The 450926-nt window shown below is 66.8% G+C and carries 434 protein-coding genes, 5 tRNA genes, 6 pseudogenes and 1 other annotated feature (2 of these 446 running past the window's edge); of the genes and pseudogenes, 207 read left to right on the forward strand and 238 right to left on the reverse strand.

The features are described from left to right. The 3 genes in view from fumC to MF609_RS00590 are tightly spaced (at most 22 nt apart) and all read right to left on the reverse strand, a layout consistent with a single transcriptional unit that may run on beyond the window. A protein-coding gene (gene fumC, locus MF609_RS00580) for a class II fumarate hydratase (protein WP_242414395.1) crosses the window boundary here: on the reverse strand, positions 1-1202 show its 5' portion. The gene continues 184 nt to the left of window position 1, outside the view; the window shows 1202 of its 1386 coding nt (coding positions 1-1202); its start codon is at positions 1200-1202; its stop codon lies off the left edge, out of view. 22 nt (positions 1203-1224) lie between these two features. Next, positions 1225-1641 carry a GNAT family N-acetyltransferase gene (locus MF609_RS00585; protein ID WP_242414396.1) on the reverse strand — a complete coding sequence of 139 codons (417 nt, stop codon included), beginning with the start codon at positions 1639-1641 and terminating at the stop codon, positions 1225-1227. After that, positions 1638-2120 carry an SspB family protein gene (locus MF609_RS00590; RefSeq protein WP_242414397.1) on the reverse strand — a complete coding sequence of 161 codons (483 nt, stop codon included), beginning with the start codon at positions 2118-2120 and terminating at the stop codon, positions 1638-1640. Before MF609_RS00590 ends, MF609_RS00585 begins: the two co-directional genes overlap by 4 nt. 82 nt (positions 2121-2202) lie before the next feature. Between MF609_RS00590 and hisB the strand changes: the two genes are divergently transcribed. The 9 genes from hisB to MF609_RS00635 all read left to right on the forward strand — a co-directional run bounded on the left by hisB (position 2203) and on the right by MF609_RS00635 (position 7730). Continuing rightward, positions 2203-2790 (forward strand): imidazoleglycerol-phosphate dehydratase HisB, encoded by a 588-nt coding sequence (gene hisB / locus MF609_RS00595; RefSeq protein ID WP_242414398.1) that lies wholly within the window; start codon positions 2203-2205, stop codon positions 2788-2790. A gap of 1 nt (position 2791) precedes the next feature. Then, complete coding sequence (locus MF609_RS00600; RefSeq protein WP_242414399.1) at positions 2792-3097, forward strand: YciI family protein; 306 nt, start codon at positions 2792-2794, stop codon at positions 3095-3097. Further along, entirely contained in the window at positions 3094-3693 is a 600-nt protein-coding gene (gene hisH / locus MF609_RS00605; protein ID WP_242414400.1) for an imidazole glycerol phosphate synthase subunit HisH, read from the forward strand. The genes MF609_RS00600 and hisH overlap by 4 nt, the downstream gene beginning before the upstream one ends. Beyond that, the gene (hisA, locus tag MF609_RS00610; RefSeq protein WP_242414401.1) at positions 3681-4409 is read left to right on the forward strand and encodes a 1-(5-phosphoribosyl)-5-[(5-phosphoribosylamino)methylideneamino]imidazole-4-carboxamide isomerase; all 729 of its coding nucleotides are present in this window, start codon (positions 3681-3683) and stop codon (positions 4407-4409) included. The genes hisH and hisA overlap by 13 nt, the downstream gene beginning before the upstream one ends. Then, on the forward strand, positions 4406-5167 hold the full coding sequence (gene hisF / locus MF609_RS00615) for an imidazole glycerol phosphate synthase subunit HisF (RefSeq protein WP_242414402.1): 762 nt from the start codon (positions 4406-4408) through the stop codon (positions 5165-5167). The genes hisA and hisF overlap by 4 nt, the downstream gene beginning before the upstream one ends. A 59-nt stretch (positions 5168-5226) precedes the next feature. Next, the gene (locus MF609_RS00620; RefSeq protein ID WP_242414403.1) at positions 5227-5382 is read left to right on the forward strand and encodes a hypothetical protein; all 156 of its coding nucleotides are present in this window, start codon (positions 5227-5229) and stop codon (positions 5380-5382) included. A gap of 1 nt (position 5383) precedes the next feature. Further along, complete coding sequence (locus MF609_RS00625) at positions 5384-5701, forward strand: phosphoribosyl-ATP diphosphatase (RefSeq protein WP_242414404.1); 318 nt, start codon at positions 5384-5386, stop codon at positions 5699-5701. A gap of 5 nt (positions 5702-5706) precedes the next feature. Continuing rightward, a complete protein-coding gene (locus MF609_RS00630) occupies positions 5707-6084 on the forward strand; it encodes a histidine triad nucleotide-binding protein (protein WP_242414405.1) in 378 nt (125 codons plus the stop codon). 107 nt (positions 6085-6191) lie between these two features. Continuing rightward, the gene (locus MF609_RS00635) at positions 6192-7730 is read left to right on the forward strand and encodes an amino acid permease (RefSeq protein WP_242414406.1); all 1539 of its coding nucleotides are present in this window, start codon (positions 6192-6194) and stop codon (positions 7728-7730) included. A gap of 82 nt (positions 7731-7812) precedes the next feature. Here MF609_RS00635 and MF609_RS00640 read toward each other — a convergent pair whose 3' ends face one another. Beyond that, positions 7813-8814, reverse strand: a complete 1002-nt coding sequence (locus tag MF609_RS00640; RefSeq protein ID WP_242414407.1) for an adenosine kinase — start codon at positions 8812-8814, stop codon at positions 7813-7815. 136 nt (positions 8815-8950) lie between these two features. On the opposite strand from MF609_RS00640, the gene MF609_RS00645 reads away from it, so the two are divergent. From MF609_RS00645 to MF609_RS00665, 5 genes are all read left to right on the forward strand, one after another. Then, positions 8951-9649: an EI24 domain-containing protein gene (locus tag MF609_RS00645; RefSeq protein WP_242414408.1), complete on the forward strand. Its 699-nt coding sequence runs from the start codon at positions 8951-8953 to the stop codon at positions 9647-9649. Continuing rightward, complete coding sequence (locus MF609_RS00650) at positions 9642-10019, forward strand: hypothetical protein (RefSeq protein ID WP_242414409.1); 378 nt, start codon at positions 9642-9644, stop codon at positions 10017-10019. Before MF609_RS00645 ends, MF609_RS00650 begins: the two co-directional genes overlap by 8 nt. A gap of 131 nt (positions 10020-10150) precedes the next feature. Next, complete coding sequence (locus tag MF609_RS00655) at positions 10151-11191, forward strand: mannose-1-phosphate guanylyltransferase/mannose-6-phosphate isomerase (protein ID WP_277991025.1); 1041 nt, start codon at positions 10151-10153, stop codon at positions 11189-11191. Between the two features lie 54 nt (positions 11192-11245). Further along, on the forward strand, positions 11246-11992 hold the full coding sequence (locus MF609_RS00660; protein ID WP_242414410.1) for an HAD-IIB family hydrolase: 747 nt from the start codon (positions 11246-11248) through the stop codon (positions 11990-11992). Positions 11993-12309: 317 nt separating this feature from the next. Continuing rightward, the gene (locus MF609_RS00665) at positions 12310-13386 is read left to right on the forward strand and encodes a hypothetical protein (RefSeq protein WP_242414411.1); all 1077 of its coding nucleotides are present in this window, start codon (positions 12310-12312) and stop codon (positions 13384-13386) included. Positions 13387-13798: 412 nt separating this feature from the next. On the opposite strand, the gene acnA is transcribed toward MF609_RS00665, so the two are convergent. Then, a complete protein-coding gene (gene acnA, locus MF609_RS00670) occupies positions 13799-16474 on the reverse strand; it encodes an aconitate hydratase AcnA (protein WP_242414412.1) in 2676 nt (891 codons plus the stop codon). 331 nt (positions 16475-16805) lie between these two features. On the opposite strand from acnA, the gene MF609_RS00675 reads away from it, so the two are divergent. After that, positions 16806-17420, forward strand: a complete 615-nt coding sequence (locus MF609_RS00675; protein ID WP_242414413.1) for a hypothetical protein — start codon at positions 16806-16808, stop codon at positions 17418-17420. Further along, positions 17383-17931, forward strand: coding sequence for a 5'-methylthioadenosine/S-adenosylhomocysteine nucleosidase (locus MF609_RS00680; protein WP_242414414.1), 549 nt, complete (start codon positions 17383-17385; stop codon positions 17929-17931). The genes MF609_RS00675 and MF609_RS00680 overlap by 38 nt, the downstream gene beginning before the upstream one ends. A 312-nt stretch (positions 17932-18243) precedes the next feature. On the opposite strand, the gene MF609_RS00685 is transcribed toward MF609_RS00680, so the two are convergent. The 5 genes from MF609_RS00685 to xseA are packed head-to-tail and all read right to left on the reverse strand — an operon-like array spanning position 18244 to position 22454. Next, the gene (locus MF609_RS00685) at positions 18244-19320 is read right to left on the reverse strand and encodes a lactonase family protein (protein WP_242414415.1); all 1077 of its coding nucleotides are present in this window, start codon (positions 19318-19320) and stop codon (positions 18244-18246) included. Between the two features lie 35 nt (positions 19321-19355). Next, the gene (locus MF609_RS00690) at positions 19356-19880 is read right to left on the reverse strand and encodes a superoxide dismutase family protein (protein ID WP_242414416.1); all 525 of its coding nucleotides are present in this window, start codon (positions 19878-19880) and stop codon (positions 19356-19358) included. A 56-nt stretch (positions 19881-19936) separates the two neighbouring features. After that, positions 19937-20728: a M23 family metallopeptidase gene (locus tag MF609_RS00695; protein WP_419723037.1), complete on the reverse strand. Its 792-nt coding sequence runs from the start codon at positions 20726-20728 to the stop codon at positions 19937-19939. Then, positions 20725-20922, reverse strand: a complete 198-nt coding sequence (locus MF609_RS20015) for a DUF2093 domain-containing protein (RefSeq protein WP_272815573.1) — start codon at positions 20920-20922, stop codon at positions 20725-20727. The genes MF609_RS00695 and MF609_RS20015 overlap by 4 nt, the downstream gene beginning before the upstream one ends. Before the next feature lie 14 nt (positions 20923-20936). Further along, the gene (xseA, locus tag MF609_RS00700; protein ID WP_419723038.1) at positions 20937-22454 is read right to left on the reverse strand and encodes an exodeoxyribonuclease VII large subunit; all 1518 of its coding nucleotides are present in this window, start codon (positions 22452-22454) and stop codon (positions 20937-20939) included. On the opposite strand from xseA, the gene purD reads away from it, so the two are divergent. After that, positions 22453-23724, forward strand: a complete 1272-nt coding sequence (purD, locus tag MF609_RS00705) for a phosphoribosylamine--glycine ligase (RefSeq protein WP_242414417.1) — start codon at positions 22453-22455, stop codon at positions 23722-23724. The two genes, xseA and purD, sit on opposite strands and share 2 nt — an antisense overlap. Positions 23725-23728: 4 nt before the next feature. Continuing rightward, complete coding sequence (locus MF609_RS00710; protein WP_242414418.1) at positions 23729-24364, forward strand: NADH-quinone oxidoreductase subunit E; 636 nt, start codon at positions 23729-23731, stop codon at positions 24362-24364. Positions 24365-24442: 78 nt separating this feature from the next. Here MF609_RS00710 and MF609_RS00715 read toward each other — a convergent pair whose 3' ends face one another. Together MF609_RS00715 and MF609_RS00720 are read right to left on the reverse strand one after the other, a co-directional pair. Further along, positions 24443-24934 (reverse strand): GNAT family N-acetyltransferase, encoded by a 492-nt coding sequence (locus MF609_RS00715; RefSeq protein ID WP_242414419.1) that lies wholly within the window; start codon positions 24932-24934, stop codon positions 24443-24445. Between the two features lie 223 nt (positions 24935-25157). Beyond that, positions 25158-26462, reverse strand: a complete 1305-nt coding sequence (locus MF609_RS00720; RefSeq protein WP_242414420.1) for a hemolysin family protein — start codon at positions 26460-26462, stop codon at positions 25158-25160. A 175-nt stretch (positions 26463-26637) separates the two neighbouring features. On the opposite strand from MF609_RS00720, the gene MF609_RS00725 reads away from it, so the two are divergent. Continuing rightward, entirely contained in the window at positions 26638-27315 is a 678-nt protein-coding gene (locus MF609_RS00725) for a YiaD family glycine zipper/OmpA-like lipoprotein (RefSeq protein WP_242414421.1), read from the forward strand. A gap of 130 nt (positions 27316-27445) precedes the next feature. Here the strand turns inward: MF609_RS00725 and map are convergent, their stop codons facing one another. From map to MF609_RS00745, 4 genes are read right to left on the reverse strand one after another with little or no spacing between them, the layout of a single operon-like run. Next, positions 27446-28216: a type I methionyl aminopeptidase gene (gene map, locus MF609_RS00730; protein ID WP_242414422.1), complete on the reverse strand. Its 771-nt coding sequence runs from the start codon at positions 28214-28216 to the stop codon at positions 27446-27448. Position 28217: 1 nt separating this feature from the next. Then, the gene (locus MF609_RS00735) at positions 28218-28424 is read right to left on the reverse strand and encodes a ParD-like family protein (RefSeq protein WP_242414423.1); all 207 of its coding nucleotides are present in this window, start codon (positions 28422-28424) and stop codon (positions 28218-28220) included. A gap of 48 nt (positions 28425-28472) precedes the next feature. After that, complete coding sequence (locus tag MF609_RS00740) at positions 28473-28907, reverse strand: nucleoside deaminase (protein WP_242415140.1); 435 nt, start codon at positions 28905-28907, stop codon at positions 28473-28475. A 56-nt stretch (positions 28908-28963) separates the two neighbouring features. After that, positions 28964-29191, reverse strand: a complete 228-nt coding sequence (locus MF609_RS00745) for a hypothetical protein (RefSeq protein ID WP_242414424.1) — start codon at positions 29189-29191, stop codon at positions 28964-28966. A 164-nt stretch (positions 29192-29355) separates the two neighbouring features. Here MF609_RS00745 and rpmB point away from each other — a divergent pair, with 164 nt between their 5' ends. Continuing rightward, positions 29356-29655, forward strand: a complete 300-nt coding sequence (rpmB, locus tag MF609_RS00750; RefSeq protein ID WP_055791529.1) for a 50S ribosomal protein L28 — start codon at positions 29356-29358, stop codon at positions 29653-29655. Positions 29656-29916: 261 nt separating this feature from the next. Next, entirely contained in the window at positions 29917-30492 is a 576-nt protein-coding gene (locus MF609_RS00755; protein WP_242414425.1) for a 2-thiouracil desulfurase family protein, read from the forward strand. A 235-nt stretch (positions 30493-30727) separates the two neighbouring features. Here the strand turns inward: MF609_RS00755 and MF609_RS00760 are convergent, their stop codons facing one another. The 3 genes from MF609_RS00760 to MF609_RS00770 all read right to left on the reverse strand — a co-directional run bounded on the left by MF609_RS00760 (position 30728) and on the right by MF609_RS00770 (position 33205). Continuing rightward, positions 30728-30874, reverse strand: coding sequence for a hypothetical protein (locus MF609_RS00760; protein WP_242414426.1), 147 nt, complete (start codon positions 30872-30874; stop codon positions 30728-30730). 68 nt (positions 30875-30942) lie between these two features. Then, positions 30943-32109 carry a nucleotide sugar dehydrogenase gene (locus MF609_RS00765; protein WP_242414427.1) on the reverse strand — a complete coding sequence of 389 codons (1167 nt, stop codon included), beginning with the start codon at positions 32107-32109 and terminating at the stop codon, positions 30943-30945. Positions 32110-32233: 124 nt separating this feature from the next. Further along, on the reverse strand, positions 32234-33205 hold the full coding sequence (locus tag MF609_RS00770) for an esterase-like activity of phytase family protein (protein WP_242414428.1): 972 nt from the start codon (positions 33203-33205) through the stop codon (positions 32234-32236). Positions 33206-33293: 88 nt separating this feature from the next. Between MF609_RS00770 and dapE the strand changes: the two genes are divergently transcribed. Then, positions 33294-34430 carry a succinyl-diaminopimelate desuccinylase gene (gene dapE / locus MF609_RS00775; RefSeq protein WP_242414429.1) on the forward strand — a complete coding sequence of 379 codons (1137 nt, stop codon included), beginning with the start codon at positions 33294-33296 and terminating at the stop codon, positions 34428-34430. A gap of 114 nt (positions 34431-34544) precedes the next feature. Next, a complete protein-coding gene (locus MF609_RS00780) occupies positions 34545-35009 on the forward strand; it encodes a hypothetical protein (RefSeq protein WP_242414430.1) in 465 nt (154 codons plus the stop codon). Positions 35010-35363: 354 nt separating this feature from the next. Here MF609_RS00780 and MF609_RS00785 read toward each other — a convergent pair. Further along, positions 35364-36115 (reverse strand): IS5 family transposase gene (locus MF609_RS00785; RefSeq protein WP_242414431.1). Its coding sequence is split into 2 segments (ribosomal slippage): positions 35364-35785 and positions 35785-36115, totalling 753 coding nucleotides; the frame shifts between segments, so codons are not numbered across the junction. A gap of 47 nt (positions 36116-36162) precedes the next feature. Beyond that, on the reverse strand, positions 36163-36732 hold the full coding sequence (locus MF609_RS00790) for a hypothetical protein (RefSeq protein WP_242414432.1): 570 nt from the start codon (positions 36730-36732) through the stop codon (positions 36163-36165). Positions 36733-37437: 705 nt separating this feature from the next. Between MF609_RS00790 and MF609_RS20020 the strand changes: the two are divergent. After that, a pseudogene (locus MF609_RS20020) lies at positions 37438-37566 on the forward strand (PEPxxWA-CTERM sorting domain-containing protein); the annotation flags it as partial. Between the two features lie 228 nt (positions 37567-37794). On the opposite strand, the gene MF609_RS00800 reads toward MF609_RS20020, so the two are convergent. Beyond that, positions 37795-38304 carry a retropepsin-like aspartic protease family protein gene (locus tag MF609_RS00800; RefSeq protein WP_242414434.1) on the reverse strand — a complete coding sequence of 170 codons (510 nt, stop codon included), beginning with the start codon at positions 38302-38304 and terminating at the stop codon, positions 37795-37797. A gap of 439 nt (positions 38305-38743) precedes the next feature. Then, the gene (locus MF609_RS00805; protein WP_242414435.1) at positions 38744-39664 is read right to left on the reverse strand and encodes a hypothetical protein; all 921 of its coding nucleotides are present in this window, start codon (positions 39662-39664) and stop codon (positions 38744-38746) included. A 97-nt stretch (positions 39665-39761) separates the two neighbouring features. Between MF609_RS00805 and xrt the strand changes: the two genes are divergently transcribed. From xrt to MF609_RS00820, 3 genes are read left to right on the forward strand one after another with little or no spacing between them, the layout of a single operon-like run. Continuing rightward, the gene (gene xrt / locus MF609_RS00810; protein WP_242414436.1) at positions 39762-40679 is read left to right on the forward strand and encodes an exosortase; all 918 of its coding nucleotides are present in this window, start codon (positions 39762-39764) and stop codon (positions 40677-40679) included. After that, entirely contained in the window at positions 40676-41356 is a 681-nt protein-coding gene (gene epsI / locus MF609_RS00815; RefSeq protein WP_242414437.1) for an exosortase-associated protein EpsI, V-type, read from the forward strand. Before xrt ends, epsI begins: the two co-directional genes overlap by 4 nt. Further along, entirely contained in the window at positions 41353-42168 is an 816-nt protein-coding gene (locus MF609_RS00820; RefSeq protein ID WP_242414438.1) for a hypothetical protein, read from the forward strand. The genes epsI and MF609_RS00820 overlap by 4 nt, the downstream gene beginning before the upstream one ends. Here the strand turns inward: MF609_RS00820 and MF609_RS00825 are convergent. The 4 genes from MF609_RS00825 to MF609_RS00840 form a co-directional block, all read right to left on the reverse strand. After that, a complete protein-coding gene (locus MF609_RS00825; RefSeq protein WP_242414439.1) occupies positions 42156-43136 on the reverse strand; it encodes an NAD-dependent epimerase/dehydratase family protein in 981 nt (326 codons plus the stop codon). The two genes, MF609_RS00820 and MF609_RS00825, sit on opposite strands and share 13 nt — an antisense overlap. A gap of 101 nt (positions 43137-43237) precedes the next feature. After that, the gene (locus MF609_RS00830) at positions 43238-43783 is read right to left on the reverse strand and encodes a Smr/MutS family protein (protein WP_242414440.1); all 546 of its coding nucleotides are present in this window, start codon (positions 43781-43783) and stop codon (positions 43238-43240) included. Then, entirely contained in the window at positions 43764-45050 is a 1287-nt protein-coding gene (gene mltA, locus MF609_RS00835; RefSeq protein WP_242414441.1) for a murein transglycosylase A, read from the reverse strand. Before mltA ends, MF609_RS00830 begins: the two co-directional genes overlap by 20 nt. Before the next feature lie 5 nt (positions 45051-45055). Next, entirely contained in the window at positions 45056-45700 is a 645-nt protein-coding gene (locus MF609_RS00840; protein WP_419723039.1) for a Tim44/TimA family putative adaptor protein, read from the reverse strand. A 180-nt stretch (positions 45701-45880) separates the two neighbouring features. Here MF609_RS00840 and secB point away from each other — a divergent pair, with 180 nt between their 5' ends. From secB to MF609_RS00865, 5 genes are all read left to right on the forward strand, one after another. Further along, positions 45881-46381, forward strand: coding sequence for a protein-export chaperone SecB (gene secB, locus MF609_RS00845; protein ID WP_242414442.1), 501 nt, complete (start codon positions 45881-45883; stop codon positions 46379-46381). 478 nt (positions 46382-46859) lie between these two features. Then, on the forward strand, positions 46860-48440 hold the full coding sequence (murJ, locus tag MF609_RS00850) for a murein biosynthesis integral membrane protein MurJ (protein ID WP_242414443.1): 1581 nt from the start codon (positions 46860-46862) through the stop codon (positions 48438-48440). A 14-nt stretch (positions 48441-48454) separates the two neighbouring features. Then, a complete protein-coding gene (gene trpS, locus MF609_RS00855) occupies positions 48455-49459 on the forward strand; it encodes a tryptophan--tRNA ligase (RefSeq protein WP_242414444.1) in 1005 nt (334 codons plus the stop codon). 97 nt (positions 49460-49556) lie between these two features. Continuing rightward, positions 49557-51197 (forward strand): alpha-D-glucose phosphate-specific phosphoglucomutase, encoded by a 1641-nt coding sequence (locus tag MF609_RS00860; RefSeq protein WP_242415142.1) that lies wholly within the window; start codon positions 49557-49559, stop codon positions 51195-51197. A 116-nt stretch (positions 51198-51313) separates the two neighbouring features. Beyond that, positions 51314-51649 (forward strand): hypothetical protein, encoded by a 336-nt coding sequence (locus MF609_RS00865; RefSeq protein WP_242414445.1) that lies wholly within the window; start codon positions 51314-51316, stop codon positions 51647-51649. Positions 51650-51789: 140 nt separating this feature from the next. Here the strand turns inward: MF609_RS00865 and dnaA are convergent, their stop codons facing one another. From dnaA to mutM, 3 genes are all read right to left on the reverse strand, one after another. Then, positions 51790-53217, reverse strand: coding sequence for a chromosomal replication initiator protein DnaA (gene dnaA / locus MF609_RS00870; protein ID WP_242414446.1), 1428 nt, complete (start codon positions 53215-53217; stop codon positions 51790-51792). 468 nt (positions 53218-53685) lie between these two features. Beyond that, the gene (gene rpsT / locus MF609_RS00875) at positions 53686-53949 is read right to left on the reverse strand and encodes a 30S ribosomal protein S20 (RefSeq protein ID WP_055762140.1); all 264 of its coding nucleotides are present in this window, start codon (positions 53947-53949) and stop codon (positions 53686-53688) included. A 93-nt stretch (positions 53950-54042) separates the two neighbouring features. Next, positions 54043-54855 carry a bifunctional DNA-formamidopyrimidine glycosylase/DNA-(apurinic or apyrimidinic site) lyase gene (gene mutM / locus MF609_RS00880; RefSeq protein ID WP_242414447.1) on the reverse strand — a complete coding sequence of 271 codons (813 nt, stop codon included), beginning with the start codon at positions 54853-54855 and terminating at the stop codon, positions 54043-54045. A 92-nt stretch (positions 54856-54947) separates the two neighbouring features. On the opposite strand from mutM, the gene MF609_RS00885 reads away from it, so the two are divergent. From MF609_RS00885 to MF609_RS00925, 9 genes are all read left to right on the forward strand, one after another. Continuing rightward, entirely contained in the window at positions 54948-55679 is a 732-nt protein-coding gene (locus MF609_RS00885; protein WP_242414448.1) for a class I SAM-dependent methyltransferase, read from the forward strand. Between the two features lie 145 nt (positions 55680-55824). After that, entirely contained in the window at positions 55825-57357 is a 1533-nt protein-coding gene (gene ubiB / locus MF609_RS00890; RefSeq protein WP_242414449.1) for a 2-polyprenylphenol 6-hydroxylase, read from the forward strand. Then, the gene (locus MF609_RS00895) at positions 57354-58448 is read left to right on the forward strand and encodes a hypothetical protein (protein ID WP_242414450.1); all 1095 of its coding nucleotides are present in this window, start codon (positions 57354-57356) and stop codon (positions 58446-58448) included. The genes ubiB and MF609_RS00895 overlap by 4 nt, the downstream gene beginning before the upstream one ends. Continuing rightward, positions 58445-59623, forward strand: a complete 1179-nt coding sequence (coaBC, locus tag MF609_RS00900; protein WP_242414451.1) for a bifunctional phosphopantothenoylcysteine decarboxylase/phosphopantothenate--cysteine ligase CoaBC — start codon at positions 58445-58447, stop codon at positions 59621-59623. Before MF609_RS00895 ends, coaBC begins: the two co-directional genes overlap by 4 nt. Beyond that, a complete protein-coding gene (locus tag MF609_RS00905) occupies positions 59610-60425 on the forward strand; it encodes an alpha/beta fold hydrolase (RefSeq protein WP_242414452.1) in 816 nt (271 codons plus the stop codon). Before coaBC ends, MF609_RS00905 begins: the two co-directional genes overlap by 14 nt. Beyond that, positions 60422-60859: a dUTP diphosphatase gene (gene dut / locus MF609_RS00910; RefSeq protein WP_242414453.1), complete on the forward strand. Its 438-nt coding sequence runs from the start codon at positions 60422-60424 to the stop codon at positions 60857-60859. Before MF609_RS00905 ends, dut begins: the two co-directional genes overlap by 4 nt. Beyond that, entirely contained in the window at positions 60856-61290 is a 435-nt protein-coding gene (locus tag MF609_RS00915; RefSeq protein ID WP_242414454.1) for a hypothetical protein, read from the forward strand. The genes dut and MF609_RS00915 overlap by 4 nt, the downstream gene beginning before the upstream one ends. Next, a complete protein-coding gene (locus MF609_RS00920) occupies positions 61287-62036 on the forward strand; it encodes a HesA/MoeB/ThiF family protein (RefSeq protein ID WP_242414455.1) in 750 nt (249 codons plus the stop codon). Before MF609_RS00915 ends, MF609_RS00920 begins: the two co-directional genes overlap by 4 nt. Continuing rightward, the gene (locus MF609_RS00925; RefSeq protein ID WP_242414456.1) at positions 62024-62359 is read left to right on the forward strand and encodes a DsrE family protein; all 336 of its coding nucleotides are present in this window, start codon (positions 62024-62026) and stop codon (positions 62357-62359) included. The genes MF609_RS00920 and MF609_RS00925 overlap by 13 nt, the downstream gene beginning before the upstream one ends. Positions 62360-62393: 34 nt before the next feature. Here the strand turns inward: MF609_RS00925 and galU are convergent, their stop codons facing one another. Further along, positions 62394-63257, reverse strand: a complete 864-nt coding sequence (galU, locus tag MF609_RS00930) for a UTP--glucose-1-phosphate uridylyltransferase GalU (protein WP_242414457.1) — start codon at positions 63255-63257, stop codon at positions 62394-62396. Between the two features lie 126 nt (positions 63258-63383). Between galU and MF609_RS00935 the strand changes: the two genes are divergently transcribed. Continuing rightward, the gene (locus MF609_RS00935) at positions 63384-64166 is read left to right on the forward strand and encodes a metallophosphoesterase (protein ID WP_242414458.1); all 783 of its coding nucleotides are present in this window, start codon (positions 63384-63386) and stop codon (positions 64164-64166) included. 271 nt (positions 64167-64437) lie between these two features. On the opposite strand, the gene MF609_RS00940 is transcribed toward MF609_RS00935, so the two are convergent. The 7 genes from MF609_RS00940 to MF609_RS00970 form a co-directional block, all read right to left on the reverse strand. Continuing rightward, positions 64438-64674 (reverse strand): hypothetical protein, encoded by a 237-nt coding sequence (locus MF609_RS00940; protein WP_200909374.1) that lies wholly within the window; start codon positions 64672-64674, stop codon positions 64438-64440. Positions 64675-64889: 215 nt separating this feature from the next. Then, the gene (locus tag MF609_RS00945) at positions 64890-65858 is read right to left on the reverse strand and encodes a M48 family metallopeptidase (protein WP_242414459.1); all 969 of its coding nucleotides are present in this window, start codon (positions 65856-65858) and stop codon (positions 64890-64892) included. 325 nt (positions 65859-66183) lie between these two features. Further along, entirely contained in the window at positions 66184-66792 is a 609-nt protein-coding gene (locus tag MF609_RS00950) for an FKBP-type peptidyl-prolyl cis-trans isomerase (RefSeq protein ID WP_242414460.1), read from the reverse strand. Between the two features lie 85 nt (positions 66793-66877). Then, a complete protein-coding gene (rpsU, locus tag MF609_RS00955; RefSeq protein WP_010545388.1) occupies positions 66878-67084 on the reverse strand; it encodes a 30S ribosomal protein S21 in 207 nt (68 codons plus the stop codon). 118 nt (positions 67085-67202) lie between these two features. Then, positions 67203-67592, reverse strand: a complete 390-nt coding sequence (locus MF609_RS00960) for a response regulator (RefSeq protein WP_242414461.1) — start codon at positions 67590-67592, stop codon at positions 67203-67205. A gap of 63 nt (positions 67593-67655) precedes the next feature. Beyond that, entirely contained in the window at positions 67656-70103 is a 2448-nt protein-coding gene (locus tag MF609_RS00965) for an ATP-binding protein (RefSeq protein WP_242414462.1), read from the reverse strand. Positions 70104-70221: 118 nt separating this feature from the next. Further along, complete coding sequence (locus MF609_RS00970; protein WP_242414463.1) at positions 70222-71487, reverse strand: GGDEF domain-containing phosphodiesterase; 1266 nt, start codon at positions 71485-71487, stop codon at positions 70222-70224. A 485-nt stretch (positions 71488-71972) separates the two neighbouring features. On the opposite strand from MF609_RS00970, the gene cysD reads away from it, so the two are divergent. From cysD to MF609_RS00985, 3 genes are read left to right on the forward strand one after another with little or no spacing between them, the layout of a single operon-like run. After that, positions 71973-72890, forward strand: a complete 918-nt coding sequence (gene cysD, locus MF609_RS00975; protein ID WP_242414464.1) for a sulfate adenylyltransferase subunit CysD — start codon at positions 71973-71975, stop codon at positions 72888-72890. After that, positions 72890-74815 (forward strand): sulfate adenylyltransferase subunit CysN, encoded by a 1926-nt coding sequence (gene cysN, locus MF609_RS00980; RefSeq protein ID WP_242414465.1) that lies wholly within the window; start codon positions 72890-72892, stop codon positions 74813-74815. Before cysD ends, cysN begins: the two co-directional genes overlap by 1 nt. Continuing rightward, positions 74812-75537, forward strand: a complete 726-nt coding sequence (locus tag MF609_RS00985) for a 3'(2'),5'-bisphosphate nucleotidase CysQ (protein ID WP_242414466.1) — start codon at positions 74812-74814, stop codon at positions 75535-75537. Before cysN ends, MF609_RS00985 begins: the two co-directional genes overlap by 4 nt. Before the next feature lie 6 nt (positions 75538-75543). Here MF609_RS00985 and MF609_RS00990 read toward each other — a convergent pair whose 3' ends face one another. Continuing rightward, entirely contained in the window at positions 75544-76692 is a 1149-nt protein-coding gene (locus MF609_RS00990) for an ATP-binding protein (protein WP_242414467.1), read from the reverse strand. Continuing rightward, positions 76689-78578, reverse strand: coding sequence for a putative bifunctional diguanylate cyclase/phosphodiesterase (locus MF609_RS00995; protein WP_242414468.1), 1890 nt, complete (start codon positions 78576-78578; stop codon positions 76689-76691). Before MF609_RS00995 ends, MF609_RS00990 begins: the two co-directional genes overlap by 4 nt. Positions 78579-78735: 157 nt before the next feature. On the opposite strand from MF609_RS00995, the gene MF609_RS01000 reads away from it, so the two are divergent. Next, the gene (locus tag MF609_RS01000; protein ID WP_242414469.1) at positions 78736-79689 is read left to right on the forward strand and encodes a cation diffusion facilitator family transporter; all 954 of its coding nucleotides are present in this window, start codon (positions 78736-78738) and stop codon (positions 79687-79689) included. A 138-nt stretch (positions 79690-79827) separates the two neighbouring features. Here the strand turns inward: MF609_RS01000 and MF609_RS01005 are convergent, their stop codons facing one another. The 6 genes from MF609_RS01005 to MF609_RS01030 form a co-directional block, all read right to left on the reverse strand. Further along, the gene (locus tag MF609_RS01005; RefSeq protein ID WP_242414470.1) at positions 79828-80967 is read right to left on the reverse strand and encodes an aldose epimerase family protein; all 1140 of its coding nucleotides are present in this window, start codon (positions 80965-80967) and stop codon (positions 79828-79830) included. Positions 80968-81068: 101 nt separating this feature from the next. Continuing rightward, a complete protein-coding gene (murA, locus tag MF609_RS01010) occupies positions 81069-82352 on the reverse strand; it encodes a UDP-N-acetylglucosamine 1-carboxyvinyltransferase (RefSeq protein WP_242414471.1) in 1284 nt (427 codons plus the stop codon). An 81-nt stretch (positions 82353-82433) separates the two neighbouring features. Beyond that, positions 82434-82934, reverse strand: a complete 501-nt coding sequence (locus MF609_RS01015; RefSeq protein WP_242414472.1) for a hypothetical protein — start codon at positions 82932-82934, stop codon at positions 82434-82436. A gap of 1 nt (position 82935) precedes the next feature. Continuing rightward, entirely contained in the window at positions 82936-83262 is a 327-nt protein-coding gene (gene clpS, locus MF609_RS01020; RefSeq protein WP_242414473.1) for an ATP-dependent Clp protease adapter ClpS, read from the reverse strand. A gap of 153 nt (positions 83263-83415) precedes the next feature. After that, on the reverse strand, positions 83416-84222 hold the full coding sequence (locus MF609_RS01025; RefSeq protein WP_242414474.1) for a phasin family protein: 807 nt from the start codon (positions 84220-84222) through the stop codon (positions 83416-83418). Between the two features lie 115 nt (positions 84223-84337). Further along, positions 84338-86029: a PHA/PHB synthase family protein gene (locus MF609_RS01030; RefSeq protein ID WP_242414475.1), complete on the reverse strand. Its 1692-nt coding sequence runs from the start codon at positions 86027-86029 to the stop codon at positions 84338-84340. A 123-nt stretch (positions 86030-86152) separates the two neighbouring features. Here MF609_RS01030 and MF609_RS01035 point away from each other — a divergent pair, with 123 nt between their 5' ends. From MF609_RS01035 to MF609_RS01045, 3 genes are all read left to right on the forward strand, one after another. Beyond that, on the forward strand, positions 86153-87364 hold the full coding sequence (locus MF609_RS01035; protein ID WP_242414476.1) for an LL-diaminopimelate aminotransferase: 1212 nt from the start codon (positions 86153-86155) through the stop codon (positions 87362-87364). Positions 87365-87538: 174 nt separating this feature from the next. Beyond that, on the forward strand, positions 87539-87937 hold the full coding sequence (locus MF609_RS01040) for an MAPEG family protein (RefSeq protein WP_242414477.1): 399 nt from the start codon (positions 87539-87541) through the stop codon (positions 87935-87937). Between the two features lie 102 nt (positions 87938-88039). After that, entirely contained in the window at positions 88040-88324 is a 285-nt protein-coding gene (locus tag MF609_RS01045) for a DUF2061 domain-containing protein (protein WP_242414478.1), read from the forward strand. 7 nt (positions 88325-88331) lie between these two features. Here the strand turns inward: MF609_RS01045 and MF609_RS01050 are convergent, their stop codons facing one another. Continuing rightward, positions 88332-88799, reverse strand: coding sequence for a winged helix-turn-helix transcriptional regulator (locus tag MF609_RS01050; protein ID WP_242414479.1), 468 nt, complete (start codon positions 88797-88799; stop codon positions 88332-88334). Between the two features lie 137 nt (positions 88800-88936). Between MF609_RS01050 and MF609_RS01055 the strand changes: the two genes are divergently transcribed. After that, entirely contained in the window at positions 88937-89242 is a 306-nt protein-coding gene (locus tag MF609_RS01055; protein ID WP_242414480.1) for a CC_3452 family protein, read from the forward strand. A 52-nt stretch (positions 89243-89294) separates the two neighbouring features. Then, the gene (locus MF609_RS01060; protein WP_242414481.1) at positions 89295-91385 is read left to right on the forward strand and encodes a RelA/SpoT family protein; all 2091 of its coding nucleotides are present in this window, start codon (positions 89295-89297) and stop codon (positions 91383-91385) included. Between the two features lie 81 nt (positions 91386-91466). Here MF609_RS01060 and MF609_RS01065 read toward each other — a convergent pair. From MF609_RS01065 to MF609_RS01080, 4 genes are all read right to left on the reverse strand, one after another. Next, positions 91467-91543 (reverse strand) — tRNA-Arg (locus tag MF609_RS01065). Between the two features lie 52 nt (positions 91544-91595). Beyond that, positions 91596-92258 (reverse strand): endonuclease III, encoded by a 663-nt coding sequence (nth, locus tag MF609_RS01070; RefSeq protein ID WP_242414482.1) that lies wholly within the window; start codon positions 92256-92258, stop codon positions 91596-91598. Continuing rightward, a complete protein-coding gene (dapB, locus tag MF609_RS01075; protein WP_242414483.1) occupies positions 92255-92983 on the reverse strand; it encodes a 4-hydroxy-tetrahydrodipicolinate reductase in 729 nt (242 codons plus the stop codon). The genes nth and dapB overlap by 4 nt, the downstream gene beginning before the upstream one ends. Positions 92984-93098: 115 nt before the next feature. Then, on the reverse strand, positions 93099-93458 hold the full coding sequence (locus MF609_RS01080; RefSeq protein ID WP_242414484.1) for a hypothetical protein: 360 nt from the start codon (positions 93456-93458) through the stop codon (positions 93099-93101). Positions 93459-93687: 229 nt separating this feature from the next. Here MF609_RS01080 and MF609_RS01085 point away from each other — a divergent pair, with 229 nt between their 5' ends. From MF609_RS01085 to MF609_RS01110, 6 genes are read left to right on the forward strand one after another with little or no spacing between them, the layout of a single operon-like run. After that, a complete protein-coding gene (locus tag MF609_RS01085; protein WP_242414485.1) occupies positions 93688-94062 on the forward strand; it encodes a CrcB family protein in 375 nt (124 codons plus the stop codon). Beyond that, entirely contained in the window at positions 94059-95153 is a 1095-nt protein-coding gene (locus MF609_RS01090) for an RluA family pseudouridine synthase (protein WP_242414486.1), read from the forward strand. Before MF609_RS01085 ends, MF609_RS01090 begins: the two co-directional genes overlap by 4 nt. Continuing rightward, positions 95153-95728 carry an FMN-binding negative transcriptional regulator gene (locus MF609_RS01095; protein ID WP_277990979.1) on the forward strand — a complete coding sequence of 192 codons (576 nt, stop codon included), beginning with the start codon at positions 95153-95155 and terminating at the stop codon, positions 95726-95728. Before MF609_RS01090 ends, MF609_RS01095 begins: the two co-directional genes overlap by 1 nt. Then, on the forward strand, positions 95725-96384 hold the full coding sequence (locus MF609_RS01100) for an HAD-IA family hydrolase (RefSeq protein WP_242414488.1): 660 nt from the start codon (positions 95725-95727) through the stop codon (positions 96382-96384). The genes MF609_RS01095 and MF609_RS01100 overlap by 4 nt, the downstream gene beginning before the upstream one ends. After that, the gene (locus MF609_RS01105) at positions 96381-96590 is read left to right on the forward strand and encodes a hypothetical protein (protein ID WP_242414489.1); all 210 of its coding nucleotides are present in this window, start codon (positions 96381-96383) and stop codon (positions 96588-96590) included. Before MF609_RS01100 ends, MF609_RS01105 begins: the two co-directional genes overlap by 4 nt. Further along, positions 96587-97270: an ATP12 family chaperone protein gene (locus MF609_RS01110; RefSeq protein ID WP_242415143.1), complete on the forward strand. Its 684-nt coding sequence runs from the start codon at positions 96587-96589 to the stop codon at positions 97268-97270. The genes MF609_RS01105 and MF609_RS01110 overlap by 4 nt, the downstream gene beginning before the upstream one ends. On the opposite strand, the gene MF609_RS01115 is transcribed toward MF609_RS01110, so the two are convergent. Then, positions 97257-98261 carry a LacI family DNA-binding transcriptional regulator gene (locus MF609_RS01115; protein WP_242414490.1) on the reverse strand — a complete coding sequence of 335 codons (1005 nt, stop codon included), beginning with the start codon at positions 98259-98261 and terminating at the stop codon, positions 97257-97259. The genes MF609_RS01110 and MF609_RS01115 overlap by 14 nt on opposite strands. A gap of 207 nt (positions 98262-98468) precedes the next feature. Beyond that, a complete protein-coding gene (locus MF609_RS01120; protein WP_242414491.1) occupies positions 98469-98894 on the reverse strand; it encodes an organic hydroperoxide resistance protein in 426 nt (141 codons plus the stop codon). A gap of 101 nt (positions 98895-98995) precedes the next feature. Between MF609_RS01120 and MF609_RS01125 the strand changes: the two genes are divergently transcribed. From MF609_RS01125 to MF609_RS01140, 4 genes are all read left to right on the forward strand, one after another. Further along, positions 98996-99436, forward strand: a complete 441-nt coding sequence (locus tag MF609_RS01125) for a MarR family winged helix-turn-helix transcriptional regulator (RefSeq protein WP_242414492.1) — start codon at positions 98996-98998, stop codon at positions 99434-99436. A gap of 42 nt (positions 99437-99478) precedes the next feature. Further along, positions 99479-100726, forward strand: coding sequence for a putative DNA modification/repair radical SAM protein (locus MF609_RS01130; protein ID WP_242414493.1), 1248 nt, complete (start codon positions 99479-99481; stop codon positions 100724-100726). Between the two features lie 89 nt (positions 100727-100815). Continuing rightward, on the forward strand, positions 100816-101292 hold the full coding sequence (locus MF609_RS01135) for a hemerythrin domain-containing protein (protein ID WP_242414494.1): 477 nt from the start codon (positions 100816-100818) through the stop codon (positions 101290-101292). Then, the gene (locus tag MF609_RS01140; RefSeq protein WP_242414495.1) at positions 101292-102671 is read left to right on the forward strand and encodes a UdgX family uracil-DNA binding protein; all 1380 of its coding nucleotides are present in this window, start codon (positions 101292-101294) and stop codon (positions 102669-102671) included. Before MF609_RS01135 ends, MF609_RS01140 begins: the two co-directional genes overlap by 1 nt. A 674-nt stretch (positions 102672-103345) precedes the next feature. Here the strand turns inward: MF609_RS01140 and MF609_RS01145 are convergent. The 6 genes from MF609_RS01145 to sdhC all read right to left on the reverse strand — a co-directional run bounded on the left by MF609_RS01145 (position 103346) and on the right by sdhC (position 108715). Continuing rightward, the gene (locus tag MF609_RS01145; RefSeq protein WP_242414496.1) at positions 103346-103990 is read right to left on the reverse strand and encodes a nucleotidyltransferase family protein; all 645 of its coding nucleotides are present in this window, start codon (positions 103988-103990) and stop codon (positions 103346-103348) included. Beyond that, positions 103980-104888: an XdhC family protein gene (locus MF609_RS01150; protein ID WP_242414497.1), complete on the reverse strand. Its 909-nt coding sequence runs from the start codon at positions 104886-104888 to the stop codon at positions 103980-103982. The genes MF609_RS01145 and MF609_RS01150 overlap by 11 nt, the downstream gene beginning before the upstream one ends. A gap of 175 nt (positions 104889-105063) precedes the next feature. Beyond that, positions 105064-105633 carry an ATP-dependent Clp protease proteolytic subunit gene (locus MF609_RS01155; protein WP_242414498.1) on the reverse strand — a complete coding sequence of 190 codons (570 nt, stop codon included), beginning with the start codon at positions 105631-105633 and terminating at the stop codon, positions 105064-105066. Positions 105634-106104: 471 nt separating this feature from the next. After that, a complete protein-coding gene (gene sdhA, locus MF609_RS01160) occupies positions 106105-107910 on the reverse strand; it encodes a succinate dehydrogenase flavoprotein subunit (RefSeq protein WP_242414499.1) in 1806 nt (601 codons plus the stop codon). Further along, the gene (sdhD, locus tag MF609_RS01165) at positions 107910-108296 is read right to left on the reverse strand and encodes a succinate dehydrogenase, hydrophobic membrane anchor protein (RefSeq protein WP_242414500.1); all 387 of its coding nucleotides are present in this window, start codon (positions 108294-108296) and stop codon (positions 107910-107912) included. The genes sdhA and sdhD overlap by 1 nt, the downstream gene beginning before the upstream one ends. After that, entirely contained in the window at positions 108296-108715 is a 420-nt protein-coding gene (gene sdhC, locus MF609_RS01170) for a succinate dehydrogenase, cytochrome b556 subunit (protein WP_336943681.1), read from the reverse strand. Before sdhC ends, sdhD begins: the two co-directional genes overlap by 1 nt. 237 nt (positions 108716-108952) lie before the next feature. Here sdhC and MF609_RS20145 point away from each other — a divergent pair, with 237 nt between their 5' ends. Beyond that, complete coding sequence (locus MF609_RS20145; RefSeq protein WP_242414502.1) at positions 108953-110302, forward strand: methyl-accepting chemotaxis protein; 1350 nt, start codon at positions 108953-108955, stop codon at positions 110300-110302. Positions 110303-110581: 279 nt separating this feature from the next. Further along, complete coding sequence (locus MF609_RS01180) at positions 110582-111517, forward strand: 50S ribosomal protein L11 methyltransferase (protein WP_242414503.1); 936 nt, start codon at positions 110582-110584, stop codon at positions 111515-111517. Positions 111518-111661: 144 nt separating this feature from the next. Here MF609_RS01180 and phhA read toward each other — a convergent pair whose 3' ends face one another. Further along, complete coding sequence (phhA, locus tag MF609_RS01185) at positions 111662-112528, reverse strand: phenylalanine 4-monooxygenase (protein WP_242414504.1); 867 nt, start codon at positions 112526-112528, stop codon at positions 111662-111664. Between the two features lie 57 nt (positions 112529-112585). On the opposite strand from phhA, the gene MF609_RS01190 reads away from it, so the two are divergent. Together MF609_RS01190 and MF609_RS01195 are read left to right on the forward strand one after the other, a co-directional pair. Then, positions 112586-113209, forward strand: coding sequence for a TIGR02117 family protein (locus tag MF609_RS01190; RefSeq protein WP_242414505.1), 624 nt, complete (start codon positions 112586-112588; stop codon positions 113207-113209). Then, positions 113200-113919, forward strand: a complete 720-nt coding sequence (locus tag MF609_RS01195) for an esterase/lipase family protein (protein WP_242414506.1) — start codon at positions 113200-113202, stop codon at positions 113917-113919. Before MF609_RS01190 ends, MF609_RS01195 begins: the two co-directional genes overlap by 10 nt. A 135-nt stretch (positions 113920-114054) precedes the next feature. Here the strand turns inward: MF609_RS01195 and MF609_RS01200 are convergent, their stop codons facing one another. After that, positions 114055-114300 carry a hypothetical protein gene (locus MF609_RS01200; RefSeq protein WP_242414507.1) on the reverse strand — a complete coding sequence of 82 codons (246 nt, stop codon included), beginning with the start codon at positions 114298-114300 and terminating at the stop codon, positions 114055-114057. 10 nt (positions 114301-114310) lie between these two features. Continuing rightward, positions 114311-115327 carry a glycerophosphodiester phosphodiesterase gene (locus MF609_RS01205; protein ID WP_419723052.1) on the reverse strand — a complete coding sequence of 339 codons (1017 nt, stop codon included), beginning with the start codon at positions 115325-115327 and terminating at the stop codon, positions 114311-114313. Positions 115328-115408: 81 nt separating this feature from the next. On the opposite strand from MF609_RS01205, the gene MF609_RS01210 reads away from it, so the two are divergent. The 5 genes from MF609_RS01210 (at position 115409) to zapE (ending at position 121324) form a co-directional block, all read left to right on the forward strand. Further along, positions 115409-115918: a 2Fe-2S iron-sulfur cluster-binding protein gene (locus tag MF609_RS01210; RefSeq protein WP_242414509.1), complete on the forward strand. Its 510-nt coding sequence runs from the start codon at positions 115409-115411 to the stop codon at positions 115916-115918. Then, positions 115915-116892, forward strand: a complete 978-nt coding sequence (locus MF609_RS01215; RefSeq protein ID WP_242414510.1) for an FAD binding domain-containing protein — start codon at positions 115915-115917, stop codon at positions 116890-116892. Before MF609_RS01210 ends, MF609_RS01215 begins: the two co-directional genes overlap by 4 nt. Beyond that, a complete protein-coding gene (locus tag MF609_RS01220; RefSeq protein ID WP_242414511.1) occupies positions 116889-119108 on the forward strand; it encodes a xanthine dehydrogenase family protein molybdopterin-binding subunit in 2220 nt (739 codons plus the stop codon). The genes MF609_RS01215 and MF609_RS01220 overlap by 4 nt, the downstream gene beginning before the upstream one ends. A 151-nt stretch (positions 119109-119259) precedes the next feature. After that, the gene (locus tag MF609_RS01225; RefSeq protein WP_242414512.1) at positions 119260-120039 is read left to right on the forward strand and encodes a succinate dehydrogenase iron-sulfur subunit; all 780 of its coding nucleotides are present in this window, start codon (positions 119260-119262) and stop codon (positions 120037-120039) included. A 178-nt stretch (positions 120040-120217) separates the two neighbouring features. Then, positions 120218-121324: a cell division protein ZapE gene (gene zapE / locus MF609_RS01230; protein WP_242414513.1), complete on the forward strand. Its 1107-nt coding sequence runs from the start codon at positions 120218-120220 to the stop codon at positions 121322-121324. Positions 121325-121477: 153 nt separating this feature from the next. Here the strand turns inward: zapE and hrpB are convergent, their stop codons facing one another. From hrpB to MF609_RS01245, 3 genes are all read right to left on the reverse strand, one after another. Beyond that, a complete protein-coding gene (gene hrpB / locus MF609_RS01235) occupies positions 121478-123901 on the reverse strand; it encodes an ATP-dependent helicase HrpB (RefSeq protein WP_242414514.1) in 2424 nt (807 codons plus the stop codon). A gap of 155 nt (positions 123902-124056) precedes the next feature. Next, on the reverse strand, positions 124057-124851 hold the full coding sequence (locus tag MF609_RS01240) for an aldo/keto reductase (RefSeq protein WP_242414515.1): 795 nt from the start codon (positions 124849-124851) through the stop codon (positions 124057-124059). 259 nt (positions 124852-125110) lie between these two features. After that, complete coding sequence (locus MF609_RS01245; RefSeq protein ID WP_242414516.1) at positions 125111-127474, reverse strand: DNA translocase FtsK; 2364 nt, start codon at positions 127472-127474, stop codon at positions 125111-125113. Between the two features lie 132 nt (positions 127475-127606). On the opposite strand from MF609_RS01245, the gene MF609_RS01250 reads away from it, so the two are divergent. Further along, positions 127607-128824: a UbiH/UbiF/VisC/COQ6 family ubiquinone biosynthesis hydroxylase gene (locus MF609_RS01250; RefSeq protein WP_242414517.1), complete on the forward strand. Its 1218-nt coding sequence runs from the start codon at positions 127607-127609 to the stop codon at positions 128822-128824. Positions 128825-128968: 144 nt separating this feature from the next. Here the strand turns inward: MF609_RS01250 and MF609_RS01255 are convergent, their stop codons facing one another. The 5 genes from MF609_RS01255 to MF609_RS01275 are packed head-to-tail and all read right to left on the reverse strand — an operon-like array spanning position 128969 to position 131556. Further along, positions 128969-129436 carry an NUDIX domain-containing protein gene (locus MF609_RS01255; RefSeq protein WP_242414518.1) on the reverse strand — a complete coding sequence of 156 codons (468 nt, stop codon included), beginning with the start codon at positions 129434-129436 and terminating at the stop codon, positions 128969-128971. Between the two features lie 11 nt (positions 129437-129447). Next, the gene (locus MF609_RS01260) at positions 129448-129855 is read right to left on the reverse strand and encodes a hypothetical protein (RefSeq protein WP_242414519.1); all 408 of its coding nucleotides are present in this window, start codon (positions 129853-129855) and stop codon (positions 129448-129450) included. Continuing rightward, positions 129852-130037 carry a Trm112 family protein gene (locus MF609_RS01265; protein ID WP_242414520.1) on the reverse strand — a complete coding sequence of 62 codons (186 nt, stop codon included), beginning with the start codon at positions 130035-130037 and terminating at the stop codon, positions 129852-129854. The genes MF609_RS01260 and MF609_RS01265 overlap by 4 nt, the downstream gene beginning before the upstream one ends. Further along, positions 130034-130651: an LON peptidase substrate-binding domain-containing protein gene (locus MF609_RS01270; protein ID WP_242414521.1), complete on the reverse strand. Its 618-nt coding sequence runs from the start codon at positions 130649-130651 to the stop codon at positions 130034-130036. The genes MF609_RS01265 and MF609_RS01270 overlap by 4 nt, the downstream gene beginning before the upstream one ends. Then, positions 130648-131556 (reverse strand): tetratricopeptide repeat protein, encoded by a 909-nt coding sequence (locus MF609_RS01275; RefSeq protein WP_419723040.1) that lies wholly within the window; start codon positions 131554-131556, stop codon positions 130648-130650. The genes MF609_RS01270 and MF609_RS01275 overlap by 4 nt, the downstream gene beginning before the upstream one ends. 146 nt (positions 131557-131702) lie before the next feature. On the opposite strand from MF609_RS01275, the gene MF609_RS01280 reads away from it, so the two are divergent. Beyond that, positions 131703-131777, forward strand: a tRNA-Gly gene (locus tag MF609_RS01280). 124 nt (positions 131778-131901) lie between these two features. On the opposite strand, the gene MF609_RS01285 is transcribed toward MF609_RS01280, so the two are convergent. The 4 genes from MF609_RS01285 to MF609_RS01300 all read right to left on the reverse strand — a co-directional run bounded on the left by MF609_RS01285 (position 131902) and on the right by MF609_RS01300 (position 138912). Further along, positions 131902-132297 carry a VOC family protein gene (locus tag MF609_RS01285; protein WP_242414522.1) on the reverse strand — a complete coding sequence of 132 codons (396 nt, stop codon included), beginning with the start codon at positions 132295-132297 and terminating at the stop codon, positions 131902-131904. 202 nt (positions 132298-132499) lie between these two features. Beyond that, positions 132500-133906 (reverse strand): methyl-accepting chemotaxis protein, encoded by a 1407-nt coding sequence (locus MF609_RS01290; protein WP_242414523.1) that lies wholly within the window; start codon positions 133904-133906, stop codon positions 132500-132502. Positions 133907-133939: 33 nt separating this feature from the next. Next, positions 133940-136270: a bifunctional diguanylate cyclase/phosphodiesterase gene (locus MF609_RS01295; RefSeq protein WP_242414524.1), complete on the reverse strand. Its 2331-nt coding sequence runs from the start codon at positions 136268-136270 to the stop codon at positions 133940-133942. A 212-nt stretch (positions 136271-136482) separates the two neighbouring features. After that, positions 136483-138912 carry an alpha/beta hydrolase family protein gene (locus MF609_RS01300; protein ID WP_242414525.1) on the reverse strand — a complete coding sequence of 810 codons (2430 nt, stop codon included), beginning with the start codon at positions 138910-138912 and terminating at the stop codon, positions 136483-136485. A 488-nt stretch (positions 138913-139400) separates the two neighbouring features. Between MF609_RS01300 and MF609_RS01305 the strand changes: the two genes are divergently transcribed. Then, complete coding sequence (locus MF609_RS01305) at positions 139401-139706, forward strand: hypothetical protein (protein ID WP_242414526.1); 306 nt, start codon at positions 139401-139403, stop codon at positions 139704-139706. Between the two features lie 62 nt (positions 139707-139768). Here the strand turns inward: MF609_RS01305 and MF609_RS01310 are convergent, their stop codons facing one another. Next, positions 139769-140656, reverse strand: a complete 888-nt coding sequence (locus tag MF609_RS01310) for an aldo/keto reductase (RefSeq protein ID WP_242414527.1) — start codon at positions 140654-140656, stop codon at positions 139769-139771. Positions 140657-140825: 169 nt separating this feature from the next. On the opposite strand from MF609_RS01310, the gene MF609_RS01315 reads away from it, so the two are divergent. The 6 genes from MF609_RS01315 (at position 140826) to MF609_RS01340 (ending at position 149988) form a co-directional block, all read left to right on the forward strand. Next, entirely contained in the window at positions 140826-141950 is a 1125-nt protein-coding gene (locus tag MF609_RS01315) for a succinylglutamate desuccinylase/aspartoacylase family protein (protein ID WP_242414528.1), read from the forward strand. Positions 141951-142080: 130 nt separating this feature from the next. Further along, positions 142081-143277, forward strand: coding sequence for an aspartate aminotransferase family protein (locus tag MF609_RS01320; protein WP_242414529.1), 1197 nt, complete (start codon positions 142081-142083; stop codon positions 143275-143277). Continuing rightward, on the forward strand, positions 143274-144695 hold the full coding sequence (gene astD, locus MF609_RS01325) for a succinylglutamate-semialdehyde dehydrogenase (protein WP_242414530.1): 1422 nt from the start codon (positions 143274-143276) through the stop codon (positions 144693-144695). Before MF609_RS01320 ends, astD begins: the two co-directional genes overlap by 4 nt. Continuing rightward, entirely contained in the window at positions 144692-145708 is a 1017-nt protein-coding gene (locus MF609_RS01330) for an arginine N-succinyltransferase (protein ID WP_242414531.1), read from the forward strand. The genes astD and MF609_RS01330 overlap by 4 nt, the downstream gene beginning before the upstream one ends. 21 nt (positions 145709-145729) lie before the next feature. Next, on the forward strand, positions 145730-147106 hold the full coding sequence (gene hglS / locus MF609_RS01335) for a 2-oxoadipate dioxygenase/decarboxylase HglS (RefSeq protein ID WP_242414532.1): 1377 nt from the start codon (positions 145730-145732) through the stop codon (positions 147104-147106). Next, positions 147106-149988 carry an FAD-binding and (Fe-S)-binding domain-containing protein gene (locus MF609_RS01340; protein ID WP_242414533.1) on the forward strand — a complete coding sequence of 961 codons (2883 nt, stop codon included), beginning with the start codon at positions 147106-147108 and terminating at the stop codon, positions 149986-149988. The genes hglS and MF609_RS01340 overlap by 1 nt, the downstream gene beginning before the upstream one ends. 137 nt (positions 149989-150125) lie before the next feature. Here MF609_RS01340 and MF609_RS01345 read toward each other — a convergent pair whose 3' ends face one another. Both MF609_RS01345 and MF609_RS01350 read right to left on the reverse strand, forming a co-directional pair. Continuing rightward, positions 150126-150578 (reverse strand): Lrp/AsnC family transcriptional regulator, encoded by a 453-nt coding sequence (locus tag MF609_RS01345; protein ID WP_242414534.1) that lies wholly within the window; start codon positions 150576-150578, stop codon positions 150126-150128. Then, positions 150565-152556 carry an isoaspartyl peptidase/L-asparaginase gene (locus tag MF609_RS01350; RefSeq protein ID WP_242414535.1) on the reverse strand — a complete coding sequence of 664 codons (1992 nt, stop codon included), beginning with the start codon at positions 152554-152556 and terminating at the stop codon, positions 150565-150567. The genes MF609_RS01345 and MF609_RS01350 overlap by 14 nt, the downstream gene beginning before the upstream one ends. A 77-nt stretch (positions 152557-152633) precedes the next feature. Between MF609_RS01350 and MF609_RS01355 the strand changes: the two genes are divergently transcribed. After that, on the forward strand, positions 152634-155441 hold the full coding sequence (locus MF609_RS01355; protein ID WP_242414536.1) for a TonB-dependent receptor plug domain-containing protein: 2808 nt from the start codon (positions 152634-152636) through the stop codon (positions 155439-155441). A gap of 82 nt (positions 155442-155523) precedes the next feature. On the opposite strand, the gene MF609_RS01360 is transcribed toward MF609_RS01355, so the two are convergent. Then, positions 155524-156438, reverse strand: a complete 915-nt coding sequence (locus tag MF609_RS01360; RefSeq protein ID WP_242414537.1) for a LysR substrate-binding domain-containing protein — start codon at positions 156436-156438, stop codon at positions 155524-155526. 355 nt (positions 156439-156793) lie between these two features. Between MF609_RS01360 and MF609_RS01365 the strand changes: the two genes are divergently transcribed. Further along, positions 156794-157276 (forward strand): DUF1440 domain-containing protein, encoded by a 483-nt coding sequence (locus MF609_RS01365; protein WP_242414538.1) that lies wholly within the window; start codon positions 156794-156796, stop codon positions 157274-157276. A 177-nt stretch (positions 157277-157453) separates the two neighbouring features. Here MF609_RS01365 and MF609_RS01370 read toward each other — a convergent pair whose 3' ends face one another. From MF609_RS01370 to MF609_RS01390, 5 genes are all read right to left on the reverse strand, one after another. Further along, positions 157454-157831, reverse strand: coding sequence for a hypothetical protein (locus MF609_RS01370; protein WP_242415145.1), 378 nt, complete (start codon positions 157829-157831; stop codon positions 157454-157456). Between the two features lie 5 nt (positions 157832-157836). Next, a complete protein-coding gene (locus tag MF609_RS01375; RefSeq protein ID WP_242414539.1) occupies positions 157837-158592 on the reverse strand; it encodes an exonuclease domain-containing protein in 756 nt (251 codons plus the stop codon). A 191-nt stretch (positions 158593-158783) separates the two neighbouring features. After that, positions 158784-160151, reverse strand: coding sequence for a phosphoglucomutase/phosphomannomutase PgmG (pgmG, locus tag MF609_RS01380; RefSeq protein WP_242414540.1), 1368 nt, complete (start codon positions 160149-160151; stop codon positions 158784-158786). Between the two features lie 272 nt (positions 160152-160423). Further along, entirely contained in the window at positions 160424-160678 is a 255-nt protein-coding gene (locus MF609_RS01385; protein ID WP_242414541.1) for a J domain-containing protein, read from the reverse strand. 6 nt (positions 160679-160684) lie between these two features. Continuing rightward, on the reverse strand, positions 160685-161461 hold the full coding sequence (locus tag MF609_RS01390) for a division plane positioning ATPase MipZ (RefSeq protein ID WP_419723041.1): 777 nt from the start codon (positions 161459-161461) through the stop codon (positions 160685-160687). A gap of 105 nt (positions 161462-161566) precedes the next feature. Between MF609_RS01390 and panC the strand changes: the two genes are divergently transcribed. Continuing rightward, complete coding sequence (gene panC / locus MF609_RS01395; RefSeq protein ID WP_242414543.1) at positions 161567-162406, forward strand: pantoate--beta-alanine ligase; 840 nt, start codon at positions 161567-161569, stop codon at positions 162404-162406. A gap of 315 nt (positions 162407-162721) precedes the next feature. On the opposite strand, the gene MF609_RS01400 is transcribed toward panC, so the two are convergent. After that, positions 162722-163456 (reverse strand): MauE/DoxX family redox-associated membrane protein, encoded by a 735-nt coding sequence (locus MF609_RS01400; RefSeq protein WP_242414544.1) that lies wholly within the window; start codon positions 163454-163456, stop codon positions 162722-162724. Between the two features lie 539 nt (positions 163457-163995). Continuing rightward, complete coding sequence (gene ppc / locus MF609_RS01405; RefSeq protein ID WP_242414545.1) at positions 163996-166671, reverse strand: phosphoenolpyruvate carboxylase; 2676 nt, start codon at positions 166669-166671, stop codon at positions 163996-163998. A 130-nt stretch (positions 166672-166801) separates the two neighbouring features. Here ppc and MF609_RS01410 point away from each other — a divergent pair, with 130 nt between their 5' ends. Continuing rightward, positions 166802-167245, forward strand: coding sequence for a hypothetical protein (locus tag MF609_RS01410; RefSeq protein ID WP_242414546.1), 444 nt, complete (start codon positions 166802-166804; stop codon positions 167243-167245). A 233-nt stretch (positions 167246-167478) separates the two neighbouring features. Here the strand turns inward: MF609_RS01410 and MF609_RS01415 are convergent, their stop codons facing one another. Continuing rightward, positions 167479-168159, reverse strand: a complete 681-nt coding sequence (locus tag MF609_RS01415; protein WP_242414547.1) for an HAD family hydrolase — start codon at positions 168157-168159, stop codon at positions 167479-167481. A 56-nt stretch (positions 168160-168215) separates the two neighbouring features. Between MF609_RS01415 and MF609_RS01420 the strand changes: the two genes are divergently transcribed. Genes MF609_RS01420 through MF609_RS01440 form a run of 5 tightly spaced genes read left to right on the forward strand, consistent with a single transcriptional unit; the run spans position 168216 to position 172358 of the window. Further along, positions 168216-169325 (forward strand): ABC transporter permease, encoded by a 1110-nt coding sequence (locus MF609_RS01420; RefSeq protein ID WP_242414548.1) that lies wholly within the window; start codon positions 168216-168218, stop codon positions 169323-169325. Continuing rightward, complete coding sequence (locus MF609_RS01425) at positions 169322-170173, forward strand: ABC transporter ATP-binding protein (protein WP_242414549.1); 852 nt, start codon at positions 169322-169324, stop codon at positions 170171-170173. The genes MF609_RS01420 and MF609_RS01425 overlap by 4 nt, the downstream gene beginning before the upstream one ends. After that, positions 170173-171138 carry an MlaD family protein gene (locus MF609_RS01430; protein WP_242414550.1) on the forward strand — a complete coding sequence of 322 codons (966 nt, stop codon included), beginning with the start codon at positions 170173-170175 and terminating at the stop codon, positions 171136-171138. The genes MF609_RS01425 and MF609_RS01430 overlap by 1 nt, the downstream gene beginning before the upstream one ends. Positions 171139-171160: 22 nt before the next feature. Next, positions 171161-171739 (forward strand): ABC-type transport auxiliary lipoprotein family protein, encoded by a 579-nt coding sequence (locus MF609_RS01435; RefSeq protein ID WP_242414551.1) that lies wholly within the window; start codon positions 171161-171163, stop codon positions 171737-171739. Between the two features lie 4 nt (positions 171740-171743). Continuing rightward, positions 171744-172358, forward strand: coding sequence for a LysE family translocator (locus tag MF609_RS01440; RefSeq protein ID WP_242414552.1), 615 nt, complete (start codon positions 171744-171746; stop codon positions 172356-172358). Positions 172359-172361: 3 nt separating this feature from the next. Here MF609_RS01440 and MF609_RS01445 read toward each other — a convergent pair whose 3' ends face one another. Then, entirely contained in the window at positions 172362-173231 is an 870-nt protein-coding gene (locus MF609_RS01445; protein ID WP_242414553.1) for a peptidylprolyl isomerase, read from the reverse strand. Positions 173232-173323: 92 nt separating this feature from the next. Between MF609_RS01445 and MF609_RS01450 the strand changes: the two genes are divergently transcribed. Further along, positions 173324-173414, forward strand: a tRNA-Ser gene (locus tag MF609_RS01450). Positions 173415-173990: 576 nt separating this feature from the next. Here MF609_RS01450 and MF609_RS01455 read toward each other — a convergent pair. The 4 genes and pseudogenes from MF609_RS01455 to MF609_RS01470 form a co-directional block, all read right to left on the reverse strand. Then, positions 173991-175031: pseudogene (locus tag MF609_RS01455) on the reverse strand (recombinase family protein); the annotation flags it as partial. Continuing rightward, positions 175028-175417: an HVO_A0114 family putative DNA-binding protein gene (locus MF609_RS01460; protein ID WP_242414554.1), complete on the reverse strand. Its 390-nt coding sequence runs from the start codon at positions 175415-175417 to the stop codon at positions 175028-175030. The gene MF609_RS01460 and the pseudogene MF609_RS01455, both read right to left, overlap by 4 nt. After that, the gene (locus MF609_RS01465) at positions 175414-175767 is read right to left on the reverse strand and encodes a toxin-antitoxin system TumE family protein (RefSeq protein WP_242414555.1); all 354 of its coding nucleotides are present in this window, start codon (positions 175765-175767) and stop codon (positions 175414-175416) included. Before MF609_RS01465 ends, MF609_RS01460 begins: the two co-directional genes overlap by 4 nt. Next, on the reverse strand, positions 175764-176087 hold the full coding sequence (locus MF609_RS01470) for a hypothetical protein (protein WP_242414556.1): 324 nt from the start codon (positions 176085-176087) through the stop codon (positions 175764-175766). The genes MF609_RS01465 and MF609_RS01470 overlap by 4 nt, the downstream gene beginning before the upstream one ends. A gap of 210 nt (positions 176088-176297) precedes the next feature. Here MF609_RS01470 and MF609_RS01475 point away from each other — a divergent pair, with 210 nt between their 5' ends. Beyond that, positions 176298-177731, forward strand: a complete 1434-nt coding sequence (locus MF609_RS01475) for a hypothetical protein (RefSeq protein ID WP_242414557.1) — start codon at positions 176298-176300, stop codon at positions 177729-177731. A gap of 24 nt (positions 177732-177755) precedes the next feature. Here the strand turns inward: MF609_RS01475 and MF609_RS01480 are convergent, their stop codons facing one another. The 22 genes from MF609_RS01480 to MF609_RS01585 form a co-directional block, all read right to left on the reverse strand. Beyond that, the gene (locus MF609_RS01480; protein WP_242414558.1) at positions 177756-177977 is read right to left on the reverse strand and encodes a DUF2274 domain-containing protein; all 222 of its coding nucleotides are present in this window, start codon (positions 177975-177977) and stop codon (positions 177756-177758) included. Between the two features lie 2 nt (positions 177978-177979). Further along, positions 177980-179089, reverse strand: coding sequence for a TraB/TrbI/VirB10 family type IV secretion system protein (locus tag MF609_RS01485; RefSeq protein WP_336943715.1), 1110 nt, complete (start codon positions 179087-179089; stop codon positions 177980-177982). A 23-nt stretch (positions 179090-179112) separates the two neighbouring features. Continuing rightward, positions 179113-180114 (reverse strand): P-type conjugative transfer protein TrbG, encoded by a 1002-nt coding sequence (gene trbG, locus MF609_RS01490; protein WP_242414560.1) that lies wholly within the window; start codon positions 180112-180114, stop codon positions 179113-179115. Continuing rightward, a complete protein-coding gene (gene trbF, locus MF609_RS01495) occupies positions 180111-180794 on the reverse strand; it encodes a conjugal transfer protein TrbF (protein ID WP_473829125.1) in 684 nt (227 codons plus the stop codon). The genes trbG and trbF overlap by 4 nt, the downstream gene beginning before the upstream one ends. A 2-nt stretch (positions 180795-180796) precedes the next feature. Continuing rightward, positions 180797-182182: a P-type conjugative transfer protein TrbL gene (gene trbL / locus MF609_RS01500; protein WP_242414561.1), complete on the reverse strand. Its 1386-nt coding sequence runs from the start codon at positions 182180-182182 to the stop codon at positions 180797-180799. Positions 182183-182184: 2 nt separating this feature from the next. Continuing rightward, positions 182185-182451, reverse strand: a complete 267-nt coding sequence (gene trbK-alt / locus MF609_RS01505; protein ID WP_242414562.1) for a putative entry exclusion protein TrbK-alt — start codon at positions 182449-182451, stop codon at positions 182185-182187. 14 nt (positions 182452-182465) lie between these two features. Then, positions 182466-183242: a P-type conjugative transfer protein TrbJ gene (gene trbJ, locus MF609_RS01510; protein WP_242414563.1), complete on the reverse strand. Its 777-nt coding sequence runs from the start codon at positions 183240-183242 to the stop codon at positions 182466-182468. Then, entirely contained in the window at positions 183239-185731 is a 2493-nt protein-coding gene (gene trbE / locus MF609_RS01515; RefSeq protein ID WP_242414564.1) for a conjugal transfer protein TrbE, read from the reverse strand. Before trbE ends, trbJ begins: the two co-directional genes overlap by 4 nt. A 13-nt stretch (positions 185732-185744) precedes the next feature. After that, positions 185745-186026, reverse strand: a complete 282-nt coding sequence (locus MF609_RS01520; protein WP_242414565.1) for a VirB3 family type IV secretion system protein — start codon at positions 186024-186026, stop codon at positions 185745-185747. Continuing rightward, positions 186026-186358: a TrbC/VirB2 family type IV secretion system protein gene (locus MF609_RS01525; RefSeq protein WP_242414566.1), complete on the reverse strand. Its 333-nt coding sequence runs from the start codon at positions 186356-186358 to the stop codon at positions 186026-186028. The genes MF609_RS01520 and MF609_RS01525 overlap by 1 nt, the downstream gene beginning before the upstream one ends. Then, on the reverse strand, positions 186355-187350 hold the full coding sequence (gene trbB, locus MF609_RS01530) for a P-type conjugative transfer ATPase TrbB (RefSeq protein WP_242414567.1): 996 nt from the start codon (positions 187348-187350) through the stop codon (positions 186355-186357). Before trbB ends, MF609_RS01525 begins: the two co-directional genes overlap by 4 nt. Before the next feature lie 145 nt (positions 187351-187495). Then, the gene (locus MF609_RS01535; RefSeq protein WP_242414568.1) at positions 187496-188005 is read right to left on the reverse strand and encodes a CopG family transcriptional regulator; all 510 of its coding nucleotides are present in this window, start codon (positions 188003-188005) and stop codon (positions 187496-187498) included. Then, on the reverse strand, positions 187986-189974 hold the full coding sequence (locus MF609_RS01540) for a conjugal transfer protein TraG (RefSeq protein WP_242414569.1): 1989 nt from the start codon (positions 189972-189974) through the stop codon (positions 187986-187988). The genes MF609_RS01535 and MF609_RS01540 overlap by 20 nt, the downstream gene beginning before the upstream one ends. Positions 189975-190105: 131 nt before the next feature. Continuing rightward, on the reverse strand, positions 190106-191089 hold the full coding sequence (locus MF609_RS01545; protein ID WP_242414570.1) for a LysR family transcriptional regulator: 984 nt from the start codon (positions 191087-191089) through the stop codon (positions 190106-190108). Between the two features lie 27 nt (positions 191090-191116). After that, a complete protein-coding gene (floR, locus tag MF609_RS01550) occupies positions 191117-192331 on the reverse strand; it encodes a chloramphenicol/florfenicol efflux MFS transporter FloR (protein WP_242414571.1) in 1215 nt (404 codons plus the stop codon). 217 nt (positions 192332-192548) lie between these two features. Further along, positions 192549-194456, reverse strand: coding sequence for a relaxase/mobilization nuclease domain-containing protein (locus MF609_RS19955; protein WP_336944075.1), 1908 nt, complete (start codon positions 194454-194456; stop codon positions 192549-192551). A 460-nt stretch (positions 194457-194916) separates the two neighbouring features. Continuing rightward, positions 194917-195690 (reverse strand): lytic transglycosylase domain-containing protein, encoded by a 774-nt coding sequence (locus MF609_RS01560; RefSeq protein WP_473829122.1) that lies wholly within the window; start codon positions 195688-195690, stop codon positions 194917-194919. Between the two features lie 155 nt (positions 195691-195845). After that, a complete protein-coding gene (locus MF609_RS01565) occupies positions 195846-196241 on the reverse strand; it encodes a DUF736 family protein (RefSeq protein ID WP_242414572.1) in 396 nt (131 codons plus the stop codon). Next, positions 196220-196765 (reverse strand): S26 family signal peptidase, encoded by a 546-nt coding sequence (locus tag MF609_RS01570; protein WP_242414573.1) that lies wholly within the window; start codon positions 196763-196765, stop codon positions 196220-196222. The genes MF609_RS01565 and MF609_RS01570 overlap by 22 nt, the downstream gene beginning before the upstream one ends. Then, positions 196762-197280 carry a DUF2840 domain-containing protein gene (locus MF609_RS01575; RefSeq protein WP_242414574.1) on the reverse strand — a complete coding sequence of 173 codons (519 nt, stop codon included), beginning with the start codon at positions 197278-197280 and terminating at the stop codon, positions 196762-196764. Before MF609_RS01575 ends, MF609_RS01570 begins: the two co-directional genes overlap by 4 nt. A gap of 58 nt (positions 197281-197338) precedes the next feature. Next, on the reverse strand, positions 197339-198415 hold the full coding sequence (locus MF609_RS01580) for a replication initiator protein A (RefSeq protein WP_242414575.1): 1077 nt from the start codon (positions 198413-198415) through the stop codon (positions 197339-197341). After that, positions 198416-198685: a helix-turn-helix transcriptional regulator gene (locus MF609_RS01585; protein ID WP_075657201.1), complete on the reverse strand. Its 270-nt coding sequence runs from the start codon at positions 198683-198685 to the stop codon at positions 198416-198418. Positions 198686-199145: 460 nt separating this feature from the next. Here MF609_RS01585 and MF609_RS01590 point away from each other — a divergent pair, with 460 nt between their 5' ends. Together MF609_RS01590 and MF609_RS01595 are read left to right on the forward strand one after the other, a co-directional pair. Continuing rightward, a complete protein-coding gene (locus MF609_RS01590) occupies positions 199146-199433 on the forward strand; it encodes a DNA -binding domain-containing protein (protein ID WP_242414576.1) in 288 nt (95 codons plus the stop codon). 84 nt (positions 199434-199517) lie between these two features. Then, positions 199518-200330 carry an APH(3')-I family aminoglycoside O-phosphotransferase gene (locus MF609_RS01595; RefSeq protein ID WP_242414577.1) on the forward strand — a complete coding sequence of 271 codons (813 nt, stop codon included), beginning with the start codon at positions 199518-199520 and terminating at the stop codon, positions 200328-200330. Between the two features lie 294 nt (positions 200331-200624). Here MF609_RS01595 and MF609_RS01600 read toward each other — a convergent pair whose 3' ends face one another. The 3 genes from MF609_RS01600 to MF609_RS01610 form a co-directional block, all read right to left on the reverse strand. Next, positions 200625-201146, reverse strand: coding sequence for a DUF2285 domain-containing protein (locus MF609_RS01600; RefSeq protein WP_242415148.1), 522 nt, complete (start codon positions 201144-201146; stop codon positions 200625-200627). Positions 201147-201192: 46 nt separating this feature from the next. Then, positions 201193-201408 carry a transcriptional regulator domain-containing protein gene (locus MF609_RS01605; protein WP_242414578.1) on the reverse strand — a complete coding sequence of 72 codons (216 nt, stop codon included), beginning with the start codon at positions 201406-201408 and terminating at the stop codon, positions 201193-201195. A 192-nt stretch (positions 201409-201600) separates the two neighbouring features. Next, entirely contained in the window at positions 201601-202128 is a 528-nt protein-coding gene (locus MF609_RS01610; RefSeq protein WP_242414579.1) for an antirestriction protein ArdA, read from the reverse strand. 474 nt (positions 202129-202602) lie between these two features. On the opposite strand from MF609_RS01610, the gene MF609_RS01615 reads away from it, so the two are divergent. The 7 genes from MF609_RS01615 to MF609_RS01645 all read left to right on the forward strand — a co-directional run bounded on the left by MF609_RS01615 (position 202603) and on the right by MF609_RS01645 (position 213613). After that, on the forward strand, positions 202603-205305 hold the full coding sequence (locus MF609_RS01615; RefSeq protein WP_242414580.1) for a site-specific DNA-methyltransferase: 2703 nt from the start codon (positions 202603-202605) through the stop codon (positions 205303-205305). Then, on the forward strand, positions 205305-208454 hold the full coding sequence (locus MF609_RS01620; RefSeq protein WP_242414581.1) for a BPTD_3080 family restriction endonuclease: 3150 nt from the start codon (positions 205305-205307) through the stop codon (positions 208452-208454). Before MF609_RS01615 ends, MF609_RS01620 begins: the two co-directional genes overlap by 1 nt. Positions 208455-208476: 22 nt before the next feature. Beyond that, positions 208477-210768 carry an AAA family ATPase gene (locus MF609_RS01625; RefSeq protein ID WP_242414582.1) on the forward strand — a complete coding sequence of 764 codons (2292 nt, stop codon included), beginning with the start codon at positions 208477-208479 and terminating at the stop codon, positions 210766-210768. A gap of 325 nt (positions 210769-211093) precedes the next feature. Next, complete coding sequence (gene purU / locus MF609_RS01630) at positions 211094-211951, forward strand: formyltetrahydrofolate deformylase (protein ID WP_242414583.1); 858 nt, start codon at positions 211094-211096, stop codon at positions 211949-211951. A 121-nt stretch (positions 211952-212072) separates the two neighbouring features. Further along, complete coding sequence (locus tag MF609_RS01635) at positions 212073-212594, forward strand: hypothetical protein (protein ID WP_242414584.1); 522 nt, start codon at positions 212073-212075, stop codon at positions 212592-212594. Between the two features lie 29 nt (positions 212595-212623). Beyond that, positions 212624-213046, forward strand: coding sequence for a complement resistance protein TraT (locus MF609_RS01640; protein WP_242414585.1), 423 nt, complete (start codon positions 212624-212626; stop codon positions 213044-213046). A gap of 21 nt (positions 213047-213067) precedes the next feature. Then, positions 213068-213613: a DUF4189 domain-containing protein gene (locus MF609_RS01645; protein WP_242414586.1), complete on the forward strand. Its 546-nt coding sequence runs from the start codon at positions 213068-213070 to the stop codon at positions 213611-213613. Between the two features lie 108 nt (positions 213614-213721). On the opposite strand, the gene phbB is transcribed toward MF609_RS01645, so the two are convergent. From phbB to leuC, 10 genes are all read right to left on the reverse strand, one after another. Continuing rightward, the gene (gene phbB, locus MF609_RS01650; protein WP_242414587.1) at positions 213722-214444 is read right to left on the reverse strand and encodes an acetoacetyl-CoA reductase; all 723 of its coding nucleotides are present in this window, start codon (positions 214442-214444) and stop codon (positions 213722-213724) included. Positions 214445-214474: 30 nt separating this feature from the next. Beyond that, positions 214475-215482: a ferrochelatase gene (hemH, locus tag MF609_RS01655; RefSeq protein WP_242414588.1), complete on the reverse strand. Its 1008-nt coding sequence runs from the start codon at positions 215480-215482 to the stop codon at positions 214475-214477. Between the two features lie 286 nt (positions 215483-215768). After that, the gene (locus tag MF609_RS01660) at positions 215769-218000 is read right to left on the reverse strand and encodes a xanthine dehydrogenase family protein molybdopterin-binding subunit (RefSeq protein WP_242414589.1); all 2232 of its coding nucleotides are present in this window, start codon (positions 217998-218000) and stop codon (positions 215769-215771) included. 270 nt (positions 218001-218270) lie between these two features. Next, positions 218271-218591: a Grx4 family monothiol glutaredoxin gene (gene grxD / locus MF609_RS01665; RefSeq protein ID WP_242414590.1), complete on the reverse strand. Its 321-nt coding sequence runs from the start codon at positions 218589-218591 to the stop codon at positions 218271-218273. A 30-nt stretch (positions 218592-218621) separates the two neighbouring features. After that, positions 218622-218858 (reverse strand): BolA/IbaG family iron-sulfur metabolism protein, encoded by a 237-nt coding sequence (locus MF609_RS01670; RefSeq protein WP_242414591.1) that lies wholly within the window; start codon positions 218856-218858, stop codon positions 218622-218624. 1 nt (position 218859) lies between these two features. After that, positions 218860-219183, reverse strand: coding sequence for a DUF1476 domain-containing protein (locus MF609_RS01675; RefSeq protein WP_242414592.1), 324 nt, complete (start codon positions 219181-219183; stop codon positions 218860-218862). A 335-nt stretch (positions 219184-219518) separates the two neighbouring features. Further along, positions 219519-220514, reverse strand: a complete 996-nt coding sequence (locus MF609_RS01680; protein ID WP_242414593.1) for an NADPH:quinone oxidoreductase family protein — start codon at positions 220512-220514, stop codon at positions 219519-219521. Further along, positions 220477-221106, reverse strand: coding sequence for a 3-isopropylmalate dehydratase small subunit (gene leuD / locus MF609_RS01685; protein WP_242414594.1), 630 nt, complete (start codon positions 221104-221106; stop codon positions 220477-220479). Before leuD ends, MF609_RS01680 begins: the two co-directional genes overlap by 38 nt. Further along, positions 221106-221948 carry an N-acyl homoserine lactonase family protein gene (locus MF609_RS01690; protein WP_242414595.1) on the reverse strand — a complete coding sequence of 281 codons (843 nt, stop codon included), beginning with the start codon at positions 221946-221948 and terminating at the stop codon, positions 221106-221108. The genes leuD and MF609_RS01690 overlap by 1 nt, the downstream gene beginning before the upstream one ends. Before the next feature lie 122 nt (positions 221949-222070). Beyond that, complete coding sequence (gene leuC, locus MF609_RS01695) at positions 222071-223507, reverse strand: 3-isopropylmalate dehydratase large subunit (RefSeq protein ID WP_242414596.1); 1437 nt, start codon at positions 223505-223507, stop codon at positions 222071-222073. A 151-nt stretch (positions 223508-223658) separates the two neighbouring features. Here leuC and MF609_RS01700 point away from each other — a divergent pair, with 151 nt between their 5' ends. Further along, a complete protein-coding gene (locus tag MF609_RS01700) occupies positions 223659-224903 on the forward strand; it encodes an MFS transporter (RefSeq protein WP_242414597.1) in 1245 nt (414 codons plus the stop codon). 266 nt (positions 224904-225169) lie between these two features. Here the strand turns inward: MF609_RS01700 and MF609_RS01705 are convergent, their stop codons facing one another. From MF609_RS01705 to thiS, 5 genes are all read right to left on the reverse strand, one after another. Beyond that, entirely contained in the window at positions 225170-225805 is a 636-nt protein-coding gene (locus tag MF609_RS01705; protein WP_242414598.1) for a CoA transferase subunit B, read from the reverse strand. A 4-nt stretch (positions 225806-225809) separates the two neighbouring features. Continuing rightward, positions 225810-226706, reverse strand: a complete 897-nt coding sequence (locus MF609_RS01710) for a 5'-nucleotidase, lipoprotein e(P4) family (protein ID WP_242414599.1) — start codon at positions 226704-226706, stop codon at positions 225810-225812. Next, a complete protein-coding gene (locus tag MF609_RS01715; RefSeq protein ID WP_242414600.1) occupies positions 226706-227407 on the reverse strand; it encodes a CoA transferase subunit A in 702 nt (233 codons plus the stop codon). The genes MF609_RS01710 and MF609_RS01715 overlap by 1 nt, the downstream gene beginning before the upstream one ends. Positions 227408-227586: 179 nt before the next feature. Continuing rightward, positions 227587-227769 (reverse strand): CsbD family protein, encoded by a 183-nt coding sequence (locus MF609_RS01720; RefSeq protein ID WP_056453386.1) that lies wholly within the window; start codon positions 227767-227769, stop codon positions 227587-227589. Positions 227770-227858: 89 nt separating this feature from the next. Continuing rightward, entirely contained in the window at positions 227859-228866 is a 1008-nt protein-coding gene (gene thiS, locus MF609_RS01725) for a sulfur carrier protein ThiS (protein WP_277990986.1), read from the reverse strand. Positions 228867-228990: 124 nt separating this feature from the next. Between thiS and aroQ the strand changes: the two genes are divergently transcribed. The 6 genes from aroQ (at position 228991) to MF609_RS01760 (ending at position 234188) form a co-directional block, all read left to right on the forward strand. Beyond that, positions 228991-229425: a type II 3-dehydroquinate dehydratase gene (gene aroQ / locus MF609_RS01735; protein ID WP_242414601.1), complete on the forward strand. Its 435-nt coding sequence runs from the start codon at positions 228991-228993 to the stop codon at positions 229423-229425. A gap of 41 nt (positions 229426-229466) precedes the next feature. Then, entirely contained in the window at positions 229467-229988 is a 522-nt protein-coding gene (gene accB / locus MF609_RS01740; protein WP_242414602.1) for an acetyl-CoA carboxylase biotin carboxyl carrier protein, read from the forward strand. 1 nt (position 229989) lies between these two features. After that, complete coding sequence (accC, locus tag MF609_RS01745; RefSeq protein WP_242414603.1) at positions 229990-231339, forward strand: acetyl-CoA carboxylase biotin carboxylase subunit; 1350 nt, start codon at positions 229990-229992, stop codon at positions 231337-231339. A gap of 189 nt (positions 231340-231528) precedes the next feature. Further along, positions 231529-231864 carry an arsenate reductase (glutaredoxin) gene (gene arsC / locus MF609_RS01750; protein ID WP_242414604.1) on the forward strand — a complete coding sequence of 112 codons (336 nt, stop codon included), beginning with the start codon at positions 231529-231531 and terminating at the stop codon, positions 231862-231864. Positions 231865-232304: 440 nt separating this feature from the next. After that, positions 232305-233888 carry a phospholipase D-like domain-containing protein gene (locus MF609_RS01755; protein ID WP_242414605.1) on the forward strand — a complete coding sequence of 528 codons (1584 nt, stop codon included), beginning with the start codon at positions 232305-232307 and terminating at the stop codon, positions 233886-233888. Between the two features lie 30 nt (positions 233889-233918). After that, positions 233919-234188, forward strand: coding sequence for a hypothetical protein (locus MF609_RS01760; RefSeq protein ID WP_242414606.1), 270 nt, complete (start codon positions 233919-233921; stop codon positions 234186-234188). A gap of 45 nt (positions 234189-234233) precedes the next feature. Here MF609_RS01760 and MF609_RS01765 read toward each other — a convergent pair whose 3' ends face one another. Then, positions 234234-234473: a hypothetical protein gene (locus MF609_RS01765; protein WP_242414607.1), complete on the reverse strand. Its 240-nt coding sequence runs from the start codon at positions 234471-234473 to the stop codon at positions 234234-234236. Between the two features lie 242 nt (positions 234474-234715). Here MF609_RS01765 and purL point away from each other — a divergent pair, with 242 nt between their 5' ends. The 4 genes from purL (at position 234716) to bfr (ending at position 239059) form a co-directional block, all read left to right on the forward strand. After that, positions 234716-236929, forward strand: coding sequence for a phosphoribosylformylglycinamidine synthase subunit PurL (purL, locus tag MF609_RS01770; protein WP_242414608.1), 2214 nt, complete (start codon positions 234716-234718; stop codon positions 236927-236929). A gap of 41 nt (positions 236930-236970) precedes the next feature. Continuing rightward, positions 236971-238203 carry a DUF418 domain-containing protein gene (locus tag MF609_RS01775; RefSeq protein WP_242414609.1) on the forward strand — a complete coding sequence of 411 codons (1233 nt, stop codon included), beginning with the start codon at positions 236971-236973 and terminating at the stop codon, positions 238201-238203. A 91-nt stretch (positions 238204-238294) separates the two neighbouring features. Next, the gene (locus tag MF609_RS01780; protein ID WP_242414610.1) at positions 238295-238465 is read left to right on the forward strand and encodes a (2Fe-2S)-binding protein; all 171 of its coding nucleotides are present in this window, start codon (positions 238295-238297) and stop codon (positions 238463-238465) included. Between the two features lie 102 nt (positions 238466-238567). Then, positions 238568-239059, forward strand: a complete 492-nt coding sequence (gene bfr / locus MF609_RS01785; RefSeq protein WP_242414611.1) for a bacterioferritin — start codon at positions 238568-238570, stop codon at positions 239057-239059. Between the two features lie 84 nt (positions 239060-239143). Here bfr and MF609_RS01790 read toward each other — a convergent pair whose 3' ends face one another. Next, on the reverse strand, positions 239144-239551 hold the full coding sequence (locus MF609_RS01790; RefSeq protein ID WP_242414612.1) for an Hpt domain-containing protein: 408 nt from the start codon (positions 239549-239551) through the stop codon (positions 239144-239146). 109 nt (positions 239552-239660) lie between these two features. Beyond that, complete coding sequence (locus MF609_RS01795) at positions 239661-240923, reverse strand: NupC/NupG family nucleoside CNT transporter (RefSeq protein WP_242414613.1); 1263 nt, start codon at positions 240921-240923, stop codon at positions 239661-239663. Positions 240924-241055: 132 nt separating this feature from the next. Here MF609_RS01795 and MF609_RS01800 point away from each other — a divergent pair, with 132 nt between their 5' ends. The 3 genes from MF609_RS01800 to MF609_RS01810 all read left to right on the forward strand — a co-directional run bounded on the left by MF609_RS01800 (position 241056) and on the right by MF609_RS01810 (position 243254). Then, positions 241056-241712, forward strand: a complete 657-nt coding sequence (locus tag MF609_RS01800) for a queuosine precursor transporter (RefSeq protein ID WP_242414614.1) — start codon at positions 241056-241058, stop codon at positions 241710-241712. Positions 241713-241993: 281 nt separating this feature from the next. After that, complete coding sequence (argB, locus tag MF609_RS01805; RefSeq protein ID WP_242414615.1) at positions 241994-242890, forward strand: acetylglutamate kinase; 897 nt, start codon at positions 241994-241996, stop codon at positions 242888-242890. A 61-nt stretch (positions 242891-242951) separates the two neighbouring features. After that, a complete protein-coding gene (locus MF609_RS01810) occupies positions 242952-243254 on the forward strand; it encodes a YggT family protein (protein ID WP_242414616.1) in 303 nt (100 codons plus the stop codon). Here MF609_RS01810 and MF609_RS01815 read toward each other — a convergent pair. The 3 genes from MF609_RS01815 to MF609_RS01825 all read right to left on the reverse strand — a co-directional run bounded on the left by MF609_RS01815 (position 243224) and on the right by MF609_RS01825 (position 244792). Continuing rightward, positions 243224-243451, reverse strand: a complete 228-nt coding sequence (locus MF609_RS01815) for a helix-turn-helix transcriptional regulator (RefSeq protein WP_242414617.1) — start codon at positions 243449-243451, stop codon at positions 243224-243226. The genes MF609_RS01810 and MF609_RS01815 overlap by 31 nt on opposite strands. Then, positions 243444-243857, reverse strand: coding sequence for a hypothetical protein (locus tag MF609_RS01820; RefSeq protein ID WP_242414618.1), 414 nt, complete (start codon positions 243855-243857; stop codon positions 243444-243446). Before MF609_RS01820 ends, MF609_RS01815 begins: the two co-directional genes overlap by 8 nt. A 65-nt stretch (positions 243858-243922) precedes the next feature. Next, on the reverse strand, positions 243923-244792 hold the full coding sequence (locus MF609_RS01825; protein ID WP_242414619.1) for a 3-hydroxyacyl-CoA dehydrogenase NAD-binding domain-containing protein: 870 nt from the start codon (positions 244790-244792) through the stop codon (positions 243923-243925). Between the two features lie 83 nt (positions 244793-244875). Between MF609_RS01825 and MF609_RS01830 the strand changes: the two genes are divergently transcribed. Next, the gene (locus tag MF609_RS01830) at positions 244876-245961 is read left to right on the forward strand and encodes a DUF1176 domain-containing protein (RefSeq protein ID WP_242414620.1); all 1086 of its coding nucleotides are present in this window, start codon (positions 244876-244878) and stop codon (positions 245959-245961) included. A gap of 4 nt (positions 245962-245965) precedes the next feature. On the opposite strand, the gene MF609_RS01835 is transcribed toward MF609_RS01830, so the two are convergent. The 6 genes from MF609_RS01835 to gluQRS are packed head-to-tail and all read right to left on the reverse strand — an operon-like array spanning position 245966 to position 250740. After that, entirely contained in the window at positions 245966-246793 is an 828-nt protein-coding gene (locus MF609_RS01835) for an endonuclease/exonuclease/phosphatase family protein (RefSeq protein WP_242414621.1), read from the reverse strand. Beyond that, positions 246790-247764, reverse strand: coding sequence for an L-histidine N(alpha)-methyltransferase (gene egtD / locus MF609_RS01840; RefSeq protein WP_242414622.1), 975 nt, complete (start codon positions 247762-247764; stop codon positions 246790-246792). Before egtD ends, MF609_RS01835 begins: the two co-directional genes overlap by 4 nt. Beyond that, entirely contained in the window at positions 247764-249020 is a 1257-nt protein-coding gene (gene egtB, locus MF609_RS01845; protein WP_242414623.1) for an ergothioneine biosynthesis protein EgtB, read from the reverse strand. Before egtB ends, egtD begins: the two co-directional genes overlap by 1 nt. 9 nt (positions 249021-249029) lie before the next feature. Next, positions 249030-249596 carry a cob(I)yrinic acid a,c-diamide adenosyltransferase gene (locus MF609_RS01850; protein WP_242414624.1) on the reverse strand — a complete coding sequence of 189 codons (567 nt, stop codon included), beginning with the start codon at positions 249594-249596 and terminating at the stop codon, positions 249030-249032. A 7-nt stretch (positions 249597-249603) separates the two neighbouring features. Then, entirely contained in the window at positions 249604-249831 is a 228-nt protein-coding gene (locus MF609_RS01855; protein ID WP_242414625.1) for a twin transmembrane helix small protein, read from the reverse strand. A gap of 9 nt (positions 249832-249840) precedes the next feature. Further along, positions 249841-250740 (reverse strand): tRNA glutamyl-Q(34) synthetase GluQRS, encoded by a 900-nt coding sequence (gene gluQRS, locus MF609_RS01860; RefSeq protein WP_242415150.1) that lies wholly within the window; start codon positions 250738-250740, stop codon positions 249841-249843. Positions 250741-250796: 56 nt separating this feature from the next. On the opposite strand from gluQRS, the gene MF609_RS01865 reads away from it, so the two are divergent. Both MF609_RS01865 and MF609_RS01870 read left to right on the forward strand, forming a co-directional pair. After that, positions 250797-251363: an HNH endonuclease gene (locus MF609_RS01865; protein WP_066688883.1), complete on the forward strand. Its 567-nt coding sequence runs from the start codon at positions 250797-250799 to the stop codon at positions 251361-251363. Beyond that, positions 251360-251797: a DUF3291 domain-containing protein gene (locus MF609_RS01870; protein WP_242414626.1), complete on the forward strand. Its 438-nt coding sequence runs from the start codon at positions 251360-251362 to the stop codon at positions 251795-251797. The genes MF609_RS01865 and MF609_RS01870 overlap by 4 nt, the downstream gene beginning before the upstream one ends. Positions 251798-251918: 121 nt before the next feature. Here MF609_RS01870 and MF609_RS01875 read toward each other — a convergent pair whose 3' ends face one another. Continuing rightward, complete coding sequence (locus MF609_RS01875) at positions 251919-252281, reverse strand: DUF4440 domain-containing protein (RefSeq protein ID WP_242414627.1); 363 nt, start codon at positions 252279-252281, stop codon at positions 251919-251921. Between the two features lie 136 nt (positions 252282-252417). Here MF609_RS01875 and MF609_RS01880 point away from each other — a divergent pair, with 136 nt between their 5' ends. The 3 genes from MF609_RS01880 to MF609_RS01890 all read left to right on the forward strand — a co-directional run bounded on the left by MF609_RS01880 (position 252418) and on the right by MF609_RS01890 (position 256766). After that, complete coding sequence (locus MF609_RS01880) at positions 252418-254577, forward strand: transglycosylase domain-containing protein (protein WP_242414628.1); 2160 nt, start codon at positions 252418-252420, stop codon at positions 254575-254577. Positions 254578-254856: 279 nt separating this feature from the next. Next, a complete protein-coding gene (locus tag MF609_RS01885) occupies positions 254857-255858 on the forward strand; it encodes a threonine aldolase family protein (protein ID WP_242414629.1) in 1002 nt (333 codons plus the stop codon). Continuing rightward, complete coding sequence (locus MF609_RS01890; RefSeq protein WP_242414630.1) at positions 255855-256766, forward strand: DMT family transporter; 912 nt, start codon at positions 255855-255857, stop codon at positions 256764-256766. The genes MF609_RS01885 and MF609_RS01890 overlap by 4 nt, the downstream gene beginning before the upstream one ends. Here MF609_RS01890 and MF609_RS01895 read toward each other — a convergent pair. The 3 genes from MF609_RS01895 to MF609_RS01905 form a co-directional block, all read right to left on the reverse strand. Continuing rightward, positions 256676-257503 carry a Rossmann-fold NAD(P)-binding domain-containing protein gene (locus MF609_RS01895; protein ID WP_242414631.1) on the reverse strand — a complete coding sequence of 276 codons (828 nt, stop codon included), beginning with the start codon at positions 257501-257503 and terminating at the stop codon, positions 256676-256678. The two genes, MF609_RS01890 and MF609_RS01895, sit on opposite strands and share 91 nt — an antisense overlap. A gap of 643 nt (positions 257504-258146) precedes the next feature. Further along, the gene (locus MF609_RS01900) at positions 258147-259793 is read right to left on the reverse strand and encodes a M28 family metallopeptidase (protein WP_242414632.1); all 1647 of its coding nucleotides are present in this window, start codon (positions 259791-259793) and stop codon (positions 258147-258149) included. A 95-nt stretch (positions 259794-259888) separates the two neighbouring features. Next, positions 259889-261574: a M20/M25/M40 family metallo-hydrolase gene (locus MF609_RS01905; RefSeq protein WP_242414633.1), complete on the reverse strand. Its 1686-nt coding sequence runs from the start codon at positions 261572-261574 to the stop codon at positions 259889-259891. Positions 261575-261671: 97 nt separating this feature from the next. On the opposite strand from MF609_RS01905, the gene pepN reads away from it, so the two are divergent. Beyond that, entirely contained in the window at positions 261672-264260 is a 2589-nt protein-coding gene (gene pepN / locus MF609_RS01910; RefSeq protein WP_242415151.1) for an aminopeptidase N, read from the forward strand. Between the two features lie 115 nt (positions 264261-264375). On the opposite strand, the gene MF609_RS01915 is transcribed toward pepN, so the two are convergent. From MF609_RS01915 to pyrE, 8 genes are read right to left on the reverse strand one after another with little or no spacing between them, the layout of a single operon-like run. Continuing rightward, positions 264376-265569: a glycosyltransferase gene (locus MF609_RS01915; protein ID WP_242414634.1), complete on the reverse strand. Its 1194-nt coding sequence runs from the start codon at positions 265567-265569 to the stop codon at positions 264376-264378. A gap of 12 nt (positions 265570-265581) precedes the next feature. After that, positions 265582-266094 (reverse strand): DUF2141 domain-containing protein, encoded by a 513-nt coding sequence (locus MF609_RS01920; RefSeq protein ID WP_242414635.1) that lies wholly within the window; start codon positions 266092-266094, stop codon positions 265582-265584. Further along, positions 266094-267008, reverse strand: coding sequence for a hypothetical protein (locus MF609_RS01925; protein ID WP_242414636.1), 915 nt, complete (start codon positions 267006-267008; stop codon positions 266094-266096). The genes MF609_RS01920 and MF609_RS01925 overlap by 1 nt, the downstream gene beginning before the upstream one ends. Positions 267009-267050: 42 nt before the next feature. Beyond that, a complete protein-coding gene (gene maiA / locus MF609_RS01930) occupies positions 267051-267689 on the reverse strand; it encodes a maleylacetoacetate isomerase (protein WP_242414637.1) in 639 nt (212 codons plus the stop codon). Beyond that, a complete protein-coding gene (gene lepB, locus MF609_RS01935) occupies positions 267686-268639 on the reverse strand; it encodes a signal peptidase I (RefSeq protein ID WP_242414638.1) in 954 nt (317 codons plus the stop codon). The genes maiA and lepB overlap by 4 nt, the downstream gene beginning before the upstream one ends. 8 nt (positions 268640-268647) lie before the next feature. Then, a complete protein-coding gene (gene acpS / locus MF609_RS01940; protein WP_242414639.1) occupies positions 268648-269055 on the reverse strand; it encodes a holo-ACP synthase in 408 nt (135 codons plus the stop codon). Between the two features lie 7 nt (positions 269056-269062). Beyond that, on the reverse strand, positions 269063-269791 hold the full coding sequence (locus MF609_RS01945) for a pyridoxine 5'-phosphate synthase (RefSeq protein ID WP_242414640.1): 729 nt from the start codon (positions 269789-269791) through the stop codon (positions 269063-269065). Continuing rightward, complete coding sequence (pyrE, locus tag MF609_RS01950) at positions 269788-270369, reverse strand: orotate phosphoribosyltransferase (protein WP_242414641.1); 582 nt, start codon at positions 270367-270369, stop codon at positions 269788-269790. Before pyrE ends, MF609_RS01945 begins: the two co-directional genes overlap by 4 nt. Before the next feature lie 210 nt (positions 270370-270579). Here pyrE and coxB point away from each other — a divergent pair, with 210 nt between their 5' ends. From coxB to MF609_RS02005, 12 genes are all read left to right on the forward strand, one after another. Continuing rightward, complete coding sequence (gene coxB / locus MF609_RS01955; RefSeq protein ID WP_422920200.1) at positions 270580-271761, forward strand: cytochrome c oxidase subunit II; 1182 nt, start codon at positions 270580-270582, stop codon at positions 271759-271761. A 1-nt stretch (position 271762) separates the two neighbouring features. Then, positions 271763-273421 carry a cytochrome c oxidase subunit I gene (ctaD, locus tag MF609_RS01960; protein WP_242414643.1) on the forward strand — a complete coding sequence of 553 codons (1659 nt, stop codon included), beginning with the start codon at positions 271763-271765 and terminating at the stop codon, positions 273419-273421. A gap of 264 nt (positions 273422-273685) precedes the next feature. Beyond that, on the forward strand, positions 273686-275461 hold the full coding sequence (locus MF609_RS01965; RefSeq protein ID WP_242414644.1) for a DUF1800 domain-containing protein: 1776 nt from the start codon (positions 273686-273688) through the stop codon (positions 275459-275461). Beyond that, positions 275458-276846, forward strand: coding sequence for a DUF1501 domain-containing protein (locus MF609_RS01970; RefSeq protein WP_242414645.1), 1389 nt, complete (start codon positions 275458-275460; stop codon positions 276844-276846). Before MF609_RS01965 ends, MF609_RS01970 begins: the two co-directional genes overlap by 4 nt. A 60-nt stretch (positions 276847-276906) precedes the next feature. Then, the gene (locus MF609_RS01975; protein ID WP_242414646.1) at positions 276907-277806 is read left to right on the forward strand and encodes a heme o synthase; all 900 of its coding nucleotides are present in this window, start codon (positions 276907-276909) and stop codon (positions 277804-277806) included. Then, a complete protein-coding gene (locus tag MF609_RS19835) occupies positions 277803-277937 on the forward strand; it encodes a hypothetical protein (protein WP_277990988.1) in 135 nt (44 codons plus the stop codon). The genes MF609_RS01975 and MF609_RS19835 overlap by 4 nt, the downstream gene beginning before the upstream one ends. After that, complete coding sequence (locus MF609_RS01980; protein ID WP_242414647.1) at positions 277934-278467, forward strand: cytochrome c oxidase assembly protein; 534 nt, start codon at positions 277934-277936, stop codon at positions 278465-278467. The genes MF609_RS19835 and MF609_RS01980 overlap by 4 nt, the downstream gene beginning before the upstream one ends. Positions 278468-278520: 53 nt before the next feature. Further along, on the forward strand, positions 278521-279435 hold the full coding sequence (locus MF609_RS01985; protein WP_242414648.1) for a cytochrome c oxidase subunit 3: 915 nt from the start codon (positions 278521-278523) through the stop codon (positions 279433-279435). Then, the gene (locus MF609_RS01990) at positions 279435-279818 is read left to right on the forward strand and encodes a DUF983 domain-containing protein (RefSeq protein WP_242414649.1); all 384 of its coding nucleotides are present in this window, start codon (positions 279435-279437) and stop codon (positions 279816-279818) included. Before MF609_RS01985 ends, MF609_RS01990 begins: the two co-directional genes overlap by 1 nt. Beyond that, positions 279815-280423 (forward strand): SURF1 family protein, encoded by a 609-nt coding sequence (locus MF609_RS01995; protein WP_242414650.1) that lies wholly within the window; start codon positions 279815-279817, stop codon positions 280421-280423. Before MF609_RS01990 ends, MF609_RS01995 begins: the two co-directional genes overlap by 4 nt. A 10-nt stretch (positions 280424-280433) precedes the next feature. After that, positions 280434-281828, forward strand: coding sequence for a threonine synthase (thrC, locus tag MF609_RS02000; RefSeq protein WP_242414651.1), 1395 nt, complete (start codon positions 280434-280436; stop codon positions 281826-281828). Further along, positions 281828-282697, forward strand: coding sequence for a class I SAM-dependent methyltransferase (locus tag MF609_RS02005; RefSeq protein ID WP_242414652.1), 870 nt, complete (start codon positions 281828-281830; stop codon positions 282695-282697). Before thrC ends, MF609_RS02005 begins: the two co-directional genes overlap by 1 nt. A 142-nt stretch (positions 282698-282839) precedes the next feature. Here the strand turns inward: MF609_RS02005 and MF609_RS02010 are convergent, their stop codons facing one another. Genes MF609_RS02010 through MF609_RS02020 form a run of 3 tightly spaced genes read right to left on the reverse strand, consistent with a single transcriptional unit; the run spans position 282840 to position 284427 of the window. Beyond that, positions 282840-283475 carry a heme exporter protein CcmB gene (locus MF609_RS02010; RefSeq protein ID WP_242414653.1) on the reverse strand — a complete coding sequence of 212 codons (636 nt, stop codon included), beginning with the start codon at positions 283473-283475 and terminating at the stop codon, positions 282840-282842. Beyond that, entirely contained in the window at positions 283472-284035 is a 564-nt protein-coding gene (ccmA, locus tag MF609_RS02015) for a heme ABC exporter ATP-binding protein CcmA (protein WP_242414654.1), read from the reverse strand. The genes MF609_RS02010 and ccmA overlap by 4 nt, the downstream gene beginning before the upstream one ends. Continuing rightward, the gene (locus MF609_RS02020; protein WP_242414655.1) at positions 284032-284427 is read right to left on the reverse strand and encodes a metallopeptidase family protein; all 396 of its coding nucleotides are present in this window, start codon (positions 284425-284427) and stop codon (positions 284032-284034) included. The genes ccmA and MF609_RS02020 overlap by 4 nt, the downstream gene beginning before the upstream one ends. A 47-nt stretch (positions 284428-284474) precedes the next feature. On the opposite strand from MF609_RS02020, the gene MF609_RS02025 reads away from it, so the two are divergent. Further along, the gene (locus MF609_RS02025; protein ID WP_055762614.1) at positions 284475-284762 is read left to right on the forward strand and encodes a 4a-hydroxytetrahydrobiopterin dehydratase; all 288 of its coding nucleotides are present in this window, start codon (positions 284475-284477) and stop codon (positions 284760-284762) included. A gap of 116 nt (positions 284763-284878) precedes the next feature. Here the strand turns inward: MF609_RS02025 and MF609_RS02030 are convergent, their stop codons facing one another. Both MF609_RS02030 and MF609_RS02035 read right to left on the reverse strand, forming a co-directional pair. Then, a complete protein-coding gene (locus tag MF609_RS02030; protein ID WP_242414656.1) occupies positions 284879-285643 on the reverse strand; it encodes an SDR family oxidoreductase in 765 nt (254 codons plus the stop codon). 41 nt (positions 285644-285684) lie between these two features. Next, positions 285685-288831 carry a helicase-related protein gene (locus MF609_RS02035; RefSeq protein ID WP_242414657.1) on the reverse strand — a complete coding sequence of 1049 codons (3147 nt, stop codon included), beginning with the start codon at positions 288829-288831 and terminating at the stop codon, positions 285685-285687. Between the two features lie 170 nt (positions 288832-289001). Between MF609_RS02035 and MF609_RS02040 the strand changes: the two genes are divergently transcribed. Next, positions 289002-289922, forward strand: a complete 921-nt coding sequence (locus tag MF609_RS02040; RefSeq protein ID WP_242414658.1) for a TraB/GumN family protein — start codon at positions 289002-289004, stop codon at positions 289920-289922. Between the two features lie 268 nt (positions 289923-290190). On the opposite strand, the gene MF609_RS02045 is transcribed toward MF609_RS02040, so the two are convergent. The 6 genes from MF609_RS02045 to MF609_RS02070 form a co-directional block, all read right to left on the reverse strand. Beyond that, complete coding sequence (locus MF609_RS02045) at positions 290191-290574, reverse strand: hypothetical protein (protein WP_242414659.1); 384 nt, start codon at positions 290572-290574, stop codon at positions 290191-290193. Between the two features lie 84 nt (positions 290575-290658). Next, positions 290659-291711: an aldose epimerase family protein gene (locus tag MF609_RS02050; RefSeq protein ID WP_242414660.1), complete on the reverse strand. Its 1053-nt coding sequence runs from the start codon at positions 291709-291711 to the stop codon at positions 290659-290661. 123 nt (positions 291712-291834) lie between these two features. After that, entirely contained in the window at positions 291835-294705 is a 2871-nt protein-coding gene (locus tag MF609_RS02055) for a glycoside hydrolase family 31 protein (RefSeq protein WP_242414661.1), read from the reverse strand. After that, a complete protein-coding gene (locus MF609_RS02060) occupies positions 294705-296294 on the reverse strand; it encodes a DUF5597 domain-containing protein (protein WP_242414662.1) in 1590 nt (529 codons plus the stop codon). The genes MF609_RS02055 and MF609_RS02060 overlap by 1 nt, the downstream gene beginning before the upstream one ends. A 449-nt stretch (positions 296295-296743) precedes the next feature. Then, positions 296744-301360: an NAD-glutamate dehydrogenase gene (locus MF609_RS02065; RefSeq protein ID WP_242414663.1), complete on the reverse strand. Its 4617-nt coding sequence runs from the start codon at positions 301358-301360 to the stop codon at positions 296744-296746. Between the two features lie 103 nt (positions 301361-301463). Beyond that, complete coding sequence (locus MF609_RS02070; protein WP_242414664.1) at positions 301464-302594, reverse strand: PAS domain-containing protein; 1131 nt, start codon at positions 302592-302594, stop codon at positions 301464-301466. 160 nt (positions 302595-302754) lie between these two features. Between MF609_RS02070 and MF609_RS02075 the strand changes: the two genes are divergently transcribed. Further along, positions 302755-302830, forward strand: a tRNA-Thr gene (locus MF609_RS02075). Here the strand turns inward: MF609_RS02075 and MF609_RS02080 are convergent. The 3 genes and pseudogenes from MF609_RS02080 to MF609_RS02085 form a co-directional block, all read right to left on the reverse strand. Then, entirely contained in the window at positions 302801-303547 is a 747-nt protein-coding gene (locus MF609_RS02080) for a recombinase zinc ribbon domain-containing protein (protein WP_242414665.1), read from the reverse strand. The genes MF609_RS02075 and MF609_RS02080 overlap by 30 nt on opposite strands. A 24-nt stretch (positions 303548-303571) precedes the next feature. Continuing rightward, positions 303572-303784, reverse strand: a pseudogene (locus MF609_RS20030) (recombinase family protein); the annotation flags it as partial. A gap of 111 nt (positions 303785-303895) precedes the next feature. Next, complete coding sequence (locus MF609_RS02085) at positions 303896-304720, reverse strand: hypothetical protein (protein WP_242414666.1); 825 nt, start codon at positions 304718-304720, stop codon at positions 303896-303898. Positions 304721-304757: 37 nt separating this feature from the next. On the opposite strand from MF609_RS02085, the gene MF609_RS02090 reads away from it, so the two are divergent. Beyond that, complete coding sequence (locus MF609_RS02090) at positions 304758-304901, forward strand: hypothetical protein (RefSeq protein WP_242414667.1); 144 nt, start codon at positions 304758-304760, stop codon at positions 304899-304901. Next, on the forward strand, positions 304898-306331 hold the full coding sequence (locus MF609_RS02095; protein WP_242414668.1) for a hypothetical protein: 1434 nt from the start codon (positions 304898-304900) through the stop codon (positions 306329-306331). The genes MF609_RS02090 and MF609_RS02095 overlap by 4 nt, the downstream gene beginning before the upstream one ends. A 197-nt stretch (positions 306332-306528) precedes the next feature. Here MF609_RS02095 and MF609_RS02100 read toward each other — a convergent pair whose 3' ends face one another. From MF609_RS02100 to MF609_RS19840, 11 genes are all read right to left on the reverse strand, one after another. Then, entirely contained in the window at positions 306529-308331 is a 1803-nt protein-coding gene (locus tag MF609_RS02100) for an SLC13 family permease (protein WP_242414669.1), read from the reverse strand. After that, positions 308328-309371, reverse strand: coding sequence for a potassium channel family protein (locus MF609_RS02105; RefSeq protein ID WP_242414670.1), 1044 nt, complete (start codon positions 309369-309371; stop codon positions 308328-308330). The genes MF609_RS02100 and MF609_RS02105 overlap by 4 nt, the downstream gene beginning before the upstream one ends. Positions 309372-309381: 10 nt before the next feature. Beyond that, positions 309382-309795: a Na+/H+ antiporter subunit G gene (locus MF609_RS02110; RefSeq protein WP_242414671.1), complete on the reverse strand. Its 414-nt coding sequence runs from the start codon at positions 309793-309795 to the stop codon at positions 309382-309384. Beyond that, positions 309792-310061, reverse strand: a complete 270-nt coding sequence (locus MF609_RS02115) for a K+/H+ antiporter subunit F (protein WP_242414672.1) — start codon at positions 310059-310061, stop codon at positions 309792-309794. The genes MF609_RS02110 and MF609_RS02115 overlap by 4 nt, the downstream gene beginning before the upstream one ends. Beyond that, entirely contained in the window at positions 310058-310546 is a 489-nt protein-coding gene (locus MF609_RS02120) for a Na+/H+ antiporter subunit E (RefSeq protein WP_242414673.1), read from the reverse strand. The genes MF609_RS02115 and MF609_RS02120 overlap by 4 nt, the downstream gene beginning before the upstream one ends. Beyond that, positions 310543-312066 (reverse strand): monovalent cation/H+ antiporter subunit D, encoded by a 1524-nt coding sequence (locus MF609_RS02125; RefSeq protein ID WP_242414674.1) that lies wholly within the window; start codon positions 312064-312066, stop codon positions 310543-310545. Before MF609_RS02125 ends, MF609_RS02120 begins: the two co-directional genes overlap by 4 nt. Further along, the gene (locus MF609_RS02130) at positions 312063-312416 is read right to left on the reverse strand and encodes a Na+/H+ antiporter subunit C (protein WP_193753123.1); all 354 of its coding nucleotides are present in this window, start codon (positions 312414-312416) and stop codon (positions 312063-312065) included. The genes MF609_RS02125 and MF609_RS02130 overlap by 4 nt, the downstream gene beginning before the upstream one ends. Beyond that, positions 312413-315223, reverse strand: coding sequence for a monovalent cation/H+ antiporter subunit A (locus MF609_RS02135; protein ID WP_242414675.1), 2811 nt, complete (start codon positions 315221-315223; stop codon positions 312413-312415). Before MF609_RS02135 ends, MF609_RS02130 begins: the two co-directional genes overlap by 4 nt. 203 nt (positions 315224-315426) lie before the next feature. Continuing rightward, positions 315427-317355 carry a BCCT family transporter gene (locus tag MF609_RS02140; protein WP_242414676.1) on the reverse strand — a complete coding sequence of 643 codons (1929 nt, stop codon included), beginning with the start codon at positions 317353-317355 and terminating at the stop codon, positions 315427-315429. A gap of 89 nt (positions 317356-317444) precedes the next feature. After that, complete coding sequence (locus tag MF609_RS02145) at positions 317445-318704, reverse strand: DUF2254 domain-containing protein (protein ID WP_336943794.1); 1260 nt, start codon at positions 318702-318704, stop codon at positions 317445-317447. A 151-nt stretch (positions 318705-318855) separates the two neighbouring features. After that, positions 318856-319806, reverse strand: coding sequence for an MFS transporter (locus tag MF609_RS19840; RefSeq protein WP_336943797.1), 951 nt, complete (start codon positions 319804-319806; stop codon positions 318856-318858). A 91-nt stretch (positions 319807-319897) separates the two neighbouring features. On the opposite strand from MF609_RS19840, the gene MF609_RS02160 reads away from it, so the two are divergent. Further along, a protein-coding gene (locus MF609_RS02160; RefSeq protein ID WP_242414678.1) for an IS3 family transposase occupies positions 319898-321062 on the forward strand; the annotation gives its coding sequence in 2 pieces (ribosomal slippage) (positions 319898-320154 and positions 320153-321062; 1167 coding nt in all). Between the two features lie 490 nt (positions 321063-321552). Here the strand turns inward: MF609_RS02160 and MF609_RS02165 are convergent. Genes MF609_RS02165 through MF609_RS02175 form a run of 3 tightly spaced genes read right to left on the reverse strand, consistent with a single transcriptional unit; the run spans position 321553 to position 323177 of the window. Beyond that, positions 321553-322332, reverse strand: a complete 780-nt coding sequence (locus tag MF609_RS02165) for a sulfite exporter TauE/SafE family protein (RefSeq protein WP_066689534.1) — start codon at positions 322330-322332, stop codon at positions 321553-321555. 7 nt (positions 322333-322339) lie between these two features. Next, complete coding sequence (locus tag MF609_RS02170) at positions 322340-322858, reverse strand: rhodanese family protein (RefSeq protein ID WP_242414679.1); 519 nt, start codon at positions 322856-322858, stop codon at positions 322340-322342. 4 nt (positions 322859-322862) lie between these two features. Beyond that, positions 322863-323177, reverse strand: coding sequence for an ArsR/SmtB family transcription factor (locus MF609_RS02175; RefSeq protein WP_242415153.1), 315 nt, complete (start codon positions 323175-323177; stop codon positions 322863-322865). A gap of 71 nt (positions 323178-323248) precedes the next feature. Here MF609_RS02175 and MF609_RS02180 point away from each other — a divergent pair, with 71 nt between their 5' ends. Next, positions 323249-324133 carry an MBL fold metallo-hydrolase gene (locus tag MF609_RS02180; protein WP_242414680.1) on the forward strand — a complete coding sequence of 295 codons (885 nt, stop codon included), beginning with the start codon at positions 323249-323251 and terminating at the stop codon, positions 324131-324133. Positions 324134-324154: 21 nt separating this feature from the next. Here the strand turns inward: MF609_RS02180 and MF609_RS02185 are convergent, their stop codons facing one another. Together MF609_RS02185 and MF609_RS19960 are read right to left on the reverse strand one after the other, a co-directional pair. Beyond that, on the reverse strand, positions 324155-324388 hold the full coding sequence (locus tag MF609_RS02185; RefSeq protein WP_242414681.1) for a cold-shock protein: 234 nt from the start codon (positions 324386-324388) through the stop codon (positions 324155-324157). Between the two features lie 18 nt (positions 324389-324406). Beyond that, positions 324407-324475 carry a hypothetical protein gene (locus MF609_RS19960; protein ID WP_232307908.1) on the reverse strand — a complete coding sequence of 23 codons (69 nt, stop codon included), beginning with the start codon at positions 324473-324475 and terminating at the stop codon, positions 324407-324409. Between MF609_RS19960 and MF609_RS19965 the strand changes: the two genes are divergently transcribed. Beyond that, the gene (locus tag MF609_RS19965; protein ID WP_232307910.1) at positions 324452-324712 is read left to right on the forward strand and encodes a hypothetical protein; all 261 of its coding nucleotides are present in this window, start codon (positions 324452-324454) and stop codon (positions 324710-324712) included. The genes MF609_RS19960 and MF609_RS19965 overlap by 24 nt on opposite strands. A gap of 43 nt (positions 324713-324755) precedes the next feature. Here MF609_RS19965 and MF609_RS02200 read toward each other — a convergent pair whose 3' ends face one another. The 6 genes from MF609_RS02200 to MF609_RS02225 all read right to left on the reverse strand — a co-directional run bounded on the left by MF609_RS02200 (position 324756) and on the right by MF609_RS02225 (position 330133). Beyond that, complete coding sequence (locus MF609_RS02200) at positions 324756-325598, reverse strand: universal stress protein (protein ID WP_242414682.1); 843 nt, start codon at positions 325596-325598, stop codon at positions 324756-324758. Between the two features lie 11 nt (positions 325599-325609). Then, complete coding sequence (locus MF609_RS02205; RefSeq protein WP_242414683.1) at positions 325610-327094, reverse strand: SulP family inorganic anion transporter; 1485 nt, start codon at positions 327092-327094, stop codon at positions 325610-325612. A gap of 86 nt (positions 327095-327180) precedes the next feature. Beyond that, positions 327181-327235: a sequence feature (sul1 is cis-regulatory element that is thought to sense ions involved in sulfur or methionine metabolism; They are found in Alphaproteobacteria), on the reverse strand. A 93-nt stretch (positions 327236-327328) separates the two neighbouring features. Further along, positions 327329-328075: an arsenical resistance protein ArsH gene (gene arsH / locus MF609_RS02210; protein WP_066689540.1), complete on the reverse strand. Its 747-nt coding sequence runs from the start codon at positions 328073-328075 to the stop codon at positions 327329-327331. Then, positions 328075-329361, reverse strand: a complete 1287-nt coding sequence (locus tag MF609_RS02215; RefSeq protein WP_242414684.1) for an arsenic transporter — start codon at positions 329359-329361, stop codon at positions 328075-328077. The genes arsH and MF609_RS02215 overlap by 1 nt, the downstream gene beginning before the upstream one ends. Next, positions 329361-329789, reverse strand: coding sequence for an arsenate reductase (glutaredoxin) (gene arsC / locus MF609_RS02220; RefSeq protein WP_066689542.1), 429 nt, complete (start codon positions 329787-329789; stop codon positions 329361-329363). The genes MF609_RS02215 and arsC (MF609_RS02220) overlap by 1 nt, the downstream gene beginning before the upstream one ends. Before the next feature lie 11 nt (positions 329790-329800). Then, positions 329801-330133, reverse strand: a complete 333-nt coding sequence (locus MF609_RS02225) for an ArsR/SmtB family transcription factor (RefSeq protein WP_066689543.1) — start codon at positions 330131-330133, stop codon at positions 329801-329803. Between the two features lie 113 nt (positions 330134-330246). Here MF609_RS02225 and MF609_RS02230 point away from each other — a divergent pair, with 113 nt between their 5' ends. After that, positions 330247-330777, forward strand: coding sequence for a hypothetical protein (locus MF609_RS02230; protein ID WP_242414685.1), 531 nt, complete (start codon positions 330247-330249; stop codon positions 330775-330777). A gap of 212 nt (positions 330778-330989) precedes the next feature. On the opposite strand, the gene MF609_RS02235 is transcribed toward MF609_RS02230, so the two are convergent. From MF609_RS02235 to ygfZ, 4 genes are all read right to left on the reverse strand, one after another. After that, positions 330990-332813, reverse strand: a complete 1824-nt coding sequence (locus MF609_RS02235) for a glycoside hydrolase family 127 protein (protein WP_242415154.1) — start codon at positions 332811-332813, stop codon at positions 330990-330992. A 381-nt stretch (positions 332814-333194) separates the two neighbouring features. Continuing rightward, a complete protein-coding gene (locus MF609_RS02240; protein ID WP_242414686.1) occupies positions 333195-334535 on the reverse strand; it encodes a GntT/GntP/DsdX family permease in 1341 nt (446 codons plus the stop codon). 237 nt (positions 334536-334772) lie between these two features. Further along, on the reverse strand, positions 334773-335996 hold the full coding sequence (locus MF609_RS02245) for a threonine synthase (RefSeq protein ID WP_242414687.1): 1224 nt from the start codon (positions 335994-335996) through the stop codon (positions 334773-334775). 43 nt (positions 335997-336039) lie between these two features. Further along, positions 336040-336783 (reverse strand): CAF17-like 4Fe-4S cluster assembly/insertion protein YgfZ, encoded by a 744-nt coding sequence (ygfZ, locus tag MF609_RS02250; RefSeq protein ID WP_242414688.1) that lies wholly within the window; start codon positions 336781-336783, stop codon positions 336040-336042. A 45-nt stretch (positions 336784-336828) separates the two neighbouring features. On the opposite strand from ygfZ, the gene MF609_RS02255 reads away from it, so the two are divergent. Further along, positions 336829-338160, forward strand: coding sequence for a dihydroorotase (locus MF609_RS02255; protein ID WP_242414689.1), 1332 nt, complete (start codon positions 336829-336831; stop codon positions 338158-338160). Between the two features lie 242 nt (positions 338161-338402). Here the strand turns inward: MF609_RS02255 and MF609_RS02260 are convergent, their stop codons facing one another. Further along, positions 338403-339107, reverse strand: a complete 705-nt coding sequence (locus tag MF609_RS02260; RefSeq protein ID WP_242414690.1) for a DUF1134 domain-containing protein — start codon at positions 339105-339107, stop codon at positions 338403-338405. A 187-nt stretch (positions 339108-339294) separates the two neighbouring features. Here MF609_RS02260 and MF609_RS02265 point away from each other — a divergent pair. Next, a tRNA-Ser gene (locus MF609_RS02265) sits at positions 339295-339387 on the forward strand. 227 nt (positions 339388-339614) lie between these two features. Here the strand turns inward: MF609_RS02265 and MF609_RS02270 are convergent. The 7 genes and pseudogenes from MF609_RS02270 to MF609_RS02305 form a co-directional block, all read right to left on the reverse strand. After that, complete coding sequence (locus MF609_RS02270; protein ID WP_242414691.1) at positions 339615-340421, reverse strand: APH(3')-I family aminoglycoside O-phosphotransferase; 807 nt, start codon at positions 340419-340421, stop codon at positions 339615-339617. A gap of 112 nt (positions 340422-340533) precedes the next feature. Continuing rightward, positions 340534-341652 carry an OmpA family protein gene (locus tag MF609_RS02275; protein ID WP_242414692.1) on the reverse strand — a complete coding sequence of 373 codons (1119 nt, stop codon included), beginning with the start codon at positions 341650-341652 and terminating at the stop codon, positions 340534-340536. A gap of 107 nt (positions 341653-341759) precedes the next feature. Then, positions 341760-342260, reverse strand: coding sequence for a DUF2793 domain-containing protein (locus MF609_RS02280; protein WP_242414693.1), 501 nt, complete (start codon positions 342258-342260; stop codon positions 341760-341762). Beyond that, complete coding sequence (locus tag MF609_RS02285) at positions 342257-344383, reverse strand: GTA baseplate fiber-binding domain-containing protein (protein ID WP_242414694.1); 2127 nt, start codon at positions 344381-344383, stop codon at positions 342257-342259. Before MF609_RS02285 ends, MF609_RS02280 begins: the two co-directional genes overlap by 4 nt. A 369-nt stretch (positions 344384-344752) precedes the next feature. After that, positions 344753-345535, reverse strand: coding sequence for a DUF2163 domain-containing protein (locus MF609_RS02295; RefSeq protein WP_242414695.1), 783 nt, complete (start codon positions 345533-345535; stop codon positions 344753-344755). Continuing rightward, a pseudogene (locus MF609_RS02300) lies at positions 345532-345978 on the reverse strand (DUF2460 domain-containing protein); the annotation flags it as partial. The gene MF609_RS02295 and the pseudogene MF609_RS02300, both read right to left, overlap by 4 nt. Positions 345979-346284: 306 nt before the next feature. Further along, positions 346285-346488: a phage major capsid protein gene (locus MF609_RS02305; RefSeq protein ID WP_419723044.1), complete on the reverse strand. Its 204-nt coding sequence runs from the start codon at positions 346486-346488 to the stop codon at positions 346285-346287. Positions 346489-346501: 13 nt separating this feature from the next. Between MF609_RS02305 and MF609_RS02310 the strand changes: the two are divergent. Continuing rightward, positions 346502-347047 (forward strand): annotated as a pseudogene (locus MF609_RS02310) (phage major capsid protein); the annotation flags it as partial. A gap of 59 nt (positions 347048-347106) precedes the next feature. Here the strand turns inward: MF609_RS02310 and MF609_RS02315 are convergent. The 3 genes and pseudogenes from MF609_RS02315 to MF609_RS02325 form a co-directional block, all read right to left on the reverse strand. Beyond that, a pseudogene (locus MF609_RS02315) lies at positions 347107-347331 on the reverse strand (phage major capsid protein); the annotation flags it as partial. 177 nt (positions 347332-347508) lie between these two features. Then, complete coding sequence (locus MF609_RS02320) at positions 347509-347886, reverse strand: HK97 family phage prohead protease (RefSeq protein WP_242414696.1); 378 nt, start codon at positions 347884-347886, stop codon at positions 347509-347511. Continuing rightward, positions 347874-348182 carry a DUF6127 family protein gene (locus tag MF609_RS02325; protein WP_242414697.1) on the reverse strand — a complete coding sequence of 103 codons (309 nt, stop codon included), beginning with the start codon at positions 348180-348182 and terminating at the stop codon, positions 347874-347876. The genes MF609_RS02320 and MF609_RS02325 overlap by 13 nt, the downstream gene beginning before the upstream one ends. A gap of 39 nt (positions 348183-348221) precedes the next feature. Here MF609_RS02325 and MF609_RS02330 point away from each other — a divergent pair, with 39 nt between their 5' ends. Then, positions 348222-348380 carry a hypothetical protein gene (locus MF609_RS02330; protein WP_242414698.1) on the forward strand — a complete coding sequence of 53 codons (159 nt, stop codon included), beginning with the start codon at positions 348222-348224 and terminating at the stop codon, positions 348378-348380. A 111-nt stretch (positions 348381-348491) separates the two neighbouring features. On the opposite strand, the gene MF609_RS02335 is transcribed toward MF609_RS02330, so the two are convergent. The 3 genes from MF609_RS02335 to MF609_RS02345 are packed head-to-tail and all read right to left on the reverse strand — an operon-like array spanning position 348492 to position 351123. After that, positions 348492-349433: a phage portal protein gene (locus MF609_RS02335; protein ID WP_419723045.1), complete on the reverse strand. Its 942-nt coding sequence runs from the start codon at positions 349431-349433 to the stop codon at positions 348492-348494. Then, positions 349403-350638, reverse strand: coding sequence for a terminase large subunit domain-containing protein (locus MF609_RS02340; protein WP_277990993.1), 1236 nt, complete (start codon positions 350636-350638; stop codon positions 349403-349405). The genes MF609_RS02335 and MF609_RS02340 overlap by 31 nt, the downstream gene beginning before the upstream one ends. After that, complete coding sequence (locus tag MF609_RS02345) at positions 350635-351123, reverse strand: hypothetical protein (protein ID WP_242414699.1); 489 nt, start codon at positions 351121-351123, stop codon at positions 350635-350637. The genes MF609_RS02340 and MF609_RS02345 overlap by 4 nt, the downstream gene beginning before the upstream one ends. A gap of 256 nt (positions 351124-351379) precedes the next feature. Here MF609_RS02345 and MF609_RS02350 point away from each other — a divergent pair, with 256 nt between their 5' ends. Continuing rightward, positions 351380-351550, forward strand: a complete 171-nt coding sequence (locus MF609_RS02350) for a hypothetical protein (RefSeq protein WP_242414700.1) — start codon at positions 351380-351382, stop codon at positions 351548-351550. After that, positions 351547-351885 (forward strand): antitoxin Xre/MbcA/ParS toxin-binding domain-containing protein, encoded by a 339-nt coding sequence (locus MF609_RS02355; RefSeq protein WP_242414701.1) that lies wholly within the window; start codon positions 351547-351549, stop codon positions 351883-351885. The genes MF609_RS02350 and MF609_RS02355 overlap by 4 nt, the downstream gene beginning before the upstream one ends. 152 nt (positions 351886-352037) lie before the next feature. Here the strand turns inward: MF609_RS02355 and dapF are convergent, their stop codons facing one another. Together dapF and MF609_RS02365 are read right to left on the reverse strand one after the other, a co-directional pair. After that, entirely contained in the window at positions 352038-352988 is a 951-nt protein-coding gene (dapF, locus tag MF609_RS02360) for a diaminopimelate epimerase (RefSeq protein WP_242414702.1), read from the reverse strand. Next, positions 352985-353644, reverse strand: coding sequence for a glutathione S-transferase family protein (locus MF609_RS02365; protein WP_242414703.1), 660 nt, complete (start codon positions 353642-353644; stop codon positions 352985-352987). Before MF609_RS02365 ends, dapF begins: the two co-directional genes overlap by 4 nt. 73 nt (positions 353645-353717) lie before the next feature. On the opposite strand from MF609_RS02365, the gene MF609_RS02370 reads away from it, so the two are divergent. Further along, entirely contained in the window at positions 353718-356141 is a 2424-nt protein-coding gene (locus MF609_RS02370) for a DUF2339 domain-containing protein (RefSeq protein WP_242414704.1), read from the forward strand. Here MF609_RS02370 and MF609_RS02375 read toward each other — a convergent pair. The 9 genes from MF609_RS02375 to MF609_RS02415 all read right to left on the reverse strand — a co-directional run bounded on the left by MF609_RS02375 (position 356095) and on the right by MF609_RS02415 (position 365147). Beyond that, entirely contained in the window at positions 356095-356550 is a 456-nt protein-coding gene (locus MF609_RS02375; protein WP_242414705.1) for a DUF6456 domain-containing protein, read from the reverse strand. The two genes, MF609_RS02370 and MF609_RS02375, sit on opposite strands and share 47 nt — an antisense overlap. 142 nt (positions 356551-356692) lie before the next feature. Next, complete coding sequence (locus MF609_RS02380; protein WP_242414706.1) at positions 356693-360055, reverse strand: phage tail length tape measure family protein; 3363 nt, start codon at positions 360053-360055, stop codon at positions 356693-356695. Continuing rightward, positions 360052-360390 carry a cupin domain-containing protein gene (locus tag MF609_RS02385; protein ID WP_242414707.1) on the reverse strand — a complete coding sequence of 113 codons (339 nt, stop codon included), beginning with the start codon at positions 360388-360390 and terminating at the stop codon, positions 360052-360054. The genes MF609_RS02380 and MF609_RS02385 overlap by 4 nt, the downstream gene beginning before the upstream one ends. Beyond that, the gene (locus MF609_RS02390; protein ID WP_242414708.1) at positions 360387-360980 is read right to left on the reverse strand and encodes a phage protease; all 594 of its coding nucleotides are present in this window, start codon (positions 360978-360980) and stop codon (positions 360387-360389) included. The genes MF609_RS02385 and MF609_RS02390 overlap by 4 nt, the downstream gene beginning before the upstream one ends. Beyond that, positions 360977-361618 (reverse strand): hypothetical protein, encoded by a 642-nt coding sequence (locus tag MF609_RS02395; RefSeq protein ID WP_242414709.1) that lies wholly within the window; start codon positions 361616-361618, stop codon positions 360977-360979. The genes MF609_RS02390 and MF609_RS02395 overlap by 4 nt, the downstream gene beginning before the upstream one ends. Positions 361619-361802: 184 nt before the next feature. Further along, complete coding sequence (locus MF609_RS02400) at positions 361803-362060, reverse strand: hypothetical protein (RefSeq protein WP_242414710.1); 258 nt, start codon at positions 362058-362060, stop codon at positions 361803-361805. A 69-nt stretch (positions 362061-362129) separates the two neighbouring features. After that, positions 362130-362924 (reverse strand): AAA family ATPase, encoded by a 795-nt coding sequence (locus MF609_RS02405; protein WP_242414711.1) that lies wholly within the window; start codon positions 362922-362924, stop codon positions 362130-362132. Beyond that, positions 362911-364776: a hypothetical protein gene (locus tag MF609_RS02410; protein WP_242414712.1), complete on the reverse strand. Its 1866-nt coding sequence runs from the start codon at positions 364774-364776 to the stop codon at positions 362911-362913. Before MF609_RS02410 ends, MF609_RS02405 begins: the two co-directional genes overlap by 14 nt. A gap of 110 nt (positions 364777-364886) precedes the next feature. Next, on the reverse strand, positions 364887-365147 hold the full coding sequence (locus MF609_RS02415) for a hypothetical protein (RefSeq protein WP_242414713.1): 261 nt from the start codon (positions 365145-365147) through the stop codon (positions 364887-364889). Positions 365148-365177: 30 nt separating this feature from the next. Here MF609_RS02415 and MF609_RS02420 point away from each other — a divergent pair, with 30 nt between their 5' ends. The 8 genes from MF609_RS02420 to MF609_RS02455 all read left to right on the forward strand — a co-directional run bounded on the left by MF609_RS02420 (position 365178) and on the right by MF609_RS02455 (position 376874). After that, positions 365178-365705 (forward strand): hypothetical protein, encoded by a 528-nt coding sequence (locus tag MF609_RS02420; protein WP_242414714.1) that lies wholly within the window; start codon positions 365178-365180, stop codon positions 365703-365705. A 279-nt stretch (positions 365706-365984) separates the two neighbouring features. Then, positions 365985-366545 (forward strand): helix-turn-helix domain-containing protein, encoded by a 561-nt coding sequence (locus MF609_RS02425; protein ID WP_242414715.1) that lies wholly within the window; start codon positions 365985-365987, stop codon positions 366543-366545. A gap of 222 nt (positions 366546-366767) precedes the next feature. Further along, the gene (gene ptsP / locus MF609_RS02430) at positions 366768-369044 is read left to right on the forward strand and encodes a phosphoenolpyruvate--protein phosphotransferase (RefSeq protein WP_242414716.1); all 2277 of its coding nucleotides are present in this window, start codon (positions 366768-366770) and stop codon (positions 369042-369044) included. Positions 369045-369372: 328 nt separating this feature from the next. Continuing rightward, a complete protein-coding gene (locus MF609_RS02435) occupies positions 369373-370194 on the forward strand; it encodes a helix-turn-helix domain-containing protein (RefSeq protein ID WP_242414717.1) in 822 nt (273 codons plus the stop codon). 65 nt (positions 370195-370259) lie between these two features. After that, a complete protein-coding gene (locus tag MF609_RS02440) occupies positions 370260-371252 on the forward strand; it encodes a tetratricopeptide repeat protein (RefSeq protein WP_242414718.1) in 993 nt (330 codons plus the stop codon). Positions 371253-371551: 299 nt separating this feature from the next. Continuing rightward, positions 371552-372739 (forward strand): tRNA lysidine(34) synthetase TilS, encoded by a 1188-nt coding sequence (gene tilS / locus MF609_RS02445; protein ID WP_242414719.1) that lies wholly within the window; start codon positions 371552-371554, stop codon positions 372737-372739. A gap of 69 nt (positions 372740-372808) precedes the next feature. Continuing rightward, positions 372809-374770 (forward strand): ATP-dependent zinc metalloprotease FtsH, encoded by a 1962-nt coding sequence (ftsH, locus tag MF609_RS02450; RefSeq protein WP_242414720.1) that lies wholly within the window; start codon positions 372809-372811, stop codon positions 374768-374770. A gap of 175 nt (positions 374771-374945) precedes the next feature. After that, entirely contained in the window at positions 374946-376874 is a 1929-nt protein-coding gene (locus MF609_RS02455) for a CocE/NonD family hydrolase (RefSeq protein ID WP_242414721.1), read from the forward strand. 149 nt (positions 376875-377023) lie between these two features. Here MF609_RS02455 and MF609_RS02460 read toward each other — a convergent pair whose 3' ends face one another. Together MF609_RS02460 and hisC are read right to left on the reverse strand one after the other, a co-directional pair. Next, on the reverse strand, positions 377024-377932 hold the full coding sequence (locus tag MF609_RS02460) for a prephenate/arogenate dehydrogenase family protein (protein WP_242414722.1): 909 nt from the start codon (positions 377930-377932) through the stop codon (positions 377024-377026). Then, positions 377932-379026, reverse strand: a complete 1095-nt coding sequence (gene hisC, locus MF609_RS02465; RefSeq protein WP_242414723.1) for a histidinol-phosphate transaminase — start codon at positions 379024-379026, stop codon at positions 377932-377934. Before hisC ends, MF609_RS02460 begins: the two co-directional genes overlap by 1 nt. 219 nt (positions 379027-379245) lie before the next feature. On the opposite strand from hisC, the gene metX reads away from it, so the two are divergent. From metX to MF609_RS02485, 4 genes are all read left to right on the forward strand, one after another. Beyond that, positions 379246-380373, forward strand: a complete 1128-nt coding sequence (gene metX, locus MF609_RS02470; protein WP_242414724.1) for a homoserine O-acetyltransferase MetX — start codon at positions 379246-379248, stop codon at positions 380371-380373. After that, the gene (gene metW / locus MF609_RS02475; protein ID WP_242414725.1) at positions 380370-380957 is read left to right on the forward strand and encodes a methionine biosynthesis protein MetW; all 588 of its coding nucleotides are present in this window, start codon (positions 380370-380372) and stop codon (positions 380955-380957) included. Before metX ends, metW begins: the two co-directional genes overlap by 4 nt. Positions 380958-381032: 75 nt before the next feature. Next, entirely contained in the window at positions 381033-381746 is a 714-nt protein-coding gene (locus tag MF609_RS02480; RefSeq protein ID WP_242414726.1) for a hypothetical protein, read from the forward strand. A gap of 72 nt (positions 381747-381818) precedes the next feature. Further along, complete coding sequence (locus MF609_RS02485; protein ID WP_336943827.1) at positions 381819-382829, forward strand: aldo/keto reductase; 1011 nt, start codon at positions 381819-381821, stop codon at positions 382827-382829. Between the two features lies 1 nt (position 382830). On the opposite strand, the gene MF609_RS02490 is transcribed toward MF609_RS02485, so the two are convergent. Both MF609_RS02490 and tsaD read right to left on the reverse strand, forming a co-directional pair. Beyond that, positions 382831-383805, reverse strand: coding sequence for an NAD(P)H-dependent glycerol-3-phosphate dehydrogenase (locus tag MF609_RS02490; RefSeq protein ID WP_242414727.1), 975 nt, complete (start codon positions 383803-383805; stop codon positions 382831-382833). After that, entirely contained in the window at positions 383802-384842 is a 1041-nt protein-coding gene (gene tsaD / locus MF609_RS02495; protein WP_242414728.1) for a tRNA (adenosine(37)-N6)-threonylcarbamoyltransferase complex transferase subunit TsaD, read from the reverse strand. The genes MF609_RS02490 and tsaD overlap by 4 nt, the downstream gene beginning before the upstream one ends. 301 nt (positions 384843-385143) lie before the next feature. On the opposite strand from tsaD, the gene hemC reads away from it, so the two are divergent. The 5 genes from hemC to MF609_RS02520 are packed head-to-tail and all read left to right on the forward strand — an operon-like array spanning position 385144 to position 389366. Further along, the gene (gene hemC / locus MF609_RS02500) at positions 385144-386055 is read left to right on the forward strand and encodes a hydroxymethylbilane synthase (protein ID WP_242414729.1); all 912 of its coding nucleotides are present in this window, start codon (positions 385144-385146) and stop codon (positions 386053-386055) included. Next, on the forward strand, positions 386052-386717 hold the full coding sequence (locus MF609_RS02505) for a uroporphyrinogen-III synthase (protein ID WP_242414730.1): 666 nt from the start codon (positions 386052-386054) through the stop codon (positions 386715-386717). Before hemC ends, MF609_RS02505 begins: the two co-directional genes overlap by 4 nt. 30 nt (positions 386718-386747) lie before the next feature. Then, positions 386748-387668, forward strand: a complete 921-nt coding sequence (locus tag MF609_RS02510) for a hypothetical protein (RefSeq protein WP_242414731.1) — start codon at positions 386748-386750, stop codon at positions 387666-387668. Positions 387669-387678: 10 nt separating this feature from the next. Then, on the forward strand, positions 387679-388863 hold the full coding sequence (locus tag MF609_RS02515) for an acyl-CoA dehydrogenase (protein WP_242414732.1): 1185 nt from the start codon (positions 387679-387681) through the stop codon (positions 388861-388863). Next, positions 388863-389366 (forward strand): GNAT family N-acetyltransferase, encoded by a 504-nt coding sequence (locus tag MF609_RS02520; protein WP_242414733.1) that lies wholly within the window; start codon positions 388863-388865, stop codon positions 389364-389366. The genes MF609_RS02515 and MF609_RS02520 overlap by 1 nt, the downstream gene beginning before the upstream one ends. Positions 389367-389586: 220 nt before the next feature. On the opposite strand, the gene MF609_RS02525 is transcribed toward MF609_RS02520, so the two are convergent. The 3 genes from MF609_RS02525 to MF609_RS02535 form a co-directional block, all read right to left on the reverse strand. After that, entirely contained in the window at positions 389587-391413 is a 1827-nt protein-coding gene (locus tag MF609_RS02525; RefSeq protein WP_242414734.1) for an AsmA family protein, read from the reverse strand. Positions 391414-391547: 134 nt separating this feature from the next. Further along, positions 391548-392093 (reverse strand): VOC family protein, encoded by a 546-nt coding sequence (locus MF609_RS02530; RefSeq protein ID WP_242414735.1) that lies wholly within the window; start codon positions 392091-392093, stop codon positions 391548-391550. Positions 392094-392262: 169 nt separating this feature from the next. Continuing rightward, a complete protein-coding gene (locus tag MF609_RS02535) occupies positions 392263-392430 on the reverse strand; it encodes a DUF1674 domain-containing protein (RefSeq protein ID WP_242414736.1) in 168 nt (55 codons plus the stop codon). 87 nt (positions 392431-392517) lie between these two features. On the opposite strand from MF609_RS02535, the gene MF609_RS02540 reads away from it, so the two are divergent. Next, positions 392518-393777 carry an RsmB/NOP family class I SAM-dependent RNA methyltransferase gene (locus MF609_RS02540; RefSeq protein WP_242414737.1) on the forward strand — a complete coding sequence of 420 codons (1260 nt, stop codon included), beginning with the start codon at positions 392518-392520 and terminating at the stop codon, positions 393775-393777. On the opposite strand, the gene MF609_RS02545 is transcribed toward MF609_RS02540, so the two are convergent. Then, positions 393752-394885, reverse strand: coding sequence for a glycosyltransferase (locus MF609_RS02545; protein WP_242414738.1), 1134 nt, complete (start codon positions 394883-394885; stop codon positions 393752-393754). The genes MF609_RS02540 and MF609_RS02545 overlap by 26 nt on opposite strands. Positions 394886-395019: 134 nt before the next feature. On the opposite strand from MF609_RS02545, the gene MF609_RS02550 reads away from it, so the two are divergent. Continuing rightward, entirely contained in the window at positions 395020-395787 is a 768-nt protein-coding gene (locus MF609_RS02550; RefSeq protein ID WP_242414739.1) for a hypothetical protein, read from the forward strand. A gap of 88 nt (positions 395788-395875) precedes the next feature. On the opposite strand, the gene MF609_RS02555 is transcribed toward MF609_RS02550, so the two are convergent. Further along, the gene (locus MF609_RS02555; protein WP_242414740.1) at positions 395876-397324 is read right to left on the reverse strand and encodes a hypothetical protein; all 1449 of its coding nucleotides are present in this window, start codon (positions 397322-397324) and stop codon (positions 395876-395878) included. 22 nt (positions 397325-397346) lie between these two features. Continuing rightward, positions 397347-398954, reverse strand: coding sequence for an inorganic phosphate transporter (locus tag MF609_RS02560; protein ID WP_242414741.1), 1608 nt, complete (start codon positions 398952-398954; stop codon positions 397347-397349). A gap of 266 nt (positions 398955-399220) precedes the next feature. Here MF609_RS02560 and MF609_RS02565 point away from each other — a divergent pair, with 266 nt between their 5' ends. From MF609_RS02565 to MF609_RS02595, 7 genes are all read left to right on the forward strand, one after another. Then, positions 399221-399580 (forward strand): hypothetical protein, encoded by a 360-nt coding sequence (locus MF609_RS02565; RefSeq protein ID WP_242414742.1) that lies wholly within the window; start codon positions 399221-399223, stop codon positions 399578-399580. Between the two features lie 207 nt (positions 399581-399787). Further along, entirely contained in the window at positions 399788-400213 is a 426-nt protein-coding gene (locus tag MF609_RS02570) for a DUF2147 domain-containing protein (protein ID WP_242414743.1), read from the forward strand. Then, on the forward strand, positions 400206-402830 hold the full coding sequence (gene mprF / locus MF609_RS02575; RefSeq protein WP_242414744.1) for a bifunctional lysylphosphatidylglycerol flippase/synthetase MprF: 2625 nt from the start codon (positions 400206-400208) through the stop codon (positions 402828-402830). Before MF609_RS02570 ends, mprF begins: the two co-directional genes overlap by 8 nt. Continuing rightward, entirely contained in the window at positions 402827-403573 is a 747-nt protein-coding gene (locus tag MF609_RS02580) for a virulence factor (protein ID WP_242414745.1), read from the forward strand. Before mprF ends, MF609_RS02580 begins: the two co-directional genes overlap by 4 nt. A 104-nt stretch (positions 403574-403677) precedes the next feature. After that, on the forward strand, positions 403678-404808 hold the full coding sequence (locus tag MF609_RS02585; RefSeq protein ID WP_242414746.1) for an HlyD family secretion protein: 1131 nt from the start codon (positions 403678-403680) through the stop codon (positions 404806-404808). Between the two features lies 1 nt (position 404809). Continuing rightward, on the forward strand, positions 404810-406381 hold the full coding sequence (locus MF609_RS02590) for an MDR family MFS transporter (RefSeq protein ID WP_242414747.1): 1572 nt from the start codon (positions 404810-404812) through the stop codon (positions 406379-406381). Continuing rightward, positions 406381-407847, forward strand: a complete 1467-nt coding sequence (locus MF609_RS02595) for an efflux transporter outer membrane subunit (protein WP_242414748.1) — start codon at positions 406381-406383, stop codon at positions 407845-407847. Before MF609_RS02590 ends, MF609_RS02595 begins: the two co-directional genes overlap by 1 nt. Here the strand turns inward: MF609_RS02595 and MF609_RS02600 are convergent. Continuing rightward, positions 407789-408370, reverse strand: coding sequence for a TetR/AcrR family transcriptional regulator (locus MF609_RS02600; RefSeq protein WP_242414749.1), 582 nt, complete (start codon positions 408368-408370; stop codon positions 407789-407791). The two genes, MF609_RS02595 and MF609_RS02600, sit on opposite strands and share 59 nt — an antisense overlap. A 425-nt stretch (positions 408371-408795) precedes the next feature. Between MF609_RS02600 and MF609_RS02605 the strand changes: the two genes are divergently transcribed. The 4 genes from MF609_RS02605 to MF609_RS02620 all read left to right on the forward strand — a co-directional run bounded on the left by MF609_RS02605 (position 408796) and on the right by MF609_RS02620 (position 413321). Further along, complete coding sequence (locus tag MF609_RS02605) at positions 408796-410187, forward strand: MATE family efflux transporter (protein ID WP_242414750.1); 1392 nt, start codon at positions 408796-408798, stop codon at positions 410185-410187. A 135-nt stretch (positions 410188-410322) separates the two neighbouring features. Continuing rightward, positions 410323-410610: a co-chaperone GroES gene (gene groES, locus MF609_RS02610; protein WP_066692772.1), complete on the forward strand. Its 288-nt coding sequence runs from the start codon at positions 410323-410325 to the stop codon at positions 410608-410610. Between the two features lie 79 nt (positions 410611-410689). Further along, positions 410690-412333, forward strand: a complete 1644-nt coding sequence (gene groL, locus MF609_RS02615; protein WP_242414751.1) for a chaperonin GroEL — start codon at positions 410690-410692, stop codon at positions 412331-412333. 226 nt (positions 412334-412559) lie between these two features. Further along, a complete protein-coding gene (locus MF609_RS02620; protein WP_473829123.1) occupies positions 412560-413321 on the forward strand; it encodes an EAL domain-containing protein in 762 nt (253 codons plus the stop codon). Positions 413322-413324: 3 nt separating this feature from the next. Here MF609_RS02620 and MF609_RS02625 read toward each other — a convergent pair whose 3' ends face one another. Together MF609_RS02625 and MF609_RS02630 are read right to left on the reverse strand one after the other, a co-directional pair. After that, positions 413325-413735 (reverse strand): DUF2147 domain-containing protein, encoded by a 411-nt coding sequence (locus MF609_RS02625; protein ID WP_242414753.1) that lies wholly within the window; start codon positions 413733-413735, stop codon positions 413325-413327. Then, positions 413732-414013, reverse strand: coding sequence for an ETC complex I subunit (locus tag MF609_RS02630; RefSeq protein ID WP_066692775.1), 282 nt, complete (start codon positions 414011-414013; stop codon positions 413732-413734). The genes MF609_RS02625 and MF609_RS02630 overlap by 4 nt, the downstream gene beginning before the upstream one ends. A 303-nt stretch (positions 414014-414316) precedes the next feature. Between MF609_RS02630 and mdh the strand changes: the two genes are divergently transcribed. The 9 genes from mdh (at position 414317) to MF609_RS02675 (ending at position 425732) form a co-directional block, all read left to right on the forward strand. Next, on the forward strand, positions 414317-415279 hold the full coding sequence (mdh, locus tag MF609_RS02635; protein ID WP_242120863.1) for a malate dehydrogenase: 963 nt from the start codon (positions 414317-414319) through the stop codon (positions 415277-415279). A gap of 58 nt (positions 415280-415337) precedes the next feature. Beyond that, positions 415338-415634, forward strand: coding sequence for a GIY-YIG nuclease family protein (locus MF609_RS02640; RefSeq protein ID WP_242415157.1), 297 nt, complete (start codon positions 415338-415340; stop codon positions 415632-415634). 52 nt (positions 415635-415686) lie between these two features. Next, positions 415687-416571 carry a succinate--CoA ligase subunit alpha gene (gene sucD, locus MF609_RS02645; RefSeq protein ID WP_056001204.1) on the forward strand — a complete coding sequence of 295 codons (885 nt, stop codon included), beginning with the start codon at positions 415687-415689 and terminating at the stop codon, positions 416569-416571. 74 nt (positions 416572-416645) lie between these two features. After that, complete coding sequence (locus tag MF609_RS02650) at positions 416646-419609, forward strand: 2-oxoglutarate dehydrogenase E1 component (RefSeq protein WP_242414754.1); 2964 nt, start codon at positions 416646-416648, stop codon at positions 419607-419609. A gap of 42 nt (positions 419610-419651) precedes the next feature. Continuing rightward, a complete protein-coding gene (gene odhB / locus MF609_RS02655) occupies positions 419652-420905 on the forward strand; it encodes a 2-oxoglutarate dehydrogenase complex dihydrolipoyllysine-residue succinyltransferase (protein WP_242414755.1) in 1254 nt (417 codons plus the stop codon). 23 nt (positions 420906-420928) lie between these two features. Further along, positions 420929-421420, forward strand: a complete 492-nt coding sequence (locus MF609_RS02660) for a DUF1877 family protein (RefSeq protein WP_242414756.1) — start codon at positions 420929-420931, stop codon at positions 421418-421420. A gap of 15 nt (positions 421421-421435) precedes the next feature. Further along, positions 421436-422836 (forward strand): dihydrolipoyl dehydrogenase, encoded by a 1401-nt coding sequence (gene lpdA / locus MF609_RS02665; RefSeq protein ID WP_242414757.1) that lies wholly within the window; start codon positions 421436-421438, stop codon positions 422834-422836. Positions 422837-423012: 176 nt separating this feature from the next. After that, entirely contained in the window at positions 423013-424530 is a 1518-nt protein-coding gene (locus MF609_RS02670) for a TadA family conjugal transfer-associated ATPase (RefSeq protein WP_242415158.1), read from the forward strand. A gap of 35 nt (positions 424531-424565) precedes the next feature. Continuing rightward, positions 424566-425732 (forward strand): aspartyl protease family protein, encoded by a 1167-nt coding sequence (locus tag MF609_RS02675; RefSeq protein ID WP_242414758.1) that lies wholly within the window; start codon positions 424566-424568, stop codon positions 425730-425732. Positions 425733-425859: 127 nt separating this feature from the next. Here MF609_RS02675 and MF609_RS02680 read toward each other — a convergent pair whose 3' ends face one another. Beyond that, a complete protein-coding gene (locus tag MF609_RS02680) occupies positions 425860-426051 on the reverse strand; it encodes a hypothetical protein (RefSeq protein WP_242414759.1) in 192 nt (63 codons plus the stop codon). Between the two features lie 26 nt (positions 426052-426077). On the opposite strand from MF609_RS02680, the gene MF609_RS02685 reads away from it, so the two are divergent. Next, positions 426078-426878 (forward strand): class I SAM-dependent methyltransferase, encoded by an 801-nt coding sequence (locus tag MF609_RS02685; RefSeq protein ID WP_242414760.1) that lies wholly within the window; start codon positions 426078-426080, stop codon positions 426876-426878. A 417-nt stretch (positions 426879-427295) separates the two neighbouring features. On the opposite strand, the gene phaR is transcribed toward MF609_RS02685, so the two are convergent. Next, positions 427296-427871 (reverse strand): polyhydroxyalkanoate synthesis repressor PhaR, encoded by a 576-nt coding sequence (gene phaR / locus MF609_RS02690; RefSeq protein WP_242414761.1) that lies wholly within the window; start codon positions 427869-427871, stop codon positions 427296-427298. Between the two features lie 29 nt (positions 427872-427900). Between phaR and MF609_RS02695 the strand changes: the two genes are divergently transcribed. From MF609_RS02695 to MF609_RS02755, 13 genes are all read left to right on the forward strand, one after another. Then, positions 427901-428968 carry an alpha/beta fold hydrolase gene (locus MF609_RS02695; protein ID WP_242414762.1) on the forward strand — a complete coding sequence of 356 codons (1068 nt, stop codon included), beginning with the start codon at positions 427901-427903 and terminating at the stop codon, positions 428966-428968. Between the two features lie 15 nt (positions 428969-428983). Continuing rightward, complete coding sequence (locus tag MF609_RS02700; protein ID WP_242414763.1) at positions 428984-430168, forward strand: acetyl-CoA C-acetyltransferase; 1185 nt, start codon at positions 428984-428986, stop codon at positions 430166-430168. 212 nt (positions 430169-430380) lie between these two features. Further along, positions 430381-433668 carry a TonB-dependent receptor domain-containing protein gene (locus tag MF609_RS02705; RefSeq protein WP_242414764.1) on the forward strand — a complete coding sequence of 1096 codons (3288 nt, stop codon included), beginning with the start codon at positions 430381-430383 and terminating at the stop codon, positions 433666-433668. Positions 433669-433772: 104 nt separating this feature from the next. After that, positions 433773-435035 carry a glutamate-5-semialdehyde dehydrogenase gene (locus MF609_RS02710; protein WP_242415159.1) on the forward strand — a complete coding sequence of 421 codons (1263 nt, stop codon included), beginning with the start codon at positions 433773-433775 and terminating at the stop codon, positions 435033-435035. Next, on the forward strand, positions 435032-435661 hold the full coding sequence (locus MF609_RS02715; RefSeq protein WP_242414765.1) for a nicotinate-nucleotide adenylyltransferase: 630 nt from the start codon (positions 435032-435034) through the stop codon (positions 435659-435661). Before MF609_RS02710 ends, MF609_RS02715 begins: the two co-directional genes overlap by 4 nt. Before the next feature lie 35 nt (positions 435662-435696). Further along, entirely contained in the window at positions 435697-436050 is a 354-nt protein-coding gene (gene rsfS / locus MF609_RS02720) for a ribosome silencing factor (protein ID WP_055757643.1), read from the forward strand. Positions 436051-436063: 13 nt separating this feature from the next. Next, positions 436064-436486 carry a 23S rRNA (pseudouridine(1915)-N(3))-methyltransferase RlmH gene (locus tag MF609_RS02725; protein ID WP_242414766.1) on the forward strand — a complete coding sequence of 141 codons (423 nt, stop codon included), beginning with the start codon at positions 436064-436066 and terminating at the stop codon, positions 436484-436486. Then, a complete protein-coding gene (locus tag MF609_RS19850) occupies positions 436483-437637 on the forward strand; it encodes a murein hydrolase activator EnvC family protein (RefSeq protein ID WP_277990999.1) in 1155 nt (384 codons plus the stop codon). Before MF609_RS02725 ends, MF609_RS19850 begins: the two co-directional genes overlap by 4 nt. A gap of 80 nt (positions 437638-437717) precedes the next feature. Beyond that, positions 437718-439559 (forward strand): methyl-accepting chemotaxis protein, encoded by a 1842-nt coding sequence (locus MF609_RS02735; RefSeq protein ID WP_242414767.1) that lies wholly within the window; start codon positions 437718-437720, stop codon positions 439557-439559. Positions 439560-439735: 176 nt separating this feature from the next. After that, positions 439736-441091: a S41 family peptidase gene (locus tag MF609_RS02740; protein WP_242414768.1), complete on the forward strand. Its 1356-nt coding sequence runs from the start codon at positions 439736-439738 to the stop codon at positions 441089-441091. A 4-nt stretch (positions 441092-441095) separates the two neighbouring features. Continuing rightward, the gene (locus tag MF609_RS02745; protein ID WP_242414769.1) at positions 441096-441575 is read left to right on the forward strand and encodes a disulfide bond formation protein B; all 480 of its coding nucleotides are present in this window, start codon (positions 441096-441098) and stop codon (positions 441573-441575) included. Beyond that, entirely contained in the window at positions 441572-442111 is a 540-nt protein-coding gene (locus tag MF609_RS02750) for a demethoxyubiquinone hydroxylase family protein (RefSeq protein WP_242414770.1), read from the forward strand. Before MF609_RS02745 ends, MF609_RS02750 begins: the two co-directional genes overlap by 4 nt. 32 nt (positions 442112-442143) lie before the next feature. Continuing rightward, positions 442144-442542, forward strand: a complete 399-nt coding sequence (locus tag MF609_RS02755; protein WP_242414771.1) for a hypothetical protein — start codon at positions 442144-442146, stop codon at positions 442540-442542. Positions 442543-442778: 236 nt separating this feature from the next. Here MF609_RS02755 and MF609_RS02760 read toward each other — a convergent pair whose 3' ends face one another. Both MF609_RS02760 and MF609_RS02765 read right to left on the reverse strand, forming a co-directional pair. Then, positions 442779-444071, reverse strand: coding sequence for a homoserine dehydrogenase (locus tag MF609_RS02760; protein ID WP_242414772.1), 1293 nt, complete (start codon positions 444069-444071; stop codon positions 442779-442781). 215 nt (positions 444072-444286) lie between these two features. Beyond that, positions 444287-445240 carry an isopenicillin N synthase family dioxygenase gene (locus MF609_RS02765; RefSeq protein ID WP_242414773.1) on the reverse strand — a complete coding sequence of 318 codons (954 nt, stop codon included), beginning with the start codon at positions 445238-445240 and terminating at the stop codon, positions 444287-444289. Between the two features lie 34 nt (positions 445241-445274). On the opposite strand from MF609_RS02765, the gene MF609_RS02770 reads away from it, so the two are divergent. The 4 genes from MF609_RS02770 to MF609_RS02785 are packed head-to-tail and all read left to right on the forward strand — an operon-like array spanning position 445275 to position 448016. Then, positions 445275-446612 (forward strand): multidrug effflux MFS transporter, encoded by a 1338-nt coding sequence (locus MF609_RS02770; RefSeq protein ID WP_242414774.1) that lies wholly within the window; start codon positions 445275-445277, stop codon positions 446610-446612. Positions 446613-446668: 56 nt separating this feature from the next. Further along, positions 446669-447010, forward strand: coding sequence for a DNA primase (locus MF609_RS02775; protein WP_242414775.1), 342 nt, complete (start codon positions 446669-446671; stop codon positions 447008-447010). After that, complete coding sequence (locus MF609_RS02780; protein ID WP_242414776.1) at positions 447007-447621, forward strand: hypothetical protein; 615 nt, start codon at positions 447007-447009, stop codon at positions 447619-447621. Before MF609_RS02775 ends, MF609_RS02780 begins: the two co-directional genes overlap by 4 nt. After that, positions 447618-448016 carry an acyl-CoA thioesterase gene (locus MF609_RS02785; protein ID WP_242414777.1) on the forward strand — a complete coding sequence of 133 codons (399 nt, stop codon included), beginning with the start codon at positions 447618-447620 and terminating at the stop codon, positions 448014-448016. Before MF609_RS02780 ends, MF609_RS02785 begins: the two co-directional genes overlap by 4 nt. A 54-nt stretch (positions 448017-448070) precedes the next feature. Here MF609_RS02785 and MF609_RS02790 read toward each other — a convergent pair whose 3' ends face one another. Beyond that, positions 448071-448793, reverse strand: coding sequence for an SIMPL domain-containing protein (locus MF609_RS02790; RefSeq protein WP_419723046.1), 723 nt, complete (start codon positions 448791-448793; stop codon positions 448071-448073). 191 nt (positions 448794-448984) lie between these two features. Here MF609_RS02790 and MF609_RS02795 point away from each other — a divergent pair, with 191 nt between their 5' ends. Then, positions 448985-450193: an efflux RND transporter periplasmic adaptor subunit gene (locus MF609_RS02795; RefSeq protein WP_242414779.1), complete on the forward strand. Its 1209-nt coding sequence runs from the start codon at positions 448985-448987 to the stop codon at positions 450191-450193. A gap of 4 nt (positions 450194-450197) precedes the next feature. Next, positions 450198-450926, forward strand: the beginning of a protein-coding gene (locus MF609_RS02800; protein ID WP_242414780.1) for an efflux RND transporter permease subunit. It continues 2469 nt past the right edge of the window; only the first 729 of its 3198 coding nucleotides appear in the window; the start codon lies at positions 450198-450200; its stop codon lies off the right edge, out of view.

Here is a 450926-nt window from a genome sequence, read left to right on the forward strand (position 1 = left end):
AGCTCGCCGATCCGCGCGCGGTTCGGTTCGATCCCGTCGACGCAGCGCTCAGCGAAACTCGCCATGCCGATCGCCAGCAGATCGATCGATCGCAGCACCGCCGCGCCGATCAGCGGCTTGAAGACATTGAGTTCCAGATGCCCCTGCATCCCGCCGACCGTCACCGACAGGTGATTGCCCATCACCTGCGCCGCGACCATCGTCAGCATTTCGCACTGGGTCGGATTGACCTTGCCCGGCATGATCGAACTGCCCGGCTCATTGGCCGGCAGATCCAGTTCACCCAGTCCCGACCGTGGCCCCGATCCCAGCAGGCGGATGTCGTTGGCGATCTTCGTCAGCGCGACCGCCAACGTATTGAGCGTGCCCGACAGCTGGACCAACGGATCGTTCGATGCCAGCGCCTCGAACTTGTTGGGCGCGGTGACGAAGGCGTGACCGGTGATCGTCGCGATTTCCGCCGCGACCGCTTCGGCAAATCCCGGCGCGGCGTTCAGGCCGGTGCCGACCGCCGTGCCGCCCTGCGCCAGCCGCAACAAATCCCCTTCCGCCGACCGCAACCGACGATAGGCGTCGCGCAACTGCGCGACATAGCCGGAGAATTCCTGCCCCAGCGTCAGCGGGGTCGCGTCCTGCAAGTGGGTGCGGCCGATCTTGACGATATCGGCCCAGTCCTGCGCCTTCGTCTCCAGCGAACCGGCCAGCCGGTCGAGCGCCGGGATCAGGTCGCGGTTGAGCGCAACGACGGCGGCAACGTGCAGTGCGGTCGGGAAGCTGTCGTTCGACGACTGGCCCTTGTTGACGTGATCGTTGGGATGGACCGGTGACTTGCCGCCGCGCGTGCCGGTCAGCGTCTCGTTGGCGCGGCCGGCGATCACCTCGTTGGCGTTCATGTTCGACTGGGTGCCGCTACCGGTCTGCCAGATGACCAGCGGGAATTGATCGTCGAGCTCGCCGGCGATCACCTCGCCCGCCGCCGCCTGGATAGCGTCGGCAATCTTTGCGTCGAGGCCATGCGCCCGGTTCACTCGCGCTGCCGCCTGCTTCACGATGGCCAGCGCATGGACGATGCCGATCGGCATCCGCTCGGACGGAGGGAACGGGAAATTCTCGATCGATCGTTCGGTCTGCGCGCCCCAATAGGCGGCGGCGGGAACCTCGATGGCGCCGATCGAGTCGGTTTCGGTACGGGTGTCGGTCATGCCGACCAAACCCGTGGGCGCGTCAGTCGATCCGTTTCGACAGGAAGAAGCGGCTATGCCCCGGCGGATAGTCGGGGATCGTCCCGAACTGTACGAAGCCCAGCTTTTCGTAGAAGCCGCGCGCCTGGAAACTGAAGGTGTCGAGCCAGACGCCGACGCAGTTCGCCGCACGCGCCAGCGCCTCGCCCTGCAGCATCAGGTCGCGGCCGCGGCCCTGCCCCTGCATCTCCGGCGGGACCGCCAGATATTGCACGAACAGCCAGCCGAACGCGATCATGCCCCACAATCCACCGACGATCGCGCCATCGTCGTCGCGCAGGACGATGGCGACCTGCCGCCGCTCCGTCGGCCCGACCGCCGCGTCGTTATGCGCGGTCAGCGTGGCGAGGATGGCGAGGCGTTCGGCCTCGCCCGGCGATGCGACGACCTCGATCGTCACTTCTTGCGCTTGAAGTCCACCGCGACGACGTTCGACCCGTCCTCGCTGGTCGCGATCGGCGCGTCGTTTTCGGGCGGATCATGCGGCTCGGGTTCGTCGCCCGGCTCGTCATTCGCCTGAAAGCGCAGCTCGAAATTGACCGCCGGATCGTGAAAGCCGGTGATCGCCGCATAGGGAATGACCAGGGTCGACGGGATGCCGCCGAAGCTCAGGCCCACAGAAAACCGCTCGGCATCGACGGTCAGGTCCCAGAAGCGATGCTGGATGACGATCGTCATCTCGTCCGGAAAACGCTCGATCAGCCGCTTCGGAATGTCGACGCCCGGTGCCTGCGTCTTGAACGTGATGTAGAAATGATGCTCGCCCGGCAGCGCGCCGGTGGCGGATACCTGCCCCAGCACGCGGCCGACTACGGCGCGCAGGGCTTCCTGGACGATCTCGTCATACGGGATCAGGCTGTCGGCGACGGGCTGGCTCATGGCGCCCTTGGGTAGCGGCGTTTGACGGGGCGTCAAGATTCGTTGCGTTGCATGGGAAGCGGCAGACGCTATGGAGGCGACCATGCGCACCGCCACCATCGCCCGCACGACCAGCGAGACGTCGATCGACGTCACGGTCAACCTCGACGGTACCGGCATCTATGACGTGTCGACCGGCGTCGGTTTCTTCGACCATATGCTCGAACAATTGTCGCGGCATTCTCTGATCGACCTGACAGTGCGGACCAAGGGCGACCTACATATCGACGCGCACCACACGGTCGAGGATACCGGCATCGCCATCGGTGAGGCGTTCGCCAAGGCGCTGGGCGACAAGCGCGGCATCCGCCGCTATGGCGACGCGCTGTCGCCGATGGACGAGACGCTGACCCGCGTCGCGCTCGACATTTCGGGGCGGCCATGGCTGGTGTGGAAGGTGACGTTCACCCAGGCACAGCTCGGCACGATGGATACCGAGATGTTCGGCCATTTCTGCCACAGCTTCGCGCAGGCCGCCGGCATCACGCTGCATGTCGAGACGATCTACGGCAGCAACAATCACCATATCGCCGAGAGCATCTTCAAGGGGCTGGCGCGCAGTTTACGCACCGCGACCGAGATCGACCCGCGCAAGGGCGATGCCATCCCGTCGACCAAGGGAGTGTTGTGACATGGTAGCCCGTCCGATGCAGCCGATGTGCCTGGCGATGCTCAGCTATGTGAAGCCGCTGGACGAGGTCGACGTCCACCGTGACGCGCATGTCGCGTGGATCAAGGGCGCGATGGAGGAAGGCACGATGCTGCTGGCCGGTCGCCGCAATCCGCCGACCGGTGGCGTGCTGCTGTTCCGGGGTGAGGAGGACGCTGTGCGCGCCCTTGCGGAAACCGATCCGTTCGTCGTCAACGGTGTCGCAACGGTCGAGGTCGTCGCCTTCACGATGACGCTGGCGATGGACCAGATCGGCGACCTGTTTTGATCGCACTGATCGATTACGGCGCGGGCAATCTCCATTCGGTCGCCAATGCGCTGAAGGCTGCCGGCGCGCGTGATCTGGCGATCACCGCCGACCCGGATGTGGTGGCAAAGGCCGATCGGATCGTCCTGCCGGGCGTCGGCGCCTTTGCCGCGTGCATGAACGGGCTTTCCGCTATCCCCGGCATGGTCGAGGCGATGCGGACGCGGGTGCTGGGTGGCGGCGTACCGTTCCTCGGCGTGTGCGTGGGGATGCAGTTGCTGGCCACCACCGGTGAGGAGTTCGGCAGCCATGCCGGCCTCGGCTGGATCGACGGCACCGTCCGCCGCCTCTCCCCTGCCCCCGGCATCACCGTGCCGCATATGGGCTGGAACGACGTCGTTCCCGCCGCGGCCCACCCGCTGCTGGTGCCGGGCGAGGCCTATTTCCTGCACAGCTATGCGTTCGAGGGTAGCCATGTGCTGGCGACCACCGACCATGGCGGCCCGGTGACCGCGGCGATCGGCCGCGACAATCTATTGGGCGTGCAGTTCCATCCCGAAAAGAGCCAGCGCTACGGCATCGCGCTGCTGGAGAGGTTTCTAGAATGGCGTCCTTGACGGTTTTCCCGGCGATCGACCTGAAGGGCGGACAGGTCGTCCGTCTGGCGGAGGGCGACATGGACCGCGCCACCGTCTATGGCGACGATCCGGCGCATCAGGCGACACTGTTCGCCGATGCCGGCGCGGATCATCTGCACGTCGTCGATCTCGACGGGGCGTTCGCCGGCCAGTCGGTCAATGGCGATGCGGTCGCCGGCATCCTGAAGGCGTTTCCCGGCCGGGTGCAGCTGGGCGGTGGCATCCGCAACCGCGCCAATGTCGACCGCTGGCTCGACCTGGGCGTTGCGCGGGTCGTGATCGGTACCGCCGCGCTGGAGGACCCCGATTTCGTCCGCGAAGCTGCTGCCGCCTGTCCGGGGCAGATCGTGGTAGCGGTCGATGCGTGGGACGGCATGGTCGCGACGCGGGGCTGGGCCGACGTCTCGACCGTTTCGGTCACCGACCTCGCCCGCCGGTTCGAGGATGCCGGGGTCGCCGCCGTCCTGTTCACCGATGTCGGGCGCGACGGGATGCTGAAAGGCTGCAATGTCGAGGCGACCGCCGCGCTCGCCGCGGCCGTATCGATCCCGGTCATCGCCAGCGGTGGCGTGGCGGGAATCGAGGATATCCATGCGTTGAAGGGCAAGGCGGGGATCGAGGGCGTCATTACCGGCCGCGCGCTGTATGACGGTCGCCTCGACCTTGCCGAAGCGATCCGGGTCGCCGCCGCATGACGGTGCGGGCGCGGGTCATCCCCTGCCTCGACGTCCATGCCGGGCGGGTGGTGAAGGGCGTGAACTTCGTCGACCTGCGCGATGCGGGCGATCCGGTCGAACAGGCACGCGCCTATGACGCCGCCGGCGCGGATGAACTGACCTTCCTCGACATCGGTGCCAGCCATGAGGGGCGCGATACGATCATCGACGTGGTGCGCCGTACCGCCGAAGTGTGCTTCATGCCGCTGACCGTCGGCGGCGGAGTGCGTTCGCCCGACGATGCCCGCGCGCTGCTGCTGGCCGGGGCCGACAAGGTCGCGGTGAACTCCGCCGCCGTGGCGCGGCCCGAACTGGTCGCCGACATCGCCGACCGCTTTGGCAGCCAGTGCGTTACCGCCTCGGTCGATGCACGGCAGGTCGATGGCCATTGGGAAGTCTTCACCCATGGCGGGCGACGGGCGACAGGGATCGATGCGGTCGAACACGCGCTGAAGCTGGCGAAGCTGGGCGCAGGCGAGTTGCTGGTCACGTCGATGGACCGCGACGGGACGCGCGACGGCTACGATCTCGACCTGATCCGCACGATTGCCGATGCGGTGTCGGTGCCGGTGGTGGCGTCGGGCGGCGTCGGCACGCTCGATCATTTGGTTGCGGGCGTGACGCAGGGTCATGCGAGCGCGGTGCTGGCGGCGTCGATCTTCCATTTCGGCGAAGCGTCGGTGGCCGACGCACATGCTGCGCTCGCGGCGGCGGGGGTGCCGGTCAGGTCGCACTGAAGCTCCTCCCCGGCACGGGCAGGATTTTCAGGTCGGGCAAAACCCCGTACAGCCGCCCCATGGCCACGACCGCCCTTGCTGCCGCGCACTCCGGCATCGCCCCCCAACGCGAAGGCTTTGCCTTTTCCGACGTCGCGACCTTTGTCGCATTCGTCTTCATGGTGGTGCTGGCGCGGCGGGCGATCCGCAATCGGCACCGTAGCAAGAAAGACTGACATGGACGCCTTCGATCGGCTCGAATCGGTGATCGCCAGCCGGATCGGCGGGGACCCGACCCAATCCTATGTCGCCAAACTCCACGCACGCGGCGTTCCCAAAATCGCGCAGAAGGTCGGCGAGGAAGCGGTCGAATGCGTCATCGCGGCGTGCGGCAACGATCGCGCCGGCCTGATCGGCGAGGCTGCCGACCTGCTGTTCCACCTCACGCTCTTGCTGCAGACGCAAGGCATCGCGCTCGACGATGTCCGCGCCGAACTGACCCGTCGCGAGGGCCAGTCGGGCATCGCCGAAAAGGCATCCCGCCCCAAGGAGTGATTCCCATGCCGATCGACGCAACCCGGCCCTATGACGACGACAACATCTTCGCCCGCATCCTGCGCGGCGAGATTCCGGCCAAGCGGGTGTACGAGGACGATTTCGCCCTCGCCTTTCACGACATCGCCCCGCAGGCGCCGGTCCATGTGCTGGTGATCCCCAAGGGCCGCTATGTGTCGTGGGACGATTTCGCGGCGAAAGCGCCCGATGCCGAGATCGCCGGATTCGTCCGCGCCGTGGGCCATGTCGCCCGCGCGGAAGGGCTGGTCGAACCGGGCTATCGCCTGCTCGCCAATATCGGGGGGCATGGTGGGCAGGAGGTGCCGCATCTCCACGTTCATCTGTTCGGTGGCCGACCGCTGGGACCGATGCTGTCGCGATAGGACAGCTTTATTACACGAAAGGAATTGCGCGGGCCGTATTTGCGGGTAGGTTTACGCCTTTGTAATCCCGCGGCCCCGCAAGAAGGTGCCGCGTCTGGGGGGCCTGCATGATTTTTGGCCGTATCAAGCCACTCGATGCGATCCTAGCGACCGCTGAGAAGAAATCGCTTACCCGCACCTTGGGTGCGTTCCAGCTGACGATGCTGGGCGTCGGGGCCATTATCGGCACCGGCATCTTCGTCCTTACCGCCGAAGCCGCGCAGAAGGCCGGGCCGGGTATGATGATCTCGTTCATCATCGCCGGCGCGGTCTGCGCCGTCGCCGCGCTTTGCTATGCCGAAATGTCGTCGATGGTCCCGGTGTCGGGATCGGCCTATACCTACAGCTATGCCGTGATGGGCGAGATGCTGGCCTGGATGGTCGGCTGGGCACTCGTGCTCGAATATGCGGTGGCGGCCGGCGCGGTGTCGGTCGGCTGGTCCGGCTATTTCGTCGGCCTGCTCAGGGAATTCGCCGGCATCGACCTGCCGACCGCGCTGACGCTCGGTCCGATCGACGGCGGCATCATCAACGTGCCCGCCTTCATCATCGCCCTGCTCGTCACCTGGCTGCTGGTGATCGGGACCAAGGAATCGGCGTTCATCAACGCGATCCTGGTCGCGGTGAAGATCGGCGCGCTGATCCTGTTCTGCGCGCTGGCACTGCCGGTGATGCAGTCGAAGAATTTCGAACCCTTCATGCCGCTGGGCTTCGGCGGCGTTTCGGCGGCGGCGGCATCGATCTTCTTCGCCTATGTCGGGTTCGACGCGGTATCGACCGCGGCGGAGGAGACGAAGAACCCGCAACGCAACATGCCGATCGGCCTGATCGGCAGCCTTGCGATCTGCACCATCTTCTACATCCTCGTCGCCGCCGGCGTCATCGGCACGGTCGGCGCACAGCCGCTGGTCGATGCAGCGGGCAAGGGCATTGCGCCCGGCAGCACCGAACTGGCCGCCGCCTGCGCCAATATCGGCAGCCAGGCCGTCGTCTGTTCGAAGGAAGCGCTGGCGTGGACGCTGCGCGAAATCGGCTGGCAGCAGGTCGGCAACCTGATCGGCCTTGCCGCAGGGCTGGCGCTGCCCAGCGTCGTGCTGATGATGATGTTCGGCCAGACCCGCATCTTCTTCGTGATGAGCCGTGACGGCCTGCTTCCGGCAAAGCTGTCGAAGGTCCATCCGAAATACGGCACGCCGCACGTCGTGACGATCATCACCGGCGTGTTCGTCGCGTTCTTCGCCGCGCTGTTCCCGGTGGGGGCACTGGCCGACATCTCGAACTCGGGCACGTTGTTCGCGTTCGCCATGGTCGCTATCGCGGTGATGGTGCTGCGCAAGACCGACCCGGATCGTCGTCGCCCGTTCCGTACGCCGGCCGTCATGATCGTCGCCCCGCTGGCGGTAGCCGGCTGCGTCTATCTGTTCTTCAGCCTGTCCTTCTATACGCTCGCGCTGTTCTTCGGCTGGGCGTTCGTCGGGCTGCTGGTGTATTTCGGCTACAGCAAGTCGCGCAGCCATGTCGGTCGCGGCATCGTCGACACCCATGAAGACGATGCGGGCGTGCCGCCGCTGCCGGTACCGCCACTGCCGGGTGGTCCGAAGGACTGATCGGCAACGCCGCCACGATACGGAAAAGGGCCGGGGAATCGCTTCCCCGGCCCTTTCTTCTTGTCGGCGACGGGCTGGCGGATCAGCCGCCCAGCTTGTCCGCCATCAGCTTGGTCAGGTCGACCTCGGGCCGCGCGCCATAGTGCGAGATGATCTCAGCCGCGCACAGCGCACCCAGCTTCAGCGAGCGTTCGATGTCGTAGCCGTGCGACTGGCCGTGCAGGAAGCCGGCGGCGAACAGGTCACCCGCACCGGTGGTGTCAACCACGCGCTCGATCGGCTGGGCGGGCACGCTGGTACGCACACCATCGGTCACCGCGATCGCGCCATGTTCGCCGCGGGTCACGACCAGCACCGGCACCTGGGCTGCGATCCGCTCCACCGCCGCGTCGAAATCCTCGACCTGCGCCAGTGCGACCAGTTCGTTTTCGTTGGCGAACAGGATGTCGACCTGTCCCTCGGCGATCAGGCTGCGGAAATCGTCGCCATGGCGCGAGATGCAGAAGGTGTCCGACAGGGTGAAGGCGACCTTGCGCCCCGCGTCGCGCGCGATGCGGATGCCGGCGCGCATCGCGGCACGCGGCTCTTCGGGGTCCCACAGATAGCCTTCGAGATACAGGATCGCGCCGCTGGCGATCAGGTCGGCGTCGAGCGCGGCTTCGGGCAGGAACTGCGACGCGCCGAGGAAGGTGTTCATCGTGCGCTGTCCATCGGGCGTCACGAAGATCAGGCAGCGGGCGGTGGTCGGCTCGCCGGCGCGGACCGCGGTGTCGAACCGGACGCCGGCGGCGCGGATATCGTGCGCGAACACCGCGCCCAGCTGGTCATCGGCGACCTGTCCGATGAACCCGGTCTTGCCGCCCAGCGCGGCGATGCCGGCAACGGTGTTCGCGGCCGACCCGCCCGATACTTCGCGGCCCGGACCCATCTTGGCATAGAGCGCATCGGCATCGGCGGGCGAGAAGACGAGCTGCATCGACCCCTTGGTCATGCCCTCCGCTGCGAGGAAGGCGTCGTCCGACTTGGCGAGAATATCGACGATGGCGTTGCCGATCGCAACGACGTCGAGCGTGGGCTGGGTCAATCAAGGTCTCCGAAGAAGGTCGCCCGGCGATGGCGCACGGGCATTGCCTTGCGCGTTAGCCAGCGGCGCGCGTGCTAGCAAGCGTGCCGCCGTCGGGGCGTTGACGTGCCCCGTCCGCGCTACCATCGTCCGGCGCATGATCGAAAGCTTCTTCCTGTCCGTCGCACAGCTTGGCGACCGGGCGTTCCTGCGGGTGCTGGCCAAGTCGCTGGCGTTGACCCTCGTGCTGTTGGCGTTGGTCGGTGCGGGGCTGGCATGGGGGGCGCGCTGGATCGTGACCGACTGGTTCGTCCTGGGCGACGATGCCGGCACGCTGGCGATCATCGCCGCAGTCATCGTCGCGATCGGGCTTGCCTGGCTGCTGTTCCGGATCGTCGCGATCGCGGTCATCGGCCTGTTCGCCGACGAAGTGGTCGAGGCGGTCGAGGCGAAACATTATCCCGCCGCACTGGCGACCGCCCGACCGGTACCGATCGGCCGGTCGCTGGCGATGGGGGGCAAGTCGATCCTGCGGACGATCGCGGTCAACCTGTTCTTCGTACCGCTCTATCTGCTGCTGCTCGCCACCGGTATCGGGACGGCGGCGGTGTTCTTCGTCGTCAATGGCTGGCTGCTGGGGCGCGACCTGTCCGACATGGTCGCCGCACGCCACCTGCCCCCCGCGGCGATGCCTGCCGAGCGAAGTGCTAGCGGCGGACGGCGGTTTCTTCTGGGCCTGATGGGAACCGGATTGCTGGTGATACCGTTTGTGAATTTCGTTGCGCCGCTGATCGGCGCAGCGATGGCGACGCATGGCTTTCATCGACGCCGGAACAAGGGGGGTGGGAATGCGTAGCGTTGGGATCAGCGTAGGCTTGGCGCTGGCCGTCTCCGCCTGCGCCACGCCCGGTCCCGTCGTGCGCCAGAATGCCCTGCCCGTCCCGCCCAAGCCCAGCTACGGCACGATCGGCCTCGAACGCGTGATGGGCCAGAATGCCAATGCATTGACCCAGTTGTTCGGCCAGCCGCTGCTCGACCTGACAGAAGGGGCGGGTCGCAAGCTGCAGTTCGGATCGAACATCTGCGTTCTCGATGCCTATCTCTATGCCCCGCAGCAAGGCGGCGTGCCGGTCGTCAGTCATGTCGATGCGCGCCAGCGTAGCGGCGCACCGATCGACCGCGCCAGCTGTGTCGCGGCGCTCACCCGGCGCGATGGAGGGCGCTAGTCTCCGGCCATGCGACGGCAGGGACGCGACCGACCATCCCATTGCGCGAACACCCATCTGATGGGGCATCACGCCCCAACGCCCGTCGACAGGCGTCCTTCCCAATTCGACAGACAGGAACTCGCTTGACCATGCCGACGATCGTACCCGTCATTCTCTCCGGCGGATCGGGAACCCGCCTGTGGCCGATGTCGACCCCGGAAACGCCCAAGCAGATGCTGGCGCTGACGGCGGAGGCAACGATGCTGCAGCTGACGGCCACGCGCGCCATCGGCGACGGGTTCGCCGCGCCGATCGTGGTCGCCAATACCCGCCATGCCGACATGATCGACAGCCAGCTGGGTGCGGTCGGCGCCACACCGAGCGCGCTGATCCTCGAACCCGCCGGACGCAATACGGCACCGGCGATCGCACTGGCGGCGCTGGCGGCGGAGACGCCCGACGCGGTGCTGCTGGTCATGCCGTCGGACCATGTCATCGCCGACGTCGCCGCGTTCCACGTCGCGGTCCAGCGCGCGCTGCCCAAGGTGCAGGACGGCTGGCTCACCACCTTCGGTATTTCCCCTGACGCGCCGGAGACCGGCTATGGCTGGATCCAGGCCGGCGAAGAGATTGCCTACGGTGTCCACCGCGTCGCGCGCTTCGTCGAAAAGCCGCCGCTGGATGCGGCACAGGCGATGCTGGCGGCCGGCGACCATGTGTGGAATGGCGGCATCTTCCTGTTCCGTGCCGACCGCTATCTGGCGGAACTCGGCCAGCACGAGCCGGAGATGCTGGCCGCGTGCGAGCGGGCGATGGACAAGGCCGAGCGGACCGGCAACCGCGTCGCTCCCGATGCCGATGCCTTTGCCGCGTCCCCGTCGCAGTCGATCGACTATGCCGTCATGGAGAAGGCCGATCGCGTCGCGGTCGTCCCCGTCGCCATGGGCTGGAACGACCTGGGCAGCTGGGACGCGTTGCACGCGATCAGCGAGCGCGACGATGCCGGCAACGCGCATCGCGGCGAAGTGCTGGCGATCGATACCCGCGACTGTCTGGTCCGGACCGACGGCGTCCGCATCCGCATGGTCGGCGTGTCGGACCTGATCGTCGTCGCCAGCGGCAACGACCTGCTGATCCTGCCGCGCGGACAGAGCCAGAGCGTCAAGAAGCTGGTCGAGGCGCTTAACTAATCCCGGTGGAGCGGCCACCATGCCGCCCCGCCCCATCCCCCATCGGAGTATGATATGAAGCAACTGGTAGCCTTCGACCTCGATGGCACGCTGGCCGAGAGCAAGCAGCAACTGACCGAAGCGATGGGCGAGGCGCTGGCCGACCTGCTGGGCGTCGCGCATGTCGCGATCATTTCGGGCGGCGACTGGCCACAGTTCGAAAAGCAGGTCGCAACCCGCCTGCCCGAACGCGCCGACCTGTCGCGGCTGTGGATGATGCCGACCAGCGGCACCAAGCTCTACACCTGGGGCGATGGCCGCTGGAACACGGTCTATGCCGACCTGTTCGACGACGCGACCAAGGCGAAGATCCTCGAGGCGTTCGACGCCGCGCTGGAAGCGACCGGCTTCGTGCCCGAACAGACTTGGGGCGAGCGGATCGAGGATCGCGGCAGCCAGATCACCTTCTCGGCGCTGGGACAGCAGGCCCCGATCGACGCCAAGGAACATTGGGACCCCAAGTTCGAGAAGCGCAAGATCATCCAGGCCGACCTGAAGCAACGCCTGCCAGGCCTGTCGATCAATATGGGCGGCGCGACGTCGATCGACATCACCAAGGAAGGCGTGGACAAGGCGACCGGCCTCGCCAAGCTTGCCGACATCAGCGGCATCGCCACCGACGACATGCTGTTCATCGGCGATGCGATCTTTCCGGGCGGCAATGATTACGCGCCGAAGGCCGCCGGCATGGACACGGTCAAAATCCGCGATCCGCAGGAAACGCTGGCCGTGATCGAGGCGATCGTCGCCTGCCAGAAGTGACCGCGACACCCCCTGCCCCGCCAGTGTGCAGGGCAGGGTTTGCGGGCCAAAGTTCACGAAGTTCACACTTGTGCAATGTTGGCGACGCGCGCGCATCTCGTGGGCCTGTCGAATTGGCTGCACTTGCCCCGACTACGCTCAGGACGTGGACCAACGCTCTGCCACACCACCTTGCCGGTAGGAAAGCCAAGTAATTTCTTAACCCGGATGCCGGATCCCATGTTCCACGACGGTAAGATCCTGATTGCAATGGCCAGTCCCGGCCATGGTGCAGCAGGCACGCGGAGATATGGCAGATGTTGCGTTCGGTCCTCTTCATGGCGCTGCTGACCGGCGCGGCGACGGCACAACCGACACCACAGGCAATCGTCGATTATGATCGACCACCACCACGATTTGGCAACGTGGCGAAGGAAACCCATGTCACCCGGGGCGATTTGGTTCGGATCGATCAGCGGGTCATTCCCGCGCACACGCAGATCACCATCCTTCGACAGCTATACACGCGAACGGGCCAGCCATTCACGTTCGAAACGACCCGATCGGCGGACGGGCACTTGATCGGTGCGCGCATCGCGGACGACCCGCTTTTCGCACCTCCGGCCAAGACCCTTCGTCAATCGGCAGGCCCGCGTGAAAGGCATGCAGGTGAGCTATGCCAGCCATGGACGGTGAGCCAAAGGACATCGGACGGCTCAATGTTCCAGCAGGCCGGCTGCACCACCGCCGACGGTATCGAACTGTCACGCAAAAAAGGGGTCATTGACGCCATATCCGCAACCAACGTGCGTCGGACCGCGGTAAGCGCCGGCGCGGTACGCTTGCCGTTCGAGACACTCGACACGACGCTACTGGTCCGGCAGGAAGCTGGGAGCGATCACCGATCCGACTACGAGCTTGTGTTGGCTGACCGTCATGGCGCGACGGTATTGCAGCGGCGAAGCGGCAACTGGCTCTACATTGAGGAACGCGTTGGTCAGGTGCGCACCATATCAGTCCGTAACCTCTTGACGGGCGTAGAAATACGCTATTCAAGAAACAGGAACGGTCGACGGGCATGGATGTGGTCGCGATCCTTTGCGCCCACCGTCCGCCCTGCCGCGAAGCCAGACAAGGCCACGTCGGCAGCAACGCGGCAAGAAACGATCCTGGGCGAGAAATGCAGCTGGCAAAATGCATGGCCCGGTGTGATCGTCTTCGACGGCAGCAAAAGCGACTGCCGCACCGCCGATGGAGTCGTGCTCGCCAGCGTGGAAACCAGCATGGGCAGCATGACGCACTTCACGGCGACTTCGCTGTCGCGACGAACCCAGCCGTTATCCGCAATCAAACTTCCGGCGGAAGTGACCGATCGTGCCGCATGGGAACTGGGGGACGCGCAACCGGTTCGATAGGGCCGCTTTCCGCCCGATAACCACGTCGATGACCACGCAACATTGGTCCCGGATACTTGTCGGCGTGACGGTGGCGATCACCGGGCCGTTGCACGGGACCGTACGGGGATAAGTGGTTCCGTCGTCAGCAGCGTAGTCAGGCCAATCTGATGGCGCGCTGGGCGACAATGATCGAGGGTCGCCGTGGCGGACATGGTGGTACGGTATCATCCCGTCGCGTTCGTGCTGGCGGAAATCGGTGACGGCTCCCGTTTGATTGCCGGCGCCGCGCGTGTCGGCGGCGCTCCGTCAATCCGTTCAGGAGGGCGGAACATGCAAGGGCCACGACTACCCCTGGGCCGCGCCCCCAAGCAAAAGGCCGCGTCCCCCTGTCCAGGAGACGCGGCCCTTTCCAGCCGTCAGGCGGTACCGCTTACGCGGCCAGCTTGCGCAGCACGTACTGCAGGATGCCGCCGTTCAGGAAATATTCCAGTTCGTTGACGGTATCGATCCGGCACTTCGTCAGGAACGTCTCGGTCGTGCCGTCGGCGCGGACCATGATGACTTCGACGTCCTGCCGCGGGCGCAGGTTGGCGACGCCCTGGATCGTGAAGGTCTCGTCACCCGTCAGGCCGAGCGTCTGGCGCGTGACGCCTTCCGCGAACTGCAGCGGCAGCACGCCCATGCCGACGAGATTCGAGCGGTGGATACGCTCGAAGCTTTCGGTGATGACCGCGCGGACGCCCAAGAGGTTGGTGCCCTTCGCCGCCCAGTCGCGCGACGAACCGGTGCCATATTCCTTGCCCGCGATCACGACCAGCGGGGTGCCGTCGGCCTTGTGACGCATCGCCGCGTCATAGATCGGCATGACTTCGCCGTCATAGCGGCTCATGCCGCCTTCGACGCCGGGGACCATTTCGTTCTTGATGCGGATGTTCGCGAAGGTGCCGCGAACCATGACATTGTCGTTGCCGCGACGCGCACCGTAGCTGTTGAAGTCGGCGCGGGAAACCTGCCGCTCCATCAACCACTTACCGGCCGGGCTGTCGGCCTTGATCGAACCGGCCGGCGAAATGTGGTCGGTGGTGATCGAATCGCCGAGGATCGCCAGCGGCTTTGCCTCGATGATGTCGGCGATCGGGTTCGGGGTCATCGTCAGCCCGTCGAAATAGGGCGGGTTGGCGATGTAGGTGCTGCTGGTCGGCCAGTTATAGGTATCCGACCCCTCGACGGAGATGCCGGCCCAGTGCTTGTCGCCGGCATAGACGTTGCCATAGCGCGAACGGAACATGCCGTCGTCGATGTTGGCGGCCATGAGGTCGGCGACCTCTTCGTTGGTCGGCCAGATGTCCTTCAGATACACGTCCTGCCCGTCGGTGCCCTGCCCGATCGGCGTCGACACCATGTCCTCGGTCACGGTGCCCTTCAGCGCATAGGCGACGACGAGCGGCGGCGAGGCGAGGAAGTTGGCGCGCACATCGGCCGACACGCGGCCTTCGAAGTTGCGGTTGCCCGACAGGACCGAGGCGGCGACGATGTCGTTGCCGTTGATCGCCGCCGAGATCGGAGCCGCCAGCGGACCCGAATTGCCGATGCAGGTGGTGCAGCCATAGCCGACGAGGTTGAAGCCGACCGCGTTCAGGTCGGCGGTCAGGCCGGCCTTGTCGAGATAGTCGGTGACGACCTGCGAACCCGGGGCCAGCGAGGTCTTGACCCACGGCTTGGGCTTGAGGCCCAGCTTGTTCGCCTTGCGCGCGACGAGGCCGGCGGCGACCAGCACCGACGGGTTCGACGTGTTGGTGCAGCTGGTGATCGCGGCGATCACGACGTCGCCGTCGCCGATATCGTGGGTTTCGCCCTCGACCGCGACGCGCTTGGCCGAGTCCTTCTTGTAGACCTTCTCCAGATCGGCGTTGAACACGTCGTCGACGCTGGGCAGTTCGACGCGGTCCTGCGGACGCTTTGGCCCCGCGAGCGACGGCACCACGGTCGACATGTCGAGTTCGAGCGTGTCGGTGAAGATCGGGTCGACGGCGTTCTCGTCCCGCCAGAAGCCGTTGGCCTTGGCATAGGCTTCGGTCAGCGCGATCACTTCCTCGGGACGCGCGGTCAGGCGCATGTAATCGATCGTCTTGTCGTCTACGGGGAAGAAGCCGCAGGTCGCGCCATATTCCGGCGCCATGTTGGCGATGGTCGCACGGTCGGCGAGCGTCATCGACGACAGGCCCGGGCCGTAGAATTCGACGAAGCGGCCGACCACCCCCTTGGCGCGCAGCATCTGCGTGACGGTCAGCACGAGGTCAGTGGCGGTGATGCCTTCCTGCAGCTTGCCGGTCAGCTTGAAGCCGACGACTTCGGGGATCAGCATCGACACCGGCTGGCCGAGCATCGCCGCTTCCGCCTCGATGCCGCCCACGCCCCAGCCGAGCACGCCGAGGCCGTTGACCATCGTCGTGTGGCTGTCGGTGCCGACCAGCGTGTCGGGATAGGCGATCGTGCCCGAACCGTCGGTCGATTCCGACGACCACACCGCCTGCGCGACGTACTCAAGGTTCACCTGGTGGCAGATGCCGGTGCCCGGCGGGACCACCGAGAAATTGTCGAGCGCCTTCGATCCCCACTTCAGGAATTCATAGCGTTCGATGTTGCGCTGATATTCCAGCTCGACATTCTCTTCGGCCGCGGTCGGCGTGCCGAATTCGTCGACCATCACCGAGTGGTCGATGACGAGGTGGACGGGAACCTGCGGGTTGATCTTGGCCGCGTCGCCGCCAAGGCCGGTAATCGCATCGCGCATCGCCGCCAGGTCGACGACGCAGGGAACGCCGGTGAAGTCCTGCATCAGCACGCGGGCCGGGCGATACTGGATTTCACGATCCGAGCGGGCATCCTTCTGCCAGTCGACGATCGCCTGGGCATCCTCGCCCGTGACGGTCACGCCGTCTTCGAAGCGGAGCATGTTCTCCAGCAGCACCTTCATCGAGAAGGGCAGCCGCGACACGTCGCCGAGCTTGGCCGACGCCTTGGCCAGCGAATAATAAGAATAGGTCTTGCCGCCGACAGTAAGCGTGTCGCGGGTGCCGAGCGTGTCCTGGCCGATGGCGGTCATGCGGATCCTTCCCAGTTGGTCGCGGGCGGGATTCGACGGGCCGAGGGCCGTCGACGGAGAGGCCGCCGCGGGTAGGTTATCGAGCTGTACGCGTGGCCCTTAGCAACCGTGTCCAGCGGGGGGAAGTGGGTGAATCCTCGTTCGGGTACACGAACCGGGACTTTTACCTCAACACAAATGATTTCGATTTGCAATAGCGATATTGATGTCGGTTGCCGGCTTACCGCAGAGCGATCCGGCGCTGCGTGGAAGGGCTATCCTGACGAACGACCATTTTCCTACAAGGCTTTTGTTCGTGTAACGTTCCGTCGTCGAGAATAGGGGGCGGACGATGACAACGTATCGGGTGCGGCATGACGGATGGACGCCGCAGCGGCGGCGGGCGTTTCTGCGGGCGTTGGGCGAGACGGGATGCGTCCGAGATGCCTGTGCGCGCGCCCGGATTTCGAACACATCGGCCTATCGGATGCGCAAACGCTGCGCGACCTTTGCGCGGGCATGGGACCGGGCACTTACCAAGGTAGCCCCCACCATCGAACAGGCGGCATTCGAACGCGCGGTCAACGGGTGGGAGGAACCGGTCTGGCACGGCGGCAAGCTGGTGGGATACCGCCGCCGCTTTTCGGACGGGTTGCTGCGCCTGCTGCTGACGCGGGGCACGCAGCGGGGCGCGGTTCCGGAGGCGGAAGCGGACCCGTTTCCGCGGAGCAAGGGATGGGACCGGGCGACGCAGGCGGAAACCGACGCCCAGCTGCTGGCGAACGTGAAAGCGTTCAGGCGGCGGTTGGAGGCGGAAAAGGCCCAGAAGGCCTTGCCTTCGCCCGCCCCGGCCGCCACCACCCCGCCGATCGAACAGGGGGAAGGCGATGCAGGCGACGCGGATCGGGGAGCGGCGGGTGCTGTTCGTGATGGCGACGGACCACGAATATGGACCCTGCCTGGCTGAACGCTTCGTGCCGGTGATTACCGGGGTCGGGCCGGTCGAGGCGGCGGTCGTGACGACGCAGGCGCTGGCCGGGATGACCGCCCTGCCCGACCTGGTCGTGTCGATCGGGTCGGCGGGGTCGCGGGCCTTGCCGCTGGGCTCGGTGTGGCAGGTCGCCAGCGTATCATGGCGCGACATGGATGCGTCGCGGATCGGCTTTGCGAAGGGCGTGGTGCCCTTTGCCGATTTCGGCGCGGAACTGGCGCTGGCGACGCCGCTCGACTGGCCGACCGCGCGGCTGTCCACCGGGGCGGACATCGTCGGGGGTGACGATTACGACCGGATCGATGCGGATATGGTCGACATGGAAAGCTATGCCGTGGTGCGGGCGTGCGCGCGGTTCGGGGTGCCGGTGATGGGCCTGCGCGGCATTTCGGACGGACCGGGCGAGCTGGAGGCGCTCGGCGGGTGGACCGCGATGCTGGGCGTGCTGGACGAACGGTTGGCGGGGATCGTGGACCGGTTGCCTTGACGATTTGGTTCACGCGAAGGCGCGGAGACGCGAAGGGGTTGCGCTTGCGGCGATCATTCCCGCACCCGCAGGGTTCGTCCTGCGGTTCAGACCGCGACGACGTCTCCCGCTCGGGAGCGGCTGGGTACGCGCGAAACGCCTCCGCGTGAACCGACTTTGAGGGCCGATCGACATTCGGCGCATTGGACGACTGCTACATCCCCCCATCGTCACTCCCGCGCAGGCGGGAGTCCATATGCGCCAACGTCGCACATCCAGCCGAAGCGGCAGCGGTTATGGATTGCCGCCTTCGCGGGAATGGCGGGGGGTGGCTTAAGCCCGGTCGAGGAAAACCACGCCTGGCACCGCGATGCGCGCCGGCGTCGGGCGCAACCGGCCGTCATAGGTCAGGTCGAGGATCGCGACATTGCCGCTGCGTTCGTTGGCGACCAGCAACTGGCCCGTCTCCTCCAGCAGCAGGAAGAAGCGCGGCCAGTCGCCGCCGCACGGGACATGCTGGGCAAGCGTCGCGCTGCCGTCCTCGGCGAGGTCGAACACGGCGAGGCTGTTATGGCCCCGGTTGGAGGCATAGAGGCGACGCCCGGCGCGATCGATCGCGATATGCGCGCCGTAGGACGTGCCCTGCCAGTCGGGCGGGAGCAGCGAGGTCGTGGCGCGGGGCGTCAGCGTACCGTCGAACTGCGCGTCGAGCGTGGTCAGCGTATTGGCCAGTTCGGTGACGACATAGGCGATCGGCAGGGTCGGGTGATAGGCCAGATGGCGCGGCCCCGATCCGGCCGGCGCGCGCCATGCGACCGCCGGATCGCCGATCTCCCCGGTCGACAGCGGATAGGCGAAGACCGCGTCGGCACCGAGATCGACCGCGTGGAGGAAGCGGTTGTCGGGGGTGAAGCCGACCCAGTGCGCGTGCGGCCCCGCCTGGCGATCCTTGCGCGGGCCGGTGCCCTTGTGCTGGCGGATGATGGGGGCCTGCGGCATGCCGGCGGCGAGCGGATAGAGCGCGACGGTGCCCGACGAATAGTTGGCGACGGCCAGCAGGCTGCCGTTCGGGGCAATCGCGATGTGGCAGGGATCGTCGCCGCCGCTCGGCAGGTCGGCAAGGATCCTGCCGCTGCGGTCGGTCGCGACCATCCGCCCCTGCGCGAACTCCCGCACGAAATAACGCATGTCGCCGCGCGACACGCCGAAGGATGCGTCCTTCAATGCCGGATCGGCGTCGCCGACGCTCCAGCTGCGGCCCGATGCGGTCAGGCGATAGACGCCCGCCCCACCCTTTCCGGCATAGGTGCCGGCGATCAACGCCTGCCGCCAGCCCTGCGCCCGGACGGGCAGGGCGGACAAGGTAGCGGTGGCGGCCATGCCGGCCAGAACGGAGCGTCGCGTGGTCATGGACCCGCTATGCGCCGCCCGGGCCGGCCATGCAATCAGGCGGCGGTGAACACGCCGCAGGCGATGCGACCGCCCGAATTGCCCGACGGGTCGGTCTTGTAATCGTCGGCACCGGCATGGATCACGAAGGCCGAGCCATCGGCGTCGAGCAACCCGTCCATCGTACCGGAGGGCAGCATGATCGTCACCGACCCCGACCCATCGGCACCGATGGTCAGGTTGGGCGCGTCGCCCGCGTGCGGGCCGGCGGGGTTGCTGGTGCCGTGCTGCTTCGCGGTCGGGTTCCAGTGGCCGCCGGCGGTGGTGAAGTCGGGCGCGTCGCAGCGGCCGGTGGTGTGGACATGCGCGCCGTGCAGGCCGGCGGGCATACCGCGCGCGTCGATCCGAATCTGGATACCGCCCGCCATTTCGGTCGCGGTGACGGTGCCGACATCGGCCCCGGTGGCGGTGCGCAGCGGCGCGGTGGCGGTCCGGCCGGCGGTGGCGCCGGTCGACCCGGTCGTGGTGCAGCCGGCAAGGGCGGTGGCGGCGATGGCGGTGAGCAAGGTGGCACGCAGCATGATCGAGTTCCCCTTTGATACAGATGCGGAATGTTTCGGCGGTACGGGCGGTTCCGTCAGGGCGTCATCGGTCCGGCGAGCAGCAGCGGATCGATCCGCGCGTCGAGCCATTTCATGCTCCAGTGGAGATGCGGTCCGGTCGCCCGCCCGGTCGCGCCGATGGCGCCGACGACCTGCCCCTGACGCACCGGGTCGCCGGGCTTCACGTCGATCCGCGACAGGTGCAGGAACGCGCTGTTCAGCCCCATGCCATGGTCGATCATCAGCAGATTGCCCTCCAGCGTGAAGGGCGCGGATGCGGCGAGGATGACGACGCCGTCCGCCGGCGCGGCGACGGGCGTGCCGGTCGGCCGGGCGACATCGACGCCCGAATGATAGGCCCCGGGTTCGCCGGCATAGATGCGCTGCGCCCCGAACAGGCCGGAGATGCGGCCCTTGACCGGCCAGGCGAAGCGTTGCCGCCACCCCTGCGCATCGGTCGCCTTGTCGCGCGCGGCGGCGATCTGCGCCAGTTCGGGGGCGCGGCGGCGCTGGAACTCGGCGGAGGGCTGCGACACGCGGGGCAGGGTCGGCAGGCGTTCGATCCGCCACGCGCGGGGCGCTACGGTCAGCGGGCGGACGAGGCGCTGGCCGTCGGGGAGCGTCGCGACCAGCGTCGCGGACGGGCCGGCGTCGCGGTCGAACGCGATCAGGAAGCGGCCGTCCGGGGCGACGGCGACCGGCTGTCCGTCCAGCTGCAGCGTCGCGCCTGCGGCAACGCTGCCGGTCAGGACGGCGCCCTGCCCCGGCGTGCCGCTCAGCACGATGGCGGCGGGGGCGGCCGCGATCAGGACGGCAGCGGCGATCACTCGGGTGCGAGCGCCTTGGTCGACGCCTCGGCATCGACATAGGCTTCCTGCCGGCCTGCGTTCCAATAGCGCAGCTCGTCGAGCGGGATGCGGCTGCCGGTAACCGCGCAGGTCACGAAATCGCCATCGGCCAGCACCCGGAAATTATTGGTGAGGTAATGGAGCTTGGCGGGGCGGCTTTCGGGCTTCAGCATCGTGGGTGTCCGCTTCAGAGCAGGGTGGGTTGCGTGGGTTCGACATAGGCGCGCCCTCCGGCACGCTCAACCTTCGCGTCCAGCACGCCGTCGCGGAAGTGGAGCTGGAGCGCGCCGGCCGCGCGCGCATCGGCGGCGGTGGCGACGGTCTTGCCGTTCGTCCTGGCGACGACGCGGACATAGCCTTTTTGCAGCAGATTGTCGGGGTTCACCTGCTCCAGCATCCGGGCGGTGCCGTCGAACCGGGCGCGCGCCTGCGCCAGCCGCTGGGTCAGCATCGCGGGGCGCAGCGCATGGCCGTGGCGGTCGAGGCTGCGCCGGGCGGTCGCGACGCGCCGTTCGAGCGCGAGCGACAGGCGGCCGGCGGCATCGTCCAGCCGCTGGCGCTGCGGCCCCAGCAGCGCGTCGCGGCGGGGCATCACCCGGACCAGCGCGGCCAGTTGCTCGCGCCCCCGGTCGTGATAGCGCCGCACGCAGCGTTGGGTGCGCAGCGACAGGGTGGCGATGGTATGGGCGAGATCGGCGCGGACCGGGACCGCGAGTTCGGCGGCGGCGGTCGGCGTCGGCGCACGCAGGTCGGCGGCGTGGTCGCACAAGGTCGTGTCGGTCTCATGCCCGACCGCCGAGATGACCGGGATCGGCGAGGCGGCGACGGCGCGGACGACGACTTCCTCGTTGAAGCACCACAGGTCCTCGATCGAGCCACCGCCGCGCGCTACGATGAGAAGGTCGGGGCGGTAGATGGTGGCATCACTACCCGTACCCCGGCGGAGGCCGGGGTCCAGTTGAGCGACGTTTGCGGCTCCTTCCGATTGTTCCGTAACTGGACCCCGGCCTTCGCCGGGGTACGGCTTTGGTTCGCTGGGAGGGGCGTTGTCCTCCCTCAAGATCGGGCGCGAGGGAAGCGCCGCGAACCCGCGCACCGCCGCCGCGATCTCGGCTGCGGCACCTTCGCCCTGCACCTTCACCGGCCAGACCAGCACATGGGTCGGGCAGCGATCGGCCAGCCGATGGAGGATGTCGCGGATGACCGCGCCGGTCGGCGAGGTGACGATGCCGATGGTGCGCGGCAGGAAGGGCAGCGGGCGCTTCTTCGCCGGATCGAACAGCCCCTCGCCCGCCAGCTTACCTTTGAGTTTCTCCAGCAGCGCCATCAGCGCGCCTTCGCCGGCCAGTTCCAGATGATCGATCACGATCTGGTAGCGCGAGCGGCCGGGATAGGTGGTGAGCTTGCCCGTCGCGATCACCTCCACCCCATCCTGCGGGGTGAAGGCCAGCCGGCCGGCCGATCCGCGCCACATGACACCGTCGATCAGCGCGGCATCGTCCTTCAGCGCCAGATAGACATGGCCCGACGACGCACGCTTATAGCCCGAGATTTCGCCGCGCAGCCGGACGCGGCCGAACTCCCCCTCGACCATGCGCTTCAGCCGGCCGGCGAGTTCGCTGACGCTTTCGGGCGCGGCGTTGTCGTTCGCGCGCGGCTCGGCTACGAGCCGGCTCGACATAAAATCGGGGAAACGATCGTCCATGAATGTCCTGTTGATCGGATCGGGTGGGCGCGAACATGCGCTGGCGTGGAAGCTGGCGCAGTCACCGCTCCTCGATACGCTTTATGCCGCGCCCGGCAACCCCGGCATCGCCCAATCCGCGACGCTGGTCCCGCTGGACGTCGCCGACCACGGCGCGGTGGTGCGCTTCTGCGCCGAACGGTCGGTGAAGCTGGTGGTGGTCGGGCCGGAAGCGCCGCTGGTCGCCGGCCTTGCCGACGATCTGCGGGCCGCCGGCATCGCGACGTTCGGGCCGTCCGCCGCGGCCGCGCAGCTGGAAGGATCGAAGGGCTATACCAAGGATCTGTGCCGCGAGGCGGATATCCCGACCGCCGGCTATGTCCGCGTGTCGTCGCTGGACGACGCGATCGCGGCGCTCGCCCCCTTCTCGCTGCCGGTCGTCATCAAGGCCGATGGCCTTGCGGCGGGCAAGGGCGTGACGGTGGCGATGGACCGCGCCAAGGCCGAGGGCGCGCTCGCCGCGATCTTTGCCGATGCCGGCGGCGAGGCGGTGATTGAGGAGTTTCTGGCGGGTGAAGAGGCCAGCCTGTTCGTGCTGACCGATGGCGTCACGCTGCTGCCGTTCGGGTCGGCGCAGGACCATAAGCGGGTCGGCGACGGCGATACCGGTCCGAATACCGGCGGCATGGGAGCCTATTCTCCCGCGCCGGTGCTGACCCCGGCGCTGGAGAAACTGGCGATCGAGACGATCGTCGCACCGACCGTGGCGGCGATGGCCAAGCGCGGTACGCCCTATTCGGGCGTCCTCTATGCCGGGCTGATGCTGACCGATCGAGGTCCCAAGCTGATCGAATATAATGCGCGCTTCGGCGATCCCGAGGCCCAAGTGCTGATGGCGCGGCTGGACAGCGACCTGCTGCCGGTGCTGCTGGCGGTGGCGCAGGGGACGCTGGGCACGGTCGAGCCGCCGGTATTCAGCGACGATAGCGCGCTGACGGTGGTCATGGCGGCACCGGGCTATCCGGGTACGCCGCAGACCGGCCGTCCGATCGGCGGGATCGACGCGGCGGAGGCGACCGGCGCGACCGTGTTTCATGCGGGAACCCGTTCGGAGGGTGCGGGCGTTGTGACCGCCGGTGGCCGAGTGCTGGCCGTGACCGGGCGCGGGGCGAACGTTACCGCCGCGCAGGAAACGGCCTATCGCGCGGTCGATGCGCTCGACTTTCCGGGCTTCTGCCGCCGTGACATCGGCTGGCGCGAAGTCGCGCGCGAAGCGGCGATGAAGGATTGAGACGATGGATAGCGGCACCACTCCCCTGCAATCGCCCGGTTTCCTGGGCGCGCTGACGACGGTCCATTTCGTCATCATCGCCGTGCTGGCGGTGCTGACGATCATCGGCATCGCCTATGGCATGAAGCTGGCGCGCGCGCGGCGACAGGCATCGCGCGAGCTGGACGACGCCGGGCACCTCGAACGCGGCGATGTGCCGGCCCGTGAGGCGGACGTGGCGATACCGGTGCGGGAAGCCGCCCCGGTCGAGCGAGCGCCCGAGCCGGTCGCGCCTGCGCCGGTCGAACCGGTGGTCGCGCCGGCACCCGTCGCAAAGCCGGTGCCCACCCAGCCAGCGCCCGCCCCCGTCGTCGCTCCGGCCCCCGCGACCGTCGTCACGCCCCCGCCAGTGCCGGCAGCCGGCACCACCGACCTGACCCGCCTCAAGGGTCTGGGGCCGAAGGTCGCGGCGATGCTGGTCGAACAGGGCGTGCCGGACATCGCGACGCTGGCGACACTGGATGCGGCACGGGCCGATGCGGTCGCCGCGCAGCTGGGCATGTTCGCCCCGCGCATGGCGAAGGACCGCTGGGTCGAGCAGGCGCGATTCCTGGCGGCGGGCGATGTGGCGGGGTTCGAGGCGACGTTCGGGAAGCTGTAGGAAGGCGTGACCAGGGAGAACCAGTCGCGCCGTCCCGATCCGCTGTCGGTTTTTCCGATCGGGATGGTAAAGTGGGAATCAGCCGATCGGCCTCATCATCATGAGGCAAGGCGTGTCCTCACCCCACAAGTCCGGAAACACCTCAAGCGGCTCGAACCCGCTGGCTTCATAAAAGAGCCGGGTTTCGGCATAATGCGGATCGGGATGGGATGCCGCCAGGGTCTTGACGGTCAACCAGCGGACGCTCTCGGCTCTTAGCATGGTTTCTGCTTGCTCGATCAGTTTGCGTCCGCAGCCCCTACCGCGCTGATCCCGCGCGACACCAATTACATGAATCTCGGCTGCGACCGATGTATGCTTTTCCAGCGAGAGAAAGCCGGCAGCTTTCCCGTCCTCCGTATAGGCGACCAGGGTTGGCAAGCGGGTCGTGGCTGCGACATATTCGTCCAGCGATTCAGGCCGTCCGAACCATTCGGGCAGGCTGTCGAGAATGTTTCTCGCAATAATCTCTGTCCCTTCGCGCACCACTTCGATCCGGTACGTTCCAGCACTTGATGCGACGCCGCTCATATGGCCCCCGTTATCGATGGGTAATGCCGTCGTTCGACGAGATCGCCAGGGGCTGTCACGCGCCGCTTGCGGGCTTCCCGATTGGGAACCTACGACGGGAAAGGCCGATACCGGCGCGGCAACCCGCGCGCTGTGCCTTGCATCTTCTCGAAACCTGTTCCCGAATGGGCTTTCCCGAAATGCCGGACGCGGACGGGGAAACGGGAAACTTCCCCGCCGGGCGCTATGCCGCCTGTTCGACCAGCAATTTGTCGATCTTGCGCCCGTCCATGTCGACGATCTCGAAGCGCCAGCCCTGTTCGGTGAAATGCTCGCCCTCGGTCGGCAGATGCTTGAGCACCGCGAGCGCCAACCCGGCGACGGTCGCATAGTCGCGGTCCTCGGGCAGGTCGATGCCGATCCGTTCGGCCAGCTGGTCGGCGGGCGTCTGGCCCGATACCAGCAGCGACCCGTCCTCGCGGCGGATGATGTGCGGCGAATCGCCTTCCTCCGCATCCGACGCGAAGTCGCCGGCGATGGCGCGCAGCAGGTCGGCGGGGGTCACGATCCCTTCGAAATGGCCATATTCGTCGTGGACGAGGCCCATCGGCACCGCCGCGCGGCGGATCGCCTGCAGCGCGTCCATCGCATCGACCTGATCGGGCAGGACCGGTGCCTCGTGCAGCAGGGTGCGCAGATCGAGCGGCTCGCCGCGACAGATCGCCGCGACGATGTCGCGCGCCTGCACGACGCCGATCACCGCATCGACCGACCCTTCGGCGACCGGCAGGCGGGTATGCGGCGTGGTCGCCATCGCCGCGCGGATGCCGGCATCGTCGAGCGTGACGTCGAGCCATTCGACCTCGGTGCGCGGCGTCATCACCTCGCGCACCGGGCGGTCGGCCAAGCGGACGACGCCGGAAATGATCGAGCGCTCATGCTCCTCGATCACGCCCGACTTGCTGGCTTCGGCGACCAGCAGGTGCAGTTCCTCCGCCGTCACCCGGTTTTCGGATTCGCGGTTCATGCGCAGCAGCTTGAAGATCAGGCCCGAGGTCGTGTCGAGCAGCCAGACGAACGGCGCGGTGATCCGCGACAGCCACAGCATCGGCACCGCGACCAGCACCGCGATCGGCTCCGGGCTGCGCAGCGCGAACTGTTTCGGCACCAGCTCGCCGATCACCAGGCTGGCGAAGGTCGTGACGCCGATCACGACGCCGAAGCCGACATTGGCCGCCAGCGATTCGGGCAGGCCGAGCAGCACCAGCCGCTCACCCACCGGCCCGCCCAGGCTCGCCCCCGAATAGGCGCCCGACAGGATGCCGATCAGCGTGATGCCGATCTGGACGGTCGACAGGAACTTGCCGGGATCGTCGGCCAGCCGCATCGCGGTCTGTGCGCCCCTGCCCCCCGCCTTTGCCAGGCCTTCCAGCCGTGCCTTGCGCGCGGACACGATGGCGAGTTCGGACATGGCGAACAGGCCGTTCAACGCCACCAGCGCGAGGATGATGACGACGTCGAACCAGGGGAAGGGTGTGAGAGGTTCCATTGAACTGCCCCACCCATGCCGCAATGCCGCGCCCCGCACAACCGGCGAGTCGCGGCGGGACGATCAATTTGCGCCCCGGTCGGTCAGGAACCGTTCAAAACGGGTGCGGAACAAGTGGCGCGTTGCCCGGTTTTTCCGGGCAAGACCGAAAATGGATACGTTGGAGGACATGGACATGGCGAAGGGCTCGAAATTCTGGATCGCGGGTGCGCTGTCGGCGGCGCTGCTGACCGGCGGCTGCGTGACCGACCCGGAAACCGGCGAGCGCAGCATCTCGCGCGCGGCGATCGGCGGCATCGGCGGCGCGGTCGGCGGCTACCTGCTGGGCGATCTGGTCGGCGGCCGGCGTGACCGGACCGAGAAGATCCTGGGTGCCGGTATCGGCGGCCTCGCCGGCGCGGGGATCGGCGCGTATATGGACAAGCAGGAGCGCGACCTGCGCGCCCGCACCGCCGGCACCGATGTCGAAGTGACGCGGCGCGGCGACGACCTGGTGCTCAACATGCCGGCGGGCATCACCTTCGTCTATGACAGCGCCAATGTGCAGCCGCAGTTCCGCGCGACGCTGGACCAGGTCGCCGACGTGCTGCGCGACTATAACCAGACCTATATCGACGTGTACGGCCATACCGATTCGACCGGGTCGGACGCCTATAACCAGACGCTGTCGGAGCGCCGCGCATCGTCGGTCGCGACCTATCTGACGTCGCGGGGCGTACAGTCGGCGCGCATCGGCACGCGCGGCTTCGGCGAGACCCAGCCGATCGCGTCGAACGAGACCGAGGAAGGCCGCGCCGAAAACCGCCGCGTCGAGATCAAGATCGTGCCGATCGAGCAGGACCAGCTGCGTTGATCCGACGGTAAATTCACTTTCTTCGTCACCCCGGACTTGATCCGGGGTCCCGGTTCCTACTTCGGTCAAAGAGAAGCGGGACCCCGGGTCGAGCCCGGGGTGACGACCTTTCTGAGGATATGCCTACCCATCACCGCCGCGGCGGTGTCTCGTCCGACCGCAGCGTCAGCACCTCGACCCCGTTGGCGGTCACCGCGACCGTGTGTTCGAACTGGGCCGACAATTTCCCGTCGGCGGTGACGACGGTCCAGTCGTCCTCCTCCTGCGCGACCTTGCGCGATCCCTGATTGACCATCGGTTCGATGGTGAAAGTCATGCCCTGCTGCAGCACCGCACCGGTGCCGGGACGGCCGAAATTGAGGACCGAGGGTTCCTCGTGCATCTCGCGGCCGATGCCGTGCCCGCAATATTCGCGCACCACGCTATAGCCCTGTTTCTTGGCATGGCGTTCGATCGCCGCGCCGATATCGCCCAGACGCGCGCCGGGGCGGACCTGCGCGATGCCGGCCCACATCGCCGCCTGTGCCGCCTGCACCAGCCGCCGGGCCTGCGGGGTAACGGTGCCGACCATATAGGTCTTGGACGAATCGGCGATGAAGCCGTTCTTTTCGAGCGTGATGTCGAGGTTGACGATATCGCCGTCGCGTACGGTCACCGCCTCATCGGGTACGCCGTGGCAGACGACGTCGTTGATTGAGCTGTTGAGGACATAGGCAAAGCCATACTGCCCCTTGCTCGCCGGGCGCGCGGCGCAATCCTCGACGATGAACCGCTCCACTAGGTCGTTGATCGCGAGCGTCGACATGCCGGCAAGCGGCTGGCGGTCGAGCATTTCGAACACGCTGGCGAGCAACCGGCCCGATTCGCGCATCAGGGCGAGTTCGGCGGGGGACTTCACCATGTCAGGCAGCGACCGCATCGACTGCGCGGACCTGTGCGGCGGCGAGGCGGGTGCGGACGATGTCGTTGAACGTCAGGTCGGGATTGGCTTCGGCGATCATTCCGATCGTCATCCAGAATTCGGCCTGTGCATTGATCGAGCGGCACAGCACCCCGCTCGCCCGCCGCACTTCCTCATGCAGCGCGTCGTCGATCTTCACGATACCCATTGCGATCCTTTCGATATACGAAACATATATGATCCGTATATCGCGCGGTCAACTGCCGCGTCGGCTCGCGAAGAAATCGCGTAGCAGCGCCGCCGATTCGGCCTCGGCGATGCCGGAATAAATGTCCGGGCGATGATGGCAGGTCGGCTGGGTGAAGAAGCGCGGACCGTATTCGACCGCCCCGCCCTTTGCATCCGACGCACCATAATAGAGCCGGGCGATACGGGCGTGGGCGATGGCCCCCGCGCACATCGCGCACGGCTCCAGCGTGACCCACAGGTCGCAATCCTCCAGCCGGTCGCGGCCAAGCGCGCGCGCGGCGGCGCGAATCGCCAGGATTTCGGCATGGGCGGTCGGATCGGCCAGCGCGCGCGGGGCGTTGGCGGCGGTGGCGATCACCTGCCCGTGGCGCGTCACCACCGCGCCGACCGGCACCTCGCCCGAATCGGCGGCACCGCGGGCGGCGGCAAGCGCGTGGCGCATCGGGGCAGCGTCGAACATGCGACCCCCTTGCCAGCCGGGACCGCCGCTCGCCAGCGTTACTGGGGGGCCTTTTCGACGTTGACCGTGGGTACCGCGACCGTGCGGTTAACGGTGCCGACATCCACCTTGCCGACCTCGACGTCGAACTTGGGCACCTGCCCGCCCTCGATCTTGACCTGCGGCAATGCGCCCTGCTGCGTCTGCGGAATGCCGATGACCTGAAAGATCATCAGCCCCGCGATGATCAGCACGACCACACCCAGCAATGCCAGAAATCCGCGCATCCATAGTCTCCCGATATTGCCATCATCCGAATCGTTGCCGTAACAACGCAGTCGCGGCGGTAGCGGTTGCACGCGCGCCCTTGCGGTTGACGCGGCAGTCGTTCGACGCTATCCGCGCCGTCTTTCCGGGGCATTGTCCCGACACAGAATCAGGATCAACGATCATGTCGCGCATCTGCGAGCTGACCGGCAAGGGCCGGCAGGTGGGTCACAATGTTTCCCACGCCAACAACAAGACCAAGCGCACGTTCCTGCCGAACCTGCAGAACGTCACGCTGATGTCGGAAGCGCTGGAGCGCTCGATCCGCCTGCGCGTGTCGACCCACGGCCTGCGTTCGGTCGAGCATGTCGGCGGCCTCGACAACTGGCTGCTGAAGACCAGCGACGACGACCTGTCGCTGCGCGCTCGCCGCCTGAAGCGCGACGTGAAGAAGAAGGCCGTCGCGGCAGCCGCCGCCGCCTGATTCGGTCACGCCGGTTGAACGATGGACCCGCCGGGGCGCTGCGTAGCGACCCGGCGGGTTTTGTCGTGGGTCCGGCCGCGAACGGGGTGGGACAGATGGTCCATGCCGAACTGTTTCATGTCTGCAGCGCATGCCATCCGGCACCCGACCGCGAGATCGCGGAAGCGCGGTGGGTCTTCCCGGCGACGGCGGAGACGATGCCGCTCACCCGCCGACGCGCGACCATGTGCTGCCACTGTTCACCGCACTGGCCCCGTCCGCATGACCCTGCCCAGGCTACTCGTCAGCGCCTGCCTGCTCGGGCGGCCGGTGCGTTACGACGGCTCGGCCAGGACGCTTGAGGATGCGCTGCTCGACCGCTGGGTCGCGCAAGGGCGTGTCGTGTCGGTCTGTCCGGAGGGGATGGCGGGCCTGCCCACGCCCCGGCTGCTCGCGGAGATCGCGGCGGGACAGGACGGAACGGCGGTAACGGGCGGCACTGCCCGCGTCGTCGAGGCCGACGGGACGGATGTGACCGATATCTATCTGGCCGGTGCGCGACTCGCGCTCGACCAGGCGATCCGCCACGGTTGCCGTCATGCGCTGCTGACCGATGGCAGCCCCTCGTGCGGCGGCGACTTCATCTATGACGGCAGTTTCCAGGGTCGGCGGATCGAAGGAGCCGGCGTGACCGCCGCGCTCCTGCGCCAGCATGGGATAGCCGTGTTCGCGCCGGGCGATTTGTCGGCGCTGGCGGCAGCACTGGGGGAACGGGATCGGTTCTGGGGTCCGATCGACATTAAGCGACGATCTTCACTATTCGTCATTCCCGCGCAGGCGGGAATCCATAACTACTGACGTTTCGGCTGGACTCGCGACGCTGGCGCACATGGACTCCCCCCTAGGCGCGAGTGACGGTAGGGACATAGCAGTCGTCCCGCATCTCAAGGGACTGAATGTCGATCGGCGCTCCGGTCTGATCCATCTGCCCTGAAAACTGAAACCTCACCCCAGCGGAGGCTGGGGTCTCTGGCGGCTCCTGCGGCGTGCTACCAGCGGGAGATCCCAGCCTTCGCTGGGATGACGCGACGGATCAGCGCTGCAGGATCGGGCGCTCGAGCACTACCGGATCAGGGGGCGCCGGCACGATGGCGAGTTCGGCGCGCGGCGAGGCGATAAGAGGACGCGATGCCGGTCCGTCATCGCCGATCGCCTCCAGCAAGAAGCGCCCGCCGAGCATGATCGACGGACGCTTCTTCCACAGTGCTCGACGCGCCCCGAACCGGGGGCCGGGCAGCCCCGCCCCGGTCAGTCCGAGCCGAAGATGTCGCGGGTGAACAGCTTGTCGCCGATATCCTCCAGTTCGGGGGCAGCGCGGTTGGCGATGATAACGTCGCAATCAGCCTTGAACTTGGCGATATCCTTGACGACCGCCGACCCGAAGAAATGCTCTTCGTTGAGCGCGGGTTCGTACACGACGACCTCGATCCCCTTGGCCTTCACCCGCTTCATGATCCCCTGGATCGACGACTGGCGGAAATTGTCCGATCCGGCCTTCATGGTAAGACGGTACACGCCGACCTTCTTCGGCTTGCGGGCGATGATCTGGTCGGCGAGGAAGTCCTTGCGGGTGCGGTTCGCATCGACGATCGCGCGGATCAGGTTCTGCGGCACTTCGGAATAGTTCGCCAGCAGCTGCTTGGTGTCCTTGGGCAGGCAATAGCCGCCATAGCCGAAGCTGGGGTTGTTATACTGCATCCCCACGCGCGGATCGAGGCCGACGCCCTCGATGATCTGCCGCGTGTTCATGCCACCGGCGATCGCATAGCTGTCGAGTTCGTTGAAGAAGGCGACGCGCATCGCGAGATAGGTGTTGGCGAACAGCTTGATCGCCTCCGCCTCGCGCGAATCAGTGAACAGGATTGGCGCATCCTTCTTTTCCGCACCCTGCAGCAACAGGTCGGCGAAAATGCGCGCACGGTCCGAGCGTTCGCCGACGATGATGCGCGACGGATGGAGATTGTCGTAGAGGGCGCGGCCTTCGCGCAGGAATTCGGGGCTGAAGATCACCTGCGGCGCGTTCAGCCGGATGCGGACGTCCTCGACGAAGCCGACCGGGATGGTCGACTTGATGACGACGGTCGATTGCGGGGCGTGTTCGACCGCCACCTTGATGACCGCCTCGACCGAGCCGGTGTTGAACTTGTCGGTTTCGACGTCGTAGTTGGTCGGGGTGGCGACGATGACGTAATCCGCCCCGGCCAGTGCGACCGCCGCATCGGTGGTCGCCGACAGGTTCAGTTCGCGCTCCGACAGGAACTGTTCCAGTTCGGTATCGATGATCGGCGACTTGCGATCGTTGACCAGCGCGACGCGCTCCTCGGAAATGTCGACCGCGACGACGTCGTTATGCTGCGCCAGCAGGACGGCATTCGACATGCCGACATATCCTAGGCCGAAAACCGCGATCTTCATTCGATGTATCCCCGAAAAATATCGTTCTGCGTCTATCCCCCCCGATGGCATCACGACAAGCCCTTTGCTGCACCACAGCATAGCCGAAAATATCGGCTTGGGACACTATGTTGGCCAAATGTGGTCACAAGCGCAACGGCAGCGCGAATTTCAGTAGCAAGGTCCGTTGGGTGATCGATTGGTTATCGTCGGATACGACCCACAGGATCAGCCGATCGCCTTCGCGAACCAGCGCCAATCCTTCAAAATTATCGTGCAGCGCGGGCGGTTCGAACCGGGCGATGGTGCGCCCGGTCACGAGCTGGCCCGGACGCAGGCCGCGCATGTCGGCGATCTGCAGCCGCGCCGTGAAATAGTCGCGCAGGCTGATGCTGCGCGTCAGGACCAGCAACCGTCCATCGGGCAGCGCGACCGCATCGGTCACGCGGTAGTCGGCGGGTGCCTGGTAGCGGAACGGCATCGGCCGGATGCCGGGCGCAGTCGGGTCGCCGGAAAAGCGCAGCGCGGAATAGCCCTGCCGGCCCTTGCGGCCATGCGCCTCGCTCAACACTACCACCGATCCGTCTGGCATCGCCGCCATCGCTTCGGGGCCGCCATTTTCCGACCAGCGCCGCATCGCGCGCGGCGCGGCATGTCGCACCGGGCGGAGGTCGCGGTCGAAGCGCCATATCTGGTTGTCGCGTTCATAGCCGACCAGCATGTCCCCGCCCGGCAACACTGCCAGCGATTCGGTGTCGCGGTCGCGCTTTTCCCAGCCCGTCCCCGGCCCCGCCAGTTCGGTGACCCGGGTATCGCGCACCCGCCAGTCGCGCCCCATCCGGAAGCGGAGCAAACCACCGCCATCGGACAGGAGCATGAACCGGTCGCCCGCGACGTGGATCGCGGAAAAGCCGCCAAACGCCGGATCCGACGCGGTCAGGGACACGCCGCCGAGATACGTCAGGGCGCCGTTGCGCATCCGTCGCGGATCCGCCGGATAGAGATCCACCGGGGCCGCATCGACCTGCGGTGCCGCGCGATAGAGCGGCAGCCGTTCCGAACCGCTCCACGAGGGAAGCAGCAACAGCACGGCGAGACAGACCAGCAGAATACGCATCGCCCCCGCCTTACCCGATCGCTTCCCTGCCGCCAGTAGCCTTTTGCCGCGATTAGGGTACAGCGCGATGCGGGACCGGAATACAGCGATGGGGTGGGACAAGGTGGTGGATGTCGTCGAACTGGCCACGGGGCTGATCGCCTGCGACAGCGTGACCCCGGCGCGGGGGCAGGTATTCGACGTGCTGGAGGCGGCGCTGGTGCCGCTGGGGTTCGATGTCGACCGGTTCGTGACCGGCGCGGCACCGGACGGTCCGGTCGAAAACCTCCTAGCGGTGCGCGGCACCGTCGGACGGCATTTCGCCTTTGCTGGCCATGTCGACGTCGTGGCACCTGGCCCCGGCTGGACCTCCCCGCCCTTTGCCCCCGAACTGCGCGACGGATTACTGTTCGGGCGCGGCGCGGTCGACATGAAGGGCGCCGTCGCCGCCTTCGTCGCGGCGGCGGCGACGCTGCCGGCGGATTCGGGCACGATCAGCCTGATCGTCACCGGCGACGAGGAAGGGCCAGCGGTGTTCGGCACCCGCGCGCTGATCGACCAGATGGCGGCGCGCGGCCTGCGGCCCGACCTGTGCCTAATCGGCGAACCGACCTGCACCCAGCGGCTGGGCGACATGGTGAAGATCGGGCGGCGCGGGTCGGTCAATCTCTGGATCGACGTGCCCGGCCGGCAGGGGCATGTCGCCTACCCGCACCTTGCCGACAATCCGATCCCCAAGCTGGTCGCGGCGCTGGCGGCGATCGAGGCGGTGGTGCTGGACGCCGGCAACGCCTGGTTCCAGCCGTCGAACATCGAGGTGACCGACATCACGGTCGGCAATCCGGCGACCAACGTCATCCCCGGCCATGCGGCGGCGCGGCTGTCGATCCGGTTCAACGACGAACATTCCGGTGCCGCGCTGGTCGAGCGGATCACCGCCATGGTCCACGCCCATGCCCCCTTGGCGCAGGTAGAGGGGCGGATTTCCGGCGAAGCGTTCCTGACCCCGCCGGGAGACTTTTCCGCGATGGTGTCGGCGGCGATCGAACGCCACACTGGCATCGTGCCGGAGCTGTCGACGACCGGCGGAACATCGGACGCGCGCTTCCTGTCGCGCCTGTGCCCGACGGTCGAGTTCGGCCTGCCGAACGCGACGATGCACAAGATCGACGAGGCGGTCGCGGTCGACGACCTGCGTGCGCTGACCGCGATCTATGCCGATATCGCCCGGACCGCGCTGGCATGAGGGCGGGGCGGGGCAGACTTACCTGGCCCGTAACCCTTTCGTAAGCAGTCGCCACAACGCTTTCGTAAGCAGTCGACGCTAGCTTCGTCGGCATTGAACTAGTTGGGGAACGTCGTGTCGCAGCCCGCACAAATCACTACCGGCCTGTCGGGAAACCGCCGCGGACGCCAGCGCATCGGCATCCAGCGGTCGGCGGTGCTCCGCGTTGCCGGGCACCCGCCGATCCCCATTACCCTGGTCGACCTGACCCGTGACGGCTGCCTGATCGAAACCGACGCCGTGCTGGCGGCGGATCAGCAGATCGAGCTGGGCATTGCCGGCATCGGCACCGTCGGCGCGCGGGTCGTGCGGTCCGGCACGATCGGCTATGGCTGCGAATTTGCGGAGACGCTGCCGTCCGGCGCGATCACCAATGCCAGCCGCGCCAATGTCGTGCAGCTCGAAACCGACGTAATGACGGTAGCGGAGGGCGCAGCCCAGGCCGGCAAGGTTTCGCCGCGCCAGCGCCTGCTGGCCGTCGCCGCGATCGTGGTACTGCCCTGGGCTGCGATCGCCGGCATCGCCGCCCTGCTCGGCTAAAGGCTGATCCGACTATATTGATCCCAACGCGTCCTGGAATCTCCCGGTGATAGCACGCCGTAGGAGCCGCTGGAGACCTCAGCCTTCGCTGGGATGACGTAGCAGGGCAGATGGTCGACCTCCAGGGTGGATCGACATCCAGTCCCCCGGAGACGCGGAATGACTGCTCTTCCGCCCTATCGCCACTCCCGCGTAGGCGGGAGTCCCGATGCGCTCGAGCCAGCAAATCCTGCCGAAACGTCAGCGGTTACGGATTCCTGTCTTCGCGGGAATGCCGAAAACTCTCGATCGCCGCTGAATGCCGATGGGTCTCACGGTCCTGTTCATCGATATCGAACTAGGGATTGTGGGGATTCATCGTGAATGGATGACGGCGGCAGCGAGGTAGATCATTGCCTCGAAGCTGCGATCGGTCTTGCAGGCGCGCATGGCAATACGTTTGAACTCCTTGAGCTTGCAAAAGAAGTTTTCGATGAGATGCCGCCATGCGTAGATTGCGGGGTCGATCCTGAGCTTTTGCGCACGGCCTGGATGCTGCGAGATGACGACCTTGGCACCGCGATCGTTCAGCTCGGCCACAAGAGCGTTACTGTCAAACGCTTTGTCCGCGATCAGTCCCTCAAAGGCGATGCCGTCGATCAGCGGTGGCACCTCGACGCTGTCGTGGCGCTGACCTGGCATCAGCCGGAAGCGCACCAGATTGCCCAGCGCATCGGTCATCGCGAGGATCTTGGTCGTCATGCCGCCTTTGGAACGGCCGATGGCCTGGCTCTGAGTCCCCCTTTTGCGCCCTGACCATGACGGTGAACCTTCACGATCGTCGCATCGACGATGGCATATTCCAGGTCGGGTTCGTCTGACAGCGCATCGAATATCCGTTTGAAAACATCCGCTTCGCGCCAGTCGCGAAACCGGCGGAAGGCCGTGCTCCAATTGCCGAACCGCTCCGGCAGATCGCGCCATGGACTGCCAGTCCGCACGATCCACAGCACCGCCTCCATGAACAGCCGATTGTCCCGGCCACTACGCCCCGGATCGGTCGGCTTCCCCAGACAATGCGGCTCCATCTTCGCCCACTGGGCGTCCGTTAGAATGTTGCGATCCATCCACAGCGTGAATTACATTCGAGCCTCAATGTGAATCCCCACGCCCCCTAGTACAGCCAGTTCGACCATTCCGCGACCGGCGTCCACCGGCCCTGCCGCCGCTGAAGCGCATAGAGCGCCCCGTGGTGATTCGCCTCGACCACCACGAACCCGATATCGCCATAGCGAACCGGGTCGCGCACGCCGAATCGCGGCGTACAGAGGCGCAGGCGGTTGATGACCCACCACCGCGCGGTGACGCCCGCGGGCAGCGCATCCTCGGTCAGCGTCAGCCGGCGGCGGATATCCCCCCATGGCCGCGCCATGCGGGTCGCAGCGCCGTTCAGCGTCTGCTGCACCATCGGCGGCAGTGCGTCGGAGCGGTCGCGCACCGCCGGCGGGGTCGGTTCGCCGGTCGGCACCTTCAGCCCGGTCGGCGGGAACCAGCGCAGGTCGGCGCGGGAGCTGCGCGGCGCGCGCGCCATTTCGCGGAAGACGCTCAGCGTATCGCCATCGGTCACCCGGTCGGTACAGACCGGACCGTTGCGGGCGACCATCAGCGTCAGCACGGACCGCACCATCGCCTCGTCGTCGTCGATTCGTCCGTCGCCGCGACCGCCGGAGCAGCCGGCGAGCATGAGCGTCAGGATTCCGATGACGAAACGTCGCGGGCGCGGGGATGGGATGTGGCCAGGCTCCATCGCCGGGACCATCGGCGCGCCGCGCGCAAAAGTAAACGGCGCAGCGATGTGCACCGGAACGGGACGTCCCCGAATCCGCACGCGTTAGCCGTTGGAAACTTTTCGGCGTTGTGCGATTAATAGTTCGCAAAGGAAAATGCCGTGAGCGAACGAATTGCAACTCTGCGCAGCGAAGATCGGTGGCGCCGCTTGATGACGGCCGGAGTCGTTGGGGTGCTGACCCTGTCGAGTGGTACCATCATCTCCGAACGCGCCCTGTTCAGCCCCCTGGCCGATGATCCCGCCCTCGCCGGGTTCGCGCCGACCGCCTATGCGATGCTGACACCGCAGGGCGGCCCCGGCGGGCTGCGCCGTCCCCGCGGCGGCACCCCGTTCCCGCAGGCGTTCGGCGCGATTCCGCAGCCCGATGCGTCGGCGTCGACCGGCGGCGCGCCGGGCGGCGTCCCCGATGGCGCGACCGGCCTCACCCCGGCGCCGCAGGGCGTCGGCAATCTTCCCAGCGACTCGATCCCCGGCGGACCGGGCGATCCCGGCGGAGCGGGAAGCGGCCCGGGCGGCTCGCTGCCCGGTCCGGGCGAGTCGTTGCCGGGCGGCGGCGGCGCGGCTCCGGGCACGACGCCGGGCGGTCCGGTGACGCCGCCGGTCAGCGCCGTTCCCGAACCGGCGAGCTGGGCGATGATGATCCTGGGCCTTGCCTTTATCGGCGGCATCCTGCGCCGTCAGCGCGGCGGAGCGTCGCGCGCGATGACCGGGCGCACCGCGACGGCCTGATCGCGCGTACGAACCGACACAGAGGCTGTGCGGAAACGTGCGATGCATGTTTCCGCACAGCCTTTTTAGGGCATGATGACGGAGGATAGAACCGTTCGTGCTGAGTAGGGGCTGAGCGAAGTCGAAGACCTGTATCGAAGCACCTGCCTCACACGGTCCTTCGATACGCCATTTCGACAAACTCAATGGCTACTCAGGACGAACGGATCAGCCTTCAGTCATCATGCTCTAGCGAAGGTGCAGCCTGCCTTCGGTCAGCGTGACCGAATTGAGCTTTTCCAGCATGTTCTGGCCGAGCAGCGACACGCCCAGCCCGTCCCGGACGACCACCGCGCGCAAGCCCCGGACGTCGTGCCCGGCCAGCTCGATCCGCTCCAGTTTCGTCCAGGCCATCGCCGCATCGCCGCCGACCGTGCTGACGCGCCCGACGAACTTGTCGCGATCCACCACGATGCCGGCCGCCCGGGCGTCGGCATCGGTCAGGACCATGTAGGACGCACCGGTATCCACCAGGAACCGGATCGGTCGTCCGTTCACCTTCGCCTGGACATAGAACAGCCCGTCGCTGTGCCGTTCCGTGCGCAGGCTGGCCTGCTCGGTCGCCGGCAGGGGTGGGGGTGGCTCGGTCGCGACGATGGGCACCGCCGCGGCGGCGACCCCCGCTGCTACCGGGGCGAAGCCCAGCCGGTCCGACTCGCTGAGTGCGGCGAGGCTGGCGGTGGCGATGCCGGAAAGCACCGCTGCACGAAGGATGGCATTGGCGAACATGGCAACCGGTATCGCACCGGCGACTTACGCTCCGGTTCGCGAAAATGGTGCATCGTCAATTAACTAGGACCGGTCGATTGTAAGAGGTCGATCGCCGCTCGCGACTCGGCGAAGCCGAGATTTCGTCACTTGAAGCTGTTCCGGGATGTACCCATCCCCGAACGCTGCAGATCAGGTGTTCCACCGATGTGGAACCAGACGTCATCCGAGCGAAAGCTCGGATCTCCCGGTGACGGCACGCGACAGGAGCCGCTAGAGACCACAGCCCGCGCTAGGGTGACGTTTTTGGGTAGATGGATCGCCCCCGAGGGACCAGCCCAAGTCACGAGTCGATTGTGTCAGCGCGGCGATCCGCCTTACCACAACGGAACCAGGCGACCGGTGATCCAGCCCAGCCGGTCGAAACCGCCTACGACCCCGCGCCCACCGCTCGTCCCGCCTTCGGCGTCGCCGGACCATAGGTCCGACGCAGATGCACGGTCTGCAACAATCCGGCGATCAGCATCACCAGTCCGGCCAGCGTCAGTTGCGCGGCGACGACCCAATAGGGTGCGCGCATCGTCCGGGTCGAGTTATAAAGGACATAATAGGGCCGCGTGACCCGCAGCCCGGCATAGCGATACAGCCGCTCGATCGACCCGGGCAGGTTGTTGCGGACCAGCGTGCCGGTCCGGTCCTCGACCCGCTCGTTCGGCGTCATCCGCGCCTGATCGCGCGGCTCCAGCTCGACGAAATAGGCGATCTGCGGCATCGCCGGGTACGTTCCGGCGGCGACGATCGGCGCGAACCGCACTCCGCGCCGCGTCACCAACAGGTTCTGCGCAAAGGCGGCGGTACGATCGTACAGGATCGTGCCCCGCAACTTCGCCGCCCCGCTGTCGGCGGCGGTCACGCCGGCCGGATCGGCAGTGACGATTCGGTCCGCGCGGCGATCCGCCGTCCGCGTGAGCGCGACCAGCGCGATCACCACCGCGGCGCTGAGCAACGCGCTCGCCACGACGAACAGGAACTGGCGGAACCGGACCGCGCTGATATGGGCCGCAACGACGGGCGACTGGTCGGCATAGCGCGGGTCGTCGCGCTGGTGCCGGTCGCGCAGCAGCAGCAACGCGGGCGATGCGAACAACAGTACCGGCAGCACGAAGGTCAGCGTCGGCGCGAACTGGCCGAACTGGTCGAACTGCCATTCGGCCAGCGTCGCATACAGCCCGGAATAATGGAGCATTTCCCACAGGAAATACAGCAGGACCACCAATACCCACAGCGTCATGATCCGCGCAAGAACGGCACGATCGACGCGTGGCATCCGCGATTTCAACCAGCCACGCATCGCAATCCCCCTTATCATCCTGCCCCTGCCAAGGCGGTTCGTCGCGCAGGGGCAGGGACCTTTGCGCTTACCGTCCGCAAAGTCTAGCGTTACAGGGATGTTCAACGCCCCTGCCTCTGTTCACGTTCCGACCGCCCCCGGCGACTCCGCCGCACCCGCCGCGGGCGGGGAGGCAAGCGGCTGGCGTGCATGGGGCGATTACTGGTTCCTCGCCCTCGCCATCCTTCTGTTCCTGCTGCCGGTGGCGGGTGCGATGGTCCGCGAAAGCTGGTCGACCGAACAGGGGGCGCAGGGACCGCTGATCCTCGCCAGCGGGTTGTGGTTGCTCGCGCATGAGGCGCGCGGCCTGCGGGCCCTGCCCGGAAAACGCAGCCTCGCCGCCGCGGCGATGCTGCCCGCGGCACTCGCTGTCATCTTCGGTCGGGTGACCGGCAATCTGTGGGTCGACTGGGCGGGAAGCCTCGGCGCGCTCGCCGTCCTGCTCTATGCGATGGCTGGGGCGGCGGCGGTACGCCGGCTGTGGTTCCCGTTGCTCTATCTGCTGTTCCTGGTGCCGATTCCCTATGTGATTATCGGCCCCCTCACCCATGCCCGCAAATTATGGCTGTCGGGCAGCGCCGTCGACCTGCTGTCCTGGGCGGGCTACGACGTCGCCTATGGCGGCACGACGCTGTATATCGACCAGTATGAACTGCTGATCGCGGATGCCTGCGCCGGCATGAATTCGCTGTTCAGCCTCGTCGCGATCGGCGGTTTCTATATCTATCTGCGCCATCGCGACCGGGTAAAGCGGGCGATCTTCCTCGCGGCGATGCTCGTTCCGGTCGCAGTCTTCACCAATTTGCTACGGGTCGTGCTGCTGATGCTGGTCACCCGCCACTGGGGCGATGCCGTGGCGCAGGGGGTGTTCCATGATGCGATCGGGATGGTGATGTTCGCGACGATGCTCGGCACCCTCGTGCTGCTCGATCTTGCGGCCGCCGCGCTGACCGACCGCCGGGGAACTCCGGCATGAACGGGGTCCCGCGCCCCGACCGGCGACAGTTGATCCTGGGGACGGCGCTGCTCGCCACGGCGGGGCTGGCCAACGTCTTACGCCCGACTGATGCACCCGCCGCCACGATCGACCTGATGCGCGCGATCCCGCTGGTGCTGGGTCCCTATCGCTACGACAGCGCGATCGCGCTCGTCCTGCCCGATGCCGGGGAGACCAGCCAGCGGATCTATGACCAGGTGCTAACCCGCAGCTATGTCGCGGCCGGGCGTCCGCCGGTCATGCTCGTCATCGCCTATGGCGCGGCGCAGGATGCCGGCCTCGCGCTGCACCGGCCCGATGCCTGTTATCCGGCGGCCGGCTATCGGATCGAAGCGACCCGGGCGGTGCAGGCGCGTCTGAGCGAAGCCGCCGCGATCCCGGCGACCCTGCTCACGGCCACGCGCCAGGACCGGGTCGAACAGGTGATGTATTGGACCCGGATCGGCGACCGTTTTCCCACATCGGCTGTGGCCGAGAAGCTCGACATCCTGCGTGCCAATCTGTCCGGCGATCGCCCCGACGGCGTGCTGGTCCGGCTGTCGGTCGAGGACGGCGACCCGGCGGCGGCGCTGGCGCAGTTGCAGCAATTCGTCGCCACGCTGCTCGCGACGATCGGTCCGGCCGCGCGTGCCCGGCTGGTCGGGGGTGCCGCGTGACCCGGCGCGGTGGCGTTCCGGCCCTGTCGCTGCTACTGCTGCTGGCGGCAATCCCCGCCGGCTGCGACCCCGGCCCTCCCGAAGGGCAGGTGGTCGCGCGCGTCGACGGGGAGGAAATCACCCGACGCGACCTGCTGCTCGAATTACAGGCCAGCGGTCTTGCGCCGGGAGTCGATGTCGACCGCTACCGCAAGGCGCTGCTCGAAGCGGTGGTCGCCCGCAAGCTGCTGGCGCAGGCCGCCCGGCAGGACGGTATCGACACCACGCCCGAATATGTCGCGGCGATCCGGCGCGACCGCGAACAACGGCTCGTGCAGTTCCTAGCGAACCGCGACGCCACCCGGCTGCAGCCACCGACACCGGACGCCATCCGCGCCCACGCCGCACGGCGCGACGGCGCCTATGCCGCTCGGCAGTTGCTCACGGTCGAGCGGTTGCGCCTCGCCGATACCGGCGCGGAGCGGGCAATCGATCTGCGCGGCCCGATCGATGCGGTCGCGGCGCGGATGGATACGGACGGCCGCCGCTATCGGCGCGACCGCGCGTCCGAAGACAGCCTAACCCTTACTCCTGCGCGGCGGGCCGCACTGGCGGCTACCGCCGGCGGCACCGCGCTGCGTACCGATCAGCCGGGCGAGGTCGTTCTCGAACAACTGGTCGCCGCCCGCCCCGCGCCGATAGCCCCGGCGCTGCGCCCCGCCGTCGCCCGCGACGAACTGGAACGGGCCGCCCGCGCCGCGATGGAGGCCCGGCGCACCGCCCGGCTCCGCGCGCGGGCGCGGATCGAATATCAGCCGGGTTACGCGCCGTAGAAGTCGCGATACCAAGCGGCGAACTTGCCCAGGCCTTCCTTCAGCATGACCTTGGGACGGTAGCCGCACACCGCGTTCAGCCGCGACACATCGGCAAAGGTCGCGGTCACGTCGCCGGGCTGCATCGGACGCATGATCTTCTTGGCCTTGCGCCCGATCGCTTCCTCCAGCGTCTCGATCATCTCCATCAGCCCGACCGGGTGGCTGTCGCCGATGTTCAGGATGCGGTTGGCGCCGCGCTCCGGCGGATGGTCGAGCGCGCCGATGATCCCGTCGACGATGTCGTCGATATAGGTGAAGTCGCGCGCCATGCGCCCCTCACCGAACACCTCGATCGCCTCGCCGCGTATCAGCTTCTGGGTGAAGCTAAAATAGGCCATGTCGGGACGCCCCCATGGCCCATAGACGGTGAAGAAGCGCAGCCCGGTCTGCGGAAAGCCGTACAGCTTGGCATAGGACTGGCTCATCAGCTCGCACGCGCGCTTGGTCGCCGCATAGAGCGATACCGGCGCCGCGGCCGGTTCGTCCTCGGAAAAGCCGGCGGTGTCGATCGGTTTGTCGCCATAGACCGAGCTGGACGACGCATAGACCAGATGGGCGAAACCCTCCGGCGCGTGGCGGCATGCCTCCATGATCGACAGATGGCCGGCGAGGTTGGAGCGCTCATAGGCGAACGGATTTTCGATGCTGTAGCGCACGCCCGCCTGCGCGGCGAGATGGACGACCCGGTCGACGCCGTTGTCGTGGACCAGGCCGGCCATCGCCCCGCTGTCGGTAATATCCACCCGGTGGAAGGTGAAGCCCGTCTTCCCATCGAACGTCGCCAGCCGCGCTTCTTTCAGGGCGACGTCGTAATAGTCGTTGACGCTGTCCACGCCGATCACCGTCTCCCCCCGCTCCAGCAGGCGATGGGCGGTGGCATGTCCGATGAAACCGGCGACCCCGGTGACGAGAATGGGACCAGGCATCAACACTTCTCCATTGGCGTCGGTCACGACGCAAGCACTTTCCCGGCCTACCTACAGGATAGGCGACCGAAAAACCATGGCATTTTGCTGCTATGCAGCATTCACGACGGTCTTGTCCGGCGCAGGATCAGGTACAGCGCGCCCTGCCCGCCATGCCGCGGATGGGCAGGCCGGATCGACGCGATACGGTCGGCATGACGCCCCGCCATGATCCAGTCGTCGACCGCCGCACGAATGGCGCCCCGGGCATGGGGACGTTCCGATTCGGGACGCGGCGGCTTCCCGGTCACCAGCAGCAACACGCGGTCGCCGCGCTGGATCGCCTGCCCCAGCCGCTGGTCGAGCAGCAGATGCGCCGAATGCAGCGTATGGCCGTGCAGGTCGATCGTCGAATCGGGACTGACCAGTCCGCGCGACAGCCGCCGGTCCCAGCTCGCGTCGAGCGTGGCCCCGGGCGTCCGCGCCCTGGCCGGCACCGGCAGGGCGGCAGGCGACCGCGCCCGCAGCGGCTTGGGCGCGGGGGCGCCGTGTTTCTCCATCGCGGTCGGCGCGATTGGCACGGGACGGGCGGCGTGGAGCGGCTTTACCGCCGCGACCACCCGCGCCCACAGCGCCGCCTCGCCGGGGTCAAGGCGTCGCCCAGCCACCCGCGATCCGCCGGACGGTGCCGATCGGCAACAACAGAAAGGCCGTGCCGCGCGCGCTCATGCCGCCCGCGATCGCCCGCGCCTCGTCGCCCGCGCCCCAGAAGGTGTCGAAGCGGTTGGTGCCCTTGATCGCGCCGCCGGTATCCTGCGCCACCCACAGCCCGCTGGCGTCGGTGCGGTCCATCGACAGGAACACCGGCGCGCCTAGCGGTACGAAGCGGACATCCGCCGCGACGCTGGCATTGCCGGTGACCGGAAGGCTCATCGCGCCCAGCGGCCCCGGCCCGGTCAGTTCGCGGAAGAAGACGAAGCTCTTGTTCTCGCGCATGATCGCGCGGCCCTGTTCGGGATTGGCGCGCAGCCACGCCATCAGCCCCTGCATCGACGCCTGACCCGGCCGGACCAGCCCGCGATCGCGCATCAGCTTGCCGATGCCGGTATAGTCGCGGCCATTCTGCCCGGCATAGCCGATACGCATGACGCCGCCATCGGGCAGCCGCAACCGGCCCGATCCCTGTACCTGCAGGAAGAACATCTCGACCGGATCGGCCGCCCACGCGATTTCCAGCCCGCGTCCGGCCAGCGCGCCTTCCTCGATCGCGGTGCGGTCATAATAGGGGACGAAGGCTTTGCCATCGACCCGCCCGCGAACGCGCTTGCCCTTCAGGTCGGGCGAGAACAGGCCCAGATCGACCTCGACCAGATCGCCGGGCACGCCATAGATCGGCGTTTCATACCCGCTCCGGCGCGTCCGCGATCCGTGAATTTCGGGTTCATAATAACCGGTCGCGAACGCCTTGCCATCGCCGACCTGCACCGTTTCGAACCAGCGCGCGAAGAACGACCGGGCGCCGCCCGAACCGACGCTACGCGCGGCATCGCAGACCGGCAGCCAGTCGGCGGGGCGGGTCAGCCCGGTCGGGTCGGCCTTGCGCGTGACGGAGGGGCAGCTGATGCGGAAAGCCGCCAGCGCGCGGGCGGCGACCTCCTCGGTGATCGGCAGGCTGGCGACCGCCGGTCCGGCAACGACGCCTGCGGCCAGCGCGGTCGTCGCACCGTCGACGGTACCGACCCCGGTAATGGGCGGCAGCGGCACGGACGCGGTCGGCTGTCGCACCGGCAACGGCCGGCTCGGCGTGCCCGGTATCGCCTCGCCCCGCTCGGGCGCAGGCCGCGAGGCGGCACTCTCGGCACCCCGCGGCACGATCGCGTTGGAACAGCCGGCCAGCAGCAGCGCGGCGAACGCCGCCATCCCCCCCTTGCGCATCGCGATCAGGCTTCGTCGGTGTCGGCAAGCTTCCAGTTCGGGTCGCTGCTCTTCAGCACCCGCAGGAACGTCCACACGTCATGCGTCTCGACCGCATCCGACAGCGATCCGGCGATCATGTTGCCATCGGCATCGCGCGTGATCGCGGCGATATCGGCATCGAAGCGAACCGCGACGCGGGCGACGCCGCCCTCGACCGACGCCTCGGTCACGACCGCACGCTCGATCGACACCAGCCGGTTGTCGAGCGTCTGCCCCGCTGCGTTGCGCTCGGCGATCGCCTGCGCAAATGCCTCGCGCACGTCGCGCTCGGTCAGCCATTCCAGCGTCGCCTCGTCGCCCTTCCAAAAGGCTTCGAGAATCATCCGATAGGCGGACTTCGCACCTTCGACGAACTGCGCGACGTCGAAGGTCGGATCGGCGGCGATCAGCGCGCGCAGGCCGGGTTCGGCCCCGCTCTCGACATGGCGCGGACCCAGCACGCGGGCCTCCGGCGTCACCTCGATCGTGCGGGCGGCCGGGGGCGTGCCGATGCGTTCCTCGGCCGTGCGCGGCAGGGGTTCATGGCCGGTACGCTTGCCCAACACGGCATAGAGCCGCATCGCCAGAAACGCCGCCACCATCGCGAGCAGGACGACAAAAACCAACATGCCTACACTTCCTTCCGTCGACCGGACATAGGACCGATCGGGCGCGGATACAAACGCTGCGGCGGCCATCTGTTTCGTCGGGCGGGTCGACCCGTTGAATCGCGGTCCGGCCACTGCTAGTCCGCGCCATCTTAACGCGGCAAGCGCCAAAGCTTTCCGCCGTAGCGGACAGGAACTACCATGGAAGATCAGAACGACGCCACCGGCATCGACGCCTTTGCCAATGGGGACGACAGCCAGCCGTCGGTCAACGTCATCACCCAGTACGTCAAGGACCTGTCGTTCGAGAATCCGAGCGCGCCGGGCGTGTACCAGCTGCCGGGCAGCCCGAAGCTGGACGTGCAGTTCAACATCGGCGCCAACCAGGTCGGCGACGACGTCCATGAAGTCGTGCTGAAGATCGAGGCGCGTGCCGAGATCGAGGGTCAGGTGATGTATCTGGTCGACCTGTCGTTCGCCGGCCTGTTCGGGCTGCGCAACATTCCGGCCGAGCATCTCCAGCCGTTCCTGCTGGGCGAAGCGCCGCGCATCCTGTTCCCCTTCGCCCGCCGCGTGCTGGCCGATGCGGTGCGCGACGGCGGCTTCCCGCCGCTGATGCTGGAGCCGATCGATTTCGCGCAGCTCTACCTCAGCCAGGCCGAGCAGCAGGCCGGACTCGGCGAAGTCGCCGGCCACGCCTGATCGTTCCGGGGCGGGGGCGGACCTTGGTTCCGATCGACAGTCGGCAATTCGTTCCGTCGATCGTCACCCCGGACTTGATCCTGGGTCCCGCTTCTTCTTTGCCCGCCCAGAAAGCGGGACCCCGGATCAAGTCCGGGGTGACGGAAATACTGGGGTTCGGGTCGGTGGCTAAAGCGTTCGATGCGTGTCGGTCAGCCCTCGTACCCCCGCGCAGGCGGGGGTCCAGAGCCAAGCAGGACAAAGGCTTGCCCATGTCGCCCCGGATCGCGCCCTGCACGAAACGCCTGCGCACATTCCGAAGGGTGCCGACGCCTTCCCGTACCCCGGCGAAGGCCGGGGTCCAGTTGGGGGACGTCGCCGTCATTCGGAACAGCCTTCCCACCTGGACCCCGGCCTTCGCCGGGGTACGGACCGGGATCGTCGGTGAAGGCTTCGCCCGCACCGGAGCACGCCCCGACCATCGATCGGCCCTGACGGCATGAAACTCGCAAAATCGCTGGGATCGGTCGGCGGGCTGACGCTGGCCAGCCGGGTATTGGCGCTGGTCCGCGATTCGCTGCAGGCGACCTTCGTCGGCGCAGGCTTCGCGTCCGACGCATTCCTTGTCGCCTTCCGCCTGCCCAATATGTTCCGCGCGCTGTTCGCCGAAGGGGCGTTCAACGCCGCCTTCGTACCTCTGTTCAACAAGAAGGTGGCCGAGGGCGACGAGTCCGCCGAGGGACAGGGGCTGGCCACCGGCATCGCCTTTGCCCGCGACGTGCTGTCGGTGCTGCTGCCGGTGCTGATCGCCGCGACCGTCGTGATGCTGATCGCCGCATGGCCGCTGACGTACCTGCTGTCGGGCGGGTTCAACGATCCGACGCCGGACCAGTTCGCCTATGCGGTCACGCTGTCGCGGATCACCATCCCCTATCTGCTGCTGATCTCGATCGTGTCGCTCTTGGGTGCGATCCTCAATTCGCTCGACAAATTCTGGGTCAACGCCGCCGCCCCCATCCTGCTGAACGTCGCGATGGTCGCCGGCCTGCTCTTCTTCCACGGACCCGATCCGTACGCGACCGCCCGCGTGCAGGCATGGGCGGTGACGGCGGGCGGCGCGTTGCAGCTCGGCTGGCTGATGTTTGCCTGCCGCCGCGCCGGCGTCTCGCTGAAACCCCGCCGCCCGCGCATGACCGATGACGTCCGCGCGATGCTGAAGCTGATCGTGCCTGCCGCTGCCGGCGCGGGCGCGATGCAGTTCAATCTGGTCATCTCCACCGCGCTATCGGGCAAGCTGCTCGATGCCGGCTCGATCTCCTACATCTATTATGCCGACCGGCTGAACCAGTTGCCATTGGGGCTGATCGGCATCGGCCTCGGCACCATTCTGCTGCCGACCATTTCGCGCCAGCTCTCCCGCAAGGACGATGCCGGAGCGATGGATACGCAGAACCGCGGCATCGAACTGGCGCTGCTGCTGACTTTGCCGGCGACCATCGCCTTCCTGACGGTCGCCGAACCGATCATCCGCGCGCTGTTCCAGCATGGCGCATTCAATGCGCAGGACACGATCCGCTGCGCCCAGTCGCTTGCCGCCTTCTCGCTGGGGCTGCCGGCCTATGTCCTCATCAAGGTGCTGACGCCGGGCTTCTATGCGCGGCAGGATACGCGGACGCCGGTGCGCTTCGCCATGTGGTCGATCGCTATCAACATCATGCTGAACCTCGCACTGATCCCGACCATCGCGCATATCGGACCGCCGCTGGCGACGGCCGTCGCGGCATGGGTCAATCTCGCCATGCTGTACGTCACGCTCAAGCGGCGCGGCCATTTCGCGCTCGACCGGCAGCTGACCCACCGCCTACCCCGCTTCGCGCTCGCCGCGTTGCTGATGGGGGCGGCGCTGTTCTTTGCCGACACGCTGGTCGCACCATGGACGACGGGGGCGGTCGCCACCCGCATCATCGGCATGGTCGCTCTCGTCGGCGCGGGTGCCATCGTCTATGGCGTCGCCTGCCTTGCCACCGGAGCGTTCCGGCTGGCCGATCTTCGCGCGCTGCTCCGGCGGCGGGCCGCTTAACTAGGAACCCTGCAATGCGTGTCGTCTCCGGCATCCAGACCACCGGCAATCTCCACCTCGGCAATTATCTGGGCGCGATCCGCAACTGGGTGCGGTTGCAGGACCGGATGGGCGCGGACGATGTGTGCCTGTTCTTCCTGGCGGACCTCCACGCGCTGACCGTGACGCAGGACCCGAAGGAACTGGCCTCGAACACGATCGAGATGGCGGCGACGCTGCTGGCGGCGGGGATCGATCCCGACCGCTCGATCCTGTTCAATCAGGCGCGGGTGCCCGCGCACAGCGAACTCGCGTGGATTCTGGGCGGCACGGCGCGCGTCGGCTGGCTCAACCGCATGACCCAGTGGAAGGACAAGGCCGGCAAGAACCGCGAAGGGGCCAGCGTCGGGCTGTTCACCTATCCGGTGCTGCAGGCCGCCGACATCCTCGCCTACCGGGCAACGCATGTGCCGGTCGGCGAGGACCAGAAGCAGCATCTGGAGCTGGCGCGCGATATCGCGACCAAGTTCAACCTCGACTTCGGGGTCGACCTGTTCCCGCTGCCCGAACCGATGATCCCGGAGGACACGCCGCGTATCATGTCACTGCGCGACGGCACCGCGAAAATGTCCAAGTCCGATCCGTCGGACATGAGCCGCATCAACCTGATCGATTCGGACGACCTGATCGCGACCAAGTTCCGCAAGGCCAAGACCGACCCCGAACCCCTCCCCTCCGAAGTTGGCGGCCTCGTCGAACGCCCGGAGGCCCGCAACCTCGTCACCATCTATGCCGCCCTGTCGGGGGAGACGTCGCACGACGTGCTCGCCAACTTCGGCGGCCAGGGGTTCGGCGCGTTCAAGCCGGCGCTGGCCGATCTGGCGGTCGCAAAGCTCGGCCCGATCCGCGACCGGCTGGTCGCCCTGCTCGACGACCGGGCGACGGTCGGCGCGACGCTGGCCAAGGGGGCGGCCAAGGCCGAGGAACTGGCTCGCCCGACGCTGCGCGCCGCGCAGGACGCACTCGGCCTGCAGGTTTGAACATTTGTTTTATTTAATCAGGGAGTCGCGGACAGAATAAGGTTGTCCGCGACACCTTCGCCACCTTATGCGTGCGGCATCGCTCACCCAACAGGGGATGCCGTTCGTGACCAGCACCACCGTCGAAACCACGCCCTTCACCGACCAGAAACCCGGCACCTCGGGCCTGCGCAAGAAGGTACGGGTGTTCCAGCAGCCGCACTATGCCGAGAACTTCATCCAGTCGGTGTTCGACGTGGTGGAGGGCAAGGACGGCGCGACCCTGGTGATCGGTGGTGACGGCCGCTACCTGAACCGCGAAGTCATCCAGACGGCGATCCGCATGGCCGCCGCCAACGGCTTCGCCCGCGCCGTCGTGGGGCAAGGCGGCATCCTGTCGACGCCTGCCGCCTCCAACGTCATCCGCACGCGCGGCGCCATCGGCGGTCTCGTCCTGTCGGCCAGCCATAATCCCGGCGGCCCGGACGAGGATTTCGGCATCAAATACAACGTCTCGAACGGCGGTCCCGCGCCCGAAAGCTTCACCGACGCGCTCTACGCCCGCACGCTGGAGATCGACGCTTACGTCATCAGCGACGTGACCGATATCGACCTCGACACGCTGGGTGAAACCACCGTCGACGGCATGACCGTGGAAGTCATCGATCCCGTCGCCGCCTATGCCGAATGCATGGAGCGGCTGTTCGATTTCGCCGCGATCCGCGACCTGATCGCCGGCGGCTTCCGCCTGTCGTTCGACGCGATGCACGCGGTCACCGGCCCCTATGCGACCGAGATCCTCGAACGCCGCCTCGGCGCACCCGCCGGCACTGTCGTCAACGGCACCCCCCTGCCCGATTTCGGTGGCCATCACCCCGACCCCAACCTCGTCCACGCCCACGAACTGTATGAGCGGATGATGGGCGACGATGCCCCCGATTTCGGCGCGGCATCGGACGGCGATGGCGACCGCAACCTCATCATCGGGCGCGGCATCTTCGTGACGCCCTCGGATTCGCTGGCGGTGCTGGCCGCCAACGCCCATCTCGCGCCGGCTTACAAGGACGGCATCGCCGGCATCGCGCGCTCGATGCCGACCTCCGCCGCCGCCGACCGCGTGGCGCAGGCGCTGGACGTGCCGCTGTACGAAACGCCGACCGGCTGGAAGTTCTTCGGCAACCTGCTCGACGCCGGCCTCGTCACCATCTGCGGCGAGGAGAGCGCGGGCACCGGATCGAACCATGTCCGCGAGAAGGACGGGCTATGGGCGGTGCTGCTGTGGCTCAACATCCTTGCCGTCCGCCGTCAGCCGGTGGCGGAGATCATGGCCGACCATTGGGCGCGCTATGGCCGCAATTACTATGCGCGCCACGATTACGAGGGCGTCGAGCAGGCGGGTGCCGATGCGCTGATGACGTCGCTGCGCGATCGACTGGCAACGCTGCCGGGCACGACGATCGGCAACCTGACCATCGCCCAGGCCGACGACTTCGCCTATCACGACAGCACCGACGGGTCGGTCAGCCGCAACCAGGGTATCCGTATCCTGTTCGCCGACGGATCGCGCATCGTGTTCCGCCTGTCGGGTACCGGCACACAAGGCGCGACGCTGCGGGTGTATATCGAGCGCTACGAACCGGCGGACGGCGATCTGGCGCAGCAGACCGGCGATGCGCTGGCACCACTCGTCGCGGCGGCGGAAACGCTGGCGTCGATCCGCGCGCATAGCGGCCGCAATGCCCCCGACGTCGTAACCTGAGCCACGGGGTCGGGCAGGCGCGAACCGGCGTCCTGCCCGGCCGTTTCGCCGTCTTGCAGGTGCCAGCCATCCTTCGCTACCCTGCGCTGCGACCGACGTCATGGTGGGAGATTGTGATGCAACCCGACGCAAAAACTCGCCTTGCCGGTCTTGGCTGTGTCGTGGCCGGCGTGCTGATATCGTGGCCCGCCATTTTCGACCGCTTGCGCATGGCGGAAGCGGGGGCGCCACGTATCCAGACCTGGTCGATGGCGGCCGCGCTGGTCGGCCCGCTGATCGTCATCGGCATTACGCTGATGGTGCTGGGCGCGCACACCGATGACATGACCCGTGACGCCGAACGAAAGAAGATGAAGCCGCTTGGCAACCTGATCGCGCTCGCCTGCGCGATCACCGGGTTCGGCGGAATGCTGGGCACCAACTACCTGCTGCGGTCCTACGGCTATCTATAGGATTTGATCGACCCACCCGGGACCGACGCCCCGGCATGGGCTGGGGCAGCGCACGCGATGCGCGGCTACCGGCAGATTACCAACTTCGCCGCGACGGAATAAACTTCGGGTCGCGCGACGGCTTCCCCGCCGACGTCGCCTCAGCCTTCCAGCGAGCGCATCAGCGTACGCACGGCGCTGTCGATCTCGCGGTCGACGCCACGCAGTTCCTCGATCCGGCGCACGGCGTGGATCACGGTCGAATGGTCGCGATTGCCGAACTTGCGGCCGATCTCGGGCAGCGAGCGGGTGGTCAGCCGCTTGGCAAGGTACATCGCGACCTGACGCGGACGGGCAATGACCTGCGCGCGGCGGGCCGATACTAGATCAAGCTGCTTCACCTCGAAATGCGCCGACACCGCGCGTTGGATATCGTCGATCGTGACGCGCTTGGCGGGGCCGGCCAGCATCTCGCCCAGCGTCGCGTGCGCAAACGCCATGTCGATCGTCTCGCCGGTCAGCGATGCATAGGCGACGAGGCGGTTGAGCGCCCCTTCCAGTTCGCGCACGCTGCCGCGAATCCGTCCGGCGAGCAGGTCGATGACATCCTCGGGCACCGGCGTTCCGGGCACCTCGGCCAGCTTGGCCGCCAGGATTTCATGACGCAGCTCAGTCTCGGGCGTCTTGATATCGGCGACCAGACCGCCGCCCAGCCGCGAGAGCAGCCGCGGATCGATCCCGTCGAGCAAGGCGGGCGAACGGTCGCAGGCGATCACCACCCGCTTGCCCGCATCCATGAACGCGTTGATCGTGTGGAGGCATTCCTCCTGCGTCGCGTCCTTGCCGGCGACGAACTGCAGGTCGTCGATCATCAGCAGGTCGACGCCGCGCAGCCGCGCCTTGAAGCTGTGCGTGTCGCGCGCGCGCATCGCCGCGACGAATTCGAACATGAAGCGCTCGGCGGGCAGATAGACCGCGCTGGCAGTCGGATCGGCCTCCAGGAACGCATGGCCGATCGCGTGCATCAAATGCGTCTTGCCCAGACCTGTGGCGCTGTGGAGGAACAGCGGACTGAAGCGCGGCACGCCCGGTTCGGCCAGCGCCTTGGCAGCGTTGAATGCGACCCGATTCGACGGCGCGACCACGAACCGGTCGAAGCGATAACGCGGATCGAACGCCGGGCGCTCGGCCGGCGCACGCTGCGGCACCGCCGGCATCGGCGCTGCGACAGCTGCCGCAGCCATCAGCGGCAACGGCGCTTCGGGCGGCACCGAATCGAACAATGGGGCGGGCGGGACGATTCGCGTGGGCAAGGCAGTGGCGGTTTCGACTAGGACGTCCCGGACCTGGGGCAGTTGCGCACGGAATTCATGCGCCAGGCGTTCGGCATAATGGTTGCGGACCCAGTCGGTCATGAAGGCCGACGGGAGCGTCAGACGGACCACGCCATCACCATCGGGCGCGACCAGTTCCATCGGCTTCAGCCACCGGTCGAACAACCGCTGTCCGGCGGACACGCGCAGGTTCTGGCGCACGCGGGCCCATGCCGCCGCTACCTCCACCTGTTCATGATCCACCGGTATCGTCACTGGCAAAAACTCTCCCGCGCCGGAAAGCACGCTTCCCGACCGCCGTTGGTCCGTCGTTTAAAAATCCCCCCTCGACCGCGCCGAAGCGGCGATCGCACACGAAGATTCGCGTGGGCCCCGGATCACCGCAAGGGCGTCGGGGAGTGCTGTTTAGGAACCGAAATGCCGGTCGATCAAGTCATCAAACGGAAATAAAGACGGTTGACACGCCCCCAACCGCAGAAATGCGTCGGATTTCTTTTTTCGCGTTTAATAACAATATCTTAAGCAGGGTCGCAGCCGCTGAATCGGCGGAATCCAAGGATTTCCGCCATTTCCCAACGGCTTGATTCGACCCGGCTTCGCGGAACCAAATTAAGCGCGCGCCACGCCCGGCATCACCGGCGGCCGCAACAGGCCGAACGCAACAAACCCCGCCGGCGCGGTGGCCGACGGGGCATCCTGCTTGCCGACAATGGCGTCAGGCGATCAGGCGATCGCGCCGACCGCCTTGGTCAGGCGTGCGAACTTGCGGCTCGCGGTGTTCTTGTGCAGCACGCCCTTGGCAACGCCACGGGCCAGTTCCGGCTGCACGTTCGACAGCGCGGTGGTGGCCGCTTCGCGGTCGCCGGCGACGATCGCTGCTTCTACCTTCTTCACGAAGGTACGGATGCGGCCGACGCGCGCACCATTGATTTCCGCACGACGCGCATTGCGCCGGATACGCTTCTTCGCCTGTGGCGTATTCGCCATGCCGTCCTCGACTCTCGCAAATGATTGGTGCCGATCGAGCAGATCCCGACCGGAGAAGGTGCGCCCCTTAAACGCTGATCGCTGCGGGGTCAACTATTGCTGGCATTTCCGGCACCAGAAGGTGGAGCGCCCGCCATCGACCCGACGCTCGACCACACCGCCACAGGGGCAGGCCTCACCCTCCCGGCCATATACCCGGAACTGCTTGGAAAAATAACCGAGTTCGCCGTCCGGCCGGGCATAATCGCGCAGGGTCGATCCCCCCGCCTCTATGGCCGACAACAAGACCGCACGAGTCGCGTCGACCAGCGCCGCGAGTCGTTCCGGTGCGATCTGTCCGGCGGGGCGGGTCGGTGCGATTCGCGCGACGTTCAGCGCCTCGCAGACATAGATATTGCCGAGTCCCGCAACGATCCGCTGGTCGAGCAGCAGCAGCTTCACCGGCGCGATGCGGCCGGCGAATCGGCGCTCCAGATGCTCCGCCGTAAAGTCCGGCCCCAGCGGCTCCGGCCCCAGCGCCATGAACGGCGGCCACGCGGCCACCTCGGCGGTCGGCAGCAGGTCGACCGAGCCGAAGCGGCGCGGATCGTTCAGCACGACCTGCCGCCCCGCCGCCGTTTCCAGCACGAGGTGGTCGTGCGCCAACGCCTCCTCCGGATCGACCCGCCAGCGCCCCGACATGCCGAGGTGAAAGATGAAGCTGTCGCCGCGATCGGTATCGATCAGACCGTATTTCGCACGGCGCGACAGGCCGGTTACCGTGGCCCCGGTCAGTCGCTGGCCCAGATCGACCGGCATCGCCCGGCGCAGGTCGGCGCGATTGGCGACGACGCGGGTCAGCCGCTGCCCCTGCAATACGGGGGCCAGACCGCGAACGGTGGTTTCGACTTCGGGCAGTTCGGGCATGGGATCCTGACGATCGGGACGGTACGCCCCTTGGTGCAAAGAAAGCTAGGTTCGGTTTGCCCCCGCCACAAGGCGCGGCTAGGGCTGTGCTCATGAACGACACGGTATCCTTCGGTTACGAAGACGTAGCCCCCGATGAGAAGACGCGGCGCGTCGGCGATGTGTTTGCGAGCGTCGCGGCACGCTACGACCTGATGAACGACGCCATGTCGGGGGGAATGCACCGGTTGTGGAAGGACCGGTTCGTCGCACGGGTGAAACCGCAGAAGGACGACTCGATCCTCGACATGGCCGGCGGCACCGGCGACATCGCGTTCCGCATGGCAAAGCACGGTGCGGCGATCACCGTCGCCGACATCAATCCGGCGATGCTGGGCGTCGGCATGGAGCGCGCCGAGAAGCGCAGGATCGACGGCCTCGTCTGGTCCGAACAAAATGCCGAGACGCTGAATTTCGCCGATCGCAGCTTCGACGCCTATACGATCGCCTTCGGCATCCGCAACGTGACCGACATCCCGAAGGCGCTGCGCGAGGCACACCGCGTGCTGAAGCGTGGCGGGCGGTTCTTCTGCCTCGAATTCTCGACCGTGACGTGGCCGGGCTTTGCGGACGTGTACGATCAATATTCGCACAAGCTGGTGCCGAAGCTCGGCAAGCTGCTGGCGAATGACGAGGACAGCTATCGCTATCTGATCGAATCGATCCGGCGCTTTCCCGACATGCCGACCTTCGAGCGGATGATTGCGGACGCCGGCTTCATCCGTACCCGGGTCGAACCGATCATGGGCGGGCTGGTCGCGATCCATAGCGGGTGGAAGATTTGATCGCGATTGCGCTGGATCATTGCCACGGGCGTCATTCCGGCGCAGGCCGGAATCCATGGACACGGCACGGTTGCGGTCCGTCGGGAACCCCCGACACAATGGATTCCGGCTTTCGCCGGAATGACGGTCGGGTAGTGGCCCTCGCATGACCTCTACTATCACCCACACTTGGCGCATCCTGAAATGGGGGCGCACGCTCGCGCGGCATGGCGCGCTGATCGATATCGAGCGCAATCCGCGCACGCCTCCACGCCTGCGCCGCGTGGTACGTATTGCCCGGCTGGGCGCGCGCGTGCCCAAGACACCGCGCTATGCCGAGGCGTTCGCCGCGCTGGGGCCGGCGGCGATCAAGCTCGGCCAGACGCTGGCGACCCGCCCCGACCTGGTCGGCGAAGCAGTCGCGCAGGATTTGCTGTCGCTGCAGGACGCACTGCCACCGCTGCCGTGGGACGTGGTGCGCCCGGCGATCGAATCGGGCCTGGGGCAGCCGATCGAGTCGCTGTTCGCCTCCATCGAGGAAAGCCCGGTCGGCGCCGCGTCGATCGCGCAGGTCCACCGCGCCATGACCACCGATGGCCGCCGCGTGGCGGTGAAGGTGCTGCGGCCGGGCGTCGAGGCACAGTTCTTCGACGCGATCGACACCTATGAATGGGCCGCCGCCCGGCTGGAGACGATGGGCGGCGAGCTGAAGCGCCTGCGCCCGCGCCTCGTCATCGAAACGATGAAGCGCTGGACCGCGCGCGAGCTGGACCTGCGCCGCGAGGCCGCCTCCGCCTCCGAACTGGCAGACGGGATGGAGGCCGAACCGGACTTCACCGTGCCCGACATCGATTGGCAGCGCACCACGTCGAAGGTGCTGACGACGCAGTGGATCGACGGCATCAAGCTGTCGAACCGCCCCGCGCTGATCGCTGCCGGCCATGACCTGAACGCGATGGCGACGCGGCTGGTTCGCGCCTTCCTGCGCCAGGCGATCGCCGATGGATTCTTCCACGCCGACATGCATCAGGGCAATCTGTTCGCCCTGCCCGACGGGCGGATCGCCGCGATCGATTTCGGCATCATGGGCCGGATCGACCGCCGCGCACGGGTGTGGCTGGCCGAGATTCTCTACGGCCTGATCACCGGCGACTATAAGCGCGTCGCCGAAATCCATTTCGAGGCGGGTTATGTCCCGGCCCATCACAATGTCGCCGAATTCGCCACCGCCCTGCGCGCGGTGGGCGAGCCGATGCGCGGCCTTGCGGTGAAGGACATGTCGGTCGGCATGATGCTGGATTCGCTGTTCAACATCACCCGCGACTTCGACATGCAGACCCAGCCGCACCTGCTGCTGCTGCAAAAGACGATGGTGATGGTGGAGGGCGTGGCGACCGCGCTCGATCCCGACATTAATTTGTGGGAGACGGCCGCACCGTTCGTGCGCGGCTGGATTCGCGACGAACTGGGTCCGGAGGCGATGGTCGCCGACCGGATCATCACCGACCTGCGCACCTTTGCCCGGCTGCCCGACCTGCTCCGCAATATCGAGGCACGCTATCCCGCGCCCGGTGGCGCCCCGCCCTCCCCGCCCTTGCCCGATATCGCGGTGGTGAAGGTCGGCGGCGGCTGGCGCTATGCCCTCGTCGCGCTGGCGAGCGGCGCGACGGGTGCGGCGCTGGTGCAGCTGCTGGGATGATCCGCGCGCGGCCGCCGATATGGCTGTCGTCGTCCAGCCGGTTCGCGACGCTGCGTCCGGCGATCGCCATCGCCCTTGCGATCCTGTTCACGCTGCTGCTGGCATCCGCCTGGGTCCAGCCGGGTGAGGAGGCCGCGGTGCGCGGCGGCGGACAGACCGACCTGGGGTTGTATGGCGCCGTAGTCGACGGCCTGCGCGCGGGCGGCGATTATTACGGCGTGGCGGCGCAGGAACTGCGCGCGGGCGGCTATCCACTGCGTCCCTTCCCCGCCGTGCGCCTGCCGACGCTGGCGGTAGTGCAGGCCGCCCTGCCCGACGCCGTGCCGATCCTGCTGCTGCTGGTGCTGGCCATGGCCACCGGGTTCGCCTGGACCCGGCGGATCGGGGAATGGTTCGCGAAGGGGCCGCCGCGCATCACCGCGCTGTTCCTGCTGGCCGGGGGCATGGTCGCGTTCGTGCAGCCGTCGCTGGTGCATTTCCATGACCTGTGGGCCGGGCTGCTGATCGCGCTGTCGCTGGCGCTGCGTCGCGACGATCGCTGGATCGAGCCAGTCGCGATCGCACTGTGCGCCATGCTGATCCGCGAGACGGCGGCACTCTATGCGCTGGTGATGCTGGCGATGGCGCTGGTCGACGGACGCCGGCGCGAGGCGCTGGGCTGGGTCGCGGCGCTGCTGGTGTTCGTTGCGCTGCTGTCGCTCCATGCGCGGGCGGTCGACATGATCGCCGGGCCGCTCGACACGGTATCGCCGGGGTGGAGCGGGCTGCACGGGCCGGGTTTGTTCGCCTCCGCCATGGCGCGGTCGACCGCGCTGACGCTGCTGCCTTGGTGGCTGGGAGCGCCGCTGGCGATGCTGGCGTTGATCGGGTGGACGGCGGCGCCGGGATCGCTCGGCCTGCGCGCGGCGCTGACCTTTGGCGGCTATGCGGCGGCAATCGCGCTGTTCGCGCGGACCGACACCTTCTACTGGGTACTGGCCGCCGCCCCCGCCTATCTCGTCGGAATGGCGTTTTTGCCCGATGCCCTGCGCGATCTGACGCGCACCTTGCTCGACAGGCGGCGCGTTCGGGTGCAGAGGATCACGCGATGACACGCATATTGCTGATCGTCGGTGGTGGCATCGCCGCATACAAGGCGTGCGAGCTGATCCGCCTGCTGCGCGGTGCCGGGCACAGCGTGCGCTGCGTCCTGACCGAGGGCGGGGCGCAGTTCGTGACGCCGATGACGCTGGCGGCGCTCAGCGAACAACCGGTGCATACCAGCCTGTGGGACCTGAAGGACGAGGCGGAGATGGGCCATATCCAGCTCAGCCGCCAAGCCGATCTGGTCGTCGTCGCGCCCGCCACCGCCGACCTGATGGCGCGGATGGCGGCGGGACTCGCCGACGACCTCGCCACCACGCTGCTGCTCGCCACCGACAAGCCGGTGCTGGCGGTGCCCGCGATGAACGTGCGGATGTGGCAGCACGCCGCGACCGTCCACAACGTCGCCACACTGCGTAGCCGGGGTGTCACGGTCATGGACCCTGACGAAGGCGCGATGGCGTGCGGCGAGTTCGGTCCCGGCCGCCTGCCCGAACCCGCCGCCATCGTCGCGGCGATTGCCGGCATGCGCGCACCGCCCGCGCCGCAGACGCTTGCGGGCCGGCATGTGCTGGTCACCGCCGGGCCGACCCATGAGGCGATCGATCCGGTCCGCTACCTCGCCAACCGATCCTCGGGGAAGCAGGGCTTCGCCATCGCCGCCGCCTGTGCCGCACGCGGGGCGAAGGTCACGTTGATCGCCGGACCAGTAACGCTGCCAACGCCGGCGGGGGTCGACCGGGTCGATGTCGAATCGGCGCGCGACATGGCCAATGCGGTGGCGCAGGCGCTGCCGGTCGATGCGGCGGTGATGGTCGCGGCGGTGGCCGACTGGCAGGTGGAGGCCGCACCTTCCAAGCTGAAGAAGGGCGACGGCCCGCCGGTGCTGACCCTCCTGCCCAACCCCGATATCCTCGCGATGCTGGGCAGAAGCCCGCGTCGCCCGCGCCTGCTGATCGGCTTCGCGGCGGAAACCGATGACGTCCTGACCCATGCCGCCGCCAAGCGGACTGCGAAGAATGCCGACTGGATCGTCGCCAACGATGTGTCGGGCGACGTGATGGGCGGCGACCGCAACCATGTCCATCTCGTCACCGCGAACGGCGTCGAACATTGGGCCGAGGCGCCCAAGGGCGATATCGCCGCGCAACTGGCCGATCGGATCGCCGATGCGCTGGCTTAGCCCCCTGCTCCTCCTCGCCGCCGCCGGCTGTGCGACGCACGGGTCGCCCCCCGCACCGGTGGCGGCACTGGCCGGACAGAGCTTCGGTCCCAGCGCGCCACGCGACGTGCGGACCCTCGTCCTGCTGCTGCACGGCGATGGCGACGCGATGGTGCCAGCCGAATTCGCCGGATCAGCCCAGCGGCTGGCCGATGCCATTCCGCATAGCCGCGCCGTCGCGCTGCTGCGGCCGGGCTATCACGATGCGGCCGGCAACCGCTCGCCGGGCCTGCGCGGCGGGATCGACGGCGACGCCTGGACCGCAGACCGGATCGCGGCGGTGGCCGATACGATCAAGTCGTGGCGCGCCCGCTACCCTCAGGCACGGACCATATTGGTCGGGCAATCGGGTGGTGCCGCGATGGCAGCGGCCCTTGCCGGACTGCGGCCCGGTCTGGTCGACGGGATCGTGCTGGCCGGTTGTCCATGCATGTTGCCCGAATGGCGCAAATTCCGTGCGAAACAGGGGGCCGGGGGCTTTGCCGCGCCGGTCGAGAGTTTCGATCCGCTGATGACCGTCGGCGGGGTCGCGCCGGTTACCCGCGTCGCCCTGCTGGTCGGGGCCGACGACAAGGATACGCCGGCGCGCTTCTCCCGCCCCTATGCCGAGGCGCTGGCGCTGCGCGGCATCGCCACCGATTTCCGGGTGCTGCCGGGGCGCGGCCACGACCTGCTGGGCGATCCCGACCTGATCGATGCGGTGCGCCGCATGTCGGCCGATCCGGCGCTGGTCGAACCCAGGACCGCGATGGTGACGCCATGATCGCGCTGCGCATCCTTCGCCTGCCCCATGGTGCCGGCCTGCCGCTTCCCGCCTATGCCACCGCAGGTGCGGCGGGGATGGATGTGGTCGCGGCCGAGGATGTCGACCTCGCCCCCGGCGCACGCCGGGCAATCGCCACGGGCTTCGCGATGGCGATCCCGGAGGGGTATGAGGTGCAGGTCCGCCCACGCTCCGGCCTGGCGCTGAAGCACGGCATCACCTGCCTCAACACGCCGGGCACGATCGACAGCGACTATCGTGGCGAGGTGAAGGTGATTCTCGCCAATCTCGGGCACGAAGTGTTTCGCGTGGTACGGGGCGAACGAATCGCGCAGCTGGTGCCGGCCGAAGTGACCCGCGCGAGCCTGTGCGAAGTCGATGTGCTGGACGATACCGAACGCGGTGTCGGCGGGTTCGGGTCGACCGGACGATGATGGCTCTCGCCCTGCTCGGCCTGACCGCGCAGCTGGCGCAGGGCATTTCGCCAGTCACGCCGCCGCCGGTGGCCCCGCTGCCGCAAACCCGGTCGCCGATCGACTGGCAGGCACTGCCGCCATTGCCCTACCGCTACACGCCGCGGCCGACCGCGCGGATGAATGCATTCGTCCAGTCCGAATTCGCACGTTCGGGATGTCCGCTCCCGGAGCCAAGCACGGGACGAGTGCAGGTGCAGGTCGACGTCGCGGTGCTGATCGGCGAGGATCACGTCGTGCGCGCGACGATCCCGCGCGCCATCGCATGTCCGACCGTCGAACAATATGCTGCCGGACTGGTGGTCAGCTACGCGCGCGGCAACCTGGTGCCCCGCTTCGTCAATGCCGGCAGCTGGTATCGCGCGGTGCTGGTCTTCGACTGGGCCGCATGAATTTTTCCGACGCCGAACTCGACCGCTATGCCCGTCACCTCGTCCTGCGCGAGGTCGGCGGTGCGGGGCAGGCCGCGCTGAAGGCCGCGCGCGTCGTGGTGATCGGCGCCGGCGGCATCGGGTCGCCGGCACTGCAATATCTGGCAGCGGCCGGGATCGGCACGCTGGTCGTGATCGACGACGACCGGGTCGATGCTAGCAACCTGCAACGACAGACGCTGTTCACCGATGCCGATATCGGCGCGCACAAGGTGGCGGCGGCGGCAGCCGCGATCACGCGCATCAATCCATTCGTGACGGTCGAGCGCCACGCGCTGCGGATCGACGCCATCAATGCCGCCGAACTGATCGCCGGGGCGCAGGTCGTGCTGGACGGCTGCGACAATTTCGCGACCCGGCTGACCGCCGCCGATGCCGCGCTGGCGGCCCGCATCCCGCTGGTATCGGCGGCGGTCGGGCAGTTCGAGGGCCAGTTGGGCGTGTTTCGCGGCTGGGAACCGCAGCTTCCATGCTATCGCTGTTTCGTCGGCAACGACCCTGCCCGCGCCGATGCCAGCTGCGCCGATCAGGGCGTGCTGGGCGCCCTGACCGGGATCATGGGAAGCATGGCGGCATTGGAAGCGATGCGCGCGGTGGTCGGCTTCGGCGATGATCCGGCCGGCAAGTTGCTGGTCACCGATCTCCTCGCGTTCCGCTTCCGCACATTGACCTTGCCCAAGGACCCCGGCTGCCGATGCGCGGACTGACGATCGTCGTCGCCGGCCCCGACCCCGATCGCCTGCGTGCCGCACTGACCATGGCGTGCGCCGCCGCCGCGCTGGGCAGGCGGGCGCGGGTCTATCTGCATGAAGCGGCAGTCGGGCTGCTGGCAAGCGATGCCCGGGCACCCGCGGGGCTGCCGAACCTTACAGACCTGCGCGGTATCGCCGACGATAGCGGCGTCGAACTCATCGCCTGCCAGACAGGCCTCGCACTCGCCGGGTTTTCGGCGGAAACGCAAAGGGTCGCGGCAGGCGGTCTGATCGACCTGCTCGCGACCCTCGAAGACGACCGTCTGGTCACCTTGTAGCGGCGCGAGGCCAACGCCCCCGCGCCGCCCGCAATTACTTGGCCAGCGCTTCCTCGGCAAAGGCACGCACCGCCGGACCGATGTCCGCCCGTGCCAGCGCCAACGCGATATTGGCCTGCACCCAACCCGCCTTGTCGCCGCAGTCGTAGCGCTTGCCATCGAAGGTGAAGCCATGGAACGGCTGGTTGCCGATCAGCTTCGCCATCGCGTCGGTCAGCTGGATTTCGCCACCGGCGCCCGGCTCCTGCGAATCGAGAATCTGCATGACTTCGGGCTGCAGAATGTAGCGGCCGGGGATCATCAGGTTCGACGGTGCCTTGCCCTTCGGCTTCTCGACCAATGCGGTCACCTCGGTCAGGCGACCATCGGTCTTGCCCGGCGAAATGATGCCGTACTTGTCGGTCTCGCTGTCGGGTACTTCCAGCGCGCCGATGACGTTGCCGCCGACCTGGTTATAGGCCTCGACCATCTGCTTGAGGAAACCGCCGACCATGAGTTCGTCGGGCAGCAGCACCGCGAACGGCTCGTCCCCGACGATCTCGCGTGCGCACCACACCGCATGGCCCAGGCCCAACGGCTCCTGCTGGCGGACATAGACCGGGCTACCCGGCTTCTGGCGGATGCCTTCGATGAGCGCCATCGACTTGCCGCGCGCCTTCATCGTCGCTTCGAGTTCGTAGGAAACGTCGAAATGATCCTCCAGCGCGCCCTTGCCGCGGCCGGTAACGAAGATGATCTGCTCGATGCCAGCTTCCAGCGCTTCCTCGACAGCGTACTGGATCAGCGGCTTGTCGACGACGGTCAGCATTTCCTTCGGCATCGACTTGGTCGCCGGGAGGAACCGCGTGCCGAGACCGGCAACCGGAAAGACTGCCTTGCGAACCTTCTTGATCGTCATTGTTTCCATCCCAAATTGCTGCACCGCAATAGAACGCAATTGAACGCTTGGCAAACCTACCCGTTGCGACGGATCGGCCGGTTCATTGATCGTGCAGCCCCTTTGGCATAGAGGCGTTCGAATATCATGGTCTTTTCAAAGCTATTCCGCCGAGCCGCCGCACCTGCCCCCCGTATCGCCGATGATCGCATCGTCTATGCGATCGGTGACATTCACGGGCGGCTCGACTGCCTGGAAGACATGCTGGCGCAGATCGATGCCGATCCTGGTCGTGGCGGCCGGCGCGTGACCTTGGTGTTTCTCGGCGACCTGATCGATCGCGGCCCGGATTCGCGCGGGGTGGTCGAACGGGTCATGGCGCTGTGTGCGGCAAGCGCGGACGCGCATTGCCTGTGCGGCAACCATGAGGAGCTGTTGCTGGAAGCAGCGGAGGGCGCGCGACAGGCGCTGGGCATCTTCAACCGCGCCGGTGGACGCGAAACGTTGCTAAGCTATGGCGTCGATGAAGACGTTTATGAACGCGAAGACCTGAAGGGTGTGCAGCGTCTGATCCTCGACCATGTCCCTGCCGCGCACCTCGATTTCCTGCGCGCGCTGCCCGACAGCATCGTGATCGACGACTATGTCATGGTCCATGCCGGTCTTCGGCCGGGCGTTGCGCTGGACGAGCAGAAGTCCTCGGACTTGCGATGGATCAGGGCGCCGTTCCTCGACCATGCGGGGCGCTTCGAACGTTTCGTCATCCATGGCCACACGGTCACGATGGAGCCCGACGTTCGTGGCAACCGGATTGGAATCGACACCGGCGCCTATCGCACCGGACGGCTGACTGCACTGGCACTAGAGGGCGATTCGCGTCGGTTCCTGACCACCGACTGTCCTGAGGGAAATGGCGCCATCGTCGATTGATGCGACATGATGGCACATCGAGCATCGACCCTGTGATCATGGCGTAGACCGGGCAGGGGCAATGCCTAGCCGATAGGGAGCGGCATCCAAAAACCGCCGATTGAACCAAGACAACCGGTCTTGTCCCGTCGGCGCGCGCCGCAATGGCGATGGCGTCGGAGTTACCGCGAACGCGACCATCTCGGATCGTCTGCCGCAGCTCCAACGAAAAAGGGCGCCCTGTAAGGGACGCCCTTTCCGCAGATCGTAGCGGGGTTTCCCCCGCGAACAATCAGTTGCTGTCCGAATCGCTGTCCGAGTCGGCGACGACGACGATGCCGGCGACGACGGCCGCAGCAGCCAGCAGAGCGACGATGATGCCGCCGCCAGCAAGCTTTTCACCCTTGGCAGCCGGAGCCGACGCGCGGGCAACCGACAGCTTCGAAGCGTTGGCGGCGTTGGCGATCGTCGGAGCAACGGTCATCGACACGGCCGAGGCCGCGATCAGCATCTTCTTGGCAAAACCCATTTTTACACTCCCTTGCAAAACTCTACGTCAGGAGGCCTTTTGCATAGCAGCAGGTCACCTGCAAGAACTATCGTCCCGTTCGCGACCAGCCGTTCAACCGTGAGGCCCAATAGTGGTCGCGCGGATCACTGCCTCGGAACAGGTTAAATTCAACTTAGTTCCGCTCTTCGAAATACTCTGATTCGCGGAGGTCGATGCATCAACCCGCTTACGCCCTATCGCAGCGGCTGGTCGCGCGTCGCGAGAACTGGTGGGCGGTACGGCTTGGATGCGCCCAGAGGCAGCTCTGCCAGTTCCGCCGCAATCAGCCGCGCGCGATCGGAAGCGGAGGAGTGGGTTCTACTATGGAAGATCCCGCCATCGATTCGTGCGCCCGGCCCCTGCCAGAATCGTACCGCCTCCTGCGGATCCCAGCCGGCGTTGCGTAGCAGATGCACTCCCAGCCGATCGGCATCATCTTCGGTCATGCGATGAATGCGACCGTTCCGTCCCAGTTCGCGCAACAGGCCGCGGCTGACCTTGGCCGCATCGAGCCGGGCATGGTGCCGCAGGATGTTGTGCGACAATTCGTGCGCCACGACGACCGCCAGTTGCGGATCGGGCAGACGATCGAGGAACGCGCTGGAAATCTGGACAAGGCGGCCGTCCGCGACGGCATCCATGGCCGTGCCGACCCGTAGCTCGAACAGGGTCCGACACCCCGGCGATGGTACGATGCTGGTCGTACGGTCCACGCCGTCGCGCCGTAGCACCAGGGTCAAGGGCCGTTCGACCGGTTGCGAATCGATCAGAGCGACCACCGCGTCACGCGTGCGGACATGCCCCGCGCCGTTGGTTACCGGAACCGGGTGGCCATTGACACTGACGATCGAATCATCGGCGCGCACCCCGGCATGGGCAGCAGGGCTGCCGGGGACCACCGCTTCTACCGCGACCCCGGTGACAAAACCGAACGTCGTACGCGCGGCCGCCTGCTCGCCTTCGGCATACTGATCGATCGCGTGGACCACCATCCCGGGAACCGGTGCGATGTCGGTACACAACGGCGCGTTCGCGGTCGCCAGTCGATAGCCGATCGCCCCAAGCCGCAGGTCCGCCGCGCGGAGCGCCTCAAGCGCTGACGAATCTGCCGGCAGTGCGGCGGGGGCAGGCGCAGTACCAAGGGTAAGCAGCGCCACCAGCACCCATGCCCTGCGTCGTATGCGAGACAGAGGACCGCGAAGGGGCCGGTACGACGATTTGCGGGAGTTCATGGACCGCGGATATCACGAAAGGGGGCACGGTGGCGATGCGACCGACGAACCGAATGTCGTGCAGTGGCGAAGTTGCAGCCGCTTAGCGATCACCGAAGAAAACGCCCGTGCTCCTTCGCGAGCGAGGTGCCGAATCGGAGCCGGTTTACCGTCGGCACATCCGAACCCGATTCTTTGGCGCGAACCGCGGTCAGGCCAGGAAAACGAAAACGGCGCCGGGTATGCCGGCGCCGTCTGCGATTCGATCCGGCGACTGTCAGCGGCCGGTCGGCGGTGCCCCCGCGCCCGGCGGCGGCGTTGCGCCACCCTGCTGCTGCATCATCTGCTGCATCTGCATCTGTTGCAGCACGGTTTCCGGAATGAAGTCGAGCATCTCGACGTCGAACACCAGCACCTGCTTCGACAGCTTCTCGACTTCGGGCGACATCGGCGGCGCACCTTCGGGGCGCGGCGCGGCATAGCCGAGTTCGGGCTTCAGCCAGAAGCGGTACTTCGCCCCCTTCGGCATCAGCTTGATCGCCTCACCGAAGCCCGGAACGACGGTCTTGGGCGACATCGGCATCGGCTGCCGGCTCTGATCGAAGATCGTGCCGTCGGTGAACTTGCCGACATAGTTGACCAACGCGACATCGGCGTCGGTCGGCGTCGGACCGCTACCCTTGGTCAGCACTTCATACTGCAGACCGCTGGCAGTCGTCACGACACCCGGACGCGACGCGTTGCCCGACAGGAACGAATCAACGCCGCTGCGCGTGCCAGCCCAGGCGAACCCGGCGGCCAGTATCAAGGCCAGCACGATTCCGACCCATATCCAGGCGATATGACGCTGCTTGACGGGATGCAGCGGAACGGCAGTGACCGACATCGAAACCCCTTATGGCGCAACCTGCACGCCGAATCGCGTAACCAACGGGGTCGCCGACCAACAGGCCCACGACCCGATTCGGTACTTACCGGGCGCTGTCGCGTTCCATCCGCTTGCGTTCCAGCTTGCGGGCGCGACGCACGGCGGCGGCACGCTCACGAGCACGCTTTTCCGAGGGCTTTTCGTAGTGACGACGCAGCTTCATCTCGCGATACACGCCTTCGCGCTGCAGCTTCTTCTTCAGCGCACGAAGGGCCTGATCGACATTGTTATCACGGACGATGATCTGCATGGGGTCGGTAAACTCCGGGTCTTTATCGCAATAGAATAGGGTTCGCCGAAGCATGGCTGCGGCGTGACGAATCCCCCTAACAGGACTGTCGTCACCCGGCAAGTCAAACCGCCATGATTCAGAAGATGAGGTCACCCCCCGCACGGCCGGCAAGGATTCGACCGATCGCATCGAACAGCGCGTCCATCGCGACCGGCTTGAACAGCACCTCGTCGGCGCCGGCGGCGATGCAACGGTCGGTCAGGTCGATCGCGGTATCGGCAGTGACGACGATGATCGGCAACGTGCGTTTGGCATCGTCGCGCGCGCGCACTCGCCGGATCACCTCGAACCCGTCCATTCCCGGCATCCGCAGATCGAGCAGGACCAGATCGAACGCTTCGTCATCAATCCGTTGCAGCCCGGCTTCGGCACAATCGGCTTCGGCCATGGTGGCACCGGCCACGTCGAGCATGTCGCGGACGACACGACGGTTCATCGCATCATCCTCGACGAAAAGGATTTTCATGCCGATGCCGCCAATATGGCGCAGGGAGTATGGACGCTGGTCATATTGCAATCCGCTATCGCGCTATGCGGCATCCGGTACAAGGGAATCCGCAAGCGCCCCTTCCATCGATACGACAAACAACGCGTCGATTAGTTGCGTAGCCGAAACAGGTTTTTGTAGCGTCGTAACCTTTTGCTCGGCAAGGCGGATTTGATCCCCCGGTCGCGTCATCACCACCATCGGGACGGTGCGCTGTCCGGCGAGTTCAGCCAGTGCCGACAGGTCACCGACCGGATCGTCCGATCCCGCCGCCAGCGAGGCCATGTCGACCAGTATCGCCCGTGCCCCGACGACGGCGAACCGGTCGCGCAGCGCGCGCGCATCGTCGACGAATATCGTGTCGCCGACATGCGCGGCGAACAGCGTTCGCATCATTCCCCGGGCGATCGGATTGCGCTCGAGGATCAGCACCGAATCGCCGGCTTGCGCGACCTCTCCCTGATCGACCGCGCCGGTCGCTTGCGGTATGGCCGCCACCAGCGGAAGGTCGAGCGTGAAGGTCGCCCCCTCCCCCGGCCGGCTGTCGACCCGGATATCTCCACCCATGGCCCGGGCCAGATGGCGACAGATGGTCAGTCCCAGCCCCGTGCCCCCGAACCGCCGGGTCGTGCTGTTGTCGGCCTGTTCGAACGATTCGAACACCTGCTCCAGCCGATCGGGCGCGATCCCGATGCCGGTATCCGCGACCGCGATGACGATCCGGTCACCCTTGGCCGTCAGCCGCATTGCAATCTCGCCCGACTCGGTGAACTTCAGCGCGTTCGACAGCAGGTTGAACAGGATCTGGCGCAGCCGCACCGGATCACCCTCTACCCAGCGCGGCACGTCACCCATTTCCAAGACGAAACCAAGACCGCGATCCTCTGCCTGACGCCGCCACAACCGGGCGAGATCTTCGACCGTGGCGATCAGGTCGGTCGGCATCCGTTCTACCGACAGCTTGCCCGACTGCATCTTTGCCACGTCGAGGATATCGTCGACCAGCGACCGCATCGTGACGCCCGCGTCATGGATGATGTCCAGCCGGTCGCGCATGTCAGGCGTCAGCCGCGTATCGCAAAGCATCACCTGCGCCATGCCGAGAATGCCGTTCAGCGGGGTGCGAATCTCATGGCTGGTCGTCGCCAGGAAGTCGCCCTTTGCCTTCAACGCCCTTTCCAGCGCGGCGTTGGTCGCGGCAAGATCGATATTGGCCAGCCGGGTGGCATTGCGGCTGCGACGCAGCGTCACGACGCCGAACACCAGCAACGCGATCAGGACCGCCACCGCCGCCGCAATGCTGCCGAACAGGATACGCTGGAACCGCGCGCTCTCCCGCTCGAACGCAACGTTGCGACGCAGCTCCTCCTGCTGCAGCCGTGCGATGCGCAGTTCCTGGTTCTGGAAATCGAACCGCGCCGCCATCAGCGCGGTCTTGGTCGAGGCGGTCAGCTGCGTCGCCTGTTCGTTCAGCCGGTCGAGCGCTTCGAGATGGGCCAGCGCCTTCGCGGTTTCGCCGGCGGCGGCATAGACGCCATAGGCATTGCGGTGATTGTCGCGCGCGGTCAGCAGGGTCGTGGTCAGATCGACCCCCGCAAATGCCCGGTCGACCAGAGCCACGGCCCCTTTCACGTCACCACGATCGATGGCGATCCGTCCGGCCAGCGTTTCGAACTGTTTCAGCACCGCATCGGCACGTTCCATGCGTGCGAGTTGCAAGCCGGACGAAATAGATCGCCAAGCGGAATCGATCTGACCAGCCCCCCGTTGCGCCCTGGCGAGGTTACTGAGGATGCGCGCTTCGAACGCCGGGTTCTTCAGTTTCCGGGCAAGGTCGAGCGCCCGCTGCTGATCGATCAACGCCGGACGATACCGGCCCATCTCACTCAGGACATTCCCGCGATTGTTCAGTAGCGATACCAGCAGAAGGGGGTCGGCAGCGTAGGCGTCGATCGCCTGATCGTAATAGCGCAGCGCCGCATCGAAATCGGCCCCCTGCCGATACAGGGCACCGATGCTCAGCAACGCCATGGCCTGTCCGCGCGCATCGCGCGACTGCTGATAGATGCGATAGGCCGCCTGATAATCCGTCAGTGCCGCGGCAACCGCGCCCTCGTCCGAAGCGATATCGCCGCGCGTTCGCAGGATATCGCCCTCCAGCGCGATCCGGGGACGCATGGCCTGCACGATCGCCAGCGCCCGCTGGATTTCCGTACGCGCCTTGCCGAATTCGTCCAGCCGGGCATATGCCTCTGCCTGCAACCAGATACTCGCCGCGACCAGGCGGGAGTTCGCTCCGTCCCGCAGAATGGCGGCGCGCTCCAATTCTGCGCTTTGCCGAAGCCCCTGCTCCGGTTCGGCAACCAATCCGGCGCGAACCGCATCATATCGCTGCTCCAGAACACCTTGGGCGCCCTGCGCCATGACCCGCAGCGGCAACAGCGTCATCACGGCGGCAAGCAGGAGGGCGGCGGCACGGAGCATGATCATGCTTCCTATCCTGCGCCGATCAGGGTTAATTCGGCGTAAGTTTCCGGCGCAGCCATAATGACATAGCTGCGCCACGCTTCTGGGCTATGGCCCGTCCCGCCCGATAGCGGCGTGCTGCTCAGCCGACCTTCCATTGCCCTTCGTTGCGACGGAACGAGAGACGCGGGCCAGCCATCGCCGCGACATGCCGCTCTTCGGCGAGGAAGGAGAGGAACGCGGCAAACTCGATCGGGCGACTGATCAGGAAGCCCTGCACCATGTCGCAGCCCATGACGCTCAGCAACGCCAGTGCCGCGGGCGTCTCCACGCCTTCGGCGGTCACCTCCATGTCGAGCGCATGGGCAAGGTCGATCGTCGAACGCACGATCAACGGGTCGCGGTTGCTGCTGGTCAACTGCGTCACGAACAGCTTGTCGATCTTCAGTTCCGAGGCCGGCAGGCGCTTCAGATAGGCAAGCGACGACAGGCCGGCACCATAGTCGTCGATGGCGAGCGGCACGCCGATAGCGGCGAACATGCGAAGATTCGCGATCGCACTTTCCGGATCCCGAATGACGGCGGTCTCGGTAATCTCGAACCCGATCTTCGCACCGCCGGCACGGACCAGCGCACAGGCGTCGTGAACGAAGCCGCCATCCGACAGCAGGATGCCCGAAATGTTGATGAAGATCGGGATGTCATGCCCCTGTGCCGCCAGCGCGCGCTGGTCGGCGATGACCCGCTCGATGATCCACAGCGTCAGGATGCCGATCGCGCCGGATCGTTCGGCCGCTTCGATGAACATGCCCGGCAGGATCAGCCCGCGCACCGGGTGACGCCATCGTACCAATGCTTCGGCGCTGACCACCTCCTGCTGCCGGACGCGTACCTTGGGCTGATATTGCAGGAAAATCTGACCGGCCGCGATCGCCTCGGGCAGTTCGCGCATCAACTGGACCGGGTCGTCACCAGCAGACGGATTGGCGAGGTCGCGGACCACATCGCTCCCGATCTCGCGCGCGTCGGCCAGGGCCTGTTCTGCCGCCTCGATCAACTGGAGTTCGTCGGAATCGAACATCGGCGCGCCGATGCCACCGATTCGCAGCGACAGGTGGTAGGTTTCGCCATCGAGATCGAACGGCTCGGCCATGACCGCACGCATCCGTTCGGCGATCGCGACACCTTCGTTCGACGATTCACATTCGAACGACAGTTCCAGTGCCGCCTGGCCGGAGCGGTCAGCCCGAACCAGCGGCAATGCGGCGACGAGACGCGCGACGACGTCGTCGATCACCAGCCGGGCACGCGACACCCCCACGCTGCGACGCAGGGTAACGAAGTCCTCCAGTTCGGCGAGCAGGATGAAGCGGTAGGTAACGCGATGGTCCGGCACGTCGGTCGGCATCGTCGCCTTGCGAATCGACGTGCCGCGACGCGATCGTGGTCGATTTCCGGCCCCGGAAAACGGGGAATGATCCGATCTGGAGCGGCGCATACCCGTCCCGGATACCCGCCGAACTGCAAAGCTTGCGTTAACGACGCCGACGCACGGACTGCGGAAAAACGCTGTAATTCCAGTTTGGCAATCGGTTAATTTTCAGTTAATAGTTATGGACGCTTCGGCGTAACTGGGAGAAAGAATATGCAGGCATTTTTTGCTCTGTTCCGCGATCACTACGGCACCGATCTGCGCCCGATCTGAACGGAACCGGCGCCTGGACCATTCCGGTCATCCGGTGGGTCCAGGCGCTTTCAATCGGCGACGCGCCGACCGACGATGGCCGCGTCCAGCAGCGGATACCCGGCCGCTCACCCGATAGCTGAACTGCCGCCCGCCCGAGGAATCGTTGTTTCGGGTCCCGGCACCGGATCGCTACCTGCGATCGCATAATGACCGATATCAGCACCGATCGCCTGACCCATCTCCAGCGGCTGGAGGCGGAGAGCATCCATATCCTGCGCGAAGTCGTGGCCGAGGCCGAACGCCCGGTCATGCTCTATTCGGTCGGCAAGGATTCGGCGGTGATGCTGCATCTCGCCCGGAAGGCGTTCTATCCCGCGCCACCGCCCTTCCCGCTGCTGCATGTCGATACGACGTGGAAATTCCGCGCAATGTACGACCTGCGCGACCGGGCGGCGCGCGAAGCCGGCATGGAATTGCTGGTCCATCAGAATCCGGAGGCAAAGGCGCGCGGGATCAACCCGTTCGACCATGGCAGCCTGCACACCGACCTGTGGAAGACCGAAGGGTTGAAGCAGGCGCTCGACCATTATGGCTTCGATGCGGCGTTCGGCGGGGCACGGCGCGACGAGGAAAAGAGCCGGGCGAAGGAGCGCGTCTTTTCGTTCCGTTCGGCCAATCACCGCTGGGACCCGAAGGCGCAGCGGCCCGAACTCTGGCACCTGTACAATGCCCGAAAGGCCAAGGGCGAATCGATCCGCGTCTTTCCGCTGTCCAACTGGACCGAGCTGGATATCTGGCAATATATCCTGGCCGAGGGGATCGAGATCGTACCGCTGTATTTCGCCGCACCGCGCCCGACCGTGGAGCGCGACGGCATGTTGCTGATGGTCGATGACGATCGCTTCCCGCTGGCACCCGGCGAAGTGCCGGTCGACCGGTCGATCCGCTTCCGCACGCTCGGCTGCTATCCGCTGACCGGCGCGGTGGAAAGCGAGGCGGCGACGTTGAGCGAAGTGATCCAGGAAATGCTGCTGACCACCACCTCCGAACGGCAGGGCCGCGCGATCGACCGCGATGCGGGTTCGGCCAGCATGGAAAAGAAGAAGCAGGAGGGCTATTTCTGATGGCGACCGCCCCCGCCTATACCCCCGACGCGCTGATCGCCGACGATATCGACGCCTATCTGGCGCAGCATCAGAACAAGTCGCTGCTGCGATTCATCACCTGCGGATCGGTCGACGACGGCAAGTCCACGCTGATCGGGCGTCTGCTGTACGATTCGAAGATGATCTTCGAGGATCAACTGGCCGCGTTGGAAAGCGATTCGAAGCGGGTCGGCACGCAAGGCGGCGAAATCGACTTCGCGCTGCTGGTCGACGGCCTCGCCGCAGAGCGGGAGCAGGGCATCACGATCGACGTCGCCTATCGCTTCTTCGCGACCGAAAGGCGCAAGTTCATCGTCGCGGATACCCCCGGCCACGAACAATATACCCGCAACATGGTGACCGGCGCGTCGACCGCCGACCTGGCTGTGATCCTGATCGACGCGCGCAAGGGCGTGCTGACCCAGACGCGGCGGCACAGCTATCTCGCGCACCTGATCGGCATCCGTCACATCGTGCTGGCGGTGAACAAGATGGATCTGGTCGGGTACGACCAGGGCGTGTTCGACCGCATCGTCGCCGATTATGCCGCCTTTGCCGACTCGATCGGCATCGCCGGTTTCACCGCCATCCCGCTGTCGGGGTTCAAGGGCGACAATATCGCTGCCGTGCCATCGGCCAGCACGCCATGGTATGCTGGGCCTGCGCTGATCGAACATCTCGAATCGGTCGAGCTGGACAGCGAAGCCGCCGCCGCCCGCGCGTTTCGCTTGCCGGTGCAGTGGGTCAACCGCCCCGATCTGAACTTTCGCGGCTTTGCCGGCCTGATCGCCAGCGGCACGGTACGGCCGGGCGATCCGGTGCGGGTCCTGCCGTCGGGCAAGACCAGCACGGTTGCGCGGATCGTCACGATGGACGGCGACCTCGACCAGGCAAGCGCCGGCCAGTCGGTGACGATCACCCTGACCGACGAGATCGATTGTTCGCGCGGCGACGTCATCGCCGCCGCCGACGTGCCACCGCAGGTCGCCGACCAGTTCCGCACGACCATCGTGTGGATGGATGGCGAGGCACTGCTGCCGGGTCGTGCCTATTGGCTGAAAACCGGATCGGGCACGGTGTCGGCCACGGTGCAGAGTCCGCGCCACGCAATCGACGTCAACACGCTGGCCGAATTGTCGGTGAAGACGCTGCAGCTGAACGATATCGGCGTGGCGGACGTCTTCACCGATCGCGGCATCGCGTTCGAACCCTATGCCGAGAATCGCGATCTCGGCGGGTTCATCCTGATCGACAAGATCACCAATGCGACCGTCGCCGCCGGCATGATCGACTATTGCCTGCGCCGCAGCCAGAATGTCCATTGGCAGTCGATCGACATTACCCGCGAAGCGCACGCCGCGCAGAAGAACCAGTCGCCGCGCGTGCTGTGGTTCACCGGCCTGTCGGGATCGGGCAAGTCGACCATCGCCAATCTGGTCGAGAAGAAGCTGCACGCGCTCGGCAAGCACAGCTTCCTGCTCGACGGCGACAATATCCGCCACGGCCTGAACCGCGACCTGGGCTTCACCGATGCCGACCGGGTCGAGAATGTCCGCCGCGTGGGCGAGGTGGCGAAGCTGATGGCGGATGCCGGGCTGATCGTGCTGACCGCGTTCATCTCCCCCTTCCGCGCCGAACGCGATCTCGCGCGCTCGATGTTGCCCGAGGGGGAATTCGTCGAAGTGTTCATCGACACGCCGCTGGCCGTGGCGGAGGCGCGCGACGTGAAGGGGCTGTATGCCAAGGCGCGGGCCGGCACGCTCGCCAACTTCACCGGCATCGACAGCCCGTACGAACCGCCCGTCCGCCCCGATATCCATGTCGACACCACGCGCGAAACGCCGGAGGCCGCCGCCGAACGCATCGTCCAGCATGTGCTGGGCATCTGGGCACCGGTGTTGTGACCGACGACGCACTGTTGGCCACCGCCATCGCCGCCGAGGCGGGTAAGCTGTTGCTGGCGATCCGGGCCGAAGGGCGCGAAAGCGGCAAGGCGCTGGGCGACCGGGGCGATCGGGAGGCGAATGCCCTGATCCTCGACCGGCTGCGCGTCGCCCGGCCCGATGCCTTCGTGCTGTCGGAGGAATCCGCCGACGACAAGGCACGCTGCGCGGCGGCGCAGATCTGGATCGTCGATCCGCTGGACGGCACGCGCGAATATGCCGAGGGGCGGGACGACTGGGCGGTGCATGTCGCACTGGCGGTGCAGGGCCGGGCCGAAGCGGGAGCCGTCGCGCTGCCCGCACTCGGCATCACCCTGTCGAGCAGCCCCGCACCGATCGTTCCCCCCGCGCCCGCCCGACCCCGCATGGTCGTCAGCCGCACCCGCCCCGCCCCGCAGGCGCTGGCGGTGGCGGAAGCGATCGATGCCGAGTTGATCCCGATGGGGTCGGCCGGGGCCAAGGCGATGGCAGTGGTGCGGGGTGAGGCCGACATCTACCTCCATGCCGGCGGGCAATATGAATGGGACAGCTGCGCGCCCGTCGCGGTGGCACTCGCCGCCGGGCTGCACGCATCGCGGATCGACGGGACGCCGCTCTATTATAATTGTCAGGATACGTGGTTGCCGGACCTGCTGATCTGTCGCCATGCCGATGCCGCACGAATCCTGCCGCTGATCGCCTGAGCGAGCCTACCCCACCGGCAGCGTCAGGATCGCCCGCGCGCCGCGCCCCGGCCCTTCGCTGTCCAGCCGCAGCGTGCCATCCATCGCCGCCATCCAGTTCGCCGACCAGTGCAGGCCCAGCCCGCCCGACTTGGCCTTGCGCGTCGAATAGCCATGCTGGAACAGCATCGGCGCATCGAGCGGGTCGAAGCCGTCGCCATCGTCGGCGATCACCACGCCGACGCGCGGTCCGGCAGTGACGGTAACGATCACCTGCCCCGCCCCATCGCCTCGCGCGGCGATGGCTTCGGCGGCATTGCGGAACAGGTTGCCGATCACCTGGCTAAGGATCACCCGGTCGGCTCGCACCCAGCAGGGCGTCGCAGGAAAGGCGACCGCGATCGAATGCCCCTCGCCATAGCGCGCGATGGCCCCGTTGCGCGCGATCAGGTCGCTGACGTCGCACCGCTCCAGCACCAGTGCCTCCGCCGCCCGGTCCTGCGGCCCGCCGATGATGTCGAGGACATTGGCCAGCGCCGCGCGGCCGGTTTCGAACTGCGCCAGCCGCTCGACCCGCGCCCGCGCCGCCGCATCCACCGCGGTCAACAGATAGGCGGCCAGCTTCCCCCGCCGCGCCGGGGGCACATCGCCGCTGGCCAGTTCGGCGATGACCCGCTCGATCGTCTCGCGCTCGGCGATCGGCGGTTGGGCAAGGCCGTGCGACAGGATCGCGCTGATCGGCGACAAGGCGTTGCGGGTATTGTGGACGAGGGCGGCGCGGCTCTCCGCGCGCCCCAGCCGGAAGGAATGCAGCTCGCGTCGCCCGGCCTGTTCCTCCACCTGTCGCCGGACCAGCGCCAGCCGGCGCGACAGGGAACGGATTTCAGCCGGGGCCGCAGACAGCTCGTCCGGCGGCGCGCGCCCCGGTTCGAACAGCGTCGCCATCTCCTGCCCGACCAGCCGCAGCGGATCGGTCACCCAGCACGCTATGCCGCGGCGGACGGTCGCCAGCAGCAGCACGAGCAGGACCGCACCCGTTGCCACACCCCACAACGCGGCATGGCGGGTAACCAGGAGCGCCAACGAAAGTCCGGCCGCTGCAATGCCGATCCCCCCGACCAGTGCCAGTCGCCGCACCAGCGCGGCACCCAGCGGCCAGGCGACCCGCGCGGTCATGGTCGGGCGGGATCGACCGCCGGTTGCGCGGCCCCCGGCACCTTCCCGTCGCGCGCCATCTCCGTCGCCGCCGCGCCGTCGACAGGGCGCGACAGATAATAGCCCTGGACATGCGAACAACCGGCCAGTCGCAGCGCCTGCAACTGCTGTTCGGTTTCCACCCCCTCGGCGATGACCTGCAACCGCAGCGCGCGGGCAAGGTGGATGATCGAGTGGACGATCGCCGCGCTTTCGCGCTCGCGGCCCATGCCGTCGATGAAGCTGCGGTCGATCTTCAGGCAGTCGAGCGCGAATTTGCGGATATTGTAGAGCGAGGAATAGCCGGTCCCGAAATCGTCGAGCGCGATGCGGAAACCCATCTGCCGCAGGCGATAGAGCGTATCGGCGGCGCGTTCGGCATCGTCGAAGATCGCGGTTTCGGTAATCTCGATCTGCAACCGGTCCGGCGAGACGCCGGCACGCTGCACCTTTTCGACCAGATGCCCGACGAAATTCTGTCGCCGGAACTGGCGCGGCGAAAAATTGACCGAGACATAATGCCCTGGCCATTCGGCCAGACAAGCCAGCGCCGTGTCCAGCACCCAGTCGCCCAGGTCGTGGATCAGGTTCGATTCCTCGGCGATGGGCATGAAGGTCGCCGGGCCGATCGCGCCATGGTCGGGACTGTTCCAGCGCAGCAGCCCTTCGAACCCGACGATCGCCAGCGTGTCGTGCGCCACGATCGGCTGGTAGAGCAGCGCCAGTTCGTGATTGGCGATCGCCTGGGTCAGCCCTTCCTCGATCCGCCGGCGGAAACGGATCGATTCGTCCATGCTGTCGTCGAACAGGCGCACCACGCCCCGACCCGACCGCTTGGCCTCGTTGAGCGCAAGGTCGGCGCGACGCATGACATCGACCGATTCGCGCCCGCCCTCCCCGCTCACCATCACCACGCCGATCGACGCCGCACCGTGGATCGGGTGGCCGAACACCTGCAGATCGCCCGAACAGGCCCGCACCAGCCGTTCGCAGCGCATCACCGCATCGTCGGCGGTATCGGCATGGAGCAGCACGCCAAATTCGTCACCGCCCAGCCGCGCAACGAACCCGTCCGTGCCGACCCGGTCGACCAGGATGGTGCAGATGGTGCGGATCAGTTCATCGCCGACCAGATGGCCGAGCGTGTCGTTAATAAGCTTGAACCGGTCGAGATCGATCATCGCCATGGCGAAATTTCCCGGCCGCCGCGCCTGTTCGGACAGGATTCGCAGGAAGGCCAGCCGGTTGGGCGCACCGGTCAGCGGATCGCGATTGGCGAGGCGGATCGCCTTGCTCTCGTTCGCGGCCAGTTCGCGCGCCTGATCCTCCAGCTCGTCGATCTTGGCGGCCAGCGCCGCACGGGTTTCGGCCAGCGCACGATCGGCCAACCAGCGATGCGACAGCGCCGTCGCGGTCTGGACCACTTCGTCGGCGGTAAACGGCTTGGCGATGTAGAACAGCCGGTCGGGCGGACCCGCCACCTGTGCGACCTGCGCCGGGGAAAAGTCCGAATAGCCGGTGACGATCACGATCTGTATGTCGGGGTCGATCGAGCGGATGCGCCGCGCCGTCTCGCGCCCGTCGATGCCCGGCGGCATCCGCACGTCGATGAAGGCGACGGCGAATTGCGCTCCGTCGCGCACCGACCGCTCGACCGCCGCAACCGCCTCCGCCCCCTGATGAACGTGGCTGAGGTCCAGCCGGAGCGGCGGCGGCTCGTCCGCTGCCACGTCGTCGAACAATTGCGCGGCAAGATCGGCCAGCGCCGCCTTGTCCGCCGATGGCGTGAACGACATGCGATAGGATTCATGCACGGCGGGGTCGTCATCGACGATCAGGATGCGGGCGATGGGATCGGCAGGTTCCATAACGTCGGCAAACTTTTCCGGCTGGCGACCAGCGTCGCGGGAAGTGCCGGGTCAGCGCGTGACGGGCCGTTTCGATCCCGTTTCGGATATCACTCGCGAAACTTCCATCCTCCGCCGCCTCTGGTCAGTCGATCGGCACAATGCCAGAACGCGGCGCATGGGCGCACATCATCACGGGCATGGCCACGGGCACGACCATCACGATCATGCACATGGTCACGGGCATGGAGGCGGGCATCATCATCTGCCGACCGATTTCGGTCGGGCCTTCTTCATCGGGACGCTGCTTAACATCGGCTTCGTCGTGGTCGAGGGAGGTGCGGGTTTCTGGTTCGATTCGGTCGCATTGCTGGCCGACGCCGGGCATAATCTGTCCGACGTGCTGGGGCTGCTGATCGCATGGGGCGGGATGGAGCTGGCCAAGCGTCCGGCGACGCGGCGCTTCACCTATGGGCTGGGCGCATCGACCATCCTCGCCGCGCTGGCCAACGCGCTGGTGCTGTTGGTGGCCGTGGGAGCCATCCTCCTGGAGACGATCCAGCGACTGGGCAGTCCGCGCCCGATCGACGGCTGGCCGGTGGTGTGGGTCGCGCTGGCGGGGATCGTCGTCAACCTGGCGACCGCGCTGCTGTTCGCGCGCGGGCGGCATGGCGACGTCAACATCCGCGGGGCCTATCTCCATATGGCCGCCGATGCGGCGGTATCGGCCGGGGTCGTCGTTGCGGGGCTGGTGATCCTGTGGACCGGCGCGACGTGGATCGACCCGCTGGTCAGCCTGATCGTCGTCGCGATCATCCTGATCGGCACCTGGGGGCTGCTCAGCGAATCGCTGCTACTGGCGCTGCAGGCGGTGCCGCGTGGGATCGATGCGCAGGCGGTCGAGGCGCTGCTGGCCGCGCAGCCGGGGGTCGTGCGCGTCCACGACCTGCATATCTGGCCGATGAGCACGACCGAGACCGCGCTCACCGCGCATCTGGTGGTGCCGGCCGGGCATCCGGGCGACGGGTTCCTGGCGGCGCTCGGCGAGCGGCTGGAGCATGACTTCGCCATCGGCCATGCGACGATCCAGATCGAGACCGGAGACGATTGCGCGATGGCACACGCGCATTAGGGGTTAGGGCGAGTCATCCCCCTTGTCGTCATCCCCGCGCAGGCGGGGATCCATAGACGCTGACGTTGCTGATCGATCCGGATCGTCAGCGTGTATGGATTCCGGCCTTCGCGGGAATGACGATGAAGGCTGGCCCGCTCAGCGCGCCACCGACACCCGGTACACCATGCGATGGTGGTACGGCTTGCCCGGCTCGACCCGCGCCGATCCGAACGCCGGCTGGTTGGGCGTGTCCGGGAATTTCTGTGGCTCCAGCGCGATGCCGTCGCCCATGCGGTACACATGCCCCTTCTTGCCGATCAGCGTGCCGTCGAGAAAATTGCCCGAATAGAATTGCACGCCCGGCTCGGTGGTCAGCACCTCCAGCACCCGGCCCGACGCGGGGTCCTCCAGCCGCGCGGCCAGCTTCGGTTCGCGGGTGATGCCGGCGTCGAGGACGAAGTTGTGGTCGTATCCGCGCCCGACGACGATCTGCGGATCACGACCGTCGCGGACATCCTGCCCGACGATCCGGCCGCGGGTGAAGTCGAACATGGTTCCCGCAACCGCACGGCGTTCGCCGGTCGGGATCAGCGCGTCGTTGACCGGCGTATAGCGGCTGGCCGGGATGGTCAGCTTGTGGTTCATCGTGCCGACCGTGCTGCCCTCGCCGCCCATGTCGAACAGCGCGTGGTTGGTCAGGTTGACGATCGTCGGCGCATCGCTCTTCGCATCGAAATCGATCGTCAGCGCGCCCTTGTCGTCGAGCGCATAGGTGACCGTCACGTCGAGCGTGCCGGGATAGCCCTGGTCCCCGGCGGGGCTGCTGAGCGCCAGCGTGACCGAGGCGGTCGGGCCGTCCTTGACCGATACGATCCGCCACACCCGCTTGTCGAAGCCGACCGTGCCGCCGTGGAGCGAGTTCGCCTTGTCGTTCTGAGTCAGCTGATACGCCTTGCTGTCGAGCGTGAACTTGCCGCCGGCGATGCGGTTGGCGTAGCGGCCGATGGTCTGGCCCCAGTAATTGGGCGCGGTGATGTAGCTGGCGGCGTCGTCATAACCGAGCGTGACGTCGGCGACCTTGCCGTTGCGGTCCGGTGCGTTGAACGCCTGCAGCGTCGCGCCCAGCGTCATGATCCGCGCGCTGACGCCGTTACGACCGGTCAGCGTGACCGCCTCGACCGCCGTACCGTCGGGCAGCTTGCCGAAGCTTGTCCGCTTCGCCGTCGCCGCCTGTGCCTGCGCGCCGCACAGCGTCATTGCGGCCAGCGCTGCGCCGGTCAGAAACATTCGCTTCATCGTCACCCCTCCCACTCGCGACCGGCGGGCTGTTGCGCGCCGTGTCCGGTTCGTTGGGAAAGATATAGTCCGACAATAAGCGGCAGTTCAAGCGCGCTCGATCAGCCGTCGCCCAGCCGTTCGATATCGGCCCCGACCGCCTGCAGCTTTTCCTCGAGCCGCTCATAGCCGCGGTCGAGGTGATAGACGCGGCTGACCGAGGTTTCCCCCTGCGCGGCAAGGCCGGCGATGATGAGGCTCATCGATGCGCGCAGGTCGGTCGCCATCACCGGCGCGCCGATCAGGCCGGCCACGCCGCGCACCACCGCCGACCGGCCGGTCACGGTGATGTCTGCGCCCATCCGCGCCAGTTCGGGGACGTGCATGTAACGATTCTCGAAAATCGTCTCGGTCAGCACGCTCGCACCCTCGGCGCGGGTCAGCAGCGCCATGAACTGCGCCTGCATGTCGGTCGCGAAGCCAGGATAGGGCGCGGTCGACAGGTTGATCGGGCGGATGTCGCCGCCCGCCTCGACGAACAGCGAGGTCGCTTCCTCACGCACCGCGACGCCGGCTTCGACCAGCGCGTCGATGGTGGCACGCATGTCGCCAGGCACGACGTTCGCAAGTTCGACCGCGCCCCCGGTGATGGCGGCGGCGCAGGCGTAGCTGCCCGCCTCGATCCGGTCGGGCATGACCGCATAGGTCGCGCCGTGCAGCCGGTCACGGCCTTCGATGGTCAGCGTGTCGCTGCCGATACCGTCGATGACCGCGCCCATCGCGACGAGGCAGCGACACAGGTCGACGATCTCCGGCTCGCGCGCGGCGTTCTCGAGGACGCTGGTTCCCTTGGCCAAGACCGCCGCCATCACCGCATTCTCGGTAGCGCCGACCGACACGACCGGGAAGCGATAGCGCCCGCCGGGCAGGCGTCCGCCGGGCGCGGTCGCCTTCACATAGCCGGCCGCCAGTTCGATCTCGGCACCCAGTGCTTCCAGCGCCTTGAGATGGAGGTCGATCGGGCGGTTGCCGATCGCGCAGCCACCGGGCAGCGACACCGTCGCCTCACCCGCGCGCGCGACCAGCGGGCCGAGCACGAGGATCGACGCGCGCATCTTGCGGACGATGTCATAGGGAGCGACGGTCGAGGTCAGCCGCTGGCCGCGCATCGTCATGACGCGGCCGAACTCGCTGGGGTGCGACCCTTCGACCGTGGTCGACACGCCGAACTGGTTGAGCAGGTGACCGAAGCTGTCGACGTCGGCGAGACGCGGCAGGTTGCGCAGCGTCAGAGGCTCCTCGGTCAGCAGCGCACAGGGCAGCAGCGTGAGAGCGGCGTTCTTCGCGCCCGAGATGACGATGCGGCCCGACAGGCGATTGCCGCCGCGAATGACGATACGATCCATGGGGCAGCTTCTAGTGGGTACGCTAGGCTGTGCAAGAGGCGCACATCGATCCTCCCCGTGCCGGTGAGGATTTGAGGGCAGTCAGCGCCCCGGCGGCGTGATCCGGCGCAGCAGCAGGAACGGCGCGAAGTTCGGCTGCTCGATCGCCAGCGTGACACGGCGGTCCTGCGTGGTGCAGGTCAGGACATGGTCGCCGCCGTCGCCGCACCGCCACGGCATCCGCTCGATCTCGGCAGCGGCGTCGCCCCCGACCACGCGCTCCAGCACGGAATAGCGCTTAGTTCGCGCGGCCCAGTCAGCGAAACAGGCGTCGCCGCCGCGCACCCGCCAGCTTTCCGCCAGATAGCCGCCCTGACGCATGTCGCGCAGACGGGTAATGTCGTCGCAGTGCGGCAGCCCAAATTCGCGCCGCAAACCATCGGCGGCGAGCCGATCAACCGGCGTTTCCGGCTCCGGCGAGCGGACGACGGTGCGCGGGGTAACGCGTTCGGTGCGTTGCGCCATGGGTCCGGCCGGGGCGGGCGGTTCGGCGGAACAGCCCGCGATCAGCAGCGCGCAGACAAATGCCGCGCCGCGCCTCACCTCAGGCCTTCTCCAGCGTGCATTGCAGCGGATGCTGGTTCTGGCGGGCGAAGTCCATGACCTGCGCGACCTTGGTCTCAGCCACCTCATAGGTAAAGACGCCGCAGACGCCGACGCCGCGCTGGTGGACGTGCAGCATCACCCGCGTCGCTTCCTCCATGCTCATGCGGAAGAAGCGTTGCAGGCACAGCACGACGAATTCCATCGGCGTATAGTCGTCGTTCAGCATCAGGACGCGGTAGGGCGTCGGCTTCTTGACGCGAGTCTGCGTCGCGACGCCAAGGCCGGTCGCGTGGTCGTCGTCATGGTCGCGGTCGTCACCGGCCATCGGGATGCAGGGCTGTCGAGACATGTCGTCGCAAAATATGGCATCGCCGGGGTGCAGGGCAAGGGGGTGCGGGAGCATCACATGCCCGGCCGGACGCAAAAAGGGCGACCGCTCGCGCGATCGCCCTTTCCGTTCGCCTCGGCGAAAGGTCGCTTACGCGACGGTCTTCACCTTGTCGGCGGCAACCGCGACGCGGTTGCTGATCGGCTGCGCGGCGTCGCCGGCCAGCTTGATCATCATTTCGGTGGTCTTCGACGCTTCGGCGACGAACGAGTCGAACGACTGGCGCACGAAGTCCGACTGCAGCTTCATGAATTCGGTCGGCGACTTGACCGACGCCAAGGTCTTGGCGGTCGAGGTCGCGTGTTCGAACGACTTGCGGCCATATTCGGCCATTTCCTGGCCCAGCGTTTCGAGGCCCTTGGCGGCGATGCGGCTGGCTTCGACGAACGCTTCGACGTTGCCCTTGGTCAGTTCGTTCATTTCCTCGAACCCCTTCTGGCTCTTTTCGAACGCGGCCTTCGCCTTCTCGTTCATGTCGGCCATCATGGCCTGCGCCTTGTTGGCAGCGTTCTGGGTGGTGGCGGTCGCTTCGTTGGTGACGTCCATGGTCTTTTCCTCGACTTGCGCGGTCACGGTCTCTACCGCCGCGGTGGTTTCCTCGACCGCGTTCTGCGCGGTTTCGACTACGGCTTCCGCCGCCTTGGCCACCGGTTCCGCGACGGGCGCGGGATCGACAGCGGGTAGTTCAACCTTGAAGGGCAGTTCGCTCGGCGCGGGCTTCGGCTCGGCGACGAACGGCACCGGCGGAACATCAGCCGTTTCCGGTGTCTTCACCGGTTCGGCGACCGGCACGACCGGCGTCTTCGCGGCAGCCTCGACCGGAGCGGTCGCGACCGGGCGGGTGGAACGGGCACCGGCGGGCTTGCGCGTGCCGGTCTTCGGACCTCTCGTGGCCACTCGACTTCCTCCATCTAGTGCTGCTGCGATGCACCAAATAGCGAAAGTCGATGGCAGTTTCAAGACAGGATTTTGTGCAGCGCAACATAAATATGCTGCACGTTTTTACCGATACTTAGCGCGTGCGGACATACTCGCCGGGTGCATCGCACAGCGCGGGTGCGGTGCCGTTGCCGGGGACACGCGCGCCAGTGGCCGGAACGGTCGCGCCATCGGCCCCGGCGATCCATTTGCGCCAGTCCGGCCACCAGCTGCCCTTGGTTTCCGACGCACCGGCGATGAATGCCGCCAGCGATGCGGCGGGGGCATCATTGGTCCAGTACTGATATTTGCCGGCCGAGGGCGGGTTTACCACGCCGGCGATATGCCCCGACCCGGCCAGCACGAAGCGCAACGGACCGGCGAAATGCTCGGTCACCTTCCACACGCTTTCCGGCGGGGCGATATGATCCTCGCGCCCGGCTTGGATATAGGCGGGCGTCTTCACGGTGGTCAGGTCGATCGGCACGCCGTCGACGCTCATCGATCCGGGCTGTGCCAGCCGGTTGTCGCGGTACAGGTCGGTCAGATAGCCCAGATGCCAGTTCGCCGGCAGGTTGGTGACGTCGGCGTTCCAGTGGAGCAGGTCGAACGGCGCATAGTCGTTGCCGAGCAGATAGTTGTTGGTGACGTAGTTCCAGATCAGGTCGCGCCCGCGCAGCAGGTTGAACGTCGCGGCCATGTAGCGCCCGTCTAGATAGCCGTCCTTGCCCACCTGCCGGATCAGGTTCAGCTGCTCATCGTCGACGAACAGCGACAATTCGCCGGCATCGGCAAAGTCGACCTGCGCGGTGAAGAAGGTGGCGGTGGCGACCTTGGCCGCCTCCCCCCGCGCCGTCAGCAGCGCCAGCGTTGCGGCCAGCGTCGTGCCCGCGACGCAATAGCCGATGGTGTGGACCGATTCGACGCCGAGCAGATCGCGCACCGTGTCGATCGCGTCGATCTGTCCGCGCACGACATAATCGTCCCAGGTCACATCCTTCATCGTCGCGTCGGCCGACTTCCACGACACAACGAACACGCTCAGCCCCTGCTCCACTGCCCAGCGGATGAAGCTCTTCTCGGGCGTCAGGTCGAGGATGTAGAAGCGGTTGATCCACGGCGGAAAGATCAGCAGCGGGATCGCGCCGACCGTCTCGGTGGTCGGCGCATAATGGATCAGTTCGTAAAGCGGCGTGCGCTTCACCACCTTGCCCGGCGTCGTCGCGACGTTGCGGCCCAGTTCGAACGCGCTGGTATCGCTCTGCGTCATCTGCCCTTTGGACAGGTCGGCCAGCATGTTCTGCAGGCCCTTCAGCAAATTCTCGCCGCGCGTCTCAATAATCTTTTCGACGACCAGCGGATTGGTCGCGGGGAAGTTGGTCGGACTGAGCGCATCGATCAGCCCGCGCGTGGCGAAGCGGAGCTGTTCCTTCTGCTTGCCCTCCACGCCGTCGAGCGCGTCGACACTTTTGAGCATATGGTCGGCGACCAGGAAATAGCTCTGGCGGATAAAGGCGAACAGCGGGTCGTCATGCCATTGCTTCGCCTTGAACCGCTTGTCGCGGGCGCGTTCGGGCGATTCCTCGACCGGGGCGGCATTGGCGGGATCAAGGAAGCGCTGCCACAGCTTCATCGTATCGGCCCAGAAATCGGTCTGCGCCTTCAACAGGCCGGTCGGATCGGGGATCGCCGGGGTCCGCTCCAGCAGGTCGATACCCTGTTCCAGCATCATCTGCTGCGCCCGGCCGAGCATCTGCGTCCAGTGCTGCAAGTCCTCCAGCGACATGGACGAAGACGGGGCCGCGGCGGACGGTGCGTTCGACTCGACGGTCATTTTCTTCTCCTAAGGGCGCGCAGGCCTACCGGTTAATTGCTTCCTAGCGTAAGGGCGGTGGCGAAAGGAACGACAATGTCCGACGAATTCTACCGCATGAAGCGCCTGCCCCCCTATGTCATCGCCGAAGTGAACGCGATGCGGGCGGCCGCGCGTGCGGGGGGTGAGGACATCATCGACCTCGGCATGGGCAATCCCGACCTGCCCCCGCCCGACCATGTGATCGAGAAGCTGGTCGAGGTGGCGAAGAAGCCCTCGGCGCATGGCTATTCGCAGTCGCGCGGCATTCCCGGCCTGCGCAAGGCACAGGCGAATTATTACGGCCGCCGCTTCGGCGTCGATATCGATCCCGACAGCGAGGTCGTGGTGACGATGGGGTCGAAGGAGGGGCTGGCCAGCCTGGCGACCGCGATCACCGCGCCGGGCGACGTCATCCTGGCGCCCAATCCCAGCTATCCGATCCACATGTTCGGCTTCATCATCGCCGGTGCCACGATCCGCGCGGTGCCGACGACGCCCGACGAACATTATTTCGAAAGCCTCGAACGCGCGATGGCGTTCACCGTGCCTAAACCCAGCGTGCTGGTGATGGGATATCCGTCGAACCCGACCGCCGAAGTCGTCGACCTCGCCTTCTACGAACGGGTCGTGGCGTTCGCGAAGGAACATGGGCTGTGGGTCATCTCCGACCTCGCTTATTCCGAGCTGTATTATGACGGCTGCCCGACACCCTCGATCCTGCAGGTGAAGGGGGCCAAGGACGTGGCGATCGAGTTCACCTCGCTTTCCAAGACCTATTCGATGGCCGGCTGGCGCATGGGCTTCGGTGTCGGCAACAAGAAGCTGATCGCGGCGATGACCCGAGTGAAATCGTATCTCGACTATGGCGCGTTCACCCCGATCCAGGCGGCGGCCTGCGCCGCGCTCAACGGTCCGCAGGATATCGTCGAGAAGAACCGGCAGCTGTATCACAAGCGCCGCGACGTGCTGGTCGAAAGCTTCGGCCGGGCCGGATGGGACATTCCGTCCCCACGCGCATCGATGTTCGCCTGGGCCCCGCTGCCCCCGGCCCTTGCGCATCTGGGCAGCCTCGAATTCGCCAAGCAGTTGCTGACCGAGGCCAAGGTCGCGGTCGCGCCGGGCGTCGGCTATGGCGAGAATGGCGAAGGCTATGTGCGGATCGCCATGGTCGAGAACGAACAACGCCTGCGGCAGGCGGCACGCAACGTGAAGAAATATCTGCAATCGATGGGGGTGAATACTCCGGCGGGGCGCAGCGCGGGCTAGGCCTCCATTGCGTCATTCCCGCGAAGGCGGGAATCCATAGCCGCAACGTTCGCGCATTTTTCTCGGACGTTGTCGGATATGGATTCTCGCCTGCGCGGGAATGACGATTGGAAGGATTTGGAACCCGGTGCGGCGTCCAGCTCTTTACCGCCCGTCCCTTGACGGAGCGCGCCCATGCCCCCCCTGCCCCTCGAACTCACCCTGCTCGGCTGGTCGGTCGTGCTGCTGGTCGTGGCGATCCTGTTGCAGGGGCAGCTGGCGACCCGCGAACTGGGTGTCGGCTGGAACGCCGGTCCGCGCGACGGCGACCAGCATCCCAAGGGCGCGCTTGCCGGCCGCGCCCAGCGCGCGCTCGAGAATTTCAAGGAGAGCTACCCGGCCTTCATCGCGCTCGCACTGGCGCTGGCGGTCAGCGGGCGGACCGGGGGGCTGGGCGCGACCGGGGCATTGCTGTGGTTCGTTGCGCGGATCATCTATCATCCGCTCTATCTGTTCGGCATACCCTATGTCCGCAGCCTCGTGTGGGTCGCGTCGATGTTCGGGCTGTTGCTGATGCTGATCCGCCTATTGTGACAAAGTGTTGCTTGCGCGGCCCCATATTTTCCTCGCTACGCGTCGAAGCACAGCTGTCGCACGCCATGACTCCCGGCATTTCGCGCGGGTGGAGTCTTCGGCATGTTTGTGTTCAGGGGTCTTGAAAGCCATCCGCGCAGCTTCGTGAAGGCGGTGTCGTGGCGCACTGTGGGATCGATCGATACCTTCGTGCTGGGCCTGTTCTTCTCGGGATCGGCCAAGCTGGCGGGCGCGATCGCCGGGACCGAGGTCATCACCAAGATCCTGCTCTTCTATTTCCACGAGCGCGCCTGGTCGCTGGTCCGCTGGGGCCATCGCACCGATCCGGTGGCGGAAGCGGCGCAGGGCGATGAACCCGTTCCCGCCATCCTGCCCGCCACCGGCTGAGCGGGGATCAGTCGCGCACCACATCCTCGGGCAGCGACCAGATCAGGTCGCCCTTGCCCAGCACGCGACCGTCATGGCTGTGCACCGCGACCGGCTGGACCGGCCGGTGGTCGCGGGCGTCGACCAGCACCGGCGTCGCGGCGACCCCGGTCTCCCACCGCTCGCCCCATTGGCGCAGCGCGACCATGGTCGGCAGCAGCGCATAGCCCTTGTCGGTCAGGCGATATTCGATCTTGCGCCGGTCCGCCGCCACCGCGCGGCGTTCGAGGATGCCGTGCCCGACCAACCGCGACAGCCGGTTGGCGAGGATGTTGCGCGCGATACCCAGTTCGGACTGGAATTCCTCGAAATGGCTGAGGCCATTGAACGACCCGCGCAGGATCAGGAACGACCAGCGCTCACCCATCGCCTCCAGCGCGGCGGGCAGGCTGCAATGGTTGGCCAGATCGCGCAGCGGTTCTCGAAGGATCGTCATTGCCCATGGTCTAGCCCAACCGCTCGCCCAAGGGAAATGACGGAAACTTCGCGCTTGCAGCAAAGATAGCCATTTGCAACTTACATCAATGTATATTAGCTGCCGGACCGACGAATCGTTAGCTGGAGACGCGCCCGATGAAGACTCTTGCCCTGCTCGCCGCTGCCACGCTGGCCCTGCCCTTCGCCGCCGCCGCGCAGCCGGCACGCGGCTATAGCGCGGTACCGGCGACGGCCCCGACCGTCGCCACGATGATGACGCGCAGCACCCCTTGGAAATGCGCCGGCGATCGCTGCGTCACCAACCGGACCGAGGGCAGCCCGCTGACCATGTGCCAGCTTGCCGCGAAGGAGCTGGGCACGCTCACCGCCTTCACCGCCAATGGCGCGGCGTTCCCCGACGAACAGCTCGCCAAATGCAACACCCGCGCCAAGAGTGCGTGACGTCCTGTAAAAACGGTTGCAATCGGCTACCCCCCCGCTCCATCTAGCATCCATGCTGCGGCAGTATGAATTGGTGGAGCGGGTCAAGGCCTATGACCCGGATGCGAACGAGGCGCTGCTGAACCGCGCCTATGTGTTCTCGATGCACGCGCATGGCAGCCAGAAGCGCGCGTCCGGCGACCCCTATTTCAGCCACCCGATCGAGGTGGCCGGCATCCTGACCGACCTGCACCTCGACGACGAGACGATCGCGACCGCGATCCTGCACGACACGGTCGAGGATACCGTCGCCACCCACGAGGAAATACAGGCGAAGTTCGGCGAGAATGTCGCACGTCTGGTCGAGGGCGTGACGAAGCTCAGCAAGATCGAGGCGCAAACCGAGAACGAGCGCGCCGCCGAGAATCTGCGCAAGTTCCTGCTGGCGATGTCGGACGACATCCGCGTGCTGTTGGTGAAGCTGGCCGACCGGCTGCACAACATGCGCACGCTCCATCACATCTCCAAGCCCGAGAAGCGCAAGCGGATCGCGCGCGAGACGATGGACATCTATGCCCCGCTGGCCGAGCGGATCGGCATGTACGAGTTCATGAACGAAATGCAGACGCTGGCATTTCGCGAGATCGAACCCGAAGCCTATGAATCGATCACCCGCCGGCTGGAACAGCTGGAAGCGGGGGGCGGCGACCGGGTGGCGAAGATCGGTGGCGACCTGAAGGCGATGCTCGACCGCCACGGCATCGCCGCCGAAGTGTCGGGACGGCGCAAGCACCCTTATTCGATCTGGCGCAAGATGTCGGAACGGCATGTGACGCTGGAACAGCTGTCCGACATCATGGCCTTTCGCGCGATCGTCGACAGCGAGGAGGAATGCTACCGAGCGCTTGGCATCATCCACCGCCGCTGGCCGATGGTGCCCGGACGCTTCAAGGATTACATTTCGACACCCAAGCGCAACGGCTATCGCTCGCTGCACACTGCCGTCATCCATGCCGAGAATATGCGGATCGAGGTGCAGATCCGCACGCGCGAGATGCATGCGCAGGCCGAATTCGGCCTCGCCGCCCACTGGGCCTACAAGCAGGATGCGGTGCGCCCCGATACCCAGGTCCGCTGGATTCGCGATCTCGTCGAAATCCTCGACAATGCCGAAAGCCCGGAGGAGCTGCTCGAACATACCCGCATGGCGATGTATGCCGACCGCATCTTCGCCTTCACGCCCAAGGGGGAACTGCACCAGCTGCCCAAGGGGGCCACGCCGATCGATTTCGCCTACGCCGTCCATACCGATCTGGGCGATCAGGCGGTCGGCGCGAAGGTCAATGGCGGCGTCGTTCCGCTCCGCACCGAGCTGAAGAACGGCGATCAGGTCCAGATTCTGCGGTCGAAGGCGCAGCGCCCTCAGGCCAACTGGCTGAACTTCGCCATCACCGGCAAGGCCCGCGCCGCGATCCGCCGCTATATCCGGCTGCGCGAACGCGACGAGACGGTGGCGCTCGGCACCAAGCTCTACCTCGAACTGATCGCCCGCCTGCCGGTCCCGCCGGGCAGCGACGCGCTGGGCGAGGCGTTGAAGCGGCTGAAGCTGACCGAGGAAGCGCAGCTGTTCGAGGGGCTGGCGCGCGGCAAGCTGTCCGAGGAAGCCGTGATGGAGGCGGTCATGCCCGGCGTCATCGCCAACCGGCTCGCCGAACCGATCCCGGCACAGCGCGCGCCGATCGAGATCAAGGGGCTGACCGCCGGTGTCGGTTACGACCTTGCGACCTGCTGTCACCCGGTTCCGGGCGACCGTATCATCGGGATCCGGCGCGGTGCCGGCCGGTTCGAGGTGCATGAGATCGGCTGCGGCGAGATCGAGGCGATCGATCCGCATCACTGGATCGATCTGACCTGGGGCGACAATGCCGAAGGGGCAACGGCGCGTATCGCAGTCACGCTGAAGAACGAACCCGGCGCGCTGGGTGCGGTCGCGACCGTCATCGGCGGACACAAGGCGAACATCCTCGGGCTACGGCTCGATAACCGTGACACGACCTTCCACACCAACACCATCGATGTGGAGGTACGCGACGCCGCGCATCTCATGAAGCTGCTCGCCGGACTGCGCGCGGCGGATGCGGTGAACAAGGCCGAGCGGGTCTAGCCGGAGGACGATCGTCGCCATCGCCAAAAGGCGATCGCAGCCGGACACCGACCATGTCACGCGGAAAAATCGAAACGCCACTGGCGCACCCGAAGGGATTCGAACCCCTGGCCTCTGCCTTCGGAGGGCAGCGCTCTATCCAGCTGAGCTACGGGTGCTTGGCCGTGGAGGCACGCGCCTAGCAAAGGTCGCGCGGCATTGCCAGCCGTTTCAGTCGGCCGTGACCGTCTTTTGCTTCGGAGCGGGCGATTTCGGCTTGAACGCGCACAGGTCGACCACCTGGCAGCGCCAGCATTCGGGCGTCCGCGCCTTGCAGATATAGCGGCCGTGCAGGATCAACCAGTGATGCGCGTGCAGGCGGAACGGTTGCGGCACCACCCGATCCAGCACCGATTCGACTGCGTTCGGCGTCTTGCCGCGCGCCAGGCCGGTGCGGTTGCCGACGCGAAAGATATGGGTGTCTACGGCGAACGTCTCCGCGCCGAACGCGACGTTCATCACGACATTGGCGGTCTTGCGCCCGACACCGGGCAGCTTCTCCAGTGCGGCGCGGTCGTTCGGAACCTGTCCGTCATGGTCGGCGATTAACGCTTCGGACAGGGCGATGACGTTCTTCGCCTTGGTATTGAACAGGCCGATGGTACGGATGTGCTGCTTCAGGCCATCGAGGCCGAGCGCAACCATCTTCGCAGGCGTATCGACGATGGCGAAAAGCGCGCGCGTCGCCTTGTTCACCCCGGCATCGGTCGCCTGCGCCGACATCACGACCGCGACCAGCAACGTATAGTCGTTGACCGATTCGAGTTCGGTTTCCGGATGCGGATTATCCTCCGCCAGCCGCCGGAAGAATTCGAAGACGTCCGCCTTCTTCAAACGCCCAGCACCGCATCCATCGTGTAGCGGCCGGTCGGCGCACTCGCCAGCCACAGTGCGGCGCGTACCGCGCCACGGGCGAACAGCGCGCGGTCGTCGGCGCGGTGCCCGAGTTCGATCCGCTCGCCCTCGCCCGCGAACACCACCTGGTGGTCGCCGACGATGGTGCCGCCGCGTAGCGAGGCGAAGCCGATCGTGCCGCCGGCGCGCGCACCGACCAGCCCGGCGCGGCCGATCACGCCGCTGTCGGACAGGGTGGTGCCCATCCCTTCGGCCGCCGCATCACCCAGCATGAGCGCGGTACCCGACGGGGCATCGACCTTCAGCCGGTGATGGCTCTCGACAATCTCGATATCCCAGTCTGGCCCCAGCCGCCGGGCCGCGTCGCGCACCAGCCGCGACAGGAGCGCGATGCCGAGCGAAGTGTTACCGGTCTGCAGCACCGCGACCTCGGCGGCGGCTTCGTCGATCATGGCGTGGTGGCGGTCGTTCAGGCCGGTCGTTCCGATGACGATCGGCGTACCCGCGTCGCGTGCGGCGGCAAGGTTGGCGGCAAGGGCGTTGGGCGAGGAGAAGTCGACCAACACGTCGGCCTGCCGCGCCAGCGCGACCGGATCACCGCCCTGGTCGACTCCGCCGGCCAGCGTTTCGCCGACGCGTTCGATCTCCTGCGCGATCGCGCGTCCCATCCGGCCCTGCCATCCGAAGATACCGATGCTGGTCACTGGTCTTTCGTCCGCCTGCTGCCCGCGACCGCCCGACGCGACCCCGGCTCGCGCGGTCCATGGCCCCGGCGACAGGGATGTGCAAGCGATTGTGGCGCGAAGGCCGCGCGGCGGATCAGCCGTTGACCGACGCGATCGGTGCCTCGGCATATTTGGGATCGTTCGCGTCGAATTCCGGCTGCGGCTCGAACGTCCGGGAGGTCAGCGCGACATTGCCGAGGCCCAGCAGCTTGAACGTGCCGATCTTGAAGATCTTCGGCGGGCTGCCCGCGCGTTCGACGGTCACCGCATCGACGTGCAGGTCGCCATGCTTGGTCCACAGCATGTGCGGCGCGAGGATCATGTCCATGTTGTTGTAGCGCACCGACAGGCAGATTTTCTGCATCAGCGCGAAGCGGATGATATCGCTGAGCGAGGCGCGCAGTTCTTCCGTTGCGGCATCGGTCGCGGACTCGGGGGCGGCGTCGTTGTGCATCGCAACATTACGTAACGATTGCGACCGCGCCCAGCAAGGGGGAGGCGGTCATCCAAACGCCCAAATCGCCATCACCCGCGCGGTCGAAAGACGAAGCGGCACGAAGGCTCGCATCCGGGAAGCGCCGCCGGTCGCAGGCGGGCAGATGGCGGCGTTGCAGGCCGCAGGCTGTCCATGCGCAGCACGACGGTTCCCACGCGGGCCGCAATCGGCTAGGCGACAGCCGATCATGGGAAATCTCTTTATCGTCATGGCCGGCGGCGCGATCGGCGCCGGACTGCGACATCTCTTCGGGCGCTGGACGCTCACGACCTTTGGCGCGGACTATCCGTGGGGGACGCTGGGCGTCAACCTGATCGGCGGGCTGGCGATGGGGCTGCTGGTCGGGCTGCTCGCGCGCAGCGGTGGCAACGAACAGGTCCGGCTGGCGCTGGGCGTCGGCGTGCTGGGCGGGTTCACCACCTTTTCGGCATTTTCGCTCGATTTGGTGGCGATGATCGAACGCGGCGCGCTGGCCCAGGGGCTGGGTTATGCGCTGCTGTCGGTGATCGGTGCGGCGCTGGCGCTGTTCGCCGGCCTTTCAATGACGCGGGGGGCGGCATGAGCGAGAACGACGTCCGGCAATTCACGGTCGGCACCGACGACGACGGCATCCGGCTTGACCGCTGGTTCAAGCGGCATCTGCCCGATACCAGCTTTAACACCGTCTCGCGCTGGGCGCGGACCGGGCAGCTGCGCATCGATGGCGGCCGCGCCCAGCCCGGCGCGCGCCTGTCGGCCGGGCAGGTGCTGCGCGTGCCGCCGCCCGAATCGGCGATCGTGGCCCAGCCCAAGCCCAAGGCGGAACGCCCGCCGCTGTCGGCCGAACAGACCGCGTTCGCACAAGAGCTGGTCATCCACCGCGACAAACAGGCGATCGTCCTGAACAAGCCACCGGGCCTCGCGACGCAGGGCGGGACCAAGACGCACGACCATGTCGACGGGCTGCTCGACGCACTGCAATTCGATGGCGAGAGCCGGCCGAAGCTGGTCCACCGGCTGGACAAGGATACGTCGGGCGCGCTGCTGATCGCGCGGACCGCACGGGCGGCGGCGTTCTTTGCCAAGTCGTTTTCTGGGCGGACCGCGAAGAAGGTCTATTGGGCGCTGGTCGTCGGCATTCCCGATATCTCGGACGGCATCATCGACCTGCCGCTGGCGAAGCAGCCGGGCACTGGCGGCGAGAAGATGCATGTTGACGAGGCGGAGGGACAGCCTGCCCGGTCGCGCTACCGCGTGATCGAACGCGTCGGCAATCGTGCCGCCTGGGTCGAATTGCAGCCCTTTACCGGGCGCACCCATCAGCTGCGCGTACATATGTCGGCAATCGGTCACCCGATCGTCGGCGACGGCAAATATGGCGGGCAGGCTGCGTTCCTGACCGGCGGGGTCAGCCGCAAGATGCACCTGCACGCGCGCCGTATCCGCATCGACCATCCCGATGGCGGACAGGTCGACGTGACCGCCGAACTGCCGCCGCATTTCGCCGAGAGCATCGACCTGCTGGGCTTCGACATGAGCCTCGGCAATGCGATGATCGACGACACGCCCCCGCCGGTGACCAAGGCCGACCTGAAAGCCAAGGCCAAGGCGCATGCCAAGAATTATCGCAAGGAACGGCGCGGCGAACGGCGGTCGCGGGGCCAGCGCGACTGATGCATCCCAATGCCGCCTTTCGCATGGACGAGGATGCCGCGCGGGCGTTCGTCGCCGAGGAAGGGTTCGGCATGGTGTTCGTGTCCACCCCTGCCGGCCCCGCCATGGCGCAGGTGCCGGTGGTGGCGGGCACGGACGGGGCACTACGCTTCCACGTTGCGCGCGGCAACCGGGTGACGCCGCATCTTGACGGAGCGACCGCCTTGTTCGTCGTGCAGGGGCCGCACGCCTATATCCCGCCGCACTGGTATGCGGCGGGACCGGACGAGGTGCCGACCTGGAATTACGTCTCGGTCGAGGTCGAGGGAACGGTCCGCGCGCTGGACCGCGCGGGCCTTCGCGATCAGCTCGACGCGCTGACCACGACGTTCGAATCCGAACCGGGGTGGTCGATGGACTGGATGAACCCGAACAAGGCGGAGGCGATGATGCACGCCATCCTCGCCTTCGAACTGGTCCCGACCGCGTGGCGCGGCACCGTGAAACTCAGCCAGAACAAGCCTGCCGAGGTCCGCGCACGCGTGACGGCGCAGCTGGCCGACCATCCGCTGGGCCGCTGGATGCGGATGGCATGACGCGCCTCGCCATATTCGATTGCGACGGGACGCTGGCCGATGGGCAGGCGAATATCTGCCTCGCCATGGCGCTGGCCTTTGCCGATTCCAGCCTGGCCGAACCCGATCCGCGCGAAGTGCGGCGGATCGTGGGGTTGAGCCTGCCGCAGGCGGTGGCGATGCTGGTACCCGATAGCGACGCCGCGCTGCACGAAGCCGTGGCAGAGGGGTATAAGCGCCATTTCCGGGCGATGCGCACCGATGGACGGCTGGCCGAGGAGCCGTTGTTTCCCGGCATAGCCGACGCGCTGACCGCGCTGCTCGACAACGGATGGACGCTGGGCGTCGCGACCGGCAAGTCCGACCGGGGGCTGGCACTGCTGCTCGACCATCATGGCCTGACGCGGCATTTCACGACGCTGCAGACCGCCGACCGGCACCCGTCCAAGCCGCATCCGGCGATGCTCTACGCCGCGATGGCAGAGGCGGAGGCGCTTCCGCAAGCGACGGTGATGATCGGCGATACCGGATTCGACATGGCGATGGCGGTCGCCGCGGGCACGCAGGCGGTCGGCGTCACTTGGGGCTATCACGATCGCGATACGCTGATCGCTGCCGGCGCGCAGCATATGTGCGACGATGCCGCCCTGCTCCCCCAGCTGCTGGAACTGCGATGACGTCCGACCAAATTGCCCGCAATCGTTGGCTCGCGCTGGTCGCGATCCGCATCGTGACCGCGATGGGTGCGGTCTTCGGCCTGATCGTGCTGGCCCGCGCGCCCGATACCGCGATGCGGGTGCTGGGCGCGGCGATCGTGTTGTCGGCGCTCTATGCGATGGCCGTCGTGCCGCGCGGCCTTACGGCGAAGTGGCGCAGCAAGTGAAGCGCTTCTGGAAAGACGTTGCGGTCACGGCCGAGGGCGGCATCGCGCTGGACGGGCGGCCGGTACGCACGCCGGGAAGACTGCCGCTGGTGGTTCCCTTCCCCGCGCTGGCCGAGGCGATTGCCGACGAATGGCGCGCGGTCGGGGAGACGATCGATCCGCGCGCGATGCCGCTGACCGGTCTTGCCAATGCCGCGATCGAACGAATTGCGCCCGACGCCGCAGCCTTTGCCGGCGGCATCGCGGTCTATGGCGGCACCGACCTGCTATGCTACCGCGCCGAACCGGGACTGCTGACGGAGCGGCAGGCGGCGGCATGGGACCCGGTGCTGGACTGGGCACGCGCGCGATATGGTGTCGAGCTTACCGTGACCGACGGCGTGATGCCGGTCGAACAGCCGCCGCTAACGCTGGCCCGCCTGCGCGAAGCGGTGTTCGCATTGTCGCCTTGGACGCTGGCGCCGCTGTCGCCGGTCGTGTCGCTGCTGGGATCGCTGCTGCTGGGGCTGGCGGTGGTCGAGCAGGCGATCGATGCGGATGCCGCCTGGGGCGCGGCGCATATCGATGAGGACTGGCAGGCCGAACAATGGGGCGAGGATGCGCTGGCGGCCGAAACCCGCGCCGTGCGACATGCGGAATATCGCGCGGCGGTGCGCTTCCTCGACCTTATCCGCGCCTGACCGGGCCGCACGACCCGCCGACCAACAGCGACAGCGCGGCGGATAGCGGCGTGTCGTCGCCGCCCCCCTCGATCCGGTCGATCAGTCGGGTGGTGACTGCCGCCGCCATATCGGCGATCGGGCGATGGACGGTGGTCAGCGCCGGGGTCAGCATCCGCGCGAGGATACTGCCGTCGAACCCGATCACCGACAGATCGCCCGGCACGTCCAGGCCCCGCCCGGCGGCGACCTTCAGCACCGCCGCCGCCATCACGTCGTTGGCGGCGAAGATCGCGGTCGGGCGCAGGTCGGACGCCAGCAGCCGCGTCGCCGCCGCCACGCCGCTGTCGAAGCCGTAATCGCCCTCCGCCTCCTGCGCGAGGGTCAGGTCGTGCGCGGCGAGGCCAGCGAGGAAACCGGCGCGCCGCTCCCGCGCGGACGGTGCATCGCCCGGCCCGGACAGCAGCGCGATCCGGCGATGGCCGAGCGCGACCAGATGATCGGCCACCGCCCGCGCCGCGCCGCGTTCGTCGGACACCAGCACCGCGCCATAACCCGACAGCGCGACCGACGACAGCGCGACCGCCGGCACGCCGATGCCGCCCAGCGCCTCCGCCACGCCGGCAATGCCCGATACCGGGGGCACGACGACCATGCCGTCGACCCGCGAGCGGCCGGCAAAGTCGAGGACGTCGGCCACCGGATCGCCGCCGCCCGGCGCGACCGGATGGACCACCAGTTCGTAACCGCGTGCCGCCGCCGCGCCGACGATCCCGCGCTGCAACGGGTCGAGCACCAGCGCATTGCGATCATTATGCGCCAAACCCAGCAGGAACGACCGCCCGGTCGCAAGGCCCCGTGCCCGGGCGCTCGGCCGGAACTGCAGCGCGGCGACCACCGCCTCCACCTGTTCGCGCGTCGCGGCATTGACCAGCGGCGACCGGTTCAGCACGCGCGACACGGTACGGATCGACACACCGGCCCGCGCCGCGACATCGGCGATGGTCGTCATGCGGCGGGTCGCGAACGGGGAACGACATGCGGGACGGAGACTGGCCTGGCCGTCTCCGCCCCGTCATGGTTCAGCGATACGGCGGTCAAGGGAGCGAACCGCCGCATCGTCTGGATCGTCAGCAACCGGCGTCTCCTTCCTGGCCCTACTTCCGCAAGGCATAGGCGAAGCCGCTTGCTGCTGTCGAACGGTCAGGCGAGCGAACGATCAAACAAGGGTCAGGCCGACATCGACATTGCCGCGCGTCGCGTTCGAATAGGGGCAGATGCCGTGCGCCGTATCGACCAGCGCCTGTGCCTGTAGCGGATCGACGCCGGGTACCGATACCTTCAGGTCGGCGGTAATGCCGAACCCGCCGAGCGAACGCGGGCCGATGCCGACGGTCGCGGTCACGGCGACATCGTCCGGCACCTTGATGCCCAGCTGCTGCCCGGCGACCTTCATCGCGCCAATGAAGCAGGCGGCATAGCCGGCCGCGAACAGCTGTTCCGGGTTGCTGCCGTCACCGCCGGCACCGCCCAGTTCGCGCGGGGTCGACAGCTTGACGTCGAACCGACCGTCCTCGCTGCGCGCATGGCCCTCACGCCCCCCGGTTGCAGTGGCGGTAGTGCTGTACTTGACGTCGACGGACATGGCGGAAACTCCATTTATTTATCGCGATAAATATCTAGGTCGATTGATGCGGCTTGTCCAGAATTATTTATCGCGACAATGATCCGTGCTACGGGCGTCGTATGACCACCCCCCTGCCCCTCGACGAACAGCTCTGCTTCTCGCTCTATGCCGCGACGATCGCGATCAACCGGACCTACAAGCCGATGCTCGACCGGATGGGTATCACCTATCCCCAGTTCCTCGTCCTGCTGACCTTGAGCGAGTCGGACGAAGGCATGACGATCGGCGCGATTGCCGAGCGGCTGGCGCTGGAGCCGAGCACCATCACCCCGCTCGCCAAGCGGATGGAAGCGGCCGGGCTGGTCGTGCGGCTGCGCAACCCGGACGATGAACGACAGGTCCGGGTCCAGCTGACCGATACGGGTCGCGCACGCTGGGCGGAGACCGGCTGCCTTGCCCCGACCGTCGTCGCGCGCAGCGGCATGACGCCCGAACGGCTGGTCGCGCTGAATGCAGAGGTGACCGCGTTGCGCCGGGCATTGGCGGACGCACTCGACTGATTACCCCTTGGCCTGCAACACCTTAGAACATATATCGAACGCATGGCGCAGCTCGACACCCGTGCGAAACTCGCGATCCTTGCCGATGCGGCCAAATATGATGCGTCCTGCGCATCGTCGGGCACGGCCAAGCGCAACTCGCGCGATGGCAAGGGCATCGGATCGACCGAGGGGATGGGCATTTGCCATGCCTATGCCCCTGACGGCCGCTGCATCTCGCTGCTGAAGATATTGCTGACCAACAGCTGCATCTTCGACTGCCATTACTGCATCAACCGCAAGTCGTCGAACGTCCGCCGCGCGCGCTTTACCGCGCAGGAAGTCGTCGCGCTCACGCTCAGCTTTTACCGGCGCAACTATATTGAGGGACTGTTCCTGTCGTCGGGGATTATCGGATCGTCCAACTACACGATGGAGCAGATCGTCGAGGTCGCGCGGTCGCTACGCGAGGATCACGACTTTCGCGGCTATATCCACCTCAAGACCATTCCCGACGCCGACCCCGAACTGGTCCATCTGGCAGGGGTCTATGCCGACCGCGTGTCGATCAATGTCGAGTTGCCGACGACCGGCGGCCTGAAGCGCCTAGCCCCGGAAAAGTCCGCGCCGCAGATCGAAGGGGCGATGAAGAACGTCGCCCATGCGATCGAGGACGGGCGCGACGCGCGCAAACGCTATAAGTCCGCGCCGAAATTCGCGCTGGCGGGACAGTCGACGCAGATGATCGTCGGCGCGGACGCCGCGACCGACCGCGACATCGTCGGCAAGGCGTCGTCGCTGTACGACCGCTACGGCCTGCGCCGCGTCTATTATTCGGCGTTCAGCCCGATCCCGGAAGCGTCCGCCGTCCTGCCGCTGCAACGCCCGCCGTTGATGCGCGAGCATCGGCTGTACCAGTCGGACTGGCTGATGCGCTTCTACGACTATCGCCCGGACGAGGTGCGCGCGGCGGCGGACGATGCGACGGGGATGCTGCCGCTCGACATCGACCCCAAGCTGGCCTGGGCGCTGAAGTTCCGTGACCGCTTTCCCGTCGATGTGAACCGCGCCCCGCGCGAAATGCTGCTCCGGGTGCCGGGGCTGGGGGTGAAGGCGGTGAACGCGATCCTGTCGGCACGCCGCTGGCGGCGGCTGGCGATCGCCGATGTCGCGCGGCTGACCGTGTCGGTGGCGAAGGTGCGGCCGTTCCTGATCGCCGACGACTGGCGGCCGGTGGTGCTGGCCGACCGGGCGGAATTGCGGCCGATCGTCGCGCCGAAGAAGGCGGACCAGATGGAGCTGTTCGGGTAGCTTCAGACGGGGGCGGTGAAAACCGCTCGCAAGAGAAACCTCCTTTCGCCGCCGCCGTTGGTCCGGCCGAACCAGCAAAGGAAATCCCCATGGCCGACGCCCGCATCTATGCCGATCTGAAGGCCGATCACGACCGGCACCGCGACCTGCTCAAGCGCATCGATGCCGCCAAGGGCGACGAGCGGGCCGAACTGTTCGAGGAATTCCGCGTCGAAGTATCGGCCCATGCCGCCGCCGAGGAAGAAGCGCTCTACGCCACGATGCTCGCCAATCCCGACCTGCGCGACGAGGCACGGCATTCGGTGTCGGAGCATAAGGAAATCGACGACTATCTGGGCGAGATCGCCAAGCTGGACACCGGCAGCAAGGAGTGGAACGACCGCTTTGCCGAGATGCGCCACCGCTACGAACATCATATCGACGAGGAGGAGGAAGAGATGTTCCCCGCCGCGGCCGAGGAACTGAGTGATGCCGAGGAAGCGCGCATCGCCAAGGTGTTCGAGGACCGCAAGCCCAAGGAACTGGAGATCGCCGAAACGTCTGAAGCGGGCGACGACCGCGACTGATGCGCGTTGCGGGGCTGGCGGCGGCTGATGATTTCGACGGGTGGCGCGATGCCGCCCGGTCGCTCGCCGCACAGCGTGTCAGCCCGGCGGATGTGGTGTGGCAGGTCGGCGACCTGCCCACCGACCTGTTCGGCGACGAGGCGATCGTTACCAGCGACGCGCCTGCCCCGCGCGTGCCCCGCGCCTTCATCGACCTCGCGCGGACGGTGGCGATGCACGCCGACCCGGCGCGGTTCGCACTCCTCTATGCGATGCTCGTCCGCCTGATCGCCGAACCCCGGCTGATCGACGACAAGGCCGATCCGGCGATGCGGCGGCTGGAGGAGATGGCCAAGGCGGTCCGCCGCGACATCCACAAGATGCGCGCCTTCCTGCGCTTTCGCGAAGTCGAAGAGGACGGCGGCACCCGTTTTGTCGCGTGGTTCGAGCCGGAGCATCACATCGTCCGGCATAATGGCCGGTTCTTCGTCGACCGGTTCGCGGCGATGCGCTGGTCGATTCTGACGCCGGAGGTGTCGCTCCACTGGGACGGGGAGACGCTGTCCGAAGGACCTGGCGCGACCAAGGCCGATGCGCCCGATGGCGACCCGGTCGAGGAGGTGTGGAAGACCTATTACGCGTCGATCTTTAATCCCGCCCGGCTGAAAAAGGGCGCGATGCTGAAGGAGATGCCGCGCAAATACTGGAAGAACATGCCCGAAACCGCGCTGGTCCCGGCGCTGATCGCGGGCGCACAGGCACGCGAGGCGGCGATGATCGAGACGGCACGGGCGGCTCCCGGCGGCAATAGCGTGGGTGCATGGGCAGCGCTCCGCGACGAGGCGATGGGCTGCCAGCGCTGCCCGCTATGGCAGCCGGCGACGCAGACGGTGTTCGGCGAAGGGCCGGTCGATGCCGAGATGATGGTGGTCGGCGAACAGCCGGGCGATCAGGAGGATCTGGCCGGGCGGCCGTTCGTGGGACCGGCGGGACAGGTGTTCGACCGGGCGATGGCCGAGGCCGGGATCGACCGGTCGCGGGTCTATGTCACCAACGCGGTCAAGCATTTCAAGTTCGAGCCGCGCGGCAAAAGGCGCATCCATGCCAAGCCCGGCGTGGGCGAGATCGATGCCTGCCGCTGGTGGATCGAGCAGGAGCGCGGCATCCTGCGCCCGCGTATGACGGTGGCACTGGGCGCGACGGCGGCGCGGTCGCTGACCGGCAAGACGGTGACCATTTCGCGCGAGCGTGGACGGGTGCTGACGCTGGCCGATGGCGGGGCGGCGTGGATCACGGTCCATCCGAGCTATTTGCTGCGGATGCCGGATAAAATCCAGGCGGATGAAGAGTTTGCGCGGTTCGTCGAGGATTTGAAGGGCGCGCAGGCGGCGATGGCCTGAGGCCAAAGTTCACAAAGTTCACAAAGTTCACACTCGCCGCGTTTTGTGGCGGCAGGTGTCGGACGGCCTTTTCCATCGCTTCGGACCACGCGTCATGCCAGCGAAGGCTGGCAGCTTTCCGTTGCCGGGGGCGGCAGGAGCCGCTTGAAACCCCAGCCTTCGCTGGGATCGATCTACATTCAGCGCATTGCACGACTGCTGCACTCCCCATCGTCACTCCCGCGCAGGCGGGAGTCCATATGCGCCGACGTCGCGAATCCAGCCGAAGCGGCAGCGTCTATGGATTCCCGCCTGCGCGGGAATGACGGAAATCCGCGATTGCCGCTGAATGTCGATCCGGCCTGGGGCGACGCTTGAGGGCTGACCGTGAGAAAGATCGTTTCCACGCGAAGGCGCGGAGGCGCGGAGGCGCGGAGTGAAAGAAGAAGGATATTTTCGCGCAGAGGCGCAGAGAACGCTAAGAGGTTGTGGAGCGGGCGACGTCAGTCTGTCTGGCGAAGCCCTTCTCTTTCGGCTCCCCCATAGAGAGCCGCTATCGCGGCGAGCGCCACCTTTTTGTGCCCTCCGCGCCTCTGCGCGATCAAATCCTTCCTTCGCCTTCGCGCCTTCGCGCCTTCGCGCCTTCGCGTGAACCCATTACCGTGAGCCTACTCGAAGCACCCGCTGTAGGAAAATCATTCCGCCTTGGAATGCCACCACGGTTCCGCTCGCGGCAACGTGATCGCGTCGTGCTGTTCCGGGGCCTCGGCGATGGCGCGCAGGCGGTCGAGGTCTTCGGGGGTATCGATGTCGATCAGTTCGGCCGGTGTCGTGATGACATGGCGCCCGGCGCGGACGAGGTCGCGGGCACCGGCGTCCCCTTCCAGCGATTCGAGGAAGTCGAAGCGACCCGCGCCGAACACTGCCGGCGGGCACGGCTTGGTACCGTCGCTGGACGCGACCACAGCATCCGCATCGTCGCGCGCGGTGTCGAGCAGGCGATAGACATGGGCGGCGGTGATGCGCGGCATGTCGGCCAGCGCGATGACCACGCCCTTCGCGCCCTTGGCTCGCGCCGCGCGCAGCCCCAGCTGAACCGAGCGCGACATGCCCGCCGCCGGGTCTTCGTTAACGATCACGTCGAACCCGCGCGAGGCGAAGTCCAGCTTCGTCCCGTCGATCACCGCGACCCGGCCGAGGAACGGAATCGCCTCCAGCGCGGTCACGACATGATAGGCGACCGGCTTGTGCAGGAATTGCTGCGCAAGCTTGTCGGCGTCGCCGAAACGCTGCGAGCGCCCCGCCGCCAGCAGGATCAGAACGGTATCCTCAGCGCGCATGAAAGCTCCTCACCATTGCCGCTGCGATCGACAGCGCGATTTCGGAGGGGCCGATCGCCCCGATATCGAGGCCGACCGGACCGTCGATCCGTTCCAGCCCCTGCGCCCCGGCGGCGGACAGGCGTTCGAGCCGCGCGGCATGGCTGCGCCGCGATCCGAGCGCGCCGATATAGGCGGCGGGGGATTTCAGCGCCTCGACCAGCGCGGGGTCATCGATCTTGATATCGTGGCTGAGCGTGACGACGGCGGTGGCGGCGTCGGGCTTGAGCGCCTGCAATGCCTCGTCCGGCCAGCGATCGTCGAGGGCCACCCCCGGAAAGCGTTCCTCGGTCAGGAAGCGGGCGCGCGGGTCGATGACGGTGGTGGCGATGCCCAGTTCGCGCGCCATGCCGGCCAGCCCCTGGGCGATCTGCACCGCGCCGACGATCAGCAACCGGCGCGGCGGGTCGTAGCGATTGGCGAAACCACCTTCGATCTCACCGATCGTCGTGCGGCCGGTGGTGCGGTCGGTCGACAGGGTGATCGCCCGCCCCTCCGCACCCGCCGTGGCGATGGCGTCGAACAGCGCGGGGTCGAAGCCGTCCGCAGCGACCCGCTGGACCATTACCTCGATCTCTCCGCCGCAGGGCAGGCCGACTTCCCATGCAGCGGCATCTGCCACGCCGTAGCGCTTGATGACGAAGGGCGCGCCGGCGATGACCTCGGCGGCGGTGGCGAGGATGTCGCTTTCGACGCAGCCGCCCGATACCGATCCTTCGAAGCGGCCGTCCTGATGCACCAGCATATGGCTGCCGCGCGGGCGGGGTGCGGAACCCCAGGTGGACGTTACCGTCGCCAGCGCGAGCGGTGCGCCGGCCCAGTCACGGGCGGCGGTCAGGATGGTATCGTTATCGGCCATGATGTTCCGATGATGGGGGATTTTCGGGTCGGTGGCCAGTGGGAGTGAACGCCCCTACCATCACGTCATCCCAGCGCAGGCTGGGATCTCGTTGTGGTGGAGCGTAACGATAGAGCCGGGGGAGACCCCAGCCTGCGCTGGGGTGACGACCATGGCGTATGTCCACGCCTGCGCGTCAGATCACGTCCAGCACCAGTCCGCGCGCTTTGGCTTCCTCCGCGCCGATATACCAGTTGGCCGGGGCCTTCTGCACCAGTTCCTCGAACGGGACCTGCGATCCGGCGACGATGGCGCGGAAGCCTTCTTCCTCGATCTCGACCGAGGTTTCGATCTCGTGCAGCTTGGCCTTCAGCGTCGCGACGAGCATTTTCAGCGGGCCGGACAGTTCGATGGTGCTGGTCATCTGCCGCTCATGCAGCATCAGCCGCGTGCCCTTGGTCAGGAACCGCTTCTCGACCGGAAAGGCCGACATGAAGGTCGAACCGGCGGAATAGACCGCGACCTTGCCGAGGAACAGCGCCTCGCGGCCGGTATAGTCGCGCAGCAGGCGGATATCGTCGCCCATCGCGCGGGCGACCTCCGGATCGCCGCCAAGCGTCGAGATCGACACGACCAGCGGGCCGTCGGCGGGTGCGTTGATGACCTGGTTGCGGAAGCTTTCGTACATCGCATGGTCGACCGGGCCGGCGAGATGGACGTGCGGGCGGGCGAGCAGCGGATAGTCGTTGACGTCGGTGTCGGGCATGGCGGGCGTTCCCTCTGGCGTAGTCGGCGGCGGTAACCGGGCGGAGCGGGGTTATGTTCCGGGAATTGGTCGTCGGAGGAAGAAGAAAGTCCAGGGGTTCGCGCGGAGACGCGGAGACGCGGAGGAGGTTTCGGTCTGGAGAAGCGGATCGCGCCGTCGCCCATGTCGGAGTTCGGGGCAATGGCCGGAGATAGGCTCGCTGGCGCGAGGGGTGACCTTTCCACCTCGTCACCCCGGGCTTGACCCGGGGTCCCGCTTCTTGACCCTGTCGAGCGGAAGAAGAAGCGGGGCCCCGGATCAGGTCCGGGGCGACGGATACGGGACGGTCAGCGTTAGGCGACAGCCGCTACACTTACGCAACCCTTCACGTCTCTGCGTCTCTGCGCGAACCTTTTTCTGCTTCCGGCCTGAAACGAAGAAGGGCGACCGGTCCGCACCGATCGCCCTTCCCTTAACCGTCTGATAACAGGATCAATACACCCGCTTCTTCGGCTTGATATACTCGATCTCGTCGGTGAGCGTATAGTCGTGCACCGGGCGATAATCGATCGCGGTGGTGCCGCCCTTGCCGCCCCAGCCGTCGAAGGTCGAGATGGTGTGCTTCATCCAGTTGGCATCGTCGCGATCGGGGAAATCCTCGTTCACGTGCGCGCCACGGCTTTCCTTGCGGTTCTGCGCCGACTTGATCGTCACCATCGCCTGCGCCAGCAGGTTGTCGAGTTCCAGCGTCTCGACCAGGTCGGTGTTCCAGATCAGCGACTTGTCGGTGACGTTCACGTCGGCGAAGGACTTGTAGATGTCCTCCATCATCGTGACGCCTTCGTTCAGCAGCGCGTCGTCGCGGAACACGGCGCAGTGCTTCTGCATCGTCTTCTGCATGGCGAGGCGGATCTGCGCGGTCGGCGTGCCGCCCTTCGCATTGCGGAACGTGTCGAGCCGGGCGAGCGCGAGGTCGGCCGAGTCCTTGGGCAGTGGCTTGTGCGGGGTGTTGGGCTTCAGCGTTTCCTTCAGCCGCAGGCCCGTCGCGCGGCCGAACACGACCAGATCGATCAGCGAGTTGGAGCCGAGGCGGTTGGCGCCATGGACCGACACGCAGGCCGCTTCGCCGACCGCGAACAGGCCGGGCACGACCGCATCGGGGTTGCCGTCCTTGATGGTGACGACTTCGCCGTGATAGTTACACGGGATGCCGCCCATATTGTAGTGGACGGTCGGGGTGACCGGCAGCGGCTGGCGGGTCAGGTCGACGCCGGCGAAGATCTTGCCGGTTTCGGTGATGCCCGGCAGGCGTTCGGCCAGCACCTTCGGATCGATATGGTCGAGGTGCAGGAAGATATAGTCGCCGTCCTTGCCGACGCCGCGCCCTTCGCGCATTTCCATCGCCATTGACCGCGACACCACGTCGCGCGACGCCAGGTCCTTGGCAGAGGGGGCGTAGCGTTCCATGAACCGCTCGCCATCCTTGTTGGTGAGATAGCCGCCTTCGCCGCGCGCACCCTCGGTGATGAGCACGCCCGCGCCGTAGATGCCGGTCGGATGGAACTGGACGAACTCCATGTCCTGCAGCGGCAGGCCGGCACGCAGCACCATGCCGCCACCGTCGCCGGTGCAGCTGTGCGCCGAGGTCGCGGAAAAATAGCAGCGGCCATAGCCGCCGGTCGCGAGCACCACCGAATGGGCGCGGAAGCGGTGGATCGACCCGTCTTCCATGCACAAGGCGATGACGCCGCGGCACACGCCGTCCTCCATGATGAGGTCGAGCGCGAAATATTCGATGAAGAAGTCGGCGTCATACTTCAGCGACTGCTGGTACAGCGCGTGGAGCATCGCGTGGCCGGTACGGTCGGCGGCGGCGCAGGTGCGCTGTACGGGCGGGCCTTCGCCCATATTCTGCATATGGCCGCCGAAGGGCCGCTGGTAGATCGTCCCGTCCTCGTTCCGGCTGAACGGCACGCCGGCATGTTCCAGCTCGATCACCGCCGCCGGGGCTTCGCGGACCATGTACTCGATCGCGTCCTGGTCGCCGAGCCAGTCGGAGCCCTTGACGGTATCGTACATGTGCCACGACCAATGGTCGGGGGAATTGTTGCCGAGCGAGGCGGCGATACCGCCCTGCGCCGCAACGGTGTGCGACCGGGTCGGGAACACCTTGGTGATGCAGGCGGTCTTCAGACCCGCCTCGGCGCTGCCCATCGTCGCGCGCAGGCCCGAGCCGCCCGCGCCGACGACGACGACGTCATAGGTATGGTCGATGATCTTGTAAGCGTCGGTGGCCATTATGCGGGCGTCCCGGTGAAAGCGATGCGGAGGATCGAGAAGGCGGCGAGTAGCCAGCCCGCGCCATAGACGAGGTTCAGCGCGATCAGCGCGACGACGCGCGTTTCGTCATGCTGATAATCCTCGATCACGGTCTGCAGGCCCATCTTGGCATGGTAGAAAACCGAGGTGGCGAGCAGGATCAGCGGCACCGCGCCCCATGCCGACGACACCCAGGCATAGACGGTGTCGTAATCATAGGCCGGCAGCAGCGCGAGCGACAGCACGAACCAGACCATGAGGACGAGGTTCGATACCGCGGTCAGCCGCTGGTGCCAGAAATGATGCGCGCCGGCCTTGGCCGATCCCAGGCCGCGCACGCGACCGAGGCTGGTTCCGTTACCCATCAGTGCTTCCCCACCAGCAGCCAGGCCCACAGCGCGGCAGTCGCGCAGGCGGCAAAGACGATCGTCGCGACCGCGCTCTGGCGGTTGCCCTTCAGTTCGAAATTGGCGCCGATATCCATGAAGAAATGGCGGATTCCGTTGCCGATATGCTGGAACAGCGCGAAGCTGAGGCCGATGCCGACCAGATAGCCGATCGGCGCGAACGGTCCGGTGAACCACGACAGGAACCGCGCATAGCTTTCCTCGCCGCCCGAGAGCGCTGCCAGCCACCAGACGAACAGCGCGAGGCCGACCGTTCCCATGGCGACGCCGGTCGCACGGTGCAGGATCGACACCAGCATGTTCGGGCCCCAGCGCCAGATCTGGAGATGGGGTGAAACGGGGCGATTTTTCGGGCGGACCATGGCCAAGTCGGACATTCCTCAAAAAGCAGCGCGCGCAGCCACGTCGGGCGGATGCGGATTTCCAGCAATTGTGGCCTATCTACGCGCCCGCCCCGGCGATGCAAGTCCGCTTGCACGAAAGGGACGCCCCATGGATCGCGCGAAGGTCGCCGGGTCCGTGGTCAACCGACTGTTAACGCCTGCACGTTACCCCGGAACCATATCGGGTTCGCCGTACCAGTCGCGAACGCCGGCGAACAGGGGAAGCGAATCGTGGGGACCAGGAAGCTGCCGGCACCGGAGAGCGTGAGCCGGACGATCGATCTGCAAGAACGCCTGCGCCTGTTCAATATCTCGAACGACGACATCGCGGCCGCGCGCGAATTGTGGACGGTGATCGAACCGCACGCTCGCGACATCGCGACGGCGCATTTCGTCCAGTCGCAAAAGGTCGGCGGGGTGCACAGCCTGCACCAGGATTACGACCGGATGGTCGAGCTGGGCGTCGCCTATCTGCGCAACCGCTTCACCAATCTGGCGGGCCTCGCCTGGGTCGAATCGTGCGAGCGCACCATTGCCACCGCGTTCCGCAACGATGTCGCGCTGACGGCGATCCTGTCGATGGGCGATGCCGGTGCGCGCGCGCTGCTCGACGTGCTGCGCCAAGGAATCCCGGACGAAGCGTCGTTCCGCTATTCGGCCGAACTGCTGTTCCGGCTGCGCTCGCTGGAATCCGAGGTGTTCGTGTCGCTCTACAACGCTTATTTCCAGTATGACCTGCAGGAATCGCGCGACCAGCTGGCGATGGAGTTCCGCGACAATATCGGTGCGACGGTCGAACGCGCGAGCCGCGAGAGCGACACGCTGCGCATCCATGCCGCCCGCAGTTCGGCCAATGTCCGGGGAATGCTGGGCAAGGCGTCCGAAGTCGCCGCCGCCGCCGAACAGTCGGCGGTCGCGATGCGCGAGGCCGCCGCCACCTCCGCCGGGCTGATCCGTGCGATCGAGGATGCGCGCAAGGAGGTCGAGGCCGCCGCCGAGATCGCGACCCGCGCGTCGGAACAGGCCGGTACGGCGGTCGGCATGTCGGAGGCGCTGTCGGACCATGCCAAGTCGATCGAATCGATCCTGGGCCTGATCCGCGACATTGCCGGGCAGACGAACCTGCTCGCGCTCAATGCCACGATCGAGGCGGCCCGCGCGGGCGATGCCGGGCGCGGTTTCGCGGTGGTGGCGCAGGAGGTGAAGAGCCTGGCCAGCCAGACCGCACGCGCCACCGACGATATCGCCGCCAAGATCGCCGCGATCCAGGCCGCGACCAAATCGACCGTCGAAACCAACGCGTCTATCCGCGCGACGGTGAGCGAGGTGCAGGAAAGCGCCAACCGCATCCGCAGCGCAATGGAAATCCAGGCGCAGACCGTCACCGCGATCACCGCCGCCGTCGACGAAACCGCACTCGCGGCCGATTCGATGTCGTCGACCATCGCCGCGATCCGCGAGGATACCGAAACCGTGGCATCGGAGATCGACCGGGTCGGCGACGGCTTCACCTCGCTCGACGGCGAGCTGGGCGCGCTCAAGGCCAGCGCCATCGACTTCATCGGCAAGGTCGCGGCGTAACGACGGACCGACGCCGTCTCTGACGGGAACGAGAGGTTCGGCGCGTTCCTCTGGCGCGTGTTCATCAAACCGAAAGACTCGCCCTTCTACTGCCCCCGGACCTGGTCCGGGGTTCCGCTCCCTACGGACAGCACCACAAGGAGCGGGACCCCGGATCAGGTCCGGGGGAACCCTGCACCGATCGGGGTCAGCCCCCCGCCCCCACGCGCATTGAATGTACCCGCGCCCGCGCCTACACCGCGCGGCCATGGCATTCCCGACCCTGATGGCTCCCGCGCGATGAGCTGGAAACTCACCCTCCCCTGCACCCGCGCCGAGGCGGAGGCGATCGACGCCGCCGAGGATTTCGGCATCGATCCGGCGCCGGTGCTGATGACCACCGAAACGGTCGAGGACGATACCGAGACATGGCGGCTCGACGCCTATTTCGAGGCAGAGCCGGACGCCGATGCCATCGCCGCCATCGCCGCACTGGTGCCTAGCGCCGCCGGCACCGCACCGGAGGTGGAGGCGCTGGGCGACGAGGATTGGGTGACGATGAGCCAGGCGGGGCTGGAGCCGCTGCATGTCGGGCGCTTCTTCGTCCACACCGCCGCGCATGGCGATGCGGTGCCGGCGGGGGCGCGGGCGTTCCTGATCGATGCGGGTCGCGCGTTCGGCACCGGGCATCACGAGACGACCAGCGGGTGCCTCGCCATGCTCGACCGGATGGCTGACCGGGCGTTCGGCAACGTCATCGACCTTGGCACCGGGACCGGCCTGCTCGCCTTTGCGGCGCGCGAATTGTGGCCGGCGGCACGGGTGATCGCGACCGATATCGATCCGGTGGCGATCGACGTGACTGCCGAGAATGCGCGGATCAACGCGGTCGAGCGGGTCGAACTGGTGGTCGCCGATGGCGCACTGTCCGACGATATCTCCGCCGCCGCGCCCTATGACCTGTTGATCGCCAACATCCTGGCCGGGCCGTTGATGTCGATGGCGCCGGAGGTGGCGGCGATCGCCGCCCCCCATGCGACGATCGTGCTGGCGGGCCTGCTGGAGACGCAACGGGCGGATGTGGTCGCGGCCTATGCGGCGTGCGGCTGCACGCTGGAGGAAGTGGACCGGCGGGGCGACTGGAGCGTGCTGCGGCTGGTGGCGGGGGCGGAACGCTTCGTGCCGACCGCACCGATCGATCCCAAGGGCCGCGACGGCTGGGCGCTGGACCTTTAAGTTCCTCCCCGCTCGCGGGGAGGGGGACCGCTCGCGCCAGCGAGGGGTGGAGGGGGATCGCCACGCAACGCAGCCGTGCCGTATGCGGACACCCCCCTCCACCAGCCTGCGGCGGTCCCCCTCCCCGCACAGCGGGGAGGAGCTTCAGATTTTCGACCTCGCGTAAGCCTGCGTACCCTCGGTCACCACGACATCCTCCGGCAGCACCTCGTCCACCGCGATCTCGCGCTGATCGCGGATCGCATCGTACACCGGCGCGAAGTCGGTCTCGACGGTCAGGCGGAGCAGTTCGTCGAAGCTGGGGATGACGAAATAGCTCTGCTGGAAATCGTCGATGCGGTAATCGGTGCGCATCACGCGGGCGAGGTCGAGCATGATCCGGTTGGGGCTGGGATCGTCGAGCGAGAAACGGGTTTCGGCCGCGCTCGACACGATGCCCGCGCCATAGATGCGCAGGCCGTCGGCTTCCTGCACCAGTCCGAATTCGACCGTGTACCAGTAGAGGCGCGCCAGCTGCTTGAGCGATCCGAGTTCCAGCGCGCGCAGGCCGCCGCGACCATAGGCGGCGAGATAGTCGGCGAACACCGGGTCCGCGAGCATCGGCACATGGCCGAACACGTCGTGGAAGACGTCCGGCTCCTGCAGATAGTCGAGCTGGTCGGGGCGGCGGATGAAGTTGCCGGCGACGAAGCGGCGATTGGCCATGTGCGTGAAGAACACGTCGTCGGGCACCAGCCCGGGCACCGCGACGACGCGCCAGCCGGTCAGTGCCTCCAGCCGGTCGGACAGTTCCTCGAAATCGGGAATGCCCGATTCGGACAGCTTCAGCGCATCCAGCCCGCGCAGGAACGCGTCGGACGCGCGGCCGGGCAGCAAATTCATCTGCCGCGCATAGAGCGTGTCCCAGGTCGCATGGTCTTCCGGCGTATAGGAGTCCCAGCCCTGCGGGATCGTCCAGTCGGCATTGGCCCCGGCGGGCGGGCGGTCGAGTACGTGGGTTTCGCTTGCCATCCGCAAATAGTAGCATGGGAAACGATGCGACGGAAATGGCTGCACCGAATAGCTGGTATGGTAGGGGCGGTCGTGCTGGTCGCGCTGCTGTATCTCTTCGCCGGACTGGCCGGCGGGGCGATTCCGGCGGGGGGCACCGCGCCGCCGACACAGGGCATCCGCATCTATGTCGAGGATAACGGCATCCATACCGGCATCGTCCTGCCCAAACATGCCGCCGGCATCGGGTTCGACGATCTGGTACGCGCCGATGATCTGGCCGATCCGCGCTATGCCGGCCATGGCTGGCTGTCGATCGGTTGGGGCGAGCGCAATTTCTATCTCGGCACGCCCAGCTGGGCCGATGTGAAGCCTGCCACGATCGCCGCCGCCGCCATCGGCAGTGATGCGGTGGTGCTGCATGTCGGGTATCTGCCGGAGCCGGTGGGCGAACCGGGCGTTCATCCGGTGATGCTGACCCCCGACCAATATCGCCGGCTGGTGACCGCCATCCGGGCGAGCTTCGCCGCAAGGAGCGATCCGGTGCATGGCTATGGCCCGTCCGATGCCTTTTACGTCGCGCGCGGGCGCTACAGCGCGATCGAGACGTGCAATGCATGGACCGGGCGGATGCTGCGGGCGGCGGGCGTGCCGATGGGGCGGTGGACACCGTTTCCGGTGACGGTGACGTCGTGGCTGTAGAAACCCTTCCCCCGCCCCCGCTCGGGCAGTTCCTGATCGAGACGCCGCGCGCCGCGCTGGCGCTGGCGGGCGTACCGTTCGGCTGGCGGCAAGCGCTGGCTGGGGTGCCGCGCGCAGAGGGGCAGCCGGTGATGCTGTTGCCGGGCCTGTTCAACAGCGACCGGTCGATGACGATCATGGCGCGCTATCTGCGCGACCTGGGACATGCGCCGCATGGCTGGGCGCTGGGCCGCAATTTCGGACAGCGCAGCATCGGGGTCGACGGACAGGCGCTGATCGAGCGGATCGATGCGGTGGCGCAAGGCACCGGGCGGCCGGTGGCGCTGGTCGGGGTCAGCATGGGCGGGATCATGGCGCGGCTGGTGGCGCATCGCCGGCCCGACCTGATCGAACAGGTGGTGACGGTCGCCAGCCCTTATGCCGGGCCGGCGCGATCGACGCGGGTGTGGCGGCTGTATGAATGGATCAGCGGCGAATCGGTCGACGACCCCGCCGTGCTGGCGCTGGCCGAGGAGGTGCGCCGCCCCCTGCCCGTCCCCGCCACCGCGATCTGGAGCGCCAGCGACGGGCTGGTCAACGGGATGGGCTGCCATGTGCCGGGCGAGCCGGGATGCCGGGCGGTCGAGGTGGTGAGCAGCCATTACGGCGTGCAGACCCGGCTGATCGTGCTGCGCGCGGTGGCGGAGGCGCTGGCGGGGAATCGGTTGTAGGCGCGCCCCACTACCTATCCACGAACGTCACCCCAGCGCAGGCTGGGGCCTCCCGGTGGTCGGGCGGGACAGGAGCCGAGAGAGACCCCAGCCTTCGCTGGGGTGACGATTGGAGGTTGAGGTAATCAGATCCCCTCAATCGTCGTCGCGCCGCGCCTCTCGCCGACGCCGCGCCTCTTCCTTGCGCATCTCGCGGCCTTCGCGAGCTTCCTTCTTGCGCATCTTGCGGCCGTAATTGCGGTCGGCCTCCGACTGGCTGGTGGTGGTCCAGTCGACCACCTGTGCGCCGGCGCGGACCGGGGCGGTCGCGACGTTCCATACCGTGCTGACGCACCCACCGGTCAGCGGCGCTAGCGCCAACACCATCCACGCCAGTCGCATCGGTCGTTCCTCAATAGGGTTTATCGCGTATCTGTGCCCCGATTAGCGGGTAATCGGTGAAGAAACCATCGACGCCCGCATCGACGGCGTCGGCAATCTCCTGCCCCACGCGACCATGGGTCGCGCCGTCGCCGGGCACGCGATACGCTTCGGGCAGGAAGACATTTTCCGCGCGATAGGTCCAGGGATGCACCCGCAGCCCCGCCGCATGGGCATCACGCACCAGCGGCTTGTCCCTGCCCACCAGCACCTTGTTCGGGCCGATGCCCCAGGCATAGGTCGCCACCGCCTTCAGCCCCGCCGGCGTCGCCATCGCCGCATAGCTTTTCGCCGCATGATCGGCGGGGCCACCGGTATCGTTCATCAGCTGGATCAGGCGAATCTTGGTCAGCTTCTTCAGCGCCTTCAGGTTGTTCACCTCGAACGACTGGATGAACACCGGCGCATCCGCCCGGTCCCAGCCGGCGGCGCGCAGTTCGGCCACCAGCCGCGTCTCCATGGGATGACCGATCGAGGCGAAATAGGTCGGGTGCTTGGTTTCGGGGTAAATGCCGATGGTGCGACCGGTTTCGGCCGTGGCGCGCTTGGCGAGCGCGATTACCTCGGCCAGTGTCGGCACCGGTTGCTGTCCGTCATAGGCCCGGTTGCCGGGACGGAGCAGCGGCAGCCGTTCCTTCGTGCGCAGCGTGCGCAGCTCGGCGAGGGTGAAATCCTCGGTGAACCAGCCGGTGATCGCGACGCCGTCGATCCGCTTGGTCGTGCGGCGGGTGGCGAATTCGGGGTGGTCGGCGACGTCGGTCGTTTCCGAAATCTCGTTCTCGTGCCGGGCGACGAACACATTATCCTTCGTCAGCACGAGATCGGGTTCGATGAAGTCCGCCCCCTGTTCGATCGCGAGTTGATATGCGGCGAGCGTATGTTCGGGGCGCGATCCGCTGGCCCCGCGGTGCGCGATCACGATCGGCGGACTGGTCAGCGGTCGTTCCTCGGTCATCGCGCCCGTTCCCAACATCGCGGCCATTACCATTCCCAACATCTGCGACCCTCTCGCAACAGGAAACCCTTTGGGCTGCGAACGTTAGCCATGACGACCAACGGAGCGCGCCCCATGCAATTCACCATCAACGGACAGCCGTATCAGGCGGAGGTCGACATCCGCACCTCGCTGCTCGACCTGCTGCGCGAACATCTCTCGCTCACCGGCAGCAAGAAGGGCTGCGATCACGGCCAATGCGGTGCGTGCACCGTGCTGGTGAACGGCCGCCGCATCAATGCCTGCCTCACGCTCGCCGTGATGCATCAGGATGACGAGATCGTGACGATCGAAGGGCTGGGGTCGCCCGAAAACCTCCACCCGCTCCAAGCCGCCTTCGTCAAGCATGACGGGTTCCAGTGCGGTTACTGCACGCCGGGGCAGATTTGCTCGGCGGTGGGGATGCTGAACGAAGTGCAGAAGGGCTGGCCCAGCCATGTCAGCGCCGAGCTGGACGATCCCGACTTCACCGACGACGAAATCCGCGAACGGATGAGCGGCAATATCTGCCGCTGCTCGGCCTATCCCAACATCGTCGATGCGATCCGCGAAGTCGCCGATGCGAAAGTGGAGGCCACGGCATGAAGCTGTTCGACTATGCCAAGGCCGACAGTGCCGAAGCCGCCGTCCGCGAAGGCGCGGAGCGCGACACCAGGTTCATCGCCGGCGGGACCAACCTGCTCGACCTGATGAAGTTGCAGGTCGAAACGCCCGCGCGGCTGGTCGATATCAGCCGCCTGCCGCTGAACGAGGTCGAGGAGATCGACGGCGGCGGGGTGCGGATCGGGGCGCTGGTACCCAATTCGGACCTGGCGGCGGACCCCATCATCCGCGAACGCTACGAAGTGCTGAGCCGCGCGCTGCTGGCCGGGGCGTCGGGGCAGTTGCGCAACAAGGCATCGACCGGCGGCAACCTGCTGCAACGCACCCGCTGCTATTATTTCTATGAAACCGCCGCGCGCTGCAACAAGCGGGTGCCGGGATCGGGCTGCGATGCGAGGGAGGGTTTCAACCGCATCCTCGCCGTGCTCGGGACCAGCGAGCATTGCATCGCGACGCATCCGAGCGACATGGCGGTGGCGATGCGCGCGCTCGACGCGACCATCGTGACGCTGGGCAGCGACGGCGAAAAGCGGCGGATCGCGATCGGCGATTTCTATCGCCTGCCGGGCGACACGCCGGATGTCGAGAATGTGCTGCGGCCGGGTGAACTTATAACCCATGTCGAACTGCCCGCTCCGCCGCAGGGCAAACAGACCTATCGCAAGGTACGCGACCGTGCGTCCTATGCCTTCGCATTGGTGTCGGTCGCCGGCATCGTGGCGGTCGAGGATGGCAAGATCGCTTCCGCCCGGCTGGCGTTTGGCGGCCTCGGCCCGATGCCGTGGCGCGACGAAGCTGTCGAGCGCCTTCTGGTCGGACAGGCTCCGTCCGACACGCTGTTCGGTGAAGCCGCCGACCTGCTGCTGCGCGAGGCCAAGGGTTTCGGCAGCAACGATTTCAAGATTCCACTGACGCGCCGCACGCTGGTCGCGACGCTGCGGGAGCTGACGGCATGACCAAGAACGCGCTACGCATGGACAAGCCCGTCGAGAAGAGCCTGCTCGATTCGGGCGTGCAGGGGATCATCGGCAAGGGGATCGAACGGGTCGACGGTCCGCTGAAGGTAGCCGGACAGGCGACCTATGCCGCCGAATATGCTCCCGACAACCTCGCTTACGGCTTCCTCGTCCGCGCACCGTTCGCGGCGGGAAAGATTACCGCGATCGACGCCGCGGGGGCCAAGGCGCTTCCCGGCGTACTGGATGTCGTGGTCGACCTGAAGACTTTCATCCGCAACGCGCAGCAGGGCGGCGAGACCGATGCCCCGACGCAAGGGGTCAAGGACGTCGCCTATTTCGGCGAGCCGGTGGCGATCGTCGTCGCCGAGAGCTTCGAGATCGCCCGCGACGCGGCGCAGCTGGTCTCGATCCGCTTCGAACCGGCGGAGGGCGTGTTCACGTTCGACGACCGGCTGGACAGCGCCAAGAAACCGCCGGCGGGAACCATGCCGCCCCATCACAAGCAGGGCGACCTCGACGCGGCGATGGCCGAGGCCGCGTTCACCATCGACGATATCTGGACCACACCGTCGCAGAATTCGGCGGCGATGGAACCGCACGCATCGACCGCGGTGTGGGACGAGGACGGGCTGACGCTGTACGGCGCATACCAGATGCCGTCGTCGGACAAGCAGCAGCTGGCCAAGGCGCTGGGCGAGCGCGCGTCACGGGTGCGGATCGTCGCACGCTATGTCGGTGGCGGCTTCGGGTCGAAGCTGGGCATCGCGCCGGAGTCGGTCGCGACCGCGCTGGCGGCCAAGGCGGTCGGACGGCCGGTCAAGACGGTGATGACCCGCCAGCAGGTGTTCGACGCCACCGTGCGCCGGTCGAACACGCACCAGCGGATGCGCCTCGCCGCCGATGCGAACGGCAAGCTGACCGGGATCGGGCATGAAACCATCGTGAGCAACCTGCCAGGTGAAGGCTTTTTCGAACCGGCCGGCATCGCGACCCAGTTCCTGTACGCCGGCGAAAACCGCGTCATCACCCATGACGTGGTCGAGATGAACCGGATGCTGTCGGGATCGATGCGCGCGCCGGGCGAGGCGGTGGGGCTGCTGGCGCATGAAAATGCGATGGACGAGCTGGCGGAAAAGATCGGCATCGATCCGGTCGAATTGCGCCGCCGCAACGATCCCGCGCGCGATCCGCAAAAGGACGTGCCCTTCTCCACCCGCTCGCTGACCCGCTGCCTCGACGCCGGGGCAAAGGCGTTCGGGTGGGACGCGCGCAACAAGGTACCGGGCAGCCAGCGTGACGGTGACTGGCTGATCGGGCAGGGCATGGCGGCGACCACCCGCACCAACATGCTGCAGCCGAGCGAAGCGGCGGTGACGATCGGTCCCGATGGCCGCGCGCTGGTCGAAACCGACATGACCGACATCGGCACCGGCACCTACACCATCCTCGCGCAGATCGCGGGCGAGTTGCTGGGCCTGCCGATCGAGCGGATCGACGTGCATCTGGGCGATACGAAGTCGCCACCGGGTGCGGGTTCGGGCGGGTCATGGGGTGCGGGCAGCAGCGGGTCGTCGGTCTATCTGGCGGCGCAGGCGTTGCGCGAGAAGCTGGCCAAGGCGATGGACGTCGCGCCCGACGAACTGACGCTGAAGGACGGCCATGCGGTCGCCGGCAATCGCCGGGTGCCGATCGGCGATCTGGTCGGCGACGGGATCACCGCCACCGGATCGATCGAGCCGGGCAAACAGGAGAAGGAAACGACGCAGGCCGGCTATGGCGCGCATTTCTGCGCAGTGAAGGTCCATGCGGTGACCGGCGAGGTCCGCGTGACGCGGTGGCACGCGACGTTCGAGGCCGGGCGCATCCTGAACCAGCAGACCGCGCGGTCGCAGTGTATCGGCGGCATCGTGTTCGGCATCGGCACCGCGCTGACCGAGGAACTGGTCCATGACGACCGCGACGGGCGGATCGTGAACCACGACCTTGCCGAATATCATGTGCCGGCCCATGCCGACATTCCGCCGATGGACATCGTGTTCCTCGACGAACGCGACGTCCACGCCAATCCGCTCCATGCCAAGGGGATCGGCGAACTGGGCATCGGCGGCGCGGGCGCGGCGGTGGTCAACGCGATCTACAACGCGACGGGTGTCCGGGTGCGCGATTACCCGGCGACGCTGGACAAGCTGCTGGAGGGATTGCCGGCGGTTTAAGGTTCGGCGGGGGAATGACGCACGGCCGGCGCATTCCCCCTCCCCTTCGTACAGTTTTCCCTTGTTCGCGTTTGCGGCATCCCCACCTGTCATGTATCTGACCCGCAGACCGGGTGGAATTGCCACCCCCTGACCGAACCGAGCGAGTATCATGGCCGAATTCCGTTTGCCCAAGAACAGCGTCGTCAAAAAGGGCACGACCCACAAGTCGCCGACGTCGGGCCGGATCAAGAAATTCAAGGTCTATCGCTACGACCCCGATTCGGGCCAGAATCCGCGCTACGACGATTTCGAGATCGATCTGGACGAATGCGGTCCGATGGTCCTCGACGCGCTCATCAAGATGAAGTCGGAGCAGGACCCCTCGCTCACCTTCCGCCGTTCGTGCCGCGAAGGGATTTGCGGGTCGTGTTCGATGAACATCGACGGCCGCAACGGCCTCGCCTGCACCACGGCGATCGAGGATATCAAGGGCGATATCCGCATCACCCCGTTGCCGCACATGGACGTCATCAAGGACCTGGTGCCGGACTTCACGCATTTCTATGCGCAATACGCATCGATCAAGCCGTGGCTGCAGACGGTCACCCCGGAACCCGCCGGCAAGGAACGGCTCCAGTCGCCGGAAGACCGCAACAAGCTCGACGGGCTGTACGAGTGCATCCTGTGCGCCTGCTGCTCGACCTCGTGCCCGAGCTATTGGTGGAACAGCGACAAGTTCCTGGGTCCCGCGATCCTGCTCCAAGCCTATCGCTGGCTGGCCGATAGTCGCGACGAGATGACCGGCGAGCGGCTGGACGAGCTGGAAGATCCGTTCCGCCTGTATCGTTGCCACACGATCATGAACTGCGCGAACGTGTGTCCGAAGGGGCTGAACCCGGCGAAGGCGATCGCCGAGATCAAGAAGATGGAAGTCGAGCGGATCATCTGATCCGCCAAAGATACCGTTTGGTTCGAGCAGCTTCGAGCGAAGTCGAGAAGCGTCCGTCGAGAACGCTACGCTTGGGCAACCCCTTCTCGACTTCGGTTCTCGACAGGCTCGAACCTGCGCTCGAAGCAAACGGGGTGGGTGTGGCAAATAGGGGGCGGGTGACGTAGGACGACGCGCGATGACCGTCCTCACCCGCTACGACCAACTCGTTACCGCCGGCGAACTCCGCCCCGACCCCGAACAGCGCGCCGCGGCCGAACGCCTCTCGCTTCTCGCCGATGCCATCGACCATCCGCCGAAGCGCGGCCTGTTCGCGCGCCTGACCGGTGGCGACACGCCGCCCCCGCGCGGTGTCTATCTGTGGGGTGGCGTCGGGCGCGGCAAGTCGATGCTGATGGACCTGTTCTACGACTGCGTCGCCGAACCGGCCAAGCGCCGCGTCCATTTCCATGCCTTCATGATCGAGGTCCATGCCCGCCTCGCCACCGAGCGCGCCAAGGAGGTCGGCAACCCCGTGCCCCCGGTCGCCGAGGCGCTGGCCAAGGATCTGAAGCTCCTCGCCTTCGACGAAATGGTCATCAACAACACCGCCGACGCGATGGTGTTGTCGCGGCTGTTCACCGAGATGATGACCCACGGCGTGACGATGGTCGCGACGTCGAACCGCCCGCCGGTCGACCTGTACAAGGACGGGTTGCAGCGTGACAGCTTCCTGCCGTTCATCCAGCTGCTCGAAACGAACCTCGACGTGCTGCCGCTCAACGGCCCGACCGATTATCGCCGCGACCGGCTGGGCGCGGTCGATACCTGGCTGGTACCCAATGGCGCGGCGGCGACCGAAGCGCTGTCGGCAGCGTTCTTTCGCCTGACCGATTATCCGGTCGAGGATCGCGACCATGTGCCGTCATGCGACCTCGACGTCGGGGGCGGCCGGACGCTGCATGTGCCCAAAGCGCTGAAGGGCGTCGGCGTGTTCAGCTTCAAGCGGCTGTGCGGCGAGGCACGCGGCGCGCCCGACTATCTCGCCATCGCGCGGGCATTCCATACCGTAATTCTGGTCGGCATTCCGGTGCTGGGGCCGGACAATCGCAACGAGGCGGCGCGGTTCGTCACGCTGATCGACGCGCTGTACGAATATCGGGTGAAGCTGCTGGCGGCGGCCGATGCGCAGCCGGGCGAGCTATACCCGAAGGGCGACGGGCGGTTCGAATTCGACCGGACGATCAGCCGGCTGGAGGAGATGCGGTCGGAGGACTATCTGGCCAAGGGGCATGGCGAGGGGTAGCGCCCCACCCTTTTCCCCACCCCCGTTCGCTTCGAGCGCAGGTTCGAGCCTGTCGAGAACCGAAGTCGAGAAGGGCTTGCCGCAAACTCCGAAGTTCTCGACGGACGCTTCTCGACAAGCTCGAAGCTGCTCGAACCAAACGGGGTGGTCAAATCATCCCCGCCGCGCATCCGCCTTCTTCGTGCGGAGCGTCGCCGATGCCGCTGCCGGATCGTCGGGCCACGGATGGCGTGGATAACGGCCGCGCATTTCCTTCGACACGTCGCGCCACGACCCGGCCCAGAAGCCCGGCAGGTCGCGCGTCGTCTGGATCGGGCGGCCGGCCGGCGAGGTCAGGCTGAGCGTCAGCGGCTGCCCTGCGACCATCGGATGGGTGGCGAGGCCGAACAGCGCCTGCACGCGCAACTCCACGCGGGGTCCCCCTTCGGCGGCATAGTCGATCGCATGGCTCGACCCGGCGGGGCTTTCGAAGCGGGCGGGGGCGAGGCGGCGGACCTGCTGCATCCAGTCCCAACCCGCCTGCTGCTCCAGCGCATCGTGCAGCCCGGTCACCATGTCGAGCCGACGCTTGCCGGTCAGCAGCGGCGGGAGCCAGTCGTCGATCGCCGCGACCAGCGCCGCATCGCCCAGCGGATCGTCCTGCCCCAGCATTGCCGCGACATAGGCCGACCGCCGGCGGAGCGACTCCGCCCCCTCCCACGGCAGCAGCGACAGGTCGCCCCGCACCGCCTGCACCAGCGCCGCGACGATCTCGTAGGGCGATGCGGCGGCATCGGGGCCGGACGACAGCCGGATCGCGCCCAGTCGGCGTTCGCGGAGCGCCACGATGGCGCGCGTGGCGGGATCGAAGCGGACGCTGCGCCGCGTCTCGATCCGGTCGCCGAACAGCTGCTCGACCGTCGCCTGATCGATCGCGACGGCGGACAGGATGCGGGCACCCGCCGCCTGCCCCTGCGTCTCCGCCACCGCCAGCCATTCGGCCGATCCGAGCGCGGCGGCATCGAGCGTGAAGCCGCGCCCGCCGACCGATGCCCAGCGTTCGCCCGACGCATCGCGCCGTTTGGCGATGCGGTCGGGAAAGGCGAGCGCCACGCTCCGCGCCAGCGCATCGGCGGGCGGGTCGTCGTGGCCCTTGACCAGCTTGCGCCAGCGATCGGCGAGGCGCCGGGACGCCTCGGCCCGCTGCCCGCGTTCGGTGCGCCAGCGGCGACGGCGCTGGTCGAGATCGGTGTCGTTGCCGCCCAGCCCCCGTTCGCCCAGCAGGACGGCGACGTCCGCAGCCGCGCCGGTGAACCCGCCCTCCCCGGCACGGATCAGCATATGGGCGAGACGGGGCGAGAGCGGCAGCGCGGCGATGGCAAGGCCGTGCGGCGTCGGCCGGCCGTCACCATCGATCGCGTCCAGCGTGGCGAGCCGCGCGCGCGCCTCCTCGACGGCCGCGGCCGGCGGCGGGTCGAGCCAGCGCAGCGTCGTCGGATCGTTGACGCCCCACTTCCCGCATTCGAGCACCAGCGCCGACAGGTCGGCCTCCAATATCTCCGCCGGGTCGAAGCGGGGTAGTCCGGCGGTCGCGGCGGCTTCCCACAGGCGATAGGCGACGCCCGGTCCCTGTCGCGCCGCACGGCCCGCGCGCTGGGTGACGGCCGCCTGCGAAGCGCGTTCGGTGGTCAGCCGCGTCATCCCCGCCGCGCGATCATAGCGCGGACGGCGGGCGAGGCCGGAATCGACGACGATACGGATGCCGTCCAGGGTCAGCGAGGTTTCGGCGATGCTGGTCGCCAGCACGATCTTGCGCCGCCCCTGCGGATCGGGGGCAATCGCCGCGCGCTGTTCGGCGGGCAGCAATGTGCCGTGCAGCCGGTGGAGTACCGCGCCATCCGGCACGGCGATGCGTTCGGCGGTGCGTTCGATCTCGGCGACGCCGGGCAGGAAGGCGAGGATGCCGCCCTCCGCTTCGCCGAGCGCGCGGCGGATCGCGGCGGCGACCGAATCTTCGATCCGCGCCTCGGCATTGCGACCGATATAGCGCAGTTCCAACGGGTAGGAGCGGCCCTCGCTCTCGATCACCGGGGCATCGTCCATCAGCGCGGTGAAGCGTTCGCCGTCCAGCGTCGCCGACATGGCGAGGATGCGCAGGTCCGGTCGCAGCGCCGCCTGCGCATCGAGCGCCAGGGCGAGGCCGAAATCGCTGTCGAGGCTGCGTTCGTGCACTTCGTCGAACAGCACCGCCGACACGCCGGCCAGTTCGGGATCGGCCTGGATACGGGCGACGAAGATGCCCTCGGTCATCACCGTCACGCGGGTCGCCGCCGACCGCTTGCTGTCCATGCGGGTGGCATAGCCGAAGGTCTGGCCGACCGGTTCGCCGGCGGTAGCGGCCATGCGTTCGGCGGCGGCGCGGGCGGCGATCCGGCGGGGGGAGAGGAGCAGGATTTCGCCGGTGACCCATGCTTCGGACAGCAGCGCCGGGGCGACGGCGGTGGTCTTGCCCGCGCCCGGCGGGGCGACGAGGACGGCGGAGGTGCGGTCGCGCAGCGTCTGGAGGAGATGGGGCAGGACGGCGTGGATGGGGAGCATGGCGGTCCGTATCAAATCCTCCCCGGCACGGGGAGGGGGACCGCTCGCGCCAGCGAGGGGTGGAGGGGGTTCGCGGCGCAACGCAACCGTTCCGATTGCGGCTATCCCCCTCCACCATCCTGCGGATGGTCCCCCTCCCCGTGCCGGGGAGGGGCTTAGAGGGTGTCGGGATTCGGTCCCAGCCGCCCGTCGTCGCGGTCCATCGCGTCGAGCTTTGCCACCTGCTCGGGCGTCAGCGTCACCTTTTCCGCCGCCAGATTTTCCTCGATCCGCGCGCGCGACGATGCCTTCGGGATCACGCCCAGCCCGGCCTGCAGATGCCATGCGAGGATGACCTGTGCCGGGGTCGCCCCCGCTTCCTGCGCGATGGCGGCGATGGTCGGGTCGGTCAGCAGCGTGCCCTGCCCCAGCGGCGACCAGCTTTGCGTGACGATGCCCAGCCGTTCGTGCGCGGCGCGGGCGTCACGCTGCTGAAAGGTCGGGTGCAGTTCGATCTGGTTGAGCGCGGGCACGACGCCGGTCGCATCGACGATCCGGTCGAGATGGTCGGGCGAGAAGTTCGATACGCCGATCGATCCGACCCGCCCCTCCTCGCGCAGCCGCACCAGCGCCTTCCACGTGTCGACATAGCGGTTTTCGGACGGCATTGGCCAATGGATCAGGAACAGGTCGATCCGCGGCAGCTTCGCGGCGCTGGCGTCGAACGCCTTCAGCGCGCCGTCATAGCCCATGGCGTCGCGCCACAATTTGGTGGTGACGAAGATGTCGCTACCCCCGGTCGCTTCGCCGACACCGGCTTCGTTGGCGTAGAAGGCGGCGGTGTCGATCAGGCGGTATCCGGCATCGATCGCCTCGCGCGACAGGCGGGCGGAGTCTTCTGCGGGCACCTTGTAGGTGCCGAAGCCGATCGCCGGGATGGTGCGGCCGTCGTTTAGGGGAAGGTCGGTCATGGGAGGTGTCCGTGTGGTTGGGGGGTCGGGGTGCCAAAGGATGGCGGGGCCATGTGTTCCCTCTGCTGCCCGTTTGCCCGCGCCTACCCTGCCCCTCCCGTTCGGTTCGAGCAGCTTCGAGCTTGTCGAGAAGCGATAGTCGAGAACTCGGTCGTTTGCGGCAACGCCTTCTCGACTTCGGTTCTCGACAGGCTCGAACCTGCGCTCGAAGCAAACGGGGGGGACGGGATGAAAGGGGATAAGGAATAGGAGGCAGGAATTACCCCGTCGGCCGCCCGTCGGCGTCCATCAGCACCTCGCGCCGCCCGACATGGTCCGGCCGCGACACCAGCCCTTCCTTCTCCATCCGCTCGATCAGCCTTGCCGCCGAGTTGTACCCGACGCGCAACTGGCGCTGGAGCCAGCTGGTCGATGCCTTCTGGCTTTCCGCCACCAGCTGGCACGCCTGCCGGAAGGTCTGTTCCTCCGGCGAATCGTCGCCGGTCGGGGCACCATCGAGGCTGAAGCCGGCATCGCCCTCCGGCTCGTTAACCACCGCGTCGATATAGTCGGGTGCGCCCTGCGAGCGCCAGAAGTCGGACACCGCCTGCACCTCGTCATCGCTGACGAACGGCCCGTGGACGCGGGCCAGCGCCTTGCCGCCGGGCATGTAAAGCATGTCGCCGCGGCCGAGCAGCTGTTCGGCGCCCTGTTCGCCCAGGATGGTGCGCGAATCGATCTTCGACGTGACGTGGAAGCTGATGCGCGTCGGCAAATTCGCCTTGATGACGCCGGTGATGACGTCGACCGAGGGACGCTGCGTCGCCATGATGAGGTGGATGCCCGCCGCGCGCGCCTTTTGCGCCAGCCGCTGGATCAGGAATTCGACTTCCTTGCCCGCCGTCATCATCAGGTCGGCCAGTTCGTCGACGATCACCACGATCTGCGGCAGCGGCGAAAGGTCGAGCGTCTCTTCCTCATAGATCGGCGTGCCGGTGTCGGCGTCATAGCCCGTCTGCACCTTGCGGCCGAGCTTCTGCCCCTTGGCCGCCGCCGCGCGCACCTTGTCGTTAAAACTGGCGAGGCTGCGGACGTTGATCGACGCCATCATGCGATAGCGGTCCTCCATCTGCTCCACCGCCCATTTGAGCGCGCGCACCGCCTTGGGCGGGTCGGTCACGACATCGGCCAACAGGTGCGGGATGCCGCGATACATGCTGAGTTCCAGCATCTTCGGGTCGATCATGATCATGCGGCACTGGTCCGGGGTCAGCCGGTAGAGCAGCGACAGGATCATGCAGTTCAGCCCGACCGACTTGCCCGAACCGGTGGTACCGGCGACCAGCAGGTGCGGCATGGGGGCAAGGTCGGCGACGACCGGATCGCCGGCGATATTCTTGCCGAGCACGATGGGCAGCTGCGCATTCTGGTCGGCGAACGCCTGGCTGGCGATCAGTTCGCGCAGGGACACCATCTCGCGCTTCTGGTTGGGCAGTTCGATGCCGATCACGGTACGGCCCGGAATCGTCGCGACACGTGCCGAGATCGCCGACATGTTGCGGGCGATATCGTCCGCCAGCTGGATCACGCGGCTGGCGCGGATGCCCGGCTCCGGCTCCAGTTCGTACATCGTCACGACCGGGCCGGGCGCGACCTTCACCACCTGCCCCTTCACGTTGAAATCGTCGAGGACGCTTTCGAGCAGACGCGAATTGCGCTCCAGCGCGGCCTTGTCCACCGTCGGCCCGGTCGATTCGGGCGCAGGCGCGAGCAGGTCGATGGCGGGGAGCGCGAAATTGTCGCGGCCTTCGCTGCTGGCAGGTCGGGGGGCGCTGGCCAGCGCGGGCGATGCGGCGCGCTCGGCAATGACCGGGGGGGCGCGGTCGTCGGCCGGCGCGGCGCGGCGCGGCTGTGGCCGGGCCGGTGCCTCGTCCAGATCGTCGTCGTCCGCCGCCAGCGGCGCGCGGGGGGCAGGATCGAATGGCAGGTCGTCGTCTTCGACCAGCACCTCGCCTTCGTCCGCCGCGACACGCGCACGACGTTCGAACTTCGGCATCCGGAACGTGCCGTCGGGAATCTCGATCGTCAGCCCCTTGGCCCAGCGCCACACCCCGAACAGCGCGGTGGCGAGCGCCACGACGCGGATCGTCCACAGTTCGGCAACCGGCACCCCGATCAGATGGATCAGCCCCCGCACCGCCGCCGCGATGCTCCACCCGATCACCCCGCCATAGCCGGCGGGCAGCGACAGGATCGCCTCGCCCGACACGAAAGCCAGCGTGGTACCCATCGCCAGCACGCCGATCAGGCAGTCGCGCACCATGCGCGGCCACGGTCCCACCGGCACGTCGCGCCACAACCGCACGCTGACGATCAGCCCCAGCGGCAGCAGCATCGCCACCGGCACGCCGAAAATGGTGAGCAGCAGGTCGGCGAGCATCGCCCCGAACGACCCCAGCTTGTTCACGGCAGGACCGCCCGCCGCCGTGCTGAACGACGGGTCGGCGGGCGAATAGCTGACCAGTGCGAGGGCGATCACGATCATGGCGACGAACAGCAACGTCGCGCCGATCATCGCGCCGCTACGCTTCGCACCCGCCTTCATCGCGTCGCGCCACAACATCGGCTGCGCGTTGGTCGCCATTCGTTCCACCCTTGTTCGATACGTCCCCGATGTGCGCCGCAGGGGGGCATGGCGTCAAGGCGGCGTTGCGGTGGGCCGCGTCAGACCCTAAGTCGCGAAAGACGAATTGCATTCACGGATGGGACGGGTTTCATGGCACAGGCGGACGTCATCATCCTGGGCGGCGGGCTGGTCGGCAGCACTTTGGGCGTAGCGCTGGGCGTGCACGGCCTGACCTCGATCATCCTCGATCCCGCCGATCCGGCGGTGACGCTGGCGCCCGGTTTCGACGGGCGCGCCTCGGCGATCGCCAGCGCGACGCACCGCATGTTTGAAGCGATCGGCATCGCGCCGGGCCTGGGCGACGAAGGCTGTCCGATCGCCGCGATCCGCGCGACCGACGGGCTGGAGGCGGGCAAGCTCGACTTCGTCCCCGACGCCGCCGACGATCCGGTCGGCGTGATGTATGAGAACAAGCGGCTGCGCCAGGCGATCTATGACGCGGCGGTCGCCTCTCCCCATGTCGACCTGCGCTACCAGGACCGCGCGATCGACGTGCGGCGCGAGGCGCATGGCGTGACGGTGACGACGGCGGGCGGCGACACCCTCACCGCGCCGCTGCTGATCGCCGCCGAAGGACGCAACTCGCCGACGCGCGAGGCGGCGGGTATTCGCGTCGCGCGGTGGAGCTACAATCATGCCGCGATCATCACGACGCTGGGCCATGCCGAACCGCACGAGAATATCGCCTACGAAATCTTCTATCCCGCAGGCCCCTTCGCGATCCTGCCGGTGAACGACGACGCGCACGGCCATCGCTCCGCCATCGTGTGGACGGTCGATGCGAAGGACCAGCCGGCGATGCTGAAGCTGTCCGACCGCGCGTTTTTGGCCGAAGCGTCGAAGAAAATGGGCGGGTTCCTGGGTGAATTGTCGAACCTGTCGGCGCGCTCCAGCTATCCGCTCGGCTTCCATCACGCCGCGAAGATCACCGCCGGCCGGCTGGTGCTGGTCGGCGACGCGGCGCACGGCATCCATCCGATCGCCGGGCAGGGGCTGAACCTCGGCCTGCGCGACGTCGCCGCGCTGACCGAGGTGCTGGTGGAGGGCAAGCGCACCGGGCTCGACCTCGGCGATCCCTATTTGCTGGAGCGGTATCAGCGGTGGCGCGGGCTGGACACCTTTGCCGTGGCGCTGGCGACCGATGGGCTGACGCGCCTGTTCGGCATTCCGGGCAAGGCGGCGAGCGCCGTGCGGCGATTCGGCCTGTCGGCGGTCGATTCGATCCCGCCGCTGAAAGCCGCATTCATGGCCGAAGCGCGGGGTGAGACGGGCAAGCTGCCCAAGCTGCTGCAGGGGGTGGTGGCGTAGGTTCCCCCGCCCCCCATCCGTCACCCCGGGCTTGACCCGGGGTCCCGCTTCTTGGCGACCGTCGAAGAAGGAGAAGCGGGACCCCGGATCAAGTCCGGGGTGACGACGGGACCGGCATTTCGATTGAATGGAGGGTTCGGTTCGTTACCAACACCCTCCGCCGGTCGCCCCAAGACGGAACTCCTCGATCCGGCGCAGCGTCGCGGGCGACGTCCCCGCGGGCAACCCATCCAGCGCGAACCAGCCGACCTCCGCCACTTCCAGCGCATCCGCACCGCGCAGCGCGTCGCCGGGCGCGCGGACGACATAGACGATGACATGGTCGTCCTTGCCCTCGCGTCGGTTGTGATAGACGCCCAGCACCCGCTCGACCGTCGCTTCGACGACCGCCACTTCCTCGGCCAGTTCGCGGTGGAGGGCGTCGGCTATGGCCTCGCCCTTCTTCACGCCCCCGCCCGGTAGGTACCAGCCGTCGAGATAGGTATGCCGCACCAGCGCAACGCGACGCCCCCCGGGATCGAGCAGCAGGGCGCGTACCCCGATCGTGCGCGGTCCGGTGATGCGCCACACCATCCGCGCCGCCTTGCCCAGCAAGCGATGCAGCAGCGCCATGTCGCGTCCCCTCAAGCCGCCCCGTCGCGCGTCGCCTCGGCCGCCTCTTCGGCCGCCACCGGTTCGGCCGACGGGCGGATCATCAGGAAGCTGCCCGACCACGCACCTGGAATGTCCCATCGCCCGCTGATCTCGCACCCGTCGTCGCTCAGCACCCCGGCATAAACCACCATGTCGCCATAGCCGTCCGTGCCGCTGTCGTCGTAGAATTTGCTGAAGCGGACCTTCGCACCGTCGCGATGCCCGTCGATCGCGGCGGCGATCAGCGCGCCGGGCGGCACCGAATAGAGGTCGGGTTCATGGATCGTGCCGACGATCGATCCGCCCAGATCGGCAATATCGGCCTCGAACGCGGTCGGCGGGTTGGTGTGCGGATAGTTGAAGATACCGCTCCACTTGCCCGACAGGTCGCGGCTCACAACGGGCGTGCCGCTTCGACCAGCATCACCGGCACGCCGTCGCGGATTGGAAAGGCCAAGCTGGCAGCCTCGGAGATCAGTTCGCCCGCCGCTGCATCATGCCTGAGCGGCGTACGCGTCACCGGGCAGACCAGAATGGACAACAGCCACGGATCGACCGACTTGTCCTGAGTCTCCGTCATTGCAGCGTCGCCTCTTCGTCATCGCCATGCCTGCCGAAGAATTGCATGAGCTGCACGATCAGTTCCGCCCGGTCGGACAATGCATCGACTTCGAGCAGCGCCTGTTTCGCCGCCACGTCGAACGGCGCGATCTGCGCGATGCCGTTGACCAGGCTTTCGTCGTCCAGCCGCCCGACCGATTCCCAGTCGACGGCATAGCCCAGCCGTTCGGCGAAACGCCGCGATTCGATTTCCAGCGACGCCCGCTCGGCAAGGCCCAATGTCGTATCGCCAACGACCGGCAAAATCTCTGCCTCGACCTGCCGGAACGCGGTCGTGACCTCCAGCTCGCGCACCACGCGAAAGCGCGACAATCCGCGCAGCACGATATCGTAGCGGCCATCGGCATGAGCCTCTACATCGACGATCTGCCCGATACAGCCGATGTCGAACAGGGCGGGCCGGTCGCTCTCCCCGCCCGCCGGGCGCGGCTGGATCATGCCGATCCGCCGGTCCCGCGCCAGCGCATCGGACACCATCGAGCGGTAGCGCGGCTCGAAGATGTGCAGCGGCAGGTGCATGTTCGGAAACAGCAGCGCCCCCGCCAACGGGAAGACGGAGACGCGCCCGCTCATCCGAACAGGATCGCCGACAGCTTGCGCCGCTGCTGCGACACCCACGGATCTTCCAGGCCCACCGCCTCGAAGACCTTGAGCAGTTGTTGCCGCGCGGCGTCGTCGTTCCACGCGCGGTCGGCGGCGACGATCTTCAGCAGCGATTCGGCGGCACCGTCGCGATCGCCCGCCGCCATCTGGCCACCGGCCAGGCGGAAGCGCGCGTCATGGTCGTCGGGATTGGCTTCCACCTCGGCCTTCAGCCCTGCCAGATCGTCGACCGGCTGCGCATCGCGGGCCAGCGCCAGTGCGGCGCGGACCTGTTCGATGCCCGGCTGCTTCGCGGCATCCTCCGACAGCGCATCCAGCGCCGCCTGTGCCGCGTCATGCTCGTCCAGCGCCATCAGCGCGCGGACCCGACCGGCGGCGACGGCGGCGTTGTCCGGCACCATCTCGGCAATCTGGTCGAAGATCGACAGCGCACGCGCGCCGTCCCCTTCGCCCAGCGCCTCCTCGCCCATCGCGATCAGCGGTTCGATATCGGGGCCGGCGGCCGCGCCCGGCTGCACCGGCAACTGGCGCAGCAGCTGGTCGAGCATCTGCTTCAACTGGCTCTCGGTGCGCGCCTGGGTCAGGTCGGCGACCAACTGCCCCTGGAACATCGCATAGACGGTCGGGATCGACCGGATCTGAAACTGCGACGCGATGAACTGATTCTTGTCGGTATCGATCTTGGCCAGCACCACGCCCTTGTCGGCATAGGCCTCCGCCACCTTTTCGAGAATCGGGGTCAGCGCCTTGCACGGCCCGCACCATTCCGCCCAGAAATCGATGATGACCAACTGCGTCATCGATGGTTCGACGACGTCGCGGCGGAACGCCTCAACGGCATCCTTTTCCGGGGCGGTCAGTCCTAGCGTGGCCAAGCGTCGATTCCTTATCCTGTGACAGCCGCCCCTATGTGGGCACGCCAAGCAAAACAGAAAAGAGTTCATTTAGGGGTTGCGCACTCTGAAACCCCCGTCTAATAGCCCGCCTCACCCCAGCCGGTTCGCCGGTTCGGAACGCCAGAGCGGGCGTAGCTCAGGGGTAGAGCACAACCTTGCCAAGGTTGGGGTCGAGGGTTCGAATCCCTTCGCCCGCTCCAGTTTCTCCAGGCATTGCCATGGGGTCAAGAACGGTCCTTCGGGGCCGTTTTTTTTGTTTCTGGCGCATGATCCCTGTTGGCGAAGCAGCAGCCGGCCCGCCCTTTTCGCGCAGCACGAATCGAATCAGGCGAAGGGCGACATCACGTCGTCGGGATGCTTGGCGGCATGTTCAACATATTCGACCAGCATGCCATCGGGATGCCGTACCAGCATGTTGCGCCCGGTCGGTACCGCCTTGGGCGGTTCGACGACGATGCTGCCGGTGGTGGGGAGATGCGCGGCGTAGGCATCGAGGTCCTCGACCATGAAGGTCGCCCCCGTGGCGCGGAACGGCGCGAGGCTTTCAACGGTGCCCGCGATGAACAAGATCGAGGCGACCTGCGCGAGCTTCAGGTCATGTTCGGGATAGTCGAAGGTCAGGCGACGCTTCTGCCCGATCAAATCCTCATAGAAGGTGACGGCCGCGTCGATGGCGTCGAGCGGCAGATAGCGGCGGACCAGGATGTTCAGGATGCGCATGGCGGCAGTTCTCCCACGGCTGCTCGACGACCGACCGGGGGCGGTGCGAGCGGCGCGCGACGTTCGCGCTTTGCCCGGTCGTCGCTGACCTCCGCTGCCGAATCAGCCATGTGCCGATTCGTCGCATCCGAACATGACCATCCGGTGACAGGGGCGGTCGCCGGTCGGGGGGACCCGGTACCGGCACCCCGCCCGCGCCGGATCAGAATTCCGACCAGTCGTCCTCCCGCATCGCGACCGCAGCGTTCCCCTGCGTCAGACGCTGCGGCACCGCCCGCACGGGGGCACGGACCGGCAGGCGCTGTACCGTGTCGCGCTGGTCGCGCACCGCCAGCACGCCCAGCTGGAACCGGGCGATCTCACCGGACAGCGCATCGGCTTCGGAGGCGAGGCTGCGCGCGGCGGCGCTGCTTTCCTCGACCATCGCGGCGTTGCGCTGGGTCACGCCGTCCATCTCCGCGACCGCGGTATTCACCTGCGACAGCCCCTGCGACTGCTGCACCGCCGAGCCGGAGATATCGGCGACCAGCGCGCTGATCTCGCCGATGCGGCCGATGATCCGGTCGAGCGAGCGGCCGGTTTCGCTGACCAGCGCGACGCCGGTATCGACCGTCTGCACCGATGCGGTGATGCGCTGCTTCACGTCCTTTGCCGCTTCCGCCGAACGCTGCGCCAGCGCGCGAACTTCGCTGGCGACGACCGCAAAGCCCTTGCCCGCATCTCCTGCCCGTGCCGCCTCGACGCCAGCATTCAGCGCCAGCAAATTGGTCTGGAACGCGATGCCGTCGATGACCGCGATGATGTCGGAGATTTCGGCCGAGGTGCGCTCGATCCGTGCCATGGCATCGACCGCGCGGCGCACGACCTCCCCCGATTCGATCGCTTCGCTGCGCGCGGTGCCGACGATTTCGTCGGCGCGCGACGCGCTGCTGGCGGTTTCGCGCATCGTCGCGGTGATCTCCTCCATCGCGGCGGCGGTCTGTTCGAGGCTGGCGGCCTGCTGCTCGGTCCGCTGCGACAGGTCGTCGGACGCGGCGCTAATCTCGCCCGCCCCCTTGCGGATGCCGCCCGCGACGGTCGACACCGACAGCATCGTCGCGCGCAGCGCCGCGACGGCGGCGTTGAAATCGTCGCGCAGCGACAGGAACGGTTCCTGCAATTCGGCATCGATGCGCGCGGTCAGGTCGCCGGCGGCCAGCTTGCCCAGCCCCTCGCCCATGATCGCGACCATCTGCCGCTGGGTATCGCGCTCCCTCGCCGCCAGCGCGCTTTCGCGAAAGATCGCCATCGCCTTGGTAATGCGGCCGACACAGTCGCGATTGTCGGTATAGGCGACCGGGCTTTCGATATCCCCCGCCGCCAGCGCCTCCATCCGCACGACCGTCGTGACATAGGGCGTACAGATCAGCCGCGACGCGCCGAACGTCGCCGCGACGATCGCCGCCACGCCGGCGATCGCACCGCCGATGACGATGCCCGACGACAGCCCGCCCCCCAGCGCGGCCGTGATCGCCAGCGCGGCGATGCCGCCCGACAGCAGCAGATAGATCAGCGCCAGCACGCGGAATTTGACCCGGATCGGCGCGTTGCGCGAAAACCAAGCGATCATCTGACCCCTCCCCCCTTTAGAAAATCGCGGGCATCATGCCCGCCGCACCCGGACCGGCGCGACATCCTGCGCCAAGACGGTCGCCGCCGGCCGCCCGAACAGATAGCCCTGCGCCAGCGCGCAGCCCTCCGCCTGCACCATCGATCGCTGCACCTCGTTCTCGACCCCTTCGGCGACGACCGGCAGGTTCAATCCCTTGCCCAGCCCGGCGATGGCGCGGACGATCGATCGCGCCGCCTCGTCCTCGTGCATCGCCGACACGAAGCTCTTGTCGATCTTGATCTTGTCGAACGGAAAATGACGCAGGTTGCTAAGCGAGGAATAGCCGGTGCCGAAATCGTCCATCGCGATGCGGACGCCCAGCGTGCGGATCTCGCGCAGGATGGCCAGCGACACTTCGCGGTCGCGCAGCAACGCGGTTTCGGTAATCTCCAGCTCCAGCCGTTCGGGCGCCAGACCGCTGTCGGCCAGCGCGTCGCGCACCAGCATCGGCAGCGTCGCGACGCGCAGCTGCACCGGCGATACATTGACCGCCAGCGTCAGCGGATCGGGCCATGCGGCGGCATCGCGGCACGCCTGGCGTAGCGCCCATTCGCCGATCGCCATGATCGTGCCGGCTTCCTCGGCGACCGGAATGAACAGCGACGGCGGCACCTGTCCGCGTTCGGGATGGTCCCAGCGCAACAGCGCTTCATAACCGACGACATGGTCGTCGTCGGTCGACACCAGAGGCTGATAGACCAGCCGCAATTCGCCACGGCACACCGCATGGCGCAGGTCGTGTTCCAGGCTGCGACGGTCGCGCGCCTCGCGGTCCATCGTCTCGTCGAAAAAGGACGCGGTGCCGCGCCCGCTCTGCTTGGCGCGGTATAGCGCGACATCGGCATTGTGACGCAGCGTTTCGGGATCGCACCCGTCGCTGGGATAGGTGACCACGCCCAGGCTGCACCCGACCGCCATCGGGTCGCGCGCCGAATCCATTTCCTCGGCAAAGCGGGCGAGGATGCGCGCGGCGAGGCGGCGGGCGTCGTCCGACGATGCGATGTCGCGTTGCAGGACGACGAACTCGTCACCGCCGACCCGCGCGACCAGATCCTGCGCGCGGACGCAATCGTCGAGGATGCGCGCGACCCGGATCAGGATCGTATCGCCCGCGCCGTGGCCGAACAGGTCGTTGACCGCCTTGAACCGGTCAAGATCGACCGCGATCAGCGCGAAGGGCGCGGCGGAGCGTACCGCCTCGTGCAGGCCGATGTCGAAGGCGGCGCGGTTGACCAGGCCGGTCAGCGGATCGTGCGACGCCAGATGCTCGATCGCGCGCTGGGCACGGGCGCTCTCGGTCAGGTCGCGCAGCGCGACGACCGTGGCGGCACGGCCGCGATATTCGATCGCGCGGGCGGTCATCTCGACCAGCTGGTCCTCGACCACGCTACCCCGGATGCGCGTGCGGACGGCATCGCCGCGATGCGGGTGCAGCATGTCGCGCGCCGGCGTTTCGAACCATGCCGCCGCCGCCGTTCCGACGAGCGCGGCGCGATCGACACCCAGCAGCGCGCACGCCTGTTCATTGGCGTCGAGGATGCGGTCGTCGCTGGTGATGAGCAATCCCTCCGACGTCGCATCGGCCAGCCCGCGCAGGTCGGTCAGGAACCGGTCGACCACCGACGCCACCGCCGTCAGTCCGATCAGCAGCAGCGCCGCCGCGACGATCCACACCAGCAGCCACTGCGCCCCGCCCCCGGCTGCCGGTGCGGCTACCGGGCCATGGCCGATCATCGCCGATGCCATCGCCACGAAATGGATGATCCCGGTCGCCAGCACGAGGCCCATGGCCGGCACCGTCACGCGCCGTCGCCCGTCGAGGCGCAGGAACAGCGCGAACGCCCCCGACAGCAACAGCCATCCGACCGTCACCGCCGCCAGGATCGGCGCATGGTCGACCCGGTGGACCATCGAATTGGAAAGGGCAGCCATGCCGGTGAAGTGCATCCCGACGATACCCAGCGTCGCGATGGCCCCGTACAGCAGGACCGACACCATGCCCCGCGCCCGCCGCAACAGCCAGAAGGCGATGCCGAACGCCGCGACCGCGATCATCGCCGACAGCGCGGTCAGCACCTGGTCGAACTGCAACGCGACCGGCGTGCGATAGGCGATCATCGAAATGAAATGCGTCGACCACACCCCGCCGCCGGCGGTGACCGCCGCCGATATCAGCCAGAGCAGACGCCGCTGGACGACGCATTCGAACGCGCGCTGCAACTGGGCAAAGGTCGACAGCGCACTGACGACGCACAGCAACAGCGCGAGTGCGACGACCGGCAGGTCATGGTGCGAAACGATACTGGCAAACACATGCGACATTCGGCCAGGACCCCCATCCGGCGCTGCTTTCCGCGACGCAGAATGGGGCTGGCCCGCTTAAATATCGGTGTACCGGAAATATCGCGTTTTCTTGGAATTATCGCGATCTCCGCTTCGGATCACAGCAACGACTTACGGATTTTCCGCAATTTCCAAGATGCGGTCCAACGTCACCATGATCTCCGTTATTTCGTATTCTATATTCGGCGAGACTATTCTGCCCGCTTCGGATCCGCCACCTTCGGCTTCACATAACGGTCGAGCCAGTCGGTCATCTGCCACAGCGTCTCTTCGGTCGATTCCAGCGCGCGATAGCCATGGGCTTCGTTGGGCAGCACGACATAGCGCACCGTCGCGCCATTGCCTTTCAGTGCGGCATACATCCGCTCCGACTGGATCGGGAAGGTGCCGCTATTGTCGTCCGCCGCGCCGTGGATCAGCAGGATCGGTTCCTTGATCCTGTTGGCGAAGGTGAACGGACTCATCTCGGTATAGGTCTGCGTCGCCTGCCAATAGGTGCGCTGCTCCGCCTGGAAGCCGAACGGGGTCAGCGTCCGGTTATAGGCACCCGACCGCGCGATGCCGGCACGGAACAGGTCGGTATGCGCCAGCAGGTTGGCGGTCATGAACGCGCCATAGCTGTGCCCGCCGACCGCCATGCGGCTGCGATCGGACACGCCCAGCTTCACCACCGCATCGACCGCCGCCTGCGCATCGTCGCGCAGCTGCTGGACATAGGTGTCGTTGGCCTCCGCGCCGTTCTCGCCGATGATCGGCATGGCGGGGTTGTCGAGGATCGCATAGCCCTGCGTCAGCAGGAACAAGTGGCTGATCCCGCGCGGCCGGACGAAGCGATTGCCCTGGTCGACCGTCTGCCCCGCGACCTTGGCATCGGTATATTCCGCCGGATAGGCCCAGAGCAGGGTCGGCAGCGGCCCGTCGCGCTTCGCATCATAGCCGGCGGGCAGGTACAGCGATCCCGACAGCGGCAGGCCGTCGGCGCGATTGTAGGTGATCGTCCGCTGGGTGACGCCGGCCAGCGCCGGAGCCGGATCGGCAAAGTCGGTCAGCGGCTTCGCACTGCCGCCCCTGACCGATCGCAGCATGTAGTTGGGGGCGAGCTTCGCGCTTTCGCGGCGGGTCAGCATCCGCTGCCCCTTGTCGTCCAGCAGCGCGACGACGGTTTCGTAATAGGGTGCCTTCGCAGTCCACAGCCGCTTCGCCTCGCCCCCGGCCACCGGTTGCGCGGCGAGGAACGGAAAGGCCCCGGCCTTGGTCGCGCCGTCGCCGGTGACATAGACCGCGTCGCGCGCGGGCGTGAAGCGCATCACGTCCTTGCCCGCCGCATTCTCGTCGGTCATCGGAAAGCCGGGATCGCCATATTGATCCTGATAGTTGCGCGTCAGCAGCGTCCGCGCCTGTCCCGGGCGCGCCGGTGCGACGGCAAGGCGATGTTCGGTCCGCGTGCGCCATTCGCGGTCGATCACCATCGCGAAGTCGTCATTGCCCCAGAAGATGGTCGCGAACCGCGCCGGCGTCTGCGCCAGTTCGACCGGGGCGGCAGTGAACGGGGCCGGCTGCATCAGGATGCGGTCGTGGAACGCCACCTTCGCCTTGGGATCGCCGCCGTCCAGCGCCTCGGCCCATACCAGGGTCGCGGGGGCGTCGGAACGCCACACCGCCTCGCGCGGGCCCTTCACCGTCGCGTCGAAATCGACCGGCAGGTCGTCGGCCAGCGGCCGGTCGACCAGCGTCCGGACCGGCTGTCCGTCGATCGTCGCCACCGCGATCTCGGTCGGGAAATAGCTGGCGGGCAGCAGATAGCTGTAGGGACGCTTCAACCGTTCGGTCAGCAGGTAGCGACCATCGGGCGATACGCTGAAATCGGTAATCAGCCCCGGCTGGCCGATCGGCTTCGTCGCGCCGGCCAGGTCGATCCGCATCAGCTGTCCGGTGAAATAATGGTCGAACAGCGCCTCGTCGGTCGCGTTGCGCAACAGATCCTCATAGGTCCGCGCCGCCGAGGTGCGGCCCATGCTTTCCTGCACCACCGGCCCGGTCGGCGTCGCATCGGCAACCGGCGCCGCCCCGCGCCCGGCGGGCACCATGGTCGCGATCAGCGCCTTGCTGTCGGGCGTCCACGCGAACGGCTTGCCGAACGCCCCGTTCAGCCCGCGCGCGACCATGCGCGCGCTCCCGTCACGCTCGGCGATCCACAGCGACAGCGCATTCGCCTCCTGCACGTAGAATGCCAGGCGCGTCCCGTCCGGCGACCAGTCGGGCGCGGCAAAGCGCGTCCCGGCGGGCAGCTTCACCGCGACGGTGCGCCTGGTAGCGATATCCTTGAAGCTCAGTGCATTCAGCCATTGGACGCGCATTTCCGCCTGGCCGTTGGTCGCGGGATCGATGCGATAGCCCGCCAGCCGCAGGATCGGCTTCGACAGATTGGCGATGCTCGGCAGGTTCTCGCGCCCCAAAATCGCCAGCGTGCGGTGGTCGGGACTGACCGCGACCGAGGGGGTCGGCGGCGTTTCCAGTATCTTTGCAATGGCGTCCGGCGCGCGGTGATAGCCGGTGGCCGGCTCCTGCGCACGGGCGGTCGTGGCAAGCAGCAGAGCGATCAGACAGGCACCAGCGCGCATTCGTAACCCCTTATGGTCGTTTACGCCGATCCTGACATGGGCAGGCGCAGGGCGCTAGGCGGTTGCGGGGATCGGCGCGGTGCCGGTTCAGCGCATTCATGCCTGCGCACCAATCGACCGTACCCCGGCGAAGGCCGGGGTCCAGTTGGGAAAGCCTTCCCGTATCTCACCCACGTGCCCCGACTGGACCCCGCCCTTCGCCGGGGTACGGTTTTCGAATGTTCCTCCGGCTATCGCCTGCGCGGGGATACGCTCGGTCGCAGGTCGACTTTTGGACCAAGTAGCAGGAATTTTGCGGGGAGCTGGCTCGAAGCGAATTGAATCTACAAACATGTAGCGAAATTTACAACCTTATGGCGGCAAATCCCACAGCTACACCTGTAGTCAATCTCTAAGTCGTTGATATTGCTATCTTCGTAAAACTGGCACGGCAGCTGCAATGTGGTTGGCATCACCGGAACCAACCGGAAATTCAGGGAGCCAACATCATGACCGCCATCCGTTTCGCAGCTTCGATCGTCCTCGGCCTGGTTGCCACCACCTCGGCTTTCGCCGCCGAACCGAATGCCGCTCCGGCCCCCGTCGCGACCAGCGTTGCCGGTGCCGGTGCCGTCGCCACCAGCATCACGCTGGCCGCCGGTCCCGCCGCCGTCGCGTACAAGGCATCGCCCAACGCCCGCTACTGCTTCCGCACCGAAACCACCGGCAGCCGCATTCTGACCAAGGTCTGCAAGACGCGCGGCGAATGGGAAGACCGCGGCGTCGATCTCGACCGCGCCCTCGCCGGTCGCTGATCCTTTCCGTCCGGAACGCCGAAGCGGCCGCATCCTCCATCGGATGCGGCCGCCGACGCGCGTCAGGGGAGCGTGGTGCCCATCCCCGCCTGCAGCACCGCATACCATTCGGTTGGAGTCCAGCGCACGCGATACGCCCCGGCCGCGGCACGGATGCGGTCGGCATTTTGCGACCCGACGATCGGGATGATCCCCGCCGGGTGGACCATCGCCCATGACAAGGCGGCGGTCGCGGCATCGACGTCGAAGCGCTGGCCATGATCGCGCAGCAGCAGGGCCGCCGGATGATCGCCGCCGCTCAACCGCCCCCCGCCCAGCGGCGACCATGCCAGCACGGCCATCCCGCGCGCCATCGCCTGATCCAGCACCCCGTCGAACAGCGGATCGGGGTGCAGCGGCGAGAATTCGGGCTGGGTGCTGAGGATCGGCAGCCCCAGAAACGCCTGCAGCGCATCGACCTCGGCCGGGCTGTGGTTCGACACCCCGATCCCACGCACCTTGCCCTGTTCGACCATGCGCGTCAGGCTGGCGGCAACCTCCTGCGGATGGGTCAGGAAGTCGCGGCGATGGATCTGGTACAGGTCGATCCGCTCGATCCCCATCCGGCCGAGCGAGGCATCGACCGCCTCCGCCAGATACGCGGCGTCGGAGCGATAGGGAATGCCCGGACGGATGCCGCCCTTGGTCGCGATGACCATCGCCGCGCGCAGCGACGGCGCCTCGGCCAGCACCTGCCCGAACAGCGTCTCCGCCGATCCGAAGCCGGCCGGCGTATCTGAGCCATAGATATCGGCGGTGTCGAACAGGGTAATCCCCGCCTCCAGCGCCGCCTCGACCAACGTGCGCGCCGCGGCGACCTCGCCGGTGAAGCGCCACATGCCCCAGGCGAGGGGGGAGACGCGGATATCGCTCTTGCCGAGCGGGCGGGGCGTGGGATCGATGGTCAGCATATTTCCCTCTCTAGGCGTCAAGGCGTTGGCGGCAATGCGGAAATCCCCGTAAGCGTACATTGCCCGCCCGACCGCTATGACCGGCACGCATAAGGACATGACAGATTATCGCTTGGCCGCGCCCGTAACGACATGCGACGCGGGTGGTTCGCCGCCCTGGAGAACCATCATGTTCCGCCACCTGCTCGCCCTGCCCCTGCTGTTTGCCACCCTGCCCGCCGCCGCGCTGCCGGGCGCACCGGGTGACCGGATCGACGGGTCGGCGGTGATCGAGAAGCTCGACGTCGCGACCCTGCCCGCCGGCAAGACGCGATTGTGGCTGCGGGTCGACGACAATGACGTCGGACAGGGCTATTATGTGCCGATCGTGGTGGTGAAGGGGGTGCAGGCCGGTCCCCGCTTCCTGCTGACCGCCGGCATCCATGGCGACGAACTGAACGGCATCGGCGTGATCCACCAGCTGGTCGAAAGTCTCGATCCAGCGACGATGAAGGGTACGCTGATCGCCGTACCGGGACTGAACGCGCCGGGCCTGCGCAATTCAACCCGCGCCTTTACCGGCGGGCATAACGGCAGCGGCGACAATCTGAACCGGCTGATCCCGCGCGACCCCCATGCCCATGGTGACGAAGGCAGTGCGGCGCAGCGCTACGCCGGGCGGCTCTGGTCGCGCATCTTCATCGGCAATACCGACTTCGCGATCGACCTGCATACCCAGTCGCGTGGCGGCACCTATCCCGCCTATGTCTTCGTCGCGACGCCGGCCGCCAAGCCGATCATGATGCTGCTGCGCCCCGACAGCGCCTATATGAATGCCGGCTATGACGGCGCGGTCGAGGACATGCTGAACGCCAATGGCATTCCCGCCGTCACCTACGAACTGGGCGGCGCGGAGGTGTTCGACCGCGCGATGATCGACCGGGGCCTGCGCGGCGTGCGCAACGTGATGATCGACCGCGGGATGCTGCCGGGCAAGCCCGACCTGCGCGACCCCGAACCGTTCCTGGGTAACGTCGTCACCAATGTCGAAAGCCCGCGCGGCGGCTGGGCGCAGGTGCGCGTGACGCTCAACCAATATGTGAAGAAGGGCGATGTGCTCGCGGTCGTCACCGACCCGTTCGGCCGGACCATCGCCACCCTCACCGCCCCGCTCGACGCGCGGGTGGCGGGGATGGGCACCGACCCGCGCACCCAGCCGGGCGACATGGTCGTCCGCCTGCTGTCGTGGGACGACAGCCTGCCGTGCAAGCGCGACGGGTGCCCGTCGACCGTCACCCCGATCAAGGCACGCTAAGCCCGTTATCTTCATTCCCATTGCTCATCAACAGATGATGCCAATGCGTTTGTTCATGGCCGTCCGAGGGGCCAAATAGGGCGGCAGCCTGACCCGCCAGTGCATTCCCGAATCCGTAATAGGAGCCGTCATGACCGATCCCCTGATGAACCTGTACAACCGCGCACCGATCGCGGTGGATCGTGGCGAGGGCGTGTGGCTGATCGATACCGAGGGGCGGCGCTATCTCGACTGCGTGGCGGGCATCGCGACCGACGCGCTGGGCCATGCCCATCCCGCTTTGGTCGCCGCGCTGACCGAACAGGCAGGCAAGCTGTGGCACGTCTCCAACATCTTCCGCATTCCGGGACAGGAGGCGCTGGCGCAGCGGCTGGTCGATGCGTCCTTCGCCGATTGCGTGTTCTTCGCCAATACCGGCACCGAAGCGGTCGAATGCGCGATCAAGACCGCGCGCCGCTATCATCATGTGAACGGCCAGCCCGAGCGGATCGACATCGTCGGCTTTGCCGGGTCATTCCACGGCCGCACCTATGCCGCGATCAACGCCTCGGGTAATGCGGGCTATATGGAGGGCTGCGGCCCGCGCCTGCCGGGCTTCGTCCAGCTGTCGATCGATGACGCGGCGGCGATCGAGGCGGCCATCGCCAGCCCGACCACGGCGGCGGTGATCGTCGAGCCGGTGCAGGGCGAGGGTGGCGCCCGCGCGCTGACCGGCGAATGGCTGCTCCGCCTGCGCGAACTGACGCGCAAGCACGGCGTGCTGCTGATCCATGACGAGGTGCAGAGCGGCATGGGCCGCACCGGCAAGCTCTTCGCGCACCAGTGGTTCGATGGCGCGGCGCCTGACATCATGGCGCTGGCCAAGGCGCTGGGATCGGGTTTCCCGGTCGGTGCCTGCCTGGCTACGACCGAGGCGGCGAAGGGCATGACCCCCGGCGTCCATGGCACGACCTTCGGTGGCAATCCGCTGGCCATGGCGGTCGGCATTGCCGCGTTCGACACCATCGCGAACGAGGAAACCCTGGCCCATGCCCGTGCGGCCAGCGCCGATTTCTTCGATCGGCTGGAGGCGCTGCGTGGCCGTTTCCCCGATGTGATCGCCGAAGTGCGCGGCAAGGGGCTGCTGATCGGTCTCAAGATGATCCCGAACAATCGCGAGTTCATGGGAATTGCGCGCGACCATGGCATATTGGTCGCGGGCGGCGGCGAGAATTGCGTGCGCCTGCTGCCGTCGCTGCTGATCTCCGGCGAAGAAATTGCTGAGGCGGTCACCCGGCTGGAAGCAGCGTGCGTCGCGGCGCGCGGGCTGATGGCGAAGGCGGCATGAGCGTGCTGACCTCCACCTGCCCGGCGACGGGCGACACCGTCTGGACCGGTCCGGTCGCCAGCGGCGCGGATGTCGACGCAGCGGTCACCCGCGCCCGTGCGGCATTCCGCGACTGGCGGCGGACGCCGCTTGAGGAACGCGTCGCCATCGCGCGCGCCTATGCCGCCGTGCTGAAGGCGCGCACGGCCGACCTCGCCGAGCTGATCGCGCGTGAAACCGGCAAGCCGCTGTGGGAAGCCACGCAGGAAGTCGGCACGATGGTCGGCAAGGTCGAACTGTCGATCGCCGCCCAGGCCGAACGCGCGGGTGAAAAGCGCAGCACGATGCCGTTCGGCGAATCCGTGCTGCGCCACCGCCCGCACGGGGTGATGGCCGTGCTGGGGCCGTATAACTTCCCCGGCCATCTGCCCAACGGCCATATCGTGCCCGCGCTGCTCGCCGGGAACACGGTGGTGTTCAAGCCGTCCGAACTGACCCCGGCGGTCGGCGCGGCGATGGCGGACGCCTGGGGCGAAGCCGGTCTGCCCGAAAACGTGTTGCAGGTCGTGCAGGGCGCGCGCGAAACCGGCGCGGCGCTGGTCGCGGCCGATATCGACGGGCTGCTGTTCACCGGATCGGCGACGACCGGCGCGCATTTCCGCCGTGCCTTTGCCGAGCGGCCCGACGTGATCCTTGCGCTGGAACTGGGCGGCAACAACCCGCTGATCGCGTGGGACGGCGACGTGACCGAGGTCGCGGCGCTGATCGTCCAGTCGGCCTATATCACCACCGGACAGCGTTGCTCCTGCGCGCGCCGCCTGATCCTGCCAGCGGGCGCGTTCGGGGATGCGGTGGTGGAGGCGGTCGCCGCGCTGATCCCGCGCCTGCCCATCGGTCGCTGGGACGAGAATCCCTATATCGGCCCGCTGATCTCCGACGCCGCCGCCGCGACCGCCCGCCGCCAAGTCGCTGCACTGGAGGCGGCCGGGGCGCGCGCCATCGTACCGTTCGGCGGGATCGAAGGGCGCAGCGCCGCCTTCGTCACGCCCGCGCTGCTCGACGTGACCGGCGTGACGGTGCCCGACGAGGAGATTTTCGCAGCCGTCCTGCAGGTCGTCCGTGTCGCGGACTTCGATGCCGCCGTCGCCGCCGCGAACGACACCCGCTTCGGCCTGTCCGCCGGACTGCTGACCGACGACGATGCGCTATGGGAGCGTTTCGTGCTCGATGCGCGCGCGGGCGTGGTCAATCGCAACCGCCCGACCACAGGTGCGGCGGGGGCTCAGCCCTTTGGCGGGATCGGCGATTCGGGCAATCACCGCCCCAGCGCCTATTATGCCGCCGATTACTGTGCCTATCCGATGGCGAGCTTCGAGGCGGGCAGCGCGGCGGGCAATTGGGACGCGCTGAAACCGGTATTGGGAGCCGGTGCGGCGTGACGATCGTCTTGCGGGCCGCCGGCGGGCACGACCTGTCGGCGCTCTATGCCATGGCGCAGACCACCGGCGGCGGGTTCGTCAACCTGCCGCCGGACGAGGCCAAGCTGGCCGAGCGACTGGCCGCCGCCGATGCCGCCTTTGCACGCGACACCGACCGCTTCGGCGTCGACCGGTTCCTGTTCGTGCTGGAGGATTTGGGCAGCCAGGCGATCCACGGCACCTGCCAGATCTTCTCGCATATCGGCACCGACGCGCCCTTCTACAGCTATCGCATCGACCGGCACGGCGCGGACCATGCCGTGCTGGGCCGGTCGGTCGACCATACGACGCTGACCATCTGCACCGACCATGCCGGGTGCAGCGAGGTGGGCGGACTGTTCCTGCGCGCCGATGCGCGTGCGGGCGGGGCGGGCACCTTGCTGGCGCGCAGCCGCTATCTGTTCATCGCGATGCACCGCCCGCGTTTTGCCGACCGGACCATCGCCGAATTGCGCGGCGTGGTCGACGAGGCGGGCGAGGCGCCCTTCTGGGACGGGATCGCCGCGCGCTTCTTCGGCATGGGCTTTGCCGCCGCCGATGCGTTCAACGCGGAGCATGGCACCCATGTCCTGGCCGGGCTGCTGCCGACGACGCCGGTACTGCTGGCGATGCTGCCCGACAGCGCGCGCGCCGTGCTGGGTGTCCCCCACCCCTCCGGCCGCCCCGCGCTGCGGCTGCTGGAGAAGGAGGGGTTTCGCCACGACCATTATGTCGACCTGTTCGACGGCGGCCCGACCGTGACCGCCGCGACCGACGACATCGCCACCATCCGCGCGGCGCGCACCGCCATCGTGCGCGCGGTGGGGCATAGCGACGACGCCATACCGACCATCGCCGCCGCCGGTCGGCTGGCGGGATTTCGCGCCTGTTTCGCGCGCATTGCGCCTCAGGGGGACGGCATCCTGCTTGACCCCGACGCCGCCCGCGCGTTGCATGTCGGGATCGGCGACACCCTTACCCATGCCCCGCGCTGACCCTATCTGTCCGAGGTGACCATGACCCACAGCTTCACAGCCCCCGACGCGATCCGCACCCGCTTTTCCGAAGCGATGTCGGCCATGTACCGCGCCGAGGTGCCGCTATACGGCGACCTGCTGTCGATCGTGGCCGATGTGAACGCGCAGGTGCTGGCCGACCGCCCCGAACTGGCGGCGAAAATGGCGGCGGCGGGCGAACTCGACCGGCTGGACGTCGAACGCCATGGCGCGATCCGGCTGGGCAGCGCGGCGGAACTGCACAGGATGCGCCGTGCCTTTGCGGTGATGGGGATGCATCCGGTCGGCTATTACGACCTGTCGGTGGCGGGTGTGCCGGTCCATTCGACCGCCTTCCGCCCGGTTGACGACGCCGCGCTCAACGCCAATCCGTTCCGCGTCTTCACCTCGCTGCTGCGCCTCGAACTGATTGAGGATGAAGCGTTGCGCGCCGAGGCGGAATCGATCCTGTCGACGCGGCAAATCTTCACCAAAGAGGCCATCCGCCTGATCGAGAAGGACGAAGCGCAGGGAGGACTGGACGAGACCGATGCCGACCGCTTCGTCGCCGCGCTGCTCGAAACCTTTCGCTGGCACGGCGATGCACGGGTCGACGCCGCAACCTATGACCGGCTCCACGACGCGCACCGGCTGATCGCCGATGTCGTGTCGTTCCGGGGACCGCATATCAACCACCTGACCCCCCGCACGCTCGACATCGATGCGGCGCAGGTGGCGATGCAGGCGAAGGGAATCGCGGCCAAGGCGGTGATCGAGGGGCCGCCGCCCCGCGCCGTCCCGATCCTGCTGCGCCAGACAAGCTTCAAGGCGATCGAGGAGGGCGTGACCTTTCCCGGCGACCGACAGGGCCACCACACCGCCCGCTTCGGTGAGATCGAACAGCGTGGCGCGGCGCTGACCGCCAAGGGGCGCGCGCTGTATGACCAACTGCTGGCGACCGCGCGGGGTGAGCAGGGATCGCAGGGCGACAGCTACGCCGACCGACTGGCCCTCGCCTTCGCCGCCTTTCCCGACACGGCGGAGGCTCTGCGCGAACAGGGGCTGGCCTGGTTCCGCTACGAGCTGACCGAGGCCGGGCAGCGGCTGGTCGCGACCGGCGTACAGCCGGCGGGCGATATCGATGCATGGCTGGCGGCGGGTTATGTCCGTGCCCAGCCGATCGTGTACGAGGATTTCCTGCCGGTCAGCGCGGCGGGCATTTTCCAGTCCAATCTGGGCGGCACCGAACAGCGCAGCTATGCCGCGTCCGCCGCACAGACCGCCTTCGAGGAGGCGTTGGGCGACAAGGTTCAGGACGAACTGACGCTCTATGCCGAGGCGCAGGCCCGATCGATAAAGCAGGTGCAGGGCGCGTTGCGCGGAGTGGCGGCGGCCTGATGGCGGCGGTTGCGAACCTGCTGCGCCGCCTCGACCAGGCGGGCTTTGCCGGTGATGCCGAGGACGGCATCGGCGCGCGGCAGGTCGCATCGACCGATAACAGCATCTACCAGGTTCGCCCGGCGGCGATCGTCTATCCGCGCACCGGCGACGACGTGACCCTGCTGGTGCGGACCCTTGCCGATACCGGCCTGTCGCTTACGCCACGCGGCGGCAATACCGGCACCAACGGCCAGTCGCTGAACGACGGGATCGTCGTTGATTTCGCCCGCCATATGCGCGGGATAAGTGCGTTCGATCCCGAGACGAACACCGTCACGGTCGAACCGGGCGTCGTGCTGGACCAGCTGAACGCCTTCCTCAAACCCCATGGCCGCTTCTTTCCGCCGATGGTGTCGACTGCCAGCCGCGCGACGATCGGCGGGATGGTCGCGACCGATGCGTCGGGCAAGGGATCGCGCCGCTGGGGCAAGACGTCGGATTATATCGCCGCGATCGACCTGACCCTGTCGGACGGGACGCCGTGGCGCGCCGAACCGATGACGCGCGCCGAGGCAGAGGTCATTGCGGCGGGCGGCGGCATCGTTGCCGATATCCACCGCGAGGCGCTCCGTATCGTGACGGAGCGCGCCGACGATATCGCCGCGATCTTCCCGGAGATGAACCGGGGCCTGACCGGCTATAATCTGCAAAAGACCTGGGACGCCGCCGCCGACCGGTTCTTCCTTGGCTATCTGCTCGCCGGGTCGGAGGGGACGCTGGCGATCACCCGCTCGATCAGCTTGCGGGTCGCGCACAAACCGAAAAAGCGCGCGCTGGCGGTCATCCGCTATGCCGCCTTCGATACCGCGATGCGCGACGTCCAGCGCCTGATCGCCGCCGATCCGGTCGCCATCGAGATCCTCGACGACAAGGTGCTGGGCGTCGCGCGCAGCGACATCATCTGGTCGAGCGTCGAGGGGCTGCTGGGCGGGGCGAGCGACGCGCCGGTGGCGGCGATGAACTTCGTCGAATTCACCGCCGACGACGATGCGACCATCGACACGGGGCTTGCCGCGCTCGCCGATATCGGGCCGCAGGGTGACATGCGCATCGTCCGCGACGATGCCGCCATCGGCCAGCTCTGGACCTTGCGGGAGAAATCGGTCGGCCTGCTCGCCCGGCTGGGCGGCGCGCGGCAGGGCATTCCCTTCGTCGAGGACACCGCCGTCCCGCCGGAAAAGCTGGCCGATTTCGTCGCCGAGTTCCGCGCGCTGCTCGACGGCCATGGCCTCAACTATGGCATGTTCGGCCATGCCGATGTCGGTTGCCTGCACGTTCGCCCGTTCCTCGACCTGCGCGATCCCGCACAGGCCGTGCTGATCCGCCCGATCTCCGACGAAGTGGCGCGGCTGACCAAATCCTATGGCGGGTTGCTGTGGGGCGAACATGGTCGCGGCTATCGCGGTGAGTTCTCGCCGCTGTTCTTCGGCAGCCTCTACCCCGAACTCCAGGCGCTGAAGGCGGCGTTCGACCCGCATAATCGGCTCAACCCCGGCAAGCTCGCCGCGCCCGCCGGGCAGCCGATCGACCGGATCGATGGCGTTCCCTTGCGCGGCGAGGCCGACCGCCGGATCGACGCGACGCGCTCCAAGGATTTCGACCGCGCGGTCGCGTGCAACGGCAATGGCGCGTGCTTTGCGTGGGACTCGCTCGACGTGATGTGCCCGTCCTACAAGGCAACACGCGACCGCGCGCAGTCTCCAAAGGGCCGTGCGTCGTTGTTGCGCGCCTGGGCGCGGCTGGATTCGATCGCCGAGCCGACCCCGGCGGAAGTCGCCGAACGCGATGCGCTGGCCGCCGATACGCAGGCGTCGCTCGCCACCTGCCTGTCGTGCAAGGCGTGTACGACTTTGTGCCCAGTGAAGGTCGACGTCCCCACGATGAAGTCGCGCTTCGCCGAGCGTTACTGGGCCAAGCGCACCCGCCCGCTGCGCCACCGCGTCGTCGCGCAGATGGAAGCCATGCTCGCCGCCGCGCGGAAAATGCCCGGGATCGCCAATGGCGTCGCCGGCAGCGACCGCGCAAAAGCCGCGCTGGAACGCACGCTCGGTTATGTCGACCTGCCCGCCTTCGCGGTGGCCGACCCGCACACCCTTCCGCCTGTCGTGTCGAAGGCTAGGATCGACGCGCTACCCGCCGAGGCGCGAGCGAACATCGTAGTGCTGGTCGAAGACAGCTTCACTGCCAGCTTCGACGGCCCGCTGGTCGCCGCTGCCGGGCGCGTGCTGGCGGCGTGCGGCTATACCGTGCTGCGCCTGCCGCCGCGCAACAATGGCAAGGTGCTGCACCTGTTGGGACTGCGCGAGCGCTTCGCCCGCATCGCCGCCAAGCGCGTGGCGGAGGCGAAGGCGTTTGCCGATCTGGGCGTGCGGCTGGTCGGGCTGGATGCCGCCACCGCGCTGATGTTCACCCAGGAATTTGCCGAGATGACCGGCGACAGCGTCGAGGTTGCCGGGCTGGAGACCCTGCTGGCCGAGGCGGTGCGACAGGGCCGCATACCCGCCGCCGCCCGCGCCGTTCCGCCGCAGCGCCTGCTGGGCCACTGCACCGAACAGGCGCTTCGCCCGCAGGCGCTGGCGCTTTGGGCAGAGGCGCTGGCTGGGTTCGGCATCGCCGCCCAGCCGACCAAGACCGGTTGCTGCGGCATGGCCGGGCTGTTCGGACATGAGGCGCAGAACCAGAAACTGTCGCGCGACATCTTCGCGCTCAGCTGGGCAGAGGTGACGCAGGACGAGGCGATGCTCGCCACCGGCTTTTCCTGCCGTTGCCAGACCAAGCGCCTGACCGGCCGCCGTCCGTTGCATCCGGTGGAACTGATCGACCGGGTCTTGGCGGGATAGGTTCCCACCTTCCCCCATTGCTCCACACGTCATCCCAGCGAAGGCTGGGATCTCCCTGTGGTAGCGCGGGACAAGAGCCGCTTGAGGCCCCAGCCTTCGCTGGGGCGACGGTTCGGGTCGAATGTTCATTGCGCTCCCTACCGCCGCAACCGCGTCGCCAGCACCACCGCCGACATCGTCCGCCCGATCCCGGCCAGCCGCCCGATCGCGTCGATCACGTCGTTCAGCCGTTCGAGGCTCGGTGCTTCGACCATCGCGATCAGGTCGTACTCGCCCGCGATCGCGTACAGCCCGGTCAGCTCGGGGATCGCGGCCAGTGCCTCGTTCGTCTCGTCCAGCAGCTTGGGCAGAGTCGTCATCATCACATGCGCGCGCACCATGCGGCGGTCATGCGCCTCGCCCAGCCGCACGGTATAGCCGTCGATCGTCCCGTCCTGCTCCATGCGCGCGATGCTGGCATAGACATGCGCGCGCGACACATTCAGCACATGCGCCAGTTCGGACACCGGAACGCGCGAATCCTGCCGCAACAGCGCCAGCAATCGCGCGTCCAACTCGCGCTTCGACGGGTGGGGGTTATCGGCCGACATCCATCTCTCCCGCATAGATGGCGGTACGTGGGGATTGGTCATCCGATACGCTACCACGATACATGCCGTCGCTATTCATGGCGAAGGCGATGTGTCCGCGACCGTCCATCGCGATCAGCCCGCCATCGCCGCCGATCTCGCCCACCTCCTCGATCGTGTCGCTGGCCGCCGTGGCGATGTCCTGTCGCTTCCACTGCACCCGGTCGCAGATCTGGCGCGCGGCGACCTGTCGGATGAAGAATTCCCCGGTGCCGGTCGCCGACACCGCGCAGGTCTGGTCCATCGCATAGGTGCCCGCGCCGATGATCGGCGAGTCGCCGATCCGTCCCCAGCGCTTGCCGGTCAGGCCACCGGTCGAGGTCGCGGCGGCCAAATGCCCGCGCTGGTCGCGCGCCACAGCGCCGACCGTGCCGAAACGGTGCGTCGGATCGAGTGCGGCATGCTCCTCGTCGCGCTTCCACGCCTGATATTCGCGCCAGCGCTTCTCGGTGCGGAAATAGGAGGGGTTGACCTGCTCCACGCCCTGTTCGCGCGCGAACTGGTCGGCGCCCGCCCCGGTCAGCAGGACATGGCGGCTATGCTCCATCACGGCGCGGGCCAGCAGGATGGGGTTCTTGGTGGCGCTGACCCCGGCGACCGCACCCGCGCGCAGGGTCGCCCCGTCCATGATCGCCGCGTCGAGCTGGTTCTTGCCCTCTGCGTCGAACACCGCGCCGCGCCCGGCGTTGAAGTGGGGATCGTCCTCCAGCACGCGCACCGCCGCCTGCACCGCATCGAGGCTGCTGCCGCCCTTCGCCAATACCGCCGAGCCAGCGGCCAGCGCCGCGTTCAGCCCGTTGCGATAGGCCCGCTCCTGGTCCGGCGTCAGCGACCCCTTCGGAATCACGCCTGCCCCGCCATGGATCGCCAGCGACCAGTGGCCGCCGGGCGGCAAGGGCGCATCGATCAGCCTGCCCGCGACCACCTTTGCCGTACCGACGAATGCAGCCTTCGACACCGCCATGGTGTTCAGGTCGATCCTGTCCCCCGGCGCGATGCCGGTAATGCGGATATCGGCCCAGTCCAGCGGTTTGCCCGGTGTCAGCTTCGGGATGCCTTGCGGCTGCACCAGCCAGGCATGGGTGTTTGCCGGGCCGTAGAAGGTCGCTTGTCCGTCCGCCTCGACGCACAGCGTGCCCGCTTCGTCGACGCCCAGCCCGATCGCGGTCGGATCACCGGTCGCGCGCGCCTTGGCCACGAAGGCGATCAGCCGCCCGAGCCGGTCGCGCTCGTTGAAGTGCGTGTCGGTGATGACATGGGCGAGGCGCGGCATGTGCAGGAAACCATGGACCAGCGTCACCGCATCGCCCAGCGGATCGGACAGCGCCTTGAACGAATCGATGCTGCCGCCGTCCATCGCGCCGTAAGCCGTGCCGCCCAGCACGGCGAGGCCGGCGCTGGTGCCCGCGATCGGCTTGCCCGCCGCAACATGCGCGTCGAGCGCGCGGGCGACCGGCGTCCCCTGCCAGAAACGGACATATTTCGCCTGGTCGCCGCCCGCCAGAAAGATGCCGTCCGCCTTGGCGATCGCGGCCAGTACGCGCGGGTCGGTCGATGCGGCGCGATCGGTGAACAATATGGTCGACACCGACTGGACGCCTGCCATCGTCGCGAACATCTCGCGCCCGCCCTCGCCATCGCCCGATGCGCGAAGGATCAGGATGTGGCCATAGCCTGCCTTCTTCGCGAACCATGCGAACGCCTGTTTGTCCCAGTCGCCGCCGCCCATCAGCATCAGGCCCTGTGACGGGGTCGCGGGCCGGGGCTTGGCCGGATCGCCGGTCACGAAAAAGCGCGCGCCCTTTACCGAATCCGCCGCCTGTTGCGCCCGCACCATCGGCGTCGCCGATGCAATTCCCCCGCATATCAATGCGATGCCCATCACATAGTGTCGCAACGCCACACTCCCCATCAAAATATCGGCCCGCCCGATCAACATGAAGTTTTTATGTTTCAATATGTCAGAAGTCCATGGCATTATGATTACGTATCGGGGCTTGATCGGGGAGCATTATAATGCGGGGGAACGGAATCGCGCGTTGGCTGGCGGGTACGGGGCTGGCGGGTACGGGGCTGGCGGTCACGGGCATGATGGCGATGGCGGGCAGCGCGATGGCGCAGGACCTGCCGACGACCACGCCGGGCGCGGACGCGTCGGACGAGATCGTCGTGCTGGGGTCGCGCATCCCGCGTGTGCAGAAGGAAGGGCCGGCACCGGTCACCGTCGTCACGTCGGAAGACATTTTGAAGGGCGGCTTCCTCAGCGTCCCCGACGTGCTGCGCAGCCTGACCCAGAATAGCGGCGAGACGCAGGGCCAGCAGAGCGCATCGGGCGCCAGCTTCAGCCCCGGCGCGCAACAGGTCGACCTGCGTGGCCTCGGCCCCAACCATACTTTGGTGCTGGTCAACGGTCGCCGCATCGCCGACTTTCCCCTGCCGTTTCAGGGCAACAGCAACTTCACCGACATTTCCAACATCCCCGTCGGCCTGATCGAGCGGGTCGAGGTGCTGAGCGGCAGCGCCTCGGCTATCTATGGCTCCGACGCGATCGCCGGCGTCGTCAACTTCCAATTGAAGACCAAGCCCGACGGCACCCGCATCGACCTGCGCTACAGCGATACCGACCATGGCGGCGGTGAAGCCTACCGGCTGATGGCGACGACCGGCTGGGAAATCGGGGGGTTCCACGGCGTCGCCGGCATCGAATTCCTCAACCAGCGCCCGCTATGGCAATATCAGCGCAAGCGACAGGATTCGACCGCCGACAATCCCACCACCGCGACCCCGCTGGCGCAGCGCACCTTCCTGCGGTCGGACGAGGATGCGAACTATATCGATCCGGGTCAGGCGACCTGCGCGTCGCTGTCGTCGCTCAATCAGGGTACGATCTATTACGCCAATCGCCGCCGCTACGGCCAATTCTGCGGCAGCAACGAATCGGTCGCCTACGGTACGATGATTTCGGAGCGCAAGTCGCTCACCGCCTATGGCTCGATGGGCTATGATCTGGGCGGCGGCACCGAACTCTTCGCCGACCTGCAGTTCAGCGTGTCGAAGCTGAAGCTCTTCCGCCGGGTGAAGAGCTGGTATTATGTCTCGCCCGACGGCAATGAAGAGGGCACCTTCTTCAACCCGAACCTGTCACCCGACGACACCGACAGCGGCCTGCAACTCGACAATTGGACGCGCCAGTTCACGCCGGAGGAAATCGGCGGGTTCGAAAACGGCATGACCCGCAACCGGTCGATCACCTTCAACATCACGCCCGGCATTCGCGGCCAGTTCGGCCAGAACGACAAGTGGAAGTACGAGGTGTCGTTCAACCACGCGCAATACACCTCGCGCGTCACCTTCCCCGAAATCGTCATCTCCAAATCGAACGCGCTGTTCCTGGGACAGCAGCAGGGTGTCGATCCGGCCACCGGCTATGCGATCTTCAATGCCGATGTCCGCCGCCTCTACAAGCCGCTGACGCCGGAGGAATATCGCTCGATTGCGGTCGATTCGCTATACAAGCCGCGCTCGTGGACCGACACGCTGGCCGCATCGCTCAACACCACCGACCTGTTCCAGCTGCCCGCCGGCCCGGTCGGCTTCGCGCTTGTCGCGGAGGCCGGAAAGCAGGGCTACGACCTCAACCCCGATCCGCTGACGCTGACCAACTATTATGTCGGGCTGGTCGATTCGGACGGCAGCGGGTCGCGCAGCCGCTGGGGCGCGGGCTATGAATTCCGCGTGCCGGTGCTGTCGTTCCTGCAGCTCAGCACCGCCGGTCGCTATGACAGCTTCCACATCGCCGGCAATAATTTCGGCCGCTTCACCTATAATATCGGCAGCGAACTGCGCCCGACGAAGCGGCTGCTGCTGCGTGCCGCCTATGGCACCGGCTTCCGCGCGCCCGACCTCAACTATGTCTTCCGCGGCCCGGGCAACACCCACCCGTCCGCCACCGACTATTATCTCTGTCGCGTCGAGGAGCCGAACGAGACGATCGGCGATTGCAGCTATTCGGACCAGACGATCATCGCCCGCAAGACCGGCAATCGTCAGCTTCAGCCCGAAACCTCGACCTCGCTCAACGCCGGTGTGGTGTGGCAGCCGTCGAACCGTATCGACCTGTCGGTCGACTATTTCCGGGTGAAGATGAAGGATCAGGTACGCGACATCAGCATCGATTCCGTGCTGCGCGATGAATCGCGTTGCCGCGCGGGCGGCGGTGCCGATGCGACCTCCCCCACCTGTCGCGACGCACTGGCCCGCGTGATCCGCTACACCAGCGGTGCGCTCGCCGGACAGCTACAGGCGGTCGCGGTCAACCCGATCAACGTCGCGGAGGAAACCACCGACGGCATCGACATCGCCGCCAATTTCCGCCTGCCGACCGCCGCGATCGGCGAATTCACCCTGTCGGGCGGCTATACCTATGTCTTCAACCACACGGTGCGGCAGTATCCGGGCGATCCGATCATCAACAAGTTCGCGCTCGACAGCAATTTCGACATCCCCCGCGAAAAGGGTACCGCCAGCCTGACATGGAGCCTCGGCGACTTCTCGACCACGCTGACCGGCCTGCGGCTGGGCAAGCTGCCGAACTACGACCAGGACGCCTTCATCAAGGAAAGCTACCTGTTCAACCTGTCGGCCCGCTACGATCTGAACGAACGGCTGCGCCTGACCGGCACCGTCACCAACCTGTTCGATCAGGCGCCGATCCACGATCCGACCTATGCCTCCTATCCCTATTACGACATTTCGTGGTTCGACGGGATCGGCCGCAGCTATGCGGTGCAGTTGACGTGGAAGATGGGGGGACGGCCGCTGTAACGGGAACGTCCCTCTCGTCACCCCGGACTTGATCCGGGGTCCCGCTTCTTCTTTTCCGAAAGCGGAACCCCGGATCAAACGCTCACGCTTCCGCCTTCGCCTCGTCCAGCAACCACTGCCGGAACCGGTCGAACAACGGGCTGTGGCTGCTGCTGCGCGGCCACACCAGATAATAGGCCTCCGACGCGCTCAACGTCACATCGATCGGCATGACCAGTGCGCCCGACTCCAGCTCCGGCCGGATCAGGAAGGACGGGATCAGCGCCACCCCCATGCCCGCCGCCGCGGCATGGGCCAGCATCAGGAAATGCTCGTACACCGGCCCCTCGCCGATCGCCGCATCGGCCAGCCCCGCCGCCGCGAACCACCGCCCCCACGCATCGGGCCGCGCCTCCAGCGAAAGGAGCGGATGCGCCAACAGGTCGGCGGGCGTCGCCACCGGATTGCGCGCCAGCCAGTCGGGTGAACACACCGCCACGACATCCTCATGGAACAGCAGCGCATGGTCCGCCCCGGCCCAGTCGGGCAGCCCGAAATGGATCGCCGCATCGAACCGCTCCTCGGCGAAGTCGAACGGATAGGACCGCGCGGCGAAGTTCACCAGCAACTCGGGATGACGCGCGGTCAGCCCCGGCAGGCGCGGGGCCAGCCACCGCATCCCGAAACTGGGCAAAGTCGCGATGGTCAGCGCGCGGTCGGCGACCGGCGTCAGCAACCGCCGCGTAGCGCTGCGCAACCGCTCGACCGCCGGTCCCACCGCCTCGGCATAGGCCAACGCGGCGGGCGTCGGCGTCACCCGCCGCCCGCGCCGTTCGAACAACGCGACGCCCAGCCAGTCCTCCAGCAACGCGATCTGACGGCTGATCGCACTCTGCGTCAGCGCCATGCGCTGCGCCGCGCGCGAAAAGCTGCTGGTCTCCACCGCCGCCAGGAAACTGGCGAGCGCGGGGAGCGGCGGCAGTTCGCGGCGATGGACGTCGTGATGATCGTTGGGCATGAGCGGCGGCCGGAGTGGGCAGAGGTTCGGTAGGCCAAAGCTGGCATTCGATCCGCGTTACCGCAAGTGCCAGATGCGAATTGTACATGTGTCAAACACCCCGCACCACCCACTCCGTTCGGTTCGAGCAGCTTCGAGCTTGTCGAGAAGCGTCGGTCGAGAACCCTGCGTTCGGGGCACCCCCTTCTCGACTGCGGTTCTCGACAGGCTCGAACCTTCGCTCGAAGCAAACAGGCGGAGTGGAACAGATCGCAAAAACGTGCACGACCCACCGCCCCCGTACCGATCCCCCTGCCCACGGACCCTCACGCCACTGCCGGCCGTTACTCCCGCTCCCGCCAGCCCGGAGCCTGCCATGTCGCACCCCCGCCCCATCCTCGGCCTGTTCGCCGGCATCGCCGCCGGTGTGGTCGCCTCCGCCGCCATGGCCGCGTTCCAGTCCGCCGCCGCGAAACCGTTCGGCATGGACCAGAGCGATGACGACCCCGCCACGGTCAAGGCTGCGGACAAGGTCGCGCTCGCCACGACGGGCGACAAGGTACCCGACGCCTGGCGCGCACAGGCGGGGCAAGCGGTCCATTACCTGACCGGCGCGGCACTGGGCGGGCTGTACGGCGTGCTGACCGAATATCGCCCGGCGGCATCGGCCGGCTTCGGCAGCGCCTATGGCATCGCCACCTCGCTGCTGCTCGACGAAGCGACCGTACCGGCAGTCGGCCTCGGCAGCGCCCCCTGGGACACCGATGCCGCGACCCATGCCTATGGCGCGCTGGCGCATCTGGTCTTCGGCGTGACGCTGGAGGGCGCGCGGTCGGTGCTGGGCGGGCGGATGGGGTAGGATTTCGCCCAATCCCAATCCCCATTCCCCACCCGTTTGCTTCGAGCGAAGGTTCGAGCCTGTCGAGAACCGAAGTCGAGAAGGGGTCGCCGCAAACAAAGCGTTCTCGACAGGCGCTTCTCGACAAGCTCGAAGCTACTCGAACCGAACGGATAAGAGCGAGAGGAAGGTCAGCACCTACCCCGCCAACGCCACCTGCCCCACCTCGATCACCGGCACCTCCCATGGATGCGCCGCCGCGATGGCCGCCAGCTCCGCAGCGATATCCGCCCCTTGCGCGGCATAGCTCTTGACCACCACGGTCGGCACCACCGCCGCTTCACCCGCGCGGCCGGTCGTCGGCACGGCATCCGCCTGCGGCACGAAGCTTTCGAGGCCGAAGCCCAGTTCGAACACCCCGCGATACGGCCCGATCGCGCCCAGCACGTCGCTGCCCCGGATCACCGCGACCACCGCCGACAGCACCGCATCGTCGGCCAGCGCCGCCGCCTCGCCCGCCTGCAACCGAGTGAGGATGTTCGCCGACACCGGGCAATGCACCCGCACCACCTGCATCGGCGTCACAGCAGCAGCCAGTCGTTGCGGATCCGCTTGACCTCGCCGCCGCCCTGCCGCCGCGCCAGTTCGGTTTCGGCGGTGAAGCGCACATCCTCGTCGCGATCGGTCAGGAAGCCTTCGAGCGAATCGTCGTCGATCTCGGTCCATGCCCGCCCGCGATCGGGGCCATAGCGCACGCGCGGCAACAGCCCCGGTTGGCGCGACCATTCCAGCAGCTGGCCGATCGACGCCTCGTTCAGCATGTCGCGCAGGTGGAATGCGGTGACATAGGCATCGGGAAAGGCGCGGTGCGCCGGAAGGCCCCGTTCATGTTGCATGCCGTACGGCTTGCGCCAATATCGCAGCATCTGGTTCGAAAAGCCGGGGCTGTCGGGCCACAACCGCATCGCGCACTTCCACGTGCAGATCCAGTCGGCGCCGTGGGTCAGCTGCGCGGTGCAGAATTTCTGTTCGAAATCCGCACGATGCGCCGCCAGCGCGATGCGCCGGGGATAGGGGTCCAGCACGCGGCGTGCGATATCCTGCCACCACGGCGCATCGGCAACCTGTTCGTCGAGGATGTGATGCACCGCCTGCGTCACCGGCGGGATCGGGCGGCCGGGATTGACGAAATGCTGCCCGCCCTCGCCCGACAATTCCCAGCGCCCGTCCTCGCCCAGCGCCACGTCCTGCCAGCCGACCTCGCACACGCCATGCACCGGCGGGGCCTGCCCCGTGGTTTCGAGGTCGACGACACGAATGATCTGCGCTTGGGCCATGGCCTTCAGATGGCGTGTCCGGGGCGGAAAAGCCACCCCGGGGGGACACAGGGTTCGAATGGCGCAACCCGCCGCCCGATCACGTCGCCCCAGCGAAGGCTGGGGCCTTTATCGGCTCTTGCCCCGCCCGATCACCGGGAGATCCCAGCCTTCGCTGGGATGACGTCCGTGTCTGTTGGACGAACAAGGCCTCACCCCCGCACCACCCCCGACGCCGCCAGCTGCGCATCCACCGCCGCCAGCAACCGCGCCAGTCCGGCTTCGTCACGCGCCTCGGCCCGCGCGGTCAGCACGTCCTGCGTGTTCGACGCGCGCAGCAGCCACCATCCGTCCGCCGTCGTCACCCGTGCGCCGTCGGTCGTGTTCACCTCGGCCCCCGCCGCCTGCAACCGTGCCAGCACCTCCTCGACGACCGCGAACTTGCGCTCCTCGCTCACCTTGAACCGCAGCTCGGGCGTGTTCACCATCTCCGGCATCGCATCGCGGAGTTCGGTGAGCGACCGCCCGCTCAGATGGATCGCGCGGATCAGCCGCACCGCCCCGTACGGCGCATCGTCGAACCCGTAATCCTCTCCTCCGAAAAAGATATGGCCCGACATTTCGGCGGCCAGCGGCGCGCCGGTCTCGCGCATCCTGGTCTTCATCGGGCTGTGCCCGGTCTTCCACATCAGCGGCGTGCCGCCCAGCTCGGCGATGCGGTCGAACAGCGCCTGGCTGGCCTTCACATCGGCGATGATCGTCGCCCCCGGCGTCTCCCGAAGCGCCGGCTCGGCCAAGATCATGAGCAGCTGGTCGCCCCACAAAACCCGCCCCTGTCCGTCGACCGCGCCGATCCGGTCGCCATCGCCATCGAAGGCCAGTCCGAAATCGAGCTGCTTCTCCGCGACGAGCCGTTGCAGATCGACCAGATTCTCCACTTCGGTAGGATCGGGATGGTGGTTCGGAAAATGTCCGTCGACTTCGGTGAAGAGCAGGTGATGTTCCCCCGGCAGCAGCCGGACCAGCCGTTCGATCACCGGCCCGGCCGCCCCGTTGCCGGTATCCCAGCCGATGCGATAGCTGCCCCCGGCATAGCCCGCGATCAGCCGGCCGACATAGGTATCGGTGAAATCATGATCCGAAACGGAGCCTTCCCCGTCGTCCCATTCGCCCGCCGCCGCCATCTGCCCGATCCGCTGGATGTCGGGGCCGAAGAACGGACGCCGCTGCATCACCATTTTGAAGCCATTATAATCGGCGGGATTATGGCTGCCGGTTATCTGTATGCCGCCATCGACCTCCAGCATCGCCTCGGCATGATATAGCATCGGCGTCGGGGCGAGGCCGATGCGCACCACATCGACGCCGCTCGCGGTCAACCCCTCGACCAGCGCGGCTTCCAGTGCGGGCGACGACAGCCGACCGTCGCGGCTGACCACCACCCGCGTGCCGCCGCCACGCCGCAGCAGCGTCGCGAAGCACCGCCCGATCGCCCGCGCATCCGCCTCGCCCAACGTCCGCCCGACGATGCCGCGAATGTCGTACTCGCGCAGCGAACTGGGGTGAAATTGGTGGGACATGCGTCAAATCCTGCCGGGTACGAATACTGGGCCGGCGACCTTAGGGGCAAGCGATCGGGCTGAGTAGAGCCGTCTTTTTGGAAGAAGGAAGTGGGGTTCACGCGAAGGCGCGGAGACGCGGAGGGGTTGCGTCCGACGCGACGTCACCCGCGCAAGCGGCCTTTCCGCATGGTTGCAGCGAGAGATGCGATCTCCCGGTCGCGAAAGGTTCGTACTGGACCGAACCCCTTCGCGTCTCCGCGCCTTCGCGTGAAACCGACTCTTTTACCTTCTCAGTGCCGCAGCCGCCCCAACAGCACATCCCGCGCCGCATTGATCCGCCGCGCCAGATCGGCCGACCCGCCCCGGTCGGGGTGCACCGCCTGCATCAACCGCTTGTGCGCCGCGCGGATTTCCCCGGCCTTCGCATCCGCCCCCACGCCCAAAATCGCCCGCGCCTCCGCCTCGCTGCCGACCTTTTTCGGCTTGGCGCGCAGCCACAGCCAGAACGCGACCAGCAGCGCGACGATCAGGACCAGCTTGACCATGGATCGTCAGGCGACGAGCGGCGAACCGGCCGGTTCGGGCAGCTGCAATCCGCCCATCATCTCGCGCAGTTCCTGCCGCGCGGCGACATGCGCCAGCCCCATCTCGCCGAATTCGTTGCGGTCGAGCATGGTCAGGCCCGACGGGAACAGCTCACGATAGATCACGCGCTCCGACAGGCCCGGCGTGACGCGAAAACCCACCCGTTTCGACAGCTGGGTGATCGCCTCCGACACCCGGCGCATGTTGCGCGCCTCGATATGCTGCAAGCGGTTGCGCAGCACGACCCAGTCGATCGTCGACCCGTCGATCTTCGCGCGATGCTTGCGCGTTTCCCAGATCAACTCGGAATAGAAGGACGGCCGCGTCACCTTGAACGTGTCGGGATCGACCTGTCCGATCAGGTCGAAATCGACGAAGCTGTCGTTCATCGGCGTGACCAGCGTGTCGGCGTTGGTGACGGCGATCCGCGCGAAGCGATCGTCGCGGCCCGGCGTGTCGATCACCATATATTCGGCCTGCTCGCCTAACCGGCCGAGACAGTCGTTGAACCACGCCATGCTTTCGCCGTCATGCGTTTCATAGACCGGCATGGGCAGGTTGCGTCCGGTGCGCTTGATCGTCTCGGCCCGATTGTCGAGATACCGGCCCAGCGTCCGCTGGCGATGGTCGAGGTCGAAGCACGCCACGCGCGCGCCCTTCGCCGCCAGGGCGATGGCGACGTGGACCGCCGTCGTCGACTTGCCGGTGCCGCCCTTTTCATTGGCGAACACGATGACGTGCAACCGATCCGAAGCTTCGTCCAAAGCGCACTAACCCAAGCTTGTTGATCCGCAGCGGCTTGCCCCATAGAAGCCGCCTCCCCCGTCCATATCGAAGGGCCATCGGCCGTGCAAATTATCCGTCGACTGGAGTCGCTCCGCGAAGCGCTCGGTGCCTATGCCGCAGCGGGTGAGGCGGTCGCGCTGGTCCCGACCATGGGCGCGCTCCATGCCGGGCACATGGCGCTGGTCGATGCCGCCCGCCGTCTCAGCCCGCGCGTCGTCGTCTCGATCTTCGTGAATCCGAAACAGTTCGGCCCGAACGAGGACCTTGCCCGCTATCCCCGGCGCGAGGCGACCGATGCGCAGATGCTGTCCGACGCCGGCGTCGACATATTGTGGGCGCCCGAGGTCGAGGAAATGTACCCCGCCGGCTTCGCGACCAATGTCAGCGTGGCGGGCGTCAGCGAGGTGCTGGACGGCGCGCACCGCCCCGGCCATTTCGACGGCGTCGCGACCGTCGTGGCGAAATTGTTCGGGCAGGTCCGCCCGGCCGTCGCGCTGTTCGGCGAAAAGGATTTCCAGCAGCTGGCCGTCGTCCGCCGGATGACCGCCGACCTCGACCTCGGCGTAGAGATCGTCGGCATCCCGACCCAGCGCGAGGATGACGGCCTCGCCTTGTCCTCGCGCAACATCTATCTCGACGATGACGAGCGCGCCCGTGCCGTCACCCTGCCGCGCGCGATGGGCGTCGCCAAGCGCGCGATCGAGCGCGGCGACGATGTCGCCACCGCCCTGTCCGCCGCCATCGCCACGCTGACCCGCGCCGGGTTCGAACCCGATTACGTCACGCTGGTCCATGCCGACACGCTGCGCGACCCGGTCCGTGGCCAGCCGGCCCGCCTGCTCGCCGCCGCCCGGCTGGGCACGACGCGGCTGATCGACAACATCGCGGTGGAGTTCGAATAAGGCGCAGTTCCGAGCGCCACCCTGCACAGACGTCGCCCCGCCACAACCCCCACCCCTCACAAGCGTCACCCCGCCACAAACGTCACCCCAGCGAAGGCTGGGGTCTCCCCATTGCGAAGCGCACCCTTCGCCAAAAAAAAGACTTGGTTCGCGCGAAGGCGCGGAGACGCGAAGGCGTTGCGTCATGGGCAAGCCTCCCCCGCGCCAGCAGCCTTGTTATACCATCGCAGCGCGCGCCACCGTCTCCCGATCGCGAGCGATCACTGCGAACGCAACTCCTTCGCGTCTCCGCGCCTTTGCGCGAACGAAAACCTCCTACCCCCGCACCAACATCCACACCGCCATCGCCACCATCAGCACATTCTCCAGCAGCGACACGAACCCCAGCGGCACATTGCTGTTGCCGCCGACACAGGCGCATTTGAGCGAGCGCCTGTCGATATACACCGCCTTCACCACCGACACCGCGCCGATCGTCCCGATCACCAGCGCGACGGGAATCGCGATCCACAACAGCGCCCCGGCGATCATCAGCACGCCCGCCAGCCCCTCGGCCCAAGGATAGACCCATGCATAGCGCACCACCCGCTGCGTCAGCAGGTCATAGTTCAGGAACCCGTTGGCGAACCCGTCGATGTCACGCAGTTTCTGCAGCGATAACAGGCACATGGCGATGCCGACGAACCACTCCCCCGCCCGCATCGTGAACACGTCGCCGAACGCCGAAAAGCTCGCCGCCCCGGCGATCGCCGCCGCCATGCCGAAGATGGCGGCGACCGGGGCATAGCTCGTCGCCCTGGGATCGCGAACCTTCAGCCCCAGGAAGCGGCGCAAATCATCATGCCCGCCGATCCGCTTACCATCGACAAAGGTCTGCGGCGTGGTCTTCACGCCATGCTCGGCCTTGAACGCATCGACCTGCTCGCGCGTCGTCAGATAGCGGTCGTCGACGGTGAAGCCATGCCGCTGCAACAGGTCGAGCGCGCGGCGTCCGAACGGGCAGACATGGTCAGGCATCACCATGCGGTACAGGATAGCGGTCTTCGCCATGGGGCCTCCTTTACCGGACGATATGGGATACGCGGGAGCGGCGCGCACCCCGCACGCGGCGCTTTCCTACATGGCGTCGGCCTGTCAGGCTGCGAAGGCTCTTTGACATCGCCGATACCATAACGGGCATTCCTGCCCAGCCATTCCCGACAGCCTTCCTTACCCCGGCGAAGGCCTTACGTACCCCGGCGAAGGCCGGGGTCCAGTTGGGCACCGCCAGATGCTGAAACACCAACGCTACTGGACCCCGGCCTCCGCCGGGGTACGCCAGCAGGTGCGTGGAACGATTTACACGGGGCACCCGAGTAAGATGGTCAGGGACGTAAAGCCCGACCACACGTCACGCAAAACGTCACGAGTGTGAACTTCGTGAACTTTGGCCGGAAAACCGGTACGTTTCAAAGGACCGCCACGGGCAAAGCCCGTGCCGTCGTCGGACGGCGCTCACCGCGCCGCCGGCCGGCCGCGCCTCGGGCGGCTTGGCGTAGCTGCGCTACGCCTCGCCCGGCGCGGCGAGTGTGAACATCGTGAACTTTGCCCTAGCCGCTGTTCCGCAGCGCAGTTGCTATCGCATTGATCGACAACAGGATTCCCTCGCCGATCCGCGCATCCGCCTCGCCTGCGCGATGCCGCTTGAGCAATTCGATCTGCAGCAGGTTCAGCGGCTCGATATAGGGCGTGCGCAGCCGGATCGACGCCTCCAGCGCCGGGCTCTTTTCGAGCAGCCGGGTCTGGCGCGTGACCGACAGCAACCCGTCATGCGTCGCCTGCCACCCGTCGCGGATGCGCCCGAAGATCGCCTCCGACAGCGCCTTGTCTTCGACCAGCCCGGCATAGCGCGCCGCGACGTCCATGTCGGACTTGGCCAGCACCATCTCCATATTGGCCAGCGTCGCGGCGAACAGCGGCCAGGCGCTGGCCATCTCGCGCAGCAGCCCCTTGTCCTCGAACCCGGTCAGCGCCGCGCCGACGCCGTACCAGCCCGGCAGCATGATCCGCGCCTGTGCCCAGCTGAACACCCATGGGATCGCGCGCAGGTCCTCGATCGCGTCCGACTTCTTGCGGCTCGCCGGGCGCGATCCGATCTTGAGGCCGGCGATCTCGGCGATCGGCGTCGCCTGGCGGAAAAAGGTGGTGAACCCCTCGGTCCCGTAGACGAGGCCGCGATAGGTCTTGAACGCCGTGTCCGACAGCTTGTCCATCGCCGCGGCAAAGCGCGCCGCGTCGGTCGGGGACAACAGCTCGGGTTCGAGGCTGGCAAGCAGCGTTGCCGACGTCATCGCCTCTAGGTTCGTCACCGCACTGTCGCGCGTGCCGTATTTGGCGGCGATCACCTCGCCCTGTTCGGTGATGCGGATGCGGCCCTGCACCGTGTCGTGCGGCTGCGCCCGGATCGCGGCAAAGGACGATCCGCCGCCCCGGCCCACCGCACCGCCGCGCCCATGGAACAGCTGCATACCGATGCCGGCGTCCTCGAACACCGGCGCCAGCGCGGTCGATCCCTTCGACAGCTGCCACGTCGAGGTCAGATAGCCGCCGTCCTTGTTCGAATCGGAATAGCCGATCATCACTTCCTGATGGCCGCGCTGGCGGGCAATCGCGGCGACCTCGGGCAGCGCCAGCCACTTCGCCATGATCTCCGGCGCGGCTTCCAGATCGGCGACCGTCTCGAACAGCGGGATCGCCATGATATGCGCCTGCGGGGTCTCGCCCGGCACATACAGGCCCGACTCCTTCAGCAGCAGATGGACCTCCAGCAGGTCCGACACCGACTGCGCCATCGACACGATGTAATGGCGGATGCACTCGCGACCATAGCGGGCATGGGCGGCGGCGGCTTCGCGCAGGATCGCCAGTTCGGACGCGGTCTGCTCCGAATAGTCGGCATAGGGGCTGACGAGCGGGCGCGGGCTTTCCAGCTCGCGCCGCAGCAGCGCGACCCGCGCCTCCTCGTCCAGCGCGACATAATCGTCCTCGACGCCCGCGACCTTCAAGAGTTCGGCGACGACGCTCTCATGGATCACGCTGTTCTGGCGCATGTCGAGCGTGGCGAGGTGGAAGCCGAACGTCTCCACCGCGCGGATCAGCCGGCCGAGCGCGCCGCCGGTCGACAGCGGGCCATTGCCCTCCTGCACCAGCCCGCGCGCCAGCGTCGCCAGATCGGCGCGGAACGCGGCCGGATCGGCATAGGGTTCGCCGGTCAGGTTCCCCGGACGCGGTGCCGCCTTGCCGGTCAGCTTGCTGTACGTCGCGGCCAGCCGGGCATAGACGCCGCTGATCGCCCGGCGGAACGGTTCGTCGGCGCGGCTCGGGGCATTGTCGCCGCTCTTGTCGGCCAGCGCGGCGATCGCCTCGTCCACGGCGACATGCTCGGTCGAGATCGACAGCTCGGCGCCCAGGCTGTGGAGCTGGTCGAGATAATAGCCCAGCACCGCCTCGGCCGCCTTCGACAGGGCAAGGCGCATCGCATCGGCATCGACGAACGGGTTGCCGTCGCGGTCGCCGCCGATCCAGCTGCCGGGCTTCAGGAACGATGGCGGCCGCTCGCCCAGCACCCGCTCCCACCGGGCATAGAGCGCGGGCAGCGTCGGCAGGAAGATATCGCGCAGATAGCTGAGCGCCGTCTCGACCTCGTCAGCAACGTACAGCCGCTCGCGCCGCAGCACGCGGGTCTGCCACAACAGCGCGATCTGGCGCAGGATTGCCTCGTCGACCCGGTCGCCCTCCGGCGTCTCGTCGCGGCCCTGATCCTTAAGGTGCAGCAGGTCGGCGATGCGGTTCTTGTGGTCGATCATCGACTTGCGCCGCACCTCGGTTGGGTGCGCGGTCAGCACCGGCGCGATCAGGGCGCGGTCGAGCAGCGCACGCACCGCCTCCGCGCCGATCCCCTCGGCCTGCAGCTTTTCCAGCGCGGTCGCCACGTCCGCCCCCGGCTCGGCGGCGATGCCCTGCCGGTCCTCGGCGAGGTTCGCCAGCATCGAGAACAGCATGAACCCGCGTACGAACGCGATCGTGTCGTCGAGGCTGAGGCTGTCCAGCCCCAGATCGATCCCGTCGGCCCCCGCGACTCCGCGATGCCGGTCGACCGAGGTGGAGCGAATATGCTCGATCCGCTTGAACAGCGCCTCCCCGCCATAGGTGCGGATGACATCGCCCAGCAGCCGGCCGAGGAAGCGGATGTCGGGATTGTTCGTGATGGGGGGCAGAGTCGTCATGGTGACACTTGCTGCAATGCGGCAGGATTTCGGTCAAGGCACGATGTGGCGGGTGGCCTAAAGCCCTGCCATCGCGTACATCGCGCCGGCTGCATCCGTTTCGCGGCGGACCGTTCGAGGGAATTGACCGATGCCGACGCCGATGACTGCCTGGTGGCAGATCTGGACCGATGCCGCACGCACCGGGCTGCAATTCTGGGAAACGATGGCCGCCTCCGCGGTGGTGATCGACCGGCGGATGCCGATGATCGATGCCGGGATGCGCAATCCCTTCACCGCGGATCACGTCGAACTGACCGGCATGGTCACCGAAAAGGCACAGGCCTTTGCAAAAGCGGGCGATTCGCTTGCCACCGACATGGCGGCGATGCAGGGCCTGTGGTTTCAGGCGATGCAGGATGCCTGGTCGCTCGGCACCGCCGGGCGGATGCCATCGGCAACGCGCGTCGCGGCCAGCAGCGACCGCGCGATGCGGCTGGCGGCGGGAATGATCGGCGCCGGTGGCCGGGCACTCTCCCCGATCCATGCCAAGGCGACGGCCAATGCCAAGCGGCTGGGCGGCCCGAAGCGGTAGACTTTTCGTCACTCCCGCGCAGGCGGGAGTCCATAGACGCCGTCGTCTCGATGGAGCCGGACCATCGGCGTGTATGGATTCCCGCCTGCGCGGGAATGACGGACGGTTGCTACGGCACAACGCCTCGAAAAAGTCCGCAACCGCACATTGAACCGTTCGCCGCGCGTAACGTTTAAGCGGTCAGACCTTCGTTCAGGACGACCCGCGCCATTCCTGCCGCCCGCCTTATTGCCCTATCGGCGCCAGTCCAGCACCGGCCAGCCCCGCCTGGCCGCCAGCGCCTTGAGCGGTGCATGGGCGTTGACCGGAAACGGCTCGTCCGCCCACTCGAACACCGGCGCGTCGGAAACATGGTCGCTATAGAATCGCACCGCCACGTCGCCCCGCGCGATACCGCGCTCGGCGGCCCAGGCCTCGATCGCGCGCAGCTTGGCCGCGCCATAGCAATTCTCGCCCTCGATCCGCGCCAGCACGTCGCCAGCTTCGCCCCGCGCCGTCTCGGTCGCGATCACCGCGTCGAAGCCCAGCAGCGCCGCGATCTCCTGCGCATAGAAACGATAGGAAGCGGTGGCGAGGACCAGCATCCGCCCTTCCGCCCGGTCCGCCTCGATCCGCGCCCGCGCCCCGTCGAGCAGGCCGGTCGCAACCGTCGCGCGGGCAAAGGCGCGTGCCGTCTCGATCAACCGCGCATCGGGCACCGCGCGGCCCAGGACAAGACGATGGGTCATCTCCTTCAACCGGTCGCGACCGTAGAGCTTCAGCGCATAGCCCACGACCGCCATACCCGCGACCGGCAGCAGCCACAGCGCCCCCCTGCCCCGTTCCTTGAGCGCATGGCGCAGGAACGGCGTCCACGTCGCGACGCGGGTGATGGTCTTGTCCATGTCATAGATGGCGAGATCGGGATGAGCCATGGCGTCCGCGCGTACCACCTTGCCGCGACGCCGCAAATCGCCGATGAGTGGCGGCGATGAGCGCTTCCGCCGATTTTTCGCACGACCGGGCCGATGGCGGGGGCGTATTGCGCTTTACCGGCGACCTGTCGCTGGCCCATGTCGGCGACCTGCCCGAACGGCTGAACGCCGTCGACGGCGACGTTCGCCGCATCGACCTGTCGGGGGTCGAGCGGATCGATACGGTCGGCGCATGGCTGATCCACCGCTTCGCCCGCGACCGCGACGTCACCATTGACGGGCTGAACGACAATAGCCGCCACCTGTTCGATCAGGTCGTGGCCGCCGACGACCCCGTCGTACGCAAGGACAAGCCGCTCAGCCCGCCGTTGCGCGTGCTGGAGGAGATCGGCGACGCGGTATCGGGCAGCGCGCGCCAATTGCTCGGCCTGCTCGGGTTCATGGGTGCGACCGTCATCGCGTTCGGCAACGTTTTGCGCCATCCGCGCCGCTTCCGCTTCAACGCCACGGTCCAGAGGTTCGAGGTCGTCGGCGTCGCCGCGCTCGGCATCATCGGGCTGATGAGCTTCCTGATCGGCATGGTCATCGCGCAACAGGGCGCGGTGCAGCTGCGGCAGTTCGGCGCGGAGGTCTTCACGATCAATCTGATCGGCCGCCTGACCTTTCGCGAACTGGGTGTGCTGATGACCGCGATCATGGTCGCGGGCCGCTCCGGCTCGGCATTCGCCGCACAGCTCGGCACGATGAAGCTGACCGAAGAGATCGACGCGATGCGCACCATCGGCGTGTCGCCGATGGAGGCGCTGGTCCTGCCGCGGGTCATCGCCGCGATCGTGATGATGCTGCTGCTGGGCTTCTACGCCTCGATCATAGCGATCATCGGTGGCGGTCTGCTCAGCTGGGCGCAGCTTGGCATTCCGCCGATCACCTTCGTCACCCGCATCCGCGAAGTCGTGCCGATCACCGACCTCTATATCGGCCTGATCAAGGCGCCGGTGTTCGGTGCGATCATCGGCATCGCCGGCTGCTTCCACGGGATGCAGGTCGAAAGCGACGCCGAACAGGTCGGCAGCCGCACGACGGCGGCGGTGGTGCAGGCGATCTTCCTCGTCATCGTCCTCGACGCCTTCTTCGCCATCTTCTTCGCATGGATCGGCTGGATATGAGCGACGACAACGACGCCATCATCCGCGTGCGCGGCCTGAAGAACCAGTTCGGCGATCAGGTCATCCACGAAAATCTCGACCTCGACGTGCGGCGGGGCGAAATCCTCGGCGTGGTCGGCGGGTCGGGCACCGGCAAGTCGGTGCTCATGCGCTCGATCATCGGGCTACAGACCCCCGCCGCCGGCACGATCGAGGTGTTCGGCGAGAACACGATCGGTCGCGAGGAAACCGAAGCGACCGAGATCCGCAAGAAATGGGGCGTGCTGTTCCAGGGCGGCGCGCTGTTCTCGACGCTCACCGTCGCCGAGAATGTGCAGGTCCCGCTGAAGGAATTCTACCCGAAGCTGAAGCCTGCCCTGCTGGAGGAGATCGCCGGCTACAAGGTCGTGATGACCGGCCTGCCCGCCAATGCCGGTCCGAAATATCCCTCGGAACTGTCGGGCGGCATGAAGAAGCGCGCCGGCCTCGCCCGTGCGCTGGCGCTCGACCCGCAATTGCTGTTCCTCGACGAACCGACCGCCGGCCTCGACCCGATCGGCGCGGCGGCGTTCGACGACCTCACCGCCTCGCTGCAGAAGACGCTGGGGCTGACCGTCTTCCTCATCACCCATGACCTCGACACGCTCCACGCCATCTGTGACCGGGTGGCGGTGCTGGCGGACAGGAAGGTCATCGCCGTCGGCACGATCGACGAACTTCTCGCGCTGGATCATCCCTGGATCCAGGAATATTTCAATGGACCCCGTGGCCGCGCCGCCACCGATGCGCAGGATCGCATCGCTCACGCGCAGGACCACAACCGCGATGCCGGCACCGATCCGGCCTCGCCGCAAGCCCAGAGGCGCTGATGGAAACCCGGTCGAACCATGTCCTTGTCGGCGCGGTGGTGCTGATCCTGCTGACCATGCTGGCGCTGTTCACCGTGTGGCTCGCCCGCGTCGGCGGCGGCCATGAAAAGGAATATGACGTCTTCTTCAAACAGGGCGTCGACGGCCTGGCCAAGGGGTCGCCGGTGTCCTTTTCCGGCGTTCCGGTGGGTCAGGTCGAGGATATCGCCCTGTGGCCCAAGGACCCGCAATTCGTCCGCGTCCGGTTGAAGGTGAAGGACGAAACCCCGGTCCTGCTCGGCACGACCGCGACGATCGTCGGCAGCTTCACCGGCGTATCGACCATCACGCTCGACGGCGCGGTCAAGGGCGCACCGCCGATCGCCTGCCCCGAAGCGAACCCGGAACAGGTCTGCCCGATGGGCGTCCCCGTCATCCCGCCCAAGGCCGGCGGCGTCGCCGCATTGCTCAGCTCGGCGCCGCAGCTGCTCGAACGCGTGACCACGCTGACCGAACGGCTGGCCGACGTGCTGTCCGACCGCAACCAGAACTCGATCGCCGCGATCCTGGAGAGCACCAACCGGCTGACCGACGCGCTGGCCGATCGCGGTCCCGAAATCGCCGCAACGCTTGCTGAAACCCGCATCGCGATCCAGCGCGCAGGCGTCGCGTCGCAGCAGATCGGCGAACTGGCTGCGACCACCAACGGCGTGCTGGCGAACGACATCCAGCCGACGATCCAGCAGCTCAACCGCACCATCGCCAGCGCGCAGAAGAGCGCGGACACGCTGAACGAGGCGATCGGCGATGCCAAGCCGGGGCTGCAGGCGTTCAGCAAGCAGACCATCCCACAGGTGAACCAGCTGGTCGGCGACCTGCGCGCGATGACGGGGGCACTCGCCTCGGTCGCGGAAAAGGTCGATCAAGGCGGCGCAACCGCGCTGGTCGGTCGCTCGAAGCTGCCCGACTATGACCCCAAGAAGTGATGCGGAAAGAATGAGGGCCCCCATGAAGAAGCTGTCGGTTCTCCTGCTCCTGCCGCTGGCGGCGTGCATCCGCTTCGGGGCGGAACCGCCCCCCGCCCTGCTGGTGCTGACCCCGGCCGCGCCGATCGCCGCCGGCCAGACGCAGGATTCGTCTGCCGCGCGCTCGATCACGGTGCAGGTGCCGGTGGTGCCGCAGGAACTGGCGGTGACCCGCGTGCCGGTCCAGTCCAGCCCGACGACCATCGCTTACGTGAAGGAAGCGCAATGGGTCGAACCGCCCGCGCGCCTCTTCGCGCGGCTGGTGTCGGACACGCTGACCTCGCGCGCGAACATGGTCGTGCTCAGCCCGCGGCAGGGCTTCACCGATCCCGGCGCGCAGCTGTCGGGCGAACTGCGCGAATTCGGCATCGATGCGACCCGCAACGAAGCAGTCGTCGTCTATGACGCCACCTTGCAGCGGGTGAACGCCACGACCTTCGAAAAGCGCCGTTTCGAGGCCCGCGTACCGGTGACCGCCATCGACGCCAACAGCGTCGGTCCGGCGATCAACCAGGCCGCCAATACCGTCGCCGCCGCCGTCGCCGACTGGGTCCGTCGCTGATCTGATGGCACTGCACAGCTGGCTGCTATTCGTCGCCGCCGTGGTCGTGCTGTGTGGCACGCCCGGACCGAACATGCTGCATGTCCTGACGCGCAGCGTTGCGCTGGGCTGGCGCGGTAGCCTGCCGGCGATGGCCGGGTGCCTGACCGCGCTGGTCGGGGTGTTGGCGGCATCGGCGGCGGGCCTTACCGCGCTGCTGACCGCCGTGCCCGGGCTGTTCGACGTCCTGCGCTATGCGGGTGCCGCCTATCTCGCCTGGCTCGGCTTTCGCGCCTGGACCGCCAAGGCGTCGCCGGCGGATGCGATGCCAACCGAGTTGCCCCGCGCGCACCTCTTCCGGGGCGGTTTCCTGGTCGGGATCAGCAATCCCAAGCTGCTGCTGTTCGCTAGTGCCTTCCTGCCGCAGTTCGTCGATCCGGCACGGGCACAGGCACCGCAGTTCGCGATCCTCGTCGCGACCTTCGCGCTGGTCGAATGCCTGTGGTACGCCGCCTATGCGTTGGGCGGCAGTTCGATCGCGCGCCACCTGACCCGCCCGCGCGTGCGCCGCTGGTTCGACCGAGCGACCGGGGGCATCTTCCTCGGATTCAGCGCCGCGCTGCTCGCCTCGCGCGCCTGACCCTTACCGGACCGGCGCCTTACGCACCGGCGGCATCGCGTTGCACACATCGGCCCCGCCCGCCGGCACGGTGAAGAACGGCGGCTCACGATTTTCCCGCCCGCGCAGCCACGCGGCGAACCGCGCATTGTCCGCCGCCCGATACTGGTAATGCGGGCGCTGGGCCGCGGGCAGGTCACTGGCCAGCCGCACCGACAGGATCGGCGTCGGCACCTGCTCGGGCGCATAGAAGCCCATATTCCCCGTGCCGCGCGGCAGGGAGGACAGATATTCCATCCCCTCGACCACCCGTCCGACCAGCGCGATATTGCGGTCGAGGTGGCGCGGCGCATGGCCGATCACCGTATAGAGTTCCGCCCCGCTGCCGGTGCTGGGGGCCATGTCGCGCCCGACCCCGACCATCGCATAGCAGTGGGTCAGCCACGCCCCCTTGCCGTCGCTCGCCACCGGCCAGCCATCGGCGCTATGCCCGCTCTTCGCCGCATAGGGATCGCTCCGCGCCATCCGCGTGACCGCATCATAGCGGATGCCGACATATTCGGCGGGCGGATTGGCGACGACCCCGGCGGGCAGCGGCTTCTTCTCGGTCACGTCGCCCCATTGCGCGACATAATTGTCCTGCACGCGGTAGACCGAGGTGCCGTCCCACCAATGCGCCCGCGCCAGCTTGCGCAGGTTATCCACATGCACCGGCGCATAGCGCGGTGCCAGCCGGATCACGACCCGCCGGTCACCCGCCAGCGTCATCACCATCAGCTCGTCGTCGGGAATGGTCCGCCAATCGGACTCGACCGGATCGGCCGCCGTCGGCAGCGGCGCGACAGCAGGCGCAGCGGACTGCAACAGGGCGGCGATCAGCGAGACGAGGTTCATGGCCGATATCGTCGCACGCTTGGCGCACATCCCGCAACTGCCGCTTGCACGAAACCCCGCCGCGCCCTAGGGAACCCACCTTCCGGCAATGCGGAGCGGTGGCCGAGTGGTCGAAGGCGCTCGCCTGGAAAGTGAGTATACGGCAAAACCGTATCGAGGGTTCGAATCCCTCCCGCTCCGCCACCTTGGTATAAAACCGGGAACGCCGATTCCCGCCGATTTCCCTCCCTTTGCGGCGATCAGCGCCTTCAACAGCGTGTTTTTGCTGCCGTTGATATAGATCGCGTCGTCCGCGACCTCGACATGCTGGGCGAAAGCCCGGACGTGATCCCGCCGATAGCCGCCCTTTTCAAGCCGAAGCCCGGTGCGTGCCTCGCTCGCCAGTTCCCGCACGGCCACCCCTGTGAGGCCCTTATGGGCCGAGTTTTTCAGCATGGCTTCGGTCCTTACGGCGTCGGCCCGTGCCTGATCCCGTATCGCCGTAAGGCCCGCGATGCGTTCGCCGAGGGCGGATTCGGCCGGGTCGAGCGAACCCGCCTCGATAGCGTCATAGAGCCGCTTGAGGCGCATGTCGGCCTCGGCCGCGCGTTGGTTCAATTCGGCGATGTGCTGGCCGCGCCGCTCGACGCTCTCCTGCCGGCGATCCAAAAGCGAGGCAAGCACGTCTTCGATCCGCTCGGGGTCCAGCAGCCTTTCCTCGATGTGGCTGACCACGATGCGGTCCAGCTTGTCCATCGGAATCGCGCGGCCCTTGCAGCCGGTTTCGCCCTGCCGTGCCCGGATCGAACAGGCATAATAGCGATAGCGGCCGTTCTTGCCGGTGCGGAGCGTCATGGCCCCGCCGCAATTGCCGCAATAGCAAATGCCGGTCAGCAGGTTCGGGCCGCTGACGACGCGCGGCGGCGTCACCTTCGGATTGTTGACCTGCAACCGCTTCTGCACCGCCTCGAATATCTCAAGGTCGATCAGCGGCGGCACCGCGACGGTGACGACTTCTTCCTCGGGCTTCACCTCGCCTTTTTTGGAACGGCGATTGAACCGATGTTCGCCGATATAGGTGCGGCGGGTCAGGACGCGGTGAAGCTGGCCGATGCCCCAACGCCCGCCGCTGCGGGTGAACATGCGGTGCTTGTTCAGATAGTTGACGATGTTCTTGACGCCCATGGGGCCGGACGTGCCGTCGCCTTCCGATGCAAGACGGAAGATGAGCCGCACGGTGTCGGCGTGCAGCGGGTCGATTTCCAGCTTCTTCTTCATCTTCGTGCCGCGCTGCTCGGCATCGACGGCGCGGTAGCCGATGGGTGGCAGCGAGCCGTTCCAGAAGCCTTGCCGTGCGTTCTCCTTCAAGGCGCGCAGGACGTGCTTGGCGTTCTCCTTTGACTGGTATTCGTCGAACAGCGACATGATTCGCCGCATCATCTGATGGATCGGATCATCACCAAGTTCCTGCGTCATGGATACGAGCTTGACGCCGTTCTTCGCCAGCTTGCGGTAGTAGTATTCCATTTCAAATTCGTCGCGGAAGAACCGCGAGAAGCTATGCACCACCACCACGTCGAACGCTGGCGGCTTGGACGTGCCGGCTTCGATCATGCGCTGGAACTCGGGGCGGCGGTCGTTGGTCGCCGATGCACCCGGCTCGACGAAAGTTTCCACGAGCTGATAGCCGCGAGACTCGCAATAGGCTTCGCCCTGCCGCTTCTGGTCGGGGATCGACACGTCATGCTCGGCCTGCCGCGCCGTCGAGACGCGCAGATAAAGCGCGGCGCGCAGGGCGACGTGGGGGGGATGAATGTTCATAGCGCGCCTCCCTTCGCCATGCGGCGTTCGAGCAAGGGCAAGTCTAGCTCGACGCGATCATGCAGCACCTTGGGCACGATCTTCTGGCCCTCGCCGGGGTCCATGCGGATCAGGCCGTAGCTCGCCATCTTCTTGAGGGTGCGGGACAGGCTTGGCTTTGCCCGCCCCGTGATCCGCGACAGTTCCTCCAGCGAGCCGGGCGACTGCTCGTCGATGACGCGCAGTAGCTCGCGGTTCCCGCTGGAAAGGAGCTGCGCGAAGGATTCCATGGAAGTGAACCACACCTTTGGATCGTCCGCCGCCGGCTTTTCCTCGCCCTTGGCTATCCGCATGGTGCGGGCCTTCATCTCGTCGTAGCCGGCAATCCCGACTTTCAATGTGGTCATAGGACACCTCGCTCCTTCAACACCGCGTCCACCGCCTGCCAGAAGTCGGCCAAGAGCGTGGCCGCGTCCTCGTAGGCATAGGGCTTCACGGTCTGGAGGCGGTGCCGATGGTCCATCGGCTCGCCGCGTCTGCCCCGGCCGACCGGATGGGCATTATCGAAGCCGACCAGCCGTTCGCCCGAAGGCCCGTGAAGCGTGAGCGAGTAATCGAGGCCGTGCGGCTTTTCCGGCGAGGCCGGAACGCGGGTGACAATGAACTTCACCCAATGGCCGCCCTCGGGATCGACGACTAGCACCTGACCGTGGAGGTCCAGAAGCGTGTCGAGGCTCTGGTCACGATCCTCGCTCATGGCTTACTGTTATCATCTGATGTTAACGGCGGCAAGCCCTGATTGTCGGGATCAGTGTCAATGGGGCCAAACAGGCGGTCGAGCACATGGCCGAAATACCGCTCGAAGATTTGCAGTTCTTCCTCGGTGATCGGCACCTTCTCGGGCCAGTCGTCGAAGACCGGCAACGACTCCACATCGACGATGCGAAGTGGCGACCTGCGGCGTTCCCGGCCGTCTGGCGTGGGTTCATCGGCGTAGTCGAAAAGATCGTCGGGAAGTGCTTCAGGGACCGGGTGTCGCAGTCGCCCTTTGCGGGCGCGGCGGCGCTCTGCGCACATGAAATCCTCCTTGGTTCGGTGTGGATTCCGGGGCGCTCAAGGCCCCGGAATTAAGCGAACCATGGAGGGCAGTCGGCAGCCTGTAGCGTGCCGCATTTGCGCCTGTGCGCTGGCGGCACCCCTGACGATTGTTGCCTCGCGTTATCTTGTCCTAGCGGATACTGTGGCAGCGAGTCATAGCAACGCAGTCATGTGATTTAGGCCCTGTTGATGAACAGCAACATTACGACCACCACTTCAAATAGCCTTGTCGATCCGCAGGCCCAGCGTCTAGTGGACTTCCTGCGTGATGTGGGGCTGCCCCATGAGAACATCATGGCGGACCCGTCCGAGCGCTCGATCATCGCAAGCAACCTTCCCGGATACCTTCAGTCGCTACCGGCGGAGGTCAAGCGCGACGCGCGATATCTATCAAAGTTTGTGATCGGGGCTGGTTCCGGCCTGTTCGACTATGCGCTTAATGCGATCTGGAACGAGGTTGTGATCGACCTTCGGAAAAAGGCATCGCTTTATGGCCTCGATATTTTCTTCGACGCCGCTGTTGGTGGCAATAAAACGCGCGAATTCTACAAGACTGAAAATGATCTTCCTGCTCTCAAGGATGCTGTCCTCCTTGATACATGCCGAAAACTGGAGCTTATCTCTGATACGACCTACAAAAAGCTCAAGCATATCCTAGATATGCGGAACGATATCGGCATCTCTCACCCAACCAACTACAACATCAACGCCTTCGAGCTACTGGGTTGGTTGCAGACCTGTGTGCAGGACGTTCTGCACGACCGGCCTACCGAAGCAGCGCTTCAAGTTCAGGCATTTATTGCAAACCTCAAGAGCCATACGGCACCGCTCGACCCAGCGACGAAACAGACCATTGAACGCCGCTTTACTGAACTGCCAAGCCACCTATGCGGAAGTCTGCTTAGGACCGTTTTCGGAATCTATGTCGCGCCGGACACTGACCAAGGAGTGCGAAAGAATATCGCAGTCCTTGCACCCGCGCTCTGGAATACATGTGCGGATGAGCCACGCTACCGGCTTGGGATCGTGCTGGAAGGATACAACACCAATCTCTACAAGGATAAATATGCGCTCGGGGAACAGTTCTTTGCTCTCGTTTCTGGAAACGCATATCGTTCCCCATCCGAGCGCCTCGTTATTGTCGATACGCTAATTACGGAGCTACTGGATAAGCACAACGGTTGGGACAATTTTCATCACGAAGCTCCGGTGGCCGCCAACCTTTGGTCCTATGTCCCGGATCAAAACTCGATCGTTGACAATCTCGCCGAACGCCTTTTCAAGACGGTGCTACTTTGTCGGATCGGCAGGGGCGTATCCTACAACAACGGCGTTTCTCCGGGTGGAAAGCGCTACTATGACGCTATCCTAAACCTCGGCGGCGATAAGTTCGCGCCGCATATTATGGCTGCGTTCACCCACTATGAGATTTCGGGGCAGTTGGGTCGCTCGATATGCCGCACGCAAGCTAAGCAGGCTTTGGAAGCTGCTCGCACCAACGTTATCAACCAACGGCTGATAGAGTGCATGACCTACCTAATTGACCACATCGAAACGAATCCCGGCTGCGCGACCAGCACGGATTTTAAGCGGCTGTCAGCCGATTACATTCGGTGGAATTGATAGGTATACGCCCTTTACTGGTGTTCATTTTGTCAGACGCCGTGCCTTGGCGAAGCCGCGATCCGTGGCGATGAACCGCTCCAGCATGGGCACGATCAGCCTGACGGGATCGGCGACGGGCTGGCCGGTCTCACGGGCCAGCACCTCGGCGTAGGCGGTCAGATCGCGGTGAAGCGGCGCAGGTAGCTCCACCGTCACCTTCACGGGCTTGTCGTCGGGGAGCGGGCCGAGTTTCAGCTTGGTCATGGTCAACCTCCTGCCGGCTCGAACACAAGGTCGCGGGTGACGATGATCCTGACCGGGAAGCCCGGCCGGATGGTCAGCGTCGGCGCAACCTGCAACTGGCGCTGGACGATCTGCTGGCCCGCCTGATTGACGGTATCCTGCGCCCCGTCGCGGATAGCTCGAACAAGCCGGTCCTCGTCGCTCGTCGCCAGCTCCGTGCCGACTGCGAGCAGCGTGGATAGCCCTGCGGCCTTCATCAGATCCCACCAATGATAATCGACGCCATCCTCAAGCCCGGCGTAGCCGCTGGCATCCGCGCCCGGCAGGCGCTCCAGAACGATGGAACGGCCGCCCGGCAGGATCAGGCGATTCCACACCAGCAACACGCGACGCTGGCCGAAGGTCACGCCATCATCGTATTGACCGATGATGCGCGTTCCCTGCGGGATCAGGAGCAGGCTGCCGGTCGGGCTGTCATAGACGTTCTCGGTGACTTGCGCGGTGATCTGGCCGGGCAGATCGGAACGGATGCCGGTGATGAGCGCGGCCGGGATCACGGCCCCGGCCTGTAGTATCCAGGGCGAAGCCGGCGGCGCGACACGATCCGGCGCGACGGTCTGCCGGTCCACGGGTCCATCGGGGAAAGCGGCATGGCGGTTCTGCCCGCTCGTCCCGTCCGGCTGTCGGCCAAGCCCAAGACCGGCAAGGCCGGGCATGGCCGTTCCTGACGGCGCTCCCGTGCGCGGGCCGGATTGGAAGAACACATTGCTCAAGCGCGCGGCTTCTTCCTCGGCGCGGCGGCGTTCTTCCTCGGGATCGACGGCGGGCGTCGTGATGGGCGGCGTCACAACGGGCTGTCCCCGGTTCTGCGCGTCGAGGATCGGACGGCCGAGGTCGCCGGGCAATGCCGGCCCGAGGACCGGGCCGCTATAGTCGCTCGGCAGGCCCGCTAGCCCATCGGCAGTTTGCCGGTTGTTGGTCGAATAGAGTTCTTCGCCGCCCGGTCCTGCATCCCGGGTCTGGAGCGCGTAAATCAGCGCGCCACCGATGCCGAGAAGCGCGACCGCGCCGACGCCTGCCAGCATCTTGCGGGAAAGACGGGTGACGCTGGGCGTTTCGGCGCGCAGGCGCATGGGGGCTGCTGTATCGGTATCGCTCATGAGGATGATCCTCCCGTGGTCGCGCTGGCTGGCTCTGCTGCGGCCTGCGTCGGGTTGATGCGGACGATCCTGACGATCTGCTGGCGATTGCCGCTGCCAAGGCGCAGCTCGGCCGCGCCGAACAGGCGGTCCACGATCAGGACGTTCTGGTGAACACGGCTGTTGACGATCTGCGGTTCGCCGTTCGCGCCAAGCACGAAAATCGGCGGCATCTCGCCCTGCACGATCCCAGCCGGGAAGACGATATAAACGCGCCTGCCGTCATCGAAGACGGAAACCGGCCGCCATGGCGGGCTATCGCCCTGCACCTGCAACCCATAGCGATAGTTCCGCGCTGCCTCGGCGGGAATGATGGGTGCGGCCGGAACGGTCTGGCGCTGGCCGGCAGGCGGTGCGGGATAGGCCCATGCCACGGCGGGCATGTAGAGCGATTCCCGCGCGCGCAGCTCGAGCATGTAGGTGCGCCGGTCGGTGGTGACGACAAGGTTGGTGGAAATGTCCGGGCGCGTCGGCTTCACAAGGATATGGACTCGGCGATTTGCACCGCTACCGCTCTCGGTGTCGCCGATGATCCAGCGGGCGGTGTCGCCCGCCGCAATCGGCCCCGCGCCTGTCAGGCTTTCGCCCGGCTCCAGCGCGATCATCGTGATCTGCCCGACTGCGGCATAGACCTGATAGAGCGCGCCTTCCGACCACGGATAAATCTGGATCGCGTTGTAGTAGCCTTCGCGGCGCGGCTCGACGCGGGCGGCGGCGTTGGCGTTCTCGACGCGGCCGGTCGGCGTGCCTGCGGCGGTGCCGCCGCGCGCCACGGTCCATGCCGGGGGCACATGCAGCGGCCGGGGCGTATTGTCTGTTGCCGCCGCCTGCACGGTCGGCAGCGGCGGCACGCTGGCGTCGTAGCTGAATTGCGGCGTCCGGTTGGTGGCGCAGCCTGCGAGCATAGTAGCCGAAAGCAGCACGGCCGCGATTGTAGGGGTGCGGGTGATCGTCCTCATTGGCTCATCTCCCGCGACCACGAAATTGCATTGACGTAGATTCCCAACGGATTGGCGCGCAGACGCTCGGCGTCGCGCGGCGGCTGGATGACGATGGTGAGGATGGCCGTCCATCTTTCCGTGCTGGAAAGCTGGCCGTTCTCGAAATGGCGTTCGGTCCACGCGACGCGGAAGCTGTTCGGCGATGCGCGGATGACGCTCGAGACTTCGACGGCGACTTGCTGGCGGCCGACCTTGGCAAAAGGATCATTGGCGCGGGCGTAGTCGTTGAGCGCCGCCGCGCCGCGATCCGTGGTCCACTCATAGGCGCGAAGCCAGTTCTGGCGGACAATGATCGCGTCGGCCGGGATCGCGCGCACCTGCTCGATGAACCGGCCAAGATGGAAAGCAATCTGCGGATCGGTCGGCCGATAGTCGGCGTTGGCAGGCGCGACGGTCTGCGCCTGCCCGAGATTGTCCACTTGCACCACCCAAGGCACCACGGTCCCGCGTGCGGACTGCCAGACCAGCGCCGAGGCGAAGCCGGCCGAAAGGATCAGGGAGCCGAAGGCCATGAGCCGCCAGTTCCGAGCCTGCACGCGGGCCGAGCCGATACGCTCGTCCCATGCCTGCGCGGCCTTCTGATAGGGCGTCTCGGGTTCCGGCGATTTGCCGTAATGGGTTGCTGGTCGTTTGAAGATGCTCATGAGCGGTCACTTTCGGAAAGGTTGACGGAAGAACCGGAGCCGTGGCTGTCGCCGGAGCGGACGGCATGGGCTGTCATGGTGGTGCCGTGGTTCATGGCTTGCCGGCGCTGCATCCGCTGCGCCCAAGCCGGGGGACCATCGGGGGAAGTCGGCGGCGCGGCTGCCGGGGCGGCGCTCGCGCCGCCGACCATGCCCATGGAAGACGTGCCGCCCGTCGCACCGAAGCCGGCGTGCACGCCATCGGCGAAGCTGGACTTTACGCTTTCGCTTGCTTGGGATGTTGCGCTGGAGGCCGCGCGCTTGAGTGGCGAGATGGCGGCCGAGCCTGCGGCGCGTGCAACACCGCCAAGGCCGGAAGCGACACCGGCCGCGCCGGACTGGCCGAGCGAGCCGAGGCTATAGGCAGCGGTCGCCGCTCCCGCGGCCGTCGCGCAGCCGCGAACGGCCGCGGCTCCACCGGACAGGGCAGCAGCGCCGCCCTTCGCGGCAAGCATGGCCCCGCCACCGGCCGCCGCGCCGCCCGCAAGCACCATGCCGCCAGCAGCGAGGCCGGTGCCCACGGCTGCGCCCGCCCCGAGCTGGGGGCCGCCCGAGACGATGCCGTTGGCGATGCCGGGGCCGAAGATGCCGAGGCCGAGCAGCGACAGCGCGGCGAGCACAATCGCCATGGCGTCGTCGATGGTCGGGGTCGCCCCGCCGAAACCGGCCGTGAATTGCGAAAACAAGGTGCTGCCGATGCCGATGATGACGGCGAGCACCAAGACCTTGATGCCGGAGGACACCACGTTGCCCAAGACCTTCTCGGCCATGAAGGCGGTCTTGCCGAAAAGGCCGAAGGGGATGAGGACGAAGCCGGCAAGCGTGGTCAGCTTGAACTCGATCAGGGTCACGAAAAGCTGGATGGCGAGGATGAAGAAGGCCAGCACCACCAGCGCCCATGCGAACAGCAGGCACGCGATCTGGATGAAGTTCTCGAAAAAGGCGATCCAGCCCATCAGGTCGGAAATGGAATCGAGCAGCGGGCGGCCGGCGTCGAGGCCGGTCTGCGCGACGCGGCCCGGCCGCATCAGATCGGTGACGGAAAAGCCGGTGCCCGACGCCATGAGGCCGAGGCCGGCGAAGCTCTCGAAGACGATGCGGGCGAGGTTGTTCCAATTGCTGATGATGTAGGCGAAGACGCCCACAAACAGGGTCTTCTTGACCAGCCGCGCGATAATGTCGTCATCCGCGCCCCATGCCCAAAAGAGCGCGGCGAGCGTCACGTCGATGACAATGAGCGTCGTGGCGATGAAGGCGACCTCGCCGCCGAGCAGGCCGAACCCGCTGTCGATGTAGGACGTGAATACGCCGAGGAAATTGTCGATGACGCCCGTGTTGCCCATGGTCAGCGCGCCTCGCTGCGATCACGGCCGAGGAAGCGGTCGCGGGATTCGGCCCATGCGGCGAGGCAGTCGGCATCGCTGGCGGCTGCCTCGCCGAGCTGCTGGCAGCGGCGCAAGGTTTCGCGCAGGGGATCGGCTGGCGGCTGGAAGGCCGAGGCCGGGGGCGGCGCGGAAGGTTCATCCTTCCGCGCCATGTCGATTGCGGTCGCCGTGACGGCGATGGCGATGAACACCACGGCCCCGAGCCGGGCCAGCATCTTGCCGTCCATGGCGAGCCTCCCGGTCAGTTGTTGCCGTTGTTGAACATCTGCGCGTTGCCCGGCTGGTATCCGCTGCCCGGCGTGAGGAAGCGGCGACGCTGCTCGCGGCCCTGTTCGGCGGCGGTCGCGCGCTCGGCCTCGGTCAGCGCATCGGCCCGCCCGTTCGCCGAGATGAGCGCAATCAGGTCGGAAAGCTGCTGCGACTGGAGGGCAAGGAGCTGGTTGCCGGCCTGCGTGGCTTGCAGCGCGCCGGTCGCGCCTTGGCTCTGGCCGACAAGCGCGGCCATCTCGGCGCGATTGCTGTCGATATTGCCGACGACGCCAGCCTGCACGCGCATGGCGTCCTGCAAACCGCCAACCGTATTTCCCCAACGGCCGCGCGCGTCGGCGACAAGCTGGGCGTCGGTCGCCGAAAGCGAGACATTGCCGTATTGGCTCTGGAACGCTTGGTCGATCTGGCCGACCTCGAACGCGAGATTTTGGGCCTGCCCGAGAAGCTGCTGCGTGCGCTGGACGTTCTGCTGGAGCTGCTGGAGCGAGCTATGCGGTAGGCTCGCAAGGTTGCGGGCCTGATTGATGAGCATCTGCGCCTCGTTCTGGAGGCTGGTGATCTGGTTATTGATCTGTTCGAGCGTGCGCGCTGCCGTGAGGACGTTCTGCGCGTAGTTGCTCGGGTCATAGACGATGCGGCCGAAGCCGAATTGCGCATGGGCCGGGCCTGCCAGCATGGGCGAAAGCGCGACGGGCACGGCGAGCGCCAGCGCAAGGGCCGAGGCCCCGACGATCTTGGGATAGGTCATGGAAGAATCTCCTGTGTGGGGTGGGTATCGAGCCGGGCCGGCGCGGCGGATTCCGGCCGGTCGGCAAGGTTGGTGAGGTTCGGGATCAGGTCGGCCGCCCACTCGACGCCGCGATGGCGTAGCCAGCCGGCGAGGAAACCGGCGCGGCCGTGCTCGGCATGGATGCGCGCGATTTCGGTCTGGTCGGATTTGGAGGATGCGGCGCAGAGCGCGAGGCCGACTTCGGACAGGCCAAGCTCGAACAGGCGATTGCCCCTGCGGCTTTGGCAGTAATAATCCCGCTTGGGCGTGGCCCGTGCGAGGATTTCGATCTGCCTGTCATTGAGGCCGAAGCGGCGATAGATGGCCGTGATCTGCGGCTCGATGGCGCGCTCGTTCGGCAGCAAGAGCCGCGTCGGGCAGCTATCGATAATCGCGGGCGCGATGTTGCTGCCGTCGATGTCGGACAGGCTTTGCGTGGCGAAGATGACGCTGGCGTTCTTCTTGCGCAGCGTTTTCAGCCATTCGCGGAGCTGGCCGGCGAAACCCTCGTCGTCGAGCGCAAGCCAACCCTCGTCGATGATGAGCAGCGTCGGCCGCCCGTCGAGCCGGTCGCCGATACGATGGAACAGATAGGCGAGCACGGCCGGGGCCGCGCCGGTCCCGACAAGGCCCTCGATCTCGAACGCCTGCACGTCCGCCGATCCCAAACGCTCTGTCTCGGCGTCGAGCAGTCGGCCATAGGCACCGCCGACGCAGAACGGACGGAGCGCCTGTTTCAGATCGTTGGATTGCAACAGCACCGCAAGGCCGGTGATGGTCCGTTCCTCGGCGGGCGCGGAAGCGAGCGAAGTCAGCGCCGTCCAAAGGTGTTCCTTGACCTCGGGCGTGATCGCCAGCCCCTCGCGCATGAGGATGGCCGCAATCCAGTCCGCCGCCCATGCGCGTTCATAGGTGTCGTGGATGCGGGCAAGCGGCTGGAGCGAAACGGACGCCTCGTCCCCTTCCGTGAGGCCACCGCCCAAATCGTGCCAATCCCCGCCCATGGCGAGCGCGGCGGCGCGGATGCTGCCGCCGAAGTCGAAGGCGAAGACTTGGCTGGCCGCATAGCGCCGGAACTGGAGCGCCATGAGGGCGAGCAACACGCTCTTGCCCGCGCCCGTGGGGCCGACGACAAGGGTGTGGCCTACGTCGCCGACATGGAGACTTAGCCGGAACGGGGTTGAGCCTTCGGTCTTTCCAAAGAGCAAAGGGGGTGCACCGAAATGCTCGTCCCGTTCCGGCCCCGCCCACACCGCCGAAAGCGGGATCATGTGGGCGAGATTCAAAGTGCTGATGGGTGGCTGGCGGACATTCGCGTAGGCATGTCCGGGCAGGCTGCCGAGCCATGCGTCAACCGCGTTGACGGTTTCGGCCATGACGGTGAAGTCGCGGCCCTGAACGACCTTCTCGACCAGGCGCAGCTTCTCGTCGGCAAGGCGCGGGTCGGCGTCCCATACGGTGACGGTCGCCGTGACGTAGGCCATGCCCGCCACGTCCGCGCCAAGCTCCTGCAAGGCCATGTCCGCGTCGAGCGCCTTGTTGGCGGCATCGGTGTCCACAAGCGCGGACGTCTCGTTCGTCATGACCTCTTTCAGAATCGCGGCGACGCTCTTGCGCTTGGCGAACCATTGGCGGCGGATGCGGGTCAGCAGCCGCGTGGCGTCGGTCTTGTCGAGCAGGATCGCCCGCGTGCTCCAGCGATACGGGAACGGCAGCCGGTTCATCTCGTCGAGCAGACCGGGCGTCGTCGCGGTGGGGAATCCCACGATGGTCAGGACGCGCAGATGCGCGTCGGCAAGGCGCGGCTCCAGCCCCCCGGTCAAAGGCTGGTCGGCCAACAGCGCGTCGAGGTGCATCGGCACCTCGGGCACGCGCACGCGATGGCGGTTGGTCGAAATGGTGGAATGGAGGTAGGTCAGCGTCGCGCCGTCATCCAACCAACGGCACTCCGGCATGAAGCCATCAAGCAAGGCCAGCACGCGGTCGGTGCGGTCGATGAAGCCGCGCAGCAGCTCCCACGGGTCCACACCCATTTTCTCCCGGCCTTCGTAAAGCCATGTCTCGGCGCGGGCCGCTTCCTCGGCAGGCGGCAGCCAGAGGAAGGTCAGGAAATAGCCCGACACAAAATGCGCGTTCGCTTCCTCGAAACCGGCTTTCCGCTCTGCATCGACCAGCGCCGACGCGGCGTCGGGAAAGGTGCTGTCAGGATAGGTTGCGGCCTCGCTGCGCTGCGCCTCGACAAAGATGCTCCAGCCGGAGCCGAGACGGCGCACGGCGTTGTTGATGCGGCCGGCGACGGCGACCAGCTCGGCCGCGACGGCGGAATCCAGATCAGGACCGCGAAACTTCGCCGTCCTCTGAAAACTCCCGTCCTTGTTCAAGACGACGCCGGAGCCGACCAGTGCCGCCCATGGGAAATAGTCGGCGAGCCGGGTGGCGGTGCGGCGGTATTCGGCAAGGTTCATCATCGACGCGCCTCCCTCAAACCGCCAGATGACCGGGGATGCGGAGATGCCGCCGCCCGACCTCGACAAAGAGGGGATCGCGCTTTGCCGCCCACACGGCCGCGAAATGGCCGATAGCCCAAATGGCGATGCCGACCAGCCAGAGGCGCAGGCCGAGGCCCACGGCCCCGGCCAGCGTTCCGTTCATGATGGCGATGGAGCGCGGTGCGCCGCCGAGCAGGATATGCTCGGTCAGCGCCCGGTGGACCGGGATAGAGAATCCCGGCACCGCGTCGAGTTGTTCAAGGCCGCCCGCCATCAGATGAGCGCCCCGCCGCCGAACGAGAAGAACGACAGGAAGAAGCTCGACGCCGCGAAGGCGATGGACAGGCCGAACACAATCTGGATCAGCTTGCGAAAGCCGCCGCCCGTATCGCCGAAGGCCAAAGTCAGGCCGGTTACGATGATGATGATGACGGCGATGATCTTGGCAACCGGGCCCTCGATGGACTGGAGGATTTGCTGCAACGGCTGTTCCCATGGCATCGACGAACCGGACGCATGGGCGGCCGGGGCGAGCATGAGGCTGATGGCAAGGGTGGATGCGGCGGTCGCGGCGAAGCGATAGCCGCGCGTGAGCGTGCGGATCATGAAGATTCTCCTGTGCTGGTGGGGATTGCCGAAGGGATAGGATGCGTGATGCGGTAGTCGCCGTCCGGCCCCAGCCCCTCGACGCGGGCAAGCTCGGCCAGCCGGCGCGCGGAACCGCGCCCGGAAAGGACGGCAACTAGGTTGATGGTCTCGGCGATCAGCGCGCGCGGGACAGTGACGACAGCCTCTTGAATGAGCTGTTCAAGGCGACGGAGCGCACCGATGCCCGTGCCGGCATGGATGGTTCCGATCCCGCCCGGATGGCCGGTGCCCCACGCTTTCAGAAGGTCGAGGGCTTCCGATCCGCGCACCTCACCGATGGGGATGCGGTCGGGGCGCAGGCGCAGCGAGGACCGGACCAGATCGGAAAGCGTCGCCACGCCGTCTTTCGTCCGCATGGCGACAAGGTTGGGCGCGGCGCATTGCAGCTCGCGGGTGTCTTCGATGATGACGACACGATCCGCGCCCTTGGCGACCTCGGCGAGCAGCGCATTGGTCAGGGTGGTTTTGCCGGTGCTGGTGCCGCCCGCGACAAGGATGTTGGCGCGGGCTGCGACGGCTTCGCGCAACGCTTCCGCCTGATCGGCGGACATGATGCCGGCGGCCACATAGTCGTCGAGCGTGAACACCGCGACGGCGGGCTTGCGGATGGCGAAGGTGGGGGCAGCGACCACGGGCGGCAAAAGGCCCTCGAACCTCTCGCCGCTCTCCGGCAGTTCGGCCGAGACGTGCGGGCTGCGGGCATGAACTTCCGCGCCGACATGATGCGCGACCAGCCGCACGATGCGTTCGCCATCGGCGGCAGACAGCCGTTCGCCCGTGTCGGAAAGCCCTTCGGACAGCCGATCCACCCAAAGGCGGCCGTCCGGGTTCAGCATAACCTCGACCACGGCCGGGTCTTCGAGCAGCCGGGCGATTGCGGGGCCGAGCGCGGTGCGCAACATGCGCGCGCCGCGCTGGATCGCTTCCTGTCTGTGGTGGTTGGTGGTCATGTCGGCCCCGGCTTCTGGCGGGGCGCAACAGGCGGTCCCCGGACGGGGTCGATTAAGAAAGCCCGGAATTGGGCCGGTTCAACAAGTATCTAAGCGACGGCGGCAATCGGCGGCGAACGGCGGTAAATAGGACGGGTCCGAATACTTACTCTTGATCGCCGTTGCTCTCGGATTCGTCCGGCAACGGATCGTCGGGAAGTGAGTCGAGGTCACGCGACAGCTCTTTGAGGAACCTGTCGCCGGTCGCCAGACGCCGGCCGAGATTCTGCATGAAGCCCTCGAACCGCTCCGCACCTTTTGCACGGGCTGCGGATTGCGCGGCTCCCGTAAGCGGCGGCGTGATGGTCATCCAGAAGTGGATGAACTGCGCGACCGTCTCGCCGAGGACGGCGAGATCTAGGTCGAGCTTGTCGATCTGGCGGCCGAGCTTGTCCAAGCGGCGAGACATGGCGGCTTCAAGCTGGTCGTCGGCATCGCCGGACAGGTAGGACATGACCGCCGCCTCCACGATGGCGGATTTTGAGAAATTGCGGCGCAGCGCCACCGAGCGGCGCAGCGCCATTGCCTCGATCTGCGGAATGAGCGCGGGGTCGAAATAGATATTCAGGCGGCTTCTGGTTGCCATGAGCGTATCCTCAAAGGTCGATTCCGTCATCGGGGTTCAGCGCCACTTGCCGCGCCACCATCCTCATGCGCTGGCGCATGGCGCGGGCCTTGGCCGCGTCAACGTCCGGCTCGTCGTCCAGAAACTCGAACTCCTGTTCGGGCGACGGCGGCGGCGTGACGATTTCCTCTTGGCTTGGCAATTCCGGCTCGCGGCGGATGCCGGCATTGGCCGGATCGCCATCGGCCCCGTCTGCGGCGGCCGGCGCGGAATGGCTTTCCGCCGCGACCACGCGGCCGGACCAATCATCGGCGGATAGGCCGGGCGCCAGCGGAGCGGCGACCAGATCGGGCGGGGTCAGGATGCGTTCCTGAAACCGCGCGTCCTCGTAGTAGCGGGCCTTGGTGGCGCGGATCGGCGGCGTGCCAGCGACCATGACAATTTCATCGGTCGGCGGAAGCTGCATGATCTCGCCCGGCGTGAGCAGCGGCCGCGCCGTCTCCTGCCGCGACACCATCAAGTGACCTAACCACGGGGCCAATCTGTGCCCGGCGTAGTTGGTAGAATCGCGCAGCTCGGTTGCGGTGCCGAGTGCGTCACTCACCCGCTTGGCGGTGCGCTCGTCGTTGGTGGCGAAGCTGACGCGGACATGGCAGTTGTCGAGGATCGCGTTGTTCGGCCCATAGGCGCGCTCGATCTGATTGAGGCTCTGCGCGATCAGGAAGCCTTTGAGGCCGTAGCCCGCCATGAAGGCCAACGCGGACTCAAAAAAATCGAGGCGGCCGAGTGCTGGAAACTCGTCCAGCATCAACAGCAGCCGATGCCGCTTGCCAGAGGTGGTCAGTTCCTCGGTCAACCGCCTGCCGATCTGGTTGAGGATCAGCCGGATGAGCGGCTTGGTGCGGTTTATGTCGGACGGCGGCACGACCAGATAGAGCGTGACGGGCTGGCGGCTGCCGACAAGATCGGCAATGCGCCAGTCGCAACGCGCCGTCACGCGCGCCACCACGGGATCGCGGTAGAGGCCAAGAAAGGACATGGCCGTGCTCAACACGCCCGACCGTTCGTTCTCGGATTTGTTCAACAGCTCGCGGGCCGACGACGAGATGACGGGATGAACGCCTGCTTCGCCGAGATGCGCCGTTTCCATCATCGCGCGAAGCGTCGCTTCGACAGGGCGGCGCGGGTCGGACAGGAAGTTGGCGACGCCCGCCAAGGTCTTGTCCTTCTCCGCATAGAGAACATGCAGGATCGCGCCGACAAGCAGGCTGTGGCTGGTCTTTTCCCAATGGTTGCGCTTGTCGAGGCTGCCTTCGGGATCGACGAGAATATCCGCGATATTCTGAACGTCGCGGACTTCCCATTCGCCCTGCCGCACCTCCAGCAACGGATTGTAGGCCGACGATCTGGCGTTGGTCGGATCAAACAGCAGGACGCGGCCATGCTTCGCGCGAAAGCCCGCTGTCAGCGTCCAGTTTTCCCCTTTTATGTCGTGGACGATGGCGGATGCCGGCCATGTCAGCAGCGTCGGCACCACCAATCCGACGCCCTTGCCGCTGCGCGTCGGGGCGAAGCATAGAACATGCTCGGGACCGTCATGGCGCAGATAGTCCCTGTAGTATCGGCCGAGCAGGACGCCATCGGGGCCGAGCAATCCAGCCGCTCGGATATCCTTGTCCTCAGCCCATCGCGCCGATCCGTAGGTGGCGACGTTGCGCGCCTCCCGCGCCCTGATGATCGACATGAGGATGGCGGTGGCGATGGCGAGGAAACCGCCTGACACCGCGATGATGCCGCCCTCCACGAAGATCGCGGGCGCATAAGCGTCGAACGAAAACCACCACCAGAAGAAAGCGGGCGGATAATAGATCGGCAGGCCCGCCAGCTCGAACCATGGATTGCCAAGTTGTGGCTGGAAGCCAAGGCGGAAGGCAACCCATTGCGTCGCCGCCCACATCACCACAAGAACGATGGTGAAGACGGCACCAATCTGACCCCAAAGGATTCGGCCTCCGCGCATACAGGCTCCAGTCGGCAAAAAAAGACGGAGCCGATCAGAGAGTAGGCAAAATCGGGACGGGCAACAGGAAAGTGGATGCCGGAGGGCTGCCGGATACTATCGGTGGCAAATAGGACGGGTCGCCTTTGCCTTTATCGTGCCGGTCGAGTGCCATCGAGGAAACGATTGGACGAATCGCCGTCACGCTTCATTTTGCCTGCGAGGTTGAGCAGATTTTTCAGCGCGGAGCTGCGATTGAACGGCGACCAGACGGCTGTAAAGGCAACCGGCTCCGGTTCATCGAGGAAGGGCAGGAAGACGATGCCGGTCGTCGGCAACAATGACGTGGCCTCGCCGACGATGGTGATGCCGAAGCCTTGTCCGACCATAGATAGCAGCGTGCCGCGCCCCACATCAAAGCGCAGGATCCACGGTGCGGGCCAACGCCCGGCAAGGCGCAGCACGATATGGTCGTGGACCTGCGGGCCGGTGCCACCATAGCGAACAATGAAAGTCTCGCCGACCAGATCGGACCAAGTGATTGCGGACTGGCCGGCGAGGCGATGCCCATCCGATAGCACGGCCACCAGCGGTTCGGTCCAGATCGGTCGGGTATGGCAGTCGGGCATCTCGGGCTTGCCCGCGACGAACGCCACGTCGAGCTGGTCAGCACGAAGCTGCATCACCGCATCGCGGGCCGTGCCTTCGGTGATCTCGACCTCAATGCCGGTATGGGCTTCCCGATAATGACGGATCAGCTCCGTGAGAAAGCTGCGTGGGATCAAGGCATGGATGCCGATGCGAAGCCGGCCGCATTCTCCTTGAGCTGTCATGCCGGCGGTCTTCACCGCGTGATCGAGTTGATCGACACCCGCCGTGACACGCTCCATGAAGTGCCTGCCTGCGTCTGTTAGCCGAACGCCCCGCGCATGGCGCTCAAACAGCAGGACACCAAGATTATCCTCCAGCGCTTTCACACGCGCGCTGACGCTCGACTGGCTGACGCCGAGTGCCTTGGCCGCATGCCGAAAATTCAGATGCTCGGCGACGGCGATGAACTGAACAAGGGAAATGAGCGGTATCCTGCCAGACAGGATACCGCCATTCACGAGGTTTCGATGGTTAGTGCGCCGCATCGGAGCGGGCCTGCTACCAGTCGTCGGTTAGACGACTGGCGACTTCTCGGTGGCAGTCCCACGGAGCCGAAGGAGCACCAGCCCCAACGACACCAGCACTGCCATCGCCGTGGCGTAACAGATCACGGGCCACGCTGAGTCACCGTTTAACAGCGTCACCGCCAATGTCCCGACAATGCTGACTATCAGGCTTTGAACGCAGAAGTAGAACGCGACCGCTGATCCTGCGATGTCGTCGAACTCTGCCAAAGCGCCGTTCGCGGTAACGGACACCGTGAAGACAATACCGACCGCGACAACCCACATCGGCAAGATGAAGCTGAGAAATGACGGCGATCCGAAAAGTTCGCCGATCCCCAACAGGGCCGCACCGCAAACGAGCAGTGCCATCCCGCGCGTCACGCATCCCGCGATGCCCCATCTGGCGACAAAGGACTTCGCGAAACGGGTTGTCACGATCATTACAAGCGCGACAGTGGCGAAGGCAAAGCTGAATCCGATCTCGGAATATTCCGCTTGGCCTATGAGCACACGGGGAGCCGTCGAGAAGAAGACGAAGAAGGTGCCCATACCGGCGCTAAAGCCGACGGTGTAAACCCAAAAAGCCGGACTCGCGAAGATCGGCAAAACAGATCGGCGCGTCTTCGCTTGATCCAGAGGGCGGGTTTCGTGCCACCTGAAACCCGCATTTAGGAGTGCGAGAATAGCCAGTACAGCCAAAGTAATGAATATCGCCTGCCATCCCAAGAACTCGCCGATCAACGCTCCGGCGATAGGGCCGAGCGCAGGCACGAACGCCAGCATCGAACTGAAAAGGCCGTAGATGACGACACCCTCAGGACGATTGGCATAAACGTCGCGAACCGTCGCGAACGTCGCAACCAGCATGGCCGACGCGCCCACTGCTTGAAGCAGACGGAAAGCGACAAAGGCTGGTGCAGTTGAAGACCAAGCTGCCCCCACAGACGCAATGACGAAAGCCGTTGCGCCCGCAAGTAGAATTGGCCGTCGCCCGATGCGGTCTGAGAGCGGACCAAAAATCACCTGGCCCACGCCGAGCATCACCATATAGAGGCTCAACGTGAGTTGGATCATGGCGGGCGTCGTGTTCAGGATGCCGGGCATCGCTGGAACGACGGGGAGATAAATATCCATCGCCAGTGAAGCGAGGATGTCGAAGGGAGCCATCAGCAGCAGTGCTGCCGGCAGCGTATAGGCCCACGCGGGGCGTGTGGTGGTCATGACGAATCAACCGCTCGATTAAGGAATACCGGGCGACGTCTGCTCGTCAGCAATCAGATGAGACTAGCCTTACAGAGCGCCGCAACAACAATACTGGTTGTTGCGGCTTACTTGTCTGCTGACTTGGAATTTCCCATCTGATGACTCCACGCTTACGAATATGAATAGATACCTCCTATCCGATTATCTTTGGCTTCGCAATGCGGCATGGGCGCCCTCAGCGTTCCAGCCCCCTCTGCCGCCCCACCTGCCACGACACCGATCCGCCCTGCACAACACCCATGACCTCGCGGCCGAGCTGCCGGTCGATCACCGGCCGCCAAGGGACAAGGGTGAACTCATAGGACTTCTCGACCACGGCAAACTTGCCGCTCGATAGCTGCACGGCGCCGGTGAACTTGCCGCTAACACTCTCCCCGTCCGTGGCGGCGCGGAACGGCAGGCCCTTGGTTTCGGCCATCTCCGCGCCGACGCGCGCAACCTCCCGCTCGCGCAAGGTGGCGAGAAGGTTGCGCCTGTAGAAGATGCGGCCGTCTCGCGCTCGGGTGGCGTCGCGCTGCTCGACATGATGCTCGCGCCGCTGGTCCATAGCCTCGCGCACTTGCTGGCCGAAACCGGTCGGCGCAAAGTCGGCCGTCTCGCCATGAACCAATCGCCGGTCTAGCCAGGTCGCGCCATCCGATCCGATCTGCTTGCCCAGATCGACCGGGGAAAGGACGCGAACGCTGGCCTGTTGGTCGCGTCCGGCATCGTAGGCGGCGGCGCGGCTGACAAGATCATCAGGGATGCGCCATTGGTCGGCGTCGATCCGCTCGACGATCCCGGCCCGGCGCAGCGCCTCCAGCCGGCGCACATGGGCATCGACATAGCCCTCATAGTCGCCGCCCGGAACGCGGCCCTCGAATTTCGCCTGCTCCAGATGGCGGCTCGGCCGATAGATGCCGTCCTCGGCGATGGCCGTGATGGTGCGGTCGGACGGCCGGGCCGTCGCCTCTGCCGGGCCGACCTCGATGACGCTGCCGATGCGCGCGTCCTCCAGCCGCCCGGGAACGATGCCGGCGATGTGGTGGGTGCGGCCGTCGATCCCGTCCACCACGATTGTCAGGTTCTCGCCCAACTCGTCGGACAGGTGCTTGTCCACGACACGGCCGACGATGGGCGTCTCGGGAGCTCCGTCATGAATTTGAAAGCTCATGGGATCGCGTTCGCCGCCCTGCGGGCCGAGCGCCTTCTGCATCGTGCGGAGAATGTCGCCGCGCTCGCCCAACTCGCGCAGGGCCGGTTCCATGTCCTTGCTCAATTCCCAAACGGCAGGCGCGTGCTCGGTCGCCAGTCCCATCTTCTCCAGCTTGGTAAGACGACGCAGGCGTAGCGTCCGCTCGAACTGCCGCCTCGGCGCTGCCGGTTCATGGCGCAGGTCGAGGAAACGGGCGTCGGCTTCCTCGGACATGGCGCGGTCGATGCGGGTGAACCGATCTTGGTCGATTTCGGCCGACAGCTTATGGGTCTGTTCGATCTCGGTGACGGGGCCGAGTTCCAGACTGGCAAGCTCGCTGGCGCGCTCGCGCAGGCCGGCGGAAAGGTAGTCGCCGTTGATGACTAGATCCCCGCCCATGTCGTCGCGGCCGTTGACGATGACATGCACATGGGGATGGCCGGTGTTGTAGTGATTGACGGCAACCCAATCGAGTTTCGTGCCGAGGTCGGCTTCCACCTGTTTCACAAAATCGCGGGTATAGGCTGTGAGGTCCGACAGCTCCGCGCCGTCCTCGGGCGAGACGATGAACCTGAACTGGTGGCGGTCGTCCTTGGCGCGATCAAGGAAAGCGTCGCCATCGGCGCGGTCCTCGGTCCCCGAGTAGAGCCGGCCCCGCTCGCCATCGCGTGACGTGCCGTCGCGCTGGACATAGCGCAGATGCGCGCGGGCACGGCCGCCCTTCCATGCGGCCCTGACGCTGCGCTGCTTGACGATCACGCGGCGGCTGCCTGGCTGGCGATGATGCCAATGGCCGGAGATATTCCGGGCGCGCACGAAGCTCGCGCCCCGGCCGCGCTTCACGCCCTTGCCGCTGGCGACCACGGCACGGGAACGGGCCGGCGATGACGGACGGGCGGATGACGGCATGGAAGGATCGCGGGCGGCTGCCGCCTGATGCTGCCGGGTGATCTTCTTGACCTGCGTGAAAAAGCTCTTGGTCTTGCCGGACTTGGGCGTGTCGGATCGGATGCGGCCGAGCCTCGGCCGGAAGCGGTTTTCATCGTCGGCGCTCAAGGGCGCGACTCCAGCCAAAACCGCCGGAAAATGGCCGATCTGCGCCTATGGTGCCGCTCGAAACCCTGCAAAGCCAAGGCTTTGCGTGAAATCGCGGCACGCGGCCCCTCAAAACCATGGTGCCGGAATCGGTCGCCTAAACAGTGTGCAGACAACGATAATTTCCAGAAGCGGCCCGACATGGTGCCGTCTTCTTTAATCTTGCCCTCCGCCCTTTCTGCCTTTTCTGCCCCTCCTGCCGGGAATCCAGCCGGGCGCAAACCTGCCCGACCGGATGCTGAGACCGGCGTCGCCGAGCGCGGGAACGCCACCCTCATGGCGTTCCCCCGTCGCTGGCGCTCGCCACGAAAATGCTGCCGTCCTGCGGTTTCCCACGGGCGGGGTCGCGCGCCGGAACGGCAGCGCGGCCGTCGCCTGTTTGCACCTCGGACGGCGGCGCGGCGACGGCCCGCGTGTCGCCCGGACGCATGACGAACAGCGGTGCCTCGCGCCAATCAGGCGGCGGTGGCGGTGCCGATGACGGCGGTTCGGTTGCAGCCGCGCCGCCGAGAATCGGCGTGAGCGCGGCGACATAAGCCCGCGTTTCGGCCGGCAGGGTGCGGCCGGTCGCAAGGTATTCGTCATAGCGGCCGGGACCGGCATTGTAGGCCGCCAGCATCGCCGCGACATTGCCGTATCGGTCCCACATCTCGCGCAGATAGGCCGTACCCGCCATGATATTGTCGCGCGGGTCGTAGGGATCGCGGCCGAGGCCGTAGCGGACGCGCAGGCCCGCCCATGTGTCGGGCATCACCTGCATCAATCCCATCGCGCCGGCCGTTGAGACCGCGCGCACCTCGCCCGCACTCTCCGCGCGCAGCACGGCACGAATCCAGTGCTCGGGGACGCCGAACCGCTGTGACGCCTCGGCGATGTGGGCCGCATAGGGATGGGCGACTGACCGGCGTTCGACGGGTACGGATTGCGCGACCGCGACGCCCGATCCGGCGCAGATGGAAAGCGCACCGGCCAGTATCAGGACCGCATAATGCCATGCAGTCCTGTCTCCGCTTCGACACCAGCCTGCCAGCGTGCTCGCTGCGGTCAAGGACAAGGCGCAAGCGCCGGCGAAACGCCGCCCCTGACCTTCGCTGCGCGCGCCGGCCGTCTGGTCGCCGAGCGGGACGAAGGGATGAGACGGCTTTCCCGCGAACAAAAGGATGCCGATCTTTGACCGGATTGCGGGCCGGACGCGCGCGGCCGTCATTCCTCATCCTCGATCTTCCGGGCGTGCTTCCAACGTAGCGTCCAGACCGAAGGATCGTCGTTGGACTGGAACAGTTTGGCGCGGATCGGAAACGGGAAGATTGGCCCCTCCAATCTCATCGACACGAAGTCGCCGGCATTTTCGCTGGAGTCTTTCCATGCGGGACCGGCGTCCGGGCCATTTTCGCTATCGAGGCGCACGCGATAGTCGGGTGCGTTTTTCACGTCGCTCGGCTTGGCCGGGACGATGAACAGCTTTTCGCGGAGGCCGAACGAATGAAGCTCCCCGGCATAGCCGGTTTCGGTGCGGGTGAAGGTGCCTATTTCTGCCATGGGAAATCTCCTGCGGTTGATTTTCGGGGGGAGTGGTTTCAGTGCGTCGGCGCGCGCCACTCGTAGCGGCCGACGCCTTCCTCATCGGTCCACAGCGGGACCGCTCGACCGATGACGGAATCTGCGGGAATGGGTCCGAAGTAGCGGCCGTCCAGGCTGTCGCGGACTTCCCAATTCATGAGGAAGAGCTGACCGTCGCCGATGACGCGGCAGCCCTGCCAGACGGGCAGGTCGCGGCCGCTCCGGTCGCGCTCCAGCGCCTCGCCCATCTCGATCCCGTCCACCGTGATCGTGCGGCGGGTGCGGCAAACCCGCTGCCCTGGCACGCCCAGGACGCGCTTCAAGAGCGGAACGCCTCGCGCGACATAGCCGCGCTCGATCATGAAGGCGGCGAGCGGTTCGGGCGGCATGACGGCGACCAGCTCGGGCACGTCGATCCGGTCGGCCGGCTCGACGGTATAGAAGCCGATGGGCGCGCTGGCGGTGGCGTTCCAGATCAGTTTTGTAGGCCATTCGACCGCGCTTGCAGCGGCGATGCCGATGACGGCGAGCGCCGTCACCGTGAGGGTGCGGCGGCACGTCATGGCTCGATCCTTCGACGGTGAAGCCACGCGGCATGTCGCTCGGGCGTGTAAGCGTGCGGCTCCAGATTGGCGGTCAAACGGTTATGGACGTGCCGCCAGTGATCCGGCGAGGCATCGGCCGGATCGAGGCCGAGCGCATCCACGGCGTCGATAGCAACAAGCGCACTCTGCACCTTCGGCCAGCCGTCGAGGCGCAACAGGATTTCGCCGCCGGGGCGCACGAACGGCAATGTCTGGAACGGCTCGCCGCGACCGATTGCGCGCACAATGTCGATGCGCGAAACGACAGTGCCATGGTCGCCGTTCGCCCATCGGACGAAGGCGAAGACACTGCCCGGCGCGAAGCCGACGACGCTGCGGCGGCGGTCGATGATCCGTTCGTAGCTCTTGCGGCCAAAGCGTATCCAGTGCTCGACCTTGCGTTTCTCGAAGGTCAGTTCGACCAATGTTGTGAAGGGCGCGAGGCCATCCGGCAGAGGATGGCCGTGCGCGCTGCGGTGGGCGCGACGGGTCATTGTTCGTCTCCGGTGATATGCTGGGGGCTGCGCGGGCGCAGCGCGTCGAGCGCGGCCGTCATGGCTCGCCCCTTCGGGCAGAACCGGCACCACGCTTCCCGTGCGCGCGCGTCAAAGAAAAAGAGTTAGATTCTCTGTTAGATAAGTTAGCGGTCGGATTCCGCTTTTCAGGCCAAAGCGTTAGCTGCGGTTCGTGCGCCTGATCTGCCGATAGTCGTGCGCCTGATGTGCCGATACCCCGTGCGCCTGATCTGCCGATGGCATTAACAGGGTTATCAACAGTGCCTGTTGACAGGTTTCCGGGGCGGATGCGCAGCAGCTCGCGGCCGTCTTCCCGCTCGATCTGGAGCAGGTAGCCGGGGAGCTGCTGGCGGGCCGCGATCCGGCGCAGGTCTAGCGCGAAGTCGGACGGCCGCGCGAGGCTGCCGGATTTCTGGTGAAGGTGCGCGACCTCGAAAATCCAGCCGTGGCGCTGGTGCCCGGCGTGCTTTCGGGCAACGCGGTAAAGCCATCGCTCGATGCCGCCAGTCAGCCGGAAATAGGCCGGGTCGATGGTCAGGACCAGCGAGCGGTCAATGACGCTGTTGTAGAACCATTCGGGCAGGACGAACTCCATACCCTCGACGCGGCCGGCGTGCGTCGTCATTTCCTCCCACTCGTTGATCCACGAGAATTGCCGGCGACGCCAATGCGGGCCGTTGCGGATGGTGGTGGCAATGACGGTCGATTGCAGCCGCGCCAGCGCGGCTTTCAGAAGCCGGTATTGGTGATTGCCGGTCGGCCGCCCAATGGCGCGCAGCAGATGGTAAGGCGTAAACCGGACAAAGCGCGACGTGGTGAGGCCGTTGTTCTCGGCCGCGACGATCTGCGAGGCCGCCCATATCAGCACATCGGCGTCCCATATGGTCGCCATCCCGTGCTCGGGCATCCCGAACACCTGCACCTCTATGTCGGCGGCCTTGTAGAGAATCGGCTTGGTGCGCGGGGTCTTCGCCAGCGAGAAGAACGGCCGTTCCATCAAGTCGCGCTGGTCGCGCGGCGGCGCGTCGCCCGTTGCGACCACGAAGGGGTCTAGGCGGCTGCGCTCGCTGTCCTCGGGCGGCTGCGCGGGGGCGTGATCGTCCTCGCGCAGCATCTAGCGCTCGTCCCGTTCTTCGGGTGTGAGCGGACGCGCGGGAAAGACCGTGCCGGCGGTCTTGTCGCGGGTGGATTTGCGTTCGCCGACCGCGCTCCAGTCCTCCAGATCGCGGACGGTGTAGAGGACGCGACCGCCGACCTTGCGATAGGTCGGGCCGGTGCCGTAGGTGCGATGTTTCTCAAGGGTGCGGATGGATATGCCGAGGAAGCGCGCGGCTTCCTTGGTGCGCAGCAGGCGCGGCGGCAGGCCCGCAAGCGGGTTGGGCATGGATCACCTCCAGTCGGAAATGGGCTGCCGGAGCGACAGCGGACTGTGGCGGACCATGGCGAAGGATCGGCGGCGCGTAGCGTGCCGCATTTGCACCTATGCGCTGGCGGCACCCCCTTCGGGGCGTCGCACGGCCAATAGGTGAGGGATTTGAGCGGCGCATTGCCGGCTGCGCCGAAAAGCCAGAGACATTCCCACGCGGTTCGGTTAAGAATCGCAGCGGAGCAGACGCGCTGCTCTGGGGCGTAGTAACCCCTCACGAATGGCCGGTGCCAGCCAGAACGGCACCAACTCCTTGACCTATGGTCGGGGAGCCTGTGGCGTATACAACAGGCTTTCCGAGCTAAAGGCCATGGGGCCGTTTCGTGACGGTTACTAACTCCCCGATCACCAAGAGTCAGAGAGAATCGTTTGCGGGGGCGCACCGCAGACAAAGCTCTCTCGGATACGGGGAATGACTATGCGGGTGCCCGTCGAACTCGATCCAGATGTGGATGACGAAGCGCCAACCGGCGACACGATAACCGTCTATGACAAACGGCATTACGTGACCTATCTGCGCCTTCTCGACGCGAAGGCCGAGGGCGCGGACTGGAAGGAAGTCGCGCAGACCGTGCTGCACCGTGATCCGGTCGCCGATGAATTTCGCACCCGCCGTTGCTGGCAAAGCCATCTCCAACGCGCGCAATGGCTGTCGCGTGAGGGCTATCGGAAGATTCTGGAGCAGGCGGTAGCCAACAAGCTATGAAGATCGGAGACAATTTCAGCTTGTTTCTTGTCGCAGATTTCGGGATTGTTGCGACAGCTACCCGCAAGTAGGTTCACGTAAGCTATGGATGAATACAGGGAAGTAAACTGCGCAGCGATGCCAGTGCCGGCGGGTTTATCGGAAGAAGTGAAGGGATATGCGTGGGCGCGGAATAATGTCGGTGAGTCCGGGGGAGTAGTATATCGGCTCTACGGCAAGGCGGGTGCACCCGATCTCTTCCTGAAGCATGGTCGGGATACCGTTGCCAGTGACCTCCTGGATGAGATGGTTAGACTGCGTTGGATGGCCAACCACATAGAGGTTCCCGCCGTCACGCATTTCGTCAGCACTACCGACGAAGCCTGGCTCCTTATGACGGGCTTGGCAGGTGAAACCGCATATCAGGCCCTGGAAGCGCGTCCAGATGAGAGAAAGACCATTGTTGACGCGCTGGCGGACTTCCTTCGGACGCTACATGCAATTCCGATCAGCGAATGTCCATTTACCAGCGATCATAGCTATCGACTCGGACTGGCGCGCAAACGGATCGACGCGGGCTTGGTCGAAGAAGACGGTTTCGATGAGGAACGCGAAGGCTGGACAGCAGAACAGGTTTGGCAGGAAATGCATCGGCACCTGCCTTTCATGGCCGATCAGGTTGTCACACATGGGGACTTCTCGCTCGATAACCTTCTTATGGTGGATGGTGTGGTAATCGGCTGTATCGACGTAGGCCGTGTCGGTATTGCCGACCGCTACCAAGATTTGGCGATACTTTGGAACTGTCTCGGAGAGTTCGATGAGTCTTTACAGGACAGGTTTCTCGCCCGTTACGGCGTTCCTAAGCCAGATCCAAGCAAGCTGCTATTCCACCTGATGTTGGACGAGCTTTTTTGATATTAGACGACAGCTACCACGGCAAATGAAACACAGGCTGGCAGCGGCAGAACCACCAAACTCCGTCATTCTCGAAATTGCATCCCTTGCGAGATAAGGGGCGAGAAGCGTAAGTGCCATTTGCAACGGCCCCTATCGATCTGACCGGCAAATACCATCACCGTCACGCAATTTCTAAAATTCTCTAACAGATCGGCCGGTCTCAGAGAAGCAAGGGGTTTCCGTGTTGCATGTCATTGTCGTAAGTGGCACAAATTTGCGACGTGATTTTCGACAGATAGCGCTCGCAAACGATTAACGCTTGCAGGGTTTGATTGGGTAATGAAGTAACAGGCGATAGCCGCCGCGCATCATCTTGATGCCATGCGCAACTAGGCGGCGGGCCTTGTTCTTGCGCGGATCGTTCTCAAAATCCTCCTTCCTGCCGCGAAAGCCGAGCAGGACTTTAGCGATGGTGCGGTAGCTTTCGCCGCGGAACCGTGCGTCGAGCGCACGCAGGGACAGGATGTGCCATTGCCGGAGCTGGGCGGGGATCGCCCGGAAGTCGGGACCGGGCGCGCGGCCATTGAGGGACCGCCAGAATCGACGGACAGCGTGAGCGCGCAGCTCCAGAAAGGAGTCCATCGGTAGCGTGACGGCGTAAAACGCGGCGGTGTCCGGCACGGCCACGGGTAGCCAGAACTGATGCGCAACGCCGTCCGCCTGCCAGATGCCGTGCCAGCCATCGGCAGCGCGGCGCATATCGAGGCCGTCGAGATGCGCCAACGTCAGTACCGGTTCGGTGTCATCGTCCTTGTGATTGACTGGCGACAACATCACGGCTTGCGGTTGAAGGCGCGGACTCCAGATCGGCGATTGCCGATCATGCGGCGCGTCGGGATCGCACGGGAAATCGCAAACCCCAGCGATGCGCGAACTCTTCGAGGTCGCGGGCAGCCGCCCCTCCGGTCAATGCGATGGTCTGGCAGTCCCGACGATATTCGTCGTTGCGGCGCAGGTATTCCCAAGCGAAACCAGCGGCAGGGATGTGCTTTGTATGCGCGTATGCCGCCGGTGATCGCCAATCGATGTTGAGCATGGCGTCACCTCCCCGAGCCGGGATGCTGGGCAGCGCCCGGCAAGAAGAGGTTCAATCATCATTGGAAATATAGAAGCCGCTCAAAGCAGATACCTTGAGCGGCTAACCCGATCATTTTTGGTATTTTGGCTTGGCGACAGCCGGTGATTCCGCGACGCGTACCCGTATGAGCACGAACACGCAGTCATGTTTTCACCTGTTGGAAAACACATGCACCTCACCGTGCGCAGTTTCGATGGTGAACAGGTCGCCGGCCATCTCAGCGTCGCGCGCCATCGCCTGCCAATCGACATAGTAGCGTAGTGCCTCGGGGATCGTGACGCTCTCGGTGGTCAATTCCTCCATGTAGTCGGCGAGGCTGGCGAACTGACCATGATAGCAGTCCTGCAAAGCGGCTTCGGCTTGGTCCATGTCGCCGCCGAAATGCTCCAGCAAGCCCGCGCCGAGTGTGCCATGCTCTGCGATGAAAGCGGCCATCCGCGCCACGCTGTCGATGCCGGCATATTCGGAGATGCTGACGCCCTCGAAGCCCTCATAGTCATGAATTGCGTATTCCTCCGCATCCTCAATGGGGGAACGAGCAAGCATCGCGGCAATCTCGTCCCTGATCTGCTCAGCGTCCTGATCCGCGTCGATCCACGCTCCATGCAGGCAGCCGTTATTGTAGGCGGCAAGGCAGGCAACATAGATGCGGAGGCTGCTGTCGGATACATTGGTCATGTCTCTGATCCTCAGGTCTGAAGGTCAGCGAAGCGGAACGCCGCGCCTGACCTTCTGGCCGTCGCCGAGACTGGGGTAGCAACGAGCAAGGGCGGCCGGGGTGGAGGGGGATCACCCGGCCTGCACAAGCCCCTCGGGGCGCGGAAGGCTGGGGATACCGCCCCGGACGGTTCCACTTACCTTGCTGGCGCGAGGGCAACGCCCTTAGCATCCTTCTGCGTAGCTATCTGATGAGATGCGGCCGTGCCGACCTGGAACGGAACAAGCCTCCACATTGCGCCGGCAAGCTGCTGCATTGATGTCCTGCCGCAGCACCTCACAATCATTCAGCACGCATGGTCTGTCGAAGTAATGCCAAGTCTCCATGCGGGATGAGGAAAAAGAATATTTCGGAATTGCTCTGCCCTACCGAACCTTCGCTTCAGATGCTACACTACCACGAGTGGAATGAATCGTGACCTACCGGGGGAATGCATGGCGGCTGAAGGCTCAGGAACGGCGTCCGTTTACAAATATGAAACTGAGGCTGTTCAGCGTCCCGATGTCGGTGTCGAAGCGCAGTTCTCGAACAAGAAAACCCCGAAAACCTACCGATACGATTCCAGCCTCGCTCCTGAACTGGTTTGGGATGAGAATGGCGAGCGTGACTTTGCGGAGTGGTTGCTGGCGCTGATCGCTGACGCCGCCGACAAGGGCGAAGCCACCGTGTTTGCCCAGCCGCAGGTATGGGAGGGAACGGAGGAACGCTTTACGTCTCTGTCGCAATGCGCGGCGCGGCTCCGCAGCTTGACCAAGCCCTTCCTAAATTGGGCGGGCAAGGCCGAGCGCCAGCAGATCACGGTGCCGACGCTTCCGCTGTTCGTTCACGAGCGCCATTCCACCCAAGCCATTCTCGACACCTTGCAATCCCACAAGGCGACCGGCACCAATCTCGACTTGTTCGGCGATACGGGCTTGGACATTGCCGACAAGCTGGATGCCTATGAGCATAAGGGGCCGTGGACCAACCGCCTTATCCTCGGGGATTCGTTGCAGGTGATGAACTCCTTGCTCGAATATGAGGGCATGGGCGGACAAGTGCAGATGATCTATTTCGACCCGCCATATGGCGTGAAATTCGGGTCGAACTTTCAGCCCTTCGTGCGAAAGCGTGACGTGACGCACGGCAAGGATGAGCAGATGATCCGCGAGCCCGAAATGGTGAAAGCCTATCGGGATACGTGGGAGCTGGGTCTTCACTCTTACCTGACCTATCTGCGTGATCGGCTGACTGTCGCAAAGGAGATGTTGACGGCATCAGGTTCCATCTTCGTTCAAATCTCCGAGGACAATGTTCACCACCTGCGCGAGGTTCTGGATGAAGTGTTTTCACCAGAAAACTTTGTCTCGCAGATTTATTTCGCAACTACGAGCGGCTTCGCCACCGGGTCTATCAGCAGGGTTGGCGACTACCTTTTGTGGTATGCTAAAGATAAGAAGACGCTCGCCTATAATCCTCTCTTTCAGGACAAAGCGAACAAAGAGACTGGCGACGACGCATACAAGTATCTTCAACTGGAAGATGGCTCAAGGCGTCCGATGACGCCCGGCGAGCGTGACGGGACGGAACCTCTCCCGTCCGGTGCGCGCATTTATCGCCTGGGCGATTTACAAAGCTCGGGCGCAGCGAGGGAGGACACGCCCTACGTTTTCAATGGGGAAACATTCCGCCCTAACCCTAACAATCATTGGAAGGCGAACTATCCGGCGGGCATGGATCGGTTGGCGGAAGCCGGTCGCATCGAAAAATCCGGACGCAATATATACTATGTGCGTTTCCTCGATGATAACCCGCTCATCCCAATCACAAACAGTTGGATGGACACCGGCATTGCAGGGTTCGCATCGGACAAGCTGTATGTGGTGCAGACCAATCAAAAAGTCATTCAACGCTGCATCTTGATGACTACTAATCCCGGCGATCTGGTCCTCGATATTACCTGCGGTTCCGGTACTACTGCGATTTCGGCGGAACATTGGGGTCGCCGCTGGATCACCTGTGATACGTCGCGGGTGCCGATCGCATTGGCGCGTCAGCGCCTGCTGACCAGCACCTTCCCGTGGTATAAGCTGAAGGAACCATCTAAAGGACCGTCTGGTGGTTTTGTCTATGAGCGAAAACAGAACCGCAAAGGCGAGGAAATCGGTGGCTTGGTGCCGAAGGTCACGCTCAAGTCGGTAGCGAACAACGAAGATCCTGAAGTCGTTGCCGTTGTTGATCGACCAGAACTAAGCCGCAAAATTACCCGCGTTTGTGGCCCGTTCACAGTCGAAGCCACTATTCAGGCTGCGATGAATATGGAGGAGGATGCCCCTGCGACCCCTCAACCGGCAACAAGCAGCAGCCCGCGAGCCTACCTTGATCGCATGATCGAGGTGTTGCGCCAGAGCAAGACGCTTCGCCTGCCCGGCAATATCACGCTGGAACTGGAAACCGTCAGCCCGCTTGCCGACCGCGAATATCTCCACGCGGAAGGCGTCGCGCGCAACGGCACGGAGAAGCGCATCGCCATCGTGTTCGGTCCCGAAGATGGCGCTATCGGCTCCGAATATGTGTTCAATGCCCACACCGAAGCGTTGCAGCAGGGCTATAGCCAGCTTTTCCTGTTCGGCTTCGCCATCGACGCCAAGGCGCGGGAAATGCTGGCAAAGCTGAAACTCTCCACCACCTATGTCGCCGTCACGCCGGACGTGGTGATGTCCGATTTGCTCAAAACCAGCAAATCGAGCGAGATTTTCTCGATTACCGGCCTGCCGGACGTGCGGCTGGAAGAAGCTGGCAAGGACAAGGATGGAACCCCGCTTCACCGCGTCGTCATCAAGGGGCTGGACATCTTCCGGCCCGACACGATGGAAACCGACGAGGTGAAGGCGGAAAACCTGCCATGCTGGATGCTCGACACCAACTATAACGGCATGGCGTTCTTCGCCAGCCAAGTGTTTTTCCCCAAGACGAGCGCATGGGATAATCTGCAAAAATCCCTCAAGGGCCAGTTCGCCGACAGCGTATGGGAGCATCTTGCCGGAACGGCGAGCGAGCCGTTCACGCTTGGCGACAAGAAGCGCGTCGCCGTCAAGGCCATCGACGAGCGCGGCAACGAGCTGATGGTCGTCAAGAGCGCAGGAAGCGATAGCTGATGCCCGCGCCGCAGAAACAGGAGCCGCCGGTTACGGTCGCCGAGGTCGAATCCCCGATCATCAACTCGCCTTTCATCGAGCCGCAATGTCATTGGCAGATCGAGCGCGGCAAGCCGCCGGTGAAAGCCGATGGACGGCGGCGGGCCAGCTACTTCTATCGCGTCCCCGAACATTCGGGCCGGGGCCGCCGCAATCGCGCGCAGGCCGAAATGTTCGAGAGCGAGCGCGGCGAAGAAGTCGAGCTTGAGATCGTCAACCTCATTCGTGAGCGCGTAAAGGAATGGCGCGAAGGCGCGCGCTCCGGCGGCGTCACCTATGACGGCGCATCGCCGGTGACGAAGGAATTGCTGGACCTCTGGCGCAGCGACGAGCGGATGCAGCGCCTCTTCTTCGCGCAGATCGAAGCCGCCGAGACGATCATCTTTCTGGTCGAAGCCGCCGACATCTACCGCAAGGGCATCCCGGAAATCCCGAAGGACGAACCGGGCTTGGCGGCGAAGGCGGAGGGGTTGCGCGCCTTCCTCCGCTACGCTTGCAAGATGGCGACTGGCTCCGGCAAAACAACCGTCATGGGGATGCTCGCCTCATGGTCCATCCTCAATAGCGTCGCCACGCCGCGCGATGACCGTTTTTCCGATACCATCCTGATCGTTTGCCCCAACGTCACCATCCGGGAGCGCCTTCAGGAACTGGACCCGGCCCTTGGCGATCTAAGCCTTTACCGAACCCGCCAGCTTGTGCCGCCGCACCGGATGGAGGAATTACGGCGCGGCGAGGTGATGATCGCCAACTGGCATCGCCTCGCCAAGAAGGAAACCAACACCGTCAATGGTGATTCCGCCAAGGTGGTGAAGGCGGGTGAGCCGGTCGAAGTGGTGAAGAACGCTGGCAAGGCCAACGAAACCGTCGAAACCAAATATTTCGAGTCCGACGCCGCGTGGTTCAAACGCATCCGCCGCGAGCTTGGCAGTGGCAAAGGCCGCAGCCCGCATTGGCTGATTTTCAACGACGAAGCCCATCACGCCTATAGGCGCGGCGATGTCGCCGAAGGCGACGAACAGACGCTGGACGAGGATAAAGACCTCGCCAAGAAGAACGCCCGCGAGGCGACCATTTGGATAGAGGGGCTCGACCGCATCCACAAGCTGGCGGGCGGCAGCCGTCGGCGAGGCATCTACCTTTGCGTCGATTTGTCCGCCACGCCTTTCTACATCCAAGGTTCGGGCAACGAGGTGGGTAAGCCCTTCCCGTGGGTCGTGTCCGACTTCGGATTGCTAGATGCCATCGAATCCGGGCTTGTGAAGATTCCTCAACTACCCTCCCGTGACGTAAGCGGAGCGGAGGAAGCCGCCTACTTCAATATCTGGCGTTGGGTGCAGGCCAAAGCGAAGGAAGACGGTTTCGGCACCAACGTCACGCCGCAGATTGTCATGAATTACGCCAGCGCGCCCATCAATCTTTTGGCGACCGAATGGCACCAGAGGTTTCTCGAATGGCAGCAGTTTGCCAAGGTGCAGCACAAACATCCGGTGCCGCCGGTATTCATTGTCGTCTGCCGCGATACTGCCGTTGCAAGGGAGGTGCATGGCTGGCTAGCAACGGGCGAAGGCGGCTATGGCGAATCTCCGGCATGGTTCCGCAATGAACCTGGTCAAGAAGTGACGGTGCGAATTGACTCTAAGGTGATCGAGGACATCGAAGAAGGCGGCACGAAGGACGAAACCCGTCGTCTCCGTTTCATTCTCGATACCATCGGTAAGGCCGAATGGCCGGGCCGCAAGGTGCCCGAAGAATGGGCCGAGCTTGTCCGCAAGCACAACGACAAGGCGGCGAGCGAAGACAATGACGGTTCGCTCAAATGGATTGACGAACGGATTCCGCCGGGCCGCGATGTTCGGTGCATTGTGTCAGTCGCCATGCTGGCCGAAGGCTGGGACGCCAATACCGTCACGCACATTGTCGGTTTGCGCCCATTCGGTTCGCAGCTTCTTTGCGAGCAGGTGGTTGGACGTGCGTTGCGGCGCAAGAGCTATGCCCTCAATGAGGAAACGCAGATGTTCGCCGAGGAAACCGCCAAGGTTTTCGGCGTGCCGTTCGAGTTGATTCCATTCAAAGTCTCACCATCCGGCGAGACGCCGTCGCAGCCTGATCCTAACCATATCTATTCCGTGCCGGAAAAGGCCGAGTTCGAGATCACGTTCCCGATTGTCACTGGTTATCATCAATCTGGCCAGTTCGATGTTTTCGTGGATTGGGAACAGGTGGCGAAAGTCACCATCGACCCGATGAAGATTCCGCAGACCGTTGAGTTAACTCCGCTCACCACTCCAGACGGCACACTTGCCGCCTACGGCCCTGGCGAAAAGCCCATCCTGTCCTTAAAGGACTGGCGGGCGATTTTCCGCGAACAGCAGGTCGCTTTCCGGCTGGCGAAGGAAATTTGCACGCGCTGGGCCGCCGATAACGGCGCTGCGGCAGTGCCGATGCAGGTCTTGTTTCCCAAGGTCGCCTTCGCCGCCAAACGCTTCCTCGCCGAAAAGCTGGACCGCAAGGGCGACAGCCAGCCATGCGACGTGCTTCTGGTCGGCGAATATATGCAAGCCGCCGTTGGCGCGCTGTTGGAAGCGATCAAGAAAGGCGCTTCGACATCGGACGCGGAAGTGGCTGTCATCCCAATTGGCGCAGCCGGGCGCGGCAGCACGCTTTACGTGGACTTCCACACCACCAAGCCGATTTACCCGGTGACGCGGTGCCACCTTAACGCGATGGTCGCCGACACGCAGAAATGGGAGCAGAGCGCGGCCTTCTTGCTCGACAGCCATCCCGGCGTTCGCCGCTGGGTCAAGAACGACCGCCTCGGCTTCTTCATTCCCTATCGCAATCGCGGCGTTCCCGCCCGCTACATCCCCGATTTCATCGTTGTTACCGACAAGGGCTTGAACGTCATTGTTGAGATCAAGGGGCAGGTTACGGACAGCGCCGACGCCAAAGCGAAAGCGGCTATCCGCTGGGTAGGCGGTGTGAACCGGCTCGGGGAGTATGGCGAATGGGCCTACTTATTTGTAACCGATCCGGGCCGTGTCGCTGAGGAGTTAAATGCCTATACCGTTGCGAAAAGCACGGAAAGGCTGTTCGAGCTAACGGCTTAGCAAGGGCTAATTGGGGGGCGCTATGATCGAACATTTTCAACTACTGCGAAATATCGGACAGTTCGACAATATTAGCCCTCCGGCGCAGTCTGCTCTCACGCCTTTCACTCTGATTTATGCTGAAAATGCTCGTGGAAAGACAACACTGGCGGCAGTGCTACGTTCTTTAGCGACCAACAACCCACAGCTTGTCCTCGACCGCCACCGGCTCGGTGCACAGAATCCGCCCCATGTTGTTGTTCGCCACGCTGGAGGGCCCGCCGTTTTTCAGAACGGCTCGTGGTCACAATCGCTGCCCGATGCTGCAATCTTCGATGATGCGTTTGTTTCAGCAAACGTATGTTCGGGGATCGAAGTGCAAACTGCGCACCGTCAAAAGCTGCATGAGCTGATCCTTGGTGCACAGGGAGTTGCACTCAGCGGGGCACTTCAGGGGCATGTCGCCCGTATTGAAGAACACAACACGGCGCTACGCCAGTTGGCCGAAGCAATACCTGGGGGAGCGCTAGGACCCTACAAGGTTGACGCGTTTTGCGATCTCGAATCAGATGAGGACATCGACCGGAAAATTCAGGAAGCGGAGAGACGGCTGGCAGCGGCTAGGTCGGCCGATGCGATACGGCAAAGACCCGGATTTCAAGCGATCCGCCTCCCAGATTTCGACATCGATGAGATTGATGGCATCCTTGGGCGCACCCTTGCCGATCTTGAAGCCGCCGCCGCAGCGCGCGTGCGCAGCCACATCGTCAAGCTGGGTCGCGGCGGTGAGAACTGGATATCCGACGGCATGGTACTCATCGCGCCTGCCTCTGAGGGAAACGAAGGGGAGGTCTGCCCATTCTGCGCGCAAGGCCTCGCGGGCTCCGACTTAATCGCTCACTACCGTGCATACTTCAGCCAAGCATATGAAGACCTAAAAGCTGCCATACGACAGACCGGGATTGCGGTACGTGATACTCATGCCGGTGACATACCTTCCGCATTCGAGCGCGACGTGCGCACGGCCGCGCAGGCTCATGAGTTCTGGAAGGACTTCGCAGAGCTGCCGGCAATCGACATCGACACTGCGGCCATAGCCCGGCAATGGAACTCCGCACGTGAGTCCGTCCTTGAACAGCTTCGCGCAAAGGCTACTTCGCCATTGGAAGCGATGGCGCTCACGCAGGAAACAAGGCAATCTATCCAAGACTATCGCGCGCGTGTCGCCGAAGTGGCGACACTTTCCGAGCGCCTGGTTAGGGCCAACGCCCGGCTGGAAGTCGTCAAAGAGCAAGCTGCCGCAGATGACCTTTCTGCATTGCGTACGGACCTCGCCAAGCTGAACGCACAGAAAGCGCGATACGAGCCGGAGGTCTTGCCTCACTGCGCGAACTATCTGGCAGAGAGGGCAGCGAAAACGGCAACTGAGGCGCTTCGAACGCAGGCCCGCGCGGCCCTCGACCAGTATCGGCAGCAGATTTTCCCCGCGTTTGAGGCGGCGATTAACGACTACCTGCGCCGCTTTGGCGCGTCGTTTCGCCTTGGGGAAGTCCAGTCGGTCAACAACAGATCAGGTTCGTCCGCGTCGTACGTAGTCATTATCAATCAGCAAAACGTGGATGTCACGGCCGAATCTGGCCCGTCCTTCAGAAACACACTTAGCGCAGGAGATCGAAATACGCTGGCCCTCGCCTTCTTTTTCGCATCGCTGGAACAAGACCCGAACCTTGCGAACAAGATCGTCGTAATCGACGATCCGATGACAAGCCTCGACGATCATCGCACGCTGCGAACGCGCGAGGAAATCATGGCGTTGGCCGCAAAGGTTCGTCAGGTGATTGTACTTTCCCACTCCAAACCGTTCTTGTGCAGCCTTTGGGAGCAGGCTGACAGGAACGTTTCAGTTGCCCTGAGGATCAACAGGGCGGCCATCGGATCAGAAATTACTGTCTGGGATGTACGTAGCGACAGCATTTCCGAGCACGACAAGCGCCATGAGCTTGTCAGGGCTTACATGCAGGTTGCTAATCCCGCTAGGGAACGGGAGGTTGCGCAGGCTTTAAGGCCGATACTAGAGTCATTTATGCGTGTAGCTTACCCAGAGCACTTTCCGCCGGGAACGCTCCTTGGGCCTTTCATTGGGCTATGCGACCAACGCGTCGGTAAGCCGGGAGAAATACTCTCCGCAGCTGATATCACCGAACTCAGATTGCTGCTCAACTACGCCAATAGATTTCACCACGACACCAACCCGGCCTGGCAGACCGCCGCGATCAACGACGCGGAGCTGACGGACTTCTCACAGCGGACCCTGATCTTCGCTTCACGGCGCTAGTGTTGTTGCTGGACAATACAGCCGACGAAAGTGCGCTTACACAGTTTTGGCGAGCCGCGACGCCGCTTCCCACTCCCTGACTTTGCAAGTCGCTAGCGCCTCAATTTAGAGGGCTATAGCGTAGGTGTAGTTCTCAGTTTCGTCGGCTTCGGCCCGCCATTCACGCCTGTTCGATAGCTATTCGCCCGGACCTGCCCACCCGCGACCGTGAGACGGGCCGCGCATCCCCCCGGCATTTTCCAGTTCAAGGGACTGGACCGCGGCATCGCGAGCATCGCAAGACAGGGTGACGCGAACCGCGATGGGCTTTGGGGGACAGAGTAACGTGAGCAGCATCTACACGCTTCGGCTGCAATGCCCCGACCGGCCGGGACTGGTGGCGCGGGTTGCCGGATTCCTGGCGGAACGCGGGGCGAATATCATCGATGCGCAGCAGTTCGACGATCCCGTGTCGAACCAGTTCTTCATGCGCATCGCCTTCTCACCGGGCGAGGCGGGATCAATCGCGCGGCTGCAGTCTGAATTCGCGCCGATCGCCGATGCCGCGCAGATGCAATGGGCGCTGCGCGATCAGGCGACGCCGAAGCGGGTGCTGCTCATGGTGTCGAAATGGGACCATTGCCTGCTGGACCTGCTCTATCGCACCCGGCTGGGCGAATTGCCGATGGAGGTGGTGGCGATCGCGTCGAACCATCCGCGCGACGTGCTGCACGCGTCGATGATCGACGGCATTCCGTTTCACCACCTGCCCGTGACCCGCGATACGAAGGCGGCGCAGGAAGCGCGGATCAAGCAATTGGTCGACGACAGCGGGGCCGAACTGGTCGTCCTCGCCCGCTATATGCAGATCCTGTCGGACGATCTCGCCGCGTTCCTGTCGGGCCGCTGCATCAACATCCATCACAGCTTCCTGCCCGGGTTCAAGGGCGCGAAGCCCTATCACCAGGCCCATGCGCGCGGGGTGAAGATGATCGGCGCAACCGCCCATTATGTCACCGCCGATCTAGACGAAGGGCCGATCATTCACCAGGACGTCGAACCGATCAGCCATGCCGACACGCCCGACGACCTGATCCGCAAGGGGCGCGACATCGAACGCCGCGTCCTGGCGGAGGCGGTGCGACTACACCTGAACGACCGGGTATTCCCCAACGGCGCGCGGACGGTCGTCTTTCGCGGCTGAGGCCATAAGGCGGGGATCACAGGCCATGCCCTGGAATTATACAGCCGAAAATTGATCCTTGACCGCCATCGGTCCGAAACGCACCAAATCGTATATCGGAGTCGTTACCATAGGATAACGAATGCGGATCGCTTGGGCATTGTGCGCGACCATAGCCGTCGCAACCGCAGCCGTTGCCGCACCCTCAGGCGAGGATCACCCGCTGCTGCCGCGCTATGCCGGTGCCGAACTGCGCGAATATCGCGCGCCGGCGCTTGATCGGGTGACGCTGCCGATCGCCCGGATCGACGATGTGAACACCGTCCGCGCGGTGCAGACGGTGGAGGGACAGGTTACGCATATCGACTATGCGGTCCGGCCGGCGATCCCGACACTTGCGATCGCACGGCATTACGCCGCCGCGCTGGAACGCGGCGGCTATCGCACCGTGTTCGACTGCACCGGCGAAGCCGCCTGCGGCAAACATATGGGCGAACTGATCTTCCTGTCGGACCGGGTGGCGCCGTCCGGCTTTGCCGACGGGCTGTTCGGCAACCGGATGCGGGTGATCGTCGCGCGACGCGGCGACGACTGGGCGATGCTGCACCTGTACGAGGGGCCGGATCGCAGCACCATCTATCAGGTCACCGTCGACCGGAACTGACCATCCTCTCTACAAGAAGGGCGCGTATCGTGAAGTTCACCCCTGTAGCGATCATCATGGCGGCAACCGCACTGGCCGCGCCCCCGGCGATGGCACAGAAAAAGCCCGCCGCGCCCCCGAAACCTGTCGCGACCGCATCGGGCGCCGTCGCGGCGACCGGCCCGAAGGTGCATACGTCGGAGGCACGCGACGTGACGTCCTGCTCGCGCACGGTGAATGGCGGCGGCGATGCGGCGGTCGGGCTGGCGGTGGGCGGACTGCTCGGCAGCAAGGTCGGCGGCGGTGCCACCGGCATCCTGGCCGGTAGCGCGATCGGCGGCGTGGCGGGCAGCGAAATCGAAAAGAAGCGTCGCTGCGGCCCCGATGCCGATATCGAAAGCAACGCCGCAAGCGACCCCGCCCCCCGAAAGAAGCGCGGCATCGGCGGCCTGCGCAACGCCCTCGGCCTGTAAGGCGGCGGGGCACTGGCAGCGATGCGACACAAGGCGATCGGAATGGGGGTGGCGCTGGCCGTGCCACTGGTCGGGCTGGCGATGCTGCACCATGATCTGGCGGATGCGCAGGTACCGGCACCGCCGTTCATCTGCAACGGCGTGCGACAGGGCAGCCCGAACTGCCCGCCGCCCACGCCGGTCCTCAAGGACTTCTTCAAGCTCAATCGATCGTTCGGCGCGCTCGCCTATGACGATGCAAAGGGCAACTGGTTCGGCAGCTACCAATATCCCTCGAAACGGGCGGCGCAGGACGGGGTGATGGACAATTGCGCGGCCAATGGCGGCACCGCCTGCCGGCTGATGCTGTCCTACACCAACCAGTGCGCCGCCGTGGCGCGCGCGGTACAGGACGGTCGCGATGTCGTGGGGCATGACAGCGTCGATACCGGCAGCACGCAGGATGAAGCGGTCGCGAATGTCCGCCGGTCCTGCCAGAGCGACTGGGGCACGCAGATCTGTTCGATCAAGCTGGTCAATTGCAGCCACCACGACGTCGTGAAATGGTCCGAATGGGTGTACGAGTAAAGGCCTCCGCTGCGGCCTGCAGTACCCCGTGACCGGGCCGGCGCGACGCCGATCGCCGCCGCCGGCCTGTTGGGGTGACGCGAAGGGACAGCCCCCCGCGTCGCCCGATCAATACATGTGCTGGCCGCCGTTGATGCTTAGCGTCGAACCGGTGACGAAGCCGCCCTCTTCCGAACACAGGAACGCCACGCCGCGTGCGATCTCGCTCGCCTGGCCCAGACGGCCGACCGGAATCTTCGCCACGATCTTTTCCAGCACGTCGGCCGGCACCGCTGCCACCATGTCGGTGTCGATATAGCCCGGTGCGATCGCGTTGACCGTCACGCCGAACCGCGCACCTTCCTGTGCCAGCGCCTTGGTGAAGCCGTGGATGCCCGACTTGGCGGCGGCATAGTTCACCTGGCCATACTGGCCGGCCTGTCCGTTGATCGACCCGATATTGACGATGCGGCCCCATTTGCGGTCGCGCATGCCGGGAAAGGTCGCCTTGGCAAGGTTGAAGCAGCCGCCAAGGTTCGTGCGGATCACGTCGTCCCACATGTCGTAGGTCATCTTCAGCAGCGTACCGTCGCGCGTGATGCCGGCATTGTTGACGACGATGTCGACCGGACCGAGCGCCTCCTCGATCGCCTTCACGCCGGCCTGGGTCGCTTCGAAATCGCCCACGTCGAACTTGAACGCGGCGATGCCGGTGCGGTCGCTAAAGGCCTTCGCCTTTTCCTCGTTGCCGGCATAGTTGGCGGCGACGGTGATGCCCATGTCCTTGAGCGCAAGGCTGATTGCCTCACCGATCCCGCGCGTGCCGCCGGTGACGATCGCTACCCGTGCCATGCATTCTCTCCTACGAAAGTTTCAACCCTGCTAGGCCGGGTCGACCCATCCCGCAAGTTCGCGCGCGATAATGTTGCGCAACATTTTATTGCCTGTCGCTTCGGCATTCAGGCACGGAAGATACGCGAAATCGGTGCCGCCCGCTTCCTCGAAGCTCTCCCTTCCCCGGATCGCCAGTTCCTCCAGCGTTTCCAGACAATCGGCCGAAAAGCCCGGCGCAAAGATCGCAACGCGACGCTTGCCCGCCTTCGCCAGTTCGACCAGCGTCTCGTCGGTCGCCGGCCCCAGCCACTTGGCGGGGCCGAAGCGCGACTGGAACGCGACGGTCAGCGACCGACCCAGCGCCTCCTGCACCAGCCGCGCGGTCTTCTGGCAGTGGCAATGATAGGGGTCGCCCAGTTCCAGCGTCCGCTTGGGCATTCCGTGAAAGCTGGCGACGATGGCGTCCGGTTCGAACGCGAGCTTCGCCAGATCCTCCCGGAGCGTCGTCACCAGCGCATCGATATAGAGCGGATCGTCATAATAGGGCGGCAGGGTACGGATCGCGGGCTGCCAGCGCAGTTGTGCCAGATGCGCGAACGCCTTGTCGTTGGCGGTCGCGGTCGTCGCTGCGCAATATTGCGGGTAGAGCGGGGCGAGGAGGATGCGGTCGCACCCTTGCGCGCGCAACGCCTCGATCCGGCTGGCGATCGACGGATTGCCGTATCGCATCGCCCAATCGATCACGACACCATCGCCGAACGCACCCTGCATCGCGTCCGACTGCGCGCGCGTGATCGCGGCGAGCGGCGATCCCTTGTCGCTCCACACTTGCTGATACGCGTGGGCCGATTTCTTCGGGCGGGTATTCAGGATGATGCCGCGCAATATCGGCTGCCACGCGATCGGCGGAATTTCCACCACCCGCCGGTCGGACAGGAACTCGGCAAGGTAACGCTTGACCGAGCGCGGCGACGGATCGTCGGGCGTGCCGAGGTTCATCAGCAACACGCCGATGCGGCGCTTAGGGATGGCGGGATGATTCGACGGGCGTTCCATGGGCGGGGTTAACGCGCGACGGGGCGGTTCGGGGCAAGCTGTATTTTGGGGCGGGCGGGTTCGCCGAAAAAGTTGTTTTCACGCGAAGGCGCGAAGACGCGAAGGGGGCGCGTCCGTGGCGGTGCCTCACGATCGGGAGACGACATCGTTCGCTGATAGCAGGAGAAGAGGCCGCTGGCGCGGAAGACGCTTCCTGTCGCGCGCCTCCTCCGCGCCTTCGCGCCTTCGCGCGTTCGCGCCTTCGCGCCTTCGCGCCTTCGCGTGATCCAATCTTCCTACCAGCCTGTCACCCCAGCAACGGCAGCGACCGGTACCGCCGCCCGGTCGCGGCGTGGAGCGCGTTGGCGATGGCGGGGGCCACCACCGGCACCGCCAGTTCGCTCACCCCGCCCGGATCGGCATCGGACTCGACGATCTCGATCATGATCTCCGGGCTATCGGCCAGCCGCGGCAGGTCCATCCCGCCAAAGCCGCGGACGTTGGGCAAATTCGCCTCGAACCCGGTCGATGCCCGGGTCGCCATCGCCATGCCGAAGATCAGCCCGCCCTCGATCTGTTGCCGCACGAGGTCGGGGTTGACCACTCGCCCGCAATCGACCGCGACGACCAGCCGGTCGACCTTCACCCGCTGGTTGTCGCCGATATGCGCCTCGGCCATGCAGGCGATGGCCGAACCGCGCATCCGGTGGCAGGCGATGCCCTGCGCACTGCCCGGCACCCCGCCCTGCCAGCCGCCCATCGTCGCGACGGTCGACAGGCAGCGCGCCAGCGCCACGTCGCCGCCGAGCATCGCAATGCGGAACGAATGCGCTTCCATCCCCGCAAACCCGGCCAGTTCGTCGAGGAAGCATTCGGTGAAGAACGCGGTATAGCTATGCGCGCCCGACCGCCACCAGCCGGCGGGCAGGCCCAGTTCGGCCGGATGATGATCGACCGCCAGGTTGGGAATGCCATAGGCCGGCACCGCGCCATCGGTCGCCAAAGCATCGCCCCGGTCGCCCGGCAACGCCATCGCCAGCGACGCCGCGACATCGCCACCCAGCAGCAGCCGCGCCAGATCACGCCCGGTGCGCGGTGCGGCAATCTGCGCCCGCCAGCCCAGGATCGCGCCGCCCCGCCCCAGCCGCGCCGTCATGCGCGCGGCGGCCGGCGCGCGATAGCGGTCGGCGAGGCAATCCTCCCCCCGCGACCAGGTCAGTTGCACCGGCTTTTCCAGCCTGCGCGCCAGCACCGCTGCCTGTTCGGCGACCCGGTGGTCGAGGTTCGCGCCGAACGATCCCCCGGCGATGGTCGGGTGCAGCACCACCTGATTCTCGGAAATGCCGATCGCGCGGGCGGCGGCGGCGCGGGCCAGCGTCGGTGCCTGGGTCGGCATCCACAGCGTCAGCATGCCCTCGCTCCATTCGGCGGTGGCGCAGGTCGGCTCGATCGCACCGTGCAGCGCCGCGCCGACGCGGTAGGTCGCGGTCTGCGTCCGCCCACCGGCGAACGCGGCGTCGATATCGCCCGCGTCATGCACCCGCGCACCCTCGCCCGACAGCGCGGTATCGAGTGCGGTCGCGATCGACGCATCGTCGACCAGCCCGTGCGTCTCGAAGCGCGGGGCCATCGCATCGACCGCGCGATTGGCCGCCCACCATGTCGTGCCGGCGGCGGCGACCCAGCGATCGGTTTCGATGACGCTCACCACGCCGGGCACGGCATCTGCCGCCGCCTTGTCGACGCTGAGCAGCCGGGTATCGCCGATCGGTCCCTGCCGGATCGAGGCGAAGACCATGCCGGGCCGGCGCACATCGGCGGCGAAGGTCGCGCTGCCATCGACCTTGGCCGGGGCGTCCAGCCGGGGCTGCGGCGTGCCGACCAGCCGCTTTTCCTCGCCGATGCGGTAGGGTAGTTCGCCGCCCGGCAGGCTTTCGCGCGCCGCCGCTTCGGCCAGCACGCCGAAGCGTTCGCGCCGGTCGCCCATCACGACAAAGCCGTCCGCCGTCCCGCAACTGCGCCAGTCCCCGCCCCACGCCCGCGCCGCCGCCTTGCACAGCAACACCCGCGCTGCCGCGCCCGCTTCCCGCAGCGGTCCCTCGAACCGGCGGATCGAAGTGGAACCGGCGGTCAGCATCAGCGCGGTCCGCTCGGCATGGGCGGCACGCGTCGCGGCGGGCAGCAGCGACAGCGCATCGCCGAACAGGATGCCGGCAGCGAGCGGATTGGCATAGAGCGGGTTGATCGGTGCCGCCTCGACCGCGACCGTCCGCCAATCGGCACCCAGTTCGTCGGCAACGATCTGCGGCATGGCGGTATAGACGCCCTGCCCATGTTCGGCCTGCGGCACCGCGATCGTGACCTGCCCATCGGCACCGATCTTCAGATAGGGGCCGAAGATGCTCTCCCCCTCCGCCGCCGCCAGGTTGACGCCGTACCGCCGCGGCCACAGCCCCCACGCGACGATCAGCCCGACCCCGGCCCCACCGCCGATCAGCAGGTTGCGGCGGGTAATACGGGGGGTGGTCAGTGCGGCCATGGGCGGGTCGTAGCAAATCCTCCCCCATGGGGGGAGGGGGCGTGGGTGTAGCCGACACCGTCACCCGACATGTCGCTCCGGCCTCGATCTAGGTTCCGGTTGCTCAGCCTTGCCACTAACGTCATCCCAGCGCAGGCTGGGATCTCCCGGTTGCAGTGCGCCGCAGGAGCCGCTTGAGGCCCCAGCCTTCGCTGGGGCGACGGTTTGAGGTGCCGTCAGGGAGAGAGGGGGCGGAACGCCGGGTCAGGCCCAGGGTCCCGCCCCACGAAATCAGGCCGCCTTGCCGCCCAACAACTCGGCCAGCTCACCGCTCTCATACATTTCCATCATGATGTCCGACCCGCCGACGAACTCGCCGTTCACATAGAGCTGCGGGATGGTCGGCCAGTCCGAATAGGCCTTAATGCCCTGGCGGATGCCCTGGTCCTGCAGCACGTCGACGCTTTCGAACTGCGCGTTCAGATGGTTCAGGATCGCCACCGCGCGGCTGGAAAAGCCGCATTGCGGGAAGAGCGGGCTGCCCTTCATGAACAGCACCACGTCGTTGTTCTTCACCACCGCGTCGATGCGGGCATGGGTATCGTCGGTCATCGTCATTTCCTTGTGTGCCAATGCGGCAATTCAGTTCTGGGGAACGCCGGTCGTCAGTTGCAGCGCATGGAGTTCACCACCCATCCGCCCGCCAAGCGCGGCATAGACCGCGCGCTGCTGGGCGATGCGCGGCTTGCCCCGAAACGACTCCGACACGACCCGCGCGGCATAATGGTCGCCGTCGCCGGCCAGATCGGTGATTTCCACCACCGCATCGGGGATCGCCGCCACGATCAGCGCCTCGATCGCCTGTGCCTCCATCGGCATGTCAGATGCTCCCGAGCAGCTGGCGACGCGCCTCGACGTCGCAATCGGCCATTGCCTGGCGGATGGCGGCATCGTCGCAATCGACCCCGGCGGCCGACAGGTCGGACAGGAGCTTGCGGATCACGTCCTCGTCGCCGACCTCCTCGAAGTCCGCCTGCACGACCGAGGTCGCATAGGCATCGGTTTCGGCCGGGGTCAGTTCCATGCGCTCGGCGGCCCATTGACCGAGCAGCTTGTTGCGCCGCGCCGTCACGCGAAACGCCATTTCGCCGTCACGAGCAAACTTGGCTTCGAACGCACGCTCCCGGTCGTCGAACATCGTCATCGCATTCCCCTACGCATCCCGTCTTCGCGAGATAGGATGGGACGGGGTTACGCGCAACGTCCGTGCAGGGGCGCTGCCCGACATGTCACGGACGATTGCTCTACAGGCGAGAAGACGATGGTTCACGCGGAGGCACGAAAGAAGAAGAGGGAAGGTTTCGCGCAGAGACGCGGAGACGCAGAGGATGAACTGCCTGCCGCGATAGCGGCTTTTCTGTCGCCAACGGATTTGCCGACATGGCCGAATGGAGCGACATTGCCGGCCTTACCGCCTCTCTGCGTCTCTGCGCGAGCAACTACCTTCTTCGCGCCTCCGCGCCTTCGCGTGAAAACCGCTTACGGCACCACCACCAGCTTGCCGATGACCTTGCGCGCCGCGAGCGCCGCAATGGCCTCGCCGCCGCGCTCCAGCGGAAAGCTGCCGGTGACGCGTGGCGCGATCCGCCCGTCGTCCCACAGCCGGAACAACGTTTCGACATGGGCCGCATTCGCCGCCGGGTCGCGCATCGCGAACGCGCCCCAGAACACACCGCACACGTCGCAGCTCTTGAGCAACGTCAGGTTGAGCGGCAGCTTCGGGATCCCGGCCGGAAAGCCGACCACCAGATAACGCCCTTCCCATGCCATAGTGCGCAGTGCCGGTTCGGTATAATCGCCCCCGACCGGATCGAACACCACGTCTGCACCCTTCGGACCGACCGCCGCCTTGAACGCCTCCGCCAGCGCCTTCGACGCCGCCTTGTCGAGCGGGCCGTGCGGATAGACGACCACGTCATCCGCCCCCGCCTGCCGCGCCGCCGCCGCCTTCTCCTCCGACGACACCGCTGCCACGACCTGCGCACCGAACGCCTTGCCCAGTTCGATCGTGGCAAGGCCGACCCCGCCCGCCGCGCCCAGCACCAGCAACGTCTGCCCCGCAGCCAGCCGCCCGCGATCGAGCAACGCATGGATCGCGGTGGCATAGGTCAGCAGCAACGCCGCGCCCTCTTCGAAACTGCGGTTTGCTGGCAGGCGGTGGAGCGCCGCTGCCGGCACCGCCAGTTTCTCGACCATGCCGCCATGGCCGGTGACCGCGACGACCCGGTCGCCCACCGCCCAGCCGGCGACGCCCTCGCCGATGCTTTCGATGACGCCCGCCACCTCGCCGCCCGGCGCGAACGGACGCTGGGGGCGGAACTGGTATTTATCTTTGATAATCAGGACGTCGGGATAATTTACGGCGCACGCCCGCACCGCGACGACGACCTGCCCCTTCCCCGCTACCGGATCGGCCAGGTCGCCGATGGTCAGCGTGTCAGGTCCGCCCGGTTCCTTCGACAACAACGCCCGCATCACCGCTTCTCCCATGGAGCCACGGTCGGACACTGGCCACGCCGGACTCATATTTCGAAATCGCGGTATCTTGTGCCAGCGTCATGCCGATCTCGTCCAGCCCTTCCATCAGGCACTGGCGACGGAACGGGTCGAGGTCGAAGGGAAAGCGGTCCTGGTATGGCGTGGTGACGGTCATCGTCTCCAGATCGACCGCGATCGTCTGATCCCGCGCGACCTCGACCAGCCGGTCGATCGCGTCCTGCGGCAGCACGACGGTCACGATCCCGTTCTTGATCGCGTTGCCGGAGAAGATGTCGGAAAAGCTCGGTGCGATCACCGCCTTGACGCCCATGTCGGTCAGCGCCCATGCGGCATGTTCGCGGCTGGAGCCGCAGCCGAAATTCTCGCCCGCGATCAGCACCGGCGCCCCGGCATAGCGCGGATCGTCGAAGATATTGTCCGGCTCCGCCCGCACGCTTTCGAACGCACCCTTGCCCAGCCCCTCGCGGGTCGTGGTCTTCAGCCAGTGCGCCGGGATGATGATGTCGGTGTCGATATTCTTGGCGCCCCACGGATAGGCGCGCCCCTCAACCTTGATGATCGGTTCCATCAGCGGGCCGATGCGGGGAACGTCGGCAGCTTCGCCACGTCGTTCGCTTCGTGTTGCAGGATCACGGTCGCCTTCACATTGCCCGCCAGTTGCTTGAACCGGTCGAGCGAGGCGAGCGTCTGCGCGCGATCGGTGTTGAACGGCGGCACGCCGTTCCGGTCGTAATTCTCGCGAAAATGCGCCAGGTCGCCCGACAGCAGCACCGGCCCCTTGTTCTTCAGCAGGACCAGCAGCGCATGATGCCCCGGCGTATGCCCAGGCAGGTTCAGCATGGTGACGCTGCCGTCGCCGAATACGTCCTTGTCCGCGTCGACCGCCTCCACCTTGGCCCCACCGCCGAACCACGGCTTCAACGGCTCGGTGCTGGTGCCGGGCCTGCCGGCGCTCAGCGCGTCGGCATCGCCCTTGCCAATCAGCAAGGTCGCACCCGGAAAGCCCGCCGCCTGACCGCTATGGTCGAAATGATAATGGCTGATCCCGACGCGGCCGATCTGTTCGGGCTTCACCCCGATCTGCGCCAGCTGCTTCTTGATCGTCGTCGTCAGGATCGGTGACATCGCATCGGTGCTGCTCACCGGCTTGCCGATCACCGCCTCGGGCAGGCCGGTGTCCCACAACAGATAGTCGCCGCCATGGCGGATCAGATAGCAGCTGGCGACCAGCCGCTTGCTTTGCCTCGGATAGGCGAGCGTATCGGAAAAGGCGTTGAGGTCGTTGACCTGCACCTGCCCGCAATCCAGCCGCCACAACTCGACATCGGCAGGCTTGGACGTTGGCTGGGGCGCAGGCGCCTGCCCCATCGTCAGTACCAATGCGGCGACCGCCGCGATCCGTGCGATCACTGGCGCGCGTCCGTCCGCGACGGGGTCGCCGCCTTGGCCGGACGGACCGAGGCATAGGCCGCCGCCATGCCGCTCAACACCGCGCCCGCGATCAACGCGACCAGAACCCGCTTCATCCGCCCTTACTCCGTCACCAGTTCGCGTACATCGGCCAGCCGCCCGGTCACTGCCGCCGCCGCCGCCATTGCGGGGGAGACGAGGTGCGTCCGCGCGCCCGGCCCCTGCCGTCCTACGAAATTACGGTTACTGGTGGAAGCGCAGCGTTCGCCCGGCGGCACCTTGTCCGGGTTCATCGCCAGGCACATCGAGCAACCCGGCTCGCGCCATTCGAAACCGGCCTCGGTAAAGATGCGGTCCAGCCCCTCGGCCTCGGCCTGGCGCTTGACCAGTCCCGATCCGGGCACGACCAGCGCCTGCTTGATCCCGCCCGCGACATGCCGGCCCTTCACCACGCTGGCGGCGGCGCGCAGGTCCTCGATCCGGCTGTTGGTGCAGCTGCCGATGAAGATATAGCTGACCGGCACATCCTGCATCCGCGTGCCGGGCGTCAGGCCCATATAGTCGAGCGACTTCTGCGCCGCGACGCGCTTGCTCGGATCGGCGAAGCTATCGGGCGACGGCACGACGCCGGTGATCGGCACGACGTCTTCCGGGCTGGTGCCCCAGGTCAGCGACGGCGCGATGTCGCTGGCGTGCAGCCGCACCACCTTGTCATACACTGCGCCCGCATCGCTCGGCAGCGTCCGCCAATAGTCGACCGCCCGGTCCCAGGCGTCGCCCTTCGGCGCCATCGGCCGCCCCTTCAGATACGCGAAGGTCGTCTCGTCCGGCGCGATCAGGCCGGAACGCGCCCCACCCTCGATCGACATGTTGCTGACGGTCAGCCGCCCCTCGATGGACAGGCCGCGAATGACCTCGCCGGTATATTCCACGACATAGCCGGTGCCGCCCGCCGCCCCGGTCTTGCCGATAATCGCCAGCACGACGTCCTTGGCCGACACGCCATAGCCCAGCGTCCCGTCGACGCGGATTTCCATCGTCTTCGATTGCTGCAGCAACAGCGTCTGGGTCGCCAGCACATGCTCGACCTCGCTGGTGCCGATCCCGAACGCCAGCGCGCCGAGCGCCCCATGCGCGCTGGTATGGCTGTCACCACAGACCAGCGTCGTGCCCGGCAGGGTAAAGCCCTGTTCCGGCCCGACGACATGGACGATACCCTGTTCGGCCGCCGTCGCGTCGATATAGCGGATGCCGAAATCGGGCGCGTTCTTCTCCAGCGCCGCCAGCTGCTGCGCGCTCGCCGGGTCGGCGATCGGCAGGCGATGGCCCGCCGCATCCACCCGCCGCGTCGTCGGCAGGTTATGGTCGGGCACCGCCAGCGTCAGGTCCGGCCGTCGCACCGTGCGGCCATTGGCGCGCAGCCCGGCAAACGCCTGCGGGCTGGTAACCTCATGGACCAGATGCCGGTCGATGTAGATTAGGCAGGTGCCGTCATCGCGGCGCTCGACGACATGGTCGTTCCAGATTTTTTCGTACAGGGTTTGCGGACGGCTGCTCATAGCCGCGCGTTAACCGAAAACAGCCGCGAACGAAAGGTCGCGCGACATTTTATTACCGATACCGACATATTCCGTATCCGAAGGGCGGACCCTTCGTCGCTGCGCCACGTTCCCCCGCGATCCTCCTGCCCCGTGACGGGATTCGACGTCCATGCCGCACCATCCCGCCCCCGACCATGGCCGCGATGCCCGCGCCCTCGATGCGATGAACGCCTTCCTCGCCGATGTGCGCGACGGGCTGGGGCCGTATCTCGCCATCTATCTCGTCTCGGTCCGCGGCCCGACCCATGGCTGGGACGAAGCGACCGCGGGCATGGTGATGACCATTGCCGGCATCGCCGGGCTGCTGGCGACGACTCCGGCCGGCGCGCTGGTCGACCGGGTGAGGGCAAAGCGCGGCCTGCTGGTCGTCGCGGCGCTGCTCGTCACCATCGCTTCCATCTCGCTGCCGATCGTCTCGGGCTTCTTCGCGGTCGCCGCTACCCAATCGGTCGCGGCGGTTGCGGGCGCGGTGTTCGCGCCGGGCATCGCCGCGATCTCGCTCGGCATCGTCGGGCCGAAGGCGTTCACCCGCCGCGTCGGTCGCAACGAAGCGTTCAACCATGCCGGCAACGCCGTCGCCGCAGCACTCGCCGGACTGCTCGCGTGGAAGTTCGGGCCGGTCGTGGTGTTCTACCTGATGGGCATCCTCGCGGCGTGCAGCATCGCCGCGATCCTGTGGGTCGACGGCGACGCGATCGACCATGATGTGGCGCGCGGGTGCGAGGGGAAGCCCGGCGAGCGCGACGAATCCTGCGATCCCGCGCCCTCGCTGGTCCGCACCCTGACCGGCAATCCGGCGCTGGCGATCTTTGCCGGCGCGGCATTCCTGTTCCACCTCGCCAACGCCGCGATGCTGCCCGCCGTCGGACAGCTGCTGGGGCGCGAGGTCGGCGCGGGGCAGGCGACGTCGCTGGTCGCCGCCTGCATCGTCGGTGCGCAGCTGGTGATGGTGCCGGTGGCGATCGTCGTCGGGCGTAACGCCGATCGCTGGGGTCATCGCCCGATCCTGCTGGTCGGCATGGCCATGCTGGTCGCGCGCGGCATCCTCTACACCGTTGCCGATGCCCCGGCATGGCTGCTGGGCGTGCAGCTGCTCGACGGGATCGGCGCGGGCATCTTCGGCGCGCTGCTTCCCGTGGTGGTCGCCGCGATCATGCGCGGCACCGGTCGCTTCAACGCGGCGCAGGGCGCCGTGGCGACGGTACAGGGTCTGGGCGGCGCACTCAGCACCACGCTGGCCGGCGTGATGATCGTGCGCGGCGGCTATGACGCGGCGTTCCTGCTGCTGGCCGGGATCGCTGCGGTCGGGCTGGCGCTGCTGTGGTTCCGGATGCCGGAGACGGCGGCGCGGTAGAGGTTTGATTCACGCGAAGGCGCGAAGGCGCGAAGACGCGAAGAAGAAGGTAGTTTGCGCGCAGAGACGCGGAGGCGCGGAGCGGTTGCGTTCTCGGACACCCCATCCGCGCCAGCGGCTTCCTACCTCGCTGCAACGATCCGAGAGGCTTCGCCGGACAGGCTGCGACCGCCCGGCTTCCGACCTCTCTGCGCCTCCGCGTCTCTGCGCGAACCACTTTTCCTTCGCGTCTTCGCACCTTCGCGTGAATTAAACTCGCAACGACCCTACCCCTCGTACGCAGCCGTCGTCTTCGATCGCACCTCGTCGGCCGTAACCCCCGGCGCGGTTTCGATCAGCCGGAACGGGCTGGCATGATCGTCCCGCGCGAACACCGCCAGGTCGGTGATGATCATGTCGACCACGCCCAGCCCGGTCAGCGGCAGGGTGCATTCGGGAATGAACTTCGGATCGCCGTTCTTGGAGGTATGCTCCATCACGACGATGATCTTCTTGACCCCGGCGACCAGGTCCATGGCCCCGCCCATGCCCTTCACCATCTTGCCCGGGATCATCCAGTTGGCGATGTCGCCCTTCTCCGACACCTCCATCGCGCCCAGCACGGTCAGGTCGATATGCCCGCCGCGGATCATCGCGAAGCTGTCGGCGCTGCTGAAATAGACCGATTGCGGCAGCTCGCTGATCGTCTGCTTGCCGGCATTGATCAGGTCGGCATCCTCCTCGCCGGCATAGGGGAACGGGCCGATGCCCAGCATCCCGTTCTCCGACTGCAACGTCACCTCGACGCCCTCGGGGATGTGGTTTGCCACCAGTGTCGGAATACCGATGCCTAAATTGACGTAGAAACCGTCCTTCAGCTCGCGCGCGGCACGCGCCGCCATCTCGTCGCGGGTCCAGGCCATGCGATTACTCCTTGCGCGCGCCGGGATCGGTCCAGCGCAGATCATTGGGGAACACGTCGTCGAAATCACCGGCCAAAGCGGTGCCGTAGACGGGGTTGGGCAGCACGAACCAGCCATTGCCCCATAGCGGGGCGATGGCCGGCGAATCCGCCGCCGCGCGCCGCTCGGCGGGTTTCAACCCCGCATTGAAGAGGTCGCTGAAATCGCCCAGTTGATCGCCGACCAGCGCCACGACGCAATATTTCGCGGCGATCAGCGCCCGCCTGGCATCCTTGCCCGACCCGCCCGGCGCATCGCCCTTCAGGAACAAGGTCTCGCCATGCCTGGCCGGCCCCAGCCCGGCGCGGTTCAGCACCGCTTCGGTATATTGCGCGGTCGCGGCATTGCGGTTCGAATTGAACACGACGGTTGCGCCAGCGGCACGCAGCGCCGCCAGCCCCTCGATCGCCCCCGGCACGGCGCGCGTCGCGCGCCCGTCCGACCGCTCCCACCGCTCCCAGCGGCTGGCGTCGTAGTTCAGGCCCCCGCGCGCGTCGGAATATTCATAGCCCGTGTTCAGCAGCACCGTTTCGTCGACATCGAACACGACCGCCGACTTGCCGGTGCAGGCCATCTGCTTCGGCATCGCCAGCGTCGCATCGGGCGCCAGCACCGCCGAGAGCGGCATCCGGCGGAGCGTCGTGCGATCGCGCTGATATTGCTGCACGTAACGGACCAGCGCCGAATAGGTCTGCCGGCTCGCCGCCGCCGCCTCGCCCGATCCATAGAGATACTGCATCCCCGCCGGCACGCCCGACACGGTGGCCGGTGCCACCGGGGCCGACTGGTTGCCGACCGCGACGACACAGCCCGACAGCGCGACAGCGGCAGCGCCGAGGGTCAGCGCCCGCACCGTCCGCATCACACCCGCTCCCGCACGGTGCGGAACTCGATCTGCTTGTCGTACGGCGCGCCGACGATCATCCGTTTCACATAAATGCCCGGCAGGTGGATCGCATCGGGGTCGAGCGTGCCCACCGGCACCACTTCCTCGACCTCCGCGACGCAGATGTTGGCGGCGGTCGCCATCGGCTGGTTGAAGTTGCGCGCGGTCTTGCGAAAGATCAGGTTGCCGGCCTCGTCGGCCTTCCACCCCTTGATGATCGACACATCGGCGCGGATGCCGCGTTCGAGGATGTAGTCCTCGCCGTCGAACTGCTTCACTTCTTTCCCTTCCGCGATCAGCGTGCCGACCCCGGTCTTGGTATAGAAGCCCGGAATGCCCGCGCCGCCCGCGCGACAGCGTTCGGCCAGCGTCCCCTGCGGACAGAATTCGACCTCCAGCTCACCCGAAAGATACTGCCGCTCGAACTCCTTGTTCTCGCCGACATAGCTGGAGATCATCTTCTTCACCTGCCGACTGCGCAGCAGCTTGCCCAGCCCCTGCCCGTCGATGCCGGCATTGTTGCTGGCGATGGTCAGGTCCTTGACGCCCGAGGCCTGGATCGCATCGATCAGCCGCTCGGGAATGCCGCACAGGCCGAACCCGCCGGCGCACAGCGTCATGCCGTCGTGCAGCAGCCCGTCGAGCGCAGCTTCCGCATTCGGGTACAGCTTCTTCATCGCCACTCTCCCAACTTCATTAGAGCCGGATTACCCACGCGGGCGCGGGCGGGTCAAGAACCTGAACCGACTTTCAACTTTGGCGGCCGGCCCGGACACGAAAAAGGCCGCCCCGGTTTCCCGGAGCGGCCCCTCGGCACCATCCGCCAACTACCCGGCGGTACGCGGTGCCTGTCAGCTCAGATCTTGTCGCCAAGCGCGCCCTTGACGCTGCCCTTGACGTCCTGGCCGGTGCCCTTGGCCTGCTGCGCCTGCCCTTCGGCTTCCAGCCGTTCGTTGTCGGTCGCGTCGCCGATCGCTTCCTTCACGTTGCCGGCGATCTTGTTGCCGGCGGCGGCGAGCTTGTCGGTGAATTCACCCATGATTGGCTCCTGCGGGTTGGCGAGGTTTCCCTCGCTGGATTGCCCGGATACAACCGCCTCGACCGTCGCCTTGTTCCATTAAATCTAATTCATATCAGCCCGGCCAGCGGGCTGGACGGGTCGGCATAGCGCCGCCGCTGCATCCGCCCGGCGCGATAGCCCATGCGCCCGGCCTCTACCGCCGCCTTCATCGCCGCCGCCATCAGGATGGGGTCCTTCGCCTCGGCGATCGCGGTGTTCATCAGCACCCCGTCACAGCCCAGCTCCATCGCCACCGCCGCGTCCGATGCCTGTCCGACGCCGGCATCGACCAGCACCGGCACCTTGGCCCCCTCGACGATCAGGCGGATGGTGACGAGGTTCTGTATGCCGAGGCCGGACCCGATCGGCGCGCCCAGCGGCATGATCGCCACCGCGCCGGCATCCTCCAGCCGCTTGGCCGCGATCGGATCGTCGACGCAATAGACCATCGGCTTGAAGCCTTCCTTCGCCAGCACCTCGGTCGCGCGCAGCGTCTCGACCATGTCGGGGTACAGCGTCCGCGCCTCACCCAGCACCTCCAGCTTCACCAGGTCCCAGCCACCCGCTTCGCGCGCCAGCCGCAGCGTGCGGATCGCACTGTCGGCATCGAAGCAGCCGGCGGTGTTGGGCAGGTAGGTGATCTTCTTCGGATCGATATAGTCGGTCAGCATCGGCGCCTTGGGGTCGCTGACATTCACCCGGCGCACCGCAACCGTTACGATCTCCGCGCCCGATGCCGCGACGGCGGCGGCATTCTGTTCGAAATCCTTGTACTTGCCGGTCCCGACGATCAGCCGTGAGGTAAAGGTCTTGCCCGCCACGCTCCACGTATCGGCCGCCTGCCCGACCGGTTGATGGTCGCCACCGCCGACGAAGTGCACGATCTCCAGCTCGTCGCCATCCTCGACCTTCACCTCGGCCAGCGTCGAGCGCGGCACGACCTCCAGATTGCGTTCGACCGCGACCTTTTCCGCCACCAGCCCGATCTGCGCGGCCAGCTCGGCGATGGTCAGCCCGTCGCGAACCCGCATGTGATCGCCGTTGACCGTGATGCTGATGGTGCCGTCGCTATGCATGTCGTCTCCTGTCAGGGCGCCCCTCGCGTCGTCTTGCTCGTCTCGACTTGGGGTGCCCGGTCCGGCTATGGTGCGCCGCATATAGGGACCGCGGACACGCGCCCGCAACCGAAAGCCTGCCTGCGTGACCGACACCGTCTTCGTCCTCAACGGCCCGAACCTGAACCTGCTCGGCCTGCGCGAGCCGGAAATCTACGGGTCGGACACGCTCGACGACATTGCCGGGATGCTGGAGGATCGCGCCCGCGAACTGGGACTGCAGATCGACCTGCGCCAGTCCAATCACGAAGGGCATCTGGTCGACTGGCTGCACGAGGCGCAGGCGGACGGGGCGAAGGCCGTGCTGCTCAACGCCGGTGCCTATACCCACACGTCGATCGCGCTGCACGACGCGATCAAGGCGGTGAAGACCCCGGTGATCGAGGTCCATCTGTCCAATCCGCATACCCGCGAAGACTTCCGCCACACCAGCTTCGTCGGCCGCGCGGCGCGCGGCACGGTGGCGGGATTCGGCGCGCTTTCCTATCTGGTCGCGCTTGAAGCGGCCGCCCGCATCTGACAAGGGCGCGGTTTTTTAAGAATACACCATTGGGGGTTACCATGGCAGACGACAATCAGGGCGAAGGAACGCCGTTCACCAGCCACGCGATGCGCGTCGACATCGACCTCGTCCGCGCGCTGGCGCAGGTGCTGGACGAAACCGACCTGACCGAGGTCGAGGTGGAGGACGGCGCGCGCAAGGTCCGCGTGGTGCGCAAACCCGCGCCGGTACAGGCGGCGGCAAGCTATGCCCCTGCCCCGGCCTATGCTCCCGCGCCCGCACCGCAGCTGGCCAGCGCGGCGACCACCACGATCGAGGCCGGCGCCGCCGTCGCCCCGGTCAGCGCCGTGCCGCCGGTCACCTCGCCGATGGTCGGCACCGTCTATCTCGCGGCCAACCCGGAAGCCAAGCCGTTCGTCTCGGTCGGGCAGAAGGTCGCCGCCGGCGACACGCTGGTCATCGTCGAGGCGATGAAGGTCATGAACCCGATCGTCGCCCCTGCCGCCGGCACCGTGACGCAGATCCTGGTATCGAACGGCCAGCCGGTCGAATTCGACCAGCCGCTGGTGGTCGTGGAATAACATGCCCGAAATCAAGAAACTGCTGATCGCCAATCGCGGCGAAATCGCGCTCCGCATCCACCGTGCCTGCCACGAAATGGGGATCAAGACGGTCGCGGTCCATTCGACCGCCGACGCCGATGCGATGCACGTGCGCCTTGCCGACGAAGCCATCTGCATCGGCCCGCCGTCGGCGACCGACAGCTATCTGAACATCCCCAACATCATTTCGGCAGCCGAGATCAGCGGCGCGGACGCGATCCATCCGGGCTATGGCTTCCTGTCGGAAAACGCCAAGTTCGCCGAGATCGTCGAGCTGCACAACCTGATCTTCGTGGGGCCGAAGCCCGAGCACATCCGCACGATGGGCGACAAGATCGAGGCGAAGCGCACCGCCGGCGCGCTCGGCCTGCCGCTCGTCCCCGGCAGCGACGGCGCGATCAGCGACCTCGCCGAGGCGAAGGCGATCGCGGCCAAGGCCGGCTATCCGGTCATCATCAAGGCGGCGTCGGGCGGCGGTGGCCGGGGCATGAAGGTGTGCCATTCCGAGGACGAACTCGAAACGCTGATGCAGCAGGCCGGCAGCGAGGCGAAGGCCGCGTTCGGCGACGCCACGGTGTACCTCGAAAAATATCTCGGCAACCCGCGCCACATCGAGATCCAGGTCTTCGGCGACGGCAATGGCAAGGCGGTCCATCTGGGCGAGCGCGACTGCTCGCTCCAGCGCCGCCACCAGAAGGTGCTGGAGGAAGCCCCCTCCCCCGTGCTCAGCCAGGCCGATCGCGAACGGATCGGCGGCATCTGTGCCAAGGCGATGGCCGATATGGGCTATCGCGGTGCCGGCACGATCGAATTCCTGTGGGAAGACGGCGAGTTCTATTTCATCGAAATGAACACCCGTTTGCAGGTCGAACATCCGGTGACCGAGATGATCACCGGCATCGACCTGGTCCGCGAACAGATCCGCGTCGCGGAAGGCCATGGCCTGTCGTGCGAGCAGGAACAGATCCGCTTCACCGGCCATGCGATCGAATGCCGCATCAATGCCGAGGACCCGCGCACCTTCGCGCCGTCGCCCGGCACGGTGAAGCATTTCCATGCGCCGGGCGGGATGCACGTCCGCGTCGATAGCGGGCTGTACGCCGGCTACAAGGTGCCGCCCTATTACGACAGCATGATCGCCAAGCTGATCGTGTACGGCACCACCCGCGAACGCTGCCTGATGCGCCTCAAGCGCGCGCTGGAGGAATTCGTGATCGAGGGGATGAAGACCACCATCCCGCTCCACCAGGCCTTGCTCGACGATCCCCAGTTCCAACAGGGCGACTATACGATCAAGTGGCTCGAAGAATGGCTGGCCAGGAACGACTGACGTAACATCCTCCCCGCTTGCGGGGAGGCGTCAGGCCCGAACGAAACGCCCAAGCTCCTCCCCGCCCGCGGGGAGGGGGACCATCCGCAGGATGGTGGAGGGGGATCGCCCCAGACGCAACGGCGGTGGAGCCGGCCCTTGCCCTCCACCGCCGGCTGCACCAGCGGCCCTCAGCGCCGGGGAGAAACCATGAACGCCACCATCTACCACAACCCCCGCTGCTCGAAGTCCCGCGCCGCCCTCGCGCTGCTCACGGAAGCAGGCGCTGACGTGACCGTCGTCGAATATCTGAAGACCCCGCCGACCCGCGACGAACTGGCCGCACTGTTCGAGCGCGCCGACCTCACCCCGCGCGAAGCCCTGCGTGCGACCGAGACCGAAGCCAAGCCGCTGAAGAACGCCGGCGATGCGACCATCCTCGACGCCATGGCGCGGCACCCGATCCTGATCGAACGCCCGATCGTCGAAACCGCCAAGGGCGTCGTCATCGCCCGCCCGCCGGAGCGTATCCGCGAGGTCCTCTAACGCTTCCCAACCGTCACCCCGGACTTGATCCGGGGTCCCGCTTCTTGTTCAACAGCAGCCAATAAAGCGGGGCCTCGGGTCAAGCCCGGGGTGCCGGCAAGGCAAGGGCACTCCCTTGACCCACGTTCGTCATTCCCGCGAAGGCGGGAATCCATAACCGCCGACGGTTCGACGGGAGGCGCGACCGCTGCGCCGATGGGTCCCCGCCGCCCGCGGGGATTGACGAACCTTCAGCCCCCTTTCCTACACGCCGCGACCCTGCCACCATCGCTTCCCGCTCTTTCCCATCGTCCGCCACGCCGTCACCGCCAACGCCACACCCGCACCGCCGCGACAAACCGCGCACGAGTGTGAACTTTGTGAACTTTGGACCGACGAAACCCGGCCTGCCCCACCGCAATCGCTTGGAACTGCAACGATAGCCTGTCATTGCTGCCCCCATGGCGCGTCACACCCCTCCGCTCGAACCGGGTCGCAACTGCTGGCGGATGGAGCGCGCGACGCGCGCGACCGTGCTGGTCGATGCCGATAATTATTTCACCCATGCGCGCGATGCGATGCTGAAGGCGAAGAAGCAAATCCTGCTCATAGGCTGGGACTTCGACGCCCGCATCCGCTTCAAGACCGACGCGGCCAGCGAAGGCCCGGAACTGGTGGGCGAATTCATCACGTGGCTGGTGCGGCGCACACCGGGGCTGCAGGTGCATATCCTGCGCTGGGACACCGGCGCCATCAAGACGCTGTTCCATGGCCGGACCCTCGTCCGCATCGCCAAATGGATCGCCGACCCGCAGGTCCATATGCGGCTCGACACGCACCATCCGGTCGCCGGCTCGCACCATCAGAAGGTCGTGGTGATAGACGACGACGTAGCGTTCTGCGGCGGGATCGACATGACCGTCGACCGCTGGGACACGCGCGAGCATCTCGACGACGATCCCCGCCGGATCGAGCCGGACGGCACGCCGTACCAGCCATGGCACGACGTCACCACCGCGCTGGAAGGCCCGGTCGCCGCCGCGCTGGGCGACATGTGCCGCCATCGCTGGCAGATTTCGGGCGGCGATCCGCTGCCCGTGCCCGCCGATACCGGTCGCTGCTGGCCAACCGGGCTGGAGGCCGACTTCACCGATATCGACGTCGCCATCGCCCGCACCATCCCCGAAATGGCCGACCAGGAACCGGTGCATGAGATCGAGACGCTCTATCTCGACCTGATCGCCCGCGCCGAACGCTTCTTCTATGCCGAGAGCCAGTATTTCGCCTCGCGCAAGGTCGCCGAGGCGATTGCGAAGCGGCTCGACGAACCGGATGGGCCGGAGATCGTGATCGTCAACCCGACCACGGCGGAAGGCTGGCTGGAGCCGGTCGCGATGGACTCGGCCCGTGCGCGCCTGTTCCAGGCGCTGAAGGAACGCGACCGTCACGACCGGCTGCGGCTCTACCATCCCTTCACCGTCGGCGGCACGCCGATCTATGTCCATGCCAAGGTGACGGTGATCGACGACCAATTGCTCCGCGTCGGCTCGTCCAACTTCAACAACCGTTCGCTGCGGCTCGACACCGAATGCGACGTCACGGTGGACGCCACCCGCCACGCCAATGCCGACGAGCGCCGCACCATCGCCGGCATCCGCGACTCGCTGCTCGCCGAGCATCTGGGCGTCGACTGCGAGACGATCGAGGCGACGCTGGAACGCACCGGCTCGCTGATCGCCACGATCGAGGAATTGCGCGGCGACGGCCGCTCGCTGCGCCCCTATGAGATCCCCGATCTGGGTGCGGTCACCGAATGGCTGGCCGACAACAAGATCCTCGACCCCGAAGGGCCGGGCGAGATGTTCGAGGCGCTGTCCGAACGCACCCCGCTGCTCAAGAAGCTCAAGAAGCACCGCCCCCACCTCCACCGCGCCGACAATACGCTGTCGCCGGTGATGACCGCGGTCGCGGTCGGCGGCACCGTGGCGGGTGGCACGCTATTGGGTATGATGCTGTGGAATGCGTGGAAGAAGCGGGGAAGCTGAACGCGTCTCACCTGATCGGGAGCAGGTTCGATGATGTGGGCGATGGCGGCACTGGTCTGGACCACGAACGGCCTGAGCCTGATCCCGCCGCGCTGCTCTGCCGCGACCCGGCTACGTCAGGGCGTCGGCGTTGCCGCAATCATCCTGATTGCTGTCATGGTATGGCATTTGTGGTCCGGCACCTTCCGGGCCGACATCGATCTGGCATGGATGGTAATGATGGCCGGCGTGTTCGCCAGCGATATTGGCAAGCGGTGGGCAGGTCATGTTGGGGAACAAGCCACCGACGAACCGGCCTGAAAACGGAAGCGGGGACCGAAACCGGCCCCCGCCCCGCAACCGGACTTAGTTGCTGTCCGAGTTGTCGTCATCGACGGCGATGATGACGCCACCGGCAACGATCGCGGCTGCCAGCAGCGCGAACACGATGCCGCCGCCGGCCAGCTTCTGGCCACCCTTGGTCGGGGCGGTCGCGCGGACCGACTTGGCGACCGACAGCGCCGATGCGTTCTGCGCGGCATTGGCGGCGACCGGAGCGGCGGCCAGCGTGGTCGCGGCGATCGCCGTCAGGAACTTCGAAACCATTACATTCTCCCTTGCTCGGCATGATGCCATGCGACGCCGAGTCCGGCGATGCGGATCACCGACTCCCGACGTGCGGAAGGGTTCCCACGCGAAGGCGGTTTTCGGGAACATCATAATCCGTTCGAATGACGTTTGTTCCGCCACTGTACCCATTTTGCAACGCAACATTGCCGGCGTGTTACAAACACGTTGCCCCACAAACCGGCTGGCACCGCGCGCGCCTGCGCGCTAGAGGCACGCGCATGACCCAGATCACGCCCGAGATCGTCGCCGAACACGGCCTGTCCCCTGAGGAATATGAGCGCGTCCTGCACGCGATGGGGCGCGAACCCAATCTGACCGAACTCGGCATCTTCTCGGTCATGTGGTCGGAACACTGCAGCTATAAGTCGAGCCGCATTCACCTGAAGAAGCTACCGACCACCGGCCGCCAGGTCATTTGCGGCCCCGGCGAGAATGCCGGCGTGATCGATATCGGCGACGGGCAGGCGGCGATCTTCAAGATGGAGAGCCACAACCACCCGTCCTATATCGAACCCTATCAGGGTGCCGCGACGGGCGTTGGCGGCATCCTGCGCGACGTGTTCACCATGGGTGCGCGACCGATCGCGAACCTCAATGCGCTCCGCTTCGGCCGGCCCGATCATCCCAAGATGCGCCACCTGATCTCGGGCGTCGTCCATGGCATCGGCGGCTATGGCAATTGCGTCGGCGTGCCGACCGTCGGGGGCGAGGTGAATTTTCACCCGGCCTATGACGGCAACATCCTCGTCAACGCGATGACCGTCGGCATCGCCGATCAGGACAAGATCTTCTATTCGGCCGCCTCGGGCGTCGGCAATCCGATCGTCTATGTCGGTTCCAAGACCGGCCGCGACGGCATTCATGGCGCGACCATGGCCTCGGCCGATTTTGGCGAGGATGCCGAGGAAAAGCGCCCGACGGTGCAGGTCGGCGACCCCTTCACCGAGAAGCTGCTGATCGAGGCGTGCCTCGAACTGATGGCCTCCGACGCGATCGTCGCGATCCAGGACATGGGCGCGGCGGGCCTCACCTCCTCCTCGGTCGAGATGGCGTCGAAGGGCGGGGTCGGCATCGAACTGGTCATGGACGACGTGCCGCAGCGCGAACGCGGCATGACCCCGTATGAGATGATGCTGTCGGAAAGCCAGGAGCGGATGCTCATGGTGCTGAAGCCCGGCCGCGAGGACTTCGCCAAGGCGATCTTCGACAAATGGGAACTCGACTTCGCGGTCATCGGCCATGTGACCGACACCGGCCGCATGGTGCTGAAGTGGCAGGGCGAGGTCGTCGCCGACATTCCGCTCGCCCCCCTGGCCGACGAAGCGCCGCTGTACGACCGGCCGCATGTCCCGACGCCGAAGCCCGCCGAACTGGCGAACGTACCCGCCTGCACCGATCCCGCCGCCGACCTGCTCAAGCTGATGGGTTCGCCCGACATCGCCTCGCGCCGCTGGATCTGGGAGCAGTATGACCACATGGTCGGCGCCGACACGGTGCAGCGCCCCGGCGGCGATGCGGCGGTCGTGCGGGTGCATGGGACGCAGAAGGCGCTGGCGATGACCACCGACTGCACCCCGCGCTATTGCTTCGCCGATCCGGTCGAAGGCGGGAAGCAGGCGATCGCCGAGGCCTATCGCAACCTGACCGCGGTCGGTGCGACGCCGCTCGCCGTCACCAACTGCCTGAACTTCGCCAACCCGCAGCGCCCGGAGATCATGGGCCAGATCGTAGGCTGCCTCGACGGCATGAGCGAGGCGTGCCGCGCGCTCGACTTCCCGATCGTGTCGGGCAACGTGTCGCTCTACAATGAATCGAAGGCGACCGGCGGCGGCTCGGCGATCCTGCCGACCCCGGCGATCGGCGGCGTCGGCCTGCTGGCCGATTGGGAGAAGTCGGCGACGATCGCCTTCAAGCAGACCGGCGACATCATCCTGCGCGTCGGCGACCGCACCGGCTCGCTCGGCCAGTCGCTGTGGCTGCGCGAAGTCCATGGCCGCGAGGAAGGCCCGCCGCCGCCGGTCGATCTCGACGCCGAACGCAGCACCGGCGGCTATATCCGCCAGGCGATCCTGTCGGGCAAGATCACCGCGTGTCACGACGTGTCGGACGGCGGCGTCGCGGTGACCGTCGCCGAAATGGCGCTGGCCGGCAATGTCGGCGCGATCCTCGACCGCAAGCTGCCGTTCGACGACATCGCCCGTTCGCTCTTCGCCGAGGATCAGGGCGTGTACATCGTCACGGTCCACGACCATGCGCTGCTCGAATTCCTGCAGGGCGCGGAAAAGGCCGGCGTGGATGCCGAACCGATCGGCCGCACCATCGGCAGCCGCATCATCTTCGAACTGAACGACGGCGACTTCGCGGTATCGCTGGCCGACCTGCGCGGCGCGCACGAAGGCTTCTTCCCCGCGCTGATGGACAGCGCCGCCTGAGTCCGCTTCCCCCTGCCCGTGCGATCGGGCAGGGGTTGGCGATGACCGCCCCCCGCCCCCCCGCCGCCGCCGACCGCATCGTCACGCTCGACGTGGTGCGCGGGGTCGCGGTTATCGGCATCCTGTTCGTCAATATCCTGAGCTTCGCGCTGCCCGATACCGCGCGGCTCAATCCCTATGCCGGGGGAATGCAGGGACCGGCGGACCTGTGGGCCTATTTCGCGACGATGATCGCGTTCGACGGCAAGATGCGCGGGCTGTTCTCCTTCCTGTTCGGCGCATCACTGTTGCTGGTCGTCGATCGCGCCGAGGCGGCGGGCGCGGACCCCGCGGCGGTGCACTACCGGCGGATGGGCTGGCTGTTCGCCCTTGGCCTCGCCCATGCCACCCTGCTCTGGGCCGGCGATATCCTGATGCATTATGCGCTGGTCGGCTCGGTGGCCTTCGCCTTCCGCCGCCACAGCCCGGGCCGACTGGTCGCGTTCGGTTGCGGCTTTGCGGTGGTGACGTGGCTGTTCCTCGGAATGATCGCCATGTCCTATCTGGCGATGCGCTCCGCCGGTACGCCTGCCGCCGCACGGGGCCTGCGCGACCTCGACAATGGCTTCGGCATCCCCGCCCCCGCCGTGCTGGCGCAGGAAGTCGCGCTGTTCCGTGGCGGCTATACCGGCATCCTGCACCACAACCTGACGGAGGTCGCAACGACGCTCTACAACGTGCTGTTCATCGGATTCGAGACGCTCGGCTATATGCTGTTCGGCATGGCGGCACTGCGCAGCGGGATGCTGACGGGCGGCTGGTCGCGGCAGCGGCTCGCGCGCTGGGTGCTGACGGGCATCGGGATCGGCGGCGCGGGCTACGCCGCTTTGACCGGCTGGTTGCTCGCGCGTGGCATCGATACCGGCACGGTCCTGATCGGGCCGTTCGCGCTGACCCCGCCGCTGCGCGCGGTCATGATCCCGGGCTATGCCGCCGCGATCATGATGGCGGCGTCACGCGGCGGAGCGATTACCCGGCGGTTCGCTGCGGTGGGGCAGATGGCGCTGAGCAACTACCTGCTGACCAGCCTCGTCATGTGCCTCGTCTTCTATGGCTGGGGCCTCGGCCAGTTTGCGTCGTGGCCGCGGGTGAGCCTGTACCTGCCGGTGCTAGCGATAGGTGCGCTGATGCTGCTGTGGTCGCAACCATGGCTGACGCGCCATCGCTTCGGTCCGTTCGAATGGCTGTGGCGGTCGCTCGCCCGCTGGCGGGTGCAACCGCTTCGCAAGCGCTGATGCCGCAGGTTCATGCGAGTCATCCGCAATAGTTCTTGCGAACGAGTTTCATTACTACTATACCTCGACTCGTCGGAGCGAGGGCGAGAACATGGTCGTATGCGTCTGTAATGCCATCAGAGAACGCGATGTTCGCGCGGCGGCGCGGGGCGGTGCCAGCAGTGCCTGCCAAGCATATCGCGCCTTGGGCTGTCAGGCGAAATGCGGTCAGTGCGTGCCGTTCGCGCGAGCCATTATCGATGCGGAGCGCGCGGCTGCATAGCGTTCTCAGCTGCAGGAAATGGCAGAATTCCGCCATTTCCGACTGTCGTTACGCCGTCATAACGCGTAAGAGCCGTCCATCACCACGATAAGGACGAACGACGTGAAGGGCGACGCCAAGGTCATCGAATTTCTGAACGAAGCGCTCAAGAACGAGCTGACGGCAGTCAACCAATATTGGTTGCACTATCGCCTGCTCGACCATTGGGGCGTCTACAAGCTCGCCAAGTTCGAGCGTCATGAATCGATCGACGAGATGAAGCATGCCGACCGTCTGGCGGAGCGCATCCTGTTCCTCGACGGCCTGCCCAACTTCCAGCTGCTCGGCCGCCTGCGCGTGGGCGAAACCGTCGAGGAAGTGCTGAAAGCCGACCTCGCGATCGAGGTCGAGGCCGTGGCCCAGCTGCGCGAAGCCGTCGCCTATTGCGAAAGTATCCGCGACTTCGTCAGCCGCGACCTGTTCGCCGAGATCCTGTCGAACGAGGAAGAGCATGTCGACACGCTCGAAACCCAGTTCGAGATGATCGAGCGGATGGGTATCCAGAATTACGTGCAGCTCAATTCGGTCGCCGAACTCGACAAGCACGAGGGCTGACCTGACGTTACCGGCCGCGTACAAGCGTGGCCGGTAGCGAACCACCAAAATGGCGCGGTCGCCCGGACGGGCGTCCGCGCGATCCTATAAAGCGACGGGACGCTTGCCGAAGGCCGATGGGCGGCGGACGGCCAGAGGATTGGTTTCGCGCTCCAGCATCGCCAACGTGGCTTCGAAGGTCGGACGCAAGCGGGCGATATGCTCCAGCGCCTCGGTCGGCACGTCGCGGGTCTCGACGCATTTGCGGGCGATCACTTCGATCCCTTCGGCAAGGTCGGCCAGCGTCTCCGCGCCGAACTGGCGCGATTCACCCTTCAGCGTATGGGCGGGCAGCACCATCGCCGCCGCGTTCTGGTCCCGCATGGCCGTTTCGATCGCCCGGACCGACTTGATACCGTCTTCCTTGAAATAGCCGAGGATGCGGACGAAATTCCCGCCCAGTTCAACCCGTGCCGCGGCAAGCACGCGTTGATCGATCAATCCATCGTTCATTACAGCCGCCCCCGTCGTGCGAAGCGACGCCGCGTCCGGCGCCATTCCGCGACTCTATCGCCGACGTCGTAAACAAGATGTTTATATGGGCAGTCGAAGGATAGGGATTTCAGCTGAGCAGCAGCCCCGCCAGCGCCGCCGACATCAGGTTCGCCAGGCTGCCGGCGACCAGCGCCCGGATGCCGAGCTTCGCGATCATCGGTCGCTGGTTGGGGGCGAGGCTGCCGGTCACCGCCATCTGGATCGCGATCGACGAGAAGTTGGCGAAGCCGCACAGCGCGAAGGTGATGATCGCGATCGTCCGGGTCGACAGCTGCGCCCCCGCTTCGCCGAGCGAGATGTACGCGACGAATTCGTTCAGCACGACTTTCTGCCCGAACAGGCCACCGGCGATCCCCGCCTCGTTCCACGGCACGTTCAGCAGGTACATGACCGGCGCAAAGACATAGCCGAGCAACCGCTGGAAGCTGAGGTCGGCAACCCCGAACCAGTTGCCGATGCCGCCGAGCAGGCCGTTGGCCAGCGCGACCAGCGCGACGAACGCCAGCACCATCGCACCGACCGCCACCGCCAGCTTCACGCCGGTCTGGGCACCCTGCGCCGCCGCCATGATGATGTTGGCGGGACGCTCCTCGTCATGCGTCGCTTCGGCCAGCGCGATCGCCTCTGCTTCCCGGTCGTCGCCGAGCGGCAGTTCGCCGGCCGGCGGCTCGGGCGTGTCGGGCATGATGATCTTCGCCATCAGGATGCCGCCCGGCGCCGCCATGAAGCTTGCCGCCAGCAAGAAATCGATGCGGATACCCATCGACGCATAGGCCGCAAGGATCGTGCCCGCGACGCCCGCCATGCCGCTGGTCATCACCGTGAACAGCTGCGCCGGGGTGAGGCCTGCCAGATAAGGGCGGATGACGAGCGGCGATTCGCTCTGCCCGACGAAGATGTTGGCGGCAGCGCACAGCGATTCGACCTTGCTGACGCCGATCACCTTTTCGATGCCGCCGCCGATCCAGCGCACCACCAGCTGCATGATCCCCAGATAATAGAGGATCGACACCAGCGACGCGAAGAAGATGATGACCGGCAGCGCGGCGATGGCGAAGCTCTGCCCGCCGATTTCCGGCCGGGCGAGCGGCCCGAACAGGAACGACGTGCCGGCATTGGCATAGGCCAGCAGATTGGCGACGCCGCCCGACAGGAACCCCAGCACGCCCTTCCCCCATGGCGTATAGAGGACCAGCACGGCGATGCCGACCTGCAGGGCGAAGGCGGCGCCGACCACGCGCGGCCGGATGGCGCGGCGGTTGGTCGACAGTGCGACGGCGATCCCCAGAATCACGACGATGCCGGCGATGCCGATCAGAAAACGAGTCATGCTAAGCGTGCTATCCTGCCCCGCCGCCCTGCCCGGACGGCCCAAACCGTCGTGACATGCCATGCCGACGGCCGGGACGCCAGCGGTGACAAACGCTTTTGCCATCGACGAATTTCGGGACTAGCAAGGGCCATGACGACCGCTCCCCCCGCTGCGCCCGCGACGATCGCCCTGCCGCGCGCACTGTTCATCTTCTCGATCTTCTACGGCGGGCTGGTCTGCATCGCCGGCGTACTGGGCAACAAACAGGTCGCGCTCGGCCCGCTCGCGGTCGAGGCGGGCATCTTCGCCTTCCTGCTGCTGGTCGTCGTGTCGAGCGCGATCGCCGAACTCTATGGCCCGGGGCGGGCGAAGCATCTGGTATGGTTCGGGTTCGTGCCGCTCATCACGTCGATGATTCTGTCGTGGATCGTCTGGGCGCTGCCTGCATCGGCGGACATGCTGCCCGCCAACCGCGATGCGATCCAGATCATCCTCGGCGCGACCTGGCGCATCTGGGGCGCGGGGATCATCGCCTATGGCGTATCGCAGACGCTCAACGTCACCATCTTCGGCTGGCTGAAGCGTGGGCAGGGCAAGCTGCTGTGGCTACGCGCCGCCATCGCCAGCGTGCTGTCGCAGATCGTCGACACGCTGATTTTCGTGACGGTCGCCTTTTACGGCGTCTTCCCGATCGGGCAGCTGGTCGTCGGGCAGATGCTGGCCAAGGTCGTGCTGTCGATCGTGCTCGTCCCGCCGCTGATCTATGCCTTTGTCGGTCTGGGGCGCTGGCTGGACCGTGCGCGGTAAGAAGGATTTCGGTTCACGCGAAGGCGCGGGGGCGCGGAGAGAAAGAGATTATTCGCGCAGAGGCGCAGAGGACGCTGAGGGGTCGTGGTGCCGGCAATGGCGGCCTGTCTGGCGCAGGCTCTTCTCTATCGGAAGCCGATGAAGGCGAGCTGCTGTCGCAGCAAGCACAACCTCTCAGCGCCCTCTGCGCCTCTGCGCGAAAATACCCTTTCTTCTTCTCCGCGCCTCCGCGTGAACCAACTTCTTCCTTCCAACCCCCGACCCCGCTAAAGCGCCCAACCATGACCCACGCTCCCGATCCGAAGATGCTCGCCAAGGCGGAAACGCTGACCGAGGCGTTGCCCTATCTGCAACGCTATGCCGGTCGCACCTTCGTGGTGAAATATGGCGGCCACGCGATGGGCGATCCCGAACTGGCGCGCGATTTCGCAGAGGATGTCGTGCTGCTGAAGCAGGTCGGTATCAATCCGGTCGTCGTCCACGGCGGCGGTCCGCAGATCGGCGCGATGCTGAAGCGGCTGGGCGTCGAATCGCGTTTCGTCGACGGGCTGCGCGTCACCGACGCCGCCACCGCCGAAGTCGCGGAGATGGTGCTGGCCGGCAAGATCAACAAGGAAATCGTCGCCTGGATCGCGGCAGCCGGCGGCAAGGCGGTCGGCATTTCGGGCAAGGACGCGCGGCTCGTCACCGCCGAAAAGGTCGGCCGCAACGAACCCGACCGGGCGCAGGGCATCGAACGCCATGTCGACCTGGGCTTTGTCGGCACGCCGGTCGCGGTCGATCCGACCATCCTGCACAGCCTTGCGCGGGACGGCTTCATCCCCGTCGTCGCTCCGGTGGCACTGGGCGCCGATGGCGACACGTACAACATCAACGCCGACACCATGGCCGGGTCGATCGCGGGGGCGATGGGCGCCTCGCGCTTCTTCCTGCTGACCGATGTCGCGGGGGTGCTCGACAAGACCGGCGAGCTGCTGACCGATCTCGACGCCGCGCGCATCGCCGAACTGAAGGCGGACGGCACGATCAGCGGCGGCATGATCCCGAAGGTCGAGACGTGCGTGGCGGCAGTAGCACAGGGCGTCGATGCGGCCGTCATTCTCGATGGCCGCGTGCCGCACGCCATGTTGCTCGAAATCTTCACCGAACAGGGTGCGGGCACCCTCGTCCATGCCTGAGGGTTGGAGACGGCGGGCAGCGTCCCTATAGTCGCTGCCTGTTGCACGAAAGGCTGATGCGTTGAACGTCCTGCTCGATATCATTCAAGTGCTGCTGAACGTCCTGTGGTGGATCATCATCGCGCAGTTCATCCTGTCGATCCTGATCTCGTTCAACGTCATCAACACCCATAACGACTTCATCCGCTCGCTCTATCGCGGGCTGCTGGCCGTGACCGAGCCGATCTATCGCCCGATCCGGCGCATCCTGCCCGATTTCGGCGGCATCGACTTTTCGCCGATGGTGGTCCTCGTGCTGATGAGCATCCTGCAGGGCATCATCATCCCCGCCATCTATCGCGCGACGGTTTCCACGTTCATCTGACCCTGGGTCGGGCTGACGAACACGTCCTCGATCGTCAGCCCGAACAGTTCGGCGATGCGAAAGGCGAGCGGTAGCGACGGGTCGTAACGGCCTGTTTCGATCGCGTTGACGCTCTGGCGCGATACCTCCAGCCGTTCGGCCAGATGCTGCTGCGACCAGCCGCGCTCGGCGCGCAGGCGCTTGAGGTGGTTATCCAATCGCCCGCTCCCGCGCCCGCAGGATACCGCGCACGCACGCCGCGACGCCCTGCAGGCCGAACCAGAGGGTCGCCACATAATAATGCGCGGTAGGGCCGACCAGGCCGAACCCTTCGAGAAATCCCCAACCGGTGGTGATCGACAGCGTCGCGCCGGTCACGATTAGCAGGTCGTGGACCATCTGCGCCCTGATATATTCGTCGCGCATCTCGATCAGCAATCGTCCGATGACGACGAACACCAGTGCGATCGGCACGGCGGGCAGCACGGCGGCGACATAGGCGAGGATGCCGGTCGGCGTCGCGTAGCGAAACCACAGGTTCACCCCCACCAGCGTGACCCCGTACAGCAGCATCACGCTCATCAGCCGGACGGTATAGCGTTTGGTTTCAGGCGGCATCGACATGCGGGCGTCCTCCACTGGTGTGAAGGACGCTTTACATGACAAGCTTGCTTTACGTCAAGCGTCCTTTACCGGGTCGGTACCGGTTCCGCGCCCGAATAATCGTAGAAGCCGCGCTGGACCTTCCGCCCGTACCAGCCGGCCTCGACATATTTTACCAGCAGCGGCGCGGGCCGGAACTTGGGGTCGCCGGTTCCTTCGAACAGGACGCGGGTGATCTCCAGACAGGTGTCCAGCCCGATGAAGTCGGCGAGGGTAAATGGCCCCATCGGGTGGTTCAGCCCCAGCTGACACGCCGCATCGATATCGGGAATCGTCGCGACGCCCTCGCCCAGCGCGAAGCACGCCTCGTTCAGCATCGGCATCAGCACGCGGTTGACGATGAAGCCCGGCGCGTCATTGGCATGGACGATCCGCTTGTTCAGGCTCTGTCCGAACGCCTCGACCGCCGCGACGGTCGCGTCGCTGGTGGCAAGGCCACGGATCAGTTCGATCAGGCCCATCACCGGCACCGGGTTGAAGAAATGCACGCCCATGAACCGCGCCGGATCGGGCGCGGCCTGCGCCAGTCGGGTGATCGGGATGGACGAAGTGTTGCTGGCGAGGATCGCGGTATCGGACAGCACCTTGCCGACGGTTTCGAAGATCTGGCGCTTGATCGCTTCCCGCTCGGTCGCGGCCTCGATCACCAGGTCGCACGGCCCCATAGCCGCCAGATCACCGACCGGCGTAATCCGGTCCAGCGCGGCATCGGCGTCGCTTTGGGTAATCTTTTCCTTCGATACCGCGCGCGCGAGCTGTTTGGCGATGCCGTCCTTGCCGCCCTGCGCGCGCTCGACCGATACGTCTGACAGCAACACGGCATAGCCGGCCTGTGCCGACACCTGCGCAATGCCCGCCCCCATCTGGCCCGCGCCGATCACGCCAATCGTCTTCATCGTCCGTCCTCTCGATAAACTGCCGTTTGCCGGCTCGAACGCGGCAATAGCGCCTTTCGATCACGCGTACATGCCGGTATCGCATGGCCATGCGCCGTATCCTGCCCCTCGCCTTGCCGCTCACCCTGCTAGCCTGCAACGGATCGGCACCACAGCCGGGCGAGAATGCCGCGACACCCGCCCCGACGCCCAGCGCCAGCGCGTCCCCGCTGACCGATACCGGCACCGTACCGCGTCCGACCGAGCTGCGCAGTTTCGGCAACTGGGTCGCCGGATGCGATAATGGCGCGACCTGTCAGGCGGGTTCGCTGGCCCCCGAGGAGGGCGATCCGCCAGCGCTGATGCTGTCGCTCGAACGCGCTGCCGGGCCGGAGGGTGCCGTCACGATCCGCCTGCGCGGCGTTGACCTGCCTTCGCTGCCGCTGACCGCATCGATCGATGGCGACGCGATGGCGCGCGGCGGCACGGCCGGCGACGATGCGGTGAGGCTCAGCGGCGCGCCCGCCCTGGCGCTGGCGCAGCGCATGGCACAGGGCCGCACGCTGACCATTGCCGACGCAGCCGGCGCGAAGGCGGCCACCCTGTCGCTAACGGGTGCGGCGGCGGCGCTGCGCTGGATCGATGCCCAGCAGGGGCGCGACGGTACGGTCGGCGCGCTGGTGGCAAAGGGCACCCGCCCGGACACCCGCCCGGCTCCCGCCCTGCCGGTCGTCAGCGCGCCGGTCATTCGCGGGGAGTCGGCGCTGCTCGACCCGCTGCTCATCACCCGGATGCGGGCAAAGGCCGATTGCAGCGGCGACGACCTGCCCGACGTGACGACCAAGCCGCTGGGCGGCGGCCGCACGCTGGCGATCGTCCCCTGCGAGATGGGGGCCTATAACCTGTTGTCGGCGCTGTTCGTCGTAGAGCGGGGGGAGGCGACGCTCGCACCGTTCGAAGCGGCACCGGGCGGAGATACGGGCAGCGACACGCCGCTGGTTTTCAACGCCGCCTTTGCCGACGGCATTCTCGACACCAATGCGCTGGGCCGGGGGCTGGGCGATTGCGGCGTGCGGCAACGCTATGCGTGGGACGGCAGCCGCTTTCGCCTGATCGAACAGCGGGTGATGGACGATTGTCGCGGCAATGCCGACTTCATCCGCACCTGGGTCGCGCGCCTGATCCGCTGACCGGTCAGCGGCGGCGCAGCACCGCCACGACCGGATAATGGTCCGATGGGAACAGTGCGCCCTGCCGCGTATCGATCGTCGTCACCGACAGCGGTGCGAACCCCTTGACGAAAATCCAGTCGATGCGGCGGTCGGGCTTGCCGGTGAAGCCGTGGAAGGTCGCCTCCGGCCCCTTGCGCGCGGGCGTCGCGATCCAGACGTCGGTCAGGTCCTGCGCCAGCCGGCGGTGGGTCGGGCTGTCGGGAACGGTGTTGAAGTCGCCGGTCAGCACGACGGGCAGGTCACCGGCAATCGCGGGAATCCGCGCCGCCAGCAACGCCGCGCCCTTTTCGCGAGCTGCCTCATCCTCCTCCCGATAGGGCAGGTGGGTGTTGAAAAGCGCGAAACGCTTGCCGTCACGCTCCCTAAAGATCGCCCAGGTCACCATGCGCGGCAGGGGATGGCCCCAGCTGATGCTGCCCGGCACCTCCGGCGTGTCCGACAGCCAGAAATTGCCCCAGCGTTCCACCTGCAGCCGATCGGCACGGTAGAAGACGCCCATATGTTCGTCATCGGCACGTTCCGCACCGCTGCGCCCGACCCCGATCCAGCGATAGCGCGGCAGGCGTTCGACCAGATCGTCGCCCTGCCGCTTGAACAATTCCTGTGTCCCGATCACGTCGGGGTTGGCGCGACGGATCGTGGCGGTGGTCAGGTCGCGCCGCAATTCCCAACGGTTCGCGCCATCGCCGTCGCTGGGCAGGCGGATGTTGAGGCTCATGACGGTCAGGTCGCGGGCCATGGCGGGCACCGCCGCGGCCAGTGCCGCGATCGTCAGCAGGAATCGAATCACGGGGCGATCGGTACCTTCTTCGCTTCGGCCAGGATCACGCAGAATGCGCCGTCCTCACCGCACCATTGCTGCAACGGGGTCCACCCGCCGCTGCGCAATAGCAGGCGCGCATCGCGATCGCCATATTTATGGCTGTTCTCGGTATGGATCGTTTCGCCCGCGCGCATGGCGAACGACCGTCCGTCGACCGCAAAGTCGAGGTCGCGGGTCGTGCGCAGATGCATCTCGATCCGCGCGGCATCGTCATTCCAGCGCGCTTCGTGGACGAAGGCTTCGACCGGAACGGTGCCAGCGAGTTCGCGATTGATCCGGTCGAGCAGGTTCAGGTTGAACGCGGCCGTCACCCCCGCCGCATCGTCATAGGCGGCGACCAGCGTCTGCTCGTCCTTCACCCGGTCGATGCCGATCAGCAGCATCGCCCCCTCGCCCAGCCAGTCGCGCATCGCCCTGAGCAACGTGCCCGCCGCCAGCGGCTCCATGTTGCCGATGGTCGAACCGGGAAAGAAGCCGAGCTTGGGCATGTCCGCCACCTCGGCGGGAAGCGGCACGGGATGCATGAAGTCCGCCTCGACCGGCAGTACCGGCAGCCCCGGAAACTGGCCGGCCAGCACCGCCGACGAGGACCGCAGGAAATCGCCCGAGATATCGATCGGCACATAGGCGGCGGGTTCGATGCAGTTGAGCAGGATCGGCGTCTTGACCGACGATCCCGATCCGAACTCCACCACCGCCACGCCTTCACCGATCGCGCCGACCAGTTCGGGGCAGATCGTCTTGAGGATCGCGGTTTCGGCGCGGGTCGGGTAATATTCGGGGAGCGCGGTGATGTCCTCGAACAGCTCCGACCCCTTGCGGTCGTAGAACCAGCGCGCCGGAATCGCCTTTTGCGGCAACGACAGCCCGGCCAGCACGTCGGCGCGAAACGCGGGATCGGCACGGGTCGCCATCGGCACATCGTCGCTCAACAGCATCACAGATCCTTTGCAAGCCGGACGCCGGTGAATTGCCAGCGTTGATGGGGGTAGAAGAAATTGCGGTAGCAGGCACGCGCATGGCCGCGCGGCGTGGCGCAGGACGAGCCGCGCAGCACGAACTGCCCGCTCATGAACTTGCCATTATATTCCCCGACCGCGCCGTCGACGGTGCGGAAGCCGGGATAGGGGCGGTACGCGCTGCCGGTCCATTGCCAGACGTCGCCGAAAAAGGCCGGCCCGCCGGCGGACGGACGCGGTTCGACCGCATGGGCATGGTCCAGCTGGTTGCCGCCGTTCGGGTCGTGGCTGGCCGCAGCGGCTTCCCATTCGAACTCGGTCGGCAACCGCGCGCCGGCCCAGCTGGCAAAAGCGTCGGCCTCGAAGAAGCTGATATGCGTCACCGGCGCGGCGGGATCGATCGCGCGTCGTCCATCAAGGCCGAACCGGGTCCACACCTCGCCGTCCCGCTCCCAATAGAGTGGCGCGTGGATGCCATTCGCCTTCACCCAGGCCCAGCCATCGGCCAGCCACAGCCTTGCGTCGCGATAGCCGCCATCGGCGATGAACGCCGCCCATTCGCCGTTGGTGACGGTGCGGTCGGCGATGGCGTGCGGATGGAGCAGCACGTCGTGGCGCGGGCCTTCGCAATCGAAGGCGAAGCCCTGTCCGTCATGGCCGACCTGCACGATGCCGCCGCTATGCTCAATCCAGCCGGTCGGCGGCGGCACCGCCACCGGACGCTTCGGCTCGGGCGCGAACATCGCCGGCTCCAGCGGGTTCTCGCTGAAATGATGCAGGATATCGGTGAGCAACAGCTCCTGATGCTGCTCTTCATGATTGCAGCCAAGCGCGACCAGTTCCTGCGCCGCGTCGGACAGCGTCGGCAGCGCGGCGAGCAATGCCGCATCGACTGCCGCGCGATAGCCGCGCACCTCGTCGAGGCTGGGCCGGGTAATCATCCCCCGCCGACTGCGCGCATGACGGCGACCTTCCGCCTCGTAATAGCTGTTGAACAGGAACGGGAAGCGTTCGTCGTGTAGCGTATAGCCGGGCACATGGTCGCGCAGGACGAAGGTTTCGAAGAACCACGTCGTATGCGCCAGATGCCATTTGGCCGGTGACGCATCGTCCATCGATTGGACGGTGGCGTCGGCGTCCGACAGCGGCGCGGCCAGCGCGTCGGTCAGCGATCGAACCTGGGTGTAACGATGGGCGAGCAGATGGTCGGACCGGTCGGCCGGTGTCGCTCGCATGATCGTCTCCTAGGGTGCCGGACGCTCCCCGCCCGGTACCCACAAAACGTCTCCACCGGCATTTTGGTTCACAAGCCGCGCAAAAACGAACAGAAAATCCGACAGTCGGTTGAGATAGGCAAGCAGATGCGGGTTCAGCGCCGCATCGTGCGACGCCGCCACCGCCGACCGTTCCGCCCTGCGCACGATGGCGCGGGCGAGATGCAGCGCGGCGGCCGCCGCCGATCCGCCGGGCAAAATGAAGCTGGTCAGCGGCGACAGCCCGGCATTGGCCCGGTCGATCGCGTTCTCCAGCGCGGTGACCTGTTCGGGTACGATCCGCAGCGCACCGGCAATGGCGGGCGGCGTGGCAAGGTCCGCGCCGAGATCGAACAGGTCGTTCTGGATGGTCAGCAGTGTCGCGGCATCGGGATGCCCGCCGAGCGCGGCGATGGCGACGCCCAATGCCGAATTGGCCTCGTCCACATCGCCGATCGCCTGCATCACGGCGGCGTCCTTGGCGACGCGCGATCCGTCGACCAGCCCCGTCGTCCCGCCGTCACCGGTGCGGGTATAGATTTTCGTCAGCTTGACCATCGGTCGGTCAGCTGCGTCCCGACAGGAACAGCAGCACGACGACGATCAGGATCGCGATCGCCTGAAACAGCACGCGCGCCTGCATCATCTTGTTCGATTTGAGCGCCTGGTCGCTCGGCCCCTCGCCGCGCACTTCGGCGCTCCCCTGTGCTAGGAACGACACGATGCCGCGGATCAGCGCGACGACTACCGCGATCATCGCAGCGATCAGCAACAGGACCAGAAACGTGTTCATGGGGTGAAGCTAAGCCTTTGCCAGCGCAAAGCCAATGGGGAGTCGCTCATTGCGCAGATCATCGGCGAAACCGCGCCCGTCGACGCCGCTGTCCCTGAGCGCCGCCAGCGTCGGCGCGCCGTTGCGCTTGGCCAGCCGCTGCCCATCGGGTCCCAGCAGCAACGGGTGGTGCCGCCACACCGGTACAGGCAAATCGAGCAGCGCCTGCAAAAGCCGATGGACGTGAGTCGCGGCGAACAGGTCGACGCCGCGCACGACATGGGTCACCCCCTGCGCGGCATCGTCCACCGTCACCGCCAGATGGTAGCTGGTGCCTGCATCCTTGCGCGCCAGCACGACATCGCCCTGTGCCAGCGGTTCGGCGTGCACCATTCCCGCCAGTTCGTCGCGCCACGTCAGCGGCCCGGCCAGCGCCGTCGCGCGCGCCATGTCGATCCGCCAGGCGTGCGGCTCGTCCAGCCGCGCCGCTGCCACCTCTGCCGGGATCGCGCGACAGGTGCCGGGATAGACCGCCCCGTCGACGCCGTGCGGCGCGGACGCACTTGCCGCCAGTTCGCGCGCGATATCGGCGCGGGTGCAGAAACACGGATAGACCAGCCCCATCGCCCGCAACCGGTCGAGTGCGACGGCGTAGCGGGGCATGCGCTCCGACTGGAACACGACCTCCCCATCCCAGCGCAGCCCGAGCCATGCGAGGTCGGCCAGGATGCCCGCGACATGTTCCGGCCGGCTGCGACCCGTATCGATATCCTCGATCCTGAGCAGAAAGCGCCCGCCGGCATCCCGCGCGCGATCATGCGCCGCGATCGCCGCCACCGCATGGCCGGCGTGCAGCGCCCCCGTGGGGCTGGGCGCGAAACGGGTGACGACCGCACCGGTTTGACTTTGGGTATCGCGCCGTGCTGTCATGTGCCCGTCATCGTTGCCGATCATATCGGCGCCGACGTTTACGCGAGGGGGACTTCATGTACCATCCCGATCGCCTCCGCCATCCCGATGGCTGCCCCGCGCTGGTGCTCAACGCGGACTATACCCCGTTGAGCTATTATCCGCTCAGCGTGTGGCCGTGGCAGACGGCGGTTAAGGCCGTATTCCTCGACCGGGTCGACATCGTCGCCGAATATGACCGCGAAGTGTGCAGCCCGACCGCACGCATCAAGCTGCCCTCGGTCATCGCGCTCAAGCAATATGTGCGGCCATCCGAATTTCCGGCCTTTACCCGCTTCAACCTGTTCCTGCGCGACCGGTTCAGCTGCCAATATTGCGGCGCGACCCACGACCTGACCTTCGATCACGTCGTGCCGCGCGCGCAGGGCGGCCGGACGACATGGGAAAACGTCGCCACCGCCTGCGCGCCGTGCAACCTGCGCAAGGGGGGCCGGACGCCGAAACAGGCGGCTATGCCGCTCCATGTCCAGCCGATCCGCCCGACCAGTTGGCAGCTGCAGGAACAGGGTCGCCGCTTCCCGCCCAACCATCTGCACGAGACGTGGCATGACTGGCTGTACTGGGACGTCGAGTTGGAGGCTTGACCTTTATCAGCATCACCCGGCTACGCATCCGGTCCGCGCGTTTCCTGCCCGCGTTCCTGATCGATACGTGGCTGTCGATGCAGCAGGTGAAGCGCGCAACGGGCTATCGCGGCGGTGCGCTGCTTGCCGATCGCCAGCGTGCCTATTGGACGATGACCGCATGGGACGATGCGGCGGCGATGCGCGCCTACATGACCTCGGGTGCACATCGTCGGGCGATGCCGAAGCTGATGCACTGGTGCGATCAGGCCAGCATTGCCCACTGGGTCCAGGAGGGCGACACGCTGCCTGATTGGCGCGAGGCCGACCACCGGATGCGAAGCGAAGGTCGCGTTTCGAAAGTACATCATCCGGCGGAAGGGCATGATCCGATGGCGTTCGACCTGCCACGCGGGATCGGCGGTATCAGGCTGACTACGGTACGACGGCGATAACACCAGCCCCAGCCCCGTCGTTCCCGCGCAGGCGGGAACCCATATACGCGACGTCAGCGGTTCAGCCATGAACGTCGGTGTCTATGAATCCCTGCCTTGGCGGGAATGACGAACGCTGACGTCAACCGCCCTGCGACGTCAGCGGCGGCGTCTGCTGGTGCTGGACCACAGTCCACACGCCATGCTCGATCCAGCGATAGGTCGAGGTGCAATAAGCCGTGTACCCCTCGCCACCCTTGTGCGCCTCCGCCTTGTAGGCGACGACGATCAGCCCCTCCTGCGGGCGGGCGACCTGGCGTTCGGTCAGCGACACCTGTTCCCAGCGGGGCGTGTCCTTGACCGCCTCGATCGCCTGTTGCCCCGTAAAGACGAACGGCGGCGTCGACAGCACCATCAGGCATTCGTCGTCGACCGATTCCTCGTAATGCGCCGCATCGGCGGTCCACAGGCTTTCCTCGAAATTCCAGATGCGATCGTCGTCCACGGCGATTCTCCCGTTGTTGCCAGCGTTTAGCGTCTGGGCCTTGTCGCGGTTCCGCGCACGGTCCTCCCTGCACCCTCGCCCCATCGCAACGTGCCTTGCCGAGGCTGTATCAGACCGGTAATACACGGGGTCTGTCATGGCTTACGATCCCCCGTCCCCGCCCTCCGGCCCGATCGATCCCAGCCGGGTCGGGCGCCTGTCGACCCCGTTGACGGGCGAGGCGCTGGAGCGGCGTCGGCGGCTGGCGGCGTTCGACGATGCGCTGGCCGATTACGATCGCAGCTTTCCCGGCGCGGGCGATCCGCCGCCGCCCCCGCAAGCGCCGGTCGCGACCAAAAAGCGCCGCCCGCTGCGCTGGTGGCTGCGCTGGGTCATGCGCGGCTTCGGGGTGTTCATCCTGTTGCTGATCCTCGCCATCGGCTGGCTGGCGCTGACCGCGCCGCTGTCGAAATCGCTCGAACCGCCCGCCCCGCCGTCGATCACGCTGCTGTCGGCGGAAGGGACCCCGATCGCCGGGCGGGGGGCGAATATCGGCAAGCCGGTCGACGCGACCAAGCTGCCCGTGCATGTCACCGAGGCCTTCATGGCGATCGAGGACCGCCGCTTCCGTACCCATTGGGGTATCGACCCGCGCGGCATCGCCCGCGCGATGTGGACCAATACCGCGGCGGGCGGCGTGCGGCAGGGTGCCAGCACGATCACGCAGCAGCTGGCGAAGAACGCGTTCCTCGATTCGGACCGGACCGCCGCGCGCAAGATCCGCGAAGTGCTGATCGCGTTCTGGCTGGAGGCTTGGCTGACCAAGGACGAGATCATGTCCCGGTACCTGTCCAACGCCTATTTCGGCGACAACGCCTATGGCCTCGACGCCGCCGCCCGCCATTATTTCAGCCGCGCGCCCAAGGATCTGACCGTCGGACAGGCGGCGATGCTGGCCGGGCTGGTCAAGGCACCCTCGCGCCTTGCCCCCACCGGCAATCTGAAGGGCGCACGGGCGCGACAGGCGGTGGTCGTCGGTGCGATGGAGGCCGCCGGCTATCTGACCCCGGCCGAAGCCGACCGGGTCAAGCCCGCCGTGTTGCGCGTCACCGACAACAGCACCCTGCCGTCCGGCACCTATTTCGCCGACTGGGTCCTGCCGCAGGCGCGCGACCGCGAAGGCGGCGTGGGTGCGGATCGCAAGGTCACGACGACCCTCGAAATCCGAATGCAGCGCGCCGCCGAACGCGCGGTGCGCAACGCCGGATTGAAGCAGACCCAGGTCGCCATCGTCGCCATGCGCCCCGATGGCCGGGTCATCGCGATGGTCGGCGGCAAGAATTATGCGGCCAGCCCGTTCAACCGTGCGGTACAGGCACGGCGGCAACCCGGATCGACCTTCAAGCTGTTCGTCTATCTCGCCGCGCTGCGTTCGGGCCTGACCCCGCAGAGCCAGGTCCTCGACGAACCGGTCACCATCGGCGACTGGAGCCCCAAGAACAGCGACGGGCGCTATCTCGGCACGATCACCCTCGAACGCGCGTTCCAGCGGTCGAGCAACGTGGCCGCCGCGCGCCTGATCAAGGAAGTCGGGGTCAAGAACGTCATCCGCGCCGCCCGCGACCTTGGCATCACGACACCGATCGCCAACGAAGCGTCGATCGCGCTCGGCACCTCGACCACCTCGCTGCTGGAACTGACCAGCGCCTATGCCGCGATCGCGGCGGGTGAGGCGCCGGTGATCCCGCGCGGCCTTGCGCAGCAGGATGAACCGAGCTGGCTCGACCGGCTGCGCTCGACCCGGCGGACCCTGTCGCGCGACGAGCTGGAGGGGATGCGCACGCTGCTCGCCGCGTCGATCCGGCAGGGTACCGGCGTCGCCGCCAACCTGCCGGTCGAGGCATTCGGCAAGACCGGAACGACGCAGGACAATCGCGATGCGCTGTTCGTCGGCTATGCCGGCGGGATCGTCGCGGGCGTGTGGCTCGGCAATGACGATAACAGCACCAATCCGGGGCTGGCCGGCGGCGGCCTGCCCGCGCGCATCTGGCGCGACTTCATGCGGCAGGCGCTGAACCTGCGCGATCCGGTGCCGGTGGCCGCGCCCGAGCCCGAACCGATCGACAATGCCATCGACGCGGTACAGGATGCGCTGGGCATTCCCGACGAAGGGCCGATGACGGTCGAGGGGCCGGGCTTCGACGTCTCCCTCGACCGCGACGGACAGGTCCGCTTCGGCCCCAACGACCGCCGCCGCCGCGAGGAGGAACCGGTTCCGCCGGACGACCGCCGCCCGCCGGAAGAGGACCAGCAATAGGCGTCACGGTGCCCCGCCTGCTACCAACACGCGTCATCTAGCGAAGGCTGGCATCTCTTGCAGATAGCGGGGGACAGGAGCCGCTGGAGACCCCAGCCTTCGGTTGGAGTGACGCACATCCCACACTCGTCACCCCGGGCTTGACCCGGGGTCCCGCTTCTTCTGAGACCGTCGAAAGGAAGCGGGACCCCGGATCAAGTCCGGGGTGACGGAAATGGAAGACGCTGGCCGTTACAACGCCCGGTTGACCCCCATCGCCGATCCGCCCAAGGCAGGGCCATGCGTTTCTTCTCCGACAATGCCGCCCCCGCCTGCCCCGCCGTGCTGGACGCGATCGTCGCGGCGAACGGGCAGGATACCGCCTATGACGGCGATGCGCTCAGCCGGCAGCTCGACGCGCGCTTCGGCGACCTGTTCGATTGCGAGGTCGCGGTGCTGTGGGTGCCGAGCGGAACGGCGGCCAACTGCCTCGCGCTCGCCGCGATGTGCCCGCCGCATGGCGGCATCGTCTGTCACAGAGAGGCGCATATCCAGAACGACGAGGGTGGCGCGCCCGAATTCTACACCCATGGCGCGAAGCTCACGCTGCTAGATGGCGACGGTGCGAAGCTCGACGCGCCGGTGATCGAGGCGTTCCTGTCGACGATCCGCGACGACGTGCATCAGGTGCAGCCGCACGCCATCTCGATCACCCAGGCGACCGAGGCCGGGCGGGTCTATTCGCCGCAGGAAGTCGCCGCGATCGGGGCGCTGGCGCGGGCACGCGGGCTGGGCCTGCACATGGACGGGGCGCGCTTCGCCAATGCCGTGGCGCATCTGGGTTGCACGCCCGCCGAGGTGACGTGGCAGGCGGGTGTCGACGCGCTGTCATTCGGCTTCATCAAGAATGGGGGCATGTCGGCGGAGGCCTTGGTGTTCTTTCGGCCGGAGTTGGCGAAGGTTGCGCATTATCGGCGCAAGCGGGCGGGGCTGCTGGCGTCCAAGGGGCGGTTCCTGGCGGCGCAGTTGCTGGGGATGCTGGACGGGGATGTGTGGCTGGCCAATGCCCGCGCCGCCAACAAGGGCGCGTCGATGTTGGCACAGGCGGCGGGGGACCGGCTGGTCCATCCGGTCGAGGCGAACGAGGTGTTCCTGCACCTGACCGCCGAAGAAGCCGCCGGCCTGCGCGCGCAAGGTTTTGATTTCTATGACTGGGGCGTGGGGCAAGCGCGGCTGGTGGTGGCGTGGGACCAGGATGCCGCGACCGTCGCCCCGCTGGCGCAGGCGATCGCGAACTTATGACCGATACCCCGCGTTCGGCGACCCCGGCGGTCCTGATCCCGTTCGCCATCGTCACGCTGATCTGGGGATCGACGTGGATCGTGATCCGCGACCAGTTGGGCGTGGTACCGGCGTCATGGTCGGTCACCTATCGGTTCCTGATCGCCGGCGTCACGATGCTGCTATGGGCATGGTGGCGCGGCGACCGGATCGCGCTCGACCGGCGGGGCCTGTTCTTCGCCGCAGGCCTCGGCGTCGCGCAATTCTGCCTGAACTTCAACTTCGTCTATCGTGCCGAGGAATATGTGACGTCCGGGCTGGTGGCGCTGATGTATGCGCTGCTGATCGTGCCCAATTCGATCCTCGCCCGCATCTTCCTCGGCCAGCGGATGGGGCGGCAGCTGCTGGTCGGGTCGGCGATCGCGCTGAGCGGCGTCGCCCTGCTGTTCCTGCACGAAGCGCGCGTCCATCCCGAAAATGGCGGTGCGGTGCTGCTCGGCCTGGCCATCGCGCTGGCCGGGGTGTTCTCCGCATCGGCGGCGAATGTGATGCAGGCGACGCCGACCGCCAAGGCCTATCCGATGGTGCCGCTGCTCGGCATCGCCATGCTGATCGGGGCCGGCATCGATGCTGGCTATGCCACCGCGACGGTCGGGCCGCCGGTATTCGACTGGCGATGGGCCTATGTCGGCGGGCTGCTCTATCTGGGCATCGTCGCGTCGGCGGTCGCCTTCACCCTCTATTTCGGGCTGATCCGCGTGATCGGCCCGGCCAAGGCGGCGTATAACGGCGTCGTCGTGCCGGTGATCGCGATGCTGCTGTCGACCCTGTTCGAGGGCTATCGCTGGTCGCCGCTCGCCGGGGCCGGGGCGGCGCTGGCGCTCGCCGGGCTGGTCGTGGCACTCAAGGCGCGCAGGCCGAACCGGTAATCGGGATAGGCCGGCCGCCAGCCCAGCACCCGCTTCGCCCGCCCGTTCGCCACCCGCCGGTTCTCCCCATAAAAGGCGCGCGCCATCGGGCTGAGCGTTGCCAGCGCGACGAAGGGCGGCGGTTCGAGGCCCAGCAGCCGCGCGGCATAAACGACGACATCGTTCTGGGGCGCGGGGCAATCGTCGGACAGGTTGTAGGCACCCGCCGGCCCCGACAGCCCGCGCGCGACGCCATCGGCGATATCGGCGACATGGACGCGGCTGAACACCTGTCCGGGGCTGTCGACGCGGTGCGCCTCCCCCGCCGCCACCCGTTCGAGCGGGGAGCGGCCCGGACCATAGATGCCGGGCAGGCGGAACACCCGTGCGCCCAGCGCCAGCCATGCGGCATCGGCATCGTTGCGGTTCGCGCGGCGGCCGGCGATCGGCGCGCTTTCGTCGACCCAGCCGCCGCCGGCATCGCCATACACCCCGGTCGACGACAGATAGGCGAGCGTCGGCCCGGCAAGCAGGTCGCGATAGTCGCGCAACACCGGGTCGCCGTCCCGGTCAGGCGGCACGCTGGACAGGATCGCGGTCGCCTGTCGCGCTTCGAACGCCACGCGGTCATGGTCGGCAAAGGCGATGGTGCCGTCACGGCCGTCGCGGGTGGTGCCGACGACGCGCCAGCCATGGGGGACAAGCCGCGCGGCGATGGCGCGGGAGGCATAGCCCATGCCGAAGATCAGGAGGCGCATCGGCTTATTCCCGTCCCGGCCGTACCCCCGCGCAGGCAGGGGTACAGAGCCAGGCAACGACCGGGTCCGTTCGTGACCCTAGGCCCCCGCCTGCGCGGGGGCACGGTCATGCCTGTAGCAAAGACCCGTTGCCTTCCATCGTCGCCCCAGCGCAGGCTGGGGCCTCCCGCGGCGAGGCGCGCGTTCATGCAGCGGGGAGATCCCAGCCTTCGCTGGGATGACGTGTGTGGTGCGGAAGATGGGGCAGCAAAGGCCCCTTCCCTTCTATCGTCGCGCCAGCGGAGGCTGGGGTCTTCCGCGGCGAGGCGCGCGGTCATGCAACGAGGAGATTCCGGCCTGCGCCGGGATGACGTGTGTGGTGAGGGAGCGGGGGCAGCAAAGGCGCCTTCCCTTCTGTCGTCGCCCCAGCGCAGGCTGGCGCCTCCCGCGGCGAGGCGCGCGTTCATGCAACGGGGAGATCCCAGCCTTCGCTGGGATGACGTTCGTGGCAAGGAAGTGGGGGCAGGAAAGGCCCCTGCTCTTCTATCGTCGCCCCAGCGCAGGTTGGGGCCTTCCGCGGCGAGGCGCGCGTTCGTGCAACGGGTAGATTCCGGCCTGCGCCGGGATGACGTATGTGGTGAGGCGGCGGCGGGTAGGTTGACGCTCACTTCGCGCCATAGCCGTTGTACAGCAGGCCGAAATAATCGCCCTTGTTCCAGCGCGGCCGGGCGTCCGCATCGGCGAGGTCGAGCGCGATGTCGTGGTTGATCGCGACGAATATCCGCCCCGCCGTCCAGTCGAATTTCTGGTTCATGTCGTCGCCCGGCTGGTGGTAGCGATGCTCGAGGAAGTCGGCGACCGCCGCCTTGCCCGGCCCCTTCCACCCGGTGTCGAGCGACACCGCCGGAATGCCCGCCTTGACGAAGCTGTAATGATCGGAGCGGACGAAGATCGCCTCTTCCGGTTCGGGATCGGGGCTGAGCGCGATGCCGCGCTTGCCTGCCGCCCGTGCCACCGCCTGCGCAACGGTCGAATGGTCCGCGCCGATCGCGACCATATCCTCGAACCGATAGGACAGGATCGGCATGTCGAGATTGACGTCGGCGACGATCGTCCCCGGCACGGTCGGATGGGTCGCGAAATATTCGCTGCCGATCAGCCCCTTTTCCTCCGCCGTCACGCTGACGAAGACCAGGCTGCGGCGGGGTTTGCGCGGGTCGGCGGCGAACTGTTTCGCGACTTCGATCATCGCCGCGGTGCCGACGCCATTGTCCATCGCGCCGTTGTTGATGACGTCCGCGCCCTTGGGCAGGGTCGGGTCGGTCGAGATGCCGATATGGTCGAGATGCGCGGACAGCGCGACATATTCGCCCTTCAGTGCGGGATCGCTGCCGGGCAGGACGCCGACGACGTTGCTGCTGGCGAAGCGCGTGACCTTCGAACGCTGGCGCGTCGTCACGCGCACCCCGGTCGCGCCGCGCGGCACGGGGTTGCCGGCAGCCTCCGCCTTCACGACCGCCGCCCAGTCGAGCGCCGAGCCGGTGAACAGCTTTGCCGCACCGCTTGCGCTGAGCGATGCGATCGATGGTGCGCCGCTGCCCGCGACATGCGGCTGGCCGTCCTTGCCGACCCATGTCATGCGCGGGCTGCGATAGACCGACATCAGGTAGCTGAAGGGATAGCGATGCGTCTGTTCGGTATTCTCGATCTGGATCACGCCGATCGCGCCATGCGCCGCCGCCGTCGCCCGCTTGGTATCGCCGCTGCCCAGATGCGCGCGGATCTCGCTCGGCAGGCTGGCGGGCGCGCCATAGAGATAGGCGACGATCCTGCCGCGCACGTCGAGGCCGGCATAATCGTCGATGCCGTTCGCCGCATCGACCACGCCACGCCCGACGAAGACGATTTCGCCCGAGCGGCGCAGATCGGGTTCGAGGAAGCTGGTCGAGGTCAGGTAATCGCTGCCGAAGGTCAGCTTGGGCCGTCCGGCGGCGGTGAGGCTCCCGTTCCCCGCCGGCACCGCCGAGGCGAGCGGCACGCGTTGCAGATAGGTGCCGTCGTCACCCGCCGGTTGCAGGCCCGCCGCGCGCATCTGATCGGCGACATAGGCGGCGGCGCGGTCATATTCGGGGGTGCCGGGCGCGCGGCCCTTCATGTCGTCGGAGGCGAGGAACGCGACATGGGCGCGCATTGCCGCTTCGTCCGGGGTCAGCGGGGCGGTCTGGGCGAACGCTCCGGTGGAGGCGAGCAGCAGCAGCGGTATCAGGGCACGCATCGACAATTCCTTCTGCGTCGCGCGAAAGATCGTCATGCCAGCGCAGGCTGGCATCTCCCCGTGGCGAAGTGCGACGCCCGCCACGGGGAGGCCCCAGCCTGCGCTGGGGCGACGTCATGGGGCAGCGGCGGTTACTTCGCGCCGTAGCCGTTATAGAGCGTGCCGAAGAAATCACCCTTGTTCCACGCCGGACGCTGGGGGGCATCGGCGATGTCGCGGGCGATCTGATAGTTCACGTTGATGAAGCGTTCGCCCGATTCCCAGTCGATCGGCGGCCCCTGCACCACCTCGTCCGACGGCTGGTGATAGTTGTTGGCGAAGAACGCATCGACCGCCGCCTTGCCCGGCCCCGACGTGCCCGGCCACAGGAACACCGACGGTACGCCCTGCTGCACGAAGCGATAATGGTCGGAGCGTACGAACAGCGCCATGTCGGGCATCGGATCGGGCGAGAAGCTGACCCCCGCCGTCGCCGCCGCGCGCTTGACGATATCGCCCAGCGTCGAACGCACCGCGCCGAAGGCGATAACGTCGGTGAACTTGTAGGTGATGATCGGCATGTCGAGATTGACGTCGGCGACCATCTTGGCACCCGGCATCACCTTGGCGATCGTCGGGTTGTGCGCGAAGTAATCGGAGCCGACCAGCCCCTTTTCCTCGGCGGTGACCGCGAGGAACAGGATCGAGCGGCGCGGCGCCTTGCCCGATGCCTTGAAGCGCTTGGCTTCCTCGATCAACGAGGCGATGCCGACCGCATTGTCCATCGCGCCGTTGTAGATGGTGTCGCCCTTCTTGTTCGGAGCGCCCACGCCGACATGGTCGAGATGCGCCGACAGCACGACCGTTTCCGGCGCGACGGTCGGATCGCTGCCCGGCAGGAGGCCGGCGACATTGTAGCTGGGCAGCGGGGTGGTGACGGTCTTGATCGCCACGTCCAGCCGGGGCTTCAGCGCCAGCCCGCGAAACTTGCCCTTGCCCGGCAGGGCGGCGGCCGCCTTGGCCCAGGTCGTGCCCGATCCGGCGAACAGCTTTTCGGCACCGGCAGCGGAGAGCGTCGCGAGCGTCGGCACGCCGCCGCCCATGATGTGGCCCTTGCCGTCCGCCTCGGCCCAGGTGACGCTGGTCGGCTGGGCGGTGGCGACGGTCTTGGCCATCGGCATCCGCGCGGAAACTTCGGGGGTCTGGAGCGCGATGATGCCGACCGCGCCCTTCGCCTTCGCGATCGCCGCCTTGGTCGGCAGGCCGCCGAAATGCGCCGCTTCCTCGCTGTCGAGGCCGGTGGGCGCGCCGCGCACCACCGCCACGATCTTGCCGCGCACGTCGAGGCCGGCATAATCGTCACGCGTCGGCGACGACACGCCATAGCCGACATAGACGACCGGTGCGGCCAGCGTGGTATCCGCCGCCGCCGGATTGATGCCCGGCAGATAATCCTGGCCGAAGGTCAGCGCCTGCCCGTTCAGGCTCAGCTTGCCCATGTCGGCCGGGCCGACCTTGATGAGCGGTACGCGCTGCAGATAGCTGCCATCGTCGCCCGCCGGGCGCAGGCCCGCGGCATAGAATTGCGATGCGACATATTGCGCGGCGATGTCATATTCGGGCGAGCCGGCATCGCGGCCGCGCATCGCGTCGCTGGCAAGGAACATGACATGCGCCTTCATCGCCGCCTGCGCGGGCGGCAGGACGGCGTTGATCTCGCCATTGCGCGCCTGAAGTTCGGCGGCAGTGGGAGCAGGCTGGGCGGGAGCCGGCGGCGCATCCTGCGCGATGGCGGCGGTGCTGATGAGAAGACCGAGCAACAAGGCTGGACGGAACATTGGAATCCTTCGACAAGCGATCATAGATACAGGCGTAGCTTGTGCCGTGGCCCCGCGCAACGCGGGGTCCGAATGCGAATGAAGGTCGAGAATGATGATGGTCGATGCGACGCGTACCCCGACGACCCCGCCCGTCATCCGCCGCAGCGATTATCGCCCGCCGGCATGGCATGTGCCGGAGATCGCTCTGGAATTCGATCTCGACCCCCAGGCGACCCGCGTCACCGCGACGCTGATTGTCACGCGGAACGGCGACGAACCGCTGCGGCTGGACGGCGATGGCCTGACGCCGCGTTCGGTGCTGGTCGACGGGGTGTCGCTCGACGACTGGCGGCTGGAGGAGGGCGCGCTGGTCCTCGATCTGCCCGGCGACCGGCATGAGGTGACGACCGAGGTCGTGATCGAACCGCAGGCCAATACCCAGCTGATGGGGCTGTACGCCTCGGGCGGGAATCTGTGCACCCAGTGCGAGGCGGAGGGGTTTCGCCGCATCACCTTCTTCCCCGACCGGCCCGACATTCTCAGCCGTTATCGCGTGAAGATGATCGCCGACAAGGCGCGCTTCCCGGTGCTGCTGGCCAATGGCGATCCGGTGGCGTCGGGCGATCTGGGCGATGGTCGCCACTGGGCGGAATGGGCGGATCCGTTCCCCAAGCCCAGCTATCTCTTCGCATTGGTCGCGGGCGATCTGGTCGCCAACCATGCGCAGTTCGTTACCGCTTCGGGCCGCGAGGTGCAGCTCGGCATCTGGGTCCGCGCGCCCGATCTGGCGAAGACCGACCATGCGATGCGCGCGCTGAAGACGTCGATGGCGTGGGACGAACGGGTCTATGGCCGCGAATACGACCTCGACGTGTTCAACATCGTCGCGGTCGACGATTTCAATTTCGGGGCAATGGAGAACAAGGGGCTGAACATCTTCAACAGCCGCTACATCCTGGCGGACCCCGATACCGCGACCGATTACGACTATGACGGCATCGCTGCCGTCGTGGCGCATGAATATTTCCACAACTGGTCGGGCAACCGCGTCACCTGTCGCGACTGGTTCCAGCTGTCGTTGAAGGAGGGGTTCACCGTCCTGCGCGACCAGCAATTCTCGGCCGATCAGGGGTCGGCGGCGGTCAAGCGGATCGAGGATGTGCGCTCGCTGCGCGCGTCGCAGTTCCCGGAGGATGCCGGCCCCCTCGCCCATCCGATCCGGCCCGATGCGTATCAGGAGATCAGCAACTTCTATACCGCCACCATCTATAACAAGGGGGCGGAGGTCGTGCGCATGATCGCGACGATCCTGGGGAACCAAGCGTTTCGCGCCGGTACCGACCTGTATTTCAGCCGCCATGACGGCACGGCCGCGACCTGCGAGGATTTCGTGGTGGCGATGGAGGACGCCTCGGGCGTCGATCTGTCCGCCTTCAGCCTGTGGTACAGCCAGGCCGGAACCCCGCGCGTGTCGGCGACGCTGGAGCATCATGCCGGCGGCGGGCGGGCCACGCTGTCGCTGCGCCAGAGCGTGCCGCCGACGCCGGGACAGGATAACAAGCAGCCGATGGTCCTGCCGCTGAAACTCCGCCTGTTCGGCGCGGAGACCGGCCGGCCGCTCAGCGACGAACAGCTGTTCCTGTTCGATCAGGACGTGACCGCCATCACCTTCGAAACGGTCACCGAACGCCCGGTACTGTCGATCAATCGCGGCTTTTCGGCGCCGGTGATCGTCGAAACCGACCGGACCTCGGCCGACCTCGCGTTCCTGAGCGCACATGACGACGATCCGTTCGCGCGGTACGAGGCAATGCAGCAGCTGATGCTCGACACGCTGGTCGCCTCGGTCGCGAGCGGCCATGGCGAGCATCGCGCGGTGATCGACGCCATCGCCAACACGCTGGCCGACGATCGCCTCGACCGGGCGTTCGTTGCCGAGGCGGTGCTGCTGCCCTCCGACAGCTTCGTCGGCGACCAGATGGGCGTGGTCGATCCCGACGCGATCTTCGCCGCGCGCGAGGCGTTGCGGGCCGATATCGGTCGCGCGCTGCTGCCCGAATGGCGCGCCGCCTATGCCGCGACGCAGGCGGACGCGTTCGAATATAGCCCCGATGCCAAGGGCAAGCGCCGGCTGCGCACCGTGGCGCTGGGCTATATCGCCGCATCGGGGGCGAGCGATGCCGACGCCATCGCCTTTGCCCAGTTCGAACAGGCCGACAACATGACCGACCGGCAGGGCGCGTTGATGACGTTGGTCAATTCGGAGTCGGACGACCGGATCGCCGCGCTCGACATCTTCTACAACCGGTATCGCGACAATGGCCTGGTGCTGGACAAATGGTTCACGACCCAGGCGCTGTCGACGCGGGCCGATGCGTTCGAACAGGTCGAGGAACTGGCCGGGCATCGCGACTTCACGCTCACCAACCCCAACCGCGCGCGCGCGCTGATCGGGGCGTTCAGCATGAACCAGCGGGCGTTCCACCGGGCGGACGGTGCCGGATACCGGTTCCTCGCCGACCAGCTGATCGCGCTGGACCGGATCAACCCGCAGACCGCCGCCAAGATGCTGCCCCCGCTCGGCCGCTGGCGCCGGTTCGACCGGGCGCGGGGCGAATTGATGCGAGCGGAGCTGGACCGGATCCTGTCGGTGCCGGGACTGTCGAAGGATATGCTGGAGCAGGTGGGGAAGTCGCTGAGCTGATTCCGAGCAACAGGCGTCATCCCAGCGAAGGCTGGGATCTTTCGGTGATAGCACGCAGCAGGAACCGCGAGAGACCCCAGCCTCCGCTGGGGTGACGCCAAGGATCGAGAATCGATTACTTCGCGAACCATTCCGGGAAACGCTGCGCCTTTTCCGCGACCAGCGTTTCGTAATAGCGCATCAGGTCGACCGCATGGTCGCGATCGGTGCGCACCCGCGCCGCCGCCGCATTCGCCGCCGCCTTCACCACATCATAGTCCCGCGCGAACATCCGCTCGATCGCGTCCGCCGCCGATCGCGGATCGCGCGCGGCATAGGTTTCGGCATAGTCCGGTTCGGCGATCTCGGCACAGCCGCCCTCGTCCGGCACGATCAGCGGCAGGCCCGAAGCCAGCCCCTCCAGCCCGACCAGCCCGAACGGTTCGGCGTCCGAGCCGTGGATCAGCGCATCGCAGCTCGCCATGATCCGCGCGAGCCGCACCCGGTCATAGACCGGGCGGAACAGCTTGATGTGCGGGCTGTTCTTCAGCCGGCGTTCCAGCCGCGCGGTATGCACGCCGCTGCCGATCTGGATCATGCCGACCGGCAGATGTTCACCCGCCATCTCCACCGCGTCGAAGATCATCGGCCAGCGTTTTTCGGCATGGTGCCGCCCCAGCCCCAGCAGCAAATGCCCTTCGGGCGGCAGGCCGAGTTGCTCCAGCAGCGAGGCCCGCAACTGTTCGTCGCGATGTTCGGGTGAAAAGAACCCGCGCTGGATGCCGAGCGGCATCGAGGCATGGACGGTCAGGCCGCGTGCGGCGTGGCGCTTTTCCAGCGCCGGGCCGTTGGTGACGAACGCATCCATCCTGGCGAGATATTTCGCCATGTAGCGCGTCCACCACATGAACGCCTCCTCGATCCGCTCGCGGCTGGCCAGCCGTTCGAACCAGCGCAGCGGATAGGCGCCGACATTGTCGTTATGCGCGAAATAGACCTTTACCGCGTGCCCCGGCCAATCGGCGACGATGGTGGCGGGCCGCCACGGACTCGATGCCTCGACGACGTCGGGATGCAGTTCGTCGAGCAGCGCGTGGATCGCCCCGCCGCGTATGAAGATGCCGTAATTGGGGTCGAGGACCAGGGTCGGCGCCTTCACCCAATAGATGCGCCCGCCGCCGGGACGCTCCTCGACCGCATTCTCCTTGGCAGGGGCGATGACGATCAGTTCATGACCCAGCTCGGCCATGATCGTCATCTTGTGGTCGATATAGGTGCGGACCCCCCCGCCGGTCGGCGAGTAGAATTCGTTGACGTCGACGACGCGCATCGGGGATGTGCTTCAGTCGAGCGGGGCGAAACCGCCCAGCCCGCGCAGATACTGGGCGCGCACCGTCGTCGTCACCACGCCGGCGGGGACGTTGACGATCGCCTGCGCCAGCTTCGGGCGGGCACGGCCGAGTTTGGCGGGACCGGGAAAGCCCGCCCCGTCGCGCATGAAATTGAACTTGTTGCGCCCATCGCGGTCATGGGTGAACAGCAGCGCATAGCGGCCGGGCGACGGCGCGCGGATGCACAGCTGCACATTGCCCGATGCCGGCATGTCGGCCCAGACCCGGCGGAAGAACTTGCCCTCCTTGCGCAGGTCGCGATCGTCCTTCAGGAAATCATCCTCGTTCGCCGGATAGAGCTCCAGCTTCAACCGACCGGTACGATCCTTCAGGCCGACCACGTTGACGCGGATCGCCGGGCCCTGGTTCGCATTGCACGCGGCGGCATCGCTGCCGATCGACTGGGCGGCGGCGGGACCGGCCACGAGCAACGCCGCACCCAGCAGCGTCAGGGGCAATTTCATCATTCTTTCCTTGCAAGCGCAGGAAGCCCGAATGCTGCCATCAGCACCACATGTGCGAACAGAGTGAGAGTCGCGACGAATGCGACCAGGTCGGACAGGGCTTCGCCATGCCCGATAAACATAATCGCGAAGTTGGCGAAAAGAAGGTCTTTGTTCGGCAACAGCGGCAGCCGCGCCACGACCAGTCGTCCGGCGGCCAGGAACAGCCACCAGGTGATCGAGACATTGGGCATCGCGAAATAGCTGGCGATACCGAAGGCCAGCGACCCCAGCACCAGCCGGGCGCAGTGGATGCCGAAGATCCAGCGGAGCATCGCGCCGGGCAGCGAAAACACGCGGCGCGAGAACAGCAGCAGCACGCCCGAAATCCCGACCGCGACCGCCGCCGACCAGGCGAGCATCCGCAGTTGCGCCGGGGGTAACAGTTCGAACGCGAAGGGGAGCGCTACCGCCAGCATCCCCACCGTCACGATATTGCCGGCGATGCCCGACAGGATCGTCACGTCCTTCACCGCGCCGAACGGGGCGGTCACCATCTTCAACCGGGCCCGCGCCCAGGCATAGAAGAACACGTCGCCCGAATAGCCGATGACGACATCGTTGGCGATCCGTTTGCGCACCAGCGCGCCGAACCCGTCGAACGGCAACCGCCACAGCCGGCGAAAGATGATGAAGTCGAACAGCGGCGGCGAGAAATAGGCAAGCGCGAAGAACAGGTAGAACCACGGCGAATCCGGCGCGGCCAGTTCGACCCCGGCCCAGCCATGGTCGAACAGCTCCCACGACAGGCCGAGGATCATCAGGCCGGAGAGCAAAGCGCCCAGAATGCGCGGCCAGCGCGGGCGCAACCGCTCCAGCGGCTCCAGCCCGGCGAGATCGGGACGCGCGCCAGCAGTGTCTGCTTCGGTTACCATGTCGGGCAACGTCCTAACGGCTCGCCAGCGCTGCGGCCAGCATCATGCGACCGGCGCGACCGCATCGGGATGCGCCGCCGCCACGGCGGGCAGGTCGGCCGCCCGCGCGTCGATCGCGACCAACCGGGGCCATGGCGACAAGTCCAGTTCGAATCGCCGCGCATTGTAGAGTTGCGGCACGAGGCAGCAATCGACCACGCCCGGTGCGCCGCCACCGAAAAAGCCGTCCGACGGGGCCGCCGCCTCCAGCGCACCCAACCCTTCCGCGATCCAGTGGCGATACCATTCGGCCTTGGCCGCCGCGTCCGCCGCGAACTGCGACTCCAGCCGCCGCAGCACGCGCAGATTGTCGATCGGGTGGATGTCGGCGACGATCACCAGCGCCAGCGCCATCGCGCGGGCGCGCGCCAGCGGCTCGGCGGGGAACAGGCGTGGGTGCGGATGCGCCGCGTCCAGCCAGTCGAGAATCGCCAGCGATTGGGTCAGCACCGTGCCGTCGCCGATATCCAGCGCGGGGATCAGCCCTTGGCGGTTGCGTGCCAGATGCTCGGCGGAGCGATGCTCGCCCTGCAGCAGCGACACCGGCACCCCGGTCCACGCCACGCCCTTCAGGTTCAGCGCGATTCGGACGCGATAGGCTGCCGAGGATCGATGATAGTCGTAGAGCGTATAGCCGCTCACTGCGCATCGCCCGTGGCCGGAACCAGCGAGGTGCCGGCCCGACCGCTGCGGAACGAACTGAACCACGTCATCGGGTTCAGGCTGGTCGTCCCGTCGAGCGAGAAGGTGATGAACTCGGCACGCCCGCCAATATTCTCCCACGGCACCGGGCCGCCCAGCCCGCGTTCGGCTTCCGAAAAACGGCTGTCGGCGCTGTTGTCGCGATTGTCGCCCATCAGGAAGACATGGTTGGCCGGGATGACGATCGCCGGGAAATTGTCGCCCTGCGAATAGCGGAAGTCGATCGTGTCATACTGCCGCCCGTTGGACAGCGTCTCGCGATAGACCGGCAGGCGGCAGAAGGCGCCCTTGTCGGTGCGGACCAAGGCGCCCGGATACTGGTCCGGATCGCACTTCGTATTGGCGTCGACCGGGATCATCGCGTCGCCCATCGCCTTGCGCGGGATCGCCACGTCGTTGATGTAGACGACGCCGCCGGCCACCTCCAGCCGGTCGCCCGGCAGGCCGATGACCCGCTTGATAAGGTCGGTGTTGCTGCCCGGCGGCTTCACGATCACGACGTCGCCGCGTTCGGGCAGCGATCCCCACAGCCGGCCATGCCATGCCGGCAGCTGGACGCTCCACGTTTCCTGCGGCTGGCGCAGCACGATGTCGCGGAACATCGCGACCGGGTTGGGAATGGTCGGCGACACGAACGACCAGCCATAGGCGAATTTGCTGACGACCAACCGGTCGCCGACGCGCAGGCCGGGCAGCATCGATTCGGACGGGATGTAGAAGGGCTTGGCGATGAAGCTGTGGAAGCCCAGCACCACCAGCAACAGCCAGAACAGCCCGCGCAACTCGCCCTTCCAGTCGAGCCGGCGGCGGGCGGGCGCGGATGCGGCGGTGGGGGTCGGCTGCGACGGCGCGGGACCGCCCTGGTCCTCCAGCGCCATATGATCGGCCATCGAATGTCCTACTCTACCCTGGGCGACGCCTCGATGATGACGAACGCCTGGGCCCAGGGATGGTCGTCGGTCATCGTCAGATGCACTGTCGCGACGTGGCCCTCGGGCGTCATCGCGTCAAGCCGTGCTTTCGCACCCCCGGTCAGGTGCAGCGTCGGCGCGCCGGAGGGGGCGTTGACCACGCCGATGTCGCGCATGAACACGCCGCGCGAAAAGCCGGTGCCGACCGCCTTGGAAAAGGCTTCCTTGGCGGCGAAGCGCTTGGCGAGCGTACCGGCACGGGTGAACGGGCGCTTCTCCGCCTTCACCTGTTCCACGGCTGTGAACACCCGCTGGACGAAGCGGTCGCCGAACCGGTCGAGCGAGTTCTGGATGCGCTCGATATTGCAGAGGTCGGAGCCGAGGCCGAGGATCATGCGGGCGTCACCGCGCAGTCTCCATCAGATCCTTCATCCGCCGCACGACCGGGCCAAGCCCGCCGAAGATCGCCTCGCCGATCAGGAAATGGCCGATGTTCAGCTCGCGGACCTGCGGGATCGCGGCTACGGCCACGACATTGTCGAAGGTCAGGCCATGGCCGGCATGGACCTCGATCCCGTTCTTGGCGGCGAGCGCGGCGGCGTCGGCGATGCGGCGCAGTTCGGCGACCTGTTCCTCGCCCGACAGTTCCGCGTACCGCCCGGTGTGCAGCTCGATCACCGGCACGCGGAGCGCCACGGCGGCGGCAATCTGTGCGGCGTCGGGTTCGATGAACAGCGACACCCGCACCCCGGCATCGGCCAGCGCCCGCACCATCGGCGCGAGCTTGTCCTGCTGCCCCGCGACGTCCAGCCCACCCTCGGTCGTGCGCTCCTCGCGCTTTTCGGGGACGATGCAGGCGGCATGCGGGCGGTGCTTGAGCGCGATGCCCAGCATCTCCTCGGTCGCCGCCATCTCCAGGTTCAGCGGAAGGGTCAGTTCGCTCGACAGCCGGGCGATATCGCCATCGGTGATGTGGCGGCGATCCTCGCGCAGGTGCGCGGTAATCCCGTCCGCGCCGAATTCGGCCGCCAGCAGCGCCGCGCGGACCGGATCGGGATAGCCGCTCCCGCGCGCATTGCGCACCGTCGCGACGTGATCGATGTTGACGCCCAGCCGCAGCGGCGCGGTCATGCCGCCCGGCTCCCCGGCTTGATCGCCGGGATCGCGGCGAGGTCGGCGGGCAGCGCGTCGGGATGATAGCTCGGCACGTCGAGGCGGATCAGCGGGTGGAACGGGACGCCGAGGTCCGCTGTGCCGTTCGACCGGTCGACCAGAGAGGCAGCCGCGACCACTTCGCCGCCGGCCGCCTGGATCGCGGCGATGGCTTCGCGCGACGACAGCCCGGTCGTCACCACATCCTCCATCATCAGCACGCGGGTGCCCGGATCGATGCGGAAGCCGCGGCGCAGCTCGAACGTGCCGGTCGGGCGTTCGAGGAACATCGCGGGCACGCCCAGCGACCGACCCATTTCATGGCCGACGATCACCCCGCCCATCGCCGGCGAGATCACCACGTCGATTCGTTCGCGCAACCCGGCGGGAAAGCGGCTGGCGAGTTCGTCGCACAGCCGCGCGGCGCGGCGCGGGTCCATCAGCACGCGGGCGCATTGCAGGTAGCGTGACGACCTGAGGCCCGACGACAGGATGAAATGCCCCTCCAGCAGCGCCTCCGCTGCACGGAATTCGTCGAGGATCGCGTCGTCGTTCATGGGCTCTGGTCCACCATCTGCTTGCACGCGTCGCTCTAATACCGCCGGCCGCCGGTTCGCAACCATCGCTTGAGGCCAGGCGACATGCCGCGTATAGCCCTGTGGGTTAGGGTTTCCAAACGCCCACAGCACGCGACCACGCCGAACAAGAAGCGTACCGCGTGCCCTTTAACGGGGTGACACGACACGATGCGAAGCATTGGGATGAGGATGTTGGTACTTGCGGCGGCCGCCGCGCTGGCGGGGGGCGCCCATGCCGCCGCGCCGAAAGCGGTAACGCCGGGCACCGGTGACGTGGCGACCGCGCCACAGGCGGGCGCACCGCCGCCCGGATCGGCCGCGGCCAATCCGACCGGACAGGCGGCACCGGCCGCGACCGCCGCCGCGCCGGCACCGGCGGCGGTACAGGACCCGACGCTCAACGCCGACGGATCACCGCGCATGATCGCGACGCCGCATGTCGGCCAGCCCTCCGACCGCGCGGTCGACCTGCAGCAGCAGTTCACGCCGAACGGCCGCGAGGCGAAGGCATTCCACAACCACATCCTGATGCCGGTGATCGTCGTCATCTCGCTGCTGGTGCTGTTCCTGCTCGCCTATGTCGTGATCCGCTTCCGCGAAAGCGCGAACCCGGTTCCGTCGAAGACGTCGCACAACACCGCCATCGAAATCATCTGGACCGCCGCACCGGTGCTGATCCTCGCGGCGATCGCAGTGCCCTCGATCGGGCTGCTCGCGCGCCAGTTCAAGCCGGCCCCGGATAATGCGGTGACGATCAAGGCGATCGGCAACCAGTGGTTCTGGTCCTACGAATATCCCGATTATGGCGGCGTGTCGGTGACCGCCAACATGCTGAAGGAAAAGAACGAGGTCGCCGCCGGGCAGCGGTATCGCACCGATGCCGACGGCCCCCGCCTGCTGGCGGTGGACAACCGCATCGTGCTGCCGGTCGGCGTGCCGATCCGCCTCATCACCACCGCGTCGGACGTGATCCACAGCTGGGCGATGCCCGCCTTCTGGGTGAAGCTGGACGCGGTACCCGGACGGCTGAACGAAACCAGCTTCACCATCGAGAAGCCGGGCCTGTATTTCGGCCAGTGCAGCGAGCTGTGCGGTGCGCGCCATGCGTACATGCCGATCGCGGTCGAAGCCGTGCCGGTGGCGCAATTCAACCAGTGGATCCAGGCCAAGGGCGGCACGCTGCCCGGTGCCAAGGAAGCCGCCGCGCCGACCAACGCCGTGATCCCGCAGCCGGGTGCCGATGCCGCCGACGCGACGTCGAACGCCAGCGACGCGGCCGACGTGCCGGTGGTCAACGCGACCGAAGCCGCCTCTCCCTCCACCCAGCGCGCCACCGGCAACGGCGGCGGCGTCGGCAACGTGGACCAGTAAGATGACCGATACCGCCCTTCCCGGCCACCATGCGTTCGATGCGCACGGGCACGGCCATGACGCGCACCATCACGATGCGGACCATAAGCCGGGCTTCTTCGCCCGCTGGTTCATGTCGACCAACCACAAGGACATCGGGACGCTCTACCTGATCTTCGCGATCGTCGCGGGGATCATCGGTGGCGCGATTTCGGGCCTGATGCGGCTCGAACTAGCGGAGCCGGGCATCCAGTGGCTGCCATGGCTGTCGGGCCATGAAGGCGACCAGGCGCTGCATTTCTGGAACGTCCTCATCACCGCGCACGGCCTCATCATGGTGTTCTTCATGGTGATGCCGGCGATGATCGGCGGGTTCGGCAACTGGTTCGTGCCGATCATGATCGGCGCGCCGGACATGGCGTTCCCGCGGATGAACAACATCTCGTTCTGGCTGCTGATCCCCGCCTTCCTCCTGCTGCTGGGCAGCACGGCGTTCGGCGGCGGCGCAGGCACCGGCTGGACGGTCTATGCGCCGCTGTCGACCTATGGCGAACCGGGACCCAGCGTGGACATGGCGATCCTGTCGCTCCACCTGGCGGGCGCGTCGTCGATCCTGGGTGCGATCAACTTCATCACCACCATCCTCAACATGCGTGCGCCGGGCATGACCCTGCACAAGATGCCGCTGTTCGTGTGGTCGGTGCTGGTCACCGCGTTCCTGCTGCTGCTGGCGCTGCCGGTGCTGGCCGCCGCGATCACGATGCTGCTGACCGATCGCAAGTTCGGCACGACCTTCTTCGACCCCGCCGGCGGTGGCGACCCGATCCTGTACCAGCATCTCTTCTGGTTCTTCGGCCACCCCGAAGTGTACATCATGATCCTGCCGGGCTTCGGCATCATCAGCCATATCGTCGCGACGTTCAGCAAGAAGCCGGTCTTCGGCTATCTCGGCATGGCATACGCGATGGTCGCGATCGGCGCGGTCGGGTTCGTCGTGTGGGCGCACCACATGTTCACGACCGGTCTCAGCGTAAACACCAAGATGTACTTCACCGCCGCCACGATGCTGATCGCGGTGCCGACCGGCATCAAGATTTTCTCGTGGATCGCGACGATGTGGGGCGGATCGCTGCGCTTCCCGACGCCGATGCTGTGGGCGATCGGGTTCATCTTCATGTTCACCGTCGGCGGCGTGACCGGCGTGGTGCTGGCCAATGGCGGCGTCGACGACGTGCTGCATGACACCTATTACGTCGTCGCCCACTTCCACTATGTGCTGTCGCTGGGCGCGGTGTTCGCGCTGTTCGCCGGCTTCTACTACTGGTTCCCCAAGATGTCGGGGAAGATGTACAACGAGCTGCTCGGCAAGCTGCACTTCTGGGTGTTCTTCATCGGCGTGAACGTCATGTTCTTCCCGATGCACTTCCTCGGCACGCAGGGGATGCCGCGGCGCTACCCGGACTATCCGGACGCCTATGCCTTCTTCAACCACATCGCCTCGGCCGGATATGGCATCATGGCGATCGGCATGGTGTTCTTCTTCGTGAACATCGTCGTCTCGCTGATCGGTGGTCGCAAGGCGGCGGACAATCCGTGGGGCGAAGGGGCGACGACGCTGGAATGGACGCTCAGCTCGCCGCCGCCGTTCCACCAGTTCGAAACCCTGCCCAAGATCGACTGATCGAACGGCAATCGCATCGAACAACCGACGCCCCGGAGCAATCCGGGGCGTTTTTGTTTGGGCGCATTGCAACGCGCGATCGACGATCCAAATCATTCCGGTAGCGATATAGATACGACTTCGTAATGATTCTGGCGCTATAGTTGGGAACCCATCGCTATATCCATGCGTCGAGCTCGACCCCTTTTAGAATATACAGTCCATTAAGCATTCCCGGTCATAAAGACTGCACGCGCCGAAGTACGAGCGCGTTGGGGAATGACGATGCCGGACGAACCGTCGGCCGCCGACGACCATGAGGTGATGACGATCCCGCAACCGGCCGCGCAACTCGCGCAGGCCGAGCGGCGGACGCCACGGCAGCGGATCAAAAGCCATGGCGTGCTGGGCGCAGCGACATTGCTTGCGGCCTGTGATTCGGCGGGCGGCGGTGGCAGCGGAACGGGACTGGTATCGGTCCCCGCCCCTGCGCCTACCCCGACTCCCACCCCCAGCCCGACGCCGACCACCGCCGTCCTGACCGCGCAAGGCGCCAGCCGGTTCCTGGCCCAAGCAACGATGGGCGCCAATCGCAGTTCGATCGACGCGGTGCTGAACACCGGGATCGCCGGCTGGATCGATGCCCAGTTCGCCCGCCCGCGCGACATGAGCCACTGGGACTGGCTGGTGTCGAAGAACTACAACGACGCGACCAACAGCAACAATCTCAACGGCCAGAACGGCTATGACCCCAGCGTCTGGCGACAGGCGATCGCCGGCGGCGATCCGCTGCGGCAACGGGTCGCGCTGGCGCTGCTTGACTTCCTGGTGATCGGCATCAACGGCATCAACCTGTCGTGGCGCGCCTTTGCCATGGCGGCGTATAACGACCTGTTGCTCGACCACGCATTCGGCAATTATCGCGACCTGCTGGGCGCGATGACCCGCAACGCCGCCATGGGGTCGTTCCTGAGCTTCCTCGGCAGCCGCAAGGCCAATCCGACGACCGGCCAGATGCCCGACGAGAATTATGCGCGCGAACTGATGCAGCTGTTCACGCTGGGCGTCTATCAGCTGGAACAGGACGGCAGCGTGCGCATGTCGAACGGCGTGCCGCTGGAAACCTATACCCAGGACGATGTGGCGCAACTGGCGCGGGTATTCACCGGGCTGAACCTGGCGAACAACGACAACAGCACACCCGACCGGATGCGACTGCCGCTGGTCATCGCCGCGTCGGCCAACGAAACCGGATCGGCCAGCTTCCTGGGCGGTACGGTATCGGGCGGCGGGTTCGCGGCGATCGACGGCGCGCTCGACATCCTCTTCCGCCACCCCAATGTCGCGCCGTTCGTGTCGAAGCAGCTGATCCAGCGGATGGTGACCTCCAACCCCAGCCGCGCCTATGTCGGCCGGGTCGCCGCCGCCTTCGCCAATAACGGCAGCGGTGTGCGCGGCGACATGAAGGCGGTGATCCGTGCGATCCTGCTCGACCCCGAAGCGCGCGACGAGGCGGCGGCATTGGCCAGCACGACCGCCGGGCGGCTGCGCGACCCGGTCCAGCGGCTGACCAACTGGGCGCGTGCGTTCGGCGTGACCTCACCCAGCGACGCATGGGCGATCGGCGATACGAGCAACACGACGCAGCGGCTGGGCCAGTCGATCGGCCGCGCGCCCAGCGTGTTCGGCTTCCTGCGGCCCGGCTATGCCCCGCCCGGCACGGCGATGGCACAGGCGGGGATGACCGCGCCCGAATTCCTGATCGCCAGCGAACAGACCAACCTGGCCTATGTGAACTATATGCAGTCGCTGGTCGGCGGCGGCACCGGCGACGTGAAGGCCGACTATGCGCCGATGATGGCGCTGGCATCGGACAGCCAGAAACTGGTCGACGAGGTCAACCTGATCCTGGCGGCCGGGCAGTTGCGCAGCGCGACGGTCACCGCGATCCGCGCCGCCGTCGACACCATCCCGCTGACCGCGAACAACGCCACCCTGAACCGTACGGGGGTGGCGATCCTGCTGACCCTCGCCTCCCCCGACTATCTGGTGCTCCAATGAACGCTCCGACGATCCTTCGCGACGCTTCCCGCCGGGCGTTCCTGCAACGCTCCGCTGCGCTGGGGATGGCCGGCGTGGCCGCCCCCTTCGTCAACACGCTGGGGGCGATCGGCGAAGCGGCGGCGGCGACCGCCACCGATTACAAGGCGTTGGTGTGCCTGTTCCTGCATGGCGGCAACGACCATTACAATACGCTGGTCCCCTATGATCCGACGTCGCACGGCCTCTACGCCACGGCGCGGGGCGGCCTGGCGCTCGGTCGCGACGCGTTGCAGGCGACCGCGCTGACCGGCACCGACCTGGGCGGGCGGGCCTATGCGCTGGCCCCGGCGATGGAACCGCTCCTGCCGCTGTTCGATGCCGGGCGGATGGCGGTCGCGCTGAACGTCGGCACGCTGATCCAGCCGACGACACGCGCGCAATATTTCAACAAGTCGGTGCGCCTGCCGCCGAAGCTGTTCAGCCATAACGACCAGCAGAGCTTCTTCCAGGCATCCAGCCCCGAAGGCGCGGTATCGGGCTGGGGCGGGCGGATCGGCGACCTGTACCAGTCGGGCAATGGCAGTTCGGCGCTGACCTGCATCAACGCCACCGGCAACGCCGTCTTCCTGACCGGGCGACAGGCGATCCAGTATAATGTCGGCACGGGTGGGCCGGTCTCGCTGCTGCGCGGGGCGACCTCGCTCTACGGATCGAGCGTCGCGGCGGCGACGCTGCGCCAGATGATGACCGAGACCAACCCGCATATGTTCGCGACCGAATATGCGCGGGTGAACAAGCGGGCGATGGATACCCAGGCACAGCTCGCCAACCTGCTCGCCGGCGTACCCGATTCGCAGTTCGGCCTGTTCCCCAGCGGCAATTCGCTGGCCGATCAGCTCCGCATGGTCGCGCGGATGATCGCGATCTCGGGCGATCTGGGTACCAGGCGGCAGGTGTTCTTCGTGTCGCTCGGCGGGTTCGACCTGCACGACAATCTCGCCTCGACCCAGCCGGTACTGCTCGGCCGCCTCGCCGCCGCGATGCGCGCGTTCCACGACACGACCGCCGCGCTGGGCGTCGCGGACAAGGTGACGACCTTCACCGGATCGGATTTCGGGCGGACGCTGGCGTCGAACGGCAATGGCGTCGACCATGGCTGGGGATCGATGCACTTCGTCATGGGCGGCGCGGTGAAGGGCAAGCGCATCTATGGCACCCCGCCCGCGATCGGCCACAACACCAATGACGATGTGGGACAGGGCCGGCTGATCCCGACCATGTCGGTCGATCAGTACGCGTCGACGCTGGCGCGCTGGTTCGGGGTGTCGGACGGCGACCTGACCACCGTGCTGCCCAATATCGGCAATTACGACAGATCCAGCTGGTCGCAGGGCTTCGTCTGAGCGGGTCGGCAGCCCGTCGCCGCACTTTCCCCAGCCGCCGCAGTCCGATATAGGACGGCGATGACCGCCCAGACGATCACCCTGCCCGCCGACTGGCGCGACTTCCTGGCGCTGACCAAGCCGCGCGTGATGACGCTGGTCGTCTTTACCGGGCTGTGCGGGATGCTGGCGGCGCCGGTGCCGATCCACCCGGTGCTGGGCTTTACCGCCGTGCTGTGCATCGCGCTGGGCGCGGGCGCGGCGGGCGCGCTGAACCAGTGGTATGAGGCCGATCTCGACGCGAAGATGAAGCGGACGCAGGGCCGCCCGCTGCCCGCCGGACGGATGGACCGTGAATCGGCGCTGCATTTCGGTGTGGGCCTCGCCATCTTCTCGGTCGTGTTGATGGGTCTGGCGGTGAACGTGCCGGCTGCGATCATCCTGACCGTCTCCATCCTGTTCTACGTGCTGGTCTATACCGTGTGGCTGAAGCGCCGTACGCCGCAGAATATCGTGATCGGCGGCGCAGCAGGCGCGTTTCCGCCGCTGATCGGCTGGGCGGCGGCGACCGGCGACGTCGCGCTGCTGCCGTTCCTGCTGTTCAGCCTCGTCTTCCTGTGGACGCCGCCGCATTTCTGGGCGTTGGCGCTGTTCGTGAAGACCGATTACGCCAATGCCGGCGTGCCGATGCTGCCGGTGGTGGCGGGTGAGCGGGTAACGCGGACGCAGATCGGCCTCTACACCATTCCGATGGCGGCAGTCGCGGTGGCACCATGGCCGCTGGGGTTGACCGGTCCGATCTATGGCATCGCCGCCTGCCTGCTGACCGCGACCTTCGGCGTGCTGGCGGTGCAGGTCGCGACGCGCACGACCGGCGCGGATGACAAGATGAAGCCCGAAAAGCGCCTCTTCGCCTTTTCGATCCTGTATCTCTTTGCGATGTTCGGCGCGCTGGTCGCCGACCGGTGGGTGGCGGCATGAGCGAACACGACGACCGCATCCGCGCCCGACAGCGCGAGCGCGCACGGGTGATGGCGTGGCTGCTGGGCGCGTTCGTCCTGCTGATGTTCGCGATCACGATCGTCAAGATCCGGGCCGGGATGGGCGCATGACCCGCAATCTGCGCACCGCGCTGTTTTCCGCCGCGGCAGTGGTCGGCATGACGGGCGTGGGCTTTGCCAGCGTGCCGCTGTACCGCATGTTCTGCCAGGTGACCGGCTTCAACGGCACGACGCAGCGGGGACAGGACGCCCCCGGCGGCATCGGCGACAAGGTGGTGGTGCGGTTCGACACCAACACCAACCCGGCGCTGGGATGGGAATTCAAGCCCGAACGCGCGTCCGAAACCGTCGACATCGGCGCGCGCGACATGGCGTTCTTCACCGCGAAGAACGTGTCGGGCCGCCCGGTCACCGGCACCGCTACCTTCAACGTGACGCCATCGCAGGCCGGCAAATATTTTACGAAAATCCAGTGCTTCTGCTTCACCGAACAGACGCTGCAGCCGGGCGAAAAGGTGCGGATGCCCGTTATCTTCTTCGTCGATCCGAAGATCCATGACGACCCCGATGCGAAGGACATTCGCGCGATCACGCTGTCCTATACATTTTACCCGGTGGATTCGGCCGCGACGAAGAGCTAGGATCGCGCGGAATTACGTGCCAGCATAGGCGCGACGCATAATAGGGACGGATGATGGCAGGCGCGAAGAACCACGATTTTCACATCCTTCCCCCCAGCATCTGGCCGCTGGCGAGTTCGATGGCCGCGCTGATGCTGGCGGCGGGCGGCGTGATGTGGATGAACGAGGCGGCGCTGGGCGGCCTCGTATTCGGCGCGGGGTTGATCGCGACGCTGGCCTGCATGGGCTTCTGGTGGGCGGACGTCATCCGCGAGGCGAAGGCGGGCGACCATACGCCGGTCGTGCAGTTGCACCTGCGCTACGGTATGATCCTGTTCATCGCGTCCGAGGTCATGTTCTTCGTCGGCTGGTTCTGGTCGTGGTTCGATTTCTCGCTGTTCCCCGCAGCCGTGCAGTGGAGCCATGACGGCGGCACCTCGCTGATCGAGGCGGGCGATACCGCCGTGACCGCGCAATGGCCGCCGGCGGGCCTCGAAGTGCTGAACGCCTTCGAACTGCCGCTGCTCAACACCTTCATCCTGCTGCTGTCGGGCACGACGGTCACCTGGGCGCACCATGCGCTGATCCACAACCAGCGTGGCGGCAAGCTGAAGGGGCTGTGGGGCGCGATCGGCGTGGGCGAGGATGACGGCGTCAAGAAGGGGCTGTGGCTCACCGTCCTGCTGGGCGCGCTGTTCTCGTGCATCCAGGCCTATGAGTACATGCACGCGCCGATGCCGTTCAAGGGGCTGAACTATGGCGCGGCCTTCTACATGGCGACCGGGTTCCACGGCTTCCACGTGCTGGTCGGCACCATCTTCCTCGCCGTCAACCTGATCCGCGCGTACAAGGGCGACTTTACGCCGAAGCAGCATTTCGGCTTCGAAGCGGCTGCATGGTACTGGCATTTCGTCGACGTGGTGTGGCTGTTCCTGTTTGTCGTCATCTATGTGTGGGGCGGCTGGGGCGCGCCGATCCATGGTGGCTGATGCCTGAGGAACCGGGCGCGGGCGGCCCCGCGCCCTTCGATTGCGGCGTGCGCGGCCTGTGTCCGCGGTGCGGGGCCACGACCTTGTTTCGTGGCCCCGTTGCCTTTGCCGACCGGTGCAGCGCGTGCGCGCTCGATTTCTCCGCCTTCAATGTCGGCGACGGGCCGGCAGCGTTCCTGACCCTGATCCTCGGCGGGATCGTCACCATCCTCGCCATCTGGCTCGACCTGAAGCTCGGGCCGCCATGGTGGGTCCATGCATTGCTCTGGATACCGCTCACCATCGGCGGGGTGGTCGGATCGCTGCGCGTGGCCAAGGGCATGTTGCTGGCGCTCGAATATCGCAATGCCGCGCGCGAAGGGAAGATCGATCCCCGGCCATGAAGCGCGTGCCGATTCTCCCCACGCTGATCGTCGTGCTCGCCGTCGCCGCGATGGTGGCGCTGGGTTTCTGGCAGTTGCAGCGTCGCACCGAAAAGGCCGCGCTGATCGCGCACGCCGTCGCCAATCTCGACCGCGCGCCGCAGCCGCTGCCCGCGCGGATCACCGACGACCTGTTGTTCGCCCGGGTCACCGCCAGCTGTGCGCGGGTCGAGGACTGGACGATGGGTGCCGGACGCACCGCCACCGGCACGTCGGGCTATCGCCACATCGCCGCCTGCGTCTCGCCCACCGGCCAACGCTTCCGCGTGGACAAGGGCGTTGCCGCCGACCCGAAGCTTCGCCCGGTCTGGGCCGGCGGCGCGGTGGCGGGCACGCTCAGCCATGCGCCGGGCGGGCCGACGCTGCTCGACCGGATCACCGGCCATGCCGCGCCGCCGGCACCGATGATCGTGTCGGACACCCCCGCGTCCGGCCTGTCGCCCAGCCAGCGGCCCGACCCGGCCAGCCTGCCCGACAACCACCTGGGCTATGCGCTCCAATGGTTCGGCTTCGCCTTGGCCGCGGCCATCATATACTTGCTGGCACTTCGTCGCCGCAGCCGCTAACCGCACCCCCATGCGGTATGTCAGCACCAGGGGCGATGCGCCCGAACTCGACTTCGCCGGCGCGACGCTGGCCGGATTGGCGCGCGATGGCGGGCTGTATGTCCCGACGCAGTGGCCGACGCTGACCCGCGACGAGATCGCCGGGCTGGCGGGCCTGAGCTATGCCGAAACGGCGGTGCGCGTGATGCTGCCCTTCGTCGGCGACTCGCTGAGCGAAGCCGAACTGCGCTCGCTGTGCGAAACCGCCTATGGCCGGTTCAGCCACGTGGGCGTCACCCCGCTGGTCCAGCTGGACCATGACCAATGGCTGCTGGAGCTGTTCCACGGCCCGACGCTGGCGTTCAAGGACGTCGCGCTGCAGCTGCTGGGGCTGTTGTTCGAGAGGTTCCTGACCGGCACTTCCCAGCGGCTGACCATCGTCGGCGCGACCAGCGGCGACACTGGCTCTGCGGCGATCGACGCGGTGGCGGGGCGCGAAAATATCGACATCTTCATGCTGCATCCGGCGGGCCGCGTGTCCGACGTACAGCGGCGGCAGATGACGACCGTGCTGGCCCCCAACGTCCACAATATCGCGATCGAAGGCGATTTCGACACCGCGCAGGCGCTGGTCAAGGCGATGTTCAACGACCCCGGTTTCTCGGGTCGGTTCCGGCTGTCGGCGGTCAATTCGATCAACTGGGCGCGGTTGATGGCGCAGGTGGTCTATTATTTCTACGCCGCCGTGCGGCTGGGCGGACCGGACAAGGCGATCGCCTTTTCGGTGCCGACCGGCAATTTTGGCGATGTGTTCGCCGGCTATGTCGCGGCGCAGATGGGGCTGCCGATCGCGAAGCTGATCGTCGCGACCAACGTCAACGACATCCTCCACCGCGCGCTGTCGAACGGTGATTATTCGAGCGCGACGGTGACGCCGACCGCGACGCCGTCGATGGATATCCAGGTCAGCTCGAACTTCGAACGCCTGCTGCATGATCTGGGCGGGCGCGACGGGCTGGCTCTGGGCGATCAGATGCGCGGGTTCGAGGGCACGCGGGCGATGCGGCTGACCAATGCGCAGCAACAGGGCGCGGCGGCCTTGTTCGAAAGCGCGCGGGTCGATGCCGACCGCATGGCGCAGGCGATGCGCTGGGCGTGCGACAACGCCGCCCAGACGATCGACCCGCATACCGCCATTGCCCTTGCCGCCGCGCTCGACAGCGGGATCGACGCGCCGATGGTGACGCTGGCGACGGCGCACCCGGCCAAGTTCCCCGACGCGGTCGAACGCGCCATCGGCACCCGCGCCACGCTCCCGCCGCGCGTCGGCGACCTGTTCGAGCGCGAGGAACGCTATGTCACCCTGCCCGCCACCTTCGATGCGGTGACGGCCTGGATCGCCGAACGGGCGACGCCGCGCGCATAATGGACCCGATCGCACTTATCGGCGAGCCATGGAGCGATTACGGGCTGATCGACTGCGGCCATGGTCGCAAGCTGGAGCGCTACGGTCCCTATCGCTTCATCCGGCCGGAGCCGCAGGCGATGTGGGCGCCGACGCTGGCCGACTGGGACGCGCATGGCGAGTTCGTGCCGGGGTCGGACGAGGATGGCGGCGGGCGCTGGCAGTTCTTCAAACAGCCGCCGCGCGACTGGCCGCTGACGTGGCGCGAGGTGCGGTTTTCGGCGAGCAACACGCCGTTCCGGCATCTGGGCTTCTTTCCCGACATGGCCCCGGTGTGGGACTGGATGCGGGGGCGGATCGACGGGGCGGGCGACCCCGAATGCCTGAACCTGTTCGGCTATACCGGCGTCGGTTCGCTGGCGCTGGCGGCGGCGGGGGCGCGAGTCGTCCATGTCGATGCGTCGAAAAAGTCGGTCGAACAGGCCCGCGGCAATGCCGCCCTGTCCGACATGACCGACAAGCCGGTGCGCTGGCTGGTCGAGGATGCCGCCAAGTTCGTCGCGCGCGAGGTGCGGCGCGGGCGGCGCTATGACGGTATCATCCTCGATCCACCGAAATGGGGGCGCGGCCCCAATGGAGAGGTGTGGAAGCTGGAGGAGCATCTCCCCGGCCTGATCGCCGATTGCCGGCAGTTGCTCGACGCGAACTCGCGCTTCCTGTTCCTGACGGTCTATGCCGTGCGCATGTCGGCGCTGGCGATCGGGGAATTGCTGCGCCAGTCGCTGGGCGACCTGGGCGGTACGGTCGAGTGCGGCGAACTGGGCGTGCGCGAGGAAACGCGCGGGCTGACGCTGCCGACGGCGATTTTCGCGCGGTGGCGTAACACCTGAAGCTCCTCCCCGAAACGGGGAGGGGGACCATCCGCAGGATGGTGGAGGGGGCTGTCCACATGCGGCACGGTTGCGTTGCGAGGCGAATCCCCTCCACCATCGCCTTCGGCGACGGTCCCCCTCCCCGTGCCGGGGAGGAGCTTCAGGTCCGGCCGATCCGCATCGCCATGCCCGCCACCACCGGCCCGCCGACGCATAGTAGCAGGCTGGTCGCCGCCAGCAGCTTGATCGCCCCCGCGCCGCCCTCCAAGCCGCCCGCACCGAAGATCACCAGCGGCAGGGCCAGTGGCAGCATCACGAGGCCCCCCACGGCCCCGCCGCCGCGCAGGCCCGCCGTCAGCGCCGCCGTCGCCACGCCCAGCGCCGCCAGACCCGGCGTGCCGAGCAGCAGCCCCAGCTCCAGCGCGAGCAAGGTCGGTCCATCCATTCCCAGCAGCGCCGCCGACAGCGTCGCCGCGATCATCACGGCAGGCGCGAAGCCCAGCCAGTGGCCGATGGTCTTGGCGGCGGCGATGCTTGCCTCGGCCCAGCCGCGCAGCACCAGTTGATCGACCACCCCGGCCTCCATGTCCGGCGCAACGAGCCGGTCGAGTGGCAACAGCGCCGCCAGCAGCGCCGCGGCCCATGCCACCCCGCCGCCGATCCGCGCCAGCAGCGCCGCATCCGGCCCGATGGCGAAGGGAAACAGCGTCGCGACGAGCAGGAAGAAAGCAATCGGCAGCAGCAGCCCGCCGCCGCTCCACGCGATCCGCAATTCGCGGGCGACGAGCGCGATCACAGCGTCACGACCTGTGCATCGGGCAGTGCGACCGCGACATGGCTGGCGACAAGCACCGCACCACCGCCAGCGCGGTGCCGCGCGATCGCCGCCTCCAGCAGGTCGAGCGAGGCGGCGTCCAGCCCGTTGGCCGGTTCGTCGAGCAGCCAGATCGGCGCATTGCTGGCGATGACGCGCGCGATGGCGGCGCGGCGCTTCTGCCCCGTCGACAGCATCCGCACCGGCACATCGGCCAGCGACCGGATCGCCATCGCCTCCATCGCCGCGTCAAGCCGATCACGGCCGCCGTCGAGGCCCGCCCAGAAACCCAACGCCGCGCCCAGCTGCATCGCTGCATCCAGCGCCGCCGCCTCGGCCAGCAGCGCGACCGCACTGTCGCGCGTGACACTCCCGTCCGCCGGCGGCAACAGGCCGGCGGCGATCCGTACCAGCGTCGATTTACCGACCCCGTTCGGCCCCTGCACCCACAGCGCCTCGGCGGGCGCAAGCGCGAACGACAGGTCGCGGAACAGCACCCGCCCCCCGCGCACGCCCGTCACCTGCGCGAACGACAGCGTCAAACAGCGTCTTCCAGCGCGTGCATATCGTCGTCGGACAGGCCGAAATGATGGCCGACCTCATGCACCACGACATGGGCGATCAGGTCGCGCAGATCGACCCCGGTCTCGCACCATTCGGCCAGCAATGGTTGCCGGTACAGGTGGATGCGATCGGGCAGGCGCACTCCGTCGAACGCCGATTTCTCGCCCACGGGACTGCCATGATAGAGACCGGTCAGCTCATACGGCTCCATTGCCATCGCCGCGAGGGTTTCGTCGTCGGCAAATTCCTCGACCAGCAGCACGATGTCGGACAGGTGGCCGGCGAAGGGGTCCGGGATGCGCGCCAGCGCGGCACGCGCCAGCGCTTCGATCTCTTCGGCACTCGGAGCGGTTCGCGCTTGATCGGACATGGGCCAAGCAATAGGCCATCGCCACCAGGAGACAAGGGAGGGCATGAATGGAACCGCTGAGCCAGGCAGAGCGCGCCGACGCGCTGGACGGCCTGCCCGACTGGGACCATGACGCGAGCCGCGACGCGATCGTGCGCAGCTTCACCTTCGACAATTTCAGCCAGGCCTTCGCGTTCATGACGCAGGTGGCGCTGTTGGCGGAAAAGGCCGACCATCACCCCGAATGGTCGAACGTCTACAACCGGGTCGACATATTGCTCACCACGCACGACGCGGGCGGGCTGTCGGACCGCGATATCGACATGGCGCAGGCGATCGACGCGCTGGTCGAATAGGGGCGTTTCGTCATTCCCGCGCAGGCGGGAATCCATAGACGCCAGCGTCACGATAGAGGCGCAACCGTCAGCGGCTATGGATCCCCGCCTGCGCGGGGATGACGATCGTGCGGTCCCTATCGCCGCCGCATCTGCTGGCGCAGCTTGCCCGGCATCCACCGCGCGGCGAAGCGCATCCGCTTGGCGGTGGGGCCGACGGGGGTGTGGATCGCATCGCCGTGCACCGCATCCCACGCCGCCTGCGCCACCACCTCCACGGGTGTGAACTCGAGGCCGGCGGCGCGAACCTGCTGGCGGACATTGTAATTGCTGCCGGCCAGCGACGCGTCGAGCAGCGGGGTATCGATGAACCCGGGCATCAGCGACCGTACGCGAATGCCGTCCGCCGCCCATTCCCCGTCGAGCGCCTCGGTCAAGCCGCGCACCCCGAACTTGGTCGCGGAATAGACTGCCGCGCCCGCCGTGCCATAGATGCCGGCCGCCGATGCGGTGTTGAGCAGGCAGCCGCCATTCGCTTTCAGATATCCGTGCGCGGCGTGTGCGCCATGGATCACGCCGGTCAGGTTGACCGCGATGGTCCGCTCGACCGCGTCCGCCGTCATCTCGGCAAAGACGCCGCCGGACGCGATACCGGCATTGTTGAACAGCACGTCGATCCCGCCGCCCTGCGCAAACGCCGCCAGCGGGGCGTCCCATGCCGCGCGATTGGTGACGTCGAATACGAAGGTCGCCGCCCCATCCGGCAGCAGCGCAGCCGTCTCCGCCAGCCCGGCAGCATTCACGTCGGCCAGACCGATCCGCCAGCCGCGCGCCGCAAACATCCGCGCCACCGCGCGCCCGATACCGGACCCGCCGCCGGTGATGAAGATCGCCTTCGTCATGCGCGCATCATCGGACAGGATCGACGGCAATGCCAGCGAAGTTACGCGGCCACCGCCTCCAGTACCTCACCGACCTTCGCAAGGCGTTCTTCGGGATCATTGATCCGCGCGGGCATGATCCAGCGGCCGTTCTTTTCGGTCAGACCCTTCGGGGTGCGCCCGCGATGCTGTGGGGTGAGCGCGATGGCGGCGGGGCCGGCATCGACCTTCGCCACGCCGGCGCCGCGCGCCAGCAACCGGACCCGCGCCAGTTCGATCAACAGCCGGGCCTCGTCGGGCAGTGCGCCGAACCGGTCCTCCAGCTCCTCCTCGAACGCGTCGAGCGCGCCCTCTTCTTCGATCCGCGCCAGCCGCCCATAGAGCGTCAGGCGCACCTCGACCTCGGGAATCCAGCTTTCCGGCAGGCAGCCGGCAATGCCGACATGGAGTTCGGGTGCGACCCGGTCGACGACCTCGCCCCGTTCGGCCCGCAGCGCACGACCGAGCAGATATTGGTACAGGTCGATGCCGATCAGCTTCATATGACCGGCCTGCGCTTCCCCTACCAAGTCGCCTGCCCCGCGCAGGTCGAGGTCGCGGGCACTGATCGCGAAGCCGGCGCCCAGCCGGTCGAACGCCTGCAACGTGCGCAGCCGCTTCAGCGTCGCCTCGGCGATCGACTGGTCGGGATCGGTCAGCAGCAGCACCTGCCCGCGCCGCCCGCCACGCCCGACGCGGCCGCGCAACTGGTGCAGCTGCGACAGGCCGAACCGGTCGGCATGGTGGACGATCATCGTATTGGCGCGCGGCACGTCCAGCCCGGCCTCGATGATGTTGGTCGCGAGCAGCACGTCGCCCTCGCCCTCGGCAAAGCCGACCATCGCCGCATCGATCTCCGCCGCCGGCATCTTGCCATGCGCGACGACCAAGGTCAGTTCGGGGGCGAGCTTGCGCAGCCGTTCCTCCAGCGGCGCGATGTCCTCGATCCGGGGGACGACGACGAAGCTCTGCCCGCCGCGCATGCGTTCGCGCAGCAGCGCGGTGCGCACCGTCACCTCGTCGAAATCCGTCACGGCGGTACGGATCGGCTGACGCCGCGCCGGCGGGGTGGCCAGGACCGACAATTGCTGCAACCCGATCAGCGCGCTCTGCAGCGTGCGCGGGATCGGCGTCGCCGACAGAGTCATGACATGATCGGCCAGTTCGCGCAGCTTCGCCTTGTCCTTCGCGCCGAACCGCTGTTCCTCGTCGATCACGACCAGCGCGAGGTCGTGATAGGCGACGCCCTTGCCCGCCACCGCCTGCGTCCCGATCACGATGCCGATCGATCCATCGGCAAGGCCCGCCTTCACCCGCTTCTTTTCCGCCGCATCGGACAGGCGGGAGAGGCCGGCGACCTCGATCCCCGTGCCTTCAAACCGGCGGCAAAAGGTTTCGACATGCTGGCGGACCAGCACCGTCGTCGGTGCGGCGATCGCGACCTGCCGCCCCGACAGCGCGGCGATGGCAGCGGCGCGCAGCGCGACCTCGGTCTTGCCATAACCGACATCGCCGATCACCAGCCGATCCATGGGCTTGCCGGCGGCAAGGTCGGCGCGCGCGGCGGCGATGGCGCGGGCCTGATCGGGTGTTTCGGTGAAGGGGAAGCCGGCGGCAAAGCGTTCATAGGCGGCGATATCGACCTCGATCGGTGCCACGCGCAGCTTGTCGCGTTCGGCGGCGATCGCGGCCAGTTCGCGTGCGCTGTCGGCAATGGCGGTATCGATCGCGCCGCGCCGCTTCTGCCAGCTCGCCCCGTCCAGCGCATCCAGCGTCACGGCATCGCCGTCCGCACCGTAGCGCCAGATCCGGTCGGCCTCCATCACCGGCACCAGCCGCCGCGCGCCCTTGGCATAGGTCAGCACGATGGCGTCGCCCGTCGCTTCGCCCGGCAGCGATTCCAGCCCGGCGATGCAGCCGATGCCGAAATCCTCATGCACGACCACGTCGCCGATACGCAGTTCGCCTGCCTCCGCGAACAACGGGTTCGCGCCGGACGCGGCCAGCTCGTCGCCCCGCGCCCGCCCGCCCAACAGATCGCCACCGGTCACCACGGTCACACCGTCGCGCACGAACCCCCGGTCGAGCGGCGCGACCAGCAGCATCGCGGTGCCGGGTTCGGCGCGGACCGCTTCATCCCACGAACCGATCGTGACGGGTTCGGTCCGTGCGAGCTTCGCCAGCTTCTTGCGCAGGAACCGCAGGTCGCGCGGACTGCCGGCCAGCACCAGTCGCGCCTGCTCCAGCACCTCCCGCGCGAATTTGCCGAAGGCGCGCGCCGGCGCACGGCCGGTGACGAAGCGCGGCGGTTCGGCGGCAGTGTCGGGCAAGGCGATCCGCCGTCGCTTGGCCAACGATGCGTCCCAGCTTGCCGCATCGACCAGCGCAGCGGCGTCGCGACGGCGGCGGCGGGTGGCGTCCTGCGCCAGATCGAGGAAGCGGTCGCGGCGTCCGGCGACGTCGCCGTCCATCGCGACTGCCGCGTCGGGCAGGTGATCGAGCAGCGTCGCCCCCTTCCCCACGGCCGGTTCCGCCGCTCGACCGATCGTCACTTCGGGCAGGTCGGCGTCGCCGCGCTGGGTTACCGGGTCATAGCTGCGGATCGATGCGATATGGTCGTCCTCGACCGTCACGCGGATCGGGCATTCGGCATCGGCCGGAAAGATATCGACCACGCTGCCGCGCACCGCGACCTCGCCCGGTTCGTCGACCCGGTCGTCGCGGATATAGCCCAGCCCCTCGGCACGTTCGGCGAGCGCGATCAGGTCGATGGCATCGCCGACGCGCAACACCGGCGGGGCGGCGTCGAAATCGGCGGGCGCGGCGATGCGCAGCGCCGTCGCCTCGGGCGTGGTGATGCAGGCGATGGACTGTCCGTCGCCAGCGGCGATGCGCAGCCGGCGGAGCGCCGCGACCCGCGCACCGGCATTACCGGGCGAGGCCGGGGCATCGTCACCGGGCAAGGCGTCGCTGGCGGGCAGATGTACGACAGTCACCTGCGGCGCGAACGCTCCCAGCACCTCGGCCAGCGCCGCGGCGCGCACCTCGTCCGACGCGATGAACAGCAGCGAACCGGCCTTCACGTCGTCCGCCAGTGCGGCGGCAAGCGGGCCGATCGCGATCCGCACCTCCCCCCGGTCGGAAGCATCGGGGGCGGTAGCGTTCGGCATGGCGGAATTCCCGGCAAGACCCTGGAGAACAGGGAGGGTGGATCGCCCTAACGAAGCGCGATGCGCGGACGTTCCGGGGTTATCGATCAACGGCAAATTGGCTGTCGTGCGACCGGGGGCGCTGCTATGACGGGGCGATTGCCGGCCGCGCCGGCATTATGGAGACGATGATGGCCTCGATCCTGCTGCGCTATGCCGCCGCATTCACGTTGATGACCGCAGCCCCCGCCTGGGCACAGACCGCACCGAAGCCGGCGGCGGCCCCGGCCGAACTGCCGGCGGGCGAGGCCGATCCGGCGCTGTGGGTGGTCAAGGACAAGGACACGACCATCTATCTGTTCGGGACGATCCATGTGCTGAAGCCGGGCCTGTCATGGTTCGACGAAGCGGTGAAGACCGCGTTCGACAAGTCGGGCGAGGTCGTGCTGGAAATTCCGATGCCGACGCCGGAACAGGCGCAGGCGGCGGTGATGAAGTCGGCGGTCAACGTGACCGGGCCGAAGCTCAGCGAAAAGCTGCCCGCCGCCGAGCGCCCCGCTTATGCCAAGGCGGTGGCCGATGCCGGGCTGCCGGCCGGCGCGCTGGAACAGCTCGACCCCTGGTTCGCGGCATCGACGCTGACCCTGCTGACGCTGCAGAAGCAGGGATACGACCCGGCGAGCGGCGCGGAACAGGCGATTTCGCAGGCGGCCAAGGCAGCGGGCAAGCCGCTCACCGGGCTGGAGACGCTCGACCAGCAGTTCGGATTCTTCGACTCGCTGTCGGACGCGGCGCAGGTCACCTTCCTGACCGAGACGATCAAGGAACTGCCGACCGCCGGCCAGTCGATCGACAAGATGGTAGACCAGTGGCGGCGTGGCGACCCCGACGCGCTGGCCGCGACGATGAACGAGGAGATGACCGTCTCCCCCGAACTCAAGCGCGTGCTGCTGACCGACCGCAACGCCCGCTGGGCCAAGTGGATCGAGGAACGGATGAAGCGGCCGGGCACGGTGTTCGTCGCGGTCGGCGCCGGCCATCTGGCGGGCAGCGGCAGCGTGCAGGACGCGCTGAAGCGCTACAAGCTGCGCGCGACGCGGGTGAAGTATTGAGGGGTTCCGGCACGCACGTCCTGCCAGCCGCTAGCGTCACCCCAGCGCAGGCTGGGGTCTCCCCGTGATAGTGCGGGACAGGAGCCGCATGAGACCCCAGCCTGCGCTGGGGCGACGCTTGTGGCCGGCGGGGGCGACGCTGGTGGCAAGTCGGGGTGGCGTAGGTGCCGCCCTTCCCCAAAAAGAAACGGCCGGCGGATCGCTCCGCCGGCCGTCAGTCACGTCGAACGATGACGGCGCGGAAGGGCGCCGCCACCGGTAATCGGGATCACGCGTTGCAGGTCTGCGCACCCTTGCCCGGCTGGGTCAGGGTGATCGACTTGGGGCTGCCGGTCAGGCTGTAGCCGCCTTCGCCGGTCAGGGGCTTGCCCTTCTCCTCGGCCTTCAGGCGGACGGGCATTTCACCCTGCTTCGCGCGGAAATTCGCCTGGGTGTCGCCTTCGAAGAAGTCGACATAGACGAGGCTGTTGTCCTTGCAGCGGAACGTCACGCTCGCCTTGACGGGCGGGGGCAGTTCCACGGGGGCGCGGTTGGCGAGCTGCGATGCCAGCGGATCGGGCGCGCGGGTGTCGAGCTGTTCCGGCTCCTGCTGACCGCAGGCCGAAAGGGCGAAGGCCGCGGCAGCCGCGGCGAGGAGAAGGGGGTGCTTCATGAGGGGTCGTTCGCAAACGCAACCGATTTCGTCAAGGCGCGTTGTGCGCCGCGCAACTATGTTGCGGCAGTGCAGCCGACAGCGTTATCGTATCGAAAAGGCGAAGCGCATGACGCTTTCCCATTGCTGTCCGGGGTTTAGCCGCGCGCTGGGAAAGTCGCCGCGGTTGGGCGTATCGGGCCAGGCCTGCGGCTCGAGGCAGACGGCATCGCCCTGCCGGTACAGCCGCCCGCCCTTGCCCGGCTGCGCACCGTTCAGGAAATTGCCGGCATAGAGTTGCAGGCCGGGGGCAGTCACCGACAATTTCATCACCCGCCCCGATGCGGGATCGGACAGCAACGCCGCCGGACGGAGCACGCCGGGATCGCCGCGCAGGATGAAATTATGGTCATAGCCGCGTCCGATCGCGATCTGGTCGTCGCGTCCGTCGCGGACCCGCTCGCCGATGGCACGGGGCGTACGGAAGTCGAACGGCGTCCCCGCCACCGCGCGCCGTTCGCCGGTCGGGATCGACGTCGCGTCGACCGCCAGGAACGCGTCCGCTTCAATGGTCAGCAGGTGGCGCAGCGCCTCCCCCTGCCCGCCCAGGTCGAAAAAGGCGTGGTTGGTCAGGTTGACGATCGTCGGTGCGTCGGTCGTCGCGACATAGGCGATGGTGAGTGCCTCCGGCGTCAGCGTGTAGGTCGCGCTGGCGTGGAGCGTGCCGGGATAGCCGGCATCGCCGTCCGGACTGGTAAGCGTCAGCCGGACCCATGCCGCGTCCGCGTCCCGACCGACCTCCGCCACGTCCCACAGCCGCTGGTCGAAACCGTCCGATCCGCCGTGCAGATGGTTGGGCGCGTTGTTGGTTTCGAGGGTGTAGGTCCGCCCGTCGAGGCTGAACCGCCCGTTCGCGATGCGGTTGGCATAGCGGCCCACCGTCACCCCGAACCATGACGGTCGGTCGCGATAGGATTGCACGTCGTCGAAGCCCAGCAGGATATCGGCCACCGTGCCGTCCCGGTCGGGTACGCACAGCGACTGGAGCGTCGCGCCCAGCGGCAGGATGCGGGCGGAGAGGGTGCCGGCGGTGAGGTCGATCGCTTCGGCGGGGGCACCGTCCAGAGTGCCGAAGGCGATCCGTTGTGCTTCGATCATGACCCGTATCCCAACCGTCCTCGTCATTCCCGCGCAGGCGGGAATCCATATACGCTGGCGTCTCGACGGAGTCGCATCGTCGGCGGCAATGGATTCCCGCCTGCGCGGGAATGACGAAAGGACTTACTTCATCTGCGGCCGCCCCGACAACGCCACGGCCACCGCCCGCCCGTCATAGACGAACGCTGTCGCCTTGTTATCGGCGAAGTCCGGCGCGACCGCCTGCCCCGGCGTATGAAAGCGCACCGACATCGCCCGCTTGGCGACCATGCCGGGGAAGCTGCCCTGCCGCGCGCCGATGGTCAGCGTCTTGGTCGCCTCGTTCCACGTTACCGGGATCTGCGCCGACTGGCCCTTGCGATAGCCTTCGCTCAGGCCGTCATCCTCGAACAACGTGTAGCTGCCATCCTTGCCGGTGAAGACGTGCAGCACATAGGGGCCGTCGGGTTGTTCGGCGGTCGACTGCACCGCCGCACCGGTCGGCACGATCGACCCCGCGCGGACATAGAGCGGCATGACGGCGAGCGGCGCGGCGGCAGTGATCGTCCGCCCGCCCTTACAATACGCACCGGTCGCGAAGTCGTACCAGTCGGCCCCGGCGGGCAGGTACACCTGCCGGCTGCGCGCACCGAACTGCGTCACCGGCGCCACCAGGAACGCCGATCCGAACATATATTGGTCGTCGATGCCCCAGGTCTTGCGATCGGCGGCGAAGTCCATGACCATCCCGCGCATCATCGTGCCGTCGCGATGCCAGTTCTCGGCCGCCAGCGACAGGATATAGGGCAACAGCCGGTAGCGTAGCCGGTCGTAATCGCCGAGCGCCTGATACAGCGCCGGATCGCTGGCCCCCAGTTCGTAGATTTCGCGATACGGCGTCTCGCCATGGCTGCGGAACAGCGGGCTGAACGCACCGAACTGGAACCAGCGGAGATTCAGTTCCTTCCATTCGGCCAGATGCGCCGGGTCCTTCTTGGAATAGCGATCCTCAACCGCGAAGCCGCCGATATCGTGGGTCCAGTTGGGGATGCCCGACATCGACAGGTTGACGCCCGCCGAAATCTGGTCGCGCAGATCGTCCCAGCGCGACGCAACGTCACCCGACCAGAGCGCGGCACTGGCACGCTGGATACCGCCATAGCCCGAGCGGGTCAGGATGAACGGTCGCACATCGGGCTTGGCCGCGCGCAGGCCATCGGCCACGCCCTCGGCATGGACCAGCGGATAGCTGTTGAAGAATTCTTCCGCCGGTCCCTGGGCGGTCGGGCCCATCCGGTCCTTGCGCTCCTCGATCGACAGGTTCGAATGAATGTCCGGCTCGGTCGCGTCCATCCACCACGCGTCGAATCCCTTGTCGACCAGCGCCTCCTTCATCTGCCGGAAATAGATCGCGCGCGCTTCGGGGGCGTAGGGGTCGTAATCGGTGTTCAGATAGCCCTTGCCGACCCAGTCGCGTTCCTTGGCGATCAGGTTGCCCTGATAGAGATAGCCCTTGGCCGCCAGTTCCTGCGCGTTCTTCGTGCCAGGATAGAATTTCGGCCACACCGAAATCATGATCCGCGCGTTGCTGGCGTGGATTTCGTCGACCATCTGCTGCGGCTTGGGGAAGCGCTTGGGATCGAAGCAGTGGCAGCCCCACTGGTCTTCGGGCCAGTAGAACCAGTCCTGCACGATATTGTCGATCGGCAGCTGCCGCTTGCGATATTCGCGCACCACGCCCAGCAATTCGTCCTGGGTGTTGTAGCGCTGGCGGCTCTGCCAGAAGCCGTACGCCCAGCGCGGCATCAGCGCCGCCTTGCCGGTCAGCGCGCGATAGCCGGCGATCACGCCGTCCATATTCTGCCCGCCGACATAATAATAATCGAGCGCATGGGCGACGTCCGACGACCACCACAAAGAATGGCGGTCGGCCTCGGGCAGTGGATCGTTCTGGAACAGCGCGATATAGCCGGCATTCGGCTCCCATTCGATCCGCACCTCGGCCGGTTTGCCGGTGGTCATCGGCAGGTCGAAATTGTGGAACCACGGGTTCCAGTTCTGCCGCCAGCGGTTCAGCACTTCCTTGCCGTCGACGAACACCTTTACGTAGCTCGACGAATAGAGGCGGAATTTCTGGACGCCTGTGATCGAGGGTGTGACGGTGCCGGTCCACACGACCTTCTGCGTCTGCACCGCATTGCCGGCGGTGTTCTGGCCCGTCGTCGCCGCCACCGTCTGCGCCTTGGCCGCCGCCGGCCAGTTCGCCTGATCCTTGATGAACTGATAGTTGATCGTGCGCTCGGTCCGGGTGACGGCCAGCTTGTCGCCCAGATAATATTGCGCCTGCCAGCCTGGCTTGCCGCCCGACATGACCTTCATGCCGTCGCCGACCAGCCGGTACGCCTGCGGATTGCCGAAGCGGGTGATGCCGTTATTGTCCCACAGCACGCCGTAATTCTTCGTCGACACGACGAACGGAATGCCGATGTCCATATTGTGCTGGGCGAGTTCGACGTCCTCGCCATTATAGTTCATCTGCCGGTTCTGGTGCTGGCCCAGACCATAGAAGCCTTCGTCGGTGCCGCGATTGAACTGCTGGCGCACGGCCACGAACTTCTCGCCGCCGGCGGTGACCGGCACGAAGCCGGCACGCGGCGCTTCTTCCAGCGTCAGCTTGCCCGCCGCATCGCGGAAACGCACCTGCCCGTCGTCGAGATCGATCTCGGCCGAACCGCCTGCCGCCTTCACCACCACCATGCCCTTGGCCTGGCTGACGGTGAAGTCACCCGCCGGTTTCGCGGTCACCATCAGGCTGTCGGGCGTGTCGAGCGCCGCATCCGGCACCGCCGTCACCCGGAACCGGTCGGGACCGTAAACCAGCACCCGCACCCGCTTGGCAGGCCCCGCATCGGGGGTGACGACCACCCCGCCCGGCACCTTCGCCACATCGGCGGCAAGCGCCGGGAACGAGGCCGAAAGGGCGAGCGACAACAGCGTCCAGCGAAGCGTCTTCATCAGCGATACGTTCCCATGGTCACGCGCAGCAGCATCGGCTGGGCGGTGAAGTTCAATCCATAATCGGTCTGGTCGCCGTTCATCACCCGGCGCGCACGGAAGCTGCCGTCATCGGCGAGCGTCCCTTCCTCGACCTTGATGAGCATCGCGGTATCGCCCTTCGCCTTGTCGGCGACGTCGAACGACACGCGCACATCGGTGCCGGTCACCAGGAACTGGTCTGGCCCCAGTTGCAGCACGGCGGCCCCGCCGACCGGCTGTGCGGCGGCGGCGGGCGGTTCGGCCTTCAGCCACGGCGAATCCATCGACCCGAACTGCCATTCGCCATATTTGGCCGATACCCGCCAGCGGCCCATGACCCTGGCCTGTTCCTCCTCCGGCGCACCCTTGGCCGTGCCCCAGCCGGGATGCCGGAATGCCAGCGTCGCCCAGCCGCGTGCCATCGGCTTGAGGAACCGGTATTTGCTGGCGAACGCCTTGATCGTGGCATCGTCCAGCGTCACCGCGCCAAGCGGATGGTTGTAATAGCCGGTCGCATCCATGCCGAACGGTGCCCAGCCGATCCCGCCATGCCCGATGGTCGGCCACAGGAAGCGCGCGAAATCGGCAGCGTTGCCGGTTTCGGGCACCATCAGCGCGTTGTCGGGTCGGCTATAATGGTCGAGGAACTTCAGATAGTCCTTGGCACTGCGGGTATAGAGGTCGGGCGCGACCGCATCGATATTGGGCGCCGCCGCCTTCCACACGTCGATCACCTGCCAGTCGGGACCGCCGCTCGCACCACCCGACTTGCCCGGCGGCGCGAAGGGACCACCGACCGCCGCGTTGACGTACATCGGCAGCTTCCACACCGCCTTCCCCGCCGCCGCGATCCGGTCGATATAGCGCGCGGTATACCAGGCGTTGAACGCCGGTTCGGCATTGTCGCCATAGACCGCGGTCCAGCTGCCGCGCTTGCCGGTCGCCTTCGCCAGTTCCGGCGGCACGTCGCCGGCGAACAGGCGGTTGGCCTCGGGCGAATAGTCGCGCGCCTGCTGGTACACGCCGGTCTCGTTCTCGGGCTGGACCATGATGACGACATGGTCGGGGTCATGGTCCTTCAGGTAGCGCATCAGCGCGACGAAGGCCTTCCTGTCCGCCTCGAACGTCGCCTGCCCGTGTGGCGACAGCGCGTAATGCGTCTTGCCTTCCTTGGTCCGCATCCGGGGAAAGCGGGCGTTGTTCGTCTTGACCCAGGCGGGGACATAGCCGGGCGAGGTGTTCTTCCATGTGCCGAACCACAGCAGCACCAGCTTCACGCCATGCTGGCGCGCCTGCGGCAACAGCGCGTCGAGATAGCTGAAGTCGAACTGCCCCTCGACCGGTTCGATCTGTTCCCACGCGACCGGGATTTCCAGCGTGTTGGCATGCAGCCGCTCGACCATCGGCCAGACCTGCGGCAGCATCTCCGGGTAATTGCTCGAATTATTGGCCTGCACGCCGAGCATCAGGAACGGCGCACCATCGACCATCAGCGCGTGACGACCATCCTTGCGAACCAGCACGGGCGCGTCGCCCGGCTTCGCATGCGCGACCGAGCCCGCAACCATGGCCAATGCGGCCCCCGCCATCGCCCATCTGCGCCAACCCGCCATCGTGCCTCTCCCGATTCGCCGTGTCGCTGTTCCTGAAAGCCGACAGCGTTGTCACGGCACCTTTACGCACGATATCTATGTCATACAATTGGTTCTTGACGCTATCATGGCGCGACGTGACACGGGGTAGCCGGCTGGACCGGTCGCAGGACAGACCGCGCCGTTTGCGCCTGACCAGTCGTCGCCGACCGATCGCCTCGGCGTCCCCCGACGGATACCAGGAAGCGCCGTTCGGCACCGGGGCGCCTGCGAGACCGCAATGCGTACCAGAGGCCGGCGACTGTTATGCGCGGCAAATGGTCGAGCGGAGACACCGGCTTGGCGGGCAATGATGCCAGGAATTGCCGCGACGGTCGGCTGCCCGCCAATCCCCGCGCAGGCGGGGATTGCGGGTTTCGACCGGCCTAGCCGCGCGCCAGCAACACCCGCGCCTGTCCCGCGATCTGCGCCAGCATCGCGGCACCCGCCACCGGGGCCTGCCGGGCGCGATGGACCAGTGCGGCGAACTGCGCCACGCGGTCGCGGTTCGCCTCCAGCCACTTCTCCACCGCTGCCTGCGGGTCCTTGCCGGCATTGCGGTTCAGGAAGTCGAAGCGCAGTTGCTGGAAGTCGCGCGCCAAGCCGGCGATCAGCAGCCGTTCCCACGGATCGCCGGTCTGGATGCGCGCCGCCACCGCCTGTGCCCAGTCCAGCCCCAGCGCGAAGCCGAGATGGGTGAAGGCGAGCGTCAGCTTCGTCTCGTCCAGCTTCAGGCGACGGCCGAGATCGGCGAGGCCGACCGCGCCGTCCAGCTCGAACAGGCGCACGACCTGCCCGGCCAGGTCCTGCGGCGCGCCGGCATCCTGCAGCACGCCGGCGATCCGGTCCCGCTGCTGCGCCGCCTCGGCGCGGAGCAGCGAGCTGGTCTGCCCGGCAAGGCTCGCCACCCCCTTTTGCAGCTGCGCGACGGCGTTGGCCGGCGTGGTCCCGGCCGGGAAGGCACGCAGCAGGTCGGCAATCTGCGAGCGCACTCCCACCGCCACCTCGTCGAGCAACGCGATCCGCGCACGTTCCGAAATATCGGCGCCCTCGATCCGGTCGTACAGGGCGTCGATATCGAACAGTCGCTCGGCCGCAACGAACATCGCCGCGATATCGGCCAGCGCCTCGCCCTCTTCCTCCGCGAGTTCGAAGACGTGCAGCACGCCCAGCCGGTTGACGATGCGGTTGGCGAGCTTCGTCGCGACGATCTCGCCGCGCAGCCGGTGATCGAGGATCGCCTGTTTGTGGCTCTCCTGCATTTCCTTCGGGAAGGCGGCGAGCAGGTCGCCCGCCATGTCCGGGTCGGTCGCGATGGGCGCGTGTTCGATCGCTTCCTGCAACGCCAGCTTCACGCTCGCCAGCAGCACCGCCAGTTCGGGGCGGGTAAGGCCGCGCCCGTCCTGCGCGCGACGGACATAGTCGTCGTTGGCGCTCAACCCCTCGACCACGCGGTCGAGCTTGCCGGCCGCCTCCAGCATCTCGATCACGCGGACATAGCTCGGCACCGCGACCGGCCCGTCATTCTCCATCACCGACAGCGCCAGCGTCTGGAGGCGGTTATCCTCCAGCACCAGATGCGCGACATCGTCGGTCATCCGCGCCAGCAGCGCGTTGCGGTCGTCCTGCGCCAGCCGTCCTTCGATCACCTCGCGGTTCAGCGCGATCTTGATGTTCACTTCGTTATCCGAACAATCGACGCCGGCCGAATTGTCGATGAAGTCGGTGTTGATCCGCCCCCCGGCAGCGCTGAACGCGATACGCGCGGCCTGCGTCACGCCCAGATTGGCACCCTCGCCGATCGCCTTTGCGCGCAGGGTCTGCGCGTCGACGCGGATACGGTCGTTGGCGGGATCGCCGACGTCGAGATGGCTTTCGCTGCGATCCTTCACATAGGTGCCGATGCCGCCGAACCAGGTCAGGTCGACGGGCGCGCGCAGGATCGCGGAGATCAGCGCGGTCGGCTCCATCTCCGTCTCCACCACGCCCAGCATCGCGCGGACCGGTTCGGATAGCGGGATGGTCTTGGCGGTGCGCGGGAACACGCCGCCGCCTTCCGAAATCAGGGTCGGGTCGTAATCGGCCCAGCTGGAGCGCGGCAGCTGGAACAGCCGGTCGCGCTCAGCCCAGCTCGCCGCCGCATCGGGTGCCGGGTCGAGGAAGATGTGGCGATGGTCGAACGCCGCCTTCAGCCGGATCGCCTTCGACAACAACATCCCGTTGCCGAACACGTCACCCGACATGTCGCCGCACCCGACCACATCGATCGCCTGCGTCTGCACATCGACGCCCATTTCGAGGAAATGGCGCTGCACCGAAATCCACGCGCCCTTGGCGGTGATGCCCATCGCCTTGTGGTCGTAGCCGACGCTGCCGCCGGATGCGAAGGCGTCGCCCAGCCAGAATTTGCGCTCCAGCGCCAGCGCGTTGGCGACGTCGCTGAACGTCGCCGTACCCTTGTCGGCAGCGACCACGAAATAGGGGTCCTCGCCGTCATGGATGGTCACACCCTGCGGATGGACGACCTTGCCATCGACGATATTGTCGGTGATCGACAGCAGCGAACGGATGAAGATGCGGTAGCTCTCCGTCCCCTCCGCGATCCAGGCGTCGCGGTTCGACGGCGCGGGCAGCTGCTTGGGATAGAAGCCGCCCTTGGCCCCCGTCGGCACGATCACCGCGTTCTTCACGCGCTGCGCCTTCATCAGCCCGAGGATTTCGGTACGGAAATCGTCGCGCCGGTCGGACCAGCGCAGGCCGCCGCGTGCGACCGGCCCGGCGCGCAGATGGATGCCTTCGACGCGCGGCGAATAGACGAACACCTCACGCCACGGCAGCGGCTTGGGCAGGCCCGGCACCTTGGCGCTATCCAGCTTGAACGCCAGCGCCTCGTTGGCGGCCGGTGCAAAGGCATTGGTGCGCAGCGTCGCCGCCACGACCCCGCGATAGCTGCGCAGGATGCGGTCGTCGTCGATCGCCGACACGGCGTCCAGCCCGGCCTCGATCGCCGCATCGGCGGCGGCCACGCCCGCCTCCCGGTCGCCGCGCGACGGATCATGCGCGGCGTTGAACCGCTCAATCAGTGCGGTGGCGACGCCCGGCGCCCGGCGCAGCGCGTCGACCACGGTGGCAAGGCTGTAGCTCAGCCCCGTCTGGCGCAGATAGCGGAACCACGCGCGCAGCAGCACGACGGCCGTCGGCGCGATCCCCGCCTCGACGGTCAGGCGATTGAACGCATCGTTTTCGGCCCGGTTTTCCAGCACCGCCTCGATCGCGCGCTCGACCGTGGCAATGTCGAACTTGGGCGCGGTGCCCGACGCCAGTTCGACCTCGAAATCATGGATGAAGCTCTTTTCGTCATCCTCCAGCCGGGTCGGCAGTTCCTCGATCACGCGGAAGCCGAAATTCTCGAACACCGGGACCGCATCGGACAGCGGCAGCGCACCGCCACGGCGATACACCTTGATCCGCATCCGCTCGCCCGGTGCCGACAGGATGCGCACCGACCGCGACGTCGCATCGGTCAACGCCGCGACGCGCACGATATCGCGCGCGGCTTCCTCCGGCAGGTTCGAATTGCGGTAATTGTTCGGGAACGCGTTGGCGAAGCGCAGTGCCATCCGGGTCGCCCCCTCCGGCACCATTTCCGACAGCGCGCCCTCCACCGCCGGACGCCAGCCGCGCACCATGCGTTCGATCCGCCGGTCGAGATCGGCGGCATCGGGCATCCGCCCGTCCTGCCGCAGGTCGAGGACGTAACGGATCAGCGCCGCCTCGCCGTCCTCCATCGCGATCGACCAGTTCAGGATCGACGCATTGGCGGCCTGCGCCAGCATGTCGCCGATCGACAGGCGGCGCTGCGTCGTCACGTCGTCGCGCCCCAGCCACACGAACGCGAACAGGTGCCGCCCGAGCGCCGAGCGGATCAGCACCAGCCGCGAGCGCGGACGGTCGGCGACCGACATCGCGGTCAGCGCCAGCTGCTCCAGCGATTCGGGGTTGAACGCGGTCGTCAGGTCATGAGGCAGCGTCGAAATGGCGTGGTTCAGCGCCTTGCCCGCGTGGCCCGACGGGTCGAAACCGAACTTCGCACGCAGCTCGGCCAGGTTGCGGCGCAGGACCGGCACATCGGCCGGATCGGCAGTCAGCGCGGCGCTGGTCCACAGCCCGCCATGGATCGACACGCCGGTCACCGCATCGCCCTCGCGCACCGGCACCAGCACCAGGTCGATCGGCGCGCGGCGATGGACGGTCGAGATGCAATTGGATTTCAGCAGCAGCGGCTGGACATTGCCGGCATCGAACCATTCGATCGCGCGCTGGCGCGACGCATCGGCCAGCAGCGGCACCTCCAGCCGGGCGCGCGACAGGCCCAGCTGCTCGCCGACCACGCCGTCGCGCGACCATTTCTCATGCGCCAGCTGGGTGAAATTGCCCGCCACGAACCAGTTGAGCAGCGCGGCATCCTCGGCGGTGTCGGCATTCGCGGTCAGCCGCGCGGCATCGGCCTGCATCGCCGCCTGCATCGCACGCCAGTCGGCGACGGCGGCGCGGACATGGTCCAGGTTGCGTTCGATCTCGGCGACCAGCGCGTGACGGACGCGCGCCTCGGCCCGCTCCATCTCGATATAGATCATCGATTCGCGGCGACCTTCGCCGGCAAGCCCGGTCAGCGTTCCCGCCGCGTCGCGCGTGACCGCGATCACCGGATGCAGGATGCGATCGATCGCGATGTCGTGGGCGACGATCGTGCCGGCGATCGAATCGACCAGGAACGGCATGTCGTCATTGATGACCGCCAACCGCATCCGCCGCGCGTCGCCGCGGTTCAGCGTCTCCAGCGCGACGCTGACCGTACCGGGCGAGCGATGCGCGGCGGTCGCCGCCACGAACTGCGCCGCGTCGGCACGGGCCGCAGCGTCCAGACCTTCGATTTCGCCGGGAAGGGCGCTGTCGACCAGCAGCGTTTCCAGGGGGCGGGCGAGCTTGCTTTGCGGTGTCATGGAGCGGGCTATGCGCCGCCTCGCGTGCCGGCTCAACCCTTGTGGCAGTTGCGAACAAAATGTCGCAGTGCGGTAATTATATTACGAGCCTTTCCGATAGCGGTTACCGCTGCAACTGGTGTCGGGCCGCATCGATCTGCGCCGGTTCGGCATCGATCCGCCCCAGGATTTCGACCGACCCGGCATCGACCGCCCGCGCCAGCAGCAGGACATAGGCATCGTTGCCCGGTGCCACCGGCACGATAACCGCCGGTGCCGGTGCAGCCGGTCGCCCGGCCGTCCGCTCGATCCAGTCAGCCAGCTCGCCCTCACCTACCCCGGCGCGATGCGCGCGGGCCAACATGCGGGCATGGTCGTCATGACCTGCGCCAAAGACCAGCCGTACCAGCGCCTCGACGGGTGCCCGCGGATCGACGGTCAGTCCGGCACCGACCAGCATCGCGGCATAGCCCGCGGGCTCGCGTTCGGTCGCCAGCAGGAAATCATAGGCATTGCCGAGCGCCGCCCGCATCGTCGGCGATGCGGCGTCGGTTCCGCGCGCTGCCTCGACCTGCCGGCGGACCTCGACCAGCCGCTCGGTCAGCGACGGTGCCGCCGCCGGTTCGGCCAGCGCGGCGCTGGGGCCATCGGCCCATGCTGCCGCCGGCATCGCCCGGCGCGGCGCGGCGCGGCGCGATTCGGCCAGTTCGGCGGACAGCTGCGACTGGGTGGCGGTGTCGACCACTTCCTTCCAGTTGATGACGCCGTAGAGATAATCGATCGCATCCCCGTCCGACGAAAACGGCATCAGGATGCCGCGATAGAGCATCGGAAAGCCGCGATGGCCGACAAATTCCGCCTCGAACCCGATCGGCGCGCGATTCGCGATGATCTGCATATAATGGTCGGTCAGGCGCGACAGCAGCGAGCGCGGCGGCACCTGGCTCATGCGGACGATCGACGAATCGGTTCCGCTTTCCTCGCGCAGGGCATGGCCCAGGAACCGGATCACGCCGTCGTCATGCCCGTCGGTGAAGTCCAGCAGCACGCTGTTCGGCCCGAAATCGGCGATTCCCGCCGGGTCCAGCGCATCGATCAGCGGGCATGGCCGCCCGGCGAGCAGCGACACCCAGTGATTATAGGCACGGACATGCATCCGCCGCTCGTCGGTGCCCACGACCATGACGTCACCGCCGACCCCTTCGCGATCGTCGTCCCCGCCCGGCTGCTCGTTCGGTCCGCGCACGATGTCCATAATCCGTCCCCATGGGCGATCTGCCCGATGGGGTCGGGTTGTGGACCCATCAGGGTAAACGTCCGGTAAAATCCGCTGGCAATGCCCGGACACGCAATTCCGCTTGCCACCCGCTCCCCCCACTGGTAAGCGCCCGCCTCCGGACGGCATTCCGTCCCGTGCCGCTTTAGCTCAGTTGGTAGAGCATCGCATTCGTAATGCGGGGGTCACAGGTTCGAGTCCTGTAAGCGGCACCACTCCCGGTCAAAGATGGGCACCGCGCCCTCTTTGACGGGAAGTCCAACCGAGACGCCATTTTCCAGGCTCGACACAGGGCCCAAGATCACAACCTCGTGGTCCGACACGCTGACGTTCGTGACGAACATCTTGAGGTAGGACGAACGAAGCGAACTGTCGTCGCTTCGCATTTTCTTACGAAGCATGTCGCCGAAGCGGTCGATCGTTTGCTCGTCGATCCTGCGCTTGCCCTTCGCCAGTTGCGCTTCCAGCACATCGATCCGGCTTGATACAGCCGCCAGTGCCGCCCGGTTTGTCGCCATGCGCTCGACAAATGCGGGATCTCTCGCGCTCATTGTCCCTTCTTCGATCAGGATCAGCAGATTGCTGATCGCGGTGTTCAACCGCGTCCGCTCAGAGCGGCTTCGGGTTAGATCCGCCTCACGTTCCGCCTGCCGATTTTGAGAGACATCGAGAACGCCCGCAAGCAATGTGCGCAACCGATCTCGCGCCAGCAACCTTGCCTCGATCGCATCCAGAACCAGGCTATCCAGCTTCTCGCGCCAGATGCTTGGACAGGCACAGGTGCCGCCACGGTTCACTCGGTCATTGCAGACGTAGTAGGTATAGCGACCACCTTTTCCGGTGCGGATAGTCATGCCGCTTGAACAGCCGGGCATACCGCAGCGGGCGACTCCGGTGAGTAGCGTGGTGCCGGCGGCGACATGCGGTGCCATTCGCCTAGGATTGCGCGTTGCCCGCATGGCGGCCACGCGATCGAACTGATCCCGAGCGATGATCGGGGGACAGGTGACCGCGATAGCATCTTCCACGTCCGGGGTGATCCCATCGTCGTCGGCAGTACGATCGTGATAGACGCCGGTATAGACCTCGCGAGCCAGAATGCCGGCAACATTGCTGTTGGCGAACCTCGCACCTCGGAGGGTGGCGGCGGATGATCGCGGTCTTGTCAGTCGTCATTATCGTCTTCTCCATTTTCATCCCCGGATCGGGGACCATCCTTCTCCCTTCGTGCCTTGCCCCCGGCAGGCGGGCGGGACCGCTGGGGTTCCCGCCCGTCATGCTCAACCGTCCCGGTAGCGCGGCACCCAGACGTCGTAGAAACCCTCCCATTCCTGCTGGAATCGCGCCTGCGCGGTTCTGGCGACGAGATCAGGATGCACTTCGCCCCAGCCAGAAGAGCGATGGACGCGCGACAGACACACGACATGGGCGTGAGGCCGGCGAGCGGACAGTTCGTCACCTGGCATATGCACGACAATCATGCTGGTCAGTCGGCGGTGCAGCGCCAGCTTTTCCAGTGTGTACATTCCGACCAGCGAAAGGATGTCGGCAGGTTGCCAGCTATGTGGGAACCGCATGGTCAGCACGACCGCCAGCAATTTCTGATGCGCTTTCGCTCTGGCGTCATAGCCCCACAGGTCCGCTCCATAGGCCTGCGGGCGGCGGACGATATAATAGCCGTCCTGCCCCGCTGGGGCCACCCAGCGCGCTCGGTAGCTTCGCGTAACCGCAGGGCGGCTTGAACGCGCACCTTGCCAATAGCCTGTTGTCGTAGCGGATGAAGCAAAGCCGAAGCGCGCATCGCTGGCGCTAGCCACCATCCATGGCGGATCGATTGGCGTCAGCATCGCGCCGGCCAGCAACCCTGATCCCCACGACGAAATGCCCGCAGCCCCGGTCATTCGGAAGTCGCGGCCATACCGGTCGACTACGGTCATGTTGCCGATCTTGTTGGCGACGGTCGCGGCCCCACCAAAGGGGACCGACATGGTCAGCGAAGCGAAGCGCGCCAACGCCGTCTGTGCGGCCGCGAACGAGCTGGCAGGCGCCTGCGCCTGCAGGGCTTTCTCAACATTGAGCAGGCCAGCGCCGAATTTTTCGTCCACACCTGCCGCACCAAGGTCAGTAGCAGTGTCGAGCAGTATGCGGCTGATTTCCTTGCCGCCGATCGCCGCAAAGCGGACCGGCCATGACGCCTATCGTCACGCCGAGGGACTGTGCAGGCGACTGGCGGAAAGCGCCGGGGCGCTGCAGGCGCGGATCGACGACATGGTCAGCAAACTGTGACGCAGGTCCGGGTCAGCCGCAAGGAGCGGCGCAAGCAGCAGGCGACCTTCGGCAAGCAGCGCTACGAAGGCAGCTATCATCAATTTCTCGATACCGCAGGGCGCAAGACCGACATCGATACGCTGCTCGCCGGTGTGATCGCCAGTGGTGGCGACCTCACCACGCTGGTCAGCGACATGCATCGCCGGATCTATGCCGAAGGCATCGCGGAGGCAGGTTACGGCCGACGGCTCTTTGCGCCCACGCTTAGCGACATCCGGTCGCTGCCCGCAGCGATCCTCGACGCCAAGGAAGAACTGCCCCCACTCGATCTGATCCCGACCGATCGCGGAGCGCTCAACGCATTCCTGCGCGGGCTGATGATGCGCAATGGTGCAACCAACACAACCGACGTCATCGTCAGCGGCTGGGCAGGGAAGGTTGCGCCGGAAAAGGCGTTCAACCTTCATGTTCAGGCCTTGGCGACTCTGCGTGATCACGACCAGCAACTCTATACGGCTCTGGTCGGCGGGCGGTTCGCGCTGGTGATCCGTCGCCTGCAGAACTTGGCAAGCAACGATCCTGCCTCCATGCCGAAGCTGCGCAATCTGCTCGTGGTACAGGCGTTAATCTGGTGCGCGCATGACGTGCAAATGGTCGGCGCGAGGCTGACGAAGGCCCCGTCGTTCGGTCATCTAGTGCCTGGGTCGAGCCAGTCGATCGCGCCAGAACGGGCGCTCAACCGGATGCGGGCACGTCGAACCGCGCTCGAGACCTCGCTCGACCTGTACTTCGGCTCGGGCGACTGGCGACTTGGCGAAATCGCATGTGTGCCGAGCGGCGTGAACCTGCCGCTGGCGAGGCATGCCGATCCGCTAATCCGGATGATCGCTAAACGGATTCGCAAGCATCCCGATATGCTGGAACATGGCGGCGAACGCCTCGATCTGCCCCGCCTGATGCAGTACATCGCGGGGCGCCTTCGCGAAGACGATGCGCTGATTGCGCGAACCGCGATGCCGCAGACCCGTGGCGTTGGGGCCAGGGTGTTCGCAACCGAGTGGTATGGACTGCCCGTGCTCGCGGCTATGGCCGTTGCCATCCGCCGCCTCATTCAGGCAGAGCAGCAACTGCCGGCAATGGTCGACGCCCTGATTGCGGGCAAAGTGCTCGCGACGCCGTTGGCGCCGTATGAACACTGCCAGCAATATCACGGATACGCCAGCCGATTGGAAGGATTACTCGCATTCTATCGTGAGGCGATTTTCGATTACGCGGGGGGCAAGCCGGACGCGTCAAGCCGGCCATGGAAAGCCACCAAGGCATCGCTCGATTTCCTTACCGAACGAAGAAGTCGCGAATTGAATGATCATCATGGCAATGCCGCTGCACCTAACCAATCGTTATATTTGCTCGACGTCATCCCTGAGCACCGCTTCGCCATCGGCTAAGGTAGAATGCCTCAAGTCGATTGATAACAATGCCATTGTGCGCAGATGTGTGCCATCTCTTCATTTTCCCCGAGCCGTTACCACATCCTTTACGTGGTTCAGCCATGGCAGTTCGCTCTGATAAACGATGATCGTGCGGCAAACGCCCTATTCTTATCAATCTAGCAGCTTGCAAAGCCAGTTCGGACCCACCGAAGCTATACAAGCCAACTGATAGCCAGGCAGGTGGACAGGCCAACAAAGACGTTCATCGGCAATCCGATCCTGACAAAATCGGAAAAGCGGTAATCGGCTGCCGCATAGACCATCGTATTGGTCTGATACCCGACGGGCGTCGCGAAACTGGCCGAAGCCGCAAACATCACGGCGATGATGAGCGCGCGGGGATCTTGCCCGGTCGCCTGTGCCAGCCCTATTGCGACCGGCGTCATAATGACGGCAACCGCGTTGTTCGTGACGGTTTCGGTCAGGGCGGAGGTCAAAAAATACAGGACGAGGATTACTCCTAGCGGCGACAGGGTCGCCAGCCATGGAGAGATTGCACCGACAATCAGGTCGACGGTCCCGATTGCCTCCAGCGCGCTGCCGATGCCGAGCATAGCGAAGATAAGTACCAACACGCTGCCGTCGATCGATCGCCATGCTTCTTCGGCATCGACGCACCGGGTCACGAGGACGATACCGACGCCGATCATGCCCAGCAGCGCGGTAGGCAGGATGCCGAGCGCAGCCAGCGCGATCACGCCGATTAGCGCTCCGATCGCGATCGGAGCGCGCTGCCGACGGAAGCGGCGGATATGGCTGGTATCCTCCGCGATCAAATTGGTGTTGGCGCGCAGTTCGGCCATGGCGGTAGCATCCGCCGCGACCAGCAGGCTGTCGGCAGCCCGCAGCCTTACGCTGGCGAGGTCGGGTCCCGGCAAATGCCGCGCCCGACCGATTCCTAGAACGCGTGCCGGCAGGTTCGACAGAAAGGGAATATCGCGCAACTCGCGGCCCAGTGCCGGATGCGTCGGGCTGATCGTCAGGCCGATGAGTTGCACATCGTCCGAACGCGCCCCATCGGACAGGCGGATCGGACGCCCCACATTCTGAAGACCGACCATATAGGTTTCGCTTCGCGCCAGATCGTCGAGTTCGTCGGCCGTGGCGCTGACGATCAACCGGTCGCTGGGCAGCAGCACCATGTCGGGATCCGGGTTGCGATCAACTCGCGATCCGCGCCGGACGGCGATCAGACGTACTGCATCACGCCGCAGGAACGACAGGTCGGCGATGCGCGGGCTTTGGGATGACGCCTCCGGCAGCAGGGCGATCTCAGTGAGATAGGGGAGCTGGTGCCGGTCGGCGATGGCATTGTCGGGTCGGGCGGGCAGCAATCGGGGACCGAGAATCAGCATCGTCGCCACCCCCGCCGCCATGGTCACCAGCCCAACCGTGGTGATCTCGAAAATGCCGAACCCCGGCTGTCCGTTCGCCTGTGCCACGCCGTCGACCAGCAGGTTGGTCGAGGTGCCGACCAAGGTCAGTGTGCCCCCCAGGATCGAGAGATACGAGAGCGGGATCAGCAGCCGGGTGGCCGGAATACCGACGGTTCGGCCTAGCCGCCGGACCAGCGGGATCAGCACCATGACGACCGGCGTATTGTTGATGAAGGCCGGCGCGATGGCCGCACCGGTCAACATTTCGGCCACGGTTCGCCGGGGCGCGCGGCCTGCTCGCCGAACGATCAGGCTGGCCAGAGCCTCGATCGTGCCGGTCCGCACCAATGCGCCCGACAGGATGAAGAACGCCGCGATGGTGATCGGTGCCGAATTGGCGAACGCGGCGGTGACAAGGGGCGGCGTCAGCCAACCCAGCGCGATCATGATCGCGGCCCCCGCCACCGCAATCGTGACAGGCGGAAAGCGTTCGAGCGCAAAGGCGACGAACAGGGCGACGACGAATACCAGCCCCAACACGGCGCGATGGGCGTCGATGGCCACCAACCAGTCGGTCATGCCGGGCCATCCGAGTCCTGGCCCGCTGCAGGCACGACCTCAAGGATCACGTCGCCCGCTACGAGACGGTTCGCCCCCGGTTCCCAGAAACCGATCATCGTTCCGCCCCGATAGATTCGATGGCCAAGCCCTGACGTGATCGCCCGCAGGGGGATTCCGATCTCCTCCGCCGTGACGCACCGCTCACGCAGTGCGACGCGGCCATCGGTCGCCGCCAGATCAGCCATGTAATCAGCGAGGTGGACGCCGTGCGTCGATCCGGCGAGGAGCAATCCAGCAAAGCTAGCAGGGTTGATGACGGTATCGGCGCCGGCCTGCCGGGCGATGGCTTCGTTATCGAGCGATCGGATCACCACGCTGATCGGCAATGTCGGTGCGATTCGGCGCGCCGTCAGGACGATCAGGATCGACGTGTCGTCGCGCCCCGCCGCTACGATCAGCGCGCGGGCCGTACCGACCCGAACCGCCTGCAACGCGGCGTCGCGCGTGGCATTGCCTTCCATGACAGCGACGTCGAGCGCTTCAGCCTGGCGCAAGGCGGCGGGGCTTTCGTCGATGACGACGACCGTGTCCGGGTGCGCGCCCCGACGGATCAATTCGCTGGCCGCTTCCGATCCGCTGTTGCCGAAGCCGGCGATCACGACATGGTCGCGCAACTGTCGCTGGATCACCGACATGCGCCACCGTCCCCATACGCGCTTGAGCAGAAAGTCATAGGCGGTTCCCAGGAAGATGAGCCACACGAACAACCGGATCGGCGTGACGACAAAGGTGTCGAACATCCGCGACTGCTGGGTGACCGGCACGATATCGCCATAGCCGACGGTCGTGACCGTGATCATGGTGAAATAGAGAATATCCGCAAAGGTGACCGGCTCACCGGACGATTGACGCAGTCCTTCACGGTCGAACCAGTGGACCGCCAGTGCGACGCCGATCAGCGCCAGAGCCAGCAGCGCCCGCCACGACAGCGCCAACCAGACCGGCGTCCGGCTGCGGCGGTACAGGTGGTAATCCGGTGTCCGATGGCCGATGTCCACGGTGCTAGCGTCAGCTGTTCGCGGTCGATGCGGGGGTTTCCCGCTTCGGCGCCTCGAACGTCGCCCAGTCGCCCTCTTCGCCCGGCCGCGGTGGCGGACCGGCGATACCGACCGGTTCGTTGGCGGCGCCAGTTCGATTCCGATGCAAATGGACCTTGGCAATCATGTTGGCCGAGATCGGTGCGGTGATGAACAGGAACAGCGAGATCAGCAATTCATGCGCAGTCCAGATGCCGAGCCGTGTCTGGAAATAGACCACCGAGGCGATCAGCAGCGCGCCAAGCCCCAGGGTGGTGGCCTTGGTTGGGCCGTGCAACCGCTCCATCGTCGTGGGCAGGCGGACCAGCCCCCAGCTGCCGATCAGCGCGAACCCCGCCCCCAGCAGCAACAGGGCGACGATGACGATGTCGGCGATGACGCTCATTCCACGATGTCCCCGCGCAGGATGAACTTGCAATAGGCGATGGTGCTGATGAACCCGACCATGGCGAGCAGCAACGCAGCCTCGAAATAAGTATCGTTGCCGCCGATCATGCCGATCAGCACGATCAGGGCGATGGCGTTGATGACCATCGTGTCGAGCGCCATGATCCGGTCGCCGAGCGCGGGCCCGCGCAGCAGCCGCCAGAGGTTCAGCAACAGCGCCAGTGCGATGCAGCCCGCGGCGATGTGGAGCGCGATGGCGATCATACGAAAATCCGTTGCAAGCGCGCCTGGTAGCGCGTCTTGATCCGGGCGACCTCCGCGGCATCGTCGGCGACATCGAGGGCGTGGACCAGCAGGTAACGGCCATCCGCCGACACGTCGGATGACACGGTGCCCGGCGTCAGGCTGATCGTGCCTGCCAGCATCGTGATCGCCTCCGGCGTGGTCAGTTCGATGGGCACGATCAACCAGCGGGCACGCAGATCGCGATTGCGCCGGAACAGGATCAGCCGCGCGACCTGGAAATTGGCGACGACGATGTCGAACACCACGATCGCCAGATAGGCCAGAAAGGCGCGACCGAAGCGCATCCGGGGGCGGTCTGGCCAGAACGGCTGCGTGAACTTCGGCAGGATCAGCGCGAAGAAGCCGCCCAGCAAGATGCCGCCCATGGTGATGGTGTTCGCCATCAGCAGCCAGACGATCAGCAGCATCGCGGACAGCGCGGGATGGGGCAGCAGCCGCTTCATCGCGTCGCCCCCAATATTGCCGTGACATAGCGTTCGGGCGCCATGATCTGCGCCGCCGTCGCACGTGTTTGCGCTGTCACCCAACCGGCCGTGACGGTCAGCACCGCCAGCAGGGCGAGAAGAACAACCGGGGCAACGAACTCGGCGCGCGACCGGCTGGCGCCTGCAATGGCGGCGGAGGCCGGCGGGGCGTCCTTCCAGAACAGGGGCGAGCCGCCGCGCGAAAAGCCGATGACGCCGACCAAAGTCGTCACGAGGATCGTCGTCCAGACCACTTGCCAACCCGGCAGGGCAAAGCTGGCATCGAGGATCAGCAGCTTGCCCACGAAGCCCGCCAGCGGCGGCAGCCCGACCGCTGCGATCGCCGCGACCAGGTATAGCAGCCCCGCACCATCCTGCCCGGCGAAGCGCGGGCTGGGAACGATCGCATCGGCATATTGGCCCCGCCGCCGCATCGTCACGTCGGCGACGAGAAACAGCGCGGCCCCGGCCAGCGTCGCCTGTACCAGATAATAGAGCGCGGCGGCCAACGTCGCTTCCCGCCAGAACGACACTGCCATCAGCAGCGTACCGGTCGACGCGAGCACCGCGAACGCCGCCTGTTCGCGCATGCCGCGCGCCACCAGCACCCCGACAAAGCCAAGGATCGCCCCCAGGATCGCCGCCGGCAGCAGATAGGGCGCGGACACCCACGCCGCCGCGCCGGCCTTGGCCCCGAAGATCAGCGGCACGGTGCGGATCATCGTGTAGACGCCGACCTTGGTCATGATCGCGAACAGCGCCGCGACCACCGGCATCGTCGCGGCATAGGTGCGTGGCAGCCAGAGATGGATCGGCACCACCGCCGCCTTCAAGGCGAACACCGTCAGCAACAACAGCCCGGCAACGCGCAGCAGTCCCTGATCCTGCGCCCCCAGCGCAGCGACCTTCACCGCCAGATCCGCCATGTTGAGCGTGCCCGTCAGGCCGTAGAGCAGCCCCAGCGCGATCAGGAACAGCGCCGATCCGACGATGTTGACCACGACATAGGCGACGCCAACCTTCAACCGCAACGCGCCTTGCCCGTGCAGCATCAGTCCATAGGACGCGATCAGCAGCACTTCGAAGAAGACGAACAGGTTGAACAGGTCGCCGGTCAGGAATGCGCCGTTCAGTCCCATCAGCTGGAAATGGAACAGCGGATGAAAATGCCAGCCCCGCTGGTCCGCGCCAGTGACGACGGCATGGGCCAGCACGACGATCCCCAGTACCGCCGCCAGCACCAGCATCATCGCGGCCAGCCGGTCGAGCATCAGGACGATGCCGAACGGCGCAGGCCACGCGCCCAGCGCATAGCTGCGGATCGCGTCGTCCTGTGCCATCGCGAACAGCGCGATGCTCGCGACCAGCATCACCATACCCCCGCCCAGCGACACGGCCAGCGCGAAGGCGCGATGACGTCGCATCAGCAGCAGGGCGATCGGCGCGGTCACCGCCGGCAGGACGATCGGCGCGACGAGGAGATGGTCGGCAAGCGTCATGCCTCACCCTCCGTTTCGGGTTCGGCCAGGCCGTCGACCTGATCCGATCCGCTTTCGAGGAAGCTGCGCAGCGACAGGATGACCGTCAGCGCGGTCATGCCGAACGTGATGACGATCGCGGTCAGGACCAGCGCCTGCGGCAGCGGATCGGCATGGTCGGCCACCCCCTTGGCATAGAGCGGCGGGCGATCGACGATCAGCCGCCCGATCGCGAACAGGAACAGGTTGACCGCATAGGACAGCAACGTCAGCCCCAGCACGACCTGAAACGTCCGCCCGCGCAGGGCGAGGTAGATGCCGCCGGCGACCAGCACGCCGATGGCGGACGCGACCAGAAACTCCAGACTCATGATGCGTCCTCGCCATCATGCCTGGCCGCCCGCTGCGCGACATGGGCGAGTTGTTCGAGCGCCATCATCACCGCGCCGACGACGACGCAGGCGACGCCCAGATCGAAGAGCATCGCCGTCGCCAGTTCGAACTCGCCGATCAAGGGCAGATGGAAATGGCCGAAGCTGCTCGTCAGGAACGGCGCGCCGAACACCAGCGAGCCGAGCCCCGTCGCCACCGCGATCAGCACGCCGAACCCGATCAGTTGATGCTCACCGATCCGTCGCCGGACATCGGTCCAGTCGAAGCCGGACGCCAGATACTGCAGCAGGATCGCGATGGAGAAGATCAGCGCCGCGATGAAGCCGCCGCCCGGCTGGTTATGCCCGCGCAGGAACACGTACAATCCGACCAGCAGCGCCAGCGGTAACAGCAACCGGGTCGCCATGACGAACATCATCGGGTGACGCTCGGGCGAGAAACGATCCTCCGACCGCCATTCGCGCAGCCGTCGACCGGCCACACCGTGCGCCGCGGGTTCGAGCAGGGCGAAGATGGCAAGGCCAGCAATGCCCAGGACCGTGATCTCCCCCAGCGTGTCGAACGCGCGAAAGTCGACCAGCGTGACGTTGACGACATTGGTGCCGCCCCCGCCCGAATAGCTGTTGTCCCAGTGGAAGCGAGAAATTCCCTCACGCACCGGCCGCGTCATGATGGTCCAGGCAAGCCAGCCAGTGCCCAGCCCGCCCGCCACCGCGATCACGCCGTCGCGCAGCCGTCGCGACATCCTGGAAAGGCGAGGCGGATTGCCCGGCAACAGGTGCAGCGCCAGCAGCATCAACAGGATCGTCACCACCTCGACCGAAATCTGGGTGAGCGCGAGATCGGGGGCGGAGAGGTGAATGAACGCCAGCGCCATGACGAGGCCGATGACGCTGATGAAGATCAGCGCGAGATACCGCCGCCGGTCGACCGCCACCACGGCGACCGTCGCGACGACGAGCGCGGCCCAGGCGACGATGGCGGCCAGCGACGCAGGGGTGGTCGGCCGATCCCCGGCCGCGATACCGGATCGGAACGCGGCGTCGCTGCCGAGCGCGAGCGCGACGACGAACAAGATCACCAGATAGCGTTGCAGCGACGCGACATGGATCACGCGCGACGCGCGACGCAGCCCCTCGACGATCGCTGTCAGGCCTTGGTCGAACAGATGCTTGGCGTCGGGTGACGGGATGCGGCCAACGGTTTTGGCCACCGCCGGATGCCACCAAAGGATCAGGATCGCGACCGCGACCGCGCCCACGCTCATCAGCAGCGCCGGATTGACGCCATGCCATAATGCGAGATGCAGTTCGGGCGCTGCGCCGCCCGTCACCGCGGCGCTGGCAGCGGCCACCAGCGGCCCCGCCAGGGTCATCGGCAACAGTCCGAGCGCCAGCGCGGCCGCGCCCAGTATCGCGGGCGGCCCCAGCAGCATGGCCCCCGGATCGTGCGGCGCGGCGACATCGCCGGTCCGCCGCGCGCCGAAATGCAGCGCCACCGCATAGCGCAGCGAATAGGCCGCCGACAGCATCGCCGCGATGGTCGCCAGCACGGGCACCAGCAAGGCCTGTCCCGCCCACACGGTGTGCGCACTCTGCTCCAGCATCATCTCCTTGGAAATGAACCCGCCGAGCGGCGGCAGGCCCGCCATCGCGGCGGCGGCCAGCACGCCAAGCGTCGCGGTCAGCGGCATGACCGCTGCCAGGCCGCCCAGCCGCCGCATGTCGCGCGTGCCCGTCTCATGGTCCACGATACCCGCATGCATGAACAGCGCCGCCTTGAAGGCTGCGTGGTTGAGGATGTGAAAGACCGCCGCCGTCACCGCCGCGCCCGTCCCGAAGCCGAGCAGCATCACCATCAGCCCCAATTGGCTGATCGTCGAATAGGCGAGGATGGCCTTCAGATCGTGGCGAAACAGTGCGACGCCCGCGCCGAACACCATGGTGACCAGGCCGGTCGACGCGACGATGCCGAACCACAGATCGGTTCCCGCCAGCACCGGCCACAGCCGCGCGAGCAGGAACACCCCCGCCTTCACCATCGTCGCGGAATGGAGATAGGCGCTGACCGGGGTTGGCGCGGCCATCGCGTGCGGCAGCCAGAAGTGGAACGGAAACTGCGCCGATTTGGTGAAGGCCCCCGCCAGGATCAGGACCAGGATCGCGGGATAGAGCGGCGAGGCCTGCACCAGATCGGCGCGTGCCAGGATCGTCGCCAGATCATAGCTGCCCGCCGCCTTGCCCAGCAGCACCATGCCCGCGATCAAGGCGAGACCGCCCCCGCCGGTGATGGTCAGCGCCATCCGTGCGCCCTGTCGCGCGTCGGCACGGTCGCGCCAGAAACCGATCAAGAGGAAGGACGCCAGGCTGGTCAGCTCCCAGAACACCAGCATCAGCAGCACATTGCCGGACAGGGCGATCCCGACCATCGCACCCTGGAACAACATCAGGAACGACAGGAACCGTGCGGTCGGCTCTTCCTTGGCCAGATACCCCTGCGCATAGACGACGACGAGCAACCCGATGCCGAGGATCAACCCTGCGAACAGCAGCGCCAGCGGATCGAGCCATAGGCTGAAATTTAGACCGAGCGAGGGTAGCCATGCCACGCTTACCGCCGGCGCCCAACCGGAAAGCACCGCGTTGGCCTGCGACAGCAAAACGCCCAATCCGCCCGCACTGGCGCTCGCAGCGATCAGCATATGGACCTGCCGCGATGCTCGCCGGGTCACCATCAACAGGATGACCGCGAGGAACGGCATGGAAATGAGGGTCAGCAAAGCCACCTGCAATTCCCCGCTATGTGACGATGTGCAAGGCGGCAGGCAGGAAGGTTCGTTCGGGCAAGCCGATACTCCGGGCGCAAAGGTTCCGCGTTGGCGGCCCGACCAACGTTAGAACCTGCCCGCACCAGCGATCGGCGAACACCCTGGGTCGATATTGCACGATGGGCAAACGGTTCACAACCCACTCGATCGTCGGGGACCGCTCAAGTCCGCTGGACCTTGGTATCGGCAAGGCGCCACCGCTCCATCTGCGTCAGGACGTCGCTCGCGATCTGGTCGGCCGTAAATCCGGACAGATCGCGAAAGCCGGTTTCACCATTGGTCTGTGCGGCAAGTATCCACGTCAGGCTGCGACGACTTTCAGGTGCATCCAGCGCAGTATAGGCGGCAAGCGGACGCGATCGTGGCGTCAGGCGATAGACGAACGGACGACCATCCGCTGCGGTGATGGTGAGTTCGACCGAGTCCGCGTGCTGTTCCACTTCACTCGCGTTCCAGCCTTCCTTCTCTATCGCCTCCTGCACCGATCGAAGCGCGGGTTCGCCGCTGTCTGCCATTTGTCGCAGGATGTCGGCACGGCGTGCCGGGACCAGCAGGCGCTTGATCCGCTCGCCGATCGACGGCGTATCGCCCGGCAGTATTACGCCCGACAGATCGGCGTTGGTCTGGCGAATTAGGCCGACCGCCAGCAGCAGCATGATGAAGCAAAACGGCAAGGCCGCCAGCAGGGTCGCCGACTGCAACGCGCCAAGACCGCCAGCGATCAGCAGCAGGGTGGCGGTGACCCCCAGCAGCACGCACCAGTACATGCGCTGCCAACGGGGCGTTTCCTCTGCCCCGCCGGACGCCAGCGTATCGATCACCAGCGCGCCGGAATCGGCGGACGTGACGAAGAAGATAGCGACCAGCGCGATCGCCAAAGTCGACGTGACGCCGGCGGCGGGAAGATATTCGAGGAACTTGAACAGCGCCGTGGACAGGTTCGCCTGCACCGCATCGGCGATGCCACCCTGCGCGACCCCCAGGTCGAGCGAGATCGCCGTGTTCCCGAACACCGTCATCCACAGGAACGTAAAGGCGGTCGGCACGAACAACACGCCGATGACGAACTCGCGGATCGTCCGCCCGCGCGAGATGCGGGCGATGAACATGCCGACGAACGGCGACCAGGCGATCCACCACGCCCAATAAAACAACGTCCAGTCCGCCATCCACGCCCGCGGTTCATAGGCATAGAGGGTAAAGGTCCGCATCACGAAATGATCGAGATACAGCCCAAAATTCTGCACCAACGCCCGCAGCAGGAACAGCGTCGGCCCGACCGCCATCACGAACAGCATCAGCAGCACGGCGACGGTCAGGTTCAGTTCCGACAATCGGCGGATGCCGCGGTCCGCTCCACTCAGCACCGATAGGGTGGCCGCCCCCATGACCACCACGATCACCGCGATCTTCATCGTCGTCGTGTCCGGCACGCCATATTCATAGGCCAACCCCGCCGTCATCTGCGACACGCCGAAGCCCAGCGAGGTCGATACGCCGAACACGGTTCCGCACACCGCGAAGATGTCGATCGCGTCGCCCAGCGGTCCGTCGATCCGTTTGCCTAGGATCGGCGAAAGGCCGGACCGCAATGTTAGCGGCATGTCTTTGCGATAGGTGAAATAGGCGAGACTCAGGCCAACCAGCGCATAGATCGCCCAAGCGTGGACGCCGTAATGGTGGAAGGTGATCGCCATCGCCTCCCGCGCGGCGAGGATCGTGCCGCTCGGTGCCTCGGGCGGCGAGATGTAATGCTGGATCGGCTCGGCGACAGCGAAATACATCAGCCCGATCCCCATGCCCGCAGCGAACAGCATCGCCAGCCACGATAAATAGGGAAAGTCGGGTTCCGCATCGTCGGGACCGAGCTTCAGCTTGCCCGCAGGTCCGAAACCGAGCGTCAATACCACAACCAGAAATACTGCGACCGCCGAGATATAGAACCAGCCGAACGTGTCGATCGCCCAGTTCTGCGCCGCCTTGAACGCGGCGTCGGCCGTCCCCGGCATGGCGAGCGTCGTCACCAACAACAGGGCGATGATCGCGGATGCGCCCCAGAAAACCCGGGAATTGATTTCACTCTTGATCATATTAGCAGGGTAGCACCGGTTGGGATGGATTGTTGAAAAACGGTTGGACTAGGAATCTGCTGAGCGGACGGGTTGCTCTGGTTTCCATGCTATGATGCCGCAACGCCGTGGTTGCCCCACAGCGTGTGATGAAGGCGCGACAGTTCGGCGATATCTCGATCACTGGACAGCCCAGTCCGTCCTCTATCAACGGCATCCTGCGCTTCGTTCCGACAATCGATCGTGGAGCGGTCGTCGATTACGACCAAGGCCGCCAGGGCCTTTTGAAGGCGCAATCCGACTTCGATCGTCCCCGCCCCATCCCGGGCAATGGGGCGAAACACGTCTTCGAGCATATCGGAAAAGGCAAAGGGCGGCACCGTCACGCGCGCGGGCGGCGACCGCTCCTCGTCTGGCCGATGGCGCAGGGCCGCTGCCAGGACGCGCGTTGCCGCCTCGACCACGGCGATGGCGGTTCCGGGATCGTTGACGGCGGGCGATAAGGCGCGCGCCGCGATCTCCCCCAACACGACCAGACCGAAGCGCGGGTCATGATCGAACGTCCGATGATGTTCGATCGTGAATGCATCCCGGATCAGGCAGGCCTGATCGTCGTCGATCGTCGCCCTGACCCAGGCGAGCGGTTTGGCCGGGTCCACCAGATGACCGGGAATGCTGACGAGGTGGATATCCGCGCCGATCGCATCGGCGACCTCACCGATCTGGGCAAGGTCAACGTGCGTGATCCGCCCGATCTTTGCATGATGGACGACATGGGCGTCGCTCGGGACCGAGGCGTTGTCCTCAGCGCCGAAGCGGGGCGGCTGCATCATCATGCGTACGGCATCGGTTGCCGCGCGCTCGACCCGGTCGATCGTATCGGACACCCGGCCGAAGCGGGCGATGTGCTGAATCCAGCGCAGGAACGTCACGACGATGAACAGGATGACCAGAATTGTGCCGGCGTAGAGAATGACGCGCCCGGTATTCCCGTAGATGCCGGTCGACAGCGCGATGATGCCGACGATCGCGAACAGGAAACTGCCGAGGAAGGTCGCCAGCGCGTTCTGCGACGTGCTGTCATCGATCAACAGTTGGACGGCGCGCGGTGTGATGCTGCTGGTCGCTCCCGCATAGGCCTGAACCATCGCGGTCAATGAAAAGGTGGTTACCGCGAGCATCGAGGACGCGAGCAGATTCAGGATGCCGTCGACCGACTTCGACCCCACCTTGGCGGCAAAGTCGTACGAAATGGTATGACCGAGGAATGCGCTGGCCAGCGCGAGCAGCACCGCGAAAACGCAGAACAGTCCGGCACGAAACCACATCTGACGCGTGAGGAGACGAACGGCCCATTGCCATCCCCGCATTACGCCACGGCTCCATCGTTAGCGAAGCGAGCTATGGGACACGCCGAAGTGGCGGTGGAAACCGGAGGAGACATGTCACTAATAACTTATGGCAGGGGCAAATGGCACCGCCGCACCGACAAAATCCTTGCGGCTATGAGCAAGGGGATCGTCAGTCTTGGCCGGTATCGTCTTCAGCAGGGACGATTGTTACCAACTTCGTCGCAACTGCTGTGGTTCGGGGCAGTGGTTGATAAGCTTGCTGCATCTCAGCAGGCACCGCGTCTCCCACCCAGCGGCGCCACATGCCGAAGCCGAATACGCTTACCGCCAGAATGGCGACGACCTGAAACAACCCCTGCGGCCCGAGAACAGTCATCGCGGCCGACACCACCAGCGGGCCAACCGCCGCGCCAAGGGAATAGACCAAGACCAGTCCGCCAGTGGCGCTGACGCGCTCTGCTGGCGCAAGCTGATCGTTGGCATGCGCTACACAGAGCGGATATAGTGCAAAGCTTGCACCACCGAACAATGTGCCCAACGCAAGGCCGAGGCCTGTCGGGACTGTCAGGGATAAAACAAGGGCGCTGATGGCAGCTCCCGCCGTGGTCGCAACAATCACCGTACGTCGATCGAAGCGGTCGGACAGGCGTCCCAGCGGCCACTGCAAGGCAACGCCTCCCAGGATCACCGCGGTCATGAATCCGGCGGTATCCGATACGGACAGGCCCGACGCCCCTGCATACACCGGACCAAGGCCGTAAAATGCACCAAGTATGACGCCAGTGGCCGCAACCCCGACGATCGCCAGCGGCGAGGTGGCGTACAGGCGCCAGATCGACAGTGATACCGTGCTGGGCAAGGTCGGGCCGTTCATTCGGGTCAAAGCCACCGGAAGAACGGCAAGCGAGATGAGAAGAGAAGCCAGTATGAATGGTGTTGTCGGCGTAGATCCGGTCACATTCAGTATCTGCTGGCCGATGCCTTGGCCTAAATACAAGGCAATCATGTATCCGGCGAGAACGCTTCCGCGTGACGGACCTTCGGCCCGATCGTTGAGCCAGCTCTCGAGGCAGACATAAACACCGGCGACACAGAAGCCGTCGATAAAACGCAGCAGCATCCATAGCAAAGCATGTTCTGAGAATGTGACGTGACCCCCGTTTCTTCATCCAGGTGGAAGTAGAGACCGGCCCCTCAAAGGGACGGACGGAATGAAGCGGAAGCAATTCTCGGACGAGCAGATCATCGGCATCCTGAAGGAGGCCGAGGCGGGCGCAGTGGTGACGGAGTTGTGCCGCAAGCACGGGATGTCGAGCGCGACCTATTACGCGTGGAAGGCGAAGTTCGGCGGCCTGGAGGTGTCCGACGCGAAGCGCCTGCGGTCGCTCGAGGAGGAGAACGCCCGGCTCAAGCGTCTGCTCGCGGATACGATGCTCGACAACGCGGGGTTGAAAGACCTGCTGTCAAAAAGTGGTGACGCCCGCCGCGAAGCGGCAAGCGGTCGTGCATCTCCAGGCGACCCTGGGGATGAGCGAGCGGCGGGCATGCGCGGTTGTCGGAGCGGATCGCACGAGCATGCGGTATCGCTCGTGCCGGGCAGATGATGGCGACCTGCGGTCGCGGCTGTGCGAGTTGGCACAGCAGCGTCGGCGGTTCGGCTATCGACGGTTGCACATCCTGCTGCGCCGGGACGGCATCACGATCAACCGCAAGAAGACCCAGCGGCTCTACCGGGAGGAAGGTCTGACGGTCAGGCGCCGGAAGGGACGAAGGCGCGCCGTGGGCGCGCGGGCACCTTCACCGGTGCTGGCGCTCCCCAACCAGCGCTGGAGCCTCCACTTCGTCCACGACCAGCTTGTCACCGGGCGGCGGTTCCGTGTGCTCAACATCGTCGACGACGTGACGCGCGAGTGCCTCCGGGCGGTAGTCGACACGTCAATTTCGGGCCGGCGGGTCGTGCGCGAACTGGCCGATCTGATCGCCGAGCGTGGCAGGCCGAAGATGATCGTCAGCGACAACGGGACCGAACTGACCTCCAATGCGGTGCTCGCCTGGTCCGCCGATGCCAGCATCGAGTGGCATTACATCGCGCCAGGCAAACCGACGCAGAACGGGTTCGTCGAGAGCTTCAACGGTCGCATGCGCGACGAGCTGCTCAACGAGACGCTGTTCTTCACCATCGGTCAGGCTCGCTCGATCCTGGCCCACTGGGTCGACGACTACAACACCGAGCGGCCGCACTCGTCGCTCGGCTACGCTACCCCGGCCGCATTCGCTGCCGGGCTCGAACAGCAACGGGCGGGGTTAACCCCGCCCATTGCTTCACCTGCGCTCATGCGCGACAACACCGGTCGGTCTCTGGTTGCCGCTGGTTGAAAGACTGGGGTCACGTCAAATGTGTACGACAAAGTACTGGCGGACAACACCGCCACTACGACCGCGAACGTCCGGATATGCCCGACCCGCTCCACCAATTTGCCAACGTGCATCGCCCCGGTGGCCAAGCCTGCAAAGTAGCTTGTTGCGATCAAGCCGATAACAATCGGGACCGTTCCATTCACCTGCAAGCGTATGCTTATCAAGGTGGTCAGGAATCCAGAGCCGAGCATCAGAACGAAAATCGCAAACAGCAGACTGCGGACGGACGCTAGCGAAGAGATCATCCTCACAAAATGAGACGGGTCACTGCCTGTTCCATCGCACGCTCGGGCTTTCATACGTTAGTGCATGTCCATCCGGCAATGAAACGGCGGGGGCATAGCGGACGCCTTGGGAAATCCACCCTGGCCGCCGCTGGAAATCCGCGACCGCAGAAGGCGTGGATATGTTGCCCATTACTGATACGTGGCGGGGCAGCCGGCGGCGTTCAGATCGGCGAAGCGGTCACGTAGAAACCGATGCTGGCCACGACGATGCCGAACGACCGCTCGAGCAAGCCCTTGCGCGCGGCGAGCAAGCGACCCGTCGCGATGCCGCCGACCGTTCCAACGACGCCACCCATGACCAGCAATGCCGTCACGCCCCAGTCGACCAAACCCGACAGGGCGTAGGAGGTGGCGGTGGTCAGCCCCAGCGCGCTGACGACGACCAGCGACGTGCCGATGGCGAAGGGCAGCGGCATCGCCGTCGCCAGGATCAGCCCTGGCACGATCAGGAACCCTCCCCCGATCCCGAAGAAGCCGGCGGCAAGCCCGACGCCCAGCCCGATCGGCACCAGACGCGGTAGCAACGTCGCCGCACTGTCGCGGGTCAGGCGCACGGCAGGCGCGTCCGCCGTGCGGCGCTTGCGCAGCATCGACAGGCCGACCCCGATCATCACCAGCCCGAACAGGACGAGCAGCCGCTTGCCGTCGAACGCCTTGCCCAGTTCGGCACCCAGCGCCGCGCCTATCATCCCCGAGATGGCGAAGACACCGGCGCACCGCCACTTCACCCGGCCCGCCCGCGCATGGCCGATCAGGCTGGCGAGCGCATTCACCGTGACGGCGACAGCGGCCGTCCCGATCGCGGCATGCGGCGATCCCACGCCGACGACATAGATCAGCAGCGGCACGGCGAGGATCGACCCGCCCCCGCCGACAAGACCGAGGATCAAGCCGATCACGCCGCCCGATGCGAGCGCGGCAAGGATGGTGGCGGTGTCCATGATTGCCTCAGGCGGCCGCGCGCCGGTTCCACGGCATAACGCGCAGCAGGTTTGCCATGCCGCACCATCCCGTCACGCCGGCGAACATCAGCCCTGCCCCCACGAACACCGACAGCCCGAAGAAGCCGGGGGCGACGAACGTGCCGAGCAGCACGCCGGTCAGCACCAGCGCGCCGGCAGTGATCTGCACCTGCCGCATGATCTCCAGCGGTTGCGATCGATCGGCAAGCGTAGGCTGTCCCGCCTGCCGCCACGCATCGATGCCGCCTTCGAGGATATAGGCCGGTGCGCTACCCATTGCCGCGCCGAGTTTCGCGGCATTAGCGGCGGTGCGCATCCCCGACTTGCAGTGGAAGACGACCGGACGGCCGTCGCGCGGCAGATCGCCGATCCGATCGAGCGGCACGTTGATCGCACCGGGGATGCGCTCCCGCGCATGTTCGTCGGCACCGCGAATGTCGATCAGGCGCGCACCGGCATCGATCGCGGTGCGAGTGTCGGCGGGGGAAAGGGTCGCAAGCGTCATCGCATCAATCCTTGCAATAGAGCTGATAGAGGGTGGCGAGCAGCGTTTCGACGCGCGGGTCGGCAATGGCGTACCAGAGCGTCTGGCTCTCGCGCCGATAGGTGACGAGGCCTTCGTCACGCATCTTGGCCAGATGCTGCGAGCAGGCCGATTGCGACAGCCCCACATCGCGCGCCAGATCGCCGACCGTCACCTCGCCATGCTCGACCAGCTTGCACAGCAGCATCAACCGTCGCGCATTACCGATCGCCTTCAGCGTGTCGGTGACCTGGCCGGCCTTCGCCTCGAACGTTGCCAGATCCATCGGGGGTTTGAGCATCACCGCCACTCCATTAGGTGTTGCTTATGTAGATCCCTCTAATATATTAGCAAGAGCTAACGGAGGAAATCATGACCCGGCCCTTCATCGAGGCATTTTTCGACGAGCCGACGAACACGATCAGCTACCTTGTCGGCGATCCTGCGACGCGAACAGCGGCAGTGATCGATCCAGTGCTCGACTTCGACATGGCGAGTGGCGTCGCCGATACGCGCTCGGCCGAGCGCATCGTCGCCTTCGCCCGCGAGCAGGACTGGCGGATCGCTATGGTGCTGGAGACCCACGCCCATGCCGATCATTTGTCGGCCGCCCCCTTCATCAAGGCGCATACCAGCGCATGGATCGGGATCGGCACGCATATCCGCGACGTGCAAAAAATCTTCCGCCCCGTGTTCGCGATGGATGGCCTGAAGGCGGACGGATCGGACTTCGACCGCCTGTTCGAGGACGGCGATCGGTTCACGATCGGCGCGCTGGAGGTCGAGGTGCTGCACGTCCCCGGCCACACTCCGGCCGACGTCGCCTATCGGATCGGCGATGCGGCGTTCGTCGGCGATACCCTGTTCATGCCCGACTATGGCACCGCCCGCGCCGACTTCCCCGGTGGCGACGCGCGCACGCTCTACCGCTCGATCCGCCGCCTGCTGGCGTTGCCCGACGCGACGCGGCTGTTCCTGTGCCACGACTATAAGGCACCGGGCCGCGACGACTATCGCTGGGAGACGACGGTGGTCGAGCAGCGGCGGGCAAGCGTCCACGTCCATGACGGCGTGCGCGAGGACGATTTCGTCGCCATGCGCGAGAAGCGCGACGCCGGACTGCCCGTGCCGAAGCTGCTGCTGCCCTCGATCCAGGTCAACATCCGCGCGGGCCATTTTGACGAGGCCGAGGCGAACGGCGTCACCTACCTGCGTATCCCCGTGAAGTGGAAGAAGCATCAAGACGGCGATCGATGAGCTACCGGCTTTGCCGGTGGGCTATCGTCCCGGCGGTAGCGGGTCGTCTAACAGGATTTCCAGGTTGTCGGCTCCGAAACCTCCCTTGGGACGCTCGACCAAATCGAAACGCCATCGCTGCCCGCGCCGCAGCTCGGTGAAGCCGGCGCGCTCCGCTGCACGGACGTGGACGAAGACCTTGGGCTGTTTGTCGTCACGGGAGATGAAGCCCCAGGCTCCACCACGGTCGAGATATTTGATCGTTCCGGTCGGCATGACGCCTTCCTTTCGGGCTTAGCCCTCCTTGGCGCAGGTGAGGCACATGGCCGTCGCAGGCGCATGATCGAGGCGCTTGGCCTCGATTTCCTCTCCGCACCGGACGCACCAGCCATAGTCGCCACTATCGATCCACTTCAGCGCGGCATCGATGCGGTTGCGCTCGGCCTGGCGGTGCCGCTGCGCCGCCAGAGCCATTGCCTGCACCTGCATGGCGTCGATCCGCGACAGGCGGCCGACGCTTTCCTGATCGAGCGTGACCGGCGCGCGCATGTCCTCGGCTACCGCATCGTCAGCAACGAGCTGATCGCGCAGCGCCAGTAATTGCCGACGCCGCGCTTCCAAGTCCGGCGCGCACCCGGTCATGTCAGCGTACCAGCAAGACCGGCGCGCGGACGGTGCGGACCATCGTCGTTGTCGTACTGCCGACGATGAGCGTGCGGAGCGGAGAGTGACCATAAGCACCCATCACCAGCATTGCGCCGGGATGCGCGGCCATGTGATCGCCGATGACGGCATCAACCTTGCCATCGCGCAGGACGGTTTCGGCGCAGGCCGGAAGCGAAGCCGCTGCCGCGCCGAGCTGATCGCGATGCCTGGCATCGTCCGGTCCCGCCATGACGAGGTGCACGGGCAAGCCGCCGAACAGCGGCGACGTTGCGACATGACGCACGGCCCGACAGGCAGCAGGGCTGTTGTCGAACGCGATCACTACGGCGTCAGGTGCCTTTGCCTCACGCGAGGCGATCAGCACCGGCTTGTCACTGGCGCGCACCACCCGTTCGACCTTCGAGCCGATATGGTCGGTCGCGAACTCGCCCGAGGCACCGCGCTTGCCGATAATGACCAGCGCGGCATCAGCTTCACGCTCGACGATCGTTTCCACGATCCCGCCATGCAGGTGCATCGACGCGACCGTGATGCCCTGCTCCTTCAGGCGGGCACCGCCTGCGTCCAGCAGGATGCGCCCTTCCTCGATGGCGAGACGCCCCGCCGCTTCCTCAAGGCGGGTCAGCTCCTCCAGCAGATCGCTTTTGACGCCGAGGCCGATCGCGCCGCTATGATCGTTGCGCGATGCCACGGCATCCTTCCGCTGGACGACATGCAGCAGCTCGACATCAGCCCCAAGCCGGGTCGCGGCCCAGGCCGCCAGATCGACGACGCTGGTTGCGTAGGTGGATGCGTCGATACAGGCCAATATGCGATTCATAAGCCCTCTCCTCAGTGGGCGCCCAGCGCTGCTTCGGCGCCGGGCTTGTCATGGACGGCGAAGCGATCGATCATCGTCGCGCTTGCCTGACTGAGGCCGATGACCTCGACATGGGTGCCTTCGCGGCGAAACTTGAGGATCGCCTTGTCGAGGCTCCCCACCGCCGAAATGTCCCAGAAATGCGCGGCGGTCAGGTCGATGACCACATTGTCCAGCACCTCCTTGAAGTCGAAGGCATCAGCGAACCGCTCGGACGAGGCGAAGAACACCTGACCCGAGACGCGGTAGGTCCGCGTTCTGCCGTCCGGGCTCAGCTCGGTTGCCACGTCGAACAGGCGCTTGACCTTGCTGGCGAAGAACAGGCCCGACAGGATCACGCCTGCGACCACGCCCTGCGCCAGATCGTGCGTCGAGACGACGACCAGCACCGTCACCAGCATGACGACCGACGACTGCCACGGATAGCTCTTGAGGTTCTTGATCGATCCCCAGGAGAAGGTGCCGATCGACACCATAATCATCACTGCGACCAATGCCGGCATCGGAATGCGGGCAACCAGTGGCCCCAGCACGACGATCAGGAACAGCAGGAATGCGCCCGAGACGAAGGTGGAGAGGCGGGTAGAGCCGCCTGACTTCACGTTGATGACCGACTGCCCGATCATCGCGCAGCCGCCCATTCCGCCGAAGAACCCGGTCAGGAAATTGGCGATGCCCTGCCCCTTTATCTCGCGACGCTTGTTGGACGGAGTGTCGGTCAGATCATCGACGATCTGCGCGGTCATCATCGATTCCAGTAGGCCCACCGCCGCCATCGTCAGCGAATAGGGGAAGATGATGCGCAGCGTTTCCAGCGTGAACGGCACCTGCGGGATGCCGAACGCCGGCAGCGACGAGGGCAGCTTGCCCATGTCGCCGACCGTGTTGACCTTGATACCTGCATAGATCGACACGATCGTCAGGATCACGATCGCAACCAGTGGCGACGGGATCGCCTTGGTGATGCACGGGAACAGGTAGATGATCGCCAGCCCCGCTGCGACCATCGCGTAGGTTTCCCACCCGACGTTCGTGAGCTGGGGGAGCTGCGCGATGAAGATCAGGATCGCGAGCGCATTGACAAAGCCGGTGATGACCGAGCGTGACACATACTGCATCAGCAGGTCGAGCTTCAGGAACCCGGCGACGCCCTGGATCAACCCCATGAGGATGGTGGCGGCGAAGAGGTATTGGACGCCGTGATCGCGGATCAGCGGCAGGACGAGAACCGCAATTGCGGCGGTTGCGGCCGAGATCATGCCGGGGCGACCGCCCGCGAGCGAAATGATGACGGCGATGGAGAAAGAGGCAAACAGCCCGACGCTTGGATCGACGCCAGCAATGATTGAGAAGCCGATGGCTTCCGGGATCAGCGCGAGCGCGACGACGATGCCCGCAAGCACGTCCGCGCGTGGGTTCGAGAGCCATTCGCGTCGAAGCGAAGTAGCAAATGTCATGTAGAAACCTGATCGCAATAGCGAGGGGCGCACGCCGTCAGACGCGTTCAATCAACGATGCTCGGAGCGAGACCCAAATTCGCTATGGTTATCCCGGGGATAGGCGCCGGGCCGAGCCACCCGAAACGATTCGGGTCCGTCGAAGGCCCGTAGATAGTCACTGATCGGACCATATTGCAACTGCGAACATGGATTGTTCGAGCGCAGCTCGTTGCAGCGGGCCGATCGTTGCCGTCAGGATTGCGGCGAGGTCGCGATGCTGGACAGGTCCGTGGCGGCGTTGATCGGCACGCCGGCTTCCTTCCGCTCCGAATAGCGATCGACCAGTTGCGCGGTATGCGGGCGCAACAGGACGGTGAAGCGCACCAGTTCCTCCGCCACGTCGACGATCCGGTCGTAATAGCTCGACGGCTTCATCCGGCCGGCGTCATCGAACTCGGCAAACGCCTTGGCGACCGACGACTGGTTGGGGATCGTCACCATCCGCATCCATCGGCCCAGCACGCGCAGGCTGTTGACGCTGTTGAACGACTGCGATCCGGCCGACACCTGCATGACCGCCAGCGTGCGGCCCTGGGTCGGGCGCATCCCGCCCATGCTGAGCGGCAGGTGATCGATCTGCAGCTTCATGATGCCGGTGATCTGGCCGTGGCGCTCGGGGCTGCACCACACCTGCCCCTCCGACCATAGCGACAATTCGCGCAGTTCATGGACGGCCGGATGGTCGTCGCCGACGTACTGGTCGGGTAGCGGCAGCGTCGCGGGATCAAAGATGCGCGTCTCGCAGCCGAAGAAGCGGAGCAGCCGCGCTGCCTCCTCGACGCACAGACGCGAATAGGATCGCTCCCGGAGCGAGCCATAGAGCAGCAGAATGCGGGGCGGCGGATCACCAGCGCCCAGCCCGAGGGCGGGCCGATCGAGCGCATAGCGCCGATCGAGCGCGGGCAGATGGTCGGGGTCGGCAAGGTTGCGGAGCGGCATCAAGCGAGTCCAATTCGCAGCGCGAGCGCCGCCAAGGTGATGAGCAGGACCGGCACGGTGAGCGTAACCCCGACCCGGAAATAATAGCCCCATCCGATCCTGACGCCCTTCTGCCCCAGGACATGCAGCCACAGCAGCGTCGCAAGCGAGCCGATCGGCGTCAGCTTGGGGCCGAGGTCGCAGCCGATGACATTGGCGTAGATCATCGCGTCCCGGACCGCCCCGGTCGCGTGGGTGGCGTCGATCGACAGCGCCCCCACCAGCACGGTCGGCATGTTGTTCATCACCGACGACAGGACGGCCGCGATCACGCCCGTTCCCAGCGCCGCGCCCCATACCTCGCCTTGCGCGGTGCGATCGAGCAGCGCCGCCAGATAATCGGTCAGGCCGGCGTTCCGCAGGCCATAGACGACCAGGTACATGCCGAGCGAGAAGATCACGACCTGCCACGGTGCGCCGCGTAGCACCTTGCCGGTCTGTATTTCGTGGCCGCGCCCGGCGATCACCAGCAGCAGGATGGCGCCGGCAGCGGCGACGGCGCTGACCGGCACGCCCATCGGTTCGAGCAGGAAGAAGCCGGCGAGCAGCAGGGCAAGGACGATCCATCCGGCGCGGAAGGTCGCCGCATCCCGGATCGCGGCACCGGGCGCGCGCAGCGCGGCCACATCGTAATCCCGCGGTATGTCGCGGCGGAAGAAGAGCAGCAGCGCGCCCAGCGTGGCGGCGATCGACACCAGGTCGACCGGCACCATCACCGCCGCATACTCCCCGAACCCGATCCCGAAGAAGTCGGCCGACACGATGTTGACGAGGTTCGAGACGACCAGCGGCAGGCTGGCGGTATCGGCGATGAACCCCGCCGCCATGACGAACGCCAGCATCGCCTTGTCCTCGAACCCCAGTGCCCGCAGCATGGCGATGACGATCGGGGTCAGGATCAGCGCCGCGCCGTCATTGGCGAACAGTGCGGACACGCCTGCGCCGAGTAGCACGATCAGGACGAACAGCCGGTGACCATGGCCTGCGCCCCAGCGGGCGACATGCAGCGCCGCCCATTCGAAGAACCCGGCTTCATCCAGCAACAGGCTGATGACGATGATCGCGACGAACGCGGCGGTCGCATTCCAGACGATCCCCCACACCACCGGCACGTCGGACAGGGTGACGACACCCGCGAGCAGCGCGACGATCGCCCCGCCCATCGCGCTCCACCCGATGCCGAGGCCCTTAGGCTGCCAGATGACGAGCACGATCGTCGCGACGAAGATCAGGGCCGCAAGCAGCATCAGCCGACGCGCCGGCCCGACGCATCGACCACCTGTTCGCCGTCTTCCTTGGCGAACGCGCCGAGCTGGCCGCTCGGCAGCAGATCAAGAACGGTTTCGGAAGGGCGGCACAGCTTCACACCGAGCGGCGAGACGACCAGCGGTCGGTTGATGAGGATCGGGTGCGCCAACATCGCATCGACCAACGCGTCGTCGGACAGCGACGTGTCGTTCAGGCCCATCTCTGCATAGGGCGTACCCTTCTCGCGCAGGAGATCGCGCGGCTTCACACCGGCGCGGTCGATCAGCGCGACCAAAAGCGCGCGCGCGGGCGGCGTCTTGAGATACTCGATGACATGCGGTTCGATGCCGGCATTGCGGATCAGCCCAAGGGCATTGCGAGATGTGCCGCACTCGGGGTTGTGATAGATCACGATATCGACGGCCACAGGGCGTCCTTTCAGCAGCAGGGGGCGAGTTCGGCGATCAGCGGCGCACACAGTTCCGCGTTACCAGCGCAGCAGTCCTTCACGAGGAACAGCATCAGCGTGCGCAGGCCGTCCAGATCGGCGCGATAGATGATTGACCGGCTATGGCGTTCGGAGCGGACCAGGCCCGCGCGGGCGAGAATGCCGAGATGTGCCGACATGGTGTTTTGCGGCACGTCGAGCTGACGGGCGATTTCGCCAGCCGCCATCCCGGCGGGTTCGTGGCGAACCAGCAGGCGGAACACGTCTAGGCGCGTTGCCTGCGCCAGCGCCCCAAGCGCAACGATAGCCGAATCATTTTCCATGCATCCAGCATAATGGATGTATTAAATCCTGCAAAAGGCTTTTGTTCGCCCGCCCGGCGCACGCTCGTAGCTACCATATGCTGTGGTAACGGCATTCTTCCGCAGCATATGGCATGGACAGGGACCATGCGAACCTCGGGGGTTCACGACTAACCGCGTGCTATTTATTAATCCAGCATCGGACGTTGCATCAGCGCCGCGATATCGAAATTATCCAATGTTCTGAGTGCCCATCTTCGGCCTTTGAGGGGCACCATTCTCCCGCAGCTATTGAAGTGCTTCGGGCTTTTGTGAGAAAATCAGGCTTAGCGCGGTTGGCTACTACAAACGTAGCGAGGCAATATCGTGTGTACCTCACCTGTTTCGCCGCCAAGGTGGCACCTATTATTTTCGGCGGGCCATACCAGCGAATCTCCGGCATCGGTTCGACGGTCGCCGAGAATGGATTGCTTCGTTACGCGCTAAAGATAGACGCCAAGCCAAGCGGCTACCGGAAGATGTTGCCAAGTGAGCACAAGGAAAACGTGGTGGCTGCGCCGACGCTGCTCAAACGATCGTCGCGCAGCAGACAATCCATGCGCCGGCGGCGTTTTCAAGTGTTGGGGAAGCACTACAGCACGCGTAATCCGATGCGCGGTCGCTGACGCTCGACATCTTGATGCGAACACCACGCTGCTGACCGTCGACATTGTGAGGAACTGCGCGACAAGACGCCATTCATGGTGGCCAGCAATCATGATCGTCTGGTGGGGGTTACCATGGCGGGCGACAAGTGTCCTGCCACGCCCGACGTAGATCGCCGAAGCATCCGACCGCGACGGAATTCGTCTGTATAGCCCGGACAGGCCGGCCTGCCTCAGCTGTGCGGCGACGCCACGTCCCAATAGGTCGCATAGCGTTCGTGCGCGATGCGGTGATAGGGGATCAGCCGGATCGGCGTTCCCTCCACCGACGCGACCGTGAATTCGAGCGGCCTGTCCGTCGGGCGGATGCTTTGTGCCAGCAGGTCTGGATCGCCGGCGAGCCGGGGCACGGAAAAGGGCGCGTTGTTGTAATCGCCATAGCGGCGTTCATTGGCGATGATATCCGCACCCGGCACCAGCCCCTCGCGACCCAGGGCACCGGCAAGGACCAGCGGTCCATAGGTGAAGGCGACGATCTCCGGTTCCGCCGGCAGCGGTTCGGCCGCGACCGCCATGGTCAGGCGCAGCTCGACCCGGTCGCCGTCCTGCCAGGTACGGGTCAGGTCGATATAGCGGCCCGGCAGTGTCGATCGGGCGACTTCCACGCCGTTGACCGACACGATCGCGTTGCGGCTCCATCCCGGATGCCGCAGTTTCAGCGTGGCGTCGGTCGGTTGCTCCAGCCCCCAGCGCAGCGTCGTCATGGGCTGTTCCGGGAACGTCGTGACTTGCGTCAGTACCGCGTCCTTCGCCCGCCAGCGCACCGCGGAGGGGATGAACAGGTTCACGTACAGCGCGGCATCGTCGTGAAAATAGATCGAGTCGCGATATTTGACATGGTTCTCCATGCCGGTGCCCGTGCAGCACCAGAAACTATGCTCGGGCGTGTGGTACAGCTTCATATAGCCGGGGCGTGCACCCTGGAAATAGGTCGCCATGCCGCTGTCGGGGTCCTGCGACGCGAGAATGCCGTTATACAGCGTCCGCTCGTAGTAATCGGCATAGTCGACGCGCGGGTCCTGCAGGAACAGCGCGCGCGTGAGCTTGAGCATATTGTGCTGGCCGCACGTCTCCGACCCCTTCGCCGAAAAGACGTGATCGCGTGCGGCGGCGACGGCGAAAAAATATTCCGCATCGCCATGACCGCCGGTCGCGTAGGAGCGGGTCTGCACGACCGTCCGCCAGAAGAACGCGGCGGCATCGTGGTAGCGTGCGTCGCCGGTCGCATCATGGACGCGCTGGAACCCGACGATCTTGGGCACCTGCGTATTGGCGTGCAGGCCGTCGAGATGGTCCTGCCCGCGCGCCAGCGGCAACAGCACCGCCTTGTGCGAGAATCGTTCCGCCAGCGTGCGATACTCGGCATTGCCGGTCATCGCATACAGGTCGGCATAGACCTCGTTCATGCCGCCATGTTCGGTTTCCAGCATCGTTTCGAACGCGGCGTCCGACAGCGGCCGACACGCCGCCACGCCCCAGTCCGCCAGCCGCAGCAGCACCGCGCGCGACGTCGCACTGTCGGCCAGCAACGCCGCATCGCGCAGGCCGGCATAGATTTTGTGCAGCGTGTACCACGGCACCCCGGTGATCGGCTCTCCGCGCAGGTGCGCGGCGATCACCGCCGCCCCCTTGGGAAAGGCGCAGACCAGCCCGCTGCCGGCCGCCGCCTGACAGGCGGCGAGTTCACCGGCGATATGGTCGATCCGTTGCCGGTACCGCCGATCCCCCGTCGCGCGAAAGGCGAGCGCACAGGCCGACAGATAATGGCCGAGCGTATGGCCATGACAGTTGATGTCGGCCCACATCGCCTCCGATTCCCAGCCGCCATAGACGGGCGCCTTGGGTCGAAGGCCGGCATTGACGCGGAAATTGTGCAGCATCCGGTCGGGCTGCAATTTCAGCAGATAGGCTTCGGTCCGGCGCTGCGCGGCGAGGAACGGTCCCTCGCCCAGCGTCACATCGGCCATATCGAACGGCTGCAGTCGGGCCTTCCCCATCGCTGCCGGTGCCGCCAACGCAGCGGCCTGTGCCGATCGCGGGATCGACAGCGCCAGCCCGGCCGCCAGCGCCCCCGTGGCCAGGACATCACGGCGCGAAGGCCCGCCGCAGCGGCAGTCATGGGTCAATGCATCTTCTCCTCGACGCAATGTGTTGCCATTGTCGTCCCGCCCGATGCTACCACCGGTACGCAGGCCGACGCCATGCCCTTCGGCGTCGGCTCATCCGAACGGAGGAGCGTCGGTATCAGTCGGGCAGGTCGACGATCGGTCCGGGCTGGGCCAGCATCGCGCCAAGGGCCGCGATCTTCCGCATGCGGATGCCGCTGCAACTTGACACCGCATGGGCATCCGCCACGAAGTCCAACGCGCGTCACCGCATCACACGAACGACCAGAGCAGTGCCGCCGTCACAAAGATAGCGGAGCCGGCGATGGTCGAGGCGACGGTCCAGCTGCGAAACGTCTGTGCCTCGCTAAGCCCCAGATATTGCTTCACCAGCCAGAAGCCGGTGTCGTTGACATGGCTGGCAATGGAAGCGCCGCCGCCGATGGCGATGGTCACCAGTGCGATCCGTCCGGGCGATAGCGCGGCGGCAGTGACGATCGGCGCGCACAGGCCCGCGGCCGTCACCATCGCCACCGTCGCCGACCCCTGCGCCACCCGCACGAAGCCTGCGATCAGGAAGGCGAACGCCAGCACCGGCAGCTGCGCGGCGGCGACCATGTCCGATACCTGCTGGCCCGCGCCGGATTCGATCAACACTTCCTTATACGCCGCGCCCGCGCCGACGACGAGGACCATCAGCCCGGCCGGAGCCAGCGCGCGGGTCATCACATCGGCGGCCAGCTGCATCGGCGTGCCGCCCCGCACCAGCACGGCGGTCACCAGCAGGCAGGCCAGCACCAGCGTGACAAAGGGGTGACCGACGAACGCGATCGCCTCCCGCAGCGCGCCGGGCGGCAGCACGACCCCGGCGACAGCAGCCGTCAGGATCAGGACCAGCGGCACCAGCATCCCGACCAGCGCCCAGCCGAAACCAAGCGGCGACAGCCGCGCCGCACCTTCGTCATGGGTCGGCGGCATGGCATGAGCGCCCCAGCCCGGCGCGCCATGGGCGATCCGTGCAAAGACCGGTCCGGCAAGGATCGCTGCCGGAATGCCGCAGATCAGGCCGTAAAGCGCAAGCAGCCCGTAATCGGCGCCCAGCAGCTCGGCCACCGCGACGGGGCCGGGATGCGGCGGCAACAGCGCGTGCATCGTCATCAGCCCGGCCAGCACCGGCAGCGCGAAATAGATCACCCGCCGCCCCGCCCGGATCGACAGCGTCGCCAGCAGCGGCACAAGAATGATGAAGGCGACATCGAAGAACAATGGAATGCCGACGAGGACGCCGATCACGGTCAGTGCCCAGAGCGCCCGCCGCTCCCCGAACCGGTCGAGCAGCCGGTTCGCCAGCGTCGCGACCCCGCCCGACGCCTCCAGCAGGCCGCCGAGCATCGCGCCTAGCCCGATGACGACCGCAACGAAGCCCAGCGCCTCGCCCGACCCCTTGCGCACCGCCGCCAGCACCCGCGCCGGCTCCGCACCGAACGCCAGCCCCGTGGCCAGGGCCACGATCAGCAGCACGAGGAACGCCGGCAATCGCAGCCGCAGCACCAGCAGGATGACCGCGCCGATCGACAGGCCGACGATCAGCAACGTGCGCCATGGTTCGATCATCGCGCGATCGCCTGTTTCATCTTCGCTCTCCCCGCCCGCGCTGTCGCACCTGTTGCGTTGACAACGCTAGACTGTGGATCGGTCGGGTCAACCGGCGATCGGGGGAACGCGGCATCGTCACGGATACTGGACGCCTGATCCCTTAGGCCAACCGCGTCGCCCCGGCGAAGGGCGGGGCCTCAAGCCGCTCCTGCCTCGTATGCAGCAGGCAGCCGATCAATCACTACAAAACGCCGCCTATAGCGCGTCGAAATCGATCGGCGCGTGCCGGTCCAGCGTCGCCGTCGCCGGGGGCATCGGGTATTTCAGCCCGGTCGCGCAGTTGAACAGCACGACCTCTTCCTCCGCATCGACCTCCCCATCGCGCAGTGCCTGGCGGTACGCGGCCAGCGTCGCGCCGCCCTCGGGACACAGCAGCAACCCGTCGCGCCGCGCGCAGTCGTCGACCGCCTTCAGGATCGCCGGGTCACCGACCGCCATCGCCTTGCCGCCGCTCTCCCGCACCGCGCGCAGGATCAGGAAATCGCCGACCGCGCGCGGCACGCGGATGCCGGCGGCGACGGTATGGGCGTCTTCCCAGCGTTCGGCATGATCCTGCCCGGCTTCGAACGCGCGGACGATCGGCGCGCAGCCCGACGCCTGCACCGCGTACATGCGCGGCCGCTTCGACCCGATCCAGCCCAGCGTCTCCAGTTCGTCGAACGCCTTCCACATGCCGATCAGGCCGGTGCCGCCGCCGGTCGGGTAGAAGATCGCATCGGGCACCCGCCAGCCCAGCTGCGCGACGAGCTCGAGGCCCATCGTCTTCTTGCCCTCGATCCGGTACGGCTCCTTCAACGTCGAGAAGTCGAACCAGCGCCCCTCCGCCGCGCCCTTGGCGACGATCGCACCGCAATCGTCGATCAGTCCGTTGACGCGCCACACCCGGCTGCCCTGCGCGGCGATCTCGCGGACATTCACTTCGGGCGTGTCTTCGGGACAGAACACGATCGTCTCGATCCCGCACCGTGCGGCATAGGCGGCCAGCGCGGCGCCGGCATTGCCGTTGGTCGGCATGGCGATGCGCCGCACGCCCAGCTCCTTCGCCATCGCCACCGCCATCACCAGCCCGCGTGCCTTGAAGCTGCCGGTCGGCAGGCGCCCTTCGTCCTTCACCAGCACGCGCTCGCCGCCCGATGTCGGAATGGGGATCAGCGGCGTCTCGATCTCACCCAGGCTGACGATGTTCGCCGTCTGCCGCACCGGCAGCAACTCGCGCCAGCGCCACAAATCGGTCTCGCGCGCGGCCAGCGTATCGCGCGGCAACGCCGCCGCCACGCCCGGCAGGTCGTAGCGGACCAGCAACGGTCGTCCAGCCTTGGACAGATTATGGAGCGTGTCGGCGGGATATCGCTCGCCCGTCATCGAACATTCGAGATGGGTGACGAAGGTCGGCCGGTCGGTGGTCAGATTTTCCTGCATGACCGACTTGTATCGCAGCCGCCCGCCCCGTCCAGCGCGGCGTTCAGGCCGGCGGGGCGAGCGCCGCGACCAACCAGTCGGGACGCAGCGCGATGCCAAGTTCGTCGACCCGGCGATGTTCGACCGCCAGCGCCAGGTCGGGATAGACGATGCGCGTACGCGGCCCCGGCATGTCGGTCGGCACCACCACCAACCGCCGGTTGACCGTCGAGCGGTAATTCATCCGCGCGGTGTTTTCCTGACCGACATAGCAGCCCTTGGTGAAGCTGACCCCGTTCAGTTCGCGAGCATTGCACTCCAGCCACAGCGTCTGCCCGTCGCCCAGCTCGGCCCGCCCCTCGGTCACGCCATGGCGCAGCCGGTGCGGCAGCCAACCGGTAGCCGCCTCTCCCGCCGGGGCCAGCCAGCGCCGCCCGAGCGCCGCCAGCCGGGGATCGGCCACGCCCTCGCTCCCGCCCGGCGCCCAATGGACGCCGATATCGGTACGCTCGATCGTCACCGCGCGGCGCAGGCGATACAGCGTCAGCCGCTTGGCCAGCGCATCGGCCACTTCGGCCTCGCAATCGATCAGGATATCGTCGCCATCGGCCCACAGGATGAAGTCGAACAACGCCTTGCCCTGCGCGCTGAGCAAGGCCGCCCATTGCGGCGTTTCGGGCGTCACGGTAGCCATGTCCTGCGTCACCAGCCCCTGTAAAAAGGGGCGCGCCTCCACGCCGCCGACGCGCAACACCGCCCGATCGGACAGCCAGGTACCGGGGCGGGTTTCGGGGGTGTTCATGGTCATGGCCAACAGGTAGGACGGCCCACCCCCTGGCTACAAGAGGCGGCAATGGCGACCTTCGATACCAAGCTCACCGGTGGCACCGTCCACCTTCCCTCCGGCCCGGCGCGCGTCGATATCGGCGTCACCAACGGGCGCATCGCCGGCATTGGCGTGAGCGGCGACGCGGGCGAGACGATCGACTGTACCGGCCTCGACATCCTGCCCGGCGTCATCGACACCCAGGTCCATTTCCGTGAGCCGGGGCTGGAGCATAAGGAAGACCTCGCCACCGGATCGATTGCGGCGGTGATGGGCGGCGTGACCGCCGTGTTCGAAATGCCGAACACCAAACCCGCGACCGATACCGAAGAGGCGATCGCCGACAAGCTCGCCCGTGCCCGGGGCCGCATGTATTGCGACCACGCCTTCTATGTCGGGGCGACGGCGCGCAACGCGCACCATCTGGCCGAGCTGGAGCGCCTGCCCGGTACCGCCGGGGTCAAGGTGTTCATGGGATCGTCGACCGGCGACCTGCTGGTGTCGGAGGATGCCGACCTGTTGCACGTCCTGCGCTCCGGCCACCGCCGCGTTGCGATCCATGCCGAGGACGAGATGCGGATGATCGCGCGCGAAGGCGAACGGGTCAGCGGCGATCCCGCCTCGCATCCCGTCTGGCGCGACGACGAAAGCGCGCTGATCGCCACGCGCCGCATCCTGCGCCTTGCTCGCGAAGCCGGCCGCCGGGTCCATGTCCTCCACGTCACCACGCCCGCCGAACTGGAAATCCTGGGCGCGAACAAGGATATCGCCTCGTGCGAGGTCACGCCGCAGCATCTGACGCTGGCGGGCGAAGAGGCCTATCCGCGTCTCGGCACCTATGCGCAGATGAACCCGCCCATCCGGTCGGGCGCGCATCGCGACGGGCTGTGGCACTGGCTGACGCAGGGCGTACCCGACGTCATCGGCTCCGACCACGCGCCGCATACGATCGAGGAAAAGGCCAAGCGCTATCCCGCCACCCCCAGCGGGATGCCCGGCGTACAGACGCTGCTGCCGCTGCTGCTGAACCATGTCGCCGAAGGGCGGCTGACGCTGCAGCGACTGATCGACCTGACCAGCGCCGGCGCGCAGCGCATCTTCGGGTTGGCCGGCAAGGGTCGGATCGCGTTCGGCTATGACGCCGACTTCACCGTGGTCGACCTCAAGCAGCGCTGGACGATCAAGGAATCTTGGCTTGCCTCGCGCGCCGGCTGGTCGCCCTTCACCGGCGACACCCTCACCGGCCGACCGATCGGGACGATCGTCCGCGGCAAGACCGCGATGTGGGAAGCGCAACTGGTCGGCGACGCGCAGGGCGCGCCGGTGCGGTTCGAATCGACCGCGTTTCCAGGGGGCTGAGGGACATTAGAACGATACCACTATCGTCACCCCGGGCTTGACCCGGGGTCCCGCTTCTTTCTTTTTTAACGGCCCGCGCCGCGGGCAAAGCCCGCGTCGTCGGTCGGCTTTGCAGCCGCCGGCCGGGCTGGGGCGTGTCCCGCAGTGGCGGGCCGCCCCGCGCCCAAAGCCCGCGTCGTCAGTCGGCTCGCAGCCGCTGGCCGGGCTGGGGCGTGTCCCGCAGTGGCGGGCCGCCCTGCGCCTTAAAACGGCAGCCACCTCTGCTTCTCGCTGAACCGCATATAGCCGACATTCGCGCCCAGCCGCCAGCCGACGCCCAGCCGCACCGGGATCAGCACCACATCGCCGCGCCGCAGATAGCTCGCCGAGAACCCTCCGACGAAATAGGCCCGCCCCTCGGCCGCCGGGAACCGCTTGTACAGCTCCTGCGAGTCATACAGGTTGTAGACCAGCACGAAGACCTTGGTCGCGTCGCCGCCCACGTCGAACCCGACCGACGGCCCGGTCCAATAGACCGGCCGCTGCCCCTCGACCTTGTGGTTCATGATCCCCGAGCCGTAGCGCAGCCCGACGACGAACGCGCCCGCCGCCTCGCGCCCGGCGATATAGGCGTTGGGCTTGCCCTGATCCTTCAGGATATTCTCGATGATCCCGGCCAGCCCCTCGGCCCCGCGCCCGAACACCCCCTCGGCCGCACCGATCAGGTCCTCGCGCTCGAACGTCTCGTTGGCGGCGGACGTGGCAGTCGTGCTGGGCGACTGCTGCACCGGGGCCGGCGTCTGCGGTTGCGACGGAACCGGTGTGGATTGATAGGCCGGCGGCACGCTCGACCGGGGCGCAGGCGTCGGCGTGGCCTGCGGGGTCAGGTCACCATCGATCGCGTCATTGGGGTCGATGGTCCGCACCTGCGCCTGTGCCGGCACCGCCAGCACCAGCAGCGGCACCATCCAACCTGTCCACCATCTCATCACGCATTCCCCGCAATCATGCCCGTCCGGCACATGATAGGCCGCGAACAGCTGTCCCCGCAATGAACGCGCGCCCGGCCGGCATCGAAATACGATCAATGTAGGGTGTTGATCGCCGCCCATTCCCCCGCTATAGGCCCGCTCTCCAAGCAGCGTTGCGCGCTTGGGAGACGTGGGTGAGTGGCTGAAACCAGCGGTTTGCTAAACCGCCGTAGGGGGATTACTCCTACCGAGGGTTCGAATCCCTCCGTCTCCGCCAGCGCTGGCTGGCTCTACCCAAATCGATGATGTCTCAGCGAATCCATAATTGCGCTGGAGCGCTACTGGATCAGGTGGGCGCATCGGCACGGAAGTGTTCTGGCGTGAAAAGGGGTGATGCCGAGGCATCGAGACCGAAGATCGACGCCGCCCCGGATCGAACATTGCCCGCCGTGCAGCGGTTGCCCGCAGGGAGATGACGGCGGTTCATCCTGGTCGAGAACCGCGCTAGAACAGTTCGTCCAACAACAGATGCGCCTCGATCCTTGCCTGATCGACCGCCTCGATGCCGTAGCGGGCGAACAGACGCTTGGGCAGCATCTCCCCGAACTCGGCCAGACCGGCAGAAAGGATCGCCAGATCCTGATAGCGATCGGCAACCCCGACACGGCCAAGGTCGATGCATCCCGTGACTCGCCCTCCGTGCACCAGGATGTTGTCGAGCGAGAAATCGCCATGGGTCACGACCGGATCCGGCGTGAGCGGCAGATGGCATTGCAACGCGTCCCACACCTGCTGCGCGCTCCACCCCGCGCGGCTTTCGTCGAAATCGCTTTCATCGACCAGACCGGCGTCGATCCGGCGACGGGCGAGCCAGCACCGCCGGTCAATGTCGCTATCGAACGGACAGGACTGGACGGGTACCGCGTGGAGCCGTTGGAGCAACTCCACCAGCGCATCGACGATCTGTTCCGCCCGTTCGGGAGCCCGCTCCAGCAATTGCCACGCGGTTTCCCCGGCCAACGCCGTCGTCAACAGCCATGCCCCGTCCGTCGTCAGGATGAAGCCGACCAGACGCGGGACGGGCATCTTGCCTGTCAACCAACGCAGCCGCGCCATCTCGTCGACGATATCGTCTGCCACGTGGCCGCTGCCCTGTTTGAGATACAGGTCGGGCGCCCCCGCTTTGCCGAACAGGCGATACACAGCGCCGCCCGACTCGCCGACCCGATTGCGCGCCCATCCATAGCCCGCAACCAGCGCTGCCAGCCCTGGCGGAACCGCTACCGGTTCGCACGCCACCTCCCGTTCCATCACGCCCCCCCGCCGATCCGCGACGACGAACACCCCCTAGCTTGCCGACAAACGAAAAGGGAGGCCGGTTGCCCGACCTCCCTTCCGAAATTCGACTTCCGAAGAAGTGGAATTACATGCCCGAACCCGGACCGTAGGTGATTTCCACGCGACGGTTCTGCAGTTCGCGAACACCGTCGGCGGTTTCGACGCGCGGACGGCCTTCACCGAACGCTTCGGTCGAGATCGAACCACCGGAGATGCCACGGCCTTCCATGTACGCACGGACCGAGTCAGCGCGACGCTGCGACAGACCGACGTTGTACGAAGCCGAACCCGAACGGTCGGCGTGGCCGGCCAGCATGACCTGCGCGTTGCCGCACGACTGGTAGTTCGAGATGGCGTTGTCGAGGATGCCAGCCGCTTCCGGCGTGATGTCCGACTTATCCCATTCGAAGAACACGATGTACGGTCCCGGCGTGCAGACGACCGGCGGCGGCGGCGGCGTTTCGACCGGCGGCGGCGGCGGCGGCGGCGTTTCGACCGGCGGCGGCGGCGGCGGCGGCGGGGTCGGCGCGCCGAAGTTGAAGGTCAGGCCGCCCAGCAGGCTGTGCGAACGGAAGCGACCGTCATAGCCGACGCCACGAACGTTCACGAGGCGAACGTCATCGGCGTTGAAGAAGCGATACTTCAGCGACACGTCGACATTTTCGCTCAGCGGCGCGCGGATGCCCGCCAGAGCCTGCCATGCGAACACGGTGTCCGAATCGTCGAGCGCCGCGAAGTTGTTGACGACGCGATAGTCGTGCGCCTTGACGCGCGCGACACCGGCACCGCCGCCGACGAAGCCGCTGATGGCATCGTCATCGCCGAAGTCGAGCAGGGCATTCGCCATGAACGACAGCGCCGAGGTGCGGCCACCGCCGCTGTAGGTGCCTGCACCGACCGCAGTGGTCGGGCCGGTTGCGATCGAACCGGTCGTGCGCAGTTCGTCGACGGTCGCGCTCTTGTACGCAACTTCGGCTTCAACGCGCAGCGCGCCGAAGTCGTAACCGACGGTGCCACCGACGTCGTAGCCGTAATCGCTATCGACGGTGGTAACGCCACCGGCCGGCGTGGTCAGATCGTAATCGATGTCTTCGACGATCATCGCGCCGCCTTCCACACCCACATACCACGCGTTGTCGCGGGCGAGGGCGGGAGTTGCGAGCGCAGTGGTCGCGAGCGCCAAAGTGACGGCAAGCTTCCGCATTCTAGTCCCCTTTCACAGTTGTCCTACGGACAGCGCAAACCAAGTACCGAAGCGTTAGTTTCCACGCAAGCGCACAAATTCTGCGGTGTTGCCCGAATGCCACGGTTTCAGGCGGCGATCAGCCCGTGCGCACGCAACGCCGCCAGGATCGCCGATACCGCCGTGCGCGCCTCTTCATCGCGCGTCGTCCCGCCACCGGGCGTTGTAATCGCCGCCTGCTGCGCGCCCAGCACCGGCGTCCCGTCGATCAGGATCCGGCGCGCCCGCACTTCGCCGCGAACCCACTGACCGCCGCGGAACTCCACGGTCGTTTCGCCGCCGGTCCACCACAGCCGCATGCCTTCGCGCGGACCGACGAAGCGCCAGCCGCCCTCGGTCATCCCGGCGATCTGCCCCGTCCGGCCCGCCCAGTCGCCGGTCGGGGCTGGCCCGACGATCCAGCATTGCCCGGCAACCGGGGTCGCGGGCGGCGCGTCCTGCGCAACGCCCGCGACGCATCCGTGCAACAGCAGGTCGATCAGCATAAGCGCCTCGTTATGCGTCATTTCCTTGTGCGCCTGCGCAATGTGCAACATCGGCAGCGACAGGCGGTGGGTCAGCTCGTTCATCGCGACGTCTCCAAGGGGTAGGTCAGGGTTGCCGGCGGCGACAGGCCGTTGGTGCCGATCTGGCGCACCTCGATGGTCGCCGCGCCGACGATATCGACCGGACGCCATTGCGGCTCGCCCAGCTCGACCGTGCGCACCGTGCCGGTCGCGTCGGTGACGGTCAGGCGATAGGCCTCGCGCTCCTCGACCAGCGGCATGTCGACCCCGTCGCGCCATGGCGCGAACAGCCGCGCCCGGCGGCTCCAGCGCAGCATCGGTCCATCGCGGTCGGGCAGGATTCTCAGCTGCACCGGTGCCGGCGGGACCAGCCAGTGCCCCTCGGGCGTGAAGCCTATGGTAACCACGTCTTTTTCGGAGAGACCGACCGCCATCACGCCGATCGGCGTGCCGACGACGGCCCTATCGATGCGCCGCAGCGTTGCCGAATCGAGCAGCACGAATCGCTCGCCCTGCCGATGCCCCGCCATCGCCGCCTCGGTTCCGCGCCGCCCGCGCCACAAGCGCGACAGGCGCCAGCGCGCTTCGCCGATCCGCTCGGCCGCTCCAAACTGCACGATCTCCTCGCCGACCAGCGCGGCATTGCCGCCGCGATCCAGCGCGGTCGCATCGATGCTCTCCAGCGTCATGGCGTCGTGGAGCAGCGTGACCTCGATCACCGACGCCCGGTCCTCGACCAGTGCACTGCCGATCGCGGGCGGCATCGTAACCACGCCGAAGACCCCGGCCGCGGCGGTGTCGCCGATCTCGGTCCAGCCGGCCGCATCGCTGCCGACCGACAGCGTCGCCCGGCGCCAGCCCGGCCCGGTGCCCGCCGCGACCACGCCGACCCATGGCGCGCTGCCCGCATCGTCGCCGGGCAGCTCGACGACGTGTAGCACCGTCCGCCCGGCGAGCATGTCGGTCGCCAGTTGCGGCGTACCGCTCGCAGCCGGCGGAGTCTGCCCCCCGCCCGCGATCCGCACCAGTTCCAGCGTGATCCGCATCGCCTCGATCCGGGTGCGCCGCACGCGCCATAGCCCCGCCTCGCCGGGCAGGGTCACCCGGTCGCCCGGCGCGATATCGATCGCCTGCCAATCGAGCGCGATCGTCCGCACCTCGCCCGCCATCGCCTCGCGCAACGCCAGGTCGCCGGCGATACTGGCCGCCGTCTCCGCCGCCATCGCGGCTGGCAGCTCGATTCGCAGCATCCGTCCCGCCCCGCCGGGGCGCAGCACCTGCTGCACCCCGACCTGATAGTCGCGGGCGGTGTCGTGATGGGCGATGGCGACATCGACCGGCGCGCTCGGCGGACGTTGCCAGCCCGGCACGTCGACCGGCAGCGCCGCGTCGGGCAGCACTCGCGCCGGCCCCGTACCGATCCGCAGCAGGGTAGCATCCCCCGCCGCAGCATAAAATCCGCCCAGCGGCGCGATGATCGCCTCCACCGCATCGCGCACCCGGTCCCCGCTGGCGGCATAGCCGGTAAAGGCCGGCCCCGCCGCCTCCGCCCGGATCGCGCCATCGCCCAGCGCCGCGACGATCGTCCCAACGCCCATCGGACCGGCATCCGCCTCCACCTCGAAGGTCAGCGACGGAATGCGATTGCCGAAATCGGCGAGCGCGAGATTTTCGAACACGGCATAGCCAATCCCGCGAAACGCCGGCGCATTGCCGATCCCGACCACGCTGGCGATCAGCGGATCGGGCATCTGCGCTTCGTCACCCGGATACCAGCGAAAGCCGCCGGTGCGTGTCTTCCAGTCGCCGGCCGCCCCGCGCAGCAGCTTGCCCTCTGCCCAGATGCGGCGAATGCCCCGGATCGGCCGGCCCGACAGCGCGACCGCGAACGACGCGCTATAACTATACTGCGTCGTCCGCCCGGCGCCCTTGCCGCTGGTCGCCGCCGACTCGCGCAGGTCGGTCGCCCAGATCACCGTGCCCGCCACCCGCATCATTCCAAACAGCTTCGGAATCTGCGCGCCATAGCTTGAGAGCTGCACCTGCAGTTCGCGCAGCCGCGGCCCCTGTCGCGGGCGCCCACCGAACACTGCCCCGTCGATCGTCCCACCCGCGACCCGGCCCAGCGCCGCCCCGATCGGCCCCGCCACCGCCCCGCCCAGCGTCGTCAGCACCATCGTCGCCATCGTCGTCCTCCCGTTTTCGCCAGATGCCGATCACCGGCCAGGGCGGCGGCCCCGGTCGCTCGACCACCGCCCGCGCCACCGCATCGGCATGGATCAGCCCGTCCCCGGTCGCGAGTGCCAGATGCAGCTGCCCCGGCCCGCTCGCGATCAGCAGCACATCTCCCGCCACCGCTTGCCCGACCGGCCGGAACGCCTGTCCCAGCACGGCGGCAGCCCGCCCCACGTCGCCGCTACGCGGCGGATAATCGCCCGGCACCGCTACCCTGTGCGCCCAGCCGACCAGCCCGACGCAATCGAACCCCTCGTCCGGCGATCGCCCCTGCCGCCGGAACCGGCACCCGATGACGCTGCGCGCCCGCCCGACCGCGCTCATCCGCCCGGATAGCGGGTCAGCAGGTCGATGCCCGGCAGATGCGGCTCGCCCCGGAAATTCGCGACATTGCCGAACCGGTCGCGACAGGTCGCCAGCGTCCCGTCGCACCCCTCGGAGAGTTCGACCAGCGCCCCCGCGCCCGCGAAACGCGGCGGGGTCTCCAGCGTCACGCTTCCGGCATCCGCCGCGACGATGAACGCCGACAGCCCGCCATTCGCGCCCCCGATCCAGCGCAGCCGCCCCCGCGCAAACCCCGCGCCCGCCGCCAGCACCACCCGCTCGCCCTCCTGGCCTGCAACCCGCACCACCTTGCGCCGCCCGCGCATCGCCACCCGGCACCGCCGGTCGCCGAGCGTCGCGCGGCATCCGGGCGAAGTCGCCTCGACCACCGGCGCCTCCAGCCGCACCGCACCGCCCAGCAGTTCGGCGGCGAAGCGCCCGCGCCCGGTCTCGACCGTGCCGATCCGCCCGCTGGCCACCGGCACCGGCACCCCCGGCCGCTCCCAGTCCACCGCGAACACCGCCACCCGCGCCCCGTCATAGCGCCCGGCCCGCAAGTCCCGTTCGGCGATCGCGGCATGGGAGAGCGCGCCCTCGACCGTCATCGCCGGCGCATCCAGCGTATCGTCGCGCACGATCGCCGACGGGGTCATCCCCGGCGCGGCGCGATAGGTCAGCCCGTCCATCTCCAAGTCCCGGTCATGCGCCGTCAGCCCGATCGTCACCCCATCGCACCGCTCGATCCGCCAGCACAGGGTCAGGGTCGACACCGCGCTCATGCCTCGCGCACCTCGATCAGCGGCACGCTGGCCGCGACGCCCGCGCCGTGCGTCGCGCGTGCCACCTGCAGCCGGTCCTCGGCAAAGCGCACCGGCACATCGAACGCGAACCCCGCCGTCACCGCCACGCCCTTGCCCGGCGCGACGTCGAGCAGCACCACGCCCCCATCGCCCACTGCAAAGCCCTGCGTCTCGACGCCGCCCACGCCGACGCGCACGCTGCCCGCGACCGGCCGGGTGATCCGCCGCACCATCTCCCCATAGCGCTTCACAAGCGCGAACCGCGTCGTCACCCCGTCCCCGGTCCCGATCGCCATATCGCCGAACCCCGGCACCGCAGCGGTCGAATGGTCGAAGGGATCCTGCAACCGGAACGCCCGTGCCGGCCCCAGTCGCGCGCGAAAGAAATCGAGCAGCAACGCCACATCCGCCTGCGACCGCACCCGCAGATGGTCGCGCGCCGCCACGCGCACCCCCGCGATCACCGCCGCCGGAAAGGGCGCTGTGGTCATGTGATTCTCCTGATTTGACCGCCTCACGGCGGATTGGCGGCACCGGCCCACTCCCCCACCCGGCCACCCATCGAGGATACCGTGTGGGTGGCCGGGTGGGGGAGTGTCGGGTCGATCATGCCCCGGCATGATCTGAACAATGCGGGGCATTGTTCACCCGGCACTGGCCGGTGCCGCCGCAATCCAGCTCCGCTGGATTGCCAACAAGACGGGCGGGGTTTCCCCCGCCCCGTCAGATCACGCCGCCGCGATCTTCATCAGCTTGATCGCCTCCGAATTCATCACCGCCCCGCCGACGCGCTTGGTGGCGTAGAAATGGACGAACGGCTTGTTCGAATAGGGATCGCGCAGGATCTGCGTCTCGGCCCGCTCGGCGATCAGATACCCCGCCTTGAAGTTGCCGAACGCGATCGGCAGGCTGCCCGCCGCGATGTCGGGCATGTCCTCCGCCTCGACCACCGGATATCGCAAGCTGGTGACGAGCGGTGCCACGCCGTCGGGCTGGGCGAGCGAGGGGGGTGCGCGGCCGGAGACGGCAACCCCGACCTTCAACGAGATCGCGCCGCCGATGGGCGAGCTGTACGCCAATCCGGCGGCGAGCCAGGCGATGCTGGACGATGCCGCGTTCGACGTGGAGGCGTGGCTGGCCGACGAGATCGCGAGCGAGTTCGCGCGGGCCGAGGGACAGGCGTTCGTGGGCGGCAGCGGTGTCGGGCGGCCGAAGGGGTTCCTGACCTATCCGACTGCTGCGACCGGCGATGCGGTGCGTGCCTTCGGGACGCTGCAGCACCTGCCCAGCGGGGCGGCGGCGGATTTCGGGACCGATCCCGAGAACCGGCTGATCGACCTGGTGCATAGCCTGCGGGGTGCGTATCGGCAGGGCGCGTGCTGGGTGATGAATGCGCAGACCGCGGCGCGCATCCGCAAGTTCAAGACGGCGGACGGTGCGTTCCTGTGGACGCCGGGGCTGGCCGAGGGGCAGGCGAACACGCTGCTGGGATAGCCCGCCGACCCCACGCTCACCACCTGCGCGATGGCGCGGATCGGGCTGGCGACCTTCAGCGTCGCGCCGATCAGCGCGTCGATCTCGCGCGGCACGGCATAGCCGCCGCCCGCATCGCTGGTCCCCGCCACCGCCTTCGTCTCGACCATCGTGCCGCTCCGCACGAACGCGCCGAACCCGCTCGCCTGCCCGCCCGCACTCAGCATCGGCCGGCTCGCACCCGCCGCCACACCCGAAAAGCTCCCCGCCAGCGTCTCGATCGTCATACCCGTCGTCCCCATGAAAAAAGGGGCGCCGCATGATTGCGACACCCCCGTTGTGGAAAAGTTTGTGGAAGTTTGTTGACGGTGCGGTGCCGGCCCGCTCCCCACCCGGCCACCCACACGGTATTCTGATGGGTGGCCGGGTGGGGGAGCGGGCCGGCACCGCACCACGCGCGCGAGCGCGTCGGAAAAACCTCACCCGTCCTCGACCGCATGGATGCGCGCCAGCCCCTGCATCGGCTGCGCAACCACGCTGACCTCGATCAGCTCGGTGGCGGCGATCGTCCGCCACGCCCCCTGCCTCACCGCCCGCGCGCGGTATCCGAACGACAACCCGTCGACCGCCCCGGCCCGCACCAGCCGCGCCGCCTCTCCGCCATCGATCCGCCCGATCACGCGTAGCCCCCGCGCATCCTCGCCCAGCCACTCGACCGTTCCGATCGGATCGCCCCGATGCTGCCACAGCAACGGCACCGCGCCGCCCGCGACCAGCGCCTCCGGCAGCACGACATCCCCGCCCCGGTCCGCCCGGCCGAAGATCGCAGCATAGCCCGCGAACCTCACCGCGCCCATTCGGGCCACCCGGTCCTGACCGCGATCCCGACCAGCAGCAGCGCGAACGCCATCCGCATCACCCACGCAAAGGCCGCGCGCACCGCCGACCTCTTGGCCTCGCGCCACGCCTTCAACAGCTCGCGCAGCTCCTGCACGTCGCCCGCCGCCGCCGCATCCGACAGCCCGATCCGCGCCATCGCCCGCGTCGCGCCCAGCTCGCCCGCCTCCTCCGCAATCGCGCGCAGCGTCTGCAGCTCGGCGCCATCGTCGGCCGCCTGCCCCATCAGCTGCGCCAGCAGCCCCGTATCGCCCATCGCTTGCCTCCCGCTATTGCCCGCGCTAGCCCCACCCAAGTGAGACCGCGCCTCCGCATCATCGCCGCCGCCTTCGGCGCGGCCCTGCTCGCCTTCACCTTCGCGTTGCCGTTCCTGAAGGGGAAACGCTGCCTCGACGCCGGCGGAACGTTCGACCGCACGACGCTGGTCTGCACGCCGGCCGAGCCACAGAACTGATCCCCATAGCCACGGGCGTCACCCCAGCGCAGGCTGGGGTCTCTCGCGGCAAGCAGACCGAACCCCACCAGGAGTTCCCAGCCTTCGCTGGGATGACGCCAGTGGCGGGAATTACATCCCCACCAGCGCCCGCTTCTCCTCCGGCGTCAGGAAATCCGCCCCAGCGACCCGCGTCCACAACTGGTCGCGCTCGTCGCTCAAGGCCGGGATCGCCTCCACCTCGATCTCCAGCGCGCCGGTCCCCAGCCAGCCGTCGATCCCCTGCCCGATCGCGCCCAGCACCCGCCGCCCCAGCGGCACGATCGTCTGCCGCCACAGCGCCCGGTTCGCCTCGCGATAATTGGCGAAAGTATTGTCGCCCGGCAGCCCAAGCAGCATCGGCGGCACCCCGAACGCCAGCGCGATCTCGCGCGCCGCCTGCGCCTTCAACCCCACGAAATCCATGTCCGCCGGGGTCAGGCTCATCGCCTGCCATTTCAGGCCCCCGTCCAACAGCATCGGCCGTCCGGCATTGGCCGCGCCGGCAAAGGCATCGTCCATCTGCGCGCGCAGCCGGTCGAACTGCTCGCCCGACAACACGCCGCCATCGCCCGGATCATGCACCAGCGCGCCGGACGGCCGCGCGGCATTGTCGAGCAGCGCCTTGTTCCACCGCGCCGCCTGGTTGTGGATCGCGACCGCCCCTGCCGCCACGCCCAGGCACCCCAGCCCGTAATGATCGTCCAGCGGATGAAAACCGCGCAGATGGATCAGCCCGGCCCGACCGCCCTCGCCCTCCGCCGCGATGCGCAGCACGCGCTCGCCGACGCGGTAGCGATAGGCGACCGGCCACCCGGTCGCATCCGCCTCCACCGTCACCCGCTCGGGCCGCAGCGCATAGAGCTCGCCGACCCCGCCCGCGCCGTCGTCGAGGATTTGGATATAGGCATTGCCGTGCAGCAACAGCTGCGCGCCCACGCTTTCCAGCAGGTCCTGTCCTGCCGACCGCGTCTCGACCAGCGCCACGGCGCGCGCGTCGCCCTTCAGCGGCAGCGACGCCAGCCCCTCCGCCACGATCCTGACCGCGCGCTGCGCAATCGGATTGCCCAGATACGCCTCGCGCAGCTGCGCCTCATAGCCCTGCGCCCACCCGTATAGAGCGCCGCCACCGGCTCCGCCCGCGCGACCTTGCCGCGCGACGCATGGACCAGCCGCACCGGCAATCCCGCGTCCGCCGCGCGCAGCACGCTGGCGACCATCGCCCCGCCCTGGTTCGATTCCGCCACCACCCGGTCCGCGCCATGGCGCGCCGCACACGCCGCCACCGCCCCGGCCCATCCCTCGGGCGACAATCCCGAAACGCTCGCATCCTCAAGGACATAGGCAAAGCCGTCCGCACCCTTGCCGACCGCGACGATGCCGCACGCATCGCCGCCGATCCCGGCGGGCGGATCGACCCCGACCACCACCCGCACCAGCGCCGGCACCTTGTCCACCCGCCGCGCCTCGATCACCGCGCGTTCCCACAGCGCGCCCGCGACATCCTCGATCAGTTCGCCGTCCAGCTCCTGCCGCCCCAGCCGCGTGCCGGCATAGGCCCCCTCGATCTGCGCGAAATAGCTCTCCGACAGATGCCGGTTGTCGCGCGACCGCCCGCCGGTGATCCGCACCCCCTCCATCGCCCGGATGCGACGCAGCAGCGGGATGACGCGCGGCGTGGTCGTGACCAATGTCTGCGGCCGCTCGCCCATCCGCATCCCCATCATGAGGTTGTCCCAGGTCGCATCGGCATTGCGCCACTTGGCCAGCTCGTCGCACCACGCGACATGATGCTCCGGCCCGCGCAGTCCCTCCGGGCTTTCGGCGGCATAGACATGCGCCTCGGCCCCCGATCCGAACTCGACGACACCGCGCGACGGACGCCCGGTGACCGGACCGTAATGCCGACCGATCGCCAGCACCCCCGCCGGCCCGCGCACCATCACGCTTTCGACATCGCGCCGCGTCGCCCCGACCAGCGCGATCCGCAAATCGCGCCGCTCCGCCGCCTGCGCGCATACCCACTCCGATCCGGCGCGGGTCTTGCCGAACCCGCGCCCCGCCTGGATCAGCCACACCGTCCAGTCATTATCGGCAATCGTCTGCCCGTCATGCGCCCACAGCTTGAACCGGGTCATCAGTTCGCTGCGCCGATGCGGCGTTACCTTCATCAGGAAGCGTTCGAGCTGCGCATCGCTCAATGCGGCCATTGCCGCGACCAGCGGGTCGACGCCACTCATACCCGCCGCGCCTCCTTGCCCCGCATCGCCTTGATCCGCGCGATCAGCATCGCATCCGTCTCGGCCTGGGTCGCGCGGGACCGCTGTTCGCGATGCCCGCTACCGCCTTTCACGATCGAACGATGCCGATCGAGCAGCTTGATCGCCTGTTCGACACTGATCGCGCCGCAGACCACCTTGTCCGGATCGCCGACCGCTACGCCGTCCAGCACGGCGATGGCTTTGGACACCAGCATCTCTTCCAGCCGGTCATACCCTGCCAGCAATGCCATGCGCCACTGCGCGGCAAAGGCCGGATCGCGCCGCCGCAGCGCATAGACGCTGGCCTGTGACAGGCCGACGGCCTCGGTCGCGGCGCGCACGTTGCAGGTCGCAGCGACATGATCGAGAAACTGCTCCCGCCGGCTCGGCGTCCACCCCTTGGCCGTCCGCTGCTTCTGCACCGGACGATTGGTACCCGTCGTCAGCACCTCTTCCCTTGCCATGTCCCGCCCCCAGACGCATTTCGGGGCCGACGACGTTTCCGCCCGGCCCCGAACCCCACAATTCCCGATGTTCCTGTTTTGTGCCATAAGAGCGTCGCGCTGTCAACCAGAATGTTCCCATTTGGTTCGTTTTTGCGTAGCCATGGCGGATCGCCCCCGGCATACCCATATCTTCTGTATCGTTGGCAGATGGTCCGTAGGCGCCAGCGACCGGGAGACGCACGCGCTTCCGCTTACGCTGTTGGGAGCGTCGAATATGGACCTCAACGATCTACTGCACCGCCATCAGGTTTCGCTGATGCGCGCCGCCAACGCCACATCGGTCGAGGCCGCGCATGCGCATGGCGGCATGGCGCGCGGCTACGAACGCCGCATCGCGTCGCTGCGCGACCTGCTGGGGGCCTCGGGCCGGATGGTGGCGGCATGACCGCCGCGCTCGCACCCATGGCCGATGCAACGCCCGATGTCGTGGCAAACGATGGCGGTACGACGCCCGCCGCCGCCCCGGCCGAACCGGCACCGCGTCCCGGCGCGATGAAGTTCCGCCGCAAATACACGACGGTCCGCCTCACCCCGGAACAGGCCACCCGCCAGGGACAGGTCGCGACCGGCGCCTTCCGCCATTTCGGCGGGCGCGACGCGGCGATGGCGTTCCTCAACGACCATGACGAAAGCCTCGGCGGCCGCCCGCTCGACTTGGCGATCGCCAGCGCCGAAGGACTGGCCCTGGTCGAGGCGGCGATGGCGGCACGGGGGAAGTAGCGCTCCCCCCCTCCCTGTCCCCATCCCGTTCGGTTCGAGCCTGTCGAGAACCGCCCGTCGAGAACCCGCTCGCTTGGGGCACCCCCTTCTCGACTACGGTTCTCGACAGGCTCGAAGCAAACGGGTCAGTAGCAAAGTGACGGACGCGAACCTCACAACCCCGCGAGCATCGCTTCCCACGCCGCGACTTCCCCGTCGCGCCGCCCGAAGATCCGCAGCGCCCCCGCAACCCCGGTCGCCGGATCGACCTCGATCGCGCCGTCCCATTCGAACGTCGCATTGCCGGCGATGGTCACCACCGCGTCCGCATCCGCCTTCGCGCGCACCATGCCGCCGCGGTTGAAGACCCGCGTCTCCACACCCCAGCCGATCCGCCCCGTCCGCGCCGCCGCATGGGTCGACGCCGCCATCGCGCTGCCGCAGCTGTTGGTCAGCCCGACGCCGCGTTCATAGGTCCGCACGAACAGCGCGGTCGCATGATCCGCCTCGCGCACCTCGACGAAGCTCACATTGGCGCGCGCCGGGATCAGCGCGGGCGCGCTCTCGCACCAGTCGCCCAGCCGGACCAGTTCGTCCTCGTCCACCGCATCGACGAACGCCACCAGATGCGGGTTGGGCATCGCCACCGCGGTAAAGCGCCGCTCGCTCGGCAGGCCGGGGATGACCGCATCGACGAACGGCTCGTTGCCGACCGTCAGCCCGACATCGCCGGGGGCGAGCGACACCGGCCCGACCTTCGTCTCGATCGTCGACACCCCCGGCGCGACATCGGCCACCACCCGCGCCTGCGCAACGCTGGTCTTCAGCCGCACCTGTCCCTGCGTGGTCCCGGTCACCTCGAACCCCAGCCGCGCGGTACAGCGCAGCCCGTTCAGGCACGTCTCCGCCTCCGACCCATCGGGATTGAACATCCGCATCCCGAAAATATTCGCTTCATCCGAACCGGTTAACAGCAACAATCCGTCGCCACCGACATCGCCCGAGCGATCCGCGAGCGTCCGCGCGACCCGCGCCCATTCCCCGTCGGACAGGTCGATATCCCGCGCATCGATCAGCGGAAAGTCGTTGCCCGACCCATGGCACTTCACGAACGCGAACTTCATGCGGAAACCTTTGCCCGCGCACGTGCAATAAACGCCCGCTCGCCCGCCACCCGCGTCGCAAAGGCCGGCCGCGCCAGCATCGCCTCCAGATAGCGCGCAAGGTTCGGATAGACCGCCGAATCGACCGCCGCACACGCATGGAGCGCACTGGCAAACGCGCTGGTGACCGCGATATCGGCCAGCGTCAGCGCATCCCCGACCAGAAAGTCCCGGTCACCGATCTCGCCGTCGACATAGGCGAGGATCGCCGGCCACTGGTCCCGCTCGGCCGCATCCGCCGCGGCCGCATCGCCGACGCCGCCGCGAAACAGCGGCCCGACCACCCGGTTGAACAGCATGGTCCGGCCTGCGCCGAACACGATCGTATCCGCCAGTTCATCGAAACAGATGGTGCGCCCGCGCGCCTGCGGATCGGCGGGGATCAGCGCCGGTTCGGGATATTTCGCCTCCAGATAGGTGACGATCGCGCTCGAATCGGCAAGGGTGAAGTCACCGTCGACCAGCGCCGGGATCTGGCCGAACGGGCTGATCGCGCGAAACGCGGGCGACGTATCGCCAGGCGCGGCAGGGACCAGGTCGAGCGCGATCCCCTTCTCCTCGGCGAACACCGCGACCTTGCGGACGAACGGCGAAATGGTCGATCCATAGAGCTGCATCGGCGGACAATCTCCCTGCGGCCTTCGCCAAGGGGGCGACACCGGCCGGTCGGCTGTGCCACAATCGGGTATCGTGACGATAGTCCTCCTCCTCGCCGTGATCGTGCAGACGGTCCTGCTGGTCCGGCTGCAACGCCGGGTCGACGCGCTGGAGCGGCGGACGCCGATCCCGACCAAGACCACCGCGGCCGACCCCGTCACACCCCCCGTCGTCGTCGCGGAGCCGGCACCCCCGCCCGCGCCGCAGCGGCGGCGCCCCACCCTGCCCCGCCCGCCGCGCCCGACCATCGATTTCGAAACCCTGGTCGGCAGCCGCCTGCCGGTGTGGATCGGCGGGCTGGCGCTGGTCGTCGGCGGAATCTTCCTCGTCCGCCTGTCGATCGAGGCGGGGTGGCTGACCCCGGCGATCCGCACGGTCCTCGCCGCATTGTTCGCCCTCTCCCTGCTGATCGGCAGCGAGGCCGCGCGCCGCATTCCCGCCACGCGCGACGATCCGCGCATCGGACAGGTGCTGGCCGGGGCCGGCATCGCCTCGGCCTATGCCACGCTCTACCTCGCTGCCGCGCTCTATCATCTGATCGGCCCGGCACTGGGCTTCGCGATCATGCTGGGCGTCACCGCGCTCGGCCTGTTCCTCGCGCTGCGTCACGGGCCGCCGACCGCGGTCATGGCGCTGGTCGGCGGGTTCGCCGCGCCGCTGGTCGCGGGCTATGACGCCGCCGGGATCGGCGCGCTGCTCGTCTATCTCGGCCTGTTCGTCGCCGCCTTGCTGGCCCTCGCCATCGTGCGCGGCTGGGCGTGGCTGGCGCTGTCGGCGCTGGTCGCGGCGTTCGGCTGGGTCGGGCTGCTGATCGTGCTGGTCCCGGCGCCGAGCCTCGGCGGGATCGGCGCGTTCCTGATCGCGCTGGGCATCGGTGGCACGCTTGCCGCCCCGCGCGCCGCCATCGCCCGGCCGTGGCTGCGCGCCGCGCCGCTGCTGGTCGCACTGGTCCAGATGCTGGCGCTCGCCCCGATGCTCGATTTCTCGGCGCTGGCGTGGAGCTTCTACCTCACCCTGTCCGCCGCCGCGCTGTTCCTCGCATGGCGCGACGCGACGCTGCTGCCCGCCGCGATCGGTGCCGCGATCCTCGTCACCCTGCTCGTCGCGCTCGGCCTGCTACCGGGCGATACCGCGACGCCTGCCGCCCTCCCGGTCGCCCTGCTGCTGTTCGGTGCCGCCGGCGGAGCCGCCTCGCGCCGCGCGCCGGGCTGGGCGGTCGTCGCGCTGACCGGCACCGCCGCGCCGCTGCTGGCCGCCCGGATCGTTGCGCCGGACCTGCTGCCCCCGGCCCTCTGGGCGCTTGCCAGCCTCGCGCTGGCCCTCGCCGCCGCCGCGCTCGCCTGGCGGCACCGCGACCGTGCCGAAACGGGGGACATGGGCCTGGTCGGCGGCGTGGCGGTCGCGGCGCTCGGCACCGGCCTCGCCGTCGCCGCACTCCTGCCGGCGGTGCTCGCTCCGCTCGCCGCGCTCGGCATCCTGCTGACCGCATCCCGCGTCGACCGCGCGATCCCGGAACGGCTCGCGCTGCTCCCGGCGCTCGTCCTCCTTTCCCTCGCCCTGCCCCCGCTGTCGGCCGTGGCAGAAGCGCTGACGGTATCGCTGGTCTGGGAGGAACTGCCCTATCTGCAGCTGCCGCCCGCCGGCGACGCCGCCCGCCTGCTCCTTCTCCCCGCGCTTGCGCTGATCGGCGCGGGCCTGTGGCAGCGACCGCTGTTCGGCTCCTCCCGCCGCCTGATCCTGCCCGCCGCGACCGGCATCGCCATCGCCGGGCTGTACGTGCTGCTCAAGCAACCGCTCGCCATCGCCACCCCCGAAGCGTTCCGCGCCCACGGCTTCCTCGAACGCGCCGCGCTGACCGACCTCGCGCTCCTCGCCGCCTGGGCCGCATGGCACCGCCACCGCCCGCTGGCGACGGCGCTGCTCCCCCTCGCGCTCGGCCGCATCCTGTGGTTCGACCTGCTCGGGCTGAACCCGGCGCTGGTTCCGCAGGCGGTCGGCGCGCTCCCGATCCTCAATGCCGCCACACTGCATCTCACCCTAGCCGCCGCGATCCTGTGGCGGCTCACCGGCCTGCCGCGTCGCAGCCTGCTCGCCGCGTTGCTCACCCTGATCGCCGCCCTCGCCACCATCCGGCAGGTCGCGCATGGCAGCATCCTGACCGGCCCGGTCAGCCTTGCCGAAAATGGCGGCTATTCCGCCGCGATGCTCGCTCTTTCTATCCTGTGGCTGTGGCGCGGCATCGCGCGCGCCGGGGCCGACCTGCGCCGCTTCAGCCTGACGCTGCTGACCCTCACCACGCTGAAGGTCTTCCTGATCGACGCCTCCGCGCTGGAGGGCGTGCTGCGCATCCTGTCGTTCATGGCGCTCGGCGCGGCGTTGATCGGCATCGGCTGGGCGTATCGGCGGTTCGTCACGCCAGCCGGTAATGCGCCGCCAGCCGATCGAGCGCCAGCGTAAGCACCAGCCGCCCGGCCCGCGCCGGCCAGCCCAGCGCCTTTTCCGCCGCCGGCAGCCCTTCGTTCGCGCACACCGTCCGCCAGAGAATATCCGACAGCCCCGGCCCGACCGCCGCCACCGCCGCGTCGAATCGCGCCTTGGCCGCGACCTGCCCGCCCGATGGATCGCTTGGACTACCCTTGCCACCGCGGGGCGCACCGTCCCAGCGCATGGTGACGCGCGGCCCCAGCGCTGCCCGCTCGTAATCGTCGCGCAACCGCTCGCCCGCCTCATATTGCCGCGCATCGACCAGCGACCGCGACTTCAACCAGTCGAGCGGCGATTCGCGCAGGTTGACCTGCACCCGCCGCCCGCCCGGTTCGTCCCGCACCCGTCCGTCGACCAGCCGCCGTTCCACCAGTTCGCGCAAACCCCGCCTCCATCGCCGATAGATAGAGACATAGAGATTGGCACTGGTTCCAAATGCGGGATTAGGTGGGTTTTGCCGGGTACGCGTGGTTCTGATCGGCAACAGGAGCGGACACGGCTGGGTTTCGCGGGAACGTCCCGCGCTAAACCCTCGCCAGCCGAGCAACCGCGCTAAAATCGTACTCTGCCGATGGTTTCGCGCGGTTTAGATCGACCAGTTCGTGAATACTCGCGCGCATTTCCGACAATATGTCGTTGCCTTCGTCTGCAAGCTGGTTCCCAGCAGCAATCTGCGCATTGGTGGTAGCCAGCGCCGGGTCCGTTGCCCGACCCGCGTCAACGCGGCTGGTTGCCATTTTGATTGCGTCGCGAGCTTCCGAAAGTACCCGGTCGCGATCGATCGCGTACTGTCCGGTAGTGCCGTAAGCATCCTTCGCAGTGGATAATCGGTCCTGATATAGCCGAGCAAGCAAGTCGCCAGCGCCATCGACCCCCGCCGCCAAGTCGGCTTTTGCCTTTGTTATCGCCTCGTCCTGCGCCGCTATCTTGTCCATGGCCGAACCCTCGGCAAGATCACCCGTCGTCATCTGCGCAATTAGGGACTGTAGCGAGCCTACCTGCGCCTTCACCAACTGCTCTGCGAGTTTGGTGCGGTCCTCCGCGTTCTTGCGCTCTACAGCCAGCAGATCGAGGCCGTAGGCTTTCGCCAGCCGGACCCGCTCGGCCGCGACGGAATTGAGATCGCCGAACTGGCTCTTGATCGCACCTACGATACCGCCGAGCGACGCTTCCAACTGGCGGACGCTGCCAGCCTCGGACAGCGCGCGCTCGATATCTTTGCCGGACCCAAGAGCCCTCTTAACGGCTTCTGAAACGCCAGTAACAGCCCCATTAACGACCGCGTTACGAAGCGCTTCGGCGACCGCCTCTTGCAACGAGTCAACCTTGATCCCTTCCGCTGCGCCCGCGCCGTCCCGATCGAAGACGTATTTGTCGCCCTGACTGCCGATCGTTCCCAGATTGAGGTTGCTTGCCAGTGTTCCGCCAAGGCTTCCCGCGATCTGCCCCAACCGATCCATAACACTGTTGGCATAGCCCACGGCTTCGGTCCGGCGACCGTCGCTGTTCTTGCCGCCGCTGATAGCGGTTATCGCCGAACCGCCCCCGTCGGTGCCGAGCGAGGCATAGCCCGATCGTGTCGGCCCGGTCAGCAAATTGCCCGCCAGACCGCCAAGGATCGAACCAACGATAGAACCACCGGGAAGGCCGGTGAGCGCGCCAAGCGCGCCGCCAACCTGCGACCCGCCTCCCGACATCTTGATGCCGAGAAAACCAGCGACGCCAGCGACAGCCGCACCATCCGCCGCGCCCTTGATCGCGGTAGTAGCCTTCTCCCCGATGATCGCGCCAATGCGCCCTGCATTGTCCCGACTGGTGAACAGCCCCGCAACGTTGCTCGATGCCTTCGTAAGGGCGTCAGTGAACAGTTGCTCGGTGGACATGCGCGGCATGTCACGGCGCCTGCCGGTGACGGTGATTTCGGCACTATCGGCAGGGTTCGCGGATGGCGCGGCGGTAATGCCGCGCACGAACGCGTCGATCGCCGGCGCGGCTCGGTCCAACGCGCTTGCCATGTCCGACGCGGCATACCCCGCGCCGTCCAGCTCGTTCGCCATTGACCGCGCGGCCTTCTCCGCTGGCCCTTCGGTCAAGGCTCGTTCGAGGTCCGCGAAGCTATCACCGAACAGGCCGTTGAACAGTTCGCGCCCGCGCGACTGGTTGAAGCTGTCCACCAGCTTCGCAGGCGTATCCAGCAGCGAGCGTAGATCGCCGCGCACCCATGCCTGCGTCGCGTCGTCGATCGTGCTGCGGATATCGCGAGCGGTATCGAGATAGATTGCCTGCGACCGCTGCGCCCGTTCCAGCGCTGCGGCTTCGTCCTGGCGCGCGGCGACCGCTGCGCGCACCTGGTCAACCTGGGCTTCGGACAGAGCGCCGCGTTCACGCTCCATTTGCAGAACGATCCGCGTGACCTCGGCTTCCTGTTGCCGCCCCTGTATCATCAAACCGGTTACGCGGCTGGCGTCATCCGCTTGCCGCAGGAACTCCTCCAGCGGTCGGTTCAGGGCATCGGAGATGATGCCCTTGGCGTTGTTGGCCGCAGCGACCGACTTTTCCCAATCCACCGGCTGACGCTTCGACAGGTCATCAATCACCGCGTCAAGATCGGACAGCGCCTCCCCGGCCCGGTCGGCCAATGTCTTGGGCCGCTCGAACGCGTCGTCCATCGTGCCGATCAGGCCGTTGCGAACCGCGACCTTGGCACCTTCCGCCATCTGGATCAGGGCTGCGAAGTTCGGCGGTTTGCGGCGGCTTAGATCGTCAATCATGTCGTCGAGTTCACGAACCTTCTCGTTCGTTTTCCCGATAATGTCCGGCGCGCCGCTGAACTCGCTAACGATCGATCCCAGCTTGTCCGCAGTATCGCGTCCGAACTCGTCGCGGGCCGCAAACGACGGCGCGGACGATCCGCTGCGCCGCCTGCTGGACGGACCGGGCGGGCGCAGCGACGGGTCCAGTTGGCCCGAAATGAACGACCGCCGCTCGGCCTCGGCCTGCTCGATGTCCTTGAGCGCCTTGGCACCTTGGGCGCGCAACTCGATGAGGCGAGCGGCGGCCTTGGCGTCCTGCGACTTGCTGGTGGCAAGCTCCAACAGCTTGCGATCCATGTCCACGTTGGAACGCCCGATATCGATAAGCGCCGTACTGCCGGGGATAAGCTGATTACCGGACTGCGATCCGGGGACGTATAGCCCGCTCCCGCCGCCCATGCGTGAACGGGCGCTCGAAGTGATAGTCTCCCGGATGCCTTCGTTGGCTTCCTTCAAGGTGTCGCGCGCCGCGTCGGCACGCTTTGCTGCGGACAGCGCCGCGAACAGGACTAGCTGGCGGTTCGTTTCCTTGATCTTGCCGGTTGTCTTGTCGAAGAAGTTTCCGAGATTATCGACGTATTTCGCAAGCCCTTCCGCCGATTCGGCCGCGTTCTTTGCGGCGTCGTCGGTCGCCCAAAGTTGCGAGATCATTGGACCAAGTACCGCCCCGGCGGTGAGGATCACCGCACCCCACGGACCCGCGAAGAACGAGGCCAACCGTCCGCCCGCGCCCTTCACCCCGATCATGTCGAGCGCACTCGCCAGCGACCCGCCCTGCATCGCCATGACGCGCATCAGGTCGGTTCCCATCGACAACTGGATGCCAATATCCTGCATCTGGAAGCCGAGTTGCTGATAGCCAGCCTTCACCTGCCCAGTCGATCGAACGAGATTGTTCATCTCGGTACCGATGCTGTGCGAGCTCTTCACCGCTGCCTGCATCATTTGGGCGAGGCCGGTGCCAGCGTGATCCGCAGATTTCGCCGTCGAGTCGAGACTGTCGCCCATTTTGTCGATGGCGGCGACTGCGCCCGAACTATCACTACTGATTACGAGCGAAGTCTTGAGGGTCATTCCGGTGCTTCCCTATTCATCTTTTTGAGCAGCCGCAGGACCCCGCCTTCGGTCAATCCGAGTGCAGTTGCGATGCGGGCGTTGCTCCACCCAAGGTTCCGGTAATGCTTTGCCCTCAGACCTCGTGCGACCGGTATGTTGAGAACATCCGGCGCAAAATTCTCACTTAGGATGAAGGTTGCGCGCATCCCAATCGTTGAAGCTATCCTGTGATCGGGATGCGGATTGGCAGGTATCAGCAATCGCGTTCCGCCGAACTGTTCGCACAAATGGCGTGTCTTAACTTCCCCGATTAGTTCAATCAGGTTTAGCTCAAGATCGCCTTGCGCGCTCATCTCCGTAACTCGCTGACAGTGCGGATGGCTTGGGCAATATTGATCGGATTGCCCGCCGCGTTCATCAGTCGCTGATATTCCGCACCTGCCTTCGCCAACAGTTGTGCCGTTGCTTGGGGATTGGTGTCGGGTACGCCCACCAGCCGCTGGGCGTGAAGCGATTGCAGCCCCATGAGATTCGGGGCGTTCACGAGGCTGGCGCGCAGGATCGCGCTGATAGTGCCGCTGCTGTCGTGCTTGATGACGGGGCTGATACCCGCGTACTGGCGATCGGCCATCATACGCTTGCCAGTGTCGGTCCACTCGACGCGCCCCCAAATGCCGGTAGCGCGGGATTGCAACTGGACGATCCAGCCGCGCGCCGGGGCGGGCAAGCCCTTCGGCGATGCAAGGTCCGTCGAGTGGTTCTCGTCTATAACGAGCTTGCCCGCGCGCGCGGAGGCGGCAAGGACCGTCTGAACGTCCTTCACCCGATACGGTCCGCGACCGTCCGCCGTTGCGATCTCACCCGCTGGCAGCAGATGCACCCACGCCGGAACGCTACCCGCCTCGGCGACCGGTAGCGCTGCACAGAGAGCGACGAAACTCACTGGCGATTGGCCTCCGCGCTGGCGAGCGACAGTTTGTCGCGCAGCTCGCTCGCCTCGGTATCCAGAACGGCGATCTCTGCTTGCAGGGTTCCGATCTCGGCCACGCGATCCGCATGTTTCATTCCCTTCCTAGCGATGGGACACATCCGGTCGACAAGCACGGGGATTTCCTCGTCGATCTTGTCGCGAAGGAAGTAGAGTAGCGCTGCAATCCCGGGCGGCGGCGCGGTCCAGTCCATGACCGACGGGGGTAGAAGACTGTCGTAGCCGGGGTTGGTGCTGTGCGGGGTGAGAAGATGCGGGCTGTAGTCGCGCACAGCCTGTTGCGCTCCGTTCGCGGTGGCGGCGCGATCGTTCAAGCTCCAACTCAATTGCTTCAGGAACAGCGCCTCGGCTTGCGCCAAGCCGCGCCGAAACGATGCAATGATGTCGTCGGTATGAGGGGGACGATGTTCGATCTGGACAATCATCTGTCGCCGAACAGCGATTTCGCGTTCGAGGCCGGAAAGGCGGTCGCGCGCTTCGCTGATCGCTGCGACGAGATTTTCGAGAGACATAGTGGGTGCGCTCCAAAGCTGGTGCGCATCCCCGGCCTGCACGATGGAGAACAACACCCCTCCGGGGATGCGCTGCACCATATGCTACCCGTTGATAGGGGGTTTACATGCCACCCAAGGGTATCAATGAATGGAGTTCGCCGCCTGTCGCATGGAGCGCCGCGCCTCATGGCGCGGTACGTTGCGGACGTTCTGCCAAGGGGCAGGCGGCACCCTAACGGAATTAAGAAGGCCTAAGAAGGCCTATAAGCAACGATATCGACTGTCAGGGTGCCACGCCAGCCCGCCCCGCGACGGCGCGCTGTACGGCGTCGATATGCGGCCCGATCATGCCGAGCAACGCGCCAGTCGAAACCATCAGCGAGTGCAGTTCGTCCAGATTGAAGTCGTCGTCGGCGGTATGGATCAACATCACTTCGATCATGTGGGCAGCTTGCGCAACGCGCAGGTCGATTTCGCCGATCGAGTGCGGTGCATTGGTAACGCCGAAACGATCGGCGACCATGGTGTCAACGAAGGCCATGTCCAGCTTCCTTAACAAACGTGGTAAATACGGTGGGGTGAGGGCGGCGTGGAACCGCCCGGTTTCAGGTCAGAGAAGCGCCAGCGCCGAGCGCACCGTGTCGCGGGTGACGGGATCGGCCCCGGCCTGTCGCTGCACGGTGACGATGAAATCGGAGAGGCGGCGGAAACTGCGTTGCGCGTTCTGTTGCGCGAAGGCGGTCGCGATCGCGCCGACTGCCCCGTCATCGTCGATACCTTCGACGCGACAGAACCGCTCGATATCGGCCCGCTCTACGTCGTTGTAGGTCAGGCGTTTCCGGTACAGCAGCCGGTCCTGCATCCCTTCATCAAGGATGCTGGTTCCGCCCTTCCCGGCCTCCAACGACAGTTCGTTGTTGCCGACGAAGATCATGCCGATGGGGAAAGTCCCGGCGCAGAAATAGTGCGGCTCGTTCCAGTCGCGCAGCGCGTCGATCGCGTTGTTCGTCAACCGCTGTGCTTCATCGAGAACGATAGTCAGCTTGGGAAACAGTTCCGGGTGATCGTCGCGACGATAGCCCCCGCTAAGGCGTTCGATCTCTACTGCGATCTGGCGCTGAACCTCGCCAGTCGCGTTCGAGACGTGGTTACCTTCACGGTCCGACAGTTGCCGCAGCGCCAGCAGGAGCGTCTGCAACGCCTGTCGCCCGGTCACGCCGCGCTTGTTGATCTTCTCCACCATCACTTTGCCGGGGTTGGCAGCGGCAAACGCATTGATCGCGGTCGATTTGCCGATACCGGGCGGACCGACGAAGAACGACGCACGACGGCGCGCGTGGGTGTCCTGCATGAACGGCACCATCTGCGACAGGATACGGGTAGGGATTGGCTCAAATCCGGCCACTGGCTTGTTCCTTCATAAGCATTGCTGCGAAGCGATCATCTTTCGCGCGTTGACGCGCGGCCTCGTCGGGTTCTTCCGCGCGGCGGCGGGCGTCCTCGATGCGCGCACCGGCGAACCGGCTCGCCTCGCTCGACATGTCGAGGTCGATAAGCGGCGCGGGCGCGGCGCGGGTCGGTAGCGGCGTAACGTTGGCCGCATAGACTTCGGTCGGCGCGATCGGCGCGACCGGGGCCAACTGGCGGCGGCGCTGCCGAGCTGCGCGCTCGTTGCCTTTCTGGTCCCGGCCGGACGCAGCGGCCCCGGCGACTTGCATCGGCAGGTAGGGCATGTCCGGTTGCAGAACCGCCCAGCCGAACTCCGGCAAGTTGACCATCGGCATAGCGTCCCGTTGGTACGGCAGCGCGATGGCGACGGTTTCGCCGTTCGGTAGCTCCGGGTGCCGGTACAGCTTGCCGCCGATCTTCACCGCACCGCGATCGACGCGACGGGTATCGTGGCGGGCGAACGCGGCCTCCAGCGCCAGCGGGTTGACCCGCACCGGTCGCCAACCGGCGTCCAGTTTGGCAGCGAACCATTCGGACGGACTGCGCTTGGCGAAATAGCCCGACTTGATCCGGTACGTTTCGAACATGTCGATCCGCTCGTTCGCCTCGATACAGAATTGTTCGAAGGTGCCGGGATAGGGCTTGGGTGGCTTGCCGACGTTCTGCGTCTTCTTGTCCATGCGGTTACTACCCGCCCAGCCAAGCATCTGCGAGAACACGAAGCGGTCAACCGTCGCAAATTTGCTTTCGATAGGTTTGGACGCGCCGCTATACGGCTTTGCGTTGATAATCGTTCGAACACCCGGTGCGTTTATTAGTTCGAGTGCCGACCTGATCTTGTCGAACATCACGAACTCCATACCGTTGTCGCGGTACAGCTTTTGCGGGAAGCCCCAATCCGGGTGCGACACCATCGCCTTGAAGGCGTCCACGACATGCTCTTGCCGGACACCTTCGCCGGGTGCGAGCAGCACGAAATAGCGGAACAGGCGGTGCGTACCCCAATCCATGAAGCCGATCATTTTCGGCCAGGTCGTCGTTCCGTCCGCGCGCCGCACGATGCAATCGAGCGGCTTCACGTCCATGACGACGACTTCCATGGGAGCGAGGCCGGTGGCGTCGCGCCGGATGCGCGGCTTCATGTCGTCCCAGCGCTTCCGGTCGTTCTCGCGAACGTCGAGCAGCCGCGCGGACTGCGCCTCCATGATTCGACGCTGCGACACGTAGAAGGCGGGCGCGGGCAGTTCGATGCCGCGTGCGGACAGGTCGCGCTTGAATAGGGTGAGGGCAACGCGGCGGACCTGTTCCCATCCGGCCCGTTGCGCAGGCGACGCCCACGCGCGCTGTATCAGCAAGTCGATTTCGTCGCCGATCGCCGCCAATTCGTCCGCCGGTCGCTTCGCTGCGATCCACTCGGCATCGAACTGGCGAGACACCCACACCCGGCGAACGCCGGCATCGGACGGCAGCTTGCGCGCCAGCGCGTTGCTATCGCCGCCCGACTGTTCCAGCCGTTCGATCCAGCGATAGATGGTGCGGACCGGCTCGTTCCACTTCTTCGCGGCGCGCAGGACTTCCGCCTTGCGCTCCGGCGAGCCGCGAGGCTCTTCGATCGCCTCTTGGATCACGCGGTAGCGATAGTTCGTCCTATCGCTCTGGTTCGGCGCTGGACGGTAGCCGCAGCCGAGCGTCGGCAACGGCGCGTCATCGCCCCAATATGCCTCCTGCAACGGCATCGGCAGGCTATCCAATGCGATGAGATAGGACGTCCCAGCATTGCCGCCCCGCCCCGCTACGGAGCGCGCCACAATACGGCTTCCTCGCCAAGGGCCAGCCGCCACAGTGGCTTTCAGCGCTGCCCTACGCGAGATACCTGCCAGTTCGGCAAGTTGAGGCACGGAGAGCCAAACGCGGTCCATTAGGCGTCGCAATCTCGCTTGAGCAGGATCAGCAATCGCAGAACAGCGCTTTCCGGCACGGCGCGGCGGCGACGCCATTGAGCAACACTTGAGCGAGTCTTGTGGAGGAAGTCGGCTAATTCACCGTCTGTCTCGCACCTTGCGCGCAGCTTCATCGCAGCGATCACCGCTGCGCAGTCGCCGTCGAATGCTGCCATGTCCTGTTCCGAAACGTCTTCCCGCTTCGGCGAGAGCAATTCTCTCACGTTATGGTTGGCCATTGCTGCGTCGCCTCATATACCGTGCATCAAATGATGACGCGTGGTGACATGAAAGACAGCGTTTTGCAATCATCAATGTCGGTTATTTTGCCGCCTCAGAGCGACGACGCGGTCCCGGCGTACCTGTCGGCGGTTGTTCGCGCCTTGGGCGGACGTTCTGACGCTGACTTGGCTCGGACCATTGGTGTCCCGTCGCACGTCATAGCGAACTGGCGGCGCAGGCGGCGTATCGCGGCGAATTACGAAGTATGGTTCTCAACGACACTGGCGGAAAAGATCGGCACGTATAATCGTGATCTACCTAATGTTGACGCGACGGCTAAAGCAGCGGTAATCCATCTTATATTGCAGACAGATGGCAATCCTCTGTCGGCAAGCCGAGATCATATAGGCGCTACTGGCTTGGCCCTAGGCGGATTGCTTGCCCTCGCTCAGTTCACCTTGGACGTTTTAGCAGCCACCGGGACCGCTACAGATGACGCCAACACGGTTGCTGGCTTGATACGGCAGATGATGCCTGCGTTCGCGATGGCGGACCATCTGCGAGCATATCGCTAGAGGTTCCCCAAGAGGTTCCCCAATACGGCATCCTCACTCAAGAACGTGCGGATTTGTGCGGTTTATGATTGGGGAACCTGCCCGCACTAGAGATTGGCACTAGAGCGAGCAGAATGGCTGATTTGCGAGGGTTTAGACCTCACCAATGCGGCAACGACCGCGCAGCCCGGAGCCAATCTCTATGGACCGCTCCACCGATTCGTCCACGGGGTTGCCACGATGGCACGGTTGTAGGAAAGTGTTTGTACCAATCTGGTTTGCGCTCGAGGACGACACCCCATGATCACCGCCATCCGCGAAGTGCGCCGTGCGCGCGGCCTGACGCTGGAGGAGGTCGCGATCCGCTGCGTACCGCCGACCACCGCGCAGACGATCGGCCGTCTCGAAACCGGCACGCGCACCGTCTCGGTCGGCTGGCTCAACCGCATCGCCGCCGCGCTGGCGGTCGATGCCGCCGATCTGGTCCGCCTGCCCGAACGGCCCGATATTCCGGTGGCGGCGATCCTCGACGGATCGGGAGCCAGCGCCCCGCGCCGCGCGATGAACGTGACCCCGCCGCGCAGCGAGGGCGATCTCACCGCGGTGATCGTGCAGGCATCGACCGGCGACTATCGCGCGGGCGACATGGTCTGGTGCCGCCGCCTCGCCCCCGCCGACTATATCGCCGCGCTCCACCGCGACGTGCTCGCCCCCGCGCCGGCCGGCCGCTTCGCCTTCGGCCGGTTGCTGGCGTTCGACGGCGACATGGTGTCGATTCTCCCCGCGACGCTCGGCACCAGCCCGCTGGCGTTGCGCTGCGCATGGATCGCGGTGGCGGAACGTCTGGTGCGGAACCTGTAGCCGCCGACGCCACCTGCAAACCCTCCCCATCCCACACACGTCACCCCAGCGCAGGCTGGGGTCTCCCCGTAAGGGAGGGCGCGCCTCGCCGCAGGAAACCCCAGCCTGCGCTGGGGTGACGCAAGAAGGCAGGATCGAAGCCCCCTACCCAAAACCCCAACTTTCCCCGACGTCACCCTAAAGCGTCGTGACGCCCCCTCCTTCCCGTGTTAGCCCTCACTCATGCCCGTCTCGGCCACCGCCTCCGCCCGCGAAATCCTGACGAACCTTCACGACGTGATGGCGTCGCGAAGTCCGGCGCAGGCCAAGCTGAACTCCGTCGTCCGCATCATCGCCGAAGCGCTCGATAGCGAGGTCTGCTCGATCTACCTGCTGCGCGAGGGGCTGCTCGAACTCTTCGCCACCGTCGGCCTGGCGCAGGAGGCGGTGCACGTCACCAAATTCGCGCCGAACGAGGGGCTGGTCGGCACGATCGTCGCCAATATCGAAACGCTGAACCTGGCGGAGGCGGCGACCCATCCCGACTTCGCCTATCGGCCGGAAACGGGCGAGGACAAATATCACAGCTTTGCCGGCGTCCCGATCATCCGTCGCGAACGCGCGGTGGGGGTGCTGACCGTGCAGCACGCCGATCCGCGCCGCTATGCCGATGTCGAGATCGAGGCGCTGCAGACCGTGGCGATGGTGCTGTCCGAACTGATCGCCAATGCCGACCTGATCGATGCGACGGGCGGCACCTCGATCCGTCCGCAGGCGACCGGCGCGGTGCGGGTGCCCGGCTTCAAGCTGGTCGAGGGGATGGGCGCGGGCGTCGCCGTCTTTCACCAGCCGCGCATCGTCATCGAACACACCGTTGCGGACGATACCGAGGCGGAACGCCACCGCGTCTATGCCGCGTTCGACAAGATGCGCGACCAGATCGAACGCATGTCGAACCAGGCCGAATTCGGCGTCGGCGGCGAACATGACGAGGTGCTCGCGACCTACAAGATGTTCGCCTATGACGAAGGCTGGTCGCGCCGCATCAACGAGGCGATCGACAGCGGCCTGACCGCCGAGGCCGCGATCGAACGCGTGCAGCAGCGCACCCGGATGCGGATGCGCGAGATCAAGGACCCGCTGCTCGCCGACCGGATGCACGATCTGGAGGACCTCTCCAACCGGCTGCTGCGCATCGTGTCGGGGCAGCTCGGCACCGCCGCGCAGCTGGGTCTGCGGCAGGACACGATCCTGATCGCGCGCAACCTGGGGCCGGCCGAACTGCTCGAATATGACCGCCGCCGCCTGAAAGGGGTCGTGCTGGAGGAAGGGTCGCTCACCGCCCATGTCGTCATCGTCGCGCGGGCGATGGGCGTGCCGGTACTGGGCCGCGTCCGCGACGTCCGCCGCCTGATCGCGGAGGGCGACCGGCTGTTGCTGAACTCGGTCGAGGACCTGCTGGTCATCCGCCCGACCCCGGCGATGGAGGAGGCGTTCGAGGCCAAGCTTGCGCTGACGCAGAAGCGCCGCGCCGCCTTCGCCGCGATGAAGGGCGAGCCGCCGGTGACGAAGGACGGCCACCGCGTCACGATGATGGTCAATGCAGGGCTTCGCGACGACGTCGCCGCGCTCGACCTGACCGGCGCGGACGGCATCGGCCTGTTCCGCACCGAATTCCAGTTCCTCGTGTCCGCCACCCTGCCCCAGCGCGAGCGGCAGCAGCGGCTCTACCGCGACGTGCTGGAGGTGGCGGGCGACCGCCCGGTCGTGTTCCGCACCGTCGATATCGGCGGGGACAAGGCGCTGCCCTATCTCGACCATGCCGAGGGGCATGACGAGGAAAACCCGGCGATGGGCTGGCGCGCGCTCCGCCTCGCGCTCGGCCGCGAAGGCCTGATGAAGGCGCAGGCCCGCGCCCTGATCGAGGCCGCCGCCGGCCGCACCCTGCACGTCATGTTCCCCATGGTCAGCGAACCCTGGGAATTCAACGAAGCACGCACCCTGTTCGAGGCGCAGCGCGACTGGCTGCGCGGGCGCGGCAAGCCGCTGCCGACCGACATCCGCTATGGCGCGATGCTGGAGGTGCCGGCGCTCGCCGACGTGCTCGATTTCCTGTGGCCCAGCCTCGACTTCCTGTCGATCGGCACCAACGACCTGACCCAGTTCCTGTTCGCCGCCGACCGCGCCGACCCGCGTCTCGCCCTGCGCTATGACTGGCTCAGCCCCGCCATCCTGCGCTTCCTGCGCCGGGTCACGCGTGCGGCGCACGAGGCCGGCAAGCCGGTCGCGGTATGTGGCGAGATGGGCGGCCGTCCCCTCGAAGCCATGGCGCTGATCGCGCTCGGCATCGACCGGCTGTCGATCACCCCGGCGGCGGTCGGCCCGGTCAAGGCGATGATCCGCTCGCTCGACCGGCAGGCGGCGATGGCCGAGATCGACCGCCTGCTCGCCACGCCCAGCCGCACCCTGCGCCCCGCGCTGGAGGACTGGGCACGAGAACACGGCGTAGAGCTAAGCTAGGGCCGATCGACATTCACCTACCTGGACGCAGGACGACTACGCTATCCCGATCGTCACTCCCGCGTAGGCGGGAGTCCATATGCGCCAGCGTCGCGGATCCGGCCGAAACGTTAGCGGTTATGGATTCCCGCCTGCGCGGGAATGACGACAATCCACGACCGTCGCTGAATGTCGATCGCTCCTAATCCTCCCCGGCACGGGGAGGATATGCAGCCCTCACCTCAATTCCTCGCCACTTCCCCGCTCCGGCGTTGACAGCCGCCCACTGCTGGCCGAAACCGCCGATGTACCGGGGGCGGACGATCAGCGGGTTGGAAGGGTAGTGATGATGGACGGCGACAGCACCACGGGCGCGCCACGCACGGCGGGCATGATGCTGCGTTCGGCACGCGAGGCACAGGGCCTGACCCTGTCGGACGTCGCGCAGCGCACGCGGATTCCGCTGCGCCATTTGGAAGCGGTCGAGGACGGCAAGTTTCAGGCGCTGCCCTCGATCACCTATGCGATGGGCTTCGGTCGCGCCTATGCCCGCGCGGTCGGCGTGGACGAGACGGAGGTGGCGCGCGCGCTGCGTGCCGAACTCGCCGCCAATTACCAGCGCCCCGAACCGCTGCAGGACCTCGAACCGATCGACATGCGCCGTGGCCCCTCGCCCAGCGTCGTGATCGTCGCCGCGGCCATCGCGATCCTGCTGCTGCTCGGCGTCGGGCTGTATTTCGGCACCTCGCTGTTCCGCCGCGACGAACCGGTGACCGCGCCCGCCGCGACCGTGGCCGGCGATCTCGGCATGTTGCCGCCCAGCCCGACGCCGGCGGGCGCCGGTGCCGCCCCGGCCAGCGCGCCGGTTCCGGCGGGCGGCGGACAGGTGACGCTGGCCGCCACCGGCACCACCTGGGTCCGCATCTTCGACGACACCGGCACGCTGGTGAACAAGGAGATGAAGGAGGGCGATCGCTACGACGTGCCGATGACCGCGAAGAACCCGCAGATCCGCACCGGCCGCCCCGACCTGCTGACCGTCACCGTCAACGGATCGAACGTGCCGTCGCTCGGCACCGGCGAACGCCCGGTGACCGTCGCGATCAGTGCGGAGGCGCTGCGCAACCGTGGGTCCGCCACGCCGACACCGACGCCGTCGCCCGCCGGTTAAGCGTGGCGACAGCTCGGAAACCTAGGGTCGTGCGGCCCGTCCAACCTGCTCCGGGGGGAGTTTTCATGCGTTCTTTCAAAGCCCTGCCGCTCCTCGCCCTCGGCCTGCTCGCCGCCGTTCCCGCCACGGCCCAGACCGCGACCCAGCTCGACGGCCGCGTCAACAAGCTCGAGCGCGAGATGCGCGCGGTGCAGCGGAAGGTCTTTCCGGGCGGCGCCCCGAACCAGGTCGAGCCGCAGATCACCGCCCCGACCCAGCCGATCGACATCCCCGGCAGCCCGTCCAGCGGCCCGCTCGCCACGCTCACCTCGCGGGTCGATGCGCTCGAATCGCAGCAGCAGTCGCTGACCGGCCAGCTCGAACAGGCGCAGTACAAGCTGCGGCAGCTCGAATCGGCGTTCGAGGCGTATAAGAGCGCGACCGACGCGAAGCTCAAGGCGCTGGAAGGTGCCGGCACCGCGCCGATCGCCCCGGCCTCGCCCGGCGCGGTTGCCGCATCGGGCGACACCTCGACCGACAGCGCCCCGCCGACGCGCGGCCCGGGCAATGGCGGCGGCACCCTCGGCGGCACTACCGTCCGCCCGCCCGCCGTCACCGCGCCTGCCACCAGCGCCGACCCGGCCCGCGCCGCCCGCATCGCCGCCGTCGAAAAGCCCGCTACGGGCGACGCGGCCGAGGACGGCTATCTCTACGGCTTCCGCCTGTGGAGCGCGAAACTCTATCCCGAAGCCATCGCCGCGCTGCGCCCGGTCGTCGCCAAATACCCCAAGCACCGCCGCGCCAGCTACGCCCAGAACCTGATCGGCCGCGCCTATCTCGACGACGGCAAGCCCAGCCTTGCGAGCCGCGAATTCTACGATAACTACAAGAACATGCCCGACGGCGAACGCGCCCCGGACAGCCTGTTCTACCTCGCCGACGCGCTGACCAAGTTGAAGAAGACCAAGGAAGCCTGCGACGTCTATGGCGAGCTGACCGACGTCTATGGCGACAAGATATCGGGCGCGATGAAGGCGGACGTGGCGAAGGGCCGGACGGCGAACAAGTGCGCGGCGTGAGGGGGGAGTTACCTCCTCTCCGATCGTGCTGAGTAAGGGCTGAGCGTAGTCGGAGACCTGTATCAAGGCACTTTTGGCGGTCCTTCGATACGCTGCTTCGACAGGCTCGGCAGCTACGCAGGACGGACGGGATTAGTCCCCCTGCAAAAAATTCCGTTCGGTTCGAGCAGCTTCGAGCTTGTCGAGAAGCGTCCGTCGAGAACCCGCCCGCTTGGGGCACCCCCTTCTCGACTTCGGTTCTCGACAAGCTCGAACCTGCGCTCGAAGCAAACGGGGGAAGAAATAGGGGAACCGAACCGATGCTGGCATCCAATCCGCCCCTCCCCCCCGAAGCCACCACCCGCTTCACCCGCGACCTCACCGCGCTCGCCCCCGCCCCAACGCCCGACCGCCCGCTGGCGATCGCCGTCTCCGGCGGCCCCGACTCGATGGCATTGCTCGCGCTCGCCACCGCCGCCTTCCCCGACAGCGTGATCGCCGCCACCGTCGACCATCGCCTGCGCGCGGCATCGGTGGACGAGGCCCTGATGGTCGCCGACTGGTGCCACACCCGCGCCATCCGCCACGCGACGTTATGGCCCGAAAAGCCCCCCGCCGGCGCCAGCCTCCAGGCGCAGGCGCGCCACGCCCGCTACGCCCTGCTCGCCGACTGGGCACTCGCCGCGGGCGCCTCCGCCCTCGCCACCGCGCACCATGCCGACGATCAGGCCGAAACCTTCCTGATGCGCGCCGCCCGCGCCTCCGGACCGGCGGGCCTCGCCGGCATCCGCCCGCGCTGGGAGTTCGATGCGAGCCGGTGGCGCGGGGACACCCCCCGCCCCGAATCCGCCCCCCGGACCCAAACGCCACTCCAGACCCGATCCGCAGCCTCACCTCAAACGTCACCCCAGCGCAGGCTGGGGTCTCCCCGTGATGAGCGAACCGCCAACCAACCGGAAGACCCCAGCCTGCGCTGGGGTGACGTTCAGGGCGCGGAAGATCGCCCCCTCCCCATCGTCCGCCCCCTCCTCACCTGGCGCCGCGCCGAACTGCGCACCCTCGCCACCAGCCTGCCCTTCATCGACGACCCGTCGAACACCGACCCGCGCCACGACCGCACCGCCGCCCGCACATTGCTGGCCGCCGGGCATCTCGACCCGCTCGCCCTCGCCGCCGCCGCCGCCCATTGCCGGGAGGTCGATGCCGCGCTGACCGAAACGGTCGACTGGCTCTGGCGCACCCGCGCCCTCCCCGCCGAACCCGGCGAACACCGCCTCGACACGACCGACCTGCCGCGCGAACTGCGCCGCCGACTCGCCCGTCGCGCCATCGGCGATGTACGGCTGATCGATGGCATCACCGAAGGCCGATGGTCCGACGCCGCCAACATCGAATCGCTGCTCGACGCGCTCGAAACGGGCGGGAAAGCGACGCAGGCCGGCATACTGGCATCGGCAAAGGCCGGAATCTGGCACTTCCGCCCCGCTCCACCGCGCCGATCAGACTGATCGACGTTGTTCCATTGCCATTAACCTCGCCAAGCCTATCTTGGGTGGACTGAGAGGTAGCACGTCCGCATGAACGACAACGACAAGCAGAACGGCCCCGACAATAACGGCGGCAACCCCTGGATGAAGAGCCTGTTGATCTGGGTCGGCATCCTGGTGTCGCTGGCGATTTTCGTCCAGCTGTTCAATGGCCCGTCGACCCAGACGCAGGGACAGGTGATCCCCTATTCGACCTTCCTGAACAAGGTCGATGAAGGATCGGTCCGCGATGTCTCCATCGCGCCGAACACCATCACCGGCACCTACACCAATGACGACAAGTTCCGCACCAATGCGCTGAACGATCCCAACCTGATCGAACGGCTGCGCGCGAAGAGCGTCGTCATGAACGCCCGCCCCGAGGAAGGCCCGAACATCTGGATGGCGATCCTCGTCCAGTCGCTGCCGTTCCTGCTGTTCCTCGGCATCGCCTTCTTCGTGCTGCGCCAGATGCAGAAGGGCGGCGGCGGCGGCGGCGCAATGGGCTTCGGCAAGTCGCGCGCGCGGATGCTGACGCAGAAGGAAGGCAAGGTCACCTTCGACGACGTCGCCGGCATTGACGAGGCACGCGCCGAGCTGACCGAGATCGTCGACTTCCTGAAGGACCCGACCAAGTTCGCGCGTCTGGGCGGCAAGATCCCCAAGGGCGCGTTGCTGGTCGGTTCGCCCGGCACCGGCAAGACGCTGCTCGCCCGCGCCATTGCGGGTGAGGCAGGCGTGCCGTTCTTCACCATTTCGGGGTCGGACTTCGTCGAGATGTTCGTCGGCGTCGGCGCGAGCCGCGTGCGCGACATGTTCGAACAGGCGAAGAAGTCGGCGCCCTGCATCGTCTTCATCGACGAAATCGACGCGGTCGGCCGCCATCGCGGTGCCGGTCTCGGCAACGGCAATGACGAGCGCGAACAGACGCTGAACCAGCTGCTGGTCGAAATGGACGGCTTCGAAGCGAACGAGGGGATCATCATCGTCGCCGCGACCAACCGTCCCGACGTGCTCGACCCCGCGCTGCTGCGTCCGGGTCGTTTCGATCGTCAGGTCGTGGTGCCGCGCCCCGATATCGAGGGCCGGATCAAGATCCTGCAGGTCCATATGAAGAAGGTGCCGTTGGCGCCCGATGTTGACGCCCGCGTCATCGCGCGCGGTACGCCGGGCTTCTCGGGTGCCGACCTCGCCAACCTCGTCAACGAAGCGGCGCTGACCGCCGCGCGCAAGGGCAAGCGCCTCGTCGCGAACCAGGAGTTCGAGGAGGCGAAGGACAAGGTGATGATGGGTGCCGAGCGGCGCTCGATGGTGATGACCGACGATGAAAAGCGGATGACCGCCTATCACGAGGCCGGCCATGCCATCGTCTCGCTCCACGAACCGGCGTCGGACCCGATCCACAAGGCGACGATCATCCCGCGCGGTCGTGCGCTTGGGATGGTGATGCGCCTGCCGGAGCGCGATTCGTACAGCTATCACCGCGACAAGATGTACGCGAACCTGTCGGTCGCGATGGGCGGCCGCATCGCCGAGGAGATCATCTTCGGCTATGACAAGGTGTCGTCGGGCGCCTCGGGCGACATTCAGCAGGCGACCTCGCTCGCCCGCGACATGGTCACCCGCTGGGGCATGTCCGACGCGGTCGGCCCGGTCGAATATGGCGAACCGCAGGGCGAAAGCTTCCTCGGCTATTCGTCCTCGGCACCTGCCCGCATGTCGAACAAGACCGCTGAACTGATCGACAGCGAGATCAAGCGGATCGTCGAAGGTGGCTTGGAGCGCGCGCGCCAGTTGCTGACCGATCATGTCGATCAGCTGCATACGCTGGCAGGGGCCCTGCTCGAATATGAAACCCTGTCGGGTGACGAGATCAAGCGCCTGATCGCGGGCGAGGATATCGGCCGCGACGAGGGCACGCCCTCGACGCCGCTGGCCGCGGCCGGCACGTCGATCCCGAAGACCCGCCGCCCGCGCGGCCCCTTCGGATCGCCGACGCCGCAGGGCGCGTAACGCCTCGACAGGCGCAAACTTCGGCAGCGGCGTCCCCTTCCATCGAAGGGGGCGCCGCTGGTCGTTCGGGGCACATATCGCGCCAACTTCGTATCCTTTGAAACCGGCCATATTGACTTCCCGGCCCCACGGTCGAACGATGTGACATCGTCCCATTTGTGGAGCCGTTGCCCCCATGCGTATCCGCCCGCTGCTTCTCGCCTGTACCCTCGCGCTCGGTGCCTCGACCCTCGCCGCGCAGACCGCCCAGCCCGGCCCCGATATCTGGCCGCCCAACGGGGACATTCCGGCCAGGTTCGTGCCGCCGACCGACAAATACGACTATGTGAAGCGCGAAGTGATGATCCCGATGCGCGACGGGGTGAAGCTGCACACGGTCATCATGATCCCGAAGGGCGCGGTGAACGCCCCGATCCTGCTGACCCGCACCCCCTATAACGCCTCGGGCCGCGTCGCCCGCGCCGACAGCACCAGCTATGTCGCGACCCTGCCGCAGGGCGACGAGGTGTTCACCCGCGCCGGCTATATCCGCGTGTTCCAGGACATTCGCGGCAAATACGGGTCGGAGGGCGACTATGTCGTAACCCGTCCCGTCCGGGGGCCGCTGAACCCCAGCAGCACCGACCATGTCACCGACGCCTATGACACGATCGACTGGCTGGTGAACAAGGCGAACCTGCCCGAAAGCAACGGCCGGGTCGGGATGCTCGGATCGTCCTACGAAGGCTTCACCGTCGTCATGGCGCTGCTGAACCCGCATCCCGCCCTCAAGGTCGCGGCACCCGAAAGCCCGATGATCGACGGCTGGATGGGCGACGACTGGTTCCATTACGGCGCGTTCCGGCTGGCGAATATCGGCTGGATCGGCAGCCAGACCGGCTACAAGGGGCCAGGTGCCTCGCCGCCATCGACCACCTATGACGATTACGACCAGTTCCGGAACGTGGGGTCCGCGAACGACTGGGCCAAGGCGTCGGGCTATGCCCAGCTGCCCTTCTGGCAGCGCTTCGTCGCCCACCCGTCCTACGACGCCTATTGGCAGGGGCAGGCGCTCGACAAGCTGATCGCCGCCAACCCCTCCAACGTCCCCACCATGTGGGAGCAGGGGCTGTGGGATCAGGAGGACATGTACGGCGCGATCACCGCATGGGAGGCGCTGAAGGCCAAGGGTAAGGGCGGCAACAACTTCCTCGTCATGGGGCCGTGGCGGCACAGCGGCGCGAATTATGACGGGTCGTCGCTCGGCGACATCAAGTTCAACGGCGACACGGCACTGCAATGGCGGGAGAATTACCTCTTCCCCTTCTTCGACCAGTATCTGCGCGACGGCCGCCCGGCCTTCACCCCGCCCCAGGCCCTGATCTACAATACCGGCGAGAATCACTGGGACGAACTCGCCCAGTGGCCGCTGGCGTGCGAGAAGGGCTGCGCTGCCCCGCTGAAGCCCATCTATCTGGGTGCCGATGGCGACCTCGGCTTCACTGCGGCGAAGGCCGGCGGCGACAGCTATGTCTCCGACCCCGCCAAGCCGGTCCCGCACCTCTCACGCCCGGTCAATTTCGACGACGGCCGGTGGAAGGCATGGCTGGTCAGCGACCAGCGCCACGTCGACGGGCGCACCGACGTCATGACCTACCAGACACCGGTGCTGACCCAGCCGGTCAAGGTATCCGGCGCGCCGATCGCCGATATCTTTGCCAAGACGACCGGCACCGACGGCGATTTCGTAGTGAAGGTGATCGACGTCTATCCCGACGTCGTGCCCGGCCAGCCGGCGATGGGCGGCTACCAGCTGCCGATCAGCCTGGATATCTTCCGCGGCCGCTACCGCAACGACTTCGCCAAGCCCTCGGCGATCCCGGCGAACAAGACCCAGCGCTATCGCTTCCGCCTGCCGACGGTAAACCATGTGTTCCAGCCGGGCCACCGCATCATGGTGCAGGTCCAGTCGTCGCTGTTCCCGCTCTACGACCGCAACCCGCAAACCTACGTCCCGAACATCTTCACCGCGCCCAAGGATGCCTATCGCAAGGCGACGGTGACGATCGAACGCGGCGGCGCCAGCCCGAGTGCGGTGTGGCTGCCGGTAGTGGAGGCGAAGTAGGGGCTACCCAGCCCCGGACGCCCCTTCGTCAAAAACGTCACCCCAGCGCAGGCTGGGGTCTCGCTGTTGGCTGGCGGATCGACTGCCACGAGGAGACCCCAGCCTGCACTGGGGTGACGTCTATGCGGTTGGAGAAAAGGGAAGCCCCCCTACCCGTGACTGCGCCCGAAATCCTCACGGGCGTCGTCCTGCCCCTGCTCGACGATCGACCGCCGGATCGCCCGCGTCCGCGTGAACAGGTCGAACAGCTCGTCGCCCTTGTCCCAGCGGATCGCGCGTTGCAGCGCGGACAGGTCCTCGGAAAAGCGCTGGAGCATCGCCAGCACCGCATCCTTGTTCGCCAGGAACACGTCGCGCCACATCGTCGGGTCGGATGCCGCGATCCGCGTAAAGTCGCGGAAGCCCCCGGCGGAATATTTGATGACCTCGCTCTGCGTCACCGCCTCCAGGTCGGACGCGGTGCCGACGATGGTGTAGGCGATCAGGTGCGGAAGATGACTAGTCACCGCCAGCACAAGGTCGTGGTGCTGCGCGTCCATCGTATCGATCTCGGCACCCAGTCGTCGCCAGAATTCGGCGACCCGCTCGACCGCCGTCGGATCGGCATCGGCGGCGGGCGTCAGGATACACCAGCGGCCCTTGAACAACGTGGCGAAGCCCGCCTCCGGCCCGCTGCGCTCGGTGCCCGCCACCGGATGGGCCGGCACGATCGCGACGCCGGGCAGCGCCTCGGCAAGGGCTGCGGCGATACCCGCCTTGCTCGACCCGACATCGCTGACGATCGCGCCTGCGGGCAGGTCGTCGGCAATCTCGGCGGCGACCGCGCCGATCGCGCCCACCGGCACGCACAGGATGACGAGGTCGGCATCGATCACCGCCGCGCCGGCATGGTCGGTGCAGTCGTCGACGAGGCCCAGCGCCCGCACCGCCTCCCGCGCCTCCGGCGACGCGTCATGCCCGGTCAGCCGCACCGTCGGCATCTCGGCGCGAACGGCGCGGGCAATCGACGACCCGATCAGCCCCAGCCCGATGATGGCGACGCGGGAAAAGGGCAACATCAGCCGCCCACGATCTCACGCAGCGCGGCGGCGATCCCCCGCACCTCCGCCTCGGTCCCGATCGAGATGCGCAGGCCGTTGGCGAGGCCCTGTCCCGGCAGCCAGCGGACGATGAACCCGCGCTCCATCAGTGCCTGATAGGCATCGCACGCGCTCACCGGCCCTTCGAACAATACCAGCACGAAATTCGCCTTGGACGGCACGGCGCGCAGGCCCGCATTGCCCATGGCGGCGATCTCGCCCTCGAACCATGTCCGCCACTGGCGGTTGTGGGCACGGCTCGCCTCTACGAAGCCCTTGTCGCGGATCGCGGCGATCGCCGCCTGCTGCCCCGCCGTGGTCACGTTGAACGGCGCGCGGATGCGGTGCATCGCGTCGATCGCTTCCACCGAGCCATAGCCCCAACCGATCCGTTCGGCGGCAAGACCATGAATCTTCGAAAAGGTCCGCGTGACCAGCACGTTCGGCTGCGTCTTCGCCAGTTCGAGGCCGTGATCGTCCTCCGCCGGCTCCAGATATTCGGCATAGGCCTGATCGAGGACCAGCAGCACGGTCGACGGCAGCCCGGCGTGCAGGCGCGCGATCTCGGCGCGCGGGGCATAGGTGCCGGTCGGGTTGTTGGGATTGGCGACGAACACCACGCGCGTCCGCTCGGTCACGCAGGCGAGGATCGCGTCGACATCGGTCGCATGGTCCTTGTCCGGCGCGATCACCGGAGTCGCGCCGACCCGCCGCGCTGCGATCTCATAGACCGCAAAGCCATAGCGGACGAAGATCACCTCGTCGCCATGCCCCGCATAGGCTCCGGCGGCGAGGTGCAGCACCTCGTCCGACCCGGTGCCATAGATGATGCGCGCCGGGTCCAGCCCATGCGCCTGTCCGATGGCGACGCGCAGGTCGGCGGCAGCTGGATCGGGATAGCGTTCCAGGCTGCGGTCGGCGGTCGCAAAGGCGGCACGGGCGTGCGGCGAGGTGCCCAGCGGGTTCTCGTTCGACGACAGCTTGGCCACCTGCCGCCCGTCATCGGTCTTGGACCGGCCGGGGACATAGGGGGCGATGTCGAGGATCCAGGGCTTGGGGGCAGGTGCGTTCATGGGTTCGGCACTGGCAAATGCGGGGCGTGAACGCAAGGTTCGGCACACCCACTCCCGACGGTCATCCCCGCGAAGGCGGGAATCCATAGACGCAGCGATAGCGGCTCCAGCATGGAGTCAGCGCATATGGATTCCCGCCTTCGCGGGAAGGACGATGGACGTGGCGTGGCGCGCGCCGACCCTTGAACCCGCTGCCCCACCCGCCTAACCGCAAGCCCCATGGATTCCCGTTTCGGCCCCGATCGTCGCGCCACCCTTGCCACCGGACTCGCGCTGGACGGCGGGGCGATGCTGTCGTCGATCGATATCGCCTATGAAACCTATGGCACGCTGTCGCCGGCGCGCGACAATGCGATCCTGATCTGTCACGCGCTGACCGGCGACCAGCATGTCGCCTCGACCCATCCCCGCACCGGCAAGCCCGGCTGGTGGTCGCGCATGGTCGGCCCGGGCAAGCCGATCGATCTGAACAAGCATTTCGTCATCTGCTCGAACGTGCTGGGCAGTTGCATGGGGTCGTCGGGTCCCGCCAGCACCGATCCGGCGACCGGCACGCCGTACGCGATGCGTTTTCCGGTGCTGACGATCCGCGACATGGTGCGCGCGCAGGGGATGCTGCTCGACCATCTCGGCATCGAACGCCTCCGCGCCGTCGTCGGCGGATCGATGGGCGGCATGCAGGCGCTGTCCTGGGCCGCGACCCTGCCCGACCGGGTGGAAGCGGTCGTCGTCATCGCCTCGACCGCGCGGCATTCGGCACAGAACATCGCGTTCCACGAAGTCGGCCGGCAGGCGATCATGGCCGACCCCAACTGGCGCGGCGGCGACTATTATGCCGACGGATCGCCCCCTGCCGCCGGCCTGTCGGTCGCGCGGATGGCGGCGCACATCACCTATCTGTCCGAAGCGGGGCTGACCGCGAAGTTCGGTCGCAAGCTGCAGGCGCGCGCCGATGGACAGGCCGGCGCCAGGAGCTTCGGCTTCGACGCCGATTTCCAGGTCGAAAGCTATCTGCGGCATCAGGGCCTCGCCTTCACCGACCGGTTCGACGCCAACTCGTATCTCTACATCACCCGCGCGCTCGATTATTTCGACCTAGCGGAGGAACATGGCGGGGTGTTGGCCAATGCGTTCCGCGCGACGAAGGCGCGGTTCTGCGTGGTCAGTTTCGATACCGACTGGCTGTATCCGACCGCCGAATCGCGCAACATCGTCCACGCGCTGAACGCCGCCGGCGCGCCGGCCAGCTTCGTCGAGCTGTCGTCGCCGTTCGGCCATGACGCCTTCCTGCTCGATTCGCCCGAGCTGGACCGGATCATGCGCGGTTTCCTGGAGGCGACGATATGAGCCTGCGCCCCGACCTCGCGATCATCGCGGCCAACGTCGCGCGGGGGTCGCGCGTGCTGGATGTCGGCTGCGGCGACGGACAGCTGATGGCGGCCCTGCGCGACGAACGCGGCGTCGATGCGCGGGGCCTGGAGATCGATCCGGGCAACGTGGCCGATGCGATGGCGCGCGGGCTGTCGGTGATGCAGGGCGATGCCGACCGCGACCTCGCCGACTATCCCGACGCCAGTTTCGACTATGCGATCCTCAGCCAGACGTTGCAGACCGCGATGCGGCCGCATGTCGTGCTGGACCATCTGCTGCGGATCGGGGGGCAGGCGTTCGTGTCCTTCCCGAACTTCGCCCACTGGCGGGTGCGCGCGTCGCTGCTGTGGGGCGGGCGGATGCCGGTGACAAAGTTGCTGCCCCTCGAATGGTATGAGACGCCGAACATCCACCACCTGACCATCGACGATTTCCGCGCCTATGTCGCCAAGCAGGGTATCACCGTCGTCGACGCCTGGTTCCTGTCGGCGGGCAGGCGGACGACAGCTGCGGCGGCGAACTTCCGCGCCGAACATGCGGTGTTCCTGCTCAAACGCTGACGTCGCGTTAACCATTGCGAAGGCTTTGCGGCCGATATTCCGGGTCTGTCGGGGGACAAGACGGGAATCGGTTCGATGCGTACACGCCTGCTCCTGCTCGCTGCCTGCAGCGCCGCGCTGCTTCACGGCTGCGCGCGCAAGACGCCCGAGGTCGCGGTGGTGACGCCGCCGCCGGTGCCGGTCGCGGCTCCTGCGCCCAAGCCCCGGCCGCCGATGGGCGCAGCCGCCAACCTCACCATCCCCGCCATCCTGTCCGACGGCAATTACGCGACGCCCAACCATGCACTGTCGGCCGATGCGGCCGTGTGGCACCTGCGATCGGCGCTGAACGTCGCCGCGCTCCAGTGCAATGTCGCCGACCCGACCGGCGTCGCGCAGTATAACCGCCTGCTCAAGGTCCATGCCGCCCGCTTCGCCGCCGCACACAAGGCGCTGGAGGCGGAATATCGCCGGGGCGGGGGCGACTGGCAGGACCGGTTCGATGACGCAATGACCCGCGTGTATAATTACTTCGCCCAACCGCCGGTGCGCGACCAGTTCTGCGCCACCGCATTGCCGATGCTGGCGCAGGTCGCCGACCTAGCGGCGGGCGGGATCGACGGTTTCGCCGCGCCCGGCATCGCCTCACTCGACCAGCCCTTCGTCGATTTCTACCGTGCCTATGACCAGTATCGCGTGGAACTCGCGGCGTGGCAGGCGGGGCAGGTGCCGACGCTGGCGGTCGATCCGCAGATACTGGTCGCCTCCACCAACGTGACCGGCGGCGGCTATCGCATGGCGGCGCGATAGGACGCGCTTGACGCGGCCACCCGTTCGCGGGTCTTGCAGGGACAATCACCGACGATACCGGAGTGCCCGCCCGTGACATCCCTGCCCACCCGCACGATCGGTCCGTTCACCGTGTCGGCCATCGGCCTCGGCTGCATGAACCTCAGCCACGCCTATGGCGAACCGGTGAGCGAGGCGGAGGGGATCGCGCTGCTCCACCACGCGCTCGATCTGGGCGTGACCCTGCTCGACACCGCCGCGCTCTATGGCGGCGGGGCGAACGAGCGGCTGGTGGCGCAGGTCCTGCACCGCCGGTCGGACTTCACGCTCGCGAGCAAATGCGTCCTAGACCAGCGCGACGGCAAGCGTATCCTCGATGGATCGCCCGCCGCCATCGCCACCTCGCTCGACGCCGCACTCGCCCGGCTCGGGACCGATCATATCGACCTCTATTATCTCCACCGGCTCGACCCGAACGTGCCGGTCGAGGAATCGGTGGGCGCGCTGGTCCGGGCGAAGGAGGCCGGCAAGATCGGCGCGCTGGGCCTCAGCGAAATGTCCGCCGCGACGATCCGCCGCGCCCATGCCGTCCATCGGATCGCCGCGGTGCAGAGCGAATATTCGCCCGCCGTCCGCAATCCCGAAGTCGCGGTGCTCGATACCTGCCAGGCGCTCGGCATCGGCTTCGTCGCCTTTTCGCCCGTGGCGCGCGGGCTGCTGGCCGGCGGCATCCGCGCGGACGACTATGTGCCGGGCGATATCCGCCGCACGATGCCGCGCTTCGTCGAGCCGCTGCTGTCGCGCAATCTGGCCATCGTCGACGCCTTCGACCGGATCGCGGCGGAGGGCGGCATCACCCCGGCGCAGCTGGCGCTCGGCTGGCTGCTGGCGCGCGCGCCGCATATCGTGCCGATCCCCGGCACACGGTCCATCGCCCATCTCGAAGAAAATGTCGCCGCCGCGACGCTCACCCTGCCCGACACGACACTGGCGGCGGTCGATGCGCTGCTGCCACCCAATGCGCTCAGCGGTCCGCGCTATGCCGCGGCCGCGCAGGCGCAGATCGATACCGAATTGCTGCCGGACGAGCCGCTGGCCGAATGACCTAAAGTCCCTCGGGGCGCAGCGGGCGGGCGAGCAGCGTGTCGATGACCTCCGCGACCGGCGTACCGTCCAGCAACGCCCCGACCGCCGCCGTCACCGGCATGTCGACACCGGCCTCCGCCGCCGCCTCGCGCAGCACGGGGGCGGTGAAGGCACCCTCCGCCACCGTCCGGCGATCCGCCATCAGCTCGGCCGCGGCACGCCCCTGCCCCAGCCCGACGCCCAGCGAATAGTTGCGCGACGCGGTGGACGAGCAGGTCAGCACCAGGTCGCCCAGCCCCGACAGCCCGGCCAAAGTCTCCGCCCGCGCGCCGCGCGCCAATCCGAACCGCGTCATTTCGGCAAAGCCGCGCGCGATCACCGACGCCCGCGCATTCTGCCCCAGCCCGGCCCCCTCGACCACGCCACAGGCGATGGCGAGGACGTTCTTGACCGCGCCGCCGATCTCCGCGCCGATCACGTCGTCGCTGGCATAGGGGCGGAAGGCGGGGGCAGCGAGCCGCTCCGCCAGCCGGTCGCGCAACGTGGCATCGGCGCAGGCGAGGGTGACGGCGGTCGGCTTGCCCGCCGCGACTTCGTGGGCGAAGGTCGGGCCCGACAGCACCGCGACCGGGGCTTGCGGGTGGACGGCGCGGGCGACTTCGCCGACCAGCAACCGGGTGCCCGCCTCGATCCCCTTGGCGCATAGCACCAGCGCGCGGGTGCCGACGTCGATCGCCGACAATACGCTGCGGACATGCTGCGCGGGAGACACGACCAGCAATGCGTCGGCATCCTGCAACGCGGCCGCATCGGTCGTGGCATGGATCGCGTCCGACAGGGTGACGCCCGGCAGGAACAGCGGATTGGTGCGGGTCGTGTTGATCGCCTCGGCTACCTCGCCTTCGCGCACCCACAACGTCACATCGCCGCCGCGCGCGGCGACCTGCGCCAGCGCGGTGCCCCATGCGCCGCCGCCGATGACCCCGATCTTCATGCCTTCACTCCTGCCCCACGCACCTTTTCCGCCGACGGATCGAGCGGCCAGCGCGGTCGCGCCGCAACGTCGAGCGGGTCGCTATGCCCGGCCATGAACCGCTCCGCCCCTGCCCAGGCGATCATGGCGGCATTGTCGGTACACAGCCAGAGCGGCGGCGCGACGAAGCGCAGGCCATTCGCCTCCGCCAGCCCTTCGAGCGCCGAGCGCACCGCGCGATTTGCGGCGACCCCGCCCGCCACCACCAGCGCGCTGACCGGTCCGGCGAGGTGCAACGCCAGCCGAGTCCGGTCGAGCAAACAGTCGACCACCGCCTGCTGGAACGACGCCGCGATGTCGGCAGTCGTGTGGATGCCGGCATCATGTGCGCGCAGCACCGCGCTCTTGAGGCCGGCGAAAGAGAAATGCGGTTCCGGCGTGCCGAGCAGCGGGCGGGGCAGCGGGACCGCCTTCGCATCACCGTCCACCGCCGCCGCCTCGACACGGGGCCCGCCGGGATAGCCCAGCCCCAGCACCTTCGCGGTCTTGTCGAACGCCTCGCCCGCCGCGTCGTCGATCGTGGTGCCCAGCCGCCGATACTGGCCGACGCCATCGACCCGCAGCAGCTGGCAATGGCCGCCCGACACCAGCAGCAGCAGATAGGGATAGGCGAGGTCGGGATCGGTCAGGCGCGGCGACAGCGCATGGCCCTCCAGATGGTTGACCGCGACCAGCGGCTTGCCCGCCGCCAGCGCCAGTGCCTTGGCCGTCACCAGCCCGACCATCACCCCGCCGATCAGCCCCGGCCCGGCGGTGGCGGCGACCGCGTCGACGTCCGCCAGCGCCACCCCGGCATCGGCCAGCGCACCCTCGACCAGCGACGGCAGTATCTCGACATGCGCGCGCGCCGCGATTTCGGGGACGACACCGCCGTACGGAGCGTGCGCCGCTTCCTGTCCCGCCAAACGGTGGGACAATATGGTGCGGTCGCCGCGCACCAGCGCAACGGCGGTTTCGTCGCAGCTGGATTCGATACCGAGGATCAGGGGGGTGAACATGCGGTCGACTGTAGCCCGGATCGGGTGGCGGTAGGAAGATTGGTTCACGCGAAGGCGCGAAGGCGCGCAGAAGAAGAAGGGCGTTTGATCGCGCAGAGGCGCAGAGGGGATGCGTATATTGCCGCGTCAGCGGCTTTCAATCAGCGGTCTCCCGATCGCGAGCGGGTCATTCCGGTCGAAACACCTCTGCGCCCTCTGCGCCTCTGCGCGCAAACAATCTTCTTCTCCGCGCCTTCGCGCCTTCGCGTGAACAAACCTTCTCCACCTTGCCCCAAACGAACACGACAGATAGCGAGCACCGATGACCTTCAAACTCGGCACGCGCGGATCGCCGCTGGCATTGGTGCAGGCGCACGCGACGCGCGAGGCGCTGGCAAAGGCGCATGGGATCGATCCGGCGGATATTGCGATCGTGACGATCAAGACCACCGGCGACCGGGTGCAGGACCGCGCTTTGGCCGAGATCGGCGGCAAGGCGCTGTGGACCAAGGAACTCGACCGCGCGCTATGCTGTGGGGAGATCGACGCGGCGGTCCATTCGATGAAGGATGTCGAGACGGTCCGCCCGACCGAAATCCGCATCGCCGCAATGCTGCCGCGCGCGGATGTCCGCGACCGGCTGGTCGGCATCGCCTCGCTGTCCGATTTGCCGCCGAACGGCGTCGTCGGCACCAGCAGCCCGCGTCGCGCCGCGCAGGTGCTAAGCCACCGGAGCGACGCGCGGATCGTGCTGTTTCGCGGCAATGTCGACACGCGCCTCGCCAAGCTGGCGGCGGGCGAGGTCGACGCGACGCTGCTGGCGGCGGCCGGGCTGGAGCGGCTGGGACGCCACGATGTCGGCACCGCACAGTCGATCGACACACTGCTGCCCGCCCCGTCGCAGGGCGCGGTCGGGATCGAGGTCCGGGCCGAGGATGCCGATGCCCTCGCCTTCGTCCGCGCGATCGACCATGCACCGACGCATCAGGCGGTGCGGGCCGAGCGCGGGTTTCTCGCGGCGCTGGGTGCCGACTGCCATTCGCCGGTCGGTGCGCTGGCGACGATCGACGGCGACGTGCTGACGCTGCGGGCGCAATTGCTGGCGCAGGACGGCAGCGCACAGGTGGTCGACAGCACCAGCGGCGCGATCGACGACATCGACCTGCCGCGCGCTCTGGCCGAGGCGATGCTGGCACGCGCGCCCGAGAACGTGGCGAAACTGTTCGCGCGATGAGCCGGCCGCTGGCGGTGCTGCGGCCCGAACCGGGCAATGCCGCCACCGCTCGCGCGGTCGAGGCGCTGGGGCGCAGCGCACTCCGCCTGCCGCTGTTCCGCATCGTGCCGCTGCCATGGGAGGGGCCGCCGGCGGACGCGCATGACGCGCTGATCCTGACCAGTGCCAATGCGGTGCGGCAGGCAGGGGCCGCGTTGCAGGCCTATGCGACGCTCCCGGTCCATGCGGTCGGTGCGGCAACGGCGGCGGCGGCGCGGGCGGCGGGGTTGCGGGTCGTCGCGACCGGGGATGCGGACGGGCAGGCGCTGCTCGACGCAGCGCGGCGCGCGGGCGTCCGCCACGCGCTGTTGCTGACGGCGCGCGAGCGGGCGGTGGCGGACCATCCGGTGCTGGGCGCGATCCGCGCGGTCTATACCAGCGAGGCGGTCGAGGACGTGGACGCCACTTTGCTGGCCGGAACGGTGGCGCTGGTCCATTCGCAGCGCGCCGCCCGGCGGCTAGCGATGCTGGCCGTCGATCGCGGCACCATTGCCGTCGCCGCCATCGCCCCGGCGGTTGCGCAGGCGCTGGGCAGCGGATGGCGCGCCATCGCCGTCGCGGAGCGGCCCGACGATGCCGCCACCATCGCCGCCGCGCTTCCCCTGTCCGATGCATGTGATTGACCCGGCGGACGGGCGCGGGGATAAGGCGGCATGACCAGCGACGATGCGCCCTTTCCGACGACCAGCCACCCGCGTCGCCGGGACAGCCGGGGATGGCTGGCCATCGCCCTCATCGCCTTCGTGATCGGGATCGGCGCGACGCTGGCCGTGCTGCGCTATGTCGCGCCGCGGTTCGGCTGGGAGGGGGCGCAACAGGCCGCCGTCCCGACCGCGCAGCCGACGCCCGCCACCCCCAGCGCCCCCCCCCCGGCACAGGTGTCGGCGTTGCCGATCCTGTCGGCGCGCGAAGCGGCGCTGGCCGCGCGCATCGCCGATCTGGAGACGCGGATCGTCGGGCTGGACAGCAGCGCGCGCAATGCGGCGGGCTATGCCACGCGGGCCGAGGACATGATGGTGATCGTCGCCACCCGTCGCGCGCTGGATCGTGGACGGCCACTCGACTATCTGGAGGGGCAGTTGCGCGACCGGTTCGGCGGCAGCCGGCCCGATGCGGTCCGCACGCTGATCGCCGCCGCGCAGAACCCGGTGACGCTGGACGACCTGCGCAGCGCGCTGGACGCCGCCGCCATCCCGCTGACCGCCGGCCCCGTGAACGAGAATTGGTGGGATGCGCTGCGCCGCGAAGCCGGGCAGCTGATCGTGATCCGGCAGGGCACGACCCCCAGCAGCCGTCCGGGCGACCGGCTGGAGCGCGCCCGGCGTCGGCTCGACACGGGGCAGGTCGAGCTGGCGATGGCCGAGGTCGAACGGATGCCCGGCGCCGCCAATGCCACGGTATGGACCGCCGCCGCCAAGCGCTATGTCGATGCGCGCAAGGCGCTGGTCGATCTCGAATCGGTCGCGCTGACCACGCCGCGCCCCGCCCCCGCAGCCCCGCCGGTGATCGTCCAGCCCGCCCCGCTGCCGGCCGATCCCCCCGCCGCCGCCGACACGGTTACGCCCACGCTCTGAAGGAACGCCCATGGCCGAGTTGGGCCGGTTCGACTGGCAGGACCCGTTCGCCCTCGACGCGCAGCTGAGCAACGAGGAACGCATGGTCCGCGACGTGGCCCATGGCTATGCCCGGGGCAAGCTGCTGCCGCGCGTCACCCGCGCCTTTCTCGACGAGGATTTCGCGCGCGAGATCATGACCGAGATGGGGGCGCTCGGCCTGCTCGGCATGACGATCGAGCCGGAATATGGCGGGGCCGGCATGGGCTATGTCGCCTACGGCCTGGTCGCGCGCGAGGTGGAGGCGGTGGATTCGGGCTATCGCAGCGCGATGAGCGTGCAGTCGAGCCTCGTGATGCATCCGATCCATGCCTATGGCTCGGATGCGCAGAAGGCGAAATATCTGCCGAAGCTGGCGAGCGGCGAATGGGTCGGCTGTTTCGGGCTGACCGAACCCGATGCCGGGTCCGACCCGGCGGCAATGCGCACCCGGGCGGAACGGATCGACGGCGGCTATCGCATCAGCGGTGCCAAGATGTGGATCACCAATGCACCGATCGCCGACGTCTTCGTCGTCTGGGCGAAGTCCGATGCGCATGGCGGCAAGATCCGCGGCTTCGTACTGGAACGGGGCATGGCCGGGCTGTCGACACCCAGGATCGAGGGCAAGCTGAGCCTACGCGCGTCGATCACCGGCGAGATCGTGATGGACGGCGTCGAGGTCGGCGAGGACGCGCTGCTGCCGCATGTCGAGGGGTTGAAGGGGCCGTTCGGCTGCCTCAACCGCGCGCGCTATGGCATTGCGTGGGGCACGATGGGTGCGGCCGAATTCTGTATGCACGCCGCCCGCCAATATACGCTTGACCGGCAGCAGTTCGGCGTGCCGCTGGCGTCGAAGCAGCTGGTGCAGTTGAAGCTCGCCGACATGCAGACCGAGATCGCGCTGGGCCTGCAAGGCGCGCTGCGCGCCGGGCGGATGTTCGAGGGGGGGACGCTTGCTCCCGAAGCCATCTCGATCCTGAAGCGCAACAATTGCGGCAAGGCGCTGGCCATCGCCCGGACCGCGCGCGACATGCATGGCGGCAACGGCATCGCCGCCGAATTCCATGTGATGCGCCATGCGATCAACCTGGAAACGGTCAACACCTATGAAGGCACGCATGACGTCCACGGCCTGATCCTCGGCCGGGCGATTACCGGCATCGCGGCGTTCTGATGGACCGGCAACCGACCCTGATCGGCGAACTGGTGACGCTGCGGCCGACGAGCGCCGACGATTACGATGCGCTATATGCGGTCGCTTCGGACCCCGCGATCTGGGACCAGCATCCCGCGCATGACCGCTGGCAGGCGGCGGTGTTCCGTGGCTTCTTCGACGCGGGACTCGCGACCGGGGGGATGCTGACGATCCGCGATGCGGCCGACGGGCAGGTGATCGGCGCGACCCGCTATGTCCCGGCCCCGCCCGACGCGGTCGAGATCGGCTGGACCTTCCTTGCGCGCAGTCACTGGCGGCGGGGCTATAATCGCGAGGCCAAGCGGCTGATGATCGACCATGCGCTGGGCCAGGTCGCGGCGGTCCGGTTCAGCGCGGGCGTGGACAATCACCGGTCGCGCCGGGCGATCGAGGCGCTGGGTGCGACCCCGCTGCCGCCGGCGATGGTCGAACGTGACGGGCAGATGGTGCCGCGCGTCCTGTACGAACTGCGCCGCGCCTAACGTCGTCGGACGCCAAAGTTCACAAAGTTCACACTCGCCGCACACGTCGCATTGTGGTCGAATTGTGGCGAAATCTCCAATTGTCAACGAGCGGACGCGCGTCGCGCGTCGCGCGTCGCCGATCATGGCGGGTTTGCCGCGTGTAGGAAAGTGGCCGGTTCCGGGGCGGCCTGTCGCCGAGCGGCAGGAGGCCGGGGTGGCGACACGGGGTGCGGTTCCCCTATCCCAGCACCCGCCGGACCAGCGCGCCGCAATCGGCATTGCCCGCGCGTGGGGTGTCGTCGCCCTTGATCGCGCGGCCCAGCATCCGCAGGATACCGCCCGCGCTCTTCACCCCCGGCGGAATCTGCACGTCGGGCGACTGCAGCCGGCCGGTAATGCGCACCGGGCGATCGAGGTGGAGCAGGGTCCGCTGCTTCGGCGTGCCGGTGAGTGCGATCGACAGGCTTTCGTCGGACAGGCGCACCACCCCCTGCCCCTGCGTCTGCGCCCGCGAGGTATCGATCAGCAGCGGGTCGATCCGCCCCAGACCATTGGTAACGTCCAGCCGCAGCCCGAGACAACGCAGCCGCGCCTGTGCGTCATCGTCGGTCAGCACACCGCGCGCGACATCGGCACCCAGCATCGACGCCATCTTGGCCGGCAACACCCCGCCGGTCGCGGCAAAGCCGATGGTCCCGTTCGAGCGGCCGATCGCCTGCCGAATGGTATCGCCGCTGCCGACCAGCCGCAGCCGGACGCGGAGCGGCGCATCGATCGGCGCACCGCCGGCAAAGGTGGAGATGCGCGAATCCTTCAGCCGCAGGTCGAACGTCGCCTTGGGTGTCGAGCGTCCGCGCTGGTCGACCACCACCTGCCCGGTGATCCGCCCCTGCGCCAGCCGCACGGTCAGCGGCGCGACGGTCAGTCGGCGGTCGTCGATCGCCAGCACGGTATCGAGGCTGCGCAGGCCCGCCATGTCGAGCAGCCGGTCGACCCGCACCGCCAGTCTGCCGTCGAGATTGCCCATCTTCGCGAGGTTGATGCGGGTGCCGGGCACCACGCGCGGGCCGATGCGACGCTCGATCGCCGCCGCCTCTGCGCGGCCCTGATCGGTTTCGAGGTCGTCGAACGACAGGGTCGCGAAGTGCAGCCGCCCGTCGATGCCGGTCTTCTCGTCCGCCTTGGTAACCGTCGCGTTCGCCCCGGCCAGCCGCGAGCGGCCGATCGTGCCCGACAGTTTTTCGATCACCCAGCTCGGGTCGTCATGGCGCACGCGGGCGGTCAGCGCGACCGGCTGGGTCCCGAACAGCCCCGCCTCGATCAGCGCGTCGAGCGTCTTCAGATTGTCGGCGCGCGCGGTCAGGTCGACGGTCATCTGCCGGGTATTGAGCGGCGAGGCCATCGTGCCCTTCGCATCGACGGTGATCGTCGGCCCGTTCACGCGCGCGGTGAACGGCCATGCGCCGTCGCCGGCAATGGCCGGTCCGCTGAGCGCGACCGTCACCGGGCGATTGTCGATCGCGCCGTTGCCGCCGGCGCGGAACCCCTGCGCATCGGATGCGACGGTGACGGCGAAGCGCCGGTTCTGCACCGCGTCGCGATAGTCGATGACGAGGTTGCGGACGGTCAGGCTGGTGATCGCCGACGCCGATCCCTTGTCCCCGCGCTTGTCGGGTGCCCAGTTCTTCCTGCCATCGCGCGAACGCACCATCGCCACCCGCCCGCCATCGACGGCGAGCGCGGTCAGGTCGAACTTGCCGCGCAGCAGCGGCAGGACGCGAAAGCGGAAATCGATGCGGTCGAGATGGACCAGATCGCCGGTTCCCGCCCAGTTCGGCTGTGCGATGCGCAGGTCGCGTACGATCAGGGTCGGCGAAAAGGACAAGGGCTCGACGCGTTCGATGGTGCCGATCGACACGTCGGAGCCGAACCGTTCGGCGAGCTTCACCGACACCCGGTCGCGCAGCACCCCCCATGGAAAAGCGGCAAGAACCAACAGGATCAGCAGCGCCAACCCGACGATGCCGCCCACGAAATACCGCCAGTTGCGCGAAAGCCATGCCATCTGGCGACAAGTCGGGAACGGGCAGTTCGTTCCATGGTCGCAATGGAATTACTGACAGGGGTGTAGGTTGGGGGGCGGGGGCGCTGCGGCGGCCCCGTTCGGGATGGTTGTGCGGGAAAGCTCCCCCACGCCCATTACCGGGCTGGCGGCTGCATAAGCTCTATCGTGATATGATCCGGACCTGAAACATAGGCCACCAATGTCCCCTTCCGTGGACCACCGGCGATCGGCAGCGGACTACCCTTGGCCTTCCACCCTGCTGCTTCGACGCGGCCAATAGCGGCATGAATGTCTTGCACCGTCAGAGCCAGGTGAGTCCCGCCGATCGCTCCCGCGCTGGAAGGCACCGCGCCGTTCTGGCGCCCCTTCGAATATTGCAACAATTCGACCGCGTAACCGCATGGTGCCCTGACGATCGCCGTTTTCACGCTCGGATCGTCGACACCTGTCACCTGATGCAGGAAGTCACCCCCCATTTCCGATTGTCGCTCCAGCGTGAAGCCGAGCGCTCCCGTCCAAAACCGAATGGCTTCGTCCAGAGACGAGACGGCGAACCCCATATGGTCCACGGTGATTACGTTTGCGGCGTCGTTCATCGCTGTACTTTCGCTGGGCCGTGTTTGCGCTGCCTGGGCCGCAGCCGCGACCAATGCCAGCGATAGGGCGAACATGACCTTCATGGTGACGCTTCAGGGGACGGATGCTGTCTCGAAAACCAACCCGCCATCCGACTCCACGGTCATTCGCCGCGCAGTCGGGAGGCTATGGCCGCTACCTTTCCGAAATCAGTTCCCGATTGCCTTTCCCGCAACGGCCTGTCGGACATGGGAAGCGGGAAACCACGCCCCTTCAAAAATCGACCGCGATCCCCTTGTGCGTCCAGTCGCCATAGCGCGTCGGGCTTAGGCCGAGCGGGTCGTCGGCGTCGGGTTTTTCGGGCAGAGGCTCGGGCGTCGGCACCGGTGGCGACTTGGAGAGATGCGCTGGCGGCTTCACATGTGGCGGTCGCTTGCCCATAGGGGGTCCTTTCCGGTTCGCTTGTGACTGCACTTGGCGGACCGGCGACAGGATTCAAGTACCCCCTTTGCGCATCGGAACCCGATCATGGCCCGCCCCCGTCTAGCCCCCGAAGCACCCGGCGTGCCGGCGCGCCGTGCCGCGCTGAAACTGCTCGATGCCGTGATCCGGCGCGGATTGCCGCTGGAGGCGGCGCTGGCGAGCGCGACCGCCGAGCTGGAGCGGCGCGAGGATCGTGGCCTTGCCCATGCCATCGCCGCCGCCGTGCTGCGCCGGCTGCCCGATCTCGACGCGCTGATCGACAGCGCGACGCAGCGCCCGCTGCCCGACGATGCCAAGGCGCGGTTCGTGCTGCGACTCGCGCTGGCGCAGGCGCTGGTGCTGAACACGCCGCCGCACGCCGCGATCGCCACCGCGCTGCCGCTGGTCGATGGCGGCCCGCGCAAGCTGGTGCACGGCGTGTTCGGCACGCTGATGCGCGGCAATGCGCGGCTGCCCGAGGCCGCGACCTTGCCCGCCGATACCGATGCCCGCTGGGTCGCGGCATGGGGCGAGGACATGGTGATCGCGGCGGCACAGGCGATCGCGCAGCAGCCGCCGGTCGACCTGTCGCTGAAGGGCGAGGACGGACCGGAAGGGCTGGCGCTCGCCCCGCGCCATCGCCGGCTGGCCGAACATGGCGCGATCGCCGACCTGCCGGGCTATGCCGAGGGAGAATGGTGGGTACAGGACCTGGCGGCGTCGATCCCGGCGCGGCTGCTGGGCCAGGGGCCGGGCCGCGCGCTCGACCTGTGCGCCGCGCCCGGCGGCAAGACGCTGCAGCTGGCCGCCGCCGGATGGGATGTCACCGCGCTCGACAATTCGGAAAGCCGGCTGATGCGCCTGACCGAGAATCTGGAGCGCACCGGGCTGTCGGCGAAGGTCGTGACCGGCGATGCCCTGGTGTGGAAGCCGGCCGAGCCGGTCGATGCGCTCCTGCTCGACGCGCCGTGCAGCGCCACCGGCATCTTCCGCCGCCACCCCGACGTGCTGCACCGGGTGCGGCCGAGCGTGATCGCCGAGACGGCGGCGTTGCAGGCGCGGCTGCTGTCGCGCGCCGCCGACTGGGTGAAGCCCGGCGGGCGGCTGGTCTATGCCACCTGCTCGCTGGAGCCGGCCGAGGGCGAGGCGCAGTTGGACCGGTTCCTGAGCGGACGGTCGGACTATGCGGTGGAGCCGGCGATGGCGGACGAACTGCCCGAGGGGGTGACGGCCAACCGCCGGGGCTATGTGCGGACGCTGCCGGGGATGCTGGCGGATCGCGGCGGGCTGGATGGGTTCTTCATCGTGCGGCTGCGGCGGAACTGATCGCGGGGTCGTCGGCCCACAGCCGCACCGCCAGCCCCTCGATATAGTCCGCCGCGCGGGCGGCGGCCTGCGGGTCGTAGAGCGCCGCCAGCGCTGCGGGGTCGAGCGCCCTGGCCTGGTCGAGCAGCCCGCGCCATGGGGCCAGCGACCCCGGCCATTGGTGCAGCGCCACCGCCGCGCCGACCTCGGCCAGCCGGTCGGCCTTGCGCGTCTGTTCGGCGAAATAGCGCCATTCGGGCGCGCAGATATAGGGGCGGCCGACCCGCGCGATCTCATGGACCGTATTGTCGCCGGCCGAGGCGATGACGACATCGGCGGCGGCGATATGGTCGGTCACGCCATCGACCCAGCCCTTTTCCACCAGATTGCCGAAATCGGTCTCATGTCCCTCGCGGTGGACCGGCCCGACGACCAGCCACAGCGCGTCCGGCACCGCCCGCGCCGCCATGGTGAGCGGGGCATAGGGCGTACCCGCCCCGCCACCGCCGGTCAGCACCAGCACGACCTCGCGATCGGGAACGATCCCCAGCCGCGCCCGTGCTTCCGCCCTGGTCGGCACGGCATCGGTCGTGGTGCAGAGGCCCCCGGTATAGCAGGTCTTGGCCCGGCCCCAGTCGGGGAAGTCGTCCTGCTCGATTGCCTCGTCGAACGGCGCCAGCAGCCCGACGCACGCCTGATACGCACCCAGATGGCCGGGATCGGTGCGGTCGCCATGCATCCTTATCTTGATCGCCGGCACGCTGGCGATGCGTGACAGCAGCGCGATCTCCGCCGATACGTCGACCACGAACAGCGCGGGCGCGACATCGTCGAGATGGTCGAGGATCGTGCGCATCGTCCGCCGCGTCGCCTCCACGCCCAGCGGTACGCAGTGCAGCACCTCCGGCGTCGGCTGGTCGAACAGCGCACGCGTCGGCACCGGCGCACCGATCATGTTGGGCAACGGCACGATCTCGATCGGTCGGTCGAACCCGTCGAACAGGTCGGGCCGCGCGCACAATATCGTGACGCGGCGCTCGGCGGGCAGTTCGCGGATGATCGCCATCGCGCGGTTGGCGTGCCCACGCCCCTGATGATGGATGAAGAAGGTGATCGGCCGCGTCGTCATATGTCCCCCGGAGAACCCGTCCCGATGCGCAGAACGCGGCGGAACCCTTGCCGGCTCCCTGCGTAGCGCCGACAAGCGAAAATTATTTCGGAATCACAATGATTTCCGATGATTCGGATGGGAATAGACGACGTATGACGAGCTGGACGACCCCGCGAGCGGGCCTTTCCATCCTGCGCCGGGGGGATGCGCCGATCCGCCAGATCCAGGTCTATGGACAGCGCTGTTCGGGGACCAATGTCCTGATCCGCTCGATCGAGGCCAATCTCGGCCGCGATGCCTTTACGGAGAGCTATGGGTTCAAGCACTGGTTCGTGCCCGAACAGATACTGTTCCCGCGCGACGTCATGGTGCTGGCGGTCGCGCGCGATCCCGTCGACTGGGTGCGCAGCCTGCACCGCCAGCCTTGGCACGCGCACCCGGAGCTGAAGGCGCTCGGCTTTTCCGACTTCATTCGTGCTCCGTGGCACAGCTATTGGGACCGAGAATTTTGGGGCGTCGAGGACGACCATCCGGTGCTGGGGCGCGAAATGCTGCACGAACGCTGCCCCGATACGGGCGAACGCTTCGCCAATCCGCTCGCCAAGCGGACCGCGAAACTTCGCCACTGGAGCGGGCTGCACGACCGCGCGCATCATGTCGCCTTGCTGTCACACGAAGCGTTCGTCGCCGACCCGGCCGGGGTGATCGCCGACCTGTCCGCCGCCACCGGCCTGACCATGGCCGAACCCTTCGTGGCGCAGGACAGCTACAAGGGGCAGGGCAAGCGCCCCTTCACCCCCACCGCCTATGCCGAGATTTCCGATGCGGACCGGGCGCATATCCATGCGTGGCTCGACCCGGAGGTGGAGGCGCGGTTCGGCTTCGACATTCCCATGCCGCAGGCGGTGGCGGCGGAATAGACTCACACACCGCCACCTATCGTCACCCTGGGCTTGACCCGGCGTCCCGGTTCTTCAGCTGCCGTGGAACGGAAAGCGGGACCCCGGATCAAGTCCGGGATGACGACAAGACGGTATTTCGCCGAACCAACCCGGCCAGCGCGACCGTCAGCACCCCGGCAACGACAGCCCAGATCGCCAGCCCCTGCCACGGCGTATAGCCCAGCCATTCATCGGCGACGGTGCGCAGATAGCCCGGATCGAACCGCGCGCCGAACACCGCCACCGCCAGCGCGCGCGGTTCGTCGGCCGGGGCGGTGATCTCGGCACTGGCGATCGCCATGTTGAGCACGACCGACCCCGCCAGCAACGCCGCCACCGCCATCCGCGACCAGCGCGTCGCCCGCGCCCAGAACGCCCCGATGCCGATGCACAGGAACCCGACCGCCGGCAGCGCATGGCGCGGGCCGGTCGCGTTGCCGCCGTCCCAGTAATAATAGCTGGCGTTGATGAGGAACGGCACAGCCGCCCCCGCGACCGCCAGCCACCCGATGGCGCGGGTCGCCGGATCGCGCAGCAACATCCGGAGGCCGAAGGGGGCGACGATCAGGATCGGCGCGACCCACAGCATCCCGCGCCGTTCGCCCAGGATCAGTTCGTAGAGGACATAGGACTTGGGATAGGTCAGCCCGAACAGCCCCTCCTGCATCCCCGCAAAGTCGGTGACGCCCGAATAGCCGAGGCGAAACACCGTGCCGAAGGCGAGCAGATTGTAGCCGACCAGCACGACCAGTGCGCTCGCCCCCGTCGCCAGCGCGATCAGGACGGTCCGTACCGCCTCACCGCGCGGCAGGTCGCGCAGCCGCCACAGCGCGAAGCCCGCGACCGGCAATCCGGCGATCAGCGCCGAATGCTCGATCAGCACCGCCCAGCCGAGCGCCAGCCCCGCCACGACCGCATGGACCCATGATCGCCCCGGCCCGGTCCCGCGCCACACCGCCCAGGTGGCGATCACCAGCAACGCGGCGACCGGGGCATGGCCGAAGATCGTGGTCGACCATCCCCAGACCGTCGTCCCCAGCCCATAGGACAGCGCAGCGACCGCCCCGGCCTCCGCATCGCCGGTCACCCCGCGCACCAGATCGTAGAGCAGCATCGCCGCCAGCGCGGTGAGCAGCGCGCAGACGGTGACCGCGACCAGCCGGATGCGGATTTTCAGGAAGCGGTTGAACTCGCGATTCTCGAAGCCGGGCACGAAGTCATGGGCGCTCTGCCCCGACACGGCATCGGCCAGCGCGACCGCCGGGATGCCCAGCACCGAAATGCCCGGTGCCTTGTCCGAATAATAATGGTCGCCGAAATGCGCCTTGTCGATCGTCAGCGCGGCATATTCGTCGATGGTGGCGTCACCGTCCTCGACCAGCGACAGCGTGGCGAACATGCGGACGGCGTTGTTGGGATTGAATTCCCACGACCCGAACCACGCGCAGGAAAACCACACCAGGATCAGGATCGCCCATGCCACGGGGTCGCGGCGCAGCGGCGGGGAGGTCGGCATCGCTCGCTCCCCGCCCGGTACGTCAGAAGATGCGGTTGAGCAGCAGGTAGAGCGATCCCGACAGCAACACCGACACCGGCAGCGTCAGCACCCATGCCATCAGCAGGTTGCGCACCGTCGATACCTGCAGCCCCGACCGGTTCGCCGCCATCGTGCCGGCGACGCCGGACGACAGGACATGGGTGGTCGATACCGGCAGGCCGAGGCTGTCGGCACCGAAGATCGTGCCCATCGCCACCAGCTCGGCCGACGCGCCCTGCGCATAGGTCAGGTGGGTCTTGCCGATCTTTTCCCCGACGGTCACGACGATCCGCTTCCAACCGACCATGGTGCCGAGACCCAGCGCGAAGGCGACCGCAACCTTGACCCATAGCGGGATGAAGCGCGTGCCGGCGTCGAGCGACCCGCGATAGTCGGTCAGGACCTTCTTGTCGGCTTCGGTCAGCGACAGCGACGATTCCTTCGACAGCCGCTTCACCGCTTCCGAGGTCAGGTACATGTCGTTGCGCATGTTGCCGCTGACCGCCGCCGGCACCTTGGCCAGCGTGCCATATTCGCGGACCTGCTGCTCGATCGCGCCGACCATGGCGGTGACGGCGGGCACGGTTTCGGGAGTCAGCTTGCGCTCGGTGATGTAACGCTGCGCCTGGGCACGCGCGGTCGCGTCGTCGGACACGGCACCGTCACCCTGCGGCGTCAGCACGCGCACGGCGGCTGCGCTGTTGGTCGCGAACTGCGCCTCATATTGCGCCGGCACCGCCCGGTTCAGCGCATAGGCGGTGGGCACCGTGCCGATCAGGATCAGCATGATGAGGCCCATGCCCTTCTGCCCGTCGTTCGATCCGTGGGCGAAGCTGACGCCGGTGCAGGTGAAGATCAGCAACGCGCGAATCCACAGCGGCGGCGGCGTGTCGCCGACCGGCGCCTCGTACAGCGCGCGGTTGCGGACCAGCGTCTTCATCGCGAGGAACAGCAGCGCCGCCATGCCGAAGCCGATCATCGGCGACACCAGCAGCGCCTTGCCGATCTCGGTCGCCTTGTCCCAGTCGACGCCGGCCGATCCGTTGCGCCCCTGCAGGATCGCATTGGCGACGCCGACGCCGATGATCGAGCCGATCAGCGTGTGCGACGACGAGGACGGGATGCCCAGCGCCCAGGTGGCGAGGTTCCACACGATCGCCGCGATCAGCAGCGCGAACACCATCGCGAAGCCGGACGACGAGCCGACCTGCAGGATCAGTTCGATCGGCAGCAGCGAGATGATGCCGAACGCGACCGCGCCGGTCGACAGCAGCACGCCGAGGAAGTTGAAGACGCCCGACCACACCACCGCGACATGGGCGGGCATCGAGTTGGTGTAGATCACGGTCGCGACCGCGTTGGCGGTGTCGTGGAAGCCGTTCACGAATTCGAAGCCCAGCGCTATAATCAGCGCGAGCACCAGCAGCGCGAAGGGCATCAGCGTCAGCGGATCGACGCTGGCCGCCGCCGCATCGTGATAGACGTTGTAGACGACATAGCCGAGAGCGGCGACGATCGCCGTGGCGAATCCAAACGTACCGGCGCGGCCGAAGCCGTCGTCCAGTTTCGGGCCGGGGCGTCCATCCCGCTCCAGCGCTGCGCTCGTCATCGAAATTCCCCTGCCGAATGAACATGTCGCCCTATCGGCGAAGTGTGACAGCTTGGATAAGCGCCGCACGCCCGGCGCGTCGGCATCGCGATCGGGCGATGCGGCCCATAGCGGACCGAATCCGCTTTGGCGATATGATGCGCGAAATCCCCGTTTTCCGCCGCCGGCGTTGCACCGCCGCCACATGCGACCAAAGGATCAGCGGCGATTTCCCGCTTGACGGCGCGGCATCGGGCGATGCTGTGCGGCGCGGCAAAGGAGTCGCCATGGACGATCGCAACCCGCCGGCGCAGCGCGGGCGCAACCGGGCGCGGATCGCGCTCGACGAACGGACCTGCCGGATGATCTGCCCGATCGCATCGGCGATGGTCGGCGTGTGCCTGACGGGAATCGGCCTGCTGCATGTCACCCTGACCCTTCGCGCGCGGCAGACGGTGGCCGACGACCTGTTGTCGATCGATGCCCTGCTGTTCCTCATCGCAACGCTCAGTTCCTATTTCGCGTTGCGCGTACAGGGCACCAGGCGGCTGCACTGGCTGGAGCGAATCGCCGATGCGACCTTCATCGCCGCGATGCTGCTGCTGACCGCCGCCTGCTTCATCATCACCTATTCGCTGAACCGGTAACATCCCGCCCGGTTCGTCACCCCCGCGCAGGCGGGGGTCCATATGCACCGGCGCCGGCGAATCTTTCTCCAGCGTTAGCGGTTAGGGATTCCCGCCTTCGCGGGAATGACGAAGAGGCCCTCCCAACATTACCGATTGTTCAGCGCGCGCTGAACCGCCGGCAATTCGCGCGCCGCTATCCCCCGGTCCATGAAGGGGATTCGAACGATGCGGGTGTGGAGCGGGATCGTGGCGGCGCTGGGCATGGCGGTCGCGCTGCCGGCCGGGGCCAATGCGCCGGGGCCGTCGCCCGCCGGCCTGTGGCTGAGCCCGCACAACAATGTCGCGGTGCGCACCGCCCCGTGCGGGGCGCGGCTGTGCGGCTGGGTCGTATGGGCCAGCGCCGGGGCACGTGCCGATGCGAAGGATGGCGGCGTCGAACGGCTGCTCGGCACCGAATTGCTGGAGGATTATGCCGCCGATGGCAGTGGGGCGTGGACCGGCACGGTGTTCGTGCCCGACATGGGCCGCCGCTTCGCCTCGCGCATCGACCTGCCCGATGCCGATACGCTCCGGATTCGCGGCTGCCTGTGGGGCGGTGTGATCTGCCGCAGCCAGAACTGGTCGCGCATCGCGCAGGTGCCCCATGGCTGAGCTGCGCCGCCTGATCGAACGCCATCGCACGCCGATCGGAGTGCTGGTGGTGCTGGCGCTGATCGCGCTGGGCTTCGCCGCGCTCCAGCATCTGACGCAGGAAATCCGCTTCGCCGATGTGCGCAGCGCGCTGCACGACCTGTCGGGGACCAAGATCGCGCTGGCGCTGCTGGCGACCGCCGGCAGCTATCTGGCGCTGACCTTCTACGACCTCCTGGCGCTGCACACCATCGGCCGCCCGCTGCCGTGGCGCACCGCCGCGCTCGCCTCGTTCACCAGCTATACGCTCAGCCACAATCTCGGCCTCGCGCTGCTGACCGGCGGGTCGGCGCGCTACCGCATCTACAGCGCCGCCGGGCTGGACGGCCCCGATGTCGCCCGCGTGGTGGCGATCGCCAGCGGCACCTTCTGGGCCGGGGTGGTCAGCGTCACCGGGGTCGCGCTGCTGCTGCATCCCGGCGCGCTCGACCTGGCCGGGCTGCGCCTGTCCGCCGGGGAGGTACAATTCGCCGGCTGGGCGATCGCCGCGCTGACCGTGGCGCTGCTGGGCGCCTGTGCGGTGGTGCGCGCGCCGATCCGCCTGTTCGGCTTCACCCTGCCGCTGCCCAGCCCGGGGCTGCTGCTGCTGCAGATCGCCATCGCGCTGGTCGACATCGCCTGTGCCAGCGCCGCGCTGTTCGTCCTGATCCCCGGTGCCGCGCCCGCGCTGCTGCCGGCCTTCATCCTCGCCTATACGCTGGGCATCGTCGCGGCGGTGGTGACCCATGTCCCCGGCGGGATCGGCGTGTTCGAGGCGGTGGTGCTGGCGGTCGTGCCCGTCGACCGTGCGACATTGTTCGCCGCGCTGATCGCGTACCGCGTCCTCTATTATCTGCTGCCGCTCGGCTTCGGCGTCCTCGTCCTCGCGTGGCACGAGGGCGCACGGCAACGGCGGCGCTCGGTCCGGTTCCTGTCGGGCGTGCGCGCGGTGGCGACCGGCGTCGCCCCGCTGGCCTTGAGCGTCGCGACCTTCATGGCCGGTGCGATGCTGCTGCTGTCCGGCTCGCTGCCCTCGGTCCGGGCGCGCATGGGCGACCTCGCCGCGATCCTGCCGCTGCCGATGATCGAATTCAGCTCGATCGCCGCCAGCCTGACCGGCACCGCGCTGCTGCTGCTCGCACCCGCCCTTTATCGCCGATTGGACGGCGCGTTCCTCGCCACCCGCGCGCTGCTGATTGCCGCGGCGCTGTTCTCGATCGGCAAGGGGCTGGATTATGAGGAGGCGACCGCCTGCCTCACCGTCGCCGCGCTGCTGCAATGGACCCGCAGCGCCTTCTACCGCCGCACCACGCTGACCGGACAGCCGGTGGGGGCGGGCTGGGTCGCGTCGGTCGCCGCGGTCATCGCGCTGACCGTGTGGGCGGGGTTCTTCGCCTATCGCCATGTCGATTATTCCGAGAATCTGTGGTGGAAATTCGCGCTGCACAGCGATGCCCCGCGCTTCCTGCGCGCGACGCTGGGCGTGATCGTCATGCTGGCCGGGGCGTGCGTGTGGCGGCTGATGTCGCCGACCGCCGCCGCCGCGCGCAGCGCGCTGTCGCCGGTCGATTCGGCGACGATCCGCCGCATCCTGGCGCAGGCGAACCGCACCGACACGATGCTGGCGCTGACCGGCGACAAGCGCTTCCTGCTGTCCGACGCCGGCGACGCCTTCGTCATGTATCAGGTCCATGGCGCCAGCTGGATCGTGATGGGCGATCCCGTCGGCCCGCGCGAGGCATGGGGCGAGCTGCTGTGGAATCTCCGCGACCTCGCCGACCGCGATCAGGGGCGGCTGCTGCTCTACCAGATCTCCTCGCCGGTGCTCGACATCGCGATCGGCATGGGGCTGAGCATCGTCAAATATGGCGAGGATGCGGTGGTCGATCTCACGACCTTCGCCCTCGACACCCCCCGGCTGCGCGCGCTGCGCAAGTCGGAGCGCGCCGTGGCGCGCAAGGGCGCCCGGATGCACATCGTCGCCACCAGCGAACTGGCCACGATCCTGCCCGAACTCGAATCGGTGTCCGACGAATGGCTGGAGGCCAAGGCCCAACGCGAAAAGGGCTTCAGCCTCGGCCATTTCGACCGCGACTATCTGTCCTTCTTCGACATGGCGGTCGTCACGATCGACGACCGCATCGTCGCCTTCGCCAATCTGTGGCTGACCGAGAATCGCAAGGAAGCGTCGGTCGACCTGATGCGCCACCGGTCCGATACGCCGCCGGGCACGATGGACTTTCTGCTGGTCAACCTGATGCTGTGGGCGCAGCAACAGGGCTATGCCCGCTTCTCGCTCGGCATGGCGCCGCTGTCGGGGATCGAGGATCGCCGACTGGCGCCTGCCTGGGCCAAGGCGGCGGCGTTCATCTTCCGCCATGGCGAGCGATTCTACGGCTTCCGGGGCCTGCGCACCTACAAGGAGAAGTTCGCGCCGGGATGGGAACCGCGCTACATCGCCGGCCCCGGCGGCATCGGCCTGCTGCGTGGGCTTCGCGACCTTTCCCGCCTGATCGCCCGGCCCCAGCCCGCGCTGTACCTTCCTCCCGCCCCCGCCGCCGAGCGGCCCGCGACCGAACCGAAAGTATCCCAGCCATGAACCGTATCGACCGTCGTCGCCGCCTTCGCCGCCGGTTCGGCATCGGCGCGCTCCTTGCCGGGCTGCTGGTGCTGCTCGGCCTTGCCGCGCCGTCGCTGCACCTGATCGACAATGAGTCGCTGCGCTGGTTCGACGGGGGGAAGAAGCATCCCTCGGTCGTCGCCGTCTATATCTCGGGCGACATGGGGCTGCGCTTCGGCCTCGGCAGTCAGGTCGTGCCCGCGCTCGCCGCGCACGGCATCCCGGTCGTCGGCGTCAGCTCGCCGGTCAATTTCGGCACGCGCAAGACCCGCGAACAGGTCGACGCGATCGTCGCGGGCGCGATCCGCACCGCGCTGGCCAAGACCGGCGCGCAGCGGGTGATCCTGATGGGCCAGTCGTTCGGGGCCGACATGGTGTCGGCGACCGCGCCCGACCTGCCCGCCGACCTGCGTGCGCGGATCGCCGCAATCAGTGTCGTCGTGCCGGCGCAGACCGTCTATTTTCGCTCCGACCCGACCGGCATCCTCTATCACGGCACGCCCGACGCCCGCCCGGCGGCGACGATGCGCGCGCTCGACTGGGCACCGGTCATCTGCATCTATGGTCGCGAGGAAGAGGACAGCCTGTGTCCGGTATTGCGCGGCAGCCATGCGCAGGTCGTCGGCCTGCCCGGCGGGCATTTCCTGCACCATGACGACCAGCTGGTGATCGCCACCATCCTCGCCACGCTGCGCATGGCCGATCGCAACATCCTCGCCTGATTTTTTGTGCAGCGCACACAAGCCCGCCTTGATGTGGACAAAACGTCCACTTAATAGGAGCCATGCCGCGACAGGGCCGGCATGAGATTGCGGATCAGCGACCGATGAGCGAGCAACAGCACGACGACCAGCCGGCACAGGATGCGGCGGAGCCGAAGCGCGGCAACGGCCGGGCCAAATATATCCTGATCGCGCTGGTGCTGGTCGCGGCGGTGGTCGGTGGCTGGTGGTACATCGACTATCAGAATGTCGGCAAATTCATGGAGGAAACCGACGACGCGACGGTGCAGGCCGACATGGTGACCATCGCGCCGCGTGTATCGGGCTATGTCGCCGAAGTGCTGGTTGGCGAGAATCAGGACGTGGCCGCCGGCCAGCCGCTAGTCCGCATCGATCCGCGCGATGCCCGCGCACAGGCCGCGCAGGCCGAGGCGCAGATCGCCGTCGCCGGCGCGCAGGCTGACACCGCCCGCGCACAGATCACCGAACAATATGCCGCGATCGATCAGGCGCGCGCCCAGCTGGCCGCCGCGCGCAGCAAGGCCGCCTATGACGCCGCCGAGGTCGCACGCTATCGCCCGCTCGCCGCATCGGGTGCCGAAACCCGCCAGACGCTGGCCCAGCTGGAGGTGACCGCCCGCCAGTCGGCCGACAATGTCCGCGCCGCCGAGGCTGCGGTGGCCGCACAGCAGCGCCGGGTCGGTTCGCTGCAAAGCCAGGTCGCGCAGGGCCGCGCGCAGGGGCAGGCCGCCCGCGCGCAGCTGGCCGCCGCCAGCGTCGATGTCGGCGCGACCCAGCTGACCGCGCCGATCGCCGGGCGCGTCGGCGACAAGACGGTGACCATCGGCCAATATGTGCAGGCCGGCACGCGCCTGATGTCGGTCGTGCCGCTCGACAAGCTCTATATCACCGCCAATTTCAAGGAAACGCAGCTCGCGCTGATGCGGCCGGGCCAACCGGTCGAGATCGAGGTCGACGCGCTGGACGGCGTGGCGGTGAAGGGCCGGGTCGAGAGCCTCGCGCCCGGCACCGGTGCGCAATTCTCGCTGCTGCCGCCGCAGAACGCGACCGGCAACTTCACCAAGATCACGCAGCGCGTGCCGGTGCGCATCTCGATCGAGGCGACGCCGGAGGCCCGCCGCCTGCTGGTACCCGGCCTGTCGGTGTCGGTGACGGTCGACACCCGCAGCGCGCGCGACGACCTGAAGAAGCTGCGCGGGCAGGCGGAGCGCTGACATGGCCGGTACGGCGGCCACCGCCGGCGCGGGCGTGACCGCCGCCCCGCCGCAAAAGGCCGACCTTGCGGCATGGCTGGCGGTGATCGCGGGCAATCTCGGCGCGCTGATGGCGACGCTCGACATCTCGATCGTCAATTCCGCCCTGCCGACGATCCAGGGCGAGATCGGCGCGAGCGGGACCGAAGGGACGTGGATCGCCACCGCCTATCTGGTCGCCGAGATCGTCATCATCCCGATGGCCGGCTGGTTGCAGCGGATGCTGGGGATGCGGACCTTCCTGCTGATCGCCGCCGCGCTGTTCACGCTGTTTTCGGTGGTGTGCGGCATCGCCACCACCCTGCCGATGATGATTATCGGCCGGGTCGGACAGGGGTTTACCGGCGGGGCGATGATCCCGACCGCACAGACGATCATCGCCCAGCGCCTGCCCCCGCACCAGCAGCCGGTCGGCATCGCCGTGTTCGGTGTGACCGCGATCCTGGGGCCGGTGCTGGGGCCGCTGGTCGGCGGCTGGCTGACCGAGAATATCAGCTGGCATTACGCCTTCTTCCTGAACGTGCCGATCTGCGCGATCCTCGTCACGCTGCTGCTGGTCGGGCTGCCGCATGAAAAGGCGAAGCTGCACCTGTTCCGCGAGGCGGACTGGCTGGGCATCGCCGGCCTCGCGCTGGGCTTGGGCGGCCTGACCGTGTTCCTTGAGGACGGGCAGCGCGAGCAATGGTTCGATTCCGAACTCATCCGCTGGATGGCGTTCACCAGCGCGGTCGGCTTCGCCCTGCTGTTTGCAGGACAGGCGACGGCGAAGCGCCCGATCATCAAGCTCAAGCTGCTGCTCGACCGGCAATTCGGGGCGGTCGCGCTGATGGGCATCGTGCTGGGCGTCGTCCTCTACGGCACCAGCTACGCCATCCCGCAGTTCCTGGCGGCGCTTGCCGACTATAACGCGTTGCAGGCGGGCAAGGTCGTGCTGCTGTCGGGCATCCCCAGCCTGATCCTGATGACGATGGTCCCGATCCTCCTGAAACGGATCGACATCCGCATCGCGGTGTCGATGGGACTGCTCATCATGGGCAGCGCGGCGCTGCTCGACGCCAGCCTCACCGCGCAATCCTCCGGCCCGGACTTCACCGCATCGCAGCTGCTGCGCGGCGTCGGCCAGATATTGTGCATGTTGTTCCTCAGCCAGGCGTGCGTCCGTTCGGTCCCGCCGGAGGAAGCGGGCGACGCATCGGGCCTGTTCAACGCCTTCCGCAATCTGGGCGGCAGCTTCTCGCTCGCCGGCATCTCGATCCTGCAGGACCAGCGGATGTATTTCCATTCGCGGCGGATGGAGGAGACGCTGAACGCCAACAGCGCCGATGTGCAGACCTATGTCGCGGGGCTGGGCCGCGCGGTCGGCGATCCGGCGGCGGGCCTCAGGCTGCTCTCGCAACAGATTTCGGCCGAGGCGCTGACCATGACGTATAACGACATCTTCTGGATCATGGGCATGGGCACCTTCTGCGTCCTGCCCCTCGTCCTGTTCCTCCGGCCCCTGCCCAAGGGCGCCAAACCGGCGACGGTGCATTGATGACCTTGCGACCTCTCCCCCTCGCCGCGCTGCTGCTGCTCGGCGCCTGCACCGTCGGCCCGGACTATGCCGGCCCGCCATCGACCGCCGCCGACGCGGTGCAGCGCGGGTCGTTCGCGCGCGCGACCGATGCCGCCTTCACCCCCGCCCCCGGCCTCGCCCGCTGGTGGGAGGGGTTGAACGACCCGCTGCTTGACCGGCTGGTCGACGACGCGCTGGCGCACAGCCCCAGCATCGACCTGGGCGTCGCCCGCGTGCGCGAGGCGCAGGCCCAGCTGACCCAGCAGCGCGCCGCACTGAAGCCCAGCGCCAGCGTCAACGCCACCGTCATCGCCGCCGAACTGCCGCCGATCGAGCCGGGCGGCGACGGCACCGAGGTCCAGTTCTACAATGCCGGCGCCAATGCCAGCTGGGAACTCGACCTGTTCGGGGGTGGCCGCCGCCGGATCGAGCAGGTTCGCGCGACCGAAGCGGCGCGCATCGCCGATCTGGCGGACGTGCAGGTGTCGCTGTCCGCCGCCGTGGCGCAGGCCTATGTCGCCCTGCGCGACGTGCAGGCCCGCATGGCGGTGAGCGACGCGACCACCCGGTTGCAGCAGCAGCAGCTGACGCTCACCCGCCAGCGCCTTGCCGCCGGGACCGCCTCGCAACTCTCGGTCGAACGGCTCCAGACGCAGCTGGACAATACGCGCGCGCAGGCGATCCCGCTGGCGGCGCAGCGCGACGAATATCTGAACCAGCTGGCGGTGCTGACCGGCCGGACGCCCGGCGCGCTCGACACGACGCTCAACGCCGTGGCACCAGTTCCGCTGCCCCCGGCGCAGGTCGCGGTCGGCGATCCGGCATCGCTGATCGCGCGCCGCCCCGACGTCCGCGCCGCCGAACGCCAGCTCGCCGCCGGCACCGCCGGGATCGGCGTGGCGAAGGCGCGCGAGCTGCCCGGCATCCGCTTCCTCGGGCTGCTCGGCCTTGGCGGCACCTCGCCCGGCGACGTGTTCGACCTCGGCAACATCGCCGCCATCGCCGCGCCGTCGCTCAGCTGGTCGTTCCTCGATTTCGGCCGGAACCGCGCCGCCACCCGCGTCAGCGAGGCACAGCGCGACCAGGCCGATGCGACCTATCGCAAGACCGTGCTCGACGCGTTGCAGGATGCCGAAACCGCATTGTCCCGCTATGGCAACAGCCGCCGGCAGCTGGGCCAGCTGGTGCAGGCGGAGGCGACCGCGAAGCGCGCCACCGCGCTCAACCGGCAGCGCGTGGCGGCGGGCACGACCACGCTGATCGACCAGCTCGACGTCGAGCGGCAGCAGCTGTCGGCGACGGCGGCGGTGACGCAGGCACGCGCCCAGCTGACCCAATATTATATCGCGGTGAACAAGGCGCTGGGCCTTGGCTGGACCGATCCGGTCAGCGCGGACGCAGGCCGTTCAGCAGCAGCCGCAACGCCGCCCCCAGCTGTGCGCTGACCTCGGCCTCGGCCATATAGGGCTGGACCAGCGTGCTGGCCATGCGGATGGTCAGCAGCAGGTCATGCGGCGACACATCGTCGGCCACCTCGCCGCGCGCCTGCGCCGCGATGAGTGTCGGGGTAAGGATGCGCTCCATCCGTTCGCGCAGTTCGACGAACCGGCCGATATTGGCGGTGTCGAGGTGGAGTTCGGCCGCGATCCGCGCGAGCAGCGTCATCGACTGCGCACCAGCCCGCACCAGCTGCTCGATCGTCTCCATGATCGGCAGTGCCGGGTCCAGCATCGCTTCGAACCGATCCGCCCCCCGCGAAAAGATGGCGAGCGCCAGCGCCGCCCGGTCGGGAAAATTGCGGTAGAGCGTCGCCCGCCCGACCCCGGCGGCGGCGGCGATCGTTTCCAGCGGCACGCCATAGCCATGGGTCGTGAAGCATTCGGTGGCGGCGGCGATCAACGCATCGCGGCGGAGCGCGGCATCGCGACGCGGCGCGCGGGTCGGCCGGGGATCGGCGGGTTCGGTCATCGCCGCGTCCTACCGGGAAAAGGGGCAAAGGTCATCGGGCATCACGGTCGCCGCGGCGTGTGCCACGACCGGGCACGCTCGACAATCTGGTCTCCTACAGCGTCACCCCGGGCTTGACCCGGGGTGACGAAAGCGCCTTCTGCCGGGGCACCCCCCAATTCACCTGGAAGCGTACCCCTCCCCCGCTCGTCACTCCCGCGAAGGCGGGAGTCCATAAACGCCACCCACGCGATTCCTGCCGAAACGTCGGCGTGAATGGATTCCCGCCTGCGCGGGAATGACGAAATCCGATCCATTCCCCCCACGTCATCCCGGTCAGGAAACGCGCACCTCACCGCACGGGACCGCAACCCTCGCCGGGGTGACGATGGTCCCCATGGCCCGAACGGTTCCTTTCGACGCCATCCCGCAGTACACGCCCACCCATGACCCACGCCGCCGCCCCCGCCGCGCCTGCGACCGCCCGCGCCGAACTGGCCGCGACGCTGCGCCTCGCCGCACCGCTGGTGGGCGCGAACCTGTTGCAGATGGCGGTCTATGCCGTCGATGTGGTGTTCGTCGCGCGGCTGGGCGAGGTCGAACTCGCCGCCGCGACGCTCGGCGTCTATGTCTACAGCGTCATCCTGTTCGCCCTGTCCGGGCTGGTCGGCGCGGCGGCCCCGATCATCGCCGCCGAACTGGGACAGCGCCGTCATGCCGTGCGCGAGGTGCGCCGGTCGTTCCGCATGGCGGCATGGATCGCGGTACTCGGCAGCATCCCCTTCATGGCGCTGATGGCGCATGGGGAAAGCCTGCTGCTGCTCGCCGGACAGGATGCGCGCGTCGCGGCGCGGACCGACGCCTTTCTCGACATCTTGCTGTGGGCGATGATCCCGGCGCTGGCCGGCACCGTCATGCGGATCACCGCCTCGGCGCTCGGCCGGCCCGGCTGGGCGATGGCGATCACCGCGATGGGGCTGGGCGTGTCGATCCTCGTCAACTGGCTGCTGGTGTTCGGCAATCTCGGCTTTCCGGCGCTGGGGCTGGAGGGATCGGCGATCGCCAGCCTCTCGACCGCGACCGCGATGATGCTCGCCTATGCTGCGGTGCTGGTCGTCGACCGGCGGCTGCGGCGCTTCCGCCTGTTCGGCAACTGGTGGCGCGGCGAATGGTCGCGGCTGCGCCAGATTTTCGTGCTGGGCGTGCCGATCGCGGCCACCATGACCTTCGAGGGCGCGCTGTTCTCGGCTGCCGGGTTCCTGATGGGGCGGATCGGCGTGACCGAGGTCGCGGCCCACGCCATCGCGCTGCAGATCGCCGCCTTCCTGTTCCAGGTGCCGTTCGGCATCGCGCAGGCGGCGACGATCCGCGTGGGGCTGGCCTATGGTGCGCGCGACCGGCTGTGGATTGCCCGTGCGGGCTGGTCGGCGCTGGCGGTCGGCACCGGCTTCATGGGGTTCACCGCGCTGCTGCTCTGGCTGTTCCCGCGCGCCTTCCTGTCGGTCTATGTCGATACGCAAGCGCCGGCCAATGCGGCGATGATCGCGTTGGCGCTGCAATATCTGGCGATCGCCGCCATCTTCCAGCTCGCCGACGGCGCGCAGGCGGTGGCGGCGGGCGTGTTGCGCGGCGTGCAGGATACGCGGGTGCCGATGGTGATCGCGCTGATCGGTTACTGGGCGGTGGGCTTCAGCGTGTCGGTCGCGCTCGGCTTCTGGACGTCGCTCGCCGGGGTCGGCGTGTGGATCGGCCTCGCCTTCGGGCTGCTGGTCGTCGCACTGCTGCTGGTCGATCGCTGGCGGCGGCGGGAGAAACTGGGCCTCGTTCGGTCCGTCTGACCGCCGGCACACATCAGCATCAAATTTGTTCCCGCGCCGCTTGACGGTGGCTGAACGGCTCCACATATCCGGGGCGCTGGCACTCCCCCCGGGCGAGTGCCAAGACATGTTCAGTTATCGCAAAGGGAATCGCGCATGAACTTCCGTCCGCTGCACGACCGCGTGCTCGTCCGCCGCGTCGAAGCCGAAGAGAAGACGCTCGGCGGGATCATCATCCCCGACACGGCCAAGGAAAAGCCGCAGGAAGGCGAAGTCGTCGCCGCCGGTGCCGGTGCCAAGAACGACAAGGGCGAGGTCGCCCCGCTCGACGTCAAGGCCGGCGACCGCATCCTGTTCGGCAAGTGGTCGGGCACCGAGGTCAAGGTCAACGGCGAAGACCTGCTCATCATGAAGGAATCGGACATCCTCGGCATCGTTGGCTGAGCGACCGATTCCGATCCGGTCACACTTGCGTGGCGAGTGTGAACTTTGTGAACTTTGACATTTGAAAGGGTAGCCCATCATGGCAGCCAAGGACGTAAAATTCGGTCGTGACGCCCGCGAACGCATCCTGCGCGGCGTCGACATCCTCGCCGACGCGGTGAAGGTCACGCTCGGGCCGAAGGGCCGCAACGTCGTCATCGACAAGTCGTTCGGCGCGCCCCGCATCACCAAGGACGGTGTGTCGGTCGCCAAGGAAATCGAACTGAAGGACAAGTTCGAGAACATGGGCGCGCAGATGGTGCGCGAAGTGGCCTCGAAGACCAACGACATCGCGGGCGACGGCACCACCACCGCCACCGTGCTGGCACAGGCCATTGTCCGTGAAGGCATGAAGTCGGTTGCCGCCGGCATGAACCCGATGGACCTGAAGCGCGGCATCGACATCGCCGTGACCAAGGTCGTCGAGGACGTGAAGTCGCGTTCGAAGCCGGTTTCGGGTTCGGCCGAAGTCGCGCAGGTCGGCATCATTTCGGCCAATGGCGACCGTGAAGTCGGCGAAAAGATCGCCGAAGCCATGGAAAAGGTCGGCAAGGAAGGCGTCATCACCGTCGAGGAGGCCAAGGGTCTCGAATTCGAACTCGACGTCGTCGAAGGCATGCAGTTCGACCGTGGCTACCTGTCGCCCTACTTCATCACCAACCCGGAAAAGATGCAGGTCGAACTGAACGACCCGTACATCCTGATCCACGAGAAGAAGCTGTCGTCGCTGCAGGCGATGCTGCCGATCCTCGAAGCGGTGGTGCAGTCGGGCCGTCCGCTCCTCATCATCGCCGAGGATATCGAAGGCGAAGCGCTGGCGACCCTCGTCGTCAACAAGCTGCGCGGCGGCCTGAAGGTCGCGGCGGTCAAGGCACCGGGCTTCGGCGATCGTCGCAAGGCGATGCTGGAAGACATCGCGATCCTGACCAAGGGCGAAGTCATCTCGGAAGACCTCGGCATCAAGCTCGAGACCGTCACGCTCGGTATGCTCGGCACCGCCAAGCGCGTCACGATCGACAAGGACAACACCACCATCGTCGATGGTGCGGGTGAAGCCGATGCGATCAAGGGCCGCACCGACGCGATCCGCCAGCAGATCGAAGTCACCACCAGCGACTATGACCGTGAAAAGCTGCAGGAGCGTCTGGCGAAGCTCGCCGGTGGCGTCGCGGTCATCAAGGTCGGCGGTGCGACCGAGGTCGAGGTGAAGGAGCGCAAGGACCGCGTCGACGACGCGCTGCACGCGACCCGCGCAGCCGTTGAAGAAGGCATCGTTCCGGGCGGCGGCACCGCGCTGCTGTACGCGACCAAGGCGCTCGAAGGCGTGACCGGCGTGAACGACGACCAGACGCGCGGCGTCGACATCGTCCGCAAGTCGCTGACCGCGCTGGTGCGTCAGATCGCGCAGAATGCCGGCCATGACGGTGCGGTCGTGTCGGGCAAGCTGCTCGACCAGAGCGACACCTCGTTCGGCTTCAACGCCTCGACCGACCAGTATGAGAACCTGGTCGCCGCCGGCGTGATCGACCCGACCAAGGTCGTCCGCACCGCGCTGCAGAACGCGGCGTCGGTCGCCGGCCTGCTCATCACCACCGAAGCGACCGTTTCGGAACTGCCGGAAGACAAGGCTCCGTCGATGCCTGCCGGCGGCGGCATGGGCGGCATGGGCGGCATGGACTTCTGATTTCGGACCGGGGCAGGAAAACCTGCCCCGGACACGAAATCAGAACGGCCGGTGCCCCTTACGGGGCGACCGACGGGCGGCGGCTTTGCCGTCGCCGGTTCTTACCCAACAAAAAAAGGCCGGAAGGGAACACCCCCTTCCGGCCTTTTTCGCATCCGCCCGATCCAGGTTAACGACCTCGAAACCCCGCTCCCCTACGCCGGTGGGAGAAGGGACCACCTAAACCATGCGATCAGGCTGCAAGGGTTGCCGCGAAGACCAACCCGATTTCGCGATCGCGATGGCGTTTCAGCCGATCGTCGACGCCGATACCGGCCTGCCCTTCGCGTTCGAGGCACTGGTGCGCGGCCGGAATGGCGAAGGCGCGGCGCAGATACTGGCGCAGGTCACGCCCGACAATCGCTACGCCTTCGACCAGCAATGCCGCACGGCTGCGATCGCCGGGGCGGTGGCCGCGGGCATCCTGTCGACCGGGGCAAGGCTGTCGATCAACTTCCTTCCCAATGCAGTCTATTCACCCGTCGCCTGCATCCAGGCCACCTTGGCGGCGGCGCGGACCCATGCCTTTCCCACCGACCGGCTGATCTTCGAATTCACCGAGAATGAGGAGATGGCCGACACCGACCATGTCCGCACCATCGTCGACAGCTATCGCGCGATGGGCTTTGCCACGGCGTTGGACGATTTCGGCGCGGGTCATGCGGGCCTGGGGCTGCTCGCCAATTTCCAGACCGACTATCTGAAGCTCGACATGGACCTGATCCGCGGGATCGACGTCAGCGTTCCCCGACGGCTGATCGTCGAGGGGATGGTGCGGATCGCCACATCGCTCGGCATGGAGATCATCGCCGAGGGCGTCGAGACGGCCGAGGAATATGCCGTGCTGCGCGCGATCGGCATTCGCTATATCCAGGGCTATCTACTCGCCCGACCCGGCTTTTGCGCGCTGCCGCCGATTATCCTGCCCGCGACCCCGCTGGCGGCGTGAGCGTCAGCGCGCCGGTTTCCACACCTGCGTCTGGCAGAAGAACGCGATGCAGCCCTGCACCTTGAGCGATCCGTCAGCGTTCTTCGACACGATCGACTTGTAGCTTTTGCCGTTGCGCGGGTCGTAGATGCGGCCACGCCAGTCGCTGCCGGCGTCGGCGAAGCCCGACAGGATCGGCATTCCCAGGATCGGGCGCGACCGCAGTGCAGGGTCGCTGTTGTTGACGTCGGTCGTCGGCGCACCCGGCGCGGCCTTCAGGATACGGACGAGTCGCCCGCATAATTTGTCGCCGCAGCGCGCGACCTCGATCACGCCGGCACCGTCCTCGGTCAAATAGCGGCCCGTGATCGGGGTTGCGGCGAGGGCGGGCGTCGCCGCCGCGATCGCCGCGAGCGTCAGTACACCGCGGATCATTTGAAATTGTCCGCATAGGCCTGCAACTTCAGCTTCCGCTCGGGCGCAGGCACGACGTGGAAGGCGATCCCCTCCCGCGTGGCATAATCGGTCGCGGCGTCGAGCGAGGGGAATTTCAGCTTCACCTGCTCACGCGTGTCGCCCGACCCGGCCCAACCGGTCAGCGGATCGGCCTGCTTCGGTTCGGCCGGTTCGAACTCCAGCATCCAGGTGTGCGTCTTGGCGCGACCGGACTGCATCGCGTTCTTCGGAATCTGGTAGATACGGGCGTTGGGCATGGACGAGACCTTGTAAGCGATCGCTTGTTCCCGCCCTGCATAGCAAAGCCCGCGCCGCTTTCCAGCAGAGTCGCGCGCATCCGCGACGCGAATCGTCGCCTGACACCGGAACCGGCGGTCCTAGTCGCAAATTTTTAGCAGTCGCCGCGCTATGCTCCAGCATTTCCGCCCGCATTTGCATTTATTGCACTTGCGATCCATTATCATTAAAGGTCGCTTTAGGGTTGTTTCTCATGGGAAAACGCCGTAAAGCCCCGCGCGTCGCGGCAGGACCGCGTCCGACTTGCTACGGAGAGAGACGTCTTGGCTCGCAAGAAGATCGCGCTGATCGGCGCTGGTAACATCGGCGGGACCCTCGCCCACCTCGCCGCCCTCAAGGGGCTGGGCGATATCGTTCTGTTCGACGTGGTCGATGGTGTGCCGCAGGGCAAGGCGCTCGACCTGTCGCAGTGCGGCCCGGTCGAAGGGTTCGACGCCACGATCACCGGCACCAACGACTATGCCGACATCGCGGGTGCGGACGTCATCATCGTCACCGCCGGCGTCGCCCGCAAGCCCGGCATGAGCCGCGACGACCTGCTCGGCATCAACCTGAAGGTGATGAAGGCCGTCGGCGAGGGCATCAAGAACAACGCCCCCGACGCGTTCGTCATCTGCATCACCAACCCGCTCGACGCGATGGTATGGGCGCTGCGCGAATTCAGTGGCCTGCCGCACAACAAGGTCGTCGGCATGGCCGGCGTGCTCGATTCGGCACGCTTCAGCCATTTCCTGGCGGACGAGTTCAAGGTGTCGGTCAAGGACGTCAACAGCTTCGTGCTGGGCGGGCATGGCGACACGATGGTCCCGGTCCTCGAATATTCGACCGTTTCGGGTATCCCGGTCACCGACCTGATCGAGATGGGCATGTCGACCAAGGAGCGCGTCGACGCGATCGTCAAGCGCACTCGTGGCGGCGGCGGCGAGATCGTCGGCCTGCTCAAGACCGGTTCGGCCTTCTACGCGCCCGCGACCAGCGGCATCGCGATGGCCGAGGCCTATCTGTACGACCAGAAGCGCGTTCTGCCCTGCGCGGCGTATCTGTCGGGTGAATATGGCGTCGACGACCTGTATGTCGGCGTCCCCGTCGTGATCGGTGCCGGCGGCGTCGAGAAGATCGTCGAAGTGAAGCTGGGCGACGAAGCCAAGGCGAACCTCCAGGTTTCGGTCGATGCGGTCAAGGAACTGCTGGTCGCCTGCAAGGGGATCGACGAGACGCTGGCCTAACCCCGCACTACCACCGTACCCCGGCGAAGGCCGGGGTCCAGTTGGGTAAAGGCCGATGATGGAACGACGCGGTTTCGTCTACATCATGGCCAGCGGGCGTAACGGGACGATCTATGTCGGGTCGACCACGGACCTGGTGAAGCGCATCTACGACCACCGTAATGGGACGGTCGATGGCTTCACCAACGAACGAAACTGTCATCGCCTCGTCTGGTACGAGGTGCATGACGACATCAATTCCGCCCGCCTGCGCGAGCGGCGAATGAAGGAATGGAAGCGAGCCTGGAAACTGCGCGAGATCGAAGGCCTCAATCCCGAATGGGACGACCTGTACGATCGGATCGCACGACCATGACCGCCTTCGCAACTGGACCCCGGCCTTCGCCGGGGTACGCTGGAGCAGACGCATGAGCATCCTCGTCAACAAGAACACCAAGGTCATCACCCAGGGGATGACCGGCGAAACCGGCAGCTTCCATACCAAGGCGGCGCTGGAGTACGGCACGCAGATGGTCGGCGGCGTGACGCCGGGCAAGGGCGGCACCGAGCATCTCGGCCTGCCCGTCTACAACACCGTCGCCGAAGCCAAGTCGAAGACCGGTGCCGACGCCTCGGTCATCTACGTTCCGCCGCCCTTCGCTGCGGACTCGATCCTCGAAGCGATCGACGCCGAAATCCCGCTGATCGTCGCGATCACCGAAGGCATTCCGGTGCTGGACATGGTCAAGGTCAAGCGCGCCCTGTCGGGTTCGAAGTCGCGGCTGATCGGCCCGAACTGCCCGGGCGTGCTGACGCCGGGCGAGTGCAAGATCGGCATCATGCCGGGCTCGATCTTCAAGAAGGGTTCGGTCGGCGTCGTCTCGCGCTCGGGCACGCTGACCTATGAAGCGGTGTTCCAGACCTCGAACGCCGGCCTCGGCCAGACGACCGCCGTCGGCATCGGTGGCGATCCGGTCAACGGCACCAATTTCATCGACGTGCTGGAACTGTTTCTGGCCGACGACGAAACCCAGTCGATCATCATGATCGGCGAGATCGGTGGCGATGCGGAAGAACAGGCTGCGCAGTTCCTGATCGACGAAGCCAAGCGCGGCCGCAAGAAGCCGATGGCCGGTTTCATCGCGGGCCGTACCGCCCCTCCGGGCCGTCGCATGGGCCATGCCGGCGCGATCGTGTCGGGCGGCAAAGGCGATGCGGAAAGCAAGATCGCGGCGATGGAAGCAGCGGGCATCAAGGTCGCGGCATCGCCCAGCGAACTCGGCTCGACGCTGCTCGAAGTGCTGAACGGTTGAACGAACGTGCCCTGCGCGACGGAACGCGCGGGGCACGTCCCGGTTGGACCGGGACTGAACGACAGGAAGTGACCATGGGCTACGAAGGCCAGGATTTCGACATCGCCGCCGGCGTCAGCCCGGCATTCGTGGAAACGCTCTATGGTCGCTACCGCGAGGACCCCTCGTCGGTCGATGCCGGCTGGCGCCAGTGGTTCGAAGGGCTGGAGGGTGCGACCCAGCATCCCAGCTGGCAGAGCAAGCGCTGGCCGCTGACCGACACCGACGAGCTGACCGCCGCACTCGATCCGACGCAGATGGAGCCGGCACCCAAGCCCGCGCGCGGCGGCAAGCCTGCCCCGGCGGCGGCGGCCCCCGCCGCGCCCAAGGTCGACGTGGCCAAGGCCGCCGGCGACGCGATCCGCGCCCAGCTGCTGATCCGCACCTATCGCGTGCGCGGCCACCTCGCCGCCAATCTCGATCCACTGGGTCTTGCGCGGCGTGAACTGCCCGAGGACCTGCGCACCGAATATTACGGCTTCTCGGATGCCGAGATCGACACGCCGGTCTATCTGGGCGGGTCGCTCGGCCTCGAATGGGCGACCATTCGCGAGATCGTCGACATCCTGCGCGCCAATTACTGCGGCAATGTCGGCCTCGAATATATGCACATCGCGGACGTGGAGGAGCGCAAGTTCCTGCAGGACCGGATGGAAGGCCGCGACAAAGCGATCCAGTTCACCCCCGAAGGCAAGAAGGCGATCCTCGCCAAGGTCATCGAGGCGGAACAGTGGGAGAAGTTCCTCGGCCGCAAGTACGTCGGCACGAAGCGCTTCGGCCTCGACGGCGGTGAATCGATGATCCCCGCGCTGGAAGCGGTCATCAAGTACGGCGGCCAACTCGGCGTGCGCGAGATCGTGTACGGCATGGCGCATCGTGGCCGTCTGAACGTGCTGACCAACGTGATGGCCAAGCCGTTCCGCGTGCTGTTCCACGAATTCGCCGGCGGCAGCGCGAACCCGGACGATATCGGCGGCTCGGGCGACGTGAAATATCACCTCGGCACCTCGACCGACCGCAGCTTCGACGATGTGTCGGTGCATATGTCGCTGGTCGCGAACCCCAGCCACCTCGAAGCGGTCAACCCGGTCGTGCTGGGCAAGGTGCGTGCGCAGCAGACCTTCCGCGGCGACCTCGAAAAGCACGAACAGGTGCTGCCGGTCCTGATCCATGGCGACGCGGCATTCGCGGGCCAGGGGATCGTGTGGGAATGCCTCGGCTTCTCGGGCATCCGCGGCTACAATACCGGCGGCTGCGTCCACTTCATCATCAACAACCAGGTCGGCTTCACCACCAGCCCGCAATTCGCGCGCTCGTCGCCCTATCCGTCGGACGTGGCGAAGGGGGTGCAGGCGCCGATCTTCCACGTCAACGGCGACGATCCCGAGGCGGTGACCTTCGCCACCAAGATGGCGATCGAGTTCCGCCAGCAGTTCAAGCGCGACATCGTGATCGACATGTGGTGCTATCGCCGCTTCGGCCATAACGAGGGCGACGAACCGTCCTTCACCCAGCCGCTGATGTACGCCAAGATCAAGGGCCATCCCGGCGTCAGCGAAATCTATGGCAAGCGACTGGCCGACGAAGGCGTGATCGATGGCGATTTCGTCGCATCGAAGACCGCCGAGTTCACCCAGCTGCTGGAAGGCGAGTTCGAGAACGCCAAGAGCTACAAGCCCAACCGCGCCGACTGGTTCGCCGGTCGCTGGTCGGGCCTGCACGCGCCGATGGACCCGGAAGGCTCGCGCCGTTCGGTCGACACCGGCATCGAACAGAAGCTGTTCGATTCGCTCGGCCGCACGCTGACCAGCGTTCCCGACGACCTGCAGGTCCACAAGACCCTGTCGCGCGTGCTGGATGCCAAGCGCGGCATGTTCGCGAACGGCGAGGGCTTCGACTGGGCGACCGCCGAGGCGCTGGCCTTCGGTTCGCTGCTGTCCGAAGGCTTCGGCGTCCGCCTGTCGGGCCAGGATTCGGGTCGCGGCACCTTCTCGCAGCGCCATGCGGTGTGGGTCGACCAGAGCGACGAGCACAAGTTCGTGCCGTTGAAGACCATCGAGCATGGCAGCTTCGAGGTTCTCGACAGCCCGCTGTCCGAATATGGCGTGCTGGGCTTCGAGTATGGCTATGCGCTGGCCGATCCGAAGGCGCTGGTCATCTGGGAAGCGCAGTTCGGCGATTTCGCCAACGGCGCGCAGATCATGATCGACCAGTTCATCGCGGCGGGCGAGGCCAAGTGGCTGCGCGCCAACGGCCTCGTGATGATGCTGCCGCACGGTTACGAAGGCCAGGGACCGGAGCATAGCTCAGCACGTCTCGAACGCTTCCTGCAACTGTGCGCGGGCGACAATATGCAGGTGGCGAACGTCACCTCGCCGGCGAACCTGTTCCACCTGCTGCGTCGCCAGATGCATCGCAACTTCCGCAAGCCGCTCGTCATCATGACGCCCAAGTCGCTGCTGCGGCACAAGATGGCGGTGTCGAAGACCGAGGACTTCCTGCCGGGCACCCACTTCAAGCGGCTGCTGTCCGATCCGTCGGCACCGGCGGATGCGAACACGACCCGTCTGGTGCTGTGTTCGGGCAAGGTCGCGTTCGACCTGATCGAGGCACGCGACGCGGCGGGCGACACGTCGACCCAGATCGTCCGGGTGGAACAGATTTATCCGTTCCCGTCGGACGCGCTGGTCGCGCGGCTTCGCAACCTGCCCAATCTGACCGATGTGGTCTGGGCGCAGGAAGAGCCGAAGAACAACGGTTCGTGGTTCCTGGTCGAACCGCTGATCGAGGAAGCGCTGGCCGAAGCCGGCTCGCCGGTTCCGCGTGCCCGCTATGCCGGTCGCGCGGCGGCGGCATCGCCCGCCACCGGGCTGATGAAGCGCCACCAGGCCGAACAGGGCGCGCTGGTCGCCGATGCGCTCGGCCACAATGTCCGCGACGAAATCCGCCGCACCCGTCAGGCCGAGGGCGAGCGCGCCACCGGCAAGGCCGCATCCTAACCGTGTTATTACCCCCGACACGGGGGAGATGAGGAAGATCCGATGGCAACCGAAGTTCTGGTCCCCACGCTGGGCGAATCGATCACCGAAGCGACGCTGGGCGAATGGTTGAAGAAGCCCGGTGAGGCGGTCGCCGCCGACGAACCGATCGCCAGCCTCGAAACCGACAAGGTGTCGGTCGAGGTTCCGGCACCCGTGGCCGGCGTCATGGGCGCGCACGCCGTGCAACCGGGCGACACCGTGTCGGTCGGCGCGATGATCGCGACGATCGAATCGGGCGACGGCGCCGCTGCTGCCCCTGCCGCCGCTCCGAAGGCCGATGCCGCGCCGGCACCCGCCGCCGCCCCTGCCCCGGCCGCTGCGCAGCAGGCGCCGGCCGCCGGCGACACCAATGTCGACGCCGCCGCGCTGTCGCCGTCGGTGCGTCGTGCGATCCTCGAACACGGCGTCGACCCGGCCAAGGTGAAGGGCACCGGCCGCGACGGTCGCATCACCAAGGAAGACGTCGTTGCCGCCGCCGGTGACAAGTCGGCCGCCGCAGCGCCTGCCGCTGCCGCCCCGGCCGCCGTGGCACCGACCGCTGCCGCCGCGCCGACGCGTGGCGAAGAGCGGGTGAAGATGACGCGCCTGCGCCAGACGATCGCCCGCCGCCTGAAGGAAGCGCAGGACACTGCCGCGCTGCTCACCACCTTCAACGACGTCGACATGACGGCGGTGATCGAGGCGCGCGCCAAGTACAAGGACCTGTTCGAAAAGAAGCACGGCGTCCGCCTGGGCTTCATGGGCTTCTTCGTGAAGGCCGCGACGATGGCGCTGAAGGACATCCCGGCGGTCAACGCGCAGATCCAGGGCGACGAGATCGTCTATCACGACTATGCCGATATCTCGGTCGCGGTCAGCGCCCCGCAGGGGCTGGTCGTGCCGGTCATCCGCGATGCCGACAAGCTGTCGGTCGCGGGTGTCGAAAAGACCATCGCCGACTTCGGCAAGCGCGCCAAGGACGGCACGCTGAAGATGGACGAGATGAAGGGCGGCACCTTCACCATCTCGAACGGCGGCGTGTTCGGGTCGCTGATGTCGACCCCGATCATCAACCCGCCGCAGTCGGCGGTGCTGGGCCTGCACCGCATCGAGGAACGCCCGGTCGTCCGTAACGGGCAGGTCGTGGTGCGCCCGATGATGTATCTCGCGCTCAGCTACGACCATCGCCTGATCGACGGTCGCGAGGCAGTGACCTTCCTCGTCGCGCTCAAGAACGCGATCGAGGACCCGACGCGCCTGCTGATCGACCTCTAAGCGGCGGACGAAGACCGATGGGCATGGTGATCTATCTGCGTCGGGCCGGCGATGCCGATATCGACCGGCTGGTCGCCGACCCAGCGGTGTTCGAGGATTTCCTGTTCGAGGAAGGCGTCGAGAATCTCGACTTCCTCGATCTGGGCGAAGCGTGGCACGCGGTCCATTACCTGCTGACCGGATCGGCGGAGGACGTCGGCCATACGCTTGGCATCATCATCGCCGCGCTGCCCGAACTGGGTGCCGACGAGAATGGCGAAGGCGGCATCGGCCTGATCGCGCCCCCGTTGATGCGGGCCTTTGCCGACGCGCTCGACAAGATGGACGACGCCACCCTCGCCCGCCGGTTCGATCCGCGGGCGATGGCGGAGGCCGATGTCTATCTGGCCGAAACCTTCGGCAGTGCGGATGCGCTTGATTATGTGATGCAGGGCATTCCCGCCCTGCGCCAGTTTGCGGCACAATGCCGCCGTACCGGCGACGGCGCGATCCGCGTGATCGCCCACAACGACTAGGACGGGATAGAGATTATGGCTGAATATGACTTCGACGTCCTCGTGATCGGTGCCGGCCCCGGCGGCTATGTCGCGGCGATCCGCGCGGCGCAGTTGGGGCTGAAGACCGCCTGTGCCGAGGGCCGCGAGACGCTCGGCGGCACCTGCCTGAACGTCGGGTGCATCCCGTCCAAGGCGCTGCTGCACGCGTCGGAACTGTACGAGGAAGCGACCGGCGGTCACCTCGCCAAGTTCGGCGTCGAGATCCAGGGCGCGTCGCTCAACCTCGACCAGATGCACGCCGAAAAGAAGAAGGCGGTCGGCGAGCTGACCGGCGGCATCGAATATCTGTTCAAGAAGAACAAGGTCGAATGGCTGAAGGGCTATGCCGCGTTCGAGAACGACAACACGGTCAAGATCGGCGACCGCACCGTCACCGCCCGCGACATCGTCATCGCGACCGGTTCGTCGGTCACTCCGCTGCCGGGCGTCCAGGTCGACAATGACGCGGCGATCATCGTCGATTCGACCGGCGCCCTCGCCCTGCCCAAGGTGCCCGAGCATCTGGTGGTGATCGGCGGCGGCGTCATCGGCCTTGAACTGGGCAGCGTGTGGCGTCGCTTGGGTGCGAAGGTCACGGTCGTCGAATATGCCGACCAGATCCTGCCCGGCTTCGACGGCGAGGTCCGCAAGGAATCGGCCAAGCTCTTCAAGAAGCAGGGCTTCGACCTCAAGACCTCGATCAAGGTCACCGGCGCGTCGGTCGATGGCGGCACCGCCACGCTGACCGTGGAACCGGCGGCGGGCGGCGAAGCGACGACGATCACGGCGGACGCCGTACTGGTGTCGATCGGCCGCCGCGCGAATACCGAGGGTCTCGCGCTCGACAAGGCCGGGCTGTCGGTCAACCAGCGCGGCCAGGTCGATATCGACGAGGAATTCCGCACCAAGGTCGACGGCATCTGGGCGATCGGCGACGTGGTCCATGGCCCGATGCTGGCGCACAAGGCCGAGGACGAGGGCGTTGCGGTCGCCGAGTTCATCGCCGGCCAGACCGGCATCGTGAACCACGACGTGATCCCGAGCGTCGTCTACACCATGCCCGAAATCGCCGGCGTCGGCCTGACCGAAGAAGCCGCGAAGGAAAAGGGTGAGGTGAAGGTCGGCAAGTTCCCCTTCGCCGCCAACAGCCGCGCCAAGACCAACCGCGACACCGACGGCTTCGTGAAGGTCATTGCGGACGCAAAGACCGACCGCGTCGTCGGCGTGTGGATCGTCTCGTCGCTGGCCGGCACGATGATCGCGCAGGCGGCGCAGGCGATGGAGTTCGGCGCGACCAGCGAGGACATCGCCTACACCTGCCACGCGCATCCGACCCATGCCGAGGCACTGAAGGAAGCGGCGATGGCGGTGCAGGGCAAGCCGATCCACATCTGATCGGACGCATCCTGCACGATATTGCGAGGGCGGGGCATGGCGACATGCTCCGCCCTTTCCGCGTCCGGGGGATGGGACCCCGATGTGGTTAGGAAGTTGTCAAAGCTTGTCGCCTAGGTTCGCCCCGAGGATTGCATAGGGTGGCAAGCGTGAACGCATTCGGACGGCGCAGCGGAATGGGCGGATCGGGTGGCAGGCCATCGTTCGGCGTTGCCCGCCCGATGCAGGGATCGGGACCGGCGCGCCCGGCCGACCTGGACAATGCCCCGCAATTTCCACCGCTGCGCCAAATGCCGCTGGCCGGCGGCGATCTGGAACCGATGCCCGGCGAACAGTCCGGTGCGATGCCGCAGGGCGTGGGTGACGCGATGCAGCGCCTCGCCGACCGGCAGGCGCTGTCGGGTGAGGCGGGCAACAGCCGGGTCGAGGGATTCGAAACCTCGATCCACCGCATCAAGGAACAGGTGCTGCCCCGCCTGCTCGAACGCGTCGATCCCGAAGCGGCCGCGACGCTGACCAAGGACGAACTGGCCGAGGAATTTCGCCCGATCGTGGGCGAGGTGCTGGCCGAGCTGAAACTGACCCTCAACCGGCGCGAACAGTTCGCGCTGGAAAAGGTGCTGGTCGACGAGCTGCTGGGTCTGGGGCCGCTGGAGGAATTGCTGGCCGACCCGGCGATCAGCGACATCATGGTCAACGGTCCCGAACAGACCTTCGTCGAGCGCAAGGGCAAGCTGGAGCTGGCCAATATCGCCTTCCGCGACGAGGAGCATCTGTTCCAGATCGCGCAGCGCATCTGCAACTCGGTCGGCCGCCGCGTCGACCAGACGACGCCGCTGGCCGACGCCCGGCTGAAGGACGGCAGCCGCGTCAACGTGATCGTGCCGCCCTTGAGCCTCAAGGGCACCGCGATCTCGATCCGCAAATTCTCGGCCAAGCCGATCACCATCGACATGATGGCCGGTTTCGGATCGATGAGCACCAAGATGGCGACCGCGCTGAAGGTCGCCGGGGCCAGCCGATTCAACATCGTGATTTCGGGCGGCACCGGTTCGGGCAAGACGACGATGCTCAACGCGCTGTCGAAGATGATCGACCCCGGCGAACGCGTGCTGACCATCGAGGACGCGGCCGAACTGCGCCTGCAACAGCCGCACTGGTTGCCGCTTGAAACCCGTCCGCCCAACCTGGAGGGGCAAGGCGAGATCACCATCCGCGACCTGGTCAAGAACGCGCTGCGTATGCGCCCGGACCGGATCATCCTGGGCGAAATTCGTGGTAGCGAGTGTTTCGATCTCCTCGCCGCGATGAACACCGGCCATGACGGGTCGATGGCGACGCTCCACTCCAACTCCCCGCGCGAATGCCTCGCGCGTATGGAGAACATGGTGATGATGTCGGACATCAAGGTGCCGAAGGAAGCGATCAGCCGCCAGATCGCCGATTCGGTCGACCTGATCGTGCAGGTGAAGCGCCTGCGCGACGGGTCGCGCCGCGTGACCAACATCACCGAGGTGATCGGGATGGAAGGCCCGGTGATCGTCACCCAGGAACTGTTCAAGTTCGAATATCTGGACGAAAGCGCCGACGGCAAGATCATCGGCGAATATCGCTCGATGGGGATGCGCCCGTACACACTCGACAAGGCCAAGCAATATGGCTTCGATCAGGCGCTGCTGGAGGCTTGCCTGTAGCGTCAGGGACTTGGCTGTCCTACGATAAGCGCGTGATGCTCCGCCTTATTCTCGCGCTGCTGCTGTGCGCGCCCGTCGTCGCCCATGCGCAGGGACAACTCGATGCCGATGCGGAGGCGCGCTGGGTACCCTTTACCCTGACCAGCGCCAACCATCTGCGCTTCGCCATGACGATCGACGGCGTCGCGGCGCAGGCGCTGCTCGACACCGGCCTCAACCATAGCGCAGTCAGCCGGGAATTTGCGCGACGGGCGAAGCTGACCATCGATACCAAGGAAGCCGCAGCCGGCATCGCGCTGGGCGGTGCGATCCGGGTGGACTGGGCACCGACGAAGACGGTGGCGTTCGGGGCGCTCAATCGCAAGGGCGGGCGGGTGGCGGTGATCGACCTGCCGAAACTGCTCGCCAGCGCATCGGGCGATGCCGAGGTGCTGGTCGGCACCGACCTGATCGCGCCCAATGCGATCGATATCGACTTCGCCAATCGGCGCTTCCGCCTGTTGCCCAGCGGCCGGATGCCCTTTGCGGGAACCCGAGTGCCGATGACGTTGCAGGCGGGCAGCGGGCTGTACCTGACCGAAGCGACACTCGGCAAACGCCGCGTTCGCCCGTTGCTGGTCGATACCGGCGACGGCGGATCGCTGAGCGTTGCGCGGAGCCAGTGGCGGGCGGCCGCCTTGAAGGGCGCGCGGGTCACCTCGACCATCGCGTTCGGCGCGGGCGGGGTGGTCGATGCCGGGCTGACCGTGACCGACAAGGTGACCTTGGGCGGGGTGCCGACCGGACCGATCGAACTCCGGATCGAGGGCGATGGCGGGTTCACGAAACAGGTCCGCGTCGCCGGGCGGATCGGCACCGGTCTGCTGCTCCGCTACCGCGTGCTGCTCGACCCCGCCGCCGGACAGATGGTGGTCATGCCCAACCCGACCGCCCCGCCCGCCCCGCTCAAATCGACCAGCGGGCTGCTGCTCGGCTACGACCGCGCCCGGCTGCGCGTGCTGCACGTCATGTCGGGGGGACCGGGGGCGAAAGCGGGGTGGAAGACCGACGAACTGATCTGCGCGGTCGATGGCAAACCGGTCTCGCTGACGCCGGACGGCGGCGTCGACGTCCGGTGGGGCACCGATGCGCCGGGGAGGGTGGTGAAGCTGACGCTCTGCGACGGGGCGGAACGCTCGCTGACATTGGCGAACTTCTACTAGGGACGGATACAGTCGCCCTGCTTCGTACAGCGTCCCGGCGAAGGCTGGGATTTCCCGGTAATCGGGCGGGACAGGAGCCGCTTGCGGCCCCAGCCTTCGCCGGGGCGACGTCGTGCGGCGAGCCTTGCTATTTCAACGCAAAGGCTACCGCGAACACGACCAGCAACACCGCGATCAGCTGGATCAGCGTCCACGGCACCCACCCGACCCGGTCGGGATCGCGGCGCAGGGTACGGCGACGTTCCGCCAGCACCGATACCGCAAAGAGCATCGCCGCGACGCCCGCAATCGTCCATAACCACCTGTGTGCGTCGTCCACCCGTTCCTCCATTCAGGAGTTTCCCCATGCGTCGAACCGCCCTGTTCCTGCCAGCGCTAAGTATCGCGCTGCTGGCCCTCACCCCCGCCCCGGCCCAGGCACCACGCGGGCCGCTGGCCAGCGCGATCGCGTCGCCGGTACGCAGCCCGGCCAATGTCGCGCGGGACCGCTATCGCCACCCGGCGGAGACGCTGGCGTTCTTCGGGGTGAAGCCGACCGATACCGTGGTCGAAATCTGGCCCGGCAATGGCTGGTACAGTGAAATTCTCGCGCCGATGCTGCGCGAAAAGGGACGCTATATCGCCGCCGGCCCGTTGCCGCGTACCGCCGAGATGATGACCAAGCTGCAGGCGCGTGACGCGACCGCGTTCGGCAAGGCGCAGGTCGTCGCCTTTCCCGCAAAGACCGACGAAACGGGCGTTGCCGCCGGTACCGCCGACAAGGTGCTGACCTTCCGCAACGTCCATAACTGGCGCTTCGGCGGCGCGGACCAGGCGCAGGCGGCATTCGACGCGATGTTCCGCATGTTGAAGCCGGGCGGCGTGCTGGGCGTGGTCGAACACCGCCTGCCCGAGGGGCGCGATGCCGCAGCGGAAGAAAAATCGGGCTATATGAAGGAAAGCTCGGTAATCGCCTTTGCGACCCGGGCCGGGTTCAAGCTGGCGGGCAGATCGAACGTGAATGCCAATGCGAAGGACAGCGCCGACTGGCCGCAGGGCGTGTGGACGCTGCCACCGACCTATCGGCTGGGCGACACCGACCGCGCGAAATATGCTGCGATCGGCGAGAGCGACCGGATGACGCTGCGGTTCGTGAAGCCGAAGTGAGGCGTGGGGCGGGGGCGGAAGCGCCCTCGCTCCTCCGTCCCGTTCGGTTCGAGCAGCGTCGAGCCTGTCGGGTAGCTGCATCGAGGACGCTTGGAGGTCGCAAACGCCGGCCCGGAGACTCCCGCAGCCTACGATTATCGGGAAACCCCAGCCTTTGCTGGGGTGACGCTTGTTCGAACAGGGTGGATCAACCTTCCGGTAGCCTCGACGGTTGGACAAGGCGCACGGAATACCTTGCCCGTTCCCCGTCCCTATCCCCTACCCCGTTCGGTTCGAGTAGCGATCGAGCGAAGTCGAAAGCGCGTATCGAGAACGGGGTTCCGCCGGACGGAAGTTCTCGACTGCCGCTTCTCGACAGGCTCGAAGCTGCTCGAACCGAACGGGGTGGCGTAGGAACAGACGCCTACTCCGCCCCAGTCACCCCAGCTTGTCGACCTTGTCCTGCAGCCGCGCCAGTTCGGCGCGCAGCGCGGCCATTTCGTCGGTCTTGGCCGGCGTTTCGTTCGGAGTCGGGGCGGGCGTCGGCGCGGTGCCCGCCGCCCCGGCCGCACCCGGCTGGAACGCATGGGCCGCCGCTTCGAACATCGCGAGGTTGCGCTTGGCGATCTCCGCGAAAGGCGAATGGGCGAAGGCACCCTCGACCGCGGTCTTGAACTGTTCCTGGTTGCGGCGGAAGCTGTCCATCGACGCCTCCAGATAGCCCGGCACCATCGCCTGCATCGAATCGCCATAAAGCGTGATGAGCTGGCGCAGGAAGCTGACCGGCAGCAGCGTCTGCCCCCGGCTTTCCTCTTCCATGATGATCTGCGTCAACACGTTGTGCGTGATGTCGTCGTCGGTCTTCGCATCGACCACCTTGAAGTCGCGATGCTCGCGCGTCATCGCCGCCAGGTGTTCGAGCGTGATGTAGGACGACGTCTCGGTGTTATACAGCCGGCGATTGGCGTATTTCTTGATGATGACGGGGCTGCCGTCGGCCGCTGCCTTCTTCATGGGAAAACCTTTGCGCGAAAGATGACAGGATGGGTACACCGCTTGATACCGCGCCGCAACACGGCCCGCGCCCGTTGCCGCTATTTCTGTCGATGCTGCGCAGCGAAACGCACAATAATCCGGCACGCCGCGCCCGCGCGCTGGCCGGATTGCGCGCCTATCAGGACGCGCCACGCCTGCCCGCCACCCCCATGCCGGCGGCGGTTGCGCGGGATGGCCGCGTCCTGCTGCGTGATTATGGCGGCGACGGGCCGTCGGTGGTGGTGGTCCCATCGCTCATCAATCCGCCGTTCGTCCTCGACCTCGCGCCCGACAATTCGCTGGTGCGCTGGCTGACGGGACAGGGGCTGCGGGTACTGCTGGTCGACTGGGGCGCGCCGACGCCCGAGGACCGGGCGATGGACTTGGGGGATCATGCGCAAGTGGTAGCGCGGCTATGCGGCGCGCTGAACGACGCGCCGTTGCTGGTCGGCTATTGCCTGGGCGGGACCATCGCGCTGGCCGCCGCCGCCTTCGCGCCCGTCGCCGGCATCGCGCTGATCGCGACGCCTTGGCGCTTCGACGGGTTCGGCGAAGCGGGGCGTGCGGCGATTGCCGATATGTGGACCGCTGCGCAGCCGACCGCCGAGCGACTGGGCCTGCTGCCGATGGAATTGCTGCAGTCGATGTTCTGGCAGATCGATCCGGCGCGCACCGTCGAGAAATTCGTCCGGTTTGCCGACCTCGATCCGACAAGTGCGGCGGCGCAGGCGTTCGTTGCGCTGGAGGACTGGGCCAATGGTGGCGCGCCGATCCCCTATGCTGCGGGGCGCGAGCTGTTCGACGACCTGTTCGATGCCGACCTTCCCGGCCGGGAACGCTGGCGGGTCGGCGACCGGATCGTCGCGTCGCGTGCCCCCGTGCCGATGGTCGAGTTCGTCGCGCAGGACGATCGCATCGTTCCCGCCGACAGCGCCATCGGCCTGCCCGACCGGCGGATCGTGCCGGCGGGGCATGTCGGCATGATCGTCGGTCGGCGCGGGCGCAGCGTCCTGTGGGAACCGCTTGCGCACTGGCTAAGCGACGTGTCCCGCAGTAGAGAACACCCGAACCGTTAGGGAGAAGGATTGCCCATGTCCGAAGTCGTGATCGTTGCCGCCAAGCGCACCCCCGTCGGCAGCTTCCTCGGGGCCTTCGCCACCGTGCCGGCGCATGAACTGGGCCGGCAGGCGATCGCCGCCGCGCTGGATCAGGCCGGTGTCGCGCCGGAGGACGTGTCGGAAGTGATCCTCGGGCAGGTGCTGACCGCCGGCCATGGCCAGAACCCGGCGCGCCAGGCATCGATGGCGGCAGGCCTTCCGAAGGAAGTGCCGGCATGGGGCATCAACCAGGTGTGCGGATCGGGCCTGCGCGCGGTCGCGCTGGCGGCACAGGCGATCCAGACCGGCGATGCGACGATCGTGGTCGCGGGAGGACAGGAAAGCATGTCGCTCGCCGCGCACGCGGTGCAGCTGCGTGCGGGCACCAAGATGGGCGACGGCACCATGATCGACACCATGATCAAGGACGGCCTGACCGATGTCTTCAACGGCTATCACATGGGCATCACCGCCGAGAATTTGGCGGCGCAATATGAACTGACCCGTGGCGAGCAGGATGAATTCGCCGTCCGCTCGCAGAACCGCGCCGAAGCCGCCCGCGCCGAGGGTCGTTTCAAGGACGAGATCGCCCCGGTCACGATCAAGGGCCGCAAGGGTGACACCGTGGTCGACCAGGACGAATATATCCGTGCCGGCGCGACCCTCGACGGGGTGTCGGGCCTGCGCCCTGCGTTTAAGAAGGACGGTACCGTCACCGCCGCCAACGCATCGGGCCTGAACGACGGTGCCGCCGCGCTGGTGGTGATGTCGGCCGACGAAGCCGCCAAGCGCGGTCTCGAACCGCTCGCCACGATCAAGAGCTGGGCGACCGCCGGCGTCGACCCGTCGATCATGGGCATCGGCCCCGTCCCCGCCTCGCGCCGCGCGCTGGAAAAGGCCGGTTGGAGCGTTGACGACCTCGATCTGGTCGAAGCCAACGAAGCCTTTGCCGCACAGGCACTCGCCGTCGGCAAGGACATGGGCTGGACCGCGGACAAGGTGAACGTCAACGGCGGCGCGATCGCCATCGGCCACCCGATCGGCGCATCGGGTGCGCGCGTGCTGACGACTCTGCTGTACGAGATGAAGCGCCGCGATGTGAAGAAAGGCTTGGCGACGCTGTGCATCGGCGGCGGCATGGGAATTGCGATGTGCGTGGAGCGGTCAGGGCGTTTGTAACGGAACGTTCTCGGATAATTTAATTACACAATCTCGCTCATAAATTACACTTTCACGCGGCGCACCAATATGACATTACTATAATGTGACATTCATGCCACATTCATGTTTCTATTGTCGGTTGGTGCGCTGACGTGTCTTGCCTCGTTCGCTGGACCAATATTTTCTGGCGGCAATCCGGTACGGTTGTATCGGGCAAAACGGGGCAAAACATGAAAATTAACCGCTTCCTGGCGGCGACTGCGCTTGTCAGCGCCGCGTCGCTTCCGCACGCCGCTTTCGCACAGTCGAGCGAGCTTCCCTCCGAGATCAATACGCAAGACTGCACGACGCAGGAGCGCAATGCCGACGGCACTTGCCCGAAGCCTGCCGCCGATGGCGAACAGGGCGAAGTCATTACTGTCACCGGATCGCGTATCGCGCGCCCGAACCTCGACACGACCGTGCCCGTGACGTCGGTGTCTGCGCAGGAGTTGTTCGACACCGCCAACCTGTCGCTGGGTGACGAAATCAGCCGCCTGCCGCAGTTCCGCTCGACCACGACGCAGGCGAACTCGACCCAGTTCATCGGCACCGCCGGCATCAACTCGCTCGATCTGCGCGGTCTGGGCACCGCACGAACGCTGGTCGTCGTCAACGGACGTCGCCACGTCACCTCGTCACCGGGCGCCTATACCGTTGACGTCAACACCATTCCGAATGCCCTGCTCGAAAAGGTCGACGTCGTAACCGGCGGTTCGTCGGCGGTGTACGGTTCGGACGCGATCTCGGGCGTCGTGAACTTCATCCTGAAGCGCGATTTTGAAGGCGTCGACCTGCGTGTGCAGGGCGGCGTGACCGATCGTGGCGATCGCGGATCGCAGACCATCAACCTGGTCGCGGGCAAGAACTTCCTCGACAACCGCCTGAACATCGCCGTCGCGCTTGAATATGCGCATCAGGAAACGCTCCTGATGGCCGACCGCAACGACCAGACCGGCGCCTATACCGGCGCGCCCGGCTTCTACACGACGCAGGCGACCAGCCGCCTCGTCAATGGCGTGCTGGTCAACGAACCGGCGGCGGGTGACGGCATTCCGGACACCACCTTCATCGGCGTCAATGGCGGTCCGTATCCTGGTGGCACGATCGTCGGCGGCAGCCGGTTCGGCTCGATCTCGCTCGGCGGCACCGTTGCGACCAGCTGTATCGCGCTGACCAACGCCAACCAGAACAACCCGCTGGTCCTGAACCGTCGTTCGGCGGTCTGCACCGGCGGTCGCAGCCCGACTTCGGGTGCCGAACTGTCGGACAACTATGTGTTCCTGCCCGACGGCACGCTGGTACGCGATCGTCCGACGACCGACCTGCGTCCGAACGGCGGCGGGCGCTTCGGCGGCCTGACCGCGACCGGCCTGGAAGGCGCAATGCTGCTGCCCGGCCTCGATCGCTATGCGGCGAACCTGCTCCTGAACTATCAGGTGTCGTCTGCATTCGAGCCGTTCTTCGAAGGCAAGTACGTCCGCATCACCGCGAACCAGACCTCGACCCAGCCTACCTTCGTCGCCGGCACCTTGTCGCCGAGCTTCACCCTCGACAACGCGTTCCTGTCGAATCAGGCGCGCCAGACCCTTCAGACGATCCTAGGCACGACGTCGACCACCGCCGCCTTCACCATGCAGCGGTTCAACAACGACCTCGGCACCCGGTCGGAAGAGCATTTGCGCGAAACCTACCGCTTCGTCGGCGGCTTCCGTGGCGACCTGTCGTCGACCGGCAACGTCCGCTACGAAATCGCGGCGAACTACGGCCGGACCTCGACCTACTACGAAACGGGCGGCAACGTGCTGGTCGCGCGCTTCAATGCGGCGAAGGACGCGGTTCGCAACGCGGCCGGCCAGATCGTTTGCCGGGTGAACGCCGACACTAACACTACCAACGACATGCCGGGCTGCGTACCGATCAACCTGTTCGGCGAAGGCAACATCTCCCAGGCGGGCAAGGACTATGTCCTCTACACCTCGTCGCGCAAGCAGTGGGCCGAGCAGATCGACGCGCTCGGCTTCATCTCGGGCGACACCTCCGGCTTCTTCAAGCTGCCGGGCGGTGCGATCGCGGCGTCGGTCGGTGCGGAATATCGTCGCGAGGACGCCTATTCGGCGTTCGATCCGATCACCCAGTCGGGCCAGACGTTCCTGAACAGCGCGGCGACCTTCGATCCGCCCGCCGTCGAACTGTACGAAGGCTTCGGCGAAGTTCGCATCCCGCTACTAGCCGACCTGCCGCTGATCCGCGAACTGACGCTGGAAGGCGCCGGCCGCTATTCGAAATACAGCACGGCCGACAAGGGCGTCTGGGCCTATAACTATGGCGGCATCTGGTCGCCGTTCCGCGGGCTGCGGCTGCGCGCAAGCTATGCGCGTTCGGTCCGTCAGGCCAATCTGGGCGAATTGTACCAGACCCGGGCACAGACCTTCGCCAACGGCCTCGTCGATCCCTGCAGCCAAGGCAACCCGATCACGTCGAATCCGAACCGCGCCCGCAACTGCGCCGCGGCGGGTGTTCCTACCACGCTCACCTATGTCGACGATGCCGGTGTCACGCGGACCATCCCGTGGGTCAACACCCTGCCGTCGGGCCTGTCGGGCTTCAACCAGGGCAACCTCAACCTCCAGCCCGAAGTCGGCAAGAGCCTAACGCTGGGCGCCGTGTTCGAACCGCGGTTCCTGCCCGGCTTCTCGCTCACCGTCGATTATTACAACATCAAGGTGGAGAACGTGATCTCGGGCCTGTCGGGCCAGGGCATCATCGACCGCTGCTACGACGACCCGGTCGGCATCAACAATCCGTTCTGCTCGGCGGTCTTCCGTCGCAGCGCACCGGGTACGATCGGCGACTATACCTTTGCCGGCCAGAACGGCCGGACCCTCGACGGGGTCGCTGCATCGAATTCGCAGCTTGCCGTCACCGGTCCGGGCTTCCTGAACCAGCCGTTCAACTATGCGATGCTCAAGACCTCGGGCATCGACGTCGAGCTCGGCTATCGTCGCGAGATCGGGGACTTCAACATTTCGACGCGACTGCTGCTCAGCTGGCTGCAGAAGCGCGAATCGTACCTGTTCATCAACGAACTGACGCGCTCGACCCGTCTGCACGGCACGCTGGGCGATCCCCAATGGCAGGCTAATTACAGCTTCGACGTCCGCCACAAGAATTTCGACTTCGGCTACGACGTTCGCTTCATCGACAAGATGACGGTCGGTGCATGGGAAACGCAGTTCTCGTGGCAGGGTCGTCAGCCGACCAACGCGGACGCCTTCCCGTTCAAATGGTATCCCAGCACCTTCTACCACAACATCCAGCTGGGTGTCCGGGCGAGCGATCGTTTCCGCCTGTTCGCGGGTATCGACAACATTCTCGATACGCTGCCGCCCTATGGCTTGACTGGTACGAGTTCGAACAGCGGCGTCTATTCGATCGACGGTCGGTCGTTCTACGCGGGTGCGCGCGTTACCTTCTGATCGGGTTTGCCCGGCACATCGGGGGGCGGTCCATATGGGCCGCCCCCTTTTTTGTGGGGCGAACAATGCTGGACCTCGTGGCCGGCTTGGGCGATGACGCCCGCATGACTGCCGACGCCGTTTCGCCCTCCTTCCTGGCCGCACTGGGCCGGTCCGCCCGCACCGCAGCACAGACGCTGGCCGTGACGCCAACCGCTGCGAAGGCCGCCGCCCTGCGCGCCGCCGCCGCGGCGATCCGGGCGGAAGCCGACGTAATTCTCGCCGCCAACGCGCAGGACATTGCCGCGGCCGAGGCGAATGGCCGTTCGGGCGCGATGCTCGACCGGTTGCGGCTCGATCCCGCCCGACTGGCGGCGATGGCGGCGGGGGTCGAGGCGGTGGCGGCGCTGCCCGATCCGGTGGGGGACGTGATCGATCGCAGCGAACGGCCCAACGGACTGACGCTGACCCGGGTGCGGGTGCCGATCGGGGTGATCGGCATCATCTATGAAAGCCGGCCCAACGTCACCGCCGATGCCGGCGCGCTGGCGGTGATGGCGGGCAATGCCGCGATCCTGCGCGGCGGGAGCGAGGCGATTCACAGCAACCGCGCGATCCATGCCGCGATGGCGCGCGGGCTGGCGAGCGCCGGCCTGCCCGAGGGCGCGGTGCAGCTGATCCAGACGACCGATCGTGCCGCGGTCGGGGCTATGCTGGCGGCGGAGGGGATGATCGACCTGATCGTCCCGCGCGGCGGCAAGAGCTTGGTCGCGCGGGTGCAGGCCGAGGCGCGGGTGCCGGTGCTGGCGCATCTCGACGGCCTGAACCACAGCTATGTCGATCGTGCGGCCGACCCGGCGATGGCGCAGGCGGTGGTGGTCAATGCGAAGCTGCGCCGGACCGGCGTGTGCGGCGCGACCGAGACGTTGCTGATTGACCGTGCCTATGCCGATCCGCTGCCGATCCTGACCGGGCTGATCGCCGCTGGCTGCGAATTACGCGGCGATGCCGAGGTACAGGCGCTGCATCCCGATATCCTGGAGGCGAACGCAGACGACTGGGACACCGAATATCTCGACGCGATCCTGTCGGTGAAGCTGGTCGACGGCGTCGACGACGCGATCGCGCACATCGCCGCGCATGGGTCGCACCATACCGATGCGATCATCACGGAAGATGCCGCGACCGCCGAGCATTTCCTGGCGCGGGTCGATTCGGCGATCGTGATGTGGAACGCCTCTACCCAGTTCGCCGATGGCGGCGAGTTCGGGCTGGGCGCGGAGATCGGCATCGCCACCGGACGGCTGCACGCTCGCGGGCCGGTCGCGCTGGAGGGGCTGACGACGTACAAGTGGATCGTGCGGGGCAGCGGGCAGACCCGGCCTTGAAGGCCAAGGCGATCGGGCTGCTCGGCGGGTCGTTCAACCCGGCGCATCGCGGCCATCGCCGGGTGTCGCTGGCGGCGAAGCGCGCGCTGGCGCTGGACGAGGTGTGGTGGCTGGTGTCGCCGGGCAATCCGCTGAAGCCCGCCGCTGGCATGGCGCCGCTGGCGGCGCGGCTGGCATCGGCACAGCGGGTGGCGCGCCATGCGCCGATCCGGCCGACCGCGATCGAACGACGGCTGGGCACCCGCTATACCGTCGATACCTTGCGCAAGCTGGTGCGGCTGTACCCGCAGCATCGCTTCATCTGGTTGATGGGCGCGGACAATCTGGCCGAGTTTCACCGCTGGCGCGACTGGCGCGGGATCGCGCGGACGGTGGCGATTGCGGTAATCGCGCGTCCGGGCTATGACGGACGTGCCCTCGCTAGTCCTGCGATGGGTTGGTTGCGGCGCCATGCGCGGCCCGCAGGCCAGGCGAAACGATGGACGATGTGGAGTTTGCCGGCACTGGTCCGTTTGCGCTTCCGTCCCGATCCGACGTCGGCGACCGCGATCCGCGCCGCCGATCCCGCCTGGCACCTTCGGGCAATTCCGCCCGACCGGTCCGGCGCACAGGCCCCTGAAAGCTGATGAACTTGCCGACCCCTACCGACCCGACCGATGCCATGAACGAAACCGAAGCGCTGCACCGCATGGTGCTGGCCAGCCTCGACGACGACCAGGCGGTCGAAACGGTGTCGATCCCGCTCGCCGGCAAATCGAGCATCGCCGACTACATGGTGATCGCCAGCGGCCGGTCGAGCCGGCAGGTGGCGTCGATGGCGCAGAAGCTGGCCGAGCGGGTGAAGGCCGAATTCGGTCGTCCGTCGCGCATCGAAGGGCTGCCGACCGCCGACTGGGTGCTGATCGATACCGGCGACGTGATCGTCCATCTGTTCCGTCCCGAAGTGCGCACCTTCTACAATCTGGAGCGGATGTGGGCGTTCGGCGACACGCTGAACCCGACCGCGCACGCCTGATCCGAACCCGCCCGTGCTGCTGCATATCGTCGCGCGCGGGCGGATCGGGCGCAGTCCCGAAGCCGAGCTGATCGAGCGCTATCTCAAGCGCGTCAGCTGGCCGACGAAGATTACCGAACTGCCCGATACCGGGGGCAAGGTGCCACCGGTCGAACCGGGCACGCGCATCGTGATGCTGGATGAAAAGGGTCGCGACCTGCCGTCGATGGCGTTCGCGACGCAGCTCGGCCGCTGGCGCGACGATGGCGTGCGCGAGACGCGGTTCCTGCTGGGCGCGGCCGACGGCTTCGACGATGCACAGCGGGCGCAGGCCGACCTGTTGCTCGCCTTCGGCAAGGCGACCTGGCCGCATCTGATGGCCCGCGCGATGCTGGCCGAACAATTGTGGCGCGCGGCGAGCATCCTGGCCGGCCACCCCTATCACCGCGAAGGATGAGGCGTGCGGTCGCCCTGATCGCCGCGCTGGCCGCGCTGGCGGGGGCGGCGGCGTGGGGACGAGACGATCCGGTCGCGGCGGGTCGCGAACGGCTGTCGATCGCGCGCCGCACCGCCGTGGAGGCGGCAGCCCGGTCGCGGCGACTCGAACAGGCGGCACGTGCGGCGCGCGCCGGGGCGGAACGGACGCGGGCGGCACAGGCGGCGCTGGCCGCGCGGATTGCTGCGGCGGAGGCGGACGCCCAGGCGGCACAGGCCCGCGTCGCGCTGATCGGGGAGTTGCTCAACCGCCGTCGCACCGAACTGGCGGCGCGGCAGGCACCGGTCGCGCGACTGGTCGGGGCGCTGCAGTCGCTCGCAACCCGGCCGGCCTGGCTGGCGGTGGCGCAGCCGGGATCGACCGACGATCTGGTCCATGTCCGCGCCGTGCTGGGAACGGTGGTGCCGGTGATGCAGCAGCGTACCGCCGCCGTGCGCGCCGGGGTGGCCGATGCGGCGCGCCTGCGGTCGCAGGCCGGGGTCGCGCTGTCGGCGCTGGCGGCCAGCAACGCGCGGCTGGAGGGCGAACGCCTGGCACTGGTCCGGGCGGAGGCGGCGCAGCGGCTGCGATCGCGCGAGCTGGCGCGCGGGGCGATGGTCGAATCGGATCGGGCGATCGCCATGGGCGAACAGGCGCGCGACATCGTCGACCGCCTAGAGGAACTGGGCGAAGCGCGCGACACCCGCGCCGCGCTGGCCGCGCTGCCCGGCCCGCTGCCGCGTCCCGACAGCGATGCACGCCCCCTGCCCCCGCCCGCCTATCGCCTGCCGGTCAAGGGCGTCGTCGCGACCGGGTTCGGTGAGATCAGCGACAGCGGCGTGCGGGCGCGCGGCCTGACCCTGACGGTTGCGCCCGGGGCGGTCGTGGTCGCGCCCGCACCGGGCCGGATCGCGTTCAGCAAGCGGTTTCGCGGCTATCGCCGGATCGTGATCCTCGACCATGGCGATGGCTGGACGACGACCGTCACCGGCCTTGCCGCCAGCGTCGGACCAGTCGATGCGCGGGTGGCTGCCGGTACCCCGATCGGTCGTGCGCCGGATGGGGACGGTCCCCCGGTCACGATCGAACTGCGGCGGCGCGGCGTGCCGGTCGACTTGGCGGCAATGCTGTGACCAAAGCGTAAAGGTCCGCGTAACCGTATATTATCCGATGGTGTACACAACGTTCCGAATACAGATTCGGAGGGAAGCCCATGCACTCGATCAATCGGATGGTACTGGCGGCGATCGCCACGATCGCATTGCTGGTACTGGCATCGGCGGGGGCCAGGGTCTGGTCGAACGGCGGTCAGGGCGAGGCACGCGCCAGCGTCACCCGCGGGACGTCGCTGCTGCGCAACCACATGACCGCCGACATGATGCACGACGCGGTGCGGGGCGACGTCCTGTCGGTGCTGCGCGCGGCATCGGCCGGGGATCTCGATCTTGCGGCGAATCGGCAGGCGCTACGCGAGGATGCGACGGCGCTGCGGAAGGCGCTGGCGGCCGATGCCGCCTATGCCGACGCTCCGGCGGTCGCGGCACAGGCGCGCGCCATCCAGCCGCTGGTCGAGACCTATGTCGCGACCGCGGAGGACATCGCCGATGCCGCCGCCGCCGATCCGGCACGCGCCGGCGCGCTGCTGCCGGGCTTCCTGACGGCGTTCGAAAAGCTGGAAGGCGGCATGAATAGGGTGTCCGACGCGATCGAGGCCCATCTGGCCGAGGTCACCGCCGAAGCGAATGCCATTGCCCGGATGGCCAACATCCTGCTGGCGATCACGACGGCGGCGACGCTGGCCGTGATCCTCGCCATCGGCGTTGCGACCCGCCGTTTCGTGGTGGGGCCGCTGCTGGCGCTGGTCGATACGCTGAAGCGCATGACGTCGGGCGACATGGCGGTCGCCATTCCCGCCGGCCACCGCCGCGACGAGCTGGGCCAGCTGGCCGGCGCGACCCAGGCGTTGCGCGACCAGCTGATCGCGGCGGAGCGCGCCAAGGAGGAACAGACGACGCTGATCGTCGACAGCTTCGGCACCGCGCTGGCGCGGCTGGCCAAGGGGGATCTCGTCTCGCGAGTCGATGCCGATCTGACCGGCCCGTTCGCCCGGATCAAGGCGGACTTCAACGCCGCCGTCGCCGCGCTGCAATCGACGCTCGCCACCGTGACCGAAGCGGCCAGCAGCATCAACAACGGCGCCGACGACATTCGCCAGGCGTCGGACGACCTGTCGCAGCGCACCGAACAGCAGGCGGCAAGCCTGGAGGAGACCGCCGCGGCAATGGACGAGATCACCTCGACCGTCCGCGAAACCGCCGCCGGCGCGGCGCAGGCGAACCGGATCGTCGGCGAAGCGCGCGCCGAAGCCGACCAGTCGGGCGAGATCGTCCGCCGCGCGGTGGAGGCAATGCACGGCATCGAACGCGCCTCGGCGGAAATCAGCGATATCATCAGCGTGATCGACGGCATCTCGTTCCAGACCAACCTCCTCGCGCTGAACGCCGGGGTGGAAGCGGCGCGTGCCGGCGATGCGGGCAAGGGCTTTGCGGTCGTCGCCAGCGAGGTCCGCGCGCTGGCGCAGCGTTCGGCCGACGCGGCGAAGGACGTGAAGACCCGCATCACCGCATCGTCGAGCCAGATCGACTCCGGGGTACAGCTGGTCGTCGACACGGGCGAGGCGCTGACCCGCATCATCAACCGCATCGGGCAGATCGACGAACTGGTCGCCAGCATCGCATCGTCGGCGGAGCGTCAGGCGACGGGCCTGCATCAGATCAATACCGCCGTGTCGGAAATGGACGGCATGACGCAGCAGAATGCGGCGATGGTCGAGGAAGCGACGGCGGCGGTGCGCAACCTCGCCGCCGATGCCGACGGCATGGCGCGACAGATCACCAGCTTCCGCCTGGGCGATACCGGCCATCGCATCGCCCCGCCGTCGCGCGCACCGCACGCAGCGCCACCGTCCAAGGCCGGCACCGTCGTGCCGATGCGACCGCGCACGGTCGGCAACGCCGCGCTGGCCGTGGAGGAGAACGACTGGTCGGCATTCTGAGGCCCGATGGCTGCGGAAAGATCGGAATGTGCTGCCGTCACCCCGGGTTGAACGCGGGGTGACGGCACCGCCCGGATGCTGGCTCGATAGCGGTACCGGCGAGACAGCGCTTTGATCGCAGCACGTTTTGCCGCTACTGTGACAAACGTACCGCAGTCGAAAGCATCCAAGCGTTTATGCGTAGGTCCCGTTCGTTCTTCCAAGCCACCGCCATCGTCGGCGCGATGGCACTGGTTCCCGTCGCCACCGGTGCGATGGCGCAGGCCGATGCCGGCAGCTTCCGCGAACTCGACAATTTCATGGACGTCTATAACCGGGTGAAGGCGTCCTATGTCGACAAGGTCGACGACAAGACGCTGATGGAGGGCGCGATGCGGGGCATGCTCGCCGCGCTCGACCCGCATTCCAGCTATCTGGATGCCAAGGATTTCGAGAATCTGCGCATCGCCACGACCGGCAATTATTCGGGCCTCGGCCTGTCGGTCACGCTGGAGGACGGCGCGGTCAAGGTCATCACCCCGACCGAGGATACGCCGGCGGCGCGCGCGGGCATCAAGTCGGGCGACTATATCACCCATGTCGACGGCAAGCTGATCGTCGGCGGCACGCTGGACGAAGCGGTCGCGCAGATGCGCGGACCGACGGGGTCGAAGGTATCGCTGACCATCGTCCGCCCGGGCCGCGACAAGCCGATCGAGCTGACATTGGTGCGCAGCACGATCGTGCAGAAGCCGGTGAAGTGGGAAGTGAAGGACGGCATCGGCGTCATCAACATCAACACCTTCAGCGAGACGACCGGTGCCGATACCCGCGCGGCGATCGCCGGGATCGACAAGGCGCTGGGCCACAAGCCCAAGGGCTATATCATCGACCTGCGCGACAATGGCGGCGGCCTGCTGAACCAGGCGATCGAGGTGTCCGACACCTTCCTCGCGCGCGGCGAGATCGTGTCGCAGCGCGGGCGCGACAAGGCCGATACCGAACGCTATTTCGCCGAGGAAATGGTCCCGGGCGACCTGGCGCAGGGGCTGCCGATCATCGTGCTGACCAATCCGGGCACGGCATCGGCGTCGGAAATCGTCGCCGGCGCGCTGCAGGATCATCACCGTGCGATCGTGATGGGCGAACGCAGCTTCGGCAAGGGATCGGTCCAGTCGATCTTCGACCTGTCGAAGAACACCGCCGTCCGCCTGACCACGGCGCGCTATCACACGCCGTCGGGCCGGTCGGTGCAGGAAGGGGGCATCGATCCCGACCTGAAGGTGCCGCAGATTTCGGACCCCGATTACAAGAGCCGCCCGGTGTACCGCGAGGCCGATCTGCGCCGCCATCTCGTCAACGAGGCCGGGGTCGACGACAAGACGCTGACCGAGGATACGAAGGACGATCCACGCTTCGCCGAAAGCGCCGAATCGCTCAAGAAGCGCGGCATCGACGATTTCCAGCTCTATTACGCGCTGCAGACGATGGGCCGGGTCGGGCCGACCACGCGGATGGCGGCGGCCCCGGCTCCCAAGCCGGCAAAGCGCTGATCCAATGCGGGCCAACGACCTGCCGCTGGCGCGCTGGATCGCGCTGCTCCTGCCGCTGACGCTGATCGCGGGGGCATTGGCGTCGCAATATCTGGGCGGGTTGTATCCGTGTGAGATGTGCCATTGGCAGCGCTGGCCGCATTATGCCGCCATCGCGCTTGCCGCGCTGTCGTTCGTCGTGCCGCGCACGTCGGGCAAGCGGGCGCTGATCGTGCTGGCCGGGGTGGCGATCCTCGTCAGCGGGCTGATCGGTGTGTTCCATGCCGGCGTCGAATATCATTGGTGGCAGGGGATCACCGCCTGCGCCAACACGCTGCACGCGACCGGCGGCGACCTGCTGGCGGCGATCGTGGCACAGCCGGTGGTGCGCTGCGACGTGCCGCAATGGTCGCTGTTCGGGGTGTCGCTGGCCGGATTCAACGCGATCCTTTCGATCGGTGGTGCGTTGGCGGTACTCATCCTCGCGACACGGAGGCGGACATGAGCAAGTGGCGACCCGGTGACCGCAGGCCCGGCGGGCTGAAATCGATGATCCGCGTCGATCAGGCGGGCGAATATGGCGCGACCCGCATCTATGCCGGGCAGCTTGCAGTGATGGGCGACCGCAGTCCGATGTCGGCCGCGATTCAGGGCATGGCATTGCAGGAGGCGGAACACCGCGCCTATTTCGACGCGCTGATCGCGGAACGCGGCGTGCGCCCTACGCTGATCCAGCCGATCTGGGACGTGGCGGGCTTTGCGCTGGGCGCTGTGACGGCGGCGATCGGGCCGGAGGCAGCGATGGCCTGCACCGCGGCGGTCGAAACCGAAATCGACAAACATTATGAGGATCAGCTCGCCGAACTGGGCGACGATCATCCCGAGTTAAGCGAAGCCATTGCAAGGTTCCAGGCAGAGGAACTGGAGCATAAGGAAGCGGCGCTGGCGCATGGTGCCGAACGCGCGCCCGCCTATCCCGTGCTGTCGGCGGCGATCCGCGCGGGGTGCCGCGTCGCCATCGAAGTTTCGAAACGTATTTGACCGACCGGGCGTTACCCCGGCAGGAGGACCTGATGACCCGCTTTCTTCTGGCCGGTGCCGCCGTTTTCGCCGCCTTCACCCTGCCCGTCGCGCCCGCCGCCGCGCAGGTCCAGAACGGCACGCTGGTCATCTATGGCAACGACAAATGCCCGACCAATTCGAGCGGCGAGGAAATCGTGGTCTGCGTCCGCCGCAGCGAACGCGAACGCTTCCGCATCCCGAAGGAACTGCGCGACGTCGAACCGACCCGCGACGGCGAAAGCTGGGCGACGCGGGTAGAGGATAATCTGAACGTCGGCGGCAGCGGGACCGGCAGCTGCTCGACCGCCGGTGTCGGCGGCCAGACCGGCTGCTTCATCCAGCGCGCAAATGCGGCGCGGGCGGAACGGCGCGCACGGGCGCGGGCGGAATCGGCGATTCCGCTGCCATAAGGCGTTCCGACACTCGGTGGCTCACCCCGGCGTAGGCGAAGGGCCATAGCCGGGTTCTGGGCTTATTGTTCCTGGCCTGCGGCCCCGTCCGTGCGGGGATGCCGATCGTTGTTTCCCGTCGCCGCGAACGTCATCCCAGCGCAGGCTGGGCTCTCCCGGTTATCTACGGCGCGCGCCTCGCCGCCGAAGGTCCCAGCCTGCGCTGGGACGACGGCTCATGCGAGAAAAGGGCGCGTCTACCCGCCCAGAACGTGCATCCACATCGGCTTGCCCAGCACGCTGACCGAGCTTTCCAGCTTCTCCAACGCCGCCGCGACGCAGCGTTCCGGGCCTTCATGGGTGACGATCGCCACCAGCACGCTGCCATCGGCATTGGCGCCGCGCTGCATCAGGCTTTCGATCGAGACGCCGGCGTCGCGCATCGCGGCGGCGATTTCGGCCAGCACGCCGACCTTGTCCGCGACCTGCAACCGGACATAGGCCCGCCCGCGCCGCTCGCCTGCCGATTCGGGCGCGGCGGCAGCCAGCGAGGCGGCGGGCATGGCATAGGGCGGGCCGAATTCGCCGCGGGCGATGTCGATCAGGTCGGCGACCACCGCGCTGGCGGTCGGCCCGTCACCTGCCCCGCGCCCCTGGAAGAACAGCCGTCCGACGAAATTGCCCTCGGCCACCACGGCGTTCAGCGAGCCGGTGACATGCGCCAGCGGATGGTCGAGCGGAATCAGATGCGGATGTACCCGCTGGAACAGGCCGTGCGGCCCGGCCTCGCCCACGCCGACCAGGCGGATGCGATAGCCCAAAGCTGCCGCCTCCGCGATATCGGCGGCCAGCACGTGGCGGATACCGGTCACCGCGACCGCATCGAACGCCGGTTGCGTGCCGAACGCGATGCTGGCGAGGATCGACAGCTTGTGCGCGGCATCGACGCCATCGATGTCGAAGCTCGGGTCCGCCTCGGCAAAGCCCAGTGCCTGCGCCTCGGCCAGCACCTCGGCGAAATCGCGGCCTTCGCTCTCCATCTTGGACAGGATGAAGTTGCAGGTGCCGTTGAGGATGCCGAAGACCTGCGAAATCTCGTTCGCCGCCGCGCCTTCGCGCAGGCCCTTGATGACCGGCACGCCGCCAGCCACCGCCGCTTCGAACTTCAGCGCGACGCCCTTTGCCTCGGCGGCCTTGGCGAGTTCGAGGCCGTGATGCGCGATCATCGCCTTGTTCGCGGTGACGAAGCTCTTGCCCGCCGACAGCGCGCCCCGCGCCAGCGTCAGTGCCGGGCCGTCCGAACCGCCGATCAGTTCGACCACGACATCGGCATCGCCGGCATGGACCAGCGCGGCGGTGTCATCGACCCATTGGTAGCGCGACAGGTCGACGCCCCGGTCGCGCGAGCGGTCGCGCGCCGATACCGCGACGACCTCGATCGGACGACCGGCACGCCGCGCGATCAGCTCGCCATTGGTTTCGATCAGCCGAATGACCCCCGCGCCCACGGTTCCAAGGCCGGCGATGGCGACGCGGAGCGGTTCGGTCATATCTTCCTCTGGTTTCACACGTAACAAAATTGCGGCCGGAGCGTCGCTCCGGCCGGTTTCGTGTCTCTAGAGGCTGGAACGCGGGAGGGAAAGGGCGTTGACCTACCTCTACCGTCATCCCCGCAAAGGCGGGGATCCATATACGCAAAGGTATCGAAAGAGTCGAAACGGCAGCGGCAATGGATTCCCGCCTTCGCGGGAATGACGGCCATACGTTACTTCTTGATGAGACCGATCTCGACCAGCCGCTCGTACAGATAGTCGTGCGAGCTGATCGGCGTCGGGTAGCGGTTCGGGCGTTCCTCGCTGATGCAGCCCGGCAGCGTCTCGATCAGGAAATCGGGTGCCGGGTGGAGGAAGAACGGCATCGAATAGCGCGAATGGCCGCGGCGTTCCGGTGCCGGGTTCACGACGCGGTGGGTGGTGGACGGCAGGACATGGTTGGTCAGCCGCTGCAGCATGTCGCCGACATTGACGACCATCGCACCCGGCGGCGGTGCGACCGGCAGCCAGCGGCCATCGCGGTCGAGCAGTTCGAGGCCGGCTTCCTCCGCACCCAGCAACAGGGTGATGAGGTTGATATCCTCATGCGCGCCGGCGCGGACTTCGGGTGCGTCGGCGGGAACCGGCGGATAATGGAGCAGACGCAGGACCGAATTGCCGTCCTTGACCGCGCGGTCGAACCAGTTCGGCTCCAGCCCAAGATAGCGCGCGATCGCCGACAACAGCCGGTCGCCCGCCGCGTCGAGCGCGGAAAACAGGTCGAGGAACGCTTCGCGAAATCCTTCCGGCCGGTCGGGCCAGACATTGGCGGGCATGACGTCGCCATAACGATGGCCGGCGGCCAGTTCGCGACCGACATGCCAGAATTCCTTCAGATCGACATGGGTCGCGCCCTTGGCGATCTCGGTCTTGAACGGGGTATAGCCGCGCGCACCGCCGCCGCCTTCGACGAAATAGCGACGCTTTTCCTCCTCCGGCAGATCGAAGAACGCCTTGGTCATCGCCCAGGCGCGGTCGATCACGCCCTGGTCGACGCCATGGTCGGACACCATCGCGAATCCGAAGCGTTGGAACGATTCGCCGAAATCGCGGGCGAAGCCGTCGGGGTCCTGCTCCGCCTGCGCCATCGAAATCAGCGGAACCTGCGAAAGCGGCGTGTCGGCCATTGGTCTGAAATCCTGAAAGATACGGGTACAAACGATGAAGATAGACGTGCTGCGCGCGGACGAACAGGGTCATCCTTTGCGTGACCCGGCGGACGACATGGGCCATGGAGGCGGCGTTATGTCCCAGACCATCGAATCCCCCGCCGAAACACTCGCGCCGCCGCCCTCCGCCGACCGCTCCCCGCTGCCCTTCGGCGAGTTCGTGACGCTGATCGCGGCGCTGATGGCGCTGACCGCGCTGGGGATCGATTCGATGCTGCCCGCGCTGCCCGCGATCGGTGCGGCGCTGGACGTCGCCGAACCCAATAGCCGCCAGTTCGTCATCACGTCGTTCCTGATCGGCTTTTCGGTCGCGCAGCTGGCCTATGGGCCGCTGGCCGACCGCTATGGCCGGCGACCGGTGCTGATCTTCGGCCTGATCGCCAGTGCGATCACCAACCTGGTCGCGGCCGTGTCGGGCAGCTTCGTGCTGCTGCTGATCGCACGGTTCGCCTCCGGCGCCGCGGTCGCGGGCGCGCGGGTAGTGACGGTGGCGCTGGTGCGCGACTGTTATTCGGGCCGGGCGATGGCGCGGGTGATGAGCCTCGCCTTCATCTTCTTCATGGCGGCGCCGGTGCTGGCACCGTCGTTCGGTGAACTGGTGCTGGCCTTTGCATCATGGCGCTGGATTTTCGGCGGGATCGCGATCGTCACCGCGATCATCCTCGCCTGGTTCGTGCTGCGGATGCCGGAGACGCTCCCGGAATCCGAACGACAGCCGCTGGAGCCGGCGCGTATCCTGGCGGGCTATCGCATGGTGCTGCGCGATCGCTATGCGGTCGGCTACACCATGGCCGCCGCGCTGCTGCAGGGCGGGCTGTTCGGCTTTGTGGGGTCGATCCAGCAGATCATGGACGTGACGTTCGAACGGCCCAAGCTGCTGACCATCGTCTTCGCCTGCGTTGCCGGTACCATGGCGGCGGGATCGTTCTTCAATTCGCGGATCGTGATGCGGTTCGGTACGCGGCTGATCTCGCACGCCGCCTTGCTGGGCCTGATCGCCGTGGCCGCCGTCCATCTCGCGGTGACGCTGGCCGGACTGGAGTCGCTGGCGAGCTTCATCGTGCTGCAGGCGATGATGATGGCCTGTTTCGGCCTCGCAACCTCCAATTTCTCGGCGATGGCGATGGAGAATATGGGCACGATCGCCGGCACCGCATCGTCGTTGCAGGGGTTCGCGTCGATGCTGACCGGCGCGGTGCTGGGCGCCATCATCGGCCAGTCGTTCGACGGGACGACGGTGCCGCTGTACGGCGGGTTCCTGGGGCTGGGGCTGATCGCGCTGCTCGTCGTGTTTCGTACCGAACATGGCCGGCTGTTCCGCCGGGGGTAGGAACCCGCCCCGCCGCCCACGGGTTTCCCCTGCCTGAGACCAACAGGAGACGCGTAATGGGCGGGCATCAGGTGAGCGGACAGGGTACCGGCGACGACGGCTATGACGAGGATGGCTATGACGAAAGCCAGCGCGCCGAAATCCTCGAAGCGACGCGTGACGGGCCGAGCGACGGCACGATCCTGACCGACCTCGAACCCGATCTGGGCATGTCCGACGACGAGGACGAGGACGAATTCGCCATGGTCGACGACGAAGTCGCCGAAGAGGACGAGGACGTGACGATCACCGGACAGGGCGACCAGTCCGAGGACGAGTTGCAGGAGGATTTCGACGAGGACAACCTCGCCGAGGATGGTGACCTGAACGATACCGACGGGCAAGCGATCAACCCATGAGGATCGCGGGCGGAGCCGCGCTGGCGCTCTTGCTGGCGGGATGCGGCGGTGGAGAGACGGCGGGGAACGATGCGGCGGCGAATGCCTCCTTCCCGGCCGAACCGGTACCCGCCGCTGGCTCGCCGACCCCGGTGACGCCCGCGACCACCCTGCCGGCGGGTGAGGGCATTCCCGGCGTCTCCGCGCCGCCCCCCGCTCCCTCGCCCATGGCCGAACCGGGCGCGACGGAGGCGGCGCAGGTCGTGCGCGACTATTTCGCAGCGATCGGCGACAAGCGCTACGGCGATGCTTGGCGATTGTGGCAGGGCGTCGGACAGGCGTCCGGCATGTCGCAGGCGGCCTTTGCCCAGTCCTTCGCGAAATATGCCGAATATCGCGCGACGATCGGCACGCCGGGCCGGATCGATGCCGGGGCCGGGCAACGCTATATCCAGATACCGGTGCAGGTCAGCGGCAAGCTGCGCGACGGCACCCCGGTGTCGATGGCCGGGCCGGTCACATTGCACCGGACCGGCGATATCGATGGCGCGACCGCCGAACAGCGGGCATGGCGGATTTCGGACAGCGGCCTGAAGCCCCGTCCGCGAACGGAGCCGACCGTCCCGCAATGACCGCCCCCCGCTTTACCCGTTCGATCACCGCCGGCCCGGACGATATCGACGAACTCGGCCATGTGAACAATGCGGTCTGGGTCCGCTGGATTCAGGACGTCGCGGTCGAGCATTGGATGGCGGTAGCGACCCCCGAACAGCAGGCGGCCTATGTCTGGGTCATCACCCGCCACGAGATCGACTATCGCGGCAATGTCGCCGCCGGGGAAACGGTGACGGCGGAGACCTGGGTCGGCGAAGCGCCACGCGGTGCCCGGTTCGACCGATTGATGCGCTTCACCGGCGAGGACGGCAGGGTGAAGGTCGATGCGCGCACGACTTGGGCGGTATTGGACCGGCAAAGCGGACGGCTGGTGCGCGTGCCGGCCAATGTCGCCGAGCGATTTCTGGGTTGAAGCCATCGTCGCCCGTCACCCCGGCCGTACGCCGGGGCAACGGAGACGATTCCGTCAACGCAGCAGGAAGCGCACCGACACGGTCGCGGTGAGGTCCTGTTCGCCCGCCGCAAGCGGGGTCGAATCCTGCATCTTCACCATCCGTGCCGATGCCATCATGGGTACCGCGATCGGCGGCTGGTCCCCGCCATTCTCGACGATCGACACGATGCGGTCGACTCGCATCCCCGCCGCCTTGGCGTAGAGTTCGGCACGCGCTCGTGCGCGGCGGATCGCATCGGTACGCGCCTCGTCCAGCGCCGCGTCGGCGGCATCGACCGACAGGGTCGGGCCGTCGATCTGGTTCGCGCCCTGCGCCACCAGCGCGTCGAGGATCGACCCGCTCTTCGCCACGTCGCGGAAGCGGACCGACACGCTGTTGCTCGCCTGATAGCCGGTGATCGCCGGCGGCTGGTTCTCGGCATAGCGATATTGCGGCTGGAGCTGGATCTGCGCGGTCTGGATATCGCGCTCGGCGACGCCTGCCTTGCGCAGCGCGGCGACGACGCGGGTCATGCGCTGCGCATTGTCCGACAGCGCGGCGGCGGCGGTCGGCGACTGGCTGACGACGCCGGCGCGGATCGTCGCGATATCGGGCACCCGCGTCGCCTTTCCTTCGGCCACGACGTCCAGCAGCGTCGCATCGGTCAGGATCGGGGCGGCGAGCGGCGCGACCTGCTGCGCGGCGGCGGGCAGCGCGCCACCGATGGCGGCCAGGATCAGGGCGGAACGGAGCATCGGCATTTCCCTTTCGAATACAATCGCAACGATCCGGGTCGTTACGGGTCCGCGTCAAAACGCACGCTGAACGCAAACGATGCGAGGCTTGTCGTTCTTATCGAAAAACGCGATGTGTATGCTTGAGAAAGGTGCTGTATTGAGATAATACAGCGCGGTCGAGGCTGGGGGCCTCCAATAGGATGGGGTGGATGAATTACGAATCGACGTCGATCGCGGGAGACCGCCCCATGCTGACCGGACCGGACGCTGCGCCACGGTCGCGCCGCCGGGCGGTGATCGTCGGGATCGTGGTCATCCTGCTGGTCCTGGTCGGTGCCTTCTGGGCCTTTGGTCGCAAGAGCGGTGACGCGACGGCGGCGAAGGGACCGGCCGCGGCCGCCCCGGCCAGTGCCCTGCCCAAGGTGACGGTGGTCACCCCCGGCCGCGACACGGTGATGCGCACCGTGACCGGCACCGGATCGCTCGCCGCGCGGCGGGAAATGCCGGTCGGCGTCGTCGGCGAAGGCGGTCTGGTCACCCGGGTGCTGGTCGAGCCGGGCAGCTGGGTAAGCGCTGGACAAGTCCTCGCCACGGTCGACCGTTCGGTACAGGCGCAGACCGCCGAGTCGCTGGCCGCGCAGGTGCGCGTCGCCCGCGCCGATGCGCAGATCGCGCAGACCGAACTCGACCGGTCGAAGCAGCTGGTCGAGCGCGGGTTCGTGTCGAAGGCGGATATCGACCGCAAGACCGCCACCCGCGACGCCGCCAATGCGCGGGTCAGCGTGGCGCAGGCTCAGCTGGCCGAGACGCAGGCGCGCAACCGTCGCCTCGACATCCGCGCCCCCGCTGCCGGCCTCGTCCTGACCCGCGCCGTCGAACCGGGTCAGGTGATCGGTGGCGGCAGCGGCGTGCTGTTCCGCATCGCGATGGGCGGGCAGATGGAAATGCGCGCCCAGCTGTCGGAGGCCGATCTGGCCACCGTCCGCGCGGGCGTGCCGGCGGAGGTCGTACCGGTCGGCGACACCCGCGTGTTCAAGGGGCAGGTGTGGCAGGTGTCGCCGATCATCGACCCGCAGACGCGACAGGGCATCGCCCGCATCGCGCTCGGCTACGACCCCGCCCTGCGTCCCGGCGGCTTCGCCAGCGCGCGGATCGGTGCCGGTGCGTCGACCGCGCCGCTGCTACCCGAATCGGCGGTACTGAGCGACGACAAGGGCAGCTATGTCTATGTCCTCGACGCGCAGGACAAGGTCGTGCGCCAGGACGTCCGCGTGGCCGAGGTTTCGGACGAAGGCGCGCTGATCGCGTCGGGCCTGATGGGCAACGAACGTGTGGTCGCCAGTGCCGGCGCGTTCCTCAATCCGGGGCAGCAGGTGGTGCCGGTCCGCGCCGCCGCCGCGCCCGCACGCAAGGAATAGCGCCATGGGCTTTCGCAACATATCGGCCTGGTCGATCCGCAACCCGGTGCCGCCGCTGGTGCTGTTCCTCGCGCTGACGATCGCCGGGATCGTCAGCTTCATGCGGATGGACGTGAACCAGGACCCGGACATCGAATTCCCGGTCGCGATCGTCGTCATCAGCCAGCCCGGCGCCGCCCCCACCGAACTCGAAACACAGGTGACCCAGCGGGTCGAGGCGGCGGTGCGCGCGCTGCAGGGCATCGACCAGATCGAATCGAGCGTCACCGAAGGCACCTCGACCACCGTCATCCAGCTCGACATCGGCACGCCGATCGACCGCGCGGTCAACGACGTGCGCGAGGCGGTGAACCAGATTCGCAGCCAGCTGCCCGACGGCATCCTCGAACCGCAGGTCTATCGCGCGAACACGACCGATTCGGACATCGCGTCCTGGACCGCGATCGCCGACGACATGACGCCGGAACAGCTCAGCTGGTATGTCGACAATACCGTGTCGAAGGAACTGCTGTCGATCGACGGCATGGCGACCGTGGAGCGGGTCGGCGGCGTCGACCGCGAAATTCGCGTCACGCTCGACCCCGCCCGGTTGCAGGCGCAGGGGCTGACCGCATCCCAGGTCAACCAGGCGCTGCGCCAGGTCAATCTGAACGCGGCCGGCGGCCAGGCGGAGATCGCCGGGTCGCAGCAATCGGTCCGCGTGCTGGGCAATGCCGCCACCGCCTATGCCCTC

This window comes from Sphingomonas panni, assembly GCF_022664435.1.
GTDB classification, from domain to species: domain Bacteria; phylum Pseudomonadota; class Alphaproteobacteria; order Sphingomonadales; family Sphingomonadaceae; genus Sphingomonas; species Sphingomonas panni.

Bases quoted from the DNA above. Each gene is read 5' to 3' on its own strand.
- MF609_RS01285 (WP_242414522.1), bottom strand. From the start codon at position 132,297: ATGCGCATCCTGAACATCCTGGTCCGCCGCTATCTGCCGCTCGACGCC.
- MF609_RS01990 (WP_242414649.1), top strand. From the start codon at position 279,435: ATGCCTGAGGAACCGGGCGCGGGCGGCCCCGCGCCCTTCGATTGCGGC.
- MF609_RS02435 (WP_242414717.1), top strand. From the start codon at position 369,373: ATGGACGGCGACAGCACCACGGGCGCGCCACGCACGGCGGGCATGATG.
- MF609_RS01755 (WP_242414605.1), top strand. From the start codon at position 232,305: ATGGCGCGTCACACCCCTCCGCTCGAACCGGGTCGCAACTGCTGGCGG.
- MF609_RS19965 (WP_232307910.1), top strand. From the start codon at position 324,452: ATGATCGAGGCGCTTGGCCTCGATTTCCTCTCCGCACCGGACGCACCA.
- ubiB (WP_242414449.1), top strand. From the start codon at position 55,825: ATGACCTCTACTATCACCCACACTTGGCGCATCCTGAAATGGGGGCGC.
- argB (WP_242414615.1), top strand. From the start codon at position 241,994: ATGACCCACGCTCCCGATCCGAAGATGCTCGCCAAGGCGGAAACGCTG.
- MF609_RS00630 (WP_242414405.1), top strand. From the start codon at position 5,707: ATGCCGATCGACGCAACCCGGCCCTATGACGACGACAACATCTTCGCC.
- MF609_RS01320 (WP_242414529.1), top strand. From the start codon at position 142,081: ATGACCGATCCCCTGATGAACCTGTACAACCGCGCACCGATCGCGGTG.
- MF609_RS01795 (WP_242414613.1), bottom strand. From the start codon at position 240,923: ATGACTCGTTTTCTGATCGGCATCGCCGGCATCGTCGTGATTCTGGGG.
- MF609_RS02480 (WP_242414726.1), top strand. From the start codon at position 381,033: ATGCGTACACGCCTGCTCCTGCTCGCTGCCTGCAGCGCCGCGCTGCTT.
- MF609_RS00760 (WP_242414426.1), bottom strand. From the start codon at position 30,874: ATGCTCGGCGGGCGCTTCTTGCTGGAGGCGATCGGCGATGACGGACCG.
- MF609_RS01520 (WP_242414565.1), bottom strand. From the start codon at position 186,026: ATGGCGGGCGGCCTTGAACAACTCGACGCGGTGCCGGGATTCTCTATC.
- MF609_RS02790 (WP_419723046.1), bottom strand. From the start codon at position 448,793: ATGCTCCGTTCCGCCCTGATCCTGGCCGCCATCGGTGGCGCGCTGCCC.
- MF609_RS02765 (WP_242414773.1), bottom strand. From the start codon at position 445,240: ATGGCCGACACGCCGCTTTCGCAGGTTCCGCTGATTTCGATGGCGCAG.
- MF609_RS00685 (WP_242414415.1), bottom strand. From the start codon at position 19,320: ATGACCACGCGACGCTCCGTTCTGGCCGGCATGGCCGCCACCGCTACC.
- hglS (WP_242414532.1), top strand. From the start codon at position 145,730: ATGACCCACAGCTTCACAGCCCCCGACGCGATCCGCACCCGCTTTTCC.
- MF609_RS00635 (WP_242414406.1), top strand. From the start codon at position 6,192: ATGATTTTTGGCCGTATCAAGCCACTCGATGCGATCCTAGCGACCGCT.
- MF609_RS02440 (WP_242414718.1), top strand. From the start codon at position 370,260: ATGCGTTCTTTCAAAGCCCTGCCGCTCCTCGCCCTCGGCCTGCTCGCC.
- MF609_RS02205 (WP_242414683.1), bottom strand. From the start codon at position 327,094: ATGACATTTGCTACTTCGCTTCGACGCGAATGGCTCTCGAACCCACGC.
- MF609_RS02340 (WP_277990993.1), bottom strand. From the start codon at position 350,638: ATGAGTGGCGTCGACCCGCTGGTCGCGGCAATGGCCGCATTGAGCGAT.
- MF609_RS02590 (WP_242414747.1), top strand. From the start codon at position 404,810: ATGGCCGGTACGGCGGCCACCGCCGGCGCGGGCGTGACCGCCGCCCCG.
- MF609_RS01440 (WP_242414552.1), top strand. From the start codon at position 171,744: ATGGCACTGCACAGCTGGCTGCTATTCGTCGCCGCCGTGGTCGTGCTG.
- MF609_RS01345 (WP_242414534.1), bottom strand. From the start codon at position 150,578: ATGTCGGCCGATAACCCCCACCCGTCGAAGCGCGAGTTGGACGCGCGA.
- MF609_RS01480 (WP_242414558.1), bottom strand. From the start codon at position 177,977: ATGACCAAGCTGAAACTCGGCCCGCTCCCCGACGACAAGCCCGTGAAG.
- MF609_RS02245 (WP_242414687.1), bottom strand. From the start codon at position 335,996: ATGCAGGAAAATCTGACCACCGACCGGCCGACCTTCGTCACCCATCTC.
- MF609_RS01045 (WP_242414478.1), top strand. From the start codon at position 88,040: ATGTTTGTGTTCAGGGGTCTTGAAAGCCATCCGCGCAGCTTCGTGAAG.
- MF609_RS01145 (WP_242414496.1), bottom strand. From the start codon at position 103,990: ATGCGCGCTGAGGATACCGTTCTGATCCTGCTGGCGGCGGGGCGCTCG.
- MF609_RS02710 (WP_242415159.1), top strand. From the start codon at position 433,773: ATGACTGCCGACGCCGTTTCGCCCTCCTTCCTGGCCGCACTGGGCCGG.
- MF609_RS01590 (WP_242414576.1), top strand. From the start codon at position 199,146: ATGCGGGTGCCCGTCGAACTCGATCCAGATGTGGATGACGAAGCGCCA.
- MF609_RS02280 (WP_242414693.1), bottom strand. From the start codon at position 342,260: ATGAACGAGCTGACCCACCGCCTGTCGCTGCCGATGTTGCACATTGCG.
- groL (WP_242414751.1), top strand. From the start codon at position 410,690: ATGGCAGCCAAGGACGTAAAATTCGGTCGTGACGCCCGCGAACGCATC.
- MF609_RS01220 (WP_242414511.1), top strand. From the start codon at position 116,889: ATGACCAAGAACGCGCTACGCATGGACAAGCCCGTCGAGAAGAGCCTG.
- phbB (WP_242414587.1), bottom strand. From the start codon at position 214,444: ATGGCACGGGTAGCGATCGTCACCGGCGGCACGCGCGGGATCGGTGAG.
- MF609_RS02025 (WP_055762614.1), top strand. From the start codon at position 284,475: ATGGAACCGCTGAGCCAGGCAGAGCGCGCCGACGCGCTGGACGGCCTG.
- MF609_RS02350 (WP_242414700.1), top strand. From the start codon at position 351,380: ATGGACCTCAACGATCTACTGCACCGCCATCAGGTTTCGCTGATGCGC.
- MF609_RS02490 (WP_242414727.1), bottom strand. From the start codon at position 383,805: ATGAAGATCGGGGTCATCGGCGGCGGCGCATGGGGCACCGCGCTGGCG.
- MF609_RS00590 (WP_242414397.1), bottom strand. From the start codon at position 2,120: ATGAGCCAGCCCGTCGCCGACAGCCTGATCCCGTATGACGAGATCGTC.
- MF609_RS02625 (WP_242414753.1), bottom strand. From the start codon at position 413,735: ATGATCCGCGGTGTACTGACGCTCGCGGCGATCGCGGCGGCGACGCCC.
- MF609_RS02555 (WP_242414740.1), bottom strand. From the start codon at position 397,324: ATGCCGACCTCCCCGCCGCTGCGCCGCGACCCCGTGGCATGGGCGATC.
- purL (WP_242414608.1), top strand. From the start codon at position 234,716: ATGACCCAGATCACGCCCGAGATCGTCGCCGAACACGGCCTGTCCCCT.
- MF609_RS00745 (WP_242414424.1), bottom strand. From the start codon at position 29,191: ATGCGCGGATTTCTGGCATTGCTGGGTGTGGTCGTGCTGATCATCGCG.
- MF609_RS01435 (WP_242414551.1), top strand. From the start codon at position 171,161: ATGAAGAAGCTGTCGGTTCTCCTGCTCCTGCCGCTGGCGGCGTGCATC.
- MF609_RS02240 (WP_242414686.1), bottom strand. From the start codon at position 334,535: ATGATCGAACCATGGCGCACGTTGCTGATCGTCGGCCTGTCGATCGGC.
- MF609_RS01765 (WP_242414607.1), bottom strand. From the start codon at position 234,473: ATGGTTTCGAAGTTCCTGACGGCGATCGCCGCGACCACGCTGGCCGCC.
- MF609_RS00885 (WP_242414448.1), top strand. From the start codon at position 54,948: ATGAACGACACGGTATCCTTCGGTTACGAAGACGTAGCCCCCGATGAG.
- MF609_RS01240 (WP_242414515.1), bottom strand. From the start codon at position 124,851: ATGACCGACCTTCCCCTAAACGACGGCCGCACCATCCCGGCGATCGGC.
- MF609_RS01535 (WP_242414568.1), bottom strand. From the start codon at position 188,005: ATGACGGAATCGACCTTTGAGGATACGCTCATGGCAACCAGAAGCCGC.
- MF609_RS01580 (WP_242414575.1), bottom strand. From the start codon at position 198,415: ATGCTGCGCGAGGACGATCACGCCCCCGCGCAGCCGCCCGAGGACAGC.
- MF609_RS01150 (WP_242414497.1), bottom strand. From the start codon at position 104,888: ATGGCCGATAACGATACCATCCTGACCGCCGCCCGTGACTGGGCCGGC.
- MF609_RS02070 (WP_242414664.1), bottom strand. From the start codon at position 302,594: ATGGACATCGTGCGCGGACCGAACGAGCAGCCGGGCGGGGACGACGAT.
- MF609_RS00715 (WP_242414419.1), bottom strand. From the start codon at position 24,934: ATGAGCGGCGTCGCATCAAGTGCTGGAACGTACCGGATCGAAGTGGTG.
- epsI (WP_242414437.1), top strand. From the start codon at position 40,676: ATGAACGGGGTCCCGCGCCCCGACCGGCGACAGTTGATCCTGGGGACG.
- MF609_RS00825 (WP_242414439.1), bottom strand. From the start codon at position 43,136: ATGCCTGGTCCCATTCTCGTCACCGGGGTCGCCGGTTTCATCGGACAT.
- ppc (WP_242414545.1), bottom strand. From the start codon at position 166,671: ATGACGACTCTGCCCCCCATCACGAACAATCCCGACATCCGCTTCCTC.
- coaBC (WP_242414451.1), top strand. From the start codon at position 58,445: ATGACACGCATATTGCTGATCGTCGGTGGTGGCATCGCCGCATACAAG.
- MF609_RS01370 (WP_242415145.1), bottom strand. From the start codon at position 157,831: ATGCAGGTGGTGCGGGTGCATTGCCCGGTGTCGGCGAACATCCTCACT.
- MF609_RS01760 (WP_242414606.1), top strand. From the start codon at position 233,919: ATGATGTGGGCGATGGCGGCACTGGTCTGGACCACGAACGGCCTGAGC.
- MF609_RS01905 (WP_242414633.1), bottom strand. From the start codon at position 261,574: ATGTTCCGTCCAGCCTTGTTGCTCGGTCTTCTCATCAGCACCGCCGCC.
- MF609_RS02140 (WP_242414676.1), bottom strand. From the start codon at position 317,355: ATGATCAAGAGTGAAATCAATTCCCGGGTTTTCTGGGGCGCATCCGCG.
- MF609_RS01970 (WP_242414645.1), top strand. From the start codon at position 275,458: ATGAACGCTCCGACGATCCTTCGCGACGCTTCCCGCCGGGCGTTCCTG.
- MF609_RS02415 (WP_242414713.1), bottom strand. From the start codon at position 365,147: ATGGCCAACCATAACGTGAGAGAATTGCTCTCGCCGAAGCGGGAAGAC.
- MF609_RS02785 (WP_242414777.1), top strand. From the start codon at position 447,618: ATGACCGCCCCCCGCTTTACCCGTTCGATCACCGCCGGCCCGGACGAT.
- sucD (WP_056001204.1), top strand. From the start codon at position 415,687: ATGAGCATCCTCGTCAACAAGAACACCAAGGTCATCACCCAGGGGATG.
- MF609_RS01915 (WP_242414634.1), bottom strand. From the start codon at position 265,569: ATGCGCGTCGTCGACGTCAACGAATTCTACTCGCCGACCGGCGGGGGG.
- MF609_RS01715 (WP_242414600.1), bottom strand. From the start codon at position 227,407: ATGAAGAAGCTGTACCCGAATGCGGAAGCTGCGCTCGACGGGCTGCTG.
- clpS (WP_242414473.1), bottom strand. From the start codon at position 83,262: ATGGCCGGTGACGACCGCGACCATGACGACGACCACGCGACCGGCCTT.
- MF609_RS01625 (WP_242414582.1), top strand. From the start codon at position 208,477: ATGATCGAACATTTTCAACTACTGCGAAATATCGGACAGTTCGACAAT.
- MF609_RS02675 (WP_242414758.1), top strand. From the start codon at position 424,566: ATGCTCCGCCTTATTCTCGCGCTGCTGCTGTGCGCGCCCGTCGTCGCC.
- MF609_RS01485 (WP_336943715.1), bottom strand. From the start codon at position 179,089: ATGCGCCTGCGCGCCGAAACGCCCAGCGTCACCCGTCTTTCCCGCAAG.
- MF609_RS00680 (WP_242414414.1), top strand. From the start codon at position 17,383: ATGGCGACGGACCACGAATATGGACCCTGCCTGGCTGAACGCTTCGTG.
- MF609_RS02540 (WP_242414737.1), top strand. From the start codon at position 392,518: ATGGCCCGCCCCCGTCTAGCCCCCGAAGCACCCGGCGTGCCGGCGCGC.
- MF609_RS00950 (WP_242414460.1), bottom strand. From the start codon at position 66,792: ATGTCGGTCACTGCCGTTCCGCTGCATCCCGTCAAGCAGCGTCATATC.
- MF609_RS02780 (WP_242414776.1), top strand. From the start codon at position 447,007: ATGAGGATCGCGGGCGGAGCCGCGCTGGCGCTCTTGCTGGCGGGATGC.
- MF609_RS02570 (WP_242414743.1), top strand. From the start codon at position 399,788: ATGCGGGTGTGGAGCGGGATCGTGGCGGCGCTGGGCATGGCGGTCGCG.
- MF609_RS02550 (WP_242414739.1), top strand. From the start codon at position 395,020: ATGACGAGCTGGACGACCCCGCGAGCGGGCCTTTCCATCCTGCGCCGG.
- MF609_RS01585 (WP_075657201.1), bottom strand. From the start codon at position 198,685: ATGCCCAACCCGCTTGCGGGCCTGCCGCCGCGCCTGCTGCGCACCAAG.
- mltA (WP_242414441.1), bottom strand. From the start codon at position 45,050: ATGCGCAAGGGGGGGATGGCGGCGTTCGCCGCGCTGCTGCTGGCCGGC.
- MF609_RS01360 (WP_242414537.1), bottom strand. From the start codon at position 156,438: ATGCCCAACGATCATCACGACGTCCATCGCCGCGAACTGCCGCCGCTC.
- MF609_RS01400 (WP_242414544.1), bottom strand. From the start codon at position 163,456: ATGGCGAAGACCGCTATCCTGTACCGCATGGTGATGCCTGACCATGTC.
- MF609_RS01800 (WP_242414614.1), top strand. From the start codon at position 241,056: ATGACGACCGCTCCCCCCGCTGCGCCCGCGACGATCGCCCTGCCGCGC.
- groES (WP_066692772.1), top strand. From the start codon at position 410,323: ATGAACTTCCGTCCGCTGCACGACCGCGTGCTCGTCCGCCGCGTCGAA.
- MF609_RS00805 (WP_242414435.1), bottom strand. From the start codon at position 39,664: ATGCGTGGCTGGTTGAAATCGCGGATGCCACGCGTCGATCGTGCCGTT.
- floR (WP_242414571.1), bottom strand. From the start codon at position 192,331: ATGACCACCACACGCCCCGCGTGGGCCTATACGCTGCCGGCAGCACTG.
- lepB (WP_242414638.1), bottom strand. From the start codon at position 268,639: ATGGCCGATCATATGGCGCTGGAGGACCAGGGCGGTCCCGCGCCGTCG.
- MF609_RS01210 (WP_242414509.1), top strand. From the start codon at position 115,409: ATGCAATTCACCATCAACGGACAGCCGTATCAGGCGGAGGTCGACATC.
- MF609_RS01265 (WP_242414520.1), bottom strand. From the start codon at position 130,037: ATGACGGAGACTCAGGACAAGTCGGTCGATCCGTGGCTGTTGTCCATT.
- MF609_RS02505 (WP_242414730.1), top strand. From the start codon at position 386,052: ATGAGCCGGCCGCTGGCGGTGCTGCGGCCCGAACCGGGCAATGCCGCC.
- map (WP_242414422.1), bottom strand. From the start codon at position 28,216: ATGGTGAAGTCCCCCGCCGAACTCGCCCTGATGCGCGAATCGGGCCGG.
- xrt (WP_242414436.1), top strand. From the start codon at position 39,762: ATGTTCAACGCCCCTGCCTCTGTTCACGTTCCGACCGCCCCCGGCGAC.
- MF609_RS02545 (WP_242414738.1), bottom strand. From the start codon at position 394,885: ATGACGACGCGGCCGATCACCTTCTTCATCCATCATCAGGGGCGTGGG.
- MF609_RS01315 (WP_242414528.1), top strand. From the start codon at position 140,826: ATGTTCCGCCACCTGCTCGCCCTGCCCCTGCTGTTTGCCACCCTGCCC.
- sdhA (WP_242414499.1), bottom strand. From the start codon at position 107,910: ATGGCCACCGACGCTTACAAGATCATCGACCATACCTATGACGTCGTC.
- MF609_RS01425 (WP_242414549.1), top strand. From the start codon at position 169,322: ATGAGCGACGACAACGACGCCATCATCCGCGTGCGCGGCCTGAAGAAC.
- MF609_RS01675 (WP_242414592.1), bottom strand. From the start codon at position 219,183: ATGACGATGTTCGACGACCGGGAGCGTGCGTTCGAAGCCAAGTTTGCT.
- metX (WP_242414724.1), top strand. From the start codon at position 379,246: ATGGATTCCCGTTTCGGCCCCGATCGTCGCGCCACCCTTGCCACCGGA.
- MF609_RS01295 (WP_242414524.1), bottom strand. From the start codon at position 136,270: ATGTCGCATGTGTTTGCCAGTATCGTTTCGCACCATGACCTGCCGGTC.
- MF609_RS02770 (WP_242414774.1), top strand. From the start codon at position 445,275: ATGAAGATAGACGTGCTGCGCGCGGACGAACAGGGTCATCCTTTGCGT.
- secB (WP_242414442.1), top strand. From the start codon at position 45,881: ATGGAAGATCAGAACGACGCCACCGGCATCGACGCCTTTGCCAATGGG.
- MF609_RS01645 (WP_242414586.1), top strand. From the start codon at position 213,068: ATGCGACACAAGGCGATCGGAATGGGGGTGGCGCTGGCCGTGCCACTG.
- MF609_RS00925 (WP_242414456.1), top strand. From the start codon at position 62,024: ATGCGCGGACTGACGATCGTCGTCGCCGGCCCCGACCCCGATCGCCTG.
- MF609_RS00865 (WP_242414445.1), top strand. From the start codon at position 51,314: ATGCAACCCGACGCAAAAACTCGCCTTGCCGGTCTTGGCTGTGTCGTG.
- MF609_RS01090 (WP_242414486.1), top strand. From the start codon at position 94,059: ATGAGCGAGAACGACGTCCGGCAATTCACGGTCGGCACCGACGACGAC.
- MF609_RS02755 (WP_242414771.1), top strand. From the start codon at position 442,144: ATGACCCGCTTTCTTCTGGCCGGTGCCGCCGTTTTCGCCGCCTTCACC.
- trbE (WP_242414564.1), bottom strand. From the start codon at position 185,731: ATGATGAACCTTGCCGAATACCGCCGCACCGCCACCCGGCTCGCCGAC.
- MF609_RS00905 (WP_242414452.1), top strand. From the start codon at position 59,610: ATGCGCTGGCTTAGCCCCCTGCTCCTCCTCGCCGCCGCCGGCTGTGCG.
- MF609_RS01890 (WP_242414630.1), top strand. From the start codon at position 255,855: ATGACCGATACCCCGCGTTCGGCGACCCCGGCGGTCCTGATCCCGTTC.
- MF609_RS02110 (WP_242414671.1), bottom strand. From the start codon at position 309,795: ATGAGCGTCATCGCCGACATCGTCATCGTCGCCCTGTTGCTGCTGGGG.
- MF609_RS00840 (WP_419723039.1), bottom strand. From the start codon at position 45,700: ATGTTGGTTTTTGTCGTCCTGCTCGCGATGGTGGCGGCGTTTCTGGCG.
- MF609_RS01670 (WP_242414591.1), bottom strand. From the start codon at position 218,858: ATGCCGATGGAGGCACAGGCGATCGAGGCGCTGATCGTGGCGGCGATC.
- MF609_RS00990 (WP_242414467.1), bottom strand. From the start codon at position 76,692: ATGACCGCGCGGGTCGCCTGGCCGCTGGGTGCCGCGCTGGTGCGGCGA.
- thrC (WP_242414651.1), top strand. From the start codon at position 280,434: ATGCGGTATGTCAGCACCAGGGGCGATGCGCCCGAACTCGACTTCGCC.
- MF609_RS01410 (WP_242414546.1), top strand. From the start codon at position 166,802: ATGCCGACGCCGATGACTGCCTGGTGGCAGATCTGGACCGATGCCGCA.
- MF609_RS00710 (WP_242414418.1), top strand. From the start codon at position 23,729: ATGGATAGCGGCACCACTCCCCTGCAATCGCCCGGTTTCCTGGGCGCG.
- MF609_RS00965 (WP_242414462.1), bottom strand. From the start codon at position 70,103: ATGATCATGCTCCGTGCCGCCGCCCTCCTGCTTGCCGCCGTGATGACG.
- MF609_RS00720 (WP_242414420.1), bottom strand. From the start codon at position 26,462: ATGGAACCTCTCACACCCTTCCCCTGGTTCGACGTCGTCATCATCCTC.
- MF609_RS02005 (WP_242414652.1), top strand. From the start codon at position 281,828: ATGGACCCGATCGCACTTATCGGCGAGCCATGGAGCGATTACGGGCTG.
- MF609_RS02365 (WP_242414703.1), bottom strand. From the start codon at position 353,644: ATGCAGCTCTATGGATCGACCATTTCGCCGTTCGTCCGCAAGGTCGCG.
- arsC (WP_242414604.1), top strand. From the start codon at position 231,529: ATGAACGCCACCATCTACCACAACCCCCGCTGCTCGAAGTCCCGCGCC.
- MF609_RS01475 (WP_242414557.1), top strand. From the start codon at position 176,298: ATGAACAGCAACATTACGACCACCACTTCAAATAGCCTTGTCGATCCG.
- MF609_RS01310 (WP_242414527.1), bottom strand. From the start codon at position 140,656: ATGCTGACCATCGATCCCACGCCCCGCCCGCTCGGCAAGAGCGATATC.
- MF609_RS01825 (WP_242414619.1), bottom strand. From the start codon at position 244,792: ATGAAGACGATTGGCGTGATCGGCGCGGGCCAGATGGGGGCGGGCATT.
- hemC (WP_242414729.1), top strand. From the start codon at position 385,144: ATGACCTTCAAACTCGGCACGCGCGGATCGCCGCTGGCATTGGTGCAG.
- MF609_RS02065 (WP_242414663.1), bottom strand. From the start codon at position 301,360: ATGACACCGCAAAGCAAGCTCGCCCGCCCCCTGGAAACGCTGCTGGTC.
- murA (WP_242414471.1), bottom strand. From the start codon at position 82,352: ATGGATCGTATCGTCATTCGCGGCGGCAATCGCCTGTCGGGCCGCATC.
- MF609_RS01635 (WP_242414584.1), top strand. From the start codon at position 212,073: ATGCGGATCGCTTGGGCATTGTGCGCGACCATAGCCGTCGCAACCGCA.
- MF609_RS01790 (WP_242414612.1), bottom strand. From the start codon at position 239,551: ATGAACGATGGATTGATCGATCAACGCGTGCTTGCCGCGGCACGGGTT.
- MF609_RS01040 (WP_242414477.1), top strand. From the start codon at position 87,539: ATGCCCCCCCTGCCCCTCGAACTCACCCTGCTCGGCTGGTCGGTCGTG.
- MF609_RS01225 (WP_242414512.1), top strand. From the start codon at position 119,260: ATGGCCGAATTCCGTTTGCCCAAGAACAGCGTCGTCAAAAAGGGCACG.
- MF609_RS02620 (WP_473829123.1), top strand. From the start codon at position 412,560: ATGCGATCAGGCTGCAAGGGTTGCCGCGAAGACCAACCCGATTTCGCG.
- cysN (WP_242414465.1), top strand. From the start codon at position 72,890: ATGGCGACCGCCCCCGCCTATACCCCCGACGCGCTGATCGCCGACGAT.
- thiS (WP_277990986.1), bottom strand. From the start codon at position 228,866: ATGCATAGCGACGGCACCATCAGCATCACGGTCAACGGCGATCACATG.
- MF609_RS01830 (WP_242414620.1), top strand. From the start codon at position 244,876: ATGGCCATGCGCCGTATCCTGCCCCTCGCCTTGCCGCTCACCCTGCTA.
- MF609_RS02020 (WP_242414655.1), bottom strand. From the start codon at position 284,427: ATGTCCGATCAAGCGCGAACCGCTCCGAGTGCCGAAGAGATCGAAGCG.
- MF609_RS01460 (WP_242414554.1), bottom strand. From the start codon at position 175,417: ATGACCACATTGAAAGTCGGGATTGCCGGCTACGACGAGATGAAGGCC.
- MF609_RS01250 (WP_242414517.1), top strand. From the start codon at position 127,607: ATGGCACAGGCGGACGTCATCATCCTGGGCGGCGGGCTGGTCGGCAGC.
- MF609_RS02760 (WP_242414772.1), bottom strand. From the start codon at position 444,071: ATGACCGAACCGCTCCGCGTCGCCATCGCCGGCCTTGGAACCGTGGGC.
- MF609_RS00655 (WP_277991025.1), top strand. From the start codon at position 10,151: ATGCCGACGATCGTACCCGTCATTCTCTCCGGCGGATCGGGAACCCGC.
- MF609_RS02050 (WP_242414660.1), bottom strand. From the start codon at position 291,711: ATGATCGAAGCACAACGGATCGCCTTCGGCACTCTGGACGGTGCCCCC.
- MF609_RS02560 (WP_242414741.1), bottom strand. From the start codon at position 398,954: ATGACGAGCGCAGCGCTGGAGCGGGATGGACGCCCCGGCCCGAAACTG.
- coxB (WP_422920200.1), top strand. From the start codon at position 270,580: ATGTTGGTACTTGCGGCGGCCGCCGCGCTGGCGGGGGGCGCCCATGCC.
- MF609_RS19835 (WP_277990988.1), top strand. From the start codon at position 277,803: ATGAGCGAACACGACGACCGCATCCGCGCCCGACAGCGCGAGCGCGCA.
- pyrE (WP_242414641.1), bottom strand. From the start codon at position 270,369: ATGAACGACGACGCGATCCTCGACGAATTCCGTGCAGCGGAGGCGCTG.
- MF609_RS01080 (WP_242414484.1), bottom strand. From the start codon at position 93,458: ATGCACAACGACGCCGCCCCCGAGTCCGCGACCGATGCCGCAACGGAA.
- MF609_RS00740 (WP_242415140.1), bottom strand. From the start codon at position 28,907: ATGCGCCACGCGCTTGCCGCCGCCCGCGGTGCCGCCGATTCGGGCGAG.
- pepN (WP_242415151.1), top strand. From the start codon at position 261,672: ATGGTCGATGCGACGCGTACCCCGACGACCCCGCCCGTCATCCGCCGC.
- MF609_RS02045 (WP_242414659.1), bottom strand. From the start codon at position 290,574: ATGAAGCACCCCCTTCTCCTCGCCGCGGCTGCCGCGGCCTTCGCCCTT.
- hemH (WP_242414588.1), bottom strand. From the start codon at position 215,482: ATGGAACGCCCGTCGAATCATCCCGCCATCCCTAAGCGCCGCATCGGC.
- MF609_RS02130 (WP_193753123.1), bottom strand. From the start codon at position 312,416: ATGAGTCTGGAGTTTCTGGTCGCGTCCGCCATCGGCGTGCTGGTCGCC.
- MF609_RS02385 (WP_242414707.1), bottom strand. From the start codon at position 360,390: ATGAGCGCGCAAGGCGATCTTGAGCTAAACCTGATTGAACTAATCGGG.
- MF609_RS02235 (WP_242415154.1), bottom strand. From the start codon at position 332,813: ATGGGGAAGGCCCGACTGCAGCCGTTCGATATGGCCGATGTGACGCTG.
- mutM (WP_242414447.1), bottom strand. From the start codon at position 54,855: ATGCCCGAACTGCCCGAAGTCGAAACCACCGTTCGCGGTCTGGCCCCC.
- MF609_RS02640 (WP_242415157.1), top strand. From the start codon at position 415,338: ATGGAACGACGCGGTTTCGTCTACATCATGGCCAGCGGGCGTAACGGG.
- MF609_RS01300 (WP_242414525.1), bottom strand. From the start codon at position 138,912: ATGCGCGCTGGTGCCTGTCTGATCGCTCTGCTGCTTGCCACGACCGCC.
- MF609_RS02400 (WP_242414710.1), bottom strand. From the start codon at position 362,060: ATGGCCTTCGTTGACACCATGGTCGCCGATCGTTTCGGCGTTACCAAT.
- MF609_RS02595 (WP_242414748.1), top strand. From the start codon at position 406,381: ATGACCTTGCGACCTCTCCCCCTCGCCGCGCTGCTGCTGCTCGGCGCC.
- MF609_RS01105 (WP_242414489.1), top strand. From the start codon at position 96,381: ATGACGTCCGACCAAATTGCCCGCAATCGTTGGCTCGCGCTGGTCGCG.
- MF609_RS02535 (WP_242414736.1), bottom strand. From the start codon at position 392,430: ATGGGCAAGCGACCGCCACATGTGAAGCCGCCAGCGCATCTCTCCAAG.
- MF609_RS02040 (WP_242414658.1), top strand. From the start codon at position 289,002: ATGGCCTCGATCCTGCTGCGCTATGCCGCCGCATTCACGTTGATGACC.
- egtD (WP_242414622.1), bottom strand. From the start codon at position 247,764: ATGCTGTTGAGCGACGATGTGCCGATGGCGACCCGTGCCGATCCCGCG.
- MF609_RS02275 (WP_242414692.1), bottom strand. From the start codon at position 341,652: ATGCGGAAGCTTGCCGTCACTTTGGCGCTCGCGACCACTGCGCTCGCA.
- MF609_RS02230 (WP_242414685.1), top strand. From the start codon at position 330,247: ATGGACAGGGACCATGCGAACCTCGGGGGTTCACGACTAACCGCGTGC.
- MF609_RS19850 (WP_277990999.1), top strand. From the start codon at position 436,483: ATGAGGCGTGCGGTCGCCCTGATCGCCGCGCTGGCCGCGCTGGCGGGG.
- MF609_RS01355 (WP_242414536.1), top strand. From the start codon at position 152,634: ATGCGGGGGAACGGAATCGCGCGTTGGCTGGCGGGTACGGGGCTGGCG.
- MF609_RS01365 (WP_242414538.1), top strand. From the start codon at position 156,794: ATGTCGCACCCCCGCCCCATCCTCGGCCTGTTCGCCGGCATCGCCGCC.
- MF609_RS01000 (WP_242414469.1), top strand. From the start codon at position 78,736: ATGGGCGCACATCATCACGGGCATGGCCACGGGCACGACCATCACGAT.
- trbG (WP_242414560.1), bottom strand. From the start codon at position 180,114: ATGAGGACGATCACCCGCACCCCTACAATCGCGGCCGTGCTGCTTTCG.
- egtB (WP_242414623.1), bottom strand. From the start codon at position 249,020: ATGCGAGCGACACCGGCCGACCGGTCCGACCATCTGCTCGCCCATCGT.
- MF609_RS01205 (WP_419723052.1), bottom strand. From the start codon at position 115,327: ATGGTAATGGCCGCGATGTTGGGAACGGGCGCGATGACCGAGGAACGA.
- MF609_RS00660 (WP_242414410.1), top strand. From the start codon at position 11,246: ATGAAGCAACTGGTAGCCTTCGACCTCGATGGCACGCTGGCCGAGAGC.
- MF609_RS01115 (WP_242414490.1), bottom strand. From the start codon at position 98,261: ATGACGACCATCGCCGATGTCGCGGCGCGGGCCGGTGTGTCGATCCGT.
- MF609_RS00650 (WP_242414409.1), top strand. From the start codon at position 9,642: ATGCGTAGCGTTGGGATCAGCGTAGGCTTGGCGCTGGCCGTCTCCGCC.
- MF609_RS01900 (WP_242414632.1), bottom strand. From the start codon at position 259,793: ATGACGATCTTTCGCGCGACGCAGAAGGAATTGTCGATGCGTGCCCTG.
- MF609_RS02565 (WP_242414742.1), top strand. From the start codon at position 399,221: ATGGACGATCGCAACCCGCCGGCGCAGCGCGGGCGCAACCGGGCGCGG.
- MF609_RS02670 (WP_242415158.1), top strand. From the start codon at position 423,013: ATGGGCGGATCGGGTGGCAGGCCATCGTTCGGCGTTGCCCGCCCGATG.
- MF609_RS02525 (WP_242414734.1), bottom strand. From the start codon at position 391,413: ATGGCATGGCTTTCGCGCAACTGGCGGTATTTCGTGGGCGGCATCGTC.
- arsH (WP_066689540.1), bottom strand. From the start codon at position 328,075: ATGCCGCTCCGCAACCTTGCCGACCCCGACCATCTGCCCGCGCTCGAT.
- MF609_RS02585 (WP_242414746.1), top strand. From the start codon at position 403,678: ATGAGCGAGCAACAGCACGACGACCAGCCGGCACAGGATGCGGCGGAG.
- MF609_RS02530 (WP_242414735.1), bottom strand. From the start codon at position 392,093: ATGAAGGTCATGTTCGCCCTATCGCTGGCATTGGTCGCGGCTGCGGCC.
- MF609_RS00970 (WP_242414463.1), bottom strand. From the start codon at position 71,487: ATGCCGACCGACGTGCCGGACCATCGCGTTACCTACCGCTTCATCCTG.
- MF609_RS00690 (WP_242414416.1), bottom strand. From the start codon at position 19,880: ATGCTGCGTGCCACCTTGCTCACCGCCATCGCCGCCACCGCCCTTGCC.
- MF609_RS01850 (WP_242414624.1), bottom strand. From the start codon at position 249,596: ATGGTCAAGCTGACGAAAATCTATACCCGCACCGGTGACGGCGGGACG.
- MF609_RS02285 (WP_242414694.1), bottom strand. From the start codon at position 344,383: ATGGCGACGATGGTGCTGACGACGCTGGGCGGGGCGGTGGCGGGGCCG.
- hisF (WP_242414402.1), top strand. From the start codon at position 4,406: ATGACGGTGCGGGCGCGGGTCATCCCCTGCCTCGACGTCCATGCCGGG.
- MF609_RS02180 (WP_242414680.1), top strand. From the start codon at position 323,249: ATGACCCGGCCCTTCATCGAGGCATTTTTCGACGAGCCGACGAACACG.
- leuC (WP_242414596.1), bottom strand. From the start codon at position 223,507: ATGAGCAGCCGTCCGCAAACCCTGTACGAAAAAATCTGGAACGACCAT.
- MF609_RS01135 (WP_242414494.1), top strand. From the start codon at position 100,816: ATGGCCGACGCCCGCATCTATGCCGATCTGAAGGCCGATCACGACCGG.
- grxD (WP_242414590.1), bottom strand. From the start codon at position 218,591: ATGACCGACGATACCCATGCCCGCATCGACGCGGTGGTGAAGAACAAC.
- trbL (WP_242414561.1), bottom strand. From the start codon at position 182,182: ATGGGCAACACGGGCGTCATCGACAATTTCCTCGGCGTATTCACGTCC.
- MF609_RS02185 (WP_242414681.1), bottom strand. From the start codon at position 324,388: ATGCCGACCGGAACGATCAAATATCTCGACCGTGGTGGAGCCTGGGGC.
- MF609_RS00665 (WP_242414411.1), top strand. From the start codon at position 12,310: ATGGCGCTGCTGACCGGCGCGGCGACGGCACAACCGACACCACAGGCA.
- MF609_RS01420 (WP_242414548.1), top strand. From the start codon at position 168,216: ATGAGCGCTTCCGCCGATTTTTCGCACGACCGGGCCGATGGCGGGGGC.
- MF609_RS01885 (WP_242414629.1), top strand. From the start codon at position 254,857: ATGCGTTTCTTCTCCGACAATGCCGCCCCCGCCTGCCCCGCCGTGCTG.
- MF609_RS02030 (WP_242414656.1), bottom strand. From the start codon at position 285,643: ATGACGAAGGCGATCTTCATCACCGGCGGCGGGTCCGGTATCGGGCGC.
- sdhC (WP_336943681.1), bottom strand. From the start codon at position 108,715: ATGTCCGACTTGGCCATGGTCCGCCCGAAAAATCGCCCCGTTTCACCC.
- galU (WP_242414457.1), bottom strand. From the start codon at position 63,257: ATGACGATCAAGAAGGTTCGCAAGGCAGTCTTTCCGGTTGCCGGTCTC.
- accB (WP_242414602.1), top strand. From the start codon at position 229,467: ATGGCAGACGACAATCAGGGCGAAGGAACGCCGTTCACCAGCCACGCG.
- MF609_RS00860 (WP_242415142.1), top strand. From the start codon at position 49,557: ATGCCGTTCGTGACCAGCACCACCGTCGAAACCACGCCCTTCACCGAC.
- MF609_RS02580 (WP_242414745.1), top strand. From the start codon at position 402,827: ATGAACCGTATCGACCGTCGTCGCCGCCTTCGCCGCCGGTTCGGCATC.
- MF609_RS01140 (WP_242414495.1), top strand. From the start codon at position 101,292: ATGCGCGTTGCGGGGCTGGCGGCGGCTGATGATTTCGACGGGTGGCGC.
- dapE (WP_242414429.1), top strand. From the start codon at position 33,294: ATGGGGTGGGACAAGGTGGTGGATGTCGTCGAACTGGCCACGGGGCTG.
- MF609_RS01180 (WP_242414503.1), top strand. From the start codon at position 110,582: ATGAGCTGGAAACTCACCCTCCCCTGCACCCGCGCCGAGGCGGAGGCG.
- MF609_RS01980 (WP_242414647.1), top strand. From the start codon at position 277,934: ATGACCCGCAATCTGCGCACCGCGCTGTTTTCCGCCGCGGCAGTGGTC.
- MF609_RS00600 (WP_242414399.1), top strand. From the start codon at position 2,792: ATGGTAGCCCGTCCGATGCAGCCGATGTGCCTGGCGATGCTCAGCTAT.
- MF609_RS01255 (WP_242414518.1), bottom strand. From the start codon at position 129,436: ATGGCGCTGCTGCATCGCTTGCTGGGCAAGGCGGCGCGGATGGTGTGG.
- MF609_RS01865 (WP_066688883.1), top strand. From the start codon at position 250,797: ATGTACCATCCCGATCGCCTCCGCCATCCCGATGGCTGCCCCGCGCTG.
- MF609_RS02705 (WP_242414764.1), top strand. From the start codon at position 430,381: ATGAAAATTAACCGCTTCCTGGCGGCGACTGCGCTTGTCAGCGCCGCG.
- MF609_RS01855 (WP_242414625.1), bottom strand. From the start codon at position 249,831: ATGAACACGTTTCTGGTCCTGTTGCTGATCGCTGCGATGATCGCGGTA.
- MF609_RS01540 (WP_242414569.1), bottom strand. From the start codon at position 189,974: ATGCGCGGAGGCCGAATCCTTTGGGGTCAGATTGGTGCCGTCTTCACC.
- MF609_RS00790 (WP_242414432.1), bottom strand. From the start codon at position 36,732: ATGCTCGCCGGCTGCTCCGGCGGTCGCGGCGACGGACGAATCGACGAC.
- MF609_RS01030 (WP_242414475.1), bottom strand. From the start codon at position 86,029: ATGTCGCTGGAGGACTTGCAGCACTGGACGCAGATGCTCGGCCGGGCG.
- MF609_RS02630 (WP_066692775.1), bottom strand. From the start codon at position 414,013: ATGCCCAACGCCCGTATCTACCAGATTCCGAAGAACGCGATGCAGTCC.
- MF609_RS00645 (WP_242414408.1), top strand. From the start codon at position 8,951: ATGATCGAAAGCTTCTTCCTGTCCGTCGCACAGCTTGGCGACCGGGCG.
- MF609_RS01050 (WP_242414479.1), bottom strand. From the start codon at position 88,799: ATGACGATCCTTCGAGAACCGCTGCGCGATCTGGCCAACCATTGCAGC.
- MF609_RS02650 (WP_242414754.1), top strand. From the start codon at position 416,646: ATGGGCTACGAAGGCCAGGATTTCGACATCGCCGCCGGCGTCAGCCCG.
- MF609_RS01445 (WP_242414553.1), bottom strand. From the start codon at position 173,231: ATGAACCTCGTCTCGCTGATCGCCGCCCTGTTGCAGTCCGCTGCGCCT.
- MF609_RS01385 (WP_242414541.1), bottom strand. From the start codon at position 160,678: ATGGTCAAGCTGGTCCTGATCGTCGCGCTGCTGGTCGCGTTCTGGCTG.
- leuD (WP_242414594.1), bottom strand. From the start codon at position 221,106: ATGGAACCGATCATCAAGGTTGAGGGGCGCGCCTATCCGTGGGGCGCC.
- hisA (WP_242414401.1), top strand. From the start codon at position 3,681: ATGGCGTCCTTGACGGTTTTCCCGGCGATCGACCTGAAGGGCGGACAG.
- murJ (WP_242414443.1), top strand. From the start codon at position 46,860: ATGAAACTCGCAAAATCGCTGGGATCGGTCGGCGGGCTGACGCTGGCC.
- MF609_RS01820 (WP_242414618.1), bottom strand. From the start codon at position 243,857: ATGTCGATGCCGCCTGAAACCAAACGCTATACCGTCCGGCTGATGAGC.
- MF609_RS02305 (WP_419723044.1), bottom strand. From the start codon at position 346,488: ATGCCCGACATCGCGGCGGGCAGCCTGCCGATCGCGTTCGGCAACTTC.
- tilS (WP_242414719.1), top strand. From the start codon at position 371,552: ATGCTGGCATCCAATCCGCCCCTCCCCCCCGAAGCCACCACCCGCTTC.
- MF609_RS01710 (WP_242414599.1), bottom strand. From the start codon at position 226,706: ATGCGGACGGTGCGGGCGCTGACCCTCGGCGCTGCCGCTGTCGCGCTG.
- MF609_RS02120 (WP_242414673.1), bottom strand. From the start codon at position 310,546: ATGAAGCGGCTGCTGCCCCATCCCGCGCTGTCCGCGATGCTGCTGATC.
- MF609_RS02735 (WP_242414767.1), top strand. From the start codon at position 437,718: ATGCACTCGATCAATCGGATGGTACTGGCGGCGATCGCCACGATCGCA.
- MF609_RS01130 (WP_242414493.1), top strand. From the start codon at position 99,479: ATGGCGCAGCTCGACACCCGTGCGAAACTCGCGATCCTTGCCGATGCG.
- MF609_RS02320 (WP_242414696.1), bottom strand. From the start codon at position 347,886: ATGGGCGCGGTGAGGTTCGCGGGCTATGCTGCGATCTTCGGCCGGGCG.
- MF609_RS01895 (WP_242414631.1), bottom strand. From the start codon at position 257,503: ATGCGCCTCCTGATCTTCGGCATGGGCTATGCCTCCCGCGCCATCGCC.
- phhA (WP_242414504.1), bottom strand. From the start codon at position 112,528: ATGGCAAGCGAAACCCACGTACTCGACCGCCCGCCCGCCGGGGCCAAT.
- MF609_RS02225 (WP_066689543.1), bottom strand. From the start codon at position 330,133: ATGGAAAATGATTCGGCTATCGTTGCGCTTGGGGCGCTGGCGCAGGCA.
- MF609_RS01775 (WP_242414609.1), top strand. From the start codon at position 236,971: ATGACCGCCCCCCGCCCCCCCGCCGCCGCCGACCGCATCGTCACGCTC.
- zapE (WP_242414513.1), top strand. From the start codon at position 120,218: ATGACCGTCCTCACCCGCTACGACCAACTCGTTACCGCCGGCGAACTC.
- MF609_RS02295 (WP_242414695.1), bottom strand. From the start codon at position 345,535: ATGAGCGCGGTGTCGACCCTGACCCTGTGCTGGCGGATCGAGCGGTGC.
- MF609_RS01125 (WP_242414492.1), top strand. From the start codon at position 98,996: ATGACCACCCCCCTGCCCCTCGACGAACAGCTCTGCTTCTCGCTCTAT.
- MF609_RS01780 (WP_242414610.1), top strand. From the start codon at position 238,295: ATGGTCGTATGCGTCTGTAATGCCATCAGAGAACGCGATGTTCGCGCG.
- MF609_RS01880 (WP_242414628.1), top strand. From the start codon at position 252,418: ATGGCTTACGATCCCCCGTCCCCGCCCTCCGGCCCGATCGATCCCAGC.
- MF609_RS02395 (WP_242414709.1), bottom strand. From the start codon at position 361,618: ATGGTGCAGCGCATCCCCGGAGGGGTGTTGTTCTCCATCGTGCAGGCC.
- MF609_RS01700 (WP_242414597.1), top strand. From the start codon at position 223,659: ATGCCGCACCATCCCGCCCCCGACCATGGCCGCGATGCCCGCGCCCTC.
- MF609_RS01290 (WP_242414523.1), bottom strand. From the start codon at position 133,906: ATGATCGCTTGGTTTTCGCGCAACGCGCCGATCCGGGTCAAATTCCGC.
- MF609_RS01920 (WP_242414635.1), bottom strand. From the start codon at position 266,094: ATGAAATTGCCCCTGACGCTGCTGGGTGCGGCGTTGCTCGTGGCCGGT.
- MF609_RS02125 (WP_242414674.1), bottom strand. From the start codon at position 312,066: ATGACGCTTGCCGACCATCTCCTCGTCGCGCCGATCGTCCTGCCGGCG.
- MF609_RS02170 (WP_242414679.1), bottom strand. From the start codon at position 322,858: ATGACGCTTGCGACCCTTTCCCCCGCCGACACTCGCACCGCGATCGAT.
- MF609_RS00765 (WP_242414427.1), bottom strand. From the start codon at position 32,109: ATGAAGATCGCGGTTTTCGGCCTAGGATATGTCGGCATGTCGAATGCC.
- rpsT (WP_055762140.1), bottom strand. From the start codon at position 53,949: ATGGCGAATACGCCACAGGCGAAGAAGCGTATCCGGCGCAATGCGCGT.
- MF609_RS00995 (WP_242414468.1), bottom strand. From the start codon at position 78,578: ATGGAACCTGCCGATCCCATCGCCCGCATCCTGATCGTCGATGACGAC.
- MF609_RS01350 (WP_242414535.1), bottom strand. From the start codon at position 152,556: ATGTTGATCGGGCGGGCCGATATTTTGATGGGGAGTGTGGCGTTGCGA.
- trbJ (WP_242414563.1), bottom strand. From the start codon at position 183,242: ATGACCTATCCCAAGATCGTCGGGGCCTCGGCCCTTGCGCTGGCGCTC.
- MF609_RS01200 (WP_242414507.1), bottom strand. From the start codon at position 114,300: ATGCGACTGGCGTGGATGGTGTTGGCGCTAGCGCCGCTGACCGGTGGG.
- MF609_RS01595 (WP_242414577.1), top strand. From the start codon at position 199,518: ATGGATGAATACAGGGAAGTAAACTGCGCAGCGATGCCAGTGCCGGCG.
- MF609_RS00755 (WP_242414425.1), top strand. From the start codon at position 29,917: ATGACCCTGCCCAGGCTACTCGTCAGCGCCTGCCTGCTCGGGCGGCCG.
- MF609_RS00770 (WP_242414428.1), bottom strand. From the start codon at position 33,205: ATGCGTATTCTGCTGGTCTGTCTCGCCGTGCTGTTGCTGCTTCCCTCG.
- MF609_RS02165 (WP_066689534.1), bottom strand. From the start codon at position 322,332: ATGGACACCGCCACCATCCTTGCCGCGCTCGCATCGGGCGGCGTGATC.
- MF609_RS02750 (WP_242414770.1), top strand. From the start codon at position 441,572: ATGAGCAAGTGGCGACCCGGTGACCGCAGGCCCGGCGGGCTGAAATCG.
- ygfZ (WP_242414688.1), bottom strand. From the start codon at position 336,783: ATGACCATGAACACCCCCGAAACCCGCCCCGGTACCTGGCTGTCCGAT.
- ptsP (WP_242414716.1), top strand. From the start codon at position 366,768: ATGCCCGTCTCGGCCACCGCCTCCGCCCGCGAAATCCTGACGAACCTT.
- gluQRS (WP_242415150.1), bottom strand. From the start codon at position 250,740: ATGACAGCACGGCGCGATACCCAAAGTCAAACCGGTGCGGTCGTCACC.
- MF609_RS01470 (WP_242414556.1), bottom strand. From the start codon at position 176,087: ATGTGCGCAGAGCGCCGCCGCGCCCGCAAAGGGCGACTGCGACACCCG.
- MF609_RS01245 (WP_242414516.1), bottom strand. From the start codon at position 127,474: ATGGCGACCAACGCGCAGCCGATGTTGTGGCGCGACGCGATGAAGGCG.
- MF609_RS01570 (WP_242414573.1), bottom strand. From the start codon at position 196,765: ATGACGTGCCGCCGCACCCTCACGGTGACGGCGCTCGCCGTCATCGGC.
- MF609_RS02090 (WP_242414667.1), top strand. From the start codon at position 304,758: ATGCGGCTGATTTCCTTGCCGCCGATCGCCGCAAAGCGGACCGGCCAT.
- acpS (WP_242414639.1), bottom strand. From the start codon at position 269,055: ATGATCCTCGGCCTCGGCTCCGACCTCTGCAATATCGAGCGCATCCAG.
- MF609_RS02455 (WP_242414721.1), top strand. From the start codon at position 374,946: ATGCGTATCCGCCCGCTGCTTCTCGCCTGTACCCTCGCGCTCGGTGCC.
- MF609_RS01055 (WP_242414480.1), top strand. From the start codon at position 88,937: ATGAAGACTCTTGCCCTGCTCGCCGCTGCCACGCTGGCCCTGCCCTTC.
- MF609_RS02685 (WP_242414760.1), top strand. From the start codon at position 426,078: ATGCGTCGAACCGCCCTGTTCCTGCCAGCGCTAAGTATCGCGCTGCTG.
- MF609_RS00725 (WP_242414421.1), top strand. From the start codon at position 26,638: ATGGCGAAGGGCTCGAAATTCTGGATCGCGGGTGCGCTGTCGGCGGCG.
- MF609_RS02175 (WP_242415153.1), bottom strand. From the start codon at position 323,177: ATGCTCAAACCCCCGATGGATCTGGCAACGTTCGAGGCGAAGGCCGGC.
- trpS (WP_242414444.1), top strand. From the start codon at position 48,455: ATGCGTGTCGTCTCCGGCATCCAGACCACCGGCAATCTCCACCTCGGC.
- MF609_RS01060 (WP_242414481.1), top strand. From the start codon at position 89,295: ATGCTGCGGCAGTATGAATTGGTGGAGCGGGTCAAGGCCTATGACCCG.
- lpdA (WP_242414757.1), top strand. From the start codon at position 421,436: ATGGCTGAATATGACTTCGACGTCCTCGTGATCGGTGCCGGCCCCGGC.
- MF609_RS02260 (WP_242414690.1), bottom strand. From the start codon at position 339,107: ATGGTGCCGCTGCTGGTGCTGGCGGTGCCGGCACAGGCGCAGGTGCGG.
- MF609_RS02700 (WP_242414763.1), top strand. From the start codon at position 428,984: ATGTCCGAAGTCGTGATCGTTGCCGCCAAGCGCACCCCCGTCGGCAGC.
- MF609_RS02355 (WP_242414701.1), top strand. From the start codon at position 351,547: ATGACCGCCGCGCTCGCACCCATGGCCGATGCAACGCCCGATGTCGTG.
- MF609_RS02425 (WP_242414715.1), top strand. From the start codon at position 365,985: ATGATCACCGCCATCCGCGAAGTGCGCCGTGCGCGCGGCCTGACGCTG.
- MF609_RS01610 (WP_242414579.1), bottom strand. From the start codon at position 202,128: ATGACCAATGTATCCGACAGCAGCCTCCGCATCTATGTTGCCTGCCTT.
- MF609_RS02055 (WP_242414661.1), bottom strand. From the start codon at position 294,705: ATGAAGACGCTTCGCTGGACGCTGTTGTCGCTCGCCCTTTCGGCCTCG.
- MF609_RS02325 (WP_242414697.1), bottom strand. From the start codon at position 348,182: ATGGGCGATACGGGGCTGCTGGCGCAGCTGATGGGGCAGGCGGCCGAC.
- MF609_RS00915 (WP_242414454.1), top strand. From the start codon at position 60,856: ATGATGGCTCTCGCCCTGCTCGGCCTGACCGCGCAGCTGGCGCAGGGC.
- ftsH (WP_242414720.1), top strand. From the start codon at position 372,809: ATGAACGACAACGACAAGCAGAACGGCCCCGACAATAACGGCGGCAAC.
- MF609_RS02200 (WP_242414682.1), bottom strand. From the start codon at position 325,598: ATGAATCGCATATTGGCCTGTATCGACGCATCCACCTACGCAACCAGC.
- purD (WP_242414417.1), top strand. From the start codon at position 22,453: ATGAATGTCCTGTTGATCGGATCGGGTGGGCGCGAACATGCGCTGGCG.
- MF609_RS02695 (WP_242414762.1), top strand. From the start codon at position 427,901: ATGGGTACACCGCTTGATACCGCGCCGCAACACGGCCCGCGCCCGTTG.
- MF609_RS00935 (WP_242414458.1), top strand. From the start codon at position 63,384: ATGGTCTTTTCAAAGCTATTCCGCCGAGCCGCCGCACCTGCCCCCCGT.
- MF609_RS01945 (WP_242414640.1), bottom strand. From the start codon at position 269,791: ATGACCGCGCCGCTGCGGCTGGGCGTCAACATCGATCACGTCGCGACG.
- MF609_RS02460 (WP_242414722.1), bottom strand. From the start codon at position 377,932: ATGTTGCCCTTTTCCCGCGTCGCCATCATCGGGCTGGGGCTGATCGGG.
- MF609_RS02215 (WP_242414684.1), bottom strand. From the start codon at position 329,361: ATGCTGCTTGCGGCCCTGATCTTCGTCGCGACGATCGTGCTCGTCATC.
- MF609_RS00940 (WP_200909374.1), bottom strand. From the start codon at position 64,674: ATGGGTTTTGCCAAGAAGATGCTGATCGCGGCCTCGGCCGTGTCGATG.
- accC (WP_242414603.1), top strand. From the start codon at position 229,990: ATGCCCGAAATCAAGAAACTGCTGATCGCCAATCGCGGCGAAATCGCG.
- MF609_RS02795 (WP_242414779.1), top strand. From the start codon at position 448,985: ATGAATTACGAATCGACGTCGATCGCGGGAGACCGCCCCATGCTGACC.
- MF609_RS20015 (WP_272815573.1), bottom strand. From the start codon at position 20,922: ATGCTGAAGCCCGAAAGCCGCCCCGCCAAGCTCCATTACCTCACCAAT.
- MF609_RS01340 (WP_242414533.1), top strand. From the start codon at position 147,106: ATGGCGGCGGTTGCGAACCTGCTGCGCCGCCTCGACCAGGCGGGCTTT.
- MF609_RS01525 (WP_242414566.1), bottom strand. From the start codon at position 186,358: ATGATCCGCACGCTCACGCGCGGCTATCGCTTCGCCGCGACCGCCGCA.
- MF609_RS01605 (WP_242414578.1), bottom strand. From the start codon at position 201,408: ATGCTCAACATCGATTGGCGATCACCGGCGGCATACGCGCATACAAAG.
- MF609_RS00625 (WP_242414404.1), top strand. From the start codon at position 5,384: ATGGACGCCTTCGATCGGCTCGAATCGGTGATCGCCAGCCGGATCGGC.
- MF609_RS02060 (WP_242414662.1), bottom strand. From the start codon at position 296,294: ATGGTTGCGGGCTCGGTCGCGCATGCGAAGCCGGGCGACGCGCCCGTG.
- trbB (WP_242414567.1), bottom strand. From the start codon at position 187,350: ATGACCACCAACCACCACAGACAGGAAGCGATCCAGCGCGGCGCGCGC.
- MF609_RS02035 (WP_242414657.1), bottom strand. From the start codon at position 288,831: ATGCCGAACGCTACCGCCCCCGATGCTTCCGACCGGGGGGAGGTGCGG.
- xseA (WP_419723038.1), bottom strand. From the start codon at position 22,454: ATGGACGATCGTTTCCCCGATTTTATGTCGAGCCGGCTCGTAGCCGAG.
- MF609_RS01215 (WP_242414510.1), top strand. From the start codon at position 115,915: ATGAAGCTGTTCGACTATGCCAAGGCCGACAGTGCCGAAGCCGCCGTC.
- MF609_RS00920 (WP_242414455.1), top strand. From the start codon at position 61,287: ATGAATTTTTCCGACGCCGAACTCGACCGCTATGCCCGTCACCTCGTC.
- rsfS (WP_055757643.1), top strand. From the start codon at position 435,697: ATGAACGAAACCGAAGCGCTGCACCGCATGGTGCTGGCCAGCCTCGAC.
- pgmG (WP_242414540.1), bottom strand. From the start codon at position 160,151: ATGTCCCACCAATTTCACCCCAGTTCGCTGCGCGAGTACGACATTCGC.
- MF609_RS01035 (WP_242414476.1), top strand. From the start codon at position 86,153: ATGTCCGACGAATTCTACCGCATGAAGCGCCTGCCCCCCTATGTCATC.
- rpmB (WP_055791529.1), top strand. From the start codon at position 29,356: ATGTCGCGCATCTGCGAGCTGACCGGCAAGGGCCGGCAGGTGGGTCAC.
- MF609_RS02080 (WP_242414665.1), bottom strand. From the start codon at position 303,547: ATGGCACCGCATGTCGCCGCCGGCACCACGCTACTCACCGGAGTCGCC.
- MF609_RS02510 (WP_242414731.1), top strand. From the start codon at position 386,748: ATGACCAGCGACGATGCGCCCTTTCCGACGACCAGCCACCCGCGTCGC.
- MF609_RS01660 (WP_242414589.1), bottom strand. From the start codon at position 218,000: ATGGCCGCACTGACCACCCCCCGTATTACCCGCCGCAACCTGCTGATC.
- MF609_RS01925 (WP_242414636.1), bottom strand. From the start codon at position 267,008: ATGGTAACCGAAGCAGACACTGCTGGCGCGCGTCCCGATCTCGCCGGG.
- MF609_RS01005 (WP_242414470.1), bottom strand. From the start codon at position 80,967: ATGAAGCGAATGTTTCTGACCGGCGCAGCGCTGGCCGCAATGACGCTG.
- MF609_RS01615 (WP_242414580.1), top strand. From the start codon at position 202,603: ATGGCGGCTGAAGGCTCAGGAACGGCGTCCGTTTACAAATATGAAACT.
- MF609_RS00620 (WP_242414403.1), top strand. From the start codon at position 5,227: ATGGCCACGACCGCCCTTGCTGCCGCGCACTCCGGCATCGCCCCCCAA.
- metW (WP_242414725.1), top strand. From the start codon at position 380,370: ATGAGCCTGCGCCCCGACCTCGCGATCATCGCGGCCAACGTCGCGCGG.
- MF609_RS01620 (WP_242414581.1), top strand. From the start codon at position 205,305: ATGCCCGCGCCGCAGAAACAGGAGCCGCCGGTTACGGTCGCCGAGGTC.
- trbK-alt (WP_242414562.1), bottom strand. From the start codon at position 182,451: ATGGACGGCAAGATGCTGGCCCGGCTCGGGGCCGTGGTGTTCATCGCC.
- cysD (WP_242414464.1), top strand. From the start codon at position 71,973: ATGACCGATATCAGCACCGATCGCCTGACCCATCTCCAGCGGCTGGAG.
- MF609_RS01085 (WP_242414485.1), top strand. From the start codon at position 93,688: ATGGGAAATCTCTTTATCGTCATGGCCGGCGGCGCGATCGGCGCCGGA.
- MF609_RS01270 (WP_242414521.1), bottom strand. From the start codon at position 130,651: ATGAGCGGGCGCGTCTCCGTCTTCCCGTTGGCGGGGGCGCTGCTGTTT.
- hisC (WP_242414723.1), bottom strand. From the start codon at position 379,026: ATGAACGCACCTGCCCCCAAGCCCTGGATCCTCGACATCGCCCCCTAT.
- MF609_RS00735 (WP_242414423.1), bottom strand. From the start codon at position 28,424: ATGGGTATCGTGAAGATCGACGACGCGCTGCATGAGGAAGTGCGGCGG.
- MF609_RS01120 (WP_242414491.1), bottom strand. From the start codon at position 98,894: ATGTCCGTCGACGTCAAGTACAGCACTACCGCCACTGCAACCGGGGGG.
- MF609_RS01100 (WP_242414488.1), top strand. From the start codon at position 95,725: ATGACGCGCCTCGCCATATTCGATTGCGACGGGACGCTGGCCGATGGG.
- MF609_RS01575 (WP_242414574.1), bottom strand. From the start codon at position 197,280: ATGACCCGTCGCGCCCACCGCAGCGCGCACGGCCATCCTCTGCCGGAT.
- MF609_RS00675 (WP_242414413.1), top strand. From the start codon at position 16,806: ATGACAACGTATCGGGTGCGGCATGACGGATGGACGCCGCAGCGGCGG.
- MF609_RS00960 (WP_242414461.1), bottom strand. From the start codon at position 67,592: ATGAAAATCCTTTTCGTCGAGGATGATGCGATGAACCGTCGTGTCGTC.
- MF609_RS01705 (WP_242414598.1), bottom strand. From the start codon at position 225,805: ATGGCCTGGACCCGCGACGAGATGGCGGCGCGTGCCGCGCGCGAGCTG.
- hisB (WP_242414398.1), top strand. From the start codon at position 2,203: ATGCGCACCGCCACCATCGCCCGCACGACCAGCGAGACGTCGATCGAC.
- MF609_RS01545 (WP_242414570.1), bottom strand. From the start codon at position 191,089: ATGCGGCGCACTAACCATCGAAACCTCGTGAATGGCGGTATCCTGTCT.
- MF609_RS01975 (WP_242414646.1), top strand. From the start codon at position 276,907: ATGACCGCCCAGACGATCACCCTGCCCGCCGACTGGCGCGACTTCCTG.
- mprF (WP_242414744.1), top strand. From the start codon at position 400,206: ATGGCTGAGCTGCGCCGCCTGATCGAACGCCATCGCACGCCGATCGGA.
- tsaD (WP_242414728.1), bottom strand. From the start codon at position 384,842: ATGTTCACCCCCCTGATCCTCGGTATCGAATCCAGCTGCGACGAAACC.
- MF609_RS01375 (WP_242414539.1), bottom strand. From the start codon at position 158,592: ATGGCCCAAGCGCAGATCATTCGTGTCGTCGACCTCGAAACCACGGGG.
- MF609_RS19955 (WP_336944075.1), bottom strand. From the start codon at position 194,456: ATGCCGTCATCCGCCCGTCCGTCATCGCCGGCCCGTTCCCGTGCCGTG.
- MF609_RS02660 (WP_242414756.1), top strand. From the start codon at position 420,929: ATGGTGATCTATCTGCGTCGGGCCGGCGATGCCGATATCGACCGGCTG.
- MF609_RS02600 (WP_242414749.1), bottom strand. From the start codon at position 408,370: ATGACCGAACCCGCCGATCCCCGGCCGACCCGCGCGCCGCGTCGCGAT.
- MF609_RS01720 (WP_056453386.1), bottom strand. From the start codon at position 227,769: ATGGGTGAATTCACCGACAAGCTCGCCGCCGCCGGCAACAAGATCGCC.
- MF609_RS01465 (WP_242414555.1), bottom strand. From the start codon at position 175,767: ATGAGCGAGGATCGTGACCAGAGCCTCGACACGCTTCTGGACCTCCAC.
- phaR (WP_242414761.1), bottom strand. From the start codon at position 427,871: ATGAAGAAGGCAGCGGCCGACGGCAGCCCCGTCATCATCAAGAAATAC.
- ctaD (WP_242414643.1), top strand. From the start codon at position 271,763: ATGACCGATACCGCCCTTCCCGGCCACCATGCGTTCGATGCGCACGGG.
- MF609_RS01965 (WP_242414644.1), top strand. From the start codon at position 273,686: ATGCCGGACGAACCGTCGGCCGCCGACGACCATGAGGTGATGACGATC.
- MF609_RS19840 (WP_336943797.1), bottom strand. From the start codon at position 319,806: ATGCTGCTGCGTTTTATCGACGGCTTCTGTGTCGCCGGTGTTTATGTC.
- MF609_RS02145 (WP_336943794.1), bottom strand. From the start codon at position 318,704: ATGCGGGGATGGCAATGGGCCGTTCGTCTCCTCACGCGTCAGATGTGG.
- MF609_RS01190 (WP_242414505.1), top strand. From the start codon at position 112,586: ATGGTAGGGGCGGTCGTGCTGGTCGCGCTGCTGTATCTCTTCGCCGGA.
- astD (WP_242414530.1), top strand. From the start codon at position 143,274: ATGAGCGTGCTGACCTCCACCTGCCCGGCGACGGGCGACACCGTCTGG.
- MF609_RS02745 (WP_242414769.1), top strand. From the start codon at position 441,096: ATGCGGGCCAACGACCTGCCGCTGGCGCGCTGGATCGCGCTGCTCCTG.
- MF609_RS02515 (WP_242414732.1), top strand. From the start codon at position 387,679: ATGGCCGAGTTGGGCCGGTTCGACTGGCAGGACCCGTTCGCCCTCGAC.
- MF609_RS01155 (WP_242414498.1), bottom strand. From the start codon at position 105,633: ATGCCCGACACCGACGTCAACGACTATCCGCTGCTCGCCCGCCCGCAC.
- MF609_RS02270 (WP_242414691.1), bottom strand. From the start codon at position 340,421: ATGGAACGGGAGGTGGCGTGCGAACCGGTAGCGGTTCCGCCAGGGCTG.
- MF609_RS01305 (WP_242414526.1), top strand. From the start codon at position 139,401: ATGACCGCCATCCGTTTCGCAGCTTCGATCGTCCTCGGCCTGGTTGCC.
- MF609_RS02420 (WP_242414714.1), top strand. From the start codon at position 365,178: ATGATGACGCGTGGTGACATGAAAGACAGCGTTTTGCAATCATCAATG.
- MF609_RS02775 (WP_242414775.1), top strand. From the start codon at position 446,669: ATGGGCGGGCATCAGGTGAGCGGACAGGGTACCGGCGACGACGGCTAT.
- MF609_RS00895 (WP_242414450.1), top strand. From the start codon at position 57,354: ATGATCCGCGCGCGGCCGCCGATATGGCTGTCGTCGTCCAGCCGGTTC.
- MF609_RS02740 (WP_242414768.1), top strand. From the start codon at position 439,736: ATGCGTAGGTCCCGTTCGTTCTTCCAAGCCACCGCCATCGTCGGCGCG.
- MF609_RS01985 (WP_242414648.1), top strand. From the start codon at position 278,521: ATGGCAGGCGCGAAGAACCACGATTTTCACATCCTTCCCCCCAGCATC.
- sdhD (WP_242414500.1), bottom strand. From the start codon at position 108,296: ATGGGTAACGGAACCAGCCTCGGTCGCGTGCGCGGCCTGGGATCGGCC.
- odhB (WP_242414755.1), top strand. From the start codon at position 419,652: ATGGCAACCGAAGTTCTGGTCCCCACGCTGGGCGAATCGATCACCGAA.
- MF609_RS01430 (WP_242414550.1), top strand. From the start codon at position 170,173: ATGGAAACCCGGTCGAACCATGTCCTTGTCGGCGCGGTGGTGCTGATC.
- MF609_RS01095 (WP_277990979.1), top strand. From the start codon at position 95,153: ATGCATCCCAATGCCGCCTTTCGCATGGACGAGGATGCCGCGCGGGCG.
- MF609_RS01600 (WP_242415148.1), bottom strand. From the start codon at position 201,146: ATGTTGTCGCCAGTCAATCACAAGGACGATGACACCGAACCGGTACTG.
- MF609_RS01680 (WP_242414593.1), bottom strand. From the start codon at position 220,514: ATGCGGGCGTTGTTGTCGAAGGAACCGGGCGGACCTGACACGCTGACC.
- MF609_RS02345 (WP_242414699.1), bottom strand. From the start codon at position 351,123: ATGGCAAGGGAAGAGGTGCTGACGACGGGTACCAATCGTCCGGTGCAG.
- dapF (WP_242414702.1), bottom strand. From the start codon at position 352,988: ATGAAGTTCGCGTTCGTGAAGTGCCATGGGTCGGGCAACGACTTTCCG.
- MF609_RS02100 (WP_242414669.1), bottom strand. From the start codon at position 308,331: ATGACCGACTGGTTGGTGGCCATCGACGCCCATCGCGCCGTGTTGGGG.
- MF609_RS02115 (WP_242414672.1), bottom strand. From the start codon at position 310,061: ATGATCGCCATCGCGCTCCACATCGCCGCGGGCTGCATCGCACTGGCG.
- MF609_RS02255 (WP_242414689.1), top strand. From the start codon at position 336,829: ATGGCGACCTTCGATACCAAGCTCACCGGTGGCACCGTCCACCTTCCC.
- MF609_RS01995 (WP_242414650.1), top strand. From the start codon at position 279,815: ATGAAGCGCGTGCCGATTCTCCCCACGCTGATCGTCGTGCTCGCCGTC.
- dut (WP_242414453.1), top strand. From the start codon at position 60,422: ATGATCGCGCTGCGCATCCTTCGCCTGCCCCATGGTGCCGGCCTGCCG.
- rpsU (WP_010545388.1), bottom strand. From the start codon at position 67,084: ATGCAGATCATCGTCCGTGATAACAATGTCGATCAGGCCCTTCGTGCG.
- MF609_RS02520 (WP_242414733.1), top strand. From the start codon at position 388,863: ATGGACCGGCAACCGACCCTGATCGGCGAACTGGTGACGCTGCGGCCG.
- acnA (WP_242414412.1), bottom strand. From the start codon at position 16,474: ATGACCGCCATCGGCCAGGACACGCTCGGCACCCGCGACACGCTTACT.
- MF609_RS01415 (WP_242414547.1), bottom strand. From the start codon at position 168,159: ATGGCTCATCCCGATCTCGCCATCTATGACATGGACAAGACCATCACC.
- MF609_RS02380 (WP_242414706.1), bottom strand. From the start codon at position 360,055: ATGACCCTCAAGACTTCGCTCGTAATCAGTAGTGATAGTTCGGGCGCA.
- MF609_RS02605 (WP_242414750.1), top strand. From the start codon at position 408,796: ATGACCCACGCCGCCGCCCCCGCCGCGCCTGCGACCGCCCGCGCCGAA.
- hrpB (WP_242414514.1), bottom strand. From the start codon at position 123,901: ATGCTCCCCATCCACGCCGTCCTGCCCCATCTCCTCCAGACGCTGCGC.